We start from the raw sequence: 461,373 nt of genomic DNA, 5'->3' as shown, positions 1-461,373 counted from the left end.
GCGTTCGCTCTCGAAGTCGTACAGGCCGACACGAACACGATGCGCAAGCAGGTCATGGACGTGTTGAACCTTGTCGGACTGAAACACAAGGCGCGCAACTATCCGGATGAACTATCGGGTGGGGAGCAACAGCGTGTGTCGATCGCTCGTGCCATCGTCAATAAGCCAAAGCTCATCATCGCCGACGAGCCGACGGGTAACTTAGACCCGGACACGGCTTGGGGCATCATGGAAGTGTTCCAAGAGATTCACCGTCGCGGTGCAACCATCGTCATGGCGACCCACAACCGTGATATCGTCGACAAGATCCGCCATCGCGTCATCGCGATCGAGAACGGGAAAGTCGTACGCGATGAAGAGAAAGGAGCATATGGCTATGATATTTAAAAGTGGATTACGTCATCTGCGCGAAGGGTTCAAGGGAACACTACGCAACGGTTGGATGACATTCGCGGCCATCAGTGCCGTTACCATCACCTTGTTACTCGTCGGGGTATTCGCCCTCGTCATGTTCAACGTCAATGAGATTTCAGAGAACGTCGAGAGCGACGTCGAGATTCAAGTATTCGTTACCCGGACCGCGGAGGAAGCGAACGTCGAGAAGCTCGGTGAGAACTTAGAGCAGATTCCAGGCGTCGAATCGGTCACGTTCAGCTCGAAAGAGGATGAACTGGAGAACTTCCGCAACCAACTTGGGGAAGATGCGAACGCCTACGGGACGGTCGAGAAGGACAACCCGCTCCACGACCGCTATATCGTCAAAGCGTCAGACCCGCTCAACACGGAGAAGGTCGCTGATGCGGTGCAATCGCTCGCTAACGTCGATAAGGTCACATATGGACAGGACTATATCGACAAGATGTTCGCCTTCTTCAACGGGATTCGCATCGGCGGACTCGTATTGATCGTCGGTCTCACGCTCATGGCGATGTTCCTCATCTCGAACACGATCAAGATGACGATTTTCTCACGCCGTCGCGAAATCGAGATCATGCGTCTCGTCGGAGCGAAAAACAGCTTCATTCGCTGGCCGTTCTTCATCGAAGGACTTCTCCTCGGTGTATTCGGTGCGCTCATCCCGATCGCGGTCATCTACTTCGGTTATGATGTCGCATATAGTGCTTTACAACCATCGCTAGATCAACTGAATAGTGATATATTTAAATTGATTGATCCATCGATTTTGACGACGCAAGTGTCACTCGTCCTCTTAGCGCTCGGTGCCTTCATCGGGATCTGGGGTTCGACGACATCGCTCGGTCGATTCTTGAAAGTCTAATCTAATTTAAATATGAGGAGGAGTTGGCGGATGAAACGTTCGCTTGCGCTTGGATTGAGTTTGACGCTACTTGCCTCGCCTGTATGGGCGACGGAGAAAGACACGCTGAAAGCACGACAAGATCGTTTATCCAATCAATTGGAGGAATCCAAGAAAGCGCAAGACGAGACGGACGCCGAGCTCGAAGTCACCGAGGCGGAACGTGATGCAGTCACGACAGAAATCCGTGCCGTCAATGAACGTCTCGAAGGCTTAAGTGAACAGATCGCCGTCCAACAGGAAGAAGCGGACGCGGCGCGCACCGAGCTCGAGGAAACCCGTGATCAACTCACTGCCCAAGGGCAGTACCTCGAAAGCCAGAAGGCGCTCCTTAGTGAGCGTCTTCGTGTGCTTCAAGTACATGAGGACCAGTCCTATCTCCAAGTCGTCTTCGAGTCCCGTTCATTCGGAGACTTCGTAACGCGGTTATTGACCGCGCAGACGATTGCCGATCAGGACCGGGACCTCATACATAGTTACATGAGTGAAGTCGAGCGGCTCGAAGCGCTCGAAGCACGGCAGCGGACCCAGCTCTCGTTCCTTAAACAGAAAGAGCGGGAACTCGTCGTGACGAAACAGGCGCTCGACGTCGCCGCCGAACAAAAGCAGGGTTTGTTGTCGGAACTGAACGAACAAGTCGAACTACTGGAGCTTGAGAAGATGAGCCGTGAAGAAGAACAGGCGCTCATGAGTGAGCAGAGCCGGATCATCGCCGGTCAACTCGAAGCAATCGCCCAAGCGGAGCGGGAAGCCGCCGCCCGCGCCGAGGCCGAAGCGAAGGCCAAGGCACAAGCGGAAGCGCAGGCAAAAGCCGAGGCAGAGGCGAGAGCACGGGCTGATGCCAAAGCGGAAGCGGACAAGCGGGCAGACGACAAAGCGCCGACCGCCCCAGCGCCTGCTCCAATAACCCCACCGCCTGCGGAAACCCCGACGAACGTGACGGGACCGGCGACCTCGTTCGTGCGGCCGGTATCCGGCTACGTGTCGAGCCCGTTCGGCCCTCGCCAAAACCCGCTCACGGGCGTGGCGGAGTCGCACCGTGGCATCGATCTCGTCAATGCGACCGGGACACCGATCGTCGCGGCGGCACCAGGCATCGTCATCAAGGCGGCCCCGGCGACCGGTTACGGCAACGTCGTCTTCGTGTCCCATATCGTTGGGGGGGAAGTATGGACGACCGTCTATGCCCATCTCGACGCGATTACGGTCACGTCGGGGCAAACGGTCGGCGCCGGACAGACCGTCGGTACGCTCGGCAGCACGGGCTGGTCGACAGGCCCGCATCTGCACTTCGAATTACATCGCGGACAATGGGCGCCAGGGCAACCGAATGCGGTCGACCCGGGTCCATACATCGGTTACTTATGAGACGGACGTGTTCCAAATTTCTGGAACACGTCCGTTTTTCTGAACTTTTTGCTATACTGGATGAAAGACTGACAAAGAGAAATGAGGGACTACCCGTGAAAAATACAACCGCAGGATTACTAGCCGGTGCCACGTTCGTCGCCGGTGCCGGTGCTGGGCTCGCGACGATGGCGTTCACCGATACAGCGTTACCGATTCAACCGAAAGCAGAAGGCTGGGACAAAGTCGACCAAGTCCGACAATTGATTGAGACGCATTCGTTAAAGGATATCTCGGAAGAAGACTTGTTGACCGGTGCCCTCGACGGGATGACGGGAGCGCTCGACGACCCGTACTCGGACTTCCTCGACGCCGAAGAGACGTCACAGTTCACTGACTCGATCGAGTCGAGCTTTGAAGGAATCGGCGCGACTTTGGAGAAGAAAGGAGAAGACATCTTAATCGTCGCTCCAATCAAAGGCGCACCAGCCGAAGAGGCGGGTCTTCGGGCCGGAGACGTCATCACGGCGGTCGACGAGGAATCGATTGAAGGGATGGCCGTCGAAGAGGCGGTCCAACTCATCCGTGGCGAGAAAGGGACCGTCGTCACGCTCACGATCCGTCGCGGCGGCCAAGAGGCTGACTATGAGATCACACGCGATACGATTCCGATCGAGACCGTCTATTCAGAAGTGAAAGAACAGGACGGGAAGAAAATCGGCTATATCGAGGTGACCCAGTTCTCTGAGCCGACGGCCGATGAGTTTTTAGAGCAGCTTGAGACGCTCGAGTCAGAAGACATCGATAGCCTTATCATCGACGTGCGCGGGAACCCGGGTGGCTTGCTTCCTGCCGTCATCGAGATGACCGAAGGGTTCGTCCCGACGAATAAACCGGTCGTCCAAATTGAGAACGCGGACGGGGAACGCGAGTCGCAGAGCGGCCGCGCCCGAGAAGCGAAGCCGTACGACTTGTTCGTCTTGACGGACGAAGGATCGGCGTCGGCATCTGAGATTTTGGCTGGGGCGCTCAAAGAAGGGGCCGGTGCAACGATTATCGGCAACAAGACTTTCGGAAAAGGGGTCGTCCAGACGGCGTTCGATTTAGAGGACGGCAGCAACTTGAAGCTGACGACGAGCAAATGGCTCACGCCGGACGGCAATTGGATTAACGAGAAAGGCATCGAGCCGGACGTCGAGGTCAATCAACCGGATTACTTCGGGGTGAACCGCATCCTCGCCGACACGGACTCGCTCAAAGTCGGCGACTACGGCGAGGCGGTGTCGAACCTGCACACGGTCTTGTCGGGCATCGGCTATGAGCCGGGCGGACAGCCAGGATATTACGGCGACACCATGGCCCGCGCCGTCAGCGACTTCCAAGCCGACAACAATTTGCCGGAAGACGGGGTCGTCAATGAGGCGACGGCGTCGGCGCTCGAGTCACGCTTGCTCGAGGTGATTCAAGATGAGGCGAACGATGCCCAATTGAACCGAGCGCTCGAAGAAGCTGCAAAATAAGGATTAGGGAAAGGATTGGACAAGTGTGGACGTTCTACGAATGAGTTTTACTGCTTTGTTGACCTTGATCGGTAGTCCGCTACTCTGGGCGACACTCGTCGCCCTCGCTTACATATCCATGACGCGCATCAAACGGGAGCGAGGCATGTTCCGCTCGCGGCGACGTTCGCCGAAATCGGACTGGCGCCATTTCGTATGGCCAAGCCTTTTGCTCGCCGTCATCGGTTCAGCCGCATTGATATTGCTCGAGACGACCGTCAACTGGGAATGGCTCGTGACGTTCAGCGTGCTGTATGCGCTCATCGTCTTGACGATGCACCCGCGCTTCAGCAGTCCGGCGTTCCCGTTCCTCCTCATGTTGACAGCCATCGCGCTACGTGACGTCGTCGAGTATGGCGTCGTCACGGGCTGGATGGACCGGTTGGCCGAGGTCGAGTGGACGGTATACGCGCTCGTATTCGGCGTCGTCACACTGGCAGAAGCGATTCTGTTACGTTGGAACGGACCCGTCGAGACGTCACCGACGCTCATCTTGTCCAAACGAGGCCAGTTCATCGGCGGACACGTCGTCAAACGGCTTTGGTTTTTCCCGCTCATCGTCTTTTTGCCATCGTCATTCGGGCTCGATATGCCGGTGCAGGTCATCTTGCCGATTCCGATTGGGGTCAGCCTGTTATCGACCGGGGCCTTGCCAGGGACGCTCCTCGGTCGCCTGAGCCTGTATCGCGGCTTGCTCGCGTTCGTCGCCCTCGGCTTGTTCGGGGCGTCGTACGTCATTGACGTGCCGTATGCAGCGTATATGTTGCTCGGTGTATTCGTCTTGTATGAGCTCGCGTTGCAACTCATCAAGCGCGAGAATCGGGGGACGACACCGGTGTTCATTAACGGGAATCGGGGCGCGGTCATCATCGACACGCTCCCGGGTTCGCCGGGTGAGGCGATGCAGCTCATCCCGGGAGAGTCAATCTATAAAGTGAACGGGACGGTCATCACAGGCGGGAGTAGCTTCTATGAGGCGCTTCAGCTCCATAAGCCGTACATCAAGCTCGAGGTGCTCAATTTGAACGGAGACATTCGTTTCGTGCAACGGGCGATGTATGAGACCGACCCGCACGAGCTCGGCATCTTGTTCGTCGCCGAACCGGCGAGCCCGCGTCTACGGTTACGGAAATTATAAAAGGGAGCATCCTCAGCGGGTGCTCCCTTTCGTTCGTTCGATTAAAGTTCAAGCTTCGATGGTTTGAAGCCCATCGTCGCTTCGACGGCGTGTTGCCAGCCTTTATACAGATTTTCACGGTGTGACTCGTCCATGTTCGGTTCGAACTTGTGATCGAGTTTCCACTGTTGCTTGATTTCGGATTGGTCTTTCCAGAACCCGACAGCGAGTCCCGCGAGGTAGGCGGCCCCGAGGGCCGTCGTCTCGCTCACTTCCGGACGTTCGACTGGCACGTTCAAGATGTCCGATTGGAACTGCATGAGGAAGTTGTTGTTGACCGCACCACCATCGACGCGGAGCGTTTTCAACTCGATGCCAGAATCTTGTTCCATCGCCGTCAAGACGTCGCGCGTCTGATATGCGAGGGATTCAAGCGTCGCCCGAACGAAATGTTCTTTCTCCGTACCACGTGTGAGGCCGAAGATGGCACCACGTACGTCTGAGTTCCAGTACGGTGCACCGAGACCGACGAAGGCAGGGACGACGTAGACGCCGTCAGTCGTTTCGACACGGTTGGCGTACTGTTCTGTATCTTTCGCCGACTTGAGCATGCGGAGTCCGTCGCGAAGCCATTGGATGGCTGAACCAGCGACGAAGATTGATCCTTCGAGCGCGTATTCGACTTTGCCGCCGTAACCCCAAGCGATTGTCGTGAGCAACCCGTGGTCCGATTTGACGGCTTCTTCGCCCGTGTTCATGAGCATGAAGCAACCTGTCCCGTACGTATTTTTCCCTTCGCCAGACTCAAAGCAAGCTTGACCGAAGAGGGCAGCCTGTTGGTCACCGGCCGCACCGGCAATCGGGACTTCGAAGCCGAAGAAGTGGTATGGGATCGTGTTGGCATATACTTCACTCGACGGTTTGACTTCTGGGAGCATCGATTTTGGTACCGTCAAAATCTCGAGGAGCTCATCGTCCCACTTCTGCTCATAGATGTTGTACATGAGCGTCCGTGAGGCGTTCGAGTAATCCGTGACGTGGGCGTGACCGCCTGAGAGTTTCCAGATGAGCCATGTGTCGATTGTCCCGAAGAGGAGGTCGCCGGCTTCCGCTTTCTCGCGCGCACCTTCGACGTTGTCGAGAATCCATTTGACTTTCGTTCCTGAGAAGTAGGCGTCAATCAAGAGGCCTGTCTTGTCGCGGAACAAGTCCCCGTGTCCGGCCGCGTTCAGCTCGTCACAGATGCCAGCCGTTTGCCGCGATTGCCAGACGACCGCGTTATAGACTGGGCGTCCTGTCGACTTCTCCCAGACGACGGCCGTTTCCCGTTGGTTAGTGATTCCGATGGCCGCGATCTCTTTTGGATCGATATCAGCCGACCCGAACGCCTCGGCCATGACGGCGAGGACAGAACCCCAAATCTCGTTGGCGTTATGCTCGACCCAGCCCGGTTTCGGGAAGTATTGTTTGAACTCACGTTGCGCGACTGTGACGATTTTCCCGTCATGGTCGAAGATGATGGCCCGTGAGCTTGTCGTTCCTTGGTCAAGTGCTAAGATATAACGTTTTTCTTTCTCCATATGAGAGTGCCTCCTTAGAAATTAGAAAGATTATGGGACAAGAATGCCGTAAACCAATGCGGCGATGACCGCCCCGATGATTGGTCCGACGACCGGAATCCATGAATAGCCCCAGTCCGACGTCCCTTTGCCTTTGATTGGAAGAATCGCATGCGCAATCCGCGGCCCGAGGTCACGTGCCGGGTTGATGGCATATCCCGTTGTACCACCAAGTGAGAGACCGATTGAGACGACGAGGAAACCGACGATGAGCGGATTCAAGCCGTCCGTGAACGTGTTGGCCCCGAATGACAAAATTCCGAAGACGAGAACGAACGTACCAATGATTTCCCCGATCAAGTTGAACGGCGTGCTACGAATCCCTGGTGCGGTCGAGAAGGTGGCCAGTTTGGCACCCGGATCGTCGGTCACATCATAGTGCGGTTTGTAGTGCACGAACACGAGGACGGCCCCGATGAACGCCCCGATAAACTGTGCCAAGATGTAGGCTGGCACATCAGCCCAAGGGAATGAGCCTGCTGTCGCGAGCCCGACCGTGACGGCAGGGTTCAAGTGCGCCCCTCCATAAATTCCGGCTGCGTATACCCCGATCATAACGGCGAAGCCCCAACCGAACGTGATGACGACCCAACCTGCGTTCTCCGCTTTCGAATGACGGAGGACGACGCCGGCGACGACACCGTTACCGAGCAAGATGAGTAGCATTGTACCAATAATTTCGCTGACGAATGCTGACATGTGATACTCCCTTCCTTCCATATTAAATTTGGCTTACCACTTCATTATATGCCCCAAATGTAAGCGTTTCAAAACCGAATATGCAAAAAAAGCCACTTTTCTTATGAAAAGTGGTTTTGATTGACAATACGCCGTCTGAAGTCGAGTCCAATCCCGACAAGAAAAGCGAGCAGGATCGCCAAACTGACGTATGCAAGCGGCGCGTAGAGGGCGGCACCGAGGTCGAGCGCGATCGAGACGATGACGGCCACATACAACCAGGCGAGCCGGGTGGAAATCTCTTTATCGTGATAACGATTCGTGAGCGAAGCGCCGAGTGGGGCCCCGATGAACGCCCCGACGACCAACGCGAGCGGCGTCACGTAGTCGAGTGACAGCGACGGGAGATAACCGACGAGTCCGCCGAGCGAGATGAACAGGACGGCAGCCAGGCTCGTCCCAACCCCACGATGTGTCGAAAAGCCGAGCCAACTGACGAGGAGCGGGACGATGATGAAGCCGCCACCGATGCCGAGCAGAGCCGACAACAGTCCGGCCATCATCCCGATGACGAGGGCGGCAAGCAGCGATGATTTTTTCGGCTTCTGCGGTTTCGATGTTTTCTTTAATAGCGTAACGGCAAAATAAGATAGGATAGCCAGATAAAATAGGTTAAGCAACCAGTCGTATGTCCCCGAGATCGAGAGGACAAGCCGGCTCGACAGTTGCGCCGTGACGGCACCGGCCAAACCGACCGTGATGCCTGTCGACCAGGACACGTTGCCGAGCGATGTATGTTTCTTGGCGCCGGACAGGCTCGTCCCGACGACGAACAAGAGCGACGTAGCGACGGCCTCGGCCGCCGAGTATCCACTAAAGAGCAGCACCGGGACGATGATGACACCGCCGCCGATGCCGAAAAATCCGGACAAGGCGCCGACAATGGCACCGAGCGGGATAAAGAGAAGCGACCACATGACGACCAACTCGTTTCTGTTTAGATTCACTCTCCATGATAACGAAAAGCGGAACGATTTGGGAAGCATGTCAGAAGCGAATATTTGTTCGTGTATGTGATATAATCAAGGTACTATGCAAGGTACAGAAAGCGAGGAATATACATGGATAAGATTAGCGTTCCGTTTGACTTACAATCAGAATATAAGCCGGCCGGCGACCAACCGGAAGCGATTCGTCAGCTCGTCGAAGGAATCAATCGCGGCGACCGATATCAGACGTTGCTCGGGGCGACCGGTACAGGGAAGACGTTCACCGTATCAAACGTCATCCAAGAAGTGAAGAAGCCGACGCTCGTCTTGGCCCACAACAAGACGCTCGCCGGACAGCTCTACTCCGAGTTCAAAGAGTTCTTCCCGAACAATGCCGTCGAATATTTCGTCAGTTATTATGACTACTATCAGCCGGAGGCGTACGTGCCGTCGACCGACACGTTCATCGAGAAAGACGCCTCGATTAACGATGAAATCGATAAACTCCGCCACTCGGCGACATCGGCCTTGTTCGAGCGCGACGACGTCATCATCGTCGCTTCCGTCTCCTGTATTTACGGTCTCGGTAACCCGGAAGAATATAACAGTCTCGTCTTGAGTCTCCGTGTCGGGAAAGAGATGGGGCGCGACCAGATGCTCCGCAAACTGATTGACATCCAATATGAACGGAACGATATCGATTTCCAGCGCGGCCGGTTCCGTGTCCGCGGCGATGTCGTCGAGATTTTCCCGGCGTCACGCGACGAACAGTGCTTGCGCGTCGAGTTTTTCGGTGACGAAATCGACCGCATCCGCGAGATGGACCCGCTCACCGGTGAGATTATCGCCGACCGCGAGCACGTCTCAATCTTCCCGGCGTCCCACTTCGTCACCCGTGACGAGAAGCTGCAAAAAGCGATCGTCAACATCGAGGCCGAGCTCGAGGAACAACTCGCGAAGTTCCGCGAGGAAGGCAAACTGCTTGAAGCTCAGCGTCTCGAACAGCGGACGAACTATGACCTCGAGATGATGCGTGAGATGGGCTACTGTTCAGGCATCGAGAACTATTCGCGTCATTTGAACTTGACGGAGGCCGGTGCGACACCGTACACGCTCATCGACTACTTCCCGAAAGACTTCTTGCTCATCGCCGATGAGTCGCACGTGACGTTGCCGCAAGTGCGCGGCATGTATAACGGGGACCAGGCCCGGAAACAAGTGCTCGTCGACCACGGTTTCCGCCTGCCTTCAGCTAAAGATAACCGTCCACTCAAGTTCGACGAGTTCGAGAAGAAGTTGTCGCAAGCAATCTTTATCTCGGCGACACCAGGTCCGTTTGAGCTCGAACACACTCCGCACATGATCGAACAGATTATCCGGCCGACGGGACTGCTCGACCCGACGATCGAGATTCATCCGATCAAAGGACAAATCGACTACTTGATGGATCAGATTCGCGACCGCATCAAACAGGACGAACGCGTCCTCGTGACGACGCTCACGAAAAAGATGGCCGAGGACTTGTCGGACTATCTACGGGAAGCGGGCATCAAGGTCAACTATATGCACTCGGAAATCAAGACGCTCGAGCGGATTGAAATCATCCGTGACCTGCGTCTCGGGAAATACGACGTCCTCGTCGGAATCAACTTGCTGCGGGAAGGACTAGACATCCCGGAAGTGAGTCTCGTTACGATTCTCGACGCCGACAAGGAAGGATTCCTCCGTTCAGACCGGTCGCTCATTCAGACGATTGGGCGGGCTGCCCGGAACTCGAACGGGCACGTCATCTTGTTCGCTGATAAGATGACCGACTCGATGACGCGCGCGATTGAAGAGACCGACCGTCGTCGCTCGATTCAACAGGCTTATAATGAAGAACACGGCATCACGCCGCAGACGATCCGCAAAGAAGTACGTGGCGTCATCCGGGCGACGGTCGACGCCGAGGAGGATGTGCTCGAATCACTCAGCTCGATGAAACCGGCTGAACGTGAGGAAGCCATCGCCAAGCTAGAAGAAGAAATGAAACAAGCGGCCCGCGACCTTCAGTTCGAACGGGCGGCCGAATTGCGTGACTTAATCTTGGAGTTGAAGGTAGGGAATTAAATGGCTGAAAAGAAAAATGCGATCGTCATCAAAGGGGCGCGCGTCAACAACTTGAAAAACATTGATATCGATATTCCACGGGACCAGCTCGTCGTCTTGACGGGCTTGTCCGGGTCCGGTAAATCGTCACTCGCGTTCGACACCATCTACGCCGAGGGGCAGCGCCGTTACGTCGAGAGTCTATCGGCCTACGCCCGCCAGTTCCTCGGACAGATGGACAAGCCGGACGTCGATACGATTGAAGGGCTGAGCCCGGCCATCTCGATCGACCAGAAGACGACGAGCCGTAACCCGCGCTCGACCGTCGGGACGGTGACGGAAATCTATGACTACTTACGTCTTTTGTTCGCCCGTATCGGGAAGCCGGTCTGTCCGCGTCACGGTATCGAAATCTCGAGCCAGACCATCTCGCAGATGGTCGACCAAGTGATGGAGCTGCCGGAGAAGACGCGCCTGCAAATCCTGGCGCCCATCGTCTCGGGCCGCAAAGGGACGCACGTCAAAGTGTTCGACTCGCTCAAAAAGCAAGGATTCGTCCGCGTCCGTGTCAACGGCGAGACGATTGAACTGACCGATGAGATCGAGCTCGATAAGAATAAGAAACATTCGATTGAAGTCGTCGTTGACCGTCTCGTCGTCCGCGCCGACGTCGAAGGCCGTCTTGCCGACTCGCTCGAGACGGCGCTTCGCCTTGCCGACGGTCGGGCCATCATCGATAAGATGGACGGCACCGAGCTCCTGTTCAGCGAGCATCACGCTTGTCCGATTTGTGGGTTCTCGATTGGCGAACTTGAGCCGCGCATGTTCTCGTTCAACTCACCGTTCGGCGCCTGTCCGACGTGTGACGGGCTCGGTACGAAACTCGACGTCGACCCGGAACTCGTCATCCCAGACCCATCGAAGACGCTGAAGGAAGGCGCGATCGTCGCCTGGCAGCCGACGAGTTCGCAGTATTATCCGCAACTGCTCGCCTCGATGTGTAAACACTTCGACATCGACATGGATGTGCCGTTCGAACGCCTGTCCAAGCGGGACCAAGACCTCGTCTTGCACGGAACGGATGAAGAGTCGTTCTTGTTCCGTTACGAGAACGATTTCGGACAAGTCCGGACGAACACGATCTTCTTCGAAGGGGTGCTCCGTAACATCGAGCGCCGCTATAAAGAGACGACTTCCGATTATATCCGTGAACAGATGGAGACGTACATGGCGACCCACGCCTGTCCGACATGTAGCGGCTACCGTTTGAAAGAAGAGACGCTCGCCGTCAAGATCACGGGTCACCATATCGGCCAAGTGACGAACTTGTCGGTCGTCAACGCCATCGACCTGTTCGATTCGATCATGACGGAACTGAGCGAGAAAGATATCGCCATCGCCCGTCTCATCTTGCAAGAAATTTGCGAGCGGCTCAGCTTCTTGAACAACGTCGGTCTCGACTATTTGACGTTGTCACGCGCCGCTGGGACGTTATCGGGCGGAGAAGCGCAACGGATTCGTCTCGCGACGCAAATCGGTTCGCGACTCACGGGCGTGCTCTACGTCCTCGATGAACCGTCAATCGGGTTGCATCAACGGGACAACGATCGCTTGATTGCGACGCTCAAACAGATGCGTGATATCGGCAACACGCTCATCGTCGTCGAACACGACGAGGACACGATGATGGAGGCCGATTATTTGATCGACATCGGACCGGGCGCCGGGGAGCACGGGGGTCAAGTCATCGCCGCCGGCACACCGAAGCAACTCATGAAAAACAAAAACTCACTGACGGGCCAATATTTGTCAGGCAAGAAGTTCATCCCGCTCCCGGCCGAACGCAAAGTGCCGGATGAACGCTTCTTGAAGATCTTGAAGGCGGAAGAGAACAACTTGAAAGGGGTCGACGTCTCGATCCCGCTCGGTATGTTCATCGCTGTCACCGGTGTGTCCGGTTCCGGGAAGTCGACGCTCATCAATGAGATTCTGTATAAATCGCTCGCCCATCACATCAACCGGGCCAAAGCGAAGCCGGGGAAGCATAAGAAGATTGAAGGGCTCGACCATATCGACAAAGTCATCGATATCGACCAGTCACCGATTGGACGGACGCCGCGATCGAACCCGGCGACGTATACCGGTGTATTCGATGATATTCGTGACGTGTTCGCGTCGACGAACGAGGCGAAGATGCGTGGTTATAAGAAAGGCCGCTTCAGTTTCAACGTCAAAGGCGGACGCTGCGAGGCGTGCCGCGGGGACGGAATCATCAAAATCGAGATGCACTTCTTGCCGGACGTCTATGTCCCATGTGAAGTGTGTCACGGAAAACGCTATAACCGTGAGACGCTCGAAGTGAAATACAAAGGCAAGACGATTGCCGACGTGCTCGATATGACGATCGAGGAAGGGCTCGACTTCTTTGACAAGATTCCGAAAATCAAGCGCAAGATTCAGACGATTTATGACGTCGGTCTCGGCTATATGAAACTCGGGCAACCGGCGACGGAACTGTCGGGCGGGGAAGCGCAGCGCGTCAAGCTCGCCTCAGAGCTCCATAAACGTTCGACCGGCAAGACGATTTATATTTTGGACGAGCCGACGACGGGACTTCATGTCGATGATATCGCCCGGTTGTTGAAAGTGCTGCAACGCCTCGTCGAGAACGGGGACACGGTACTCGTCATCGAGCATAACCTCGACGTCATCAAATCGGCCGACTACTTGATTGACCTCGGACCTGAGGGCGGCGACGGTGGCGGTACAATCGTCGCGACCGGGACTCCGGAAGAAGTCGCTGAAGTGGCAGCCTCGTATACGGGCAAGTATTTGAAGCCGGTGTTAGAACGGGATTCGGCCCGAGCGAAACCAAAAGCAGGAAAACGGAAGTAAGGTATAGAAATGATGAGAAACGGGAACATGATTGACGTGTAACCAAATCGAAGGGGGAAACGAACAGTGAAACAAGAAATGCGTGAACTGATTCTCCAGCAAGTGAAAGATGGAAAGCTGACGATTGAAGAGGGCATGACCCAACTCGAACGACTGGAACGGCTCGAACCTGAGCGCGTCCAAGCGCTCGAGGAACGTCAAGAGACGGAGAAAGTCGATGCGTATTCGGTCGAGTCGCTCACGACGAAACTGACGTCGGCCGTCGAAGGACTCGTGACGAAACTTCGTGACAGCGACTTCACGTTCAGCTCGAACTTCGGACCGGAAGTGACATATTCGAAATCGTTCCCGTTTACCGGGAAAGACATCTCGCTCGACTTGTTCAATGCCTCGGCGACAATCGTCTCGTCCGACAACGACGAGTGCGAACTGATCGTCACCGGCCGTCCGCTCCGTCAACAAGACGCGGACAAGGCACTCGAACAGCTCCAATCGGCGGTCAAACACTCGGTCATCGGCGACCGTCTCGTCGTGTCGCTCCGTGATAAGCTCGTCCGGGCCCACGTCGAACTGTACGTCCCGCATCATCATTTCGATCACCTGCACGTGCAGACGCTCAACGGGGAAGTCCGCGCGGACGGCCTCGACGTCGAGAGCGTTCGCATCCAGACGGCGAACGGCCGGGTCGTGCTCCATGATGTGCACGCCTCAGAGCTGCTCCTCAATACGGGGAACGGCACGGTCGAGGTCGAAGCGGTCGAGTCAGAACTCGTCCACGTCCGGACCGGCAACGGTGCCGTCATCGTGAACGGGAAATATGACAAGGCATCGCTCAAGACCGGCAATGGGAATATCCGGGCCGAACTCGCGACGGCCCGCCCGGCCAAGTTCGAGCTCGTCTCGCTCGCCGGCAACATCCGCCTCGTCTTGCCGCACGGCGTCGAGGTGGAAGGGGAACTCGAGACGAACTTCGGTGGTCTCCACTGTAACTTGGACGAGCTCGAGTTGATCCGTGACCGGAAAGACGTCGCCCAGCGTCGTCTTGAATTCTTGTCGGGACGCGGTCAGACCCCGCGCATCGAAGTCGAGGCCGGAACACGTACCGGTACGATTGACCTCGAGCACGGCTCGCTCCACACGCCGTCGACGTTCCTCGAAGAGGACAAGCATGAACCGGTGGAACCGATCGACCCGGTCGACCCTGTCAATCCGGCCGACTTGAACAACCCGTTCCATCAGCAATGACCGACAACCCGAAGGCCTCTCGCCTTCGGGTTTCTTTTAACTCTACAGACGAGGAGGGACGGGATGAAGCGATTTTTGTCAACGTACGGATGGATGATGATTGCGGTGCTGTTGCTCGGCGGATGTGACGACGAACAGCGCATCGTCAATGGGAACGAGCCGGCAGGCGACGAAGCGATTGCCATCGCCTGGGCGTATGTGACCGCGCGAAACTGGCAGGAGCCCGCAATCGATGCGGGAGCCAGTGCCGAGGTACATCGTGTCACGGTCGATGATGGCTATGAACTGTTAGACGATGCGTATACGGGGACAGAGGCGCTCGCCGTCTCGTTTGAAGCGGACCCGAACAGTAGCGTCGGCGTCCCGACGATCTTGGTCGCGCCGGAGTCGAACACCGTGGTCGGCTATTTGCCGGGCGAATGAAGCAACCATGACAAAAACCCGAAGGCGATTGCCTCCGGGTTTTTGTCATGTCATAGATTCATTTGATACTCCATCTGTTCCCAATCCATCATTTGACCGTCATACAGCGTGAATGAGCCGATGATGAACAAGATGAAAAGGACCGGTCCGGCGATGAGCAAGAAAATCCCGAGGTTCCGCATCGACTTCGACCGTTTCCAATAGAAGATGATGGCGACGATCATCGATAGGAGCGACCCGGACAAGAACAAGCCGACGATGTTCAAGATGAACAAGAGCAGCACCGTCTCGTTCTTTGTCGCGGCGTACTCGCGCCACATGTCAAACAGTGACTTGACCAAGTAGACGAGCGCCGCGATCCCGACGATAAAAATAAAGACAATGGCAATCCAAAATAGTGAATTCATTTCATTTCACCTCCCTATTCGTCTATACCCGTTCTACGGATTTGCCACAATTTAGTTTCACCCCATTTTTTCGACACGCTTCGGCTCACTTTCGTTGACGCTTCTGAAGAAGAGCTATGATACAATAATGAGCGTGAAAGGGGCAGATTACTCATGCAAAATATCGTACGCACGGCTCAACTCGTTGAGCGCTTCAAACTTCAAGTCATCGCCGGGGAAGAGGGACTTCACCGTCCCGTCGCCACACCGGACCTCAGTCGACCGGGACTCGTCCTTGCCGGCTACTATACCCACTATGCGAAAAATCGGCTTCAAGTGCTCGGGAAGACGGAGCTCACGTTTTATGCGAGCTTGTCGGAAGAGAGCCGCCGCGAGCGGGCGAAGATTTTATGCACGGAATTGACACCGGGCATCCTCATCACGCGCGGCTTCGACATCCCGCAAGAGATTGAACAGGAAGCCGAGGCGGCGAACGTACCGCTCATGCGCACGAACGCGATGACGACGTCGATCGAGTCGCAAATCACGAACTTCCTCGAGATGGAACTTGCACCGATGACGGCGATGCACGGCGTGCTCGTCGATATCTACGGTGTCGGCGTCCTCATCAAAGGGCAGAGCGGCGTCGGGAAATCCGAGACAGCCCTCGAACTCGTCAAGCGAGGCCACCGCCTCGTCGCCGATGACTCGGTCGAGATTCGCCAGACCGGGGACCAGTTGCTCGTCGGTTCAGCGCCGAAGCTGATTCGCCATTTGCTCGAGATTCGCGGAATCGGTATCATCGACGTCATGACGTTGTTCGGCGCCGGCGCCGTCCGTTCCCACAAGAAAATCAGCTTGATCATCAACCTCGAGAACTGGGATGCGGGCAAAGTGTATGACCGCGTCGGGCTCGATCACAACACGATGAAAATCATCGACAGTGAAGTGCCGATTTTGACGATTCCGGTCCGTCCGGGACGTAACTTGGCCGTCATCGTCGAAGTCGCGGCGATGAACTACCGCCTGCAGAACATGGGCATCAACACGGCCGAAGAGTTCGCGGAACGGCTCGCGAACGCTATCCATGACAACGAAGGGGACGTGGAATAATGGTAGAGCCAACATTTGACCGCGTCGCGTTTGAAATCGGGTCGCTCCCGATTTATTGGTACGGCATGATTATCGCCTTCGGGGCGATGCTCGGCCTCGTTCTCGCCTTGTTCGAAGCGAAACGACTCAATTACGATTCAGAACGGGTCGTCGACGTCATCATCTGGTCGATTCCGATCAGTATCGTCTTTGCCCGGATTTACTATGTCACCTTCCAATGGGACTACTATAGTCAGAACCTCGGTCAAATCATCGACATCCGTCAAGGCGGCATCGCCATTCACGGGGCCATCTTCGGGGCGCTGCTCGTCGTCGTCATCTATTGCATGCGCAAGTCGATGTCGTTCTGGAAAATCACGGACATCCTCGCACCGTCGCTTCTCCTCGGACAGGCGGTCGGACGCTGGGGCAACTTCATGAACCAAGAGGCGCACGGGGCCGAGACGACGAGCCGTTTCTTGAAAGAGACACTCTTCCTCCCGGACTGGATCGTCAACCAGATGTATATCGACGGAGCCTACTATTTACCGACGTTCCTGTTCGAGAGCGTCTGGAACATCATCGGCGTCATCTTGCTCGTCGTATGGCGTATGGTCGGTAACCCGCCGCGCGGCTATATCTTCTTGTCGTATCTCGTCTGGTACTCGATCGGTCGCTTCTATATCGAAGGACTGCGGACCGATAGCTTGATGGCCGGCGACCTGCGGACGGCACAACTCGTCTCGATCGCGATGATCGTGTTCGGTGTCGTCATGATGATCGTCCGCCGCAAAGCGAAACGATACGACGACCCTTCAGAGAAAGGACTGTTTGATTGATGGATACACTTCTATTCGATTTGGATGGCACGTTGCTCGATACGAACCCGCTCATCATCGCGAGCTTCCGTCACACGCTCGGGTATTACTTCCCGGACGAGACGTATCGCGACGAGGACATCTTCCCGTTCATCGGACCGACGCTCGAGAAGTCGTTCAAAGCGCTCAATGAGCCGGAATGGAAAGAGATGCAGGCGTTCTATCGCAGCTTCAACATCGCGATGCACGACCAGCTCGTCGCCGAATATCCGGGTGTGATCGAAGGGCTGTACCGCCTTCACGCCAAAGGCTTCAAGATGGGCGTCGTCACGTCGAAAGGCCGTCCCGTCGTCGAGCAAGGATTGCGCTTGTTCAACATCGACCACTTGTTCGACGTCGTCATCACGGCCGACGATGTCATTCATGAGAAACCGCACGCCGAACCGGTCGAGCGGGCGCTCCACGCGCTCGGGTCGACGGCGGACCGCGCCGTCATGGTCGGAGACAACGACACGGACATCTTCAGCGGCAAAAACGCCGGCACGAAGACAGTCGCCGTCGGATGGGCGCTCAAAGGCCGTGCGTTCTTAGAAGCGCTCGAGCCGGACGTCATCATCGACTCGATGGAACATTTCGAGGCGTGGCTCGACGAGGTCACGGTCCATGCGTAAGACGGAACGGTTTCGTCTCGACGGGCCGAACCCGCTCTGGCAGATGTATCGGACGATCCGATTCCTGCGCGTCTTTAAAAACACGACCGTCGTCTTGATCGGCCGCTACTTCCCATCCGTCAAAGCGAAACGCTGGTTGTACCGGACGTTCCTCGGCATGGAAATCGGCGAGTATAGCGCGCTCGCCCTCATGGTGACACCGGACGTCATGTTCCCGGAGCGAATCTCGATCGGCCGTAATACGGTCATCGGGTTCAATTCGACGATTCTCTGTCACGAGTACCTCGTGGACGAGTACCGGATCGGGGATGTCCGCATCGGGGACGAGGTGTTGATCGGGGCGAACGTGACGATCCTTCCTGGCGTCACGATTGGCGACCGGGCCGTCATCGGTGCCGGTGCCGTCGTGCATCGCGACGTCCTGCCCGGAGAGCGCGTCGTTGGCGCAAAGCTCCAAACCGTCGACACAAAATAGACACAATTTAGCGCGAAATCATTTTGAGGTCAAGACATGTCCGTCCTCATAAAATTACTAGAGCGGTATCACTTTTTTTAAAGGGGATGCCGCTTTTTTGTGTCTGTGGGCGCTGACACAAAACCCTCATATTTTTGTCAAAAAGCATTTAGTGGACCTAGCAAAATATATTCATTATAGAAGGAATATAGTCCCGATTTTTTTTAAGTTTTTCAGTTGCCCTCACTGAATGAGTGCGGTATTCTTAACCCTGCAACTAAAAAAAGATTTAGAGATGATGTGGAGGATTTAGAATATGGAAGCGAACTATGAAGCAGTAATGACGCTACCCGAACCAGAATCTCCGCTCGCCGCGGAGCTCCACTACTATAGAGGTCGTCGTGCGTTACGTGAAGGTCGCCTAGATGAAGCGACTTTTTTCATGGCTGAAGCCACTGCCGCTGCAGCCCACCGCGTCGACTATCACAAACAGTACGCTGAACTGTTATTTGAAGTAGGGGAGATCTACCACGCCAATGACGTGTGGAAACGGGTGCTTGAACTCGATGAAACGTCAACAGAGGCCTTATATCACCTTGCGAGCAACTGCGCCTATATCTCTTTATATGAAGAAGCAGCGATGTATGCAAACCGCTACCTCGAAGTCGAGGCACACGGACGCTACGCGGACTCGGTCCAATCCCTGTTAGAACTGATTGAACTCGAACAAGAACTCGAGGATGACGAGGAAGACGAGCTGATCACGTGGCACACCGAGGCCCAACAGCATATCGACAAAGGCCGCCTGTTCGCAGCCAAGTCGACGCTCGAACGGTTAATCGATCGCTATCCGCGCTTTTGGCCGGCGTTCAACAACTTGGCCGTCGTCAATTTTTATCTCGGCAACGATGAAGCGGCGTTCGAGACGCTCGAGTACGTGCTCGATGAGAACCCGGGCAACTTGCATGCGCTCTTGAACACGATTCTGTTGCTGCATGAAGCCGGACAATCGGACGCGGCGCTCCAACTGTCGGTCCCGCTGACACGTGTCCGTCCGCTCCAGTTCGATTTACGCTACAAACTCGCCACGACGCTCGCGCTCGTCGGTCAATATGACCGCGCGTACGAAGAACTCCGCCTGTTGAAGGAACGCGGATTCCGTGGGGATTCACTGTTCGGGCATTGGCTCAGCGTATCCGCCTACAAGACCGGGCGTCTTGAAGAAGCGGCTACCTATTTGAACAGTGACGAGTTGAAACGATTCGAAGAGAAGAGCCCGTACGACATCCGCGACAATCTCGAGTTCCGTTCGGCGCTCGTTCAAGGATTGCGCCAAGAAGAAGACGCGGCTCGAATCGAGATTATCCGAATCATCTCGAAGCTCGCCGATGACGAGGCGTTCGAAGCGCTCGCATTGACGAGCGGCATCACCGACAACGAGACGGTAATCGCGTTCGCCGAGAAGTGCCGCGCCGAGATTTGCCAGGCCCCGTTCACAGGCGACGTCCGCATCGCTCGGGCGTATGACGCGCTCCTGCTCGCCGAGACGGAAGTGTCGGAAGCAGAACAGATGAGCCTCGACGGCGACTTTTATGAACGGTTCGCGCTCTTGCTGCTCGCCGGTGCATCATTCGAGGACACAACGGCATCGGCCGCTGCCCTCGTCTGGATGTTCTATGCGAAACGGGACGCTCTCGTCCTCGACGACTGTGCCGACGCGTTCGGTATCGATGTCGCGACGCTCACGGAGACGATCCGTTCGTTCAAACAGACACTCGAACAAGCATAAAGATAGACGATACCTCCCTAGGTTTCTTATACTGAAGTCAATCAATTTCATGCAGAGGTGGAATCATTATGACAGAAGAAAAAATCTATGACGTCATTATCATCGGGGCCGGCCCAGCCGGAATGACGGCGGCACTCTACGCGTCGCGTGCCAACTTATCGACACTTATGATCGAACGCGGCATCCCTGGTGGACAGATGGCGAACACGGAAGATATCGAAAACTATCCGGGCTATGACAGCATCCTCGGCCCAGACTTGTCTCAAAAAATGTTCGATCACTCGAAAGCGTTCGGTGCGGAGTACGCCTATGGCGACGTCCAAAGCATCTCGGACGAGACAGAGTATAAAGTCGTCCACGCCCACAACCGCGACTATAAAGCGCGGGCGATTATTCTCGCCTCAGGCGCGCAATACAAGAAAATCGGTGTCCCGGGCGAAGAAGAGCTCGGCGGCCGCGGTGTCTCGTACTGTGCGGTCTGTGACGGAGCGTTCTTCAAAGGCAAGAACTTGTTCGTCATCGGTGGCGGTGACTCGGCAGTCGAAGAAGGCGTGTTCTTGACGCGCTTCGCTGACAAAGTCACGATCGTCCACCGTCGCGACGAGCTTCGCGCGCAAAAGATTCTTCAAAAACGGGCGTTCGACAACCCGAAAATCGACTTCATCTGGAACCACACGCTCAAAGAGATCGTGGAAGCAGATGGAAAAGTCGGTGGGGCGCGTCTCGTCAGCACGGTCGACGGGACCGAGTCGGACCATGAGATCGACGGCGTGTTCATCTATATCGGCATGAACCCGATCACTGGTTTCGTCAAAGACCTCGGCATCACGAACGAGCAAGGCTATATCGTCACGAACGAAGCGATGGAGACGACAATCCCTGGGATTTTCGCAGCCGGAGACGTTCGCGACAAGACGCTCCGTCAAGTCGTCACCGCGACGAACGACGGATCGATCGCCGCTCAAAACGCGCAACATTATATCGAGGGACTCCTCGAGGCGTTGCACGAACAAAACGCGTGACTAGAGACAGAAGGGATTGCGGGCGACCGCAATCCCTTCTCTTTTTTTCAGGCGTTCGTTATACTAAAGACAGAAGAGAGCTACACACACGGCTCGGTTGTCAATTTTAAGGGGGCGTCAGTGACATGGAAGACTTTAAAGGATTAGAAGAATTGATTATCATCAGCGGGATGAGCGGGGCCGGGAAATCGGTCGCGATGAACAGCTTTGAGGACCTCGGCTATTTTTGTGTCGATAACTTGCCGCCGGTGCTATTGCCGCAATTGATTGACGTCATCAGCTCGGTCCGACCGAAAATCGCCGTCGCCATCGATACGCGCACGCGTGACTTCATCGACAGCCTGTTCATCGTCATCGACGATTTGGAACAGAAGAACGTGCATCCGCACTTGCTCTATCTCGACACACGGGACGAAGTGCTCGTGCGCCGCTATAAAGAGACGCGCCGGTCGCATCCGCTCGCCCCGGAAGACGCACCGCTCGTCGGCATCGGTCTCGAGCGCTCGTTGCTCGAAGGCTTCCGTGACCGGGCCCATACGCTCTATGACACGACCGACTTGAAACCGCAGATGCTCAAAGACCGCATCCTGCTCCAATTCAACGAGGAACGGATTCCGTTCACGGTCAACTTCATGTCGTTCGGGTTCAAGCACGGCGTCCCGCTCGATATCGATCTATTGTTCGACGTCCGCTTCATCACGAACCCGTTCTATATCCCGGAGCTCCGTCCGCTCACCGGGCAGACGGAAGAAGTCCAGAATTACGTCATGTCGCACCCCGAGGCGCGGGCGTTCTATAAGAAACTGATCGACATGCTCGAATTCCTGTTACCGCAGTATAAGCGCGAAGGGAAGACACAAGTCGTCGTCGCCTTCGGCTGTACGGGCGGGAAGCACCGTTCGATCACGTTCGCCGAGAAAGTGTCGGCCCATTTCGCCGAGCGCTATAACGTCAAGACCGTCCATCGCGACCTCGCACATGCGACGAAGGAGAAGTAAGATGAGACGCGACAGAAAAGTTGTGGCCATCGGTGGCGGTACGGGCCTCTCGACGCTCGTACGGGGCTTGAAGCACTATCCGCTCGACATCACGGCCATCGTCACGGTTGGGGACGATGGGGGCAGCTCGGGACGTCTCCGTGACGAGTTCCACATGTTACCGCCGGGCGATATCCGGAACGTCATCCTCGCCTTATCCGAGGTCGAGCCGCTCATGGACAAGATTCTGCAATATCGGTTCGACAGCGGTTTTGGGCTCGAAGGCCACTCGCTCGGCAACCTCATGCTGACGGCGGCGACGCACATCTGTGAAGGCTCGTTCGTCAAGGCGGTCGACGTCTTGTCGCAGCTGTTGAACGCCCAGGGCAAGGTGCTCCCGGTGACGGAGACGCTCATGACGCTCGCGGCCGAGTTCGAGGACGGGACGATCGTCAAAGGCGAATCGAAAATCCCGCTCGTCGAAAAACCGATTAAGCGCCTATTCTTGCTCGAAGAGGGCATCAAGCCGGCGGCAGGTGTCGTCGAGGCGATTGAGGACGCGGATTTGATCGTACTCGGACCAGGGAGCTTATATACGAGTATCATCCCGAACCTGTTGATTCCGGAAGTGCGCGACGCCATCGTCCGCTCCGGGAAGCCGGTCGTCTATATTTGCAACGTCATGACGCAACCGGGCGAGACGAAAGGGTACGACGCGATGAAGCATTTGAAATCGATTGAGGCGTATCTCGGCAAGTCGACGGTCGACACGATTGTCGTCAATAACGAGCCGATCGAGGACATCTACTTGGAGCGTTACCTCGAGGACGGCTCGGAAGAGGTCCGTTTCGATCGCAAGAAGCTTCGGAACTATGGCACGAACGTGCTCGCCGGTGACATCGTCGACTATAACCGCGATTACATCCGCCACGACTCGGACGCCATCGCCGGCCTCGTCATGCAGCGCGTGTTGCGCATCAAGAAACCACGCTCGTTCCAAGAGCTCGAGCTGAAATAAGTTGTGATTGAACAGAAAGGAGGGGACTGACATGAGCTTTGCCTCTGACGTCAAAAAAGAACTGACGCAACTCGTTGTGACCGATGCCGAGGCGAAAGCGGAACTGTCCGCGCTCGTCCGGATGAACGGGGTCATCTCGCTCGCCTTAGGGCGGGGGATGACGCTCGACGTCTCGACCGAGAACGCCGCCATCGCACGCCGAATCTATTCCCTCATGAAACGGCTGTACGACCATCATCTCGATTTGTTCGTACGGAAGAAAATGCGGTTGAAGAAGAACAACGTCTATATCGTCCGGGTCGCCCAGCGCGCCGAGACGATGTTGAAGGACCTCGAGATTCTCGGGGAGAACTACGAGATGATTCGGACGCTCAACTCGGATATGACGCGCGACGAGAATCTGGCCCGGGCGTATTTGCGCGGGGCGTTCCTCGCCGGCGGGTCGATCAATCATCCGAAGACGTCATCGTATCACCTCGAGGTGTACAGCCTGTACGAGAACCATAACCAGGCGCTCCGCGACCTCGCCAACCGCTTCGGCTTGAACGCGAAGACGCTCGAGCGGAAGAAAGGACATATCCTCTACATCAAAGAGAGCGAGAAAATCTCGGACTTCCTGAAACTCGTCGGCGCAACGCGCGGCATGCTCGACTTCGAGGATGCACGCATCATCAAGGACATGCGCAACTCGGTCAACCGGCTCGTCAACTGTGAGACGGCGAACTTGAACAAGACCGTCGGGGCGGCACTCCGCCAAGTCGAGAACATCAAGTTCCTCGAGCGCACGGTCGGACTCGAAATCTTACCGGTCAAACTCCGGGAAATCGCCGAACTCCGAGTCACTCATCAAGACGTCTCGCTCCAAGAACTCGGCGAGATGCTCGAGACGGGACCAATCTCTAAGTCAGGAATCAACCACCGGCTCCGTAAAATCGACCAGATCGCGGACAAGGTGCGCAACGGTGAAGAAATCAGCTCATCGTGACGTTGGTTGCGCCAAAACCATTCTTCCTATATAATTAGCAATTGTGTATAGGACTTTAGAAATGTAACTTAAAGGAGCTTCATGATTATGTCGAATGCAAAGAAAAGAATCTCGCTCACGATTGACGCTGACTTAGACCAGGTCATCACGGAGCGTGCGAAACAAATCGGAATCCCGAAAAGTGCCCTCGTCACGTTCGCGACAAGCCTCTTCCTCAACCAATTACGGGCCGAAGAAGTATTGTCAGGCGACACGAATGCCATCTATCAGGTCATCCGTAAAGACTATGAACTGCTCACGAGCGTTGATAACTTAGACAAATAATTGCGAAAGGCTGACTCCGGTCAGCCTTTTTTGGTTGCATCCCGCCCTGAAATTTGGAATAGTGGTTATATTGAATTCGAATGGAGGTCGTTCCAATGGGGCAAATCTTGCTCATCCTAGTATTACAACTCGTCTATGTACCGGTGCTGACGCTTCGTACCATCATGCTCGTCAAAGGAAAAACGATGATTGCGGGGCTGTTCGGTACGCTTGAGACGCTTATCTATATCTTCGCGCTCGGCATCGTGTTCCAAGATTTGACGACGCTCGGGATGATCGTCTATGCGGTCGGCTTCGGGCTTGGGATTCTCGTCGGCGGTTACGTCGAGCGGAAGCTTGCGATCGGCTACAACATGATTCAAGTGCATACGCAAGAGTTCCCGGCCGAGCTCATCCAGAAGATGCGTGACAGCGGCTACGGGGTGACGCACTACCAAGGTCAGGGACGTGACGGCATCCGCTATCGTCTCGATGTCTTGGCAGCGCGGACACGGATGAAAGATTTGCGCCAAATGGTCGAGGAGTATGAACCGAAAGCGTTCCTCGTTGCTTTCGATCCAATCGACTTCAAAGGCGGCTATATGATGAAAGGGCTCCGACGCCCGAAATGAACAGGACGACTCACGGAAGTGGGTCGTTTTTTCGTGGAACGGGGAATAGACGTACAAAGGGGATGAGCGGGTTGAGACGAAAAGGATTATGGATTGTCGTGATTGGGTTGCTCGTGGTCGGCGGGATGTTATACGCCACCTCGTTTTGGAAGTCGGGGACGTCGGTCAAACCACCGCTCCCGACGGTCCGGGTCGGAACCGTGACCGCGGAAGTGAAACAGTCAACATTCTGTTGGTCGGATGGGGGCGAGGCGGTATGCGAGGACCATGCTCTGCCGGAGGCGGATGACCTACAGCTCGTGCCGGTCGAAGCGGGTGCCGAGATTGATGTCGAGTTCCATGCCGAGCCGTCGAACGCCTCGTTCCATCAACTCGTCGATGGGGAACTTGTCCCGGCTGAACCGGTCGTGCCAGACGAGCCGGGCGTTTATGTATTCGAGACGGGCGGGGATTGGCCGCAAGGCGATAGCCGCTATGTATTCGGGGTCGAGGTCAAAGAATAAAGATGTTGACCTGTCCGCTACGGCCGGCTTTATGATAAACGAGAAGGGGGGACGCCAATGATTCAAATCGGAAAAGTGGTCCATCTAACGGGGTTGTCCACTAAAGCAATAAAATGGTATGAAGCAAAAGGACTTGTCCAACCGACTCGTTTAGAGAATCAGTATCGGTTATACGGGATGGAAGAAATAAGGCGCCTGAACGAAATCAAGTTACTACGTCAAATGGGCATCTCACTCGAACAAATTCAAGCGGCAGAAAGTGTGAGCGGGTTACTCGACAGCAGACTTGACGAGGTTCAACGTGAGATCGAGGCGTTGCGACAAGTCGAGCAACAAATTAAATGGATGCAAACAGGGGGAGATTCAATGAAAGTACGTTATGAGAAGTGGGACCAACCGAAAATCGTAAACGGCTATGTATCCGAACTCACCAAAATCCCATTCGTTTGGGAAAAACTGCAAACAGAGCTGACAACAGACGAATCATATGGCGTCTGTTTAGCGAAAGAAGAAGCCTATTTAGCAGGGATGACTAATCCTGTGACAGGTGAAGACGGAAGACAGGTTGAACTGTCGGCAGGACGGTATCTTGTCGCCACGGTCGAAGGGGGAATTCCAGCCATCCCTACGACATATAATCAACTTCTAGCATTGCCGGATGTAACGTTGCGAGATGCACTCGATTTTGAGCGCTATATTCATGGGCAAGACGGAGCCGACGACTTGATTGAAATTTGGTTGCCCGTCCAATAACAAAGAAGTGCCTTTCCCGAAGTCGGGAAAGGCACTTTTGGATTAACGCGTCATGACTTTGTCGATGAGACCGTAGTCTTTCGCTTGTTCAGCTGACATGAAGTAGTCGCGCTCTGTGTCGCGCTCGATGACTTCAAGCGGCTGGCCAGTGTTGTCGGCCATGATTTGGTTTAATTTCTCACGCATCTTGATGATGCGCTCGGCATGGATTTTGATATCCGATGCTTGACCTTGCGTACCGCCGAGCGGTTGGTGAATCATGATCTCTGCGTTTGGAAGCGCGAAGCGTTTGCCTTGTTCACCGGCTTGAAGCAAGAAGGCACCCATCGATGCGGCCATTCCGATACAAATCGTCGACACGTTCGGCTTGATGAAGTTCATCGTGTCATAAATCGCCATTCCGGAAGTGATCGAACCACCCGGGCTGTTGATGTAAAGTGAGATGTCCTTATCTGGGTCCTCGGCTGCAAGGAAGAGAAGCTGGGCGACAATCGAGTTTGCGACGTTGTCGTCGATTGCACTTCCGAGCAAGATGATGCGGTCCTTGAGCAAGCGTGAGTAAATATCGTACGCGCGTTCCCCGCGACCTGTTTGTTCGATAACTGTTGGAATTAACATTGAATCTGCCTCCTTTATGTAGGTTGTAAACATATCATACCGCTATAGTCAATGTTGGTCAAACGATAGTCATCGTTTTTGACCTATTCCACGGTTTGACGATTCTAAAACGACAAAAGAGGCCAGGCATATGCCTGACCTCTTGCTATGATACACCCGGAGAGATTCGAACTCCCGACACCTGGCACCGGAAACCAGTGCTCTATCCCCTGAGCTACGGGTGCATGTTCTCTGACACGATTTATTATACATTTGTTTTTTTAAAAAAGCAATCCTGTTCGGCTCACTTTTTTTGAGCGCGATTTCCCGCTGTTCGATACAATAGGAAGCGAGAGGGGTGTGACCGATGCAACGGCAAGAACAGCAACAACTTCAGACACAACAGCTGACCCAGGACATGGTCCGGCGGCTGCCGATTCTCGAGGCGGACCGGACCGCGATCGCCTTTCAGCTCGGCCGGTTGGCTCGACGCAATCCATGTATCGCCACGGGGAGCGGTGCGGTCGAATGGGTGGCCGATACGGCGCGTGGGTTCGAGGAGCGATTGTTCGAGCAAATCGAGGAAGGGAGCGGGACCGAGGCCCAGCGTGCGCTCCAGAAACGGCTCGTCCTCGCGCTCGACCATCGCGGTCTACTACCGGAGAGCGACTTCGTGCTCGCCCATCGTTTCGAGGTCGATGTGGCGGACATTGAGGCGGCGCGCCAGGCGCTCTTGTTTCTAGAACCGACAGGGATCGGGGCAAAGAATGAGCACGACTGCCAATACCGGCATGCGATTGAACATGACGACCCACTCGTCTTGGACGTGTTCGAGGCGCTCGACGCGAACCTTGATGACATCCCGGGACGACTCGACATCTCGGTTGCCGAGTACGAACGAGTGACGCGTATCGTGGCAACGCTCCCGAAGACGCCATTATTATATGAAGGAACCGAACACGTCGTCCCGGAACTTGAAGTCGTCCGTCATGACGGAGAGCTCGTGACGACATGGTTCAGCCCGACGCTCGACGCGGCTCGGATCGGAGACGATCGCGAGGCGAAATGGTGGCATGAGACGCTCGAGATGCGGAACGCGACGCTTCGATTGGTATGGGCCGTCATCGCCGAACGGCAACGCGATTGGTTGGACGGGAAGCTCGTCTTGCACCCGTTGACGCGAAAAGAAGTCGCCGAACAAATCGGCAAGCACGAGTCGACCGTCGGCCGGGCGATTCAAGGCAAGTACGTGACGACCGAGGGCGGCGTGATGGCGTGGCGTCACTTTTTCGTCCGAGCCTCGCACGGGCAATCGCCGTTCATGGTGAAGAAGGCGCTCGCCGAACTGATTCAACAAGAGACGTCGCCGCTGAGCGATGCCGCACTCATGCGCGAGCTGGACCGGCTCGGCTATACGGTGACACGACGGACCGTGGCGAACTATCGGGAGGCGCTCGGTTTTGGAAACTCGCGGGAGCGGGAACGACAACTATGGAAAGGAGGGGACTGACATGGTCCTGACGTTATACCGCCGCGCCAACTGTTCGCTCTGCGAGGAGGCGCTCGTCATGCTCGAATGGCTCATGGAAGACTATCCGTTCGAGCTCGAGCAGATCGACATCACCGGCAACGAAGAACTCGAGGCGAAATACTTGTTTGAGATCCCTGTCGTCTTACACGAGGGACGTGTCATTAGTCAAGGTCGATACGATGACAGTAAAGTTGAAGATTTTGTTAAGTATACGCTTACATCGAAAAAAAACGTTTGAAGGGGTTGCAAGACGGAAAGGTGATTGATAAGATGAAGTCGTAGCGGTGGGACGCAAATATAAAAGTGGGACAAAAATTGTCCATGCTTTAAGTCGAGGGGGAATGAGTATGATCCAGCAGCTGATTCAAGTTCAGAAGCAAATCGTTCCCGACATGCTCGATACGCTCCGACATCGTTACGATATCTTACATTATGTCCGTTTGATGCAGCCGATCGGCCGCAGGACATTGGCCACAAGCCTCGGGCTGACGGAACGAATCCTAAGACGAGAAGTCGACTTCTTGAAAGACCAAGGTCTATTGATGGTCGCTACTCAAGGTATTTCCCTTACGGAATCGGGCCGAAACGTTCTCCGGGACTTGCACGAGGTCATGGGAGAGATCCTAGGCATCTCGGAAGTCGCACGAGAACTCGAGCGCAAACTAGGCGTTCGCCAAGTCGTCATCGTACCTGGTGATTCCGACGAGACGTTCTGGGTCCAGCGAGATATCGGTCGGGCCGCCGTCACGCAACTGAAAGCGAGACTGGCACCGGACGACAATATCATCGCGGTCACAGGCGGGACGACGATGGCATCGGTTGCGGCCATGATGTCGCCCGATAAAAAAGAACGGCCGATGCATTTCGTGCCGGCACGCGGCGGACTCGGAGAGACGCTCGAGTTACAGGCGAACACCGTCTGTTCTCGGATGGCCGACCGGGCCCATGCCGACTATCATTTACTCCACATTCCGGACGAGGTTTCGCAAGAGACATTCGAGCGGATGGTGGAGGAACCTAGCATTAAAAATGTACTGGAAATGATTAGAGCGGCGCGAATTGTGGTACATGGAATTGGTGAGGCGGAAACGATGGCGAAACGCCGTCACGCGTCACCAGAGCATTTGCGGATGATCGAACGGCACGATGCCGTCGCTGAAGCGTTCGGATATTATTTCAACGCGGAAGGTGAAATCGTGCACCGGGTCAAGACGGTCGGGATCCAATTGGAGGAGCTCGACGACATGGACACCGTCATCGCTGTCGCCGGAGGAAAGTCGAAGGCACAGGCGATCGCCGCATATGCGAAACACACGCCGAACATCATCCTCGTCACAGACGAAGGTGCGGCGACAGAATTATTAACTCGTTATTAAAGAGTTGACCCCCGTTGGCTCTTCAATAAATAGCTTCTACCCTAAGGAGGAAATTAACTATGGCAGTAAAAGTTGGTATTAACGGATTTGGACGTATTGGTCGTTTGGCATTCCGCGAGATCATCAAAAACGAAGGAATCGAAGTTGTTGCAATCAACGACTTGACTGACACAAAGATGCTTGCTCACCTTCTCAAGTACGACACGACTCAAGGTCGTTTCGACGGAGACGTTGAAGTACACGACGATCACTTCCTCGTGAACGGCGAGAAAGTCATCACACTTGCTAACCGTAACCCAGAAGAACTTCCATGGGGCGAGCTCGGTGTTGACATCGTACTCGAATGTACTGGATTCTTCACAGACAAAGAAAAAGCGGAGCTTCACTTGAAAGCTGGCGCGAAAAAAGTTGTCATCTCGGCTCCAGCTACAGGTGATATGAAGACTGTCGTTTATAACACAAACCACGACATCCTCGATGGTACAGAGACAGTAATCTCTGGTGCTTCATGTACGACAAACTGCTTGGCGCCAATGGCTAAAGTTCTCCAAGATCAGTTCGGAATCGTTGAAGGTCTCATGACAACGATCCACGCTTACACAGGCGACCAAAACACGCTTGACGCTCCACACCCGAAAGGCGACTTCCGTCGTGCGCGTGCGGCAGCAGCGAACATCGTACCGAACACAACTGGTGCGGCTAAAGCGATCGGCCTCGTTATCCCAGAACTTCAAGGTAAACTTGACGGTGCGGCACAACGTGTACCAGTTGCTACAGGTTCACTCACAGAGCTCGTAACAGTTCTTGAGAAAACTGTATCTGTTGACGAAATCAACGCAGCAATGAAAGCAGCAGCGAACGAGTCTTACGGTTACACTGAAGACGAAATCGTATCTTCTGACATCGTCGGAATCACTTACGGTTCACTCTTCGATGCTACGCAAACTAAAGTAATGACAGTTGGCGACAAGCAACTCGTTAAGACAGTTTCTTGGTACGACAACGAAATGTCTTACACTGCACAATTGGTTCGCACACTCAAGCACTTCGCTGAAATCGCGAAGTAAGTTCGTGAACTAAATAGAATCAAATAGGAGCGGAAACAAGAGATTGTTCTCCGCTCTATTTATGAAATTGACACGCACGACATATGGAGGCGAAGGTTATGAACAAACAGTCTATTCGTGACATCGATGTAAAAGGGAAACGCGTCTTTTGCCGCGTTGACTTCAACGTTCCACTCAAAGATGGCGTCATTCAAGATGAAACGCGGATTCAAGCGGCACTCCCAACGATCAAGCACTTGATCGACGGCGGCGCGAAAGTCATTTTGGCGAGCCACCTCGGCCGTCCAAAAGGCGAGAAGAACCTCGAGTTCTCACTCGCACCGGTCGCTACACGTCTCGCTGAACTTCTCGGCAAAGAAGTACCCCTCGTCGAAGAGGCGTACGGTCCAGTCGCAGAAGAAGCCGTTTCAAAACTTGGTGAAGGTGACGTCGTCGTTCTCGAGAACGTCCGTTTCTACCCTGGTGAAACGAAAAACGATCCAGAACTCGCGAAAGGTTTCGCGGCACTCGCTGATATCTTCGTCAACGACGCGTTCGGTGCGGCTCACCGTGCCCACGCTTCGACAGAAGGCATCGCGCACCACGTCGACCACGCGGTTGCTGGTTTCTTGATGGAGAAAGAACTTGAAGTCCTCGGCAAGGCACTCTCGAATCCTGACCGTCCGTTCACGGCGATTATCGGCGGATCGAAAGTTGCTGACAAGATTGGGGTCATCGACCACCTTCTTGACATCGTGGATACACTCATCATCGGTGGCGGTCTCTCGTACACGTTCTCGAAAGCACTCGGGCACGAAGTAGGGACATCACTCCTTGAAGAAGACAAGCTCGACCTCGCTCGTCAGTTCATGAAAAAAGCAGAAGACAAAGGCGTGAAATTCCTGATGCCAGTCGACTGTGTCATCACGAAAGAATTCGGCGAAGAGACATACGTCGGACCAGTCGATATCGACTCGATCCCAGCGGATCACATGGGTCTTGATATCGGACCGAAGACAGTCGAACTTTACGCGGCAGCGATTCGCGAATCGAAACTTGTCGTTTGGAACGGACCGATGGGCGTATTCGAACTTGATAAGTACGCCAACGGAACGAAAGGTGTCGCTCAAGCACTTGCAGATAGCGATGCATATTCAATCATCGGTGGTGGGGATTCAGCGGCAGCAGCAGCCAAGTTTGGCCTTGCTGACCAAATGAGCCACATTTCAACTGGTGGCGGCGCTTCACTCGAATTCATGGAAGGCAAGAAACTTCCAGGCGTCGAAGCGTTGAACGACAAGTAAAACAGAGGAGGGTTATCGATGCGTAAACCGATTATTGCAGGTAACTGGAAAATGAACAAAACACTCTCGGAAGCCGTCGCTTTCGTAGAGGAAGTTAAAAACAATATCCCGTCAACGGACAAAGTTGACGCGGCGATTGGTGCACCAGCAGTATTCTTGGCCCCAATGGTAGAAGCGGCTAAAGGATCGAACTTGAAACTCAGTGCACAAAACATGTACGACAAAGACAGCGGGGCATACACAGGCGAAATCAGCCCGGCCATGGTCGCTGACCTCGGCGTGACATATGTCATCCTTGGACACTCAGAGCGTCGCGAATACTTCGGCGAATCAGATGCGTTCATCAACAGCAAAACGAAAAAAGCGTTCGAACACGGTCTTACGCCAATCGTTTGTGTCGGTGAGACATTGGAAGAGCGTGAAGGCGGCAAGTTCGAAGACGTCATCAAGACGCAAGTCGAAGGTGGCCTCGCGGACCTCTCTGCTGACCAAGTCAAACAACTCGTCATCGCGTACGAGCCAGTTTGGGCAATCGGCACTGGTAAATCAGCGGACGAAGCAGACGCGCAAAGCTCATGCAAATATGTTCGTGACGTGGTAAAAGGTCTTTACGGTGAAGACGTGGCGGCTGCGGTTCGCATCCAATACGGCGGTTCTGTAAAACCTGAGAACATCAAGGAGTATATGGCACAAGAAGACATCGACGGCGCGCTCGTCGGCGGTGCTTCACTTGAAGCTGCTTCGTTCCTCAAGTTGTTGGAGGCGATTTAAATGGCAAGACCAGTCGCCCTCATCATCTTAGATGGTTTTGGAATGCGGAACGAGACGTTCGGTAACGCGGTCGCTGCGGCGAACAAACCGAACTTCGACCGCTTCTGGGAGCAGTATCCACATACGCTCTTGAACGCGAAAGGCGAGTACGTCGGCCTTCCGGAAGGACAGATGGGGAACTCGGAAGTCGGTCACTTGAATATCGGTGCCGGCCGGGTCGTCTATCAGTCACTTTCACGCGTCAACAACGCCATCAAAGACCGTTCACTCTTCGACCGCCAAGCGATGAATCACTTGGCCGGACATGTGAAGAAGTATGACTCGAGTCTCCACATCATGGGACTCGTCTCAGACGGTGGGATTCACTCACACATCAATCACATGTACGCCATCGTCGAGTTCGCGAAACTCCACGGCATCGAAAAAGTTTACATTCACGCTTTCACGGACGGCCGTGACTGTGATCCGAAATCAGGCGCTGGCTTCCTCGAACAGACGGAAGCGAAGCTCGCTGAACTCGGACTCGGTCAAGTCGCTAGCGTGTCTGGACGTTACTATGCCATGGACCGCGACAACCGTTGGGAACGCGTCGAGAAAGTATACGACGTGCTCGTCAACGCGAAAGGCGAAGTCGGTACGAATGCAGTCGACGTTCTTAAACAGTCGTATGCAGACGGCTTGACGGATGAATTCGTCTTACCGACGGTCATCGAGAAAGACGGTCAACCGATTGCGACGATTAAAGACAACGACGCAATCATGTTCTTCAACTTCCGTCCGGACCGGGCGATTGAACTGGCGAAAGTGTTCAAAGAGAAGACCGGCTTCAAAGGCTTCGAACTTTCGAGCGCACATCCAGAGAACATCTTGCTCGTCTCGATGACGAAATTCTCGGATGAAATCGACACGGACATCGTCTTCCCACCAGAAGATTTGAAAAACACGCTCGGTGAGACTCTCGCCGCGCAAGGGTACAAACAGCTCCGCGCTGCGGAAACTGAGAAATACCCGCACGTCACGTTCTTCTTGAACGGACAACAAGAAACACCGTTCGAAGGTGAAGATCGTTTCCTCGTACCGTCACCGAAAGTGGCGACGTACGACTTGAAGCCGGAAATGAGCGCATACGAGCTCACGGAAGGTCTTCTCGAACGCATCGAATCGGACACGTATGACGCGTATATCATCAACTACGCGAACCCGGACATGGTCGGCCATTCCGGTATGCTCGAACCGACGAAGAAAGCTGTCGAAGTCGTCGACGAATGCCTCGGTAAAGTAGTGGACGCACTCATTGCCAAAGGTGGCGCGGCGATCATCACGGCGGACCACGGGAACGCTGACCTTGTCACGAACCCGGACGGCTCACCGATGACGGCTCACACGACGGAACCAGTACCATGTATCGTCACGAAAGAAGGGGTAGAACTGAAACCAGTTCTCCAAGGCGCTTTGTGCGACCTCGCCCCGACGCTCCTTCACCTTCTCGGTGGAGAGCAACCGGCTGAAATGACCGGTACATCAATCGTCACGAAGTAACTCAAAAAAACTTTCCAAACAAAAAGGAGCGAATTTTCATGTCAATGATTACAGAAATTTACGCACGCGAGATTTTGGATTCACGCGGTAACCCAACAATCGAAGTAGAAGTCTTCACAGAAGACGGCGGTTTCGGCCGTGCCCTCGTCCCTTCAGGCGCATCTACTGGTGAGCACGAAGCAGTAGAACTCCGTGATGGCGACAAGTCACGTTACCTTGGTAAAGGCGTACTTAAAGCCGTTGCTAACGTAAACGACACAATCGCACCAGAACTCATCGGCTACGATGTATTCGATCAAAACGCACTCGATAAGAAAATGATCGAGCTCGACGGTACGAAAAACAAAGGTAAACTCGGCGCAAACGCGATCCTTGGTGTCTCTATGGCAGCAGCACACGCAGCAGCAGACGAGCTCGGCCTTCCACTTTACACGTACCTCGGTGGATTCAACGCGAAGACGCTTCCAACTCCAATGATGAACATCATCAACGGTGGTTCGCACGCTGACAACAACGTTGACTTCCAAGAGTTCATGATCATGCCTGTTGGCGCGCCAACGTTCCGCGAAGCGCTCCGCATGGGTGCAGAAGTATTCCACGCCCTCAAATCAGTTCTTTCTGGTATGGGTCTTAACACAGCTGTCGGTGACGAAGGTGGTTTCGCACCAAACCTTAAGTCTAACGAAGAAGCGATCACAGTTATCCTTGAAGCGATCGAAAAAGCTGGTTACAAAGCTGGCGAAGACATCTACCTCGCAATGGACGTTGCATCTTCTGAGTTCTACGACAAGTCAACTGGCAAGTACGAACTCGCTGGCGAAGGCAAGTCAATGACAACTGCTGAGCTCGTAGACTTCTACGCTGAGCTCGTAAGCAAGTACCCAATCATCTCAATCGAAGACGGTTGCGACGAAAACGACTGGGACGGCTTCAAATTGCTCACTGACAAAATCGGTGACAAAGTTCAGCTCGTTGGGGATGACCTCTTCGTAACGAACACTGAGAAACTTGCTGAAGGTATCGAAAAAGGAATCTCGAACTCGATCCTCATCAAAGTTAACCAAATCGGTACGCTCACAGAAACATTCGACGCGATCGAAATGGCTAAAAAAGCTGGTTACACAGCTGTTATCTCACACCGTTCTGGTGAAACAGAAGATGCGACTATCGCGGACATCGCTGTTGCGACAAACGCTGGTCAAATCAAAACTGGTTCGCTCTCGCGTACAGACCGTATCGCGAAGTACAACCAACTTCTCCGCATCGAAGACATGCTCGGCGATGTAGCGAAATACGACGGTATCAAGTCGTTCTACAACCTCAAAAAATAATTGATTGTTTTCAGGTCCGCCTTGTGCGGGCCTGTTTTTTTGTGGCTAAACTCGTCTTTGCGGCACCGATACTTTCTGCAGGCAATCCACGGAGCCTCCTCGCACTTCGTGCTTGCGGGGTCTCCGCGCGATTGCTTTCCTGCAAGAGTCACGGTGCCGCTTGGACGGGCGCGAACGCTCTGTGTCGAGTCTCCTCGTCATCGACACTTCGTCCTGCTGTATACTGAATATGGTATAGATAAAGAGTAGGGGGAGTTACATGGACCAATCGCATGAACAAGAAAAAAGGTTGAGTGGCGGGAACGTGTCGACCGTCTATAAAAAGGGGAATCATGTCTATCGGACGTTGAAAGACGGCAGTGCGAACGTCCATTGGTTGTTAAAACATTTGGAAGCGAATGGGGTAGCAGGTGTTCCGCGATTTGTCGGGATGGATGATCAGGGCAGGGAGATTTTGACGTATCTCGAAGGGGAGACGGCCGATTATCCGTTGAAAGCCTACATGTGGTCAGATGAGGCGATTCAAGACGCCGCTCGGCTGATGCGCCGGCTGCATGACGCGACAGCGGATGTCGAGTGGCCGTCTGACTGGCAACCACTCGACAATACGCCAGAACCGTTTGACGTCATCTGCCATAACGACTTCGCCGTCTACAATACGATTTTCCATGACGAGAAAGTGGCAGGGGTCATCGACTTTGATTTGGCGGCGCCCGGACCACGAGCCTGGGATGTCGTGTATGCCCTTTATACGTTCGTCCCGCTCAGCCGGCGTCACCAAGCCGAGTCGGGTGAAGTCGTTCACTATGAGGCGAAGCGCGATGACGTGACGTACAAACGACGAGTCGCTCTCTTCTTGGAAGCATACGGATTGGAAGGGTCGACAGCAGAGTTGCTGACGATGTTACTGTTACGAATCGATGCGCTTTGTCGATTGATGAAACGGAAAGCGGCAGAAGGGGATGCGGCGTTCCAACACATGATCGATGAAGGGCACTATGACCATTATCAAGAAGAGTACCGGTTCATCGAGGTGCATGGACGGAAGTGGTTCTAAGAAAGGTTTTAGACGAACGCTTGTCGAGTGCTCATTCCGGGAATAGACTAGTGTAGGTAAAAGGAGGCGTTCGTCATGATGATCAGCGGTTTTCTCCTTCTTCTCATCGCGCTCGGTGTAGGCGGTTGGTTCCTGTACAAGTATATGGACGACCGGAAATGGTCGTGACGTATGTCACGGCCGTTTTTTTGTGTGCGTGAACGCTAGAAAATTGGGTATAATCATCAGATACAGCATAAAAAGGAGAGACGTCCATGACACGCGTACGGAAAGCCATCATACCGGCCGCCGGGCTCGGTACCCGCTTCTTGCCGGCGACGAAAGCGATGCCGAAAGAAATGCTCCCGATCGTCAACAAACCGACGATCCAATTCATCGTGGAAGAAGCCGTCGCTTCCGGTATCGAGGACATCATCATCGTGACCGGGAAGAACAAGCGCGCCATCGAGGACCATTTCGACCGGGCCATCGAGCTCGAACAGAACCTCGAGTCAAAAGGCAAGACCGAGCTCCTCGAGTCGGTGCGCCACTCGTCGAACCTCGCCAATATCCACTACATACGGCAACAGGAGCCGAAAGGGCTCGGTCACGCGATTTGGTGTGCCCGCAAGTTCATCGGCGACGAACCGTTCGCGGTCCTGCTCGGGGACGATATCATCGAGGCGGACGTGCCGGCGACGAAGCAATTGATTGACCAGTACGAGCAGTATGAGCGTTCGATTATCGGGGTACAGCGCGTCCCGTATGAAATGACGAATCGATATGGTATAATTGACCCGCTTGCCGTCGAAGGGAAGCTCATCCCGGTCCGGACGTTCGTTGAGAAACCGGCCGTCGGAGAAGCCCCATCGAACCTCGCCATCCTCGGCCGCTATATTTTGACGCCGGACGTCTTCGAGGCGTTGTCGGCGCAAGAAATCGGGACGGGAGGCGAGATCCAACTGACGGACGCCATCGCCCGCTTGAACGAGGTGGAGACCGTCTTCGCCTATGAATTTGACGGGCGCCGCTATGACGTCGGGGAACCGATCGGCTTCATCGAAGCGACGATTGCCCATGCGCTCTGCGACCCAGATTTAAAAGCCAACGTCCACACGCTCTTGAAGCGCTTCGTGGACGAACTCGAACAACAGTAAGGTGTGTTATTTTTGAAAACAATGTTAATGGTCTGTCAAAACTATTATCCGGAAATCGGCAGTGCCGGTAACCGGATGCAAAATATTACGCATCTCATGAAAGAACGCGGTTACGAGGTGGAGGTCATCACGGCCGCCCCGTCGTATCCGAACTTCAACTTGTATAAAGACGACCGCTTCTGGAACGACAAGGCGCTCAACAACCAGCCGTTCATCAAGCGTCTCATCACGAAGAAACGCAAGCATACGTCGAACATGGTGAGCCGGCTCGCTTTGTTTTTGGAACAGATGATTAAAGGCGTCGCTGCCGTCCAAAAGCTCGACTCGAAACCGGATGTCGTCTTTGCGACGACCCCGTCTTTTTTTATGGCGTTCGTCGGTGTGTATGCGAAACGGAAGTATGGCGTCCCGTTCATCTTGGACGTCCGTGACCTGTGGCCGGAGTCGGTGAAAGGCGTCGGCGTGTTCAAACACGACTGGATGCTCGCCCCGGCGTTTTGGTTTGAGAAGCGGTTGTATAAGGCGGCCGATGAAATCATCATCAACTCGGAAGGGTTCCGTAGCTATTTGCGCCAACGTGGCGTCGACAACGACATGATTCATTACATGCCGAACTCGATTCGCGAGAGCGAGCGCAACCTCGAGCGGACCGTCCCCGAGGACGACCGTATGGAGATTCTGTACGCCGGAAACATGGGCCTCGCCCAAGACGTGTCGCTCTTACTCGAACTCGCGGAGCGGTTCCGTGACGAGCCGCGCGTCCATTTCAAATTGATCGGCTACGGATACCGGAAGAACGAATTGAAAGACATGATTAAAGCCCGCGGTTTCAAGAACTTCCTGTTCCTCGAGGCGATGCCTCGGACGGAGGCGTTCCAAGCCATCAAGAACGCGGACGTCGCGTTCGTCAGCTTGATCGAGCAAGAAGTGTTCGATACGGTCATCCCGGGCAAACTGATCGATTATATGGCGGTCGGCAAACCAATCGTCGCGGCGGTGTCAGGCCATGCGGCGAATGTCATCGAAGCGGCCGAGGTCGGTTACGTGTCACGGAAGCGTGACATCAACGAGATCGAGCTCATGCTCCGGAAACTGCTCGAACGTCCCGACTTGCGCGAGAAGTACGGCGTGAACGGGATCCGTTATGTGAAAGACAATCTGTGTTGGGAAAACAACATACACGTCCTCGAAGACGTGATAGAAAAAGTAACGATGGAGGAAACACGATGAAGTCAGTATGTATGTTTGTATGGAACCATTTTACGAATGATGCGCGCGTCTTGCGCGAATGCTCGGCACTCGCCGAGGCGGGCTATGAAGTCGATTTGATCGCGCTCCAAGACCCGAAAAATCCGTCGCTCCCGAAAGAGGAGATGCGTCCGGAAGGATTCCGCGTCATCCGCGTCAAACGTCAGCCGTCGATTCTCGCCAACGGGATGAAGGCGCTCAAATCGGTCCGCACATGGGTCAGCGCGAAGAAGACGCGTCAACTCGGTGCCGGACTCGTCGGCGCGGGACTGCTCGTCCTCGCACCACTGACGATGATCGGACTCGGTGCGGCAGCTGGTGCGATTTTGTTCCCACCGGTGCGTAAAAACATCGTCAACGCGAGCGCGATGCTCGAGATGGTGTTCACTTCGACGAAGAAGTCGTACGATTTCTATCACGCCAACGACTTGAACACGCTCCCGCAGGCATTGATTGCCGGGAAGCTCGTCAACAAAGGTAAAATCGTCTACGATTCGCACGAAGTCCAGACGGACCGGACCGGTTACGGTTATATCCAAAGTAACCTTGAAGGCTGGCTCTTGCCGTATGTCGATTCGATGATGGTCGAGAACCACACGCGCGCGGCGCACAACGAAGAGCTCTACGGATTCTATCCGTACGTGCTCCACAACTATCCGTTCTATCGTCCGCTCGACTTCTCGCTCCGTAAAGACTTGCATGCGCTCCTCGACTTGCCAAAAGATGAGAAGATCCTCTTGTACCAAGGCGGCATCCAAGCCGGCCGCGGACTCGAGCAACTCATCCTCGCCGTCAAGGACTTCAACGAAGGCACGCTCGTCATGATCGGGGACGGGAAACTCAAGCCGGTGATCAAACAAATGATCGAGGACGAGGGCGTCAGCGACCGCGTCAAGATGATTGACAAAGTACCGGTCGAGGCGTTACCGTACTATACGATGAACGCGTATCTCGGTTTCCAAGTGTTGAACAACGTCTGCTTCAACCACTACTCGGCGTCATCGAACAAACTGTTCGAATATTTGATGGCCGAAGTACCGGTCGTCTCATGTGACTTCCCGGAAATCGAACGTGTCGTCGCCGGCAACGACGTCGGTGTCGTCGTCGATTCGCACGACCCACAATCGATCGCCGAAGGCGTCAACCGCCTGCTCGACGATCAAGCACTCTACGCCCGTGTCAAAGAGAACACGAAGACGGCGCGTGAGCAATATAACTGGGATTTGGAAAAAGAGGCACTCTTGAACGTCTACACGAACGTCGTAGACCGCAAGTTGCCGATTATGAAAGACGGTGCGCCAAAGCCAGTTCAACAGTAAAACTTAGACTGCGGCTTTGTGCCGCGGTCTTTTTTATATGGAAGGGGGACAAATGATGAAACGTCAGCAACAACATCTATTGCGTCAACAAGTCTGGAAGAAGCTCCAATCGATTTCCTTGAAGGATATCGCCTGGATCGTCGCCGGCTCATTCATTCTCGCGTTCGGGGTGAACTATTTCACCGTCCCGAACGATTTCTCGGAAGGCGGCCTGCTCGGGGTCACCATCATCCTGTACTACTTGTTCGGCTGGGACCTCGGGGTCACGTCGATTATCGGGAACGGGATTTTATTCATCGTCGGCTATAAGCTGCTCGACCGCCGGACGATGGTCTATTCGGTCGTCGCTGTCATCGCGACGTCGTTCTTCCTCAGCTTGACCCATGACTGGGGCAGCCCGGCCGAGGACAAACTGCTCGCGGCCGTGTACGCTGGGATCATGATCGGGGTCGGCATCGGTATGGTGCTCCGTGTCGGCGGGACGACCGGAGGCGGGGTCATCATCGCCCGTCTCATGGAACGCTATTTGCATATGAGCGTCGCTGTGTCGATGTTCATCATCGATGCCATCGTCGTCGGGGCGTCAGGCTTCATCCTCGGGGAACAAGTCGTGCTCTATACGTTGATCGCCATCATCATCGGCTCGTGGGTCATCGACCTCGTCGCTGAAGGGCTCAACATCCGTAAGGCTGTCACCATCATCAGCGACAAGCAAGAAGAGCTCGCCGTCGTGTTGACGGAGACGCTCGGCCGCTCGGCGACGATTATTCATGGTCACGGCTACTATACAAAGCAGGATAAGAACATGCTCTATATGATCGTCGATAAGCGCCAAGTCGGCCCGCTCAAGAAAATCGTCGAAGTGACAGACCCACGTGCCTTCGTCGTCATCCACCAAGTGAAAGAGGTCATCGGGGAAGGGTTCAGCTACCCGTCCCGATAATTTGAAAGCTGGTGTTTTGACGTCAACTTCTATATAATAAGAAGCGTGTAAAAAGAAGGAGGAACTGACTACTATGCAAACGATCGCTACAATCAGCCTACTCGTCGTGGCTGTTTTATTGATTGTCGTCGTACTGCTCATGTCAGGTCGGTCGCAAGGTCTTGGGGCGATTGCAGGTGGCGCGGAGCAGTTGTTCGGCCGCCAGAAAGCGCGCGGCTTCGACGCTGTTTTGAACCGAACTGCAGCTGTACTAGGCACATTGTTTTTCATTTTAGGATTACTAGTCGCATCATTATGATGAAAGGCTGATCGTTCTCGATTTTTACGTGAGGCGGTCGGCTTTTGTTTTTTTCAATTATTTTTTGGGAATAATGGATTGTATGAGGAGATGACGTTAGCAATGAAAATTACAGCACCGAAACCGTTCTTCTTTGAAGGCGGACCACGTGCCGTGTTGATGTTACATGGCTTTACCGGATCGAGCGCGGATGTCCGCATGCTCGGTCGTTTCCTGCAAAAAGAAGGCTATACGTGTATGGGTCCCCAGTACCGGGGCCATGCCGTCCCGCCGGAAGAATTGCTTCAGTACGGACCGGCGGACTGGTGGGAGGACGTCTTGAACGCCTATCAGTCGTTGAAAGATAAAGGCTATGAGGAGATTGCCGTCTGTGGCCTCTCTCTTGGCGGCGTCATGTCGCTTCGCCTCGCTTCACAGGAAAACGTCAAAGGCGTCATCCCGATGTGCGCCCCGACCGGAATCGATGCCGAGGACCGGTTATACAAAGGAGTCAAAGCTTACGCTCGAGAATATAAATCTCGAGAAGACAAATCACCTGAACAGATCGAACAGGAGATGGCGGACTTCAAACCGATGCCGACGCTCAAAGACCTCCGTGCCTTCGTCCGTGACACGACGACAAAACTCGAAGATATTTTCGTCCCGGCGCTCGTCGTCCAAGGGGCGAAAGATCAAATGGTCGATCCTGAATCTGCACACGAAATTTACGAGGCGATCAACGCGTTCCAAAAAGAACTGCTCATGTATGAGGAGTCGGGACACGTGATCACACTCGATAAAGAAAAAGAGAAACTGCACCAGGACGTGCTCGATTTTCTCGAAACGTTAGACTGGTCAGTCTAAAAAGGAGGTGTCACGTTGAATTTACGTGACCAACTACTAGAAATCATCCAAGCCAGTGATAAAGCACTGACAGTGGACCAATTGACCGAGCGTCTTGCGCTCGAGTCGACGGATGCCTTTAAAGAGCTCATCCGCACCTTGAACACCCTCGAAGAAGAGGGCTTAATCGGCCGCACACGGACGAACCGTTACGGGACGCTCGCCGTGCTCGGCCAAGCAGCGGGAATCATCTCGATTCACCAACGCGGCTTCGGCTTCTTATCGGTCGAAGGGGAGACGGAAGACGTGTTCCTTCCGCCTGACCAATTGAAAGACGTCTACCACGGGGACACGATCCTCGTCAAAAAACGCGAGGACAACCGCGGCAAGACCGAGGGCGTGCTCCTCAAAGTCTTGAAGCGTGGCTTGTCGGAGTTCGTCGGGACGTATACGCTCCCGAGCGGACGCCTCGACCAGTTCGCCTTCATCGAGCCGGATGACAAGCGCATCAACTTCTGGCCGGTCGTCAACCCGGACAAATCGCTCGGTGCCGTCGATGGCCATAAAGTCGTCGTTCGCATCACGAAATATCCGGACGGACGTTTCGCCGGAGCGTGTGACGTCGTCCGCATCATCGGACACAAGAACGACCCAGGCGTCGACATCTTGTCGATCGTCTATAAGCACGGCATCCCGACGGAGTTCCCGGAAGATGTCATCGACCAGGCGAACGCCGTACCGGACGAGGCAGACGAGAAGGACTTCATGGGACGCGTCGATCTTCGTAACGAGACGATCTTCACGATTGATGGCGAAGACGCGAAAGATTTGGACGATGCCGTCCACGTCAAGAAACTCGACAACGGCAACTATGAGCTCGGCGTTCATATCGCCGACGTGTCACACTACGTGACGGAAGGGTCACCGCTCGACGTCGAGGCGTTCGAACGGGGGACGAGTGTGTATCTCGTCGACCGCGTCATCCCAATGTTGCCGCACCGTCTCTCGAACGGAATCTGTTCGCTCAACCCGCACGTCAACCGTTTGACGCTCAGCTGTGTCATGGAGATCTCCCCGCAAAACGGGAAGGTCGTCAATCATGAGCTGTTCCCGAGTGTCATCAAGACGACGGAGCGGATGACGTACACGAACGTCCGTGAAATCATCGAACGCGATGACGAAGCGACGCTCGAACGTTATGAGCCGTACATCCCGTTGTTCGACCTGATGGCCGAGCTCGCGGAAGTGCTCCGCACACGCCGTAACTCACGTGGTGCCATCAACTTCGATTTCGCCGAGGCGAAGGTCGTCGTCGACGAGGAAGGCAAACCGGCCGACATCGTCTTGCGTCCACGCTCGGTCGCCGAGAAGTTGATCGAAGAGTTCATGCTCGCGGCCAACGAGACGGTCGCCGAACACTTCCACAAGATGGACGTGCCGTTCATCTATCGTGTCCACGATAACCCGAAACCGGACAAGCTCGATTTCTTCTTCGACTTCGTCGCGAACTTCGGCGTGCACATCGAGCGGTTCAAAGGCCAAAAGGTCGAGCCGAAGACGCTGCAGAAGATTTTGAAGGCGATCTCAGGTGAACCGGAAGAGCCGGTCATCAGCACGATCATGCTCCGCTCGATGCAACAGGCGAAGTACGATGACGTCTCGCTCGGCCACTTTGGCTTGGCGACCGACTTCTATACGCATTTCACGTCGCCGATTCGTCGCTATCCGGACTTGATTGTCCATCGTCTCATGCGCACGTACGTCTTCAATGGCGACGTGTCAGAGAAGACGATTGCCAAGTACGAGGACCGTCTCGACTCGATCGCCGAACAGGCGTCGAAACGCGAGCGTCGTTCGGTCGATGCCGAACGCGAGACACAAGCGCTCAAGAAAGCCGAGTATATGGAATCACGTCTCGGAGAAGAGTTCGACGGCGTCGTCAGTGGCGTCACGAACTTCGGGATGTTCATCGAGCTCCCGAACACGATCGAAGGGCTCGTCCGTCTCCAGTCGATGGATGACTATTACCACTTCGACGAGTCGCAGCTCATGTTGCTCGGCGAGCGGACGAAACGTCAGTTCCGCATCGGGGACGCAGTGCGCGTCAAGGTCGACGCCGTCAACTTGGACGAGCGTACGATCGACTTCACCGTCGTCGGCATGCCGAAGCGGGAACAGTCGCGCCGTCGCCAACCGACGACGATTAAAGCGACGGAAGGTCGTCCGAAGAAAGACGACAAGCGTGGAGGACGCGGTCGTGATGACAAACGTCCGAAGCGTGGCAAGCCGGGCAAACCGGGGAAACCTGGCCAAGCCGGGAAATCGTCGAAACCAGGCGAGAAGCCGAAGTCGTCGCAAGGACGTTCGGCGCTCGACTTGAAGAAGAAAGACGGTCAAAAACGTAAAGGCGACGCCAAACGCGGAGCGAAGAAGCGTCGCTGACGGGAGGGGGCGACCCCTCCTCCATATTGAAGTAAAGGACTGAATGTCTATGGCCAAGAAGAAAGATTCGAACGCGCTCGCGCAAAACCGAAAAGCGTCCTTCGATTATGCGATCGAAGATACGATTGAAGCCGGCATGGTGTTGACGGGGACCGAGATTAAATCGGTGCGCCAGTCGAAGATCAATATCGCCGATGCGTATGTCCGTTTTGACGGTGGCGAGGCGACGCTTCATAACTGTCATATCAGCCCGTTCGAGCAAGGGAACCGGTTCAACCACGAGCCGCTTCGTATCCGAAAGCTATTGTTGCATAAGAAGCAAATCAATCAGCTCATCGTCGCACAAGGGCGTGACGGTTATACGATCATCCCGCTCAAAGTGTATCTTAAGAACGGCTTCGCCAAATGTCTCCTCGGCATCGGGCGCGGGAAGAAGAAGTATGACAAGCGCGACGACTTGAAGAAGAAAGACGCGAAGCGTGACGTCGACCGGGCACTGCGGGACCGGCAAAAATACTGACAGCGAGACCTGATTGTGGTATAGTTGTTGTAGTACCAATTACCACCTCGGGGACGTTATGGATTCGACGGGGGTAGGTCGGTCGTATGTGGCGTGTCGAGGGGTCGGCCTCGTTAAAACGCAAACGCCTATAACTGGCAAAACTAACACACAACTCGCAGCAGCCTAAGTGCCCTGCGGATCCTGACATCCATCGCTTGTGTGGATGATTATCAGGGTCTCAAACTAAGCAAGCTACGCTTCAACCTCGCCGTCTGAGGGCGCGAAGAAGAGATGAATCAGACTGGATGCGACAACGCCTGTTTATCGGCAGTGTCACATTGAGATTCAATAGATAAACTACACACGTAGAAGCATGCGTTACGATGCCTTCGGACGCGGGTTCGACTCCCGCCGTCTCCATTTTTAAGCAGTCTATAACGACTGCAATCAATGATATTTCATGAAGACCTTCTAATTTCATTGAGATTAGAAGGTCTTTTGATTTTTATGGAACAACTCAATCACAATGAAATGAAAGCAGGTGAACCAAATGGGAAAATATCAATTAGATACGAAAAGTAAAGTGGCTGCTGCCAAGTATCAAGATGGGAAAAAACCAGCTGTCTCGAATAAAAAAGATAAGATCAATCAGATTCGAGAAGCATATTTGCAGAAGAAAAATGACAAGAAACCATCTAGGGAATGATCAGACAGCTTAGCTGCCTTTAAGTGTCATGCTATAAGAAGTTGAAATGAAAGAAGAGGGTCATCCGTGTTCGATTAACAAAGAATCAATCATGAGTGTGCCAAATTGCATGAGTCTGCTCATAATTTTTTAATTCGAAATCTCAACTTGGATGTGATAATGCTTGTTTGTCGGCATTATCACATTGAGACTTAATTGATGAACTACATACATAGAAGTTTGCGTTATAATACCTTCAGACGTGGGTTCGACTTCCGCTGTCTCCATTAAGATTTAACAAAAAAGATAACCTATGAGAGTGATTTCTTTTGGTTATCTTTTTTGTTAATTTTTTTTATGTGTTACTTAGTAACCTGTATTGATTAGATTGAATTTTTATTGCTTCCTCTGTGTACGACTGTATTTTAAAATATGCACATTCATTTGCATCCAAATTAATTTTTCTTATAAGTAACTTCCCAAAGTTAGAATCATGTGTACTTAAAAAGATTTGTCTGCTTTCTATCAAGATTAAATTTGAAATTACATCTATAAATGAAAAAGCATTAATATCGTCTAGATTTTGAAATGGATCATCAATGCCTATTACTTTAAGGTTACTCCAATTTTGTGATTTGTTAAGTGCCAAAAATATACTCATCGCTAGCACTGTAGATTGAGCAGCACTTAATGTAAGACTAGCGTTTTGGGAAATTTCTTTGTTGACACTAGTTGAATTGACATTGTGTAGAGTGTTGCTTAACATAAGAAAAAGCTCATTCTCTTTTGTTATCATATTCACATAATTTAGATAAGAATGTGGAGAAATTTGTCTGAAATATTTATTCACAAGTTCTGATAAATTATTTAAATATTTATTTACTAAGTCATTTTGTATTTTTTCATGTTGATCACTAAAATTATTTAATTGAAGAGACACATTTTCATATTTTATAATGTCATTATTAATTTCTGAAATTTGGGAATTGATATTTTTTATTGCAATTTCTAAATCACTGACTTCATCAAGGTTTAGATAATTTGTTACCACGTTTAAAGCATTATTAGACAGATATCTTGCATTCTCTATAAGCTCGCAACTTTCATCAATAAAAACTACAATTTTTGAGCTATCTAAAGGTAAAATAGTCTGATATTTCTCTTCTATTTCATTTTTAATTTCCTGAAGGGACTTTATTTTCTTTATTTCATTTTTAATAAGTTGGTCATTTTCAATAATTTTATTTTCGACTGTACTAATAACTTTTGTCACATTTGTAATATAGAGTTTGGTTTTTGAAATCCTTTTTTCTAATTTTTTTTCATTTGAAATCAGGTCTTTATCTAAACGATTTTCACTTACAAACTTAACTATCTCTTCTTCGATATTTTTTACTTGCTTTTCCAGTTCCATTATTAAATTAAGTTTCTTTTCAATTTCAAGATATCCTTCATATTTATTTTCGTTTTCTTTTTTAAATGTTTGAAGGATTTTGATCATAGTTTGAATGTCATGTAAATTTTCAACTTGTATAGAATTATTAAAATTTAAAGAATTCATTTCTTTTTTTATAGTAGAGTATGAATCATTTATACGGTTAATTGAAATCTCTAGGAGGTCCAATTTTTGAGTTTCTAAAATTTGTTTAGTAACAAATTTATTTTTATTAACCTTATATGAATTTATTGATAGTTCAATTTCATTTAAAAATAATTTAGAGTTTTCTATTTGATCATAAATTGACGATTTAAGTGTTTCAGAGTTATTAAAATTTGTCCCGCACACGAGACAGCTTTGTCCATTGTTATTTAAGTGATGTAATTGAACTTCATTAATTATATTATGAATTTGAATATCTAAATTGCTACTTTTTTTATTTTCCAACTTCAAAATATTACTTTCGGTTTGAATAATTTTTTGTTGAATTTCTTTTAATATATCTTTTTGTACTTTGATTTTTTTGTTTGTGTCTTGTTTTTTTACGTTAAGAGTTTTTAATTCTTCTTTTAGGTGAAGAATTTTTTCTTTTTGTAAAAATTGATTCAATTTTTCATTATTATTAGTAAATTGTTCTTTGAATTTTAGAATTTCGCTAAAATTAATCTCTAAGGATGTTGTTGAAATAACTTCAAGTATATTTTTTATTTCTTTACGTTGTTTATCTAACTCTTTTTGTTTTTTTGTTTGTAGCTCTTGATTTCTAAGAAGTGACTGATTGATAAAAAGTATTTTCTCTAAGTTATGTATTCTGGAATTTGACTTTTCTAATCCATGCTTACGGTTATGTACATATCTTTGTAAAGTATGAATTTCTTTTGTAATATCCTCAATTTTAAGATTTGAACCATAGTCAGAAATATATAAATTTCTTGATTCAATTTTAAATTTTTGTTCTAATAATTTGTGTTTCTCGGAATCAAGAATATTAATATATTGAATTAAAAGCTCTTTTTCCTTCTTTGTAATAGTAGTAATATTTTTTATGATCTCATAAGAATTTAGATGGACATTACTGTTATTTATCCAGCACTGTTGAATTTGTTTTATTACTTCCGACTTTAGTAAAACGCCATTTTTTTTACTGAAATCGTTTTTAATATTATATTCATTACTTTGTAATTCAAGTTTACGGGTTTTAATTTCTCTATCATTATTTAAAGAATTTAGTTCTTCTGAGCACTTTTTCTTTAATTTTTGTAAATACTCTTTAAAGTCATTTCCATATCTAGTTATACCCAATGCATGTTCTAGCTTTTTATAGCGTTCACTCGGTTTATTCCCTCGTACAAACTCTTCTAAATTTTCTTGAGATAATATGAGTGTTGATTCGATAAATGTTAATAACTCAAAAGACGCTAATAAATCCGAATCATCTAATATTCTTTTGTCTATCAATAAATTTAAAATTTGATTTTGCCCTTCTTTAATACCGTAGCTTTTATTGTTTATAGTCAATTTAGTTTCGTTATTCTTTTTTATAGATCTTTTTATTTTTATCTCTCCATTGTTTCCTAAATATAGTTCAACAGTAGCTGCTTCACAGCCGTTATTTAGTGCATCATTATTGATTAAATAGTTAAATTGTTGATATTCTGTTGAGCCAATGTATCTTGAAATCTTTCCTGACATAACCCAATTGATAGCATCAAAAATTGTACTTTTGCCATGACCATTTGGTCCTTCAATAACAATCACTTTTCTATTATTGAAGTCAAATTCATGCTTACCTCTAAATATTCGAAAGTTCTCTAGTATAACCTTATTTATAAACATCTTACACCTCTTCTATCTTTAATATTTTATTAATGTCAACGCTATAATTTTTTTTGTCAGTCAAATACTCCTGAAAGTAACTTGTTAATAGAGTATTTGAATCCACTAAATCAGGTGTTTCTGGATCAAATGGAGTCTTTAATATTTCTTCTTTAAATATTTTGTCATAATCAAACTTCTCAGCATCTACCGTTTTTATTCTTATAAAAGGTATCTTATTAATATCTTCTTCGCTTTTGAGAATGTATTTTTTACAAATCTCATCATTTTTTTCTATTTTATTTATGGCTAATCTGGTTTCTACATCGTCTGAATTAAAATCTAGCACCATAAAGAAATATAGGTTGTTTTGAAACTTATTATCAATAAAATGTGAAGCGATTGATATTTGTACATAATCATCGTCTGTCCATCTAGATAATGAGTTCTTAGTTCTGTATTCCTTTATAAATATCATTCGAGTATCGTCGGACCAAGAATCAATATTTAACTGTTCAAGAGGATATTGTATTTCATTATTCATTTTTTTGTACACGAAATTATTATCTTTCAATACTTCGGAAATTTTTTCAGCTTTCAATATGTATCCGCTCCATTTCTTTGACCAAGTTATTGAGGTGATTACTCCAGGTTTCTATAAGGTCATCAGTTTTGAAACTATCTAATTCCATATCTTCAGAATTCAATACTTCAAAAAAATCGTTTATACCCTTACTATCTAAGAAATGCAAATGTGTGGGGACATCAGTTATTTTCTTAATTTCTTCATTAGAACTAGTAATTTTTTTGAATTTACTTAGTAAGGACGAGGCCGAAGATTGGGTCGCATCCTGTTTGGTTCCTAAAATCAAACAGTATAAATCTAATGTGATTTGTCTAGAAACCTCACATTCATTTAAACTAATTTTAATTTTTTCTAAAGATCTAAGCTGACTTTGTTTATTGCGAGCATGATAAATAGTAAATAATAAATTGTCTAGAACGTTTGACCTTCCTTGATGAAATAACATTCTTGCATCATGATAAACTTCTGAATTTTCTTCTAAAAATACTAGGAAGTATATAATAAACAGTAAAGCCTCTTTCAAGTGAACTATAATTTCACTCTCACTGTAATTCCATATCGACACACTGTTTTCAGCACTAAAAATTTGATTCAAAATGGACACGCAATACACCATGTTTTTTGAGTTGCTATCTGCTATATGATGATTAAGCCACTCAAGCTCAGATAACAGTTCTTGTTTTAATTTATAATTCGAAAATTGACTGTTGATATCATTATTTAATTCTTTTAAGGCAGTTTCGAATAATCCCCAAGCACTATCATAATAAGTCTCTACGGTCATTACTTCTTTTGCTTCAACTAACCATGTATCTACCATTTTTTTTATTTCTTGATTGGTAATAATTAAATCACTTTTATTGATTTTTTCTTGAGCGTCTTGGTGACTATTTGATATTACATATTGAAACATTCTTTCAACAATATAATTAGAAATTGATAGGTTTCTCATACCATCTATATCTATGATTTCACCTATCATATGTATAATGTCTCGTTTTAATTCTTCGGTAGACCCAAGTTTATTGATAAACAGTTTATCTAAGTAATAGTCAATATTTTTAGAAGAGTAAGCATTAAAGTCATGGTAAGATCCATTAATGCTAATAGGTTTAATAATTTCTTTTTTTAGAGTATCATCGTCATTTATTAATTCTGTTGTTCCAAGCTCTGTAATTTTTAGTAATTTGAATTCCGAATTATCTGTATATTTAGCCAATCCATCCAAACTATGTCTGGGGGTATTTGTAACAATTTCGAATTGAGGAAGAAGTACTGTAGCATTTTCTATGTTAGGATTTATTAAAAAATGTTCATAACCCAAAAAATTTTTCTCAACCCAGCTGTTAAAATGCGAGATTGGAGGAGTAGTTTGTTTCATTGGCTTTCTTTTATAAAAATCGTTAGGTTTATGAGTTTTATAACCATCCTCTTTTACCGTTTTGACTTGAATAAATCTTACTTCTGCATCTCCCAAAAGTGTAATATCATCAAAATATTCCAAAATCACAGAATGCCACCAGTTGTGTTTTGCGGGATATATCATCCATGTCATATAGTACATTGCTACATAGTATTGGTAGACAAATCCTCTCATTGCAATTAGTCCACCCAAATCTTTTAAATTCCCCTTCATCAGCGAATCGACAATTTGGTCTTTATGTTTTCGAATTTCATCTTTATCTTCTTCCTCAGATAGTGTGTTCTCAAATTCATTTAAGTCAAATTCGATTCTTTCTCTTATGTCATCCTGAGTAGTTTCCATTATTTCGCCCCATTACTATAATTTGATTATGAATATACTTCTAAGATATAGTTTAAATGCTCCTTAATTAAATAACCACTTTATGTAAAATTTTCTTCCGTTTTTGATGAATATACAACGACTAGTTCGTCTTCAGTTGTTCATAATTATTGAAAAGAGGGTATTAATCGACATTTTCTACATAGTTAAATTAAAAAAATAATTTAATGTATAAGTCCATCATTATGACAAGTGGAAGAGTCTGCATGTATTCAAGAATAATGAATGATATAAAGATTTAAGTCGCTGTTATCGATTTATCCCATTTTATAATGGAACGAAAAGGATAACGTGATTGACAATTGAGCACCGAAAACATAAAACGAATCGACCATTACTAATCAGGTTCGACTCGTTTTCAATTCACACTTAATCTCATCATGAACTAAACTCTAAAATTCGAGACTCACCACAAATTAAACAAATCCGCCACGATTGCATCACTTCCGTCTTGGAACATGAACAAGCCGAGTGTGATTAACAGCCCTCCGATGACGAGTGTACCGAACCGTATCAGTCCGTTCGTGTTCTTTTTGAATAGGCCGCGAATTACGAGCGCTCCACCAATCAATAGCATCAAGAAATACCAAAACCCCATAGTCATTCCTCCTCCGCTTATAGTTGGCTTTAGTTTACATATATTTTCCAGTACATACTGTAGGGCGCGGGACTGATTTAATCTCAGCCTAAGACGGGTACAGTACCTTTATGTGTAAATAAAGGGGAGAGTGACCACTATGCGGAAAACCATCGTCATCGCGGGCGCGAGCGGCTATATCGGCTCGAACGTGATGGACCATTTAAAAGAAGAATACGACATCATCGCCTTATCCCGCTCGACGAAGAACAAAGAAGACGAGGACCACATCACGTGGCGGTCGTGCGATTTGTTCTCGTATGAACAGACACGCGAGGCGTGCGAGGGAGCGGACTACGCCATGTTCCTCGTCCACTCGATGATTCCGGACGGCGGATTGACGCAGGCGACGTTCGAAGACATGGACGCGCTCATCGCCGATAACTTCGCCCGGGCGACGAAAGCGAACGACATCGAACAAATCGTCTACTTGAGCGGCATCATTCCGAAAGAGTCGAAGACGTTGTCCCGTCACTTGAAGAGCCGGCTCGAGGTCGAACGGATTCTCGGTGGGCAAGGGGTGCCGGTGACGACGATTCGGGCCGGACTCATCATCGGTCCAGAAGGTTCGTCGTTCCCGATTCTCGCGAAACTCGTCAAACGGTTGCCGGTCATGATTCTCCCGAACTGGACGAAGACGGAGACACATCCGATCGACTTGCGTGAAGCCGTCCAAGCGCTCATCTCGGTCGTCGGGACCGAGGCGCTGTACGACCATCATATCGATATCGGCGGCCCAGAAGTGATGACGTATCGGAAGATGATTGAAGATACGGCTGAGGTCATGGGCAAACGCCGCGTCATGATCGACTTCCCGTTCCCGACAATCAAGCTATCCCGCCTCTGGGTCATGGCGGTGACGGGTGAGCCGAAAGACACCGTCTATCCGCTCGTCGAAAGCATGGGCCACGCCATGGTCGCGAAAGACACGACCGGCGTCAAGCAAGGGGAAATCCCGTTCAAGGAAGCGGTCGAGCACGCGCTCGAGGAAGAAGAGAAACAGAAGTCAGGTGGCGGCAAGAAGAAAAAAGCGCCGCAACAGTATACCGTCCGCTCGATTCAACGGTTCGGTCTGCCAGAGAACAAATCGGCGCTATGGATGGCCGACACGTACTTCGAGTGGCTCGGCCGGCTCGCGTATCCGCTCATCCAAACGACGAAAGAAGACGATGACTGGGAGATTGCGCTCCTCCGTCCGTCATTCGTCGCGCTCCATCTGTCGCTCGAGGACGAAGCGACGGATGATATGGCATCGTTCGCAATTGACGGTGGCTTGTTCACGAAGTTGAGTGAAGACGACAAGACGGGCCGACTCGAGTTCAGACGGCTCCCGGAATCGGACGAAGGGCTCGTCGCCATCCACGAGTTTGTGCCGGCGCTACCGTGGTGGTTCTATACGAAGACGCAGGCGAAAGCCCATCTCGTCGTCATGTGGCTGTTCGGCCGTCACGTCCGTCTGCTTGGGGAAGATGCGGACGAGGGCGACCAAGTAGTCGAAGCACCAGCGAACTAACGAAGACGCATCCATCGCGATGCGTCTTTGTTTTGTCGATTATGTTAACGTTTCGCCAGAGTCGTTTACAAAGGATGGGGACAGGCGTACACTGAACTCGTTTTCGACCTCATTGAAAGAAGGAATGCAAGAATGGACAACTTCATGACATCACGCCAAGGCTGGCAGAAAGACATCTCGGCCGGAATCACCGTCGGGGTCGTCGCCGTGCCGCTCGCGATGGCGTTCGCGATCGCCTCGGGCGTCGGACCGGTGTATGGGCTCTATACGGCCATCATCGCCGGCATCCTCGTCAGCCTGTTCGGAGGCTCGACGTTCCAAATCGCCGGACCGACCGGCGCCTTCATCCCGATCGTCTCGGGGGTCATGCTCGCGCACGGCTACGAAGGGTTGCTTGTGACGACGTTCCTCGCCGGGATCCTGTTGTTCCTCATGAGCGTTCTCCGCGTCGGACGACTGATTCGCTTCATGCCGCGGGCCGTCACCATCGGGTTCACGGCCGGGATCGCCGTCGTCATCTTCGTCGACCAGCTCGATGAACTGTTCGGCATCACGTTCGAGAAGGCACCGCACTTCCACGAGAACTTATTAACGCTCGTGACGTCGTTGCCGGAGGCGAGTCTTTGGCCCGTCTTCGTTGCCGCCGTCGGTTTCTTGACGCTCTGGCTCGTTCCAAAACTGCCGGTCAAGTTACCGCTTCTCTTGATGGCGATGCTCGTGCCGACGTTCGTCAGTCTCGTCATCCCGGGCGAAGTCGCGACGATCGGCAGCGCCTATGGCGGCATCCCGAGCGGACTGCCTGAGTTCAACTGGCTCGCGATCGACCTCGATTTGATTGCGACGCTCATGCCATCGGCGTTCGCCATCGCCTTCCTCGGAGCGCTCGAGTCGCTATTGTCGGGTGCGGTCGCAGACGGCATGGCCGGCACGAAGATGAACCCGGACAAGGAACTGTTCGGGCAAGGGCTCGCCAACGTCGTCGTCCCGTTCTTCGGCGGGATTCCAGCGACCGGCGCCATCGCCCGGACGGCGACGAACATTCAAGCCGGGGCCGTCAGCCGCCGCTCCGGTGTCATCCACGGGTTGACGGTGCTCCTCGCCGTGCTCGTGTTGGCACCGCTCGCGAGCTACGTCCCACTGGCCGCACTCGCCCCGATTTTGATGCGTGTGGCCTGGAACATGTCGGAGCGGCACCACGTCTTCGAGATGCTCAAACATCGGTCGGCCGAATCGCTCGTCCTGCTCGTCACGTTCGGGCTGACCGTCTTCGTCGACCTCGTCGTCGCCGTCGAGGTCGGGGTCATCTGTGCACTCGCCTTGTTCGCGAAACGGATGGCCGATACGATTGACGTCCGCGAACAGACGGAACGGTACGTGACGCGCGACGGCCAAGTCGTCTTCAGCGTCGAGGGACCGCTCTTCTTCGGGGCGATCGAGATGTTCGAGCATGTGTTGCATCATATCCATGACGAGCCTGACGTGTTCATCTTCAACTTCCACCGTTGTCCGGTCATCGATGTGACGGCCGTCGAAGAGATTCGCCGCGTCGTGCGGGAATTGAAAGCGGCCGACCGTCGTGTCGTCTTTGCGCACTTGTCGACACCGGTGCGCCAGACACTCACGCATTACGGCGTGCTCGAGTACGTCGACACGTTCGAGACGACGCAGGAAGCGATTGACGCGTCTTAACGGACGGACAGAATTTGACCGAACGGGATGCGGCGCACGTCCGTGTCGAACAGCTCGACTTCACGCTCCGCATAATAGATGGCATGAACGTAGCCGCGCACCGTATGGGTCATGCCGTTGTCGAACAGCGTCAGCTCAACGGCGTCACCTTCACGGATGGCGCGTTCGAGCTCGGTCTGCCACAAGTAGAGCAATTGCTCATCCAAGTCGGGCAGCTCAATCTTTTGGACGTGGGCGTAATATTTCTTCAGCAGCGCCACGTGCTCGGGCATGAGGAACGGAATCCATTTCAATTCACCGCGGTCTTTGTAGCGGGTCTGGCTCATGACGATTCACCTCCTTGTTTATGTCCGCCGATGAGGCGTTGCCGCGTCCGGAGCGGACTGTCTTTCAATAAACTCGATGCTGGGCGGATCGTGCCGCGTCCGAAGCGGACGTTCAAGCTATCGACGAGATCGAGGAAGTCGAACCGGCGCGCCCGGGCCCACTCATCCTCGAAGAAGGAGAGTTGGACATGGTCGCTCCTTGGCTCGAGCTTGCCGAGGGCGACCGAGACGTAACGGACTGCCTCCGTCTCGTCCCAGGCGTCGAGGAAAAGCGTCAACAATACCGGCAAGAACTCGCGCTCGTCCGCTGTGAAGCGGGCGAGCTTTTTTTGTTTGCTGAACCCGCGCCGCTCGCTCGTCCGGGTGTAGCGGACACCGAGATGGACGCTGCCGCCGACGAGTCCCGCCTGTCGCGTCCGCATCCCGACCTCGACGGCGATGGCCTGCAAGACGAGCCGGATGGCCGCGTACGTCGTATAGTCTTTCATGAGCGTGATGCCGTGGCCGATCGTCCGGGGACGCTGCCGCTTCGCCCCGAACAAAGAGCTTGGCGGGAGGATCGTCGGCGACTCGTCGATGCCCCAGGCGTGATGCCACAGCTCGGCACCGATGACGCCGAACTTCTCATGGAGCGTCTCGAGCGGATAGCGGGCGAGGTCGCCAATCGTGTCGATGCCGAGCCGCCGGAGATGGACTTCCATCTTCGCGCCGACGCCCCACATCTTGCCGATCGGGGCCGGGTGGATTAATCGTTCGACGTCATGGAGGAAACAGCTGGCGACACCCGTCTTCTTCCCATGCAGGTCGAGGACGAGCTTGGCGAGGACGTTGTTCGGCCCGATACCGATCGTGACCGGGATGCCGGTATAGCGGAAGACGGTCGAGCGGATGAGGCGGGCGAGGTGCGCATCGTTCCCGAACAGCCGCTCCGTCCCCGTCAAGTCGACGAGCGTCTCGTCGACCGAGTAGACGCGGATTGCCTCCGGGGGTGCGAACTGATGCAAGATGTGGACGATTTGCACGGATACGTTCAAATAATGGCTCATCCGGGCCTCGGCGTAGATGATGTGCCGTCGTTCGTGCCACGGCAACCGGTCGATGTGGAAGCGCCGGGAGCCGGTCTTGATGCCCAGTTGCTTCATCGGCGGTGTCGCGGCGAGGACGAGGGCGCCGTGATCTTGGAGGTTTGATAAGACGACGAGCTTCGTCTTGTACGGGTTCAACTTTCGGGCGGCGCACTCGCAACTGGCATAGAATGAGACGCTGTCGATACAAAAAATCCGACGTCGCATAGCCACCTCTCCTTTTTTACGAACAAACGTTCTGTTTTTGTCATCGTATCACGGTCTCACGCCGTCTCAAATAGAAAAATGAAAAGAAATTTTGAAAAGAGTAAAAAAAAGGGTGTAATGAGTGGTGGAATTCCAACTTTCTGGGATTTGCCAAAATAAAAAAACGAGGCGGAAACAAAATCCGGTATAATGAGAGGGTAGCTAGACAAATATGGTTTCGGACGATGGAGGCTATCCTGTGATTGATTTTGTGAAGCAATTGACCAATGATCAGGCACGACGATTGAAAACCTATAAGAAACAAGTCGAACGCATCAACGCGTACGAGGAAACGATGCGCGCTTTAGACGATGAGGCGCTTCGCCAGTACGCGCTCGAACTGAAACAGCGGCTCACGGACGGTGCGGATGTCCGCGCCATCACGGAGGAAGGGTTCGCCCTCGTCCGCGAGGCATCCGTCCGGACGATCGGGCTCCGTCATTATGACGTCCAGCTCATCGGCGGCCTTGCGCTACTTGAAGGGAACATCGCCGAGATGCCGACCGGGGAAGGGAAGACGCTCGTCGCGGCATTGCCGGCGTTCGTCAAGGCGCTCGAAGGGAAAGGCGTCCACGTCATCACGGTGAACGATTATTTGGCGCAACGTGATGCCGAACAGATCGGCAAGATTCACACGTTCCTTGGGCTCACGGTCGGACTGAACGTGCCGGAGATGGAGCTCCCTGACAAACAAGCGGCGTACGCGGCCGACATTACATACGGGGTCGGGACCGAGTTTGGGTTCGACTATCTTCGGGACCACTTGGTCGGCTCGCCGGAAGAACGCGTGCAGCGTCCGTTCCATTTCGCATTGCTCGATGAAGTCGACAGCGTCTTGATTGACGAGGCGAAGACACCGCTCATCATCGCCCAGAAGGACGAGTCACACGTCCGCCTGAAACGGCTCGCCCAAACCGTGTTCGGTCAATTGACGGAAGACGACTATACGGTCGACCTCGAGGCGCGCGCCGTCATGTTCTCGGATAAGGGCATCGAGAAGATTGAAGCGTTGTTCTCGGTAGACAACTTGTTCTCTGCCGAGCATCACGTCCTGTATCATTACATGATGCAGGCGCTCCGGGCGAACGTATTGTTCGAGCGGGACGTCGACTATATCGTCCAAGAAGGAAAAATCGAATTGATCGATTTGTTCACGGGCCGGGTCATGGAAGGACGCAGCCTGTCGGAAGGCCTCCATCAGGCGCTCGAGGCGAAAGAACAGCTCGACATCACCGAAGAGAACAAAACGACGGCCGAAATCACGATTCAACACTATTTCCGGATGTATCCGCTCCTCGGCGGCATGACCGGGACGGCCCAGACGTCACGCGAAGAGTTCATGAAGACGTATCAGATGGATGTAGTTCAAGTGCCGACGAACCGGCCGCGTCTGCGTGAAGACTTGCCGGACCGCGTCTTTGACACGATCGCCCATAAATATGCGGCGGTCGGACAAGAAGTGGCGGCCATCCACGCGACGGGACAACCGATTTTGATTGGGACGACCTCAATCGCTCAATCCGAAGCGGTGAGCGAACAGCTCGAGCGACAAGGCATCAAGCATGAACTGTTGAACGCGAAGACGGTCGCCCAAGAGGCCGAGATTATCGCCGAGGCAGGACGGCTCGGACACGTGACGATCGCCACGAACATGGCCGGTCGCGGGACCGATATCGTCTTAGACGAGACGGCGCGCGAACGCGGCGGCTTGTATGTCATCGGGACGGAACGACACGAGTCGCTCCGCGTCGACAATCAGCTCCGCGGACGGTCGGGACGCCAAGGCGATCCGGGCATGTCACGTTTCTTCGTCTCGCTCGAGGACGACCTCGTCAAACGGTATGCCGCCGAGCGCTTAAAACGGGTCGAGCACAAACTGAAGTCGGACGAGCACGGAGAGATTCGCCATAAGGAAGCGAGCGACATCATCGAATACGCCCAGACGACGATTGAAGGCGTCGGCGTGTCGGTCCGCGACTACATGTTCAAGCTCGACGACGTCTTGAACGAACAACGTCGCATCATCTACTCGATTCGCGACGAGGCGGTCGACGCCAATGCGACGGCCATCTTGAACAACGTGCTCGCGATGATGCGCCTTGCGCTCGAAGAGACGCTCGACCGTCATATCGACGTGGAGCTCGTCCCGGAAGAGTGGGCGACCGCCGCGCTCATCGAGGACTATATGTATTTGACGCAACAGGCGCCGACGTGGGACGACGAGGTCGGGGACAAAGACGAGTTGAAACGAGCGGTCGTACCGTGGATTGACGGTATCGTCGCGACGGCGAAGCAGCGCATCGAGGGCTATCCGGAAGTCATCGCCTTCGCGCGGCAACAACTGCTCAGCCATCTCGATATCCGCTGGACGAACCATTTGACGACGATGAACGCCTTGAAAGAGGGTATCGGGCTCCGTAGCTACGGCCAGGAAGACCCGAGCCGTCAGTTCGGCAAGGAAGGGCTCGAGATTTTCCAAGAGACGTATCTCGATATCGCCCGCGACGTGACGATTCAACTGTGCCAGTTAGATCTATACTTTGCGCAACGGGAAGAGGAGGGGCTGTGACATGTTCGGACTGTTGAAACGAAAAAAAGTCGAGACGATCATCCGCCAAGACGACGAGCGGACGCTCCGCCTCGTGTTCGATGAAGGGATGGACATCTCGAAAGAAGATGAGTACGTGTTCCGTTATCATGCGACGACGTTGCCACCGCTCGCGGACAACCAGTTGTCGATCGAACTGCTCAGCGCGACGAAGAACCCGGGCGGTCTGTCCGTGGTCGCCTTATTCCGCAACACGGTCGCGACCGAGTTCTCGCTCGACGAGATCCCGGTGCTCTTGTTGAACGAACGGCGTGAACCGCTCGGCCAGAAGATGCTCAGCCGGATGGACTTGCCGTCGTTCGAGGCGATGACGAGTAAGCCCGTCTATCTCGACTTCTTCGAAGAGGAACTGTTCACCGATGTCGACGAACTCGACACCGAGTCGATTCAGCTCGCCTTCCAAATGAACCCGACAGCTCCGCTCCAAGATGTGACCGACGCCGAACGGGATGCGTTCCCGGACGTGGCATGGCATCGCCTGAAACGGATGAACATCCTCAGCCGCCCGGTCGCCGAAGGCCAGTTCGACTTGCTGCTCGTCCATCTCGACGTGACCGACACGGAGATTGGCGCCTCGCTTCTTGTCCGGAACGGCTATGCCGAGCAAGCGCTCCAAATCCCGCGTCTTCCGCTCGAGTTGATGCAGCGAGACGAGGTCGTCGGCCAGGCCGACGCCGTGCTCGCCGAGCCGATTTTACCGAAACACGACTATCCGCTCCACGTCCGCTTTAAGCGGCCGGAAAATGAGAACGACGGACCGATTTCGATTCGCATCCGTTCGTGACGATATGACCATCCCCGATACGCGTCGGGGATGGTTTTTTAGGTCTAACGGACTGCTTGTGCGATGTCTAGCCTCTGAACAAGTTCAATCGAAAAATCGCTTAACGCGAAGTCGTCTGTTCGGTCTAATCATACGGATGCGGACCTTTTCCATGTTCTCGGAAAGTCGTCTAGGACCAGACCTTTCTTTACCAATTTTTTAAGGAAATAGGACATAGGCTTCATTAAAATGGAGGGGCCGCTATGGTATATTTAGTCCGCAATGCACACCACATGAATGGGGAGAAAAATCATGTCTAAATTTACGAAGATGGCCATTGTTACTTCGCTCATCGTCCCAACACTCATCCCGCTCCAACACGCGGCAGCAGAAGACGAGGACGTCGTCAAACTGCGCTTCTTGGAGACGACCGACCTACATACGAACATCACGAACTACGATTACTTCCAAGACAAGATCGATCACACAATCGGGTTGACGAAAGTCGCGACGTTGATTCAGCAACATCGCACGGACGCCGGCAAGCCGAACACGTTCCTGTTCGATAACGGGGATACGCTTCAAGGGACGCCATTCGGGGATTACGTCCGCGAACAGCATCAGAAAGCACCAGGCGCGTTCGAACATCCGATGTATCAAGCGATGTCGGCACTCGAGTTCGATGCGGTCACACTCGGGAATCACGAGTTCAACTTTGGGCTCCAGTTCTTGTATGACGCGATGCAAGGGTCGAAAGGCAAGCTTCGCTTCGTCAACTCGAACGTGAAGGACTTGTCGGGTGAGCCAATCGTCTCGAAATATAACGAGGACGGACAAGAAGTCCAAATCATCGAACGCCAAGTCGTCGACGGGGACGGCGAGACACATACGATTAAAGTCGGTGTGTTCGGGGTCGTGCCGCCGAAAATCATGTCGTGGGACTCAGGGAACCTCCAAGGCAAGGTGACGGCAGATGATATGGTACCGGCAGCAAAAGCGGCCGTCGCCAAATTGAAAGAGCAAGGCGCAGACGTTGTCGTCGCGCTCGCGCACTCAGGAATCGGGGAAAGTGCGACACTCGCGGATGAGCAATCAGACGGGGAAGAGAACGTCGGCTATACGCTCACGAAAATCGAAGGGCTCGACATGGTCATGACCGGTCACCAGCACGGCCGTTTCCCAGACGCGAAAGGGATGTTCACTTCATTCCCGAACGTGGATATGAACAAAGGGACAATCAACGGCAAGCCGGTCGTCATGGCGAACAACCAAGGGAAAGACCTCGGTGTCATCGACCTCGACCTCGAGCTCGTCGACGGCAAATGGAACGTACTCGACGCGAACGCGAAACTCGATACAGTCACGGCTGACACGCCGGTCGACCCGACGATTGCAACACTCATCGACGAGGACCATAAGGCGACGATCGAATACATCAACCGCCCGGTCGGTGAGATTCAAGACGACATCCAAAGCTACTTCGCGCTCGTCCGTGACGACGCGTCGGTCCAGTTCGTGACGAACGCACAGAAATGGTACGTCGAGAGAGAACTTGCGACGAACCCGGAGCTCGCGGCGTATAAAGAGCTTCCGCTCCTCTCGGCGGGTGCTCCATTCAAAGCGGGTAACCGTAACTTGACGGACGCTAGCTATTACACGAATATCCCAAAAGGCTCGATCGCATTGAAGAACGTGGCCGACCTATACGTCTTCCCGAACACGCTCGAAGTCGTCAAAGTGACAGGTGCGGACGTGATGGACTGGCTCGAGATGTCAGCCGGGGCGTACAAACAAGTCTCGGACACGAACGATGAGTTGCTCAACTTGGAGTTCCGCAGCTACAACTTCGATGTCCTCGACGGCCTCACGTATGAGATCGACGTGACCGGTCCTGCCAAGTTCGATGCAGGCGGGAAACTGATTGAGGAAAACAAAGATGCGAACCGCGTCAAAAACGTGAAGTACAATGGCAAGCCGATCACACTCGACCAAGAGTTCCTCATCGCGACGAACAACTATCGCGCCGGCTCGACATCGTTCCCAGGTCTCGGTGGCGGCAAGAACATCGTCTATCGTTCGGCGTATGAGACACGGAACGTCATCTCGGACTATATCGTCTCTGGCAAACTCGAATACAAAGCGGACGACAATTGGAAGATCGTTGCCGACGCGAAGCGGACAGCGAAGTTCGAGACGGCCGACGCCGGCAAACAGTACGTCGACTTGTACGAAGGCATCGAAGCGACCGAGACGACACGTGCAGATGACGCAAACCGCCTGTTCCGCACGTATACAATCGACCTTGATACAGCGGCGGTCGACCTCGCCCTCACGGTGAACACGATCAAGCCAGGTGCGAAAGCGGTGACGGGCACGACGACGCCGAACGCGACGGTCACGCTGAAAGATGGCGACAAAGTGCTCGCGACAGCGAAAGCGGACAAAGACGGCAAGTACACGCTGGTGACGAAACCGCTCAAGCTCCGTCAATCGCTCACAATCGTCTCTGAACTCGATGGCGCGACGGTGACAGAAACGAAAGTCGTCGGTGCCGGCTTCGTCGGTACGCCGGCGCTCGCGTCGAAGTTGACGTACGCCAACACGAACGTCATTTCAGGAAAAGCGACACCGGAGACGAAGTTGACGCTCAAGCGTGACGGCAAGACAATCGCGTATGCGACGGCTGACAAGAACGGATCGTTCGAATTCACGAAACGGGCCGGCTTCATCTATGGCGACTATGAAGTTGTCGCCAAAGATGTGACGGGAACGGTCGTCAAAGCGAAGGCGTTCACGCTCAAGAAAGCGGCCATCGCGACACCGAAGAACACGAAAGGCGTGAAAGCCGGCACGAAAGCAATCATCGGGAAAACGACACCGGGAGCCGTCGTCGTCTTGAAAGACGCGAAAGGCAAACAAGTCGCTAAAGTGAAAGCGAGCTGGGCCGGAACATATACATTCACATTCAAAAAAGGTCTCGCCAAAGGAAGCTACGCGGTCATCGCGAGCGACTATACTGGCGCAGGGGCGAAGCAAGCGAAGTTCGCCTTGAAATAAGCGATTCAACCGAGACGGCGTCCCAAGAGGGCGCCGTTTTTTAGTGTTCGAAAAAGTGTCAAAAAAGTGAACGAAACCCCTTACAAAATTTTGGGAACTCCTGTATAATCAGTCACGTAAGCGTTTACATTATACGTGTAAAACAACGGGATTCATTTTTTTTGGGGCCGACGGGGATTGGCTACATATGTACAAAAGGGGACAGCACACATGATTACATTCTTTATTGCCTTGGCGATTTTATTCGTCGGGTACAAAGTGTACGGCAGCTATGTCGAGAAGACGTTCGGCATCAAGGAAGAGCGGACGACGCCTGCCTACGCGTCACAGGACGGCATCGATTACGTGCCGATGGGGAAAAAACGGAACTCGATGATTCAGTTGTTGAACATCGCCGGCGTCGGGCCGATTTTCGGACCGATCATGGGGGCGCTCTACGGACCGGTCGCTTTCCTCTGGATCGTCTTCGGATCGATTTTCGCGGGAGCGGTACACGACTATTTGACGGGTATGATCTCGCTCCGCAACAACGGGGCGCACTTGCCGCAGCTCGCTGAGAAGTTCCTCGGCCGCTCGCTCCGCCACGTCGTCAACGGTTTCGCACTCTTACTCTTACTCTTGGTCGGGACGGTATTCGTCACGTCACCGAGTAACATGATTAACAACTTGTTCGACGGCAATGCGACGACGCTCACGATCGTCATCTTCGCCGTGTTCGCCTACTACATCTTGGCGACGCTCCTTCCGGTCGATAAAATCATCGGACGCATCTATCCGTTCTTCGGGGCGCTCCTCATGATCAGTGCCGTCGGGATTGCGGTCAGCCTGTTCACACAAGGTTATCAGATTCCAGAGATGACACTCACGAACATGCATCCGGACGGTTTGCCTATCTGGCCGCTCCTCTTCTTCACAATCTCATGTGGAGCGTTGTCTGGGTTCCATGCTACGCAGTCGCCGATTATCTCGCGGACGACGATGAAAGAAAGCAATGGTCGTGAAATCTTCTACGGCATGATGATCGTCGAAGCGGTCATCGCTATGATTTGGGCGGCAGCTGCCATGGCCATCTTTGAGCCAGGCGAATTGCTCGGATTGATTCAAACGGGTACACCGGCGCTCGTCGTTCAAGAAGTGGCGACGCTTATGCTCGGCAGCATCGGCGGCACGCTCGCGATTCTCGGTGTCATCGTCTTACCGATCACGTCAGGCGACACGGCGTTTCGTAGCGCGCGGATGATTATCGCCGACTACATGAGCATCGCGCAGAAGAAATTCTCGTCACGCCTCTGGATCGCACTTCCGCTCTTCGCGATCTCATACGTGCTCACGAACATGGACTTCCAAATGCTCTGGCAATACTTCAACTGGGCCAACCAGACGACGGCGGTCATCGCCTTGTTCGTCGGGGCGATGTACTTGTACATTAAAGGGAGCAATCACTATATCGCGCTCATCCCGGGGACGTTCATGTTGTATGCCGTCTGGTTCTACATTTTGACGGCACCGATTGGCTTCAAGATGGATGGGGTCATCCCGTACGTCATCGCTACAATCGGGACGATCACGTTGCTCGTCTTGTTCCACATGCGCGCCAAAGCGATGCGGGCACAAAATATGGAATGTGACGTTCCGGTGAAGGAAGTCGCATAATAATCAGACATGGGTCGATTCGACCCATGTTTTTGTTTGCGTTGAAATCGGGAAATGACCATACTAGAGGGATAAATGGGAAGGTGGGACGCGAATGGAACAAGAGAAACTAAAAGAGATGCTCCATGCGGATACGCTTGGGGAAGAGATTGCGAGCGCCATCACCCACGGGCTCGGCATCATCTTCAGTATCGTCGCGCTCGTCTTGCTCATCATGACGGCGACGGAGACGGGCAGTACCGGCAACGTCATCGCGGTGAGCGTGTTCGGGGCATCGATGATTTTACTGTACCTATTCTCGACACTCATGCATGCGATTCCGCATCCACGGGCGAAACGCGTGCTCCAAGTGTTCGACCACGCCGGGATTTACTTACTCATTGCCGGTAGTTATACGCCGTTCGCGCTCGTCTCGCTCAAAGGGACGCTCGGTTGGACGTTGTTCGGCATCGTGTGGGGTGTCGCCGTGCTCGGAATCGTCTGGAAGTTGTTCTCGACGGGCAAATACATGTGGGTGTCGAACGTGACCTATCTCGGCCTCGGCTGGATTTGTCTCATCGCCATCCGTCCACTGTACGAATCGCTCGGTCATAACGGCTTCATGTTGCTCCTGGCCGGCGGGATTGCCTATTCGGTCGGGATCATCTTCTACGTATGGCAGAAGCTGCCGTTCAACCATGCGATTTGGCACCTGTTCGTGCTGGCAGGAAGCGTGTTCGTTTTCCTCAGCATCTTGCTTTACGTGGCACCGAATACGGGTCTTTGAAATGGACGTCCTGCGGGGCGTCTGTTTTTTTCTAAATAAAGGGAAATGAAATCCTGAAAACGATTACAAAATTACAGACGAATTGACGTTTGTATGTCATAATAATTTCAGACATCGTCATAGAGATAGATGGGTGTAAACGTGAGGGGGAAAATCAGATGGAAAAAGTGTTGCGCGATGGATTTATCTACATGTCTCAAAACAAAACACTCAACAGTTTGGCTAAAAAATACGGGCTTCGGTTCGGGGCTTCGCGCTTTGTGGCGGGGGAAGATTTTAAGACGTCGGTGCCGACGATTCGCGAGTTGAACGCGAAAGGGTTGGCGGTCACGGTCGACCATTTAGGAGAGTTCATCATGACAGTCGCGGAAGCGAACGAGAACCGCGATGAAATCATTCGGGCGATTGAAATCATGGCAGAAGAGAAGCTCGACGCCTACATGTCGCTCAAGCTGACGTCACTCGGGTTCGACATCTCGGACGAGTTGATTGAAAACAACATGCGTCAAATCTTGACGGCGGCGAAAGCAGTCGGCGTGTTCGTCGCCATCGATATGGAAGACGAGACGCGCTGCGAGAAGACGCTCGACTTGTTCAAGAAGTTGAAAGCAGACTTCGACGGCCTCGGGACGGTCATCCAGTCGTACTTGTACCGCTCGGAAGATGATATCAACCATCTCGCACCGCTCAAGCCGAACCTTCGCATCGTCAAGGGGGCTTACAAAGAGCCGGCGACGGTCGCATTCCCCGAAAAGGAAGACGTCGACCACAACTACTTGAAGCTCGTCAAACTCCATCTTGCGAACGGGAACTACGCCTCTATCGCGACACATGACGACCACATGATCGATGCGGTCATCGAGCATGTGAAACTGAACAATATCCCACTCGACCAATTCGAGTTCCAAATGCTGTACGGCATCCGGGTCGAGCGTCAACTCGAGCTCGTCCGTCAAGGCTACAAAGTCCGTGTCTACGTGCCATACGGCCGTGACTGGTACGGCTACTTCATGCGCCGCCTCGCGGAACGTCCGGCGAACGTCGCGTTCGTCTTAAAAGGAATGGTCAAGAAATGAGTAAAGCACGAACGTCTGTTGCAGACGTTCGTGCTTTTTTGATGCGTTCTCTATTATTTGATGACGTCGATTCGCGTGTTCTAGACGCATTTGTTTAAAGAAACTGTGCCTCGATTCAAGTCATTACTCGTCTTCATCTTTTCTACCCAAAACTCCGGACCGATTTGATCAGATAACCAGAAGAAAAGTTCTTGCTCATATTCTGGGTCTATATTTTGCAAGGCGTCTGATGTAAACAGGTACTGTTTATTTTGAATGAACGCATCTCGGATAAAGTATTTCATATGATACGGGCCATATCCATAGGAAGTATTCACGTCTGGCGAAGGGTTCTCTTCCATGCGAATGTACATATGTGCTTGCGCTAAAAATGTAAACATTCGCGCAAGGGCGAGATAGCCTTCGACGTTGCCGACGAAATTGACGCCTTGTTCGTTCAATTTGATTTCCATCTTGGCATCATGGTCAAAGTGAGGGTCGAACTCTAAAATGTCTTCGTCGTACTCTTCTTCATCGTCAGGGTAATGCGTCCACCGGCGCCCTGACTCATGCAGGAAAGCAGTCCGACGAAGACCCCGCAGTGCCGGGAACGGCGCGAGGAGGCTTCGGGACTGCCTGCTGAAAGCATGGGCGCCGAAAGGACGCATTATATGTAAAAGAAAGACCCAGCTGTAAACTGGGCCTGCGACAAGATTATCCGTTTACGACCGTCCCACCGTTGACGTGGATGACTTGCCCGCTGACGTATGTCGAATCGTCACTTGCGAGATACACATAAGCCGGTGCGAGTTCCGCCGGCTGACCCGGACGTTTCATCTCGGCCGAGTCACCGAACGAGGCGACTTTATCTGCCGGGAACGTCGCCGGGATGAGCGGTGTCCAGATTGGACCTGGTGCGACACCGTTGACGCGAATCTTCTTCTCGGCAAGGTTGCTCGCGAGCGCACGCGTGAACGACGTGATTGCACCTTTCGTCGATGAGTAATCGATCAACTGGTCGTTTCCTTGATACGCTGTGATCGACGTCGTGTTGATGATGCTCGCGCCTTCATTCAAGTACGGAAGGGCGGCCTTCGTCAAATAGAACATGCTGAAGATGTTCGTGCGGAACGTCTGCTCGAGTTGCTCATCCGAGATGTCGAGGAGCGACTCCTGCGGATGTTGTTCGGCAGCGTTGTTGACGAGAATATCCAAGTGGCCGAACGTCTCGAGCGTCTGTTTGACGATATCTTGGCAAAAGTCCGAATCACCGATGTCTCCTTGCAACAAGAGGCAAGCCTGACCGAGTTCTTCGATGCGCTCTTTCGTCGCCTCGGCGTCTTCGAGCTCGTTTTGATCTTTATAGACGATGACCGTGTTCGCACCTTCATGGGCGAAGAAGATGGCGACCGATTTCCCGATTCCCGAGTCGCCGCCTGTGATGATGGCCACTTTGTCTTTCAGTTTGTCGCTTCCTTTATATCCTTCACGCTCATAGATCGGGAACGGCTCCATCTTCGAGTCGATTCCCGGTTGATGGGCCTGCTCTTGGCCGTCCTTTTTGAACGACTCAAAATCACGTCGGTTCCCCACTGTGTTTAAACGATTCTCACTCATGTATACATTCCCCTTTCTCAAATTGACTCTTTCTGTCTATACCACACTCATCAAAATGTAATCGTCATCGACGAAATTGGAACGAATTTGAAAAATGAACGCTTGCGAATGAATTGTCATTCATTTATGATAGAAGAGTAAACACGATGGTGATTGCGATTTTTTTTACGCTTGAAATGAATCACTATTCATTCTTATTGAGGGGGGAACAATATGACGAGTCACATCGAACAATCAGCCGACCTCCGTTTGACGAGCAATATCCGTTTTGCGGTCGTCATCGGTTCAGGAGTAATGGGGGCGGGGATTGCGGCTCACTTGGCGAACGCGGGGATTCGTTCGCTCATGCTCGACATCGTACCACGTGAATTGACGGCGAAAGAAGAAGCGAAAGGGCTCACGCTCGAGTCACCAGAAGTGCGGAACCGCATCGCCTCTGAGAACCGTCAGAAGCTATTGAAACAAAACCCGGCACCGCTCGCGACAGCGGATCATTTGAACTTCATCGACGTGGGGAACTTAGAAGATGATCTCGAGCGCTTGAAGGAAGCGGACTGGGTCATCGAGGTCGTCGTCGAACGGCTCGACGTGAAACAGCAACTGTTCGAGAAAATCGCTCCTTACATCCGTGAAGACGCGATTCTCAGCTCGAACACGTCAGGCATCTCGATCGAGGCGATGGCGAGCGTATTGCCGGAAGGCTTGAAGACACGTTTCCTCGGGACACACTTCTTCAACCCGCCACGTTATTTGAAACTGCTCGAACTCATCCCGACGGAGCAGACGGCACGCCCGGTCATCGACTTCATGGCCCGCTTCGCGGAGGACCGTCTCGGGAAAGGCGTCGTCGAAGCGAAAGACACACCGAACTTCATCGGTAACCGCATCGGTACGTACGGACTCCTCGTCACGTTCGAAGAGATGCTCAAACAGAACGCCTCGATCGGCGAGATGGACTCGATCACCGGACCGCTCATCGGGCGGCCAAAATCGGCGACATTCCGCACGCTCGACGTCGTCGGCATCGACACGTTCGTCCACGTCGCCGGAAACGTCTATGAGACACTCGACGCAAGCGAAGAGAAGGACACGTTCGACGTCCCGGCTGAAATGAAGACGCTCGTCGAGAAGGGCTGGATCGGTCAAAAGGCCGGACAAGGCTTCTATAAGAAAGACGGCAAGGTCATCCAAGAGTTGAACTTGAACACGTTCGAGTACGAACAATTGAAAGCGATTACAGGTCCGGAACTCGATCAAATCAAGTCGCTCCCGGGCTCGAAGGCGAAGTTGAAAGGCGCCATCTTGAACAAAGGACGCATCGGACAACTGCTCTGGCCGGTCACGGCGAAGACGCTCGTCTACTCGGCGCGTCTCACAGGCGAAATCAGTGACTCGATCGTCGCCATCGATGACGCGATGAAGTGGGGCTTCGGCTGGAAGTTCGGACCGTTCGAGACGTGGGACGCACTCGGTGTCGAGAAATCGGTCGCCCGCATGAAAGCGGAAGGGTATGACGTCCCGGCGTGGATCGACGAGATGCTCGCTGCCGGACACACGACATTCTATAAGGGAGACCAGTATTACGACCAAGCGTCACAGACGTACGTTGAGAAGACCGTCAACCCGAAAGAAGTGAAACTCGCACCGCTCGCCAAATCGAACGGAATCGTGCTCGAGAACGGCGGGGCCCGCCTCATCGACATCGGTGACGACGTCGTCGCCCTCGAGTTCACGTCACCGAACAATGCGATCGGTGTCGACATCATGCAGATGATCGAACAGTCAATCGACCTCGTCGAGACCGACTTCAAAGGACTCGTCCTCGCCAACGACGGCAAGAACTTCTGTGTCGGCGCCAACCTGGCGATGATGCTCATGGAAGCGGAAGACGAGAACTGGTACGAGCTCGACTGGATCATCAACAAGTTCCAACAAGTCGTCCAGAAGATTCGCTACGCAGGTCGCCCGGTCGTCGTCGCGCCTTACGGCATGACGCTCGGCGGCGGGACAGAGATCAGCTTGCCGGCCGCACGCATGCAGGCGGCGCTTGAGACGTATATGGGTCTCGTTGAAGTCGGTGTCGGCCTCATCCCAGGTGGGGGCGGGAACGTCAACACGTATCGTCGACTCCTCGAGCAAACGCCGAAGTCGATGCAAAACATCGAGAAAGCGGCGCAACAGACGTTCGAGAATATCGCCATGGCGAAAGTATCGAAGTCGGCCTATGACGCGAAAGCGCTCGGCTATCACCGCCCGGTCGACGGCATCTCGATGAACCGCGACCACTTGACGTTCGATGCGAAACAGACGGTACTCGGTCTCGCTGACGGCTATACGGCACCGGTTCGTGAGAAGTTGCCGGTCGTCGGTCAAACGGGGAAAGCGACGCTCGAACTCGCGGCGTACGAGATGTTCTACGGTGGCTATATCTCTGAACACGATTTGAAGATTGCGAAAAAACTTGCCCACGTCATCAGCGGCGGCGATTTGGCATACGGCACGATGGTCGATGAGCAGTACTTCCTCGACATCGAGCGCGAGGCGTTCCTAAGCCTCATCGGGGAACCGAAATCGCAGCAACGGATGCAACATATGCTCGTCAAAGGCAAGCCACTTCGGAACTGACAAAAGGGGGACTTAACAGATGAGAGAAGCAGTCATCGTGGCCGGCGCACGAACGCCGGTCGGAAAAGCAAAACGCGGTTCGTTCCGAAACGTTCGCTCGGACGAACTCGCGGGTCATGCGATTAAAGCGACGCTCGAGCGGTCAGGCTACACGGGACCAATCGACGACGTCATCATGGGATGCGCCATGCCGGAAGCGGAGCAAGGGATGAACATCGCCCGCTACGCGGCCGTCCGGGGTGGCTTGTCGCACGAAGTACCGGCCATCACGATCAACCGTTATTGCTCGTCAGGCTTGCAAGCCATCGCCGACGCGGCAGCGAAAATCATGATCGGCCAAGCGACGGCGGTCATCGCCGGTGGTATGGAATCGATGAGTCTCGTCCCAATGGGCGGACACGTCATCCGTCCGAACCCGACAATCATGGAGACGGCTCCGGAATACTATATGAGCATGGGCCACACGGCAGAACGTGTCGCGGCCGAATATAACATCTCGCGCGAAGATCAAGACTTGTTCGCGATCGACAGCCACCAAAAAGCGGCGGCAGCGATTGCGGGCGGCAAGTTTGAAGAAGAAATCGTCCCGGTCACGGTCGTCGAGCAAGTGCTCGGCGAAGACGGGAAAGTCGCGGAACGTGAATTCGTCGTCAAACATGACGAAGGCGTCCGTGCCAACTCGACGCTCGAAGCGCTCGGTAAGTTGCGCCCGGCGTTCAAAATCAAAGGCTCAGTGACGGCGGGGAACGCGTCACAAGTGTCAGACGGCGCGGCGGCCGTGCTCGTCATGGAGCGCGAAGAAGCAGAACGTCAAGGCTTGAAACCGATGGCGAAGTTCCTCTCGTTCGCGGTCGGCGGTGTCCGTCCGGAAGTGATGGGCATCGGGCCAGTCGTCGCCATTCCGAAAGCGCTCGAGATGGCCGGCGTGAAGCTCGAAGAAGTCGGATTGTTCGAATTGAACGAGGCGTTCGCGAGCCAATCGCTCGGCGTCATCCGTGAACTCGGGATTGACCCGTCGAAAGTGAACGTCAACGGCGGCGCGATCGCCCTCGGGCATCCGCTCGGTTGCACGGGCGCGAAACTCGCGGTCTCGATCTTGCATGAGATGAAACGACGCAATGAAAAGTATGGGGTTGTGACGATGTGCATCGGTGGCGGTATGGGTGCTGCTGGCGTCTTCGAATTACTATAAGGGGGAATTGACAATGGAACGTACAGAACACGAATTGATTAAAGGCGGTAGCTTTGTCATCGACGCACTCGACGCAGATCGTTTGTTCACACCGGAAGACTTCTCAGATGAGCACAAGATGATTGGCGACACGACGGCGAGCTTCGTTGACGACCGTGTCATGCCTGTCCTTGGACGTATCGAGAAACACGAGTTCGATCTCTCGGTCGAACTGTTGAAAGAAGCGGGCGAGCTCGGCCTCCTCGGCGCGGACGTGCCAGAAGAGTACGGCGGTTATCAGCTCGATAAAATCTCGTCATCGATCATCACAGAGCGGTTCGCCAAAGCGCGTTCATTCGCCCTCAGCTACGGCGCCCACGTCGGCATCGGGACGCTCCCGATCGTCTTCTTCGGGACAGAAGAGCAAAAGCATAAGTATTTGCCGAAGCTCGCGACTGGGGAATGGATCGCAGCCTATGCGCTCACAGAGCCAGGCTCAGGCTCGGACGCGCTCGGTGCGAAAGCGACGGCCGTCTTGAACGAGGCCGGCACACACTACGTCTTGAACGGGGAGAAACAATGGATCACGAACGCTGGTTTCGCGAACGTGTTCGTCGTCTACGCGAAAATCGACGGCGACAAGTTCAGCGCCTTCATCGTCGAGCGTGAATTCAAAGGTGTCTCGACAGGCGCCGAAGAACAGAAGATGGGCATTAAAGGCTCATCGACACGGACGCTCATCTTAGAAGACGTCGAAGTCCCAGTCGACAACCTCCTCGGAGAAATCGGCAAAGGCCACGTCATCGCCTTCAACATCTTGAACGTCGGTCGTTACAAACTTGCGGTCGGTGCGGTCGGTTCGTCGAAACGTGCGTTCGATCTTTCGGTCCAGTACGCGAACGAGCGCAAACAGTTCAAGACACCGATTAGTCAGTTCCCGCTTATCCAAGAGAAACTCGCGACGATGGCTGCGAACATTTATGCGATGGAGAGCTCTGTCTACCGGACGGGCGGTCTGTTCCAAGACAGCCTCGACGCGCTAGGCGACGACAACATGCGTGACGGTTCGAAAGTTGCCCAAGCCATCGCCGAATACGCGATTGAATGTTCACTCAACAAAGTGTTCGCCTCGGAGACGTTTGACTACGTCGTCGACGAAGCGGTTCAAATCCACGGCGGCTACGGCTTCATGACTGAATATGAAGTCGAGAACTTGTACCGTGACTCACGCATCAACCGCATCTTCGAAGGAACGAACGAAATCAACCGCTTAATAGTACCGAGCACGCTTCTTAAGAAAGCGATGAAAGGCGACTTGCCGCTTCTCGCCGAAGCACAGAAGCTCCAGAAAGAGCTCATGAGCTACATGCCACAAGAACTTGACGGGTCGCCGCTCGCACGTGAGAAGATGCTTCTCTCGAACATGAAGAAAATCAACTTGATGATTGCCGGAACGGCCGTCCAGAAATATCAGCAGGCCCTCCAAAACGAGCAAGAGATCCTCGCGAAGATTGCCGACATCATCAGCGCCATCTATGCGCTTGAAGCGGCCATCGCACGGACGGAGAAAGCCATCGCTCGCACAGGCGCTGAGAAGAACCAGCAGAAAGTCCGCTATACAGAAATCTTCGCCGAGCAAGTGTTCAAGCAAGTCGAACTCATGGCGAAAGAAGTCTTGTATGCGGCCGCATCGGGCGACGAGCAGCGCATGCTCTTGTCGGCGATGAAGAAGTTCAGCCGCTATCAGCCGATCAACGTCATCGGCACGAAGCGCGAAGTCGCAGCGAGCCTCATCAAAGCGAACAAGTTCATCGTATAAGCAAGCGAGAGAAAGGGTGGCCGGACGCGGTCGGCCCTTTCTTTTTGCTGTCTGCGAACGATACAATGGACGAAGGAGGGGATACGCATGAAACGAGATTACTTATTAGAACGGATGGATGCAATCGGCCGCTCGGTCGCCAAGCATGAGGGCACGCTCATGCTCCTCGCGCTCGGTTCAATTGGACTTGAGATGGATCGGCTCGACGACTATTCGGACCTCGATTTCTTTTTGATCGTCGAGGACGGGCATAAGGCCCGCTTCATCGACAATTTGGACTGGCTCGCGGTCGAGCCGTTGGCGTACCAGTTCCAAAACACGAAAGACGGGCACAAGGTCATGTATGAGGACGGCATTTACGCCGAGTTCGCCGTGTTCGAGATCGTAGAGATGCCTGGAATCGCTTATACACCGGGTCGTGTCGTTTGGCAGCGTGACGAGGCGCTCGATACGTTTGCGACGCCGAAGCTTGTTACACGCCCTTCAGACGCCGCACATCGCTACGAGGAGGCACTGACGAACCTATACGTCGGACTGCTCCGGGAACGGCGCGGTGAACAGCTCGCTGGCTTCGAACTCATTCAAGTCGCGGCTGTCAACAACGTGTTAATCGCGTACGGGGAGACGAGCGACCCGTTCAACCCGACGCGACGGGTCGAAGGGACACATCCGGAGCTCGTCGCACGTCTACAGGAGTGGTTACCCGGTTACGGAAAATCGGTCGAGGCGGCCGCAGCCATCCTCCGCCACATCGAGGCGCACCACTCGGTCAATCCGGCGCTCAAGCAAGAGATTGTGCGCTTGCTTGAAACGTGAACCGACGAATCGGAATATGCTACAGTAACAGGAGAGGTGATGAACATGGTGACACTATATGGCTATCCGCCATGCAGTACGTGTAAAAAAGCAGAGAAGTGGTTGAAAGAGAACGGCATCGACTATACATATATCCATATCGTCGAGGCGACGCCGTCGAAAGGCGAGTTGGCTGGGCTATGGAAACAGTCGGGTCTCCCGCTTAAAAAATTCTTCAATACGAGCGGACAAGTGTATCGGAACGAAGGCATTAAAGACAAGCTACCAAATCTATCAGAAGACGAACAACTCGAGCTTCTTGCGAGCAATGGTATGCTTTTAAAGCGCCCAATCGTGACAGATGGTCAAAAATCAACTGTCGGATTTTCAGAAAAGTCGTTTACAGACGTTTGGGGCGAAGTGCTATAATACTCGTGTGAGTCTAATTCATTTGAGGGGGAAGTTAAGATGAGCAAAGTACCTGCCAATCTACGTTATTCAAAAGAGCACGAATGGGTGGAAGTGAACGGAAGCGTCGCCCGCATCGGGATCACGGATTTCGCACAAAGCGAACTAGGGGATATCGTCTTTGTCGAACTTCCTGAAGTCGGTGGCACGATCTTACTCGACGAGCCGTTCGGTTCGGTTGAATCGGTCAAGACGGTTTCGGAGCTTTATGCACCGATCTCTGGGAAAATCACAGCGGTGAACGAATCACTCGCCGATTCACCAGAACTCGTCAACGAAGCACCGTTCGAAGGCGCTTGGATGATCGAAGTCGAGTTGAACGACGCGTCAGACGTCGACAAGCTCATGTCAGCCGAAGAATACGAAGCGATGATTCAAGGCTAAACAAAACCCGGTTTCTCTTTACGAGAAGCCGGGTTTTTTTGATTAATCGAAGTCGAGACGGTAATGATCAGGCTCGATGAGCGACGTCCGGTTGAACAAACGATAGAACAGAATCCCGAGTGTGATTGGGATGAGCCCGAATAAGACGACGACGAGCATGACGTTCCAGAGCGCGAATCCTCCCGGCATCAAATGCAAGGCGTTGACCGGACCGATTAGACCCGAGACGCCGAATCCGGCACTGATTGGTGTGCCTTCAATCCGAAGGATACCTGCGAGCGCTCCAAGGATGGCCGCATTGGCGAGTACCGGCAACATCATAATCGGACGACGGACGAAGTTCGCCATTTGAATCTTCGGTGAGCCGAGGAAGTGGGCGATCGACGTTCCGGTCGCGTTCATCTGCCAGCCAGCGATGGCGAGACCGAAGCCGGCAGCGACGACGCCAAGGTTGGCGGCCCCGGCAGCGACACCAGACAGGCTGATGGCTGTGGCAATCCCGACCGTCGAGATTGGCGATACGATGATGAGCGAGAACGCCATCGCGATTAACATGCCCATCACGATCGGTTGCAGTTCAGTCATCGTCATGATGATCGTTCCGACGTACGTCGTAATCTGTGAGATGTAGGTGAGTAGGAACGCGCCGATGCCTCCCGCGACGACGATGATCGTCATCGGCAAAACGAGCACCGTGTATGTCTTCAGGCGTGGCGACAACTGCATGACGAGGAACGTCGCGAGAGCGGCCGTCACACCGGCCGTGATGACGTCACCGATTCCGGCCATGAGGAACGCGCCTTCCTCGATGCGGATGGCGCCACTCCCGACCTGGGTCGCGATGCCGATCGTCCCGGCCTCGAGCGCAGATCGTCCGAACTGCATGGCAACGGCGACACCGATGATGACCGGTAAGAGGCGCATCGCAATCGTCGTCGCATCTAAGATGAACTGCAAGGACGGAAAATACGGCAAGATGGCTTTCGTTAATTCACCGAGCAAAGCGCTCGGGATGAGGGCGATGAGAATGGCAAGACTGAGGCCGTTCAAGACGTTCATTAAAAATTGTTTTCCGGTAAGCTTCTCTTCCGTCATTGGGGATTCACCTGTCCTTTTCTACTGGTTTGCTGTTATGTACAAAAGCGATAAAGTTAATGACCATACTATGCCTCTTTCTGCCGAGCGTCAACAAGAAATGTTGAAATGTTCAGAATTTTCCATTTGAGCACAACTTTTGAACCGACTGGGCCGGATTCATATACTTAGAAGAGAGGTGAGCAACATGATGACAGACGGATTCTTATATATATACGCCCCGATGTGCGGTACATGCGCCGTGGCCGAGCGGATGCTCTCGGTCGTCGAGGCGGTCGACCCAGAATTGAAGATTGAAAAATGCGATGCCAACTTTATTCCGAACGAGCTCGAGGCATATCAGGTTATGAGTGTCCCGGCGCTATTGAAGCTGGAGAATGGCCAAGTTCGCGATCGTTTGTACGCGTTTCAAAACGTCCAGCACGTCCTATCTTTCGTTAAATGAGATAGGATGATTAGAATAATCTGAAAATTTTAAATAATCAGTTGACACAGAAAGTTCACGAATGATATATTCATTACAACATCTTACTTGAACACAACATAGGACGAGATTTTCCCGTCATCAAGACGTTTTCGAACAACCGCTGCATGAGCTTACGCGATTTCAGGTGGACCTTCCCTTCGATTGTCCCCCAAAAAAATCAAGCGTCGGGGCACCGGTCGCGTAATTGCATGGTCCGTTCGAAGACCGAGTGATGGTTGGGTAAAAATCCCCCATATAAGGATGAATGCTCTGATCGGGCAAAAGAGGTTCATCTATGGGTTGTCCTTCAGTGACTCAAGGTGCTACGTTCTGTGTCATCCTCGGATGGCACCTTTTTTATTTTTTCGCATAAAATAGTTTGACATGAAAATAATATGTCGCTATGATAAGGCTAATCGAATACGCAACCACTCTTATCAAGAGAGGCTGAGGGACTGGCCCTATGACGCCCAGCAACCGCGGAGCAATCCGAAATGGTGCTAATTCCAGCAAGGTGTATACCTTGGAAGATGAGAGCAATCGTTGTCCGTACGATAAAGTACGCACGTTTGCTCAAACGTGCGTACTTTTTTTGTTGTCAGGAGGGAAATGGATTGATTCAATTACGCAATGTGGCCAAATGGTTCGACACGAAAAACGGTCGGGTCCAGGCGGTCGATGATGTGTCGCTTACGATCGAAAGCGGCGAAATTTTTGGAATAATCGGATATTCAGGGGCGGGGAAGTCGACGCTCATCCGCTTGCTCAACCGACTCGAGGCACCGTCAAGTGGTGAAATCGTGGTCGCCGGCAGCGAGCTGACGAAACTCACACCAAAGGAACTACGCGGGGTACGTAAAAACGTCTCGATGGTGTTCCAACACTTCAACTTGTTATGGTCGCGCACAGTCGCTGAGAACATCAGCTTCCCGCTCGAACTCATCGGGGTACCGGCGAGCGAGCGCAAACGCCGCGTCCAAGAACTCGTCGAGCTCGTCGGCCTCGCCGGACGAGAAGACAGCTATCCGTCACAACTATCAGGCGGCCAAAAGCAGCGAGTCGGGATCGCCCGTGCGCTCGCTACGAATCCAGAAGTGCTCCTCTGCGATGAAGCGACGAGCGCACTCGACCCGAAGACGACGGATTCGATTCTCGAACTGCTCGTCAGCATCAACAAGAAACTTGGTTTGACGATCGTCCTCATCACCCATGAGATGCACGTCATCCAAAAGATTTGTCACCGTGTCGCCGTCATGGAGGCCGGAAAGGTCGTCGAGACCGGACAAGTCGCCGACGTGTTTCAACACCCGGAACAGCCGATTACGAAAGAGTTCGTCAAGCAGATCGGCGCGGTCGAAGACATGTCGCTCACGTTCGAACATTTGAAAACTCGTTATCCGAGCGGTCAAATCGTCAAGCTCAAATTCTTGAACGAGACGGCCGAACAACCGATTCTGTCGGAAGTATTGAAGCAGCATGACATCGGCTTCAACATCATCGGCGGGAAGGTGACGCAGTCACAGGTCGGTGCCCTCGGGACATTATTCATCCAATTGATCGGAGAGCCGGCTGAAGTCGAGCGGGCCATCGCCTCAATCCGATCACAGGCAGTGGAAGTGGAGGTAGAAAGCGATGTTTCCTAATGTAGATTGGCAAGTCATGTTAGAACAGACGTGGGAGACGCTCTATATGACGCTCGTCGCCGGAGCCGCGACGTTCGTCATCGGTCTCGCCCTCGGGATGCTTTTATATGTCACAAATGAGCCGCTCATGATGAAGAACCGTCCGATTTACACGGTCATCAGCGCGGTGGTCAACATCTTCCGGTCAATCCCGTTCATCATTTTGATTATCTTGCTCATCCCGTTCACGTTACTCGTCGTCGGGACGATGCTCGGGTCAACGGCAGCACTGCCGGCACTGATCATCGGTGCGGCCCCGTTCTATGCGCGGATGGTCGAGCTCGCGCTTCGCGAAGTCGACCGCGGTGTCATCGAGGCGGCCGAATCAATGGGAGCAACAAAATGGCAGATTGTCTATAAAGTATTGTTCCCAGAAGCATTGCCGGCCATCGTGTCAGGCATCACGGTCACGATCGTCGCGATCGTCGGTTACACGGCGATGGCAGGGGTCGTCGGCGGCGGGGGACTCGGGAACTTGGCTTTCCTCGAAGGGTTCCAGCGCTCACAAAGTGACGTCACGTTCGTCGCGACCGTCTTAATCTTGGTCATCGTCTTCGTCATCCAGTTCATCGGCGATCGACTCGTATCTGTAATCGATAAGCGTTCCGCTTAATCAAATAGAAAATTTGGAGGGGTTTTATAATGAAATCATGGAAAACAGTACTCGGTTTAACGGCAGCTTCAGCACTCACGATTCTCGCGGCTTGTGGCGGTGGGGATTCAGAATCAGGTTCAGGCGATGACAAGACACTTGTCGTCGGCGCATCGAATGTCCCGCACGCTGAGATTTTAGAGCACGTGCAAGATGAGTATGAAGAGAAGGGCTATACGCTCGAAATCAAGAAGTTCCAAGACTACGTCCTTCCGAACAAGACACTCGCAGACGGTGAATTGGACGCGAACTACTTCCAACATGAGCCGTACCTCGAGTCGCAAATGGCTGAAAACAAAGACTACAAATTCGCTTCAGCCGGTGGCGTCCACATCGAGCCAATTGGTGTGTACTCAAAAGACTACGCCTCACTCGATGAGCTTCCAGACGGCGCTGAAGTTATCATGAGCTCGTCGGTCGCTGACCACGGACGAATCCTCACGATGCTCCAATCGGAAGGCTTGCTCACGCTCGCGGAAGGCAAAACAGTAGACGCGACGGTGTCAGACATCGTCGACAACCCGAAAAACTTGAAATTCAAGACAGACGTCGAAGCGGCACTTCTCCCGCAAGCGTTCAACAACGGTGAAGGGGACGCGGTCCTCATCAACACGAACTACGCGATCGATGCCGGCCTCAACCCGCTCGAAGACGCGATCGCTCTCGAAGGCGAAGATTCACCTTACGTCAACTTGATCGTCACACGTGAAGGCGACGAAGATGACGAGCGCGTCAAGGCTCTCCTCGAAGTCCTCACGTCAGAAGAGACACAACAGTGGATCTTGGATGAGTACAAAGGTGCGGTCGTACCGGTCAAACAATAATTTTAGCAAGGCCCGGGCTATCCCGGGCCTTTTTTATTTGGAGTAGTTTTGGTTCACCAATAGAAGTACACTACATATATGTAGGAAAAGGGGGGATCCGGATGAACATACGACACATTCATCCGCTGACGCTGGGTGTCTTGTTTGGCACATTTTTTGCCCGGCTGTCGACATTTTTTGTCATGCCGTTTTTTGCGATTTATCTCGCGACGCTCGGCTTCTCGGCGAGCGTGATCGGGACGGTGTTCGCCATCTCGGCGCTATCGGGGTTGTTCATGAGCTTTTTCGGGGGGACGCTGTCCGATCGCTATGGGCGCAAACAGTTGATGCTGATCGGCATCGTCTTGAACGCCTTGACGTTCAGCGGTTTCGCACTCGTGACAGAGTTATATTGGTTTTATATGTTCTCGGTACTTATGGGCGTGTCACGGTCGTTCCTCGAACCGGCGTCCCGCGCCCTCATCAGTGATACGACGCAGCCGGACCAGCGCGTCATCGTCTATAACGTCCGTTACTTTTTAATCAACATTGCGGCGGCAATCGGACCATTGCTCGCGGTCGTCTTGTCGCTCACGGGTGCGAAGAGCGCCTTCTTCGTTGTGACGGGCGTCTACGTGCTATACGGACTCGTCATCTCGACGCTGTTCCGGAAGTATCCGTTCGAGGAAGGCGACGGTGTCAAAGTCCGGCCGCGCTTGACGGAGACGTTCCGTGTGTTACAACAAGATAAGACGTTCCGCTTCGTTATCATCGGGATGATTTTTGCCATCATCGGCTATAGTCAGTTCAATGCGACGTTGCCGCAGTTCATCGCTTTCCATGACGGCTTCAGTGACGGCTCGCGCTTGTTCGCCTATCTGTTGACGGTCAATGCGATTACCGTGCTCGTTGTACAGTATCCGATTATGCGGTTCGGGATTCGCGTGTCGCCGATTAAGTCGCTCTTTTTCGGAGTCGGCACGCTATCGACCGGACTCCTGCTCATCGGTTTCGCGACCGAGACGTGGATCTTATTCGTCGCGATGGTCATCTTCACGGTTGGCGAGGTGCTCATGTTCACGATGACGGACGTGTTGACGGACGAATTGGCACCGGCCCATCTGCGCGGGACGTATTTCGGAGCGATGGGATTGACGGCGCTCGGTCAGACGATCGGTCCCGTCATCGGTGGACTCTTGCTCGATGGGTTTGACAATGCAGCGTTTCCAGTGTTTGGAAGCTTGGCCGTTTTAACGGCGTGTGGATCTTTCTTTTTCGCCGGCGCCTTGAAAGAACGGAAAGCAAGTTTAGCCTTAATCGAGGAAAAAGTTGGATAAAGTCTTGATTTCCCGATATTCTCATTCTCAACATTTATGTTTTATTGAGAATGAATAATAAGGTGAGTCGCTTGAAATAAAAAATTGCCTAGATTAAGATTAGAATATATCTAATCTACGCCAAAAATGGCGAGAAAACGGAAGGGGTATCCGAATGTCTAACGTACCACACATGAAAATTGATGACCTCCGCGTCTCAATCGAAGGAAAAGAGATCGTCAAAGGTCTGAATCTTGAAATTAAAGGTGGCGAAATTCACGCCATCATGGGTCCTAACGGGACGGGTAAATCTACACTCGCATCGGCACTTATGGGTCATCCATTGTATGAAGTCACAGGCGGAAGCGTTGATTTGAACGGCGAAGACGTACTCGACATGGAAGTCGACGAGCGCGCACAAGCCGGAATGTTCCTCGCAATGCAGTATCCTGCTGAAATCAGTGGTGTCACGAATGCCGATTTCTTGCGTTCAGCAATCAACTCGCGCCGTGAAGAAGGTCAAGAAATCTCGCTCATGAAGTTCATCCGTGAACTCGATGCGAAGATGGATGTCCTTGAAATCCCTTCAGAAATGGCACACCGCTATTTGAATGAAGGCTTCTCAGGCGGAGAGAAAAAACGTAACGAAATCCTTCAGATGATGATGATCAAACCGAACATCGCCATCCTCGATGAGATTGACTCAGGTCTTGACATCGATGCGCTCAAAGTCGTCGCCAAAGGCGTCAACGAAATGCGCTCAGAAGAGTTCGGTTGCTTGATTATCACGCACTACCAACGTCTCCTCAACTATATCGAGCCAGACTTTGTTCACATCATGATGGACGGGAAAATCGTCATGTCAGGTGGCAAAGAGCTTGCACAACGACTCGAAGCTGAAGGTTACGACTGGGTGAAGCAAGATCTTGGAATGACAGTAGACACAGAAGCGTAAGGAGGCTGTACGATGACCGTACAATTTGAATTGGATGCACAAGCAGTAGCGGCACGTGCAGAGGCGCTCGGTGGACCAGCATTTATGGTCAACCGTCGCAAAGAAGCAGCAGAACTTGCGCCGACTCTCGCCTTGCCAAAAGTTGAAAAAATCAAGATTGATAAATGGGACTTCGTCTCTGGAGACGTCGAACTCACGAAGCACGACGGCTTGACGCCTGAAATCGAAGCACTTCTTGGAGACCATCGCACAAACGTGCTCGTTGAACGCAACGGTCATGTCGTCTACAACGAACTTGCAACGCCAGAAGGTGTCCTCTTCATGGGCATCAACGAAGCAATGGAACAACATCCAGAGCTCGTCGAGAAGTACTTCATGACGGAAGGTGTCCGCGTGGACGAAGAACGTTTGTCTGCGTTGAACGCTGCCCTCATGAACGGCGGTGCGTTCTTATACGTACCGAAGAACGTACAATTAAAAGACCCGCTTCAAGCCATCTTCACGATGGAACAAGCGAACGGTGCGCTCTATCACCACACGATCATCGTCGCAGACGAAGGCAGTGAATTGACGTACGTCGAGAGCTTCCTCTCGAACACGTACGAGCCGCACACGGTCAACGCCGTGACAGAAGTGTTCGCTGCCGCGAACGCGAAAGTCGTCTTCGGTGGTGTCGATCAGCTTGCTGAGTCGGCCCTCTCGTTCATGAACCGCCGCGGTGTCGTCTATGAGAACGCACGCCTCGAATGGGCGCTCGGACACATGAACGACGGCAACTCGGTCGTCGAGACGAAAACGCACCTCGTCGGAGACAACACGTTCTCAGACACGAAAGCCGTCACGATCGGTCGTGGCGCACAGAAACAAAACTTCAACATCCGGACGGACCATTTCGGGAAGTCTTCAGAAGGGTTCATCTTGATTCACGGTGTCCAAAAAGATTCGGCCACGGCCATCTTCAGCGGGACATCGATGATTCACCATGGCGCTTCGAAATCGAACGGCGTTCAAACGGAACGTGTCCTCATGTTGTCTGAAAAGGCACGTGGCGACGCGAACCCGATTCTCCTCATCGATGAGGACGACGTCATGGCAGGTCACGCCGCTTCGGTCGGACGCGTCGACGACGTGCAACTCTACTACTTGATGAGCCGCGGTCTGTCACGCAAAGAAGCCGAACGGTTGATCATTCACGGATTCTTGAACCCGGTCGTCGAGCAACTCGCGATCGAGTCGGTCAAAGACCGTCTCCGTGAAGTCATCGAAGGGAAAGTACGTTAAGATGATCGATGCCTCGATTCGTAAACAGTTCCCGATTTTAGATCAGGAAATCAACGGTCATCCGCTCGTCTATCTCGACAGTGCGGCGAGCTCCCAAAAGCCGCTCGCTGTCATCGAGGCGATCGAGGATTACTATCGCCGCATCCACTCGAACGTGCACCGGGGCGTCCATACGCTCGGGACGCACGCGACGGATGCGTATGAAGGGGCGCGGGAGCGCGTCCGTTCATTCATCAACGCCGCCGTCCCAGAAGAAATCATCTTCACACGCGGGACGACGACGGCGATTAACCTCGTCGCGTCAAGCTACGGGGATGCCAACGTCGGCGCGGGGGACGAAATCGTCCTCACACCGATGGAGCACCACGCCAACTTGATTCCGTGGCAACAGCTCGCCAAGCGTAAAGGGGCCACGCTCCGTTACGTCGAATTGACGCCGGACGGTCGGGTCACGCTCGACGCGGTCCGTGCCGTCTTGTCGGACCGGACGAAAATCGTCGCCATGAGTCACGTCTCGAACGTGCTCGGCACGATTAACCCGATCGCCGACGTGGCGAAGCTCGCCCATGAAAAAGGTGCGGTCATGGTCGTCGATGCGGCGCAAAGCGCACCGCACCGGAAACTTGACGTGCAAGCACTCGATTGCGACTTCCTCGCCTTCTCAGGCCATAAGATGCTCGGTCCGACCGGAATCGGCGTCTTATACGGGAAGAAGCAGTTGCTCAAACACATGGAACCGGTCGAATTCGGTGGCGAGATGATTGATTATGTCGACTTGTATGAGTCGACGTGGAAAGACATCCCGTACCGGTTCGAAGCGGGGACGCCGATTATCGCTGGCGCCGTCGGTTTGGCAGCAGCCATCGACTTTTTAGAAGACCTCGGTCTTGAGAACGTCGAGGCCCACGAACGGGCGCTCGCGACGTACGCCATCGAACAGATGCGTACGATTGAAGGCATTGAGATTTACGGGCCTGAGGAACGCGTTGGACTCGTCACGTTCAACTTAGGTGACGTGCACGCACACGACCTTGCGACCGTATTGGATATGCAAGGCATCGCGGTCCGGGCCGGCCACCACTGTGCCCAGCCGCTCATGCGCCTCCTGAAGCAATCATCGACAGCCCGAGCGAGCTTCTACTTGTACAATACGAAAGAAGAAGTCGACCGCTTCATCGAAGGGCTACGTCAAACGAAGGAGTATTTCAATTATGAGTTTTAACAATCTCGACATGTTGTACCGACAGGTCATCATGGATCATTATAAAAACCCAAGAAACCGTGGCGTCATCGAAGATGGCGTGACGGTCGACTTGAACAACCCGACGTGCGGGGATTCACTCCGACTCCAACTCCAAGTCGAGGACGGAATCGTGAAAGATGCCAAGTTCGAAGGTGAAGGCTGTTCGATCAGTCTCGCCTCGGCATCGATGATGACTCAAATCGTGAAGGGCAAGTCTGTGGACGAGGCTCTCCAATTGGCGAACATCTTCTCGGAGATGGTCCAAGGGAAAGACTACGATACAGACACGTTCGACCTAGGCGACATCGAAGCGTTGTCTGGCGTCTCAAAGTTCCCGGCTCGCATCAAGTGTGCCACGCTTGCGTGGAAAGCGCTTGAAAAGGGAGTCGACGAGGAAGCGTAAGCAGAAGGAGGAGACCGATATGGCGAAAAACATGCCTGACATTGGCGATTATAAATATGGCTTCCATGACCGAGACATCTCGATTTTCCGTTCAGGCCGCGGCTTGACGAATGAAATCGTAGAGACGATCTCGCGCATGAAAGAAGAACCGGCATGGATGCTCGAGTTCCGTTTGAAATCACTTGAGCAGTTCCGCAAAATGCCGATGCCGACATGGGGCGGCGATCTCACGGCACTCGATTTCGATGAGATCACATACTATGTCAAACCGTCTGAAAAGACAGAGCACTCATGGGACGAGGTTCCAGAAGAAATCAAACGTACGTTTGATAAGCTCGGAATCCCGGAAGCGGAGCAAAAATACTTGGCAGGCGTTTCGGCTCAGTATGAGTCTGAAGTCGTTTATCACAGCATGCAAGAAGACTTCGAAGCGAAAGGTGTCATCTTCAAAGATACAGACACTGCTTTGAAAGAAGATGAAGCCATCTTCCGTGAGTACTTCGGAAAATTGATTCCGCCGACAGATAACAAGTTCGCGGCACTCAACTCGGCTGTTTGGTCAGGTGGCTCGTTCATCTACGTACCAAAAGGCGTGAAGCTCGAGCAACCGCTCCAAGCTTACTTCCGCATCAACTCGGAGAACATGGGTCAGTTCGAGCGGACGCTCATCATCGTCGACGAGGGCGCTTCTGTCCATTACGTCGAAGGATGTACAGCACCGGTCTACACGACGAACTCACTCCACTCAGCGGTCGTTGAGATTTTCGTCAACAAAGACGCATACTGCCGCTATACGACAATTCAGAACTGGGCGAACAACGTCTACAACTTGGTCACGAAGCGTGCCGTTTGTGAAGCGGGTGGATCGATGGAGTGGATCGATGGTAACATCGGTTCGAAACTCACGATGAAATACCCGGCCGTCATCTTGAAAGGTGAAGGCTCACGCGGTATGACGCTCTCAATCGCTCTCGGCGGTAAAGGGCAGCACCAAGACGCGGGCGCGAAAATGATTCACCTCGCACCGAACACGTCGTCGTCAATCGTCTCGAAGTCGATCTCGAAACAAGGCGGAAAAGTCTCGTATCGCGGTATCGTCCACTTCGGTCGTAAAGCGAAAGGCGCACGTTCGAACATCGAATGTGACACGCTCATCATGGATAATCAGTCGACGTCGGACACGATCCCGTACAACGAGATCTTGAACGACCAAGTCTCACTCGAGCACGAAGCGAAAGTCTCAAAAGTGTCAGAAGAGCAACTCTTCTACCTCATGAGCCGCGGAATCTCGGAAGAAGAAGCGACGGAAATGATCGTCATGGGCTTCATCGAGCCGTTCACGAAAGAATTGCCAATGGAATATGCCGTCGAAATGAACCGTCTCATCAAGTTTGAGATGGAAGGATCGATCGGATAATCCTGTATATATAGAGAAGGACGGTTGACATGAACTCATGTCGACCGTCTTTTTTGTCGATTATGTCTGTAAACAGGGAATAGGGAATGGAATTAGATGACGCGTGTCTATAGATGCGAGAGGAGACAATCACATGCTGTTCTTGGTAACGGGATATTTCGACGCTGACAAAATGAACGAGAAGTCCGACCTAGAAATCGATCAAATCATGGCGACGTGTGAACGACACTTACAGGAGCTGTATGCAAGTGAAAAGGTATTGATGGACATGGGGCTTGAAGCGAGCGTGAAACAACTCAAGCGGGAGTCACAGCAGATTTCGATTACAGATGGGTCCGCTACAGAATCGAAAGAAGTGATGGGAAGTGCGTTCGTGATTGAAGCGTTGGATATGGAGGATGCGCTCAGAATCGCTTCCATCCATCCGACGACCCAAGTGCCCGAAGCGGAAGCGTTAGGGTGGCGGCTCGAGATTCGGCCGGTGCACTATTATCGGGAGCGAGAATAAACCACAACTTCACCTGTAAAGATTATGCAGAAAATATATTGACATTCCATGGAAACGTCGTCATAATACAAAGTAATTTGATATGAATACTCTTATTAAGAGCAGGTGGAGGGAATTAGCCCTATGAAGCCCGGCAACCATCCGTACTGAATCGCCAGTACGGAAACGGTGCTAAATCTAACAGCGAACGCTGAGAGATGAGAGGAAATCGGAATTTTTCGGAATCCTTCTGTCTCGTTTATGAGTTCAGAAGGATTTTTTTGCATTCTGCCTCTAACAGAGTTTCTATCAAAAAAATCTAAGGGGGAATTTATTTTGAAAGGAAAGTTCTTATTAAGCGCAGCGCTCGTCACAGGATTAACGGTCTCATCAGCTTTACCGGTTACATACGCGCATGACGAGCTTGGTGACATCAACATCGAGAAAGGGGAGCGTAACCCGGATGAAATCAGTTCGGTTTCCGTGACGGAAGGAAGCAAGAACGTCAAGTATCTACATGAGACGGCAGCCGTACCACTGAAAGAAATCCGAGAAGGTGTGAAAAATAGTACGGCTGACGTGTACGCCCATAAAGGATTTGCATACACAGGGACACATACTGCCGGTGGAGGCAACGGGGGGGTTCGCGTGTTTGACTTGAAAGATCCATCCAACCCGAAAGAAGTCGCTGTATTCGCAGATCAAGACATTCCTGGGACTTGGCAGGAAAAAGTAATCGTGAAGACGGTGAACACAAAATCATTCAAAGGTGATTTGGCGGTTGTATCGGTTCAACAACTCGACTCTAAAAATCCGAATTCGAAAGGCGGGTTCCTGATCTATGATGTGACGAACCCGTACGAGCCAAAGAAATTAGGTTTCTACGAAGTGACAAAGAAAACGAGAGGGACACATGAACTTTACTTGACGACACAAGGAGACCGGGTATTGGTCCTTGCCTCGAATCCTTATGCGGACTACTATTCGCACGGGAAAGAGAAGGATTTCCAACTCGTAGATGTGACCAACCCAGCGGAACCGAAGAAGCTATACGAATTCGATCCACGTTCTTTGCCGGAAGTGGATGAAAGCTTTGACGGATACACGTGGAACGCGCCAGATGGCAAGAAGAGACCAGTCTTCAACCATAGCGCCTATGCGGATGAGAACGGGAAAACAGCGTTTCTCTCGTTCTGGGATCTTGGGACGATCATCCTGGACATCTCAGACCCAGACAACGTGACATACGAAGGACGGACGACATTTGCGTCAGATCAACAAGGATCGGCGCACTCGGCGGCACTTGCAAAAGGCGGCACGGTACTCGTCGAAACGAGAGAAGTGTATGCGCCGGTTAAATCAGGCTACGAACAAGCGTACGGATACACTCGAATCTTCGACATTAAAAACAAAACGAATCCGAAACTATTGAGCGAATTCAAGACGGATTTGACAGAAGATATCTCTGAGAATCCGGCTGAACAAGTCACGTTCGGTAAAACGGTACATGATCCAGAAGTACATGGGAACACGTTGTACCTGTCTCACTACGCGGGCGGGGTGCGAGCGGTTGATATTTCGAATCCGAGTAAACCGGTACAAATCGGAAAATACGTTCCGGCCGATGCGAACATCTGGGGCGTCTACGTCGATCAAAACTATGTGCTCGCGTCTGACATGGGCACAGGCTTGAAAGTGCTACAAAAAAACAATAAGTAAGGATTTCTCGACAACCAGCGAAGCTCGACTTCGCTGGTTTTTTGTATAATCTAAAGCAGTTCGCATTTTTTGTCGTGAAACGAAGACGAGTCGGGTATGCTAAGAAAGAGAACACGTTTAGAAAGGGATGAAGCATATGGATCACTTGAACACGATTGACCCAGAAGACATCACCCGCATCGCCGTCGTCGGCGCCGGATGGGTTGGCGTCAGTTTCGCCTATCAACTGTCGATGGCCGCGCTCTGTGAAGAGCTCGTCTTGATTGACTCGAACCACGCCAAGGCTGAAGGGGAGGCGATGGACCTCAATCACGGGATATCATTCGCCCCGAGTCCGGTCCGAATTTGGGCAGGTGACTACTCGGACTGCCGCGACGCCGATATAGTCGTCATCACGGCCGGTGCCGCGCAAAAGCTCGGTCAGACCCAGATGGACCTCGCCGAACAAAATGCGAAGGTCATGCAACATGTCACGGAACAAATTATGGCGAGCGGATTCGACGGCATCATCGTCGTCGCGACGAACCCGGTCAATGTCATGGCACACGTCGTCTGGAAGGCGTCCGGCTTGCCGAAGCATCGCGTCATCGGATCGGGGACGGTGCTCGACACGGCCCGTCTCCGTTATAAGGTCGGCGAGTATTTCGACTTGTCGGCACGGAACTGCCACGTCTACTATATGGGCGAACACGGTGCCGGAGGATTCGTCGCTTGGGACAACGCCCGGATTTACGGAAAATCGGTCCAACAATTGCTCGCGGAGAATGAGTCGTATCGCCAAGAAGATTTGGACGCCATCTATCAAGGAGTCCGCGATGCGGCGAATCAAATCATCGAATATAAGAGCGCGGCGTACTACGCGATCGGGCTCGGGCTCCTCCGTATCGTCCGCGCCATCGTCCGGAATGAGAACTCCGTCGTGACGATCGGTGCCCACCTCGATGGCGAATACGGTGCCTCAGGTCTCCATATCGGCGTACCGGCCTTGATTGATCGGACCGGCATCCGCCAAATCATCGAGATTGAACTGACGGACGAGGAACAGGGACAGTTCGATGCCTCGGTCGGACGGATTCGCCAAGCAATCGACAAAATCGAATCAGTAACATAAAAAAGGACCCGGCTGCTCATGCAGCCGGGTTTGTCGTTACGACGCCTTCTTCTCGGCGACGTCTTTCTTATAGTATTTCTCGGACGTGAAGAATTCGGTCGTCAAGCGCTTCACTTCACCGCTGAGCAATAAGACGGCAATCATGTTCGGGATGAGAATCATCGCGAGCATCAAATCAAGGAAGTTCCAAATCATCTGGGCTCCACCGATCGCACCGATGACAATCGAGGCGATATAGACGACTTTCATCAGGAATCCGGCCTTCAAGCCGAACAAATACTCGGCTTGACGCGACCCGTAAAAGATGATGACGATAATCGTCGACAAGACGAAGAAGATGAGCGAGATTGTGACGAGCAGACTACCCGTGTAACCGAAGTACTGTTGGAACGCGATGGTTGTCAGGGCGGCTGGATCGTTCATCGCATCGGCCCGTGTCCATACCCCGGACGACAAGACAACGAACGCCGTCGTGCTACAGATGATGAGCGTATCGATGACGATCCCGATCACGGCCCAGAAACCTTGCCGGACCGGATGATCCGTTTGCGCAGCGGCGTGGGCAATCGGTGCCGTCCCGAGTCCTGCCTCGTTCGAATAAAGACCACGGGCGAAGCCCCAACGAATCGTCTCGGCGATGGCGGCACCAGCGAAACCACCGAGCGCGGCCATCGGTTGGAATGCGTATGAGAAGATGAGCCCGAGTACTTCCGGGATTTGCGAGAAGTTCATCAAGACGATAATGAAACCGGCACCAACATAGACGAGTGCCATCGCCGGGACGATGACTTCCGTCACTTTCGCGATCCGTTTCATACCGCCGAAGACGACGAGGGCGACGAACCCGGCGACGATAATCCCGGTCACAAGGGTATTGCCGTTGAACGTCTCTCTGACGGCCGAACTGACGGCGTTTCCTTGAACCATGATACTCGGGATGAGTTCGATCATGAGAGCGAAGGCGAACCATGAGGCGAGCCATTTCAGCTTCAAGCCTTTCGCCATATAGTAGACGGGACCGCCGACAAATTCACCGGCCTCGTTCTTCTCGCGGTAACGGACGGCGAGGACGCTCTCCGAGAACTTGATGGCCATGCCGACGACGGCGATGACCCACATCCAAAAGATGGCGCCCGGCCCGCCGAACATGATGGCGGCCGGTACCCCGATGATATTGGCGGCACCGATCGTCGAAGATAAGGCTGACGTCAACGCCTGGCGGGGGCTGATGTCACCTTCACCTTTTGGTTTTTTAAAGACACTGCCTAACGTTTGTTGCATTATGTAGAGGGGGTATCGGAATTGGAAGAATCCTAAACGAATCGTCAAATAGAGTCCAGACAAAACGAGTAACGAGATGATTGGCACACCCCATAGCCAATCTGAAATTGTCGTCACCACAGTCACAAGTTGTTCCACATCACCACTCCTATCCAGTATTTTACTTATATATTGTTGCCTAACGAGACAGAGGCTAAACCCATTCTTTCAAATTAGAGGAGGAGACTTATATGAAACAGGCACAGCATCTTATCGTATCAGGCCGGGTCCAAGGGGTCGGCTTCCGTTACTTCGCGCAAGCGACTGCCCTTGAATACGGCATCACAGGTTGGGTCCGGAATTTGAATGATGGGACGGTTGAACTTCAAATCGAAGGAGACGCGGAGAGACTCGAATCCTATAAACGCGCCCTCTATAACGGGAATCGTTTTGTCGGGGTCGAACGGATTGAAGCGGAAGACACGACGGTCGAATCATTCCGGAAGTTTGATATCCGTTATTGACCATTTTTCTCATTTACAGCTAGTCAGTGAGTGCGACCAACCGATAATTTGTAAATTAAGGGAACGGTTCCATACAATAAATCCACATTTTAAAAAAATAAACATCATTTTTATGGATAGGGTGGTCAAAAAAATGAAAGTGTGTATAATGGAATAGACCAAGCGGTTTATTGTCAGAAAATTTAGTCATTTGATTCATTGGTAACACGGAAGGTATTACATGTATGTGGAGGTAGTTGTATGAAAAAATCGACATTATTCCCGTTAGCATTCACGATTTTCGCATTATTCTTCGGGGCCGGGAACTTGCTGTTCCCACCGATGCTAGGTGCGATGGCAGGACAGAACCTCGTCCCAGCCCTAGTCGGCTTCGTCATTACCGGCGTCGGGCTACCATTACTCGCGCTCTTCGCAGTCGCGCGGGTAGGCGGTGGATCTGACCAAATCGCTCGGTATATTCCGAAGCGACTTGCGCTCGTCTTGACGGGATTAATGTACGTGGCGATTGGACCGTTCTTCGGGATTCCACGGACGGCAGCAGTCACGTATGAGATGGGAGTCGTACCGTTCCTCGGTGCGCCATCTACACTCACGCTCGCAATCAGTTCAACTGTCTTCTTCGGTTTGACGTTCTTCTTGACGTTACGCGCTCAGAAATTGATTGAAGTCATCGGACGCATCATTACACCGATTCTCTTGCTCTTGCTTGCGGCAATCGGAATCACGAACCTCGTGGCTCCACTCGGGAAGCCGGTCGCACCAGCAGAAGGATATGAGACGTGGATTGGCGCTCTCGGGGAGGGCTTCAAACAAGGCTACTTGACGATGGACGTCTTCGGCGCTCTCGTCTTCGGCGCCATCGTGCTCGTCACGCTTAAAGCGAACGGGATGACGGACCAGAAAGAAGCATCTTCACTTCTTCGGACGTCTGGAATGCTCGCTGTCACGTGTTTGATGCTCGTCTATATCTCGCTCGGGTCGATTGGAGCGAACATGACAGGCCAAACAGGAACGACAGACGGAGCAAGCTTGCTTCAAGCGTTTGCAGGTTCATCTTTCGGACAAGTCGGAATGCTCGTACTCGGGGCTGCGGTCTTCCTCGCTTGTTTGACGACAGCGGTCGGACTCATCACTGAGTTCTCACGCTTCATCAGCAACACGTTCGAATCACTCAAGTATTACCAAGTCGTCATCGCGACGACATTGTTCGGCTTCATGATTTCACTCGTCGGACTTGGTATGTTGATTGAAATCGCAGTACCGCTCCTCACGCTCTTGTATCCGGTCATGATCGCACTCGTACTCGTCTCGATTACGGAGCGGATTCAACGCAACCCGCATGTCGCCATGAAGGCGACTGTATATACGGCCCTCGTTCTCTCGCTCTTCGAGACGACACACGGATTGGCGCCGTCAGCAGCAACAGCTTGGATCACGAACTTGCCGATGGCTGAGATCGGACTTGCTTGGGCAGTTCCAACATTGATCGTGTATGTGATCACACTGTTATTACCGAAAAATCGTTCCAACCAAGCACTCGCTCAATCACGCATCTCATAAGCAAGTGTTTGAACACCCATCCTCTGGTCAAGGATGGGTGTTTTGCTGTCTTATCGTTTGCTCATTTCATTCATCAACAAGTAAAATGAAAGGATGAAAAGGAAGTGACATACATTGACGACTAAACAAAAGAAACAATTGGCGATTCTCATGTTGAACATGTTCATCGCTGTAGCAGGATTCGGGATTATCATACCGATTATTCCTGATTATTTGAAGATGATTGGAGAAGGCGGCACCGCTGCCGGACTCATGATTTCTGTCTTTGCCGGGGCCCAGCTGCTCATGTCGCCGATTGCCGGGAAATGGGCGGATGTTTACGGGCGCAGGCTCATGATCATCCTCGGGCTCATCGGCTTTACCATCTCGATGGGCGTCTTTTACTTATCAGACAACTTGACCGTCCTGTTGATTTCACGGGCAATCGGCGGCGTCGGGGCCGCTCTCTTGATTCCGGCCATCTTTGCTTACGTGGCCGATATCACGACGCTCAAACAACGGGCGAAAGGGAACAGTTATATTTCCGCGGCAATGTCGCTCGGGATTGTCATCGGCCCAGGAATCGGTGGATTCTTCGCCGAATTCGGGTTGAAGGCACCGCTCTTGTTATCGGCGATCGTATCATTCGTTGCCGTCATCTCGTCAATCATTCTATTGAAAGAACCGGACCGTGAACCGTATGTCCAAACGAGTGAGAGTGAATCGTTACCGCGTCAACTCGTGTCGTCGACACGGAAACCGTATTTCTTCGTGCTCGTCATCAACTTGGTCATGGCGTTCGGTTTGATGGCGTACGAGTCGGTCCTCGGTCTGTTCGTCAGTGAGACGTTCAGCGCGACGCCACAACAGATTGCGGTCATGATCACCGGGACGGGAATCGTCAGCGTCATCGTCCAGCTGTTCGCGGTCGACCGTCTTGTCTCGCTGTTCGGTGAGATTAAAGTCGTGCTCATCTTTATCATGCTCGCTGCGCTCGGCTTCTTGTTCTCACTGTTTGCCGGGTCTTACACGATTTTCTTCGCGGTCACGTTGATTATCTTCTTGTCGACGTCAATTTTACGACCGGTATTGAATACGCTCGTATCGAAAATGGCAGATAAAGAGCAAGGTTTTGCGATGGGGATGAACAATGCTTATATGAGCATCGGGAATATCGTCGGACCGACGCTTGCCGGAATCGCCTTCGATATCGATATGCGCTATCCGTTTGTGATGGGGCTCGTCCTGTTGCTCGTGACGTTCGCGGGAACGTTGAATTGGTCGAAACGTAACACGGCGGCCACGTTCGAACAATAAGTTGAGGAGGGAATGTGATGATTTATGTCGGTGTGACGGGGTGGGGAGACCATGATTTACTGTATACGACCCCAGAAGAACGAAAACATAAACTGTCGACCTATGCGGGGCATTTCCCGACCGTTGAAATCGATTCCTCGTTTTATGCGATTCAACCGGTAAAGAATTACGAGAAATGGAACCAGGAAACACCGGAAACGTTCCAATTCATCGTCAAAGTTTCCAGGGAAATGAGCGGGCATGACCGGGAACCGAAGCTGCCCCTCGCCGAGCTGTTCGAGCGATACAGGACGTCCGTCGAACCGCTGAAACAGGCCGGGAAGCTACGAGCCGTGCTCGTCCAACTCCCGCCCTGGTTTGATGTCTCGAAGCCACATCTCGATTATTTACGGACAATCCGTGACGAGTTGCGCGACTATGACATCGCCATCGAGTTCCGGAACCCGACGTGGTTCTCGGAGGCGTTCCGGGAGCGGACGCTCGCGTTCTTGGCGGAACAACGTTTCATCAATACGATTTGTGATGAGCCGCAAACGAAAGAGAGCAGCATCCCGTTCGTCCCGGTCGTGACCAATCCGGATGTGGCCGTCGTACGTTTGCACGGCCGCAACACCGCCGGCTGGCTTCGGAAACCGGGCATGACGAGCCAGGAATGGCGTCACGTACGCTGCCTGTATCGCTATAGTGAGGATGAACTGCAGGAGCTCGCCGCGGCCCTCAAACAAGTCGACGAAACAGCGAAGTCGGTGTACGTCTACTTCAACAACAACTCGGCCGGCGACGCGGTACCAAACGCCAAACGGTTGATTGAGATTCTCGGTGCCGAATATGAACTCGCCCCGAGCCAAATCAGTCTGTTCTAGGAAGGGGGATCGTCTTGAGAACGATTACGATGTTCCATTATAATGACTTACATTCGAAATTCCATAACTGGCCGCGGTTCGTCTCGTTTTTGAATGAGCATCGGACGGACGAGACGCTCGTCTTCGATCTCGGCGACCATGCCGACCGCACCCATCCGGCGACAGAAGTGACGCGCGGACAAGTGAACGTCCGACTGCTCAACCGGATTCGACCGACGGCGGTCACGATCGGCAATAATGAAGGCATCACGTTCCCGCACGACTGGCTCGCCCATCTGTATGACGAGGCCGCGTTCCCAGTCCTATTAGGGAACGTCTATCAAGCAGCTGGTGAACGGCCAAAATGGGCGTCGGAGACGCTCATCGTCGAACGAGAGGGAATTCAGATCGGGCTGTTCGGGGTGACCGCGCCGTATGAAGAGCTTTATCCTGAACTCGGTTGGGCCATCGAAGCACCACATGGGGCAACGGCGCGTGCCCTCGAGACACTTCGAGACTGCGACGTCATCATCGCGCTCAGCCATCTCGGCTTTTACGCCGACGAGCGGCTCGCCGAGGCGTTCCCAGAAATCGATGTCATCCTCGGAGCCCATACCCACCACGTACTCGATGAAGGTGTCGTCACGAACGGCGTCCTGATCGCTCAGGCCGGTAAATACGGACAGTACGTCGGGCAAATCGAGTTGACCATCGAAGGAAAGCGGGTCATCGAGAAACGGGCTTGTCTCCACGATGTATCGGAGCGCGAACCTGATGAAGCGACGGTCGCGGTCCTAGCCGCAGAGTATGGTCAAGCCGAGCGTCTGCTCGATGTGACGATTGCCGAGACACCAGGTTATGAAAGTGACTGGTTCGGTCCGTCAGCCATCGGAGACCTATTGGCGAGCGGACTCGCGGACTGGTGTGACGCCGAGTTGAGTATCATCCCATCCGGTGTCTTGTTAGAAGGTTTGCGCCCGGGCCACGTCACGCTAAATATGTTGCACCGGATTTGTCCGCATCCGATCAACCCTTGTCTCTTGACGCTTGACGGGGCTACCCTCGTTCGATTTTTGAACGACGTCCAAGAAGATGCGTTCACGACAATGCATGTCCGTGGCCTCGGTTTTCGCGGGACGGTGCTCGGTAGCCCGATCCTCCATGGAATCGACAGCCGACACGGTCGCTATTCGATTAATGGTGAGGAAATCAAGCTAGACGGGACGTATCGTGTCGCCACGGTCGACATGTTCACGTTCGGACCGCTTCTTCCGTATTTGGCCGATCAGCCGAAGCGTTACTTTATGCCGGAACTGCTGCGTGACGTATTACGCGAGACGATCGTGACCCGTCATAATGCCATTCGAAAAGGATAGGGACGGGACCGGTTGGCATGCTATGATAGAACAGTGGAGGTGTGAAACATGATTAGAGTGAATCGCCATGGCTATACCGTCATTGAAGAGAAACGTGACGGTTTTGACGAGGAAGCGTTCATCGCACGCTATAGCGACGTGCTTGATAAATACGATTATATCGTCGGGGATTGGGGCCACGGACAACTTCGGTTGAAAGGGTTCTATGAGACGAAGTCCAAGTTCGCGACGTATGATAATCGAATCGATCACGTGATGGATTACGTGTATGAATACTGTAACTTTGGGTGCCCGTTCTTTGTACTCAAAAAAGAGACGGAAATCGATGAGGCGGAAGACGGTCCAGTCTTCGGTGGCACGAAACAACCGCTCAAACTGAAACGCAAATTCAATAAATCGGAAGAAGTCGAGCCTTCGACCGGTACATGACGCGCTGATGACATCAGCGCTTTTTTGTTACATTTATTTTCCAAATGTTTCTTTTAGGTGAAAAGACGGTGTGACAGGTTTAGGGATAGGAAATCTGTGATAACTTATATTTAAGGTTATTGTTTCTGTTCGGGTTTTTGTGGGTTTTGGAAGTGAGGTGGAAGTATGCAACACGTACAAACGGCGACCGTCGGTGACCGCGATGACGTCCATAATCGAATTCATAATTTCGGCTTGGGCGTACTGGCGATGTTGTTCTTCGGGTTCGGGAGTATCATGACGTTTTACTTCACCGCCGCAGTCCTGATTTATGAGGTTGTCCACGTCTTGCTAATCCGCCGCTTTGAATATCGTCAGGCGTTTTTGAGAAGCCGCCTCTTTAAAATTATTTCGTTGGCGGTAGTGGCCACAGGTGTGCTCTTATTTATTGTATCGATGTCACAGTTTTTCATGGGCAACATCATGTATTGAAGGGAAAGGAAAAACCTTTTCCCTTTTTTCGTGTTTTTTTTGAAACTTTTCGTGAAGTGATGACGTATACCGAAGAGAGAACTCAAAAAAAGGATGATGAAAATGACTGCACAACTTAAGCAACATGCACAACAAATGTTAACTGGTAAGCGTTGGCTACTCGCCGGGCTATTAATTTTGTTCGTCGTCTTGAACGGGATTCCACAATCGTTCGCGCCTCCTGTAGACCCTGAAGCGGTCCCAACAGCGGCGGACACGGGACTTACGTTCTTGTCGCTCCTCCTCACATTATTGATTGCGCCGCTCGCAATCGGTTGGTTTTGGCTCGTCCTGTCTGTATCGCGCGGTGACAAGCCTGCTGTCTCGACGTTGTTCGAGCCGTTCAAAACGGGATACGTCAAGCACGTGCTCGCCCCGTTCTTCATGGGATTGTTTATCTTCCTTTGGTCGCTGCTCCTCGTGATTCCGGGAATCATCAAAAGTTTCTCGTATTCTCTCACGTATTACATCTTACGTGACCAGCCGGAATTATCGGCTCTCGAGGCGATCACCGAATCACGCCGGATGATGGACGGGCATAAGATGGACGCGTTCAAACTCGTCCTCTCGTTTATCGGTTGGTTCCTTCTCGGGGTCATTACACTCGGCATCGGTTTCTTGTACGTCTATCCGTACTTCACGACGACGTATGCGACGTTCTACGATTCACTTCGGAAAGCAGAACACCCGCAGACGAACCATGTCGGGACAGATTTTGAACAAGGATTCTAAACGAAAACCTCCGCTCATCGAGAGCGGAGGTTTTGTATTAGGCGTTGACTTCTTGTTTTTGAAGGTAGGGCTTGAGCGATAACGTGTGTTCGGCGACGACTTTACGAATCGTCTTCGTCTTCGATCTCATGACGAGTGACGTCGTCTCGACAATATCGTCCGTCAAGAATTTTACGCCGTCCAGCAATTCGCCCGATGTGACGCCTGTCGCCGCAAAGATGCAGTCGTCGCTCTTGACGAGGTCGTCAAGCGTGAGCAATTGGAGCGGGTCCTCGATGCCCATCGAGATGACACGTGCCGTCTCTTCTTCATTCATCGGGTGGAGGCGTGCCTGCATGTCGCCACCGAGCGCTTTGACGGCCGCTGCCGTGATGACGCCTTCTGGTGCGCCGCCCGTACTGATGAAGATATCGATCGGGTTCGACTTGACGGCCGCTGCGATTCCCGCCGAGACGTCGCCGTCTTCGAACAGCTTGACGCGTGCGCCCATGTTCATCGCCGCTTGACGGAAATGTTCATGACGATCACGGTCTTGCATGATGACGGTCACTTCCTCGATGCGCTTGCCGTTATAAAGGGCGGCTTTCTCGATAATCGATTCAAGCGGTTCGTCGAGTGAGACTTTGCCTTTTAAATTCGGGCCGACGACGAGCTTATCCATATACATATCTGGTGCGTGGAGGAGGGCGCCTTTATCCGCGACCGCGATGACGACCATGGCGTCCCCGAGTCCTTTGGCGACGATCGATGTCCCTTCGAGCGGGTCAACGGCGATATCGACTTCTGGTCCGAACGTCGTCCCGAGACGTTCCCCGATGTATAGCATCGGTGCCTCATCGAGTTCACCTTCACCAATGACGACGGTTGCATCCATATTGATTGTGCCGAGCACTTCACGCATGGCCGATGTCGCTGCGTCATCCGCTTCATTCTTCTGACCACGACCGATCCATTTCGATGAGGCCAGTGCTGCCGCCTCGGTTGCTCGTACGATCTCTAACGCTAATTCTCGTTCCATAGTGTTGTACCCTCCACATGATATCTATTTAATGTGACATACTAATAGTTGTGTTAATCCGTGGATTAGTGTATCACAATTACGTAAATGATGTAAATAGGAGAGATTCTTTTCTCGAACGAGAAAAAGGATTACTATAAGAGGCAGGGGGGATTGCGATGTATTTTGTAAACAGAGAAAAGATTAACGAGACGTTGACCCATATGGAGACGATGCTCAGTCGACTCGACCAATTAGAGGGGGACGCGTTCACCATCGAGCTGGCGAAACAACGTTTGGCCGTTCACTTGATGGAGGGCGTGATTGACGTCGGCAACTCGATGATTGACGGGTTCATCATGCGTGACCCGGGCAGCTATGAGGATATTGTCGACATCTTGCTCGACGAGCGTGTGCTCGACGCCGGGACGGCGGAAGCGACGAAAGCGCTCGTCGGATTACGGGCGCACTATGTCAGGGAGTTCGTCACGGCAGATTCGGCCCGGTTCGACGCCTGGGTCGACCGTGATAAATCAACGTTCGAGGCATTCCCAGAGCAGGTCCGACGCTATCTCGAGGTGGAGCTCGGTCCTGTATCAGCATTTTTACCAGAAAGCGAGTGATTGGATGAATCCGATTAAAGGATACTTATTTGATTTAGATGGCACGATGTATGCGGGGACGGCCCCGATTCAAGCAGCGGTCGATTTCGTGAATCGACTCGAGGCGACCGGCTTCCCATACTTATTCGTCACGAACAACGCGTCGATGACGCCGGAGCAAGTGGCGGATAAACTTGTCTCGATGGGAGTGCATGTGACGCCTGAGCACGTATTGACAAGTGCGATGGCGACGGCCCGTTATATCGAGAAGATGACGCCAGGGGCGACGATTTACATGATCGGGGAAGATGGCCTGCGCCTGGCGCTCGAAGAACGCGGTTTCCATGTGACGGAAGAGGCGAAGGCGGATTACGTCGTCGTCGGGCTCGACCGACACATCACATACGAAAAGTTGGCGAAAGGCGCGCTCGCGATCCGCTCCGGCGCTCGTTTCATTTCGACGAACGGCGATATCGCCATTCCGACTGAACGCGGCTTTTTACCAGGGAACGGTGCGCTCACGTCCGTCTTGACGGTGACGACGGAAAAAGATCCGTTCTTTATTGGCAAACCGGAACCGGTCATGGTCGATATCGCGCTTGAGATGATTGGTCTCACGAAAGAAGAAGTCGTCATGGTCGGGGATAACTACCATACTGACATCTTGTTCGGGATCAACGGCGGGATTCGGACGCTCCACGTCAACTCAGGCGTACATGGTCCGGCTTTCATTCAGGAACAAGAAAAACTCCCGACCTATATGGTCGAGAGCTTGGACGAATGGACGCATGCATGAAAAAAAGGGATGACATGATTGTCTCCCTTTTTGTTTAGAATACTTGTTCGACTTCAACGATGCCAGGTACTTCTTCGATGAGCGCGCGCTCAATCCCGGCTTTCAATGTAATTGTTGAAGATGGGCAGCTGCCGCATGCACCCATTAAACGAAGTTTGACGATGCCTTCTTCTACATCAACGAGTTCGACGTCACCGCCGTCGCGAAGCAAGAACGGGCGTAATTTATCGAGTACTTCTTGGACTTGATCAAACATTTCCATGGTATCTACCCCTTTCTGGTTCTCTTTCATTCTAGCAAGTTTGAGATTGTTTCTCAATCATTAACGCTGAGCGTTTTGTGACGATGCCCCTTCTTGATTTTGTATAATAGGAAAGAAGAGGGGGAATGGATATGAAAATCACCGTATATGGGGCCGAAGTACAGTGTGCGAGCTGTGTCGGGGCGCCGAGCTCGATTGAGACATATGAATGGTTGCAAAGCGCATTGGCACGGAAGTACCCGAATCAGGCGTTCGAATTCGAGTATATCGATTTTGAGACGGCGGACGATGACATCGCCGAAGCAATCAAGCAGGACGAGTGGTTCTATCCGCTCGTGCTCATCGATGGGGAAGTGGTGGACGAAGGGGTCGTCCAACTTCGGAAAGTCTATTCGGCCATCGAACAGACGACAGCATGAAAAGAGTCGAGCGACGATTGTCGTTCGACTCTTTTGCGTTATAGAAGACGGAACGACGACGTCGCCGAACCTGACGTGTAACCCGTGAGCGTCGCATCAGATTTCACTTGATACGTCCCACGTTGTGATGAAGAGGTTGTTGAGAGCGTGAACGTGATGGCGCCCGTTGAACTTGTCTTGCCTGTTCCTGTGAGCGTCGCGCCGTTTGGCTGTGTGACCGTCACACGGACGTCGGCGTTCGCGACCGCTTGGCCGTTCGAATTCCGGACTGTTGAAGAGATGGAGACGACTTCACCAGCGTAGTAAGTTGATTTCGATGTCGATACTGTCGTCGTGAGCGCTTGGACCGGTTGCGTCGTGCCGCCAGCCGTCGGTGCTTGCACGAGTCCGTTCCCGAACCATGTGTCACGTCCGGCCGTTCCGAGGTCGATTGAATCTTGTGATAGTTTCGTGCGGAGTTGCGAGCTCGACAACGTCGGGAACGCTTGCTTCATGAGTGCGAGGTTACCGGCGACGTAAGGTGTCGCCATCGATGTCCCGCTCATTTGACCGTAGCCGCCGTTCGCGAGTGTCGAGTTGATGCTCACACCTGGTGCCGCGACTTCGACCGTACTACCTGTCGCCGAGAACGAGGCGCGGTTATTGTTGATGTCCGTCGCCGCGACGGCGATGGCCGAGCTGTAACGGGCCGGGTAGTTGACGAGGTCGCCTGTACCGTCAGAGCGTCCGTTGTTACCGGCTGCCGCGACGACGAGGATACCCGCGTTATTGGCGCGATCGACGACCTGTTGGAGCGTCGTCGATGGACTTGTCGTCCCGAGACTCAAGTTGATGACGTCCATATCGTTCGTGATCGACCAGTCAATCCCGGCGATGATACTCGAGAGGCTACCACTACCGTCGGCTTCGAGTGCTTTAACGGCATAGATGCTCGCCTCATGGGCAATCCCGACCGTTCCGATGCTGTTGTTGCGGGCACCGATAATCCCGGCGACGTGCGTCCCGTGACCGTTGTCATCCGCGTATGAGCTCGTGACTGTACTGAACGAGGCACCACCAGAAATCGTCAAATCAGGGTGCGGCGAGATTCCGGTATCAACGACCGATACTTTCACGCCTTTCCCGGTGTAGCCACTCTGCCAAGCTGATGGAGCTTTCAACTTCGGAATGCCCCAGTCTTGCGTCTGATTTTCGATTTGTACCGTTTGATCGACTTCCACGTGGGCGACGTTCGGGTTGTTCTTCAAGCCATTCAAGGCAGCCTTCGGTACTTCGAGCGCTGCGGCCGGAAGGTTTTTGTACTGTTGGCGAACTTCCATGCCTTCAATCGAGAGCGGGATTTTCTTCGCCGATTCCTTGAAGACGACGATGACACGTTCTTTCTCTTTGTTCGGGGCGGCATCTACGCCTCCCGGAACGGTTGACAGGACGAGCAGTGAGGCGAGGACAGTGCTGCAAACTTTTTTCAACTTGTTTCCTCCTTTGGGGTATGTAGGCGAGGTGACGCGATGTCGAACTGCCGTGCCCATAGAGTAACAAGTTTTCCCATCGGGTAGAATATGTCAATGGAATTAAAAATCTGAATATTTAGATAAGGATACAGGGGATTCAGATACAAGACTTTTGACTCAAGGCGATGGCTGCAGAACGCCAAATCGAACACGTTACACAAAAAAACGGGCGACCATTATGGTCGACCCGTTCATGTTATTTAATGACTTTATGTTTCCAGAGAATCCCGGACTTGAGCAGGCGGGCGACTTTGCCGGTGAGCGACTGTTTGCCCATGAAGACGCCGAACCCGGCCTTCTTCCCAAGCGAGCCGAGTGTCCCTCGGAGTTTGATATCCGGCAAATCTGGATAACTGACACCTTTCCACTTACAGAGCAACACTTGGACAATCTGTTCGGCCTGCGCTTCCGCAAGTTGACCGGAAGGTGCATACGGAAGGCTGGCGTTGTCTCCGACGACGAAGATGTCCGGCTGTTCCGGGACGTAATGGTGCGGTGTCAATTTGACGCGCCCGCCGCCATCGAGTTCCCATCCTTGATTTCGGACGACGGCGACCGGTTGAATCCCAGCCGTCCAAACCGTCAAATCAGACGGGAAGTGTTGCTCGTGATTCCATAGGCCGTCGGCGTCGACCCGGACGATATTCGACTGGTTGATGACCTCGACGCCGTGCTCTTCGAACCAAGACTGGACATACATCGAGACACGGCTCGATAGGAACGATAAGACCGATGGGCCACGGTCGAACAAACGGACCGTCAAATCGGGACGGCTCTCGCGTAGCTCGCTGGCGAGTTCGACACCCGATAATCCAGCGCCGACGATTGAGACGATTGAACCGGGTGACAGACCGTTGATGGCTTGTTGGGTCTTACGTGATTCTTCTAACGTTTGGATGCTGTACGTGAACTCGGCTGCACCAGGCACATTGTGATACTTGTCCTCGCAACCGAGTCCGATGACGAGGTCGTCATACGGCACTTTTTCACCGCTCGCGAGCAAGACCATCTTGTCGCCGGTATCGATATCGGTGACTTGTCCGTATATGTAATCGATCTCTTCTGGAAAATCGATTCGGATATCACGATCCGATACGGTCCCCGCCGCAAGTGCATAATACTCTGTTTTTAACCCATGGTAAGGTAGACGATCGACGAGTGTGATCGATACATCCTTCAGCTGATGGCCGAGGACGCGTTCGATTACACGCATTCCCCCGTAACCGCCTCCCAAGACGACTAATTTGCGCATAAAAATCCCCCTTTGTTACACTTCAACTGTATCATGTTATAATACGCCGTAGAAGAACCATTTTCCTGTTTTGAGGGAAAGGGGAAGGGTGAATGACATGATGAATCCGATCATTGAGTTCTGCGCCTCCAATTTGGCGATGGGCTCACAAATCGCCCGGGCCAAACTAGAGTCCGATCCAGACCTAGACGTCGTTGAATACGGCTGTACAGGCTACTGTGGCGTCTGTTCGCTCGACTTGTTTTGCCTAGTCGACGGAGAGGTCGTGACGGGAGATACGCCAGAGCAACTCGTGACGAACGTATATGAAAAAATTGAAGAAATGGCTTGGTGAAAAAGTTTGAAGCAACTTCAAACTTTTTTTATTTTGACTGTTTTGACCCGTTGCATTTTTAAAAAGGGTCTGTTATATTCAAAGAGGTTCGAATGTAGGTTGTCTGACGTTTAACAACATAAAAAGAAAGCGTTTCAAACGGTAGGACACATCTCGATTCGGGTATATCACAATATCAGGTTTTCCCAATATGAAAGGAGCACAACACCAATGAATATCATGAGCGTGGTTGGTATTTTGGCACTAATTGGAATCGCTTACATCTTCTCAACCAACCGTAAAGCCATCAAATGGCGTACCGTGCTTGCCGCTTTCGCGGTACAGTTCACGTTCGCTTTCCTCGTCCTCTTCACATCAGTAGGACGCAGTGCGTTACAATGGATCTCAGGAGGCGTTCAAAACGTCTTGAACACGGCGAATGACGGAATCGCCTTCGTTTTCGGTACAGCTGTAGGAGGGGACAACTTCGTCTTCGCATTCCAAGTGTTGCCGATTATCATTTTTATGTCTTCTTTAATCGCTTTGCTTTACTACCTCGGTGTCATGCAATGGGTCATCCGAATTCTCGGTACAGCCCTTGCGAAAGCTCTCGGCACATCACGTAAAGAGTCGCTCTCAGCGACGGCAAACATCTTCGTCGGTCAAACGGAAGCACCGCTTGTCATCAAGCCTTACCTTCCAACGATGACACAATCGGAGCTCTTCGCCGTCATGGTCGGGGGACTCGCGTCGGTTGCCGGTTCGGTTCTCGCTGGATACGCTGCCCTTGGTGTACCGCTCGAGTACTTGCTCGCAGCGAGTTTCATGGCTGCACCTGCTGGTCTCTTGTTCGCGAAAATCATCGTTCCTGAAACAGAAGAGTATAATGATGACATCGAAATTGCTGAAGACGAAGAGGACAAAGCAGCGAACTTCGTCGATGCGGCCGCTCGTGGTGCCTCTGACGGTCTCTTCCTTGCCTTGAACGTCGGTGCGATGCTTCTCGCGTTCGTTTCATTGATTGCGCTCGTCAACTTGATTCTTGGTGGAATCGGCGGCTTGTTCGGTTTCGACAGCCTCTCACTCGAATTGATTCTTGGTTACGTGTTTGCACCACTCGCATTTGTCATCGGTGTACCGTGGGCTGATGCTGTTCAGTTCGGTAGCTTCCTCGGTCAAAAACTCGTCTTGAACGAATTCGTAGCGTTCTCAGAGTTCGCACCTGTAATTGGAACGGGTGAACTCTCAGCTCGTACGGAAGCGATGATTGCCTTCGCACTTTGTGGATTCGCCAACATCTCGTCACTCGCGATTCTTCTCGGTGGTCTCGGTGGAATGGCACCGAACCGTCGGAACGACATCGCACGTATGGGTGTCCTCGCGATTCTCGCAGGTACGCTTGCTAACTTGATGTCAGCCACGCTTGCTGGTCTGCTTCTCTAATCAAATACGATATACTCAGAGTGATCACTTCGGTGGTCACTCTTTTTTTGTAGATGAATGAATAGCAAAACCCGACCGTATCGGCGGTCGGGTTCTACAGTCCGTTACGAGTCACGTCCACTTCTTGAAGTTTCGGCCAAATGGCTTGCCAATTCTTATTTTGGATCCGCGCTTGATAAATGTGGTGATGCGGGGATCCGTCTGCAAATGCTGGGGTCGGTCGCAGCCTCAATTCGATGATGTCATCAACACCGTAAGGCGCGGCCACGATCAAGCATTCGTTTGAATCGAGGCTGACACCTATGGCTGTGACTGTCTCGGGAAAGTGGGCCAAGGCGTCGGTCGCAGACTTATAGGGTGGCAATTGATTGACGAGGTGCATGCGGGCTTGGTTTTTGACCGACCACGGGACAGTCGGTGACAGGGCGTGCAATTGTGCCTCATACTCTTTTTCGATTGCTTCGTCGTTGTGAGATGGGTCAAAGTAGATGACATCGACGTCCTCGGTCGCCGTCGGTGTTGGATAGCCGTGCACGTCATCCCAAATCTTCGACCGGACGTATCCGGCACAAATCCACCAGTCGGGTAGTTCGAGGGAAGCGACATCTTTCAGGAGACGCTTTAATTCTGAATCATTTTCTAAAAATTGAGTGACCTCTTCAATCGTGTTCAATCCATCTCCTCCAATCCTCTCCTAAGCATAACGTATCCAAATAAAAAGCACCTCGATCGAAATCGAGGTGCATGTCAGTTACGCTTGAAGTTGCATCCGCTGGCGTTCGATCCACGGCTTCAACTTGAGGAAGAGTGGGACGAACAAGGCGCTGATCAACAACGCTTTAATAAGGTTGAACGGCAAGATGCCATAGAGGACGAGGTCCGTTTTGACTGCCGGTTGCGCCATCTCGGTCATGCCGAAGAAGAACGCGTAGGCTGGTAAGATGAGCAAATAGTTCAAAATCGCCAAGCTGAGCGCCATCGTGATTGTGCCGGCCACGAGGCCTGAAGCGAGCGCTTTATTCGTTTTACGTTTATGGTAGAACCATGCGACCGGATACATGAAGGCGACACCTGCAAAGAAGTTTGCGACTTCACCGACCGGAACGCCGCCACCGTTAAAGACATAGTAGAGGACGTTTTTTAGAGCGACGACCACGACGCCTGCGAGTGGGGAGAAGACGATCCCGGCGACGAGCGCGGGAATGTCACTAAAGTCCACTTTTAGAAATGGTGGTAGGAAAGGCAGCGGGAAGTTAAAGAGCATGAGGACAAAAGAAATGGCCCCGAGCATCGATAGCGTCACCAGTGTTGTCAATCGTTTGTTGCGCGTTGTTTTCATCAAAATCTCTCCTTTTGTCGCTCCTTGATGAATGGCACCCGTCGCATAAAAAATCCCGATTGCATCATACAATCGGGAGAGGTTACGCGCATACGAAATAGATGTTTTCCGTCGCGGAAGAGACCACGTCAAAGAAAACATCCGGATATCGGTCGGATGCCGCCATCTTCTCCCATCCAGACTTTACTGTCGGCTTTCGAATCTCACGAAATCAGCAAGCAACGCCTTGCTCGCTCACGGGCTGAGAAGATCATGTCTTCAATACCGCCGGTCGGGAATTTCACCCTGCCCCGAAGATGGAACGATTTAATTTTTTTTGTTACAGTTTAGTTATACAAGATATTTCACAAAATCTCAAGTCAGTTGACTTGAAGTTAAGATAATGAAGGAGGAGTTCAGATGATTCATTTGACAGAGTCAGCTGCATTACAAGTCATCGATATGATGAAACAGACAGAACACCCCGAGAATCAGTACTTGCGCATCAAGGTCCAAGGCGGAGGCTGCACCGGTCTCTCGTACGGAATGGGATTTGATGAAGATAAAACGGATCGAGATATCCAATTCGACCATCACGGCGTCCGCGTCATCGTCGCCGAAGCCGACCATGGGGTCGTCGACGGGCTCGAAATCGACTATAAGCAGTCGATGCTCGGAGGCGGGTTCACGATTAAAAATCCGAACGCCATCGCCACGTGTGGATGTGGTTCGAGTTTCCGGACGGCGTCGAACGCCGGGACACCTGGAGATTGCTAAACGAAAGGCCAATCGTGTGGACGATTGGCCTTTTTCGATTCAGTCGGTTTCTTCCATCAAAATCAAGCGAATCACTTTGGATGTCGCATTCAATTCGATGTGATGTTGCCAAGGGCGGAACGCCGTGATTTTGCATGTGTCGGTCGTGATTTGGAACGAACAGACGCTCTCTTCCTCTTGGTCAAGCACTGAGTAGCGGCTGAAATCCGATAAACTCTGGTAGATGGCGTATTGTTTCGGTAACGCACACGTCCATCCTTTTTCTAACATGATTTGATGCATGGACCTCGCCTCTTTCTTCTATCATATATATAAGAATAACAAAAAAATTCAAGGATGTGGAAGATTAGTCGAGAGGAACCAAGGGAAAATGAAAAGAGATGTCATTTTTATGTAGGAGGGGTAGGGACGATGAAAAAAGTATTGATCTTCGGTGGGTCACGCTATTTTGGAAAACGGTTGGCGCTTCGGTTGGCGGAGGCCGGTGACGATGTGACGATTGTGACGCGTGGACAGCTCCAAGTGCCAGAGGCAGAGGGCATCCGTTCCATCAAAGGGGACCGGCAGTCGGTGGCGACGATGAAAGATTTATCGCGTGACCGTTACGACCTCGTCTATGACAATATTTGTTTCAATCCATATCAGGCAAAAATTGCATCGGACGCCTTCATGGACCAAGTCGGCAAGTATGTGCTCACGTCGACGATGTCGGTCTATGCACCGGGTGCCGATTTGAAAGAAAGTGACTTCAATCCGCTCCATCACGACTATCATCTCGAGTCGGAGCACGACTATGGTCAAGGAAAGCGGGAAGCCGAGTCCTACTTCTTCCATCGTGCCTCGTTCCCAGTCGCGACCGTCCGCTTGCCGATCGTCTTGGGCCCGGACGACTATACGGACCGTCTCAAGTTTTATATCGATGCTGTCCGTCGAGAAGAGCCGGTCGTACTGCATCATCCCGAAGCGAAGATGGGCTTTATCTCAAGTTTTGAGGCAGCGGCCTTTTTAGAATGGGTCGGTCGGGCCAACGTGACCGGTCCATTCAATGCGGCAAGCGAAGGAGTGATCTCGATGGGTGCACTGCTCGAGCGCATCGGGCATCACTTGAATAAACCGGTCCACATCATTAAAGACGGGGAGTCGTCGCCATACGATACGGACGTCGACTATTACATGTCGATTGCCGAGGCGAAAAAGGCCGGTTTCGTCTTTACCCAACTCGATGACTGGATCGACCGGGTCATTATGCAGACGATTCGCAAGTAAGGGTGGAATACAAGATGATTGTTTTACTGATACAGTTGCTTGCGTAATAGGATTTTTTCAACTCCATGTTCATCGACGGTGACTGCCTTCACATCGAAGCCGTGTCGAATATTCAATAGCAACATCTGACGCCAACGATTCATCGTCTTCGTGTCAATCGATTGATAGCCTTGCGACTGCGCCCAGTTATGTTGAGTGCTCATCAGTTTTGTCGCGATTCCGCGGTTGCGGGCTTCAGGGGCGACCGCACCCATCCAACTATAGAAGCGTTTGTCATCGAGCGGATAGCCGATTTTATAGCCGACAACTTTCTCGTTTTCGATCGATAGAGTGAAGACAAGATGTGATTTTTGAATCAACTTATCTGTGAAACGGTGGATATCGCCGAACACGTCTTGGTGAATCTGATAGATATAGTTTAATTCAGACTCGGTGAGTGTGGTTGTCGTTACAATCTTCATAATTTCCTCCTTGAAGTAGCTTAGGGGGACATCGTCATAAGACGAGCAAGTGCCTACAAAACCCCCTGTGCTGTCGCGACAGGGGGTATCATATTATTTCCCGGCAAATACCGAAGTTGAATGTTGCGGGTGACGAGCTGTCGGGTCGACGAGCTGCTTCACTTGGTTAATCGCAATCGGGGCTTCTCCGAATCCGGTCGCAATCAATTTCACTTTTCCTTCGTACGTGGCGATGTCACCGCAAGCGAAGATGCCGGCGACCGTCGTCTCCATGCGCGAATCGACGCGGATTGTGTTCTTCTCGAACTCCATGCCCCAGTTCTTGATTGGGCCGAGCGACGAGACGAAACCGTAGTTACAGATGAGGTCATCGATCTCGACGAATTTCGATTCGCCGTCCTTGTCCGTCAATTCGACCGACTCGATGTGCGTCTCACCTGAAAGTGATTCGATGTTATATGGCGTCCAGACGTTAATCGTCGACGCTTTCATCTGTTCGACCGTATGCTCATGGGCGCGGAAGCGGTCGCGACGGTGGACGATATGGACTTCTTTGGCAATTCCCTCAAGCATGAGTGCCCAGTCGACGGCCGAGTCGCCGCCACCGGCGATCATGACGCGACGATCACGGAATTTCTCCATGTTGTCGACGAAATAATGAAGGTTTGCATAGTCTTCACAACCATCGAGGCCGAGCGGTCGTGCGGCGAATGCCCCGTTCCCAGCCGTGATGATGATCGCTTTCGTATGGTACTCGTCTTTATTCGTCGTAATCTGGAACGTGCCGTCTTCGAGACGCTCGACTGTCTCGACGGTCTCCCCGAGGCGATAGTCCTGTTCGAACTGATCGGCTTGGGCTTTCAATTGGTCAATCAAATCTTGGGCTTTCACTTTCGGGAAGCCGGCGATGTCATAAATATATTTTTCTGGATACAGTGTCGACAATTGTCCGCCGAGTTGCGGCAAACTTTCAATCAACGCCGTATCGAGTTGGCGCATACCTGCATAAAATGCGGTGAACAGTCCGACCGGGCCGCCACCGATGATGATCACATCTTTCGTCGATTTCATCGAATTCCTCCTCAAAACGTATACATCTATTATAGTGACAATCGTGAATTAAATCCATTCTGTACAAACATGCTACACATTCAAAAAAATTTCAAGAAGATATGCTTTTCCATTGAGAAAACAAAACAAACAGCGTACAATGAACGAGAAGCAATTGTGAACATTGGTTGAACAAGGTTTGGGCTTTATTGTGAACACTCATGTGAAAAAACACACAACATGATTGTTCAAGAAAACAAAACTATCAAAACAAGGTGGAAATGAACATGAAACGACCTAACATTGTTATTCTTGGCGCAGGTTTCGGTGGACTCATCACAGCGGTCAACCTCCAGAAGACGCTCTCAGCTGGCGACGCGAACATCACGCTCATCAACAAGCATGATTACCATTACCAGACGACGTGGCTTCATGAGCCAGCGGCCGGAACGATGAAACCGGATCAAGCTCGCATCTACATCAACGACGTCGTGAACCCGTCACGTGTGAAATTTGTCAAAGGGATCGTCGATCGCGTCGATACTACGGCAAAACAAGTCTTGCTCGTAGACGGTTCAGCAGTTGAATATGATTATGTCGTGTTCGCGCTTGGCGGCGTACCGGAGACATTCGGTATCCCTGGCCTTAAAGAGCATGCGATGACAATCAGCTCGCTCAACAGCGTCCGTAAAATCAAAGAACATATCGAGTACTCGTTCGCTCAATATAAAACGAACGGTTCAGCTGACCGCTCGTACGTGACGATCGTTGTCGGTGGCGCCGGCTTCACAGGAATCGAGTTCCTCGGTGAGCTCGTCAACCGTGTGCCTGAGCTTTGCAAACAGTATGACGTGCCACGTGAAGCGGTTCGCATCGTGAACATCGAAGCCGCTCCGACTGTACTTCCTGGTTTCGACCCAGAACTCACGACGTATGCGCAGAAATGGCTCGAACGAAACGGCGTCGAGATGAAACTCGGAAACGGCATCAAAGGCGTTGAGCCTGGTGTCGTCACGTTCGGTCCACTCCAAGGTGACACGACAGAGACGATTGAAGCGAACACGATTCTCTGGACAGGTGGCGTCAGCGGTAGCCCGATCGTTGAGAAGTCTGGTTTTGAAGCGGTCCGTAACCGTGTCATGGTCGAGGCGGACAACCGTGCCCCTGGTCACGACAACGTCTTCATCATCGGTGACTGCTCGGCTGTCATGGATCCGGTCTCAAACCGTCCATACCCGCCGACTGCCCAAATTGCGACACAACAAGCGCACAACGTGGCGAAAAACATCGCAGCACTCATCAACGGGAAATCGACTTCGAAATTCACGTATGAGAGCAAAGGAACAGTCGCATCACTTGGCCATAACGACGGCATCGGCATCGTCATGGGCAAAAAGATCTTCGGTCGCAACGCTTCATTCATGAAGAAAGTGATCGATAACAAACACTTCCTCGAATTGAAGAAGTATGGTCTCGTCCTCAAAAAAGGTAAATTCTAAGCCATGACATCGAGTGGCCCGCTCCTAGGAGCGGGTCACTTTTTTATTGTCGGTAGGGTGCGGTTCACCTTTGACCTAAGCGCAGGCGATTCGGTATAATAGACAACGGGAAAAGGGGGCAATCGCATGCATATTATCCAGGCTGTCATTGGGGCGATTCTTTATTTGGTCATCTTCTTCAGCATCGGTTTCATTTTGAACATGCTGCTTAAAAAAACATGGACGCTCGTGTTCATCTATCCGATTTTCGTCATTATGATGATTGATAACGTCAAGCTCTCGAGTTACATCACTGAGACGTCGACCGCGCTCGCCAACGTTTACGAACGCGTGCTCGGCCTTCAATTTCTGGATGTGTTCATGCTCGGTTTCGGGTTGCTCGGTGCGATTTTGGCCGGGGTCACGATTCGCTACTTGCGCAAGAGTGGTTACTCAATGTTTTAAAGACGACAGAAATGTTCGTCTTTTTTGTTTTCCGCCTACTTTTTTAGGGGATGAACCGATATACTTAGTACGAAACGATTTTAGTGAATAAGGGATGCGATACGAATGACATTACCGATGTATACGATCAAGAAAGTGTTGAATAATAGCGTTGTCATTTGCCAACATGATCCGGAACCGGAAGTCATTCTACTCGGGAAAGGGATTGGCTTCGGCAAGAAAGCGGGCGATCTCGTCGACCCGGCCAGTGTCCCGGAGAAAGTGTATCAACTGACGGACAAAGAAGAACAATCGCAATATCGTGAACTCGTCAAACACGTCGACGAGGACTTTATTGCTTTCATGCAAGAAATCGTCGGCTTTATCGAGAACAACACCGGTAAAAAAGTCGACCAACATATTCATATAGGTTTGACCGACCACTTGTTCTTCACGATGAAGCGGATTGAACAAGGGATGGAAGTCACGAATCCGTTCCTGCTTGAGACCGAATCGCTCTATCCGAACGAGTATGCGCTCGCCGAACGTATCGTCGATATGATTCACGAGCGGCTTGACGTGTTATTGCCGGACGCGGAGATCGGTTTCATCGCGCTCCACATCCATTCGGCGACGACGTTCAAAAACGTCCTCGAGGTCAATCGACACAACCAAATTATCGGGCAGATCGTTCAGACGATTGAGAGTCGTTTGAACGTCAAAATGGACCGGAGTTCACTCGATTATAAGCGCTTACTTCGGCACTTAAGGTACGCCGTTGAGCGGGTTGCGACGGGTGAGATGGTGGAGGCCCCACAAAAAATTGAAAAGGTATTGCGCGAAGAATATCCGCTATGCTATAGTACTGCTTGGGAGCTGATGGGCATCATGGAACGCGAATTAAAGCGTCCGGTCCCGCGAGGTGAAGCGACATATTTGACGATGCATCTCCAGCGCCTAACAAGTAGATAACTGATACCACGTATCTTACGTGTTACTGATTCGATCAGGCATGAGTAAGGAGTGGAACGCAACGATTTCTCTATTAGGAGAGGTCTACGTTCTATACCTTATTCATGCCTGTTTCTGTTTTTATAAACGTTTATTATGAAAACGTTTAGATACGTCGGTTGTCTGACATCTACAGTCGTCTTTCCGCACGAAACAATCACAAAAAGGAGGATTTATCATGTTTAAGCAGATCTTTGGTGTTCTTCAAAAAGTCGGTAAAGCACTTATGCTTCCTGTTGCGATTTTGCCGGCAGCCGGTCTTCTTCTTGCATTCGGTAACGCGATGCAAAACCCGGCCCTTACATCACGCGCTGGTTGGTTAACGAACGAAGGCGTTGTGAAATTCGCTCAGCTCATGGAGCAAGCGGGTGGCATTATCTTCTCGAACTTAGCACTCTTATTCGCAGTCGGTGTCGCGATCGGTTTAGCAGGGGACGGCGTTGCCGGACTCGCAGCCATCGTCGGATTCCTCATCATGAACAAAGTTATGGGTGTTTGGCTCGAACTCACACCTGAAATCATCGCACAAGGTGATCCGGCTTACGCATCAGTACTCGGGATTCCAACGCTCCAAACTGGGGTATTCGGGGGGATCATCGTCGGTCTGATAGCCGCCTGGGCATATAATAAGTACTTCAACATCGAGTTGCCGCAATTCCTTGGCTTCTTCGCTGGTAAGCGTTTCGTCCCAATCGTTACTGCAGTATTGGCAGTTGTCGCTGGTTTCGTCATGCTTCTCATCTGGCCACCAGTTCAGCACGGCTTGAACACGTTCTCAAATTTCATGTTGACTGAAAACCGCACGTTCGCGGCCTTCATCTTCGGTTTGATCGAACGTTCATTGATTCCATTCGGTCTTCACCACATCTTCTACTCACCATTCTGGTTCGAGTTCGGCTCGTACACGGATGCAGCGGGTAACATCGTTCGTGGTGACCAAGCTATCTTCTTCGCACAAATTCGTGATGGCGCTGAACTCACAGCCGGTACGTTCATGACTGGTAAGTACCCGTTCATGATGTTCGGTCTTCCAGCAGCAGCACTCGCAATGTACCACGAAGCACGTCCTGAACGTAAAGCAGTCGTCGGTGGTCTCTTGGCATCGGCAGCACTTACATCGTTCTTGACTGGTATCACTGAGCCGATCGAGTTCTCATTCTTGTTCGTTGCCCCACTCTTGTTCGCAGTACACGCAGTCTTCGCTGGCCTTTCATTCATGGTCATGCACATCTTGAACGTCAAAATCGGGATGACGTTCTCGGGCGGTTTGATCGACTACCTTCTCTTCGGTGTACTTCCTAACCGTACAGACTGGTGGCTCGTCATTCCAGTCGGTCTCGTGTTCGCAGTCGTTTACTACTTCGGATTCCGCTTCGTTATCCGTAAGTTCAACCTTAAAACACCGGGCCGTGAAGATGAAGTCGTTGAGCAATCAACTGCTACAGGTTCGGAACTTGCACAAGATATCCTCGTTGGTTTCGGTGGTTCACAAAACATCAAACACCTTGACGCATGTATCACACGTCTCCGCGTCGAAGTAAAAGATAAGAGCCAAGTCAACAAAGAAGAGTTGAAACGTCTCGGGGCAGCTGGTGTCCTTGAAGTCGGTAACAACATTCAAGCCATCTTCGGACCACGTTCGGATGCGTTGAAATCAGAAATGCAAGCGGTCATCGCTTCAGGTAACGAAAAGAAAGCTAACTAATTTACGTGAGAAGCCAATCCTTTATGGGTTGGCTTTTTTTGTATGGGGAAACGGTTTCAGCCTACTAGTAGATGGGGAAAAGTAAGTATTCTGACAAAAGGAGGGAACCATGATGTGGAAGAAAGTGTTTGGTGTTTTGCAGCGAATCGGAAAGGCACTCATGCTTCCGGTTGCGATTCTACCAGCAGCCGGTCTATTACTCGCATTTGGTACGGCGTTCCAAAACCCTGATCTCGTTTCGCTCTTACCTTTCTTGGCAAACGATTCACTCGTCCTCGTCTGGCAAGTCATGACCGATGCCGGGGATATCGTGTTTGCCAATCTAGGTCTACTGTTCGCCGTCGGTGTCGCCATCGGGCTAGCCAACGGGGACGGTGTTGCCGGGTTAGCAGCTATCGTTGGTTATTTGATTATGAACAAGGTTATCAGCACATGGAACGGGATTACCGCGGAAATTGCCCAGGGTGACCCGGCCTATGCCACGGTACTCGGGATTCCGACGCTCCAGATGGGGGTATTCGGGGGTATCATCGCCGGTCTGATTGCCGCCTTCGCCTACAACAAGTACTTCAACATCAAGTTGCCGGATTTCTTAGGGTTCTTTGCGGGGAAGCGGTTCGTGCCAATCGCGACCGCCGCGTTCAGTTTGTTGATCGGGATTGCGCTCGCCTACATTTGGCCGCCGATCGGTTCGGCCATCAATACGTTCTCGAGCACAATCATTGAAGCGAATGTCGCCGTCTCCGCTTTCGTCTTCGGATTGGTCGAACGTTCCTTGATTCCGTTCGGTCTGCACCACATCTGGTACTCTCCGTTTTGGTTCCAGTTCGGAGAATATACGAACCAAGCAGGAGATCTCGTCCAAGGGGATCAACGAATCTTCTTCGCCCAGCTTCGTGACGGGGTCGAATTTACAGCCGGGACGTACATGACCGGTAAATTCCCGTTCATGATGTTCGGATTACCTGCCGCTTGTCTCGCCATGTTCCATACCGTCCCGAAAGAACGTCGGAAAGACGTCGAAGGACTTTACTTCTCAGCAGCCCTCACTTCATTCTTGACTGGGATCACTGAACCAGTCGAATTCTCGTTCGTCTTCGTTGCACCTCTTCTCTTTGGGATTCATGCCGTCTTCGCTGGACTTTCCTTTATGACCATGCACTTGCTCAATGTTAAAATCGGGATGACATTCTCGGGCGGACTCATCGACTATCTCTTGTTCGGGGTATTACCGAACCGGACAGCCTGGTGGCTCGTCATTCCAGTCGGTCTCGTCTTCGCGGTCATCTATTACTTTGGGTTCCGTTTCGCAATCACGAAGTTCGACTTGAAAGTACCGGGACGTGAAACCGTCGCCGAAGGCAAAGGCGCCCGCGCCGTCGTCGGAGATGATTTACCGTATGAGGTGCTCGTTGGACTTGGTGGACCGGATAACATCAAACACCTCGATGCTTGTATCACACGCTTGCGTGTCACTGTGAACGATGTCAAACAAGTCGATAAAGACTTGCTGAAAGATTTGGGAGCGGCCGGAGTGCTCGAGGTCGGGGATAATATTCAAGCCATCTTCGGTCCGAAATCGGATACGCTCAAATCGCAAATCGCGGCCATCATCGAAGGCGGCGAATATAAACCGAAAGAAAAAGCTGTCATCACACCGGAAGCGGCTGAACATGCCGACCATCGATTCCTTGCCCCGATGTCGGGTGTCATCTTATCGCTTGACGATGTGCCGGACCAAGTCTTCTCGGGCCGGATGATGGGTGAAGGATTTGCCATCGAGCCGAGCTCGGGACAAGTCGTTGCGCCGGTTACCGGTCAAATCACCACGTTCTTCCCGACGAAACATGCAATCGGCCTACTCGCGGACGACGGACGAGAGATTCTCATCCACGTCGGACTCGACACGGTCAACCTGAAAGGGGAGGGCTTCGTCGCCAAAGTGAAAGAAGGCGACCGGGTCGAAGCAGGGGACGTCTTGCTCGATGTCGACCTCAACTTGATTCGTGACAAAGTCCCATCGCTCATCACGCCGATCATCTGGACGAACGGAGACGGCAAAATCGTCGTCGTCCCATTCGGAGAGACGGTCGTCGCCGGGGAAGCGCTCGACTTCAGAATGGATGACAAAGGAGCCGAGTAAACAAAAAAGAAGCTCTCGCAACCGCGAGAACTTCTTTTTTTGTGTTACTTCTTAATATCGAATTTTTCACTGAGGAAGTTCACGACTTCTTCAGCTGTATCCATGTTGAGGACGTCGTTGACGATTGCTTCTGTTTCCGACTTCGTCAAACGCTTCACGAGGCTACGTGCGCGAAGGACGCTTGAAGCCGACATCGAGAATTCGTCAAGACCGAGTCCGAGCAGGATTGGAATCGCAAGCTCTTCTCCAGCCATCTCTCCACACATACCGACCCATTTACCGGCTTTGTGTGCTTCTGTGATGACGTTGTGGAGCAAGTTCAAGATGGCCGGGTTGAACGGTTGGTACAAGTACGAGACTTTCTCGTTCATGCGGTCCGCTGCCATCGTGTATTGAATCAAGTCGTTCGTGCCGACTGAGAAGAAGTCGACTTCTTTCGCGAATTGCTTCGCCATGACGGCAGTCGATGGAATCTCGACCATCATCCCAGTTTCGTAGTTACCGACAGCGATTCCTTCTGTCTTCAATTTTGCTTCTTCTTCGAGCAAGATGGCTTTCGCAGCACGGAACTCTTCAAGCGTCGCGATCATTGGGAACATGATGGCGAGGTCACCGTGCGCTGAGGCACGGAGAAGCGCGCGAAGCTGTGTGCGGAACAAGTCCGTCTCTTCGAGGCAAAGGCGAATCGCACGATAGCCGAGGAACGGGTTCATCTCTTTTGGAAGGTCGAGGTAAGACAATTCTTTATCTCCACCGATATCGAGCGTACGGATGACGACTTGTTTGCCGTCCATACCTTCGATGACTGCTTTATAAGCTGTATACTGCTCTTCTTCCGTCGGGAACGTTTCCGAGTCCATGTAGAGGAACTCGGTCCGGTAAAGACCGATGGCGTCAGCGCCGTTTTTCAATACGCCTTCGAGGTCGTTCGGTGTACCGATGTTCGCTGCAAGTTTGACCTTGTGGCCGTCGGCTGTGATCGACTCTTCGTTGACGAGTTGTTTCAACTCTTCTTTATACGCTTCGAATGCAGCGCGTTTTTCGTTATATTCGTTGACGAGTTCTTCAGACGGGTTGACGAACACGTCGCCCTCTGTCCCGTCAATGACGACGAGATCGCCATTTTTGATTTCTTCAAGTGCTACTTTTGTACCGACGACGGCAGGGATCTCGAGTGAACGAGACATGATTGCCGAGTGAGATGTACGTCCACCGATGTTTGTCGCGAATCCTTTGACGTACTTACGGTTGAGCTGAGCTGTATCAGACGGCGTCAAATCTTCAGCGATGATGATGACTTCTTCTGAGATTGAGGCTGGCGTCATGAACGTGACACCGAGAATGTGCGCCATGACACGTTTCGTGACGTCACGAACGTCTGCTGCGCGCTCACGCATGTACTCGTTATCCATCGATTCAAAGATCATGACCATCATTTGAGCGACTTCATCGAGCGCCTTCGCAGCGTTCATGTGTTCGCTTTCAATTTTGTCGTTCACTTGTGAGACGATCTCAGGATCCTCGACGATGAGCAAGTGAGCCGAGAAAATCTCTGCCTTGTCTTCACCGAGCTCACGAAGCGTGATTTGACGGATTTCTTCGAGTTCTGTTTTTGACTGAGCGATGGCCGCTTGGAAACGGGCTTTCTCAGCTGCTACGTCCTCGATTTTGTTTGTCGGGATGTCGAATGAAGGTGTCTCCATGACGAATGCTTTCGCAACTGCGATTCCTGCAGATGCGCCAATACCTTTAATGTGTGACATAAGCGTAGTCCCTCTCTTCAAAGAAATAGTGGTTTCCAATGTTATCTCGTTAGTTCTTACCCGAAATGAAAAAGGAACTAACGAAAACCTGGAAGATTAAAGTAGCAACGGTCTACTACTAGGGGAAGCCTCGACCGAACAAAATGGCCTCGCCTCAACAGTGAGGGATGCCTGATTGCGTACTTTCTTATCCTATCATAAAATAAATCATCGTCACAACGAGGAGTTAACGCCTGAATTCGAAGAATTCATGACTCTTACGCATACTGTTTCATTATTTCGCCGAAGTTCGTTATGCTAACCATATATAAAGAAGGGAAGTGGCAAACATGTATCAAGTGAAGGATTTAGATTGGAACGGTTCATATGACACGATCGTCGTCGGAATCGGTGCTGCCGACACGATTGACGAAGGACTCGATACGTTGTTTAACGGGCGCGTCAAGTCGCTCATCCAAGCGTCGGACATCTCGACGAAAACAGGGGAAGTGTCCATCGTCCCGACGTTTGAAGGAACGGTCAAACGCATCCTATTCGTCGGTCTCGGACAACGCAACGAGAATACGCCTGAGAATGTGCGCAATTGGTTCGGGAAAGTCGCGAAACAAATTAAAGCACGCGCCTTCACGAACGTCGCGGTCGCGCTCGACACGTTCGGACCGAACACGGCGAAACTGTTTGCCGAAGCGTATGAAATGGCGACATATGAGCACCCTACATACAAATCTGAACCGAAGCCGGCGAAGTCAGACGTGACGATCACGTTGCTCGGTGCTGGTGTAGAGGAAGAGGCGTTGACGGGTGCCGCTTACGGACGCGGTGTCAATGTCGCACGGACGCTCACGATGATGCCGGCCAATATTTTGACGTCGGAAACACTCGCGGACTATGCGGTCGAATTGGCCGAACGTCATGGATTCAGCCATCGCATCTTGGAGAAGGAAGAGATGGAGGCGCTCGGGATGGGGGCGCTGCTCGCCGTCAATCAAGGGTCGACTATCCCGCCGAAATTGATTGTCCTCGAATACCACGGTGCAGGCGATGCAGCGCCCGTCGCCGTCGTCGGAAAAGGAATCACGTTTGATACGGGTGGTTACTCAATCAAGCCGAAAGACGGCATCGTCGGCATGAAAGGCGACATGGGAGGAGCTGCGACCGTGCTCGGTCTATTCGAGACGCTTGCGACGACGAAACCGAACGTGAACGTCATCGGCGTCATCCCATCGACGGACAACATGATCTCAGGGGACGCGTTCAAACCGGATGATGTCATCACGGCGATGAGCGGGAAGACGATTGAAGTACTCAATACCGACGCAGAAGGTCGTCTCGTCCTCGCTGACGCAGTCACGTTTGCCAAGACGTATGAACCACAAGCCATCATCGATGTGGCGACGCTCACGGGCGGTGTGCTCGTCGCACTCGGCACAGAAGTGACTGGTTGCCTGACGAACGATGCGTCGCTCTACGGCGCCTTAGAAGCTGCGAGCCGAGAGACGAATGAACTCGTCTGGCAAATGCCATACTTCGACGTCTTCATTAAACAAGTCCGGAAATCAGAAGTCGCAGATTTGAACAACTCGCCGGGCCGTTATGGGCATATGATCTTTGGTGGCGCGTTCGTCGGTGAGTTTGTCGGCGACACGCCTTGGCTCCACCTCGATATCGCCGGGACGAGTGAACGTTCGGCGGCAAGCGATCTCGGACCAAAAGGACCGACTGGGGTCATGGTGCGCACGCTCGCATTGATGCTCGAAGAGTGGAAACGTTGAAGTCAGGATTGTTATTGATTGGCTTAGCCGTCGTCTCCGGACTCGGATACACGGCTTGGCCGAGTCAATGGTTGTTGGGAGTGACCGTCTTATGCGCGGTGCTCGGAATATTGTTTTTGATGCAGGAGGGACGACGTGGTCGGAGTAGGAATTGATGGCGCGCGCGGGAGCTGGGTACGAATCACGTACGACAGCATCTCGCTCTGTTTGACCATCTCAGAAAAGTTGGAAGATTTATTGATTGAAGGGGCCGTCCATTTTGTCGACATGCCGAAAGACTTGGCGACGATTGATGCGCCGGACCGGTCGTGTGATGCCTGGATGCGGTCACAACTGAAGCAGCGGAAGTCGTCCATCTTCACGCCGCCGATTCAAGACGTGCTCATGGAGGCGTCCTATGCCGAGGCGAATGCGAAGAGCCGGGAACTGGTCGGAAAAGGGATCAGTAAACAGGCGTGGAACTTGGTGCCGCGTATCCGTGAGTTTCAAACGATCACGGATGCGGATGTCTACGAGTCGCATCCTGAAGTGTGTTTTGCCGTCATGACGGGGAACGAGGCGGCCTTCAGCAAGAAGACCGAGGCGGGAGAACTCGAACGGATCGAGTTGTTGCGCCGTTATTCGAACAGCTCGCCATGGAAATGGAAGATGTCGAACGTGCAAGTCGATGATATCATCGACGCCTGTATTTTGGCCGTTGCCGCCTATGAGGCGGGCACGACCGGGATGGTGACGCATCCGGACCAAACTGAAGGGGCACCGTTCGTGGCGGTGCCGAAGACAAAAGAGCGATGACGTGTCATCGCTCTTTTGGTGTCGTCGGCCCGATGACGAACTTCCACATATAGTGGAACACTTGGGCGTTATAGAGGGCTTTGAGCAAGACGGCCAATACCGGCCCTAAAATGAAGCCGAGTACACCGAACAGCTGGAGCCCGACAAAAATCGAGATGAGGGCGGCGAGCGGGTCGAGGCCGATGTGAGAGCCGACGATTTTCGGTTCGGCCAGATTGCGTTGCACGATAACGACGATATAGAGGACGACGAGCCCAATCGCGAGGAACCATTCGCCCGTGACGGCGGCATAGGCGGCCCACGGCAATAACAGCGTCCCGACACCGAGGTACGGCAACAAGTCAAAGATGGCCGCGAGCAGGGCGAACGAGAACGGATTGTCGACACGAAGGATGAACATGCCGATTAAGACGATTCCGAACGTGATCGAGATGAGCGTCAATTGCGCGCGGACGTAACCGAACAGTGCTGAGCGTAAATTCGTCATGACGAGCTCGAACTCCTTGAAGCCTTTTCGTTCATTCAAGCGAGCGATGGACTTCATATAATTCGGCCAGTCTTTCGTGATGAAGAACCAGGCGAGCACGATGACGATGAACAAGAGCAAGACGAGCGGCAACGCGCTCAAGATGTCCTGCAACAAGCCGGCGACACCTCGGGACAAGACGCCGATCGCGGCGCCGAGTTGGACACCGATTTCGGTGATGCCGCCTTCGAGCGAGTTCGCCTGTTCGGGGTTCAGCCGTTGGATGCTGTCGTACGCATCGTTGACCAACGGGGCGAGTTTTTCATTGAATAGGCGTTGTATGTATTCGGTGAACGTTTCAATCTGGGCAGGCAGTTTTTCGGCGGCGATCGTCAAGTAGCGAATGAGTTGCGTCACGACGATGGCGATGATTCCGCTGACGACGCTCATGACAATCAACAAAGAAACGAGTGTGCCGAGGGCGCGTGGTAACTTGGTCTCACGCTCGAACCAATTGACGAGTGGAACCGTCAACAAGGATAACAAGAGAGCGAACACGAATGGATACGTGTACGTGAAGAGGACACTCAGTCCCCAGATGACGAAGACGAGGCCGATGATGACGAGCAGGAAACGAAGTAATTGCCATAGTCTGGCTGGCGACAAGATGCATAGCCCCTTTCTTAACAATTTGATTGAGCATAGTATACCACGCAGGCGGTAAATAAAGAGGATGGATAGGTGATTAAATATGAAGGAATTACAACGACGAATCGATCAAATGATTATTCATTTAGGTGGCTATTGGCGGCCACTATCGGGGTTGGCCCGACTGCTAGAAGAAGTCGGTGAAGTCGGCGGAGCATTGTATGCGAACGACCAATCGGCGCTACGGGAAGAACTGATGGACGTGTTCGTCATTTCGACGTGTCTGGCGAACCAGTACGCCATCACGCTTCAGCGTCAAGAGGCCGGAAATGGTCAGGAGGCGCAGGACAAGACGTACTATCGGCTCGTTCGTGAGGCCGGGGAAGTCGGACGGATTTTAAACGCCTATGAAGGGGACAAAAAACTGAAGGCGTCCGCGACGCCGGGTTCGTTGCAGCGACATATCGAGGCTGTCCAACGAGCGGTCCTCGACCTTGCGTCCCAAAACGACTTTGATTTATATGCAGCGATTGGCTCACTCATCGAAGACAAGTCATCCCGGGACTTCGGACGTTTCGACCATACCCCGGACCCGATCACGGAAGCGTCGGTCCGCGTCTATTCGGAACACGTCCAAGGACGGTATTGGGGTGGGGTGGCGGCTAAACCTTTCGAGGAGGCGAGCCGATATAGAGAGCGAGAAGGGCATTTGACGCGATTTTTAAAAATTGCCGAAGTGGAAGGGCTTGATGGATTCGTGATCCGTCAGCCAGAGCCTCCGCTCCAAACAAACGGCTCGTTGACTGCAGCTTTCCAGCTCCCGGACTCTTTCGTGGTCGAGACCGAGCGGCATGGTGCCGATTCGTTCTTGATTGTTCGAAAACAAGGGTAAAAACATTCCCCTTTTTTGTAAAAAGTATTCATCATTTTTTCAAATATTTACTTTTTTAATAAAAGCAATGTGCTACTATGAAGGTGTTGTCAGTTGCGATGCGCGTAGAAGAAAGGAATATTTTGGATGAATATGAAGCTTTTTAAACTTGCCCTCATCATGATTGTCTTGTTGTTTTCAATCCAAATACCGTCAGCTGAAGCGGCTACTTTGGAAGGAGAAACAACTGTCAATCTGAATGTGCGCGCTACACCGAGCACGAACGGGAAATTGATTCAAACGCTAAAAAAGGGAACAAAAGTAAAATATGGAACTTATAACAAAGAGTGGAGCAAAATATATTTAAACAGTCGTACGTATTATGCTTCAGCACAGTATATCAAGCGAATCGCTACACCATCTTCGACCGTAACGAAGCAAGCGGCCACTTCGACAGGCGTGACCACGGTCAACTTGAATATCCGTGTGTCCGCCCATAGCAAAGCGACTGTCTATCGGACGCTCAAAAAAGGCACGACCGTCCAATATGCGGTCCACAACTCGTCTTGGGCAAAAGTGTATATCGGCGGCAAAACGTATTATGCGGCCAAAGCATACATTGCCCCGAAAGTCGTCGCCTCGACACCGACCGTGACGAAAGAGGATGGTTATGCCAACCGATCGTTGAAGCTGTTCGGTGAACGAAATCAACGGTCGACCGTATTGAAGGTGCTTCCGGTCAAGTCGAAAGTCGTCTCGAGCAAGTACAACACGAGCTGGTCAATCGTCTATCTCGGCAATGAGACGTTCTTCACGCCGACCGCTTGGATTACGTCGGGAGCGCCAGCCACTCCTCCGGCGACGACAAAACCGCCAGTAGTGAAAACGGATGGTTACGCGAATCGTGAGTTGAAGCTGTTCGGTCAGCGCAATCAACGTTCAACGGTGTTGAAGGTATTGCCGATTAAGTCGAAGGTCGTCTCGAGCAAGTACAACACGAGCTGGTCGGTCGTCTATCTCGGGAACGAGACGTATTACACGCCGACAGTTGGGATCACGACGGGTGCGCCTCCGGTAGCAAAACCGCCGGTAGCGAAGCCACCGGTCATTCAAAAAGTACAAGGCTATGCGAATCGGAATGCGAACCTCTACAAGAAAACGCTTCAGTCTTCACCGGTCGCTCGCGTATTGCCGAAGTATACGACCGTGACTTACAGTAAACATAATTCGAGCTGGTCGGTCGTCTATATCGGAACGGAGACGTTCTATACGCCAACGTCTTGGCTGACGGCTGGAAAGGCCCCGGCCGCCCCTGCGGCCACGCCGAAAGGGAAAGTGTACACGAATACACCAGGAGACGTGTTGAACGTTCGGGCGAGCGCTTCGGCGAGCTCGGCGGTTCTCGGTCGCCTCGCGCACGGGACTCAAGTCGACCATTACGGTTCGGCGAACGGTTTCTATAAAATCAAGTACAATGGCCGCGATGGCTACATCTCAACGGCTTACGCGATGACGCTTAAACCGAATGCAACGAGTGGCGCCGTCATCGTCCTCGATGCGGGCCATGGAGGCGGTGACCCGGGAGCGGTCAATGGATCACTCTATGAGAAGACGATCGTCCTCGACGTGACGAAGCGGGTCGAGACGTATCTTCGGTCGAAATATGGATATCAAGTCCGGTTAACGCGCTCGACGGACGTCTATTTGACGCTCGATCAACGCGTTCAGACCGCTAAGACACTTCGCGGCAACTTGTTCGTCAGCTTGCATACAAACGCAGCGACGACGCCTGCGGCCAAAGGGGTCGAAACATTCTATTCGTCTTATTCGGCCCATAGCGCCAAGAGCCGTGTCCTGGCGACGAATATCCAATCCAACTTGATGGGGAAAATGTCCGGGATGACGAACCGTGGCGTCAAGACGGCGAACTATTATGTCATCAGTTATAATACGATGCCATCGGCCCTCGTCGAACTCGGCTTCATTTCATCTCCGCAAGACGTCACACATTTACGAAATAACACCTCACGTCAACGGATGGCGGAAGGTGTCGCAGAAGGAATTGCCCAATACGTACGCGCTTATCATTAAGCTTCATCCATTATAAAAATCCCCCGACTCACGATGAGTCGGGGGATTTTGTGCTTACAGGTCGTCGAAGCCGTTGGCGTCGGTGACTTTCGCGTACGAACGTGATTTTTGTTCAAAGAAGTCTGACTTGGTCGCGTTCAAAGAATCATCTGAATAAGCGCGAATCCAAGGCATGACATCCTCATTGAACCCTTCATACAGATCGTTCAAGCCGATGACACGGAGACGCTTGTTGGCGAGATATTTGACGTAGTCGCGCATCTCGCTGACGTCGAGTCCATCGAGATCACGCAACACATACTCACACCATTCGATTTCAAGGTCGACGGCTTCGGCCATCGTGTCGTAGACGAACTGACTGAAGCTACCGTCCGCGTCAATCTCCGGATTTTCCGTCAAGACGGCCCGGAGCAACTGGCTGACGAAATAGGAGTGCTGCATCTCGTCGCGCTGGATGTAACTGATCATCGTCGACGTGCCGACCATCTTCTGATGGCGCGCCAAGTTATAGAAGTAGGCGAAACCGGAATAGAAGTTGATGCCTTCGAGAATGATTGAGGCGACGAGCGATTTGGCAAACGTCTCGGCCGTTTGATCGGCGCGGAAGTCCTCATATAAGTCCAAGATGAATTGATTGCGTTTCATGACCATCTCATCGTCCTTGGCGATATCGAAAATACGATTTTGTTCGCTGAGCGGGACGAGGCTCGAGAGGACGTAGCTATACGATTGGTTATGGACGACTTCTTGCTGAGCGATGACGGCGAGCACGGCGTGCACCGACGAGTCGGATGAGAACATTGATGACTCGAGGATGTAACGCGTCTGCACCGAGTCAAGGATTGACAGCAGACCGATGATGCGTTTGAAGGCATCCTGCTCGCGCTCCGTCAACTGTGGCCATTGCTGCATGTCTTTGGACATCGAAATCTCATCCGGGATCCAAAAGTTCGAGAGCAGTTGCTTATAGATGGTATAAAACTGTGGATAGGCGATGTCGTTCCAATTCACGATGGAACTCGTCTCGCCCCCGATAATGGCTGTCGCCCGGTTAGGATGTTTGGGCGACAGTAGTTTGATCTTTTGAATGTTCATGGACATATACTCCTTCTTCGGCGTTTCTAGCCAACCGTTCGGCCCAATGACGGACGTTGTACGGTTGATTGCGCGGTGATTGCTCGATTTTCAACGTTTCACCGGCGAGCGGGATCCCGTATTTCGAAAGGTGGTACGCCATCTCATCGACCGCTCGACAGAAGTGGACGAACATCTTGTCCCCGGTCCCGAATACGGCGGCTTGGCGAAGCGGCACGTCGAGCTCTTTCAAGACGAGCCGGAACGTGTCTTTCATCTCGTCCGGCAAGACGCCGTCGGCCCACGTGTACGACCCGAAATAGACGAGGTCGTACGTGGCGAGCGATCGGGCTTCGCGATGGCCGATGCGGTCCGCTTCGAACAAGACGACGCGGTCGCCCCGATTAACGTGGCTTTCCTGAATCAGCTCGGCGACTTCTTCTGTATTCCCACTCATGGAACTATAGACGATGGCGATGTGCATGGTCGTTCCCACCTTTCTGTTACGTGACGTTATGAAGCACACGATTCACATTCGTCGACTTCAACGGTCGTCGAACGCGTGTAGTAGATTGATTTCATTCCGAGCGACCACGCCTCGAGGTGCATCGAGAGGAGTTCGGTCGCTTTGACGTCGTTTTTGACGTACAGGTTGAAGCTGATTGCTTGGTCGATGTGACGCTGGCGCGCCGCGTTTTGACGGATGCTCCAGAGTTGATCGACTTCGAACGCTGATTTATAGAACCAGTTCGTCTCCGAGTTGAGGTCAGGGACCGTCACCGGAATCTTATAGTTTTTCTTCTCTTCCGAGTAGACCTTCTTATAGACCGGGTCGATTGACGCGGTGCTGCCAGCGATGATGGCCGTCGACGAGTTCGGAGCGACCGCCATCATATAGGCGTTGCGGACACCGTTTTGATGGACCGCTGCGGCGAGACCGTCCCAATCGAGTTCGTCGTGTGAGCGGTAGTTGCGGCGCTTGAAGTACTCACCCGTGTGCCATTCCGATCCTTCGAAGACCCCGAACGCGCCTTTTTCTTTGGCGAGTTCCATCGAGGCTTGAATCGTCAAGTAGGCGATTTTCTCGTACAGCTTCTCCGCGTACTGGACGGCATCGACCGATTCCCAACGGATGCCTTCAAGTGCGAGCAAGTGATGCCAGCCGAACGTGCCGAGTCCGACGGCGCGGTATTTCTGGTTCGTGATCATCGCTTGTGGCACTTCAATCGTGTTCAAGTCGATGACGTTGTCGAGCATCCGCATTTGAATCGGGATGAGTCGCTCGAGGACGTCCGATTTGACGGCCCGGGCGAGGGCGATTGAGCTCAAGTTACAGACGACGAAGTCACCAGGGGTCTTCGTAATGACGATTTTTCCGTCTTCCGTGTACTCTTCATCGATTGTCGTCGGCGACATGTTTTGCGCAATCTCTGAGCAGAGGTTCGAGCTGTAAATCATGCCGGCGTGTTTGTTCGGGTTGGCGCGGTTCACGGCGTCGCGGAAGAACATGTAAGGCGTTCCTGTCTCGAGCTGTGAGCGCATATACCGTTTGACGAGGTCGATGGCCGGTACCGTGACGCGAGTCAGTTCAGGCGTATTGACGCACGCCATGTATTTCTCCGTGAATGAACCGCCGTTCTCTGTCTCATCATAGAAGTCTTCGAGGCTGAAGCCCATGACCGTCCGGATCTCGTGCGGGTCGAACAAGTGCCAGTCACCGCGGGCTTCGACCGTACGCATGAACAAGTCTGGCAAACAGACGCCCGTGAACAAATCGTGGGTCCGGAGACGCTCGTCCCCGTTATTCAATTTCGCATCGAGGAACTCGAAGATGTCCTTATGCCAAATGTCGAGGTAGACGGCAATCGAGCCTTGACGCATGCCGAGCTGGTCGACCGAGACGGCCGTGTTGTTCAACTGTTTCATCCAAGGGAGCGCGCCGCTCGAGACACCTTTGAAGCCTTTGATGTCACTGCCGCGTGAGCGGATCTTGCCGAGATAGACGCCGATCCCGCCGCCGCCTTTCGAGAGCGTGGCCACGTCCGTGTTCGAATCGTAGATGCCGCGGAGTGAGTCATCGACCGTATCGATGAAGCATGAGCTGAGCTGCCCGTACGATTTCCCGGCGTTCGAGAGCGTCGGTGTGGCAACCGTCATATAGAGGTTCGAGAGTGCCCAGTACGCTTCTTCGACGAGTTTGACGCGCTGGTCGGCGTTCTCCTTTTGCATGAGCGTCATGGCGATGACCATGAACCGCTCTTGCGGTAACTCGTATAGGTTCTTGACATGGTCACGGCCGAGATAACGGTCCGACAACGTCCGGAGACCGATGTAAGTGAACATGCGGTCGCGTGACGGGTCAATCAACGTCTCCAAGTAGGCAATGTCTTCTTTTGAGTACGTATCGAGTAGGGCCGACGTGAAGATGCCTTTTGTCGTGAGCGTCTCAATCATCGGATAGAGCGCACCGTAACGCATCGAGGCGTCATAGCCACGGTTTCGTGCCGCTTCTAAATAGAGGCGGTTTAAGTACATCTCAGTGGCAACGAACGTCCAGTCCGGCTCTTCTGCCTGCAACATGTCGAGGGCGTGCATCGTCAAGAGTTCATATACTACATCTTGTGTCAGTGTCTTTCCTTCGAGCGCCCGAACGGCCCGTTCTTCATATCGTTCAACACTGAGCTGTGGGTAGCGTTGTTTAAGGGATTGGATCAATGTCGAGACGTCAGCGAGCGTTGGCGTCGCAGCCAACAGCGTCTCGTGGTGGATAGGGGATGTCAAAACGATCACTCCTTCTTCGGATGTAGATATTATAAAGGTATAGCGGAACTTGTCCGATACGACGTCAATGTGAGCTGAACGTGATAAATATCCGTTAACTATATATTGACGTTTTCTTGTCTTTTTAATCATAAATCACCTATATTTAGTTTTGCAATCTTGACATTCGGCAAACTGCAGACGCTTGAATTACTTTTACTCAAAAACGGCGCTGTCATCCGATTTGAGATGAGATTTGAGATAGAAAAAAGTTTGAACGACGGTTAAACGACAGCACATTCATTTTTATGTAAGCGGTCAATCGAGAAGCGAACGACCTCATTCGGCAGTCGCCTTCGTTATTTTTCGAGAAAATCCTGCTTCTTTTCACTGTTGATTCATTACTATATATAGTGGTCGCTTGTTTTTGAAAACGAGGGAAATTCGAACGCTCACTAGCATCGGATTGAAAAGTGAGGTAGATTGAGGGAGTACGATTTGAAATCAAGGTAAAAAGAAGGGTTTAACAAATGAGAGCAGAAGACTTATTATTAGCATGGGACCCACTCGGTTACGGGCTTGGGTCGTATGGACCAGAGTTTGATGATATCGCCTTGGCGCTCATCCACATCGACACGATCGATGAGTTGGATGAAACGATTCGCCGGATTTTGACAGACGCGTTCGGCGTCTGTCCGACCGAATCGGAAACACGGGCCATGGCGGCACACTTACTCGCGTCTTCAGAATCTTGTCACTTATAAGGGGGGAACCACGATGTTACGTATCGATCCAACACCGAATCCAAATGCAATGAAAATCACACTTCCTGAGAACGTCTTCGGCGCGAAAAGCCAAAGCGTAAAAGCTGGCGAAGAGACGGACCAACCGCTTCTCGCGAAACTCGTCGCCATCGAAGGCGTGGAGAGCGTATTCGCCTATGGCGATTTCGTCACGGTATCAAAAGAGAATGGCGTGAGCTGGGAAACAATCTTGCCACACGTCGAAACTGCTTACCGCGGATGAACCCGCTCGTTTCCATCGTCATCCCGGTCTATTCACGGGAGACAGAACTGACCGAACTGCTGGAAAGCCTGGTCGTCCAGACGTTTCAACAGTTCGAAGTACTTGTAATCAATAATGACGGGCCGCCAAAACAGCATCTTTTGGCGCCTTTTTTGAATCGATTGTCGATTCGTTATATCGAACTTGGCGAGAACCATCACGTCAAAGCCCGCAATCTCGGCGTGCAAGAGGCGAACGGCGAGTATGTCTTGTTGCTCGACGATGACGATCTGCTCATGCCGACACATCTCGAGCAGGCGCTCGAGGACATCCGCGCGGCCGACCTCGTCTTCACGGATGCGGAACTGTTCCGCTTCATATGGGAAGACGGACGCCGACGCGTCACCGACTGGGAGGCGTTTGCCTACGACCTCGATTTGGAACGACTCCGTCAAGACTCGACGTTCATCCCGTCCGGCACGCTGTATCGAAAACAGCTCCACGAGACGATTGGACCGTTCGACGAGGATGTCTATAACTACTGGGACTGGGATTTCATTCTACGTGTCAGCGAAGTCGGGACGATTCGGCATCCCGCGCGCGCGACCGTGCTATACGCGTTCAACGGCACGGACAATCTGTCGGCCAAACAAGATGAGACGCGTCGTCGTTACTTTGATCGGTTCTGTCACAAGCACGGCCTCGTCGATATGGAGATGAAAAACTTCCATATCGTTCAAGCCGAGCGACGGGACTACGTGAGACAGACAGAGAGAACGTTCACAGGGGCGTTCCCCGGTAGAACGGAAGGAGAATAAATTATGTACACATCGAAAGAATTAGAACTGCTCGAGTTGCTCGAAGAGAAAGGCTACCTCGAGACGAAATTGTTGGCGAACTTGCTGGCGACCGATGAGGCGACCGTTGAGGCGATGCTCGAGAAGTTCAAGGCGGACGGGATTTTGCTCGGTTTCCGAGCGATGGTCAACTGGCAAAAAATCAACCGGCACGACGTCACGGCGTTCATCGACGTCAAAGTCACACCGAAACGTGGCCGCGGCTTCGACGAGGTCGCCGAACGGATTTATCGCTTCCCGGAAGTGACGGCGCTCTATTTAATGTCAGGGGCTTACGATTTGCAAGTCGTCATTCGGGCGAGCTCACTCCAAGACGTCGCGTCCTTCGTGTCGGATAAGCTGTCACCGCTCGATTCGGTCGTCTCGACGACGACGCACTTCAAATTGAAGACGTATAAACACGATGGCATCTTGTTCACCCCACAAGTCGAAGACAAACGGTTGAACATCACGCCATGAAGTCACTATCTCAACAAGTCGTCTCGATGAAGCCGTCCGGCATCCGCCGCTTCTTCGATTTGGCGCAAACGATGGAAAACGTCGTCTCTCTCGGGGTGGGGGAGCCAGATTTCATCACGCCATGGAATGTGCGCGAGGCGAGCTATGCGGCGCTCGAGCAAGGTTATACGGCTTATAGCGCCAACGCAGGACTCCTCGAGTTGCGACAAGAAATCGCTGGTTATATGGCGGACCGGTTCGGGGCGACGTATGATCCGGCGACGGAATTGATTGTCACGACGGGCGCCTCGCAGGCGCTCGATATCGCGTTCCGGGCGCTGCTCAACCCGGGTGACGAGGTCATCGTCGTCGAGCCGGCCTTCGTCTCGTACGGACCGCTCATCGAGCTCGCCGGCGGGACGGTCGTTCCTGTCGCCTGTCGTCCGGAGAACGGGTTCCGTTTGAACCGGGACGATGTCGAGGCGGCCATCACCGAACGGACGAAGGCGATGCTCCTCTGTTTCCCATCGAATCCGACCGGGGCCACGATGACGGGCGAAGAGCTCACCGAAATTGCGGGACTCGCGACGAAACACGATCTTTGGGTCGTCAGCGATGAGATTTATGCCGAGCTGTCTTACGATGAGCCGTTCACGAGTTTCGCGACGCTCCACGATATGCGCGAGCGGACGATCGTCGTCAACGGGTTCTCGAAGGCGTTCGCGATGACGGGCTGGCGGCTCGGTTTCACATGCGCGCCGGAAGTCGTGACGCGAGAGATGCTCAAAGTCCATCAGTACGGCATGATGTGTGCCCCGACACTCGTCCAATTCGGCGGTCTCGAGGCGCTCCGTAGCCGCGACCAACATGTACCGAAGATGGTGAAGAGCTATCGGCAGCGCCGTAACTACTTCATCCAGGCCCTCAATGACGCCGGATTACCGACGCACGTGCCGGGAGGCGCGTTCTATGCCTTCCCGTCAATCCGTCACACGGGCTTGACGAGTGAAGAGTTCGCCGAGCGTCTCTTGCTCGAGGAACGGGTCGCGGTCGTACCGGGCAACGCGTTCGGTGCGAATGGCGAAGGTTTCGTCCGTGCCAGTTACGCGACGTCGGTCGAACAGTTACAAGAAGCGATTCGTCGCATCGATCGGTTTATGAAACAGTTCGAGGTGACGACAACAACAACAACAGACTCTCAGCGATGAGGGTCTGTTTACGTTTTAGCGGTATAATAGGTGGGAAAATACGAGCGAGGTGAAGCCAATGGAACAAGTGGATTTTGTAGCAATCGGCTGTGGGCCGTACAATCTCTGATTGATGGCGCTCAGTGAAGCGACTTCATTGAAGGGTGTCTGTTTTGAGGAACGGGACGACTTCAAGTGGCACGAAGGCATGCTGCTCGAGTCGGCGACGATGCAGACGCATTACTTATATGATCTCGTGACGCTTGCCGATCCGACGAACCGTCACAGTTATTTGAACTATTTGAAACAGAACGGCCGCTTGCAGACATTCATCGTCCAGGAGAGCCCGACAATTCCCCGGACGGAGTTCAACCGGTATTTACAATCGGTCGCCGCCTCGCTCGACACGATCAAGTTCTCACACCGGGTCACCGATGTCCGTCCGGTGGCGGATGGGTTTCTCGTCACGGTCGAGACACCGGATGGGGAAACGGTGCTGTCGTCACGTCACGTCGTCATTGGTACGGGAGCAGAACCGCTTGTCCCGGACGCCTTCCAAGATGTCGTCCATACGAGTTCGTATCGGATGGAGCGGGAGCGCTTGCTTGAAACCGATCGCATCGTCATCATCGGTAGCGGTCAAAGCGCGGCTGAAGTGTATCTCGACTTATTGACCCGGTCCGATAAAATGCGCCAACGCATCGATTGGGTGACGCGCTCGGATGTGTTCGAATCACTAGAGAGCGGTAAGCTCGGCGAGGAAATTTTCAGCTTGCCGTATGTCGACTATTTCAATCAATTGCCCTATGCGGAGCGGGAGCAGCTCGGGAAAGCGTTCGAGCGGTTCCGGAACGGGGTCAATCCTGAGACGCTTCGGGCGATTTATGGATTTTTGTATCATCGGACGGCGGACGGAAGTGATCAAGCGACGAACCTGTACACTCAGATTGAAATCGAGCACATCGCACACGAAATCGTTTATACTGTCGAAGGGACGCAACAATATACGGGGCAATCGTTTACGGGTGAATATGATGCGGTCGTGGCGGCGACCGGATATCGACCGCGCATCCCGACATGGGTCGAACGGTTCGACATCGAATGGGAGGCGGACCAGCAGTGGCGTGTCAACAATCGCTATCAGATTGCGACGAAGACGACATTGGCGGGAAGTTTATTTACCCATACGAATTTAGAACATTCGCACGGTCCGGCGGCGACGAATTTGGCGATGGCAGTGTATCGAAACGCGATCATGTTGAATGAAATGATGGGGGAAACGGTGTTTGATGTGGCCGCGCAGCAACCGTTTACAAGTTTTTGAACAAAAAAAGGGCTAGGCGTTAGCCTAGCGGAATCAGGGGGGAATACTTGAAGTCTTGCTTGATTTGTATTTACCCGACCCGTCGACTTTGAAACACAAAAACAATCCCAAATAATCTTTTTTACTAATTTGTACACTTTATCGAAAAAAGTATGTTATAGTAAGTTGATGAATTTAGCATAGGAGTGTTTGTAATGGCAAAATACGAAAAAGATCAAGTTTTAAAAGGTAAAGTAACAGGAATCCAACCTTTCGGTGCGTTCGTCGCACTCGACGACGAGACTCAAGGTCTTGTCCACATCTCTGAAATCTCACACGACTACGTGAAAGACGTGAACGAGTACGTTCAAGTCGGTCAAGAAGTTGAAGTGAAAATTCTTGATGTTGATGAAGCATCTAAGAAAATCAAGCTTTCAATGAAAGCAACACAAGAAGCTCCAAAACGCGAGAAGTCGGCTAAGCCAGCTCGTCGTGGCGCACCACGCCGCAACGAAGCTTCAAACTTCAAGCAAGAAGAAGCACCAGGCTTCACTGTCCTCAAGGACAAGCTCGAAGACTGGATCAAAAACACGAACTTCAAAAAGTAAGTGATTGAAACGACCTGCCCTGTGCAGGTCGTCTTTTTTTTGTACAGGAAATGTCCCACACGTTCACGAACAGTACAGAAAAGGAGTGAGGACCATGAAAATCGGAATCATCGGTACGGGCGGGATTGCCAAGACCGCCCACATCCCGCAATACATCGCAGCAGGCGCAGACGTCGTCGCCGTCATGAATCGGACACGCGAACGCGGGGAGGCGGTGGCGAAGCAGTTCGGAATCGAACGGGTGTACGAGACGGTCGAGGAGATGCTCGCCGAAGAGACACTCGATGCGGTCAGCATCTGTACACCGAACGCCTTACATAAACAACAAGTCATTGCCGCACTCGAGGCCGGCTGTCACGTCCTCTGCGAGAAACCGCCGGCCATCTCGGCTTACGAGGCGAACGAGATGCTAGAAGCGGCCAGACGAGCTGAGCGAACCCTTCATTATGGCTTCCATTACCGGCATCGGTCGGATACCCAACTATTGAAGAGGATAATCGAGGCGGGTGAACTCGGACACATCTATGCCGCGACCGCGCTCGCCCTTCGGCGCCGTGGCATCCCGGGATGGGGCGTGTTCACGAATAAAGAGCTGCAGGGCGGCGGCGCACTGCTCGATATCGGGGTGCATATGCTCGACCTTGCCCTCTATTTGATGGATTATCCGAAGCCGGTCGATGTGGTCGGTCACGTCGGTCAATATCTCGGAACGCGACCTGGTGTCGGGCTGATGGGCGATTGGAACGCGGACGCGTTTTCGGTCGAAGACACGGCGCGGGCGATGGTCACGTTCGATAATGGGGCATCCTTGTTCTTAGACGCGAGTTTCATGGCCAACGTCGACGCGGCGGACACGATGCGGGTCGAACTGCGTGGGACGAACGGTGGCGCGTCGCTGTTCCCACTCGTCATCCATACGGAAGAGCACGGGGCGTTGTTCGATAAGACACCGGCTCACCTCGCGCTCGAAGACCCGTATGCGAGACAGATTCACACGTTTCTCGAGGCGTGTCGTCAGGAGCCGTCGTACCAGCAAGCGGAACAGGCGGTGACGCTCCATACAATCATCGACCGCATCTACGCTCAGGCCTGATTGCTTTTCAATCACAAAAAACAGGGTATATAGTGTAGGTGTTACATATTTTCGAAGGAGGATGAATTATGCACAACTTTGAATACAAAAACCCGACGAAACTTATTTTCGGGACTCATCAAATCGAAAAACTCGCGAGCGAGTTACAGGCGCTTGACGCCAAGAAAGTGATGCTCGTCTATGGAGGCGGGAGCATCAAAAAGAACGGCACGTACGAAGAAGTCGTGGCCGAGTTAAACAATGCTGGGATCGACTACGTCGACTTCTCAGGCGTCGAGCCGAACCCGCGCATCGAGACGGTACGTCGCGCGGTCAAACAAGCACGCGAAGAGAACATCGACGCGTTGCTCGCGGTCGGCGGTGGTTCGGTCATCGATTGTACGAAACTCATCTCGGCGGCCATCCCGTATGAAGGCGACGCTTGGGATATCGTGCTTCGCGACCACATCCCGACAGAAGCGGTCCCGTTCGGTACGGTGCTCACGCTCGCAGCGACTGGCTCTGAAATGAACTCGGGCTCGGTCATCACGAACTGGGAGACGCAAGAGAAGTACGGTTGGGGCCACCCGCTTGTCTATCCGACGTTCTCGATTCTCGATCCGCGTTATACGGTATCGGTACCGAAAGATCAAACGATTTATGGCATCGTCGATATGATGAGTCATTGTTTCGAGCAATACTTCCACCCGAACCATGCGCCGGTCCAAGAGCGTATGACGGAAGGCGTGTTGAAAGCGGTCGTCGAATCGGCACCGAAACTCGTCAATGACTTGGAGAACGTCGACTTGCGCGCCATCATCTTGTTCGCCGGAACGATCGCCTTGAACGGAGTGCTCCAAATGGGCGCCTCGGGCGACTGGGCATCACACAACATCGAGCATGCGGTCTCGGCTGTCCATGACATCCCACACGCAGGCGGACTCGCAATCTTGTTCCCGCGCTGGATGGAGCATGTGCTTGAAGAAGACAACGCCGCTCGCTTTGCACGCCTCGGGACGGAAGTATTCAACGTTGAACCGGCCGGTAACGATCTTGAGACGGCGAAACGGACGATTGCAGCTGTCCGCGCCTTCTTCGACGAGCTCGGTGCACCAAGCTCACTCCGTGACTATGACATCGATGAATCGACATTTGACGCCATCCTCGACTCGGCGATGAAACGAGGCGCATTCGGTCGCTTCCGTACGCTCGAACGTGAAGACGTCGCAGCGATTCTTGAACTGAGCAAATAAGGCGATTTCATGCCTATTTTGCAATAATGATTGAACGAATCCGACGTTTCCGTTTATGATGGGTCATGTATGGCTCTTCAATGAGCGATTTAAAGGAGGAAATGACATGTCAACAGTACGTTTCGATTATTCAAACGCCCTGTCTTTCGTCGGGGAACATGAAGTCGATCAATTGCAAGAAACCGTGAAAGCAATGCATTCGGTCATTCATGACCGCAGTGGGGCAGGTAGCGATTTCCTTGGGTGGGTCGACCTTCCAACAAACTACGATACGGATGAGTTTGCTCGCATCAAAGCGGCTGCGGAACGAATCCGTGAAAATTCGGACGTCCTCGTCGTCGTCGGAATCGGTGGATCATACCTCGGCGCACGCGCGGCAATCGAGATGCTCCAACATTCATTCTTCAACGTGTTATCTAAGGAAGAACGCAACGCACCACAAGTCTTCTTCGCCGGCCACAACATCTCGTCGACATACTTGACGGAGTTGCTCCAAGTGCTCGAAGGCAAGGACGTCTCAGTCAACGTCATCTCGAAATCGGGAACGACGACTGAACCGGCCATCGCGTTCCGTGTCCTCAAACAGTTCATGGAAGACAAGTATGGTCAAGATGGCGCACGTGAACGCATTTATGCGACGACAGACCGTGCCCGTGGCGCCTTGAAGACGCTCGCGGATGCAGAAGGCTACGAGACGTTCGTGATTCCAGATGACGTTGGAGGTCGCTTCTCGGTGCTCACACCGGTCGGACTCCTTCCGATCGCGGCAGCAGGCATCGACATCGACGCCCTCATGGAAGGTGCACGTGATGCCCAAACGGCTTACTCGTCTCCGAACTTGGCGGACAACGAAGCGTACCAGTACGCGGTCGTCCGTAACGCTTTATATGCGAAAGGCAAGTCGATTGAGTTGCTCGTCAACTACGAACCAGCCTTGCATTACGTATCGGAGTGGTGGAAACAGCTTTATGGCGAGTCAGAAGGGAAAGACAACAAAGGGATTTTCCCGGCGGCAGTCGACTTCTCGACGGATCTCCACTCGATGGGACAATACATTCAGGAAGGTCGTCGTGACTTGTTCGAGACGGTTATCCGTGTCACGAACGTCCGTCACGCGATGAACGTGCCGGAAGATTCACAAGACCTCGATGGCTTGAACTTCCTCGCTGGTGAGACGATTCAATTCGTCAACGACAAGGCAGCTGAAGGAACACTCCTCGCCCACACGGACGGAGAAGTCCCGAACCTCGTCGTCGAATTGCCAGAGATGACGCCGTACCACCTCGGTTACTTGTTCTACTTCTTCGAGAAGGCATGCGCGATGAGCGGATACATCCTCGGAGTGAATCCGTTCAACCAACCAGGCGTTGAAGCGTATAAAGCGAACATGTTCGCGTTGCTTGGAAAACCAGGTTACGAAGAGCAAAAAGCTGAGCTTGAAAAGCGCTTGAACCAATAATTTTGAGTAGGTCCGCTCCGGCGGGCCTATTTTTTTGTTTGAAACTAGTGGAAGACAAGGTAAAGTGAGAGTAGACAGGGGAAAGAAAGGGATGGACTATGTTGACATTCACGGACTACTATCACAATAAAGTCGAGTTGAGCTTTGCGCACTATCCATTTTCGGATACACCGCTCCACGTCTGGGTCGTCGCTCGCTTTGAAAATCAATGGGTGCTGACGAAGCACAAGCAGCGCGGGCTCGAGTTTCCGGGTGGGAAAGTCGAACCCGGCGAACACGAAGATGACGCCGCGATTCGGGAAGTGTATGAAGAGACGGGCGGTGTCGTGAAGACGCTCCATTATCTCGGCCAATATCGCGTGCTTGGGCGTGGCGACACGGTCATTAAAAATATTTATTTCGCCGAAATCGAACGTTTCGACGATCATCCGGCGGTCGACGAGACCGATGGGGCCGTCCTTATGAAGGAATTGCCGACGAATCTGCTCCGGAACAATCGGTACAGCTTCATGATGAAAGACCGGGTGCTCCCGGAAACGATGAAGGTGCTCTATGAAAAACAATTGGTTTGACAAGGTCGAGGTCCTGCCGCCGTACGCCGGTTATCCGGTCCATCGTGGCTGGTATGCGACGCGTGACGGTGAGGACGTCGTCGCCTATACGATCACACCGAAACGGCCGAACGGACATGTCCTGTTCTATCTGCGCGGCGGAACAGGACGCATCGGGGATGTGCGTTTGCCCCGGTTGATGCAGTTCGCTGCCAAAGGTTTTCACGTCGTGGCGCCCGTTTACCGGGGTAACCATGGCGGGAGCGGGAAAGAGGACTTCGGCGGCGCCGATCTAGAGGACGTCCTGTCTCTCTACGATCGTGTCTGTCGAACGGATACGTTTATTCATGCCCTTGGTTTCTCGCGCGGGGGCATGATGGCGTTGTCGCTCGCCGCGGAACGACCGCTCACGTCCGTCACGTCATGGGCGGGTGTGACCAATCTCGAGTGGACGTATGAAGAACAGCGTTCGATGCGGAAGATGTTGCGCCGTATGACCGGGGGCGACCCGGGAGCGGCCCGTGCCGCTTATGTCGAGCGCTCGCCGCTCTACAAGGAATGGGATGCACCGACGTTGTTGATTCACGGCACCGATGATGAACAAGTCCGCCTGCGCCATGCGACGGCGGTAGCGGAACGGATGGGGGAGCGGGCCGAACTTTGGGTCGTCCCGTTCGCCCATCAACTCCCGTTTTGGGAAAAATGGAAGACGACCGATGCGGCGATGGAATGGATGCTCGCCAACTCAAAAAAATGAGACGACTGCCGAATCGGCAATCGTCTCATTTTTCGTTATACGATGATTGGTCCGGCCGCAACGACCGCCTCACTCGCTTTCGTGAATCGTTTGAAATTGTCCTGGAACTTCCGGGCGAGCGCCGTTGCTTCGGCATCGTAGCGCGCTCCGTCTTTCCATGTGTCCCGCGGATTGAGCACGTCGCCTGGCACGCCGTCAATGTGGCGTGGAATCTCGACATTGAAAATGTCGTGGCGCGTCGTCTCGACGTCACGCAATTTGCCGTTGACCGCCGCGTTCACCATCGCCCGTGTATAGGCGAGCTTCATCCGTGATCCTTCTCCGTACGCGCCGCCGGTCCAACCCGTGTTGACGAGATAGACGTCGACGTCGTGCTTCTCAATCAGCGTACCGAGCATGTCCGCATAGCGCTCCGGTGCGAGCGGCAAGAACGGTGACCCGAAGCAGGTCGAGAACGTCGCCTGTGGTTCAGTGACGCCGCGCTCCGTGCCGGCGAGTTTTGACGTATACCCTGACAAGAAGTGGTACATCGCCTGCTCTTTCGTCAATTTGCTGATTGGAGGCAATACCCCGTATGCATCGGCCGTCAAGAAGACGATCGTGTTCGGATGACCGGCCCGTGACGGAAGCATCGCGTTATCGATGAATTGAATCGGATAGGCGGCCCGTGTGTTCTCGGTGAGCGAGATATTCTTATAATCCGGTGCCCGGTTCTCGTCTAAGACGACGTTCTCAATCAATGAGCCGAAACGGATGGCATCGTAGATTTCCGGCTCGTTCTCGCGCGACAAATTGATCGTCTTCGCGTAGCAACCGCCCTCGATATTGAAGACGCCGTCGGGTGACCAACCGTGCTCGTCATCCCCAATCAAATGGCGTTCCGGGTCGGCCGACAGTGTCGTCTTCCCAGTTCCCGATAGACCGAAGAAAAGGGCCGTCTCGCCGGCGTCCGATACGTTCGCCGAGCAGTGCATCGATAACACATGTTGTTCCGGCAACAGGAAGTTCATGACCGAGAAAATCGATTTTTTAATCTCGCCGCCGTATTCTGTTCCCCCGATCAGAATGGTCCGCTTGGCGAATGAGACGAGAATGAACGTTTCGGAGTTCGTCCCGTCGATGATTGGGTCGGCCTTATAACTAGGTGCATAGATGACCGTGAAGGGCTCGAAGGCACCTTTCGTCGGCCATTCACGCAAGAACAACTGTTTGGCGAACAAATTGTGCCACGCGTATTCCGTGATGGCACGGACCGGGAGCGTATAGTGCTCGTCTGCCCCCGCAGACGCCTCGAGATAATAGAGCTTGTCTTTCGTTTCGAGGTGCGTCAACACTTTGTCGAGTAGCGCGGTGAACTTCTCTTCCGCGATCGGTTGGTTGACTGGACCCCAGTCTACTAAATGATTGCTGACTTCATCTTGCACGACGAATTTGTCTTTCGGTGACCGTCCTGTGAATTTCCCAGTACTGACCGATAAAGCCCCGTCTTTCGTCAGTACGCCCTCACCGTTGCGAATGGCTTCTTCCACCAGTTCTGGAACCGTCAAGTTCCGCATCATGTCGGCACCTTTAATTAATTCTTCGATTTTCAGGAGCGTTGTCGCCATCCTGAATCCCACCTTTCCCCTAAATAGATGTGGATGAAATCCGCATACTTCCGCGTTTAATCAGTATGACGTTTTTATTATATGTGACATACTAATCAAAAACAAGCATTTTTTACCCTTTAAAGTAAGCGCTTTCTTACATTGTCATTCTAACATATTCTGTATCAGGTCATAGTACAAAAACCAAAACGGACAAAAAAATGTTTGATATTTCACAAACATAACTATTTGACCGTTTGTGAAAAGTTTGACGAATTCGGTCGATACGCTTGACAGAACGGGGTGTCATTTATATGATGGTCTTCGTAACGGATACTCTTATTCTGAGCGGTGGAGGGAACAAGGCCCTACGAAGCCCAGCAACCGTCCGAGTTTTCATTGTTATTCGGAAAAGGTGCTATCCTGAAGCGAAGCGTAAGCTTCGAACGATAAGAGGGTAAGGAAGAACGATTCAACCTTTCCCATTTGAACATGGCGAGAGGTTTTTTTCATTACCGTCCCAAAGCAACGCGTAAGGGGAACGAGTACCGTCCACACATCACCCTTTATTATAGGAGGTTTTTCGAAATGGCAAACTTGAACCGTCGACTTTTCACTTCGGAGTCCGTCACGGAAGGACATCCGGATAAAATTTGTGACCAAATCTCAGATGCGATTTTGGATGCAATTTTAGCTGAAGATCCAAACGCCCGCGTTGCGGCTGAGACGTCTGTCACAACAGGTCTCGTGCTCGTAGCAGGTGAAATCACAACATCAACTTACGTGGATATCCCGAAAGTTGTTCGTGAAACTGTTCGTGAGATCGGCTACACACGTGCGAAATATGGTTTCGATGCAGAGACTTGTGCTGTCCTCACATCGATCGATGAGCAATCGGTAGACATCGCGCAAGGTGTTGACCAAGCGCTCGAAGCTCGTGAAGGACAAATGACTGAAGAAGAAATCGATGCAATCGGTGCTGGTGACCAAGGTCTCATGTTCGGTTACGCAACAAAAGAGACGCCGGAACTCATGCCGCTCCCGATTTCACTCGCTCACAAATTGTCACGTCGTTTGGCAGAAGTTCGTAAGAACGGCACGCTCGCTTACCTTCGCCCAGACGGTAAGACACAAGTGACAGTCGAATACGACGAAGCGAACAACCCAGTTCGCATCGACACAATCGTCATCTCGACACAACACGCGGAAGACATCACGCTCGAGCAAATCCAAGCTGATTTGAAAGAGCACGTCATCGATGCAGTCATCCCGGCTGAACTCATCGACGCGGACACGAAATACTTCATCAACCCGACTGGCCGCTTCGTAATCGGTGGACCACAAGGGGATGCAGGTCTCACAGGACGCAAAATCATCGTCGATACGTACGGTGGATACGCTCGTCACGGCGGCGGCGCGTTCTCAGGTAAAGATCCTACCAAAGTTGACCGTTCAGCAGCGTATGCAGCTCGTTACGTGGCGAAAAACCTCGTTGCAGCGGGACTTGCTGACAAAGCAGAAGTTCAACTTGCTTACGCAATCGGTGTTGCTCACCCGGTATCGATCGCGGTTGATACGTTCGGCACAGGCAAATTGAGCGAGACTGAGCTCGTCGAACTCATTCGTGAGAACTTCGACCTCCGTCCGGCCGGCATCATCAAGATGCTCGACCTTCGTCGCCCAATCTACAAGCAGACAGCAGCTTACGGCCACTTCGGTCGTACAGACGTTGAACTCCCATGGGAGCAAACGGACAAAGCGGCAGTGCTCGAAGAAGGCGCGAAACGTTTCGCATAAGCATAGAAAAACGACCTTTCACTCGAAAGGTCGTTTTTTTTAGGCTTGCGGCTTGTCTTCAGTTGTTGAGTTCTCTTTGCCAAGTGCCGTATCTTTCGCTTCGACGACTTTCTCGCCAATCGATTGTAAATCCGATTTCGCTTCTTGTGCCGTCCCGACGACTTTGTTCACGTCTTGTTTGACCGTGTCGACTTCACCGGCGACTTTTTCATAGACGTTTTGCACGTCGGTCGCGACGTCTTGAATGACCTCGGTCGCTGCTTTCACTTGACCGATGACTTGTGACGCCGTTCCGGCCGGGTCTTGTTTGACCGTGTCGACGAGACCGCCGACCGATGACTTCGCGCTCGAGAACGATTGTTTCGTGTTCTCACGGTTTGACGTGCTAAGTAAGGCGAGTAGGCCGCCGACGAGGGCGCCGAGGAGCATCCCGGTCACGACTGTGATTTTTGGGCCTCCTGTGTTCGTCTGTTCAAACTGACGGTTCGGATGATTGGCTTGCTCGACTTGTGGATCGTGTTGTAGTTTCGGTTCCATGGTAACACTCCTTTTTATAAGTTGGCATTGATACTCTTATACCCGACACAAAATGGAAAATAACGTCTTCCTTCATTTCGACATCAAAAAGTAATGAACGGGCAGGATATTTTTTTGCCGATGGGGAATGTTACTACTAGATTGGCCAAAAGGGGGATGCCGTTATGAAGATTCGAGAAGCCGTGCCAGAAGATGCCGCCACCATCCGCGACATTGCGCTCGCGACGGTCAGTGAACGAGACGAGGTTCGTTCGAAAGTAATGGAACGCGCCTATCAACAAGAAGAGATCGTCCGCGCCATCAGTTCAAGCGAGGAAGCGAAAGAGCAGTTGTTCATTGTCGGTGAGGCCGAAGGCGACGTCATCGGCTTCTATCACGCCATCGACCGCGGGGACACATGGGAAGTACTCCGTCTCTATCTTCATCCGGCTCATCACCGCCAAGGCCTAGGGACGGCACTGTTGTCGCATCTACGGGAACGGAAAGTCCAACCGATCGAGCTGTACGTCGAAAGCTCGAACGAGCAAGCCATCGCTTTTTTGAGTCATGAGGCGTTCATCGAACTGAATCGAATCCAAGAAGAAGTATACGATCAACCGATGGAACTGATTCATTTACGGTACGACCCGCGCTAAGACCCTAGACGGATTTTCAACCAAACATCAGTCTCGGCTGATGTTTTTTGTTAGTATAAAGATATGTGATAACAAAATGAGGTGACAGCATGGCTTATGAAGAAGAATCACGAAAAGGGGTCATCGTGATCGTGTATCCGCTCCAGTTCACGTCGCGTTTGAGTGAGGCGTTTTTAGGACGGTTGCGGGACGAGTATGAAGTCCTCGTCGTGACCGGCCAGACGGTCGGTTTGACGGCGGAAGACCATAAATTGTTAATCAAGAACACGTTACGTGAGGCGAGTCAGTACAAGCTGCCGATTCACGTCATCGCGTTCAGTCTCGGGGCGTTGTTGACGAACCGCTTGCTCCAGGAATATGACGTGCCGCTCGGCAGTCTGACGTACATCTCACCGCTGTTCGACTGGCATCCGTCCCGCCAAATCGGCGGACTGAAACAAGTCGTGGCCAGTGCGGTCGACCGTTTCCGTCCTGACCTTCCGCTCGGCATGATGACGTTCATGGGTGGCGGGGAAGAGTCGTCGCGCTTCGGGGAGATCACGTACGGTCAATACCGTGAAATCGAAGAGGAAATCGTCGAGCATCAAGAAGAGAAGAAACATCTGCCGCGTCTGCCGCTCGCTTGTTTCTACGCACCGGACGATCGCTTCGCCGATGTGAAATTGACACTCAACGTCTGCCGGAAAATCGGCGGCGACCAAGTGTATATTCGTCGGCTCGAAGGGTTCCCGCACTTCGGCTATGAACGATTGAATACGAAGTTCGCGGAGACGCTCATCACGTTTTATGAATTGATTCGAGAATGAAATCAGGCGACTCGCATGAGTCGCCTGTTTTTTTATGCTCGTTTTTCAATCGCCACGATGAACGGGGGATGATTGATTTGATTGATGAAGCCGTAACGGAGGACGCCGGCCCGTTTTTGATCGATTGATTCGACATAGGCTAGCACTTCGTCGCGCTCGACTTTGCCGCTCTCATGGCCGTGATAGATGACGACGACGATGACGCCGCCGACGGCCATGACATCGAGCAGTTGCTCGAGGGCGTCGATGGTCGTATTGCCGGTCGTCGTGACCGACTTGTCGCTTCCCGGTAAATAGCCGAGATTGAACACGGCCGCTGTGATTGGGCGTGTCTCGTCTGCCACGATGTCCCGGACCGTGTCGTGGCTATCATGAATGACGGTGACACGGTCCGTCAATGTTGCTTCCTCGATACGAGTCCGTGTTGCCTCGACCGCCGCGGCTTGAACGTCGAACGCATAGACATGTCCCGTCGCTTCGACGAGTTCGGCTAAAAACAATGTGTCGTGCCCGTTGCCGGCCGTCATATCGATGGCGACGGCACCTGGCGTCACATGTTCACGAAGTAGGTATTTCGCGAACGGTAAAACTCTCATTAATCCCATGGCTCTCATCCTTCTTTTTTCCTTGGAAAGAATCACGACGCATTAATTCGGCATCGATGGCGTTTAGGACGGCCATCTTGTGCCGGCTCCACGTCGGACCGATCAACAGATCGGGTGGACCGTCACCGGTCAGACGATGGATGACCATCTCGGGCGGTAATACTTCCAATTGATCACAGACGAGCGAGACGTAAGTCGTCTCGTCCATGAGCTCGAGCAGTCCTTTTTCGTATTGTCTGGCGAGCGGGGTCTGCTTCAAGACGTGGAGCAAATGGATCTTGATTCCTTGTACGTCCATTTTAGCAACTTCTCGCGCCGTGTCGAGCATCATCTCCGTCGTCTCGCCCGGCAGGCCGTTGATGATATGGACAACGACGCTGATTTGGCGTCGCCGGAGTTTGTCGAGTCCTTCCAAGAACGTCTTGTAGTCGTGACCACGATTGATTTTCCTCGCCGTCGCATCGTGAATCGTCTGCAGGCCGAGTTCGACCGTGAGAGATGTCCGTTCATTCAACTCGGCGAGATAGTCGACGACGTCGTCTGGCAGACAGTCCGGTCGGGTCGCAATCGATAGACCGACGACACCGTCCTCCGCGAGGGCGGGCTCAAACAATTCCCGGAGCCGGGCGACGGGGGCATACGTGTTGCTGAACGCTTGGAAGTAGGCAATGTAACGGGCGTGTTTCCATTTTCGGTGCAGCCGCGCCTTCACTTCGGCGAATTGGACCGAAATCGGATCACAGGCATTGCCTGCGAAGTCGCCACTTCCGTCATCCGAGCAGAACGTACACCCGCCCTTCGAGACGAGCCCGTCCCGGTTCGGACAAGTGAAGCCGCCGTCGAGCGGTACTTTGAACACTTTTCCGCCGAACTCGCGGCGATATGCTTCATTTAATTTGTGATATTTGGCTTCGCCAAACGGGTTTTGCATGAATATCCTCTCCTTCTTTGCTCATGCTATCACAAAGATAAGTCACCGTTATTTCATAATAAGTAATTTTTCTTGACAGTTATGAGGCGTTCCGTTAGCTTGGAGGAGGACTTATTTTTGATTCGGCCGTCGTGCCGAATTTTTATCGTTTAACGGGTAGGAAAGGAGTAACTGGTATGAACAACAAAATGCCGATTTCGGTATGGATTTTGGTCATCGCGATGGCGCTCAATACGACGGCGGCGTCTTTTTTATGGCCATTTAACACACTCTATATAAATGGATATTTAGGCGAGTCAATGACGCTCGCAGGGATGGCGTTGCTCGTTAACTCGGCGCTCGCCATTGCCGGGAACTATATCGGGGGGACGCTGTTTGACCGGATCGGCGGGAAGCGGACGCTCATCCTCTCGGTCGGCCTATTGCTCGTGAGCTCGCTCGGGTTCTTGTTGTTCCATGCCACGTTCCTCGGCTACTTGGGCTGGCTCGGCTTAATCGGGTTCTCCGGCGGTCTCGTCTTCCCGACGGTATACGCCTTTGCCGGCTTGATTTGGCCGGAAGGTGGACGCCGTTCGTTCAACGCGATTTACGTCGCTCAAAACGTCGGGGTCGCCCTCGGGACAGCGATGAGCGGACAGATTGCGCGCATCGATATCGAGTTGATTTTCTACGCCAACTTCTTCTTATCGGTCTTATTCGTCGTCGTCCTCTTATTCGGGCTCCGTTATTTGAAAGACCCGGCACGTCCGGTCGTCCAGTCGCAGCTTGAGGCTGCGGCGACGACGTTATCGAGTGCGACGATGAAATCGATGTGGTTCGTCGCCATCGGCTACGCGGCCCTTTGGTTCGTTTACGTGCAGTGGCAAGGGACAATCGCCGTCCATTCGAAAGACCTTGGCGTGACAATCAGCCAGTATTCACTCCTTTGGACGGTGAACGGAGCCTTGATCGTGTTCGCTCAACCGCTCCTCAACCGGGCGCTTCGTTACTTTGAAGATGATTTGAAGAAGCAACTCATCGTCGGCGCCGTCATTTTCCTCGCTGCCTTCGCGGTCGTCCCGTTCGCGGGGGGCTTCACGATGTTCATGGTCGCGATGATCGTCATGACGATCGGGGAGATGTTCATTTGGCCGGCCGTTCCGACGATTGCCGCGAAACTCGCACCGCCGGGGAAAGCAGGTCAGTTCCAAGGACTCGTCAATATCGCGGCCTCGGTCGGTCGGATGATCGGTCCGACCGTGTCGGGTCTCGTCTATGACGTATTCGGCATCGGTGCCGTCTTTACAATGCTATTCTTGCTCACGGCCATCGCGCTCGCGTTCTTCATTTTCATGAAGGACATCCGAGTACCTGAAAAATCAAGTTGACGCTCTAAAACAGATTGGGCTAAAATGAACGAGTGAGATCATACACATGCGTAGAAGAGGAATAGTATCGTGACGTCTGTATTTGTAGAGAGCCGGTGGGTGGTGTGAACCGGTATATGGACCGCGAGAACTCGCCTTGGAGCAGTTCGCCTGAACGAACAGTAGGGTGAACCGGAGTTACGCCTCGTTACCGGCGTCTCAAGTGGCAGAAATGCAACATGGGTGGTACCGCGGAAAGCTTTCAAGCCTTTCGTCCCATTACCGGGGCGGAAGGCTTTTTATTATGCAGAGGAGGATGAATGTTGGACTATTTTAAACATCAAGACATCGAGCCGAAATGGCAAAAGCGTTGGGACGAGAAAGATGCATTCCGGACGACAGAAGACCCGGACAAGGAGTGTTTCTACGTCCTTGACATGTTCCCTTATCCATCAGGAGCGGGACTTCACGTCGGTCACCCGGAAGGTTACACGGCGACGGACATCATCGCCCGCATGAAACGGATGCAAGGCTTCAACGTCCTCCATCCAATGGGTTGGGACGCGTTCGGTCTTCCGGCCGAGCAATATGCCCTCGACACAGGGAACGACCCGCGCGAGTTCACAGAGCGCAACATCGGCACATTCCGCCGCCAATTGAAAGAGCTCGGTTTCTCGTACGATTGGGACCGTGAAATCAGCACGACCGACCCGAAATACTACAAGTGGACGCAATGGATCTTCACACAACTCCATGACCGCGGACTCGCCTATGTCGACGAAGTCGCCGTCAACTGGTGCCCGGCCCTCGGGACGGTACTCGCCAACGAAGAAGTCATCGACGGATTGTCGGAGCGGGGAAGCCACCCGGTTTACCGTGTGCCGATGAAGCAGTGGGTGCTTCGTATCACGGAATACGCCGAGCGGTTGCTCGATGATTTAGAAGGGCTTGACTGGCCAGACAGCGTCAAAGAGATGCAACGCAACTGGATCGGCAAGTCGGTCGGGGCCGAAGTCGATTTCAAAGTCGACGGTCACGATAAAGTCGTGACGGTGTTCACAACACGTCCGGACACACTTTACGGCGCGACATATGTCACGCTCGCACCGGAGCACCCGTTTGTGAAAGCAATCGCGACACCGGAACAAGTCGTCGCCATCGAAGCATACGTCGAAGAAGTCTCGAAAAAGACAGACCTCGAACGGACGGATCTCGCCAAGGAGAAGACGGGTGTATTTACCGGCGCTTACGCCATCAACCCGGTCAACGGGGAGAAGCTTCCGATTTGGATCGCTGACTACGTGTTGTCGACATACGGCACGGGCGCGGTCATGGCCGTACCTGGACATGATGAGCGCGACTATGAGTTCGCGAAGACGTTCAACCTTCCGATCCGTGAAGTCGTCACAGGCGGCAACTTGGATGAGGCGGCTTACGTCGAGGACGGCGTCCACGTCAACTCAGGCAGCTTGGACGGCCTCAATAAAGCCGACGCGATCGCCAAAATCATCGAAGAACTCGAACTCGCCGGCACTGGCCGTGCGAAGACGACGTATCGTCTCCGCGATTGGTTGTTCAGCCGTCAACGCTATTGGGGCGAGCCGATTCCAATCATTCATATGGAAGACGGTACGCTCAAGACTGTTGCGATTGAAGAGCTTCCGCTCGAACTCCCGATTATCGATGAAATCAAGCCGTCAGGTACGGGAGAATCACCGCTTGCGAACGCCGACGAGTGGTTGACGTACACGGATCCGGTTACCGGTGAGAAGGGTCGTCGCGAGACGAACACGATGCCGCAATGGGCCGGCAGTTGCTGGTACTACATTCGCTTCATCGATCCGCACAATGAAGACATGATCGCGGACCCAGAGAAGTTGAAGCGTTGGCTTCCGGTCGACTTATATATCGGTGGTACGGAGCACGCGGTCCTTCACTTGCTCTACGCTCGTTTCTGGCATAAAGTGCTCTATGATATCGGCATCGTTCCAACGAACGAGCCGTTCCAAAAGCTCTATAACCAAGGGATGATTCTCGGTGAGAACAACGAGAAGATGTCGAAGTCAAAAGGGAACGTCGTCAACCCGGACGATATTATCAAATCGCACGGTGCTGACACGCTTCGCCTTTACGAGATGTTCATGGGACCGCTCGACGCAGCCATCGCTTGGTCGACGAACGGCCTTGACGGCGCTCGTCGCTTCCTTGACCGCGTCTGGCGCTTGTTCGACCAGACGGAGCTCACGGACGGCGCTCCGTCGGCCGACTTCGAACGGACGTACCATCAGACGGTGAAGAAAGTGACAGAAGACTACGAGGCGCTCCGTTTCAACACGGCAATCTCGCAACTCATGGTCTTCATCAACGAGGCGTACAAACAAGACACGCTTCCAAAACAAGAGATGGTCAACTTCATCAAGATGCTGTCCCCAGTCGCGCCACACTTGGCCGAAGAGTTATGGGAACGTCTCGGCATGACAGAAGACTTGACGTACGCGGCATGGCCGACGTTCGATGAGTCGAAACTCGTCAGCGACACGATTGAAGTCGTCATCCAAGTGAACGGGAAGCTTCGTGCGAAGATGCACGTGGCCCGCGACGCTTCGAAAGAAGCGCTCGAGGCCGATGCGCTTGCGAACGAACGCGTTCAAGAGTTCACGGAAGGAAAGACGGTCCGCAAAGTGATTGTCGTTCCAGGAAAACTCGTCAATATCGTCGTTGGATAAGCAAAGGAATGTGTGACATTGTCACACGTTCCTTTCTTTTTCGTCATGTCGTTTTCTTTTCGGGTCGGGTTTGTTACACTAAAGGGCGATACTGCATATAAAGGGGACGAAACGTCCATGAAACGTTCATACGTACTATATACGACGCTATTTGCCGTCGTCGTCGGAGTGATTTTATGCTATGTGTTCGTCTTTTCGGACGAGGACATCCAAAGCCAGATCGCCTCGACGTTTGAGAAAATCGATATTCAAACGAGCCATCAATCGACTTCGGTACCTCCCGTCGAAGCCTCGCCGGACGAGGAGGACATCGATACGACCGATGCCCTTGAACAGATTCAAGAGATTGATGAAGTGTACTATAGTGACACGATCGGATCGTATCTTGTCTTGACGAAAAATAAAGAGTTCTTCGAAGTGAGCGGGAATGCCAATCGCGTGAATTCGTCGCTCATATTGGAGAACGAAGGGCAACCCTATCGGTTCGGCGAGTTCATCGGCATGCGCATGATTTCCGAAGAAAAGATATATGCCGTCACGGCGAACGGGGTTCTCGTGACAATCGAGCGGGTAGAAGGCCGTTGGACGGAACAACGACGCAAATTGATTAAAGGAATCGCCTCGACAGATCGGTTGTTCGGCCTCGGTTACGATGAAGAGACGAAACGATTGATTATCATGAGCCGTTTGGAGGAAACGCCGGATGTAGAACTGTTGTACGTCCAAGAGCGGACGCTCGAGGAAGAGACAGTCGACGACAGTGAGGCGGAAACGGATACATCGTCGGAAACCGATTCAGACGACGATTCGACATCGACGACAGATGAAGCAGATGCTGAAGCAGCACCGGAACCGAAGACGGAATGGGCTGTCGAGTCGAGAAAACCGCTCACGACCGAAGGGATGAGCGCCTCGATTCAACAGAAGTTCGAGAACTTCCGCGGTGTCGGCCTCGTCGAACGCCAAGGGCGCATTTACGTCCTCGATTCGGAAGAACTCGTCCTCTATACGGTTAACCCGGACGAAGGGACGATGAACGGGCAGATGGTGACACCTCGCGTCTACGGCTCGACCGGCATGTTCCTGCAAGACAATGAGATATTCGCCATCGTGCGACCAGATGTGTTCGACCTTGACGATTTCGTCTCGGTCGACTGATAGGAGAGAATGAGATGAGCAAACGTTACTTTTATGAAGAGGTTCGCCAGTTCCACGAGACGTTCGGACACCCGGAGGCGAGTGCACCGCAACCGCTTAGCTTAGACCGTGCTGTCAAACGTTCGGTCTGGACGGCAGAAGAAGCTGTCGTCGAATTTTTACATCAATCGGCACGGAATGAAGACGAGTTCCTTGCTGCCGTCGCCACGTTCCAACAAGGATTCGAACAGGCGGTTCAAAAATCGCTCCAAGACGCACCGCCGACGGACGACGTCGCTCGCCTCGTCGGACAAGGTGATGCGCTCACGGACGCCCTCTATTTCGTGATGGGCAGTTTCGTCGAACTCGGGCTCGACCCGGTTCCGTTGTTTGAAATCGTGCAGCGTGCCAATATGGCGAAGCTCGGACCAGACGGCAAGCCGATCCTCCGTGCGTCAGACAATAAAGTCATGAAGCCGGAAGGCTGGTTGCCACCCGAGCCAGAGCTCGAGGCGGAAGTAAGACGTCAACTTGAAGCAAAACAGTGACACTAAAAAGAGAGCCGATCGCACGTGCGATCGACTCTCTTTGTTTATACGGTCGTCTGTTCCGCGAACTGTGCCGCGTGTGAACCGGCACAGTGTCCGGTCGTGAAGGCGGCCGTGATGTTATAACCACCCGTATAGCCGTGAATATCGAGCACTTCGCCGGCGAAGAACAAGCCGTCTGCTTTCTTCGACATCATCGTTTGTGGGGCGATTTCTTTGACGGAAACGCCGCCGCCCGTGACGAACGCTTTATCGAAATCGAGCGTTCCGGTGGCGTGCAACTCGAACGTCTTCAATCGGGTCGCGAAATCGATAACCGATTGTTTCTTCAGCTGGCTCGCGTCCTCTTCGCCGAACGCGAGGTCGGCCAACAACAAGTCGAGCATCCGTTCCGGGATGAACCCTTTCCAGACGTTCTTGACGGCCCGCTTCGGTTGGTCTTGTACTTGGTTCCAAAGCTCTTGATACAGCTCGTCACGTGCCATATCCGGGAACAAGTCGAGCGAGAGGGCGACGACGCGCTCTTTGCTACGTTTGCGTTCTTTAATCGTATATTGACTGCACCGGAGGGCAATCGGACCCGAAATCCCGAAATGCGTGAAAATCATGTCGCCACGGTGTGTCTTAATCGGCTTGCCTTTCTTGCCGTGAACGGTGAGGGCGACGTCACGGAGCGACAGCCCTTGCAGCTGTTTCGTGCCGATGAACGCATCGTTCAACAAAATCGGTACTTCAGTCGGGAACAGCTCGGTGATCGTATGGCCGGCTTTCTCAGCCCATGGATAGCCGTCCCCGGTCGAGCCGGTGTGAGGGACAGATTGTCCACCGACGGCGATGACGCAAGCGCCGGCCTCAATCCGCTCGCCGTCCTCGAGTTCGACCGCTTCGAACTCATTTGCTTCATTAAAATGGAGCGTCTTCACTTTCGCATTTTTGCGAATCTCGACACCGAGTTGGTCGATGGCCCTGAGGAGCGTGTTGACGACGTCTTGCGCTTTATCCGTCACCGGGAACATCCGGCCATTATCTTCCTCTTTTAAAGGGATGCCGAACCCGGTGAACAAGTCGATAATCGACTGGTTGTCGAACTGGGCGAGGGCGCTATATAAGAAGCGTCCGTTCCCCGGGATGAATTGAATCAACTCGTCGACGGGCTTGCGGTTCGTCACGTTACAGCGTCCTCCGCCAGAAATGGCGAGCTTGCGTCCGAGCTTCGAACCTTTATCAATTAGGAGCGTGTTCGCTCCGGCTTTAGCGGCGGCATAGGTCGCCATCAGACCGCTTGGGCCTCCTCCGATGACGATTACATCTTTCCTCATGGTATCCCTCGTTTCTCTTTCAAATCAAATTCGTAACTTTATTATCTGCAACAGTAAGAGTATAATGAGAAACGGTCGTTTTGTAAAATTAGGTACATTAGTTGTGAAACAATAGATGGAGGTATCTCATGTCATCAAGCGTCAAACAAGATTCAGGACGAGAGTCCTTCGTCAAAGGCACGCTGCTGCTGTCAGCCGGAAATTTGATTTCACGTGCACTCGGACTGCTCTATACGTTCCCGTTCCAAGCGATGGTCGGGATTGCCGGTGTCACGCTCTATCAGGCGGCGTACACCTATTATGCGCTCATGATCGCCATTTCGACGGCAGGGATTCCCGTGGCCGTATCGAAATTCATCGCCAAGTATAATGCGCTCGGCGAATATGGCACGAGTCAGCGCTTGTTCCGTCAAGGGATGAAGCTGATGCTCGTGACCGGAGTCGTCGCTTTTTTATTACTGTTCTTCTCAGCACCGTGGTTATCGGAACTCATGGTCCGCAACTCGGAGAACAATCAGCAATATATCGACTCGTTGACGCTCGTCACGCGTAGCGTCAGTTTCGCTCTCCTGCTCATCCCAGCGATGAGTATGGTGCGCGGCTATTTCCAAGGACATCAGGACATGGCCCCGACGGCCATCTCCCAGGTCATCGAACAGATCGTCCGCATCATGTTCCTCCTCAGTGGGACGATGCTCGTCTTGTTCGTCTTCTCGGACTCGGCACTCATTCGTCCGCTCGCTGACTCGCTCGGTGGCACCGCTGCCGTGGCGACGACCGAGTTGAACGGTTTGAAAGTGCTCGCCGTCACGATTGCGACGTTCAGCGCCTTTATCGGTGCGATTGGGAGTATCGTCGTGCTCGCCATGTACTGGCGCAAACGGAAAGACATCCATCGTCAAACCGATAATCCGGCCGGCACACCGGTCCGTTCGATGAAATCACTATTGCTCGAGTTGCTCAGCTATTCGATTCCAATCGTCATGGTCGGTCTGTCGACGCCGCTCTATCAGTTCGTCGACCAGTTGACGATGGTCAATACGTTGCTCAACTCTGGGAAGTCGGTCGCCGAAGCGACGTCCGCGTTCGGATTCTTGACGGGGAACGCCCATAAAATCGTGTTGATTCCGGTATCGATTGCGGCGAGTGTGTCGATGGCGACCATCCCGCTCGTGACAAAATCGTTCACGCACGGCGATATGAACAAAGTTCGCAATCAAGTGAACCATATTTTCCAAGTATCGTTCTTTGTCACCATCCCGGCCGTCATCGGATTGGTCGCGCTCGCGGAGCCGTTGTTCGGGACGTTGTTCCCAGGTGACCGCGAAGGGTGGGTCTACCTGCTCCACTACGCACCGAGTGCGTTCTTCCTCGCTTATTACTCGGTGGCGGCGGCCATCCTGCAAGGGATCAACCGTCAATATTTCACCATCTTCGCGACGGCGATGGGTCTCATCACGAAAGCTGTGCTCAACGTACCTTTCGTGTATGCACTCGGCGGGATCGGCGCTGGTTATGCGACGATCGCCGGTTATATCGTCGCGATTATCCTCATGGTTTGGAAAATCCAACGGGCGCTCCAGTTTCCGTATAAGCAACTGTTGCGTCGGACGATGCTCATGTTTGCCATGGGTGGCGCGATGTTTATCGCCGTGTATGGTTCGCTGTTCGTCACGCTCCGGAATGAACCGAGTTGGGGCAATGATATCGTTGCCACGATCGTCGGTTTCGGAATCGGTCTCGTCGTATACGGCTATCTCGGTTGGAGAAGCCACTTGGCCGGAAAACTATTAGGGAAACGATTCCAGTATCGGAGGAAAGCTTAATGCGAATTGATAAATTATTGGCGAACATGGGATACGGTTCGCGCAAAGACGTCAAGATTTTACTGAAACAAGGGGTTGTCCGTGTCGATGACCAACCTGTCAAAGACGCGAAACGTCAAGTCAACCTTGAAACGGAACGGGTGACCGTGCAAGGCGAGGTCGTCGAGTACAAACCGTTCGTCTACTTGATGATGAACAAGCCGGCAGGTGTCATCAGTGCGACCGAGGATAAGGTCGAATCGACGGTCGTCGATTTGATTGACCCGTCCTACGCCCATTACGAGTTGTTCCCGGTCGGACGTCTCGACAAGGACACGACCGGTCTGTTGCTTCTCACAAACGATGGGGCGTTCAATCATGCGCTCATGTCACCGCGTAAGCATGTCGACAAAGTGTATGTCGCCGAAGTTGACGGGGAGATGACGACAGACGATGTCCGTCACTTCGCCGAGGGTGTCGAGCTTGAGGACGGCTATACGACGAAACCGGCCCGACTTGAGCTCATCAGCAAATCCGGACGTCGTTCGACGGTCCGTCTGACGCTCTCGGAAGGGAAGTATCATCAAGTAAAACGGATGATTGCCGCGGTCGGGAAACACGTCGAGCAGCTCGAACGGGTCCAAATCGGCGCACTCGAGCTCGACCCGACGCTCGAACCCGGGGCGTATCGGGAGTTGAGCGAAGAGGAAGTCGACTTGTTCTTCACATGAAATGAAGGCACGTGTCAGCCGACACGTGCCTTTTTGGGCGCAAAAAAAAGGGACCCGTTGCCGGAATCCCTCGTAACTTGTTATTTAATTTGCCGTCTTGAGCGAACGTTTTGATGATGTCCACGTTCCGCGACTCGGACTTTCAACCAGATTGTTGTATTCAAGCACGTTCAAATCACGCTGTACGGTGCGTGATGTGATCCCGAACTCCTCTACTAGTTCAGAAGTGGTGACGCATTCCCTTTCGTTAATGAACAAATAAATGGACTTGATGCGGGTTAGCATACGATCTGTTGAACCTTTCATTGGATAACCTCCCAATGCGTAGAATGATGAAAGACAAAACCTACGGACGACAAATGAAATATGAAATTGTTATTTTCTAAAATTACACCTTTAGTATACCGCTCCTGCATAGAATTGCAAGGGAAAAGAACGAACAATCGAAATGTAAAGAAACGATTATGAACGTAAATATCGAATGAAGGATATGTAAAGACGTAGACAAAAGGCTAAAAGACGAACGAAAAAATATTTTCGAAATGAATGTTCGTCTTTCTAACATTTGGATATACTAATAAGGGAGAGAACATTCGCAAAGGGGAGATCCATATGAATTGGAGACAAGAAGTCGACGCACGAAAAGACGCATTTTTAGAAGATTTAACAGGGTTATTGCAAATCCCAAGCGTGCTTGATGAGACGAAGACCGGCCCGAACGAACCGTTTGGACCTGAAGTCCGCCGAGCTCTCGATTACATGTTTGCACTCGGAGAGCGAGACGGGTTCGCTACGAAAGACGTCGCCGGATACGCGGGGCATTTAGAATACGGGTCAGGGGAAGAAATCGTTGGCATCCTCTGTCACTTAGACGTGGTGCCGGCTGGGGAGGGATGGACGTATGGGGCGTTCAATCCTACCATCGCCGACGGGAAAATATTCGCCCGTGGCAGCAATGACGATAAAGGACCGACGATGGCTGCTTATTACGGACTGCGCATCGTGAAGGAACTTGGATTGCCGCTATCGAAACGCGTCCGCCTGATTGCAGGTTGCGACGAGGAGAGCGAATGGCGTTGTGTCCGCGAATACTTCAAACAAGAGGCGATGCCGACATATGGCTTCGCACCGGACGCTGACTTTCCAATTATCAATGCTGAAAAGGGGCTATACGATGGCGTCTTGAAGCAGCTCCCAATTCAACGGGTGCCAGGCTCGAAACATCACTTGGTCTCGTTCGTGAGCGGAGAACGGCCGAACATGGTCCCGGACTTTGCGACAGCGGTACTCGAGACAGAAGACGTTCTCGAAGAAAAGTTTGAAGCGTATCTCGAAAAATATGAAGCGGACGGCACGTGCACATGGGACCAAGGGACGTATACGTTCACGATGAAAGGTGTGGCCGCCCACGCCATGGAACCAGATAACGGAGTCAACGCGGCCTACGTCCTCGCCGGCTTCTTGTTGACGCTCCCGCTCGACATTCAAGGAGAGCGCTACATCGAGTTCATTCGTCACGTGTTCGCCGATTCACGCGGGATTTCACTCGGTATCGAAGCGAGTGATGAGACGGGTGATTTGACGATTAACGGTGGCGTGTTCCGCTATCAAGGGGACGAACGGACGGCGACGGTGAATATCCGTTATCCATACACCGCGAAATTCGAGGAACGGTTGCAAAACTTGAAAGAGATCGCCTTGTCGTTCGGGTTCGAACTGTCGACGCGTCATCATATGCCGCCGCACCATGTGGCCGAAGACCATCCGCTCGTGAAAACGTTGGCAGGCGTCTATGAGCGTCAGACCGGCGAGTCAGCGCACTTGATGGCCATCGGCGGAGGGACGTATGCGCGCTCGCTCGAGGCTGGTGTCGCTTTTGGGGCGCTGTTCCCTGGAGCGAAAGACGTCGCCCACCAAGTCGATGAATACATGGAAATTGAAGATTTACTTCGCGCCGCCGCCATCTATGCGGAAGCGATTTATGAGCTCGCTAAATAATAACCCGTGAGAGCTGACTGATTCGGTCGGCTCTCTGTCTGTTAGGAAGGAAGTTTACTGTGAACCAACAAAAAATATCGTTTCAATCGATTTACGTCGCCATTTTCTTTGCCCAAGGAGCCCTCATTCCTTACATGGCACTTTTCTTCTCGCAGTCACGTTTTGATTTGTCTCCGGGTCAGGTCGGAACAATCGTCGCCATCATGCCGATCCTCTCAATCGGTGTCCAACCGCTATGGGGCATGCTTGCCGACCGAACGGGGCGGGTTCGGGCTTGGCTGATTATCGCAATGCTCGGGGCGGCTGCCTTATCGCTCACGTTCTTGTTCGCGACGTCTTACGTATGGATTATTATGTTGATGATCGCCTGGTCCATCTTCCAATGTGCACACATCCCGCTCGTCGATATGATGACACTCGAGTATACGTCACGCGCCAAAATCGACTACGGGGCCATCCGTCTGTTTGGATCGGCCGGATTTGCGATTGCGGTGTTCGTCATGGGTCGCATCTCGGACACGACATGGGGACTCGCGAGTACGTTTTTACTCAGCGCCGTCATGCTGGCAATCGGTACGCTGTTCGTGCGGAGCGTATCTGAACAGGAACCGAAGCAAGTGCACACGACGGCACCGTTCCAATGGTCGGCCGTCTGGAATGGGCCGTTCATCGCCTTTTTGATTGGGGGCATGCTCGTCTTCGGCCCTATTTACGCGAATAACTATTACTTCGGAATTTATGTGACGAGCATCGGAGGCTCAACGACGCTCGTCGGGACACTGTTCCTTGTCGCGGTATTATGCGAAATTCCATTCATGAAAGTGGCTTACCAAATCGTCTCACGTCTAGGTACGGTCAACGTGCTGGCGGGAGCCGCCTTGATTTCGGCGCTTCGCAACGGCTGGTTAGCACTTGAGCCCCCGATTTGGGTCGTTTGGATTCTTGCCATCGTTCAAGGACTGGTCGTCGGATTATTGATTCCGGTCGCACTTCAATTTGTCCGCAGCCTTGTCAGCCGCAACGTCGTCTCGACGGCGATTGGCGTCTATATGGCCATCACGTCAGGACTAGCGACGGCCGGATTCAACCTCCTCAGTGGATTTATCATTGAATATAACAGCATCATCGGTGTATTTTGGATGTACACGGTGGTCAGCATCGTAGGAGCGGTCTTCTTCTTTGGACTGAGACGTTTTCGAGTGAAAGGATGATGGTCATGTCGACACATTATTTTTTGGCACTACCCATCGAGGACGAAAAGTTCGAACATGTACAGCGGGACATCTTGCCGTTTTATTCGTATCGTCGAACGTATCGTCCGGAGGAATTTCATTTGACACTTCAGTTTCTCGGTTCATTGGACGATGATGAAGTCGAGGCAGTGAAAGAACTCACACGTGAAGTGACAACGTCGACGGCCCCGTTCGCGCTGACGTTCCAGCAAATCGACCACTTCGGTAGACCGGATCGTCCGCGTGTCTTGACGATCGTCCCGGAACCGTCCGTGGACTTGACGGCGCTTACCGGGACGCTTCGACGAAAGTTATCCGAAGAGATTCCAGCACTCGACCGTAAACCGTTCGTCCCCCACGTCACACTCGCGAAGAAGTGGGACATAGGCACACGAATCCCGTACATCGCCCCGACGTTTACCATCGAGGAGCCGATTGAAACGGTCGTACTTTATCGAATCAATCCAAACCATACCCCTGCCTATGAGGCAGTCGAAGTATTTCCGTTACAGCGGTCAGAGGAGGACACATGGCGATCCCGATTAAAATTTTTGACGTAACATCTAAATATGAACGAAACATGCTCGACCAGTTCAATCGCTTTCAAGAGTATGTCGAGTCCGATGTCGCTCGCATGCGTCGTCTTCACGATTCCAATCGGTTGAATCCTCCCGAAATCATGGAGTTTGAGAACCCGTGGTGGAAATTTTGGCGCCGTACGGAACGCATCGAGCTCGAACCGACACCGCTCTCGGAGGCGCAGTTCCAGACGCTGCTCACGAACCGCCGTCATATCCAAAAACTGCAGTACGCCTGTGAAGGGGCGACCGAGGTGGACGTCCCGATGTTGCCGTTTTTGCGAGAGTACGGATATCGTAACATGGTATCCGAATGGAACGACCAACACTTCTTCATGTATCGTCCGGTCGTCGAATGGAACGGGGCGACGGTCGAACTGAGCCATCTCATCATCGGACCATCGCATATTTACCTGGTCGAATGGCTCGACGGCGACCGCAGCATCTATCACATATCGAAGCAGAAGACGTGGATTCATCAACCGCTCAAAGGGGAAAATAAACGTGTAGTCAACCCGCTCATCGCGTTGACGCGCACCGAAGAAATCGTTCGACAGTTTCTTCCGTCCTATGACGGGGTCATCCAAAAAGTGACGGTGGCCCCACAAGGCTATTTCGATCATGTGCCTGAAATTCGGTCGACTCAGTTCATCTCACGCGCGGATTATGAGCCGTGGATGAAACAAGTGAACACGAGGGCGCCGATCGTCAAAGCCCAACAAATTCGAGATGTGGCGAAACTACTAGATGCGACAGCCAAGATGCCGTTTCGACAATTTTTGGACCAGTAGGTAGGAGAGGATGGAACGCGTATGCATCACACACCAAATCAGCAAACGACGTCTCATGTGACGATTGAACGGGCTTCCTTGCTCTCGTTCGAGACGATTCGACTTGAAGTCATTGCCGAATATGAATCCGTACCGGTACAAATCGAACAAAACGGTCGACCGGTCGATTATGTGGTGCTCAACGAATGGACGACAGAGGCGGGGACGATTGAACGAGATATCCAATTGACGCGCCCGGTTACGCTCGAAGCGGTCTATACCGTGTTTCACCCTGGACATAAGACGATTGTCGTCGTGCCCCGCGAAATTGTGCATACGGACGAGTTTGAACGTCGCTATGCCTATGACGGACCGCTCGGCCTTTCATTTTCCGGGCAATCGATTGAGGCATATGTCTGGTCGCCCGTCGCGTTTTCGATTTGGTTCGTCATCCATGATCCCGAAACGCATCGTGAGATTGAACGGTTTCGCATGTCTCGGAGCGGTCGAGGCGTCTGGCATGCCGATGTTCCTAGACTGTACGAAGGCTATTTTTATCGACTGTACGTCAAGACACCTGTCGAAACGAACGAGGTCGTCGATCCTTACGCCAAAGCCGTCAGCCTAAATGGCGAATTTGGCGTATTGATCGATGTTGAGACAGCCGTCGCTGAGCACGTGGAGCCGGCAGAACGCCCGCCTCTCCGCAAAGCGACAGATGCCGTCATCTATGAACTGCATATCCGTGACTTCACGAGCCACCCTGCGTCGACGAGTCGACGGCAAGGGCTGTACGCCAGCATCGTCGAGACCGGGCTTGAAACCCGGGCGGGGAACAGTGCCGGTTTCGATTATTTGAAAGAACTCGGGGTCACGCACCTGCAGTTATTGCCGGTCCATGATTTTGGAAGCGTCGACGAAGCGACCCGGATGCCTTACAACTGGGGTTATGATCCGATCCATTGGTTCGGGTTGGAAGGCAGTTACGCCTCGAAACCTGACGAGCCGCTATCACGCATTCTAGAGTATGCCGAAATGGTCGATGCCTTGCATCGCCATGACATGCGCGTCGTCGTCGATGTCGTCATGAACCATATCTTCATCCGTGAGCAATCGTCGCTCGAAGCACTCGTCCCGTACTATTATTTCCGTTATGAACATGACGGGACGGTCGCGAACGGGACCGGCGTCGGAAACGACACGGCCTCAGAACGGTATATGATGCGACGGATGATTGTCGATTGTGTGACGTACTTTGCCGAGACGTATCACGTCGACGGTTTCCGGTTCGACTTGATGGGCATTCATGACGTCGAGACGATGAATCAAATACGGGCCGCACTCGATAAAATCGATCGCTCGATTTTGATTTACGGGGAAGGATGGGATTTGGCGACACCGCTCAGCCCGTCATTGAAAGCCTCGTCGCATAACGCGGCCTTCATGCCCCGAATCGGTCATTTCAATGACATGATGCGGGACGCCTTGAAAGGGTCGACGTTCAATGACCGGGAGCGCGGGTTCGTCTCCGGGAACGAGTGGCGGGAGTGGGAGCTTCGTGAATGTCTCACCGGAGCGGTCCAAATCCCGAACGTCACCGTCGGGCGTTTCCCGAGCCCGCAGTATACGATCAACTACGTCGAAGCACATGACAATTATACGACGTACGATAAATTGCTCTTGTCGTGTGAAGATATGGACGAGACGATGCGGTTGCGGATGCAACGGTTCGCCACAGCCATCGTCATCACGTCGCAAGGCGTCCCGTTCCTTCACGCCGGCCAAGAGTTTGGTCGGACAAAACAAGGGGTTGAGAACAGCTATAATGCACCGGACCGAATCAATCACTTCGATTGGGACTTACGTGACGAGCGGCAAAGTGAGGTCGAGTTTGTGAAGACCCTACTCAAGTTACGGCGCCGTCACACGTGTTTCCGCTACGATACCCGGCAAAAAGTCATCGAACAGTTCAAGTTCCTCCCGTCGCCCCCGGGCGTGATTGCATACGAGCTGACGGCGAGCCATTCTTATGATGCCTGGCAGCGCGTCCGCGTCTATCTGAACGGAACGTTCCACGATGTGACATTCCAAGCGGAGGGGGACTGGAACGTCTACGTACAAGGGGAAACGGCGAGCCTCGTCCCGATTGAACGAAATCCGAGCCAGATTCAAGTCGAGTCGTTGTCAATGACGATTATCGCGTGTTAATATGGTGATTGTATCTTTGTAATTCTTAATGAGATTTGAGCGTGATGAATATGTATTCAGATATAATCGGTGCGCTCGGTGAAGAGTGGACGGTGGCTTCCGCAGGCGGGATTACAGGCGAAGCGTACGTAGCGACGACGCGCCAACAAAAAATCTTTGTCAAACGAAACTCGTCCCCGTTTTTAGCCATTCTTTCCGCCGAAGGCATCGTCCCCAAATTGCTGTGGACGAAACGGATGTTTAACGGTGACGTCCTCAGTGCCCAACAGTTCATCGAAGGTCGTGAGCTCTCGCCAGCCGATATGAAACGGGCTGATGTGGCGGCACAGCTTGGGAAGATTCATCATTCGAAAGAGCTATTATTCATGTTGCAGCAGTTGAATCATACACCGGTCACGTCCTCACTGTTGCTCCGGCAATGTGCCGCTTACGAGCAAGACGAGGCAGACGTGACGATTGATGAGGCAATTCGTTGGTTGTCGGTCCATCAGCCGATTGATGACGAACGTGAACTCGTCGTCTGCCATTCAGACTTGAACCATAACAATTGGATTGAGGATGAGACCGGTCTGTTATATTTGACCGACTGGGATGACGCTATCATCGCCGACCGTGCTTTTGATTTGGCCATGGTCGTCTACAGCTACGTCGACGAGGTGGACTGGGAGACGTGGTTCAGTCATTACGGCATCCGTTTCACCTCCGAGTTACACTATCGAATGCACTGGTATGCGATTGCCCAGACGGTTCTGACCTTATATGGGGAACAGAACGGCATCGCCCGCGCAGAAGGATTGACCGTGCTCCGGGAATTGCTCGATGAAGCAGAGGAACGGACACAATGAAAAAAGGGATGGATCACGAGTGTGAGCCATCCCTTTCCATATGCATCAGACATCATCAGGTTTCATGAAATACGCCCATACGAACGTCGCGATGACGGCGCCGAAGAACGTCAACGGAGCCGCGTAAAAAATAAGAAATTGATCTAACGTGCTCATCGATATAACCTCCTTGTGAAGGATGATTCATGTCCATTAAACAATGATTTCGTGTATAATCGCAAGGGGACTGCTCGCGCGAAGCGGCTAGTCAGCTGAAACTTGAACATTTCTTGAACGAAAGGTTGGAAAAACATGCGTTTACGTCACAAGCCTTGGGCTAAAGAATACATGGAAGCTCAAGAACACGTCTTTATCACTCATCCCGAAACGTTAAAAGGGAACTGGACATCAGAATTTAAGAACGACAATCCGCTCTTCATCGAAGTCGGGTCGGGGAAAGGGCAATTCATTTTAGGGATGGCCCAACAGTTCCCGGACGTCAACTTCATCGCTATCGAGTTGTTCGAGAGCGTCGCCGTGTCGATCGTGCAAAAGCTCGTCGAAACGCCGATGCCGAACGTCCGCGTCTTGACTGTGGATGCCAAGCAACTCGTCGACTATTTCGAAGCCGGCGAAGTCGACCGCGTCTATTTGAACTTCTCAGATCCATGGCCGAAGACCCGACATGCGAAACGTCGTTTGACGTATAAGACATTCCTCGCCACGTACGAGGCTGTGTTGCCACGCGGAGGCGAGATTCACTTCAAGACGGATAACCGCGGACTCTTCGAATATTCACTCGAAAGCATGAGTCAATACGGCATGTACTTCACAGATATTTCACTTAATCTTCACGCGAACGAACCGGCAGATAACGTCCGTACCGAGTACGAAGAGCGCTTCAGCGCCATGGGACAACCGATTTATCGGATGGAGGCCGCGTTCCGCCCGAAAATTTGACACGCTTTTTTCTTATTTTAATAGCATTTTCTTCACACTTTTTTCTTTCTTCTTGGTACAATAGGAATGACGCTAAACTGGAATTAGAGAAGGGGGAACATGGGGATGTTGAAAAAAGCATGGGCAAGCCTGCTTGCACTAATCTTCATTCTAACAATCGCACCACTTAATACCTCGGCAAATGAGGCGTTCTTGGACGCCCTTGAAGAGGATTTGAAGGCCACGCACTATGATTACAAAGAAGGAACGGCTGAAATCGTAAAAGAAGAGACGCTCCGTCACTCGAATGGCAACGAAGTCATCGCGGCGGTCGTTGAAATTGATACGATCCGTGACGGCATCTTCATCACACGTAAGACGGAGTTCCATTACTATGATGCGACGGACAACAAAATCCTCGCAACAGCTGACCTTGCAGAAGTCGAAGGCGCGACTGAATTTGCAGACGCAAACATCGACATGCTCGGACAACAAATCGTCTATTGGTTGCCTGTCTTGATCTTGTTACTCTTGATCGCAATCCCGGCTGTCATCTTGTTCGTTGTCGTGCCACGTTTCTACTCGACGACTGAATACATGAACCCGATTTACGAGAAAAACGATAACCCACGTTAAAAAAAGAGCCGCGAGGCTCTTTTTTTATGCCATCTTTAACTGTTCGACGATTTGAGCAACGTCCATGCCGTTACCGGCTGAGACGGAAGCGACGAAGGCGCTTTCGACGATCGGGCCGTCATAAAACTGGACGGTCTTCTCGCCTTCATACATATCGACGGCCAGTTCGGCGTTCATCGTGGCCGAACCGATATCCGATAAGATGAGTGCCTCTTTGTCGACGGCTTCGATGGCCTCAAGGATTCGGGTCACATCAGTCCCGATGCTGCCGTCTTCAAGCCCGCTCGCTAAATGAATCGGAACGGATGGGGCCATCTCTTTCATCAAGTCTTGAATCCCTTCAGCGATTTTGGCGCTATGGGATACGATGATGAGCTCTACGATATCACTCAACCTCCTTCATAATCGCTTTTAAGACGATTGAACTCGAGAGGGCCCCAGGGTCGACGGTGCCGCGAGAGTTCTCACCGAAATAAGACGCCCGTCCTTTCGTGGCGACCATATCCTCGGTCGCACCGACGAGTTGATCAAGTTTCGCGTCAAAGTCGTCGGACTCGTTCAAGTCACTCAAGAACGGGTCCCACACATCGACCATCGTCTTTTGGCCAACTTCCGATTTCCCGCGCGCCTTGATTGCTGTCGCTGCTTCGACGAGCGCTTCTTTGACGAGATTGAAATCGGCTTCGGTCGCGTCACCAAACTTAGGCGCTGCCTTGACGAAGGCGGAACCGTAAAGTGGACCGGCTGCACCACCGACTTTCGACATGAGCGTCATCCCGACTTTCTTACTCAAGTCGCCGAGAGTTGCGTAGTCATCATCGAGGACAGCGACAACCGCTTCAAAGCCACGTGACATATTGATGCCGTGATCTCCGTCGCCGATAGCGCGGTCGAGATCGGTCAATGTATCCTTGTTTGCCTCAATCTCTGATTGGGCGTGCCGTAATGCTTGCTTGAATCCTTCAATCGTCAACATTGCATGAACACCTCATTCGTAGATTAGAGTTTGAAACCGAGTGCCGCCGATGGTGCATCGAGATAGCCCGTCAACTCTTCATCGAGCGGCAAGAGTGTGATCGAGAAGCCGTGCATCTCGAGTGACGTCATATAGTTGCCGACGTATTTCCGTTTCAATGAATAGCCGGCATCTTCCAATTTTTTCGCGACGAAGTGATACGTCACGTACAGTTCAGATAGAGGCGTTCCGCCCATACCGTTGACCATGACGGCGACTTCGCCGGGGCTGACTTCTTTTTTCAAATGATCGAGCAAGTCATCGACAATCGCATCGACGTTCGTCGTCGGTTTCCGTTCGACGCCGCGTTCTCCGTGAATCCCGATTCCAATTTCCATTTCTTCTTCGTTCAAATCGAATCCAGGTTTACCGCTCACTGGCATATAGCAAGGTTCGACGGCCATCCCCATTGAGCGGACATTGGCCGCAACTTTCTCTGCAAGCGCTTTCACTTCATCGAGCGACTTCCCGCTCGCTGCGGCTGCACCGGCAATCTTGTGGACGAACACGGTACCGGCGACACCGCGACGGTCTTCTTTGTTCGTGATAGCGACATCATCGGCGACGACGACGTGGTCGACTTTAATGCCTTCGGCGTCCGCGAGCTCGGCGGCGAGTTCGAAGTTCATGACGTCACCTGCGTAGTTTTTGACGACGAGCAATACGCCATTGCCGCCATCGGCCGCTTTGATGCCTTCGAGTACCATGTCCGGTGTCGGGGACGTGAACACTTCACCGCATACGGCGGCATCGAGCATCCCATCGCCTACATAACCGGCGTGCGCTGGTTCGTGACCGCTCCCTCCACCTGAGACGAGTCCGACTTTCCCGGACTTGGCCCCGTCGGCACGACAGATGACATTGAATCCTTCCACACGACCGTACAGTTCAGGGTGGGCGTGGACCATACCTTCGACCATTTGTGACACGAGCTCGTTTGCTTCACCGATCAGTTTCTTCACGTGGGATCACTCCTTTTTGAGTTTGAAAAGTACCATATTCAATTTTCCACTCTTTTGGGTGAATTAAACAAAAAAAGTCGGCGAAAATGTTCGCCGACCTCATCTCATGCATATTCAAGTAGAGCGCCAGTCTCTGAATCGACTGTGAATTGGTACGTCTTCTCTTCGTCGTTCTCGAGAACCGAGATGCCGCCTTTGAAGACATCGTACTCGCGTCCGTCATACGTGTAAATCTCAGGTGATGCCGAGATCCATGCCCCTTGGACGTGACCTTTGGCTGAAAATGCACGCTTCGTGTACTCAAGCGCATCCTCGGCCGATAAGCTTCGTTCATCTAACACTTTTTTCGTCATAAGTGCGGCTGCGATGGCAACCCCGATTCCAACTAACCAATATCTTTTCTTCATATGACTACCTCCCCTTGAACTATGGCTATCATGTACATCGTACCAAAACCTGTACCCCATTGGAACGAAAACCATTCGCATCTGTCGAAAAGTTCTGTATATAATGAAACAAGAACGGTTGAAGGGATGGATGGAAATGGAACAAAAAACGAGAGACTTATTCAAGACGTTGACAGAGCTTCCGGGCGCGCCCGGGTTTGAATCAGAGGTCCGCCGGTTTGTTCGTGACCGAATCACACCGCACGTCGATGAAGTCATGACGGATGGCATCGGCTCGATCTTTGGGAAACGAGTCGGCGATGAGGCGGGACCACGCATCATGGTTGCCGGTCATATGGACGAAGTCGCATTCATGGTCACCCGAATCACAGAAAACGGGATGCTGTACATACAACCGCTCGGCGGATGGTGGAGCCAAGTGCTCATGGCACAACGATTTGACATCGTGACGGCCGATGGATTGATTCCAGGGGTCGTCGCATCGACGCCGCCGCACTTGCTTGGACCGGAGGCGATGAACAAGCCGATGGACATGAAGCAAATGTTTATCGATATCGGGGCCGACACGAAAGAAGAGGTCGAATCGTGGGGCGTACGTCCGGGTCTACCGGCTGTGCCGACGAGCGAGTTCACGCCGCTCAAACATCCGAAAAAAATTATGGCCAAGGCATGGGACAATCGCTACGGCGTCGGGCTCGCCGTCGAGTTGCTCGAAGAGACGACAAAAGCCGATCACCCGAACATCTTGTTCGCCGGGGCGACCGTACAAGAAGAAGTCGGTCTCCGTGGTGCCCAAACAGCAGCCGAAATGATTCGTCCGGATGTCGCGCTTGTCCTCGACGCATCACCAGCCAACGATGCATCAGGCAATAAGACAGAGTTCGGACAGCTCGGGGAAGGGGCACTCATTCGTATCCTCGATCGAGTCATGGTCATGTCTCCTGAGATGCGTGACTTCCTGCTCGATACGGCATCTGATGAAAACATTAAGACCCAGTATTTCGTCTCGCCAGGTGGCACGGATGCGGGTCGCATCCACATGAGCGGGGAAGGGGTGCCGACGGCCGTCATCGGTGTCGCGGCGCGTTATATCCACACGCATGCCTCGATTTTGCATACGGACGACTACGACGCGGCGAAAGCGCTCCTGAAGGCACTCGTCAAACGACTCGATCGCTCGACGATGGAGACGCTCCGGGCTTCACGCTAATTGAACGAAGAACGTCACTCGTGGAGTGGCGTTTTTTTCATATTGAAATTTCACGAGAAACGCTTATACTGATAAAAGTGTGAAGACAGAAACTTTACGACTGACAAGACAGAAAAGAGGGATTTCCATGCTTAAGAAAAAAGGGATTACGCTCAGTCCGTCGCTCTATTTCGTGACGGCTCTCAGTTATATGGCACTCGGATTATTCAGTACGCTCATTATCGGCTTGATTATGAAGACAGCCGGAGGACAGTTGCTCGAGACGAGCCTGTCTGGATTTGGTTCGACGCTCATCGAGATTGGTGACGTGGCCATCGGCTTGACCGGGCCTGCCATCGGGATCGCCATCGCCTATGCGCTCCAGGCACCACCGCTCATCTTGTTCTCGGCACTCGTCGTCGGGGCGTTCGGCTATGAGTTCGGACCGGCCGGCAGTTATGTGGCGACGTTGCTCGCCGTCGAAGTCGCCAAACTCGTCTCGAAGTCGACGAAACTCGATATTTTGGTCACGCCGTTCACGACGATCGGCATCGGTTATTTAAGTGCGACCTATATCGGTAAATACGTCGGGTTGTTCATGACACAGCTCGGCACATGGATCGAATGGGGAACGGAACAGCAGCCACTGTTCATGGGCGTCGTCGTCGCGACGTTGATGGGGCTCGCGCTCACGGCTCCGATCTCGAGCGCGGCCATCGCCCTCATGCTCGGTTTGAGCGGGATTGCCGCCGGCGCGGCGACGGTCGGGTGTGCTGCCCAAATGGTCGGGTTTGCCATCACGAGCTATCGGGACAATGGCATCGGAGGCGCCATCGCCCAAGGCATCGGTACATCTATGCTCCAAGTCGGCAATATTGTCAAAAACCCATGGATTCTGTTGCCGCCGACCGTGGCCGGCGCTGTGCTCGCGCCGATTGCGATTCTGTTGTTTGAACTCGAGAGCGTCGCGGCAGGCGCTGGCATGGGAACAAGTGGACTCGTCGGACCGATCGTCATGCTCGAAACGATGGGCTTCAGTTGGTATACGTTCATCGTCGTCTTCGGCTTTTTAATCGTCGGGCCAGCGGTGCTCAGTTACGCCGTCTATCAAGTGTTGGTCCGGATGAACCGGATTCGACCGAACGACATGAAAATCGAATATTGAACATACGAAAGAGAGCGTCCCGGCAAATAAGCGGGACGCTCTCTTTCGTTCACCACCCGAAAAAATTCCGGACGATTTCGACCGTTTCCCGCGGGACGCGGAAGCTCGCGAGGAATAGTACGAGCAGGACGGCATAAACGGGGAGTAAAAAACGTTTTCGAATGATGGGCAGCCTGCGCACAAGACGCTTGCCGACGCGTTCAAGTATGTAAATCACGGCGAATCCGACGACGAGCCAAATGAAAATCTCGCCTCGTGATTTGTCCGTATCGATGAACAAATAACCGTAGCGTAGAATCGCCAACATGCCGATGACGCCGACGAGTTGTTCAAGTGGATGCTTCATTTCTGGATTCAACTGTTCGCGTGTCCATTTTGTCATGACTTCACCTTTTTCACGTAGTCTTCACTCCCGACTATCATAAAACACGAGAGCGGAATGTGACAACGGACTTATGCTATCATGAATGAGGAAAAAAGAACAGGAGTGGTGAAGATGAAACAACTGACAACGATGAACGAATATACAGCAGCGAAACAAGGGAAGAGCGTCCTCATGTTTTCAGCAACATGGTGCGGCGATTGCCGTTTCCTCGACCCATTCATGCCGGACGTTGAAGCGAAGTTCTCAGACTGGTCATTTTATTACGTCGATCGTGATGAATGGATGGAGCTTGCGCAAGAACTCGACATTTTCGGAATTCCAAGCTTCGTCGCTTTCAACGGCGGACAAGAAGTCGACCGCTATGTCGGACGCGAACGGAAGACGCCGGAGCAAGTCGAAGCCTTCCTTCATGGGTTAGGGTGATTTAAATGGAGCGGAATGAATTACGTCGTCATCTCGAAAGTAAGTTCACTGACGGATACCGGACCTCGTACGACCGCGAGAATGAGGTGTTGCGCATCGAACGGGCGACCGATCGTTTCGGCGTCAACATCCGTCTCGCCCCGCTCGTAGCGAAAACAAAAGTTCGAGGGGAAATCGCTGTCGATGAGGTCGTAGACTACATCAAGACAGCGCTCACCGCGGACGACGACATCACATTAGCGGGTAATGAGGCCAATCTTTATCCTGTCATCCGTTCTGCTTCGTTCTCGACCGAGACGAAACGGGGCGAGACATTGGCGATGACGCCGCATACAGCTGAGACTGCCGTCTTTTACGCCCTAGATTTGGGTAACGGCTATCGCTTGATCGAAGAGCGACATTTGGGCGGGATGACGCTCGAACGCCTTGATGAGTTGGCGCGGGATAACGTCAAAAAATTACCGACCGATTTAAAAGAAGATACCGTTGCCGGCAACACGTTCTATTTCCTGGCGGCACGGGACGGCTACGAGGCGTCACGTATCTTGAACGATGACTTTTTACGAGTTATGGAACGCCGCATCGAAGGTGATATGCTCGTCGGAGTGCCGCACCAAGACGTCATGATTATCGCGGACATCCGCAACGATCAGGGTTATGATGCGATGCAACAGCTCATGTTCGACTTTTTCACGAACGGTCGGATTCCGGTGACGGCTCTTTCTTTCCATTATGAGGCTGGCGTACTCGAGCCAATTTTCATTGTCGGAAAAAAGAACCCACCAACCGACGCATAATCTGCTAAACTATTTGTGTCTAGTTTGAAAGAAGGGGCGTTTTTACGTATGCAAATCAATGCTTTTTATAACCGTGAAGGAATCGGCGATGTCCTCATGGTCCTGTTAAGAGAAGGCGATCGCCATCATCAAGTTGTTGAACGGAAAGACGATGTCGCCATCGTTAAGTCGACGACAGGGAAAGTCAATGGCTACAACGTGTTCAACGCGAGCAACTATTTTGATGTCAGCGATTGGCATGGACCGGTCGAATTGACGGCCGAATTGATTGAGACGCTCGGTGTCATCTTGCGCAAACAAAATATCGAAGCCGAGTTGTCGGGCGTGGACTTTACCCCGAAATTCGTCGTCGGCTATGTCAAAGAAGCTGAGAAACACCCGGATGCCGATAAATTGTCGATTTGTCAGGTCGAGACTGACCAAGGTATGGTCCAAATCGTCTGTGGCGCACCGAACGTCGCGGCCGGCCAAAAAGTCGTCGTCGCGAAACCGGGTGCAGTCATGCCATCAGGTTTGATCATTCGCCCGTCTAAATTACGTGGTGAGAGCTCACACGGGATGATCTGTTCGGCGCGTGAATTGAACTTGCCTGATGCACCGCAAGAAAAAGGAATTCTCGTATTAGATGACGAATATGAAGTAGGTAAAGCATTTGAAATCGGTCGCTAAACTCGACCGATTTTTTGCTAAATAGGATTGAGTGAAAAAGCGAGGAATCAAGTATGGATGCATATGAACGTTCATTAAAACAGCAAGCAGACCGAATTCGACGCGAACTATCCCAAGAAGGGAAGAAAGGTGCGCCTGCACCGAAGCCCGAGCCGAAGGATGAATTTGTGCCGTCGGATGTACCGTCTCCGATTTATGGATACGCCCGACCGAAACCGAAAATCATCCTGCCGACTGAACATTCTCCGGAGACGCGAGACGATTCAGCGATGCGCCAAGCGAAGCGAGTGGCCGTCCCAGTTGAGGGAATGTCAGAGGTGGTGCCACCAAGCGTAACGCCTGAGCCTGAGAACGAACCGGTAATTGATTCTGTAGATGAATCGGTGATGGAGTCAGTAGACGAATCGGCGCCGGACACGGACGAAGCGACGACACCACAGTCTGACTTTGATGTCATAGCGGACGAAGCGCCAGTAGCGGAGACGCTTGAGGAAATGGTGGCCGAGCAAACAGATTCACCAATCGAAGCGTCGATTATTTCCGCGGAAACATCGCAACCGATTGACGAGAGTCCGACCGTCTTGGAAGATGAGCCGGATGAATCAGATACAAAACCGCTTCTCGGGGAAGTCTCGATTGTAGAGAGCGGATTTGCATCGGTCTTCATGGGGTCGACCGATTTGAAATCGTCAAAGATTGCCGTTCGTGAAGAAAAACAAGATGTGACCGAACCATCGTTGCCGACTGAAGCATCGGTCGAGACGGTGGCACCGATTGTTGAGGATGTTGCGAAAACATTACAGTCGGACGAACCGGTCGATGTGCCTGATGAAGAAACATTGACGCCCGCCATGGGCGTGTCATACAAAGCGGATGGCCCTCCGCTCAACGTCATGATGACGCCGCAAGACCGGATGGCGATGTACAAGAGTCGCCGATTGGCTAAAAAAAAACAATAATCTGTAATAGCATGACTCCGGTAGTTTTGCTATAATGACAAAGGTTTGTCGCATTTTTGAAACAGACCGCAATGAATTAGGGGGGCTATTTACAGATGAACCGTTATCACTTCGTCGGAATTAAAGGAACGGGCATGAGTCCTTTAGCTCAAATTTTAAATGACATGAATAATGAGGTCCGAGGTTCGGACGTTGACAAAGCATTTTTTACTGAAGAAGCATTGAACCGTAAAGGAATTGAAATCCTTCCGTTTGACCCTGAAAACATTACTGAAGGGCAAATCGTCGTCCAAGGTAACGCCTTCACAGACGATCACCCTGAAGTTGTTCGGGCACGCGAACTCGGATTGACGATATACAAGTACTATGAGTTTCTAGGCGAGTTGGCTGACCACTATACTAGTGTCGCCATCACTGGATCTCACGGGAAAACATCGACGACAGGTCTGTTGGCCCACGTCATGCGTGGCATCGAGCCGACATCATTCTTGATCGGCGATGGTACGGGTGAAGGTGTCGAAGACTCGAAAAACTTCGTCTTCGAGGCTTGTGAGTATAAGCGTCACTTCTTATACTATCGTCCGGACTATGCCATCATGACGAACATCGACTTTGATCATTCTGATTACTTCTCAGGACTCGATGACGTCATCGACGCATTCCAAGAGATGGCCAAGCAAGTGAAGAAAGGCATCATCGCTTGCGGGGATGATGAAAATCTTCAACACATTCAAGCGAACGTGCCAATCGTCTATTACGGTTTTGGCGCTCATAACGACTTCCGCGCCGAGAACGTGAACTCGACGGATAACGGGACGACGTTTGACGTGTATTTGCGTGACGACTTCTATGGGACGTTCCGGATTCCAGGATACGGGAACCATAGCGTCTTGAACGCACTTGCCGTCATCGCGACATGTGACTACGAGAACTTACCGAAAGAGTTGGTCAAAGACCGCCTCGAGACGTTCAACGGCGTGAAACGTCGTTTCAGCGAATCGACGCTCGGAAGCCAAGTGTTAGTGGATGATTATGCCCACCATCCACGGGAAATCAGTGCGACAGTGGAAGCGGCGCGTAAAAAATACGTCGGCCGTGAAGTTGTAGCTATCTTCCAACCGCACACGTACACGCGTCTTAAATCATTCATGGATGATTTCGCTGCGGCATTAGCCGAAGCGGATGCCGTTTACTTGTGTGACATCTTCGGTTCGGCTCGCGAACAAGAAGGTACAGTTACGATTGAAGACCTGCAATCGCGCATCGAAGGCGCGAACGTGTTGAAGCGCGGCGGAACGCAAGTGCTCCAGGCACATGACAATGCCGTCCTCCTGTTCATGGGGGCTGGGGACATCCAGACTTATCAACGCGAATATGAGAAACACGTCCAACTTGAAGCGTGAATCGAGAGCGAACGGCTGATGCCGTTCGTTTTTTTTGTGTTTAACATCGAGCTAAGACGGTAATAATACTAGCGACTGAATTTGGAAAAGGAGATGTTAAGGATGGCAAGCCAAGGCGCATTAAACACATTGAACAAAGAGGTAGCCAACTATGGCCTCTTATTCGTCAAACTGCACAACTACCATTGGTACATTAGCGGCCCTCACTTCTTCACGTATCATGAAAAATTAGAGGAACTGTATAATCTCGTCGCCGAACTGTACGATGACGTGGCGGAACGTCTATTGATGAACGATGGCGAACCGTATGCGACGATGAAGGAGTATCTCGAACATTCGACGTTGCAAGAAGGGGACCGCCACGCGGATACCGAGCAGATGATTAAAGATGTCATCAGTGACTTCAAACAGATTCGCCAAGAGATGCAAGACGCGATGGAGAACTTCGAAGACGGGGACGAAGCCATCGAGGACACATTCGTGTCTCATATCGAACGACTCGAAAAAGAGATTTGGATGATGTCGGCTGCGCTCGGTAAAAAGACGAAGCTGTAACGAAAAAACAAGCGTGCCGTCATCGGCACGCTTGTTTTTGTTATTTCAAGTTCTCTGGGTTGAGTGGCAAGAGCGAGTCGACGACGAAACGCCCGTCCTTACGAATCAAGACATCATCGAACCAAATCTCGCCGCCGCCGTAATCAGGACGTTGGATATTGACGAGGTCCCAATGGATTGACGAGTTGTTGCCGTTATAAGCGTCATCATACGCCTGACCCGGTGTAAAGTGGAAACTGCCGTCGATTTTCTCATCGAACAAGATATCCTTCATCGGATGTTGGATGTACGGGTTGACGCCGATGGCGAACTCGCCGACGAAACGTGCCCCTTCGTCCGTATTGAACACTTCATTGATTCGGTCTGTGTCGTTCGCTGTCGCATCGACAATCTTTCCATCTTTGAACGTCAACGACACGTTCTCGAACGTGAAGCCGTGATACGGTGACGGCGTGTTGTACGTGATGACACCGTTGATCGAATCTTTGACCGGAGCTGTGAACACTTCACCGTCCGGAATGTTCATTTGGCCAGAACACTTGATGGCCGGAATGTCTTTAATTGAGAACGTGAGGTCCGTCCCTGGTCCTTTGATTGTGACACGGTCGGTCTCATTCATGAGGCTGACGAGCGCGTCCATGGCCCGGTCCATCTTACCGTAGTCGAGTGTGCAGACGTTGAAGTAGAAGTCTTCAAACGCCTCAGTCGATTTACCAGCGAGTTGTGCCATCGACGGCGATGGATAACGGAGCACGACCCATCTCGTTCCTTTGACGCGGTCCTCGGTATGCATTTTACCGATAGTGGCCCCGACGAGTTTTTGTTGCTCGGCCGGCACGTCTGACAGTTCGTTGATGTTGTCACCGGCACGAAGGCCGATGTAAGCGTCCATCGCTTGCATCTGTTTGCGTTCGATATCGGCCATGAGTTCGAGCTGTTCCCGGCTCGCTCCCGTATAAAGTTTGCGCAAGATGCGGCTCTCTTTCAATAAGACGAACGGATGCCCCCCAGCCTCATACGCCTTTTCGACGAGCGCTTCGACAAGCGATTCCTCGACGCCGAAATTTTCAATAAGAACGCGTTCCCCCGGTTTCAATTCGACTGAATAATTGATTAATCCATCAGCGAGTTGCGTGATTCTTGGATCTCTCATACGAACACCCCTTTTAACTTTTTTAAATTTATTTCTATTTTAGTGTAATCGAAAACATAAAAACGGGTAAAGGAATAATCAGACCGGATGGCGAAAACGGTTGTGACAAATCTTTTGAGTCATAATGGTGCTATAATGAAACCACCACATTATCGAATAGGAGGAATGGATGCATGGAAATCACATTAGGAGGCATTGCAGGGCTCGTCGCAGCACTCGCATTTGTCGTACTCGTATTTTTCTTGGCACGTGTCTTGTCGAACGTCAATCGGACACTCGGCAGCGTCGCCAACACAACTGAAAACTTAGAACGTCAATTAGACGGAATCACAATGGAAGTGACGGCGCTCTTACATAAGACGAACCGTCTCGTGGATAACGTCGAGGAGAAAACAGAATTGCTCGCACCGGTGGCACACGCCCTTGATGAGCTCGGCACGTCACTCAACGAAGTGACAGAGTCGGTACGGACGGTTTCTTCTTCTGTTCACGTAGCAGCAGACGAGAATAAAGAGCAGATTGCCCAAGCGGTACGTTGGGGATCGGTCGCTGTAGAATTATTTAAGAAAAACAAAACAGAAACGTCTTCAGACGAACGACCATCACGTCGTCGCGGCCGTCGGGACCGTAAACAAGAACCGACTACGGTTTCACCAGGGTTGATTGCGACAGACGATACAATCAAATCATAACTATCACAAGGAGGAAGTAACGATGACATACGACAAGAACAAGACATATACGAATGAACAGCAATCAAGCGGTGGGTTTTTAGCAGGTGTCGTCCTCGGCGGCGTGATTGGTGCAGCAGTAGCACTCCTCACATCACCGAAGAGCGGACGTGAAGTACGGACATACCTCGACGAGAAAACGGCGACGTCGCGTGAGCGATTGACCGTCAAGTCGAAAGAAGTTCGTGAAAAAGCAGAACCGGTCGTCGGCGAATGGATTAAAGTAGCGAGCGATAAAGCGGCTCCGGTCTTAAACCTCGTCAAAGACAAGGCCCGTGAAGCGGCTGAATTGAAACAACAAGTCGATGAAGACGAATTGTCAATCGAAGAAGCGATGGAGAAAGCTGATCAACTCGTAGCGGAGGCGGAAGCCGAAGTGAAAGAGCAACTCGATAAGGCTTCAGAAGAGCAGTCGAACGAAGCAAAAGATTCGAATGAAGCGAAAGCCTCAAATGAGTCAAACGAGTCGTCGAAGTCAGAAGCGTCGACAGACAAACCGAAACAATCAGATAGTAAGCCGAACGCGAACAAATCGAACGCGACGAAATCGGCTGCAAACAAACAAAAAACAACGAGCAGCCGTGACCAATCGGAAGACTATGAGTCAGACTTCGAGGCACCTGTGAAAGACTTGCTCGACGATGAGTCGAAACAAGAATTGAACAACTTGAAGCAAGACCTTAAAAACGGCAACAAATAAGTGATGACGCGTCCGGGACTAGCCGGGCGCTTTTTTTTGTTGATTTTGTGTCGTCAGCCCATTTCCCTATGACAAAGCGATTAAAGTTCGTTATAATTAGGAATCTGGAAAGAACGGCTTAGAAATGAGAGGGTAATTATGAGTCCACAAGATCAGTTGAATCGATTACGTCGCGAGATGGATGAGTTGAATCGTGAGATGCTCGACTTGCTCAGCCGCCGTGGCACACTCGCTGTTGAGATTGGAAAAGTAAAACGTCTGCAAGGTGTGGAGCGATACGATCCGGTACGTGAACGTGAGATGCTCGACTTCATCGCGGCAGAGAATCCGGGTCCGTTCGAGACGGCTCGCTTGCAACATCTGTTCAAAGAGATGTTTAAAGCTTCGGCCGAACTGCAAGGCGAAGACCGTGACAAGACGCTACTCGTTTCACGGAAACGCCAAGCCGAAGACACGATCGTCACGCTCGATGATGTCAAAATCGGCAATGGACGTCCGCAACTGATTGCGGGACCATGTGCGGTCGAATCGTTTGAGCAAGTGAACGCCGTCGCTGAGAAATTGGCGCTGTCCGGAGTGAAAATCTTGCGGGGCGGGGCGTACAAGCCACGTACTTCACCATACGACTTCCAAGGTCTCGGCTTCGAGGGATTGAAACTGCTGAAGCAAGCGGCAGATCGTCATGACTTACGGGTCATCTCTGAAATCATGACGCCTGGTGCGGTCGAATCGGCACTTCCATACGTGGACATCATCCAAGTCGGTGCGCGCAACATGCAAAACTTCGACTTGCTGAAAGAAGTCGGGAAGACGGATAAACCGGTGCTCTTGAAGCGTGGCTTATCGGCTACGATTGAAGAGTTCATCTATGCGGCCGAGTACATCATGGCGAGCGGCAACAGCCAAGTCATCTTGTGCGAACGCGGCATCCGGACATATGAACGGGCGACACGCAACACGCTCGACATCACCGCGGTCCCGATTTTGAAACAAGAGACGCATTTGCCGGTCATGGTCGACGTGACGCACTCGACAGGACGACGCGACTTGTTACTGCCAGCGGCCAAAGCGGCGCTTGCAGTCGGAGCGGACGGGGTCATGGTGGAAGTACACCCGAACCCGGCCATCGCCTTATCGGATGCCCAGCAACAACTCGATTTCGATCAGTTCGATCAATTCGTGGACGGGCTAACGGCCCAGTTCCCTCAACTTGATTTGGTGAAAAAGTAAGCTTTCCAATTGGAAACGTTTTATATAGCGTGAAGACAGGGTAAAATGATGACAGATACCTGTCTTCCTTTTTTGACACGTTTTTTGAAAATCGTTTGAAAATCATTGCTTGTAGGAGGAGTTTTAATGAATAGTAACAATGTAACCATCTATGATGTCGCACGAGAAGCCGGGGTGTCGATGGCAACCGTCTCACGCGTCGTCAACGGAAACCCGAACGTCAAACCGACGACCCGCAAGAAAGTCCAGGATGCGATTGACCGTCTCGGCTATCGTCCGAACGCTGTCGCACGTGGACTGGCCAGTAAGAAGACGACGACGGTCGGCGTCATCGTCCCAGATATCTCGAACATCTTCTTCGCAGACCTTGCCCGCGGAATCGAGGACGTCGCGACGATGTACAAGTACAACATCATCCTCGGGAACTCGGACTCGAACCGTGACAAAGAGATCCATTTGTTGAACACATTGCTCGGGAAACAAGTCGACGGCATCATTTTCATGGGCGGTCGTCTACATGAAGACCTCGTCAACGAGTTTAAAAAGTCACCCGTCCCAATCGTCCTCGCGGCGACACTCAACCAAGGGTATGACCTCCCTGCGGTCAACATCGATTATGAGCAAGCGGCATACGACGCGACCGAAATGTTGATTGGCCACGGTCATAAACAAGTCGGCTTCATCACAGGTCCACTCGAGCAACAAATCAATGGCGAGAAGAAATTCTCTGGTTACCGCCGTGCCCTTGACGACGCCGGACTCCCGTTCCGTGAGAGTGACGTCGTCCTTGGGAATTACACGTACGCATCAGGCCTTGAGGCGATGCAGAAGATGCTCGAACGTGACGATTGCCCGAAAGCGATTTTCGCCGGTACGGATGAGATGGCACTCGGTGTCATTCACGCGATTCAAGACGCCGGTTTCTCGGTCCCGAACGATTTTGAAGTCGTCGGCCATGATAACACGCGTCTCGCTACGATGATTCGTCCGAAATTGACGACGGTCGTCCAACCGATGTATGACATCGGTGCCGTTGCCATGCGTCTCTTGACGAAAATCTTGAATGCGGAAGAAGTCGAAGAGAAGAATGTTGTCTTGCCGCACCGCATCGAACGTCGCGATTCGGTACGTCAAGACTGAATAAAAATCCCCTCGCCTGTCGGAGTCACTCCGCGGACGAGGGGATTTTTTTAGACATATAGTGATTTGCGATCGTTCGAAATGAACGGCCAGAACGCCCGTTTCGTCACTTCCCAATTTTTCTCCTCAATTTGTTGGCGTCGGGGAATATGTTGGAAAGTGTACGGATGGTCATCCCAGCGTGTCGGCAAGGCTAAATCCGCTTTGTCCTGCCACTGCTCGATCCATTCGGGCGGAATGTCGCCGCTGTACGGCGCCTCGCGCGTCAGTCCGGCCCACACTTGCGCCCAAGCCCGGGGTACGGTCCGATACCAATCATAGCCGCCGCCGCCGAGGGCGACGAGTCTTCCTTCCGTATACTCGTCGGCAAGTCGAGAGGCGATTTGAGGAATCTGTTCGAACGTCCGAATCGTCGAGGCAAGGTGAGTCAACGGATCAAAGGCATGAGCGTCGGCCCCGTTCTGCGTCACGATGATATCCGGCTTGAACCATTCGCACGCTTCCCGGAACACTGTCTCGTAACAGCGCAAGAACGACTCGTCTTGGGTGAACGCATCGACCGGGACGTTCCAGCTATAGCCGTACCCATTCCCGTTGCCGCGCTCTGTGACGGCTCCTGTCCCCGGGAACAGGTAGCGGCCGGTCTCGTGGATGGATAACGTCATCACATCGTCATCGTCGTAAAACAGCCATTGGACGCCGTCTCCGTGGTGGGCGTCAGTATCGACATAGAGGACCCGGCTGCCGTACGCTTTACGGACGTGGGCGATGGCAACCGCTGCGTCGTTATACACGCAAAATCCGGACGCTTTCCGCCTCATCCCGTGATGGAGGCCGCCCCCGACGTGAAAGGCGCGCTCCAGTTTACCGCTCGCGACCAAATCGAGTGCGTGAACGGTGCCCCCGACGAGCCGGGCCGCCCCTTCATGGATGGTTGGGAAAATGGGCGTGTCTTCAGTGCCGAGGCCGAACTTGTTCGCTTTCAATGTCGACAGCTCACCGGCCGCCGCCGCTTGAACCGCTTCAATATAATCAAGGTCATGGACGAGCGCGAGCGACTCGACCGAGGCGAGGGGCGGGGCGATGCACTCGGAGGCCTGAAGTTTACCTGAGGCGATGAGCAGGGACGTCGTCAGCTCCAGGCGGACCGGATTGAACGGATGATCCGCATGGAAGCGGTATGAGTTCTCGTTCTCCCCGAATATGTAGGCCGGTCTCATTGGGACATCTCCGGACCGAGCACGTCGTAACCCTCGCGTTTCAACCGTTCGATGATGCGGAGCGGATTCATCGTCTGGACGCGGAACGAGATGATGCGTTTATATGGGTCGGGCGTCGGATGAACGAACACGTTGATAATGTTGACGTTCGTCTTGGCGAGGAGCCGGGTCACTTTCTCGAGCGTCCCCGTCGTGTTCTCGACCAAGAGCTCAATCTGAGAGCTCGGCTCGAGCGCGCCCGTCAATTGGACGAAGTAACGCAATAAGTCTGTCTCGGTCAAGACGCCGACGAGTTTGCCTTGTTCGACAATCGGCAGGCAGGTCAGGCGATACTCATAAAACAGAGCGGCCGCATCTTCGAAGAAGTCGTACGGATGTGCCGTCGTCACATCTTGACGCATGATGCTCGAAACGGGGTTTTTGAAGTCGGCGCTCTCGCTCTCCGGATGGAACACGCTCGTCGCTCCGCTCATCTCGAACTGGCCGACGATTCCGACGACTTGTCGGGCCGGGTTGGTGACGATGAGATGGCGCACTTTATGATCACGCATGAGCTTGGCCGCATGGGCGATCGTGTTGGTCGGTTGAATCGTCACGACATGACGGTTCATCATTTGTTCAATCAACATCCAGGTCCCTCCTTAGTCATACATGAACCGGCGCCGCAGCCGGAGCGAATCGAAATGGTCGATCGTTTCTTGCCGGACGTTCTTGCCAATCCGTGCCATGAGACAGTTGGCCGGATGCGAGGCAATCTCCGGGTCATCGGTCGGGAAGAAGACGAGTCCGCCGTGGTTCATCATCTTTTCCATCACTTTCCGATAGTCCCAGATAGAGAGCCCGCTCCCTTTCAAGTCCCAGTGCCAATAATATTCGGTCGTCAAAATCAAGAAGTCATCCATATGCGCGTCCATCATTGACACTTCGAGCAGTTGCTTGCCGATCCGTTGGCCACGGAAGCGCGGGCTCACTTCGATCGCGCCGAGCTCGAGGATATAGGGGTCGTTCCCTTCACTCCAACGTTCATATGGGTCCGGATATAAATACGTGACATAACCGATGACGAGGTCATCGACGCGGGCCACGATGATGCGGCCTTCTTTCAAGTCAGCGATTTCGACGAGCGCCTTGTGTTGGTCCTCAGGTTCACGAAATGCGGTCAATCCCTCATCGAGCCGATACGTGGCCAACACGTCGCTCTCGATCGGTCCATCGATGATTACGGCTCCGAGTGAGGTTTCCCACACCTTTGAATGATATTGTTTTTCCATGGAGTCACCACCTTTTCCACCTTCTATTATAGCGCTTTCATTTAGCTTGTTTCACACTCTTTTGGAGATTTTGGAAATTCATTGATTTGTCATAATATTAACACTATACTGAAAGTGGTTATACCATTCATTACAGGGGAGGCGAATCTTTAGCGATGGAAAAATTGAAAGCGTTATCAGGGGAACATCAATTGGCGTCGTATGAAGATGCTTGTCAGTCGTTCGAGTGGACACAAGCAGAAGCATTATTTTCTTGGAATTTGACGGGGAACGTCAACATGGCGTACGAAGCAATCGACCGTCACGCAGAAGGTGAACTCGCCACGAAGCTGGCGTTGCTCTATTTCGATGGGGAACGAGAAGAGCGCTACACGTATGAGGACATGAAACGAGAAAGCAATCGGGCCGGAAACGTTCTGAAATCGGTTGGAGTGGAGAAAGGCGACCGCGTCTTCATCTTCATGCCACGGAGTCCAGAACTTTATTTTATTTTGCTCGGTACACTCAAGCTCGGGGCGATTGTCGGTCCGTTGTTTGAGGCGTTCATGGAGCAAGCCGTCCACGACCGTCTGCTCGACTCGGAAGCGAAAGTCATCGTCACGACCGAGGCGCTCCTACCGCGTATCCCGGTCGATCAACTCCCGCACTTGGAGACGATTTTAATCGTCGGTGACGAGGTAAAAGAGGCAGGGAAAATCATCGACTACCGCAAATTGGCGGGTGATGCCTCGACCGATCTCGACATCACATGGGTCGACCGCGAAGACGGCATGATTTTGCATTATACGTCAGGGTCGACCGGGAAACCGAAAGGTGTCTTGCATGTCCATAACGCCATGGTGCAGCATTTGATGACCGGCAAATGGGTGCTCGACTTGCAACCGGTTGACATTTACTGGTGCACAGCCGATCCAGGTTGGGTGACGGGGACGAGCTATGGGATTTTCGCACCGTTCTTGAACGGGGCGACGAACGTAATCGTCGGGGGACGATTCAATCCTGAGTTCTGGTATTCGGTCATCGAACGGTTCGGTGTCACGGTCTGGTACAGCGCGCCGACAGCGTTCCGGATGCTCATGGGTGCCGGAGAAGAGGCGTTTGAAAAATATGATTTGTCGTCACTCCGCCATATCCTGTCGGTCGGAGAACCGCTCAATCCGGAAGTCATTCGTTGGGGGAACGAATCGTTCGGATTACGGATTCATGACACGTGGTGGATGACAGAGACCGGCGCGATGATGATTTGTAACTATCCGACGATGGATATCAAACCGGGGTCGATGGGCAAAGCCATCCCGGGTTGTGAAGCGGCCATCTTAGACGACCGCGGTCAACCACTCCCGCCGCACCGGATGGGCAACTTGGCACTCAAGACGCCATGGCCGTCGATGATGCGGAAAATTTGGAAGAATGACGCCAAGTATGAGAGTTACTTCTGGGGAGACTGGTACGTCTCGGGTGACTCGGCGTATATGGACGAGGACGGTTACTTCTGGTTCCAAGGCCGCGTCGATGACGTCATCATGACGGCAGGGGAGCGGGTCGGTCCGTTCGAAGTCGAGAGTCGTCTCGTCGAGCACCCTGCTGTCGCCGAGGCAGGGGTCATCGGGAAACCGGACCCGGTCCGCGGGGAGATCATCAAGGCGTTCATCGCGCTCCGTAAAGGCTATGAGCCGTCGGACGAGTTGAAGGCGGAGATTCAAAAGTTCGTCAAAGAAGGACTCGCGGCTCACGCGGCTCCGCGTGAGATCGAGTTCAAAGACAAATTGCCGAAAACGCGAAGCGGGAAAATCATGCGTCGTGTCTTGAAAGCATGGGAGTTGAACCTCGAGACGGGTGACTTATCGACAATGGAAGATTGAACGACAAAAGGTCGACACGCGATGTGTCGACCTTTCTTGTCGGATTAGGCGCCGTCTGCAGCTTCGGCGTCTTCTTTCTTCTTGTCTTCCTCAGCCTTTTTCTCAGCTTCGGCTTTCTTCTTTGCTTCTTCTTCAGCTTTCTTCTTGTCAGCTTCCGCTTTTTTCTTTGCGTCGGCTTCTGCTTTCGCTTTTGCGTCAGCCGCTGCCTTTTCCTTCGCAGCAGCGTCAGCTTCTTGTTTCTCTTCTTCAGCTTCCTGTTTCTGTTCTTCAGCCTCTTGTTTCTTCTCTTCGGCTTCTTCTTTCTTCTTCGCCTCTTCTTCGGCTTTCTTCTTCGCTTCCTCTTCCTTCTTCTTCTCTTCAACTTTTTTCTTCTCAGAGAATGAACCAGAGTCACCGAAGTCGCCAGCTCTTACGCTAGCCGGTTGTACGAAGCGAGCGTTCGAATTGAACACTTCTGGACGATCGAGATAGACGTTGTTGGCAATCTTTGACCACATACCTTGCGTCCGTTGGAAGTAGCGGCCGAAACCTTCACCGTCACTCAATGGATACTCTTTATCATAGCCCGTCCAGACGGCAAGCGTGACACCTGGCGTCGAACCAACCAAGTACGAGTCGCGAATATCTTGGGTCGTACCAGTTTTACCCATCCAGTCGCCAGGGACGTTCAAGAGCGAGTTGGCATACGTCGCTGTTCCTGACGTGTAGACGTCACGGAGCATATCGACAATCAAGTAGGCCGTACGATCCGAATAGATGCGTGTCTTCTTCGGATTCTTCTCGTAAATGACTTCGCCTTGGTACTCGACACGGTCGATGATATACGGTTCGACGTGTTCACCGCCGTTGGCGAGCATGGCGTAACCTGAGGCGAGCGACGCGAGTGAGACCGAGCTGACACCGAGTGCCATTGATGGCGCGTCGCGTGTATCGTCAGGGACGTTCATGCCCATCTGCAGCAATTTCTCAGTATCACTTCTAAAGTCGCCTTGCTCTTCGTAAATTTTCACGGCCGGGACGTTTCGCGATAGTTTCAACGCGTCACGTGCCGTCATCGGTCCACGGTATCCGCGGTCTTCGTTTCGGACCGGGATTGTATTCGGGTTTGTTCCGTTTTGATACTTGTACTCCTCGTCGACGATGACCGTATCCGTCGTGATAAGACCTTTTTCGATTGCGTTCGCATAAACGAGTAGCGGTTTCGCCGTCGACCCGATTTGGCGCTCCATTAAGCGGGCACGGTTGAAATCATCGGCTTTGCCGTTCACATAACGACCACCGACGAATCCGAGGATGCGACCGGTCTTGTTGTCGAGCATGATGGCTGCCGTTTGTTCCGGACCTTGGTCAGGATCGACATTTTTGTCCGGATTTCGAGGTCCGAAGTTATTGACGTTACGGGCCGGCTGTTGCATCGATTCATGGACTTGTTTATCAAGCGACAAATGAATCTTGTATCCACCTTGACGGAGTGCGTTGTGGGCGCGACGTCCGTACGTGCTCGTAATTTCTTTACGTTCTTCTGCACTCAATTCGTTCACGTTCACGCCATCTAGTTTAAGCATGTGGTCACGGACGATAATGAGAGCATCTTCTTCAGCCCATTGCACAACATACGGATAGCGGTCACGCGGCTTCGATTGCGTCTTCATGAAGTCTTTTGTGATGTCGTAGTTGTATGCAGCGTCATAGTCTTTTTTCGTGATCTTCCCGGCGACGTACATCCGGTTGAGTACCGTCTTCATCCGGTTGATGGCCGGTGCTACGTCCTCTTTAATGACACCGCCTTGGTAATACGGTGTATAAAGGAACGGGTTTTTCGGAATCCCGGCGAGGAAAGCGGCTTGTGGTAACGTCAACTTCTCAGCCGATGTGTTAAAGACACCGCGAGCGGCTGCTTCAATCCCTGAGATGTTGCGTCCCATCGAGTTTCGTCCGAATGAGACGACGTTCAAGTACGCGTTCAAGATCTCATCTTTGTTCATTGCTTTCTCGAGGCGAAGGGCGAGTAAAATCTCTTTCGCTTTTCGTTCGAACGACACTTCGTTCGTCAGCATTTGGTTCTTGATGAGCTGTTGTGTGAGCGTAGAGCCACCGGTCCGATCTTCCGATCCGGTCGCTTCTTGTAAGATGGCACGGAGCGTCGCTTTCGGGACGACACCATCGTGTTCGTAAAACTCGACGTCCTCTGTGGCGAGTAACGCGTCGACGACGAACGGAGAAACTTTGTCGACGGCGACGGGAATCCGTACTTCATCCGTCGTATAGTTTCCGATTCGTTCACCGCTTCCAAAATAAATGTCAGAAGTCGATGAGTACGTGTTGATTTGTGACGTCATCGTCTTATAAGCGGGTGCCGGCATATCCTTGACGAGTGAAGCGAAATAACCCGCTCCGATCCCGGCGCCTAAAAATCCAATGAGAACGACCGATATAATCGTTAGGAGCAGAACGTTCCAGGATACATCGTAAAATACATTGGCATAACGGCGGGCTTTCAAGGACTTTGGTTGGTTCCATGTGTCTCGAATCTTTTGCAGCATGACAGCCTCCTTAATATGGTGTAAAACTATTTTGGACAGTAATATATACGATTATAGCACAAGTCATTGCCGACCTTCCTCACAATCAACTGTCGGCTGCAAGTTTCCATCTTCCAGTTGACAATTTGGAAATAGAACTTATAAAATGTAAAGCATAGTCCATAAACAAAGATGCTATGAAGAAAGCGAAGTAGTCGACTGACCGCTTGTCCAGAAAGCTAGTGGGTGCTGTGAACTAGCCAATGTCAATCGATGAATTACACTTTTGGAGCGTGCCGTTCGGCCGGGTCGAGACCGTTATCTCTCGCTACAAGTGGCCACAGCTGTGGCAATTAGGGTGGTACCGCGGAATCTCCGTCCCTTCTCATATGAGAAGGGACGTTTTTTTATGTCAATCGAAGGAGTGGAACAGATGGAATTATTGAAGGATTTAGAATTTCGAGGTCTCGTCAACCAAATGACGGACGAAGCAGGATTGAAAGAACAGTTGAACAATCCGACGACGCTTTACACCGGGTTCGACCCGACGGCGGACTCGCTTCATATCGGGCACTTGCTCCCGATTTTAACACTCAAACGTTTCCAAGAGGCGGGACACCACGTCATCGCCCTCGTCGGTGGCGCGACCGGGATGATCGGTGACCCATCAGGTCGTTCGGACGAGCGTTCGCTCAACACGCTCGACACGGTCAAACAGTTCTCGGATCGAATCAAAGACCAATTGAGCCGTTTCCTCCCGCTCGAAGGTGAGAATCCAATCTCTATCCGCAACAACTACGAGTGGACGGAAGAGTTATCGATTATCGATTTCTTACGTGATATCGGGAAACACTTCCCGATCAGCTACATGCTCGCCAAAGACTCGGTCGACTCACGTTTAGAGAACGGAATCTCGTACACGGAATTCTCATACATGTTGTTGCAATCGTTCGACTTCTTGAAGTTGTACGAAAACGAGAACTGCCGCCTTCAAGTCGGGGGCAGCGACCAGTGGGGCAACATCACGGCCGGTCTCGAACTCATCCGCCGCTTCAGTCACTCGGAGAAGGCGTTCGGGTTGACGGTGCCGCTCGTGACGAAGTCGGACGGTCAAAAATTCGGGAAGACGGCCGGTGGTGCAGTCTGGCTCGACGCCGATAAGACGACGCCGTACGAGTTTTACCAGTTCTGGATTAACGTCGACGACGCTGACGTCATCAAGTTCATCAAATACTTCACGTTCATGTCGCACGAAGACATCTTGGCGCTCGAAGCAGAAGTGGTCGCTGCACCGGAGAAGCGTGTCGCCCAACGTCGTCTCGCTGAAGAGATGACAAAACTCGTCCACGGAGAAGCGGGTCTTGATCAAGCGCAACGCATCACGACTGCCTTCTTTAGTGGCGACTTAAAAACGCTCAAACCAGAAGACATGGATGCCGCATTCAAGGGCATGCCACAGTTCGAGCTCGAAGGCGAGCGCAACCTTGTCGACCTTCTCGTCGAAGCGAAGATCGCACCATCGAAACGTCAAGCCCGTGAAGACGTTCAAAACGGGGCGATTTACTTGAACGGGGAGCGGGAGCAGTCGCTCGATAAGACGCTGACACGCGCCGATACGCTCGGTGAGTTCACCATCATCCGTCGCGGTAAGAAAAAATACTTCGTGATCCGTCACGTCTGATGCATGCGTCCATGTCCGCCAATGTTGCGAACATGGACGTTTTTTCTGTCTCAACATCGATTCGGTCTGCTACGATAGCAAGTATAGACGACAAGGAGGCTTTGTTATGGACATTGAAGAATTTTTTGGCGAGCAGTTCCATCAATGGCGGGAGCGATTCCGGTACTACGAGATGGCGATCACTGAACTCGAGAGCGATCTCGGCATCATCGACCTCGATTGGCAGACGCGGCTCGGCTATTCGCCGATTGAACACGTGAAGACGAGGATGAAGACGTTGCCGTCCATCATTCGGAAGATGAATCAAAAAGGGCTTCCCCTCGAAGTGGAAGCGCTGTGGGACAATATATCTGACGTCGCCGGAGTGCGAATCGTCACGAGTTTTCGTGATGACATCTACGCCATCCTCGATCATTTGAAAAAACGGGACGATTTAGAAATTGATGAGATTAAGGATTACATCCAACATCCGAAACCGACCGGCTATCGGAGCCTGCATCTCATCGTCCGAACGAAAGTGTATTTGGCGGAACGCGTCATCTGGGTGCCAGCCGAGATTCAAATTCGCACGCTCGCCATGGACTTTTGGGCGGCGACGGAGCATAAACTTCATTATAAATACCAGCACGTCGTCCCGGAGGCGTCGAAACTCGAGTTGATTGAAGCGGCGAAGATGGCGGATGCGCTCGATACCCAGATGGGCCGGATTCGTGAACAGATTTTAAAGAAATAAAAAAATCCCCTTTCCTGCCGAGGCAGGGAAGGGGATAAAAGCATTAACGTGAGTAGTACTCAACGATGAGTTGCTCTTTGATTTGGTCGTTCAATTCAGCGCGCTCAGGAAGACGTACGAATGTACCTTCGAGCTTCTCAGCATCGAATGTGACGTAGTCTTTTGTAGCTGGTGCTACTTCGAGAGCTTCAGCGATCGCTTTGAAGTTTTTAGACTTCTCGCGAACTGAAATGACTTGACCTGGTTTTACACGGTAAGACGCGATGTCTACACGTGAACCGTCAACTTGGATGTGACCGTGGTTGACGAGTTGGCGCGCTCCGCGACGTGTGCGAGCGAGACCCATACGGTAAACGAGGTTGTCAAGGCGTGACTCGAGCAAGAACATGAAGTTCTCACCGTGGATACCTTGCATTTTCCCAGCATCGTTGAAGATGCGACGGAATTGCTTCTCGTTGATTCCGTACATGTGACGGAGAGCTTGCTTCGCTTGAAGCTGAAGACCGTATTCAGAGATTTTACGACGACCATTTCCGTGTTGACCTGGTGCGTAAGGACGTTTTGCTAATTCTTTACCCGTTTCGCTAAGCGAGATGCCTAAGCGACGCGAGAGTTTCCAAGCTGGACCTGTGTAACGAGCCATGTTTGGACTCCTCCTTGTTGTTCATGTATTTTGCACAAAAGAACAACGGTGTCAAAGACGGGTGACGCCCCTTTCTAGGTTCAAGCACCTTCACTTGATAGCGAAGCTACGAGATGCTCCTCCGACTCAGTCGAGGCCCGAAAGGTGGATACGTCTGTCAATGACTGCTATCGTCATTTCATGCACAAAAATCAGTATACGACGAAACGATTCGCTTGTCAATCAGATGAAGCGAAGTAATGTCTGGCAAAATTGCTCGAGCCCTTGGCGATCGACATCTGAGAAGCGGTCGAACTCGGGGCTGTCGATATCGAGGACACCGATCGTCTTGCCGTCGCGAACGAGCGGGACGACGATTTCTGAGTTAGAAGCCGCGTCACAAGCGATATGGCCCGGGAATTGATGGACGTCTGCGATGAGTTGCGTCTCTTGCGTCGAGGCCGCCGTGCCGCAAACTCCTTTACCGAACGCGATATGGACACAAGCCGGAAGGCCTTGGAACGGTCCGAGGATGAGGGCATCTTCTCCCTCTGTTAAATAGAATCCGACCCAGTTGATGCGGTCGAGGAACTGGTTGAGCAATGCGCTCGCGTTCGATAGATTGGCGACACGGTTCGTCTCGCCTTCTAGAAGTGCTGCCAACTGTTTATTGAGCATGTCGTACCCGGCGGCCAAGTCGCCAGTGTAAGTCGTTGTTTGAAACATTTGATTCCCTCCTATGAATGAATGCATGATGAATTAGCATTATGGTACACGCATTTTTTCGGTTTGTCTTCTCAAAAGATTCGCGTGAAAAATAACATTCTCTCCCTAAACCGTTGGAAAACCTATGCAAATCATTGGTTCTATAATATGATTAGTATTATCTATACTCATAAAATACTTCATTTATTCATTTAGATACATAAGTCCATGAAAGCGGCTTGGAGGTTGTGACAGAGATGGATTACGGAATCTACGGAATTTTAATTGGAATCATTGTCATCGCATTAGGGGCCATGCTGGGAAGCATGCTCGTACGAAGGAATTTTTACCAGAAAATTGATGATTTAGACATGCGCAAACAAAGTGTGCTCAGCGCCAGTGTGCCGGCTGAACTGCAGAAGTTCAAACAATGGCCGATGGAAGGCGAGACGAAAGAGAAGTTCGAACGATGGCATCAGTCGTGGGACGAACTCGTCAGCGTACATACGGGACAAATCGATGAGGCGCTCTATCATGCCGAAGAAGATTTGGACAAATATCGCTTCCTTAAAGTGAAATCCGATTTGAACGCGACGGAACAGTTGATTGAAGAGCTCGAGTCGATGGTACACGCCATGCTCGATGAGATGGATGAGTTCAATCAACACCATTCGTCGCTTCTCGATATCGTCAAAAAAGACGAGAAAGAGTTGTATCAATTCCGGAAGACGCTCGTCGCCCAAAACAGTGCGTTTGGCCCGACATACGAGCTCGTCGAGTCTGAAATCGCGGCAGCGGAAGCGAAGCGGACCGAGATGATCACGTTGAAGCAGGAAGGACAAGTGTCGGAGGCGTATATCGCCGGCCAAGTCTTGTCTGAGAAAGTGACGAAGATTCGTGAACTCGTCGGCGTCATCCCGCAGTTCGTGCGCACGGTGCAAATCGATTTGAAACAACAGCTCAACCAGTTGCGCTCGGGTCATAAAGAGATGCAAATGGACGGCTACGCGCTTGAGCCGCTCGGTTTAATGGAAGAGATCGAGCAAGCGGAAGATCGCCGGGCCGCGCTCATGGACCGGATTGAACAACTCGACTTCGATCATTTCGAGATGGACATGCAACAGCTCAGCTCGGACATCGATCAGCTGTTCGAAGCGTTCCGGACCGAAGTCGATGCACGCCAATACGTGAAAAAAGAATTCGCGACCGTGAAAGAACGTGACCGCCAGACGAGTGAAGTCATGGCTCGTCTCCATCAAGAGATGACCCGCCTCGTCAGCAATTACGAGATTAATGCCCGTGTCGGCGAAGAGTTTGAACAGCTCGAACGGGAGCGTGCGACGCTCACAGCGAACGTACTCGACATCGAACAGGCGCTCGTCGCCCAGATGATTCCGTTCAGCATGATTAAATCAAAAGTACAAGAAGCGAAACGTTCGCTCGATCAGTTCAGTGCGATGCATGAACGGTTCATCGAGAACACGAACTCCCTTCGCAAAGAAGAACTCGAAGTCCGCAACAAACTCGAGTCATGGAAGCGCGAACTGTCTGCCCATCGCCGTTTGCTCGCGAAGAGCGCCATGCCGGTCGTTCCGACTGATTTGACGAGCGATATGCGCCAGTTGCAAAAAGGCGTGCAATCGTTGGATGAACAGTTTGAGAAAGCACCGTTTAATATGACGTATATCGTCGGCCTCAGCCACGACGTCGAAGAGACGATGGACAACTTCCGGGACCGGGTCAAAGCGCTCTTGCGCCAAGTCACGTACGCCGAACAGCTTCTGCAGTATGCGAACCGCTATCGCCGTCGCGACAACGAGGTGCATATCGCCTTGACGCTCGCCGAGAACAAGTTTTTACATGGTGAGTATGGGACGGCCGTCGAGATTGGCGAGCGTGTCCTCGGACGTTTCGATGAAGGAGCGGCCCGTGAGATTCGCCAACGTGTCGAAAAAGGATTGGAACAGCAAGAGCTATTACGAAAATAATGATGCATGAAGATTGACGTAAACGGGAATTAACGTGTACGTCAATCTTTTTTGAATCGAGGAGGAATTTTGTGATGGGAACGCTATGGGTTAACGGAAAGATTTATACGATGAACAAAGAGCATGAACAAGCTCGTGCCATGTACGTGGAGCACGGCCGGATCTTGAAGATGGGGGAAGAAGGCCACCTTCGTCGTACATACGCCGGAAGAATCAAGCAAATTGTGAATCTTGAAGGGAAGAGCGTCTATCCGGCGTTCACCGACTCACACATCCACTTAATCGGGTACGGGGAAGCGCTCGACCGGATCGATGCGACCGAGACGACGGACTTGCAAGCTCTGCTCGAATCGATGAAGCAAAAGGGTGGAAACGACGATTGGATCGTCGCGGAAGGGTTCAATGACCGTCTGCTTGGCGAAATGCCGACGCGTGAGATGATTGATGCCGTCATTCCGGACCGCCCCGTCGTCTTGAAACGGGTCTGTCGCCACGTTGCCGTCGTCAACTCGAAAGGGTTGGAACGGCTCGGCTTGATTCATCATACCGTCATCGAAGGCGGGAAGCTCGGACGCGATGCGGACGGCAAGTTGAACGGGGTACTGTACGATGCGGCGCTCGACCTGCTCCACAAAGAGCTGGGCGGGAATCGCGAGAAAAATGTCGCCTCGCTCCACCGGGCCATCGACTCTCTGTTCGCCCACGGCATCGTCAATGCCCATACGGAAGACTTGTTCTATCACGGTGACCCGCTCGAGACGATTCAAGCGTATGAAGACGTGTTGGCGGATCTCCCGTTCCACGCGCATCTGCTCGTCCATGAACAAGTCGTCGATACGTTGATTCGTCACGATGCGCTCGCCAAGCGCCCGCGTTTTGATTTCGGGGCGATGAAATTGTTCGTCGACGGATCGTTCGGGGGACGGACGGCACTCTTGTCGGAACCGTACACGGATGATCCGGCACAGCGGGGAATCGAGGTCCATCGTCCGGATCATCTCGAGGCGCTTGTCAAAAAGGCGCGGTCCTACGGGATGAACGTGGCGGCCCACGTGATTGGGGACGCCGCCGCCGAACAGTTCATCACGCTGCTTGAGAAATATCCGGCCAAGCGCGGGACGAGAGACCGAATCATTCACGCCTCACTCTTGAACGACGCGCTCTTGAAACGGATTCAAGCGTTGCCGGTGTTGATTGATGCCCAACCGATTTTCTTGTCGGATGACATGAACTTGTTGTTCGACCGGCTCGGCAACGACCGCGTCGATGACGCCTACCGCTTCAAATCGATGCTCGATACGGGAGCGCTCGTCCTTGGAGGCAGTGACGCCCCGATTTCTACCGTCGATGTACGGAAAGGTTTGTATGCGGCGGTCACCCGTCAGTCATTTGAGGAGTCAGGGGCGCTCAACCCGCCGGAACGCCTATCGATGTATGAGGCGCTCCGTAGCTTCACGTATGCACCACGTGTCGCCACAGGCACACACGGACGCGACGGCTTGTTGATTCAGAGCTATAACGCGACGTTCACAGTGTGGGAAGAGGACTTCTTCGACCTGCGTGGACGCGACATCCTCGACAACCGACTCGTCATGACGGTCGTCGACGGGGCTCCGGTATACGAGGCCGACGTCGTCAACACGTAATAAAAAAAGGCTAGCCATCCACGAGGACGGCTAGCCTTTTGTCGTTTAGAAGAATGAGCGTTGGACTTTGTGCCAGAACGAGTTGTTTTTCAGTTTGACCGTCTTGATGACCTGGTCAGACAGTTCGATATCGATGCGGTCTGTATACTTCAAGCTGAGCGCCTCGTTGTCCATGCCGATAATCGGATAGTCGTTCCCGTCCTCAACGATGCGGAGCGAGAGTTTGCGTGAGTCGTGCACGATGAACGACGAGCCGAGCGTGCGGTAACGATTATTGTTCACCGAGGCGATCTCGCTCACTTGCATACATGGGATGAGCGGGTCGACGATGGCGCCGTCGAGTGATTTGTTGTACGCTGTCGAGCCGGTCGGTGTCGAGACGACCATGCCGTCACCGCGGAACGTCTCGAAATGGAGGTCGTCGATGTACACTTCGATGGCGAGCGATTTGATGATACTCGACTTGATTGAGGCTTCGTTCAAACAAAGCATCGGAGTCGATTCATTGATGGATGCCGACAAGAGCGGGTATTTCCGCACTTCGAGACCGGCTTCGATACGGGCGCTGTTGTCCGAGAACAAACGATCGACTTCGTCGAGTTTATGTATATCGAAGTCGCAATAAAACTCGTTCAAGCCGCGGCCGAACCCGACGTAGATGGCATCTTGACGGAATCCCGTATAGCGGACGGCCTGCAAGAACGCGCCATCTCCCCCGATGGCGACGATGATGTTGGCGTCTTCAGGACGATTGACGACGTTGAAGCCGTATTTCTCACCGATTTCGATTAATTTCTTTACTTCTTTTGTAAAGTCGTTGACGTTACGATGGTACAAAAAAACGTTGTTTCTCATCCTAGTCATCCCCTTTGTCAATTGAGTCTCTTTCATTATACAGCGTTTTAGACGCTCGATATAGGGAAAATCACAATCAGGCCGTCTGAGGCAGGATGCTTGTCATCGAGACGGCGCCATCGCTATGATGAAGAAGTATAAATCATGCAAAAGGGGATGAAACGATGCCAACATTTAAAGGCAATACCGTTACACTGCAAGGGAACCCGGTCAAAGTCGGAGATACTGCACCGGACTTTACAGCGCTCACGACGGCACTTGAAGAGGTGACGTTCGCGTCATACCCAGGCAAGAAATTGATTAGTGTCGTTCCATCGATCGACACAGGTGTCTGTGACACGCAAACACGCGCATTCAACGAGAAGGCGTCATCGCTCGGCGGTACCGTCTTGACGGTGTCAAACGACTTACCGTTCGCACAGCGTCGCTGGTGTGCGGCGTCAGGACTTGATAATGTCGTCATGTTATCGGATCACCGCGATCAATCGTTCGCGAAATCGTACGGCGTATTGATGGAAGAGCTACGTCTTCTCGCACGTTCGGTATTCGTCATCGACTCGGCCGGTACGGTCCAGTACGTCCAGTACATGGATGAGATGACTGAGGAAGTTGATTTCGATGCGGCGCTCGAGGCGTTTGACGCTGCGAACTGATTCGCTTGGCGAAACGACCACGAATCGCTTACACTAATAGAAGTGAACCGACCGGCTCTCCACAAGAGGGCCGGTTTTGTATGGAAAGGATGATCGAAGATGGAACGATTTGAACAACTGTATCGGGATTGGAAGAAAGAAGCGAAGAAGCTGACGACAGACCTTGACTTATTGCCGCTCGAGGCATTGATTGAAGTGTTTGAGCGAGTCAATGTCGAACAGGAGAAAACGGATGATGTCCGCAAAGCCGTCAGTCTGCTCGTCCTCGAGGAGACGACGACACTCCCGCCGAACCATCAACCGACGCCGGACGCCGTCAGCCTGTTCATCGGGTACTTGGCGACGAAACTCGTCAAGGACGGGGCGAACGTGCTCGAGCTCGGTAGCGGGACGGGCACACTCGTCCACGCCGTGTTGTCACAATTGAAAGATGCCACCGCACAGGCGGTCGAAGTCGATGAGACGATGCTGCGTCTGTCTTACGCAATCAGCAACCTGCTCGGGAAGCCGGTATCGTACTTCCATCAAGACGCACTCGCACCGCTGTTCGTCGAGCCGAGCGACTTGGCACTCGTCGATTTGCCGATCGGCTATTATCCGAACGATGACATGGCGTCTGGCTACGCCTTGAAACGGGATGAAGGCCATTCTTACTCGCACTTCTTGTTGATCGAGCAGGCGATGCGTCACTTGAAACCAGGCGGTCACGGGATTTTTGTCATCCCGAACAATTTGTTTGAACAGGATGACGAAGGGAAATTAAAACAGTGGATGGACCGTGAGGCTGTCGTCAAAGGTGTTCTTCAATTACCGACGACGATGTTCAAAGACGAGCGATATGCGAAAAGCCTATTGATGTTACAAAAGCTTGGGGAAGGCGTCAAACGCCCGAAACAAGCACTCCTCGTCGAGTTGCCATCGTTCACGGATGTGCGTGCTGTTGCCAATATTGTGAAACAGATTGACGATTGGTTTAAAACAACATAATTTTTATTGGGCAAAAGACTTGAAAAACATATGCCATATCAAGTATCTTCATTATGATACAGTTATCGGTTTTTAAGAGAACAGATAAAGACTCGTGTTTAAATCGAAAGGTAAGAGGTGTATGACATGACAAAAATTATGGCAGTCAACGCAGGTAGTTCGTCATTAAAGTTCCAACTTCTCGAAATGCCATCTGAGAAGATGCTCGCCGTCGGGCTCGTCGAGCGTGTCGGAAAAGAAGATGCGATCTTCACGATTAAATATGGCGAAGGACAAAAGTTCCATATCGTCACACCGCTTCATTCACATAAAGAAGCGGTCGAGCTCTCGCTCGAAAAATTGATTGACCTTGATATCATTCAGTCGTTCGACGAAATCGCAGGCGTCGGTCACCGTGTCCTTCACGGAAAAGAGTTGTACGCGGATTCGGTCGTTATCGACGATGAAGTCATGAAGAACATCGAATCGTTCGTCGAACTCGGACCGCTCCACATCCCGCCAAACTTGACGGGGATTCGTGCGTTCCAAACGATTTTACCGAACGTACCGCAAGTCGCGGTCTTCGACACGGCGTTCCACCAGTCGATGCCGGAAGAGAACTTCTTGTACAGCCTTCCGTACGAGTACTACACGGAGCACGGCGTCCGGAAGTACGGTTTCCACGGAACGAGCCACAAGTACGTCACGCAACGTGCGGCAGAGCTTCTCGGTCGTCCGCTTGAAGACCTTCGTTTAATCTCATGCCACCTCGGTAGCGGTGCATCAATCGCAGCGGTTGCCGGCGGTCGTTCGATTGACACGACGATGGGCTTCACGCCACTCGAAGGAATCACGATGGGAACGCGCTCGGGATCACTTGACCCGGCCCTCATCCCGTTCTTGATGCAGAAGACTGGCAAGTCGGCTGAAGACGTATTGAACGTCATGAACAAAGAGTCAGGTGTCTACGGTCTCTCGGGTATCTCGAGTGACTTGCGTGACATCGAGCAAGCAGCGGCTGAAGGCAACCACCGTGCCGAAGTCTCGCTCAAAATCTTCTCGAACCGCATCCACGGCTATATCGGTCAATATGCGGCAGAGATGAACGGTGTCGATGCGATCATCTTCACAGCTGGTGTCGGAGAAAACTCTGACGTCATCCGTGAGCGCATCCTTCGTGGCCTTGAGTTCATGGGCGTCTACTGGGATCCATCACTCAACAACGGAGCACGCGGCAAAGAGTTGTTCATCAACTACCCGCACTCACCGGTCAAAGTCATCATCATCCCGACGAATGAAGAATTGGTCATCGCACGCGATACTGTTCGCATCGCCAACCTCGTCGAATCACACGTTTAAGCTGTTACAACGTCCGTTCCGTACTCATATGGGACGGACGTTTTTTTAGTGCTTTTGTCACAAGTTCGGTACGTTTCATATGACGTTGGACGCAGTATGAGATTTGATTTTGTAACAATCAGCTGAAGAAAACAACGATTATGTAACAAACGAGTCATATTAATACCTTTAATTGGAAATTAATATGACGGAACAGAAAGTTTTTTGTCAAAGCCGTCATCTCGCCTTAAAAGATGGCGGTTTTGTAATGTAACCGTAACTTTGCTGACACTCAAATGAATTTTAGTTGTAAACGCACGGTCATACGATTCGTCATATAGTTATCTGGACGAAACATTCGGTAATTGATCCGACATGTTTCAACTGGAATAGCACCACAGATTCGACAACATGAACTTACAACTAACAAACCGACTAGGAGAGGACAAACCACATGCTCAAAAAAATTGGAACGGTCTTACTACTGACGGTCATGACACTCGCTATGCTCTTACCCCAACAACAAGTTGAGGCGTCTTCAAAAGTATATGTACAAAGCCAAGTCAACGGATTGAACGTCCGCTCGGCAGGAACGCTCAGCGGTAAAGTGATTGGGAAGATTAATAAAGGACAACAACTTCAGCGTACTGGCTCAAAAGGAGCTTGGATTCGCGTCAACTACAAAGGCAAGTCAGGTTGGATCGCTACAAAGTACTTACGCACCGTGAAGAAAACGGTCGCGAAGGCTAGTGTGAAAACATATACGATGAACGCATCGGCTTACACACCATATTGCAAAGGATGTTCAGGCGTTACGGCACTAGGCTGGAACGTACGAGCACAAAAACGTAATGTCGTCGCTGTCGACCCACGCGTCATCCCGCTCGGTAAGAAAGTACAAGTGTACGTCGGCGGGAAGTTGATGGGCACATACACAGCGGCTGACACAGGCGGCGCCATCAAAGGTAACAAAATCGACATCTTGATGTACTCTCAAAGTGCGGCCCTTAACTTCGGTCGTAAGACGGTTACTGTCAAAGTGTTATAATACGTGAACGAAGGGTCATCGCATTTGCGGTGGCCCTTTGTCGTAATCTCATAACTATGGTGGCGACGGACAACCCGATACCATAAGCGACTCCACACGAAAGGGCCAACGCATGCGCGCTGGCCCTTGGTTTGTTATTGGCGAACGATGAGCACGTCACACTTCGAGTAGCGGACGATGCTTTCAGAGACGCTACCGATGAAGAAGCGTTCGACGGCGTTCAACCCGGTCGCTCCACAGATGATGAGATCAATGTCGTGATTCGGTGCGATTTTTTTAGCGATTGTCACTTTCGGAGAGCCGTACTCGATGACCGTCTCTACTTCTTTGACACCTCGTTCTTTCGCGCGATTGACGTAGTCCTCGAGCAGTTCTTTCGCATACGTCTCGGCACGCTCGGTAATCGTCCGGTCGTACGCTTCAACCGTGGCGAATGTCCGTGTATCGATGACGTGTCCGATATACAGTTTGCCATCGTTTCGAAGTGCGACGTCGATTGCTGTTTCAAATGCACGTTCGGCCTCTTTCGAGCCGTCGACGGCAGATAGAATATGTTTGTAGACAATTGCCATGTAAATCCCAACCTTTCGCTTGAAATGTACGTGCGGCTTACATGTATAGTATACCACTTCTGCTTCAATTCACGCCCGGTTCTTTCAGAAATGTGTGAAATTTTCACAACTTTCTGATGGAACAGGTTGAAGTTTGGAAATGGGCAAGCGGAACGGGTAAGATGATACAGAGGAGGGATGACGATGAAACATGTAGTCATCACGGCCGGTGCGAAAGGGATCGGCCGCATTGTGACGGAACGATTATTGGAGGAAGGTTGGCACGTCAGTGTATTGCAGCGGAAGCCGATCGATTGGCAACATGAACGGTTACATATGGTCGAGGCCCCGTTGACGGACCGCGAAGCTGTCCTGAGTGGCTATGAAGAGGCGGTGGCCAAATTCGGAGAGCCGGACGCGCTCATCTTGAACGCCGGGCCTTACATCTTCGAACGGAAGTGTCTCGTCGATTTGACGGACGAGGAGTGGGACGAGGTCATCAGCGGCAATTTGTCAGCCTCGTTTTGGCTGATGCGTCGGGCTATCCCGAGTATGCGGGCAAAACGATTCGGCCGCATCATCACATATGGCTTCCCGGAGAGTGGGACGGCACCAGGCTGGGTTCATCGGTCGGCTTTCGCGGCCGCCAAAACCGGGCTCGTCAGTTTGACGAAATCGGTCGCACTCGAGGAAGCGGCACACGGCATCACAGCCAATATGATTAACCCGGGCAATATCGTCGGCGCGCAAAAAGAAATGCGAATCGAAGCGGCCGAACCGGACGACCAGACCCCGGTCGGACGACACGGGACGGGCGAAGACATCGCCCGCATGATTCTATTCCTGCTCGCCCGTGATTCCGATATGGTCACAGGTGCCATCATCGATGTGACCGGAGGTGTCAACGTCGTCCATCAATACCGAAAATAAGGAGGAAACCGCATGAAATTGGCCATGTTGACCGATATCCATGGAAACGTCCAAGCGCTCGACGCGGTGCTGGCCGAGCTCGATCGCCAGCAGGTCGACGAGATTTGGAGTTTGGGCGATATGATCGCGATGGGGCCCGACTCGAACGAAGTGATGGCACGTCTGCTCGACCGTGGTGTACACATGATTACCGGCAACCATGATGAGGCTGTCTTGTCGCTCATGGCCGGGACGGGTCACCCTGACAGTTATGCCCATACCCGTCCGCATCACGAGTGGGTGGCGCGCACGCTTAGGCCTGACTATGCGGACGCGCTCTTCAAGTTGCCGCGTACGATTGAACGCGTTGTCGAGGGTACGCGGGTATATGGGATTCATTATCATATCCCGAGCGAGAAGCGGGACGTGCCGATCACCGAGGAGCCGTTCCATGACATCGTCGAGGCGACACTTTCGAACATGCAGTCGCTGTATGGGTCTTATGAAGCGGACGTCATCTGTTTCGGGCATCATCATCCGGAGCATGTGTTCCATGACGACACGAAACATTATTTCAATCCCGGTGCGCTCGGTGTCGCCCGTGACGATTTGGCCCGTTACGGCATCCTCGAGTGGGATGAGACAGGCTTCGCCATCCATCCGCAGTCGGTCCGTTATGACAAGCAGGCATTTCTAGAGGCGATGGAACGGAATGATGTGCCGCAACGTGACGTCATGTTCCGACTCTTTTATTGACCGTGAAAAAGACCAGCCGAGTACGGCTGGTCTTTGTTGTGACTCAATTGATTTCTTGGAGCGTCTTCGGATAACTCGTCAACAAGAACGGACCACTCTCGGTCATGACGATATCGTCCTCGATGCGGACGCCGCCGACGCCAGGGAGATAAATTCCTGGTTCGACGGTGAACGTCATCCCGACTTGGGCCGTCATATCATTGTTGGCCGCCATCGACGGGAATTCGTGCACCTCGATGCCGATTCCGTGTCCGACGCGATGCGTGAAGTACTCGCCGTAGCCGGCTGACGTGATGACTTGGCGGGCCGCGATATCGATCGAGCCGAGCGTCGTCCCGACGTTCGCCATCTCGATGGCGGCTTCTTCGGCCTTAAGGACGGTCTCGTAAATCTCACGTTGGTTCGTACTCGCTTCGCCGTAGACGACGGTACGCGTGATATCGGAGGCGTATCCTTGCCAAATGACACCGAGGTCGAATAAGGCGAAGTCGCCTTTCTTCAAGCGGTTGTTGCCGGGTACGCCGTGCGGGTCGGCACTGTTCTCGCCGAACAAGACGAGCGTGTCGAACGACATCTCGCGGACGCCTTGTTTCTTCATCGCATATTCGATTTCGGCGATGACCTCGAGCTCGGTCACGCCTTCACGCAAAGCGCGAATGCCGGCTTCAATCGCCATATCAGCGAGTTCGGCGGCGCGTTTCATCAGGCGGACCTCGTCCGGAGACTTAATCATGCGAAGCGCCTGAAGCTCTTCGGTCAAGTCGATGATTGAGAGACCGGCAAAGCCGGCGCGGAGCTGTTCGACGCGGTTGTAGGTCAAATGCTCGCCTTCAATCCCGATGCGCTCGGGGATAATCTGTTGGTCGAGGAACAATTTGACGACTTTGTCCCATGGATTTTCGTGGTCCATGTACGTGACGATATCGCCATTCCAGTCGCTCGCCTCGACGATGCCTTTTTCAAGTGCCGGACAGACGAGAGCGGTCGTGCCGTTCTTCAAGACGAGGATGGCGATGAGCCGCTCATGTGCCTCGGCATATACTCCCGAAAAATAAAAGACCGATGCTTTCGACGTGACAAAAGCAGCGTCTAACCCTTTAGTGGCCAAAGATTGTGCAATATGGTTGGTTCGTTGATTCAACTCGTTTCCCTTCCTTCTCGTTCATTGGCGTTCTGTTTCATTATACCGTTTTCCAAAACGGAAAGGAAATGTCACATTTTCAGTAGTACAGTTTGAAGAAGGAAGACTGATACAGTATACTGAGGATGACAGAAAATGTATTGAGGAAAGGGACTCGTGACATGACAACAAAACATGAACAGATCATAGCACATATCGAGTCGCTCGATGTCGGATCTAAAATTTCGGTCCGCCAAATCGCGAAGGAATTGGCAGTATCAGAAGGAACGGCGTATCGGGCCATCAAGGAAGCGGAGAATTTAGGCTTCGTCTCGACGATTGAACGGGTCGGCACCATTCGCATCAAGCGTAAACATAAAGAGAATATTGAGAAGCTGACGTTCGCAGAAGTCGTCAATATCGTCGACGGGCAAGTGCTCGGTGGCCGAGACGGGCTCCATAAAACGCTCTCGAAGTTCGTCATCGGGGCGATGAAGCTTGAGGCGATGATGCGATATATCGACGTCGACTCACTCGTCATCATCGGAAACCGGGAAAAGGCGCATGAACTCGTGCTACAGTCCGGTGGCGCCGTGTTGATCACGGGGGGATTCGACACGACCGATGAAGTGAAACGGATGGCCGATAAGTATCACATGCCGGTCATCTCGACGTCGTATGACAGTTTCACCGTCGCGACGATGATCAACCGGGCCATCTATGACCGCTTGATTAAAAAAGAGATTCTACTCGTCTCGGATATCGTCATCCCGCTGCACGACACGTTCTATTTGAAAGTGGACGATACGGTCAAACGGTGGCACGAACTGAACGAACGGACGAAACATAACCGTTATCCCGTCATCGACGAGCAGATGAAAGTCGTCGGCGTCATCACGGCGAAAGACTTGCTCGACCGGCCGCATGATACCGAGATCGAGAAAGTGATGACGAAGAGCCCGATCACGGTTGGCGTTCAGACGAGCGTCACCAATGCGGCGCACCAAATGGTTTGGGAAGGCATCGAGATGTTGCCGGTCGTTGATAACTATGGCCGTCTGCTCGGTATCATCAGCCGCCAAGACGTGTTGAAGGCGCTCCAACTCGCCAACCGCCAACCGCAAGTCGGCGAGACGTTCGACAATATGATCACGAACCAGTTGAAAGAAGACCCGGCTTCGAACGGGACGGCGTTCACCGTCGAGGTCGCGCCACAGATGACGAGCCACATGGGGACGGCATCGTCAGGGGTGTTGACGACGTTGCTCGTCGAAGGAGCGACCCGCAGTCTACGCCATATGAAAAAAGGCGACCTCGTCGTCGAAAATATTACGGTCTACTTTATGAAACCGATTCAAATCGAGAGTCAAATTCGCGTCTCGGCCAACGTGTTCGACCTTGGCCGGAAGTTCGGGAAAGTCGATGTCGAGATGACACAAGGCACCCAACTCGTCGCCAAGGCGCTTGTCACGGCGCAATTGATTGACCGCTAACAAAAAAACGAGCTGATGCCATCATCAGCTCGTTTCTATTTCTCTTATGATTGGTTGATTGGCTCTTCGCTAGCGAGCGGATAGATTTTACGATAGCGAATGAACCCGACGATGGCGTTGCCGACACCCAAGACGAGCATAGCGATGCTGACGATCCAACCGATCGTCGAGCCGAGTCCGAGTCCGCCAACCATTTGGTTGATGGCGAAGAGTGCGAGAAACATGCTCAGCCAGATGAGCGCTTGCGTGTTGAACAGTGCTTTCCGGTACGGTGTCTTCGTCAAATAAGCGCGTCGTTTGGAAACGAAGTAAGCGCCTAACGAAAACAGAATGAGTCCGATCATAACTAATTGACCCAAGTGAAGAAACCCCTTTCAGACGTGTAATCTGTTATCATCATACCATAGAATAGTGTTCAAGAAAGCGAGGAATGGCAATGGCACATTGGCCAGAGGCAGCAACGATATTGAAATTGATTGAAGCGGCGGACACGATTATGATTCATCGACACGTCCGTCCCGACCCTGACGCGCTCGGGAGTCAGCTCGGATTAAAGCGGATTCTTGAAGTCGCCTATCCGGAAAAGCAGGTCTATGTCGTCGGCGGTATCGTCCGTGATTTAGAGTTTTTAGGTAAGATGGAGCATGTCGAACCGGAGATGTATCAAGAGGCGCTCGTCATCGTGCTCGATACGGCTAACCATGAACGGATCGATGGGCCGCACGCCTTGACCGGCAAAACGGTCGTCAAGATTGATCACCACCCTGACGAAGATGCGTATGCGACCCATCAAATCGTCGACACGACGGTCAGTTCCACCTCAGAGATGATTGCTGAACTTGCAGGGATTTGGGGGCTTGAACTTGACGAGGCGTCCGCATTCTTGTTGTTCGCCGGAATCGTCGGCGACACGGGACGGTTCCAGTTCCGCAACGCGACGCCACGTACGTTCGAAGTCGCGGCCGAACTGATTAACCATGGTATCGATACGAACCGGTTGTATCGTCAAATGTATAAGACGAATTTGGCGACGTTGCAACTCCAAGGCTATGTCTTACAAAACGTCAATGTGACCGACGCGGGTGTCGGCTACGTCAAAATCGATGCAGACGTCTTGCGCACGTTCCATGCGACACCGGAAGCGGCGTCGCTGCTCGTCAACAGCTTCTCTGGCCTTGAAGGGCTGAAGTGTTGGGTCATGTTCGTCGAGAACAAGGACGAGATTCGTGTCCGGATCCGTTCGAAAGGACCGGTCATCAATGAAGTGGCGAAACGCTATCGCGGCGGTGGTCATCCGATGGCCGCCGGTGCCACGATCTATAAATGGGAAGAGATGGACGAGGTGATCATGGCGCTCGATGAAGTCGCGGCCCCGTTCACGTTCGAAACTGAAGAGAGCTGACCCGTTGGTCAGCTCTCTTCAGCGTTTATCCTCTTCTTGTGGAATGAACCACGTACCACGGTCGGTCACATCCTCGACGACATCGAGTTGATACTCGGTGATATAACGACGGAGTCGTTCGATAATCTCCGGACTATCGGCGAAGACGGTCTGGCCGTTCTGTAAATTCTCTAGCTTGTCACGTGCGATTTTACCCCGATTAATAATCATACGGTTTATACCCCCTTTTAGGAGAAGTTTTGTCTATAATTATTGTATCAGACAAGTGCCAAAATGAGTTTGACAATTGTGAAAAAAGAAAGGGGGACTCATGTGATCCACTTAAATGTACGATCGGCTTATAGCTTGATGCAAAGTACGATTCGGCTCGAACAGTATGTCGCCCAGATGGCCGAACGGGGGAGTCGAGCGGTCGCCTTGGCCGACGATGCGTTATACGGCTTGCCGCAATTCGTCCGATTATGTGAACGCTATGCGGTTAAACCCGTTATCGGATTACGGACGACGCTGCGAATGGATGGATTCGATGTCTCCGTTCTCGTCTATGCGTTGACCGATGAACAAGTGCCCGAACTGTATCGCATCGTCCAGGCCGATGGCTTGACCGAAGCGACCGAACTGGCGGTGCTCATCTTACCGGAGAACTGGAAAGCGAACGACCCGGTTCACCGCCGCCGCCTCTATAACCATTTGCTCGGTTATGTGAATGAAGACAGACTGTGGCTCGGGTTGCCGGCGCCACAATCGACGGAACAGACGCTGATGCTCCGGCAATTACGCGAGATGCGTGACGAACTGGGGACACGACTCGTACCGGCCCCGGACACGTGTTACATGAGACCGGAGGATTTCGAGGCGTATCGCGCCATCGTCGCCATCGGTGAAGGCGAGCTCATCTCACAAGAAGATGTGCATCGGAAAGGAAAGTACGTAAGACTGCCGAGCGAAATGAACGATTGGTTCGACCCGATCGAGCTTGAGGCGTTGGACGAGTTCGAATCCCTCATCTCGGTCACACGCTTGCCGGAGGCGACCTCGTCGATTCCAGAGATTGAACATGCGATCGACCGACTGAAGCGTCTCGTCGCCGAACGATTAAAGGCGCTCGACTTGTTCCAAGAGGAATATATCGAACGAGCCCGCTATGAACTCGACGTCATTGCGCGGACCGGTTTCGCCTCGTATTTCCTCATCGTCGAGGACATCGTCCGCTACGCTAGGGAGCAAGGCATTGAAGTCGGTCCGGGGCGTGGGTCCGCGGCCGGATCACTCGTCAGTTTCGCGCTTCACATCACCGAGGTCGACCCGGTCCGGTTCGAGCTGTTATTCGAACGCTTTTTGAACCCGGAACGAATCACGATGCCGGATATCGATTTAGACTTCGAAGACGAGCGGCGCGACGAGGTCGTCCGCTATGTCCTCGATAAATACGGGGCCAACCACGCCGCCCAAATCGGGACGCTCGCGACGTTCGGCGCGAAAGCGGCGCTACGTGATGTCGCGCGGGCGCTCGGGCTGACGCTTGAAGAAGGACAGGCGGCCAGCAAACAAGTGAAAGACGACGGGTTGGCCGGGATTTTGGCCAATCCGACGAAGATGAAATGGTTCGCCGGCAGTCAGAAGCGGTCGCAACTGTTACACATCGCCGCCCAGCTCGAAGGATTGCCCCGTCAAGCCTCGGTCCACGCGGCCGGACTCGTACTCAGTCGTGACGCGCTTGATGACGTCACCCCGTTACAGCCGACAGCAGGGGAGCAAGTGACCCAATATAATATGAAGGATCTCGAAGCGCTCGGCCTGTTGAAAATCGATTTGCTTGGCCTGCGCAACTTGACGAGACTCCGTCAGATGGAGACGCTCATTCGCGAGACGGATGAACTGTTCTCGCTGAAGACGATTCCATTGAATGACGCCAAGACGTTGCGGGTGCTCGCTCGCGGTGACACGGACGGGATTTTTCAGTTCGAATCGGAAGGGATGAAACAAGCGCTCCGGCAAGTGAAGCCGACCACGTTCGAGGATATCGTCGTCACGATGTCGCTCTATCGTCCAGGTCCGATGCAGTTTATCGAAACGTATGCGAAGCGAAAGCATGGCATGCCGCATCAGCCGGTCCACCCGGTCGTCGGTGAGATTATGCGTACGACGAACGGCGTGCTCGTCTATCAGGAGCAAGTCATGCGCCTCCTGCGAGAACTTGCCGGCTACTCGTATGCCGAGGCCGATTTGATTCGCCGTGCCATCGCCAAGAAAGATGTGGCGGCCATCGACGTCGAGAAGAGTCGATTCTTGGAACGTTCGTCGGAGCGGTTCGACAGCGACTCGATGCGACAAGTATTCTCGTGGATTGAGAAGTTCGCGGGCTACGGCTTCAACCGTTCACACGCGGTGGCCTACAGCTTGATCAGTTATCGCTTGGCTTTCGTGAAGGCGCACTTCGAACGGATTTTTTATCTCGTCACGTACGACAAGACGAACCAACTCGTTCGCATGCTGCGAAAAGGGAAAATTCCCGTCTATCCGCCGGACGTCCTGCATGGCCAAGCCGGGGCTTTTTTAGAAGGGCCGGGGGTCCGTCTCGGGTTGAAGGCGGTCCAAGGCTTGACGAAACGCGACGTCGAACGGTTGATTGAACACCATTCCGAATTCACCGACGTAAAACGTCTGCTCGAACTGATGGAGTGGGGCTCGAAAGACCAGCCGAAGTTGCGGCGCCTGCTCGGAGCCGGTGCCCTCGACCGGATGTATCACGGCGATCGCCACCGTGCGTTTGAGGCCGTGGAACGGCTTCGCGAGGAGACAGAGACGCATCTGCTCCCGGATGAGCTGTCCGCACTCGGTTTGAAGCGCTCGGCACCAATCGAGCCGAATTGGTCCGAAGAAGAACGGGAAGCACTCGGGACGTGGATCGTCCACTCGCCGTTGACGACGGTCGCCCCGCTCTCGATTGAGACGGTGACGATCGATGAAGTGTTGAACGGCGAACGGGGATTCATCGTCGTCTATGTCGATGCGATTCGTACGTTCAAGACGAAAAAGAATGAAGAGATGGGTGTTGTCATGGTCGATGACGGCGTCTCGCAAGACGAGGTCGTGATTTTTCCACGCGTGTTCACCCAATTCTCTCGTTCACTTTACGTCGGGAACGTCCTCTTGCTCGAGGTACATCCGAATGAACGGGACGGGCGTCGCCAACTCGTCGTCGAACGCGTCCGGCCTCTCCACGGCCAAGCGTTGTTTGTCCGATTGCGTCTGGAGTCGTTCGCCGACCTTGAAGAACTATTGCGAACAGCGCCAGGGGATGTCCCCGTCATTTGCCGATTCTCTGATTCGAAAGAAGTGAAACAACTCGCCTCGACATATGCCGTCAATCCGACAGAAGCATTGTTGCAAGGATTGAGGCAGCGGTTCGGCGATACGGATGTCGTGTTGAAACGGGTCGACTCGAAATTGCCCGGCACGGGAACTAGTACCAAGTCATAAAAAGTGGTATAATCTGTTTAATTGGTCTGACCACTTTAGAGATAATGCCATCCAAAAGGGAGTTGAACGGTCAGATGCATGGAAAACACGCATCCTCATTTCACGAAAACATTTCTAAAATCAGAACGTTAATCGTCCAGGCCGCACTCGAGCCGGGCGACCGTCTCCCGTCAGAACGGGAACTCGCTGAAACGCTGTCCATCAGCCGTGCGTCAGTCCGTGAAGCATTACGGGCTCTCAGCTTCCTTGGGATTGTTGAGACGAAACACGGCGGCGGCACGTTTTTGTGCGAACAGGATCGGCACCGTTACATTGAAATCTTGTCAGAGTTCATCGTCACGAAACAGACGAAGGCGTCGGACATCGTCGATATGTTGCGTTTGCTTGAGCGCTTGGCGTTGACGGAGGTCGAACCGACCCCGGAACGCATCGCGTTGCTCGAGTCGAGCGTTGAGACGGACCGCGCCTTCAGGCAAAACCTCATCTTCGGATTAAAGAATGAACTGTTCATTCGAATCTGGAGCGAAGTGAACCGGTTTTATGACGGCACGGACGCAGGCGACCTATATACGGAAGACGAACGTAGACGATTGTTGGAGATGTGGCGTGGGGCGGGGATGCCGGAATGAACGAGGGGGAAGCGATGACTGCTTTTTTCAAGAAACCTAAACGATATATGCCATTGCGTCAACGAGAACCAAAGATTGATGCACCACAAGGCTTGATGACGAAATGTCCATCTTGTAAATATATGCATTACACGAAACAGTTAAACGAGAATCATAAAGTGTGTGATTGCGGCTACCATTTCCCGCTCAGTGCAGATGAGCGGATTCACATGTTGGTCGATGGTCAATCGTTTGAAAAATTTGCGGGACCGCTCGTCAAAGAGAACCCGCTTGATTTTCCAGATTATGAAGATAAATTGAAAAAAGACAGGGAACGAACTGGGATTGAGGAAGCGATTGTTTGCGGTCGTGCCACAATCGATGGGCTCCCGGTCGTCGTCTGCGTCATGGATGCCCGTTTCCGTATGGGGTCGATGGGCGCCTACGTCGGAGAAGCAATCGCCTCGGCGGTCCGGACCGCGACGAAAGACGGATTGCCGGTCGTCTTGTTCACGGCCTCGGGCGGTGCCCGCATGCAAGAAGGCATGGTCAGCTTGATGCAGATGGCCAATACGTCAATCGCCTTGAAAGAACATGACGAGGCGGGTCTTCTGTATGTCGCCTACTTGACGCATCCGACAACAGGTGGCGTGTCGGCGAGTTTCGCGATGCTTGGTGATGTGAACGTCGCCGAACCTGGAGCGTTAATCGGCTTTGCCGGTCGTCGCATCATCGAACAGACGATTCGTGAAAAATTGCCAGACAACTTCCAAACTGCCGAGTTTCTATTAGAAGCGGGTCAATTGGACGCCGTCGTTCATCGTGAACAGATGCGTTCGTTCTTGAAGAAGATGATCGTGTTACACGGCGGGGAGGTCCATCATGTTTGATCCAATCAAAGAAGTAAATGAACAGCTCGGGAAGTTGCGTGAGACGGCGGAGACGAAAGGAATCGATTTATCCCGTGAAATCCGTCACCTTGAAGCGAAGCTTCATCGATTAGAAAAAGACATTTATGGGAATATGAAACCGTGGGATCGCGTGCAGCTGGCGCGAAATCCGAAACGCCCGACGACGCTCGATTATATCGATCGCCTGTTCCCGGATTTCATCGAATTGCACGGTGACCGTCACGGCTATGATGACGCTGCGATTGTAGCGGGATTGGCCACACTCGACGGCGTCCCGGTGACGATTATCGGTCATCAACGTGGGCGGAACACGAAAGAGAACATGAAACGCAACTTCGGGATGCCACATCCAGAAGGCTATCGCAAAGCGCTTCGTTTCATGAAGCAAGCAGAGAAGTTCAATCGTCCGGTCATCACGTTCATCGATACAAAAGGCGCCTACCCTGGGAAAGCGGCCGAAGAGCGTGGACAAAGCGAAGCGATTGCCCGCAACTTGTTTGAAATGGCGACGTTGAAAGTTCCGATTATCTCGATTGTCATCGGGGAAGGCGGATCGGGCGGTGCGCTCGGGATTGGTGTTTGCGACCGGTTGCTCATGCTTGAAAACAGCACGTACTCGGTCATTTCACCAGAAGGCGCGGCTGCCCTGCTTTGGAAAGACGCGAAGCTTGCGGAACGCGCTGCGGAAACGATGAAGATTACGGCACAAGATTTGTTGAATTTAGGGATTGTCGATGAAGTCGTCACCGAGGTGTTTGGTGGTGCCCATATCGATGTGTCATTACAGTCATCACTCTTAAAGCCTGTATTAGCACAACACATGACTGAGTTGCGAGGACGGACTCAAAACGAGTTGTTGCAAGGGCGTGCTGCCAAATATCATGAAATTGGCACAATTGGCTCGTGAAAACGTTAACAATCGCTTTGCGTTCACGTTAAATCACTCACGAGTTGACTGCTTTTGAGCATACCCCATGCTTTTTTTTCACATACTTGTGTTGTAAAACAAAGGTCAGACATGGTATTTTATTTTCAGATTTCGTTAAAACACATAAGAGGTGAGTGACGTGAATTTAAAACGTATTGCGGTATTGACAAGTGGGGGAGACGCCCCCGGAATGAACGCTGCAGTCCGTGCCGTGACCCGAAAAGCGATTTTCGAAGGTCTAGAAGTGTACGGTGTGTATAACGGCTATCAAGGTCTAATCGAAGGAGATCTCGTTGAATTGAACCTCGGTTCTGTCGGTGACATCATCCAGCGTGGAGGAACATTCTTACGTTCTGCCCGTTGCCCTGAGTTTAGAACGGAAGAGGGCCGTGCCAAAGCGGTCGAGCAGTTGAAGAAATTCAATATCGACGCGCTTGTAGTCATCGGGGGCGACGGTTCTTACCGTGGCGCCCAGAAGTTGACGGAACTTGGATTCCCGACAATCGGGCTTCCAGGAACGATTGACAACGATATCCCAGGAACGGATGCAACAATCGGGTTCGATACGGCGCTCAATACGGCGCTTGACGCGATTGATAAAATCCGTGACACGGCGTCGTCGCATGAGCGGACGTACGTCATCGAAGTAATGGGTCGTGATGCAGGTGACATCGCACTTTATGCCGGTCTTGCCGGTGGTGCCGAGTCAATCCTCGTCCCAGAACGTCCAGAAGATTTGAGTGCCATCGTCGACCGCATCAACCATGGTGTGGCGCGCGGTAAGAAACATTCGATCGTCGTTGTCGCCGAAGGCGCAGGCAGTGCCGAAGAAATCGGAAAAATGATCGCTGAGAAGACAAACTCAGAGACGCGTGTAACGATTCTTGGACATATCCAACGCGGCGGTTCCCCGACTGCTGCTGACCGTGTGCTTGCGAGCCGCATGGGTGCGTATGCCGTTGAGATTTTACTCGAAGGCAAAGCCGGACGTGTTGTCGGTATCCGCGGCGGTAAGATGATGGATCTTGATATCGATGAAGCGCTCGACCATAACAAACATTCGATTGATATGCAGTTGATTGATCTTTCGAACCAACTTTCGATTTAACGAGTAGCAGTGAACTCCACAGAGACGGGATCAGGTCGGTCGACCCCCCGTTTTCTGTGTGTAAATGTAATACATCCCCTAGGAGGTTTTTATTTATGCGTAGAACGAAAATTGTATGTACGATTGGACCAGCTTCAGAGAAACGTCTTCCAGAAATGATTGAAGCCGGAATGAACGTCGCTCGTCTCAACTTCTCACACGGTGACTATGAAGAGCACGGCGCACGTATCCGTGACATTCGCGAAGCATCAAAAGCTGCCGGTAAAGTCGTGACGGTACTTCTTGACACGAAAGGTCCTGAAATTCGTACACATACGTTTGAAGAAGGAAAAGCACTCCTCGAAAAAGGCAAAGAAGTCATCATCGTCTCGACAGAAGAAATCGTCGGAACGAAAGATCGTTTCTCAGTCACGTATGAAGGCTTGTACGAAGACGTTGAAGTCGGTTCACGCATCATGCTCGACGACGGACTCATTGGTCTCCTTGTCGTTGAGAAACTCCCGAACCGTGACCTTCGCTGCGTCATCGAAAACGAAGGCGTCATCAAGACGAAGAAAGGTGTCAACTTGCCTAACGTCAAAGTGAACCTTCCTGCCCTTACAGACAAAGACATCGCCGACATCGAGTTCGGTATTTCTCAAGACATCGATGTCATCGCGGCATCGTTCGTACGCCGTGCGTCTGACGTCGTTGAGATTCGTCAACTTCTCGAGCGCAACAACGCGTCACACATCAAAATCTATCCAAAAATCGAAAACCAAGAAGGTGTCGACAACATCGACGAAATCTTGGCGATTTCTGACGGTTTGATGGTCGCTCGTGGTGACCTCGGAATCGAGATCCCAACAGAAGAAGTCACACCAGTTCAAAAAGAATTGATCAAGAAGTGTAACGACCTCGGGAAACCGGTCATCACGGCTACACAAATGCTTGATTCAATGCAACGCAACCCGCGTCCAACACGTGCGGAAGCATCTGACGTTGCCAACGCCATCCTCGATGGTACGGACGCAGTCATGCTTTCAGGTGAGACGGCAGCAGGGGACTACCCAATCGAGTCAGTTCAAATGCAAGCAGCAATCGCTGTTCGTACTGAGCAAATGCTCGACTACAAAAACTTGCTCAAAGATCGTCAGAAGCGCAGTGAGCACACGGTAACGGATGCGATCTCACAAGCGGTTGCCCACACGGCAATCAACTTGAACGCGAAAGCGATCTTGACACCGACACAATCAGGTTACACGGCTGCTCGTACAGCGAAGTATCGTCCAGAGGCGAACATCATCGCGGTCACAGAGTCAGAGCGTGTGGCACGTCAATTGAACCTCGTTTGGGGCGTGTACCCAATCGTGGCTGACACGATGCCAAACAACACGGATGAGATGTTGGTACAAGCTTCAGAAGCAGCTCGTCACGCTGGATTCGTTACAGACGGTGACCTCGTCGTCATCTCGGCTGGTATCCCGGCTGCGACTGCTGGTACGACAAACATGATGAAAGTTCATATCGTCGGTCACGCCCTCGCAAACGGACGTGGGATCGGTGAGCGTGGTCTCGTCGGTGAAGTCGTCGTTGCGAACAATGCAGACGAAGCGAATGCGAAAGCGAAAGAGGGCATGATTCTCGTCGCACCATTCACAGATAAAGAAATGATGCCAGCGATTGAAAAAGCGGCTGGAATCATCACAGAAGACGGTGGATTGACGAGCCATGCCGGTATCGTTGGACCATCACTCCGCAAGCCGGTTATCGTCGGTGTCGAATCAGCGACATCAACGTTCCGCGACGGACAGATGATTTCAATTGACCCACTTACTGGTAAAATCTACAACGCGTAATCGAATGCCAATCGAACCGACCTTTTCATGAGGTCGGTTCTTTTTCCATTCAGAAAGAGAGTGTGTGATGAGTGCCTATTTATTCTTGCTGTTGCTCGTATTGATTGGGGTTATCTCCCATAACCAGTCGGTCATCATCGCCAGCAGCGTCCTCTTGATTATTAAAGCGGTCGGATTCGGCGACCAATTGTTCCCGACGCTCGCCTCAAAAGGCATCCATTGGGGGGTAACGATTATTACAATTGCCGTCCTCGTGCCGATTGCGACCGGCGACATCGGATTCCGGGAATTGTGGAATAGTATTAAAGGTCCAGTCGGCATCATCGCGTTCGCCTCTGGAATCTTCGTCGCGCTTGCCGCCGGCCAAGGGGTCCAACTGATGCGGGTCGACCCCGTCGTCACGACGGCATTGCTCGCTGGGACCATCCTGGCCGTCGGTTTCATGAAAGGCGTGCCGGTCGGACCGCTCGTCGGAGCCGGCATCGCCGCCTTGATTTTAGGTGGATTTAGCCTGTTACAAAAATGGTTCTGACATTTTTTGACGGCTGGATACGCTTACATTTCTTTTTTTCAGTAAATTGTTTATACTAGATAAAGGACAGGGTGGAGCGAGCTCGAAACGGATTGGGGAGAGTCTTCGACTCCTCGCCCTTATTCCCTACACACAGACTGTATATGCGGTCGATCACTTTTAAAGACTGAGGGGGAGTTATTGATGTCAACGACAAAAGGTTTAGAAGGAATTGTGGCAGCGGCCTCAAAAGTCAGTTCGATTATCGACGGACAATTGACTTACGGAGGATACACGATTGACGATTTGGCAGACCACGCCACATTCGAAGAGGTTGTTTTCCTATTATGGAACGACCGCCTTCCGAAAGAAGATGAATTAACTGAGCTCTCAGCAGCGCTCGTGAAAGAAGCCAAATTGCCAGAAGACGTCATCGCGACGCTCGAACGGGCACCGAAATCGGCCAATGCGATGGCGACGATTCGGACTGCACTTTCACAGCTCGCGCTTTATGATGAAGAGTCTGAAGATATGAGTCCGGAAGCGAACATGCGCAAAGCGATTCGTCTCCAAGCGCAAATCGCCACGATTGTGACGGCATTCGCTCGTCTTCGTAAAGGCGAACAACCGGTTGCACCAAAACAGGGCTTGTCTTATGCGGGCAACTTCTTGTACATGTTGAATGGAGAAGAGCCGAGCGAGGTCGCCGAGAAGACGATTGACAAGGCACTCATCCTTCACGCCGACCATGAATTGAACGCTTCGACGTTCACGGCACGCGTCTGCGTTGCCACATTGTCGGATATTTATTCTGGTGTGACGGCGGCGATGGGCGCCCTTAAAGGCCCGCTCCACGGAGGTGCGAACGAGGCGGTCATGAAGATGCTTCATGAAATCGGATCGGTCGACAAAGTCGAAGACTACGTCCGCGGCAAGTTCGAACGCCGTGAGAAGATCATGGGCTTCGGTCACCGTGTCTATAAGGACGGCGACCCACGCGCGAAACACTTGAAAGAGATGAGCCGCCAATTGACTGCTCAAATCGGCGAACCGGAATGGTACGAGATGTCTGAGAAAATCGATCATCTCGTCGAGACGGAAAAAGGCTTGAAACCGAACGTCGATTTCTATTCGGCGTCAACATATTACGCGCTCGGCCTCGACGAAGAGTTGTTCACGCCGATCTTTGCTGTCTCACGCATGTCGGGCTGGATTGCCCACATCCTCGAGCAGTACGCGGACAACCGTTTGATCCGTCCTCGCGCTGAATACATCGGCGAGACGAACCGGTCATACGTCCCGGTGAACGAGCGTTAATTGACGCCGAACGAGAAGTTCGAGTCACAATTTAGACATAAACTTTGGTAAACTAACAATTGACGTAGGTCGGCGCTCGCGTCGGCCTACATAAATGTACTTAGGGGGATTCATTATGTTGACACAAAACGAAAAGATTACAGTTGAAAACGGTGTATTAAACGTACCAAACGTACCGACGATTCCATTTATCATCGGCGACGGCACAGGACCTGATATTTGGAACGCATCAGTGCGCGTCTTTGATGCGGCTGTCGAAAAAGCATATGGCGGCGAGAAGAAAATCGAATGGATGGAAGTGTACGCTGGGGAGAAGGCCTACAACCAAAAAGGCGAATGGCTTCCAAACGAGACACTCGATCAAATCCGTGAATATTTGATTGCCATCAAAGGTCCATTGACGACACCGGTCGGCGGCGGAATCCGTTCACTCAACGTAGCACTCCGTCAAGAACTTGACTTGTACACGTGCTTGCGCCCGGTCCGTTACTTCACAGGCGTCCCTTCACCGGTCAAACGCCCAGAGGATACAGACATGGTCATCTTCCGTGAGAACACAGAAGATATCTACGCAGGAATCGAATACGCGTCAGGTAGCGACGAAGTGAAGAAGTTGATCTCATTCTTGAAAGAAGAGATGAACGTCAACAAAATCCGTTTCCCAGAAACGTCTGGAATCGGAATCAAGCCAATCTCGTCTGAAGGAACAAAACGTCTTGTTCGTGCGGCGCTCGAGTACGCCATCGCGAACAACCGTAAATCGCTCACGCTCGTTCATAAAGGAAACATCATGAAGTTCACAGAAGGCGCCTTCAAAAACTGGGGCTATGAGCTTGCAGAAGAAGAGTACGGCGACAAAGTCTTCACATGGGCGCAGTATGACCGTATCAAAGAAGAATCAGGCGAAGCGGCTGCGAATGAAGCGCAATCGAAAGCAGAAGCAGAAGGCAAAATCATCGTAAAAGATTCAATCGCTGATATCTTCTTGCAACAGATTTTGACACGTCCGCGTGAGTTCGATGTCGTGGCCACGATGAACTTGAACGGTGACTACATCTCGGATGCGCTCGCTGCCCAAGTCGGCGGAATCGGAATCGCCCCTGGAGCGAACATCAACTACGTGACGGGCCATGCTATCTTCGAAGCGACACACGGTACGGCACCGAAGTATGCCGGCCTCGACAAGGTCAACCCGTCATCGGTCATCTTGTCTGGTGAAATGATGCTTCGTCATATGAACTGGAACGAAGCGGCTGACCTCATCATCAACTCGATGGAGAAGACGATCGCCTCGAAAGTCGTCACATACGATTTCGCTCGTCTCATGGACGGCGCGACAGAAGTGAAGTGTTCAGAGTTTGCGGATGAATTAATTAAAAACATGTAAGACATCAGCTAAACCAAGGGGGAGAGCACAATGATTCGTCGCAATAAAATCTCGGTTATCGGTAGCGGATTCACGGGGGCCACGACGGCACTGTATTTGGCTCAAAAAGAACTCGGTAACGTCGTCTTGCTCGATATCAAAGAAAACGAGAACCCGACGAAAGGAAAAGCGCTCGATATGCAAGAGACGGCGCCGATTCAAGGGTTTGACTCGTGGATTACAGGGACGTCGGACTATGCCGAAACGGCGGACTCGGATATCGTCGTCATCACAGCGGGAATCGCGCGCAAGCCAGGCATGAGCCGGGACGACCTCGTCTCGACGAACGCCAAAGTGATGCGGGCGGTCACGAAAGAAGTGGCCCGTTACTCGCCGGACGCGATTATCATCGTCTTGACGAACCCGGTCGACGCGATGACGTGTGCCGCCTTCAAAGAGTCGGGCTTCCCGAAAGAGCGGGTTATTGGTCAATCCGGTGTGCTTGATACGGCCCGGTTCCGGACGTTCGTCGCTGCGGAGTTGAATATATCCGTGAAGGACGTTTCTGGATTCGTGCTCGGCGGGCACGGGGATGACATGGTCCCGCTCATCCGCTACTCGTATGCGGGAGGAATCCCGCTCGAGAAATTGTTGCCGACCGACCGCATCGAAGCAATCGTCAATCGGACCCGTAAAGGCGGCGGTGAGATCGTCCAACTGCTCGGTAACGGATCGGCCTACTATGCGCCGGCCGCGGCCATCGTCGAGATGGTCGAAGCGATTCTCAAAGATCAACGGCGTATTTTACCGGCCATCGCGTATCTCGACGGCGAATACGGTTTCCACGACTTGTATCTCGGTGTTCCGACGATTCTTGGTGCGAACGGAATCGAACGTGTGCTCGAACTTGAATTGACGGAAGCCGAAACGGCGGCGCTACAGCGTTCAGCCGACTCGGTCCGCTCCGTCCTGAACGTCCTCAACTGAGGGCTTACCTCGTCTGCCATGGCAGACGAGTTTTTTTGTATGCGTGGCGCATGCTACACTGAAAGCAGAACGTGGATTTGTTTTGTTTTTGTAAAGATTTGCTTTGAGGTTGGTCGTAGGTGGCATTGATTTGTAAAATAGGTAGTGTACATGACTGAACAGATAGATTAGAGGAGGAACTAAGCGTGGCTGATAAAGTAATTGTTGTCGATGACGAGGTGTCGATTGCGACGTTATTAAAGTTTAATTTAGAACAAGCCGGGTTCGAAGTCGAGACGGCGCACGATGGAAAGACCGGACTTGAACTGGCCGAGAAACAAGATGCCGTCTTGATTGTCCTCGACTTGATGTTGCCTGAGATGGACGGTCTTGAGGTTTGTAAACGGCTCCGCCAACAAAAAGTGAACACACCGATTCTCATGTTGACGGCGAAAGATGATGAGTTCGATAAAGTGCTCGGCCTCGAACTCGGTGCCGATGACTATTTGACGAAACCATTCAGCCCACGAGAAGTCGTGGCCCGGGTCAAAGCCATCCTGCGCCGTTCGGCCCCACAAGAAGCGCCGGCGACGGACACGGACGTCATTGAGATTGGTGACGTGAAAATCATCGCGTCGAACTATGAAGTGTTCAAGAACGGCGAACGGCTCGAGTTGACACCGAAAGAGTTCGAACTGTTGGCCTACCTGGCCAAAAATAAAGGACGCGTCTTGACGCGCGACCAGCTCTTGTCGGCGATATGGAATTACGACTTCGTCGGAGATACGCGCATCGTGGACGTCCACATCAGCCACCTCCGGGAGAAGATTGAACCGGTGACAAAAAAACCGACCTATATCAAGACGATTCGCGGCCTCGGCTATAAGATGGAAGAGCCGATGGCCGAATGAAGACGTACCGCTCGCGGTTTTTGACGACGCTCATCCTGCTCGTGACGGGCGTCTTATTAACCCTCGGAATCGTGCTCGGTCAATTATTCAAAGATTTCTATTTGGATTCTGAACGCGACCGCTTGAAAGAAGACGCTGAGTTGGCGGCGCTCTATTTAGACGGAGGCGACCTTGCGGACATCCAAGACTACGTCGGTCAAATCGATGATGAGAGCAGTTTCGATATCTTGCTCCTCAATCGTCGGATGGAAGTCATCGCCGGGACACCGTTTCGGGTCGGTTCCTTTGATTTCCGGATGGATGCCTCGTCGATTCCGGAAGGCGGGACGTTCGGCAACGAGACACGCGAGGACTTGATTCAGTTCACGAAGCCGATCGAACTGTCATCCGGTGACACGGTATATTTGAGTTTTATCCGTTATGTCTCCGATTTGGAAGGGGTGTATGACCGGATTTGGCTGACCATCGCGCTAGCCTTGATTTTCTCGTTCTTCTTAATCCTTTTCGTGTTACACAACCTGACGAACCAATTCATCCGACCGATCGACGAGGCGACCATCGTCTTGCGGGAACTGGCGGACGGGAACTATCGGGCCCGCGTCTACGAGTTGCGAAACGATGAGGAGACGGGCAGCCTGGCCGGGTCGATTAACGTGCTCGCCCGCAACTTGGAGACAATCTCACTCGGGGAATCGGTTCAACGGGCAAGGCTTGAGTCGCTCATCGAGTATATGGGGGCAGGGTTACTTTTGGTCGACGAACGTGGCATCGTGACGCTCGTCAACCGCTCGTATCGCGACATGTTCCAATATGATGAGTTGATGATCGGTCAGTTTTATCATGGAATTTTGCCGAGCCCGGACGTTGAGACGCTGATTGAAGACGTCTATTTGACAGAGGAGCCGCATCGCCGACAACTATCGATTCGGTCCGGTTTCAACCAAAAGACGTATATGGTATCGGCCGCACCGATTTTCAGTGATACAGGCATGTTGCGCGGGACGACGCTTCTCTTTAACGACATCAGCGAGTTGAAGCGACTTGAGAAGATGCGCAAGGATTTCGTCGCGAACGTCAGTCATGAACTGAAGACGCCGCTCACGTCGATTCGTGGTTTCAGCGAGACGCTGCTCGACGGGGCGAAAGAAGTGCCGGAACTACGCGATCAATTCTTGGATATCATTCAAAAGGAAGCGACGCGCATGCAGATGCTCGTCGAGGACTTGCTCGAACTGTCGCGGCTCGAACGGGAAGACTTCCATTTGGAGTTCACCCCGGTCCAACTCAATCAGCTCGTCGAGGAAGTCTGTCTCGTGCTCAGTCAAAAAGCGGAACAGAAATCGATTCACTTGGAGTCACGTCATGATGGGGAAGTCGTCTTGCAGGCGGACATGAACCGAATCAAACAAGTCATCTTGAATCTCGTCGCCAATGCGATTAACTACTCGCCGGAAGGTAGCCAGGTCGAGATTGCGGTCGAGAAGAGACCGGACGGCTCTTATTTGATTGTCAAAGACAACGGCATCGGCATCGCGCCGAAAGAAGTGGGCCGAATTTTTGAACGGTTCTACCGGGTCGATAAGGCGCGGAGCCGAAACTCCGGCGGGACGGGTCTTGGTCTTGCCATCGTCAAGCATATCGTCGATCTCCATCACGCGACGATTCAAGTCGATAGCGTCGAAGGCGAAGGAACGACGTTCACCATCAAATTCCCGAGTGCTTAACAAGGAATTCATGGTGAATTCATACCGGCTTTACAAAGCGATGCTACTCTATGGATGAGACCTCTTCATCATCTCGTGTCCCGATTGGTGCTCATCTCCACTCGATCGGGAAGATCGACCCTTTTCTAGTACCTAGAAAAGGGTCTTTTTTTTCGAACGCATGTACCCGTATGATATGATGGAACCAGATAGAATGGAGGTTGTCCAATGAATAAACTACTACTCCTTGACGGAAACTCACTCACGTATCGTGCCTTTTTCGCGTTGCCTCCGATGACGGATGCGAGCGGTCGAAACACGAACGCCGTGTACGGGTTCACGATGATGTTATTGAAGCTGATGGAAGACGAACAGCCGACACATTTCGCGGTCGCGTTCGATGCGTCGAAAAAGACGTTCCGCCACGACACGTATGCCGACTATAAAGGTGGACGGCAAAAGACACCGGGTGAGCTCCGCGAGCAATTCCCGATCGTCCGTGAGATTTGCGAGGCGTTCGGTATCAAAGTACTTGAGCTCGACCAGTACGAGGCCGATGACATCATCGGGACGCTTTCAAAAAATACCGCGTTCGACCAAGTGACGGTCGTCACGGGTGATAAGGATTTACTGCAGTTGATTGACGACCGTGTCACCGTCTATTTGACAAAGCGCGGCATCACTGACGTCGAGACGATGGACGCAGCGGCGTTCCACGAGCGGTATGAGGGACTGAGTCCGCTTCAAATGATTGATTTGAAAGGTCTGATGGGCGATAAATCCGACAACATCCCGGGTATCCCCGGTGTCGGTGAGAAGACGGCCCTCAAATTGCTCACAGCTTACGGTTCTGTGGAAGGCCTATATGAACATACGCATGAACTGAAAGGGAAACAAAAAGAGAAGGTCGAGGCGAACGAGCGGGAAGCGCTCATGTCGAAACAATTGGCGACGATTTATACCGACGTGCCGATTGACGTCACCATGGACGAGCTCACGTTCCATCCGTATGACGCTGGAAAAGTGAAGCCGTTGTTCATGAGCCTGCAGTTCAAGTCGCTTCTCGGGAAACTGAGTCTCGACGCGTCGAGCGAGGAAGCCGTGGAAGTACGTGATGTGAACCATATTGGGATTGACGAGCAAGATTTGACAGAAGCGGTCCTCTTCCTCGAGCAACTTCGCGACGATTATTTCGAAGAATCGGTCATTGGCGTGGCCATCGCTTCAAAAGCCGGGGTGACCGTCGGTGACGTGTCGCTCTTAGACGTGCCGGCTGTCCGCGAATGGCTGGCGGATGAAAACCGGGCCACGATTTGTCTCGATGCGAAACAGACGATCATTCAATTGAAACGCCACGGCGTGTCGCTCCGAGGCTACGAGGACTTGCTCGTCGCTGGCTATTTGCTCAACTTGTCGGGCGGGACGACGCTCGACTCGATTGCCGCTCATTTCGAATACGCCTTGCCTGAAGATGAGGCCGTGTATGGAAAAGGGGCAAAACTGCACGTGCCGGAACAAGACGTCCTCGAGCAACACCTCGGGGAGAAGGCGATGGCCATCTTGACGTTGTTCGTCAACGTCAGTAACGAACTCGTCAAAAACGAGCAGACATCGCTGTATGAGGATTTGGAACGACCGCTCGCCTCGGTGCTCGCTGAGATGGAGTGGGCCGGGATTCATGTCGATGTGGCGACGTTGAAGGTGATGGAAGACGATCTTCGCGAACGCCTGCTTCAGCTCGAGACCGAAATTCACAGCCTCGCCGGTGAAGCGTTCAATATCAATTCACCGAAGCAACTCGGCGTCATCTTGTTCGAGAAGCTGGCGTTGCCGCCGGTCAAGAAGACAAAGACGGGGTACTCGACGGCGGCGGACGTGCTTGAGAAGCTTGCACCACTCCACCCGATCGTCGAACATATCATGCATTACCGCGAACTTGGGAAGTTGCAGTCGACGTACGTCGAGGGGTTACAGAAAGTCATCAAGGACGACGGGAAAATCCATACCCGTTACACGCAGACGTTGACGCAGACGGGACGATTATCGTCGGTCAACCCGAACTTGCAAAACATCCCGATTCGCTTGGAAGAAGGGCGCCGGATTCGTAAGGCGTTCACGGCGAGCGAATCCGATTGGGTGCTCTATGCGGTCGACTACTCACAAATCGAACTCCGCATCATGGCCCACATGTCGCAGGATGAAAAGATGCTCGAGGCGTTCCTGCATGACGAGGATATCCATACGTCGACGGCAGCCAACGTGTTCCGGGTCGCCAAAGAAGAAGTGACGTCGCTCATGCGACGCCAAGCGAAAGCGGTCAACTTCGGAATCATCTATGGCATTAGTGATTACGGGCTGTCGCAAAACCTCGGCATTAGCCGAAAAGAAGCGCAGACGTTCATCGATACGTACTTCGAGCAGTTCCCAGGAGTGAAACGATTCATGGATGCCGCCATCGAACGGGCCCGGGAACACGGCTACGTCGAGACGATGTTGAAACGCCGCCGCAATATCCCAGACATCCATTCCCGCAACTTCAACTTGCGCGGTTTCGCCGAACGGACGGCCATCAATACGCCGATTCAAGGGACGGCAGCCGATATTATCAAGAAAGCGATGATTGACGTCGATGTGGCGCTCCGCGAATCGGGCTTACGCTCGAAACTATTGCTTCAAGTCCACGATGAACTCATCTTCGAAGGACCGAAAGCAGAGACGGAAGCGCTCGAAAAAATCGTCAAGCAAGCGATGGAGCACACAATCACCTTGGATGTCCCGCTCCGCGCGGACGGTTCGTTTGGTGAGACGTGGTTCGACACGAAATAAGAGCGAGAAAGGAAATCAATATGCCTGAATTACCAGAAGTGGAGACGGTCTGTCGCCGATTGCGACCGTTCGTCTCCGGAAAAACGATTGCAAATGTCGAAGTGCTCGACGCGAAAATCATTCGGGGACACGAACCGGAGATTTGGAAACAACAGTTGCTCGACGAGACGATACAAGACGTCGAGCGACGGGGGAAATTTATTTTGTTCAAATTGACGAACGGATATCTCGTTTCGCATCTCCGAATGGAAGGGAAATTCTTCCCACATGACGAAATGGTCAATCCGGTCAAACATACGCACGTTGTCTTCACGTTCACGGACGGGACGACGCTTCATTACAACGATGTCAGAAAGTTCGGCACGATGGAACTGAAGACGAATGACGAGTTGTATGTGACACCGCCGCTGTCGCTACTCGCACTTGAACCGTTCGATTCGGGAGTGACGGCGGAGACGCTCCACACCCGCTTGAAGCGGATGAATGTCCGTGCCATCAAGACGGCACTCCTTGACCAGTCGATTTTCGTCGGTCTCGGCAACATTTACGTCGATGAGACGTTGTTCCGGGCCGGGGTCCATCCGACGCGCCCGGCGGCCTCGCTCTCGCTTGACGAGGTGCGCTCGGTGCATCAAGAAGCTGTGGCCGTGTTGACTGAAGCGATTGAGCGCGGCGGGAGCACAATCCGAAGCTACACGAATCCGGATGGGGCGAGCGGAACGTATCAAGAGACGCTCTACGTATATGGTCAGACCGGTGAGCCGTGTAAACGATGCGGCCGACCGATTGAAAAGATGAAATTGGGCGGACGGGGCACGCACTACTGTCCGCACTGCCAACAGTAAGAGGTGGACACGATGTTGAAGATTGGTTTGACAGGTGGAATTGCGACAGGGAAGTCGACCGTATCCCGTCTGTTTCGAAAACAAGGAATCCCGATTATCGATGCCGATAAAATGGCGCGGATCGTCATCGAGCCGGGAGGCAAGGCGTTCGCGGCCGTTCGTGAGGCGTTCCCACAATGCTTCTCGGGCGACGCATTGAACCGTCAGGCGCTCGGACGTGAGATTTTCCATGATGATGCCAAACGTCAATTGCTGAATCAACTCATGCATCCGGCCATCCGCGAGGAGATGCTCGAGGAGATGCGTGGCTATGAGGCGGCGGGCGAGAAGGTCGTCATCTTCGACATCCCGCTCTTGTTCGAAGGGACGATGCGGGACCTCGTCGATTATACGGTCGTCGTCTATTGTCGGGAGGAGATTCAGCTGATGCGCCTCATGGAGCGGAACGGCTTGACGAAAGCTGAAGCGCTCGCGCGCATCCATGCCCAAATGCCGATTGAAGAGAAGAAGCAACAGGCTGATTTTTTAATCAACAACAACGGTGCCTTAGGCGATTTATCGGCCCAAGTGGCCCGCCTCGTCGAACAATTTGAAGACATGAAAAAAGAAGGCGACTGAGCGCCTTCTTTTTTTGTTCAGTTCAATGGGTCTGAGTCCGGTCGGCCTTTCTTCCATGTGTCGAAGATGGCTCGGCCGTCACTTGGATGACCGTTCGAATAATAAATCGGATAGAGCGAGAAGAACACGTAATAAAACGAGAAGTACGCGAATTGATACGTATATAGCGTCGGTTCAATCTCACGCATCAAGATGAAGGCGTTCACGATCAAGATGCTCGATAGGTTGAAGATGGATCCGCCCGCGTAGACGAGACTCCGGGTCAAGCGGTTACTATATTTCAAGTCGCTGAACTGACACCACGCGTCATAGAAGTAGACACGGTTGAATTGCAGGCGCCCGACTTTGAATAATTTCTTACCGGTCCCAATCTCCATATCGAGCGAACCCCCAAATAGTTTCGCGAAGAAGAAATGGCCGAATTGATGGATAATCGTCACTATCGGCAAAATGATGAAAAACGAGATGATAAATTTGTCTAAATCGGTCCAATCGAACATGCTGTCTAGCTCCTTTCCAAGCTCTTCACCAAATTTCCCTCTTTTTCAAATCTGAAACTGTAAAAAAGTGAAAGAAATGTGACGATTCATAGTGAAAACGCTTCCATTTTTCCGTTATAATGGTGTCGTAACGCAGAAAAAAGGGGGACTTTACATGGGGACGAAAGTTGCAATCAATGGATTTGGTCGAATCGGGAGAATGGTATTCCGAAAATTGATGCTTGAAGGGCGTCACGACGTGGTCGCCATCAATGCGAGTTATCCGGCGGAGACGCTCGCCCACTTGATTAAGCACGACACGGTCCACGGACCGTTCACACTCACGGTCCGGGCGCATGGGGATGCGCTTGAAGTTGATGGGAAGCGAATCATGCTCGTCTCCGAGCGTGATCCGGAGCGGTTGCCGTGGAATGAGCTCGGGGTTGAAATCGTCATCGAGGCGACCGGTAAATTCAATTCAGATGTCGGGGCGAGAAAACATTTGACGGCCGGTGCGAAGAAAGTTATTTTGACGGCACCAGGAAAAGGGGAGCTGCGGACGATTGTCATGGGGGTCAACGATCGTGACTATTTACCGGAACACGATCACGTCATTTCGAACGCGTCGTGCACGACGAACTGTCTCGGCCCGGTCGTGAAAGTATTAGACTCGACGTTCGGCATCGAGACGGGACTCGTCACGACCGTGCATGCCTATACGAATGATCAAAACAATATCGACAATCCGCATAAAGACCTACGGCGCGCCCGTGCTTGTGGTAGTTCCATTATACCGACTTCGACCGGGGCTGCCAAAGCCATCGGACTCGTCTTGCCTGAATTGCAAGGTAAGTTGAACGGGATGGCACTTCGCGTCCCGACACCGAACGTCTCGCTCGTTGACCTCGTCGTCGAGTTGCGCCGGGACGTGACGGTCGATGAAGTAAATGAGGCGTTCGAGCGCGCGGCTCACGGAGAGATGACGGGCATCCTCGGTGTCTCGAACGAACCGCTCGTCTCGATCGACTTCAACGGTGATGAGCGTTCGTCGATTATCGATGCTGATTCGACAATGGTTCTCGGTGGAAACCATGTTAAAGTACTTGCTTGGTACGATAACGAGTGGGGCTATTCGTGCCGTGTTGTTGACCTATTGGACATGGTCGCGAGCTACTTGCAAATCGGGCAACAAGAAACCCACGTTTGAAAAAATATATTTACACAAAAATATTTTTAATGAATTGAAACAAATGTCTTGTATCGACGTCCCAAACACGATACACTCTAACTCGTGAACTTCAATTGGTCTGACAAACGCAACTTAAAGGGTTAGGACCTCTTAGGACTAACTTGCCCCCGTGGTTGTGGGCGATTCAGGCACAAAGTGAGTGAACATCAACTACTTTGAGACCATTGATGTAAAGGGGGATCCACTAATATGGATACTATGGGACGTCACATTATTACAGAACTTTGGGAGTGCAATCCCGACAAATTGAACGATATCGACTACATCGAGCGCTTGTTCGTCGATGCAGCACTTCGTTCGGGCGCTGAAGTCCGCGAAGTCGCTTTCCACAAATTTGCGCCACACGGTGTAAGTGGAGTTGTTATCATCTCAGAATCACACTTAACGATTCACAGTTTCCCAGAGCATGGCTACGCATCAGTCGATGTGTTCACATGTGGGGACCGAATCGATCCGGCCACAGCTTCGCAGTACATCGCGGAAGGCTTGGAAGCAAAAGTTCGTGAGGACGTGAAACTTGATCGCGGAATGGGACCGATTCGTGTTCCGGAAGCGCAAGTTGCAATCAGCAAATAATCAGATTGACCTTTTGAGGCTGGCCGAATTTCGGTCAGCCCTTTTAATTGTTTTGTTAACCGCTTAATTTTGATATGCTTAACCTATATAAATAAGGTGTCGAGGTGGATAATGGGATTATTGGATAAGTTTCAAACACATGTCCAGACGGACGATTCGCATAAAAATGAGGCGCTGCGCACACGTTACGTGGCAGCATCGCCGACCGCCGTGCTCACGTGGCTCCGCGAACGAATTGAGGCACAAGGACAAACGGTTCGCCGTGTCGATACAGACCGGGGCGAAGTGGCGTTTAACGGCGACGGCTGGGACGCGCTGGCGACAGTCATTCAAGTGGATGGCGGACGTACGGCTGTCGACTTCACGTTGAACCGGGATCAGATGCTCGGGCCGGACCTTGGTCAAATCGTCACCACATATTATGAGGCGCTGCAAGTGAAATTCCCGCTCCGCGCCATCGGGAATCAATCTGTCGAACGATAAGGAGGGCTGAGCATGCGTTGTCCTAAATGCGATCATAATGGAACGAGAGTGCTCGACTCCCGACCAGTACAAGATTTCTATTCGATTCGTCGCCGTCGCGAATGCGAGGAGTGCGGCTATCGCTTCACCACGTTTGAAACGGTCGAACAGACCCCGCTCATCATCGTCAAAAAAGACGGGAATCGGGAAGAGTTCAGCCGGGAGAAAGTGCTTCGCGGCATTATTCGGGCGTGCGAGAAACGTCCGGTCACGCTGGAACAACTCGAAGGTGTGGTCACGAAAGTCGAACAGCAGCTACGGGCCCTTGGCCAATCGGAGATTCCGAGTGAACAAGTCGGTGAGCTCGTGATGAATGAATTGGCACGCGTCGATGAAGTGGCCTACGTCCGCTTCGCGTCCGTCTATCGCCAGTTCAAAGATATCTCTGTGTTCTTTAAAGAACTTGAAGATTTAATGAAGCAAGAAAAATCGACCAACTAGAGGGGCGGCCTGCTGGTCGCCTTTTTTCAGGGGAGACCTATCATGGAAAAAGAACGAATCCTGTACGGGACTGACGAACTGTTGATTATGAGCACTGGGCTCATCGATCGCGAGTCGTATCAGTCGTTGTATCACTTATATCAGCCGGTCATCGGTGTGAAGGCACTTGCGATGTATCAGACGCTTTGGAGCGAGCTGAAGCCCGGGAAGATGAAATCGAATTATATGTCGCACAGCGCGCTCTGTGAAATGCTCGATTACTCGATTAACGAGCTGACGGACTGTCTGTTCCGGCTCGAGGCGATCGGTCTCGTCCGGACGTATAAGACGAAAGATGAGCGTTTGACCCAGTACGTATATCAACTGCGTGTCCCGCTCGCACCCCATACGTTCTTGAACGACGGACTGTTGTCGAGTTTTCTCTTCTATAAAGTCGGGGAAGTTCGCTTTAAACAGTTGCAAGGACGATTCACGATCGATCCATTGCCGGCCGGGATTATCGAGGTGACGAAAGACTTTAATGAAGTGTTCGACGTCAAAGGCGTCAATCATATGGCGTTCACCCAAAAGAACTACGAGAAACCTGACCGCGCCAAAATCGAGATCAACTATACGTTCGATATGGAAATCGTCAAAAAACTGACGAACTTCCCCGTCGGCTTCTTCACGAAGAAGCTCGATGAGACGATCACGAAGCTTGCCTACGTCTCACAAATCGATGAAGAGACGATGGCCGAGATGTTGAAGGAGTATTTCGTCCACGAGGCGTATCTACCACTCAGCGAGCAAGAGAAACGCGACGGCTGCCGCCAAATGGTGTTGCAGTTGAAGAAGAAACAAACGCGCCATCGGAAAGTGAAGTCGGACGAGACGGTAAAAGCAGAAATCGGTGATTTGCATGACGTGACGGTCATGGAAGAAGCGCATCCGCATCAATACGTGTCGACGTTACGTAAGACGCCACAACTGTCGAAGAGTGACGAGCAACTCATTATCGATCTCGTCGATACGCTCGGGCTCGCGCCAAGTGTCATCAATGCATTGTTCTATTACTGTATCGAAGTGAAGAAGCAGACGCGGCTCAGTGAGAACTATGTCATGCGGATCGCGACGAGTTGGAAGACGGCGGGCTATTTAAACGCTAAAGACGCGTTGGAACAAGAAGCGACACAAGATGCGCTCATCGAGAAGAAACAGCAGAAACGGGAGAATGTGCAACAGCGGACGACCGTCGGCTCGAGACGCAAAGACAAGACCGAGTTGCCAAAATGGCTCGAAGACGAGGCGAAAGAGCAACGGACGTACGATCAAAAACGAAAACAAGAGCTCGAGGCATCGGTCCCGGACGACGCGGAACTCGTTAAGCTGTTGAATGAATTGAAAGAGAAAGGATGAGGGACATGGAACGCATCAATCAAACGCTCGCCCAAATGATGAACCGGAAAGAAGTGCGGGAAGCGTACGAATCGATTCGCCGGCGCACCCTCGAACATCCAGAAGTCGTCGCTTTTTTAAAGGCACATCCGGAGTTAGACGAGACGGCGGTCGAGGTCGGCTTTACGAAGCTCAGTGAATATGCGGAACAGATGGACGGTAAGAAGCTCGTCGAGGAGCAAGCCGTCATCCCGGGCCATCAGCCGGTGCTCTATGTCGACCTCGGTCAAATCGCAATCCGTTATGAAGAGACGGTGAAGCATCGTCAAGCACGGCGCCAAAAAGAGATGGACCGGAAGTTCAAGAGCCTATTCTTGCCGGAGGAAGTGCGAGAGGCGAGCTTTGAATCGTTCGACTGGTCCGATGATGCCCGTAAAATCGCACTCCGTGAATCGATGCGGTTCGTCTCAGGCATGAAGACCCGCCAAAAAGTGAACGGTTTATACCTTCACGGCAGCTTCGGCGTCGGGAAGACGTACTTGCTCGCGGCGATCGCTAATGAGCTGAAAGTGGCGGACATCGAGACGATCCTTGTCCACGCCCCGGGATTCGTCTCGGAAGCGAAACGGAAAATCCGGACCGACTCGTTCGATTCGTTTTTGACGTCATTCCAACACGTGCCGGTGTTATTGATTGATGACATCGGGGCCGAGGCGATCAGTCCGTGGGTACGAGATGAACTGTTCGGCATTATTTTGCAGTATCGCATGATGCATCGCTTGCCGACGCTTTACAGCTCGAACTTCAGCGGAGAAGAGCTCGAGACCCACTTCTCGATCGACGGTTCGCCACAGAACAAAATGAAGGCGCAGCGGCTCATGCAACGCATCTCGACGACGACGACGCAAATCGAGTTAAAAGGTGAGAATCGACGGCGGTAAAGGGATTGTATTTCTGGAACGAGTTGACTATACTAATAAGCATATAACCGATGCATTGAAGAGGACATGAGACGTCGTAACGGGTTTCAAAGCGAGGGAAGGCTGGTGAGAGCTTCCTAAACACGCCGATCGCCTTACTCCCTCAGAGCACCGTACGGGTCAATCGTGCGGCGATTCACACTCGTTATCGTGTGTTCGAGCCAAGCGGATCGCTTGGGAACGAGGGTGGTACCACGAGAATCAAAGCTCGTCCCTTTCATAGGGATGGGCTTTTTTTATTTTCTTTTAAATGTAGAGAGGGGAAGTTGACACATGATTCAATTGACATTTCCAGATGGGGCCGTCAAAGAGTTTGAGGCCGGCATCACAGCAGAAGAAGTAGCAGGTTCAATCAGTCCAGGACTTCGTAAAAAAGCAATCGCCGCCAAAATCGATGGTGAGATGATCGATTACCGTCGTCCGATTGAACACGACGGTAAAATCGAGCTCGTCATGCCCGACTCAGAAGACGGCATCGATTTGATGCGCCACTCGTCAGCCCACTTGATGGCCCAAGCCATCAAACGGTTGTACGGCGAAGAAGGTAGCATCTACCTCGGCATCGGACCGACAATCGAGAACGGTTTCTATTATGATATCGAGATGGATCGCCGCATCAACGAGGAAGACCTTCCAGAAATCGAGAAAATGATGAAACGAATCGTCGACGAGAACTTGGACATCACACGCGAAGTCGTCTCGCGCGACGAAGCGCTCGAGCGCTACAAACAGCTCGGGGACCCACTCAAAATCGAATTGATTGAAGATATCCCGGCGAGCGAGACGCTCACGATTTACCATCAAGGCGAATTCTTCGACTTGTGCCGCGGACCGCACGTCCCATCGACATCGAAATTGAAAGTGTTCAAGTTGATGAGTGTGGCCGGTGCTTACTGGCGCGGCGACTCGGACAACAAAATGCTTCAGCGGATTTACGGAACGGCGTTCGCGACGAAAGAACAACTCGCGGAGCACCTGCGTCTATTGGAAGAAGCGAAAGAGCGCGATCACCGCAAACTCGGGAAAGAACTCGATCTCTTCTTCGTGTCGCAAGAAGTCGGCCAAGGTTTGCCGATGTGGCTCCCGAAAGGTGCCTCGATCCGTCGTACGGTCGAACGTTATATCGTCGACAAAGAGCTCGAGCTCGGGTATCAGCACGTCTACACACCGGTCCTCGGTTCGGTCGACCTGTATAAGACATCGGGTCACTGGGATCACTATCAAGACGATATGTTCCCGAAAATGGAGATGGACAACGAAGAACTCGTCCTTCGTCCGATGAACTGTCCGCACCACATGACGATCTATAAACATGAGCCGCGCTCATACCGCGAACTCCCGCTTCGTATCGCTGAGCTCGGCGGTATGCACCGTTACGAGATGTCAGGGGCGCTTACAGGCCTCCAACGCGTCCGTTACATGGTGTTAAACGACGGGCATACGTTCGTCACACCGGAGCAGATGAAACAAGAGTTCAAAGATATCGTCCACTTGATTCAAGAAGTGTACGCTGACTTTGGCATCAAGGATTATCGCTTCCGCTTGTCGTACCGTGACCCGGCCGATAAAGAGAAGTACTTCGACAACGATGCGATTTGGGAAACAGCCCAACGTCAATTGAAAGAGACGATGGATGAGCTCGGTCTCCCGTATTTCGAAGCAGAAGGCGAAGCGGCATTCTACGGACCGAAACTCGACGTCCAAGTCCGCACGGCGCTCGGCAAAGAAGAGACATTGTCGACAGTCCAACTCGACTTCTTGCTCCCTGAGCGGTTCGACTTGACGTACACAGGACCAGACGGCAAAGACCATCGCCCGATCGTCCTTCACCGTGGTGTCGTCTCGACGATGGAGCGTTTCGTCGCTTACTTGATCGAAGAGTATAAAGGAGCGTTCCCGACATGGCTCGCCCCGGTCCAAGTCAAATTGATTCCTGTCTCGCACGTTCATGACGAATATGTCGCAGAAGTGAAGGCAGAGCTCGTCAAGCGCGGTGTCCGCGTCGAAACGGACCTCCGTGACGAGAAGCTCGGCTATAAGATCCGAGAAGCACAGATGAAGAAAATCCCGATGACACTCGTCCTCGGTGATAAAGAGCGCGATGAGCGTGCGGTCAACATCCGCCGGTATGGACAGCAAGAACAAGTATCGGCTACACTCGATGCGTTCTTGGCATCCCTCACAGAAGAAATCGCGAACCGTTCACGTTAATCGGTCGACCATCCTTCGCCGGAAGGGTGGTCGTTTTTTCGGTCTCAAGACGGATGCGGAACGAGTGATGGAAACGTAAGGTAGAAGAAAGGAGTGATTCATTTTGAATTATATGAAACCATTAGTGGCGTTGACGATCGGTTCGGTCGTCGCGACAAGCATGATTCCAAAAGTAAACGCAGAAGCCATCGTTGATGACACGATTGTCACACTCGGTGAATCATTATCAGCCAGCCAACGGGATTGGGTGCTCGAACGAGTTGAGGCACCGGCTGGAATTGAACCGATTATCACGACCGCGGCCGATGAAGATAAGTACTTAGGGGATGCCGTCCCACAAGCACAACGCGGCGGGGGTATGTATTCATCAGCCCGTATCAAACTGACTGACGGGACTGGACTCGATATCAAAACGGAAAACGTGACATGGGTCACCGAAGATATGTATGCGAACGCGCTCGTGACCGCCGGTGTCACCGATGCCGACATTTACATCACATCTCCGATTCGTGTCACCGGGACGTCGGCGTTGACGGGCATCATGAAAGCGTACGATCAGACAGCTGAAGAGACAGGCATTCAATTGTCCGAAGAGCGGAAAGACTTGGCGCAGGAAGAACTGGCTGTCACGTCTGAAATCGGGAAGACAGTCGGTCAAGAGGACGTGGCCGGTCTCATGAACGAGATTAAAGCTGAGATTGCGAACAAGGCACCGGAGACGAACATCGAGATTCGCGATATCGTCATCCAAGTGTTGAATCAAAACAACGTCCAATTGTCTGATACGCAATTGACGCAATTGACGACGCTGTTCGAAAACATGCAGCAAGCGAACCTCGACTGGGGAGCGATCAGTAACGGGCTACAAGGGGCTGGCCAAGACGTCCAGGCGTTCCTCGAGACCGAGGAAGTTCAAGGTTTCTTCGCCCGCTTGTTCGAAGCACTCAGCAACTTCTTCAAATCATTAACGAATTGATCGACGTTGACCACGTGACAGATGGTATTGAAAAAAGGGCGAGCGCCCTTTTTCAATACCATCGTTTATGGATATAGTCGCGAGCGGACTCATGGTCGTCGACAATCTTCAACGTGATTCGGTTCATTTCTTCTAATAAGTCCGTCAAAATCGCTTCGAGCTTGGCATCACTCACCTCATGGTGGCGCATCGTCTCTTGTACGATGTGTTTGATTTGGTCGTGATAATCATGGTCGTCTTTCACTTGCTTTCTCCAAGACACGGTCCATCCCTCCTTTTTTATTTTATTCCCTTGGAAAAGGTATTGCGAAACAGCGAAATGACTGTTATCATCATAAAAGTGTGAGCTACCAATTATTCATGCGCGAATTCTTGACATCTTAATCCTATTGGTGTTAAGATGACATAGTGATTAAATACAACAAAGCAGAAGCGCCCGCTTCTCACCTCGTCCGAACAGATTCGGTCAGGTCCATCATGTACGTGAAGCAGTCGAGCCTTGGTCTCTACTGTCTCCGAAATGATGTGTGGGCGGGAAACTGCCGACGCTTTTTTTATTGCCATGTTGTCTTATCAATCTAAAACTCGTGCAACCGCACGATGGAGGTGCTAACCATTAGCAAAGAGCTCTTTATCAACGAAAACATTCGTGCCCGTGAAGTTCGCTTAATTGGAGCGGACGGTGCACAACTCGGTGTGCAATCGCGTAATGAAGCATTACGTTTAGCAGAAGAGGCTGAACTCGATCTCGTCTTGGTCGCCGACAAAGCTAACCCACCGGTCGCTAAAATCATGGACTATGGGAAATACCGTTTCGAACTCCAGAAAAAGGAGAAAGAAGCGCGTAAAAACCAAAAAGTCATCCAATTGAAAGAAGTGCGCCTCAGCCCGACAATCGAGGAAAACGATTTCCAAACGAAATTGCGTAACGCTCGCAAATTCCTTGAAAATGGTAACAAAGTGAAAGCGTCGATCCGTTTCCGCGGACGCGCCATCACACACTCGGAAATCGGCCGACGCGTCATGGAAAAATTGGCGGCGGAATGTGCCGACTTGGCAACAGTTGAGCAAAAGCCGAAGATGGAAGGACGCAGCATGTTCTTAGTGCTGGCTCCGAAGAAAGAAGATTAATCATCGAGTCATAGTGGGGAGGAAATACTCATGCCGAAAATGAAATCGCACCGTGGTGCTTCTAAACGTTTCAAACGTACTGCATCAGGTAAACTCAAGCGTTCACACGCTTACACAAGTCACTTGTTTGGTAACAAATCGACTAAAGCGAAACGTAAGCTCCGTAAAGGTGCTATCGTCTCAGCTGGAGACTTCAAACGCATTCGCAACATGATCGCGAAGTAATACAGAAAGAATTTAGGAGGGAAACCATATGCCACGCGTAAAAGGCGGTTATACGACTCGTCAACGTCGTAAAAAGCAAATCAAGCTTGCCAAAGGTTATTTTGGCTCGAAACACATTCTATTTAAAGTAGCAAAACAACAAGTCATGAAGTCACTCATGTACGCTTACCGTGACCGTCGTCAAAAGAAACGTGATTTCCGTCGTCTTTGGATCACACGTATCAATGCGGCAGCACGCACAAACGGTCTTTCATACAGCCGTATGATGCACGGCCTCAAGCTCGCAGGGATCGACATCAACCGTAAGATGCTTGCTGAGCTTGCTGTGACAGATGCACAAGCATTCGCGTCACTTGCTGATACAGCTAAATCAAAATTGAACGCGTAATCGTTCAATCGACAGCGCCGAGACCTTATCTCGGCGCTTTCTTTTTTCTGATTTATTCCGTGAACTACTCACCACTTGCTCGCTTCACAATCTGAAGTGGGAGCTTCTTGGGAAGACCGTGCTTAGACCAGCCACGGTTATGGGCCAAGCTCGTCGGGCAGTCCCTGCCCTGATTGTTTCAGTCGGCGAGGCGCAACAGGTTGAGGCTCGCGTTGACGTCGCGGTCGTGGTGTGCGCCGCACGTGGCACACGTCCACTCGCGGATGTCCAACCCCTTCTTGCCGCCGTTCTCGCCGCAGCTCGAACAGACCTGGGTCGAGGCGAACTACGGGTCGGCCTTGATCAGCTTCCGCCCGTAGAATTTACATTTATATTCGAGTTGTCGGACGAACTCGCCCCATCCGGCGTCCCCGATCGATTTCGCCAGGCGGCGATGTTGCATCATCTCCCTCGGCTTCAGCGTCTCGACCACGACGACTTGGTTCTCGTCGACGATGCGTCGCGACAGCTTGTGGAGGAAGTCGTGCCGTCGGTTCTTGACCTGTTCGTGTGTCTTCGCGAGGAGGAGCCGCGCCTTCTCACGGTTCCGGCTGCCGGGCTTCTTTCGGGCGAGCGCGCGTTGCGCCCATTTCAGCCGTGCCTCGGCCTGTCGCAGGTTGCGCGGGTTCACAATCTTCTCCGTGACGAGATCGTCGTTCGTCATGACGGCGAAGTGGTCCAGCCCGAGGTCGATCCCGATGTTGTGCTCGGCCGGGACTCACGGCTCGTCGTCCTGATTGACGAGGAGCGATACGAAGAACTTGCCCGTCCGTGTCATCGACACGGTCGCAGACCGGATCTCCCCTTCGAAACTTCTGTGTTGTGTGAACCGGATGAACCCGACCTTCGGCAGACGGACTTTTCCCGCCTCGATGCGGATCGTGCCGTGCTGGTTGTTCGTCGTGTAGGAGGCGCGCGCCCTCCGTCTCGACTTGAACACCGGGAAGCCGGCCGTCCCGGCGAAGAACTTCGCGAACGCCGTGTCGAGGTGCAGCTTCGCGTTCGCGAGCGCGAGGCTGTCCGCCTCGCACAGGAACGGGAACAGCGGCTTGTAGGAGGCCGGTGTCGGCGATTTCCGCCTCGGCCCGCCGCTCGCCTTCGCCTCCTCATGGATGGCGATGCGGTCCTCGAGCAACTTGTTGTAGATGAAGCGGGCGCAGCCGATCGTCTTGATCAGGAACTCGGCCTGCGCCGCCGTCGGGTGGAGCCGGTATTTGTATGCCTTCAGCATGTCCGCCCCTCCTTTGCCCGATGTCAGGATGATGCTCGTCCCATTCCGATACCCGCGAAGGGGGGAGGGAAATCTGACGGAATCACGAACTTTTGTTCGTTATATTTGTCACAGGGATATCCAAAGGGTTCGCAAGCAGGCGATTCATCTCCCACCTACGCTGGGCTTCGCCCCGGACGTTTAGAGGTGGGAGAATTCTCGCTTAATTATGTTAAACTTAAGATAAGGAGGACGTCCCATGGATCAATCAGTCTTAGCCATCGTCGCGTTGGCACTCATCGTCTTGAATGTCTATACGTACTTGCAGGCGAAACGGTACACGCTCGGCGAAGGTGATTTCAACGTCTTATATGCTTATGCCGGCGGTGCGATCGGTGCTCTGTTCGGGCTTCATTTGACGCGGAAAAAGGCGGTTCATGCCCCAAAAAGCGTTCAAATACAAGTATTGATTTTGGCAGTCGGCTGGTCTTTAATGATTTTAGTACTGCTTTGAATGCAGAATAGGAGGAGCAACCGGTGAACTGGACAACATTATTTGATCGGCAGCGTGAATTAGATGAGCGGATCAAAGAAGAACATCAACTATCCGGGAACCAATTTGATGAGCGGCTACTCGCTTTGCTCGTCGAACTTGGTGAACTCGCCAATGAGACCCGTAGCTTTAAATTTTGGTCAACGAAGGGCCCGTCGCCTCAAGACGTGATCTTAGAAGAGTATGTCGACGGCATTCATTTCTTATTGTCGCTCGGTCTTGCCCTCGGGTATGAACGCGATTCGTTCCCAGCAGGTAGCTCGTATCTTGATGCGACTGACGCTTTTTTAGACGTGTTCCGCAAAGTGACGAACTTTGGTTTGTCGAAGACGGAACCGATGTACGAGACGCTGATGGCGGCTTATCTCGAACTTGGCTATACGCTCGGCATCAACGAAGAGTTGATGGTGATGGCGTATATGGCAAAAAATGAAAAGAACCATGAGCGACAAAATCAAGGTTACTAATCGAAACGAAGGAGCGATGTCCCATGAACGAATCATTACATATGCTGAAACGCTTGACGGATGCCACCGGTGTCCCGGGAAATGAAGGAGAAGTCCGCTCATTGATGCGCGAATACTTGGAGCCTCACGTGGAAGCGTTCGAACAAGACGGGTTAGGCAGTCTGTTTGGACGGGTGACGGGCAACGCGGATGGACCGCGTGTCATGATTGCCGGCCATATGGATGAAGTCGGCTTCATGGTGACACGAATCGAAGAAGGGGGCTTCTTACGTTTCCAAGCGCTCGGTGGCTGGTGGAACCAAGTATTGCTCGCGCAACGCATGGACGTCGTCACACGCTCAGGCGAAAAAATCCCTGGAGTCATCGGTGCGAAACCGCCGCACGTGCTTCCGCTCGAGGCGCGCAAGAAACCTGTCGAGATTAAAGACATGTTCCTCGATATCGGTGCGACGTCGAAAGATCAAGTCGCGGAGTGGGGCATTCGCCCGGGCGATACGGTCGTCCCACACTGTGAGTTCACGGTCATGAAAAATGAAGACTTCTTGATGGCCAAAGCGTGGGATAACCGAATCGGTTGTGCCATCGCCATCGAGGCGGCGAAACGATTGAAAGACGACGAAGTTCCGGGTGTTGTCTTTACTGGAGCGACGGTCCAAGAAGAAGTCGGGTTGCGCGGTGCCGTCACGGCTGCCAACTTGGTCAAACCGGACGTCGCCATCGCCGTCGATACGGGTATTCCTGGAGATACACCAGGGATGACACCGGCAGAAGGATTGTCGAAACTCGGGGAAGGCGTTCAAGTCATCTTCTTCGATGCGACGACCATCACGAACCCGCGCCTCATCGATTTGATCGTCGAAGTGGCGAAAGAGAACGACATCAAGTACCAATTGGATTTGACGCCGGGCGGTGGAACGGACGCTGGCCGCTTCCATTTGGCAGGTGTCGGGATGCCGGCCGTCGCGCTCACGGTACCGGTCCGTTATTTGCATACGAATGTCTCAATCATTCACAAAGCAGATTATGAAGCAGCCGTCGATTTGGTCGTAGCGCTCACGAAACGACTCGACCACGAAACGGTTCAATGGTTGAAAGAGGGATAATATGACGAAAATCACGTCTACGAAAAGTGAGACGATTAAGCGCTTAAAGCGTTTGATGACGAAAAAAGGCAGACAAGAGTCCGGACAATTTTTGGTCGAAGGCGAGCATTTGGTCGACGAGGCCATCCGTGCCGGACGTCTCGTCCAGCTGATTATGGGGGAGTCGTATACCCCGAAAGGATCATGGCGCCTTGATGAGATGCCTGTCCTCGAACTATCCGACCATGTGGCCGATTTGTTATCAGAGACGGAGAAAACGCAAGGTGTGTTCGCTGTCGTCAAGATGGCCCCGGTCGAACGAAAGATGAAACATGTGCTCGTCCTCGATCGCATCCAAGACCCAGGTAACCTTGGGACGATGATTCGGACGGCGGACGCGGCCGGCTTTGATACGGTCCTTCTCGGCAAAGGGACGGTCGACCCGTTCAATGCCAAAGTCGTGCGCGCGACACAAGGTTCTTTGTTCCACGTCAACGTGAGCTCGGTCGATTTGCTCGAGACGTTGCCTGAATTGAAGAACGAAGGCTTCCAGATTTACGGCACGGCTCTCGCGAAAGCGACATCGTACGAGCAAGTCGATTTTAGTGAGAAGGTCGCGCTCGTCATCGGCAACGAGGCACAAGGCGTACGTCAAGACGTGCTCGACTTGTGTGACACGCGTGTCCATATCCCGGTTCTCGGCGATGCCGAATCGTTGAACGCGGCCGTCGCGGCCGGTATTCTCATGTATCGGATTGCGCTACAATAACCTTGTCAGCACTGACAAATCGTGATAGGTTAATTACATCGAACAAAATATCGAATAGACGTTGAAAGAGCATAGTACGCGAACTACCGAACGAGTACAGGGAGCATGGGCCGAGACTGCGAGCCGATGCCTTGGGCGGCGCTGAATTCACTCTCGAGTCGTGTTGGAGACAACACCGAAGTAGCATCCCGATACCGATGCTCTCAAGTGGGCCGATTTCGGCCAAGTAGGGTGGTACCGCGATTATTCGTCCCTTCAGTCATCGACTGAAGGGACTTTTTTTGTAGAGGAGGAAATAAGAATGAAAGAACAGTTGGAACAATTACAACAAGAGGCGTTGCAAGAGATTCAAGCGGCATCTTCGCAAAAAGAGTTGAACGATGTCCGCATCAAATATTTAGGGAAAAAGGGGCCGATGACCGAGGTGCTTCGCGGGATGGGGAAACTCTCACCTGAAGAACGACCAGTCGTGGGTGAACTCGTCAACACGGTCCGGACGACAATCCAAGACACGTTAGAGGCACGGATTGAGGAAGTGAAGGCAGTCGAGCTCGAAGCGAAACTGGCGGCTGAAACGATTGATGTCACGCTCCCGGGTCGGACGTCTCTACCAGGACACACCCACTTGCTTCAACAGATCGTCGATGAGATGGAAGACTTGTTCGTCGGTCTCGGCTATACGATTGCCGAAGGTCCGGAAGTCGAGACGGATTTGTACAATTTCGAGATGCTCAACCTCCCGAAAGATCATCCGGCCCGCGATATGCAGGATTCGTTCTATGTGACAGACGAGACGCTTCTCCGGACGCATACGTCTCCTGTTCAAGCACGGACGATGCTCCAAGCCGAAGGGAAACCAATTCGCATCATCTGCCCGGGTAAAGTGTACCGTCGCGATGAGGATGACGCGACGCACTCGCATCAGTTCATGCAAATCGAAGGGCTCGTCATCGATGAGCATATCTCGATGGCCGATTTGAAAGGGACGCTCGAATCGTTCGTCAAGCAGTTGTTCGGTGAGACGCGTGAGATTCGTCTCCGTCCAAGTTTCTTCCCGTTCACGGAGCCGTCGGTCGAAGTCGACATCTCTTGTTTCAAGTGCGGCGGCAAAGGCTGCAACGTCTGTAAGAAGACAGGCTGGATTGAGATTCTTGGTAGCGGGATGGTGCATCCACGCGTGCTCGAGATGGCAGGCTATGATTCGACGAAGATGTCTGGATTCGCATTCGGAATCGGTGTCGAACGGATGGCGATGTTAAAACATGGGGTGGACGATATCCGTCACTTCTATACAAACGACTTACGCTTCATCGAGCAATTCTAAGGGGGATCACACATGTTATTATCAAAAAAATGGTTGAATCAATATATTGATGTATCCGATTTGAGCGGACAAACGCTCGGCGACTTAATCACGAAAAACGGGATTGAAGTCGAAAGCGTCGTCAGCCGGTCGGAAGGCTTGTCGGGACTCGTCGTCGGGCATGTCCTCGCTTGCGAGAAGCATCCTGAGGCCGACAAATTGAACGTGACGACGGTCGATATCGGTGCGGACAGCCCGGTTCAAATCGTCTGTGGCGCGCCGAACGTCGCCGCCGGTCAACACGTCATCGTGGCGACGGTCGGAGCTCGTCTCCCAGGACTTAAAATCAAGAAAGCGAAGCTGCGCGGCGTCGAGTCGCAAGGGATGATTTGCTCGCTCGAGGAACTCGGGTTCGAGAAAAAACAAATTCGCGAAGACGAGCAGGACGGCATTCACACGTTCCGCGAACCGGTCGAAGTCGGTGCGGACGTCATCCGCCTGTTAGACCTCGACGATGAAGTGATTGAGCTCGGATTGACACCGAACCGTTCGGATTGCTTAAGCCTTTACGGGATCATTCATGAAGTCGCGGCCATCCTTGAGCGCCCATACACATTACCGACTGCCGACGTGACGACAGATGTCGCGAACACGGTCAGCGTTCGTCTCGAGACAGATAACTGTCCGTACTATGCGACACGCCGTGTCGACGGCGTCGTCATCGGTGACTCGCCACAATGGTTGAAAAATATTTTGATCGCAGAAGGCGTCCGCCCAATCAACAACGTCGTCGATGTGACGAACTACGTCATGCTCGAGCTCGGTCAACCGCTTCATGCGTTCGATACGGCGAAACTCGGAACGACGATTGCTGTTCGTCAAGCACATGACGGGGAAGAAATCGTCACGCTCGATGACGTGACGCGCACGCTCGATGCCTCGATGATGGTCATCACGGACGGCGAGCAGCCTGTCGCCATCGCCGGCGTCATGGGTGGAGCGAACACCGAAGTCGATGCGACGACGTCGAGTATCATCCTCGAGTCGGCCTACTTCGCACCGGCATCGGTCCGTAAGACGAGCCGTACGCTCGGTTTACGCTCGGATTCGAGTGCCCGCTTTGAAAAAGGGGTCGACCCGGAACGGTTACAATTGGCCCTTGACCGTGCGGCCGAACTCATCGTCGAAGTGAGCGGTGGCACAATTAGCGACATCGTCATCGCTGGGGACAAAGACTCTGCGGCTCGGACGATTGATGTCTCGGTCGCTTATATCAACCATCGACTCGGAATGGACCTCGAGCAAGAGACGATTGTCCGCATCTTGGAACGTCTCGGTCTCGATGTGACCGGGGACGAGACGTTGACGGTCCACGTACCGTCGCGTCGCCCTGACTTGGAGTTGCCGGCTGACATCACGGAAGAAGTGGCACGCCTCTATGGCTATGACAGTCTTCCGTCGAGCCTTCCGGCGTCACACTCGAAAGGGTACCTCCCGAAAGAAAACGTGTTGCGCCGTCGCGTCCGTCGCATCCTCCAAGGCGCAGGATTGTCGCAAGCGATCACGTACTCGCTCACGAGCGTCGGGAACGCCTCACGCTTCAGTGGAGCCGACTTGACGCAAGTGAACTTGGCAATGCCGATGAGCGAAGAGCGTTCGGTACTCCGGACATCGCTCATTCCAGGTCTGTTGGAGGCGGCTCGTTACAATACGTCGCGTCAACAAGCGAACGTGCGATTGTATGAGACAGGACGCGTCTATGTTGAACAAGGCGAGACGTTGCCACGTGAAACGGAGCGCGTCGCCGGCGTATTGACGGGACTTTGGTTCGATCACCGTTCACAAGGTACGCGTGTCCCGGTCGACTATTTCGTCGCCAAAGGAGCCGTTGAGACGCTCTTGTCTGCGCTACGTGTCGAAGCGACGTATGAAGCGGCCGTGATTGCCGATATGCACCCAGGTCGTACCGCAAACGTGCTCATCGACGGACGTGTCATCGGTTACGTCGGACAAGTCCACCCAGGCGTGTCGAAAGACGTGTATGGATTGAAAGAAGTGTACGTGTTCGAACTCGACTTGGACGTGTTGCAACAGTCAGCCGAGCTCATCTATGAAGACGTACCACGTTTCCCATCCATCACACGTGATTTGGCGCTCGTGTTGAAACGGGACATCCCGGCCGGTCAAGTCGAAGCGACCATCAAACAGGCGGCAGGACCGCTCTTGATTGACCTCGCCTTGTTCGATGTCTATATCGGGGAGAACGTAGGGGACGATGAGAAATCAATCGCCTTCTCGCTCAAGTATCAAGATCCGACCCGCACCCTTCAAGATGAAGAAGTGGCGGCGTCGTATGAAGCGATTCTCACTGCCGTTCAAACGGCACACGGTGCGGAAGTTCGCGCATAACCTAAAAAGGTGTCCACCACGTGTGGACACCTTTTTTGAGTTTACTGGACTTCAAGAGCCAAGTCGCCGAACTTTGTCCAACCGACGAGGCATGTCACTTTATACAAGACGAGCGTGATGACGGCCGGAAGGACAACTCCCGTTCCAACGAAGATGAGGAACGCGTCCATTCCTTGCGCGGCAAGGATGTTGAGCGGCGCAATCAATGAGTTGAGCCCGAGTCCCGCGATTTCATAAGGGACTTCGAGTGAGAAGACGAGCGTCGCAATCGGCGCGCTGATCATCGCCGCGATGAAAGGCGGCATGACGACGCGAGGGTTTTTGACGACGTTCGGGAACTGGACTTTCGGTGTGACGAAGAACGAGGCGACCAAACCGCCTGGATCTGTTTGACGATATGCCATGAGCGTGAAGCCGACGAACTGGGCCGTACATCCGATCAACGCGGCGGCACTGGCGACCGGGTCGAGTTGAAGCGCGATGGCGAGTGCGGCCGACGAAGCAGGTGACATGAGCATGACACTAAATACGAGCGCGATGACGAGCGATGTCGCGATTGGAGACGTATTGACCGAAGCGGTGATGCTGGCGCTGATTGAGTTGATGAGCGGTGTCGTGACGGCTGCTGCGCCGACTCCGACGATGCCGCCTCCAAGGACAGCCGTGACCGGGACGACCATCATATCAAATTTCGTTTTCCCGAGGACACGTTTGCCTAACCAGACCGCAGCCGCTGCTGCAATCAAGGCGCTGATCGGTTGACCGGGCACGAGGACGAGCCCGCTCTCGGTCGCTTGGAGCGCCGCACCACCAACGGTTGCCGCAATCATCGAGCTGAACAAAATGAGCGTATTGCCGCCGAGCTGATAAGCGACACCGGCACCGAGTGCCGGGGCGAGCAATGATTTCGCGACTTGCCCGATCAAGACGAGTGTCTCGATGCCGGCCATCTTCCCAATCGTTTCAATTAAGAGTCCAACCCCGAGCGTGACGAGGACGGCGCTTGCCATTCCTGCTGATATTTTGATCATTCGGTCCATTGCGTACTGTTTCACTTCCATCATCTCCTCTATGTGTGTCAATCCAATAAAAAAACCTATCCGGATGGGATAGGCGCGTCGGTCATACCATGAGCGCCTCGTCCGAAACCATCGAAACAAGGGCCCAAAAATTCGTCTCGGTCATCGAGTCGATTTTCAGTCCCTCAGTCGAATAATAATCAGTAGGCCGTGTTGCGCATGGGTTTTCATCATTGCCAGCTCCTCCGTTTGTTAAGATTTGTCTAAGAGTAACACGATATTTTTCAATAATCAATATTTTCTGAAAATTAATTTGAAAAAAATTGAAAACCGCTCAAAAAGAAAGACGACCCAATGAAGGATCGTCTCGTATTAAGACGTGCTGGCTGCAAGTGAGCCAACTTGTTGATCGATGAATGCCATCGAGATTGAATTGAAATGATCGGGTTGGTCGACATTGACGACATGGCCCGAGTCAGTGACGACTTGGACACGAGCCGTCGGCTGATGTTTCGCAGTCCGTTCGACGGCTTCGAGGAACATGTAGTCCTCGTCACCCATAATATAGAGAATCGGTACGTTCGTCTCGATCGAAGAGAAATGACGAAGCAACGGATTCATATTCTCGGTCATCTTGAACCAGCGGATGAACTCGCGTTGACACAGGTTGGCCGCATCGCGGACGAACATCATGCGTGATTTCTTATGACGCTTCTTCGGTAATAAAATCCACGCGAACAGCTGATATAGCCACATGTACGGCACGAAGCTCTGTACGAGACTACCGAGGCGAATCAACAACGTCGAGCGGACGTTGAACTTGACGATGGCCCCGCCGAGCACGACTGAAGCGATTCGTTCCGGATGGTGCTCGAACATCGCTTGAATGACAATCGTCCCGAGCGATAGGCCGACCATGTGGCCTTTTTCAATCTGTAAGTGGTCCATGACCTCGACGACGTCTTCGACAACGACATCGAGCGTATACGCGTTCAGCGGTTGATTCAACGACTGTTCTGCGTTGTAAGAGCCGCCATGTCCGCGTAGGTCGAGCAGGAGCACGTTATATTTCTTTTTGAACGGCCGAATTTGACGATACCAATGCGACAGACTTCCACCCGCGCCATGGATGAAGATGACCCAAGGATGGTCGTCGCTTAATGTGTACGTTTTATAATGCAACATGAACGCTATCCTCCAAAAATTTTTAAGTTCATTAAACCCTAAAAATAATATACCATATCTACAAATGTAGGACTATCGTTTCAACTCGCTCAACCGGATTGCTTTTTTCGTGTTGGCGAAGTGAACTTTCGCGACCTCGTTCAAACGGGATTGACCATAACGAAGAATCAAATCGGCCGCGACTTGGTCGACTTTGGCGCCGGCGCCTTTCGGTAACGTGACCCCGAGTGTCGCACTTAACTTGTCCATTTCTTTTAAGAACAAGGCGCGAGCGAGAATCGAGGCGGCGGCCACGGCGACATGCAGTCCTTCCGCTTTCGTCGAGAAATAGACGTCGTCTTTGACGACTGCTTTTTCGGACCGAAGGTGGTTATAGTAGATGTTCTTTTCAGCGAACTGATCGATTAAAATGGCGTCCGGTGTCGCATCGAGCTTCTGTAATAAGGCCGACAAGGCGGCGTTATGGGCGACGGCCGTCATTTTGCCTTGCGTCATCGTCCGTTGCATTTTATTATACGCCGGATTGTGCAACGTCGCCTTCTGATAGGTGATGGTGACGTGCAAGTCTTTGGCGATTCGGACGATCTCTGTGTCCGACAGCAGTTTGGAGTCTTTGACCCCGAGCTCTTTGACGAGAGCGATTTTCTCTTTTGGCACGTAGGCGGCGACGACGACGAGCGGTCCGAAATAATCACCTTTTCCGACTTCGTCGCTCCCGATGACAGACCAGTCCGAAAAGCCTTCCGGCAGAACATTTTTCGGAACGCTCGGTTCTTTTTTAATGCTCGTTCCCCATTTGGCGGCTTCCGTGTCGGCATCACGTCCTTGGAACATGACTTTACCCGAATTGTAGACCGTAATCACACACTGAGGTGTTTTAGCACTGAATCGTGCGTGTGGCGGAGGATTGACTGAATGGGCCCGATAACTCGCGATGAGTTCCTCCTGGGCGGTAGCTGATAATTTAATGACTTGATTGCCCAATGTGAGCACTTCCTTTCTAACGCTAGCAAATCAATCTTACATTTTTTTTAGTTATTTTGAAACCAAAGTTTCGCTCTAAACGTATAGACAAGTGAGTAAAGAAAGAAGCGAGGTGAGTCGGAGATGTGGTGGCGCGATGACACGGATGAAGATGAGGCAGAATCTCTCTATAAACATATTCTCGAGCTAGAAGCTCGGATTGCAAAACTGATCGCCCATCAAGTCAGGGTGCGTCGCTTGCTCATGCAGGAATCGTCGGAAGCGGCGACCGAGCAAATCATTGCGTTACAAGCGGAAGTCGATCACTATTTGTCACTTCTGCGACAAGAACGGATGGAGGCGGTCGACCGCTATGATCGTTTACGTCTCGAGCAGACGTTAGGACGGGTCCGACAGTCGGTCAATCAACCGACCCGACCGTTGGCAGAGTGGGACACGATTGAACAGGCGCTCGCGCTCGAAGTCGAACATTTGCGCCGCGTCCTTTCGTACGAACGACAGCGTCGCGCCGAGGAGGAGTGGTAATGGAATCGTTAGATCAGCTGTATTGGTGGGTACTCATCATCGCGGGTCTCGGTACATTCGTGTACATGATTTTTTCAGATGCGTTCGATGTATTTGATGGTTGGTTCAATCCCGCCGTCATCTTATCCTTTTTAGCGCTCGGTGCGGGAATCGGATTGATTTTAAATGCGCTTGCCCACGTGTCGCCAATGATAGGGCTTGCCGTCGCCCTCGTCGGTTCATTCGCGCTCACGACGCTCCTGTACTTATTCGTCCTCTTGCCGCTATCGAACGCGGAAGAATCGATCGGAATGACCGATGAATCCCTCGTCGGCCTGATTGGTCGATTGACGGTCCCGGTCCCAGAAGGTGGGTTTGGCGAAGTGCTCGTCGAATCTGTAACGGGATCCGTACTAAAAACGGCCAAGAGTGTCGACGGAAAAGCCATCGATACGACACAACGCGTCGTCATCATCGAAGTCGAACGAAACATTGCGGTCGTCATGGAGTATGACGAACCGACAATCCGAAAGGAGTTTTAACGTATGAACACAGCTATTTTAGCCAGTATTATCGTCGGGGTGATTTTGCTCGCCTTAATTTTCGTCTTCGTGTTGAAGTATCGCACGGTCGGACCAGATGAGGCACTCATCGTTACCGGCAGCTACTTAGGGAAAAAGAACGTCCATAGCGACGCGTCAGGCAACCGTGTGAAGATTATCCGTGGGGGCGGAACGTTCGTCTTGCCGGTGTTCCAGCAGGCTGAACCACTCAGTCTTCTCTCGAGCAAGCTCGAAGTGACGACGCCGGAAGTGTATACCGAGCAAGGTGTACCGGTCATGGCGGACGGGACGGCCATCATCAAAATCGGCGGCTCGATCAGTGAGATTGCCACGGCGGCCGAACAATTCCTCGGCAAACCGAAAATCGAACGCGAGAACGAGGCGAAAGAAGTGCTCGAAGGTCACCTCCGTTCGATTCTCGGTTCAATGACAGTTGAAGAGATTTATAAGAACCGTGATAAGTTCTCACAAGAAGTGCAACGCGTTGCCTCACAAGACTTGGCCAAGATGGGGCTCGTTATCGTCTCGTTCACCATCAAAGATGTTCGTGACAAGAACGGCTATCTTGAATCACTCGGGAAGCCGCGAATCGCGCAAGTGAAACGAGATGCCGATATCGCCACGGCCGAAGCGGACAAAGAGACGCGCATCAAACAAGCAGAAGCGATGAAGGACGCGAAGAAAGCGGAACTCGAACGTGCTTCAGAAATCGCGGAAGCCGAGAAAGAGAACCAGCTTCGCATCGCAGCGTATCGCCGTGAACAAGACGTCGCCAAAGCCCGCGCCGACCAAGCGTATGAGCTCGAAGAAGCGAAAGCGAAGCAAGAAGTCACCGAGCAACAGATGCAGGTCCAAATCATCGAACGTCAAAAGCAAATCGAGCTCGAAGAGAAAGAGATCATGCGTCGTGAGAAACAGTACGATTCTGAAGTGAAGAAGAAAGCCGACGCCGACCGTTACGCAATCGAGCAGTCAGCCGAAGCCGACAAGGCACGTCAAATCGCCGCAGCCGACGCCGAGAAGTACCGCATCGAAGCGGAAGCGAAAGCCGACGCCGAACGGGTCCGCCTCGCCGGTGTGGCCGAGGCCGATTCGGAACGGGCCAAAGGGGAAGCCGAAGCCGACATTATCCGCTTGACGGGTCTCGCTGAAGCCGAAGCGAAACAAAAGATTGCCGAAGCGTTCGAGCAGTATGGTCAAGCCGCCATAATCGACATGGTCGTCAAGATGCTTCCGGATTATGCGAAACAAATCGCAGCACCGCTTGGCAATATCGACAAGATTACGGTCGTCGATACGGGCAGCGGCAAAGACGGCGGAGCCGGCAAAGTCACGGGTTACGCCACCGACTTGATGGCATCGCTGCAACAGACGCTCAAAGCGTCGTCAGGAATCGATATGAAAGATTTACTCGACAACTTTGCTGGAAAAGGCAACGTTCAGCCGAGTGCGAATCGCGAGTTGAGCGAGTCAACGTTCGCCGCGACGGAAGAATAAGTAGGGAGCCACAGACAAGTCATCGTCTGTGGCTTTTTTTGTTTCACTCAAATTCCCCTAAATTTGAAACGAAAGGCTTCAAACTCGATCGGTTTCTGACGATAAGTGAGATGTCAGACCATTAGAGAGAGGAAGTAGCGATTATGAAGAAATCACTCATCATCGGCTTGTTGGCCGCATGTGTGACTTGGTTGCCAGGTTGTCAGTCTGTGATTGACCAACCGGAAGCAACCGTTGAAACCCGTCAATCGATGGGCGTCGTCTTGTCTGATGTTGGTCTCGGGGACCAGTCATTCAGCGATGCGGCGATGCGCGGCATGGGACAACTCCGTGAGACGGGGGAATGGTTCGTCGATTACCGTGAGTTGGATGAGACGGAAACGTACAAGGCCGGGTTCGAACAGCTCGTCGCCGACGGACATGACGTCATCATCGGGCTCGGGTTCGCTTGTCAAGAGGACTTGGAAGCGGTAGCGGCCGAACATCCGGAGCAACAGTTCGCGTTGATCGATGCCGTATCGACGTTACCGAACGTCATGTCCGTGACGTTCAAAGAGACGGAAGGAAGTGCGCTAGCCGGTGCAGTCGCGGGGCTCGAGACGGAATCGAACAAAATCGGATTTATCGGGGGCGTCGACAACGAACTGATTCAAAAGTTTGGGACTGGCTTCGAACTCGGAGCGAAAAGTGTCAACGATGACGTGACGATGCTCGTCGACTATGCGAACGATTTTGCATCACCTGAAATCGGGCGCGAATTGGCAGAGAAACAGATTGAAGCCGGAGCGGACGTGTTATACGCCGCTGCAGGACTGACAGGGGTCGGAGTTCTAGAGGCGGCTGAGCGGAACGGTGTGAAGGCCATCGGGGTCGACAGTGATCAATCGATGATTGCACCGGACGCGGTCATCACGTCGATGTTGAAACAAGTTGATTTGGCCATCGTTGAAATCGCGAATCGACTCGAGAACGAGGCGTTCAATACCCACGTCGAACTCGGAATCGATCAAGGCGGTGTCGGTTTGGCCGCTCTTCGTCGTGTCCAGTGGGATGAAGAAGAGACAAAACAGTTTGAGGCGTTTCAGAAACAGTTGATGGAGGGGACGCTGAAATGAGTTTACGGAAACGGTTTATCTTTTCGACCGTGTTCACGGTCTTGTTGATTGTGTTGATGATGAGTTACGTTTTGACGACACTCAATCGTCTGCAGACGTACAATGAACAGTATGGGACGCAAATGATCGAGCTGTCACAGCTCGAGACGTCGCTCTTGCAAGAACAGTCACTTTGGACATCGCTCGGCGAGCAGATGAGTCAATCGACGCTGACGCAACTCGAGCGCATCCGGGCGACGAACGGAGAAACGTTTGCGATGCTCGAACAGACATATCTGATTCCGGAGTTCGCGACGCACCTTGAACGGGCGACAACGAAGTATGAACGGATTGAAGCTGAAGTGGAGACGGCCGAGGCCGGCGGAATTGCGGCCCGGATTCAAGCCGCCAAACTCGAAGGAGTATTGAACGATGTGAACACGCTCCTCTTGAAAAATGGTACGTTCTATGAGGCGCTACAGGCCGAGGCGGCGAGCGAGACGAAACGTCTCCTGCTCGTATCGGTATTGTTGACGGTCTTCGTCATCGGCGCACTCAGTGTCTATAACTTCTTCTTCGCCCGCTCGATCACCCATCCGCTCGAGCGAAACGTTGAGGCGGCGGAAGCAATCGCGGCCGGCCGGTTAATCACGTTGCCGGATTCGACGCGCCGTGATGAAATCGGACGGTTAGAGCGGGCCATGCAAGAGATGACGATGTCGCTCCAGACGGTCATCGGGTCCATTCGCGTCACTTCGATGAAAGTGAACGATATGACGGAGACAGCGGCCGCCGAGAACGAGGCCGTGGTCAGCACGACGTCGAACATCACGAATGCAGTCGATGAGATGGCGAACGGGGCGCAGTCGATTGCAACGGAACTGCAAGAGACGCTCGAATCGGTCGGCATCATGGCGACCTCGTTCGAGACGAGTTTGAACCAGACGAAGCAGACGACTGAACAGACGACCGAGATGACTCGTGAAGTCGCGGCCGGTATCGAGACGCTGACGGACCAGGAAGCGATTCTAGAGCGCTCTAGCGCGCGCAACGCATCACTCGTCAATCGGATGGATGACTTCGCCCGGAAGACCGAAGAGATTGAGAAAATGGCGAAACTCGTGGAAGACGTCGCCGCCCAGACGAACCTGCTCGCCTTGAACGCCGCCATCGAGGCTGCACGGGCTGGCGAGGCCGGACGAGGGTTTGCAGTCGTTGCCAGCGAAGTCAAGAAACTGGCTGAAGAAAGTAACGTGGCGACACGTTCGATTTTCGGAGTCGTCCAGACGATTCGCGATGAGGTCGCCCGCTTGACGGACATGGTCGAAGAGTCGAGTCGTGAGCAGACGGCACAGCTCGAGGCGTTCGGATTGACGAAGCAGGCGTTCAGTCGAATCCATGACCGGACCGATCACGTCGCCTCGTTCGTCGGGACGATCGAGCGCGAGATGGTCGCATCGAGCACGGAAGTCACGAACGTCTTGAAACGGGTCGAGGAAGTGAGCGGCGTGACCGAGGAACTCGCGGCGGGCAATGAAGAAGTCGCGGCCTCGATGAAAGAGCAACAAGCGAGCTTCGATCAAATTTTCGCCTTGATGCAGGAGTTAGAAGGGCAGGCCGCCGCACTCGCGAGCCAAGTCCAACATTTTGAAGAGAACTGAGACAAGTTTCGGCTTGTCTCTTTTTTGTCGTCTCGAAGCGGATGCGACACACGTCCATCAGGGTCATAAGCGCGTCAGAATCGTCAAAGGAGGAACGGGCGCACCGATGTCTATTTGCTCATACTAGAGGGGAGACTCACGCGAGGAGGAGACGTATGGAAAAGTGGAGACGGTATGTCGTCGTGCTGCTCGTCGGATTATTCATTGGGGTGGGCTATATGTTTTACTCGAAAGAACCGGAGACGCCGATGGTCGAACAGTTCGTGGCGACACCCAAGCCGGAAATCGAGCCGAGCGTCCCGACCGAAATCGTCGTCTATGTGACCGGGGCGGTCGAGGCGCCCGATATGTATACGATGCCACAAGGGGCCCGTGTCGGAGATGTGTTGTCTCTCGCCGTCTTGACGGACGAGGCTGATCCCGAACAATTGAATTTGGCCCAATTGCTCGTCGATGGGACGAAAGTGAGCGTCCCGAAAAAAGGGGAGACGGTCGTTGTGCCGGCCGCTGAAGAAGCGGGCGGGGGGACGAACGGGGTTCATGTCAACAGTGCGACGAAGGACGAATTGATGACCGTACCGGGCATCGGTCCGGCCAAAGCCGAGGCGATTCTCAATCATTTGAAACAGCATGGACCGTTCAAGTCATACGAAGAGATCGGCAACGTCAAAGGGTTCGGGGAGAAGACGTTAGAAAGTATGGAAGGTTATCTCTTGGTTCCATGACATGCCACTATATCCATTGTTGCCAATCAGCCTATTCATTGCCGGGATACACGGATCAGTCGCCCTCTGCCTCCTGTTGTCTGTCGCCATCGCCTTCACTTGGCGTGGTCAATCCGTCTATGCGCACATTGGTGCCGTCCTGCTCGTCCTGTTCGTGTTCGTGCGTCCTGACGCCGAGCCGTTGCCTGTGGACGGACCCTATCTGTTCGCCATCGAGAGCCGGCGGGACAATGGCCAATCGGGGCGGCTGTATGGACAAATCGACGGAAGGGAAGGTGTGTTGACCGGTCGTGACCTCTCGCTCGGTCGTCCCGGAGAGACGTGCCTCGTCACGTTCAAGCAGACCCCGTTCGCACCGTTGCGCAATACGGGTGGGTTCGACGAGGCGGCTTGGGCGTACGGGGCCGGACTTGCGTTTAAAGGGAGTGACGTCGCCATCGAGGCGTGTCGTCCGAGTGACGGCATGAGTGGACGGATGCTCCGTTGGAAGGAACGACAGCTCGCAAGAATCGAGACGACGTATCGGCCGGATGTGGCGCTTTATATGGAGGCGTTATTGTTCGGGGAGAGTCGGTTGCTCGATGAGGATACCTCGTTTTCTTACCGGGTGACCGGTCTGCTCCATCTGCTCGTCATCTCCGGGTCACATATCGCGCTCCTCGTGCTCGGATTGCGTTGGACGACGCGGCCGTTGCCGCTCCGACGAGAGACGAAGACAATGTTGATTCTCGTTGTGGTCACGTTGTTCGGATGGTTGACCGGGTTTTCGCCGCCAGTGGCGCGGGCCGTGCTCGTCGCCGACGTGTTGCTCGGGCTGTCACTGTTCGGTTACCGTGTCCGCGACCCGATTCGGTTGCTCAGTTGGTGCGCGGCGTTCTTGCTCGCGTTGCAACCGTACTTGCTATGGAATTTAGGGTTCCAGTTGACGGTTGCGATGACGTTGTTCTTGCTCGTGACTCGCCCGATTTGGACAGGACCGTTCGGGCTGGCCGTATATGCTCAATGGTTCGGGCTCATCTTGTTATGGCCCGTTCAACCGATTATATCGGTGTTAGCACCCGTGTATAACGTCGTCGGCGCTTTCTTAATTTCCTGGATCGTCATTCCGCTCGCCCTGTTCGCGTATATCGTGCCGACCGCTGAACCGCTCCTGCATCCGATCCTCGATGGCCTGAATGGGACGTTCGCCCTGCATCACGATTGGCGGCCTTGGCTTCCGCTGCATGAGTTTACGTTTTGGCACGCTCTTGGCCTCGCTGTCGTCCTGTGGGGCGGATTGATGCTCCTTGAGTGGAAACGATGGAGCGGTTGGGGGCTTGCCGTGATTGCGCTCTTGCTCATGCATGGCGTCCTTGAATGGGTCGAAGAGCCGCGCGTCACGTTTTTAGACGTCGGACAAGGCGATGCCGTCGTCGTCGAGTACGGCGAGGTCACGGGAGTCATCGATGTCGGCGGAGTGTTTCAAGACCCGAAAGAATCGAAACGGTCCACCTATGACCCGGGAGCGGACGTCGTCGCCCCGTACATATGGAAGCGAGGGGAGACGCGCCTCGACTTCTTATTGCTTACCCATGCCGATCATGATCACGTCGGCGGACTGTCCGGTTTGCTCTCGTCCATCGAAGTCGATGAGGTGTGGCTCTCGGCGGAAGTAGCGGATCAAGGCAAACGAGACGAGTTACTGGCCGAGCTGGCGGCCTATCAAGTCCCGGTCCGGCTCCTGTCGAGCGGGGACAGGCCGTACCCGTGGATGCAGGTCGTCGCACCGAATGAGGCGGGCGAGGACGAGAACGCGAACTCGGTGTCGCTGTTCATGCAGGTCGGGGCGCTCACGTATTTATTGACAGGGGATTTGCCGGACGCGCGGGAAGATAGGATTCCGACCGTTGACGTCGATGTGTTCAAACTAGGGCATCATGGGTCGAACACATCGTCAAGTGAGGCGCTGTTGAACCGAATCAATCCGGAATGGATCATCATCAGTGTCGGAAGGAACAATCGTTACGGACATCCGCATCTTGAGACGCTGCAACGTCTCGAGGGAAAGCGGGTATTACGGACGGACGAGGACGGGATGGTCGTCTGTGAACGAAATCGGTGTCGCGGGATTGTGACGAAGGCAGTACCGCCATGAAAAACTATGATAAACTAAAAAAGCGATTGCTCCCCCGGGGCAATCGCTTTCTGACTGACTTATAAGCTCAAAAACTTGATGAGGACACCAATCGCGAAGATGGTGAAGAAAAAGCTGAACGGGACGATGAAGCCGATTGCTGAATCGATGGCATCGTTACGTTTGCACTGTACGTCGTTCTCGAACGGGTTTTCGCTTTGTGGGCGAACAGAGTTAATATGCATAGTGAGTCCCTCCTTGAAATGGTTCCGTCCTAAGTATAGCGAATCAGTGAAGGATAATCTATGTTTAGATAAGAATAAATTGTGAAAGTGGTGTGTGTTTTGAATGAACCGTGGCTGCATAACGGAAAGTTGTCGAACGTGTACGTCCTGTTTGGGACAGAAAAATATTTGCTAGAGACGTGGGAGCGGGCCATCATCAAAGCGGCCAACCCATCTGGTGACCACTTTGATGTCATGCAGCTCGACTTGCACGAGACGTCACTCGACACGGCGCTCGATGAGGCGGAGACGGTACCGTTCTTTAGCGAGTATCGGACCGTCATCGTCAAACAAGCGCAGTTCTTGACGGGGGCAAAAGAGAAGCAAAAGCAAAACGTCGAGCGATTGACCGAATACGCGTTACAACCAGCGCCTTATTCCGTACTCGTCTTTATTATCGAAGCGGAGAAGCTCGACGAACGGAAAAAAGTCGTCAAGCGCTTAAAAGAGCGGGCCATCGTGCTCGAAGCGAAAAAACCGAGCCAGTCGGAGCTGATGCGCTACGTCGGCGACGAGCTGAACCGGCGCGGCCAAAAAATGGAGCGGGCGACCGTCGAACGGCTGTTGTTCCTCTGTCAGGATGATTGGGGCAAACTCGTCCGCGAGCTCGAGAAGTTGCAACTGTACGCGAGTGAAGGGGCAGAGATTCCGATTGATATCGTCAACGATCTCGTCCCGCGGACACTCGAAGACAACGTGTTCCAACTGTCCGAATTCTTAGTGGCCCGTCGTGCGGATGCGGCGCTTCGGCTCGTCCGTGATTTAGAGAAGCAAGGTCAAGAGCTGATCGGTTTGTTAGCACTCCTCGCGCGACAGTACCGGAATATGTATCTCGCGAAACAGCTGACGGAGAAGGGGTATGGCGAGAAGCAAATCGCCTCGAAAATCGGGGCGCATCCGTATACGGTGAAACTGGCCTCGCAAGCGAGCCGGAATTTCTCCGAGGCTCAGCTCGGACGGGCACTGACATTGATTGCCGACGCGGATGAGGCAATGAAGACGGGACGGGGTGACAAGCAGATCGTGTTTGATACGCTCGTCTGCCAATTGACATTACTGTGAGGTGAGGACATGGGGTTACAGGAAGTAGGGTTAGAAGCGGTGATTCCGCTTCGGCATGAAGTGTTGCGGCCCGGTTTGCCGGTGGAGACGTGTTATTTTGAAGGGGATGACGCGGAGACGACGCGTCACTTCGCCTGGGTCGAAGATGGACGTGTCGTGTCCATCGCGACCGTGATGGAAGTGGGGCGTGACTTCGATGGTCAGACGGTGCCGTACCAACTCAGAGGGATGGCGACTGACCCGACATCTACTGGTCAAGGGATTGGCTCGTCGTTTTTACAGGCGTTGCATGAAGCGGTCAATGAGTCGTGGTGGTGCAACGCCCGAGAAGTGGCAGTCCGTTTTTATGAGCGGAACGGGCTAGTCGTCGTGGGCGAACCGTTCGAGATTCCTGAAATCGGGACCCATTACGTCATGCGAACCCAAAAAACAGCCGGCTCCTAATGGAGGCGGCTGTTTCGTTTTAGTCTCTAATTAGAGAGCTGCGATGCGAGCTGCAAGACGTGATTTGTCACGGCCAGCTTTGTTTTGGTGGATAAGACCTTTTGCTGCAGCTTTGTCGATTTTCTTCGTAGCGAGGACGAAAGCTTCTTGAGCAGCTTCTTTGTTTCCTTCGAGTACGAGAGCGTCAACACGTTTCACTGCTGTACGCATTGCTGCTTTCTCTTGCGAGTTCGCGACGCGACGCTTTTCAGAAGTTTTTGCACGTTTGATTGCTGATTTGATGTTTGCCATTGTTTTGTCACCCCCTGAAACAAGAAAGTGTATGTTCTTATTACTTCAAGTAATCATTCAACAGAACAAGCACAATTGTAGCAAACGCTTATTCGAAAAGCAACCACTTGATGATTATTCTGAAAACTATATGTGGTATTGTTGAAGTAGGTCGTACACATTAACTTAGGATTTTGATATAATGACACGGTATGCATGAGAAGGATAGGTGAACCCATATATGAACAAACAAGAATTAGAGAATCGTCAGAAGAAGATTCGGAACTTTTCCATCATCGCTCACATCGATCATGGGAAGTCGACGCTCGCTGACCGGATTCTCGAGAGAACTGGTGCGCTCACGGCGCGTGAAATGAAAGAACAGACGCTCGATGCGATGGATCTCGAACGGGAACGTGGGATTACAATCAAGTTGAACGCCGTTAAATTGAACTATACCGCAAAAGACGGAGAAGAGTACATCCTTCACTTGATCGATACACCGGGACACGTCGACTTCACGTATGAAGTGTCACGTTCACTCGCAGCATGTGAAGGGGCTGTCCTCGTCGTCGATGCGGCGCAAGGCATCGAGGCCCAGACGCTCGCGAACGTTTATCTCGCGCTTGATAACGACCTTGAAATCATCCCGGTCATCAACAAGATCGACTTGCCGTCTGCGGACGTCGAACGCGTCCGTCAAGAGATTGAGGACGTCATCGGTTTGGATGCGAGTGATGCCGTACCGGCTTCGGCCAAAGCGGGAATCGGGATTGAAGAGATTCTCGAACAGATCGTCGAACTCGTCCCAGCACCGACGGGAGATCCGTCAGCGCCACTTCAGGCGTTGATTTTCGACTCGTATTATGACGCTTATCGCGGCGTCGTCGCTTCGATTCGAATCGTTAACGGTTCGGTCAAAGTCGGAGACAAGGTACAAATGATGTCGACGGGCAAATCGTTTGAAGTCACGGACCTCGGCGTCTCGACACCGAAACCGTTATCGGTGAAAGAATTGAATGTCGGCGACGTTGGGACGCTCTCGGCGTCGATTAAAACGGTCGGCGACGTTCGTGTCGGTGATACGATCACACTCGCCAAAAACCCTTCGACGGAACAACTCCCGGGTTACCGGAAGATGAACCCGATGGTATACTGCGGTCTCTATCCGATTGACGCGGCGAAGTACAACGATTTGCGTGAAGCACTTGAACGGCTTCAGTTGTCGGACGCGGCGCTCGAGTTCGAGCCGGAGACGTCACAGGCACTCGGATTCGGATTCCGGAGCGGATTCCTCGGCATGCTCCACATGGAAATCATTCAAGAGCGAATCGAGCGTGAATTCGGCATTGATTTGATTACGACGGCACCGTCGGTTATCTATCACGTCACGACGACAGCAGGGGACGTCATCCACGTCGACAACCCGTCGAAGATGCCAGAACAGCAAAAAGTTGAATTGATTGAAGAGCCATACGTCAAAGCGGCCATCATGACACCGAACGATTATGTCGGTGCCATCATGGAGCTCTGTCAGAAGAAACGCGGTAGCTTCATCGATATGCAGTATATCGACACGACCCGCGTCAAAATCACGTACGACATCCCGCTCAGTGAGATCGTCTACGACTTCTTCGACCAGTTGAAGTCGAGCACGAAAGGCTATGCGTCGCTCGATTACGACTTGATCGGCTATCGTCCGTCGCGACTCGTCAAGATGGATATCCTCCTCAACAACGAGCTCGTCGATGCCTTGAGCTTCATCGTGCACCGTGATTTCGCCTACGAACGTGGGAAGGTCATCGTCGAGAAGCTGAAAGCACTCATCCCGCGGATGCAGTTCGAAGTGCCGATTCAAGCAGCAGTCGGAACGAAGATTGTGGCCCGCTCGACAATCAAGGCACTCCGTAAGAACGTCCTCGCCAAATGTTACGGTGGTGACATCTCGCGGAAACGTAAATTGCTCGAGAAGCAAAAAGAAGGTAAAAAGCGCATGAAGATGGTTGGTTCCGTCGAAGTGCCACAAGAAGCATTCATGTCCGTCTTGTCGATGGACGAAGAATAATCGTTCGCCCTTATCTCCGGATAAGGGCGATTTTTGTCATTTGGCAGGATTCGGCACGTCAGGCACGGAATAGTACGTACTTACAGAGAAATAGAGGAGGAGTGGCGGTGATCTATAATTTTTCAGCCGGGCCGGGCGTCTTGCCGGAACCGGTCTTACGTGAAGTGCAAGCCGAGTTTCTTTCCTATAAACAAGGGGTGTCCATCGTCGAAATGAGTCACCGTTCCGACACGTTCGCCACAATCGTCGAGCAGCTCGAGGCGAGACTGCGGCGATTGATGCAGATTCCTGACGACTATGCCGTCCTGTTTCTACAAGGCGGTGCCACCCTACAATTCTCGATGGTGCCGATGAACCTGCGCGAGTCGGGGCGCTTCGCCTATCTCGACAGCGGGATTTGGTCGAAAAAAGCGATTGCTGATGCGAAACACTACGGTGACGTCGTCGTCGCCGGCAGTTCGGCAGCGGTCAAGTATCGAGACCTTCCCGCATGGCCAGAGACGATTTCAGACGTCGACTATCTTCATGTGACGTTGAACAACACGATTGAAGGGACGCGCTATACGAAACTGCCGGACACGGACGTCCCGATCGTCGCCGACGTCTCGTCGAACATCTTGGCGGAAACGATTGACGTCAAGCGCTATGGGCTATTATATGCCGGTGCCCAAAAAAATATCGGGCCGGCCGGATTGACGCTCGTCATCATCCGTCGCGATTTGATTGTCGACCGTGACTTGCCGTCATACCTCGCGTACAGCAAGCACGTCGATACGCTGCTCAACACTCCATCGACGTTCAGTCTATACGTCGCCGAGCGCGTGCTCGCCTGGGTCGAGGGAGAAGGCGGGGTCGAGGCGATGGAACGTCGCAACGTCGAGAAGAGTGGTCTATTTTACGACGCCTTGGATGCATCGCCAATGTTTCATGCCGTCGTCTCGGGCAAGCAGCGGTCGCTGACGAACATCCCGTTCACGACCGGGGATGCCGAGACGGACCGGGCGTTTCAACGATTCGCCGAGGCACGCGGATTAATCGAGCTCGGGGGTCACCGTTCGGTCGGCGGCCTGCGAGCCAGTCTATACAACGCGATGCCGCTCGAAGGCGTGAAGCGTCTCATCGATGTGATGCATGAGTTTGAACAGGAGGGACAAGATGTTTCATATAAAAACGTATAATCAAATCGCAGAAGACGGGTTACGGCGTTTCGAGCCGAGCGAGTATGCCGTAAATGACGCCGAACAAGCGGACGCCTGGGTCATTCGGAGCCATGACGTCCATCAGGCGGACATCCCGCCTTACTTGCTCGCCATCGCCCGGGCCGGTGCCGGCGTGAACAACATCCCGCTCGACCGGCTCGCCCGTCAAGGGGTCGTCGTGTTCCATACGCCGGGCGCGAATGCGAACGCGGTCAAAGAACTCGTGCTCGCCAGCATGCTGTTATCGGTCCGTCCGATTTTGGAAGGGGCGAACTGGGTCAACGATCACACGTTTGCCGATCAGACATCGCTCGAAGAAGCGATGGAACAACAGAAACGGCGTTTCGTCGGTTCCGAACTGCGAGGCAAGCGCGTCGGCATCGTCGGTCTCGGTGCAATCGGGGCGTCGCTCGCGAACGATTTGCTCCATCTCGGCATCGACGTCATCGGGTACGACCCGCACTTATCGGTCGACGGGGCCTGGAATATCTCACAACAAGTGAAACGGGCGAATCAGTTGAGCGAGTTGCTCGCCGACGTCGACATCCTGACGATTCATATGCCGCTTACGGATGACACGCGCCACATGATTGATGCGACATGGTTCAAGCAGATGAAACCGGGCGCCACCGTTTTGAATTTCGCGAGGGGTGAACTCGTGAATGACGCCGATTTGTTAGAAGCGCTCGATGACAACGTGGCGACATACATCACCGACTTCCCGAAACAAGTGCTGCTCGGACATCCGCAAGTCGTCGCGTTCCCGCACCTCGGCGCATCGACCCACGAGTCTGAGGTGAACTGTGCAATCCAAGCCGTCGATACGCTCAAACTGTATCTCGAGACCGGTAGTATCCGAAACTCGGCCAATTTCCCGAACACGGAACTCCCTTACGTCGGCAAGCGGCGTTTGGCCGTGCTCCATTTGAACGTCCCGAACATGGTCGGTCAAATCGCCAGCCGGCTCGCCGAGAACGGAATCAATATAGATAACATGGTCAACCGGAGCCGCAACGACGTGGCCTATACGTTGATCGACATCGACAACCATAAACACGAGACGCTATCTGTGCACGCCCTGTACGACATCGAGGGCGTCATGCGCGTCCGCGAATTTTAAGGAGGAATGATCATGGTCGTATTCAAACCGTTTGCCCCATACATGCCAACCCATCCCGAGAACGTCGCAGCCGACCCGTACGATATCGTCAGCGTCGAACAAGCACGTGAAGACGTCAAACTGCGTCCCGACTCGTTCCTTGCGGTCGATAAACCAGAAGTGTTCACAGCGGACATGCCGCTCGAGGCGTGGGGACAACGAGCCCGTCATGAGCTCGAACGGCTTTATAAGAGCGAGTTGACCGAACGGACCCACGGGTTTTATGTTTACCGACTCATCGATCAAGGGCGTGTCCAGACAGGGCTCGTCGCCACATTCTCGGTGACCGATTATGAGGCCGGTCGCATCAAGATTCATGAGCACACCCGTGCCGCGAAAGAACGCGAACGCGTCGAGCACGTATCGGCGACGAAAGCGCACACGGGTCCGATTTTGATGAGCCACGCGCCGGACGAAGGGTTGCGTCGCATCTTGGACGACGCGACGACAGGAGAGGCGTTGTTTGCCTTCACGGACAGTGAAGGTGTCATCCATGAAGGCTATGCCGTGCCATCCAAGCATCAAGCACGCGTCATCATGCTCGGGGCCAGCATTCCGGCCATCTATATCGCCGATGGGCATCACCGGGCCAAAGCCGCAGCCGTCGTCGCACGGAGCCCGATTCATGAAGGGGAATCGAAACAAGAGCGGGACCACTTCCTCGGCGTCTTGTTCCCGAGCGATGAGCTGACGATTTTGCCATATCACCGGATCTTGAATCAAGTGGACACAGAAGAAGTGATGGTGCTGCTCGAAAGTCTGGATTTATCGTATGACCTCGAGTCGGTCCCTGCCTTGTATGTCCCGAACGAGCGGGGCACGTTCGGTTTGTCTTACCGGGGCGAGCATTTCATGCTCAAAAAACTGCAGACGACGACGTCGCTCGACGTCGCGACGCTGCAACGGGATGTGCTCGAACCGTATTTTCACGTCACGGACGTTCGCACCGATCACCGAATCGATTTCATCGGCGGCAAGGACGCACCGAAACGTCTCGCCGACTTGGCTGAACGTGATGACGTCGTCGTATTGACGTGTCATGCCACGGCGATGGAAGAGCTGATGCGCGTCGCCGACGAGAACGGTCAAATGCCGCCAAAATCGACGTGGTTCGAACCGAAACTGAAGAGCGGTCTGTTCATTCATCGGTTCGATTGAACGTGCAGAGTGGCGTCTCGGCGTGAAAAGCGTTATAAATGGAAGAGAAGAAAGGGGTGGCCGCCATGGCTAAAGCCGTATATCTTCACATTCCATTTTGTGAACATATTTGTTATTACTGTGATTTCAACAAGGTGTTCTTAAAGAACCAACCGGTTGATGACTATTTAGATGCACTTGAACGGGAAATCATCCTCTCGCTCGAACAATATCCGACCGATACGATCGAGACGATCTTTATCGGCGGTGGGACACCGACGGCGCTCAATGAGGCGCAGATGAAACGACTCATGGATATGGTCGCGCGTCATCTGCTCCCGCTCGCGTCTCCAAATTTGGAGTATTCGGTCGAGGCGAACCCGAACTTCGTCAGTGCGGAGAAACTCGACACGATGAAGCAAGGAGGGGTCAACCGCGTCAGTTTCGGCGTCCAAACGTTCGACGACGGCGGACTCGAGCGCATCGGACGGACGCACCGGGCCGATGACGTGTTTGCGACCGTGACGGAAGCTGCGAAGCGATTCGATAACATCTCGATTGACTTGATGTTCGGGTTGCCGGAACAGACGCTCGAGCAGATTGAGCGCGACCTCGACTTGGCGTTCGAGCTCCCGATTCAACACGTTTCTTCCTATTCGTTGATTCTCGAGCCGCACACCGTGTTCGCGATTCAAGAGCGAAAAGGGAAGCTGCGCCTTCCGGGCGAGGACATTGAAGTCGCGATGTATTTGAAAGTGATGGAGACGCTCGAACGGCGTGGATTGAAACAATATGAGATTTCAAACTATAGCCTTGAAGGACGGGAGAGCCGTCATAACCAAGTGTACTGGCGCAACGAAGAGTATTACGGCTTCGGCGCCGGCGCGCACAGTTATTTGAACGGGGAACGTCGGGCGAACATCGCCCCGATTCCGCACTATATCAAAGCGGAGGGGTTACCGGTCCGCAATACGACGACGCTCGAGATATTCGAGAAGATGGAAGAAGAACTGTTCCTCGGACTCCGGATGCGCCAAGGCGTGTCGTTTGCGACGTTCGAGTCGAAGTACGGTGTATCGATGCGTTCGGTGTTCGGGCACGTCTTGACGGAGCTCGAGGCGAAGCGGTTGATTGAGACGACGGACACACACGTCCGCTTGACCGAGTCGGGACTCCCGCTCGCCAATGAGGCGTTCGCGGCCTTCATCGGTGAAGCGCGTGTGAATGACGCTCACGATCAACCTTCATTATCATAAAAATAGGGCGGACCCGACTTGGGTCCGCCCTTGATTGTTTATAAGACGAGGTCGCGATAAATCGGCATGAGCCGGCTGAACGTATCCTCGACGAGCGCCAGGAAGGCGGCTTCGTTTTGAAGGATCGACGCATCGGCCGGAAGTTGGCGGCCGATTAAGAAGTCAGCTTTTTTCACGGTCGCGAAGCGTTCCGTCATCGTCTCAATCGATTCGGCTGACATATCCTCGATTAAAAACGCGTCTTTCTTCATATGGTCCCCGGCGATATGGAAGTCAGGGAAATCCGATTTGAAGTCGAGTGCCATAAGCCGGCGGCCGATTGCTTCCTTGTTCGGCATCTCATAGATGAAGGCGAGCCAGACGAAGACGCGGTCGTCGAATAAGCCGACCTGGAAATGGGGATGTTTCTTATAGCCGCGTTTGTCATGGCAAATCGCCATCCACGTGTCCTTCGGCGGATTGACCGTCCGGCGGGCATGCTTGGCGACATGTAAATAGAGCGGGATGCCGACGTCGGCTTCGAGCTGAGGCCCGACCTCGTCATAAATCCGGTGAAACAGCGGTTGAATCTCTGAGCGGATCCCGGCCATCCGGGCGTCGAGTCCGTCTTGCGTGAATACGTCGAATTGTTGTGTTGTAAACATCTAATCACCTCATTTCGTATCATACCGAATGTTGACGAAACATGCATATCCGAACGCTTGAACGGACTGGAAAAAATGAGCCAAATGAATTGACAAATAAGGAGAACATGATAATATTTGAAGTGTGATTAGCACTCAGTAAATATGAGTGCTAATAAAGCGAGGCCAATCCTTCAGAGAGGAGTGATGTTGTGCTGACAGAGAGACAATTGCTCATTTTACGAGCGATCATCGATGATTATATTCAGACGGCTCAACCGGTCGGGTCGCGGACGTTATCGAAGCGGGATGACTTATCATTCAGTTCGGCGACGATCCGTAACGACATGGCCGATTTAGAAGACATGGGTTTGATTGAAAAGCCGCATACGTCGGCCGGACGAATCCCGTCCGAAATCGGCTATCGGTATTATGTCGACCATCTCGTCGAGACGAAAATCATCGACGAGCGCGAGACGTATCGTCTCGGTGAACGACTGCGCGCTTCGGCCCAAGAGTCGGAAGTGCTCATCCGTCAAGCCGCTGACCTGCTCTCTGATTTGACCAACTATACGACGGTGGCACTCGGTCCGAACAGCCAGATGAATCGCCTGGCCCGAATCGACTTGATGCCGCTCGACGAACGGCGCGGCGTCGTCTTGATCGTGACCGATCAAGGCCACGTCGAACATCGGACGGTCGTATTCGACTCTCCGATGGCGCCTGACTTGGTCGAACAGACGATTCGTTTCTTGAACGATCGTCTCAAAGGGACTCCACTCGGTCAGCTAAAGTTCCGAATCGGGGAAGAAGTGGCCAAACTTCGACTCGCGCACCAGGAACAATTTGAGTTCATGATGCAACTCATTCAATCGACCGTCGAAGTCCAACATCCTGCTTCGCTATATCTAGGGGGGAAGAAGAACATCTTCAACCAACCTGAGTTTCAGACGCTCGACACGTTGCGTCCGTTCCTCGAATGGATCGATGAACAGGAACGGTTGACCGACTGGCTCGAATCGTTGCCAAACCGCGAGATTTATGTGAGCATTGGTAGCGAGAATGGCATCGTCGCGCTTCAAAATTGTAGCGTCATCACGTCCGACTATACGCTCGACGGGAAGACGTTCGGGACAATCGCCATGATTGGACCGACCCGGATGGACTATCGACACGGTGTCCAAATGATGGGACAAATCATTGAGGCGTTAAGGCGAACGAAATTAGAAGAGTGATGGAAAGGAGCCTCATTATGACAACTGACAAACAAAACGGGCCTGAACCAGAAGAAGTGCTCGAAGAAAAAGATTTTGATCCGAAACAGACAGAGGCTGTCGAAGCAGAAGAGGTTTCAAATGTTGAGTTTGTGGAAGAAACTTCTGAAGGGACGGATTTACAAAAAGAAATCGACGCACTCAAAGCGAGCGAGCTCCGCATCCGTGCGGACTTTGATAACTTCCGTCGTCGGACGAACGAAGAGAACGCGAAACGCGTGAAGTTCGCGTCACAAACGGTCGTCGAGAAGTTGATTCCGCTCATCGATAACTTCGAGCGCGCGCTCCAAGTCGAGGCGACTTCGGACGACGCCAAGCAGATTCAAGCGGGCGTCGACATGATTCACCGCCAGTTACTCGACGTCTTGAACGGTGAGAACGTCGAAGTGATTGAAGCGGTTGGCCAACCGTTCGACCCGAACTATCATCAAGCGGTCATGCAAGAGCCGAGCGATGAGTTCGAATCGGGCATCGTGACGATGGAGCTTCAAAAAGGGTACACGATGCACGGACGCGTCATTCGTCCGAGCATGGTAAAAGTCTCAGAATAACATTACTTAATTAGATGGAGGAATAGACAATGGGTAAAATTATCGGAATTGACTTAGGTACAACGAACTCATGTGTGGCAGTTATGGAAGGTGGCGAAGCAGTCGTCATCTCGAACGCAGAAGGGAACCGTACGACACCATCTGTCGTCGCATTCAAAGGCGAAGAGCGTCAAGTCGGAGAAGTAGCGAAACGTCAAGCGATCACGAACCCGAACACGATTCAATCGATTAAGCGTCACATGGGAACGTCGCATACGGTCGAAGTTGACGGTAAGAAGTTCACACCGCAAGAAATCTCGGCAATCATTTTGCAGAAATTGAAAAAAGATGCAGAAGACTACCTCGGTGAAACGGTGACGGAAGCAGTCATCACTGTACCTGCCTACTTCAACGATGCGGAGCGTCAAGCGACGAAAGATGCAGGGAAAATCGCCGGTCTCGACGTCAAACGAATCATCAACGAGCCGACGGCAGCTGCACTCGCTTACGGTCTCGATAAAGGTGAAGACCACACGATCTTGATTTATGACCTCGGTGGCGGTACGTTCGACGTCTCGATTCTCGAACTTGGCGACGGCGTCTTCGAAGTTGTCGCAACAGCAGGGGACAACCGTCTCGGTGGTGACGATTTTGACCAAAAAGTCATCGACTATCTCGTAGCAGAATTCAAAAAAGAGAACGGCATCGACCTCGCTCAAGACAAGATGGCGCTTCAACGTTTGAAAGATGCAGCCGAGAAAGCGAAGAAAGACCTTTCTGGTGTGACGAGCGCGCACATCAGCCTTCCGTTCATCACGGCCGGAGCAGCTGGTCCGCTTCACCTTGAAACGACACTCACACGTGCGAAATTCGAAGAGTTGACAGCCGACCTCGTCGAGCGCACGATGGAGCCGACTCGCCGCGCGTTGAAAGACTCAGGTCTTACACCGTCTGACCTCGACAAGATCATCCTCGTCGGTGGTTCGACACGTATCCCAGCGGTTCAAAAAGCGATTCACGACTTCACGAAGAAAGAGCCGTTCAAAGGCGTGAACCCGGATGAAGTCGTCGCCCTCGGTGCCGCAATCCAAGGTGGCGTCCTTGCCGGTGACGTCAAAGACGTCGTCCTTCTCGACGTGACTCCGCTCTCGCTCGGTATCGAGACGATGGGTGGCGTGATGACGAAGTTGATCGATCGCAACACGACGATCCCGACTTCGAAATCACAAGTCTTCTCGACGGCGGCTGACAGCCAGCCAGCGGTAGACATCCACGTCCTCCAAGGGGAACGTCCGATGGCACCAGACAACAAGACACTCGGTCGCTTCCAGTTGACGGACATTCCGCCGGCACCACGTGGCGTGCCACAAATCGAAGTCAAATTCGACATCGATGCGAACGGAATCGTTCACGTATCGGCGAAAGACCTCGGTACGAACAAAGAACAGTCCATCACGATTCAATCGTCTTCAGGGATCGACGAGGCTGAAATCGAGCGTATGGTAAAAGAAGCGGAAGCGAACGCGGAAGCTGACAAACAACGTAAAGAAGAAGCTGAACTCCGCAACGAGACAGACCAACTCGTCTTCGCAACGGACAAGGCGATCAAAGACCTCGGCGACAAAGTCGACGCTACGGACAAAGAGCGCGCTGAAGCTGCGAAAGAAAAAGCGAAAACGGCACTCGAAGGCACAGACCTCGAAGCCCTCCGTACGGCGAAAGACGAATTGTCGAACGTCGTGCAAGAGTTGACGCAAAAAGTATACGCGAACATGGCTGAACAGCAAGGTGCTGAAGGTGCAGAGACGCAGACGGAAGCGAAAGACGACAACGTCGTTGACGCTGAGTTTGAAGATCTCGACGATCGCAAATAAGGCAACCGATAGAGAGGAGAGCGCCAAAGCAGGTTTCTGCTTTGGCTCTTTCCATGTTAAGGTAGATTCGGTAGAATTTTAGTTTAGACAGTGTAGAGGAGAGAGTAACGTGGCGAAACGAGATTATTATGAAGTGCTTGGCCTAGATAAATCGGCCTCGGCACAAGACATCAAACGTGCTTATCGCAAGCTGGCACGCCAGTATCACCCTGACATCAACCAAGAGCCGGATGCGGCCGACAAGTTCAAAGAGCTCGGTGAAGCATACGAAGTATTGTCAGACGAACAGAAACGGGCCCAATACGACCGTTTCGGTTTTGAAGGGGCCAGCCAATTCGGCGGCGGTGGCGACTTCCAAGGCGGCTTCGGTGACATCTTCGACATGTTCTTCGGTGGCGGTGGGGGACGTCGTCAAGACCCGAACGCTCCACGACGCGGGGAAGACTATCAATACGTCGTCGACCTCGATTTCATGGAGAGTGTGACCGGCAAGACGGAAATCATCGACCTTGAGATTGAAGTCGAATGCGACACGTGCATGGGTAGCGGCGCCAAACCGGGAACAAAACCGGATACGTGCGGCCGTTGTGGCGGCAGCGGTGTCGAGACGGTCGAACAGAACACGATTCTCGGCCGGATGGTCAATCAACGGACGTGTAGCCAATGTCACGGTAGCGGGAAGACGATTAAAGAAAAATGTGAGACGTGTCACGGCTCTGGCCATGTGAAGAAACAGAAGCAAGTCGAAGTCAAGATTCCAGCTGGAATCGACAACGGCCAACAAATCCGTCTATCAGGCAAAGGTGGTCCTGGCTTTAACGGCGGCCCAGCCGGCGACCTGTATATTGTCGTTCGCGTCCGGGCGCATGAAATCTTTGAACGGGTCGACCAACATATCACGATGGAGATGCCGGTCACGTTCGCCCAGGCCGCACTCGGTGCGGAACTCGAAGTTCCGACCGTCCACGGTAAAGTAAGTTTGAAAGTTCCTGCCGGTACGCAGACCGGTTCGCGATTCCGGTTGCGCGGCAAAGGGATGCCGAGCGTCCGCGGCGGCGGCAATGGCGACCAGTACGTCAATATCGTCATCATGACGCCGACGAATATGACCGACCGTCAAAAAGAATTGCTCCGTGAATTCGAAGAGATTAGCGGAGAAGCAGGCGTCGAAGAACAACACGGCCTGTTCCAAAAGATGAAGAAGTTTTTTAGCCAGTAAAAGGAGCGTGTTCAAACAATGAAATGGTCTGAAATTTGTGTCCACACGACACAGCAGGCAGTCGAAGCCGTATCGAATTTACTACATGAAGTGGGGGCACAAGGGGTCGTCATCGAGGACGTCGAAGATTACGACCAGATGATGGCCGAAGACCATTTCGGCGAGATTTGGGACGTGTCGGGCCGCGAATCGTATCCAACATCAGGTGTGTACGTGAAAGCATACGTACCGGCCTCAGGTGATTTCGAAGACACGCTCGCCGCGTTCAAAAAAGAAGTGGACGGCTTGCGTCATGTGCTCGATATCGGCACCGGTGACGTGACGGTCGTCGAGATGGACGAAGAGGACTGGGCCCATTCGTGGAAGCAGTACTACAAGCCCGTCAAAATCTCACAACATTTGACGATCGTCCCGCTTTGGGAAGATTACGAGCCACAACCGGAAGAGAACGTCATCTTGCTCGATCCGGGTATGGCGTTCGGGACGGGGACGCATCCGACGACGATGCTCTGCATTCAGGCGATCGAGAACTATATCCGACCGGGTGACCGATTGATTGATGTCGGCACGGGTTCAGGTGTCCTCGCGATCGCCGCTGCGAAGCTTGGGGCCGAACGAGTCGAGGCACTCGATTTGGATGCGGTCGCCGTCGAATCGGCGCGTCAAAACGTCGAGACGAACGGTGTCGGCAACGTCATCGACGTGAAGACGGGTGACTTGTTGAAAGGGATGACGGGGGAGTATGACCTCGTCGTCGCCAATATTTTGGCCGACGTCATCATGCTGTTCATCGATGATGCATATGCGCGCGTCAAACCGGGCGGCTATTTCATCACGTCGGGTATTATCGGACAGAAGCGGGCCGAGGTGACAGAGGCGCTCAAGGCGTCCGGATTCGCGATTGAAGAGACAAGGGTCATGGAAGACTGGGTCGCCATCATCGCGAAGAAAGGATGAGCCATGCAACGATACTTTTTACCGCGTGAGTCATTTGTCAATGACACGGCCACCTTACCGGCCGACGTCGTCCATCATATCGGGACAGTGCTCCGGGAGACGCCCGGTTATCGGATGGTGCTTTTAGACGGTACCGGCCTCGAATATGAGGCTGAGGTCGTAACGCTCGAGAAGAAGACGGGCACGGCCCGGGTGCTCGAACGCCGTCAAGCGACGACCGAACTTCCCGTCGAGGTGACGCTCGCCTATGCGCTTCCGAAAGGCGATAAAGTCGAACTCGTCGCCCAAAAAGGGACTGAGCTCGGCATGCATCACTTCTGGGTGTTCGAATCGAAGCGCTCGGTCGCCAAATGGGACGCCAAAAAGGCACCGAAAAAAGTCGAACGGCTTCAGAAAATCATGCAGGAAGCGGCCGAACAGTCGTACCGCGCCGTCGTTCCGATGTGTCAATACATCACACCACGGGAACTGACGGACCGCATCGATTCGTTCGATGCCGTCGTCATCGCCTATGAAGAACAAGCGAAGCAAGGGGAGCAAGCAGCGTTTGCGACGGTGTTGCAAGCACTTCGACCTGGGGCGAAGCTCCTGCTCATCGTCGGGCCGGAAGGCGGCTTTGACGAAAGTGAAGTGAATGAGTGGACGGAACGCGGGGCCAAGGCCTGTGCTTTCGGACCACGCATCTTGCGTTCGGAGACGGCGCCGCTCTATGCGCTCGCCGCTGTCTCATATGCGCTCGAATTGAATTAACACATCAAACGGCTCTCGGGGATGCGGGAGCCGTTTTTGTACCTAGAAAAAACAGGCTCGCGATTTGGGCGCGAGCCTGTCGAATTATTATTTGACGAGTGTGATCGTCTTCGTCGTCACGTTGCCGGCGAGGTCGGTCGCCTCGAACGTGAACGTGTTCTCACCTGACGTCACAGGAAGCGTGACCGTCTGTGTTTTCGCGAATGAACGCATCTCATACGGTTCTTTCAGCGCTTGGCTGAATTTCAAGTCGCCGTTGACGAGAAGTTTCACTTCGTCGAAGTTGTCTTTCACCGTTACAGAGACGTTGACCGTCGATTGTTTTTTACCGATTTTTTTCGGTAGTTTTCCAAGTTCGATGCTGGCAGGTGTCGTATCCACAAAAATCGCACGTTGGAAGTTGGTCACGTTTCCAGCCGCATCCTCGGCGACGAACCGCAACTTATGGACACCGTCTGCAAACGTCCGCGTCGTGTTGAAGACGTGTTCTTTCTTCGTATCGTCCCATGTGAGCGGTACGTCAACACCGTCGACTTGGAACGACTGGATGGCAGATGCATCTTGAATCGTTCCAGCGACCGGGATGACCGATGTCGCGTATGGCGTCAAAGCGAGCGGGGCGTTCACGAACACTCCAGGCTTATCCGCGTCTGTCGAGTAAGCGACCGTCTTCGTTGTGCTGTTGCCAGCGTGATCGACGACGCGAACGCTGACTTGATCGGCGTCACTGACGCCTGTGAACGTGTAGGCCTTGCCATCAGCTTGCTTGGCGACGGATTTTCCGTTCAAGAAATATTCGACCGAATGGATGCCTGAGAACTCATCTTTCGCTTGGACCGCCAAGCTCTCCCCTTGCCATTTCGTCGTGAACGTCGGGTCCGTGTAATCGACTTTGACTGGGAAGCGAAGCGTCTGGGCTTGTTTTTTCATGTAATCGATGCTTCCTTCGATTTCATAGAAGTATTTGCCGGCCGGGGCTGGTTTGCCATTCAACTGACCATCCCATGTGTAAGCGGCCGAGTAGTAATAAGGTGTGTTGGCACCGCCGTCAAAGTAGTTCTTGCGAAGTTCTTCGTCTTGGAACAACGTCCGGACGACATTGCCGGCCTCGTCGACGATGCGATACTTGACGTCCTTGGCGTTACGGAGCAACGAGAACACCGGTACAGCGACATCCTTTGAGCCATCTTTGTCTGGTGAGAAGGCGATTGCGTCGGCATCAACGGATTGGTCAAGGTTCGAACCGAGATAGTTCCCTGTTTGATCGACCATACCTGATACTTCGTAGAACGAGCCGTCTTCATAGATGGAGGCATCGAAGATTGGCGCCTTGCCCCAGTCTCCTTCGAAACCGACGAACGGTACGACGAGTGACGGGTTGCCCTCAGCACCGTTAACGTCCGTCAAGCGGACGAATCCATCAACGAAGTAACCGTTCTCGAAGACGTCTTTCGCCGGTACGAGACCGTCGAGCGTTTTCGGATTGAGCACTTTTGCTTTCGAGACGTCAAGTGCGACTTTGAGTTCTACTTTCGCGTTCGGTTTTACTTTGACCGTACTGACTTTCTTCCCGTTGACCGTCACTTTTGCATTCTCGAGCGCTTGGGCTTCCATCGCGTTCTGAACGAGTCCGGCCGTCTGCTCGATAGCGAGGTCGGTCTGGAGTGACGAAGACACGTTATACGACACGGCCTTGTCCGACAAGTTCTCGACGACAAGCGTGAACGTCGCCTTGCTGCGGTTCAATTCCTTGAGCGCAACTTTGGCTTCTTTCGTCTTCTTCTCGTACGCGATTGCCGGTGTCGAGACGGCAGCATGCAATTGCATGAGACCAGCTCCACCACGACGTGGCGTGTAAGGGAGGTTTTGTTGTAACTGTTTGTTGAGCGGTCCGATATCCGTGACAGCTTTCGATGTGTTGATGAGCAAGTTCTTCGCCATCGTGACGCGTGCTGTTCCTGTCAAATTGAAGTCGCGGTCGACGCGTTCGAGGACGAGGGCAGCTCCGCCGGCCACGTGTGGGGAAGCCATCGATGTACCGCTCATCAAGCCGTACTGGTTATCGTTCAACGTCGAGAAGATCTGTCCGCCCGGTGCTGAAATCTCTGGCTTGAAGTCGAGGTTTGGCGTCATGCCCCACGACGTGAAGTTCGAGAGCTGACCGGCCGCGCCGTTCGTGACACTGAGGCGATCGCCGGCAAAGCCGATTGTCATCTGTTCACCAGCGAGGAGACGTTGTTGCAACGTGTTCCCGTCTTTGATGCTAAGCGAGGCCATCGGGATTTTCGGGTTGGCCAATGCCATGCTCACATAATCGCCGTGACCGACAGCTCCACGGACAATGACGCCAGCTGCGCCGTTCGCTTCGGCTGTCTGTTGAATGTTTGAATAGAAGTAACTGCCGTCGCGAACCGCGAGGACGATTTTTCCTTTAACGTCTTTTCCGACGTATTGGCTCGGTTGGCCGTCGCCGACGTAAACGAGGTCGTAATTGCCTTGCGTGAAGGCAGGACCGTCTTGTTTTTTCCAACCGATTTTGTCAGTGGCGTCACCCGACTTGACTGAGAACGCGTCCAATTGAATTTGATCGTTCTCGAGCGAAGCGACGGATGTCGACGCCGAGCTGACACTCGGGGCACCGACGACGCCCGTGTCCGGATTATCGGCGTACGGAAGGTCGTAACCGTTGCCGAAGTAGGCCGAGTTTCCAGCCGAAATCGACATGAAGACACCGTTATCGACGGCACGTTGGACGGCTTGTTGTTCCGGTGAGTCGGCATCGACGAATCCGGCCGTTGAGCCGAGACTCATGTTGATGACGTCCGCACCGAGTTTGATGGCGTCATCGATGGCTTTAATGTAGATATCGCCGTATGTCGAAGCATAGTTCGGATCGTTACTGAATACTTTGAGCCCGAGCACTTGTGCCTCAGGAGCGACACCTTTCAAGCCACCGGCCGCTTCATCCCCGTTGGCGGCGACAGTACCCGAGACGTGCATCCCGTGCATCGAGGCGCCAGGTGAATCGTCACGGATATCATCGTTCTCATCATAATAGTTATAAGCGTATGGGACTTTCTCGTTTATGTAAGCTCCAGGCATGCCGAACGTGCTGACGGCCGTCTCGACTTCTGTTTGAGACAACTCGGCTTTTGAATCATCCGTAAGACGGAAGTCACGGTGGTCGGCGTCAACGCCTGTATCGATGACAGCGACGATTGTCCCTTCGCCCGTGAACCCGTAATCGCCCCACGTCTGCTGTGATTGGACCATGCCATTACTCGTGACCATGTCCGGTTTGACTTCTGGACGTTCGTACTCGTTGACGACGTGGACGCTTGCGACTTCAGGCAACGCCTCGACCTTTTTGACGTCGGTCGCTGTGAGCATCGTACTGAAACCGTTGAAGACGGTCGTGAACTCTTCGAGCGTCACGGCCTTGACGCCTTTTTTCGAGATGGCAGCTTTCGCTTTCTTTTGTTCGGCTTTGACGAGCTTTTGAGCGCCGTCTTTCTCCGTTTTCGTCAACTCGTTAAACTTTTTACCCTTTTTCTTTGCTTGTTCGATGGCTGGGGCACCGACAAGTTCGACGACGACGCGCAATTTCTCATGTTTGTCGGTCGAGCTCACGCTTTGTTTGACAGATGGCTTGGCTAGGACAGGTTCTGCGCCGAGGCCGAGTAGGCCGGGCGTCAACGCGAGGCAAGTCGCGAGGGAGACGTTCAAATAAAATTTCGGTTGTGGCAATTTAGTATCCTCCAATCGTTTTTTGAAAAAATAAATCCATTTGTGGAAAATGATAGCGGATTTCAAACCAAAATTCTTCCTGTTTTTTAAACGATAGGGTAATGAATTTGAACAAATTAAAAGATTCTGACAATTACTTTGGACCTATCCACGTCAAAATGTGGATAGGTCTTTTCTCATTTCCTGACTCTTTCATCGGATTAACAATAAATAATTCATCTCTCTCAAACAATATGGGCAATTCGCTTGAGATTTTAATCTAAAGTTGATACAGTCTGTAGTAGATAAATCATATAAAACTTATCGATATAGTCGGAATAAAGACGATGGGGTGACAACATGGGATTACAATTCATGGATATTTTTAAGGAATGGGCGTCAGAATATGACGCGACCGTGACCGGACATGACGAACAGTATCGTGAAGTGTTCGCCGGGTACGAGACGATGCTCAACGAGGTCGTCGACCAATTAGAAGGCCGGGTCATGGAATTCGGAAGCGGGACAGGGAACTTGAGTGCAAAAATCTTGGAGCGCCACGAATTGATTTCGGTCGAACCGTCTCCGGAAATGCGGGCCGTCGCGGCCGAGAAGTTACAGCTCGATATCGTCGACGGTGACTTTCTCAACTATCCGACGGATCAACAGGTCGATACAATCGTGTCATCCTATGCGTTCCATCATTTGACGGATGATGAGAAACGGACGGCGATTCGAAGTTACGTCGAACACCTCGACGCCCCGCGCTTCGTCTTGCTCGATACGATGTTCGCCTCGCAAACAGCGAAACGGGACATCTTGGACTGGGCCGAAGCGAACGGCTATACCGATTTACTCGAGGATTTGAATCGAGAGTTTTATCCATATACCCAGACGATTCAAGCGATGCTCGAAGCAAACGGCTATACGGTTACGCTCACGCAAAAAAATAAATTCGTCTGGCTCGTCGTGGCCACGAAACAATCAGGAGGAACTCAATCATGAAAAGTTATAAAGTCGAAAGCTTTAATTTAGACCATACAAAAGTACAAGCGCCTTACGTCCGTTTAGCTGGAGTGAAGAAAGGGACGGCCGATACGATTTATAAATATGACATTCGCTTCATTCAACCGAACGAAGGGCTTATGCCGATGCGCGCCGTCCATTCGCTCGAGCACTTGATTGCCGAGAACAGCCGTAGCCACTCGAATCAAATCATCGACGTCTCGCCGATGGGTTGCCAGACAGGCTTCTATTGGACGATGTTGAACGACGGGGATTACGAAGCGATGCTCGACCTCGTCGAAGCGACACTCCGCGATGCAGCAAATGCGACAGAACTTCCAGCGCAAAACCCGATTCAATGCGGCAGCGCGAACCATCACGATTTCGAGGGTGCGAAGAAGCTCGCGGCCGACATGCTTGCTAAGCGTGACGAGTGGCACATCATCTTCAAGGACGAAGCGTAAATGATTGTCCAAAGCGTCTATGAATTGATCGGGGAGACGCCTCTTCTCGAATTGCGGACGTTACCGGTTCCTCCGGGTGTCAAAGTGTACGGCAAGCTCGAGATGATGAACCCGGGCGGTAGTGTCAAGGATCGGCTCGGTCTGCAATTGATTGAACGGGCGCTTGAACGTGGACAACTCGTACGCGGGGGAACGGTCGTCGAACCGACGGCCGGGAACACCGGGATCGGGCTCGCACTCGCCTGTCAACGTCACGGCATCAAGTTGATGACCGTCACTCCGGAGAAGTTCAGTCAAGAGAAGCAAGCGCTCATGGCGCTTCTCGGGGCGACCGTCGTCAACACGCCGACGGAGCTCGGGATGAAAGGGGCCATCGCGCGGGCGAAAGAGCTCGCCATCGAACATGACGCCTATGTGCCGGAACAGTTCTCGAATCCGGATAATCCGGACGCATACGTCGACACGCTCGCGTTCGAGCTTCAGGCCGACCTGCCGAACATCGATGTGTTCATCGCCGGGGCCGGCTCAGGGGGGACGTTTACAGGTGTCGCGAGCAAGTTGCGGCCGAACGGGACGAAGACGATCGTCGTCGAGCCGGAAGGGTCGATTTTGAACGGTGGAGCACCAGGGCCGCACAAGACAGAAGGCATCGGCGTCGAGGCGTGGCCGGCGTTCTTGCCGCGCGAGCTCGTCGACGGGATTTACACGATTACGGACGAAGAGGCGTTCTATTATGTCGCCCACCTCGCCAAACAAGAAGGTTTGCTCGTCGGAAGTTCATCCGGAGCGGCCATCGCGGCATGCGTACAAGAAGCGGCTCAGATGACAGAAGGCGTCATCGTGACGATTTTACCGGACAGCGTTGAACGTTATTTAAGTCAAGGAATAGTCAAGGAGGCAGAATATGCGTACAAAAACAGCACTCATTCACGGCGGTAAAACAACGGACCCGTTGACGGGAGCCGTCACACCACCGATTTATCAGACGAGCACGTATAAGCAAGACGGCATCGGCAATCTCCGTGAAGGGTATGAATATTCGCGGACGGCCAACCCGACACGGACGGCACTTGAGACGCTCATCGCCGATATCGAGGGCGGTGCCAGCGGGTTTGCGTTCGGTTCTGGGATGGCAGCCATCTCGACGATTTTAATGTTAATGAAATCAGGGGACCACGTCATCGTCGGTTCTGACGTATATGGGGGAACGTACCGTGTATTCAATCGAGTATTTCAATCACTTGGCTTGGAGGCAACTTTTGTCGATACGGCCGATACGCAAGCGGTCCGTGAAGCGCTCCAGCCGAACACGAAAATGATTTACGTCGAGACACCGACAAACCCGTTGTTGAACGTGACGGACATGCGCCTCATCCGCGCCATCGCCGACGAGGCGGACGTCCTGTTCGTCGTCGACAACACGTTCATGACACCGTACTTCCAAAACCCAATCGAATTGGGGGCGGACTACGTGCTTCATAGCGCCACAAAATATTTAGGCGGCCATAGCGACGTCGTCGCCGGTCTCGTCGTCGCCCGCACGGAAGAGCTTGGGGAGCGTTTGGCGTTCTTGCAAAACTCAGTCGGCGCGGTACTCGGACCACAAGACAGCTTCCTCGTTGTTCGCGGCATCAAGACGCTCGCGGTCCGCATGGAAGCGATTGAAGCGAACGCGCTCGCGCTCGTCGACTACTTGACGAAGCATGAATCAGTCAGCCGTGTCTTGCATCCGAGTGTCGGCAGTGAAGAAGCGAAGCGGGTCCACTTGTCCCAGGCACGTGGTTTCGGTGGAATGATCGCCTTCGACGTCGGTTCAGCCGAAGCGGCCGAACTCGTCGTCGCGAAGACGAAGTACTTCACACTCGCCGAGAGTCTCGGCGCGGTCGAGAGCTTGATTAGCGTACCAGCTCGGATGACGCATGCGTCAATTCCTGCGGAACGCCGTCTCGAACTCGGGATTACGGACGGACTCGTCCGCATCTCGGTCGGCCTTGAAGATGTACAAGATTTGATTGAAGATTTGGAGCAGGCGCTCGCGACCGTGGCGACGATTCCGAACTAAGTTGCATAGCGATACGAGGTGCGCTCGCGAGCGTGCCTCTTTTTGTCGTGTGCAAGGTGAAAGAATTCGCTTGAATGTCCTAATCGCATCGACTACACTGACGATAATTGATTACGAGAGCGGGTGAACAGAGTGAACAAAGGCGTCATGCCAACGGTCGGGGCCTACGTCATGTGGGGCGTCCTACCGATTTATTGGAAGTTTTTGCAGGAAATACCGAGCGGTCAAATCTTGGCCCATCGCATCGTCTGGTCATTCCTCTTCATCTTACTCGTCTTGAAATGGACGAAACAGTGGACCGAGTTCAACTATGCGCTTCGGCACCGGGCGACAAGGAACGCCTTTATGTTGAACGGATTTATCGTCAGTGCCAACTGGTTCGTCTACATATGGGCGGTCAATCACGGCTATATCATCGAAGCGTCACTCGGCTATTACATCAATCCGCTCGTGAGCATGGTGTTAGGTGTGCTTGTTTTTCGGGAATCATTAAATCGAGTACAATGGCTGGCGGTGACCGTGGCGGCAATCGGCGTGCTCGTCTTGACGTTCGGCTATGGGTCGTTCCCGTGGATCGCGTTCATTTTGGCCAGTACGTTCGGGTTTTACGGGATGGTGAAAAAACGCCGTCCACTCGCCTCGACAGTTAGCCTCGGCATCGAGACGCTCGCGGTCGTTCCGGTCGCTATCATTTTCTTGGGTTGGCAGACGTCTCAGGGAGGATTGACGATGACGACCGAACCGGTCATTTGGGTCGCGTTGGTCGGGACAGGCGTGATGACGGCGCTACCCCTTCTTTTGTTCGGGTACGGAGCGCAACATATCCCGTTCACGCTCGTCGGGTTTCTTCAGTTCATCGCACCGACGCTCAGTCTCGCAATCGGGGTCATTCTCTATAATGAACCGTTCACGGGCTATCACGTTTTTGCGTTCACATGTATATGGATTGCCATTTTCTTCTTTAGTTGGAACAGTTGGATCCAGACGCGGAAACGCCGTCAACTCGTCTGAATTGAAAGCTGTTACATTTCAAGAAAACATGATAATATGTTAGATGTCAGACCTATATGTCAGACCGATACATCAGAGGAGGAATTTTACGATGGAATTAGCACGTTATATCGACCACACAGCCTTGAAGGCAGAAACAACGAAAGATCAAGTCACAAAACTTTGTGCCGAGGCGCTCGAATACAAATTCGCAAGCGTCTGTGTCAACCCGACATGGGTGAAGTACGCGGCGGAACAACTCAAATCAGATGACGACGTCAAAGTATGTACGGTCATCGGCTTCCCACTCGGAGCTAACACGCCAGCAGTGAAAGCGTTCGAAACTAAAGACGCGATTGCAAACGGCGCAGGCGAAATCGATATGGTCATCAACATCGGTGCCATGAAAGACGGCGATTTCGATCTCGTTGAGCGCGATATCCGCGCTGTCGTCGAAGCGGCAAACGGAACGCTCGTTAAAGTCATCTTTGAGACGTGCCTCCTTACGAAAGAAGAAATCAAAAAAGCGGCTGAGCTTTCAGTCAAAGCAGGCGCAGACTTCGTGAAAACGTCGACTGGCTTCTCGACAGGCGGTGCGACAGTAGAAGATATCCGCCTCATGCGTGAGACGGTCGGACCAGATCTCGGCGTTAAAGCTTCAGGCGGCGTACGTGATTTCGAAGGCGCACAAGCTATGATTGATGCCGGCGCGACGCGCATCGGCGCATCAGCTGGAATCGCCATCGTTACAGGCGGACGTTCAGACAGCGACTATTAATAACTAGTGGTTGACCGCACGACTTACTTTCACTATAATATGTTATGACGTGTGAAACACGTTTCCTTAGTCGTGTAATTCGGAGGGAGGGAAAACTAGTGGAAACTCGTGTCCGTAAAAACGAATCGCTTGAAGACGCTCTTCGTCGTTTCAAACGCGGTGTTTCGAAAGATGGCACTCTTGCCGAAGTTCGCAAACGTCGTCACTACGAAAAGCCAAGCGTAAAACGTAAATTGAAATCAGAAGCTGCGCGTAAGCGTAAGAAATTCTAATTTCAGTTTCATTTGTAGAGAGGGTGTTAGCTCATGAGTCTTCAAGAACGCTTGACGGACGACATGAAGCAAGCCATGCGCGCGAAACAAAAAGATCGTCTCACGACGATCCGGATGGTCAAAGCGTCGCTCCAAAATGAGGCCATCAAATTTGGTCGACAAGATCTAACTGAGGAAGAGGAACTCACGGTGCTCAACCGAGAGATGAAACAGCGCAGAGACTCCCTCCGAGAATTCGAAAGCGCTGGTCGTGAAGACCTTGCTTCTAAAGTAGCTGACGAGATTGTCGTACTAGAGGCCTATATGCCTGAACAACTTTCTGAAGATGAAGTCACGGCGATCGTGAAAGCAGCTATTGCTCAAACGAATGCTACAGGCCCGTCGGATATGGGTAAGGTGATGGGCGTCGTCATGCCTCAAGTTAAAGGCAAGGCAGACGGTGGTCTTGTGAACCGCATTGTCAAACAACAATTGACGAATTAATGAGAGAGACAGGGATTTTTGGGTCAAACCAAAAGTTTCTGTCTTTTTTTGCGTATTCCGAAACCAAAAGCGAACTTGTTTCGTATACACTAGAGATAAGAGGTAGCTTGTGAACTCGGAAGGGGGTTGCAATACGATGACATTTGGTCTCGGAGTGATTCTGACGGTGTTTTTTGTCGGGATCGTCCTTCTAGGAATTGAAGTGTTCGTTGCCGGTTTTGGATTGTTCGGCGTGCTAGGGATTGGGGCGGTCGTCGCCAGTTTGATTATGGCGGGTGCCACAATCGGACAACTGTGGTTGTCGCTTGGTTTAGCCACGGCCATCGTCGCTGGACTCGGATTTTGGGCATATCGTCGCCTACAGTCCAATCGATCGCTCATGTATAAAGGGTTGATTTTGACAGATTCGACGTCAACAGACAAAGGGTATTTGTCCCACGATGACCGCAAACGGTTGCTCGGGAAAGTCGGGGTCACGTTGACGCCGCTTCGCCCGGCGGGTACCGCTGAGATTGACGGAGAACGGATTGATGTCGTGACAGAAGGTAGCTATCTCGATTCGCAAACGAAAATTCAGGTGTATAAAGTCGATTCAGGACGCGTTGTCGTCCGCAACTTTATAGAGCCTAAGGAGGATGTAACAGAATGACACCAGAACTATTGACCACGTTACTCATCTCGGGTGGAGGATTGATTGCGCTCGCCGTATTCTTCACGTTCGTACCGGTCGGGCTGTGGATCAGCTCGTTCGCCGCTGGCGTCCACGTCTCGATCTTCACACTAATCGGGATGCGACTCCGTCGCGTCGTCCCATCGAAAATCGTCAACCCGCTCATCAAAGCGGTCAAAGCCGGCATCGGCTTGAACACGAACCAGCTCGAGAGTCACTTCTTGGCCGGGGGTAACGTCGACCGTGTCGTCAACGCCTTGATTGCGGCCCACCGTGCCGATATCGAATTATCGTTTGAACGTGCCGCAGCAATCGATCTTGCTGGCCGTAACGTGTTAGAGGCGGTTCAAATGTCCGTTAACCCGAAAGTCATCGAAACGCCGTTCATCGCTGGTGTGGCCATGGATGGGATTGAAGTGAAGGCGAAAGCCCGCATCACAGTCCGCGCCAACATCGATCGTCTTGTCGGGGGTGCCGGGGAAGAGACGATTATCGCCCGTGTCGGTGAAGGGGTCGTCTCGACGATCGGTTCACAACACAACCATAAGCACGTCTTGGAGAACCCTGATATGATTTCACGTACCGTATTGACGAAAGGTCTCGATTCAGGGACCGCATTTGAAATCCTATCAATCGATATCGCCGACATCGATATCGGTAAAAACATCGGGGCGGTCCTCCAGACCGACCAAGCCGAAGCTGATAAGAAAATCGCGCAAGCGAAAGCGGAAGAACGCCGCGCGATGGCAATCGCCCGTGAGCAAGAGATGAAATCATCGGTCGAAGAGATGCGCGCCAAAGTCGTCGCGGCCGAGGCGGAAGTCCCGCTCGCGATGGCCGACGCACTTCGAAATGGCAAACTCGGGGTCATGGATTACGTCAACTACTTGAACGTCCAAGCCGATACAGAAATGCGTAAAGCAATCGGTCATCCTGTCGAATCTGATAGAGAGTAACGGACATGGATGGACTCTGGGTACTACTCTTAGCCGCTTTCGGGATTGCCTCGGCGGTCATGAAGCGGATGGAGAAACCATCATCTACTGGAGAACGACCACCGAGTACGGATTTGAAACGTTATCTCGATACGGTCGGTGACATGATGAAAGAAGTCGAGGCGACGTTCGATGAGCCGCGCAACAAGCAAGACAAACCGGCTCCTCAGAAACTACGTCGCCGTGTCGCCGCACCGGCCGAAACGACAGACCGACATGCACCGCGTCGACGTGAAGAGCTACCGCACGTGAGTGCCCAGTTCGAACAGACGGTCAAAATTCCACCGATTTCCGAGTCGACCGAGTCGCGGCCACAACCGCGCATCTCGATGAAGCAAGTTCGGCAAGCGGTCGTGTGGAGTGAAATTTTGCAACCGCCGGTGTCGAAACGCCGTCGTTAAACCTGAGGCAGTGACTCCGTGTCACTGCTTCTTTTTGTTGGAGGAATGGACGGTCTTTCTTTCACGAACGGCTTGATAGTGCTAAAGTAAAGAAGGAACAATCTACTGATGGGGAGGAGAAACAACCATTGATTATGACTGATAAAATTCCGTTCGTCATGGAACATGCGAACGAAGCGCAGGCGCTCCTCGGACCGAAGGACGAGGTATTTCAAGCCATCGAAGCAGAACTCGCGGTCGCACTCACTCCTCGTGGAGAAGAATTAATCATTCAGGCCGATACGGCCGATACGCTCGAATTGACGAAGGCCGTGATCAAGACGTTGCAACAACTCGTTAAAAAAGGGGCTCGCTTGAACGAAAGCGATGCCATCAGTGTGATTCAACACATCAAGGTCGGCAAGGGCGACGAGTTGCTCGAGCATTATGAGCGAGTCGTCTTCACGACGAACAAAGGGAAACCGATTCGGGCGAAGACGGTCGGACAGAGCCGATATGTCCGGGCCATCGAAAAACGTGACCTCGTGTTCGGAATCGGACCGGCGGGGACCGGGAAGACATATTTGGCCGTCGTTTTGGCAGCGCGTGCGCTGAAAGAAGGCCAAGTCAAACGAATTATTTTGACGCGTCCGGCGGTCGAAGCGGGTGAAAACTTGGGCTTCTTGCCAGGCGACTTGAAAGAGAAGGTCGACCCGTACTTACGGCCGTTGTACGACGCCTTGTTTGACGTCTATGGCGTCGAACAGACGAACCGATTGCTCGAACGCGGCACGATCGAAGTCGCGCCGCTCGCTTACATGCGCGGCCGGACGCTTGAAGATGCGTTCGTCATTTTAGACGAGGCGCAGAATACGACGAAAGAACAGATGAAGATGTTTTTGACGCGACTCGGTTTCGGCTCGAAAATGGTCGTCACCGGTGATTTGACGCAAGTCGATTTGCCGAAAGGCAAAGCGTCAGGACTGCAAGAAGCGTTACATCTGCTTGAAGGAGTCGATGGGATTCATTTTGAACATTTCACGTCGTCCGACGTCGTTCGCCATCCGCTCGTCAAGAAAATCATTAACGCCTATAGTAACGAACTCACATAACCAAAAGGGGGGGCACTGATGCAGCAAGCACGTCATTGGACGGTCGCGACAATCTCCGTCCTCTTTTTTCTCATTTTAGGCGCGATTCTATACTTTACGGTGCGCCCATCCATCATTAGTGTCGAGCCGCTCGGGATTGCCGAACAGGACATTCGCTCGCCGGTCACGATTGAAGACCGGACGGCGACGGAGCGGTTACGACAAGATGCGATCAATAGCGTCGGCAGTCAGTTCTCGTTGCGGCGCGAGTTTGCCGATCAACAGATCGCCAAAGTCGAGCAACTGTTCGCAGCGTTCGAAGAGACGGAAGATGACACCGAGCTATCAGACATCAAAAATCGCTTGAATTCGACCGAGGTGAACGGATTCCTCGGTGATGATGAACTGAACCTTCTGCTCGAGGCGAGCGAGAACACCCGTCGTACGGTCGAAGACGTCACCGTGACGGCGCTCCAAGAAGTGATGGGTAACCGCATCGACACGAGCTCACAGTCCATCTCAGAAGCGAGAGATCGGGCTGAGACACTCGTCGACCAATCACCGCTCTCACTCGAGTTCCGGGCGATTGCTAACAGCCTGAGCGATCAATTGATCGTACCGAACTACGTGTTCGACTCTGAAGCGACACGTGAGAAAGAACAGCAGGCGGTCGATGCGGTCGAACCGGTCATCATTCAAGAAGGCCAGTTGCTCGTCAACCAAGGCGAGGTCGTGACGCGCGAAATCTACCGCAAACTCGAATTGACAGGGGCTATCGATCCAAATCGTTCGTTCGCACCGCTGTTCGGGGCTTACTTACTGAGCGGACTGTTGACGATCGGTTTTCTGTTCATGTTAATCCGTTCGAAAATTCAACAACTGTTACTCCGCCCTAAAATCTTGATTACTGTCTATGGATTATTATTGTTACAGCTCGGCATCTTCTTTGGTGTCGGTTATATCGGTATCGAGTTCACGACATATGCGTACGTGCTCGCACCGACGGCATTCGTCGTCCTGTTGCTGCGTATCCTCGTCGATGAACGGGTCGCGCTCGCCTCGGCGTTGATCACGATGATTGCCGGGTCGATTGTGGCGAGTTTCGGGCAAAACACGAGCTTCATGACTGTCGTCTATTTCGCGACCGGAAGTTTCTTGGCCGTCTTCCTCGTCGAACCGAAGATTCAGCGCAAACGACTATTCTTGTCCGGTGTGTTGCTCGGCATTATCAATATCATCATGGTGCTCGCGCTCTTGTTCTTGCGCAACACGCAAGTGACGTGGGAGATGGTCGCCTACTTATCCGGTTTCGCCATCACGAGCGCGCTGTTGTCCATCGTGCTCACGTTCGGCTTCTTGCCGTTCCTCGAACCGTGGTTCGGCGTCCTATCGTCGGGTCGCCTCATCGAATTGATGAGTCCGACGCATCCGCTGTTACGCAAGTTGTTGATGGAGGCTCCTGGGACGTATCATCACAGCATGATGGTCGCCAACTTGGCCGAATCGGCGTGCGAGGCGATTGGTGCCGACGGACTGCTCGCTCGGGTCGCCAGTTATTATCATGACCTCGGTAAGACCGAGCGTCCGCTCCATTTCATCGAGAATCAGCAGAACGGCGTCAACCCGCACGACCGGCTCACACCGGAGGAATCAGCCGACATCATCATGGCCCATCCATATGACGGGGCCGATCTGTTGAGTCGTTATAAGTTGCCAAAAGAGATTATCGATATCGCCGAGCAACATCACGGCACATCGCTCTTGAAGTTCTTTTATGTGAAAGCGAAAGAGACGCGTGACGTCAATGAATCACGGTTCCGCTACCCGGGACCGAAGCCGCAGACACGCGAGGCGGCGGTCGTCATGATCGTCGATTCAATCGAGGCGGCGGTCCGGTCACAGAAGCAACCGACACCAGAACGGATTCGTCAGCTCGTCAGTGCGATTATTCGTGATAAGCTACAAGACGGGCAATTCGAAGACTGCGAGTTGACGACGAAAGAAGTATGGCGCGTCGGGGAAAGCGCGTGTGAGACGCTGACCGGCCTGTTCCATGAACGAATCGAGTATCCAGAACTGAAGAAAGAAGGAGACTTACATGCAAATCATTTCGAACGATGAGCACGGCTTATTGTCGGATGCTCAAATCGAGCTCGTTGAATCCATATTGGTCCATGCGGCGATGGAAGAAGACGTCGAAGAACCGAGTGAGCTATCGGTCACGTTCTTGACGAACGATGAGATTCAAGCCATCAACCGCGAATGGCGCGGGAAAGATACGGCGACCGACGTCATCAGTTTCGCCTTCGATGAGATGGGAGAAGACGAGATGGACTTCATGCTCGATGAAGACGAGCCCCGTCTCTTAGGGGACTTGCTCATCTCGGTCGAACGTTGTCGCGAACAGGCGGCCGATTATGGCCACTCGTTCGAACGGGAACTCGGGTTCTTGGCGATTCACGGATTCCTCCACTTGCTCGGGTATGACCATATGACGCCCGAGGAAGAAGCGGAGATGACGGCGCGCCAAGAACAAGTGCTCGCTCACTTCGAGCTGAAACGAGGCGAAGTGTGAAACCGTTCTGGTTCGCCGTGCACGGCATCGTGCACGCAGTGCGGACCGAACGCAACATGCTGATTCATCTCGTATCGAGCCTGCTCGTCGTCGTGTTTGCCTGGTGGCTCCCGACGACGAAACTCGAGAACTTGATTCTGTTCGGCTGGGTCGTGCTCGTCATCGCGCTCGAGCTGATGAACACGGCGGTCGAACGCACGGTCGACCTCGTCACGAAAGACATCCACCCGCTCGCGAAGCAAGCGAAAGACGTCGCGGCCGGGTCGGTCCTCGTCGCAGCGATCGGGGCCGCCATCACGGCACTATTCATTTTTGGCCCTTATATAATCGACAAATTCGTTATATGATTGAACGTATTGGAAATTTAGAAAGCAGGTGCACTATGTATCAAGAAGATTTTAAATCAGGTTTTGTGTCCATCATCGGTCGTCCGAACGTCGGGAAATCGACGTTCTTGAATCGGGTCATCGGACAAAAGATTGCCATCATGTCAGACAAGCCGCAGACGACGCGCAATAAGGTCCAAGGTGTGTATACGACGGATGATTCGCAAATCATCTTTATCGACACGCCAGGGATTCATAAGCCGAAACACCGTCTCGGCGATTTCATGATGAAAGTCGCGACGAACGCACTACGTGAAGTCGACGCGATCCTCTTCATGGTCAACGTCACGGAACCGCGCGGCGCCGGCGATGAGTTCATCATCGAGAAGTTGAAAGGGCTCGACACGCCAATCATTCTCGTCATGAACAAAATCGACTTGATTCATCCGGACGAGATTCCGGCTGTCATCGAGCAGTATACGAATCAACTCGATTTCGCGGCGTACGTCCCGATTTCGGCACTTCAAGGCAACAACGTCGAACCGCTCCTTAAAGAAATCAAAAAGTTGCTCCCGGAAGGACCGATGTATTATCCGGCCGACCAAGTGACCGACCATCCGGAACGGTTCATCATCTCTGAATTGATTCGCGAGAAAGTGCTCCATAAGACGCGTGATGAAGTGCCACACTCAATCGCGGTCGCCATCGAGTCAATCAAGAAACGGGAAAACTCGGAAATGATTGATGTCGAGGCCGTGATCATGGTCGAGCGTGATTCTCAAAAAGGAATCGTCATCGGCAAAAAAGGTGCGATGCTCCGCGAAATCGGGACAGAAGCGCGCCACGACATCGAGGCGCTCCTCGGGACGAAAGTGTATTTGAACCTATGGGTGAAAGTGCAAAAAGATTGGCGTAACAAGATGGGCCAACTCCGCGACCTCGGTTTCCGCGACGACGAGTATTAAGCCATGTTGCAAAAGGTCACGGGAATCGTCATTCGGACCGTCAGTTACGGAGAGTCGAACAAAGTCGTCACCTTGTTCACCGAAGAGCTCGGAAAAGTTGCCGTCATGGCACGAGGGGCGAAAAAGCCGGGCAGCCGTCTGCATTCGTCGAGTCAGCCGTTCGTCGAAGCGGTATATATCTTTCCGGCGAGTCGTGGCCTAGGCCAATTGAAATCGTCGGATGTGATCACGTCTTATCCGGAAATCCGAAAAGACGTCGAGCGGATGGCATACGCCATGTATTGGCTCGAACTCGTCGACCGGACGGTAGAGGACCGCGTCCCGAACCGTCCGCTCTATCGCATCTTGAACGACGCCCTGCAGGCGCTCAATGCAGGGATGGATCCGGAAGTGATCACGCATCACTTCGAACTGCGCATTTTGCACTTGCTCGGGGTCGCACCGGTCTTGACCGGCTGCATCCGGTGCAACGATGTGACCGACCCGATGTACTTCTCGGTGACGGCCGGCGGCTTCCTCTGCGCCCGGCACCAAGAAGAAGGATCGATTCGCATGAGCGAGCGTCTGGCGAAGTTGCTCTATTTGATGAGCCGGCACGAACTGTCCGAATTCAGTAACGTTCCGCTCACGAAAGAGACACGGATTCTGCTCCGACAGCTGTTTGATGCGTATATGGACTCCTATAGCGGCCTGCGGCTGAAGACGAAACGGGTCCTCGACCAAATGCAGCGATTGTACTTGAACGATGATTGACTTTTTCGACAAGATTCGATACCATAATCTACGATTAGACAAATGAAATAGCGTGCGCAATGAAGGAAAACAAGTAGCTTTTTTACCGTGGGTGCAGCGAGTTCGGGAAGGTGGAAGCCGAACGCCAGGTTGAAGTGAATGGCAATTCCAGAGCGCCCACAATCCAAAGAGTGGCCTCATCTCGAGGCAAGTAGGGTGGAACCGCGGGTAATCCCGTCCCTATGTGCATGGCACATAGGGGCGTTTTTTGTCGTTTCAATACTTTTGGAGGTGTCACATATGAAGCACATGACCGTGCAAGAAATTATTTTGACGTTACAAAATTTCTGGGCGTCGAAAGGCTGTTTGACAATGCAAGCGTATGACGTTGAGAAAGGGGCCGGTACGATGAACCCGATGACGTTCCTACGGAGTCTCGGACCCGAGCCGTGGAACGTCTGTTACACAGAGCCATCACGTCGTCCGGCGGATGGACGGTACGGAGAAAACCCGAACCGCTTGTATCAGCATCACCAATTCCAAGTCATCATGAAGCCGTCGCCAAGCAACATCCAAGAGCTTTACTTAGAGAGCTTAGAGTTGATCGGGATCAACCCGCTCGAGCACGACATCCGTTTCGTCGAAGACAACTGGGAGAACCCGACGTTCGGTGCGGCCGGACTCGGTTGGGAAGTCTGGTTGAACGGGATGGAAATCACTCAGTTCACGTATTTCCAACAAGTCGGTGGCATCGAGTGCGATCCGATCGCCGTCGAGATCACGTACGGTCTTGAACGTCTTGCGTCATATATCCAAGAAGTCGAAAGCGTGTTTGACCTCGTCTGGACAGACGGATTCAAATATGGCGATATCTTCTATCAGCCGGAATTCGAACATTCAAAATATACGTTCGAGCTCTCGGACGTCGATATGTTGTTCACATTGTTCGATACGTATGAAAAAGAAGCGAAGCGTGCCTTGGACGAAAACCTCGTCTTCCCGGCTTACGACTATATCCTTAAATGTTCGCATACGTTCAACCTTCTCGATGCGAAAGGCGCCATCTCGGTGACAGAACGGACTGGTTTCATCCAACGCGTCCGTAACATGTCCCGTGCATGTGCCGCCAAATTTATCGAAGAGCGGGAACGTCTCGGTTTCCCACTTTTGAACCAACAGAAAGCAGGTGCCCTTGATGCGTGACCTTTTATTAGAAATCGGACTTGAAGAATTACCAGCCCAATACGTCCTCCGTTCAGAAAAACAATTGGCGGAACGCGTAACTACCTTCTTGACGGAAGCCCGTGTCCAATTCGGTGCCATCACCGTTTATTCGACACCGCGCCGCCTCGCCGTTCTCGTCAAAGACGTGGAAGAGAACCAACAAGATTTGACGGAGACGCTTCGCGGACCAGCGAAAAAGATTGCTCAAGATGCTGAAGGAAACTGGTCGAAAGCAGCCGCCGGCTTTGCCCGTGGCCGCGGCCTATCGGTCGACGACTTGTACTTCGCCGAAGAGAAAGGTGTCGAGTACGTCTTCGCCGACCGTCATGAATCAGGTCAACCGACGAGCACGTTGCTCCCAGCACTCGAAGACGTCGTCCGTGGCATGACGTTCCCGAAAAACATGAAGTGGGGCACGAGCAGCCTACGCTATATGCGTCCGATTCGTTGGCTCGTCGCCTTGTTCGGTACCGAACAAATCGATTTCGAAATCGAAGGCGTGAAGACGGGGAACGTGACGCGTGGTCACCGTTTCTTGAGTAAGGGTGACGTCGTCATCACGGAACCGGCTGCCTATGCTGAGACGCTTGAACGCGAGTTCGTTGTCGCTTCGTACGAAGACCGGAAAGGGCGCATCGAACGTCAAATCGAGGAGTTGGCTTCAGAACAGGGTTGGACCGTCCCGCTCGATGCCTCGTTGCTCGAAGAAGTGACGAACCTCGTCGAGTGGCCGACAGCGCTATTCGGTGAATTCGATGCCCGTTATCTCGAACTTCCAGAAGAAGTCTTGATTACGACGATGAAAGAACATCAGCGCTATTTCCCGGTTTATATCGGTGAAACACTCAAAAACTATTTCGTGACCGTCCGTAACGGAAATGCCGAACACCTTCAAAACGTTGCCAAAGGGAACGAGAAGGTCATCCGGGCCCGCTTGGCAGATGCCGTCTTCTTCTATGAGGAAGACCAAAAGACGAAGATTGACGAACAACTCGTCCGTCTCGACCGCATCGTCTTCCATGAGAAGTTGGGTACGACGGGAGACAAGGTCCGTCGCGTCGAACAGCTCGCAGGAACGCTTGCGCCATTGTTCAATGCGGATACAGCCAAAGTGGCGCGTGCCGGTGCCATCCATAAGTTCGACCTCGTCAGCCAAATGGTGTATGAGTTCACAGAACTCCAAGGAGTGATGGGTGAGAAGTATGCGCTCCAACAAGGTGAGGACGCGGAAGTGGCCGCAGCAATCCGTGAGCACTACATGCCACGTTTTGCTGGTGATGCCTCGCCGGCGACATCGACGGGTGCCGTACTCGCACTCGCCGATAAACTGGATTCGATTGCTGCCTTCTTCGGAATCGGCATGATCCCGAGCGGTTCACAAGATCCGTTTGCGCTCCGTCGCCAAGCCCAAGGGGTCGTTCAAATTTTGGCGGATTGGAAGATTTCCTTGCCACTCGACAAATTACTTTCACAAGTTGTCGATTCGCAACTTCAGGCAGGACTTTACGATGCCGATAAAGAACAAGTCAAGGCGCAACTCGAGGACTTCTTCATGCTTCGCTTGAAGTATCGTCTGCAAGAGCGACAAGTCCGTTATGACGTCATTGACGCCGTCTTGACGACTGGCCTTGCGATCGACCGACTCGATGCGAGAGCGGATGCGGTTCAAGCCATGCTCGCGAGCGAGGCGAAACTGCTCATCGAACAATTGACACGCGTCGTCAACATCGCTAAAAAAGGCGAGACCGGTGACGTCGATCCGTCATTGTTTGAAAATACGGAGGAGAAAGATCTCCACGCTGCCATCGAAGCGACGTTACCGGAGACGGAACGCGCGGTCGAGGCGGGCGACTATCATCAAGCAATCACATCATTGCGCGCCCTAGAACATCCGATTAGCACTTATTTTGAAAATACAATGGTCATGAGCGATGTCGAGGCGATTCGCGAGAACCGTCTGCGTGAGATGAAGCGACTCGCTGCGACAATCGAGAATGTCGCCGATTTTAGCGCGCTCGTACTCTGACCAAACTTGAGGGGGTTGGCTATGCAGCTGAATGAACGCCAACAGAAGATCGTTGAAATCGTAAGGGTCAACGGACCGATCACGGGGGAGCAGATCGCCCAAGAGCTATCGCTCACCCGGGCCACGCTCCGACCGGACCTTGCCATTTTGACGATGACTGGAATACTAGAAGCCCGACCGCGTGTCGGCTACACGTTCGTCGGCAAACGAAACTCATCCCTGCTTCGGGAAAAGCTTGACTCGTTGACGGTCGGAGACTTCATGTCGTCGGCGAAAGTCGTCAGTAACGAGATGACGGTGTATGACGCTGTCGTGACGTTGTTCTTGGAAGACGTCGGCTCGCTGTTTGTCGTCGGGAAAGACAATGAGCTCGTCGGCGTCCTATCGCGTAAAGACTTACTCCGGGCTGCCATCGGTAATCAAGATCTCGATCAGTTGCCGGTCAACGTCATCATGACCCGGATGCCGAACATCACGGTATGCGAGAAGGGTGAGACGTTGATTCGGGCCGGAATGAAGTTGATCGAGAAGCAAATCGATGCCATGCCGGTCGTTGAAGAGAAGGATGGCAAGCTGATTGTGCTCGGTCGCATGACGAAGACGAACATGACGAAAGTATTAATCGCGCTCGCTAACGATGAGTCGTTCTGAGGAGGAATCTGGTTTGACACTGACACAAAAACAACTCGTATTTGTCGTGAGCGATTCAGTCGGCGAGACGTGTGAACTCGTCGTCCGGGCCGCGAGTATCCAATTCCATGAGAATGCGATTGAGACGCTCCGCATCCCGTTCGTCGAAGATGAACAGACGATTCACGACGTCGTGACACAAGCGCGTGCCCAAGGAGCGGTCATCGCCTTCACGTTGGTCAATGAAGAACACCGGTCGTTGCTCGTCCGTCTCGGACAAGAGTACGGTGTGAAGACGGTCGATTTGCTCGGGGATTTGCTCGATGTGCTCGCTGGTCAACTCGGTGAGAGTCCGCGTGAAAAACCAGGACTCATCTATCGTTTGGACGAAGATTATTTTCGGAAAATCGAAGCGATGGAGTTCGCGGTCAAGTACGATGACGGACGTGATCCGCGCGGGTTGAAAAAGGCGGACATCGTCCTCGTCGGCGTCTCACGGACATCGAAGACACCGCTCTCGCAGTATTTGGCCCTGAAGCGCTATAAGGTCGCGAACGTGCCGCTCGTGCCGGAGTCACGCCCGCCGGAAGAACTGTTTGAATTGCCGCCTGACAAGTGTGTCGGCTTGATTATCTCCCCTGACAAATTGATTTCGATTCGGATGGAACGGTTGAAGTCGCTCGGATTAAAACCCGAGGCCGATTACGCCCAACTCGAACGGATTAACCGGGAGCTCGAATACGCCCGTGGGATTTACGAGCGGATCGGTTGCGAGGTCATCGATGTGACGAACAAGGCCGTCGAAGAGACGGCTGGCATCATTTTGCGGATGCTCGATCAATCAAAAGAGGATTGAGCACTCGGATTAGTAATCGACTGGTGATAACGGTATAATAGAGTACTGACATGACATTGAAACGGAACGTGGTGAACGTTCCGTTTCGTTGCGAGTTTGGATAGGGAGTGGTCAAGTTGCCGCGCATACCGGATGAAGTCATTGCGGAAGTAAAACAAGCCACAGATATCGTTGATTTAATTAGTGAACGCGTTGAATTGAAGAAGCAAGGACATCGTCTCGTCGGGCTTTGCCCGTTCCACTCGGAGAACAGCCCATCGTTCTCCGTGTCCCCGGAAAAAGGGATGTATCACTGTTTCGGATGCGGCGCCGGCGGGAACGTGTTCACGTTCGTTATGGAGACGGAAGGACTATCGTTTCCAGAGACGATTGAACGCCTCGCCACGCGAGCGAATATCGCAATCGAAGGTGGCGTGTCGGGCGACGAGGAATTATCGCGAGACCAAGTCCTCCGTAAACAGATGCGCGATGCGCATCGGGTCGTGGCCGACTTGTATCACGAGGTGTTGATGAAGACCGAGGCGGGCGAAGTCGGATTGACGTATTTGCAGCAGCGCGGTTTAGAGGAGTCGACGATCGGTCAGTATAAGATCGGTTACGCGCCCGACCATCGCCGATTCACCGTGGATTCATTAGAACGAAGAGGTTTCGACCTCGAGGTCATGGTAGAAGCGGGATTGATTTCTAAGTCTAGATCCGGTGAATATTTCGACCGGTTCGAAGGCAGAGTCGTCTTTCCGATTGCGGATCGAGACGGCACCATCGTCGGATTTAGCGGACGGGCGATCGATGAGCGACAGCCAAAGTACGTCAATACGGCGGATACTCCGTTATTTAATAAGAGTGAACTCTTATTCGGGTTCTCACAGGCCCGCGCCACGATGCGCAAACAAAAACGTGTCTTGCTCGTCGAAGGAAACGTCGACGTCTTACAAGTCGCGCAAGCCGGGACGAAAGAAGTCGTCGCCTCGCTCGGGACGGCGTTCTCGTCCCAACATGCCCGCGCCTTGGCCCGCATGGTCGAAGAAGTCATTATCTGTTACGACGGCGATACGGCCGGACAGGAAGCGACGATGAAAGTCGTCCGCTTGCTCGAAGGCTATCCGCTCGACGTGCAAGTGTTGATGTTACCTGAGAAGACCGACCCGGACGACTACATTCGGACGAACGGGGCGGAACAGTGGCGTAAATTGGTCGAATCGGAACGGTTGTCCGTCCTCGATTTCATGAACCGCACGCTCCGGCGTGGGAAAAACATGAATCGAGAAGGAGAACGGATACGGTTTATTGAATCTATGCTTGTGGAAATTAGTAAAACGGATAACTCGATTCGCCGTGACCTGTACGTGAAGAAGCTGGCCAACGAATTTGAGATTCCGGTCGAGACGTTATTGTCGCGGATGCCGAAGACGTCTTCGAAAGAAGCCGTCCCACAGCCCGTCCGCGAACCGGAGCCGGTCCGCCGGCGTTCGTCTAAAGCAAACGAGCCACGCTACGTCAAAGCGGAGAAGTTATTGCTGCGGGCGATGTTGAGTGGCCCGGAACGGGTTCGTTTCGTCCGGGACCGCCTCGGTCTGTCCTACCAGGACGAGGTGCACCGGATGTTGGCGACGGCATTGTATGAAATCGTCTCCGAGGACATGACACACGAGGAGTTCGAACAGGTCGCCCCTCCGTTCATGGAACGATATTGTGACCAACGTCCGGACTATGCGAATCGTTATGCCGAGATTCGACTCATGGCCGCACCGGATGAACTGACCGAAGAGGTTTTAGATGAATACATTAAGGTCATAAACAGTTATGAGGAACAGCGTCAAATCGAGCGGGCGAAAAGGGAAATCGGACAAGATGCCGAAAGTATAGTAGACCAGGCATCCAAGTTACAAGAATTGATTACCCGGAGTCGTCGGCTTCGTGAACGATGAACGTGGAGGAAGTTTGGAAGGAGTTGAACTGCTAGATGGCAGAGAAGAAAAAAGAGGATTTATTTAACGCCATAGAGGAACTTGAGAAATTAGGGAAGAAAAAAGGCGTCGTATCGATGCAGGAGATTCAAGATCGCCTCAGCCATTTCGAGGTGGACTCAGACTTTATCGATAACTTCATCGAAGATTTAGAAGGTAAAGATATCCGCGTCACAGAAGATGCGGCCGATGCCGAAGAGACGCCATCGAAAAAAGAAGACGAAGAGGTCGATTTGAACGACCTATCTGTCCCACCGGGCATTAAAATCAATGACCCGGTCCGCATGTACTTGAAAGAAATCGGACGCGTCGATCTTCTTAGCGCGAAAGATGAGACTGAACTCGCGAAGCGGATTGAACAAGGCGATGAAGAGGCGAAGAAACGCCTTGCCGAAGCCAACCTCCGTCTCGTCGTCTCGATTGCGAAACGTTATGTCGGGCGCGGCATGCTCTTCCTCGACTTGATTCAAGAAGGAAACATGGGCCTCATTAAAGCCGTCGAGAAGTTCGACTATATGAAAGGGTTCAAGTTCTCGACATATGCGACGTGGTGGATTCGTCAAGCAATCACACGTGCCATCGCGGACCAAGCCCGGACTATCCGGATTCCGGTTCACATGGTCGAGACCATTAACAAATTGATTCGTGTTCAACGTCAATTGTTGCAAGACCTCGGACGCGAACCGTCGCCTGAAGAAATTGCCAAAGAGATGGAGCTCACACCTGAGAAGGTGCGTGAAATCTTGAAAATCGCTCAAGAACCGGTGTCACTTGAGACGCCGATTGGTGAAGAAGACGATTCACACCTCGGTGATTTCATTGAAGACCAAGATGCGATGGCTCCACAAGATGCCGCCGCGTATGAATTGCTCAAAGAACAACTCGAAGACGTGCTCGACACGCTCACGGACCGTGAAGAGAACGTACTCCGTCTCCGCTTCGGACTCGATGACGGCCGCACGCGTACGCTTGAAGAAGTCGGTAAAGTGTTCGGCGTCACCCGTGAGCGGATTCGTCAAATCGAGGCGAAGGCACTTCGGAAACTTCGTCACCCGAGCCGTTCGAAACGCTTGAAAGACTTCCTCGATTAATTGTGTTTTTGAATAAAATGTGAAGTTTTAGAAGAAAGGAAGGAAAATGAGTGATTTTCCTTCCTTCTTTATTATTTTTTGAGTAAAATAGTGATGGGTAGAAATTTGGAATGAACATGAGGGGGAAATGCAATGCGTAATCCATTGTTACCGTTTGCAGCGATTGCGATCGTCGCAATCATTGCCATGGTCTCATTATCGTATTTTGGCGTAAACCAAGCACAACAAGCTGCTGAAGGTCCGTCTGTCACTGAGATGAACCCAGAAGACTTGTATGCGGCTAAAGGCTGCACAGGTTGCCACGGTGGAAATCTCGAAGGAGGCGTCGGTCCTGCCTTGACTGGTGTCGGCGAACGTTTATCGGCTGAAGAGATCACGAACATCATCGTCAACGGTAAAGGTGCGATGCCAGCTGGCCTCGCCACTGCCGAAGAGGCGGACGTGCTCGCGACTTGGTTGCTCGAACAATAAGAGGGAAACGTACTCCTAACGGGGTACGTTTTTTATTGTCCTGGCTATCAATATTCGTTACCCTAATAGTGAAGAAGTAGAAAAAGGAGTTGTCCCTATGCAAGAACAAGTGACGTTAGACCGGCGGCTGAAGCAAGTCGTCGATTTCATCCCGAAAGGTAGCGTGGTGGCGGACATTGGATCTGACCACGCTTACGTGCCGTGCTACCTCGTCCAACAAGGCATCGTCAATCGAGCCATCGCCGGCGAAGTGAACCGCGGACCGATGGAGGCGGCAAAAGCGCAAGTCGCGTTGATTGGCGCGACTGAACAGATTGACGTCCGTCTCGGTGACGGACTCGCCGTCCTCGAAGCAGATGAGGCGACCTGTATCTCAATCTGTGGGATGGGAGGAAGTTTGATTCGGTCGATTTTAGAGAGTGGCCGTGACAAGTTAGGCGCGGTCGAACGCCTCGTCTTGCAACCGAACGTGGATGGACAACACGTCCGCGAATGGTTGCTCGACGCAGGTTTCGTGTTGATCGCCGAGTCCATCGTCGAAGAGAACGATAAAGTATATGAGATTCTCGTCGGAGAACGTGGTACGGAGACCCGCTATAGTTCGGATGAAACGGAACGGGCTTGGCAGCTCATGTTCGGACCTTACTTGCTCGAGACACGGCCTGAGGCGTTCAAGCTGAAATGGGGACGCGAAGCGGACAAACTCGATTATGTGCTCGGTCAAATGGCCGAGGGGGCACAGACCGAGGCGCTCATCCAGAAACAGGAGGAGTTCAAGACGTTACGTGACAAAATGAGAGAGGTGAGCAACTAATGGCGAACGGAAACCATGTCATCCAATTGTTTGACGAATTTGCCCCGAAACATCTTGCCGTCGAGGGCGATAAAATCGGTCTCCAAATCGGTACGTTGAATAAACCGGTACATCGGGTCATGGTGACGCTCGACGTGCTCGAATCGGTCGTCGATGAGGCCATCGAACGAGACGTCGACTTGATTATCGCCCATCATCCACCGATTTTCAGTGCTCTCGAACAAGTGAACGACCGCAGTGCGGCAGGGCGCATCGTCATGAAATGCATTCGGCATGACATCGCCGTCTATGTGGCCCACACGAACTTGGACGTCTGCGAGGGCGGGGTCAACGACTGGATGAGTGAGGCACTCGGTTTGGTCGATCCGACGGTGCTCATCCCGACGTATGAAGAACCGGTGTATAAACTGTCCGTGTTCGTCCCGACGACGCATCGACAAGCCGTGTCGGAGGCGCTCGGCCGGGCCGGAGCCGGTCGTCTCGGAGATTATGGGGACTGTCAGTTCACCGTCTCGGGAGAGGGTCAGTTCACACCACTCGAAGGGTCGGACCCGTATCTAGGCCAACACGGCAAGACGGAACATGTCGAGGAAGTGAAAATCGAGACGATTGTCACGGAGAGCCAAAAGAAACGAGTACTCAAGGCGATGACGGACGCGCATCCATATGAAGAGGTCGCCTATGATTTGATTCGGGACGACATCGAGGGGCGTGTGTTCGGTCTCGGGCGCATTGGTCGTCTGTCGACTCCGCTCACACTCGCTGCGTTCGCAGAGCACGTCAAGGCGAGCTTTGGCGTCGCGGCGGTGCGTATCGTTGGCGATCCGAACCGGACAATCGAGAAAGTAGCCGTCCTCGGTGGTGATGGGAACAAATACGTGTCGGCCGCCCATTTCAAAGGCGCGGACGTGTATGTGACGGGTGACTTGTATTTCCATGTGGCGCACGACGCGATGGCTCTCGGTCTTTCGGTCGTCGACCCGGGTCATCATGTCGAGAGTGTCATGAAGCAGGGTGTCGTCGACGTCATGCGGCAAAAAGGAGAACGTGCGAAGCTCGATGTCGAATTCTTCGTGTCCGAAGCCGATACGAATCCGTTTCGTTTCTATTGATGATGCGAAAACCCCGTCCTCTCACGAGGACGGGGTTTGATGTCACTTACGGAGCGCCTTCACTTTCGGGAGGATGCTACGGAGTTCAAGATAAGGGGTCTTGTCATGTGTGCTCAAATCGAGCGGGTCATATTGGCTCAAGAAGTCGATCACTTTCTTTGTGATCGGCGTCGGTGTCGACGCGCCTGACGTGACGGCGACCGTCTCGACACCATCGAGCCAAGCTAGGTCGAGCTCGCTCAAATCACCGATGCGATAGGCATTCGTGCCGGCAATCTCTTTAGAGACTTGGGCCAGGCGGTTCGAGTTATTCGATTTCGGGTCACCGACGACGATTAACAGTTCGCAATCGCCGGCTTGTTCGGCCACCGCTTCTTGACGGACTTGTGTCGCGTTACAGATCTCATTATGCACTTCGACGTGTGGATAACGCTCTTGAATCATTTCGATCAAGGCCGAGACGTCCCATTGACTCATCGTCGTCTGGTTCGTGACGAGGATTTTCGTCTCATAGAGATGGGCCGGCAACGCCTCGAAATCCCGTTCATATTGTACGAGATGAACTTTGCCCGGGGCGACGCCCATGGCACCTTCTGGTTCCGGGTGTCCGTGCTTCCCGATATAGATGACCTCATAGTCGAGGGCCGTCTTTTCACGAATCAAATCGTGCGTGACCAAGACGTCCGGGCACGAGGCATCGACAATCGTCAATCCTTTCTCGATGGCACGTTTACGTACGAGCGGCGAGATGCCGTGAGCAGTAAAGACGACCGTTCCGCGGTCGATGGTCTCGAGTGCTTTCATGCGATCCTCGCCGTCGACCGTCTTGACGCCGAGGTCCTCGAACGCTTGGGTGACATGTCGGTTATGGACGATCATGCCGAGTATATGGATAGGACGCGGTAAATCTGGGTTGGCCACCGCTTCGTTGGCGAGCTTCATGGCATCGACGACGCCGTAGCAGTATCCGCGTGGACTGATTTTTTTAACTTTCATTTTGTAAGGAACGCTCCTTTCGCGATGCTTTCATACGTATTAGTCTAACATTGTTTCGAAAATACGAAAAGAATTGCGTGTATTCATGCTATAATCTTAAGGTTAGAAAGGAGGGACACCGTGGAACGCTTGAGAACATTGCTTGAAGTTCGAAAATCGTACTTCTTTCAGATTACATTTATTATCTTCATTATACTAGGACTTGTCATCTCTTCACTAGCGTTCTCTGCCGATCGTGTGACGGTGTCCCGGGCGGAAGAGCTAGCGAAAGAACAATTTGATTATGCGATTGACGGAAGTATCGAGAACCTAGAGACGCGACTCGGTAAACTGTATGAAGACTTGGTCTATCTCGGCGCCTACGTCGGAAACGAGACGTATATCGAAGAACGGATTCGAACCGGCTATTTGAATCAGCGCACGAGCTTTACCTCGATTTTTTATTACGATTTACGGGCCGATGCCTTTAAATGGTACTCGCAACGTCAAGTGCCGGCCACGACGCTGAAAGCCGATGCAAAGTTTAACGAAGTGCTCAACGGTGGAGGCAACGACTTATTCATGAGTGAACCGATTTCCATCTCCGGTGACGTCGGGACGTTTTTGTACGTACCGGTCCTTGAGGATAACCGGTTGGTCGGGATGTTCGGCGGCAGCATCAGCGTGCTCAACTCCGATTTATATCGACGCATGCTCGAATCGGCGAACGACGATATGATTCTTTACTTGTTGAACGAGCGGGGCGAGGTGTTATCGACGTCGTTCAATCTCGTCACGGACGCGGAACGTCGTCTGCCTCGCTCGATTATCGAGGCGACGGACGACTATGCGGTCCGGACGATTTTCAGCACTAAGGATGACGTCATCATGTATGAACCGGACGCCCGCGTCACCGGCTGGAGCGTCCTCGCCAAACATAGTACTGATTCTGTGTACGAGGCGGTCTATGCGACGCGCTGGCAATATTTAATGATTACGCTCGTCACGTTCTTTTTAAGTATCATGGTCGGTTTGCTCTTGTCGAAGACGTTGACGAGCCCGCTCCTCGAGCTCGTGCAAAACATCAAGAAGCAGCAGTCGCTCGAACCGATTCAACTAGAACGGACCGGCTCTAAAGAAGTCGAGACGTTGCTTGATACGTATAACGACTATTCCCGCCGCATGGAGACGGCACGACGGGAACAGCTTAGCCAGCAACAATTGTTGCTTCAGCAAGAGAAGCTCGCCTCGCTCGGACAGCTTGCGGCCGGAATCGCTCATGAGATCCGCAACCCGCTCACACCGGTCCAAATCACGTTACAGATGGTGAAAGAGGGGCATAGCAGCCAAGAAATGCTTGACCTCGCCCTCTCAGAGCTCGACCGGGCCAACCATTTGATTACGACGATGCTCACGCTCGCCAAGCCGGATCAGGCGAAACTGCAAGAAGAATGGCTCGATATGACAGAGTTTGCGAGTCGCCTTGAATTCTTGCTCGACGCCGAGTGTTATAAACGGGTCACGAATTGGGAGTTGAACTTCCCGAACGACATGCCGCCGTTTTACTGCTCGAGCGACATGCTCATTCAAATCATTTACAACTTGTTCAAAAATGCGGTCGAAGCCGTCGACTCGAAAGGGGCCGACGGGAATGTGACGGTCACCATTCAGTTCACGGAGCGGGATTATCGCTTCTTGATTGAGGATAACGGCATCGGCATGACCGAGGCTCAAGTCAAATCGGTCGGATCGGCGTTTTACACGACGAAAGAGAACGGCAACGGCTTAGGTCTCTACATGATCCGCGAATACTTGAAAGCCGTGAACGGTGACATGAACATCGAGAGCGTTGAAGGAGAAGGTACGGCCATGATGATTAAAATCCCAAGGCGGTCGCACCCATGACGAAAGGATTCAAACATTACTGGTTATGGCTACCTGTCGTGTGGGCGTTGACGATTTTACTGATCACCTCGATTCAATTGCCGGAACGTTCGAGTGAGAACAACGAAGTCGGTTTCGTCTTCGTCAGTGAAAAGCATGAACACGCCAATAAATTATTGGCCGCTTTCGTCAGGACGGCGAATCAAAAAGGGTTCATCCCTGTCCCGACGACGAGCGAGGACTCACGGGTGTTAGAGAAAGAGAAGTTGGACGCCTTGATTGACCGCGGGGTCGAAGCGATTTTTGTGACGACGCTCGACGAGGCGTTCATTCGTCCGTCGCTCGAACGTGCCGAGCGGGAAGGGATCCCGATCATCGCGATTGACCGCATGATTGACCATGAGAGCGTCTTGACGTCCGTCATGTCCGACAACGTCGAGATCGGTCGCATGGCGGCGAACCATATCGCCGCCCAACACGCGGGGCTCGACCGTCCGATTCGAGTCGTCGAAGTGCGCGGTACGGCCAAAGTCCGCTCGACGATTGACCGGAGTCTCGGATTGACGGAATATGATAAGGCGAACGACAACCTTCAAGTCGTCGCTTCCATCACCGGAAACTATGATACGTTCCAAGCGGAGATCGAGATGTCACGTTGGCTCGAGGCTGATATCCCGTTCGATGCCGTCTTCTCGCATAACGATGACAATACGTTCGGTGTCGTCCGCGCCCTTGAAAGTCATGGGCTCAGCGACAAAACGCTCGTGTCGGTTGACGGGGTGACAGAAATTTATCCGCTCATCCACAACGGCAAAGTGAATGCGACGGTCGTCCAATCTCCGAACGAGATGATCGAGGTCGGATTTAAAGCGCTCGAACTACATTTGAGCGGCAAAAAAATCGCACCACACTACTACACATCGAGCTATTTATATGAAGGGCTCGCAAAAGATTAATTGACAAATGATTAGATTCCGCTATGCTAGGAAAAGTGGAAAGAAACAGGAGGTGTATCGATTGAACAGCTTCCAACAGTTCAAATTGTTACCGTTTATCGTCGATGCCTTGACAGAAAAGCGCATCACAGTACCGACGGACATTCAGGCCCGGATTATTCCGGCTGCGATGAATGGCCGCGATATCATTGGGAAATCACAAACCGGGACGGGGAAGACGCTTGCGTTCCTCTTACCTATTTTAGAAGCAATCGATCCGAAAGAAGAATCGGTCCAAGCCATCGTCGTCGCACCGACGCGCGAACTCGCTTGGCAGATTCACGAAGAGTTGAAAACACTCCTCGTCAAACAGCCGGACTATATTAAGACAAGTCTGATTGTCGGAGGAACTGACCGGGAACGACAAATCGACAAGATGAAAAACCCACCACAACTGATCATCGGGACACCAGGTCGTTTGCTCGACTTGATGAAAGTCCAAGCGTTATTCCCGCACAAAGTCACGCACTTCGTCGTCGATGAAGCTGACCAAATGCTTGACATGGGCTTCTTGCCTGAAGTCGACCGCATCGCGCAGGCGTTGCCAGAGAAACTTCAAACGATGGTCTTCTCAGCGACAATCCCTGAGAAGTTACAGCCGTTCTTGAAGAAATACTTGCACGACCCACGCTACGCGGAAGCGAGTGAAGAGCACCGTGTCGTTCCGAAAATCAAGCATCACGTCATCCCGGTCCGTCACCGTGACCGTAAGGCGTTGACGGTCGAAATCGCAAAAACGATTAACCCGTTCGTCTGTCTCGTGTTCACAAACACGAAACAAGATGCAGATGAGTTGGAGACGTCGTTCCGCGAGGCGGGACTCAACGTCGGCACGCTTCATGGGGACATGCAAGCTCGTCGCCGGAAGCAAGCCATCAAAGACATTAACGACGCGAAATATCAGTTCGTCATCGCCACCGACTTGGCGGCGCGCGGCATCGATATTAAAGGTGTGTCGCACATCATCAACTTCGGGATTCCAAAAGACCTTGACTTCTATACGCACCGCGTCGGCCGGACGGGCCGCGCCGGTGAGACGGGTGAAGCGTACACGTTGTATGAAGATCACGAGAACGGTCCGATCAATCGACTCGAAGAGCGTGGTTTCACGTTCAAGCACGTCGATGTGAAGAACGGGTCACTTCAAGAGATTAAGACACGCAAACGCCGCACGACCGACCGGAAGATGAAAGTCTCGCAAACGGCGCACAGCCGGATGGCGGGCGAAATCAAGAAGGCGAAGAAAAAGGTCAAGCCTGGTTACAAGAAGAAGTTCAAGTATAAGTTGAAAGAGACGGCCTCACGTGAACATATGCAGAGCCAACGTCAGGAACGTCGCGAAGTTCGTAAGAAGAACCGTCGCTAAGCAAAAGAAGAATCGACTTCGTGGAGTCGATTCTTCTTTTTGTGTACACTAAAGACAGATGAGAATGAAGGAGAAATGACTATGTTAAAAATTGGTTCCCACGTTTCAGTTTCCGGTAAGAAGATGTTGCTCGCAGGAAGTGAAGAGGCCGTATCTTACGGTGCCAACACGATGATGGTGTATACGGGTGCGCCCCAAAACACACGTCGCAAACCGATTGAAGACTTGAATATCGAGGCGGCGCTCGTTCATATGGCGGCGCACGACATCGAGGAAATCGTTGTCCATGCCCCTTATATCATCAACTTGGGCAATACGACGAAACCCGAGACGTTTGAACTCGCCGTGTCGTTCTTAGCAGCCGAGATTAAACGGGCCGAGGCGCTCCAAGTCGCGCGCCATGTCGTGCTCCATCCCGGTGCCCACGTCGGTGCCGGTGAAGACGTCGGACTCGCTCGCATCATCGAGGGCTTGAACGAAGTGCTCACTGGCGATGAGACGGTTAAAATCGCGCTCGAGACGATGGCTGGGAAAGGCAGCGAGCTCGGCAAGACGTTCGAGGAGCTAGCGACCATCATCGATGGAGTGACGCATAGCGATCGTCTCTCGGTCTGCTTCGATACGTGTCACGTCCATGACGCAGGTTACGACCTCGTCGGTGATTTGGACGGCGTCATCGAACAGTTCGACCGAATCGTCGGATTGGATCGACTCGGTGTCATCCACGTCAACGACTCGAAGAACGTCCGTGGCGCGAAGAAAGACCGGCACGAGAATATCGGATATGGGGAGATCGGCTTTGATACGTTGAACCGCATCATCCATCACGAGGCGTTCACCCACTTGCCGAAGATTTTAGAGACGCCATATATTCCAATCAGTGAGAAGACAAAAGTGGCACCATACAAGCAGGAAATCGAGATGTTCCGGGCGAACCGCTTTGACGCCGAGTGGCGCGAACAGTTCACGCTCGCGCACCAATAAGATGAGCGTCATCCGAATCGACCCGAACGTATATGACGTCTGGTCTGCGCTTCCAACATATTTTCAAGAAGCGAGCCCATTTTATGTGGAAGGGCAGATTGACGAGGCGACAGCGTGGATTGAGATTCTCGGGTATGGAATCGTGGCCGAAGTCGAAGTCATGCTCGTCGAGAAGACGCAGCGCCCGTTCGACCGCTATTGGCGGACGGAGGCAACGCCCGAGGTGACGGCGTATAGCCTCGTCGATGTGATCGGCCTCGACTTTCATCATCCGTTGCTGCGAACGGGCCTATATGAAGGGGACACGGACGTCGAGATCCGTGATAAGTGGGAGCGGGGGTACCGCGTCCCTTCTGCCAAGTGGACCCGGGAGACGTTCCGCGCCCATTTGGCGGACGAGCAGGCGAGGTTACAACTCGCCCCGACGACTGTCTGTGAGGCATGCGGGGATGACTTGAACCGTTTTGGAGCATTCGGGGTTCGTCTGATGGAGTATCATCTCGAAGCAGGAAGCGGCACATGGCTTTGCCCGACGTGTCACAAAGCAAGACATTACGATATGTAAAAAAAACGAAGCCCGCGGGCTTCGTTTTTTGAATTAAAATGGCCAGTTCGCGAGTGCGAATTGATATACTTTCATCCCAAGAAACACGCCGAAGATGCCGATGACACCCGGTAAAACGGGTGGGGCAGGGAGCGGCAACTTCAAAGCGGTGAAAATCATGCCACAAATAAGACCAGCGAGCAATGACAATAGGATTTCTTGCATGAATGATTCCTCCATAATCGAAATGAAAACGCTTTATTAACAGGTAACCGAATTCATTATACAATGTTCATTCTCGTTTGAGAAGTCTAACATCAGTCATCTGTCATTTTCTCATTTTCAGCTCGTAAGCGAAGGACTTCCCGTTCGGCCCAGTTCGAAGGTTCCCGTTCAAACACGCTCGGAATGTTGTTCCAGCGGCCGCCCGTGTATTGATGGATGATGATTTGTGATTGAATTTGTTCTTGTCCGGCTTCTTGTTTCAAATACACATAACTGCCGTCAGCACGCTGGATTCTGGCTTTCACGTTATCGACGAGTTGTAGCGCGAGCATGTCTTTAATATACGACTTATGTCCCGCATCGAGGATTGGGAATAGAATCTCAATCCGTTTGCGCATGTTACGGGTCATCCAGTCGGCAGAGGAACAATATAAGTCTTCTTTCCCGTTTTGATAGAAGTAGAAGATACGCGAGTGTTCCAAATAGCGATCGATGATGGAGATGACACGGATGTTTTCCGAGATGCCTTTAATGCCCGGACGCAGACAACAGATGCCGCGGATGATTAAATCGATTTTGACGCCGGCCTGTGAGGCGTCGTATAGTTTCGTGATAATTGGCTTGTCGGTAATCGAGTTCATCTTGGCGACGATGCGGCCGTTGCCGTATTTCTCGTGCAGTTTAATTTCGTCCTCAATCTTTTGAAGGAAGAAGTCGTGCATGTCGTCCGGTGACGTCTCGAATTTATGCCACGACGGACGTTCTCCGTAACCCGAGAGCCAGTTGAAGAAGTTGGTCGCGTCTTCGGCGAGCTCTTCGTTCGTTGTCAACAAGCCGATGTCCGTGTACAGCTTGGCGGTCGAGTCGTTATAGTTGCCGGTACCGAGATGGACGAACCGTTGCAAGACGCCGCCTTCAAGAATACGGACGACGAGCGTAATTTTCGAGTGCGTCTTTAACTCTTTATAGCCATAAATGACGTGGGCGCCGGCTTTCTCGAGCTGTTTTGCCCATTGAATATTCTTCTCCTCATCGAACCTGGCCTTCAATTCGACGAGCACCGTCACTTGCTTCCCGCTCTCGGCGGCATCGGTCAGCGCCTTGATAATCGGCGAGTCACCGGACACCCGATATAACGTCTGCTTGATGGCGAGGACGTTCGGGTCTTTGGCCGCCTGGGCGATGAAGCGGACGACCGGATCGAACGAATGGTACGGATGGTGGAGCAAGTAATCTTTTTTTAGTACCGCTTGGAACAAATCTTTCCCCGGTTCAAGTCCTTCCGGGACGAACGGAATGAGCGTCTCGTTAATCATCTCATCATACTCGATCCCGATTTTATTATAGACCCCGAACAAGAACGTCAAATCGATTGGACCATCGACGAGGAAGATGTCCCGGTCATGAAGGTCGAGCACGTCCTGGAGCATGAACAACAGCTCTTTACTGAGCGACCGTTGCTGCACCTCGAGCCGAATCGCGACCCCGTAGCGTCGTTTCTTCAACTCTTTCTCGATTTGTTTCAAGACGTCGCGGCTGCCTTCCTCATGGAACGGCATATCGGCGTTTCGGGTGATTCGGAACGGCATCGTCGACTCGACTTCGAACCCTTTGAACAACGAGTCGATGAACTGGATGATGACATCCTCGAGCAACATCAAGTCGGTATGGTCCTCATCCTCGGTCGGTAGCTCGAGATAGCGTGGCAAGACGGCCGGCACTTGGACGAGAGCGAGCCGTTTCTTGCCTTCATCGGTCGAGGCGATCTCGACGGCGATATTCAGTGATTTAGACAACAACATCGGGAACGGCCGGTAGGCGTCGACGGCAATCGGCGTCAAGACAGGGAAGACATGCGTCCGGAAATAGAGTTTGACGAACTCGAGTTGCGTCTTATTCAAATGTTTCGGCCGCAAGAAACGGACGTTCTCCGCGGCGAGCTGCTTGAGGATTTTCTTATATGTCGCGTACTGGACCTCGACGAGCTCTTGCGCCTTGATGGAGATGGCTTTGATTTGCTGCTTCGGCGTCAGACCGGCCTTGTCTTCCGGACGGTTGAAGCCGGCGAGCACCTCGTCTTTCAATCCGCCGAAACGGACCATATAAAACTCATCGAGGTTCGAGCTGAAGATGCCGAGAAACTTCAGCCGTTCCATGAGCGGATTGCGTTCGTCCATCGCTTCTTGCAAGACGCGTTCGTTGAAGCTCAGCCAGCTGAGCTCACGGTTATTGAAATGTTCGGGTAAGTAGATGGTCATGAATCTCTCTCCTCTACGCGTAACTCGATTGATTGGTCAATCGCACGTTCCAAATGTTTTTTATGGCGGATGCCGCGCTGCAGTTCAAAGCGCGGGGATGTGTGCGTATGAAGCGTGAAGACAAGTCCTTCCTCGGTCGAGGATACGTCGACGTTCTCTACGACTTGACGTTCGGTCAAATCGAGCGCGTCGACGAGCTTGACGATGGAGCCGAGCAGCTCTAAGCTCTTCAACATCTTCGAGTCGAACCATTCAGGGAAGCCTTCGATATGTTGTTCGAGCAGGCGTCGTGATTTATAGGACGTCACCAAGGCGAGGGCGAGCCGGTCCTCGTTGTTCATCCCTTTAAAATCGTTCGTCGTAATCAAGTGGAACGTGTGGTCGCTCTTGTTGTTATGGTCGATATATTCCCCGACATAAGCGAGCCGGCAAGCGCCTTCTAAGAGACCGGGTTCGAACGGTTTCGGCTTAATCGTCTTCGTCTCAATCAAGCCGGTGTAGATTTGGCGGGCGAGATGAATCAAGTGTTGATGACGGACCGGGTCGACGGCATATTGCTTCTCGAAATGCCGGAAACTTTCTTCTTTGACGTCACCGAAACGGACCCGATTGTTTTCCTTTAAGTAGTACTCATAGAACAAGCCCTCGCGTAGTCCGTTGTTGCTCATCATGAACTCAGGCACTTTCAAATACTTCGCCAGTTCATCGATGGCGGTCACGGCCGGGGCGATGATGTCCATCCGGTCCTTCGACAAACCGTCGAGACGCCCAAGTTGTTTCGGCGACATTTGTATGAGTTCATCGACGACATCATGCAGGCGGTCGGCCCCGAGCGTGTATTGATGAATTCCCTCGAGTGGGAACAAGGACATCGACTGTTCGACCCGAACGAGGTTTCGAGCCGTGCCTCCGACACCGACGAGCGGTATACCGTGCGGCTCGAGCCAGTCGATCTCTTTGAACGACTTTTTCAAGAACGTCGTCAATTGTTTACGCTCGTCTTTCGTGAGCGTGTCACCCTTCATGAAGTCCTCGGTCAATGTGACGGCTCCGAACGGGAAGCTGTGATAGAAGACGAGTTCACGATCTTTGAAGTAGGTCACTTCCATTGAACCACCACCGATATCGACTGAATAGCCGTCCTCGATATACGTCGAGTTGATGATGGCCGAGTAGCCGTAAAACGCCTCCTCATAGTCGCTCAACAACCGAATCTCCATGCCGGTCGCTTGCCGGACTTCTTCTAAAATGGCCTCGGAATTGCTGGCGTTGCGGATGGCGGCCGTCGCGACGGGCAACACTTCTTTCACTTCGTGATGCTCGTTCAAGCGATTAAAGTGATTCAGCGTCTCGATGAGCGCCTCGATGCCAGACTCGGACAGTTCATTGTCATCGGTGATATGGCTCGACAGCCGTGCCACTTCTTTCACGTTTAACCGTTCAAAATACTGACCGTGGCCGTTCACTTCAAAAATGACGTTACGAATCGAGTTGGACCCGATATCGATGACTGCTAGTTTTTTCTCCACGGAAAAACCCCCTCTGCGTTATCTCTAGTGTACAACGAAGATCATAAAATTACATACGGATTTCAGTTCGTGTGCCGCCAATCGGCTCGCATTGCCTCTATACTTGAAGCATAGACTGATATTCTGTATAATACAGACGCCAAGCAAGTAGAAATGATTACGATTTATCACACGAGAGAAGGGTAGCTTATGACGACATCCGTCGTAAAATTAAATCATGTTTCCTATCATTACGATGGGACCGCCGCGCTACAGGACGTGTCCATCGATATTAAACAAGGCGACTTTGTCGCTGTCGTCGGGGAGAACGGGTCCGGCAAATCGACGTTGATTCGGACGATTCTCGGATTGTTATCGCCGCAAACCGGATCGGTCGAACTGTTCGGCCGTCCCCAAGGACAGTTCAAAGACAAGTCTCGTATCAGTTACGTTTCCCAAAAAGCCGCGTCGTTTAACTCAGGATTTCCGGTGACGGTCGAGGAAGTCGTCGCTATGGGCCGTTATGGACGCCTCGGTCTGTTCAAACGGTTGAATATCGAAGACAAGGCAGCCATTCAAAATGCACTCGAGACGGTCAATATGTGGCAGTTTCGACATCGGAAAATCGGCAGCCTGTCCGGCGGCCAGCAACAGCGCGTCTTTATCGCTCGAGCGATCGTCAACCAACCGGACTTGCTCATCTTAGATGAGCCGACGGTCGGGGTCGACCAAAAACATTTGCGTGATTTTTATGAGGTGCTCCATCTGTTGCGTGAGCACACGTCATGTACGTTCATTCTCGTCACCCATGACTTGAACGTCGTCACCGACCTCGTCACGAAAGTCGTCCATCTCGATCACGGACGTATGGCCTGCAACTGTGGCTTGAAAGAATATAGTGAGCTCGGCGAATTGACGGCGATTAAACCGTACCCGGTCAAAGTGCTCGTCCATGAAGGTACGTCATGATCACGGATCTGTTCACGTACAGCTTTTTACGTTATGCGTTCATCGCAGCTGTAGTCATCGGATTCACTGCGCCGCTCATCGGCTCGTTCGTCGTCGTCAGACGGATGAGCTTGATTGCCGACGCGTTATCCCATATGACGCTTGCCGGAATCTCGTTCAGTCTGTTCCTCGGACAGTATATTCTGCTGTTCAGCGACTTGAACCCGCTTTACTTGGGGACGCTCGTCTCCGTGCTCGCCGCGCTCGGCCTCAATTGGCTCCGCGGAAAATACGTCCATTTCCAAGAGTTGTCGATTCCGATCATGATGTCGGCCGGGATGGGACTCAGTGCGATCTTTATCTCGTTGTCGCGCGGGTTTTCCATCGATTTGTCGACGCTCCTGTTCGGGTCAATCTCAGCGGTCAGTCTATCAGACATCTGGATGATTTTGGCGGTGGCGGGTTTCACGCTGCTCGTCATCATCGTGTTCTATAAACAGCTGTTGTTCTTGTCGTTCGATGAAGAACAGGCGAAAGTGTCGGGGCTGCCGAGTACGATGCTCCACGTGCTGTTCATGTTCGTCGTCGCGCTCGTCATCGCCGTCAGCATGCGCATCGTCGGCACACTGCTCGTCTCGAGTCTGATCACATTACCGGTCGCGGCTGCGCTCCGGTTCACGAGCAGCTTCAAGCAAACGATTCTCTGGTCAATCGTGTTCGGAGAAGTCGCGACGATTGGCGGACTCATCCTCGCCTATGAGCTCGATGTCGCCCCGGGAGGAGTCATCGTCTTGCTCGCCGTATTGATTTTAGCCGTCGTCATGCTGGCTGAACGACTCGGACTCGCTCGGAAGAAGGAGGTTCGTTATGAAGGAAACTGAACAATTGACCCGCCTGCAATCGTCGTCGCTCAAAGTGACACCGAAACGGATTGAGATGTTTGCCTTTCTCGCGGCGGAAGAGCGTTACGTCAGTGCCAAGGACGTGCTCGACTATATGCGCGCGAAACATCCGACGATGAGTTTTGACACCGTGTACCGCAACTTGAAGTCATTCGCTGAGGAAGGATTGCTCGAAGCGACCGAATTGAATGGAGAGAAGGCGTTCCGCGTCACGTGCGGGTCGAATCATCATCATCACCATTTGATTTGCCGCGGTTGCGGTAAGACGAAGCTGCTCGAGCTCTGCCCGATGCGCTATGTCGAGACGCTCGATCCTGATTTTGAGGTCGTCGATCATAAATTCGAGATTTACGGGTATTGTAAACAATGTAAGTGACAAGAAGGGATTGTGGATGCAATCCCTTTTTTGTCGAATCAAGAGAGGGGGAGTCGAGATGATTTACACCGCAGCCGAAATCAAACAAGCCGATGCGACGGCGCTCCGGCAAGGGATGCCGGCCGACGTGTTAATGGAACGGGCAGCATCAGCCGTGGCGGCCCGTCTGACCTTCCGGCCACGCTCGTCGGTGCTCGTCATCTGCGGCGCCGGTAATAACGGTGGGGACGGCTGGGTCGTGGCTCGAGAATCGGCACAGCGAGGGTGTGACGTCTTTGTCTATGCCCCATTTGGCGAACCGAAGTCTTCGGAAGGAGAACGGCATGCGGCGTATGCGCGCCGTTTCGTCACCATCGTCGAGGAGCCCCGAGACGCCGATTATGTCGTCGACGCCTTGTTTGGGGTCGGATTCCGTGGTCCGGTCACCGGAAAGGCGAGGGACGTCATCACTTGGATGCGTGAACAGTCGGCGCCGGTCATGGCGATCGATGTGCCGTCCGGTGTCCCGAGTGATGAGGCGTCAGAATTTGACGGACATGCGGTTAAGGCAGATACGACGTTTTCGCTACACGGCTATAAGCGGAGTGCCTTTTTAACTCAGACGGCTCCATATTATGGGACGGTCGAGATGGTCGATATCGGACTGTCACACAAGTCCGAATGGCGTGTGTTGACCGAGTCAGACTTTGATCGGGGGTTGCTCGAGCGCGACCCGTACGGTCATAAGAATCGATATGGTCATGGATGTTTGATTGGCGGGAGCCGTCATTTGATTGGAGCCCCGTTCTTGGCGGCCCGGGCGGCGTTACGGACTGGCATTGGCTTACTGGACTTGGCCATCCCATCGGAGGCGCACATCATGGCATCGAGTTTACCGGAGGCGATGTATTATGGCATCGATGTATTACCGGACAAAACGTATGCGGCTACGGCGATTGGGCCAGGTCTCGTCGACGATGAACGGACGGACCGTTTATGGCAAACCGTCCGTCGGCAATCGAAACCGCTCATCGTCGATGCGGGCGCCTTGACGACGGAACATCTCGCAGCAGAAGGTCCTCTCACGTTGACGCCGCACCCGGGAGAGTTCGCTCGCTTGACGGGACGATCCGTCGCCGAGATTGAAGCGGACCGGTTCCGTATCGCGTCAGACTTCGCACGGCAACATGGGATTCACCTCATCTTGAAAGGGACGCATACGCTCATTGTCAAACCAGATGGGACGGGGGCGGTCAATACGGTTCAAGCCGCGGCGCTCTCGAAAGGAGGGAGCGGCGACGTCTTGACCGGAATGTTGCTCGCGCTCTGGGCGCGGACGGACCGAATCGACACCGAGTCTTCCCCGAACGAACAAGCCGTCCTATGGCATGCCTTGGCGGCACAAGCCGCGAGTCGGCAGATGCATCCGGCGAGTGTCCTCGCAACAGACGTCATCGAAGCGATCGGACGCATATAAAAAAGCCCCGTATACAGTGGATATTCTTATCCACGTATATGGGGCTTTTTTTAAATGGTGATGGACTTGGTCGTCTCGAAGCGATTGACGATGTGGAGCGCCTCGTTCCAAGATGTGATCCGTTTCACCCCGTCCGGCAACGGTTTGCGGTTATACGGCGCATCGAACAATAGGACCGGAATGGTCGTCTGTTCATGGATCGAGATCGCGTTCTCATAACGGTCCTCCATGAATAGGTCGAGTTCGAGCTGTTTGACGACGCCGACCTTGTCATGGCTCCCTGTCATGATGAGCGAGTCGAGTGGGAGTTCATGCTGCCGAATCCACTCCTCGGTGACGGCGCGGACGGCTTCGCTGCGGGCCGTGACGTAATGGAGACGGTGTGTTTTTCGCATGTGCCAAAGGACGTCGTTCACTTCAGAGTGGGGAAGTGAGCGACGATAAATCGCTTCCTCGTGACCTTGCTCAATCATGAAGCGCCAAAACGCTTCTTGCGTCATATCAGTATACGTATGCAGCTCGTATTCGGTCGCTTTGTGGTAATCGATGGCGTATCCGAGCGCATCGTTCATATAGTGAAAACAACTTTGCGGATCCGTGACGGTTCCGTCGAGGTCTATTCCAATGTGCATCTTCGTCCCTCCTTGCTCATAACCCTTATTGTACCAAAAGCCCGCTCGGTTGCAACCGAGCGGGCGAAGGATTAGTTAGATTGGTTGGCGAGTTCTTGCTCCTCGAGTTCGCGAGCGGCAAGTTTCTCGGCGACGATGGCGTCGATTTCTTTCTTCAACTCTTCGACCATCGTGGCTTCAGGCACTTTACGGATGATTTTCCCGTGACGGAAGAGCAGGCCTTCGTTGCGGGCACCGGCGATGCCGATATCGGCTTCACGTGCTTCACCCGGTCCGTTGACCGCACAGCCGAGCACAGCGACCTTGATGTTGACGTTAATGTTTTGGATATACTCTTCGACTTCTTTCGCAATCGAAATCAAGTCGATTTCGATGCGTCCACATGTAGGGCATGAGATAAGCGTCGCCGCGTTGGCCGCGAGACCGAACGATTTGAGCACTTCTTTGGCGACTTTGATTTCTTCGACCGGGTCGTCAGATAGTGAGACACGGACCGTCGAACCGATACCGAGCGAAAGGATTGCCCCGAGGCCGGCAGCAGACTTGAGTGATCCCGAGAAGAGCGGGCCTGATTCCGTGATTCCGACGTGGAGCGGGTAATCGAACGTCTTGGCTGCGAGCGTATACGCTTCGAGGGCCAAGTTTACGTCAGATGCCTTAAGCGAGATGATCGTGTTATAGAAACCGAGGTCTTCTAAGATTTTGACGTGGTGCATGGCACTCTCGACCATTCCTTGAGCCGTCGGATAACCGTACTTTTCAAGGAATTGCTTTTCGAGTGAGCCGGCGTTGACACCGATGCGAATCGGGATGCCTTTTGCTTTAGCGGCGTTGACGACCGCTTCGACTTTCTCGCGACGACCGATGTTACCCGGGTTGATTCGAATCTTATCGACACCGCTCTCGATGGCTTTGAGCGCCAATTTGTAGTCGAAGTGAATATCGACGACGAGCGGGATATTGATGCGGCTCTTAATCTCAGCGAGGGCATCGGCAGCGCGCTCATCCGGACAAGCGACGCGGACGACTTGGCAGCCTGCTTCTTCAAGACGCAAAATTTCGGCGACGGTCGCTTCGACGTCATGTGTTTTCGTTGTCGTCATCGACTGGATGACGACCTCATTCGATCCCCCAATGATGAGGTTGCCGACACGAATCGGACGGGTTAATGAACGATGCAAAATTTCTGACATATACGTAATCTCCTTCTTTTGGAAAGGTTCCAATCGATTTAAGATGAGTGGTTTCCTTATTATCATAACGAAATGTTTGTGAAAAAGCACCCGGCAAGCGCTTGCGAGATGTGCTCTTACGAAACGCTAACGTTATCTTAACAGATGCTTCATAATTTTCCACCGTCTGAAGACCGATATATTCAATGAAATGACGTGTGAAGAGGTGGAATGAAGGATGTTGAAGCGATTTAAGCGATTGAAGAGGATGAAGCGTCGAAACGAGTGGACGATGGCAAGTCGGTTGACTTGGACGTTGATGCCAATCATGCTCATATCATTTTCAATTGTATTCGGTTGGTTCGCCATGAAAGCCGAACAGTTGATGACCGACGAAATCGAAAAACGGTTGCATCGAGAAGCGACTGTGATGCGGGAGACAATCAAGACGACGTATGGGGCGTACGTCGCGAACGAAAAGATGTTAACCCGTTCTCTAAAGTCGACGTATATGCAACAGGCTTCGATCTTAGCTGCAGACGGACTCGAAGCGAGTCAGTATTTGGTGACCAATGATAATATCGAAAAATTGAGCGGGAAAAAAGTTGAAGACCGGTTTAGCAATCGCCTAGATGAGATTTTAGTGGAAGACGTGAATGTCAGTGATCAACATGATGAGTTTATCGTTGCGACGCCGATTCCTGAACTTCAGGCTCATTACGTCATTGTTGTGACGAAACAGTCGGTACTCGGTTCGATGTGGGCACTACGAGAAATCGTCTTCGTTGGCCTGATCAGTATGCTCGTGTTCATGATTGGCTTGTTTGCCGTCATGATTCGTCGTGAGGTCAAGCCGTTGACGCAGTTTGCCGAACGATTGCGTGAGTCGGTGGCGACGCGCTCATTCACAGCAGTTACATTAGACGCCAACTCAATTGAAATGCGAAGTCTAGAGCAGGCATACAATACGTTAATTGGATTATGGACGCGCTCGCTCGTGACGATGACCGAGACGTCAACAGCATTCGAATCAAGCTTGCCGCTGTTCAGAAGACAACTGGAGGCGAATGAACAGCAAATCGTGGGCTTTAAGGAAGTAGCGGCCACGGTCGCGCTGACGAGTCAGTCTTACCAGTCGTTCACGACCGAGTCGACCCATCGGTTTACCGATATCGCTGCCCACGTTCGTTCATTCGAAAAAGATATCGCTGCAATCGATCAACGGACAGAGTTACTAAATCGAACGATTGCGTCAGAAATGGAATCGTTCTCGAGCGTCAAAGGAGCGAGTGAATCGTTTGCCATCAAAGCGGCAGCGGTCCAGCAACGATTATTAGACAGCGAGGCGACATCAGAGCGAGCGGATGATGCGCTAAAGAAAATCCTTTCTGTCGCGGCTGCGACAAAAATGTTAGCGCTCAACGCCTCGATTGAAGCAGCACGTGCCGGTGAACATGGTAAAGGATTTGCCGTTGTCGCCAGCGAGGTCGGACAGTTGGCGAAAGTGACGAACGAATCGACGTTATCCGCTGTGGCTACGATTGAAGCCATTCGGCAAGAACGAAGCGAAGTGTTCATGGAAATGGAACGCTTCGAATCCGACATTAAATCATTAGGGGCGGCATTGCGTAATGTCGAAGCGGGGATCGAGAAAATTGATCATGAGGTCACAAAACAAATGAGCCAATTCCAAGCGATCACGGAACAGACATCGCTGACCGGACAGCAGTTGCTTGAAATGGCGGAAGCGAATGGTCAATTGACCGAAATCGGAATGATGCTCGAGCAAAAACTGCATGACTTACAAGACGGTGTCGAAGAATGGACGGATACACAACGAGCTTTACAAACGGCAGGAACCCATCTCGGCAATCAAAGCGAACGTCTTCACGACGTCTTGCATGATTTGGCACCACTCCAATAAACAAGGCCGGACGAGCGCATAGAAGCGTTCATCCGGCCTTGTTTTATGATGTTCGTTTAATCGGGATTAGCGATAATGGAACGACTACATAAATAAATAATAGTAGAATCCCGAACCACGACGCGGACGGCGAAACGTGATACAGGACGACGAGACTGACTGTCGGAATGAGCGACATCGCGACCGCATACGGCCAAGCTTGGCGATACGGCCACATCTTCTTCGTACGCCATTTCGTGACGAGTTGGACGAGGAGGGCACTGAGGGCGACGAGTCCCATATAGAAGAAGAAAATCGCGAACGCATGTAAGAACAACCACATCGGCCAAAAGAAATTTGGTTGTAACACGATGTAATCGAGTGCCGTGACGGTCAACGTCAACACTAAACTCGCCATCATATAGGCGTGGAGTGGGGCCAAGCGGAGACGTAACGCCTGCTTGGACGGGTAAAGGCTATGGCGGATAAACTGAATCGTTGTCTTGAACATAAATGGAACTCCAATCTGTTATAGTACAAAACTAGAAAAACAAACAAAAATCATACAGTGGTTTAATAAAACCTTAACATTAAACCTGTTTACATCGAATGGGTGATGCGGGCATAATGAGTAGGGCATTAAAAACCAAGCAAACACAACTAATTCACAATCAAAAGGAGTACAAAAATCGTGGAATACAATTTGCAAGAAATGTTATTCATGTTTTTTGGAGGATTAGGGATTTTCCTCTTCGGTATCAAATCGATGGGAGACGGCCTCCAAAAGTCAGCAGGTAACCGCCTGCGTGACATCCTTGATAAGTATACATCGAATCCGTTCCTCGGAGTACTAGCTGGTATCATTGTAACAGTCTTAATTCAGTCATCGTCAGGTACGACTGTCATCACAGTCGGTCTTGTCAGCGCCGGGTTCATGACGCTCCGTCAAGCAATCGGGGTCATCATGGGGGCGAACATCGGGACGACAGTGACCGCGTTCATCATCGGTTTCGATGTCGGCGCCTACGCGTTGCCGATTATCGCTATCGGTGCGATTCTTCTTTTCTTCTTTAAAAAAGAGAAATTGCAACATTTGGGTCAAATCTTCTTCGGTTTCGGGATGCTGTTTTACGGTCTTGAACTTATGGGAAGCGGCATGAAGCCGCTCCGTTCGAGCGAATACTTCATCGACTTGACGCAATCGATGAGTGACAACCCGTTCCTCGGTGTCGTCGTCGGTACGGTGTTTACCGTCATCGTTCAATCGTCATCAGCAACGATCGGGATTTTGCAAGAGTTGTATGCCGGTGGATCAATCGACTTGGACGCGGCACTTCCGGTCTTGTTCGGAGACAACATCGGGACAACGATTACAGCGGTACTCGCTTCAATCGGTGCTTCGGTAGCAGCCCGTCGTGCGGCAGCAGCCCACGTCATCTTTAACATTGTCGGGACGACGATCTTCATGATTTTGTTGATCCCGTTCACACAATATATTTACTGGATCACAGATATTTTAGCGATTGAAGACAAGATGCAAATCGCCTTCGCCCACGGGACGTTCAACGTCGTCAACACGTTCATCCAGTTCTGGTTCATCGGAACGATTGCTTGGATTGTGACGAAAATGGTTCCTGGTGAAGATTCAATCGTCGATACGAAAGCACAGCATTTGGATCCAATCTTCATCCAACAGTCACCATCGATCGCCGTCGAACAAGCGAAGTTTGAAGTCATCCGCATGGGCGACTTCGCAAAACTTGGACTTGATGAAGCGCGCAACTATATGACGACTGGCGATAAGAAACATGCCGAGAAGTCAGCGCACATTGAAGAGGCGCTCAACTCGCTTAACTCAAAAATCACAGATTACCTCGTGAAACTCGCTGCCGTTGATTTGACGGAGCAAGAATCACAAGAACATAAGACACTCATGCATGCCATCAACGATATCGAGCGAATCGGTGACCACGTCGAGAATATTATCGAATTGATCGATTATAAGACGGCGACACGTGTCACACTATCGACCGGTGCTCAGAAAGAGTTGACGGAAATGTACGATTTGACACGGGCCACGCTCGAGAAGTCACTTCAAACGTTGGCGAGCGGAGACATGGTCGAAGCGCGTCAAGTCATCGAGATGGAAGCGAAACTCGATATGCTGGAGCGTCAGTTCCGTAAAAATCACGTTGTCCGCTTGAATACAGGTGAGTGTGACGGCCAAGCCGGTATGTTCTTCGTCGATATGCTCTCGAACTTGGAGCGCATCGGTGATCACGCCATGAACATCACAGAAATCACGCTTGAAGATAGAAACGAAGCAACAGTCTAATCCAACGGTCCTTCCGGCTCATTTGAGACGGAGGGACTTTTTGGTTCAATGTGACTTTTGATTGACAGTGACGCGTTCATTCAGTATATTATTACTGTATAACAACGTGGCGGTGTAGCTCAGCTGGCTAGAGCGTACGGTTCATACCCGTGAGGTCGTGGGTTCGACTCCCTCCGCCGCTACCAATAAAGGACCCTTAGCTCAGCTGGTTAGAGCAGACGGCTCATAACCGTCCGGTCGTAGGTTCAAGTCCTACAGGGTCCATTTTGTGAACAGCTTTCTGATGAAAGCTGTTTTTTGTTTTCATTTTTAGTTTTCAAACTCGAAGTCCTGGGTAAATATCCGTTAGCATTTTGTTTTTTGAAAAATATGAAATGAGGCGAAGCGAGATGGAACGAAATCATACGATGATGCAATTTTTTGAATGGCACGTCCCGGCTGACCAGAAACATTGGAAGCGATTGAAAGAACGAGCTTCTGAATTGAAGGAAGTCGGAATTACCGCATTATGGTTGCCCCCTGTCACGAAAGGACAGAGCGACGAGGATACGGGATATGGCGTGTACGATTTGTATGATTTAGGGGAGTTTGACCAAAAAGGAACGGTCGCGACCAAATACGGAACAAAAGAGGAATTACTCGAGGCGACGAAGCATGCCCAAGAACTTGGAATGCAAGTCTATATGGATGTCGTCTTAAACCATAAAGCCGGGGCCGATGCGACCGAGAAGTTCGATGTGCTCGAAGTCGACCCGGAAGATCGCACGAAAGTGCTGTCAGAAGAGCCGTTCGAGATTGAAGGCTGGACCAAGTTTGATTTCGAAGGTCGAAACGACAAACATTCCTCTTTCAAATGGAACTTCCATCACTTTAACGGTACAGATTATGACGCTGCGAACGACCATAGCGGTATCTTCTTCATCCTTGGTGAAAACAAAAAATGGAACGACAACGTCGATGACGAGTTCGGTGTCTATGACTATTTGATGTTCGCCAATATCGATTATCACCACCCAGAAGTCCGTGAAGAAGTTCTTAGCTGGGGCAAGTGGTTTATCGAAGAGACGCAGTGCGACGGGTTCCGACTCGATGCCATCAAACACATCAACTATGATTTCGTTAAAGAGTTCAGCCAGAAAATGAAAGCTGAAAAAGGCGACAACTTCTACTTGGTCGGTGAGTTCTGGAAGTCAGAGCTCGATGCATGCCGTGAGTTCCTCGACAACATCGATTATCACGTCGATTTGTTCGACGTGCCGCTCCATTACAACTTGCAGCGTGCCTCGACAGAAGGAGAATCGTTCGATATGCGGACGATCTTTGACGATACGCTCGTCCAGTCCCACCCGCTCCACTCAGTGACGTTCGTCGATAACCACGATTCACAACCGGCGGAAGCACTCGAGTCATGGGTCGAAGATTGGTTCAAACAAATCGCCTACGGTTTAATCTTGCTTCGCCAAGACGGGTACCCTTGTGTGTTCTATGGGGACTACTACGGCATCAACGGACCGCACCCGGCCGATGGGAAGAAAGTGGCAATCGATCCGCTCCTTTATGCACGCCGGGAGAAAGCGTACGGTCAACAGGACGACTACTTCGATGACGAACACGTCATCGGTTGGGTCCGTCAAGGTGTCGAGGAGATCGAGCGTTCGGGTTGTGCTGTCCTCATCTCGAACAGTGAAGCAGCCGAGAAACAGATGTTCGTCGGCGAGCACCGTGCCGGCGAGAAATGGGTCGATTTGACACAGACCGTCGATGAGGTCGTTGAGATTGATGAAGACGGACATGGGGTATTTAAAGTAGCGGCAGGTTCGATTTCGGTTTGGGCGTTACCTGAACAAGACGTCGAGTGAAGCATTACAATTGAGTCGACCGTCACAAATCTGTTACATTTAAAACGAACGTTGTTCAAACCAATTTAAGGGGGATTTTAGTTATGGCTAAATTTGAATTACCACAACTTGATTACGCATACGATGCACTTGAACCACACATTGACGCACGCACGATGGAAATCCACCACACGAAACACCACAACACTTACGTCACGAACGTAAACAATGCACTCGAAGGAAAAGACGTGAACTACTCTTCACTCGAAGAGTTGCTTCAAAACCTCGATTCACTTCCTGCTGACATTCAAACAGCGGTCCGCAACAACGGTGGCGGTCACTGGAACCACTCATTCTTCTGGAAATTGTTGAAGAAGAACGAGAACGGTGCTCCGACGGGCGAACTCGCTTCTGCAATCGACGAAGCGTTCGGCAGCTTCGACGCGTTCAAAGAGGAGTTCACGAAAGCAGCGACAACACGCTTCGGCTCTGGTTGGGCTTGGCTCGTCGTGAAAAACGGCAAACTCGAAGTCACATCGACTCCAAACCAAGATTCACCGATCATGGAAGGCGTTCAGCCAATCCTCGGTCTCGATGTTTGGGAGCATGCGTACTACTTGAACTATCAAAACCGTCGTCCGGATTACATTCAAGCGTTCTTCCATGTCATCGACTGGGATTACGTCGCGAAGCTCTACGCAGACGCAAAATAATGACACTGTCCCGGGATTCGATTGAATCTCGGGATTTTTTCTACATTTCATTATTTTGTAAACAAATTATGATATAGTGAAAATCGAGTCGAAAAATAGAAATAACACTGACATATACGTTACCTATACTTATAGAAGGAATTGAATCAGAAAGGAGATAACTGAATTGGCCAGAAACCGTGTGAAAGTGCCGAAGAAACGGCGCAACCACCTTCCGTTGCGATTGAACTTATTGTTCTTTATCGTCTTCATCTTATTCGCGACACTCATTTTCCGTTTAGGCGTCGTCCAAATCGTCAACGGTGAGTTGATTGCCCGTGAAGTTCAGAAGACCGAATCAAGCAAAATCAAGTACGAGGTACCGCGCGGTAAAATCTATGACCGCAACGGCCAAGTGCTCGCCGACACCATCTCGAACTACTCGGTCATGTATCGCCGGTCGCAAGTGACGAAGACGGAAGAGCGGCTCGAAGTCGCCATCAAGCTCGCGGAAATCGTCGACGTACCGGAGAAGGACCGTAAAGTGACGGAGCGGGACCGCAAGGATTATTGGATTGCCATCGATCCGGAGCGCTCGCAAGAACGGGTCCAAAACCTGTTGGCTGATTTATCGGAAGAAGAACGGGCCGCCTTGTCGAACCAAGACGTCGACCAGTTGTTGCTCGATTCCATCACGGACGCGGAAATCACGTTTGATGATGCGACCGAAGAAATCATCGCTATCAAACATAACATGGAGTCAGGCTATGCGCTCGACCCACAAGTCATTAAAATCGGGGCGTCTCCAAAAGAAATGGCACTGATTGAAGAAAACTTGGAACTGCTCCCTGGCGTCAGTGTCGAACCGTATTATCAGCGGGATTATCCGTTCGGTGAGACGTTCCAAAGCTTCCTCGGAAGTTATCGTCAAATCCCAGCCGAGCAGCGCGCTTCGTATCAAGCGAAAGGGTATGGCTTGAATGATCGGGTCGGAACGTCTTATCTCGAACAACAGTATGAGGACGTGCTACGCGGGACCCCGGCCTATGACGTCTTCACGACGTATAAAGGGGAACCGGTCGGAGAACCGACTCGCGTTAGCGGGAACCCAGGGAAAGATATCATCTTGTCGACGGACATCGAATTCCAAAAAGAAATCGATGAGATTTTGAAGAAAGCGATTCGAGCCGGCCGCTCGGGCAGCCCGCACTTTGACCGTGCCTTCGCCGTCGTCATGAACCCGCAAACGGGTGAATTGCTCGCCCTCTCGGGACAAGAGCTCGACTATGAAACGAACGAATTCAAAGACGTCTCGACCGGGACGGTCCTGCGGGCGAGTCAAATCGGCTCGACAATCAAGGGAGCGACGGTCGCGTTCGGACTTGAAGAAGAAGTCATCCAACCGGGTGAATATATTTATGACACGCCGATTCGTATCGGTTCGTCACTCAAGTCGTCGTACCGGAACATGGGGAACATCAACGACCTTGATGCCCTCGCGTTATCATCGAACATTTATATGTTCCAAATTGCCCTGCGGCTCGCCGATTACTACTCGACCGGCCAAATCGTCGGAGAGAACGTGACCGAGGCATTCAATACGATGGAACATTACTATAAGCAGTTCGGACTCGGGATTGAGACAGGGATCGACCTCCCATATGAATCAATCGGATTCCGTAGCGTACCGGACCGTGTTACGCTCCTCATGGATATGTCGATCGGTCAGTTCATCTCATACACGCCGATTCAATTGGCGCAGTATACGTCGACGCTTGCGAACGGCGGATACCGGATTCAACCGCATCTCTTGAAAGAAATCATCGAACCTGGCTCGCTCGACGAAGCGAACAAGCAAGTCGTCAGCACGTTCCAACCGAACGCGCTCAATAAAGTCGATATTCGTGATGAATTTCTTCAACGGGCGCGCCAAGGATTCCGGCAAGGGGTCGAGAGTGGAACGTCTCGTATCCTGCAACAGACGGGAATCACGGCGGCCGGTAAGACCGGTACCGCTCAAGCGATCGCGGAAGGGCCAGATGGTCAAGCGAAGCGAAACGCGAACGGTGAACCGATTAAGACACTCAACTCGAACCACGTCGGCTGGGCGCCATATGATGACCCGGAAATCGCTTGGGCCATCATCATGCCAGGCCTCGAGGCGGAAGGGATCAACACCCGTGTCGCGCACGACATCATGAAGGCGTATTTCGATTTAGAAGACGTCCAAGCACAGATTCAATAAAGAAGTCACTTCGGTGGCTTCTTTTTTTCGTCTTTACAATTCTTTTACGTTCCGTTTATTTCTCGTTAATAGTAGTTTATTAGGATGTTAATTGTAGGACAGAACAACGAAGCCACAACACAAATCAAAGCAAACTCAAGGAGGACGTCAGAAATGTCTTGGATGAAAAAATCAGCTTTAGTCGCTTCAATTACTTCGGTGGCCATCATCGGTGCCGCGTGTGGGAACAATGAAGAAGGTGGCGCAGCCGAAGGTGAAGGACTTTCAGGTAAAGTCGTCATGGATGGTTCGTCAACAGTCTTCCCGATCATGGAAGCCGTAGCCGAAGAATATTCAGCTGAACAGCCAGACGTTGAAGTCACGGTCGGTGTCTCAGGTACGGGTGGCGGATTCAAACGTTTCGTAACAGGCGAGACGGATTTCTCGAACGCATCACGTGAAATCAAAGAAGAAGAAGCGGCTGAAGCCGAGAAGAACGGTGTTGAGTACACTCAACTCGCTGTCGCTCTTGATGGTCTTTCACTCGTCGTCAACCCAGAGAACGATTGGGCACAAGATATCACGATTGAAGAACTTAACAAGATGTGGACAGACACGAACGTGAAAACATGGAAAGACGTCCGCTCAGACTGGCCGGATGAAGAAATTTCATTCTTCTCACCAGGTAAAGACTCAGGTACGTTCGACTTCTTCAACGAAGCGGTCCTTGACGACACGGACATCCGTGAAGACGCACAGTTGTCAGAAGACGACAACGTCCTCGTGACAGGTGTCGCCGGCACGAAAGGTGCAATCGGATTTTTCGGATACGCATACTACATTGAAAACCAAGATACGCTTCGCGCGTTGAACGTCGAAGGCATCGAGCCGACGACTGATACGATCAACGATCTTTCATACCCGCTCTCACGTGAGATTTACACATACGTGAACAACGCGTCATTGAAAGACAAGCCACAAGTCGCTGACTACACACGCTTCTTGAATGAAAATGCAGCAGCCCTTTCAGAAGAAGTTGGATATGTCGGAATGGAACAAGCACGATATGATGAGAACGCTGAAGTGATCGACGAGATCGCTGGCGAGTAATAGCGCAGGAGGCAGAAGGTGAGAGTCGCTCTCGCCTTCTCGCCGTGCTTTCTAGTATGAAGAGGTAGGGAGCGATACACGAGATGAATCAACCAAACAAAGGGCTGTCAATTCGAGAGATGATTGAAGCCAATAAGAAAAAGAAATATAGTACGACGAACGTGTTTGATAAAGTCATGCCGTTCTTATTATTCTTGAGCGCATTCGTTTCGGTCGTCACGACGGTCGGCATCGCGTTCACACTCGGTTTTGAACTGTTCAAGTTTTTCGAGCGCGTACCGGTCGCCGAGTTTTTAGGCTCGACCGAATGGTATCCGCTTAGTGCCGATCAACGTTTCGGCGTCTGGGCCCTCGTCATGGGGACACTCCAGATTACGGTCATTGCCATGATTGTCGCTGTACCACTCGGTTTGGCGTCGGCGATTTATTTGAGCGAGTATGCGTCTGAGCGTGCCCGCACGATTTTGAAGCCGATTCTTGAAGTGCTTGCTGGCGTTCCGACGATTGTCTTCGGATTCTTTGCCTTGTCGTTCGTCACACCGATTTTGCAAGCATTGATTCCAGGGCTTCAAATCTATAACGCACTCAGCCCGGGAATCGTCGTCGGAATCATGATCATTCCAATGATCGCTTCGATTTCGGAAGACTCGATGAGCGCCGTCCCGAAAAAGATTCGTGATGGAGCCCTCGGCCTTGGCGCGACGCGTCTTGAAGTCGCGATTAAAGTCGTCATGCCAGCCGCGCTCTCAGGGATTATCGCCTCAATCGTCCTCGGGATGAGCCGTGCCATCGGTGAGACGATGATCGTAACAATCGCAGGTGGGTCACAACCGAACTTTGAGTTCAACCCGCTCAACGCGATTCAAACGATGACAGCTTATATCGTCCAAATCGCCAAAGGTGATGCAGGATATGGGACAATCGAATACTACAGTATCTATGCGGTCGGCGCATTGTTGTTCATCTTTACGCTCGTGATGAACTTATTCGCGAACTGGGTGACGCGCCGCTTCAGAGAGGAGTACTAATATGGCATTGCCGAACAGTGAGTTCAAGAATACGAAGAACTTGATGGACCGTGCTTCCGTTTCACAACGGATTAAGCGCCGTCTCCAATTAAATGAAATCTTTAAGTACGTCTTTTTAGCAGGGCTCGTCTTTGCCCTGCTCGTCCTATCGACATTGATTTATGATGTTGTCTCTAAAGGTGGCGGCTGGGTGAATTTGGACTTCCTCCGCAACTTCCCATCCCGTCGTCCTGAACAGGCCGGGCTCTATCCAGCCTTGATTGGATCACTTTGGTTGATGATGTTGATCGTCCCGATGGTGTTTATCGTCGGTGTTGGTGCTGCGATTTATCTTGAAGAGTATGCACCAAAAAACCGTGTCACATCATTTATCGAAGTAAATATTTCAAACTTGGCCGGTGTCCCGTCAATCGTTTTCGGATTGCTCGGATTGACGATTTTTGTTCGCATTATGGAACTTGGGAACTCAATCATGGCCGGAGCTCTCACGCTCGGACTGATGAGTTTACCGATTGTTATCGTCGCGTCACAAGAAGCGCTCCGTTCCGTCAAGATGGAATTGCGCCATGCGTCGCTCGCACTCGGAGCCTCGAAGTGGCAGACGACGTTCAACGTCGTCTTGCCGTCGGCGATTCCAGGGATTATCACGGGAATCATCTTGGCCGTATCGCGAGCAATCGGGGAAACGGCCCCATTGATCATGGTCGGAGCAGCGACGTTCATTTCGACGACGCCGAGCAATGTGTTCTCTGATTTCACAGCGCTCCCGATTCAAATCTACAACTGGACGAGCCGTCCGCAAGCTGAATTCCAAAACTTGGCCGCTGCCGGAATCATTGTATTGATGACGATGTTGATCATCATGAACTCGGCTGCCATCTATATCCGTAACAAGTACACGAACCGACATTAAGTCATAGCAGTAAACGAGGAGGACTCTCGAGATGATGAAACAAAAAGAACTCAAAGGAGATCATGAAGTGAATACAACGACGACTCAACCGAACGAAACGGTGATGCAAAAAGAAAGTGCCTATGTCGTGAACAACTTGAATTTATGGTATGGCGACGATCAAGCGTTGATCGACGTCAACCTCGACATCAAGAAAAACGAAGTGACGGCCATCATCGGTCCGTCGGGTTGCGGGAAGTCGACGTTCATCAAGACGTTGAATCGGATGGTCGAGCTCGTGCCATCTGTCCGTACGAACGGTGAAATCTTGTATCATGGTCGCAACATCTTTGACCGCGATTATAAAGTCGAAGATCTTCGCACGTCGGTCGGCATGGTGTTCCAACAGCCGAACCCGTTCCCGAAATCGGTGTATGACAACGTGGCGTACGGGCCACGTACACACGGCATCAAAAACAAAAAAGTACTCGATGAAATCGTCGAGCGCTCGCTTCGCGGCGCCGCGATTTGGGATGAAGTGAAAGATCGCTTGAACGAGAACGCCTATGGCCTCTCGGGTGGACAGCAGCAACGTCTCTGTATTGCCCGCACACTCGCCATCGAACCGGACGTCATCCTCATGGATGAGCCGACATCAGCACTCGACCCGATCTCGACATTAAAAGTCGAAGAGCTCGTCCAAGAGTTGAAAGAGCAGTACTCGATTATCATCGTCACGCACAACATGCAGCAAGCAGCTCGTGTATCGGATAAGACGGCGTTCTTCTTGAACGGAGAAGTCGTTGAGTTCGATGCGACCGATAAAATCTTCTCGAATCCAACGGACAAACGGACTGAAGATTACATTTCTGGCCGGTTCGGTTAAGAAGGGGAGACAATCATGGCACAAAATCGCACATTTTTTGATACGAAGTTAAACGAATTAGAAGACAAGGTCGTTCGCTTGGCGAATTTGACGATGCGTCAAACCGCTACGGCCATCGAAGTGCTTGAAAAACATGACCTCGTACTCGCTCAGACGGTCATCGACAACGACAACGAACTCGATGACCTCGAGCTCGAAATCAATGACGAGGCGATTCTGTTGATCGCGAAACAACAACCGGTCGCGACCGACCTTCGTCGTTTGATCGTGACGATGAAGTCGGCGACAGACCTTGAGCGCATCGCGGACTATGCGACGAACATCGCCAAAGCCGTTGCGCGCATCGAGCACGTCCCGTACGTGTTAGACATCAAGCCGCTCAAACAGATGGCCGAGCAGTTGATTGACATGCTCGAGCTGGCGACTCGCGCTTATCGTAAAGGCGAGGTCAGCCGGGTGCGTGACTTGAACGAGATGGACAAAGTCATCGATGACTTGAACTTGCAGGTCATCAAACAATACATGGGATCTGTGCCGACGATGGCTGTCGGGACGAACGATGTCTATGAGTTTTCGAACATCGCCCGCTATTTAGAACGCATGGGCGATCACGTGACGAATTTCGGGGAACATCTCATTTTCCTCGAAAAAGGGAAACATTATGATTTAAACCAGTAAGAAGAGTGGTAAAGAACAACAGACCAGTTGTTCTTTACTTTTTTTTGTGCAGGAATTCACGGGTTGGAGGCGAATAGTAGAACACATGGATTTTTTTTAGGAAGGGAGCCACAAATAGATGGAAGAGAAAATCGTTTCCTTGAAACAACAAGGACTAACGTTAAAACAGATTGCAGAACAATTAGACATGCCGATCGGGAAAGTCCAGTACGCTTGGCGCAAATGGCGTTCCCAACACGGTGAACCAGCCAAGCCGGTAGCCGCCGCTCCAAAACGAAAGACCGAAGGGAAGAAAGCAATGACACCGAAATCGAAGCAAGTACCCGCCTCATCTGGGACGCAGGTCGCTTCGACGCTGCAACATGAGCTGCCAGTCCAATCACCGCTTCTAGATAAAGGCCCAGATGGGTTCTGGAAGCTCCCTGACCGTTATGATCAAGATTTGATGCATGCGGTCGTTCAATCGCCGAACGCCGTCTACGTCTTTTGGGAGGTTTCTGACAGCGTCAAGGAGACGTTGTCGATGCAGTTCATGCGTCCGTGGGAAGATTTGCCGAAGGCGTTCCGTATCCTCGACATCACGTTGCTTGATTACGCGAGCGGGCATGCGAACCGTTCATATACGTTCGAATTACCGGAGATGACGAACAGTTGGTTCGTTCGGCCACTCGATCCGAACACGACGTATGTGTTCGAGTTTGGGATTCGGACGATGGAAGGGGAGTTTCTTCCGTTGCTCGCATCTTCACCGATTGATACGCCACGTGCGGAGCCAGCCGGCCATGGTCGTTTCGCTGAACCGGTACGACGTTGGCAATACGGGGAAGTCGAGTCTCCTGAACTGCTCGACACGCTACCTAAATATTCTGCATACCGATTCGTGCGCTGAGGAGGATTTATTTGATGAAACCAGGTTATTTTTCACTCGTCCTTCATGCCCACCTTCCGTACGTGCGACATGAAGAGAAACACCGCTTAGAAGAGAGATGGGTGTATGAAGCCATCTCCGAGACATATATCCCGATTCTTTGGCAAATCGACCGTCTGCAAAAGCCGCTTCATTGGACGGTCAGCATTTCACCGCCCGTCGTCGAGATGCTCGCCGACCCGCTCGTCCAGGACCGTTACGTGGAACATTTGGATGAGATGCTCGAATTGATTGAGATTGAGCTCGCCGAAGGACGGAGCGAACAGGAAGTTGAGACGCTCCATTTTTATCGCGGGCGCTACACCGATTTGAAAACAACGTTCCTGCATTGGGAAAAGAACTTGAACCATGCGTTCCGTACATATCGTGAGCAAGGGTTCATCGATATGGTCACATGTACGGCGACGCACGGCTTCAACCCGCACTTGTTCACGGAGCAGGCCGCCCGCACGGAAATCCGTACCGGTTTGAACTGTTTCGAGCGTCATTACGGGTTCCGCCCGACCGGCATTTGGTTGCCGGAGTGTGCCTATACGCCGGGTGTCGACCGCATCTTGTACGAGGAAGGCGTTCGTTATACGTTCGTCGATGAGCACGCTTTACTCGATGCCGACCCTACTCCGGACAAGGGGATTGGCGCACCGGTCTACTCGCCGCATGGCGTCGCCTTGTTCCCGCGTGACCAAATCATCTCCGGGAAGATTTGGAGCTCGATGATCGGGTATCCGGGCCATCCTGACTATCGCGAGTTTTATCGTGACCTCGCCTATGACCGCGACTGGGCGTATATTGAAAAGTTCATGCACCCAGAAGGGATTCGATTCGATACCGGTCTGAAGATGCACCGCATCACGGGCGACTCGGATGAGAAAGACTATTATGTCCGCGCCTGGGCCGAACATCAAATCGACAACCACGCCCTCGATTTTGCGCAGACGCTCGAAGGGCATCTCGAGGCCCATGGTGGACAAATGTTCCCGCCGTTCCTCGTGACGGCACCGTTCGATGCCGAGTTGTTCGGACATTGGTGGTTTGAAGGACCTGAATTCCTCGGAAAGGTCGCCGAGCGGCTCGAAGAGTTCGGAATCGAGACGATTACGCCGGCCCTGTTCCTCGAGCGCCACTTCCAAGACCTCGAGACAGTACACGTCTCGATGAACACGTGGGGGCGTAAAGGTTATGGTGATGTGTGGATCAACGAGCGCAACGAATGGATGCTCCGCCACTTGCACATGATGGAAACACAACTCGTCAAAGACGTGGCCGATTATCGTCACGCCTCACCGCTCGTCGATCGGGCGCTCATTCAACTCGTGCGACATTACGTCCTCGCCGTATCGAGTGACTGGGCCTTCATACTCGACGGACAGACGACGGCCCAATATGCAGCCGAACGCTTCCGCGAGCACACACGCCTGTTCGCTGAGCTCGAGACGGCACTGTATCAAGACAAGTTATCGGATGAACTGCTCGCCGACCATTATCGCGCGTATCCGTTCCTTGATGATGTGGACATTGACATCGACACGTTCCTGTCTCCGCACGACTATTACGTGACTGAGGAACGTGGCAGTGAAGGCGAGGCGATTCTCGTCTTGACGCCAGAATATACAGGCAACGTCGTCGGTGATCTCGGACGCCGTGTCATCGACGAGGTCGAAGCCCGGGCGGCGGAAGGCGAGACGGTGTACGTCTTGACCCCGTATAAGGAAGGGTTACCGGAGTATGAACGTCACAACCACGTCCACGTGTACCGCGTCCGTCTGACGAGCCCGTTCTTGGAGCACGTGATGAACCAAGTCGCGGCCCAAAACGTGGCGTACGTCAAACTTGCGCATGAGCTCGTGGCCAAAGTTCCGTTCAAAGCGATCCATCAATTTGATTGGATGACGATTCCTGCGGCACGTTCGCTTGCGAAAGCACTACAAGTTCCGTTATACTCAACTATGTTGTCCTTTGAAACGACCCGCAATCCGCACGGACACGGCGGTCTGTTCGACGCGATTCACCGAATCGAGAACAGCGTCCTCGCTGAAGCCGACACGGTGTACATCTGCGAACAACTATCGACTGAGGAAGTCGGAATGCGCTATGCGATTGGTGATAACGTAAAAACCTGCCTGCCGCTCGATGCTTCGCCATACGGGCAAAAACGTTTGAAAAAGAACACGAAATAACCTTGCTTTTTCAAATAAAAATTGGTAGGATAATTGAGTATGCTTAGACTGTAAAGCAAAAGCACTTGATACAACATTAGTAAGATGGGAGTGAAAGAAATGCGCGTTAAAATCACACTAGCTTGCACAGAAACAGGCGATCGCACGTACATCACGAAGAAAAACAAACGTAACAACCCAGAGCGCCTCGAATTGCGCAAATACAACCCACGTCTCCGTCGTCACACGCTTTACCGCGAAGTGAAATAATGAGACTGGCCGTCACTCATGTGGCGGCCTTTTTTTTGAACAAGGGGGAATTGAAGTGATTGAAAAGAAACAACTTCGGCAAGACGTACATCGTCAAATCCGTGAACTCGACGACAGGTCGGACCGGGACCGCGTCATCATACATACATTGACCGAACTGAAGGCGTGGCAAGAGGCTGATACGGTGGCTGTCACGCTCGCCCTCGATTTAGAGATTGATACGTTGCCGCTCATCCGCTTAGCATGGAAGGCAGGAAAATCGGTGTTTGTGCCGAAAGTTACGAAACAGGGACTCACGTTCCATGAGATTCATTCGCTAGAAGACCTCGAGCCGGGCGTCATGAATATATTGGAGCCGACGACTGAAGCGACGATGCGCTCGATTGACGTCTGTATCGTCCCCGGCCGCGTGTTTGACCGGTCCGGCTATCGAATCGGATGGGGAGGCGGCTACTATGATCGCTACCTCGCCACGTACAAAGGGACGACCATCGCGTTGGCCTATGACGTTCAACTGCTCGATGAGATCCCGATTGAGCCACACGACATTCCTGTCGAATTCATCGTGACGGAAAGGGAAACGATTTTATGTTCGCCATCTTCGTTGTAACTTGTCTGGTGGCCTTTGCCGGCTATCGATTGCGCTCGTTGACCCGCTCCGGTGCCGTCTTGACGGTCGTGACGGGGACGGTCATCGGCTACGGTTTCGGTTGGTTCGGGCTCTATTTACTCGGTGTCTTCTTCTCGACATCGTCGCTCGCCTCGAAATATCGTGCCCGGGACAAGGCGCCTGTCGATGAGATTGTTGAGAAATCGGGTCCCCGTGATTTCGTACAAGTGCTCGCCAATGGGGGCGTCGGCATGGTGACGGCGCTTGGAATGATTCTTGCGCCAAACGATGCCTGGTTATTCGCCTATGTCGCCTCGATTGCCGCGGCGACGAGTGATACGTGGGGATCTGAGTTCGGCGTCCTCGCCAAGCAGAAACCGCGCTCGATTCGGACGTTCCGTGAAGTCGAACCGGGAACGAGTGGTGGGGTGTCCGTGTTCGGTACGGTCATGTCGATTGTCGGGGCCACGGTCATCATCCTCGCCTCGCTTCCATTTATCGAGATCGATGTGACGTTCGCGCTCGTCTTGATCGCTCTCGGTTTGAGCGGCAGCGTCGTCGACACATTGTTAGGGGCCACGGTGCAACGGAAATACCGATGCCGTGTGTGCGGCAAATTGACCGAGAAGAAAATGCATCATCGTGAGCCGACGGCTTATGTGTCGGGCTGGCGTTTTCTCGGCAATGACGCCGTCAACTTTTTGTCGATCGCCGCGGCCGCGACGATTAGTTTCCTCTTGTTACGATGAGGGTAGTACAGAAAATGTAGATGTTTCAAACGAATGTGAATTTTGTCACAATATCGCCAAAGTGAAAACGGTTTCCTTAGTAGTGAGTGTTTGTGAATGATGTTACAATCTTTATGTAACAGACATAACAAAAACATGAAACAGATTGTTCGAAGGGTGGAGAATCAATATGGAAACATTAAATCATGCAAAAGTAACACGCGTCGCGCTCGTTGGGGCCGGAGCGGTCGGTGCCAGCTTTGCTTACCAATTGACGACAGCAAGTCTTTGTGAGGAACTCGTCATTATCGACATCAACAAATCGAAGGCGGAAGGCGAAGCGATGGACTTGAACCACGGCGTCTCGTTCGCTTCTTCACCGATGCGCGTCTGGGCAGGGGACTATACGGACTGTGGTGCAGCAGATATCGTCGTCATCACTGCCGGTGCTCCGCAAAAACCGGGTGAAACTCGCCTCGACCTCGTCGAGAAGAACGCCAAAATCATGAAATCGATGATTGGGGACATCATGGCATCTGGATTCGACGGCATCATCATCATCGCCTCGAACCCGGTCGACATCATGACACATTTGGCTTGGAAATACTCAGGTTTACCGAAACACCGCGTGTTCGGATCAGGAACGGTACTCGATACGTCACGTCTCCGTTACATGCTCGGCGACTATTTCAACGTCGATCCACGCAACTGCCACGCCTACATCATGGGTGAGCACGGAGACACGGAATTCGCGGCCTGGAGCAACGCCCGCATCTACGGGAAGTCGGTCGAGCAGTTGCTTGAAGAGAACGACGAGTATACATGGGAAGACCTCGAAGACATCTACGTCAACGTTCGGGACGCGGCGTACCACATCATCGAGCGCAAAGGCGCGACGTACTACGCCATCGGCCTCGGTTTGCTCCGTCTCGTCAAGGCTGTGCTCCGTAACGAGAACACGTTGTTGACGGTCGGCGCACATTTAGATGGTGAATACGGCTTGAACGATATCCATATCGGTGTACCGGCCATCATCAACCGCCAAGGAGTCCGTCAAGTCGTGGAAATCGAGTTGTCAGACGAAGAAAAACAAAAGATGCATCATTCGGCAGAAGTGTTATTGAAAACGATGCAACCTGTCTTATAAGAACGATTACTCGTTCTGTCATGACCGTAGTTGGCTCCCGCCACTACGGTTTTTTTGTGGACCGACGGAAGAGCGGGGCAGATTGGGGCGATGCTCGATTTTGTCGTCCTGCCTAAATTCCTTTAGAATGAAAGTATAGAAGGAGGTGAGCCAACATGACAGAACCAGCTTGTTTTTGGGAAGATGTATATCGTGCCGTCGAAGCAGGAGGACGCATCGAGGGCGTCTTAGAGCCGTCGCGGGCACTTTTATTGTTCGACACGAAAGCGGGGGATGTCTATCACCTCTACATACGGACAGATAAGGCGTGGGCGAACCATGTCGCCTTGGACGTCGAGGCGGTCATGAACTCGTTTCGCTTGGCCCGAATCGGCCGCGAGAAGCTCCATGTCCACATTTATGGTGACCCGCTCGTCGATGAAGAGCGTCTGTCGTCGCTCACGTTCCCGATTGCGGCAAAAGTGAAGCTCGAGATGCGGCCGTGCGCCGAAACGGAAACGTCATATCGCCCGCGTGCCGTCGCTCTCGACCAACAACGGAAAAATGAACTGAAGCAACGGTTCGCCTTTGGGAAGCCTCAGTTCGTCTATGCGCTCATGTTCGTGACGTTCCTCGTCATGTGGTTCGCCGAATCAATCGGCTCGACGCTCGATCCGAACACGCTCATCCGCTTTGGTGCGAAAGTGAATCCTCTCATCGACGAAGGAGAATGGTGGCGTCTGATCACACCGATGTTCCTTCATATCGGTTGGTTCCATTTCGCCATCAACATGTTCGCGCTCTGGTCACTCGGCCCGCTCGTGGAACGGATGTACGGGTCGACGCGTTTCGCCACCATTTATCTGTTGGCAGGTGTCATCGCCACGGTCGCCTCGTATGCGTTCAGCGAAGCCATCTCGGCCGGCGCGTCCGGGGCATTGTTTGGGCTTGTCGGCGCACTGCTCTATTTCGGACTGCGCGACCGCTCCTTATTTATGAAGACACTCGGCCCTCCACTGTTTATTATGTTAGGATTAAACGTGGGACTCGCTTTCGTCCTTGGCGCTAGTTTGGACCATTCCGCACACGCGGGTGGACTCGTCGGGGGCTTTCTGATGGCGGGAGTGGTCGGCTTACCGGATGAACATGTGAAGAAACGTCGCCTGCTATTTGCGGGGCTCGTGTTCGTGGCGTCCGGCATATTATTTTGGCTCGGCTACAATCGATGACAAAGGAGTAAGGGTATGATTGAAACGTTGAAGCAATTGGTTGAAATTCCAAGTCCGTCCGGGATGACGGACGAGGCGATCGGATTCGTCGAACAAGAACTGACGGCACTCGGGATCCCCACGAAACGCTTGAACAAAGGGGCGCTTCTGGCGACATTTGAGGGCAAATCGAATCGAGCCCGCCTGTTGACGGCCCATGTCGATACGCTCGGCGCGATGGTGAAAGAAATCTTGCCGAGCGGCCGCTTGCGCTTGACGCAAGTCGGTGGATACGCCTGGACCGCAATCGAAGGGGAGAACTGTCTGGTTCATGCCGAGACGGGTGCGCCGATTGAAGGAACGATTCTCATTCATCAATCGAGCGTCCATGTCTATAAGGATACGAATAGCGCCGAACGGACGGCGTCAACGATTGAAGTGCGCTTGGACGCGGACGTCCATACAGCCGAAGACGTAAGGGCCCTCGGTATCGAGGTCGGGGACTTCGTCTCATTCGACCCGCGCTTCCGTCAGACCGACGCCGGTTATATCAAATCACGTCATCTCGATGACAAGGCGTCCGTTGCCATCTTGCTCGATTTGGCGAAAGATCTGGTCGAGGCGGAGTTGCCACACCCGGTCCATTACTTGATCTCGAACTATGAAGAGGTCGGGTTCGGGGGCAACGCCGGAATTCCCGAAGCGGTGACTGAATATATCGCTGTCGATATGGGTGCGCTCGGGGACGGGCAACACTCGGACGAGTATACAGTTTCGATTTGTGCGAAAGATTCGTCAGGCCCGTATGATCTCGGGTTGCGCCGTCAATTCACCGCGCTATGCCGGGAACATGACATCGCCCATAAAGTCGATATCTATCCGTACTATGGATCGGACGCCTCGGCTGCAATCGGAGCCGGCTACGATGTGCGCCACGCGCTCGTCGGACCAGGCATCGAGTCGAGCCATAGCTATGAGCGGACGCATCTCAAATCGCTCGAAGCGACGCGGGAACTGCTGTACCGTTTCGTGCTCACCGCGATGGAGGACGAACGATGAAAAATTTTTATGACGTCCAGCAATTTTTGAAATCGTTCGGCACGATCATTTATATCGGGGAGCGCGATGCCGAGATCGGGCTCATGATGATGGAACTCGATGAGTTGCATGCGGGCGGAATGATTGAACAACGGGAATATGACACGGCCAAGATTATTTTGACCCATGAACTGAAAAATTCAAGAGATTGACAGAAAAACCCCTAGTGCAAAGGTTTGCACTAGGGGTTTAATAGTGTAAACTATGGGATGAAAGCGATTTAATCGAGACGAGGAGTGAAACACATGAAGTGGTTATTAGGAATCGACATTGGTGGAACGACGGTGAAGATGGCCGTCCTCGATATGAACGGGATTATTTCTGACAAGTGGGAGATTACAACGGATATTCGTGAGAACGGGGTACATATTCCGACTGATATTGCCGCTTCATTCGAAGCCTATTTAGAAACGTCGGGCAAAGCGAAGCAAGATTTCGCAGGAGCGGGCATCGGGGCACCAGGCTTCGTCAACTTTTCAGAAGGTGTGGTCGAATATTCACCAAACATCGGCTGGAAAAACTTTGCGCTCGTCAGCGAGTTCGAGAAAGCGGTCGGTTTGCCGGCCGTCTTAGAGAATGACGCCAACGCTGCCGCACTCGGTGAAATGTGGAAAGGGGCAGGCGAAGGCGCGTCAGAACTGCTCGCCATCACGCTCGGCACAGGCGTCGGCGGCGGTGTCATCACGAACGGCAATATCGTCCACGGGGCTGCTGGTATGGCTGGGGAGATTGGCCATATCACGGTTGAACGTGACGAGTCGAAAGCCGTCATGTGTGGCTGCGGCCGTAAAGGTTGCATCGAGACGATTGCTTCGGCTACAGGGGTCGCCCGTCTGGCGCTCCAAAAACGTAAAGGTCGGACGACATCATTGAACGAACTGAACGAAGTGACGGCACGCGACGTGTTCGAAGCGTATAAAGCGAATGATGTCGTCGCGACAGAAGTCGTGAACGAAATGACCGAATATCTTGGATTGACGATTTCGAATATCGCCAACACGTTGAACCCGAAGATGATCGTCATCGGCGGAGGCGTCTCGAAAGCACGCGAAGCACTCCTCGAGCCGCTCGACGAGCAGTTCAAACGGTTCGCCCTCGAGCGCGTCTATGCGTCAACGGCGTTCAAAATCGCGGAACTCGAGAACGATGCGGGTGTCATCGGTTGTGCGTGGCTCGCTCGTAAACACTTTATCCCGACTCGTGTATAACGTTTGTCCATGTACGCCTGCGATTTGACGCAGGCGTGTTTTTTATTTGGAACGGGTATGGGATAATGTAAAATTTGTAATGACGGAGTTGATTTTTTGTTAAAAAAGGGGTAAGATTTGGACTTGATACCGGACTGTTATCGTACGTGAAATGGATAACAAGCCAATTGGACTTATAAAAAAATAGGGGGACGCGAATCAGTTGGTCTCGTCGCCCGTTGAACAGAGGAGGAGGCCGTCAGATGAAGTCATCTCAGAGCTTCTCGAAGCTTACTATGCGACTGAATGATACGGTCCGCGCTTCGTTTCATGAATATCGGTTATTTTGGATTTTCTCGCTATTACTTTGGACGAAGACGTACGTAGTTTACCAATTTTTCTTCAATATCCCGATTGAAAACACCGCTCAGGCATTCATTCTGCTGATCAGCCCGATCAGCTCCACTCTATTCCTATTCGCGTTCAGTTTCTTCTTTAAAGGAAATAAGCAGAAATGGGTCTTGTACATGCTGTATGCCGTAGCATCGTTCATCTTGTTTGCGGATGCCGTCTATTACCGCGAGTTTACCGACTACTTGACGATGCCGGTCATCTTGCAACCGTCGAACATGGAGACGTTGTCGACATCGTTCACGTCACTGTTGGAATGGAAAGATTTGATTATCCTCGGGGACGTTCTCATCTTGCCGTTCATCCTATGGCGCATCAACGCGACAGCGACGGCTGCCTCTCATCGGAGAGCGCTCGTGACGTTCGCGACGGCCGTCGTCGTGTTCTTGTTCAACTTGTCGCTCGCTGAAACAGAGCGTCCGGAACTGTTGACTCGTTCGTTCGACCGGGAACTGTTGGTCAAGAATATCGGGACGTTCAACTTCCACGTCTACGATGCGATGCTTCAAACGAAAACGTCGGCCCAGAAGGCGATGGCTGACGGGTCAGAACTCGCCAAAATCGAGAAGTACACCCGTCAACACTATGCAGCACCGAACCCGGATTACTTCGGGAAATATAAAGGCAAGAACGTGGTCGTCGTCTCGTTCGAGTCGGCCCAAAACTTCACGCACAACATGAAAGCGTCGAATGGCGAGTACATCACACCGAACTTGAACAAACTGATCGAAGAGTCCCACTACTGGCCGAACTATTACCATACGGTCGGTCAAGGGAAGACGTCGGATGCCGAGTTCGCACTCGACAACTCGCTATACGGACTTCCGCGTGGTGCCGTCTACTTCACGAACGCCGATAACGAGTATCAGGCACTCCCTGAATTGATTAAGGAAGATAATTACTACTCGGCCGTGTTTCATGCGAACAACAAATCGTTCTGGAACCGAGACTTGATGTATAAAAACATCGGCGTCGATCAGTTCTTCGATGAGAAGAGCTATGATCTTGGCAACCCCGAGGACATGACTGAATGGGGACTGCTCGATGACAGTTTCTTCGAACAGTCGATTCCGATGCTCGAGGAGCTACCGGAACCGTTCTATGCGAAGTTCATCACGCTCACGAACCACTTCCCGTACACGATGCCGAGCGAGGACTACGAACTCGTGCCGAAATTCGAGACGAGTTCGACGACACTCAACAACTTCCCACAAGCGCTCGCGTATCAAGATTATGCGCTCGGCTTGTTCATCGATGAGTTGAAGGCGAACGGCATGTGGGACGACACGATTTTCGTCGTCTACGGTGACCATTACGGGATCTCGACGAACCATAATGACGCGATGGCCGACTTGCTCGGCAAAGACGAGTTGACGCCATACGACGTCGCCAAGCTCCAGTCCGTCCCGTTCGCGGTTCATTTACCGGGACAAGACAAAGGTGAAGTGCACGAGACGATCGGCAGTCATGTCGATATGAAGCCGACGATCTTGCACTTGCTCGGGATCGACACGTCGGACACGGTAGGTTTCGGAAGTGACTTGTTATCGGAAGACCGGACGAGCCGCGCCATTTTCCGGGATGGCACCGTCATCACCGACGAATACGTCTGGACGCAATCGACATGCTATGACGCTTCGAGCGGTGAAGTCGTCGAGGACGTCTCGCTCTGTGGACCGGATAGTGCAGAAGCAGAGAAGATTCTCCAAATGAACGATGATTTGATTTACTCAGATTTGCTCCGCTTCAAAGAGCAGACCGAACAATAACAAATAGCGCCGTCCCGCTTAGCCGGGACGGCGCTATTTGTTATACAAAAAAAAGACGACCAGAGTCGTCTTCGTGCTCATTAGCCTGGGATTCCACCGTAAATCAATGTCGCGACGCCGAAAAATCCGAATACGAGTACAGTGACCGCGGCGAAAGCAAGTGGAAAGAATTGGCGCTTCTTAAACGAACGAGCCATTCCCCAGATTGCAACGAGTGCAACGATGAGCGAGATCCATCCAAATGGTTCATACAAATGCATGACGAGTTCCCCCTTTATTATACGTCATGAAATTCATAAAAATTTCACTGAAATATCATTATTATTTTATCCGATAATGTAGACGCTGTCGAGAAAAGAAAGCCTCCGCTACAATTTTGCCACAATATCGATTAGAATGATGGGGGAGGTGTTCTGGATGAACATAGTAAGAATCACATCGGGCCTGGCCCAAGAGAACGGATACGTACTCGAAAAAGAAGGTACGGTCCTCATCGTCGACCCGGGCACGGATGACCCGAAATTCTTCGAGGCAGTGGAACGATTCGGTGGCTTGAACGCCATTCTGTTGACACATGCCCACTTTGACCATATCGGGGGAATCGATGCCTTGCGTGACCGTTACAACGTCCCGGTCTACGTCCATGAAGCGGAACGGACGTGGCTGATGGACGACGAGAAGAACGGGGCGGCGAAGTTTCATCTACCAAGTGCGGCGATGCGACCGGCCGAACGGATCTATCAAGGCAAGACGCTCGAAATCGGTTCGTTCACCATCGAGTTGCATCACACGCCGGGTCATTCGCCGGGCAGCGTCACGCTTCACTTCCCGACCGAACGCATCGCCTTCTGTGGGGATTTGATTTTCAAACAGTCGGTCGGACGGACCGATTTGTACGGTGGTGACCAAGCGACGTTGCTTGGATCGATCGATCGCATGCGTCAGTTGTTACCGGGTGAAACGGTGCTCTATTCAGGTCATGGGCCGAAGACGACGCTCGAGGCCGAGATTCGGACGAATCCGTTTTTCGACAGATAACTAAAAAAAGATTGTCTCACGAGGAGACAATCTTTTTTTACATTTGGAAGTTACTCCAATACGTGAAGACGACGAAGAAGACAGTCAAATAAGCGCCGAACACGTATACATACGTTTTTTCAGTGAGTTTCAAGTAGCCTAGTGCGACGAAGAAAATAGTTTGAGCTAAAAAGACAAGACCCATTACGACGAAGTCACCACTATGTTCGCTACTGCTTTGATCTCCACCGAGTGCGCCTACGAAAGCAAGCGCCGCGATCAACCCAGTCCAAAAGCCTAGGACACGGAACATTCTCGCCATGTTAATCCCCCCATACGTGCATTATTCCATTCTCATTCACTATTTTACCAACACATTCAGAAAAATGCTATGAAAACGTGTGAATTGAGCAAAATAATCGTGAAAAATATGTGAAATAAAAACGTTGGGCAAGGTTGTACAAAAAAATTAAAAAACTTGTACAAACTATGTACAAAACGGGTATAAGGTTGTATAATCAACTTACACACATCGAACGAATCGTTCCACACATTATAGAGGAGGTATTGGAATGGCAAATGAATTGATGTTCTACACGTACCCGAGCTGTACTTCATGCCGTAAAACGAAAGCGTTTTTACAGGAGCAGCACCTTGAGGTAAGCGAGCGCCATATCTTCCGCAACGCTCCGACCGTGGACGAATTGAAGACGCTATTGGCACTGAGCGAAAACGGAGTCGACTCGCTTCTCGCAACGAGAAGTCAGGCGTTCAAGCAATTAGACATTGACGTCGAAGATTTAAAGCTGAGCGAGTTGCTCAAGTTGATGAGCGAAAATCCGAAACTATTGAAACGCCCGATTTTGACGGATGGCAACGAAGTCATTGTCGGTTATGACAAGGCGACAATCGAGGCGTATGCCCGCCGTTTCGAATCGACAACTGCAAACGTTTCATGACGCAAGTCCACTTTCCAACGAGTGGGCTTTTTTTTTATGCTCATGTTGAGGTGGCGGAGATGATGCGAATAATTGAGCGAGTGATTGATGCGGCACGTACGTTGCAGGCAAGTGATGTCCATTTCATGCCGTTAGGGGACGAGGTGATGATTCAAGTACGGCATGGGGCACACTTGCAACGATTGGAGATGATGACACATACAGACTATGAACGATTGACCTTACATATGAAGTATTGGTGCTCGTTGACGGAAACAGATCATCGCGTGCCCCAGTCCGGTATGTACGCCGGGTCAGTTGAGGCAATCCGGGTCACTTTCCTACCATCGTTCGACCGAACGCTCATGTCGTGGCGGCTTCCGAACGCCTCGTTCCATTTAGCGGAGTTGTTAGATGACAAGGACGTCCATCGGTTCAACGAATGGTCGACGTTGCGGCAAGGTCTGCTCTTAATCGGGGGCGCGACCGGGGCGGGGAAGACGACCGTCCTATATGCGTTTTTACAAAGTTTGGCCGGTCGACGCATCGTCACGATTGAGAACCCTCCGGAGAAGCAAGTGCCGGGCGTGATTCAACTCGAAGTCAATCCGAAAGCGGGACTCGACCATCGCACGTTGCTGAAAGAGACGCTCCGGGCCGATCCGGATGTGATTGTCATCGGAGAGATCAGGACGAGTGAGGAGTTGAGGGTGGCGCATGATGCGGCACTCAGCGGTCATATGACGATTGCGACGTTCCATACGGCGAGTGTGACAGATGGCGAACGGCGACTCGAACAGCTCACGGGGAAGATGGAAGTCGCACGGCATTGGTGCATCCTGCACCGGGAAGACGAGGTGAGCTGTACGTGGTCCGAGACCAATTGAGCAAGGAGTTGGCCATCATTCGCCGCTTCCTCAGACTCCAGTCACGTGGAGTCGGGTTGAAGAAGACGTTCGAGACGCTCGAACTGCATGAACGTGGAAAAATGAAACTAGTCATCCGTGAGATGCGGAATCAACTTGAGCAAGGACGCCCGCTCGCCAACGTGTTCGAGGGACTCGTCACCGACCCGAGGATGCGAGAGATGCTCGTCACAGCCGAACGGGGTCATCATTTTTTGGAAGGGCTTGAGCAAGTGCTCGTCTTATCGACGATGCGCCGCAATCTACGGCAAGAACTCAGCCAGTTGGCACGGTACCCGCTCGTGATTTTGACGATGCTGCTCGGGCTCGGTGCGATTTACGCCCTGTATATCTTCCCAAAGCTGTTGACGATGGTAGAGGTCGATACGCTCGATGGGCTGAACGCGATTCTTCTGTCGCGATGGTTTTTCCCAGGTCTGTTCGTCGGATTGCTCGTGACTGGGGCCGGCCTCTATTGGAACGGCCGACGCGGCCGACTCGTGCCGCTACGTGTCGTCGAGAGAGGTAGACGGCTGTACGTGACGTACTTGTTCGTCAGTGAGTTAGCCTTGTTGAGTGAAGGACAGGGTTCGGTCCGTCACATCATCGAGCGGCTGTCACGAGGAGACGGTGAAGTGGCGAGCATCGCGAGACGGATGCATGAGCGCATGTCGGCCGGGTGCGAACTCGAGGCGGCGGCGCGGCAAGAGCGTTTGCTCGAGCATGAAGTCGTCAGTCTGTTCGGCGTCGGGACGGTGAGCGGGGAGCTCGGATCAATCATGATGATTCATCGGGATCTCGTGTTCGAAGAGATGGAGCTGTATTGGAAGCAGCTGATCGCCAAGGCGGAACCGATGTTATACGGATTTTTAACGGTGATGGTCACGATGATCTTTTATACGATTTATTTGCCGGTCAAACTAATCATGTCTCAACTATGACAAGGAGGAATCTGATTATGACACGCTTCAAATCAGAACAAGGATTCACGCTCGTCGAAATGGCCGCCGTCTTGCTAATTATCTCGGTGTTGCTCTTGCTCCTCGTCCCGTCGATGTCAGACGGGAAGTCACGAGCGGACAGCGTCAGTTGCGAGGGCAGTGTGCGCATCGTCGAGTCCGAAATCAATTTGTATTACGCGGAACATAAAGCGTACCCTGAGACGTTAGTGGCGATCGACCGTGCCACGACTGAGAGTCCGCTCGAATACAGTTGTCAGTCGCTCGTGTACACGTATGCGCCGACGACCGGTACGTTGACGAAACAGTGAGGCGAGACGGCTATACGTTAATCGAGACGGCGGCCGTCCTCGTCATTTTGGCACTCCTGCTCCTCATGGCGACCCCGGTCGTCCGGTCGATGGACCGGTTGGCATTATTCGATTTCACGGAGGCGCTCGTGAGTGACATCGCCGAAGTGGGACAAGCGCCCTACGTCGCCGCCGACGGCTCGTGTGTGCCGCGTTTACGTTGGTATCTCAAAGAACGGCGCTACCAAATCGCTTGCGGGACGACACCAATCGTGTCCCGCGTGGTGCCGGAAGGGGTCAATCTGAGTTTGCCGACCAATAGTGAAATCGTCTTTTCACGCACGGCAGCGACGTATGCGGGACAGTGGAAGTTCTATTCAGGAACGACGATGGTGACGTTGAAATTCAGGATGGGGACGTACGAGCCGGAGGTGTTGCGCGTTGAAGGGAAATGAGCAAGGAGTCACGTTTTGGGAGATTTGCCTCAGTCTGGCGCTCTTACTGGCTTGGGTCGGTGTCGTTGCCCCATTCATCGAGGCGGCGACGGAACGGGTCGAGCGCCTCGAGACGACCGTCCGTAAGTATGAACGGCTCCAAGGGGAGGTGCTGCGCGATGCCGCGAACCCGAGCGGACGCCAAACAATCTGTGACGGCGACCTTTGCCTGCCGACGCTTTGATTCGGGCTTCACCTTGCTCGAAGTGAGTCTCACGATGTTGATCATCCCGCTCTTCATCGGGCTGATGGTCCACTTCCTCGTCCTCGGACAAGCATTTTATGAACAACCTCGGGCGAAAGTTCAGACGACGCCGCAACTGATGGTGCGGAAACTGTTCGAGAGCCGCGATTGTGACGTCGTGTCGGGCCGTCTCGTCGGTACGCACGTGCGCCCGGACGGGACGACATGGACGTGGACGCTCAAACAAATCGACCGGAACTTGGTCATGGTCGGAGACGGGGGAGGGAATTTGCTATTTTTAAGAGGAATCGAGGCGTACCGGGTCGAACCGGTAGGGGAAGGTTTTCGAATTCAATGGAACGATGCGACCGGGCCGCGCGAGAAGAACGTGATGTGCATGCGCGCGGATACTTTGTGATGTCGACGTTAATCGTATTGACGTGGTTACTCGGCGGGGCGATGTTTTGGTATACTGATATCGAACGAAGCACTGAACAATTGGCGCTCGATGCCTTGGCGATTCGCTTCGAGGCTCACGTGATGGTGGCGGAGCGGACGTGCGGGTCGACCGCGGTCGCGTTGACGAGACCGACCGGCACGATCCAATGCCGTCCGCTCGGCACTGGGACGATTGAGGTCGACGTACGCCTTCAGACCGGTGAACGACATAAAGAGGTGATTTATTTCGATGACTAAACCGTTTTACATCATTGGATTTATGGGTACAGGTAAATCAAGCTTAAAACAATATCTTGCAAAATCGAATCACGTCATCGATTTGGACGAGTTGTTTGAAACACATACCGGTATGGACATCCCGGCATATTTCGATCGTTACGGCGAAGCAGCGTTTCGGCTCCAAGAGAGTCGACTGTTACAAAATGCGCGCGCTGACTATATCGTGACGGGCGGAGGGATTGTTGAACGGGAAGCGAATATGGAATGGATGCGAGAGCAAGGTGTCATCATCACGCTCGACTTGCCGTTTGAAGCTTGTTGGGAACGGATTAAAGACTCGGACCGTCCACTCGTTCGTAACGGAAAAGCGGCCGTTCATGCATTGTACGAACGTCGTCGACCGCTCTATGCGCGCGCAAATCACGTGCTTGACGCTTCGCTCTGCACAGAGGCCATCGCGCATACATTGAATCAGTTGAAGGAGGTAGAAGGATGATTTGGATTAATCTTGGGATTATCGTACTCGCACTTGTCGGGCTCGGCTTGTATGGCTTCTTATTGTACCGTAATAAAATGAAGGCAGACCTTCGTCGCGTGAAGCGCTTGACGGAACGGTTCCAAATCCGTGCCGACGTCATCCAAGGGCTCGTCAATGAGATTAAACAACACGTGGATACGGTCAATGCATCGGTGAAACAGATGAAAGCCTATTCGGTGAAAGTGAAGGACGAGACGATGGAGCTGAAACAAGCGACCGTCGGCTTGACGAAAGAAATTAAACGGACCGCTGGAATCGAACGCCCAGACGTTTCCACTGAGACTAAAATATGAAATAATGAGGATGAAAACGTTTTCGTTTTCCATCCTCTTTATTTTTGCCCATTTTGGCTAGGCAGAGCCGCAAAAAATTGATAAAGTGGAATAGAAAACGAAATATTTCACGAAATACATTATTTACGTTCGGGATTGGGGGATAATATGGAGAAAGTATCGTTAAAACGTACGCCTTTATATGATTTAATTTCCGTAAAGGCGAAGATGGTGGATTTTGCGGGGTTTGAGATGCCAATCATGTTCTCATCGATTAAAGAAGAGCATCAAGCGGTTCGCAACAACGTCGGGATGTTCGATGTGTCACACATGGGGGAGATTCGCATCGAAGGACCGGATGCGCTCGAGAACGTGCAACGTCTTGTCACGAACGATGTGTCAAAATTACAGATTGGTCAGGCGCAGTATAATCTGTTCTGTTTACCGAATGGCGGTGTCGTCGACGACCTGCTCGTCTATCGACTCGATGAAGATGCATTTTGGCTCGTCGTCAACGCCTCGAATATCGAAAAAGATGTGGCGCACGTCCGTGAATATGTCACAGGGGACGTCACAGTGACGGATGAGTCGAACGCCTATGGTCAAATCGCCATCCAAGGACCGATGGCTGAACAAGTGCTCGGCCGTTTGACGGATTTGCCGCTGGCCGACATCAAGTTTTTCCGGTTCATGACCGGCGACGTGGCCGGCGTGTCGACCATCGTTTCACGCAGTGGCTATACGGGGGAGGACGGGTTTGAATTGTATGCCCGCGCCGAAGACGTAGCCGCAATTTGGTCAGCGTTAGAAGCTGAAGGCGTCACGCCATGCGGGCTCGGCTCGCGTGACACGCTCCGGTTTGAAGCGTGCCTCCCACTCTATGGGCACGAGCTCGATGAGACGGTCACTCCGTTCGAGGCGAACTTGAACTTTGCCGTCAAACTCGATACTGAGTTCATCGGTAAGGACGCCCTCGTGAAGCAAAAAGAAGACATCCCGCGCCGATTGATCGGCTTGCGTCTGCTCGGGCGTGGTATCGCTCGTCAAGGCGCGACGGTCGAAGTTGACGGAGAGACGATTGGTGTTGTCACGACTGGTACGATGCCGCCGACGGTGAACGAATCAATTGCCTGGGCGCGCGTCGATCGCCGTTTCGCGGAGGCGACACACTTTATCGTTGAAGTTCGGGGTAAAAAAATAGAAGCCGAACGTGTACCGACACCGTTTTATAAACGTAAATGAAACAGGGGGATTCAGCATGAATAGAATGGAGTTTCGTTATTTACCGATGACAGAGCAAGATGAGCGTGACATGTTGCAGACGATTGGCGTAGAGTCGATTGAAAACCTACTCGAGGATATTCCAGCATCGCTCCGGGAGACGGCTTCTTTAGCGGCCATCGGTGCGCCGCTTCCGGAAGTTGATCTCGTTCGTCATATGACGAAGCTGGCTGAGAAAAACGTGCACACGAAATCGACTCCGAGTTTCCTCGGGGCTGGGATGTACGATCACCTCTCTCCGAGCGTCATGAACCATATGCTTCTCCGTTCCGAGTTCTATACAGCTTATACGCCGTATCAGCCTGAAATCTCGCAAGGTGAACTCCAAGCGATGTTCGAGTTCCAAACGATGATTTGCGAATTGACGGGGATGGACGTGGCCAACTCGTCAATGTATGACGGAATCACTGCCCTCGCCGAAGCAACGTATCTGGCGAGTGCCCATACGAAGAAAAAACGTGTCGTCGTATCAGGAGCGGTCCATCCGGAAGCGAAGGATGTCATCCGAACATACGCCGGTGGGCCAGGGCTCACGGTCGAATATGCGGACGTGAGTGCGGGAGTGACCGATATATCTGACATCGATTTGACGGACGCCTCGTGTCTCGTCGTCCAATATCCGAACTTCTTCGGTCGTGTCGAGGACTTGTCAGCCCTCGCGAAAGCAGCGCACGACGCCGGCGCCTTGTTCGTCGTGTCGAGCAATCCGCTCGCGCTCGGTATTCTGGAATCACCGGGTGCGCTCGGTGCCGACATCACAGTCGGTGACGCCCAACCGTTCGGAATCCCGCAAAGCTTCGGCGGTCCTTCATGTGGATACTTCGCCGTCAAACAAGCACTCATGCGCAAACTTCCAGGCCGCCTCGTCGGTCAAACGGTCGATGAGGATGGGAAGCGCGGTTTCGTCTTGACGCTTCAGGCGCGGGAACAACACATCCGTCGTGACAAAGCGACGTCAAACATCTGCTCGAACCAGGCGCTCAATGCGCTCGCGGCATCAATCACGATGTCTGCCCTCGGGAAGTACGGGATTCGTGACATGGCCGTCCGTAACATTCAAACGGCCCATTACATGAAAGAAGCACTCAAGACTGCCGGATACACGGTAATCGATGAAGGGCCGATGTTCAATGAGTTCGTCGTCGACTTCGGAGTCGATGCGGAAGATGTGTCGCGTCATCTGCTCGAGGCCGGCATCATCGGCGGCTTGCCACTCGGCTCGTATGAGACAGAACGGCAGACGCAAATGTTGCTCTGCGCGACGGAGCTTCGGACGAAAGAAGAAATCGATCAATTTGTTGAAGTGGTTGGGGGGATGAAGTGATGCAACACGAACAAACATTAATTTTCGAAGTGTCACGTGCAGGACGAACGGGCTATAACTTGCCGACACCGACCGTGCCGGAAGTCGATTTGGACACGCTCTTACCGGCTTCGATGATCCGTCAAGAAGCGGCCGAGCTTCCGGAAGTATCGGAACTTGATGTCGTCCGCCATTATACGTCGCTGTCGACACGCAACCACGGTGTCGATTCCGGCTTCTATCCGCTCGGCTCGTGCACGATGAAATATAACCCGAAAGTGAATGAAGATATGGCCCGCCTCCCTGGCTTCGCCCATATCCATCCGTTGCAGCCGGTCGAGTCGATTCAAGGGGCGCTCGAGCTCATGGTCGACCTGCAAGAACAACTTGCCGAAATCACCGGCATGGATGAAGTTACGCTTCAACCGGCAGCCGGGGCCCATGGAGAATGGACCGGTCTCATGCTCATCAAGGCGTTCCACCATCACAACGGTGATATGGAGCGGACAAAAGTACTCGTGCCGGATTCGGCACACGGAACGAACCCGGCCTCGGCCGTCGTCGCCGGTTTCGAGACGGTGACCGTCAAATCAGATGAGCGTGGGCTCGTCGATTTGGAAGACTTGAAGTCAAAAGTCGGGGCCGATACGGCAGCGCTCATGCTGACGAACCCGAATACACTCGGTTTGTTCGAGGCCGACATTTTGGAGATTGCCAAAGTCGTCCACGAGGCCGGCGGCAAACTTTATTACGACGGTGCCAACTCGAATGCGATTTTAGGCATCGCCCGTCCTGGGGATATGGGCTTCGACGTCGTCCACTTGAACTTGCATAAGACGTTCACGGGCCCGCACGGTGGTGGCGGTCCAGGATCTGGACCGGTCGGAGTGAAGCGCGATTTGATTCCGTACTTGCCAACGCCGATTGCGCGCCGTGCCGAAACGGGCTTCACGCTCGATTATGATCGCCCGCAATCGATTGGCCGCATCAAACCGTTCTATGGCAACTTCGGGATTAACGTCCGTGCCTACAGCTACATCAAGACGATGGGCGCGGAAGGGTTGACGCGCGTCTCACGCGAAGCGGTATTGAACGCCAACTATATGTTCGCCCGCTTGAAAGATGCGTTCGATGTGCCGTACGATACGTTCTGCAAGCATGAGTTCGTCTTGTCTGGAAAACGTCAAAAAGCGCTCGGCGTGCGTACGCTCGATATCGCCAAACGATTGCTCGATTTCGGCTACCATCCGCCGACGATTTACTTCCCGCTCAACGTCGAGGAGTGCATCATGGTCGAACCGACGGAGACGGAATCGAAAGAGACGCTCGACGCATTCTGCGACGCGATGCTCCAAATCGTCAAAGAGGCAGAAGAGAATCCGGAAATCGTTCAGACGGCCCCGCATACCACGGTCGTCAAACGACTCGACGAGACGCTCGCTGCTCGCAAGCCGGTGCTCAAATACGAACGACGCCAACCGTCGTCCATCAATTGAAACCGAACCCGTTCGCTATAAGCGAGCGGGTTTTTTTGCGCAAAAAAACGTCCATCTCCGCTAGAAGGAGTGGACGTAGTGAGCGGGTCAGTCTTTTTTGACTTTCCCTTTCCAGTTTTTGAAGCCGCCGTCGAGCATGTAGATGTCCGTATAACCATTTTTCATGAGCAGCTTGGCCGCTTGGTTCGTACGTGACTTGCCTTGGCAATACATGAGGATCGGTTGATCTTTGCGAAGTTCTTTCATGCGCAGTTTCATTTGTCCGACCGGGATGTTACGGGCGCCGACGATGTGGCCTCCCTTGTACTCGTTCGGTTCACGGACGTCGATCAATTGACCTTTACGGAGCGATGCACGGAACTCTTCTTGCTTCATTTTCTTCAAACCGCGAGCCGGCAAGAAACGCCAGACGATGTATGCGATGAGCGCAGCCCATAGGATGATGACGAGGATAGTTTCGATTCCCATTGATGTTCTCCCTTTCTCTATTAAGTTTCACCAACATCCATTATAAAGAATTTAAGGTCATGAGACAATGATTGACTGATGGATTTCCCCGTTCTGCTTTCGGTTTCTAAATGGTTGCGTTAAAATAGAGATTGCAGAACGGAACATAAGGGGAGGCTATGCCCATGCCGACACCGAGTATGGAAGATTACTTAGAACGAATTTATTTGCTGATGGTGGAGAAAGGATACGCTCGCGTATCCGATATCGCCGAACATTTAGGGGTGCATCCCTCCTCTGTCACGAAAATGGTGCAAAAGCTCGACCGGGAAGATTATTTGATTTATGAGAAATATAGAGGTCTCATGCTGACGAACAAAGGCCAAAAAATCGGGAAACGGCTTGTCGAACGGCATGCGATGCTCGAGTCATTCCTACGCTTGATTGGCGTCGACGAAGCTCACGTCTATGAGGATGTCGAAGGTATTGAACACCACTTAAGCTCAAATACGCTCGACTGTATGACCCAATTCGTCGAATTTTTCGAAGACAAACCGGAACTGATGGCACAGTTTCGTGCGTTTCAAGACGTGAACCGCTCTGAAGACGAGTGAATGTAAACGACCGCGACCGATGAATCGAATCGGAAGCGGTCGTTTTTACATAAATCTAACCTAAACCCGAACGATGACTTCATATTTTTTAAGTAAAGTCTATTTTTAAGCCGTTTTTATGATAGAATGGGTGCTGGTAAGAAAGATAAGGGGGTGACGGCGAACAATCGCCGACATTATGGATATTCAAATCAAAGGGAAACTGTTTGACGAAGCGCAGATTAAACAACGTGTGGCGGAACTCGCCCAACAAATCGAACGCGATGCGGCAGGGACACCGATCGTCCTCGTGGCCGTCTTGAAAGGGTCGCTCGTCTTCGCAGCCGACTTGATGCGCGAGATGACGGGCAGTGTCCAACTCGACACGGTCGCGACGTCGTCATACGGGAAGAAATCGGTCTCGAGTGGGAACGTCCAACTCCGTAAAGATTTAGATCTCGATGTCGAAGGAAAGTACGTCGTCATCATCGAGGACATCATCGATACGGGACAGACGCTCAAATTTTTATGCCAGCACATGACGTTACATCAACCGGGAGAATTGAAGATTTGTACACTTCTCGATAAACCGGCCCGCCGGCTCGTCACGTTGGATGCGGACTATGTCGGTTTCGAGATTCCAGATGAATTCGTCATCGGGTATGGCATCGATTATGCCGAACAGTACCGCAATCTGCCGTACATCGGCTTCGTCGAGACAGAATGAAAAACGAACCAGGCCGGATATGGCCTGGTTCGTTTTCACATATTGGCTTTCTTTTTCTTCTTGCCTTTCTTGCCTTCGATGACGGTCAAGTGAGGGGCGTCACTGCGATGCGCCGAGCGGGTCGGACGCTTCGACAGTTTCGTCACGTTCGAACTGGGCTTCACTTTCTTCTTGGCCGCAGTGGACGGCTTGACTTTCGGATTCGCACCTGGGCGTTGCATCCGTTTTTTCGAGGCTTGAGCGGTCTTCCGGTAACGCATATCCTCAGCCGAAATTTTCGGCGCCATGAACACTCGATAAATCACATAGAAAATCAACCCGAAAATCCCGATGAAGAGCAACTGTCTGAACAATCGACCAGGGTCGGTCGCGAGCATATGTCCGACACCGATGAAGCCTAAGATGAACACGATCGTGGCTGCGGTCGAGCCGATTCTTTGTCTGATCATGGTGCTTTCCTCCTCTTTATCCCTCTCTTTGCACGGCCGGTTGACCTAGTTCTGAACGTTCCCATGTCTCGAACGCCTCGATGGCGACACGGATTTGTTCGTCATTCGGTTCGCGCGTCGTCAACAATTGTAAAGACAACCCAGGCTTGCCGAGAACGGACAAGAAGCGATGTTCACGGAAGCGGTTTGTGAATTGGAGCACCTCGAACGAGATGCCGATGACCACTGGCAACAAAGCGATGCGGCTGACGAGTCGGACCCAGAGGGGGTCGATCGGGACGATCATGTAAACGCCGATGCCGACGAAAACGGTGAATAGGATGAAACTCGATCCACAGCGATAGTGGAGGCGTGAGCTTGCCCGAACGTTATCGACGGTAATCGGTCGTCCGGACTCATAACAGTTGATCACCTTGTGCTCGGCCCCGTGATATTGGAACACGCGCCGGATAAGTGGCGTCAAGGAAATCAAATAAAGGTAACTGAGCAACAATACTAATTTTATTCCCCCTTCGAGGAGGTTTTGAATCACATGACCCGACAATGCGGGCACGCTTTGGAACATGGCGGCGAGAAGGGCCGGGGTGACGTTGAAAATCAGCTTCCCGAACACGTATGAGATGACGCCGACGATGGCGATCATGACGACCATCAACATGTTCTGTTTTTTCTCTTCTGGTTTCGTTGCCTCGTCCTCACTCGGGTCGACGTCATAACGATCGCTTGCGAACGTCATATGGGCCGAACCATTTTTGAGTGATTCGTATAGCGCGACCACACCACGCAGGAATGGGATTTTTTTTAACGATTGGACCCACGGGACGAGAATGCGGGGCTGTTGGAACGTCTCGATAGACCCGTCTTTCCGTCGAATCGCCGAAGCGCTCTCGGTGCGTCCTTGAAACATGACGCCTTCCACGAGCGCCTGACCACCGACGGGAATCATTGGTTTAGTTTTCATGTCATTTCCTCGATTCCTACAGTTATATAGTTGAATTATACCGTGATTCACGTAAAAAACGAAACCTCACGAACGTCGATTGTCGCACGAACCGTTAAATTTGTTACAATAGAGGCGACTTGACGAACAGGGGGGAAGACTTGTGCATATACTCGTCTTAAATGGACCGAATTTGAATCTGCTCGGGAAGCGGGAACCGGACGTATACGGGGACGTCTCGTTGAAGGGATTGACGGCGGAGCTATTGCTCGCCGCCCCGGAGGATGTTCAGTTGACGTTCGTCCAATCCAACCATGAAGGCGAACTGATCGACGCGCTCCATGAAGCGTACGATTATGCGGGGGTCATCTTTAATGCGGGGGCGTACACGCATACGTCGATTGCGCTCCGGGATGCCATCGCCGCCATCAAAGCCCCGGTCGTCGAAGTACATATCTCGAACGTGCATGCACGGGAGTCGTTTCGTCATGAGTCGAAACTTGCCGCCGTTTGTCTCGGTGTCATCAGCGGTTTCGGCTTGACGAGCTATACGCTCGCGTTGCAGGCATTGCTCGTACATTGGAGGAATCGACATGATTGAACGGGTCAACAAACTGCAAGGTCAGCTAGAAGCGAACGGCATCGACGGATTGCTCGTGACGAAACGGGAAAACATTCGCTACTTATCTGGTTTCACCGGGTCGAGCGGTGTCCTCGTAATCACGGCGCAGTCGGCGAGCTTCATCACGGATTTCCGCTACACGGAACAAGCCGCTAGCCAAGTAAAAGGCTTCGACATCATCGAGCATAAGACGTCGCTCATCAAGTCGGTGGCGGAAGTCGTGACAGAGCAAGCGGTGAAGCGCCTCGGCATCGAACAAGATGACATGACGGTCGGCCAGTTCCGGACGTATGAAAAAGAAGTCGCAGCCGAGCTCGTCGAGACGTCAGGTATCGTCGAAAAGCTACGCTTGATTAAGGATGAGTCAGAGATTAAGATAATGAAGGAAGCCGCGGCGATTGCGGACGCGGCGTTTGCGCACATCCAGACGTTCATCCGTCCAGGGCGGACCGAAAAAGAAGTCGCGAATGAACTGGAAATGTTCATGCGGGCCCAAGGTGCGGACTCATCTTCGTTCGATATGATCGTTGCGTCAGGGCATCGTTCGGCATTGCCGCACGGTGTGGCCAGCGACAAGGTCATCGAGGCGGGAGAACTCGTGACGCTCGATTTCGGTGCCTACTATCAAGGATACTGCTCGGATATCACACGTACGCTCGCTATCGGGGACATCTCGGACGAGTTGCGCACGATTTACGATACGGTGCTCCGGGCTCAACTCGCAGGTGTCGAGGGCACGAAAGCTGGCATCACGGGAATCGAGGCGGACGCATTGACGCGTGACGTGATTAAAGACGCGGGCTACGGTGAGTACTTCGGACATTCGACAGGCCACGGTCTCGGTATGGAAGTGCATGAGGCACCAGGCTTGTCATTCCGTTCGGAGACGGTGCTCGAGCCGGGGATGGTCGTCACGATCGAACCGGGTATCTATATCGCCGGGATCGGCGGTTGCCGCATCGAGGATGACGTGGTCGTCACGGAGACAGGCAACATCCGTCTCACGCAGTCGCCAAAAGAGTTAATTACGATTGAGGCTTGAGTCTCAGCTCATTTTAGGAGGAAATCAACATGGTATCAGTAAACGATTTAAAAACAGGCTTAACGGTCAAGACGTCTGACGGTTCGATTTGGCAAGTCATCGAATTCCAACACGTCAAGCCAGGTAAAGGCGCGGCCTTCGTCCGCACGAAAATGCGTAACTTGCGCACAGGCGCGATTCAAGAGACGACGTTCCGTGGTGGCGAGCGCATCGAACGTGCGCACATCGAACGGAAACGCATGCAGTACCTCTATCCGATGGGCGATACGTACGTGTTCATGGACACAGAGTCGTATGAACAGCTCGAATTGACGGGCGAGCAAGTGAAAGCGGCGCTCCCGTACATGCTCGAGAACATGGAAGTAAGTATCGCTGACTACGACGGTGAGATTCTCGGAATCGAGCTTCCGACGACGGTCGTCTTGACGATTGTCGAAGCCGATCCAGGCGTCAAAGGCGACACGGCATCGAACGTGAAGAAAAACGCGACTGTCGAAACGGGCCACATCATTCAAGTGCCGCTCTTCATCGAGCCAGGCGAAAAAGTAACGGTCGACACGCGCACAGGCGAGTTCACGGGTCGCTATAACGGGTAAACCAAGGGTGTCCATTCTTCGGAATGGGCCCTTTTTTTGTCGTTGCATTCACTGGTCTGACCAGTTATAGTAGAGTAGAGATTAGTACCAGGTATAAACAGGGGGTTATTTCATGCAAATCGAACACATTAAAGAGCTGATCACATTACTCGATCAGACGTCCGTTCACGAGATGGAACTCGAGACGCCGGAGTTTAAACTTTCATTGAAAAAAGAAGCGGCCCCGCAATTCGCCGCTACTCATACACCGATCGTGCACGCGGCCCCGGTCGCAGCACCTGTGCCAGTCGTCGAGACAGAACAAGAGGCGGCACCAACACCTGCGCCGAGCAACTTGCGCACGATCACGTCACCGATGGTCGGGACGTTCTATTCGCGTCCGGCACCGGACAAAGACGCTTACGTTCAAGTCGGCGACCGCGTCGAAGCCGGACAGGTCGTCTGTATTTTAGAAGCGATGAAATTGTTCAATGATGTCGAGACGGAAATCAGCGGGGAGATCGTCGAGATCCTCGTCGCAGATGGCGATTTAGTCGAATACGGCCAAGCGCTCTTCAGCGTGAAGTGAGGTATGTATGAAACTACTCATTGCTAACCGTGGAGAGATTGCGGTCCGCATCATCCGGGCCGCGAAAGAGTTGAATATCCCGACGGTCGCTGTCTTCTCGGAAGCGGACCGCGAGGCGTTGCACGTCCGTCTTGCCGATGAGGCATACTGCATCGGACCGAACCCGTCGAAAGACTCATATTTGAATATCCCGAACATCTTGTCGGTCGCGTGCGCGGTCGATGCGACGATGATTCATCCAGGTTATGGTTTCTTGGCCGAGAACGCCGAGTTCGCCGAAATGAGCGAGGCGTGCGGCATCCAGTTCGTCGGACCGAGTAGCTATGCGATTCGGAAGATGGGCATCAAGGACGAGGCGAAACGAACGATGATCGAATCGGGCGTTCCGGTCGTCCCGGGGTCGAGTGGTGTCGTCACCGACGAGGAAGCGATCGAACTCGCCCGCGAGATTGGATATCCGGTCATCATCAAGGCGACGGCCGGAGGCGGAGGACGTGGAATCCGTGTCGCCTTCGACGAGTCTGAGCTCGTGAAAGGGCTCACCGACACACGTAAAGAAGCGAAGCAGGCGTTCGGCAACGGCGACGTCTATTTGGAGAAATACATTGAGTCGTTCCGCCACGTCGAGGTGCAAGTGCTCGCCGATCAATACGGCAACGTCATCCACCTCGGGGAGCGGGACTGTACGATTCAGCGCCGGATGCAGAAGTTGGTCGAGGAAGCGCCGTCTCCGGCAATCGATGAGACGACCCGTCAAGCGATGGGCGACGCAGCCGTGAAAGCGGCCAAAGCGATTCAGTATTCGGGTGCGGGTACAATCGAGTTCATTTACGTACCGGAAGTGAACGAGTTTTACTTCATGGAGATGAACACGCGAATCCAAGTCGAACACCCGGTCACCGAAATGATCACCGGCTTCGACCTCGTCCAAGCACAACTCGAAGTCGCGCTTGGACATCCGCTTGCCATCAGCCAGGCGGACATCAAATTTAGTGGTCACTCGATCGAATGTCGCATCAATGCGGAAGATCCGTTTGCAGATTTCCGTCCGATGGCCGGGAAAATCGATCAGTATATCGTTCCTGGCGGCATGGGCGTCCGGGTCGACAGCGGTCTCTATGCCGGTGCCGTCATCCCGCCGTTCTATGATTCGATGGTGGCGAAGCTGATCGTCCATGCCCCGACTCGGGAAGAGGCGATCGCGAAAATGCTTCGCGCCCTCGACGAGTTCACCGTATCGGGCATCCACACGACGATCCCGTTCCATCAACAAGTCATGGCCCATGAACGTTTTCGAACAGGGGCGTTCGACACGAAATTTGTCGAAAAAGAAATGACGCTCACGAAATGACCTTGACCAGGAAGCCCGAACATTATTTGGGCTTCCTGGTTTTTTGTACTGAATTTATGGAGGCTTTATGCTAAACTATCACAATGAAAGCATGCAAAAGGAGAGTATCTGAATGAAACGTCATGAAGCACGGGAAAAAGCGATTCAAACGCTTTTTCAAATCGAAGTATCAAAACTTGAGGTAGACGAGGCCATCGAATTTGCCCTCGATGGCATGGAGTCGGATCCATTCTACGAACAACTCGTCGTTGAGACGTTAGAAAAGAAAGATGAGATTGACGAATTGCTCATCGAAAACTTGAAAAACTGGAGACTCGATCGTCTTGGAAATGTCGAGCGGACGATTCTTCGCATGGCGACGTACGAGTTGCTCTACGTCGAGACGATTCCAGACAAAGTGACGATCAACGAGGCGGTCGAACTCGCCAAATCATTCGCCGATGAAGAAGCGGCCAAGCTCGTCAACGGCGTGCTCGGTAACATCATCAAAGCGTAAGCGAAGACAAGCATTACGGTCTGTTAAACAAATAGAGAAGACACCACACCAACTACAGAGAAACCTAAGACAACGGGGGATGAGAGAGATGGCAGTAGTGATCGACGGGAAACAAATCGCAGCATCATATCGGGAGACGTTAAAGGAACGGGTCAGTGCGCTGCGCGCGTGCGGCATCGTACCGAAACTGAAAGTCATTTTAATCGGGGATGATCCGGCGAGCCACAGCTACGTCCGGGGGAAAGAACGGGCAGCGGCTGACATCGGCATCGATTCGCAAGTGATTCGCTTCGATGACACGATTTCAGAACGTGAAGTGCTCGAACTGATTGATTCGATGAACGCGGACGACGAGTTGCACGGTATTCTCGTGCAGTTGCCGTTGCCGAAGCATATCGATGAGAATCGCGTCATTATGCGCATCTCACCGGACAAAGACGTGGATGGGTTCCATCCGACGAATGTCGGGAAGATGATGCTCGGTCTCGAGACGCTATTGCCATGTACACCGCACGGGATTCTGCACCTCGTCAAGACGCAGACCGACTTGGTCGGCAAGCACGTCGTCGTCGTCGGTCGCAGCCAAATCGTCGGGAAACCGGTCGGGATGCTGTTCTTGAACGAATCCGCGACCGTGACCTACTGCCATTCGAAGACGAATGATCTCGGGGCGATGACACGGCAGGCCGATATTTTGATTGTCGCCGTCGGTCGGGCCGGTCTCGTCACAGCTGACATGGTCAAACCTGGGGCGATCGTCATCGATGTCGGTGTCAACCGCGTCGACAGTCGTCTCGTCGGGGATGTCGACTTTGCAGGTGTCCGTGATGTCGCGAGCGCCATCACCCCTGTTCCGGGTGGTGTCGGCCCGATGACGATTACGATGCTCATGCACAACACGGTCGAGGTCGCCTCTCGTGGCTAATCCGATTCAAGTTTCCGAAGTCGTCCGCTACGTGAAGCGACAGCTCGACGATGACCCGATTCTGCAACAACTTGCCGTCATCGGCGAGATTTCGAACTTCAAACGGTACGCCTCCGGGCACTGTTATTTCACCCTCAAAGACGAATCGTCGCGGATGAAGGCGGTCATGTTCTCTCGTGACGCCCGGACGCTCAACTTCGAACCGAAAGACGGGATGAATGTGATCGTCGTCGCCCGCGTGACGATGTACGAGTCGACAGGCGACATCCAACTGTATGTCGAACTGATGCGACAGGACGGCATCGGGATGTTGTTCGAACGGTATGAGGCACGAAAACGTGAACTCGAGGCGAAGGGATGGTTCGCAGCGGAACGTAAACGTCCGCTGCCGGCCTTCCCGGAGCGAATCGGGATTATCACTTCGCCGAAAGGCGCGGCCCTCCACGATATCGCCACGACACTCAGACGACGTGCGCCGCACGTGGCCATCACGTTCGCGCCCGTCGCCGTCCAGGGCGATCAATCCGCCCCGCAAGTGGCGAGCGCGATTCGGTGGATGAACGAACGCACCGATTGCGACGTGTTAATCGTCGGCCGAGGTGGCGGATCGATTGAAGAGTTATGGGCGTTCAACGAGGACGTCGTCGTCGAAGCGATTCACGAATCTAGGATTCCTGTCATCTCGGCTGTCGGGCACGAGACCGATTTCACGTTGGCTGACTTTGTCGCCGACGTGCGGGCCGCGACACCGACGGCGGCGGCAGAGCTCGCGACAGCGACGATTGAGGCGCAACGAAAAGACGTCGAACGGTTGACGGCCCAGTTGACCCGATCCGTCACGAATCAGATGTCGTCGATTCGGGAACGGCTCGGTCGGGCGACGAACAGTTACGGATTAAAGTCGCCCCGCTTCACGCTCACACAAAAGCGGGAGCGGTTCGAACAAGCCGAGATTCGGCTCGAACAAGGTGTCACGAAACAAGTGACACATGCCAAACATCGCCTTGCCCAGTCCCGACAACAGCTCGATGTCCGAAAGCTGGCGCAGACGCTTCGTCGCAACGAGGAGACACACCGACAATTCGACGGTCGCCTCAAGCGCATCCGGCCACTCGAACGACCGACGGACCGCTTTGCAGCCCAAGTCGGTCGCTTGAACGCGGTCAGTCCTCTCGCCGTGCTCGCTCGAGGATATACGTTGATTGAGCAGGATGGGACGTACGTGAAAGATGTCAAACAACTACATGACGGCCTTGTGACAATCCGGTTTCGGGATGGCCAAGCCGTTGCGGAAGTGAAGGAGAGACATGATGGCGAAACAACAAGCAGAACAGACGTTTGAAGCGGCACTCGCCCGCCTCGAGGAAATCGTGACGCAACTCGAGACAGGAGAAGTCGCCCTTGAAGAAGCGATGACCCTCTATGAGGAAGGTGTCCGCTTGTCGGCACTCTGTCAGGCCAAATTGACGGCCGCGGAACAGAAGATGGACGAGATTCTCGAACTCGACGGGACGCTCCGTGAAAAGGGTGGCACCGTATGAGCGCGCAAGCCTATCTTCAAGAGTGGAAACAGGAAGTCGAGACGGCGACACGCCGTCTCATTGACGCGTCGTCGATGCCGGAGCGTTTATTCCAATCGATGACGTACTCACTCGAGGCAGGGGGGAAACGGATTCGTCCGGCTCTCCTTTATGCCGTCCTCGATACATACGGACGTCCGCGGGCGCTCGGTCATGAAGCGGCCGTCGCCCTCGAGATGGTCCACACGTACTCGCTCATCCACGACGACCTTCCGGCGATGGATGATGACGACGTAAGGCGTGGGCGTCCGACGAATCACCGTCAGTTCGATGAGGCGACCGCGATTCTCGCAGGCGACGCCCTATTGACGGACGCGTTTCGGATTCTGGCCCATGCGGAGCTCGAACCAGTGAAGAGCGTCGCGCTCATCGCCCGCTTCAGTGAAGCGGCCGGCAGCGCCGGCATGGTCGGTGGTCAGCTCGATGACATGCTCGCCGAAAAACGCGCCGGCGTGTCGCTGTCGACCTTGCAATCGATTCATGAGCGAAAGACGGGGGCACTGCTCGTATATGCCCTCGAAGCAGGCGCGATTTTGGCGGACGCCCCATTGGCGGACCGACAGGCGCTCGTTCGCTTCGGGAAACATCTCGGTGTCGCCTTCCAAATCCAAGACGATATTTTAGACGTCGAAGGAGACGAGGCGCTCATCGGGAAGCGGGTCGGTTCGGACGAAGGCAACGATAAAGCGACGTATCCGAAACTGCTCGGGCTCGATGGGGCGAAGCAAGCGCTCGAACGGGAAGTCACGGAAAGTGAGGCCGCATTGGCCGAACTATCGGTCGAGGCCCCCCGTTTACGAGAGCTTCTCGACTTCGTCGTGCAGCGCAATCATTAATCTCGGTGACACGATGAGCACATCGTGTCACCTTTGTTTTTGTGAATGTATAGCATCTATGGACACATTCTTGTAAAATGTAAGGTACGAATCAGTAATAAGACAGGAGAAAGGATGGTCATCATGGACTTGACATCCATTCAAGACCCGTCATTCTTAAAAAAGATGTCGGTACCCGAGTTAGAAGCACTCGGAGCGGACATCAGACGGTTTTTGATTGAAAAATTGGCTGAAACGGGAGGGCACTTGGGACCAAACCTAGGGGTTGTCGAATTGACGCTTGCCTTGCACCGTGTATTTGACAGTCCGAAAGACCAACTCGTATGGGATGTGGGGCATCAAGCCTACGTCCACAAAATCTTGACAGGACGAACGAGTCAGTTCGACACGCTCCGTCAATACAACGGCTTATGCGGATTCCCGAAGCGTTGTGAGAGTGATCATGACGTCTGGGAGACGGGGCACAGCTCGACGTCCTTATCGGCCGCGATGGGAATCGCCATCGCGAACGAATTGAAAGGGCGCGCGAACGACCGGGCCATCGCCATCATCGGGGACGGGGCGCTCACAGGGGGAATGGCGCTCGAAGCACTCAACCATATCGGCGCCGAGAAACAAAACGTCATCGTCATCTTGAACGACAATGAGATGTCAATCGCCCCGAACGTCGGTGCCTTGCACAACATGCTCGGTCGGATGCGCTCGTCTCGTAAACTGAAACACGCCCGTGAGGAAGTCGAGACGCTCATCAAACATATCCCGATCGTCGGCAACTCGCTCGAACGGAGCGGGGAACGCGTGAAGGATATGTTAAAATCAGCGCTCATCCCGGGGACGTTCTTCGAAGAGCTCGGATTCACGTACTTCGGACCGACAGACGGTCACGATTTACGCGACCTGCTTGAGACGCTCGAATATGCCAAGAAAATCGATGGACCTGTCATCGTCCACGTCATCACGAAAAAAGGCAAGGGCTATCGCCCGGCCGAGCTCGATGGTGTCGGCACGTGGCACGGCCTCGGACCGTATAAAATCGAGTCGGGCGAAGTCATCAAAGGCAAGGTCAAAGGACCGAGCTATTCGAAGGTCGTCGCTGAGACGATCACGAAAGTCGCCGAGACGGACGAGCGCGTGACACTCATCACACCCGCGATGAGCGTCGGCTCGAAACTCGATTGCTTCAACAAACAATTCCCGGAGCGGATGTTTGACGTCGGCATCGCCGAACAGCATGCGGTCACATTGGCCGGAGGACAGGCGACACAAGGCTTGAAGCCGGTCGTCTCGATTTATTCGACGTTCTTCCAACGCGCCTATGATCAGCTCGTGCACGACATTTGCCGTCAAAACTTGAACGTCGTCTTCACAATCGATCGTTCTGGTCTCGTCGGAGCGGACGGGGAGACGCACCAAGGGGTATTCGATATCGCCTTTATGCGTCATGTCCCGAACATTCGCATCTTGATGGCGAAAGACGAGGAAGAGTTGCAACATCTCGTCTATTCAGCGCTGAAGTATGATGACGGTCCAATTGCCGTCCGCTTCCCGCGTGGTGAAGGAATCGGCACACCGATGAGCGAGACGCTCCGCGAATTGCCGCTCGACGTCTGGGAGACGGTTGCAGACGGGACGGACGTCGCCATCTTGACGTTCGGTCCACAAGTGCAAGACGCGCTCGAAGTACGCGCGCTGCTTGAAGGACAAGTGAGCGTCCGCGTCATCAACGCTCGGACGATTAAACCGCTCGACGATGTTATGCTCTCCGCTTTATATGCGGAAGGCATCCCGCTCGTCACGTTAGAGGAAGCGGCGCTCGCCGGAGGCTTCGGCAGCAGCGTGCTCGAACATGCGAGCGATGCTGGGCAGTTCCCGCGTGTGCTCCGACTCGGCATTCCGGACCGCTATATCGAACACGGCGGCGTCAATCAGCTGCTCGAAGAAATCGGGCTCCGTCCGACGCAAATCGCTGACTCGGTTCAGCAGTTCGTTCAAGTGACAAATCGACAGAATGTGTGAGGAACTATGGAAAAACGAAAGAAAACTAGATTAGATGTGCTCCTCGTCGACCGCGGCTTAGCGGAGACGAGAGAGAAGGCGAAGCGGTCTGTCATGGCCGGGCTCGTCTATAGCGGGACCGAACGGCTCGACAAGGCGGGCGACAAAGTGTTCGACGACATCCCGCTCGAAGTGAAAGGCCAAGTGTTGCCATACGTCGGACGGGGCGGACTGAAGCTTGAAAAAGCGCTCCAAGTCTTCCCGTTCGATGTGGCTGGTAACATCGGCATCGATATCGGCTCATCGACAGGCGGTTTCACCGATTGTGCGCTCCAAAACGGGGCCACGCAAATGTATGCCGTCGACGTCGGCTATAACCAGTTGGCGTGGAAACTTCGGAGCGATGACCGTGTCGTCGTCATGGAGCGGATGAACTTCCGCCATGCGACCGCTGACCAGTTCCCGGTGACGCCGGATTTCGCGACGATCGATGTCTCGTTCATCTCACTTCGGCTCATGATTCCGCCGTTGAAGACGATCTTGAAGCCTAACGGCATCGTCATGGCGCTCGTCAAACCGCAATTTGAGGCAGGGAAGGCCGATGTCGGCAAAAAAGGCATCGTCCGGGACCGCGCCATCCATGAACGGGTCGTCGACGACATGGTCCGTTACTTCGCCTCGGAAGGATTCGAAGTCGCGGGACTCGACTTTTCACCGATTACCGGAGGGGATGGGAATATCGAATTCTTATTGTTCGCCCGTTTCACCGGTGTCGGCAGTGTCGACCCAGCCATCGACGTGGACGCGGTCATCGACGCCGCCCACGCGCAATTGAAGAAGAACGCTTGAGCTGCAGACGTTTCGTCTGCAGCTTTTTCATGCGCGAATGCGACCGACTGGGGAAATCATCCTGCGAATGCTAGACCTTTTTTCGACAATACTTTAGAATGATACTGAGTATGTGAAACATAAAATGAGGTGTCAGCGAGTATGAATAAAGGACAGCGCTTGATTAAGATTCGAGAAATCGTGACAAACCGTGAAATCGAGACGCAAGACGAGCTCGTCGACGAGCTGCATCGCTCTGGATATCCAGTGACCCAGGCAACAGTGTCAAGGGACATCAAAGAGCTCCATCTCGTGAAAGTACCGCTCAACGACGGGCGCTATAAGTATAGCCTTCCGGCCGATCAACGCTTCAACCCGTACGGCAAGATGAAACGGATCCTCGGCGACAGTTTCGTCTCGGTCGACTCGGCCCAAAACTTGGTCGTCATGAAAGTATTACCGGGCAATGCGGATGCAATCGGTGTCTTGATTGACCATTTGTCATGGGATGAATTGATTGGGACGGTGTGTGGCGATGATACGATTTTGATGATCGCCCGCGACGAAGACCAGGCAAAGCGAATCATCGAACGACTACTCGGAATGTTATGAGGTGAACTATCGTATGTTAGCAGAACTATCGATCAAACAATTTGCGATCATCGATGAACTGAATATCACGTTCAAACGTGGGATGACCGTATTGACGGGTGAGACCGGAGCCGGGAAATCAATCTTGCTCGATGCGATCGGCCTGCTCGTCGGGGGCCGCGGCTCGAGCGAGTTCGTCCGCTATGGCCAAGACAAGGCGGAGATCGAAGGGCTGTTCAACGTCGAACCAGACCATCCGATCATCGAGGCGGCGACCCAATACGGCATCGAGATTGAAGAAGGGACCGTCATTTTGCGCCGCGACCTACATAGTAGCGGAAAGAGTGTTTGCCGTGTCAACGGCAAGATGATGCCGCTGTCGACGCTTCGCGAGCTCGGACGGCTACTCGTCGATATTCATGGCCAGCATGAGCACCAGCACTTGATGGATGCCGAATACCATCTCGGCATTTTAGATAGTTTTGCCGAAACCGAGCTCGCCCCGCTCCTCGAACGTTATCGAGAGGCTTACGTCGATTGGAAGAACGTCGCCGACGAGTTGAAACGATTGAGTCAAAGCGAACAAGAACTGGCCCAGCGCATGGACCTGCTCGCGTTCCAGACGAATGAGATTGAGGCGGCTGAACTGAAGGTCGGGGAAGAACAGGCGCTCACCGAGGAACGGAACGAGCTCGCCAACTTCGAGCGGATTCATCAGCACGTCCGGTTATCGTATGAGGCCGTCGCGGATGAGGCGAAAGGTCTCGATCAAATCGGGATCGCCATGCGCGAGATGGAGGAAGCTTCCTCATTGTCGACTTCGCTCGCGCCGATGGCCGAAACGATCTCGAACGCTTATTTCTTGCTCGAGGACGCCAAATTCCAGTTGCGCGATCAGCTCGATTCACTCGAATTTGATCCGATTCGGCTCGATGAAATTGAGACGAGGCTCGCCTTGTTCCAACAGTTGAAACGGAAATACGGGGCCACGATCGACGAGGTCATCACGTATGGGGAAAAAATCGCCGACGAGTTAAAATCGATGACGAATCGGGAAGAACACTTGCAAGAACTATCGGACCGGCTCGCCCAGCTCGAACAAAAAGTGCGTACGACCGGACTAGCGTTATCGGCGGCCCGCAAACAAGCGGCGACCGAGCTCGAGAAAGCGATTCAGCGTGAATTGAAGGAATTGTATATGGAGAAGACCCAGTTCGAAGTCCGGTTCAAAGAAGGGCCGTTCAAGGCAGACGGACTCGACCAAATCGAGTTCTATATGATGACGAACGTCGGCGAACCGTTCAAGCCGCTCGCCAAAGTCGCTTCAGGCGGAGAACTATCCCGCGTCATGCTCGCGTTGAAGTCGATTTTCTCGCGCACGGTCGGTGTCGCGTCCATCATCTTCGACGAAGTCGACACAGGCGTGTCGGGACGGGTCGCCCAAGCGATGGGCGAGAAGATTTTCCGGTTGTCGGTCGGGTCACAAGTGCTCTGCATCACCCATTTGGCTCAAGTGGCCGCCATGGCGGACCAACACTTGTATATCACGAAGACGGAGACGGATGAGCGCACGAAGACGAACGTCTCGACGCTCGGGCATGCCGAACGGGTCGATGAGCTCGGACGGATGATTGCTGGGGCGCAGATGACGGAATTGACGAAACAACACGTGGAGGAACTGCTCACTATGTCTCTCCAATTAAAACGGAAGTTTATCGAAGGGGTGTCTTAATTGATTACATTATGCATCGCGGACGACAATCGAGAAATCGTCGATTTGTTGACCCGCCAACTCGAGTCCGAAGACGACTTAAAAGTCGTTGGGACCGCCTACGACGGCGAGGCATGCTTAGACGTCGTCAAGACACACCAGCCGGACGTGCTGTTGCTCGACATCATCATGCCTCACTTAGACGGCATCGGCGTCCTCGAACGGTTACAGACGGAATTGGCGCACGCTAAACCAGAAGTGATTATGCTCAGTGCGTTCGGGAAAGATGAAGTCACGAAGCAGGCCGTTCAACTCGGCGCTTCTTACTTTCTGGTCAAGCCGTTCAACATTCAACAATTGATCACGAAAATCCGCGAACTCGCTGCCGGTTCGAGCCGTGAGTTCGAAGCGATGTCGCCGGAAGAACTCGACATCTCGCTCTTGCTGCAACAACTCGGCATCTCGCCGCGCATCAAAGGGTTCAAATATATCCGCCAAGCCGTCGTCTACGTCCGAGAGCGTCAGGAGCTGCTCGGATTGATTACGAAGGAGCTCTATCCGATGATCGCGAAAGAGCATGAGACGACCTCGTCCCGCGTCGAGCGGGCGATGCGCCACGCCATCAAGACGGCGTGGGAGAACGGGATGCGGGACCACGAGATGTTCAACGGTCGCCCCGAGCGCGAGCGCAGTCCGAAAAACTCGGAATTCATCTCGTATTTCGTCACGTATCAATCGTTTAAACAGCAATAATCGATCAGGAGACCCGCCTCCTGATTTTCTTTTACTTTGTGAAAGAAAGCGCTTGCAAATCATGCGGAACTTGTTATAATAAAGGTGTACCAAGTTACTTGGACGAGCGTCAGATGAACGCTTTCTAACGTGTTCCGGAACGTGTTAGAGCAAGAAATCATCTCGGACCGCTATCCGTCAATAGCTCAGAGGTGGGAACGACATCTCAAATCGTCATCGTCCCGACGAGAGGTCGCGACGTACGCTCATTCGCGAGGCGATTCCGGCATCGAGTTCGAAGCTAGGGACCGTGACCGGGGAAAACGAATCGTTCAGTTGACCAAAAGGAGTGTTGTCAACCGTTGAACAGTTTATGGCAAGCGTTCGACTTCACGATGGATGGTTCGACATGACCCGATGAATAATCGTTAGTAACTCGAATGGGTACGTTTCCGTTCACGCAAGACGGCAGTTACTAATTTCTTTCAAACTTCTTCATTAAGAAGACCATTGGACCCTCATGTCACAAGATTGTAGCAAGTAGGAGAGGAGATCATCCGTAGTGATCACAATTCAATACGAATAAAAAGGTTCCGCACTTGAAATGAAGTCAAGTTAGGGAACCTTTTTTTGTGTTCAAGAATCTATTCGTGGGACTTTGCCTGTTTTCTTGTCACGATTGAAGATATAACCTGCCACGAAACCGATCCCGCCCATCGCAATCAACAGTCCAAACGTTCCTTGTAACATCGAGGCGGCTGCCACCGACTCGATCCAAGAGAACGGGACGCTCGTCTTGAGGAAGAAACTGTCGCGAAGTAACTTGATGCCATAGACACCGAAGAGGCCAGGGATGATTAAGATCAACAGTGCGATGATGCGCATAGGATCTCCTCCTTAACACTCATAAGTTTACCAGAAAATACATAGCTCGACACGGCCTTTTTTGTGAGGTTGCGAAATCAGTTCAGGTTCAGTAGCATGAATGCAGAACGGTAAAATTGGGGGATTTCAGAATGAATAAACGATTGATGATTGTCGGTGCGGGAAAAGGCGGGACCGAAGTGCTGAAAATGTTGCTCGACTCGCCGCTCGTCACCGTCGTCGCCGTCATCGACCCGGAACAGACGGCCGAAGGGATGCAACTCGCGCGGAACCAGGGGATTATGACGGCGGAGGATTGGCGGGCATGTGCCGACAAGCGTCTCGATTTCGTGATCGAGACGACGGGCCGCTCCGAGACGTTCGATGAATTGAAAGGACATTTCGCCGACGCGGTCGTCTTGCCCGGCGAGTTCATCCGCATCGTCGTCGAACGGCTGAAGCAAAATCAACAGATGCTCGAGGCGATTATCGACTGTACGAGCGAGGCCATCTCGGTCGCCGATCACAACGGGAACACGATTTTAATCAACCCGTCCTATACGCGACTGACGGGATTCAAGAAAGAAGACGTCGTCGACAAGCCGGCGACGGCCGACATCGGCATGCAGGAGAGTGTCCACTTGAAAGTGCTGTCGACCGGGCAAGGAGTCCGCGATATCCGGATGCAAATCGGGGCGACGCGGCGCGACATTCTCGTCAATGCCGAACCGATTATCGTCGAAGGGAAGTTGCGCGGGTCGGTCGGTGTCATCCGGGACGTGTCTCAAATCCGAGCGCTCCGTGACGAGCTGCAAGAAGCGAAGACACGCATCCGCAACCTCGAGGCGAAATACCAGTTCGCCGACATCATCGCGTCGAGCGACGCGATGCGCTTCGTCATCGAACAGGCCCGCCTCGCCGCGGTCACGCCGGTCACCGTCCTTATTCGCGGGGAGTCGGGGACGGGCAAGGAACTGTTCGCCCACGCCATCCACGGTGAGTCCCCGCGCAAATACAAGAAATTCGTCCGCGTCAATTGCGCGGCCATCTCCCCGACGCTCCTCGAGAGTGAGTTGTTCGGCTACGAGGACGGCGCCTTCAGTGGGGCGAAACGTGGTGGGAAGGTCGGCTATTTCGAAGAGGCCGATGGCGGCTCACTCTTCTTAGATGAAATCGGCGAACTGCCGGTCGATGTCCAAGTCAAACTACTCCGTGTCCTGCAGGAGCATGAAATCGTGCGGGTCGGGGGTACGAATGCGATTCCGGTCGACGTCCGCATCATCGCGGCGACGAACGCCGACCTTGAACAAAAAGTGGCGGACGGCACGTTCCGTGAAGACTTATATTACCGGATCAACCGGATGCCGATCCACATCCCGCCGCTCCGGGACCGGCTCGAAGAAATCGAGCCACTCTGCGAACGCATCGTCCGCAAGCTGAACCAAGAGTACGGCCGCAGCGTGCGTGGGGTGAACCGCGAGGCGACCGAGCTGTTGAAGAATCAGTATTGGAAAGGCAACGTCCGAGAGCTCGAGAATGTCCTCGGGCGGGCGATCATCTATATGGCGAGTTCCGAGCAGTGGATCGCGCCGCACCACCTACAGCTGTCACCGCGTGTCGCATCGGCCCGACCGACCGACGCGCTGTCGTTACAGGATGCCGTGTCGCGCTATGAGCGTGATTTGATTGAACGGGCCATCGAGGAGGCGGACGGCAACAAGTCAGAGGCCGCCCGGCGATTACACATTTCGATTCGGACGCTGTATAATAAACTTGAACGTATGCAATAAATTACCTGCATTTTTTTTCACACCACGCAAAAAAGTGCAGAGTCTACGACCTATTAAAGCGCTTTCAAAAGTGGAAACAAAATTGCTTTTTAGTAGATGAAGACAGGCAAGGGGGGACATGCATGAATTTTGAACGGATGCTCGAAAAAGCGAAGCAGTTGGACGGGCGCACCGTCTCGATTGCCGGGGCCGCCGATGTGGAGGTCATTCGCGCCGTCAAACTCGCGACCGATCACGGTCTATCTCGATTTAAATTGATTGGAGATGCCCGGGAGATTAAACGATTATGCGACGAGCACGGCATCGAAGATCACGCGGTCGATATTATCCACGTCAAAGGCGATAAAGAGATTGCCAAACGGGCGACGCTCGCGGTCAAGACAGGAGAAGCGGATGTGCTCATGAAAGGAATGGTCGCGACGTCGACGTTCATGAAAGCTGTGCTCAGCCGCGAGGCAGGACTCCGGACGAACCGGACGCTCAGCCATATCGCCTTATTTCAAATCCCGAACCGGGAACGACTAATCGGTGTGACCGACGCGGCCATCCATATCGTGCCCACGCTCGAAGAGAAAGTGGACATCATCGCCAATGCGGTCGATGCGATGACAGACATCGGGTACGAGCTACCGCGTGTCGCTGCCATCGCCGCCGTCGAAGTGGTCAATCCACAGATGGCCGCCACGACAGACGCGGCGCTGCTCGCCCAAATGAACCGTCGCGGCCAAATCAAAGGATGTGTTGTCGACGGACCGCTTGCGCTCGATAACGCCGTCGACATGATCGCGGCCAAACAAAAAGGCATCGAGAGTGAGGTCGCCGGACAAGCCGACCTATTGCTCGTCCCATACATAGAGGTCGGCAACGTCCTTTATAAGTCGATAATGTACTTTGCCGGAGCGAGCGTGGCGGCGATCGTCGTCGGCGCAGCCGCACCGGTCGTTTTGACGAGCCGGGCCGATACGGCCGAGGCCAAACTGTACTCACTCGCATTCGCGCTCTTGCACGCTAAAAAATAAATTTTATGGAGGAATCATCAATGATGGAAACAAACATGGAACCACGCTTTCGAATTTTCGACGTCTTGCAGGCCGAGGACTATGAGCAAATCGTCTTTTGCCAAGACCAGGCGTCAGGACTGAAGGCGATTATCGCCATTCATGACACGACACTCGGGCCGGCTCTCGGGGGGCTACGGATGTGGAACTATGCTTCGGAAGAAGAAGCGCTCACGGACGTCCTTCGTCTCGCAAAAGGGATGACGTACAAAAACGCGGCGGCGGGACTCAACCTTGGTGGCGGGAAGGCCGTCATCATCGGCAATGCGAAGACGGACAAATCAGAGGCGTTGTTCCGTGCATTCGGCCGTTACGTGCAATCGCTCAGCGGGCGCTACATCACGGCCGAGGACGTCAATACGTCGGTCGCCGATATGGACTTCATCCACATGGAAACGGATTTCGTGACTGGCGTCAGCCCGGCGTTCGGATCGAGCGGCAACCCATCACCGGTGACGGCGTATGGCGTGTATCGCGGCATGAAGGCGGCAGCGAAATGGAAGTTCGGTTCGGATTCGCTCGCTGGCAAGACAGTCGCTGTCCAAGGGGTCGGCAACGTCGCTTACAACTTGTGCCGTCACTTACATGAAGAAGGGGCCCACTTGGTCGTCACCGACATCAACGAAGAGGCGCTCAAACGCGCGGAGACGGACTTCGGCGCGACGGTCGTCAAACCAGACGAGATTTATGCGGTCGATTGTGACATCTTCGCCCCGTGTGCGCTCGGTGCGATCATCAATGACAAGACGATCCCGCTACTCAAGGCTCAAATCGTCGCCGGTGCGGCCAACAACCAGCTCGCTGAGGATCGTCACGGGGACGTGCTCGAGGAGCGCGGCATTCTGTATGCGCCGGACTTCGTCATCAACGCGGGCGGTGTCATCAACGTGGCCGACGAGCTCGAAGGCTATAACCGTGAGCGGGCGATGAAGAAAGTCGAACTCATCTATGACAACATGCAGCGCGTCTTCGAGATCGCCGAGCGCGACGGGGTACCGACGCATGTCGCTGCCGAGAAGATGGCAGAGGAGCGGATTCAGATGATGTCGCGTTCGCGCAGCCAGTTCTTGAAAGTCGAAAAGAGCTTACTCGGTGGGCGCTGAGATGACACGACAGCTCATTCTCGCCATCAACCCGGGGTCGACTTCGACGAAGGTCGGCTTGTTTGACGGAGCGGACGAGATTTTATCTCGTACCGTCCGTCACGAGGCCGACGTCACAGGATTGTCACTTCCGGAGCAACTCCCGCATCGAGAACGTGAAGTGCGGGACTTATTGGCCGAAACGGGCATTGCGGGCGAGGACTTGTCCGCAATCGTCGGTCGCGGGGGATTACTGGCCCCGATGACATCGGGGACGTACGCCGTCAATCCGCTCATGCGTGAGGATTTAGCGAGCGGTCGTTTCGGGATGCATGCCTCGAACTTGGGTGGACTACTCGCTTATAAACTCGGTGAATTATTTCAGGTACCGAATTTCATCGTCGATCCAGTCGTCGTCGATGAGCTCGGCCCGCTCGCGCGTGCGACGGGAATGCCGGAAATCAATCGTCGCAGCATCTTTCACGCCTTGAATCAAAAGGCGGTCGCAAAACGTTTCGCAGTCGAAAATGGAAGCGATTACAAACAGCTCAACTTGATTATCGCCCACCTCGGAGGAGGTATCACAGTCGGCGCTCACGCCAAAGGCGCCGTAATCGATGTGAACAACGGACTCGACGGCGACGGGCCGCTCGCACCGGAACGGGCAGGCTCGATTCCTGTTGGACAGGTAGTAGAACTATGTTATAGTACCAGGTATAAAGAGTCGGAAATGAAACAGAAAATCGTCGGACGAGGCGGGCTTTTTGCCCACCTCGGAACGTTCGACGCGATCGAGATCGAACAGCGCATGGCAGATGGCGATGAACAGGCCGCTCTTCTTTACGAGACGATGGCATACCGCGTCGCCCAGGAAATCGCCAAACATGGCGCCACCCTACGCGGCGACGTCGACGCGATTCTGTTGACGGGTGGCATCGCCTATTCGACTTGGCTGACCGAGCAAATCAGTGCGCGCGTCGGCTATTTGGCGCCGGTCCACATCTATCCGGGCGAAGATGAGCTGAAGGCACTCGCCGAAGGCGCACTCCGGGCCATCCGACATGAAGAAGCAGTTCGAGAATATGAGGGGGATACACATGGCACGAGAATTTGAGATCGTCGTCATCGGCGGCGGTCCTGGCGGATATGTCGCAGCCATCAAGGCGGCCCAAGCCGGGAAAACTGTCGCAATCGTGGAGGCCGAGAAACTCGGCGGGACATGTCTACATAAAGGCTGCATCCCGACGAAGGCGTTGTTGAAAGCGGCCCACGTCTATCAGACGGCAAAACACGGGAGCACGTACGGTGTTGAGACGGGATCCGTTTCGTTCAACATGGAGCGGGCCCAGTCGTTCAAACGCGACTTGGTCGCGGGACTAGAAAAAGGTATTGAGCACTTGATGAAGCAAGGTAAAATCGAGGTGTTTCGCGGAAAGGCATCGATTTTGGGACCGAGCATCTTCTCGCCGCAGCCGGGAACGGTCGCGGTTGAAGACGAATCCGGTGAGTCCGAGCTCATCTTGCCGAACCAGCTCATCATCGCGACAGGGTCGATTCCCCGCGAACTGCCAGGGCTGCCGTTTGACCATACACGCATCTTGAACTCGGATGACCTGCTCCAGTTCGAACAGTTGCCAGAATCCATCGCCATCGTCGGCGGTGGGGTCATCGGTGTCGAATGGGCCTCGATGCTCATCGACCTTGATGTCGCGGTCACGCTGATTGAAGTCGGGGAGCGTCTGTTGCCGCTCGAAGACAAGGCGGTGTCACGGGAAGTCGAGCGACTCCTGAAAAAACGGGGCGTCCGTGTGTTGAAGAACGTCACCGTCGACCCGGAGCGTACAGAAGTAGCAACCGATGCCGTCTCGCTCGCGGTCGGCGAAGAGACGATCTCGGTCGAGTGTGTACTCGTCTCGGTCGGACGGGTCGCCAATACGGAACATCTCGGGTTACAGAACACATCGATTGTCGTCGAGAACGGTGTCATCCAAGTCGATGAACAGTATCGGACGAAAGAACGTCACATCTTCGCCATCGGAGACTGCATCGGCAAACTTCAACTCGCCCATGTCGCCTCGGCGGAAGGTGTGAAGGCGGTCGAGACGATTCTCGGTCACGAGCCGACTCCGCTCGACTACGCCTTGATCCCGCGTTGTGTCTATGGGGTCCCGGAAGTCGCATCGGTCGGCATGACCGAAGAAGGTGCCAAAGCAGCGGGGCATGAAGTCAAAACGGGCACGTATCGTTTCAACGGCCTCGGCAAGGCCCGTATCGAAGGGCAAGCGGATGGATTCGTCAAACTCGTGTCGGACAAGACGACGGACGACCTGCTCGGTGTACACATCGTCGGGCCGAAAGCGACGGAATTAATCACAGAAGGCGGACTCGCTCTCGTCTTGAACGCCACGGCATGGGAAATGGGCCAACTCGTCCATCCTCACCCGGCGCTGAGCGAAGCGTTCCAAGAAGCGGCACTAGCCGTTGACGGATTACCGATTCACGCCTAAGGAGGAAACAGAATGGAACAGATGACTGTGAATTCATATGAGGAACTAGGATTGACGAAACAAGACCTCGGTGCGATGTACGAGACGATGGTCCGTGCCCGTAAAATCGATGAGCGCATGTGGAAATTGAACCGTGCCGGAAAAATCCCGTTCGTCGTCTCGTGTCAAGGACAAGAGGCGGCCCAAGTCGGGGCGGCGTTCGCGCTCGAAAAAGGGACGGACTATATTCTTCCGTATTACCGCGATGTCGCCGTTGTCCTCCACTTCGGACAGACGGCTCGCGATTTAATGTTGTCGGCGTTCGCCAAGGCGGAAGACCCAAACTCAGGCGGCCGTCAAATGCCGGGCCATTTCGGTTCGAAACAGCATCGCATCGTGACGGGCTCGTCTCCGGTGACGACACAAGTGCCGCATGCGGTCGGTGTGGCGCTCGCCGCCAAACTAAAAAAAGAAGAGCTCGTCACGTTCGTCTCGTTCGGAGAAGGCTCGTCGAACCAAGGTGACTTCCACGAAGGTGCGAACTTCGCGGGCGTGCATAAGTTGCCTGTGATTTTGTTCTGTGAGAACAACAAATACGCCATCTCGGTACCGCTCTCGAAGCAACTCGCTTGCGAGCGCGTATCGGACCGCGCCAAAGGTTACGGGATGCCAGGCGTCACGGTCGATGGGACAGATCCGATTGCCGTTTATGTCGCCGTGAAAGAAGCCCGCGCCCGCGCCCTTCGCGGCGAAGGCCCGACGCTCATCGAAGCCGAAGTCGAACGTCTCGTACCGCACTCGTCGGATGACGATGACAAAGCGTATCGCTCGGTCGAAGAGTTGGCCGACCTTAAGAATCGTGACGGGAATCAATTGTTCCGGAAGCGTTTGATTGAAGATGGCGTCATGACCGAGGAAGAACTCGCAGAGATCGAGGCGAACGTCGATCGTGAAGTCAATGAGGCGACTGCTTACGCCGATAAGGCACCATATGCGTCTTCTGAATCGACGATGGACCATGTGTACGAGGGGGAAATGTGATGAAAACGTTTATTGAAGCGATCAATGAAGCGATCCATGAAGAAATGGATCGCGATGAGAACGTCTTCGTGCTCGGGGAAGATGTCGGCGTCCGAGGCGGTGTATTCCGCGCGACGCAAGGCTTGATTGAGAAGTACGGCGAGGACCGCGTCATCGATGCGCCGCTCGCCGAGAGCGCAATCGCAGGTGTCGGGATTGGGGCGGCCATGTATGGCATGCGTCCAATCGCCGAAATGCAATTCGCCGACTTCATCATGCCAGCGGTCAACCAAATCGTCTCCGAAGCGGCAAAAATCCGCTACCGTTCAAATAACGATTGGACGTGCCCGATGGTCATCCGTGCACCGTTCGGCGGCGGGATTCATGGCGCACTCTATCACTCCCAATCGGTCGAGGCGATGTTCAACTCGACGCCTGGACTCAAAGTCGTCATCCCATCTGACCCGGTCGATGCGAAAGGGTTGCTCAAGGCAGCCATCCGCTCGAACGACCCGGTCCTCTTCTTCGAACATAAACGGGCGTACCGCCTCTTGAAAGCCGACCTTCCGACCGACGACTATACGGTCGAAATCGGCAAGGCCGCCGTCAAGCGGGAAGGTGACGACATCACAATCATCACGTACGGTCTGTGCGTCCACATGGCCCAGGAAGCGGCGAAGACGCTCGAAGCCGAAGGCATCAGCACGCACATCCTCGATTTGCGCACGATCTATCCGCTCGACCAAGAAGGGATCGTCGAAGCCGTCAAGAAGACCGGGAAAGTGCTCCTCGTCACCGAGGACAATAAGGAAGGCAGCATCATCGGGGAAGTCGCGGCCATCATCGCGGAGAAAGCGCTGTTCGAACTCGATGCGCCGATCGAGCGTCTGGCGGGACCGGACGTTCCGTCGATGCCGTATGCACCACCGATGGAGAAGTTCTTCATCGTATCCCCTGAAAAAATCGCGGAGCGGGCACGTCAGCTCGCCGCCTTTTAAGGAGGGGTCATATGGAACAGACAATTAAAATGCCACAGCTCGGGGAAAGTGTGACCGAGGGGACGATCACAACGTTTCTCGTCAAACCAGGTGACCGCGTCGAGGAGTATGAGCCGCTCGCCGAGGTCATGACCGATAAAGTAACCGCTGAGATTCCGGCGACGAGTGCCGGTGTCGTGAAACAGATTTTAATCAGTGAAGGCGACACGGTCGCCGTCGGCACACCGGTCCTCGTCATGGAAGTCGAAGGTGCCGATTCGGCGCCAGCGAAAGCAGAAGTGGTAGCAGAACCGGCACAAGTCGGAGCGGCCCCGGTCGAGACGAAGCAAGCGGTCACTGTAGCGTCGGCCGCGCCACGAAAACAGAATAATAACGGTCGTTTCTCGCCGGCCGTCATCCGACTCGCCAATGAGAACGCGATTGACTTGAACGAACTCGACGGCAGTGGCCTCGGTGGTCGCATCACGCGCAAAGATGTCCTCCGCTACTTATCGGAAGGCCGTCCGGTCAAGCCGGAAGCGGCGACGCAAGTGCCGGTCCAAGAGACGATGACACAAACGAAGCTCGACGTACCTGAGACGGCCGCGGCACCTTCCGTATCACCATCTGTGCCGGCAACCGACGGGTCGTCGGACCGAGTCGAACTCATTCCGACGGCAGGTGTCCGTCAAGCGATTGCCAACAACATGGTCCGCTCGAAACATGAGGCCCCGCATGCGTGGCTCATGATCGAGGTCGATGTGACGAACCTCGTCACGGCCCGGGCCAAGTTGAAAGACGAGTTCTTCAAACGGGAAGGTGTCAAACTGACGTTCATGCCGTTCTTCATGAAGGCGGCGATCGAGGCGCTCAAGAAGCATCCGATGATGAACTCGGAATGGGCAGGCGATCACATCAAAGTCCATCAGGATATCCATCTGTCGGTCGCCGTCGCGGCGAACGACGCCCTCTACGTCCCGGTCATCAAGCATGCGGACGAGAAGAACATCAAAGGGCTTGCTGTCGCCCTTCAAGACGTGGCGGCCCGTGCCCGCGGCAACCGTTTGAAAGCGGACGAGATGCGTGGCGGCACGTTCACGATCAACAACACGGGTGCGTTCGGTTCGATTCAATCGGCACCGATCTTGAACTATCCACAAGCGGCCATCCTGTCGGTCGAGTCAATCGTGAAACGTCCGGTTTGGGTGAATGGGATGTTCGCGGCGCGTGACATGGTCAACTTGTGCATGTCGGTCGACCACCGTGTCCTCGACGGTCTCGTCGCCGGTCAGTTCTTGCAGGCGATCAAGCAGTCGCTCGAATCGATCGACCCAGACACGTATACGCTCTATTGATTCACGTCCTGCCTTCAGTCGAAGGCAGGATTTTTCATATGGAAAATAAAACAGCCACGGAATTGTCCGTGGCAACATGGTTCAGATGGAACGTTCAATCAACGCTTCGATATCGCGGCGGATGCGTTCGGGCGAAGTGAGCTCGGCGTTCGTGTAGCTGAGGCGGTGTGTCGATTCGTCGGTCCCGGTCAAGTCGGCGAACAGGCTGCCGAGATTGTGGACGCTCTTGTCGACTTGAATCAATAAGTCTAACGACGATTCTGTTTGGAGCATGACGACTTCGAGCTCATCGAGTTTACGTCCGTAGCTCGTCCCGTTCGGCGAGTATTCGAGCTCTTGGGCAATCGGGAGACGGCCGGAACGATGCCGGGCCGGAAGCATCTCCGTATCGGCCTTCTTCAAGCGGAAGCCGATGTCGTCGAGCACGTCGAGGACGACTTGTTGGGCCTGGTTCGGTTTGACGAGAATCGAGTCCTCGTCTTTCGGGTCGACGGCCTGGGCGATATCGAGACCGGTCTCGATCCACGATTTCGATTGGCTGACCGAAATCGGCGTGTTGAACGGCACGTCAATTGTGAACGGGATTTCCTTCACTTCTTCGGGACCGATCATGAACGGCGCTTCGTTCAACAAAATCTTCTCGATCGTGAACGTCGAATACGTCGTCTTGTCGTTCACCTCATGCTTATAGAGCGTGTTGAAGAAGATGTAAATCCGGTCGACCGATTGCTCGGTGCTGCCTCCCTTGATATGGACGACACCATTCAGTGTCCCGCCTGGCACACAGGCACTCTCTTCGAGTCGCGTATCCACCGTAGCGGCGCCGATTCCAATCGATGATAATAACTTTTTAAACATACAATGATCCTCCTTTGACGTTTGCACGTGTTCGTGTAATAGTATGTACGAATACACGTGAACAAAAGTTTCGAAACTATTGAAAAAAGGATGAACGCAGTGGAATATACAGCATTAACCGAACGGCTGGCTGATGTGATTCGCCAGAACGAGCTCGTCACAGCGACAATAAGTCAACCGCGTCAAAAGTCGAACGATTTACGCCGGGTCAAATTGAAGCCGGTCCTGTTGAAAGGCGAGTACCATATACAATTCGAATACCAATTTGAACGGGTAATGAAACATAAAAATCTCACACCGGACGAGGCGGTCATCGAACTCGATGAATTGCTCGAGACGTTCCGCCAAGGACAGTTCCAGTTGAAGGCGTCCGAGTTCCACTTTCAACTGTCTAAAAAGTTCAAAGTGACGTTCAAGGAGCGCGAGACGGCCGTCAAACAAGTGAAGCTGAGTCATAACCGCGAGAAGCAGTACCTGTTGCCGCTCGATGAGCCGGTACCGTTCCTCATCCGACTCGGCGTCCAGTCCGAGGATGGGAAAGTGAAACGCCAAAAGTATGACAAGTTCAAGCAAATCAACCGCTTCCTCGAATTTATCGAAGACTCGATCAAACATTTACCGACCGACCGGACCATCCGGATTCTCGATTTCGGCTCCGGGAAGTCGTATTTGACGTTCGCCCTCTATCACTTCTTGCATGAGATGAAAGGCTATGACGTCCATATCACCGGGCTCGATTTGAAGAAAGAAGTCATCGAGGAATGTGCCGGGATTGCGCGCGACCTCGGGTATGAACGTCTCGAGTTCCTCGTCGGTGACATCAATGAGTTCGAAGGGGAGACGGCGGTCGATATGGTCGTCACACTTCATGCGTGCGACGTCGCAACGGATATGGCGCTCGCTCGGGCCGTGCGTTGGGGGGCGAAAGTCATCTTGAGCGTGCCGTGTTGTCAAAAAGAATTGAACCGTCAACTTGAGGCACCGAGCCTTGACGTCATGTTGCAGCATGGACTCATCAAAGAACGGTTCGCGGCGCTCGCCACCGATTCGATTCGGGCCGAATTACTTGGACTCGTCGGCTATGAGGCGCAACTCCTCGAGTTCATCGATATGGAGCACACGCCGAAGAACATCCTCATCCGGGCCTATTTGACGAACCGGGAAGCGACCGCTGAAGCGCGGGCCCGCTATGTGGCCTTCAAGACGCTGTTGAACGCGACACCGTTCCTCGAAGGACAATTGAGCGATAGACTTGTCCTAACCGATCCACTAGACGTAAAATAAGAAAGAACAGACGCAAGTCGAAAGGGGAAACAATATGGATTTTCAATTATACTTTCAAGATGTAGTCGAACAAGCTCGCAATGAGGTACGCTCTGCAGGTTACACAGAACTCACGACACCGGAAGAAGTCGACGCGGCGTTAACGAAAGAAGGCAAAACGCTCGTGCTCGTCAACTCGGTATGTGGCTGTGCCGGTGGCATCGCTCGTCCGGCAGCAGCGTACGTGAATAAGATGGAAGGCGTCAAACCGGACCAGTTCGTGACTGTGTTCGCGGGTCAAGACCGTGAAGCGACTGACCGCGCCCGTGAATACTTCGAAGGTTACGCCCCGTCGTCACCATCGATCGCGCTGTTAGAAGACGGCAATATCGTCACGATGGTCGAACGGAGCACAATCGAGTCATCAACGGCCGAAGAGCTCGTCGAGCAGTTACAGACGTTGTTCGATATTTACTACGCCTAAGAAGTGAGCGCAGAGGCATTGCCTTTGCGCTTTTCCTTAAGAAGGGATCGATGAGATGGAACCAGTCGTCAAAATCATGAGCGAGGCCGAATATACGATTGCTTTGTCGCGCGGCGAGATCAACGAGCCGACCCTCCAAACGGAAGGGTACATTCGTTGTTGCACCCCGCAACAGATCGGGAAATTCGTGCGTCGACATTATCATGGGGAGCGAGTCGTGCTCGTCTCGTTCCATGTCGGACGTCTCGGCAGCCTGCTCCACTATGAGTTTGACGAGGACGGGGAACGCTATCCCCACGTGTATAGCGCCATTCCCATCGCTTCGGTCAAACGAGTGCAGCCCTACGGCTCTCGGGACAATGGTACGGTCACTTATTTTGCTTACGAGCGAATGTGACCGTATTTTTTTTAGATTTTATGCATGAATATACTTTACAAGTAATAATTATGTGTATATAGTGGTTGAAGAACAAGTCGGACATATGATGAGTCAGAGAACAGTTGAGCAACATTCACATATATGTCATAATTTTGTTAAAGTTCTGATAATTTCATCCTATTGAAGAAAGGGACGATGAACATGAAAAAAGGTTTTCTAGCATTATGTATCGCAAGCCTAGCCGCTTTTACTGTAGCCTGTGGGGCAGACGTGAACGAAGGAGGTTCGACATCGACCGATGAAGATGACAAAGTCATCGTCATGGGGACGAGTGCGGACTACTTCCCATATGAATTCGTCGATACGGCGAACGGGGATGAGATTGTCGGATTCGATATCGATATCGCCAAGCAAGTGGCCGAGAACATGGGCTACGAATTGAAAATTGAAGACATGGACTTCGGGAGCCTGCTCGGGGCGCTCAACGCCGGTCGTGTCGATTTCGTCATGGCGGGTATGACACCGACAGAAGAACGGAAAGAGAACGCCGATTTCTCAGACATCTACTTCACGGCGAAGAACTTGATTTTGTCAAAAGGGGATGCCATCCAGTCGCTTGAGGACTTGGACGGGAAACAAGTCGGGGTCCAACTCGGATCGATTCAAGAAGGGATTGCCAAAGAGCAAATCCCGGGTGCTGAAATCGTCGCCTTGAACAAGATTCCAGAGATTATTCAAGAAATCAAGACCGGCCGCATCGATGCGATGGTCATCGAGGACACGGTCGCGAAGAAATATCTCGATCAAGACAGTGAACTCACGACGTTTGAAATCGTCGACGAGGAAGAGGCCGGTTCAGCCGCTGCCTTCCGTAAGGACGACGAGCTCCGTGATCAGTTCAATGAAGAGTTGAACAAGATGATCGATTCAGGAGAAATCGAGAAGTTGGCTCAAAAATGGTTCGAACAAGAAGCTGCACCAGCTGAATAAAGATTGTAGAAGGCTGACTGAAAGCATCAGTCAGCCTTTTTTAGGAGGAACTCACAATGGATTTTAGTCGGATTTATGATTCTATCCCGTATATTCTCGAAGGGATTCCCGTCATGTTCCAAGTCGTGCTCGTCTCGGCCTTGTTCGGGATTACGCTTGGCGTCGTCGTCGCCACATTCAAAATCGTCCCAAACCGTCTCGTCAACTTCATCGGGCACGCCTATACGGCCGTGTTCCGCGGAACCCCGCTCATCTTGCAACTCGCAATCATCCACTTCGGATTGCCGCAATTGACCGGATATATCACGACGCCATACCAATCGGCCGTCATCGCCTTCTCACTCAACTCGGCGGCGTATATCTCGGAAATCATTCGGGCCGGGATTCAAGCGGTCGATAAAGGCCAGTGGGAAGCGTCGGATGCCCTCGGCGTCCCGTACGTCAAACAACTGCGGTCAATCATCTTGCCGCAGGCGTTCAAAAACATCTTGCCGGCCCTCGTCAACGAGATGATCACGCTCACGAAAGAATCGGCGCTCGTCTCGACGGTCGGTGTGCTCGACATCATGCGCCGGGCGCAAATCGTCGGTGGGCAAAAGGCGATCTACTTTGAACCGCTCCTGTTTGCCGGTGTGATATACTTTACAATAGTGATGGTGTTGACGTATCTTGGTCAACGTCTAGAAAAACGGCTTAGAAAGAGTGATGGCAGATGATACAAGTAAACGATTTATACAAACAATTTGGTGACCTCGAGGTCCTCAAAGGCATTACGACATCGATTGAGAAAGGGGAAGTCGTCGCCGTCATCGGTCCGTCCGGTTCGGGGAAATCGACGTTCCTCCGTTGCTTGAACATGCTCGAGGTGCCGACGTCTGGAACGGTCAGCGTCGCCGGCTATGAGCTCACGAAAAAAGGGGCGAACGTCTCGAAAGCACGCCAAAATATCGGGATGGTGTTCCAACAGTTCAACTTGTTCCCGCATATGAGCGTGCTCGACAATTTGATATACGCGCCGATCAACGTCTTGAAAGTGAGCAAGGCCGAGGCGATCGAACGGGCGAAAAAGCTTCTCGAACGGGTCGGATTGTCCGAGAAAATCGACGCCTATCCGAGTCAACTGTCGGGTGGACAAAAACAACGTGTCGCGATCGCCCGGGCGCTCGCCATGGAGCCGAACGTCATGTTGTTCGATGAGCCGACGTCAGCGCTCGACCCAGAGATGGTCAACGAAGTGCTCGATGTCATGAAAGGGCTCGCCGAGTCTGGGATGACGATGGTCGTCGTCACGCACGAGATGGGCTTTGCCCGTGAAGTGGCGGACCGTGTCCTCTTCCTCGACGAAGGCATCTTGATGGAGGAAGGCAAACCGGCCGACTTGCTTCTCAACCCGCAAACCGACCGCGCAAAACGCTTCTTAGAAAAAGTCTTATAACTGAAACGATCCATCTGACACCAGAAAGGGAGGATTTCAATGAAGATCACCTACTATGGCCACGCGACCGTGCAACTCGATATCGACGGGACATCCGTCTTAATCGATCCGTTCCTGACGAGCAATCCGCATACGGACGTCGACCCGGCGAGTGTCAAAGCAGACTATATCTTGCTCACCCACGCCCATTTTGACCATATCGAAGACGTCGAATTGATTGCGAAACAGACGGGCGCAACGATTGTCGCGACACACGAGCTGGCGACATATTATGAGAAGAAGGGTTTTTCGGTCCACGGCATGAACATCGGGGGCGGCCATTCGTTCGCGTTCGGCCGCGTCACGATGACGCAGGCGTTCCATAGCTCGAGTCTCGACATGGGCGACGTCCCGGTCTATATGGGAATGCCGGGCGGGTTCATCATCGAGACGAACACACTCACGGTGTACCACGCCGGGGACACGGCGCTATTTTCGGATATGAAACTGTACGGCGAACGCTTCGAGATTGACGTCGCCTTCCTCCCGATCGGGGATAACTTCACGATGGGACCGGTCGACGCACTCGATGCGGCGCACTGGCTCCAAGCGAAACGAGTCGTCCCAATCCATTTTGATACGTTCCCGCCCATCAAACAAGACGCACGGGCGTTCTGCGATCAATTGCACCAACGTGGTCTCTTGATTGAGCCGAACACGACGATTGAGATTTGATGATGCATCCAGCGGTGCTCGAGACCGAACGGTACGTGGCGAAGCTGCATGCCGGAGACCATACCGGCCATGATATGGCCCATCTCGACCGCGTGCGCCGTTTGACGACGCATCTCGCGGAAGGCGAAGCGGTCGACGGTCTCGCTTTGACGCTCGCGGCGCTCTTGCATGATGTCGAGGATGAGAAGCTTGGACGTGATAAAGGTCTCGTCGCACGTCACCTTGACACGTTACCGATCGACCCCGAACAACGGGCTCACGTCCTGACGATGATTGACGAGTCGTCCTTTTCAAAAGGACGGTCCCCGTCGTCACGTGAGAGCGCGATGCTGCAAGACGCCGACCGGCTCGACGCGATTGGGGCAATCGGCATCGCCCGGACGTTCCAATTTGCCGGCGCACGTGGCAATAGCCTCCACGGCGAGGGTGACTCGAAAAGCGCGATCGCTCATTTCGAGGAGAAGTTGCTCCGGCTCGCGAATCAAATGCATACGGAACGGGCGAGACGAATCGCCCGGGACCGCCACGCGTTCATGGTTACTTTTTTGGACCGGTTCGAAGCGGAATGGACAGGGCAAGACATATGAAACGGCCGAGGAATCTCTCGGCCGTTTTTTGGTTAGAACGGATGTTTATTTAGCCAATGGCCACCGTCAAGGGAAATGCATTCCCCGTTCAAATAGCGCATCTCGTCCGACGCCATCCAAAAGGCGAGGTCGGCAATCTCTTCCGGTGTCCCGAACCGTCCGAGCGGCACATTGCGGCGGATGCGCTCGACTTCTTTGACGTGGACGGCTAGTTTGTCGGCTCCACCTGTCCGCTCGATTGGCCCCGGGCTAATCGCGTTCACACGCGCCCCGAACTGATATCCCCATTCGACGGCGAGCGTTCGCGTCAAATTGAGCACACCGGCCTTGGCGGCCGCGCTCGGTGCGACACCGGCGCCCGCTTGCCAGGCATACGACGCGACCATGTTGATGATGGAGCCGTCACGCAGTTGCTCCCGTTCCCAATGCTTGCCGAGAACGTGGGTGCAGTTGAACGTCCCGTTCAAGACGATGTCGATGACGCTCGTCCATCCGTTCGGCGTCAAGTCGAGCGTCGGGCAGACGAAATTACCGGCAGCGTTGTTAACGAGCGCGTGCACTGGACCGAACCGTTCAATGATTTGATCGAGCGCAACGGCACACCCCTCATAGTCACGCACATCGTGTTGCACGGCTATCGCCGCTCCGGCCCCGATGGTCTCCAGTTCGCCCATTGCTTCTTGTAGCCGCTCCTCGTTGCGGCCGCTGATGGCGACGTTCCAGCCCTCGGTCTTGAATTTTAGCGCCATCGCCTTGCCCATCCCCGATGAGCCACCTGTGATCCAAATCGTTTTCATACAAATCCCCCTTTGGAATGAATGGTCGTTCAGTTTATGTATTCGCTCAGCGAAGGGGGGATTCCTGCAAAAAAAGTGACGGCCGTTGGGCCATCACTTCAACTGCTCTAAATAGGTCAATCCGAGTTCACGGTCGATGCGATACATCTTCCCGGCGACTTTCTCGCCCCAATACGGGTCCGAGGCGTAATTGACGTTGACGCCTTCTTGTTTATTGCCAGGGAACGGTCCTCGGTCATAGGCGCCCGTCACGTACTTTTCGGCGAATAAACGAGCCGCCGCATCGATGCTCGCCTCGACAGACGGATAGGAGGCCGCATTTCCGCTCGGGTCGTTGTCGGTCGCCTGGAAGCCGAACAAGTTATTCTTTTCCCGGGCGATGGCTGACGTACCGAATCCGGACTCGTGTCCGGCGACGGCCATGAGGAACAAGGCGTTGATGCCGAACTCTGCCTCGGCATCTTTGAAGGCGTCGCCTTTACCAGCGAGCGGGCTGTCGTCGAGTGAGCCGAGGAAGGCGTCGAGCTCGCGAGCCGAATACGGTGCCTTCGACGCGATCGAGGCGAACTGGTATGGCGAATCGAACACGTCGCGCACGTCCTCCGTATAATAGCGGTCGGACGACTGTTGCGGCGCCGGTCCGACGAGGAACGTCCCGGCCAAGTTGCCGTTCGCCTCGACGGTATGGAACACTTGTCCGTCCCGCATCTGATAGAAGCCGCGACGCTCGACGACGGCGTCTGGATAAAGCGTCATGTCGGCCGGCTTCACGTAGACGTCGGCGCCGGAAATGTTCACCAACAAATGCTTGTCGGCCGTCTGCACGAGACGGAGGCGGGTCCCACCGGCGACATACGACTGCCGTTTCTTAAACTCGGCGTCTTGATACAAGTTCGTGATTCGGTCGGTCGGGGTGACGGCGATACCGGTACCTATGAAGTCGATGACGTCGCCTGACGCATCGAGCAGGGCCCGGTTGCCCCCACGTTCCATATAGTCCCGCGCCTCGTCGAGTGACTCAAATGATCGGGTCGAGACGTCCCCGCTGTCATAGGTCTGAACGGTATACGAGCCGCTCGGACGGTCTTGGAGCCAAAGGAAACCTAAAACGGCGAGGGCGAGCGTGAGCAGCGTGGGAATCACGCCACGTTTTTTTCTTTTCAATACGATCACTTCCAAACATATGGATTGCCAAACGGAACAAACTAGTGAACAATTTTGTGAGAGAGGAGGAGATTTTATGAAAATCGGATCACGTACGCTCAAGACGGCGGCAGCAGCCGGGATCGCCATGCTCATCTCCGAGACGATTCATCTCGATTACTACGTCTTCGCAGCCATCATCGCCATCCTCAGTATTCAGGAGACACGGAAAAAGTCGTTTCGGGCTTCCTATGAGCGGGTCATGGCCAGCCTGATTGCAATCGGCATGGGGGCATTGATGTTCACCTTGCTCGGTTATTCACCGGCGACGCTCACACTTTATTTTGTCATGTTCATCCCACTCGTTCAACAGCTCAAACTGCAGGACGGCATGATCACGAGTGTCGTCATCTTGACCCATCTATATACGGAAGGGCAGTTCTCGCTCGATTTGTTCGTGAACGAGCTGTTATTGATCGCCATCGGCGTCGGGGTCGGACTCGTCGTCAACATGTATATGCCGACACTTGATAAAGAGATCGAGCGCATCAAAGACAATATCGACCGGGCCCTCGCCGTTCACTTTTATGATGTGGCCGCCTGTGTCGAGACGGGCGTCTATAACGACCATTCGATGATGCTCTTGAAGACGCGGGATTATTTGAAACAAGGGAAAGACCTCGCGCTCCGTCGCATGGGGAACTCGATTGGGAAGCGGAACGAGGACATGGATTACCTGTACTTCCGAATGCGGGAGCGGCAATATGACATCTTGAAGCGCATCGCCGAGAACTCACGGGAGATCACGATGGTCGTCAATGAGGCCAAACCGGTCGCGACGTTCCTTCGGCGCGTCGGCGACAACGTCAACCAACGGGCCGACGCTTCGACGTTCCTACGGGAGCTCGAAGAGACGATTGAGCATTATCGAAAAAACGTACCCCTCCCCACGTCGCGTGAGGAATTTGAGGTACGTTCATCGTTATTAAATATTTTGTCGGACGTGAAAAGCTACTTGATTTTAAAAGAGCGGTATATCCTGCTGTTACAGGAACATGGCCACCCCGGACAAAAACGTGCTCAATAAAAAGATGGATACGATGACGACGACACCGATTTGAATGATGCGTTGACGCTTTTTCTGTTTCTTACTCATGACGTTCCTCCAAATGTGTTTGTCCTCATTGTACAGAATGGAAAAGGTTCGTGCAAACGGCACGAGTTTGTTATAATAACCTAGAAATGTTTGGATGGAGGGATGTTTTCATGGTAAACGAGAAACGAGTGCTTGACACATTTTTACAACTGGTCGGGATCGACTCAGAGACGAAAGAAGAAGCAGTCATCTGTGAGCATTTAAAGGCGGTCTTCACAGAGCTCGGATGCGACGTCTATGAAGACGATGCGTCGACGAAAACGGCTCATTCAGGTAACAACTTGATTATTACGCTACCGGCGACGAAACAAGGCGTCGACCCGATCTATTTCACGGCGCATATGGATACGGTCACACCTGGTAAAGGGATCAAGACGAGTATTCAAGACGGTTACGTCGTGACGGATGGGACGACCATCCTCGGGGCGGATGATAAAACCGGATTGACGGCGATGATCGAACTCGTTCGCGTGTTGACGGAACAAGCGATTCCACACGGTCAAATCCAGTTCGTGATCACAGTCGGAGAAGAATCTGGGCTCGTCGGGGCAAAAGTGCTCGATCTTTCGAAAATTGATGCGAAGTTTGGATTCGCGCTCGATTCGGATGGCCCGGTCGGCGACATTATCGTCGCAGCACCGACTCAGGCGAAAGTGAACGCCAAAATCTATGGCAAGACGGCTCATGCCGGTGTAGCCCCGGAAAAAGGTGTATCGGCGATTCAAATCGCGGCGAAAGCAATCGCGAAGATGAAGTTAGGTCGCATCGATGATGAGACGACGGCAAACATCGGACGCTTCGAAGGCGGCCGTGCCACGAACATCGTCTGCGACTACGTCGAAGTCCTCGCCGAGGCGCGTTCATTGATTCATGAAAAGATGGAAGCACAAGCCGAAGCGATGAAACAAGCGTATCTTGACGCAGCTGAAGAACATGGCGGACGTGCGGAAGTCGACATCGACATCATGTACCCAGGCTTTAAGTTCGAAGAAGGGGACGAAGTCGTCGAAGTGGCGAAAGCAGCCGCGACAGCGATTGGCCGTCCAATTCGAATCTTGCATTCGGGCGGCGGTTCTGACGCCAACGTGATTGCCGGCGGTGGGATTCCGACCGTCAACCTTGCTGTCGGATATGAAGAAATTCATACGACGAACGAGCGTATGCCACTCGTCGAACTGTACAAGTTGGTTGAATATGTCGTTCAAATTGTCGAGCTCGTCGCGACACCTAAAACGAAATGAAAAAGAGCCGACGTGATGTCGGCTCTTCCTATGTGTTCGAGCTATTATGCGGCGAACTCCAACGATTCTAAAACGAGTTCGTCTGAACAGTGAAGTTCCATCGCTATGTCGTGAATGAGGATTGAGGTGCCTAATTCTTGTTGGTGTTTGCGATTCATTGAAGTCGCCCGTTCCCGGATCTGTTGATAGATCGAGTCGGAATGTTCAACTTTCTTCATCACGGATCACATCCTTTTTCAACGATTGCCTACAGTATAGCATGGAATGGACGACAAGAAAGGACAATATTATTTATGAAGTTACAATTTTTAGGAACTGGCTCCGGTATGCCGTCGAAACAACGGAACGTCTCGGGGTTGGCACTTACGCTTGCGAAACAGACGTGGCTTATCGATTGTGGCGAGGCGACCCAGCACCAAATGTTGCATACGAAAGTCAAGCCGCGCAAAGTCTCAGCCGTCTGGGTGACACACCTTCACGGGGATCACGTCTTCGGTCTGCCCGGGTTTCTGTCGACGCGCTCGGCGCTCGACGGATCGAGCCCGCTCACCTTGTATGGACCGAAAGGCATCAAGAAATGGCTCGAGTTGACGATGAAAGTAACCGGTTCTTATCTCGGCTATGATTTGACGATTGTCGAGTACGAGGACGGCGATACGTTCGAACAGGACGGGCACATCGTCACGGTCAGACGGCTTGAACATCGCTTTCCGTCTTATGGATTCCGCATCGAAGCGCCGGAACGACCGGGCGCATTGCTCGTCGAAAAAGTGAAGGCGCTCGGCATCCCGAGCGGACCGATTTATCGGACGATCAAGCAGTCTGACACGTTCGAGTTTGAAGGGAAAACGTACGCCTCTAAAGAATACGTCACTGACACGGTTGCCGGACCGGTCGTGGCGATTCTAGGCGATACGGTCCCTTGTCCGAACGCAGCCATCCTCGCTACTGGCGTCGACGTGCTCGTTCATGAAGCGACGTTCATGCAAGCAGAGGCGAAACTCGCCCGTCAATACGGCCACTCGACGACAGTTGAGGCGGCAACGCTCGCAAAAACGGCGCAAGTTGGCCGTTTGATTGTCACGCATATCTCGGCCCGCTATCAAGGTCGAGACGAGGCGTTTGTGGATGAAGTGCGCACCGTGTTTCCAGACAGCCATGTAGCGACTGACTTCTTCGAGTTTACAGTGGGGGATTAACGTGACAGTACAACTATACGTATGGCTAGGCTTTTTCGTCATCAGTACGTTGCTAGGTTTACGCTTAAATCAACTGAAAGAACCGGAACCAAACTTTCTTATCAAATTTTTATTTTTCTCATTGCTCGGGATCGTTTCATTCCCGATTGGTGGCTTTCATATTCCAATCGGATTCCTGATGTCGTTCTTATTCTTCCCGAAACGCAATAGCCGCTATAAATGGTACGGGGCGCTCGTCGGATTCTTTTTCTTCATCGTCCTCTTGTTCGTCCCACTCTTTGATCAATCTGAATTCCGGGCCGAGTCACAACAGATTGGAACGGTGTCGATTCAAGACGAGACGTTTGACGAGATGACGGACAACATTCTGCGCCGGATCAACAGTGAGTCCATCAAACTCGACCGAAGCAAAATGATTTTCAGCGAGGACGGTGAACTCCGTTCGCTCGAATATTTGCTCATGGTCGAACGCGCAAATTCGTATCAACAGATTCGAATCAACTACGACGAATCGGGCGAGCTGACGTATCGTCAAGTCGATGAACTGAATAAGGACTCGGGAAGTGCGTTCTTCGAGAAACTCGTCGACTTTGAACATATGCTCGACGCGATCCGGAAACCGGCCTGGTCTGAATTCACGACACAAGTCGATGCCCCGTTCCTCCAGTTCTCATTCGATGGGCTGTACGACATGTACACGTTCGAGAACGAATCGATGCTCATGATCAATCGGGATAATCGCCTCGTCAAGTTCTGGTTGCAACGCGAGCCGGTGCTCGCCAACAGCATTCAATTGTCGGGATTGAGCCAGCAAGGGCGGACGACGGGTGAGAAATACACGATTCTATACAACTACTCTATCCATCAACGAGAGGATTTGACTGATTTATGAAAAAATTGCTTCTGATGAGTTTACTTGTCCCGCTTTTGACCGCATGCGGAGGAGATACGACATCGACCGAGGAAGCGGCTTGTGATGTCGAGCCGACGATTTCTGTTTACAATGCGGCGACCGAAGAGACGCTGTTCAATGAGAAGAGTGTCTGCTTAGAAGAAGGGGCGACGGTACTCGATGCCCTTGAAGCGACCGAGCTTGACATTGAATCGGTCGGCGACGGAGACATGACTTATGTCACGGCCGTTGACGGGATTGAAGAGAAGTCGGCCGGACAATCCTCAGGCTGGGTTTACGCCTTCAATGGTAGCCCGGGCGATGAAGGCGCCGGAGCCAAAGAAGTCGAATCGACCGACATCATTCAATGGCGGTTTGAAGAAGATGCGATTTCTTTCTTCGAATGAGGCAGATTGGGAGCGCAGACATCCGGTCACGCTCCTTTTCTTCTTACTCGTCCATTTGTACGTGTTGACATACTTGAATGACTCGATTTGGCTCCTCCTCGGTCTGTTCGGTTTGTTACTGATGGAACGACGGTTTCCACTGGCGATGCTCGGTGTTATCCTCGCGTTCTTATTGATTTCACTTGCCCCATTCGTTCTCGGTTGGAGGATTTCGGTCGGTGGTGTCACAAATCAATTGATTCCACTCGCGACTTTTTTGTTCGGTATGATTTGGGTCAATCGATTCATGCGCCTCGAGCGTTTATTGCCGTTCTTGAACAAATGGCCTCGTTCGACAAGGTTGCTGTACGGCGGTTGGGCGCTCGTCCCGACGATGGAACGGGCGGTCCGTTTATCGTTGGCCAGTCATCCGCGACGTGACTGGCAAGAGGCCGTCGTCGTCGGTATCGACAGCCAACGCCTCGAGCCGGTATATGTGACGAATCGGATGAGACGCTTCGAACGACATGACTGGGGCCAATGCCTCGTCCTCGCTAGTTTCGGGGCGACTGCGGCTATGGTCACACCGGTTGTTTGGCTTCTGTATCCATATTTGACGAAGGGAGGGGTGCGCGATGCGTTGGTTATCCTTGGCAGACGGACGTGATGAATTCGAGGAGTGGGTGAGGGAAGAACAAGCGCGAGTCGTTCGCCTCGACACTCCGCTTGCTGGGAAAGTCGCATCGCTCATTTCTGGGAGTGACGCCCTGCGAGGAGCCGAACTGGCTGCCATTCTTCAAATCGATCATCTATTTCATAAGCGATTCGACGAGTGCTCAAGTGGGGAACGGCAACTCGTCCGAATCGCTCACGCACTGGCCGATTCATCCGAGGCGATTGTCTTAATCGAGCCGTTTCGACATTTGGATCGGTTTCGGGTCGAGCATTTGACGATGTTGCTCAGCAGGTTGACCGGGCTCGGCGTTCGGATTGCATACACGGACAGGGCGCGCGAACATACCCCATCCGACCCGTTTCACGTCAATCCGACCATGAATCAGCCCCAACTTGTCGTGACGGACGTGTCCTATCGCCATCCGTTGCAGGCTTCCTATGCGGTCGAGCATGTGTCATACGAGGCGAAGCAGGCAGGACTGACCATCTGTATCGGAACGAACGGGAGCGGGAAATCGACGTTGCTCGAATTGATTGCCAAAAGCGTGCGTCCCTTGTATGGGAAGGTTAAATGGGGCGAGCGGCCGGTTTATTTACCGGCCGAGCAAGAGTACGGCCCGTTCCCGCATGCGGCGAATCGTCGCGTCGCTCAACTGCAGGCCGTCTTCGATTCTGAAGCTTCGCTGTTCTTGTTGGATGAGCCAAGCGTGGGCTTGACCGAGCAAGAGCGCTCTCAGTTTGAACGAGCGTTAACCGAGAAAGCCATGACAGCACATGTTTTGTGTGCGACGCATGATGAGCAACTGATTCAGGCGGCAGACCGCATCCTTTGCCTGTCGAACGGTACGATTGTCTTCGATGGCGATTTAGCCGAGTATAGGAAACGGAGTGCGCTATGGTCACATACGTCCTCATCCTAATCATTGCGGCGGCGATCATGTCAAGATTTGAGCGGACGGACATCCCGATTGCCGTTCTGACACAGATTCTCGCGCTTGCCGTCATCGGGCGCTGGTTATTCGTGGCCATCCCGAACGTGCAACCGTCGACGGCGTTGCTCATGTTGACGGCCTTGTATTTCGGGTTCACGAGCGCCGCGATGCTGGCGTTGTTCGTCCCGATTTTATCGGGACTGTTGCTCGGACTCGGTCCGTTCGTCTTGTTTCAATTTTTAGGATGGCTTCTCGTCGTACTCGTCGTCATTTTACTTAAACCACTGCTTCGTCACTCGCGGTGGCTCCTAGCTTTAGTAGGTCTGGGGGCCGGTTTTCTCTTCGGCTGGACGGCCAATCTTTCGTTCGCGGAGGTCATCGGGGCCGACTTCGTCAAACTGCTCGTGCTCAGTCTACCGTTCGATGTGGCCCACGGCATCGGGAACGCCGTCTTCCTCATCTTGTTGCATGACTTGTTCGTTCGCATATTTGTGCGGGAAGACGGGTAACAAGTAGGTATCACACGAGTGAGGTGACACGTGCATGAGCGGATACGTCAATCTGGTTGAAATCGGTTGGTTTCTTTTCATCGGACTGTTGTTTATGGGGCTCAATCTGTTTTTGATGTCACGTCGGCTGCTACGGACGCGCTACGGGATGCTCAGTATCCTCGGGGCCAGCGTTTGGCCGGCACTCATGATCGTCTTGTCCGTCCAAGGTGGAAGCGTCCTCGGCGGGCTGACGGAACGGGCGCTCACCCTCGAAAGCACCTTGGCTTGGTCGGTCGTCGTGGCGACGACACTGATGGTGTGTATTCCGGGCATAACACTCATCCGGCGCATGATTCAGTTGGCGCGGTCATAATCAAATCACATAAAGCAGGAGGAAGTCCCCCGGGGGACCTCCTCCTTTTTTAACGTGCATACATGGGTTAAATCGTCGAGACGTCTTCCGATCCAGCATCTGATGGTTTTTGGAAGCGGCGCAAAATCTCAAGGCTGACTGCGCGTGGCATGAGCTTGGCCGCGGCGACAAGCAGTTGGTTCGACACACCCGGCACGATGACGCGTTTGTTGGTCATGACGCCTTTATAGCCGAAGAAAGCGACGAGATGAGACGGCATTTTTGACACCATCATCTCGCTGCCGGCCCGATTGAAGAATCCGGTATCGGTTGGACCTGGACAGAGGACACTCACGTGCACGCCTGTTCCTTTCACTTCGGCATGGAGCGCCTCGGTGAGCGATAACACGTAGGCCTTCGTCGCGTAGTAGACCGCCATATACGGACCAGGTTGGAAGGCGGCGACCGATGCGACGTTCAACACATAGCCATGATTCCGTTCCACCATGCCCGGCAAATAAGCTTTCGTCAATTCGGTCAAGGCGTTGACGTTCAAACGGACCTCTTCGGCCTCGGTCTCGGCATCGAGCTCGATAAACTCGCCGGCCGTTCCGAAACCGGCATTGTTGATTAAAAAGTCGACCGTCAGTCCGGCATCGGCGATTGCACTCGTCAATCGTTTTACGGCTTGGTGTTCAGACAAATCGAGGGCGAAGACGTGTACGCTGACACGGTAACGTTTCTCCAGTACTTTTTTTAATTCGTGCAACCGAGGCTCGTTGCGAGACACGAGGATACAATCAAATCCATCCCGGGCCGCTAACACGGCAAGATCGAGTCCGATTCCTGTCGAGGCTCCAGTAATTAAGGCTGTTTTTGTCAAAATCGTCCACTCCTTCGATATAAAAAGTCATACATTGTTACTGATTTCTTCACGAGTTGTTAAATTCCTGCTCGGCCGCGACGTCAAAACGTATGCTAGAGTATAGCAAGAATATGTGATTAGACTCACAAAGTGAGGAGAAGAAACCAGATGATGATACAGCTAGTGACTACAGCACAGGGCGTCGAGCAAGCAGAAGCGCTGATTATGGCGGGCTCTGACCGCATCTATATCGGAGAAGCAACATACGGGTTACGCCATAAGGGAGACTGGTCGTTGGAGGCTGTGCGAGAAGTCACAGCGATTGCCCACCGTTATGGCAAAGAAGTGACCGTCGCCGTCAATAATTTGATGCACAATCATCAGATTGAGACGCTGCCTGACTATTTATCGGCTTTAAAAACAATCGGGGTTGACAGTGTGACGGCCGGTGACCCGGGCGCCATCCGCTTAATCCGTAATGCAAATATCCCCTATTGGTATGATGCTCAAACGCTCGTCACGTCGGCCCGACACATTCAATTTTGGGGCAAACGCGATGCGATCGGGGCAATCGCGGCCCGTGAAGTGACGTTGACTGAACTCGGGCTGATTCAACAGCAAATCGGATTGCCGGTCGAAGTCCAAGTGTACGGACCGACGTGTATCCATCATTCGAAACGTCCGCTCTTGACGAACTACTTCAATGAGATTGGCCGATCGAACACGTTGGCAGAAGCACGCGAATATTATGTGAGCGAACCATCGGATGCGGACAGCCGCTATCCGGTGTATGAAGACGAAAACGGGACGCATGTGTTCTCTGAGGATTTGACGCTTATGGGACAACTGCCCACTTTAATAACAGGCGGCCTACACACGTGGAAGCTCGAGGGTTGGCACGCGGGTGATGCATTCGTTGATATCGTCCGCTTGTTCGATAAGGCCCGCTCAGATTTATTGAACGGTCGATTCGACCGTCTCGTCATGGAACGGCGTCTCGCCGAACTGCAGCCGGAACAATTCCGGCTCGGGACGGGACTATTGTTACGAAATCCAGAAGAGATCAAGTGAGGGATTGAGATGAAAAAACGTCCAGAATTATTAGCACCGGCCGGCAACTTAGAAAAATTGAAGATGGCGATTTTGTATGGGGCCGATGCGGTCTTTATCGGGGGACAACAGTTCGGACTCCGCTCTCGGGCCGGCAATTTTGGGTATGACGAGATGGCCGAAGGCGTCGCGTTCGCCCATGCGCGCGGGGCAAAAGTGTATGTCGCCGCGAATATGGTGACCCATGAAGGCGATATCGATGGCGCGGGCGAGTTCTTTTGCAAGCTTCGCGATATCGGCATTGATGCCGTCATCGTGTCCGACCCGGCCATGATTGAGGTATGCCTCACGGATGCGCCGGGACTTCCGGTCCATTTGTCGACGCAGGCGTCAGCGACGAACTATGAGACGCTCCGCTTTTGGCAAGAGGAAGGATTGGAGCGAATCGTTCTCGCCCGCGAAGTATCGATGGAAGAAATCAAAGAGATGAAACGGCAAGTCGATGTCGAAATCGAGACGTTCGTCCATGGGGCGATGTGCATCTCGTACTCGGGACGTTGCACCTTATCGAACCATATGGCGCTCCGCGATGCGAACCGGGGTGGCTGTGCCCAGTCGTGCCGTTGGAAGTACGGATTCTTTGAGGCGGACGAACTGTTGACTGACGAGATGGCAGCACGCGACGAGGAACCGTTCTCGATGAGCTCGGTCGACTTGGCGATGGTACGTCACATTCCGGACTTGGTCGACGCTGGCGTCGACAGCTTGAAAATTGAGGGACGGATGAAATCGATTCACTATGTGGCGACCGTTTGTAACGTCTATCGTCAAGTCATCGACGCGTACTGTAATGACCCCGAGGGCTTCGAGTTTAATCCGGCGTGGGAAGAAGAAATCTGGAAAGCGGCACAACGAGAACTCGCGACCGGATTCTATTACGGCGTCCCGACCGAGAACGAGCAACTATTCGGTAAGCCGCGCGCCATCCCGCAATATGCATTCGCGGCACGCGTCATCGCGTATGAACCGACGACAAAAATAGCGACACTCGAGCAACGAAACCATTTTCGGCGCGGGGAAGAAGTCGAGTTCTTCGGTCCCGGCTTCGTCCGTTTCTCGCAGCGCATCGATGAGCTGTACGATGAGTCGGGAGAAAGCCTCGAGACGGCGAACCAGGCGATGATGACGGTACGTGTCAAGGTCGAGCAACCGGTCGCGACCGATTTCATCATGCGCAAGCGAAAAGCCGGCGTCGTGAACACACCTGTGCCGAGCCCGGTCTGACACATCCGGCAAGACAACATAGTCGACCGTTCCATCCAATCTTGCTAACCTGTTAACATAGACGACAAAGGGGATGGAAGCATGAATCAGAATACGGAGCAGCTCCGGACCGATCCAATCGGACGCCTGCTGTTCAAACTGTCGCTACCGGCAATGATCGGGATGCTGGTGACGGCACTGTACAACATCATTGATACAATCTTCGTCGCCCGTGGCATCGGGTCGACTGCCGTGGCTGCCATCGGGATCGCCTTTCCGATTCAAATGATTCTGATGGCCGTCTCGAGCGCTGTCGGTTTGGGCGGGGCATCCATCAGTTCAAGGAAACTCGGCAAAGGCGACGATGCCGGTGCCGCCGTCACGTTTTTGAACGTGCTCGTCCTCGTCGGTGTGTTCGCCGCTTTTGCGGTCAGTTCCGCCTTTTTCATGTTGGATGACATCTTGAAAGTGTTCGGAGCGACGTCGGCCATCATGGAACTGAGCCGACAATACTTATCGGTCGTGCTCATTAGCTCTCCGTTCTTCATGTTCACACTCGCGGCGAGCGCGATGGTACGGGCTGAAGGACAGGCGCCTTATCAGATGAAAGTGATGCTCACGACCGTTGTCGTCAACTTGGTGACGACGCCGCTATTCATCTTCACGTTCGGCTGGGGCATTTACGGGGCCGCTTGGTCGACGGCGCTCGCTCAAGTCGTCGGGTCTGTGCTCATGCTCCGTTTCTTCTTCTCAAAAAATCGCCGCACCGAGCTCGATTTCCAATGGCGGAAGTTTCGATTACGGTTCGGCGAATTGAAGGAGATTATGGCGATCGGCTCATCTTCGTTCATCATGATGGTCTCCCAGTCGATTTTATTCGTCGGGGTCAACGTCATGCTCGGAACGTACGGCGGGACCGAGGAACTTGCCATCTTTGCGATTATCAATAAATTCATGGCGCTCGTCGGGATGCCGATTATGGGCATTGTCCAAGGCATGCAGCCGATTGTCGGTTACAATTTCGGCGCCAAACAATTCGACCGGATGAGGGAAACGATTTGGACGGCAATGCGGGCTGGAATTGCCATCGCCGTCATCATCTGGTTGACGCTCCAGTTGATTCCGGAACAACTGATGCGCATGTTCACAACCGACGCCAACTTGATTGCCGGCGGCGTGACGGCGATTCATGTGTTGTTCGCCGTCTCGTTCCTCCCGAGCGTCCAAATGCTCGTCAACGGCATCTATCAATCGCTCGGGAAGGCTCGGGTCGCGATGTTCTTGTCGCTGTCGCGGCAGACGCTCTATACGATTCCACTCGTCTTCATCCTGCCGAACTTCTTCGGCGTGTTCGGTGTCTGGCTCGCGTTCCCAATCGCTGATGCGATGACCTTCCTGACAGCGGTCGGGATGGCTGTTTGGGATCGCAAGCTCTTATTCCGCCCGTCAGAAGACGAAATCGAAGCGAAAGCAACCAATTTATGAAGCGACGTCCGTTCTTGTGGAGCGGGCGTCTTCTTTTAGGAACAAGTAAATTCCGCCGAGCAGGACGGCCGCACCGACCCATTGCATCACGCCGAGACGCTCGTCGAAGAAGACGAACCCGAAAAGCATGCCCCACAATGCCTCGCCAAGGATGGTGATGCTGACAACGGTCGCACTGACACGGGCGAGCGCATAGTTGAACAAGTTATGTCCTAAAATCGTCGGGAAGAAGGCGAGGGCGAGGAAATACCACCAGTTGACCGATTCGAACGCGGTGAACGTCGTCCCCCGGACGAGAAGCATGAAACAGAGGACGACCGCTGCGACGAGATAGACGCTGAACGAGTATGTATTCGTGTTCATCTCGGTCCGGACGTGTTGGCCGACGAGCCAATAGCCGGCGATGAGCAGAGCAGCGATTAAAGCGAGCAAGTCCCCGAACAGCGCTTCACGTCCGAGTTGAATGTCGCCTGCTGCGACAAGCATACCTCCGAAGACAGCGATGAGCGAGAAGGCTAACCCTTTCCGGGTCGGATTCTTTTTAAAAATCAAGGCGTTCCCGATTAAGACAAAAATCGGGCTCGAAGTGACGAACAGCGTCGAGCTAGCGACGGTTGTATAATCGAGCGATAAAAACCAGAGCCAAAAATGGAACGCGAGCAACGTCCCGCTGAGGAGCAAGGCATATCGCGTCATGAGTCGTGTCCCGAGGAGCGATTTGAAATCGACGAAGGGCAACAACATCAGGCACGTGATCAGCATACGGTAAAACGCGGCCGTCTCGGCCGGTGCGGACGTCCATTTGACGAACAAGACGCTCGTCGATAAAAAGAAGACGGCGGCGAATAAGATAAGATAAGACAAGAGACATCCCCCTTTATGTTGTACATACTCTTCTAATGATATTATAGAATAGATAAGAAAATACATTCTTTCTCGAAAGTGTCGTTCCGACGAGATTTCGGATGACTGTGAAAGTAGGGATCCTATGAGATTAATTATTGCGGAGAAACCGTCGCAGGCCCAAAAACTGGCTGCGCCGTATCCATCAAAAAAGAAAAAAGACGAGATTGAGATCGCTTCATGTGCCCGGTTCCCAGAAGGCGCCATCGTCGTCTGGGCGGTCGGTCACTTATGCGAGCTGCAAGAACCGTCCCATTATAAGCCGGAATGGAAGTCTTGGAAATATGAGTCGCTCCCAATCGTGCCGGACCGATTCGACTATCGCATCTCGAAAGGCAAGTCGAAACCGTTCCAGACGATTAAGAAATGGCTGCACGACCGGTCCATCACCGACGTCATCATCGCATCCGATGCCGAGCGGGAAGGAGAAGCAATCGTCCGTCTCATTTTACGGCTCGCCGGCAATCAAAAACCTTTGTCGCGCCTATGGATCTCGAGTTTGACCGAGCAGGCGGTCGACCGTGGTTTCGCCGCACTGCTACCAGGCGACCAGACGGTCCCGTACTATCACGAAGCAATGAGTCGCGCCTGTGCCGACTGGCTCGTCGGCATGAACGCATCAAGAGCGTATACAACGCTGTTGAAGACGATCGGCATCGAGGACGTGTTTTCGCTAGGCCGTGTCCAGACTCCGACGCTCGCTTTGATTGTCAATCGCGAACGTGAGATTAAACAGTTCGTCCCAGAGCCGTATTTTGAGGTCGAGGCGACGCTTCAAAAAGGACGCGGCACGTTCAAAGCGAAATACACGCTCGGTAAGACGACGAAACTAAAGACTCGCGAACAAGCCGACGCGGTCGTCAACCGGGCGACCGGGACGGCGATTGTCCGTTCGATTGACAAAGAGGACAAGACGGAATACCCGCCGTTTTGGTTCAGTTTATCGGGTTTGCAGGCCGAAGCCGGCAAGCGGTTCGGCTTCGGGGCGAAGAAGACGCTCGACATCGCTCAAAAGCTATATACGAAAGGATGGATCAGTTATCCGCGGACTGACTCAAGTTTCGTCACACCGGACGAGGCGACGTTGTTCCCACAGACGAAAGCAAGGCTATTGAAGTCGGCGGCCTATGCCGAGTTGAAAGACGTGTTGACCGAGAACCCGTCCCGGAACAGCCGCTACGTCAACGCGAAAAAGGTCAGTGATCACTATGCGATCATCCCGACCGAGGCGTGTGGCGATGTGGCCCGACTTAGCGGGGATGAGGCAAAACTATACGATTTGATTAACCGTCGCTTTCTTGCGGCGTTCGCCCCTCCGGCCAAGCTTGAGAAAACGACGGTCGACCTCATGGACGGCGACGACCTGTACCGGGCAAAAGGGACGGTCGTCGTCAGTGCCGGCTATCGTCAAGTCGTCGAGATGAAGTCCAAAGACGTCGAACTCCCGGCGCTCACACTCGGGGAGCCGTTGACGGAAAAGAAAGTCGAAGTATTATCGAAACAAACGGAGCCACCGAAACGGTATACAGAAGGCGCGCTCATCATGGCGATGAAGGTGGCCGGTAAGCAGCTCGATGATGAAGAACTGATTCATATCATGAAAGAAGTCGAGGGGCTTGGAACCGAGGCGACACGAGCCAATATTATCGACGGATTGAAGAAGCGGGGCTATGTCGACCTACAAAAGAAAGAGCTCGTCCCGACCGATAAAGGGCGCTTGTTGATTGACGTGCTCGGTGACAGTATCCTTGCTTCACCGGCCATGACGGCCAAATGGGAGAAACGTCTCAACGAAATCGGGCAGGCATCGGCTTCGGCCGCCGAATTTATCGACCAGGCGAAAAAGATGTCGATTCATCTCGTCGAAGAGGCGAAAGCGCGAGTCGAGACGGCGAACCCGGAAGGCTATACGATTGAAGCACGACGTTTCGGGAAGAAGTCGGCGGCGCGGCCGAAAGCATCGTTCGGCGTCTGCCCGAGCTGTGGCAAGGGACTCGTCGAGCATGCGAAATTCATCGGTTGTAGCGGCTTTCGCGAAGGTTGCAAGTTTACGATGTCGAAACAAGTACTCGGCGTCGGAATTGCCAAAGATGAACTGAAACAGATGATTAACGGCGGGCAATCGAACGTGCACACGTTCAAAAAAGGGGACAAGACGTTCGATGCCGCGCTCTACCTTGAAAAAGGGGCACTTCGATTCGAATTTAAATAAAAAATAGAGCCATCCGCCGATGGCTCTATTTTTTCTGCTGTTCTTCTTCAGTGATGCGGCGATTGATTTCATCGTAATCGAGCACGATGTCGTCCTTGTTGTCTTTATAGGCATATCCTTTTTGAATGACAACGATTGACGCGATTAAGACGAGCAAAATAATCAAACCGCTCACAGCGAATATCCATCCCATGCGGCATTCCTCGCTTTCGTACTTCCAGTATGCCAAAAACGAACGAGATTCTCCATCTTTGAACCACTTCGAACTGTCACAGCATTGAAATACCTAATGAAGCGATTAGATATGATACAATAATATGCAGAAGAACACTGACAGAGAAAGTAGGGATGACTATGGCGATTTTGATTGTGGACGACGAACCGGTCAATACGATGGTTCTCGAACAATTATTGCATCAACATGATTATGAGACGATTTCAGTCTCGAGTGGTGAAGATGCGCTCGCGCTCCTGATGGACCCGCAAGCCCCGTCGCTATACGACCTTGTCCTGCTTGATGTCGAGATGCCAGGAATCTCTGGAATCGAGACGTGCAAACGGATTCGACAGATGAGCGGCTATGAGGAACTTCCCGTCATTATGGTCTCGGGTCGCACCGAGGAAAAGCAAATCGCAGAAGGTCTCGACGCTGAAGCGTCCGACTATACGACGAAACCGATTAAAATCACGGAACTGCTCGCGCGCATCCGCTCCGCACTCCGTTACAAAGCGGCCGTCGATGAACGCAAAAAATATGAGGCGCGGCTCCAATATGACCTCGATCTCGCACAAAAGATTCAACAGAGCGCGTTGACCCCGCCCATCAGCAACGATGAGATTGACGTCCGGGCCCTCTACTTGCCGTCTAAAAAACTGGCCGGGGATATGTATGCCTGGTTCCAGGTCGCACCGGATCGCTATGGGGTCATCATCTTCGACGTGATGGGGCATGGTGTCTCGTCGGCGTTGATTACGATGGGGATTCGGTCGATTTTGCCCGGTCTCGTCAGCAACGTACAATACCCGGTCGATGTGATGAGTGAGTTGAACCGTCAGATGACGTTCTTGTTCTCGGGAGAGGACATGCAGAGCTATTTCACGGCCGTCTATTGTTATATCGACACGACGAAGCGTCAAATCGAGTACGTCAACGCCGGTCATCCGCCGGTCATCGTGACGTCGGACTCGGGTGTGACCCGTCTCGAGACGACCGGTGTCCCGGTCGGCATGTTCGAGGAACCGAATTTTGAATCGAAGGTCATCGACATCGATCCGGGGATGACGATGCATATGTATACAGATGGATTGATGGAATGTTACAGCAAAGACATCGACGACGGCATCCGCTGGCTCGAGAAGGACGTCGCGTCATACGGGCTTGACTACGCGCGTCACGTCGCCGAACAACTCGTCCCTAAAATCGAGATCGACGATGACTTGTGTCTCGTCACAGTCAAATTGATGTAAAAAGATGGTGTCGCCGCAACGGGCAACACCATCTTTTTTTAGAAATATCGCTTGCGCCACAAAATGTAAAAGGCGAGGCTTGAGAAACCGATCATCATCGTAATGGCGAACACAAAGCCGATTGGTTGTCCTTCCCACGGCACTTGGACGTTCATCCCGAATATTCCAGAGATCATCGTCGGAATACTAAGTACGATCGTGATCGAGGCCAAGAACTTCATGACGAAGTTGACGTTGTTCGAGATAATCGAACCGAAGGCGTCCATCTTGATGCTGATGATATCGTTATAAATCGACGCCATCTCCATCGCCTGACGGTGCTCGACGAACACGTCTTCGAGCAACTCCTCGTCTTCCTCGTGCTTCTCGAGACTCGGTGTCTTGACGATGCGGTCGAGGACGCTGTCGTTCGCTTTGAGCGACGTCATGAAGTAGACGAGCGACTTCTGTAAGTTCATCAATTGAAAGATTTCCTGATTTCGCATCGAACGTTGCAACTCTTGCTCGAGCTCGTCCATGCGCCGATCGATTTGGCGAAGGAAGCGCAAGTACGTCATGCTGACTCGGTGCAAAATCTGAAAGACGAACCGGCTCCGGTAGTTCGTCCGGAACAAACGGGCTTTTCCGTTGGCGAACAAATTGAGCACGTCGAGGTCACGCGAACAGACGGTGATGAAGTGTCGTCCCGTGACGATAATCCCAAGTGGAATCGTATTATAGGCGCGTCCTGTGTCGTCTTCTTCCACATATGGGACGTCAATGATCATGAGGAGGCCCTCATCATCTTTTTCAAATCGTGGTTTTTCTTCAATATCAAGCGGGTCGTAGACGAAATCTTCAGGAATGCCGGAGGCGGCGATGACTTGATCGGCCTCATCTTTCGTCGGATTGACGAGTTGAATCCAGCTCCCTTTGTCAAAGTCTTCGATTTCGTCGACACGCCCAGATGCGTCGGTACGGTAAATCGTTAGCATAATGTTCCTCCTACCTTAGCTCAACCTAATTATAGGTAGGCGAATGGGAGAGTGCAATCGGAAAAGGAGGAGTTTTTTTGTTTTTTCTCGAAAACATGCTACAGTGGGTAGGAATGTTAGTAGGATTGAAGCAAAGGAGGGATGGAGTTGTCACAAACGCCCCATAATGCTCTGTTTAACGAAGAAAAGTTGGCGGAGCTCCATCAAATCGCTAGCGGAAATAAAGATTTCTTAAAAAAGATTGCCGAGACATATATCCGCCAATTTGAGGCGAAATTCCCGGAATTGAGACGCATGGTGCTGGAACGAAACCATGAACAAATCGAACAGCTCGCCCACTTGTTGAAAGGGGCCTCCTATTCTGTCGGCCTCGACGAGACGGCCGCCCGGTTCCATCAGCTCGAAGTGGCTGGAGAGACGAACGAGACCGAGAACCTTGAACCGATTCTCGACGACATCGAAGCCGATATGCGCCGCTTCGACCAAGAATGGGAAGCGCGCTTGAATGCATTATCATAAATAAAACGGGATTTCGCCGCAAGGCGAAGTCCCGTTTTTCGGATTAGGCTAAAAATTCGTCGAGTGTGGCAATCAACATGCCAATCTCTGGCTTCGTGATTTGGGCGTTCGCCCCGACCGCGTCGCCTTTATGTTTCAAGTCGTCCGAGATGAGCGAAGAGAAGATGATAATCGGCAGGTCGGCGAAACGATCCATCTCACGGAGTCGTTTCGTCAAATGCAAGCCGTCCATTTGCGGCATCTCGATATCGGTGATCAGCAAGTCACAATGGACGTCGCTCTGTTCGAACGCATCGAGCGCTTCCTTCCCGTTATTGAAAATCGTCGTGTTGAAATAGCCGGCGTCATCGAGCGTATCGATGATGAGCGTCCGCAACATCTCCGAGTCTTCCGCGATCCAGACGTGTTTGTTCGAGCGCTCCCGGGCACCGAGTCGTTTGACCGATTCACGGGCCATGATGTCTTTACGGGACAGTTCGAGGGCGATGCGCTCGTAGTCAAGAAGGATAATCATCTGGTCGCCTGTCTTGACGACCCCGTTCGTGATTCCTTGCATGCCGCGTGCGAGATCAGACGGCGTGTCGATCTGTTCCCAAGAGATACGCTTAATCTCTGTCACTTGATCGACGCGGAGCACCGATTTCTCTCCGTTAAACTCACAGACGATCAAGCGATCGTTGTCTCCGACGTCACGCGGATGTCCGATGACCATCGGTAAATCGATGACCGTCATGACCTCACCACGGAGCTCAATCAATCCCATGATTGCTTCCGGAGTGCCCGGGAGCGGAGTGAGGGGAAGCATCGTGATGATCTCACGTACCTTCATGACGTTAATCCCGAAAATGAACGGGCCTGACTGGAAAATAACGATCTCTAATTCGTTCGTGCCTGCCTCAAGTAAAATATTATGATCCATGCTCACTGGTGGTCCCTCCTAGTTCACGTACTCTCATCTCTTCTATCGGTCGATTTGATGAACATCTTCAGTTGAAAGTGGCAAAGTCGAGGCGGAATTGACAAAAAATTGACGAGTAACCGTTTACATTACATAAACTGAATCTTTATAGTTGTTCAACCGATTTGATTTTGCATACAATGGGGGTGGCAACGAGATATCAAAGCTTACTCAGGAGGCAGATAGAGATTATGAGTATGAACACGTATCCATATTTAATTAATGGACAATGGCAGGAATCGACAACGAACGAAACAATCGAACTCGTTTCACCTTATACAGATGAAGTCGTCGGGCACGTCCAGGCGATGTCTCGCGACGAAGTCGACGAGGCGATTCACGGCGCGAAAAGCGCACAACAGGAATGGGCGGCGCTTCCGGTCAACAAGCGTGCCGAACTGTTGTACGCTTGGGCGGACAAACTCGAAGAACGCGTTGATGAGATCGGTCAAATCATCATGCGCGAAGTCGGGAAGAACTTGAGCGACGCGAAGAAAGAAGTCGTCCGGACGGCGGAAATCATCCGCTATACGGCCGAAGAAGGTCTTCGCTTCACGGGCGGGTTCATGCAAGGGGACTCATTCCCTGGCGGTTCGAAGAACAAGATGGCAATCATCAAGAAAGAAGCTCTCGGTGTCGTCCTCGCGATTTCACCATTCAACTACCCGGTCAACTTGGCAGCAGCCAAAATCGCACCGGCGCTCATCACAGGTAACGCGGTCGTCTTCAAACCGGCGACACAAGGTGCCATCAGTGGTGTGAAGATGATCGAGGCACTCCAAGATGCAGGTCTTCCAAGCGGTCTCTTGAACCTCGTCACAGGGCGCGGGTCGGTCATCGGTGACTACTTGACGTCACACCCTGGCATCGACATGATCACGTTCACGGGCGGTACCGGGACAGGTCAACACTTGTCTCAACAAGCATCGATGGTACCTGTCGTGCTCGAACTTGGCGGGAAAGATCCGGCGCTCGTCCTCGAAGACGCAGACCTCACGCTCGCGGCTGATCAAATCGTCAGCGGGGCGTTCTCGTATTCAGGACAACGCTGTACGGCGATTAAGCGCGTATTCGTGCTCGAGCACCAAGCAGACGAACTCGTCGGCATGTTGAAAGAGCGCGTCGAGAAGCTCACGGTCGGGTCACCGGTCGATAACAGCTTCATCGTCCCACTCATTGACAAGAAGTCGGCGGATTACGTCCAAGGCTTGATTGACGATGCCGTCAACAAGCAAGCGACAGTCGTCCACGGAAACGAGCGCGACGGCAACCTCTTGCACCCGACGCTCCTCGACCACGTCACACGTGAAATGCGTGTCGCTTGGGAAGAGCCGTTCGGACCAGTCTTGCCGATCATCCGCGTCAACTCGCTCGACGAGATGATTGAACTCACGAACGAGTCTGAGTTCGGTCTTCAAGCGAGTGTGTTCACGCAAAACGTGAACAGCGCCTTCACGGTCGCCGACAAGCTCGACGTCGGTACGGTCCAAGTGAACGGCCGCACGGAACGTGGCCCAGACCACTTCCCGTTCATCGGCGTGAAACAGTCAGGCCTCGGTGTTCAAGGGATTGGACGCAGCCTCGAGACGATGACACGAGATAAAGTCACAGTCATCAACCTATAAGACATCGGAGAGGAGAAATCCTCTCCTTTTTTTGTGTGATTGAAATCCATTCTTATCGACAGGTATAATGAGTGAAGATAGGTGGAAGGGGTTGTGGGGACGTGGCGAACTGGATTTCAAGCCAACTGGCAAGACTCGATATACCGACGCCGTTCGAGGTCGGCAACGTAAACGTTTATGTCGTCGAACACATGAACCGTTTCTTTATGGTCGATTGCGGACCGGATACGGAAGAGGCGTGGGCCTCATTGACGACACAACTGGCCGAGCTCGAGTTGACGCTCGCGGATATTGATTTTTTATTTTTGACGCACCATCATGCCGACCATGCGGGTCAGGCGTGGCGTCTGCGTGACGCCTCGATTCCCGTCTACGGACATGAGAAGCTCGTTCGCTACTTGGAACAGACCCCGAACTTCATCAAACGGGGCAATCAGTTCTTACACGACTTGGCGCACTGGTTCGGGACACCAGAGGCGATTGTGAACAAATTGCCCGATTATCGGGAGGCGTTGCGCTGGATTGGTCCGACGACCGTCACGATGACGTTCGAGGACGGGCAGGACGTGACGAGCGACGGGGCGTGGAAGACGATCCATCTGCCTGGGCATGCGAGTGACCAGCTCGGACTGCTCGGTCCGGGTGGCGTGTTAATCGCGGGCGACCATTTAATCGATGCGGTCGAACCGAACCCGCTCATCGAGCAGCCGTACGAAGAGGAAGGGTTCGCTTCGCCGGTCGTCCTGTATCTCGATTCACTGCGGAAATTGCAGTCGGTCGACTTGAAGCTCGTCGTGAGCGGGCATGGGGAACCGATTCACAAACCTCGTCCATTGATTGAGGCCCGCATCAGTCAGCGCTATGAGCGAAGTGAACTGCTCCTGAACGACTGGGTGGACGGCTTGAGCGTGTTCGATTGGTCGATGCGCCTGTATGGACGCAAGATGCGGCGGGCGATGCCGCTCGTCTTCAGTGAGGTGTTCGCCCGGTTGACGTTACTCGAGGAACGTGGGCGCGTCGTCAAACAGTTGACGGATGGAAAATGGATTTATGTGAGAGTGGAGGACATCGTAGAATGAGACATATTGTCATCACGGGTGCGTCGAGCGGCTTTGGGGCCGCGCTGGCGCATTCTTTTTATGAGTCGGGTGCCCGATTGACGTTGATTGCACGGAACGAGGAGCGGTTGCGCGAACTCGGACAGAAGTTATCGGCCGATTGGATGGTGGCCGACGTCTGTACCGACTATGACACGCTCGTGGCCCAAGTCGAACGTACATATGGAGCAATCGACGTCTGGGTGAACAATGCCGGAATCGGCGAGTTCGACCGGGTCGTCGATCAAACGACCGACGTCATCGAGGAGACGATGTGCTTGAACGCGACCGCACCGATGTTGCTCGCGCGTGATTGTGCGCGAACGATGCGCCGTGGCAGTACGATCATCAACGTCTGCTCGCAAGCGGCAAAAGTCCCGACCCCAAAATCGGCCGTCTATGCCGGATCGAAAGCGGCGCTGCTCCAGTTCTCGAACGCGCTCCGGTTGGAACTGAAGCCGGCTGGGATTCATGTATTGACCGTCAACCCGGGACCGATTGCGACGCCGTTTTTTCTCCGGGCCGACAAGAGTGGACGTTACGAAGCGAGTGTGAAATCGATTATGCTCGATCCCGATCGTCTCGCGAAACGCGTCGTCGCGGCATGTGAGGCGTCGAAACGTGAAGTGAACGCCCCGTGGTGGATGGAACTTGGCGCGAAACTGTACGCAATGTGCCCGGTCATGTTCGAACGGCTCGCAAAACGGGGATTTGACAAAAAGTAAATGCGTCAACATAGAGAAAAAAAGGGGGAGACACGATGCGCCGATTGAAACAGTTTGGCTTGATGCTGTCACTCATCTTCCTCGCTGCCTGCGGGACGACGCGCGCCGAAATCGCACCGACGTTCGAACAGGCGGCCGAAGAAGCGAAACAGTCGACGGTCAATTTTTATATGTGGGGAGGCGATGATGGCATCAATCGCTATATCGATGAGTATGTCGCGCCCCGCCTGAAAGAGACGTATAACGTGGAGTTGAACCGCGTCCCGATGGACACGGCCGAGTTTGTGCGTCAATTGTCGCTCGACAAGCGGGCGAATCGAGAAGAAGGAACGATCGACCTCATGTGGATCAATGGAGACAATTTCCGTAACGCTGCCGAGGCGGAATTGTTGCAGGGTGACCTGCTCGGCAAAATCCCGAACGCCAAGTTATTGAACGAGGAAGCGCAAGCGACCGATGCGGGAACTCCGACGAACGGGCTCGAAGTCGCTTGGGGGAACGTGCAGTTCGTCATGCACTATGATGCGGACAAAGTCAAAAATCCGCCGACGACGTTCGACGAATTACATCGTTGGACCGAAGAAAATCCTGGCCGTTTCACGTATCCTGAAGTGACAGACTTCACAGGAAACGCGTTCGTCCGCCATCTGCTCTACGCCGAGTATGGGACTGCGGCCGGTGACGGTGAGATTCCAGACGAGTTCTGGGAGAAGCTTGCGGCGTGGTCGCCGACCCTATGGAAACAAGGGACGACGTATCCGAAATCGCTGGCCCAGCTCGACCAGTTGTATGCCGCGGGTGACGTCTGGATGACGATGGGCTTCAATGAACGACGCGCCGAGGCCGAACGTGAAAATGGCGTGTTTCCTAGTGGTACACGGGCACTCGTGCTCGAACATTCGATTGCCTCGACGCATTTTCTCGCCGTTCCATTTAACGCCAAAAATCCGAACGGTGCGCTCGTGGTCATCAATGAGTTGTTGTCGCCCGAAGCCCAGCTCGCCAAACAAGACTCGACGTACTGGGGAGACGGGACATCGCTCGATTTGACCAAACTCGATACGGCAGACCGTGACGCATTCTTAAAGCTCGATGAAGGTGTCACTTATCCTGACCCGGAACGTCTCGCCGAACGCTCAATCCCTGACTATGGTCCAGCCGTAATCGATGCGATTCGTGAGGAGTGGGACCGTGTCGCGAAGTAGTCTATGGCTTAGTCTGTTCGTTCTGGCATTACCGTTCACCGGTGTTGCCTTTCTGATTTACGAGACCATAGGGTTCGACTGGTCTGAGTTGAACGACGCGGCGTGGCGTGCCAGTCTCGCCGTGACGCTGTATGTGACAGTCGTTTCGACGGTCCTCTCACTTGTCATCGGGACGTGGCTCGCCCGTTCGGTGTATCGACATCGGTCGACGTGGCTCGCGTCACTTCTCAGATGGCCGATGTTCATACCGCACGTCGCAGCCGCGTATTTATTTTATCTGTTGTTCTCAGGCGGCTTCCCATTCTATGGATTGATTGAGGCGAATGAACGCCACCATCTCGTCGTCATCTTCACGTATGTTTGGAAAGAAGTGCCGTTCGTGTTTTTGATGGTGATTGGGACGTATGCCCAATTGAATCGGGGTTATTTGGATATGGCGAAAACACTTCAACTCACGCCGTTTAAACAATTTAAAGTGGCGGAATGGCCATTCCTCGTTAAACCGCTCCTCGATTCGTTTTGGGTGCTCGTCGCTTTTATCTCGTTTGCCTATGAAGTGCCGGCCTTGTTAGGGGTCACCTTCCCTGAACTGCTCGGGGTACTCGCCTACGAACGATTAACGACCGGGTTGTTTTTAAATGCGTACGAGTCGTATGCGGTCGCCCTCATCTGGACGCTATTCATCTTTATTGGTGTCATTAGCTCCTATGCGGTGACGGCGAAACGACGACGACGTATCGAACGGGGGGTGAGACGATGAGTCGGATTCTCACCGCTGGCTTGATCCTGTTCCCATTCATCGGGCTGTTTTTGGCGTTCCCGGCCGCGTTCAGTTGGGATGAGGCGTTCGGAAACACGGTCATCTATGTCATCATCCTCGGCTTCATCAACGTATGGCTCGGTATCGGTACGGCTTGGTGGCTTATGTTCACCGAGTCGAGATGGAAAACTTCAGTCGAATGGTTCACGTTCCTTCCACTGTTCATCCCGGTCATGGCCAGCATGTTCGGCATGTATATCGCTTTGGCGCAACTCGGCCTTGTTGGCACGCACATTGGAGTTGGCCTCGTCCTGCTCGTCACGACGTTGCCGTATTCCATCCGGCTGGCATATAACGCCATGTATGTGATTGGCCGAACGCTTCTTGAACAGACGTTGATGCTCGCCCCGTGGACCCGGTTCGGTCTCGTGCTATTCCCGCTCTTGAAAGAGACGATTCGAACGATTGTCTTGTTCTCGACGGTTATCGTCTTGAGTCAATTCGTGCTCGTTCAATTGATCGGAGCGGGGCTCGTCCCGACGGTCACAACGCGGCTTTATCAGTCCTATGCAGGCAATGACGTCTCGCTGGCGTTACAGAATACATGGGTGCTCATCCTCGTGCCGGTCCTCCTCTATCTTGGGCTCGGCGGACTGTTCGGCATCTGGATTAGATTGGTGAAAGGACGGTTGCAATGAGCTTAGTATTATCAGGCGTTCATAAACGCTTTAAAGACCGTGACGTGTTACGCGGCATTGATTTAGAAATTCCGAACGGCGAGATTCATGCTCTCGTCGGCGTGAGCGGGTCCGGGAAGTCGACGTTGCTCCGCATCATCGCAGGATTAGAGACACACGACTCCGGGACAGTGACGTGGGAGGAGACGCCGCTTGACGGAGTGCCACCTCACTTGCGCCGGATCACGATGTTGTCGCAATCCCCGCTCTTGTTCCCACATTTGACGGTCGGGGAGAACGTGACACTCGCCACACCGAACCGATCGCGCCAAGAAGCAGAGACATGGCTCGCCCGCGTCCGGCTGCCTGGTCGCTATGACGCTGAGATTCACGAGCTTTCCGGCGGAGAACAACAACGCGTGAGCTTTTCCCGGGCACTCGCGGCTTCACCGCGGCTCATTCTGCTCGATGAGCCGTTCACGAACCTCGATCCCGAGCTCAAATACGAGTTGCAACGTTTGATTCGCGACCTCGTTCGTGAACTTGGATTGACGGCGCTCCTCGTGACGCATGACCGGGAAGAAGCGATGCTCGTCGCTGACCGGGTGACCCTGCTCGAAGCGGGGCTCGTCCGCGCGAGCGGCACCCCACAAGCGTTATCCGAGACGGAATCGACGTTCGGCGACTTTATCGAACTGGGTGGCAGTCTGTATCCCTCGCTTCATATCGAGGTGACGGACTCCCCGACGGACGAGACGGTCGTGCTGATCCGGTCGTTCACGCGATTCGGGCATCGTCTCGGCGAATATCGCCGCGGCCAGGGGGACTACGTCATCTTGCCACGGGATGAATCGTTCCGAGACGGTGAGACGTATTATTTACGTAAGAGACAAGGAGGAATATGATGTTAGACACATACGGTAGCCGGTTCGTTCGTCCCGTCATCGAACGTGGGGCCGATCGGCTCTTGAAATGGAAGTTCACCCCGAATGAGGTGACCGTCTTCGGGGGCATCATCGGCGTTTCGGTCGGTCTCTTCATTTACAACGACATGCTGTGGACGGCCGTCTTGCTATTATGGGTGTCCGGTCTGTTCGACGTCCTCGATGGGACGATGGCGCGTCGCTCGCAAAAAACTAGCTTCGGGACGGTACTCGATCTCGTGTTCGACCGCATCGTCGAGATTGCCGTCGTCATCGCGCTCGCCTTACGCCATCCGGAGCATATGCCGGTCTTTCTGCTGTTGCTCGGGTCGTTCGTCGTGGCGATGACATTGTTCCTCGCCGTTGGGGCGAGCAGCTCCCGTCGGTCGGAGAAGTCGTTTTATTACCAACCTGGTATTTTAGAACGGACGGAATGCTTCATCTTGTTCACGCTCATGATTTTATTCCCGACATGGATTGGCGTCATCGCGACGATTTTCCTCGTCCTTGAAGTGTCGACCATTTTACAGCGGTTGTTAGAAGCGCGGCGGATTTTACGATGAAGCCGCGTCTCGTCCTCGTCGGACTCGGTCACGGGCAACTTGAGATTCTCGCTCGGCTCGACGCGCTCCATGAACGGTATGACGTCCAGTATATCGGGGGACGCGAAACGATATACACGGGCGCGTTCCCGCAAGTGATCGCCGGGGAGATGGAATCGGCGACGACACGGTTGCGCCCTGATGTCACGCCGGTCGCCAATCGCCTCATCGGGCTCGATCCGGATGCCCGAATCGTCGAGACCGAACACGGGCAAGTCGGATATGATCTCCTCGTGCTCGCGACCGGTGCGAAAAGTCGTGGACTCGGGACGGGCCTCAAACCGATGACGTCATATGTGTTGGACGACATTGTCAACAGTGAGGCGGTCACCGTCGTCGGCGGTGGCAAGGCCGGGGTCGAGCTCGCCTTCGCATGCATCCGACAAAAGCGACGCGTGACATTGTATGCGCGTCGCCTGTTGCCTGAACTCCCACGGCGCGTCGCTCAGCGTATGGCACGTCGTCTCGTCCGGAGCGGCGTGACGATCATCCTGGCCCCGTTCCAACCCGGACAAGGGGACGGACTCGTCTTGGATGCGACCGGTGTCGTCGCCGACGACTGGTGGTCAGCGGCCGGACTGGCGGAAGAAGCGGCGTTCATCGAGACCGAAGACGATTTACGGCACCCGGTCTATCGCGATATCTTTGTTACGGGCGATATGGCAGCCCGATTGAACGGCGGCGTCGATGCCGTCCGCTCGGGCCGACACGTCGCACGTCTGCTGCTGGGCACAAAGCGGCCGTTCAAATCACGGACATCGCTCAACATCTTGCTGACGACTCCGGGACAAGCACTCTTGACGTACGGGAAGTTGACGTGGCACGGGCGGTTACCGTTTTGGTTGAAACGGACAATCGACCGACGCTACGTCGAACGATTTACTTGAAAGAACGAAAAAAGACGACCATGACGGTCGTCTTTTTGTTTAGTCGTTCAACGTATCGAGGAACGAGCGGATTTGCATCTCTGTCTTGGCGTTCGCCGAGTGGAGATGCTCTTGTTTGACGCCTTCTTTATAGAAGAGAAGCGAGGGAATGCCCCGTACTTCTTGCGCGTCCGACAGTTCCGGCAATTCGTCGCGGTCGACGACGTACCAGTTGAACTGTGGGTAGTCTTTGACGAGCTCGTCGACGTACATGTCGAGTCGACGGCAGTCAGGGCACCATGACGTCGTGAAGACGACCATGCCTTTATCTTGAATGGCTTCTTGGAATTGCTGATCGGATTGAATCGGTTTCATAAAAAATCTCTCCCTTCACGTATATTGTCTGTGTAATCGCAATGGGCGTCAACCGATTGGCATTCTCGGTCGCGCTGCAATATGTGATACACTAATAAAAATAGAACCGCAAGGGATAGGTGATGGTTATGGCGTTACGTCATGCACTACTCGGGTTATTGACCCATCAACCCGCTACCGGCTATGCCTTGAACGCGACGTTCAAAGCGCAAATGATTCATTTTTGGCACGCCCATCATACACAGATTTACCGTGAACTGTTAAAAATGGAAGACGAAGCACTCGTCTCCTCTGAGCATGTGGCCCAACATGATTTACCGGACAAAAAGATTTACTCGATCACCGACACGGGACGTCAAGAGTTGATCGACTGGTTGCGGCAACCGACCTCGTACCAACCGAAAATGAAAGACGAGAACTTGCTCCGGGTCAGCCTGTTGCAGTTGCTCCCGCTCGACGAGGCGATTCGCTACGTCGAAGAGACGAAAGCGCATCACGAGCAAGTCGCCCATCAAATCCGGGCGTTTCAAGCGGCCCATCAGTCCGAGGCCGATACGCTCGGCTATTTACTGACGAGCGAGTATGCGATTCGGATGATGGAAAACTACGCCGGTTGGGCCGATTGGGCCATCGAACAAATGAAACAACGTGACACCGATGCGACCTGACGTTCAGGTCGCATGTTTTGTGTAGGGGTGAATAGGCAGCCGTGCCAACAGCTCATCAAGTTTGTCCGAATCGACGTCGGCTTGATTGGCGGCAATCAATTCGTTCAATTGATCGACCGAAGAGGCACCCGGCAGGACGACGGCACACGTTCGTTTCGCGGCGGCAAGGGCGTAAGCTTGAATCGGCGTCGGGATCGTCGGCAACACGTCGCGTAACTCTGATGCAGTCCATGCTTCGAAGCCTTTGTCCGTCAAGCGCTCGGACCACTCGGCGGTCAATAGTCCTTTGGCGAGCGGTCCGCGCCCGACAATCGGGATGTCGAGGTCGAGTGATTCGACGCGACGATCGAGCAACGAATATGGTGTCATCAAGACGTCGAGTTCACCGTGCTCGAGCCAATAGTGAATGACGTTCGGACGAATCGAGGACAGTCCGATTTGTCGGACGACCCCGGCTTGTTTTTGCCGGCGCATGAAGGCGATTGTCTCATCGAGGTCGTCCTCGATCGTACCGCCATGGACGTAATATAAATCCAAATAGTCAGTCTGGAGACGTTCGAGCGAATCGGCGAGCGCCTGCTCCAAATACGCGGCGCTCGGATCCCAGCGCATCCCATCCTCCGTTCGCACGTTCCCGCCCTTGCTCGTCAAGAACAGTTCGTCCCGGCGTCCGGCAAACGTCGAACCGACTAGACGTTCCACCTTGAAGTGATCGTAGACGTCGGCCGTATCGAAATGCCGAATCCCAGCGTCGTAGGCGGCCTCTAGAATCCGACGACCTTCTGCTTCCCCGTGTTTTAAAATCGACATGGTTCCTAATCCTAACTCTGCCATTGATAATTCCTCCTTGTTCCGTCTGACGATATGAATCATAATCACAGTATATAGGAAAAGTGAGGGGTACATACAAATGGAAGAGAAAACGATTGAACGGGAAGTCATTTACGAAGGAAAGATCTTTAACGTTGAGAAACACGTCGTCTCGCTCCCGAACGGAGGGACCTCGGTCCGTGAACTCGTCTACCATAACGGGGCCGTCGCCGTCCTCGTCGTCGATGAAGACGATCGCATCGTCCTCGTCGAGCAGTACCGGAAAGCGTTTGAATCGATGTCACTCGAGATTCCGGCCGGTAAATTAGAAGTCGGTGAGGAACCGCTCGCGAGCGCGAAGCGCGAACTCGAAGAAGAGACCGGTTATACGGCCGAGACGCTAAAAAAAATCTTCTCATTTTACGGGGCACCCGGTTTTTGTAGTGAACGGGTCGATGTCTATGTCGCCCACGGCTTGACGGCCGGTACGATGAACCTTGATGAGGACGAGTTTTTACAAGTCCAACGCTTCACGTTCGACGAGGCGGTCGACTTGCTGGCGAGTGGACGCATCACTGACGCGAAGACGATTATGGCGATTCAGTGGTGGCAATTATCTAAATTGAAATGATTCTAAACTAGAGTGAGTTATGTTACACTTACATAGGAATCATTTTAATTTGAAAAACCGGACGAACTTCGGTATGCTTTGAATAGTGAATTATGCTAAGAGGGGGCGCCTTATGGAAACGCGAATTGAACGGATCAAACAGCAATTGAGCGCCAAAGGATATAAATTGACACCGCAACGAGAATCAACTGTCCGGATTCTACTTGAGAATGAGACGGACCATTTGAGCGCAGAGAACGTGTTCATGCTCGTCAAAAGCATCGCACCGGAAATCGGGCTCGCGACCGTCTATCGGACGCTGGAGCTATTGACGGAGCTCGGTGTCGTCGACAAAGTCAACTTCGGTGACGGCGTCGCCCGTTTCGACCTCAGACCAGAAGGCGCGAACCATTCGCACCATCATCTCGTCTGTGTCGAGTGCGGTTCGGTCGAGGAGATCATGGAAGACTTGCTCGTCGACGTCGAGAAGAAAGTCGAAAGCAAATACGAATTTTTAATCAAAGATCATCGCTTGACGTTTCACGGCATCTGTAAAGTTTGCCAAGCCAAAGGCGTCACGCTCGAGGGTCATAAAGCAGTCATCAACGGATAAAGCAAGACAGGCAGCCCCTCAAAGGCTGCCTGTCTTTTGTATGTCGTCACGTCGTCAAGTAACGGGACAAGACGGTGGCGATCCCGTCTTCATTGTTCGATGTCGTCACTTCCGTGGCAATGGTCAAGATGTCCTCGACGGCGTTGCCCATGGCGACGCCGATGCCGGCATACTCGATGATCGACCGGTCGTTATGCCCGTCACCGAACGCGATGACATGCTCGCGGTCAATCCCAATCTCCCGGAACACATGATTAAGTGCCCGGGCCTTGTCGATTCCGAGATCCGTGAACTCATAGTACATGGCGGCCGTGAACATGCCCGTTACGCGGTCCGTGAACGGTGCGGCGAGCGACGCGGCATGGGCCTGTAGATAGTCAGGTTGTCCCGCGACGAGAATCTTATAGACGGGGAAATGGATGGCGTCGGCGAGACGGGGTGCTTCCCGCAATTGGAATCGTCCACCGCGCGACTCATATTCGATGATATTGAACGGCTTACCATTTAACTCGAGCATGCCGTTGAAGACGTCATTGACATACATATACGTCTCGTCATTGATCATCGGAATGACGTCGAAGCCGGTCAAATGATCCAAAATGGCACGAGCGTCGTTCGGATGAATCGCCTGTTCGAACAATGTTTCATTCGTTGCAGCATCCGTGACGCACGCCCCGTTCGAGGAGACGATGAGTCCCCCGTATTCATGCAGTCTGAGCTCTTCGGCGAACGGTTCGATGCCCCGTTTCGGCCGGCCGGAGGCGAGTACGACTTTTTTGCCTTCCGCCTGGAGGTCGAGCAATATCTGTTTCGTGCGCGGTGAAATCATCTTCTGGTCGGTCAATACCGTTCCGTCAAGGTCGAGTAAAATCGCCTGAATCATCGTCTCATCTCCTTAAATCGTCAATTCAAGTTTATTTTGTTCGGGGTCGAGCAGGACACTTTCATAATAACCGTCTCCCGTCGTCCGCGGTCCGTCGATGAGCGGATACCCGTCGACTTCGAGTCGTCGTGTCAACGCATCGACCGCCTCTTTGCTACCGAGCGCGAACGCGATATGCGCGTAGCCGATCGTTTCGCGTGGTGTGCCTTGGACGTCCGGGCGTCGCATCAACTCGAGCCGGCATGTCGAATCAGGGAACGTCAGAAAATAGGATTCGAACTGTTTTTGTTCGTTCGTATACTTGTCGTTCGCAGTTGCCCCGAGGTACGTCTCGTAGAAGCGGCGCATCGGTTCGAGGTCGTTCACCCATATGGCGATGTGTTCGATTTTCATGTGAGTTCCTCCTTTGATGGTTGGTGCATGATCGAGTTCAAGCGTTCCGTGTTCAAGAGCATCCCGAGCATGATCAAGACGGTCACGAGCGGGAATAGGCCGAGCGACGTCTGAGACACGATGAGTCCGAATAGCGGTGGCAGGAACGTGCTGCCCGTGTAGGCGAACGCCATCTGGAAGCCCATCAACCGTTTTGCCCGTTCCTTCCCGAACCGCTGCGGCGTCTCATGAAGCATGCTCGGGTAAATCGGGGCCAAGCCTAGCCCGATACAAATCAATCCGATCAACATCGCTCCGGTCGCCGGAATGAGAAACACGAGGCTACCGATTAAAGCGAAGGTTTGCCCGAGCCGAATCATTTGTCGATTCGTGAAGCGGAACGAGAGGAACCCGCTCAGGAAGCGACCGAGCGTGATGCTGCCGTAATAGATTGACACCCACGTCGCGGCCGTCGCGACAGAGAACTGTTTCATCTGGACGAGGTAACTGCTGGCCCACAGGCCGATGAGCGCCTCAATCCCACAATAGAGCAGGAACGTGGCCAGCGCATACGAGAGGCCTTTCGGCATCTTTCGTTCGAGCGCGGTCACAGCCGTTTCTTGTCGTTCGAGCGTGGAGGGCTCCGTTTTAATTTCGCGCTTCCAAAGCGGGAACGACAGGAGCAGGAGGAAGGCGAGCGCGAACTGAATCAACGCGACGATCAAATAGCCGTCACGCCAACCGCTCTCCGTCAAGACACCGGCCATGACGAGCGGTCCGCCCGTCGCTCCGACGCCCCAGAAACAATGGAGCCAGTTCATATGGTGCGCCTGATAGTTTTCTGCGACGTAATGGTTGAGCGCGGCATCGACCGCCCCGGCACCAAGTCCGAGTGGAATCGATAGGACGAACAGCCAAATCAAGGACGGGGCCGCGTAAAAGCCGAGCAGGCACATTGCCGTCACGAGTCCGGAGCCGAACGTGACTTGCTTCGTATCGAAACGTTCGAGCAACCTACCGCTGAGTAGGCTCGATAAAATCGTGCCTGCAGCAATGGTCATAAAAATCCATCCGGCCATCGAGATCGGGGCGTTGAACTCGACGTGCATCAACGGCCAACTGACACCGAGCAAGGCGTCGGGCAGGCCAAGACTGATAAAGGCAATGTAAATCACGGTCAATAATAAAAATCCTGTCATAGTTCACCTCTTCAAATCGATTCAAGGATCAACCCGACGCAACGTCGAGCTAAGCCTGCGAAATAATCTTCCTCCCATATGCCGATCAATAAATCTGGGGTGTGAGCCGCCGGAATATGACGCTGGCAGGCGTGCCGAATCCCCTCCAACTCGGTATCGACGAGATCGACGTCCGAAAAAATGATGGCGTGCGGATTGAGTGTCGCGGTGAAGGTCGCGACGAGCCGACCGAGCGCATCGAGCGCGGCGTCCGACAATGGGGCCGGGGCCGACCGCTCACTCGCTATCCGGTCATGAAACGTCGAGTCGTCATAGAGCGGTAGAAACGAGATCTCTCCGCTGAACCCGGTCTTTCCACGGATGAGCTGTCCGTTGATGAGAATCCCGGCACCGGGTCCGTTTTTTCCCAGATAGATGTAGACGATTGACTGGTCGCCAGTGAGTTCGTGCGTGTGTCCGTATCCATAGACAGCCGCGTTCATGTCGTTCTCGATGACGGCAGGGCGAGCGGTGCGTGACTCGACCCAATGTTTCAAGTCGAGGTGTGCGAACGTCGTATAGTCCGGGGCGAAGATGACCGTCCCGTCCGCGACAGCCGCCGCGACACCGATGGAGATCGCGCTCACGTCGGGGGTTCGGTCCAACTGTCGGTCGAGCACCGAGCCGAGCGCACCGAGGTGGTCCCCGTTTAGAATCTCCTGCGTCCCGTCGTTAATCGTTGCGCCCTTGCAATCGATGAGACGATAGCGGACGACCGACTTCTCGACGTATAGCGTCAATCCGTGCGTGAACCGCTCATTATAGATGTAACGTTTGGCTGGGCGACCACCGCGTGAATCCTCAAAACCGTGTTCGAACACTTCACCGGCCTCCATCAACTGCTCCAACTGCTTCTTGACGGTCGGAAAGCTGAGCCGGGTCGCCTCCGAGATGGCGGCGATGGTCGAATGACCGGATAAGACGAGTTGACGTCTGACGGCGACCGTCAGATTAGTAGTGGTCTGTTCCATGGACGACTCCTCCCAAACTTTTTAAATCATTTTAATAAGTCGACTTGAGTGTAACAAATCATGATGAGATTTGTAAGCCCTCAATCGAAATATATGGATGAAAACCTCACCCAAATCTGTCACAAAAAAGCTTTTAAAAAAATGAGGTCAGACGTCTTCACAACGGTTTACATAAGTGATATGATGTAAGCGTATTCAGGTGTAACGAGAAAGGAGGGGGATGTCATGCGTTCGCAAGTCGAGTCATTTTTGCAGTACATGACGGTAGAAAAACGAATGTCAACGAACACGAGACAAGCCTATGCGAGCGATTTGACCCAGTACTTATCGACGTTGACCCAACTCGGGGTGACCGAATGGAATGAAGTCTCGCGGGCACATATCGTCAAGCATATGGAAGAGTTGTCGCAAGCCGGTCGGGCCGCCTCATCATTGCGGAGGGCCGTCAGTTCGATTCGGACGTTCCATCATCATTTAAAGATGACGGGTGGGGCAACGACTGACCCGGCGCTCTATTTAGAGACGCCGAAAGCAGAGCGCCATCTGCCGGACACGTGGTCGCAAGACGAAGTCGAGCGGTTACTCGACAGCGTTCCGACGTCAGACCCGCTTGCGCTGCGCGATCGGGCCATGCTCGAACTGCTCTACGGCACGGGCATGCGCGTCAGTGAACTTCTTGGGCTCGATTTGGATGATTTACAGTTCGAATTGGGGTATCTACAGTGTGAAGGCAAAGGCGAGAGTGCCCGGATTATCCCGGTGTCATCGGTCGCCCAAAGTTTTGTCGAACGCTATATCCAGCAGGCGCGTAACGGGCTCGGTGGTCGGGAGACCGAGACGTTGTTCTTGAACGGACGTGGCGGCCGGCTCAGTCGTCAAGGATTCTGGAAGATGATTAAACGACGGGCCAAAGAGGCTGGCATTCAAAAAGAGATCACGCCGCACGTGCTCCGGCATTCGTTCGCGACACACTTGCTTGAGAACGGCGCCGACCTTCGGGCCATCCAACAGATGCTCGGGCATGCAGACCTCTCCACGACTCAAATTTACACACATGTCAATAAGGCACGACTTCATGATGTCTATCGAAAACATCACCCGCGTGCGTAACGACACCAAAGGAGGAACTTTTTGTGAAGAAATTTAAACGTATTTTCTTGGTCGTCATGGACTCGGTCGGAATCGGGGAGTCCCCGGATGCAGACCAGTTCGGCGACGTCGGTTCGGACACGCTCGGACATATCGCCCGTGAGCATGGTGGTTTAAACATGCCGCATATGGGCCGTCTCGGCTTGTCGAACATTAAGCCGATTGAAGGAATCGAATCATCGGAGACGCCTAGCGCCTACGGACGCATGGAAGAGATTTCAGCAGGTAAAGACACGATGACCGGCCATTGGGAGATCATGGGCCTTCATATCGATACGCCGTTTCGCGTCTTCGAAGAGTTCCCGGATGACTTGATCAATCGTCTCAAAGAGTTCAGCGGTCGTGACATCATTGGCAACAAGCCGGCATCAGGCACAGAGATTTTGGATGAGCTCGGTGAAGAACACGTCAACACGGGCGCCTTGATCGTCTACACGTCGGCTGACTCTGTGCTTCAAATCGCGGCGCATGAAGAAGTCGTCCCGCTCGACGAGTTGTATCGCATCTGCGAATACGCCCGTGAAATCACGCGCGAAGACCCGTACATGCTCGGTCGCATCATCGCCCGCCCGTTCCTCGGAACACCTGGCGCTTGGGTCCGTACGTCGAACCGCCACGACTATGCGCTCAAACCGTTCGGCAAGACGGTCATGAACACGCTCGAGACGGCCGGGAAAGACGTGATCGCCCTCGGGAAAATCAGCGATATTTACGACGGCGAAGGCGTCACGAAAGCGATTCGGACGAAGTCGAACATGGACGGGATGGACAAGCTTGTCGAATCGCTCGATGAAGACTTCGAAGGACTCTGCTTCTTGAACCTCGTTGACTTTGACGCACTCTTCGGTCACCGCCGTGACCCAGAAGGCTATGCGATCGCGCTTGAAGAGTATGACGCCCGTCTACCAGAAGTGATGGAGAAGTTGCGTGAAGACGACTTGCTCATCATCACGGCCGACCACGGGAACGATCCGACGGCACCAGGCACGGACCATACGCGTGAATACGTGCCGCTCATCGTTCATCATCACGGCGCGACAGCAGTCGACCTCGGGATTCGAGGAACGTTCGCCGACATCGGCGCCACAGTCGCGGATAACTTCGATGTCGATGCACCAGTACACGGAAAGAGTTTCTTAAACGAAATTTGAGGAGGCACTACTCATGGTAAATTGGAACGAAACAAAGGCATTTTTACAGGAACGCATGAACGGAACACCAGAAATCGGACTCATCCTCGGCTCAGGACTCGGCGTCCTCGCTGATGAAATTGAAAACGCGGTCAAAATCCCTTACGAGGACATCCCGCACTTCCCGGTATCGACCGTCGAAGGACACGCTGGACAACTCGTCTTCGGTGACCTCGAAGGAAAACGCGTCGTCGCGATGCAAGGACGATTCCATTTCTATGAAGGTTACTCGATGGAACAAGTCACGTTCCCGGTCCGCGTCCTCAAATTGATCGGTGTCGAGACGCTTATCGTCACGAACGCGGCTGGTGCTTGCAATGAGTCATTCAACCCGGGCGATTTGATGATCATCACGGATCACATCAACTTCTTCGGCACGAGCCCGCTCATCGGCAAGAACGCGAGCGACTTCGGGACACGTTTCCCAGATATGTCAGAAGCGTACGATAAAGAGCTCGTCACGTTGACGGAAGGTGTCGCTGCGAAGCTCGGCCTCTCGATTCAAAAAGGCGTCTATTTCGGAAACACAGGTCCGACATACGAGACACCAGCTGAAGTGAAGATGGCACGCCTCCTCGGCGGCGACGTCGTCGGCATGTCGACGGTACCTGAAGTCATCGTGGCCCGTCATTCGGATATGCGTGTGCTCGGCATCTCGTGCGTGTCGAACATGGCAGCCGGGATTTTAGATCAACCGCTCAACCATGAAGAGGTCATCGAGACGACAGAACGCGTCCGTCAAGACTTCCTTTCACTCGTACGCGGCACGATTCAAAGCATGTAACCACTACCCAATTAGGAGGACGAAACTTATGCGCATGGTCGATTTGATTTTGAAAAAACGTAACGGTGGCGAATTAAACGAAGAGGAGATTCGCTTCATCATCGAAGGCTTCACGAACGAGACGATTCCTGATTATCAGATGTCGGCCCTTTCAATGGCGATTTACTTTAACGGCATGACAGAGAAAGAGACGGCAGCCTTGACGATGGAGATGGTCAAGTCTGGTGACGTCATCGATCTTTCGAACATCCAAGGTAAAAAAGTCGATAAACACTCGACCGGCGGTGTCGGTGACAAAATCAGCTTAATCGTCGCTCCGCTCGTCGCGTCAATCGGCATTCCAGTCGCGAAGATGAGCGGGCGCGGTCTCGGCCACACGGGCGGGACAATCGATAAGCTCGAATCGTTCCCTGGCTTCAACGTCGAGTTGACGGAAGAACAGTTCACGAAGCAAGTAAACGATATCAAGATGTCAATCATCGGTCAGACGGGTAACTTGACGCCTGCCGACAAACGTCTTTACGCACTCCGTGACGTGACGGCGACGGTCGATTCAATCCCGCTCATCGCGAGCTCGATCATGTCGAAGAAAATCGCGGCCGGTGCCGACAGCATCGTCCTCGACGTCAAGACGGGTTCAGGCGCGTTCATGAAGTCGTTCGATGATGCAAAAGCGCTCGCTGAAGAGATGGTCGCCATCGGGAAGAACGTCGGCCGTCAAACGGTCGCCGTCATCACGGACATGGACCAGCCGCTCGGTTTCGAAATCGGGAACGCGAATGAAGTGAAAGAAGCGATCGAAGTCCTATCGGGCAAAGACGTGAACGACTTGAAGACGATTGCCCTCACGATCGCCGGCCATATGGCTGTACTTGGCGAGTTCTATCCGACGTTCGACGAGGCGTACGCTGACCTCGAGAAACGGATGGCGGATGGTCATGCCCTCGAAGTGTTCCGTCAGTTCGTAGCGGCACAAGGTGGCGACGCGTCGCTCGTCGATGACTTGTCGAAACTTCCGCAAGCGAAGTATGAGACGACGTTCGTCGCGAAACAAGCGGGTTACGTCGAGTCGATTATCGCTGACGAAGTCGGTGTGGCAGCGATGCTCCTCGGCGCAGGTCGGGCGACAAAAGATGATCAGCTCGACTTTGCGGCCGGTATCACGCTCGAGAAGAAAGTCGGTGACAAGGTCGAAGCCGGTGAAGTTATCGCCGTGCTCCGTTCGAACAAAGAAGATATGACGTCTGCGCTCGAGCGGATGGACCACGCGTATACGATCGGTGCGACAGAGCCGACGGCCCGTCCACTCGTCCACGCTGTCATCCAGTAAGCAGCAAGTCAGAACGTCTGTTTCCACAAAATAGTGGAGACAGACGGTTTTTTTTGATAGAATGGGCAATGTGTGAGTGAGAAAGACAATATGAACATAAAGGGGTAACTTGATATGAAAAAAGGATCAATGAAATTAGAGAACGGCGAAATGATCGAATTCGATTTGTTCCACGATGCGGCACCGATCACGGTTGAAAACTTCGAGAAGCTCGCGAACAGCGGTTTCTATAACGGTTTGACATTCCACCGGGTCATCCCAGGCTTCGTCAGCCAAGGCGGCTGCCCAGAAGGCACAGGCATGGGCGGCGCAGGCTACACGATCCCATGTGAGACGTCGACGTCATTCCCGTACAAGCATGAAGCCGGTTCGCTCTCAATGGCGCACGCTGGACGCAACACGGGCTCGTCACAGTTCTTTATCGTCCATGAGCCACAACCGCACCTTGATGGCGTCCACACGGTCTTCGGAAAAGTGACGTCTGGCCTCGAGCACGCGGTCAAACTTCGTCAAGGCACGAAGATGGCCGAAGTCAAAGTTTGGGACGAGAATTGATTTCTGCCTGAATGTTATGACACAATGAGCCATGTCTCTCACGTGTTCACTTAGTGAAACATGAATGACTAAAGGTGGTGAAACCAGCGATGCTGGTGAAATATAAACAATCGTACGAAAAGACGGCGATGGGCTTGCTCGCGTTCTCATGTAGCGACAAATCTCCGCTCGCCTTGCTCGAACTCGTCCGGTCCTACGAAGAAGACCCTGCCAAATTCCTTTATCTCTGGAGAGTCGGGGAAGACTTCGTCGGGATCATCGGGATGGAGCAACAAGAGACGACGATGTTCATTCATCATATTGCGCTGTCTCCGTCGTTCCGTGGCGAGAAACGTTCTTATGAACTGCTCGATGAGACCCGGAACTTATTGCCGCTCGACTTGAAGCTCGTCGGTCAAGGCAAGACCGGGGACTTGCTCGATAAATGGAATCAAGTCGTCATCTAAAAAAGCTAGGCTCAGCGCCTAGCTTTTTTGCGTGCCTCGAGCGCCCGGAGCCGCTCGGTGACGACCGGTGTCCGGTCTCGATACATATGTTTATGGACGAGCTCGTCAAACGTGAGCGCGGTCGGTTCGAATGTCGGTTTCAAGCGCTCGATTTGTCGGCGCGTCGATTTGTCGAGCGGCAGCGTCTCGGGGAGCGGCCAACACTCCAAATCCTCGGCGAACGTTTCCACATCGATGCCGTGCCCCTCGAGCTCGGTCGCGGCCAGCCCAAGTTTCTGTTGTAACGCCGCGATGCTCTTTTTCGCCCCGGCCGTATTGCCGCGGCGGGCATGGTAATGGGCGACGGCGTACTGAATCAAGGCGGCGTAACCTAAATCTTGACGGCCTCCGTCTTGCCATGCTTCCTCGAGCACTTCGTGGCATTCGAAATAATCGGCATGGCATTCAAACAAGAGCGTATACTGGATTAAAGGCGTTGACATCAAATTTCTCCTTTCGTGGTCACGGTACTACAAAACATGTTATACTAAAGCGCAAAAATGTAAATGGCAGGTGTCTCTATGGAAGCGTACAACGTCAAAATCGATACGTTCGAAGGTCCGCTCGACTTGCTGCTCCACTTGATCGGCAAGATGGAGCTCGACATCGCGGACATCTCTGTCTCCGAGGTCACGGACCAGTATGTCGCCTTTATCCGGACGATGCAAAAATTTGAGCTCGATGTGGCCAGTGAGTATTTGGTCATGGCGGCGACGTTGCTCCAATTGAAGAGCAAGCAGCTGTTGCCACCGGTACCGGTCGAAGAGGATGACATTCCTGACTTCGGCGAAGAACCGACCCGCGAAGGGTTGATTCGACAGTTGATTGAATATAAGGCCTATAAAGAAGCGGTCGTGTTCATGCGCGAGCAGGAAGAGTCTCGGCTCGAACTGTACAGCCGTCCGGGCGAAGATTTGACGCGCTATATGTCCGACCTCGTCCAACCGTACGACGGACCGCTCAACTTCTCGGACTTGTTGCACGCCTATTCGAAGATGGTCGAGCGCAAGCGGTGGAAAGAACGCCGCAAGAAGACAATCAAACGCGAAGAACGGACGCTGGAGGAGCAGATGACGCGGTTGCATGAGCATGTCTCGGCAGAAGGGACGACCTCGTTCTTTTCGTTTTTTGAAGAGCGGCCCGATGTCTCCGACCTCGTCGTCACGTTCATGGCGTTGCTTGAGCTAATCAAGTTGCGTGTCGTCACGACCAAACAAGAAGAACGGGACATTCAAATCTCGTTCGTCGAATCATCAAAGGAAAGGAATGAAGCCGTTGCTGTCTTATGAAACGATTATTGAGAGTCTACTGTTCGTCGTCGGCGAAGAAGGGATGGAAGTGCGTGCCCTCGCGGATACGCTCGACATTTCGGAAGCCGCCGCCCGCGAACAGTTGAGTAAGCTAGAAGTATCGTTTAAAGACTCCGGTCGCCCGTTCCAATTGATTGAATCGGCGGGCGTGTACAAGCTCGTGACGGTCCCCGAGGTATCCGAGTATATTCAGCGTTACGTCGGCACGATGGCCGAACAAGCGTTGTCTCGGGCTGCGATGGAGACGCTCGTCATCATCGCGTACAAGCAACCGGTCACCCGGGCCGATATCGAAGAAGTTCGGGGCGTCAAAGTCGAACGCGTCATTCATACGCTGTTATCAAAAGGGTTGATTGAGTCGGCAGGCCGTGCCAAGACGATCGGACGGGCCAAGTTGTACCGCACGACCGAGCATTTCCTGGACCATTTCGGGTTTAATTCACTTGATGAATTGCCCCCATTAACGTTTGAAGACGAGCTCTCGGACGAAGGCGATTTGTTCTTCGGCCAGCCGTCTGCGATTATGCAAGATAGATTGGAGAATGAATAAATGGAACGTTTACAAAAAGTGATTGCCCAAGCAGGTGTCGCCTCACGGCGCAAAGCCGAAGAAATGATTTTAGATGGACGGGTCCGCGTCAACGGGAAAGTCGTGCGCGAACTCGGGACGAAAGTCGGACCGAAGTCTGAAGTCGAAGTCGACGGTGTGAAAATCGAACAAGAAGAGCATGTCTACTATGTCCTCTACAAGCCGAGCGGTTACGTCTCGACGGTCGAAGACGATAAAGGTCGTAAAGTCATCACCGACCTCGTCCCACCCGGATCACGTGTCTTCCCGGTCGGACGTCTGGACTATAACACGACGGGACTCATCATCTTGACGAACGATGGAGAGTTCTCGAACATGATGACCCATCCGAAGTTCAAAATCCCGAAACGCTATGTGGCGAAAGTGAAGAACATTCCTTCGTATATCGCGATGAAACAACTCGAGTCGGGCGTCGAGCTCGATGACGGATATAAGACGGGCAGTGCCCAAGTGAAGATGAAGACGGTCGACCATAAGAAAAACTCGGCCATTCTAGAAATCGTCATCTCGGAAGGCCATAACCGTCAAATCCGCCGCATGCTCGAAGCAGTCGGTTCGGAAGTCATCAAATTGAAGCGCGAACAGTTCGGTTTCTTGACGCTCGACGGTCTCACGACGGGCGAATGGCGTGAACTGTCACGCAAAGAAGTATCCAAGTTGCGTGAACTTGCCAACCCGACCGTACCCCCTGTACAACGAGGCAAGAAAAAGAAAAAATAACAACTAAAAAATCGTCCTGAGATAGGATGATTTTTTAGTTTGTGGAGATTGTGTGACAAAAAGATGAAAAAAGTCTGTTAATGTGCGTTTTTGGTGTTTTTTCAGTACAATAACAACTGAAGGATGGTGTGAACTCATGACGAAAGAAACAAAGTCGGGTGATCGCATGAATCAGGCGATGGCCCATAAGAAAAAACGGTCATTTTGGCGGCTCATGATCATGACGATGGTCCTGTTCGCAGGAGCGGTCGTCATCATGCAATTGATTGAACAAGCCGGTAACGACGGACGGGTCGAGGCCGGTGACGATGCGCCGAACTTCAAGCTCGTCAGTTTAGACGGGACGACGATGGTCGAGCGCGAGACATACGACGGCAAAGGGCTGCTCGTGAACTTCTGGGGCACGTTCTGTGAACCGTGTGAGAAAGAGATGCCGGTCGTCCAGGACAACTATGCGGCCCTTCAAGACATGGGCGTCGATTTTTGGGCGGTCAATGTCGGTGAGACACCGCTCCGAGTCGATAACTTTGTGAACGACCTCGGCGTCAAGCTCGACTATCCGATTTTGATGGACACGCGCAGCGAAGTCGAGAAGGCGTACGGGATTTATAACTTGCCGGTCACGTTCGTCATCGATGCCGATGGCAAAGTGATTGAAAAGTACGAAGGTGAACTCACGAAAGAGAAACTGATGGAGTTGGCCGAGAAGTCATTGTAAGCGAACGGGGGGCGCACATATGCTAGATATGAAATACGACGGCGCCGATTTACGATCGAAGCGTCGTCCACGGTCATGGATTGACCGGGTGTGGAGCTTTTTTGCATCGGTCAAGGTCGGTCTATGGCTCATCGGGCTCATCATCGTCGGATCGGCGATCGGAACGATTTTTCCGCAAGAGATGTATATTCCGCAACAGTTGCCGGCGAGCCAGTATTATACGGACGAGTACGGGACACCGGGAACGATTTATTACACGTTAGGATTCCATAACCTCTATACATCGTGGTGGTACATCACGTTGATCGTCATGCTGACGTTATCGCTTATCGTCGTGTCAATCGACCGATTTTTCCCGCTATATAAAGCGTTGAAAAACCAGCCGGTCCGACGTACCGATCGCTTCATGCGCGGACAACGTCTGATTGGGGAAGGCAAAGGCTCGGACGAACAAATCGATGCGTTCGGCGACGCCTTAAAAGCGAAGCGCTATCAAGTGAAGCGTGACGGCGACGCCTTACTCGCCGAAAAATACCGTTTTGGCCGTTGGGGCCCATACGTCAACCACATCGGGCTCGTCATCTTCTTCATCGGGGCGATGCTACGCGTCTTTCCGGCATTCCATACGGACACGCTCGAATGGGTGCGCGAAGGCGATACGGTTCCGCTCGAGGCGACGGATGATGAATATTATCTCCGCAACGATCAATTCATTTTAGAGATGTATGATCCGGAAAACAACGCCGAAGATGCGAAGTTTGCCGAGGCAATCGAAAAAGCGGGTGCAGTCCCAAAAAACTATGAGACGGAATTGACGCTGTTCAAGAAGACCGGAACGAACGAGGACGGATCGCCGCAACTCGAGGAAGTCGATACCGGTTCGACGAAAGTGAACCATCCGTTCAAGTTTGAAAAATATGAAGTGTATCAAGAACAGTATTCGAGTCGGCCAGAGTTCTTGTCGATGTCATTCAACGTCGCTGATAAAGAGACAGGCGACGTGTATGGACCGTTCACGGTCGATTTGACAAATCCGGAGACGACATACGACCTCGGTGACGTCACGGTCAAACTGAACGACTTATACCCGGACTTTGAAGTCAAGGACGGCCAGCCGAACACGAAATCGCCACGGGCGCTCAACCCGGCCTTCTTCATGGCGATTGACACACCGGACGGCACGACCGAATCGAACTTGATCGGGATTCGCTTGAACGTTGCCGACGAGGAGAATCGCTATGCGGTCCAATTCGCCGGGACGGAGATGGCGAGCACGAGCGGTCTTCGCGTCAAGAGTGACTCGACGTATCCAGTGTTAATCGTCGGGGGAATCATCTTCATGGTCGGGATCGTGATGGGTATGTATTGGCCGCACCGTCGCATCTGGATTCGTCGTCACGGCGAGACGGACGTGCTTGTCGCCGGTTTCACGAACAAGAACCCATCTTCACTTAACCGCGAAATCACACCGCTCCTAGAGAAACATGGCCTGCCGATCTGGGAAGATCAGGCACGGTTTGAAAAAAAGACAGACGACAACTCAACCAATGAAAGAGGGGAATCATAATGGAGTGGATTCAGTGGAGCAGTCGTTTGCTCTTCATCGCGTTCATCCTGTACGCCGTCGCGACCGTGTTGTTCACAATCGCGGTCAGCGGGATGCGCAAAGACCGCAACGTCAACCGTATCGCCTATGGAAAGTATGCGTTCATGCTGGCGGTCATCGGCTTTATCGCCCAAATGGGATATTTTATTTTACGGTGGGTCGGGGTCGGCTATGCGCCGGTATCGAACCTATACGAATACACGACGTTCTTCGGAATGATGATGGTGCTTGGCTTCCTCGTCGTGTATGGCATTTATAAAAATGATGTGCTCGGGTTGTTCGCCATGCCAGTGGCACTGCTCGTCATCGCGTTCGCCTCGATGTTCTCGAGCGAAGTGGCACCGCTCATCCCAGCCTTGAACAGTGTCTGGTTGAAGATTCACGTCACGACCGCAGCGCTCGGACAAGGGATTCTGGCCATCAGCTTTGCATCAGGCCTCATCTTCTTGCTAAACGAGACATCGATGCGCGAGCAGTCGAAGTCTCGGACGTGGCTCGAAGTCACGATGTTCGTACTCATGTGTACGCTCGGCTTCATTCTCGTCTCGATGCTCTTCAAGGCGATTGGCGCCGGTGGCGTCGTCGAGTTCACGAACGATCGCGGAACGCAAGAGTCGTATGAGTACTTCATGCCGATGCTGTTAGTACCGGAAGGGGCGCAACTTGTCTCTGGTGCCAGCGGCTTGTCACTCGAGTTGCCGACGTTCATCAACACGTTGAAATTGAACACACTCATCTGGTCGGTCATCGCCGGCGTCGTGATTTATGTGTTGCTCCGTTTCGTCATCTTACGCAAGCGCGTCGCCGAGGCGTTACAGCCGCTCGCGAAAAAGGTCGACCTCGACCTCGCTGACGAGATCAGTTACCGTTCAATCGCCATCGGCTTGCCGGTGTTCATTCTCGGGGGCCTCATCTTCGCCATGATTTGGGCCCAAATCGCCTGGAACCGTTTCTGGGGCTGGGACCCGAAAGAAGTGTGGGCGCTCATCACGATGCTCATCTATATCTATTACTTGCATATGCGGATCCAGCGTGGCTGGACGGGAACGAAAGCGGCTTGGCTCTGTGTCGGTGGATTCGCCGTCATCATGTTCAACCTCGTCTTCGTCAACCTTGTCATCGCTGGTTTGCATTCATATGCGTAAACAAAGAAGTCACTCCGGTGGCTTCTTTTTTCATGGCGCTATCAACTGACCGTTGTGAAGCCAAATAATAGAGTGGTATAGTTATGAAAGAGAGCGAAATGTTCACAATTGTGCAACAATCGCTACATCTTGTAATGGTTCGATTAGGAGGTTTAGTGGATGGCTAATAAAACAAAAATTTTAGTGGTCGACGACGAGGAAAGAATTCGCCGCCTATTAAAAATGTATTTGGAACGGGAACAGTACGTGATTGTCGAAGCGACGAACGGGGAAGAGGCGTTACAGCTCGCCCTCGAGCATAATTTCGATGTCATCTTGCTCGATTTGATGATGCCGAAAATGGACGGTGTCGAGGTGTGTACCGAACTTCGCAAATCGAAAGCGACGCCGGTCATCATGTTGACGGCGAAAGGGGAAGAAGTCGACCGTGTCCAAGGGTTCGAGGTCGGGGCCGACGATTATATCGTCAAACCGTTCAGCCCGCGTGAGGTCGTCCTACGCGTCAAGGCGCTCCTCCGCCGTTCAGGATCGACCAAATATTTACGTACGGCTGAAAAATCAAAAGACTTAATCGTCTTCCCGCATTTGACGATCGATAACGACGCGCACCGTGTCACGGTCGACGGAGAAGAGATTGCGCTCACGCCGAAAGAATATGAATTGTTGTTCTTCTTGGCCAAGCAAGTTGACAAAGTGTTCTCACGGGAACAGCTATTAAAAGAGGTCTGGAACTATGAATTCTTTGGAGACCTTCGAACGGTCGACACACACGTGAAGCGACTCCGGGAAAAGTTGAACCGGGTCTCTCCAGAAGCCGCGCACATGATTACGACGGTATGGGGTGTCGGTTACAAGTTCGAAGTCGTCAGTGAGTGATGATTCGCCGCAATAGCATCGTCACAAAGCTGTGGTTGACGATTCTCGTGTTGGTCAGTCTTATCTTGTTCATCGTCTCCGTTCTGATGCTCGAGTTTTTCAACTCGTTTCATATTGATCAGGAACGAGGCCATTTGGCCAAACTCGGGGGACAAGTTCAATCCGTACTGCTCCAAGAAGGGGACGCATCGCGGACGGTTGATCAAATCATCGAAGTGTACGGCGCCAACTATATATTGGAGAACGGGACGGTCCGCTCGAATTTCGGGACCGAAGTCGATGGGCTCATGACCGAACTCGGACGTCAAGACTGGGAAGCGTATCAAGCCGTCGGAGAGACGTCGATCGGGAACTTCTCGTCGTTTGACGACCAGGCCGCGCTCGCATACCGGACGACGTTCTCACTCGAGACGGGCGAGTATACGCTTTATTTGATTGAACCGCTTGATGCGATCTCGAGTGCGAACGAAGGGGCCCGGACGATCATCTTTTGGACGGTCGCCTCGGCCATCATCGTCACGACCGTGTTCGCGTTCTTCTTATCGACGCGCATCACGGCACCGCTCCGGGAGATGCGCGACGCCGTCAACAAGACAGGGGAAGGGCAGTTCGACCTGCGCCTCGTTCAAAAGTCGAACGATGAGATCGGCGAACTGGCCGGCTCGTTCAACGCGATGAGCAGCCAGCTGTCGACGTATGTGAACGCGCTCGATCGGGAACGGCTACAATTGGCCTCGATTTTACGGTCGATGGCCGATGGGGTCATCACCCTCGACCGCCATGCGAACGTCATCGTGACGAATCCTCAAGCCCAACCGCTCCTCATTGACGAGCAACCGCACGAAGTCGTGTTGTCGCTCTATGAGGACGTCGTCGCCGGGGCTCCGGAGAAGACGATTGAAGTGAAACAGCACGACCATTATTACACGTTGACCGTGACACCGCTTCTTGGCGAGGACGATTTCGAAGGGGCCGTCGTCGTCATCCGTGACACGACAGAGAGCCATCGCCTCGACAAGATGCGGACCGATTTCGTCGCCAACGTCAGCCATGAACTCCGGACCCCGCTCGTGACGCTCCAAGGGTATTCCGAGGCGATTATCGACGGCATGACCGAGAGTGATGATGCGACGAAAGAATTCGCTTCCATCATCTATGATGAGTCACTCCGGCTCGCCCGTCTCGTCAACGATTTACTCGACTTGGCACGGATTGAATCAGGCAAAGAGACGATGCAATTCGCAACGTTCGACCTCGGTGAGTTTTTACCGCGCGTCATGCGCAAGTTCAACCAGATGGCGAACGAGAAAGGGATCACCCTCTCGACTGAGGCTCCGCGTCACACGATTGAGGCGGACGGGGACCGATTGGAACAAGTGTTCACGAATTTAATCGGCAATGCCATCGCACATACCGAGTCCGGTTCGATTCGACTCGAAGCGAGCGCAGAAGAGACCGGCTTCATGATCCGTCTGTCCGACACGGGCAGCGGCATCCCGAAAGAAGATTTACCGTTCGTGTTCGAACGGTTCTACAAAGCGGATAAAGCACGGACGAGCGGCGGCAAGGCAGGTACCGGAATCGGTCTCGCCATCGTCAAGAACGTCATCGATGCCCATCACGGCACGGTCGACGTCTCAAGCGCGCTCGACGAAGGGACGACGTTCACAATCCGTCTCCCGTACACGCAACCGCAGGCATAACGACAATGGTGACTCCTATGGGTCACCATTTGTGGCATAAAGGAGGAAATGACATGAAACTGTACACACGAGGCGGGGACAAGGGCGAGACGTCGCTCATCGGTGGACGCGTCTTGAAAGTCCATCCCCACATCCAGGCGATGGGACTGTTAGATGAGTTGAACAGTCAGATCGGTCTCGCGCTCGCCCATCAGACGGACGAGACGCTCCGGACCCAATTGACACGAATCCAGCACGACTTGTTCGATCTCGGCTCGGAGCTGATGTATAAACAAGATCCGCCGCAACAAGTCGATTTAGTAATCGTCACGGAGCTTGAGACGTGGATTGACGAGCTTGAGGCCAAATGTCCTGAGCTCGTCCGGTTCATTTTGCCGGGAGGCAGTGTCGGAGCGGCAAGCCTGCATGTGGCGCGCACCGTCTGTCGCCGTGTCGAACGAGAACTTGTCAATGTCGAGGCAGCCGTCCGTCAACTCCCGTACTACAATCGATTGAGTGATTACTTATTTACTGCGGCCCGTTACGCCAACGTCGTGGCCGGTGTGCCTGATCAAGAGTACGTCCGCGGTGCCGATGTCTTTAAAACGAAAAAGAAGAAGGAGTAGATCCAGTTATGAAAGGAATCGAACAATTTCAACAGCGATTGCACTATTCGGTCTACCCGACCCAAAAATTCAAGACGACGACATGTCTCGTCTCGTTCGCGGCGCCATTGTCGCCTGAGACGATTGCAGCCCGCGCCTTGTTGCCGTATGTGATGGAGAAGGCGACGGAAGCCTATCCGTCGATCGAACTGTTCCATACACCGCTCGAACAACTGTATGACGCAAGCCTGTACGCCGGGGCCTCAAAAGTCGGCAAAGAGCATATCATCCAGTTCCAGCTTGAAGTCGTGAACGATGAACTCGTCGGCGAACCGGTGCTCGCTCAAGCCATCAAACTGCTCGAGGAAGTGCTACTTCGTCCGAACGCCTATGACGGGGCGTTCCAACCGCTCATCGTCGAGCAAGAGGCTCGTCTACAGCGTCAACGGATCGAATCGGTATACGATGACAAGATGCGCTTTGCCCAACAACGTCTACAAGAGCTGCTCGGCGAAGAACTCGCCATCCCATCGCTTGGGACACTTGACCAGTTGGAGCACGTGACACCTCGGACGTTGTTCGAGGCGTATGAAGCGATGATCCGTCACGACCGCGTCGACGTCTATGTCGTTGGGGACGTCAGTCGTGAACAAGTGACGGACGCGTTCGCCCCGCTCGAAGGGCTCGGAGAACGTCTCGTTCGGGAGTATCCCCAGCCGGTCGACCGTGAGTTTCAACGGCTCGAGGAACATCAAGCCATCAATCAGAGCAAGTTGCACCTCGCCTATCAAGTCGACATCGACCCGAGAAGTGAGGACGCCGTCCGGATGCAAGTCGTCAACGGCTTATTCGGCGGCTTCCCGCACTCGAAACTGTTCATGAATGTCCGTGAAAAAGAGAGCTTGGCCTATTACGCGGCCTCGCAGTATAGCTCGCTCAGCCGGATGTTGTTCGTCTACGCCGGAATCGATGCCTCGAACCAGGCCAAGACCGAGGCGATTATCGCCGACCAGCTAGCCGACCTTCAAGCCGGCACGTTCGAGGATGAGACGCTCGAACAGACGAAAGCGATGTTATTCCATCAGCGTCGTCAACTCGGCGACAATCCGCGCCAATTGATCGCTTGGATGAGCGGTTCGGACATCCGTCCGTTCTCGCTCGACGAAGAGATGGCGATTATCGAACGGACGTCGCGTCAAGACGTGGCCGCGCTCGCGAACCGATTGACGCTACAGGCCGTCTATTGTTTAAAGGGGGGAACCGCATGAAACTCGATTTTCCAAACGTCGGAGAGACGCTTAATCATACCGTCCTCGAGAACGGATTGACGGTTTACTTATTGAAAAAGACCGGCTATGAGAAAACGTACGCCACGTTCACGACCAAATACGGGTCGATTGATCGTCGGTTCAAGCTAGAGGACTGGGTCGACGTACCGGACGGGATCGCCCATTTCCTCGAGCATAAGATGTTCGAGAAAGAGGACGGCGACGTGTTCCAACAATTCGGACGCCTCGGTGCGTCGGCGAACGCGTTCACGTCGTTCACCCGGACGGCATATTTGTTCGGTGCGACGTCGAACGTCAGTGAGAACTTGAAGACGTTAATCGACTTCGTCCAAGCGCCGTACTTTACAGAAGCATCGGTCGAAAAAGAGAAAGGCATCATCGGTCAAGAGATTCAGATGTATCAAGACAATCCAGGTTGGAGGCTCTACTTCGGTTTGATTGAGGCGATGTACGCCGAACACCCGGTCAAAATCGATATCGCCGGGACGATCGACTCGATCAGTGCCATCACGGCGGACGATTTGTATCGTTGCCACCAAGCGTTTTATCATCCGAGCAACATGGTGCTGTTCGTCGTCGGGAATATCGACCCGGACGCGATACTCGCTGAAATCACCGCCAACCAGGCGGCGAAGACGTTCCCGCAGCCGCTGTTGACAGCGCGCGAAGAAATCGTGGAGCCGGAGACGGTGCATCTGGCCGAACGCATCATCGAGATGGATGTCTCCGTCCCGAAAGTGATGATCGGGTATAAGGATACGCCGCTTGCCGGCAAGGATGGTATGAAGCAAGAGCTTATCGTCGAACTCCTTATGCACGCCTTGTTCGACACGACGGCACCGCTCTATGCGGAATTGTATGCCGAAGGGTTGATCGATGACGCGTTCTCGTTCGACTATACGTCAGAAGAGACGTTCGCCTTCGCTGTCTTGTCGATGGAGACGCCGCACGTCGACACGTTCGTCGACCGCATCACGTCCGCCCTCGAGCGTCCGCTCGAACTCGGTGCTGAGACACTCAATCGCAAGAAGCGCATGATGAAAGGACAGTTTTTGAAGGCGCTCAACTCACCGGAGTTCATCGCCAACCAGTTCTCACGCTACGCGCTCAGCGGCGGCAACATGTTCGATATCCCTGATTTGCTCGATGCGATTTCACTCGACGATCTGTACGCCGCGTATGACCGTCTATTCCAAGCCGATCACCGGACCGTCTGCATCGTTAAGAAACCGTGACGACGCTCATCACGGGAGCGAGCGGGTCGATCGGCCGTGCCGTCGCCCTGTCGTTCCGAGACGATGACCTCATCTTGCAGGCCCATACACAGGCGGAGTCGCTCCGCGCGTTCGTCGCGAACGAAGGACTGTCGGCCGAGGTCGTCACGTGTGACCTCGATGACGAGGCCGGACTAGAGGCTTGGCTCGACACACTCGGACCGGTCGACCGCATCATCCACGTCGCCGGCAATCATGCCTACGGGTTGCTCGTCGATCAGTCGCTCCTCGAACTCGATCGGTTATATCGGATTCATGTTCGCTCGATGATCCGGCTCGTGCAACACGTCGTCGGGCAGAAAGCCTACGACCGCCCCCTCGATATCGTCGTCGTCTCGAGCGTCTGGGGTGAGGTCGGTGCAGCCGGGGAAGTCCTCTATTCGACCGTCAAGGCCGCCCAACTCGGGTTCGTCAAGGCGTTCGCTCGTGAGGCGGGACCATTTCACGTCCGCATCAATGCGGTCACACCGGGGTGGATTGACACCCCGATGAATGATACGGTAGAAGAGACGAAACAAACGGCCCGTGAGGAGATTCCGCTCGGCCGATTAGGTGGACCTGAGGAAGTGGCGGAGACGATTCGTTTCCTCTGTTCCCCAGCCGCCGCCTACATGACCGGTGCCGTGCTCCGGATCGATGGTGGTTGGGTATAAAACTTTGTCGCCACGACTGAAACGAGTTCTTTTCAATTCTTCTAAAATAATTTAGAATGAACAAGGTAGCGAGCACACATCAGAAAGGGTGGACGAGATGGATCATAAGTTCGAAGAATGGTATCTCGAATATGAACTTTGCCAGAATCGACCCGGTATCCTGGGGGATATCGCTTCACTGATGGGGATGCTTCAAATCTCAATCGTGACGATTAACGGCGTCGATCTCCAACGCCGCGGCATGCTGTTAAAGGCCCCGGCCGCGGATCACGTCCATCGTCTGGAACATATTTTGCGCAAGATGGAAGCCATCGTCGTCATCAAGCTCCGGCGACCGAAGCTTCGCGACCGAATCGCGATTCGACATGGGCGCTACATCGAGCACGACAATGACGACAAGAAGACGTTCAAATTCGTCCGCGAGGACTTAGGTGTCCTCGTCGACTTCGTCGCCGAACTGATGAAAGAAGAACGGCACTTGTTGATCGGGGTGCGCGGCAATCCGCGTGTCGGGAAGACCGAGTCGATTGTTGCGGCGAGCGTCTGTGCGAACAAGCGCTGGCTGTTCCTGTCATCGACGCTCATGAAGCAAACGGTGCGGACCTCGCTGTTCGAAGAAGAACGCGAAGGGGACCACGTCTATATCATCGACGGTGCCGTCTCGACGCGGACGATGGATGAACGCCATCGTCAATTGATTCGAGAAGTCATGCGGTTGCCGTCCGTGAAAGTCATCGAGCATCCGGACCTATACGTGCGCAACACCGATTGCGTGTTCGAAGACTTTGATTACATCATCGAACTGAGGAACTCACAAGATGAGGAGATTATCATTCCTCAAGAGACACATCGTGAGGCAGAATGGTTTGAATAACTACTTGAATGGAAGGTGTGGACCCCTGTGACAGAACTAGGGACTTTTTTGAAACAAAGGCGTGAGGCGAGCGGTTTGACGCTCGACCAAATCCAGCAGACGACGAAGATTCAAAAACGCTATATCATCGCGATCGAGGAAGGTGATTACAAAAATCTCCCTGGCTCGTTCTATGCACGGGCGTTCATTAAAACGTATGCGGAATCGTTAGGACTTGATGTCGATGAACTGTACGAGACGTATGCGAAAGACTTGCCGAAAATCGAGCCGCAACCGACCGTTCAATTATCGCGAAAGCAAACCTATTCGAAAGCGTCCGAGACGTCGAGCCGTGTCTCGCGTTGGGTACCGAAAGTCATGCTCGTGCTCGTCGCGTTCCTGTTGATGACGGCCGTCTATTACGTCGTCCGAAACCTTGATTTCGGCGACCAAAACGCGTCACCGACTGAACAGACGAACTCGGGTGTAATCATTGATCAAAACAAGGACGTGCCGGAAGAAGAGCCGGTCGAAGAAGAACCGCCGGCTGAAGAACCGGTCGAAGAAGAACCGGCAGAAGAGACGGGACCGATTGCGGTCGCGTCGACGAACGGGGCAGACCTCACATATGAGATCGCGACGGCCGATAAACTGACGACGGAGATTCATGTGAAAGAGTCGCCGGCGACATATGTCGGTGTTCGGGACACCTCACTCGAGGGAGCGTTCCTCGCTCCGGAATATCCGAACCAATCGAAACAAAACCCGATTGTCATCGAGGACGCGGAGACGGATACGCTTCGCATCCGAATCGGCTTGATCGGTGGGGTCGAGAAAATTGTTGTCAATGGCCGGGAGCTTGAATTAGCCGACTCGCCGGTCACACAAAATATATTTGTAAAGAGAGTCGACGCAGAATAAGTTGACTCTCCTTCTAGAGGAGGAGTTCTCGATGAACCTACCTAACCGTTTGACGATGTTACGGGTGTTGCTCATCCCCGTGTTCGTCGTCTTACTCGCCGTAGATTTTGATTGGGGAGACATCGCTTTCCTCGGGGCGGACGTACCGCTCCATCAATTCATCGCCGCGGTCATCTTTACGATTGCCGCTATCACTGACTGGCTTGACGGGCATCTCGCCCGGAAGCACAACTTGGTCACCAACTTTGGGAAATTCATGGATCCGCTCGCTGACAAACTACTCGTCACGGCGGCACTTGTCCTGCTCGTCGAGATGGATCTCGTCGCGGCATGGGTCGTCGTCGTCATTCTCTCGCGTGAGTTCGCGGTGACGGGACTTCGTCTCGTGGCGGCCGATGAAGGAATCGTCGTCGCGGCTGGGAAGTCGGGCAAAGCGAAGACATGGGTCCAACTCTTTGCCATCATCTTCCTGCTGTTCGGCAACCCGATTTTCAGCTATGTCGGCATCCCCTTCGGCGAATGGGCCATGTGGCTCGCGCTCGTCTTGACGATTTACTCAGGGGCCGAATATTTCGCACAAAACTATAAGATCATTGTAAAGTCGATGTAACCATCGGCATAGACGAGTTGTTCAGCTTGGCCGAACAGCTCGTTTTTTTATTGGGAGGAGGAATTTGGATGAAACGCACCGAAATCATTGCGGTAGGCTCTGAACTGCTCTTAGGGGAAATCACGAACACGAACGCCCGTTACTTATCAGAACAGCTGTCGAAATATGGGTTGTCCGTGCTGTATCATGTAGTCGTCGGAGATAATCAGGAACGTTTGCGAGCGACATTCGAACAAGCGCGATCACGAAGTGAATTCGTCATCGTCACTGGCGGCCTTGGGCCGACGGCGGATGATATCACGAAGACGACACTCGCCGAGGTGCTCGGTCGTCCACTCATCCGTGACGAGGCATCGCTCGAGACGATCCATCGTTTCGTCGCCTCGCGCGGACGCGAGCCGAACGAAGGGGACGCGCGGCAAGCAGACGTCTTAACCGGGGCCGAAGTGCTCACCAACCCGGTCGGTCTCGCGCCCGGGATGTGGATCGAGGACGAACCGACATGGCTGTTGTTACCGGGTGTCCCGTGGGAGATGAAAGCGATCGTCGACGCCACGTTCCCAGAAAAATTCGGCGGGATGACCATCGTCTCTGAATCGTTGCGCTTTTATGAAATCGGCGAGTCGGCGCTCGACGCGGCCGTCGTCGATTTGATGAACGGGTCGAACCCAACGGTCGCCCCGTACGCCGAGTCGGGCGAGGCACGACTGCGCATCAGCGCCCGCGCCGATACTGAGACCGTGGCGCGGGAGATGATTGAACGGGTCAAACAGGATATTTTGGCGCGGGTCGGTCACTTTTACTTCGGTTCGGACGACGATACGCTCGCCGCACGGCTGATTCACGAGTTACAAGCGCGTCAGGCGACGCTGTCGATTGCCGAATCGCTCACGGGCGGTCAAGCCCAAGCGATGCTCACGGCCGTTCCAGGAGCATCCTCGGTGTTCAAGGGCGGGGTCGTCACGTACTCCGACGAGCTAAAAAATAGGTTTTTAGGGGTGTCCCTTGATACAATTGATTCACACTCGGTCGTCTCAAAAGAAGTCGCCTTTGAAATGATCCTCGGTCTGACGCGTCAGACCGGAACGGATTATGGGCTGGCGTTCACCGGCGAGGCCGGTCCGACGTCAAATTCGGGTCAGCCGGTCGGAAAAGTGTTCATCGGCATCCGGTCACCGGACGGGATTGACGTGATTGAACGTGATTACCCGCATCAAGAGCGGCATGTCATTCAAGCCCGGGCTACGAAAGACGGAATGTGGGCGCTCCTGCAACAAATGAAAAAAGGCGAATAAACGTTCGCAAAAAACTTGTGTATCGCCTTCGCTTCGCTTATAATGAAAGTATCAATCAAAGGAGGCTCATTAATCTATGAGTGATCGTAAACAAGCGTTAGAAATGGCATTACGCCAAATTGAGAAACAATTCGGTAAAGGCTCAATCATGCGCCTCGGTGAAAATACAGATCAGCAAGTTTCGGTGACCCCGTCAGGCTCAATCGCCCTCGACATCGCCCTCGGTGCAGGTGGTTATCCACGTGGTCGTGTCATCGAAGTGTACGGACCTGAATCGTCAGGTAAGACGACGGTGGCGCTTCATGCCATCGCTGAAGTTCAAAAGCGCGGCGGACAAGCTGCCTTCGTCGACGCCGAGCACGCGCTCGACCCGAAATACGCACAAAACTTGGGCGTCAACATCGATGAGTTGCTCTTATCACAACCGGATACAGGGGAACAAGCCCTTGAAATCGCGGAAGCCCTCGTCCGCTCTGGTGCGGTCGATATCCTCGTCGTCGACTCGGTTGCGGCACTCGTTCCGAAAGCCGAGATTGAAGGGGAGATGGGAGACTCACACGTCGGTCTTCAAGCCCGCCTCATGAGCCAAGCGCTCCGTAAATTGTCTGGTGCGACGAACAAGTCGAAGACAATCGTCATCTTCATCAACCAAATCCGTGAGAAAATCGGAATCATGTTCGGTAACCCGGAAACGACACCTGGTGGTCGTGCCCTCAAGTTCTACTCGTCGGTCCGTCTCGAGGTCCGTCGTGCTGAAACGCTCAAACAAGGCCAAGACATGGTCGGGAACCGGACGAAAATCAAAGTCGTCAAAAACAAGATCGCGCCACCGTTCAAGACGGCAGAAGTCGATATCATGTACGGCGAAGGCATCTCACGTGAAGGCGAGCTCATCGACATCGGGGCCGACCTCGATATTGTTCAAAAGAGCGGCGCGTGGTACTCGTACAACGAAGAGCGTCTCGGTCAAGGCCGTGAGAACGCGAAGCAGTATATGAAAGAGAACCCGTCGGTGGCCGCATCGGTCGAAGAACGGATTCGCGACCACTACGGTCTCAACGGTGAAAAGACGGTCACAGTCGAAGCTGACAACGATGACGTCCTCTCACTTTTAGACGAAGAGTAAGTAACGTTTCTCGCCTGACATGGTTCAGGCGAGATTTTTTTAGTATAATTTTTTTGATGAATTGGTAGTTCTATCCTGTCCGTGCATTGCATTCTAACAGGTAAATAAGTACAATAAAGCTATACGCGGGCTCGCTCGCGTTTTCATTCATGAAAAAATAAAATAACCTTGCGAAAGGGAGGTGAACATGATGGAATGGCTATTAGAGCTTATTCTGATCCTCCTTTTGCCGATAGCTTTTGTTGCAGGTTTTTTTGTGCGTAAATCGATCGCCGAAGCGAAGATTCAAGGTGCCGAGACGGAAGCGACCAAGATTGTAGAGCAAGCGCGACAACAATCGGAAGCGATGCAAAAAGAAGCACGGCTTGAAGTAAAAGAAGAGATGATTCAACTTCGCAATGAAACCGAACAAGAATTGCGCGAACGACGTGAAGAGCAGAAAGTGAAAGAAAATCGTTTCGTCCAAAAGGAAGAGCTTCTCGACCGGAAAGCAGACATGCTTGAACGGAAAGAAGACGCTTTGGATGAACGTGAGGCTGCACTCGCGAAACGGAAGCGTGAAGCGGAAACGCTCGAGAGCAAAGTGGAGGAATTATATGAGGAGGCACGCCAAGAACTAGTACGCGTGGCAGCCTTATCGAAAGAAGAAGCACGGACCATCATCATGGACGAAGCGAAGCAGGAAGCGCTTCACGATGCTGCTCTCCTTCAAAAAGAAATCGAGCAAAAAGCAAAATTAGAAGCTGATAAAAAAGCGAAACACCTCTTGTCTCTCACGATGCAACGTTATGCGGCCGAACACGTCGCCGAGACGACCGTATCAGTCGTCAACTTGCCGAGTGATGAGATGAAAGGGCGGATTATCGGACGTGAAGGACGTAACATCCGCACGCTCGAGACACTCACCGGCATCGACCTCATCATCGATGACACGCCAGAAGCGGTCATCTTGTCTGGATTCGACCCGGTCCGTCGTGAAATCGCCAAGATGACGCTCGAAAAACTCGTTCAAGACGGTCGGATCCATCCGGCCCGCATTGAAGAGATGGTCGAGAAATCACGTCGTGAAGTCGATGAACGCATCCGCGAATACGGGGAAGAAGCGACATTCTCAGCCGGCATCCACGGCGTCCACCCGGACCTCGTCAAGACGCTCGGTCGAATGCGTTACCGGACGAGTTACGGTCAAAACGTACTCGCCCACTCGGTCGAAGTGGCTCACCTCGCCGGCATGATGGCTGCCGAGCTCGGGGAAGACGTCACGCTCGCCAAGCGAGCGGGTCTCCTCCACGATATCGGGAAAGCCATCGACCATGAAGTCGAAGGCAGCCACGTCGAGATTGGTGTCGAGCTCGCCACGAAGTACAAAGAGCATCCGGTCGTCATCAACTCGATCGCCTCGCACCATGGGGACGTCGAAGCGACATCGACGATTGCGGTTCTCGTCGCAGCGGCTGACGCCTTGTCAGCGGCGCGTCCAGGAGCCCGTCAAGAGACGCTCGAAAGCTATATCCGACGCCTTGAGCGCCTCGAAGCGATTTGTGAGTCGTTCGAAGGAGTCGAGAAGTCATATGCCATCCAAGCGGGACGTGAAGTCCGGATCATCGTCCGCCCAGACGTCGTCGATGACGTCGTGGCGAACAAGATGGCCCGCGACATCTGTAAACGGATCGAAGATGAGCTTGACTATCCAGGCCAAATCAAAGTGACGGTCATTCGCGAAACGCGTGCCGTCGATTATGCGAAGTAACAAGAGCGGAGACATTCTCCGCTTTTTCTATTGGAGGAGGACAAGACTATGAAAATCTTATTTATCGGCGACGTGGTCGGAAAACCAGGTCGCGACATCTTGAGCGCCCAAATCGGACGCTTAAAAAGCAAGTATAGCCCGACGTTTATGCTCGTCAACGGTGAAAACGCAGCCAACGGACGCGGTATCACAAAAAAAATCTATCAACAATTTCTCGAGCTTGGATTCCATGGCGTGACGATGGGGAATCATACTTGGGACAACCGTGACATCTTTGACTGGATTGATGATGCCGACCGCATCGTCCGCCCGGCCAACTATCCTGCCGGTACGCCCGGTGTCGGGATGATGGTGTTGAAACAAGGCGGGAAGAAGCTCGCCGTCATCAACGCGATGGGGACGGTGTTCTTACCGTCGCTCGATTGCCCGTTCCGCACCGTCGACGCGCTCGTTGAAGAGATTCGCGGCGAGGTCGATGCGATTTTCGTCGACATGCACGCCGAGGCGACGAGTGAGAAGATTGCGATGGGGTATCATCTTGACGGACGCGTCCAAGCCGTCGTCGGTACCCATACGCACGTCCAGACGGCTGACAACCGCATCCTACAAAACGGCACGGCGTACATCACCGACGTCGGGATGACGGGTCCGCTCGACGGGGTACTCGGCATGGATGCCGAGGTCGTCTTAAGAAAATTCATCACCCAGCTCCCGGTCCGGTTTGAAGTTGCCGAGGGACGGGAACAACTAAATGGAGTTTTAATCACAATCGATGACCAATCGAAACGAGCCACGAAAATCGAACGCATACACCTAGATGATCAGACCGTATGGTTTGATTGAACAACCTACCCGAGGGGGAAACAAGAATGGACGTACTCAAAGTTTCGGCAAAATCGAATCCTAACTCCGTGGCGGGTGCACTCGCTGGCGTACTTCGTGAAAAAGGAACGTGTGAGATTCAAGCAATCGGCGCAGGGGCGCTCAATCAATCCATCAAAGCGGTCGCGATCGCGCGTGGTTTCGTCGCGCCGAGCGGGCTGGATTTGATTTGCATCCCTGCGTTCACCGATATTATGATTGACGGAGAAGAACGAACGGCAATCAAGCTCATCATCGAACCACGATGAGCTTGCGGTCGGGACATAGGTCCTATTCTTGTAAGAGAAGCCATCGGCGCGGATGGCTTCTCTTTTTTGTTTGGAAAATCAACGTACTATCTTCTCAGGTTCGTCATTTTATGACAAGATGAAAGGGAACGTGAAGTTCGATTAAGAGATGAAGAGGGGGACGTTTTCAATGGAACAGCTCGTGTCTACGACAGAGAAGGAAGCAACGACACCTGTGATGAAAGCGATTCAAAAACATACGGCCGGATTCGGGGCCCAATTGGTCGAAGTGCCAATCCCGACACCAGGAACCGGGGAAGTGTTAATCAAAGTGAAAGCGACATCGATTTGCGGGACCGATGTCCACATTTATGAGTGGGACGACTGGGCGAAGAGCCGGGTCAAGCCGCCATACGTGTTCGGTCACGAGTTCGCGGGGGAAGTCGTGGCGCTCGGGGAAGGAACGAAACGCATCCAAATCGGACAGACCGTGTCAGCCGAGACGCATATCGTCTGTCACCAATGTAAACAGTGTTTGCGCGGGCAGTATCACATCTGTAAGAACACGAAAATCATTGGTGTCGACACGCAAGGCTGTTTCGCTGAATACGTCGTCATGCCCGAAGAGAACTTGTGGGTCAACCCAGAGTCGATGCCGGCCAAGCTCGCCTCGATTCAAGAGCCGCTCGGAAACGCCGTCCATACAGTGCTCGCGAGTGACGTTTCGGCCAAGTCGGTCGCCATCGTCGGTTGTGGACCAATCGGGCTCATGGCCGTCGGCGTCGCCAAAGCAGCTGGCGCGAGCCGCGTCTATGCGATTGACGTCAACCCGTATCGGTTGAAGCTCGCCGAGGACATGGGGGCGGACGTCGTCATCAATAGCCTCGAACAAAATCCGCTCGAGCTGATTATGGGTCAGACCGATGGGGACGGCATCGATGTCGTCTGTGAGATGAGCGGGCATCCGGTCGCCATCGACCAAGCGTTCAAGATGGTCACGGCCGGCGGGGAAGTCAATGTGTTGTCACTCCCAGCCAAGCCGGTCGCAATCGACTTGACGCGTGACGTCGTCTTCAAAGGGGTGCGTGTTCAGGGCATCACCGGACGCAAGATGTATGAGACGTGGGGGCAAGTGTCGACGCTACTCGCGACAGGTCAATTGAACGTGGAACCGATTATCACGCACGTGTTCAAGCTCGAGGAGTTCGAGCAAGGTTTCGAGCTCATGCGGGCCGGGAAGTGCGGTAAAGTGGTCTTATTACCATAAACAGGGGGAATCAATATGGCATTTGAACATATTACAGAAGCAGTCAATGAAATGAAACAAGCGGGCACGTTCCGCTCGCTCGTGCCGCTCGAGTCGGCGCAAGCGAACGAAGTCACGATCGACGGCAAATCGCTCGTCCAGTTGTCTTCGAACAACTATCTCGGACTCGCCAACCATCCGCGCTTGAAACAAGCGGCGATAGAAGCGGTCGAACAGTTCGGTGCCGGCACAGGATCGGTCCGGACGATCGCCGGGACGTTCGAGATGCACGAGGCGTTCGAACGCGAGCTCGCCGAGTTCAAACATACGGAAGCGGCGCTCGTGTTCCAGTCGGGCTTCGCGACGAACCTCGGTGTCTTGTCGGCCCTCCTCGGTCCGGAAGACGTCGTCATCAGTGACGCGCTCAACCACGCCTCGATTATCGACGGCATCCGGTTGACGAAAGCGGCTCGCCGCATTTACAAGCACGTCGACCTCGCCGATTTAGAGGCGGCGTTGAAAGAGACACAAGACTACCGGACGCGCCTCATCGTCACGGACGGCGTCTTCTCGATGGACGGCAATATCGCGCCGCTCCCAGAAATCGTCGAGCTTGCCGAGAAGTATGACGCGGCGGTCATGGTCGACGACGCCCACGCCTCGGGCGTGCTCGGACAGAACGGTCGCGGCACGGTCAACCACTTCGGACTCGACGGACGGGTCGCGCTACAAGTCGGGACGCTCTCGAAAGCGATTGGTGTCCTCGGCGGCTACGTCGCCTGCTCGAACGACATTCGCGACTTCTTGATTCAAAAGGGACGTCCGTTCTTGTTCTCGACGTCACACCCGCCTGCGGTCGTCGCGGCGAACCGTGAGGCGATCCGTGTCATGAAGGAAGAAGAAGAACTGTTCGACAAGTTGTGGGCGAACACCGAGTTCTTCAAATCAGGACTGCGTGACCTCGGCTTCGACATCGGCCATGCGACGACGCCGATCACACCGGTCATGCTCGGCGAAGAGACGCTTGCGCACACATTCTCGGATAAGCTGAAAGACCACGGCGTGTTCGCACAGAGCATCGCTTTCCCGACGGTCGAGAAAGGCAAGGCTCGTATTCGGACGATCGTGACGGCGGAACATACCCGTGACGACCTCGAACGTGCGCTCGCTGCCTTCAAGGCGGTCGCAGAGGAATTGAACGTCACGCTCCACGCGTAAGATTGAACTGCAGACGAATCGTCTGCAGTTTTTTCATGCAACGAAACGCGAGGCTGTCGACTCTAATGTATGACAAAGAAAAAGGAGGTCGACCGGATGGAGCAACGAAGACGCCTCGTCAAGCGGGCGCAAAAGGGCGATGAAGAAGCGTTCATCACCTTGATGCAACACTATGAGTCGACGCTCTATGGCGGCGCACTACGCATGTTGCGCCATGAGGCAGATGTCGCCGACGTGATGCAAGAGACGGTGCTCCTCGCCTATACGAAACTGCACACGTTGCGTGACGCTGAATTTCTGCATACGTGGTTGTACCGAATCATGCTGAATGAATGTCATCGTCTCATCCGCAAGCGAGAGCGAGAGACAAACGTGAACGGCACCATCAAAGAAACGGCGGTGAACGATGCGTATCACCTTGAACTCGACGAGGCGATTCACGCTCTTGCCCCGATGTATCGCGAAGTCGTCACGTTGCGCTATGTGATGGAACTGACGACCCGTGAGATTGCAGACGTGCTTGGCACGCCGGAAGGAACAATCAAAGCAAGGTTATCGCGGGCGAGACAACAGTTGAAGCAGTCGTACTATCGACAGGAGCGTGAATCGGTATGAATGAAGAATTCGACAAACGATTGACACAATTACATAACGATACAAGACTCTCGAGCGGGGCCCGCCAGGCGTTCGATGCTAGCTATGCCAGTATCAGAGAGCAGGCGAACCGGTCGCGTCGGAGACGCCGGCGCCGTGTCGGCGGGGTGGTCATGATGGCGGCCGCGGCGATGCTCGTGTTCATACTGGCGTTTGACGGTTCGGCGCTTGCCGCCATCGATCGTTTATTTAAGTTCGGAGACCGTGGCATCGACCAAGTCGTGTTGACGAACGGAGGAGAGCGACCGGTCGCGACCATCACCAATCAAGACGTTCACATCAAGTTAGAGCGGGTCATCGCCGACCGCCATCAACTCGCGCTCCGTTTCGTCCTGACAAAAGAGGAAATACCATGGAAAGACGTCACGGATCTGAGTCTCGACTATCGTGTTCGTAGTGCGGACGGATCGTATGTCGACGAGATGGTATCGGATACGTTGCCGTTGAAGGGGGACGGTGGAATGCGTGGCCATCAAGTGAACGTGATGGTCGATGAGAGCGGATCACTCGTATATGAAGTGTTGAGCGAGGCGGGCGACAAAGACATTCCGTCACTGGAAGGAGCGACGATTGAGATTGAGACGGTTCGGCTGTTCCGTGACGTGGAGACCGATACAATCAACGGTGACTGGCGTTTACCGATTGAACAGGTGACGATGCAAGCCGCGATCCGTTATGAAGCTGACGACGCCGTCTCCCCGCTTGAAGTCGGGAATGTGGTTGTCGACCTGACATCGATGCGAATCGAGCTTACCGTCAACGGGGATGATTACGATGAGAACTATTTTATCGACCACGTGAAGCTACGTGATGCGAAAGGGAATGTGTACAACATCGAATCCGGCTATAGCCGGACGGTCAGTGCCGGAAAAACAAATCTGGTGTTCCAAGTGCCATTCACGTCAAGAGATGCCGTGTCGGAACTGATGCTGATTGTGGAAGGCATTGGTCAAGTAAAGCTTCTACCCGTTAATAAGTGACTAACAGCATGCCTGACTCAGGTATGCTGTTTTAGTTTGAAAATTTTGGTAGACATTTAGGTGGAATGACTCTAAAATTTGAAAAGGTAAACCAAATGATTAACGTTTATATTATTTCAACTACCGAATTTATTATATAAAAGAAAGGGCAGCGCGACGATGATGCAAGCCTCACATTTAGTGATGGGCGTGACCCTGTCCGCGGAAACATTCTCCATCTTGACGATTTCACCGCCGTTCATTATAAACGTCATCTTCAGTGCTGTGGCTTTGATTGTCGTGATTTATTCCCGAAGCAAGAGCTGGAAAGGCCGATTGTTCAATGCTGTTGTAACAATATGGTCGCTGTTCTTCATTTCGATGTACGTGTTTGCCTGGTATGTGAGAGTAAAATACAATATCACGCCGGACTTTGCGGCCTCGTTTGCGCCTGGTCCATTTCCAGGATGGAAAGAATTGCTGGCTCAAAGTATGGAGGAACCAGATGTCACTGGAAATGCGATTACATATGCAGCACTTCTGTTTCTTACGCGAAAATATAATGACTGGTACATGTGGCCGGTAAAAGTCGTCTTTATTTTCTTTGTAAGCCTTTTTTTCATCAAATATGTTCCCGTTGTCTTCAACTGGCTAATTACATAAAAAAGCAAGGCGCATAGCCCTGCTTAGAGGATGAACATTCCGCGGAATCCACGGGCTGCATAATACGAATCGGCCCCGTTATGATAGACGAAGGTCTGCTCGTAGCGGCGGTCGCAGAACAAGGCGCCGCCTTTTTGACGGATTGATTCTGGGGTGGCAATCCAGCTCGACGTCTTCAAGTCGAACGTACCGAGCGTCTGCAGATGGCGATACGTTGCTTCGTCGAGTAGCTCGATGCCCATCTCTTTAGCCAACGCGACGGCACTCCCATCCGGTTTGTTTTTCTTTCGTGCCGCTAACGCCGCATCGTCATAGCATAGGCTGCGTCGACCGCTCGGACTTTCCGGTGAGCAGTCGCAAAAAGCTAATGTGCCGTTCGGGAGTCGAATCACATCAGGTTCACCGCCGGTACGCTCCATCTCGGCGAGAGCGGCGAGTTTACGGTCGTCCGCTTGAAGACGCGTCAAGATGTCTGGCCAGGTGAGATCTGGATGTCGTTCGGGGTTGTCGGTAAAGCGCGCTTCGAGAGTGTTCAACAACTCGGTTGTTTCTTCGTGTGAAAGGGTGGACATCATCAATCACTCCATTCCAAGGTTTCTTTCAGTATACGACATCACTTGTGATCGATTCAGCACGCCGTTCATGGAAAGGGGAATGCCAATTGGATTTCGATGCCTTGGATGTTCGGCATCTGCACTCTCAGACGTTCCATACGATTGATTTGTTTCAATTCAAAACGATTTGGTCTGATTGTCTGCCGAATGATTCTTATCGTGTGACAGATTATTCAGAGCTGAACTTACATATGACGAAGCAAGAATTAATTCAGCTTCGATGGATTGATTTGACGTTACCGTTCGTAATCTATTCGAATGAACAGCTCATGTTTTTGTATGACCCGTATCATCGCAAGCTACATACAGATACAGTTGTGTCCGTTGAGCTAGCGGGACATGATGTTTCTTTTCTCGATTTTATAATGGTGCATAGCCAGACGTTTCATGATCACGATTCGTATTCTCTGAAAATGGAGGATGTTTATGGTTTGGCACCGGACAGTCAACGGAGGGAATTTGGGTTCCCGAAAGTGACGGCCCCTGCGGCATTCATTGCGGACTTATTCTTCGCACTCGGTGTCACTTCATTCCAAGTCGTCTTATCCAAAAATAAATTGTTATCTCATTTTGAGTCTTGGGCGAAGCGGACCGGAAGCAATCATAGAATTGAATCTAGTGGAAAATGGACGTGGTCAAAGACGTATAAGGTAAGCTGTGATGTCTCCCGACAACAAGTACAAGCTGTTCATCAACTTGTGTCACTCCTGGAACATGATGAAGAGTGGGAAGGCATTCGATTCTTCATTCCGACCGAGACAGAAGCCGTCACATTGTTCATTGGAGGCGATTTGACAGAAGGATATGGATTTGGAGTATTTCAATATGAACATACTGGAGAGGTGGTTTCCAATGAGATTTGAAGATTTGTTCCTGTATGACGGGATGATGCATGTGTTTGCTTTCAATTATGACCTCGGACCTAAGACTCTGACGTTCAATCTACAGCTCTCCGACCACCAAAGGAAACGGAACGCCTCTTTCCGTGAGCGGCTCGAGGCGGATGAGATCCATCCGCAAAGCGAGGTGGTGAACGTGAAGCTCCGCTTTGAAGACATCATCTACATGGAAGTCATCGATGAATCGTATGCCGATGGAGTGGTGATCACGCCTCATGACCAGTTTGAAGGACATCAAATTATTCGTTACATGAGATCAGGTTATCTCGAGCAGCTCCAAGAGACGCGTTTTCAGTTGTGGGAGTTCATTAAACCGGATGATGCTACATTGTGTCACTATCGGATATACGGTATGGATAACGTACTTGAGATCATCACGATGTCGGACCCGATTGTCGAGGCGGCGATCGGATTGAAATGTTTCCGTCGCGGCAGCCCGACCATCTATTTTGGCGGGACGCATTACTCAGAGCAATCGTAACAAGCTCCCATATCAGCAAACAGGCGCCCTCTCTGACTGAGAAGGCGCCGTCTTGTTATGCGGATTGGATCACATCGTCCATTAAATCGATTTGTCGACCGAGCCAGACGAGCGGGACGGTCAAACCTGCACCAATCAAATAGACGATGGCGATCGGCAATCCGTCCGCGAGCATTCCGAACGTCAGGCTGCCGATGCTGAAGGCGAGGGTATAGGCCGTCTGTTGGACGCTATAGACGTACGGAAGCTGCGTGGCCGTTGTCGTTTCCTGGAGCAGCGTGTTCGTCTGAACGATGCGGAGCTGGGTGGCGTATCCTTGAACCGCGAGCGCGACGAGCGAAAACACGATATGAGACGTCACGCCGAACAACAAGGCGGCCCCGACTGACAGCAGGGAGCTGATCCCAAGGGAACTGCTTCGTTGAGCGCGATACAGATACGCACTGGCCAGAATCATGCTGATCAAGAAGCTTGCGTTCATCGAGCCCCACCATCCGCTATCGATGTGGAGATGGCGTTCCAGATAGACGAGCAATAGTGCAGAAATCCAGAGCGTGCTGACGAAAGACTCGAACGTGACGAACACTGTAATTAATCGAGCCTGAGGTGCTGTTCGCACAATGGCGAGGCTGTCTCTTAGGGAAATGTCTGATTCACCATCTTCTATCGTCACGTCGCGCTCAAGGGCACGGACGAATTGATACGTGACGAGCGTCGAAAGTATGAACGTCATCAACGCGATGATCAGGGCAATCGCGCTTGAAAACGAAGCGACAAGAATCGTACCGAGCGGCCACATCGCCAGCTGGATGAACTGGTTCGACCCTTGGACGAGACTGTTTGCTTGTTGACGATTCGTCGTCAGCCGTGGGATGAACGACGCTTGGACTGGACGAGCGAACCCGTCCAAGAAGGCGATGAGCACGACGAGGCCGAGGACGAGAATCGACTCCGACCAGATGACTGCGCCGAGCAAGACCGTCTTCAACAGTTGCGTGACGAGCAGCGTCTGACCGAGGGTGAACCGAGACAAGACGCGGGCAAAGAACAGACCGCTCACGGTCATGCCGATTGTGACGGCAATCGGGAAACTGGCGGCGGCCAGAGCAGAACCGGTCTGTTGATATAACAAAGCGATTAAGGCGACGATATAAAGCACGTCACCGATATTGGCCAGCCATTGACTGACCAGCAGCAGGTAAAACGACTTCATCATGACTCTCCTCCAGAACTATTCAATTTTGGGTGGATGACACGATGTCGACTTACATACTTTCACCGCTTTCAAATTATTTACAAATAGTTTACGATAAAATGATGAAGAACACAATAATTGGAAAGTAAGAGGGGGAAACGACATGTTACACTATGACATCAATGACCAGCTTCAACTACGAATGTTCACCATCGATGACGCGGAGGCGTTGTTCCAGTTGACGATGGCGTCGAAGCCATACCTTCGCGAGTGGCTCGGTTGGCTCGATTACACCGAGACGGTCGAGGATTCACGACAAAACATCGAAGGGCGAATTAAAGGATTGATGGAGACGGGCGGCTATCCGAAATCGTTCGCGATTGTGTATCAGGGTGAGCTCGCCGGGACAATCGGCTTCAACGATATCGACCGAGGGATCAAGTGCGGCACGGTCGGCTATTGGCTCGGCCAAGATTTTCAAGGGAAGGGCATTATGAGTCAAGCGCTCGAGACGGTCATTGATTACGGGTTCCGTGACTTGAAACTTGATAAAATTGAGATTCGGGTCGCGACCGGAAACGTGAAGAGTCGGGCCTTGCCGGAACGGTTCGGCTTCCTCGAAGAAGGGGTGCTCCGCAATGCGGAGTGGCTTTATGACCGCTACGTCGACCACGTCGTGTACGGGCTGTTGCGAGATGAATGGGCCCATTAACATACAAAACCCCGTCCTTTACAAGGCGGGGTTTTCGTTTGGGATTTGTTCGCCGAAGAGTTCGCTACCGAACTCGGCATACGCCTGCTCATAGCGCCGGAGAGATGACTCTTTATGCATACATGTAACGTTCATCCGTTCAAGTGACGTCATGTCGATCGCATACGTCTTCAAGACGTGGGCGTTCCGGAGCATCGACGGTGTGACCGAACGCCTGAGACCGCTGCGTTCATTCAATTGGCGCATCATCTTCGTAATCATGACGATCGTCAGCTGTTTCGGCTGGTTCTTCGCATACACCCAACGGAACGTCATCCGGGAGAAGTCGAACGAGACGAAGACGGGATCGTCCGAGTACCAACGCGGACGGACCGGCGTCGGGATGTCAGCCAAATAGTTCATAAGGAGTGTCTGGTCCTCTTGACTGAGTTTCAACGTGAACCGGTTGCCGAGCCGGTCATAGACGTCGAATTCATGGCTCGCGAGATGCAGGTCGTTCATCCGAAGACGGATGATATGGTGCACCCGGAGTCCATATTTATAGAACAACGTGACGATTAGCTCGTTCCGATTGACGAGATACGGATGCGCCTGAAGCTGGTTCTCACTCAGCCCGCTTGTCGAACGGATCGTCCGGACGAGCTTGCTGAACTCGGTCGGCAAGGCAATCTGGTCGACGGTGAGCGTATGAGCCGGTTGGGCATAGGCGAGCATCTTTTTCCGGAGCGGATTCAAGAAGACGGTCAGGCTATTGATGACGGTGACGATTCGGGCGACCGTCGCTTGTTGGTATTGCTTCTCTTCGATGAGGAAGTCGTTGACGAACGTCTTCCACGATTCGAGCGGGACGGCGAGCCACGCCTCCGGGGCATCGAGCTCGACGTTATGGTCATGAAAGTATTTGTGCACATCGATCAAGTCGTATCGATAGCGTTTCAGCGTCGACGGTTGACGGCCGCTCGCGCCGAGATGGAACAAGTACGCCTCGATATATTCAGGCAATGGATACTCTTTTCTACGTTTCGTCATGGACGTTCCTCCTTCTCCTCATATCGTACCACAAACGGACGTTCTCCATTCGCCGTTTCGTGGTAAGATGGAGGATGAGACTTATAGGAATGAGGGATTTTTATGCAACGAGAGAAAGTCATTATCGTCGGATGTCAATTACCGACTGTCGACGATTGGACATATGAACAATCGATGGGGGAACTCGTCGAATTGGTCGATACGGCACGAGGTGAGGTCGTCGCCCGTCTCGACCAGAAACGGCAACAAGTCGACCGCCGCACGTTCATCGGGAAAGGGAAAGTCGAGGAGCTCGCGGTGCTCATCGAACAGTTTGAGCCGGACATCGTCATTTTCAACGCCGAGCTGTCGCCAGCCCAGTCGAAGAACATCCGCATCTCGCTGAACGACCCGGACGAGATGAAACTGATTGACCGGACGCAATTGATTCTAGACATCTTTGCCGGACGGGCCCAATCGAAAGAAGGGAAGCTCCAAGTCGAGCTCGCCCAGATGAACTACCTGCTCCCGCGTTTAATCGGACAAGGCACGCAACTGTCACGTCTCGGTGGCGGAATCGGGACACGGGGACCGGGTGAAACGAAACTCGAGTCGGACCGCCGACACATCAAGCGCCGCATCGACGAGATTAAGAAAAATCTCGAAGGCACCGTCGCGCACCGTGACCGTTACCGCGAACGTCGGAAGGAGAACCGTGTGTTCCAAGTCGCGCTCGTTGGATATACGAATGCCGGGAAATCAACGATTTTCAACCGCTTGACGGACGCCGATACGTACGAACAGGACGAATTGTTCGCGACCCTCGATCCGCTCACGCGTGAGCTCGAATTGCCGCGCGGCGGAAAAGTGCTCATCACGGATACGGTCGGATTTATTCGCGACTTGCCGACGAAACTCGTCGCCGCGTTCCGCTCGACGCTCGAGGAAGTGCTCGGGGCTGACCTCGTCTTGCACGTCATCGACGCGTCAAACCCGCATTACATGAACCAAATCGACACGACGAATTCGGTATTGTCGGAACTCGGCGCGAGTGAGTTGCCGCAGCTCGAGGTATACAATAAGAAAGACCGGTTGACCGAGGACTTCGTCGGCGGACCGCTCGTCATCTCGGCGCTCGACTCGAACGATATCGAGACGCTCATCGGCGCGATCGAAGATAAGATTGCTGATGTGTTGACGAAAGTACACGTCATCTTGCCGGTCCGCTCGTTCGAGCATTACCACCCGGCCAAAGATTCGATGTATCGTCTCGAGGAGAAGTTCCTCGATGATGGTTCGGTCGAACTCGTCGGATATATGAGAGAAGACACGCGTCTATATGCGACGCTGAAACAATTTGAGGTGTGAAACAATGATGTGGCAAGAAAAGATTGCGTATTATGATGAATTGGCCCCGTTCGTGACCGAGGCGGAAGCACGGGTAAAACCATATTTTGAAACGATTGAGGCGACAGCGGAGTTCAACCAATACCGTGTCCTCGAGTCGTTTAAGAAGCATAAAGTGTCGGATTTCCATTTCAATCCGACGACCGGGTACGGCTATGACGATATCGGACGCGACACGCTCGAATCGATTTATGCTGACGTGTTCGGGGCGGACCTCGCCCTGTGCCGCCCGCAAATCATCTCTGGGACGCACGCCATCGGGATCGCCCTGTTCGGTGTGTTGTTGCCAGGGGATGAACTGCTTTATATTACCGGCAAGCCGTACGACACGCTCGAAGAGATTGTCGGGATTCGGGGAGACGGCCGTGGGTCGCTCAAAGAACTTGGTGTCGGCTACGACACGGTCGAGTTGAAAGACGACCAGATCGATGTCGAGACCGTCATCGCACGGATTCGCCCTGAGACGAAGCTCATTGGCATCCAGCGCTCGAAAGGTTACGCCAACCGACGCAGCATTCCGGTCCAAGAAATCGGGGAGGCAATCGCGAAAATCAAAGCGGCACACCCGCACGTCTTCGTTTTCGTCGACAACTGTTACGGTGAGTTCGTCGAGACGATTGAACCGACCCACGTCGGGGCTGATCTCATGGCCGGCTCACTCATCAAAAACCCGGGTGGCGGCTTGGCGAAGACGGGTGGCTATATCGCCGGGACCAAAGAACTCGTCGAACGCTGCTCGTTCCGCATGACGACACCTGGCATCGGCAGCGAGGCCGGGCCGTCACTCTATTCGCTCCAAGAGATGTATCAAGGGTTTTATATGGCGCCGCACACGGTCGCCCAAGCCTTGAAAGGGGCGCACTTGACGGCGAGCCTGCTCGGATTGCTCGGTTTCGAGACCGATCCGCATTATACGACGCCCCGGACCGATTTGATTCAATCGGTGACGTTCCGCGACCGCGACAAGATGATTGCGTTCTGTCAGAGCATCCAGATGGCGTCGCCGGTCAATGCGCATGCGTTACCGGTACCGGCCTATATGCCGGGGTATGAGGATGACGTTATCATGGCAGCTGGGACGTTCATTCAAGGCTCGTCGATTGAATTGTCGGCCGACGGTCCGCTCCGCGCGCCTTACACGGCCTACGTTCAAGGCGGATTAACTTACGCCCACGTCAAGGTCGCGCTCATGCTTGCCTTGAGCCAATTGCGGACAAAAGAGCTCGTCACATTTGACCGTGACAATATCTCACAAAAGTTGTAACCGAAATGTCATGTTAACTTTCTTAACATCTATTGACAGGTAAGTTGTCATGTATTATTCTCACAGTGTGAGACAGAAAAGGAGGGGTAAGAGATGGCCGATCAATTTCGTCGCTCCAACCCGTTGTTTCCGATTGGAATCGTTCAAGATTTGACCCAGCTGACAGGTAGGCAGATTCGGTACTATGAAGAACAGGGTCTGATTTCGCCTAGTCGGACGGAATCGAAACGACGGCTCTATTCCTTTAATGATGTCGAACGTCTACTCACGATCAAGGATTTTATCGATCAAGGCTTCAACTTGGCGGCGATTCGTCATATGCTCGATAACAGCGACGCTAAA

General features: G+C 52.9%; 456 protein-coding genes, 3 tRNA genes, 1 other RNA gene, 3 pseudogenes, 4 riboswitches and 2 other annotated features (2 of these 469 running past the window's edge). Of the genes and pseudogenes, 367 read left to right on the top strand and 96 right to left on the bottom strand.

Going from position 1 to position 461,373, the window contains the following annotated elements:
• The 5 genes from ftsE to KNP95_RS02560 form a co-directional block, all read left to right on the top strand.
• Positions 1-387, top strand: partial view of a cell division ATP-binding protein FtsE gene (gene ftsE, locus KNP95_RS02580; protein ID WP_021065417.1) — the 3' portion only. It extends 300 nt beyond the left edge of the window; 387 of the gene's 687 nt are visible here — the last part of the coding sequence; its start codon lies off the left edge, out of view; the stop codon is at positions 385-387.
• Positions 377-1,279: a permease-like cell division protein FtsX gene (gene ftsX / locus KNP95_RS02575; protein WP_214801290.1), complete on the top strand. Its 903-nt coding sequence runs from the start codon at positions 377-379 to the stop codon at positions 1,277-1,279. Before ftsE ends, ftsX begins: the two co-directional genes overlap by 11 nt.
• A gap of 30 nt (positions 1,280-1,309) precedes the next feature.
• A complete protein-coding gene (locus KNP95_RS02570; protein WP_214835282.1) occupies positions 1,310-2,686 on the top strand; it encodes a murein hydrolase activator EnvC family protein in 1,377 nt (458 codons plus the stop codon).
• A 95-nt stretch (positions 2,687-2,781) separates the two neighbouring features.
• Positions 2,782-4,185 carry a S41 family peptidase gene (locus KNP95_RS02565; protein ID WP_214835279.1) on the top strand — a complete coding sequence of 468 codons (1,404 nt, stop codon included), beginning with the start codon at positions 2,782-2,784 and terminating at the stop codon, positions 4,183-4,185.
• 40 nt (positions 4,186-4,225) lie between these two features.
• Positions 4,226-5,362 (top strand): PDZ domain-containing protein, encoded by a 1,137-nt coding sequence (locus KNP95_RS02560; RefSeq protein ID WP_214835277.1) that lies wholly within the window; start codon positions 4,226-4,228, stop codon positions 5,360-5,362.
• 41 nt (positions 5,363-5,403) lie between these two features.
• Here the strand turns inward: KNP95_RS02560 and glpK are convergent, their stop codons facing one another.
• The 3 genes from glpK to KNP95_RS02545 all read right to left on the bottom strand — a co-directional run bounded on the left by glpK (position 5,404) and on the right by KNP95_RS02545 (position 8,645).
• A complete protein-coding gene (gene glpK, locus KNP95_RS02555) occupies positions 5,404-6,921 on the bottom strand; it encodes a glycerol kinase GlpK (protein WP_214760536.1) in 1,518 nt (505 codons plus the stop codon).
• Positions 6,922-6,951: 30 nt separating this feature from the next.
• Positions 6,952-7,659, bottom strand: a complete 708-nt coding sequence (locus tag KNP95_RS02550) for an MIP/aquaporin family protein (protein WP_029334585.1) — start codon at positions 7,657-7,659, stop codon at positions 6,952-6,954.
• Between the two features lie 101 nt (positions 7,660-7,760).
• The gene (locus tag KNP95_RS02545) at positions 7,761-8,645 is read right to left on the bottom strand and encodes a sulfite exporter TauE/SafE family protein (protein ID WP_214835275.1); all 885 of its coding nucleotides are present in this window, start codon (positions 8,643-8,645) and stop codon (positions 7,761-7,763) included.
• A gap of 114 nt (positions 8,646-8,759) precedes the next feature.
• Between KNP95_RS02545 and uvrB the strand changes: the two genes are divergently transcribed.
• The 4 genes from uvrB to KNP95_RS02525 all read left to right on the top strand — a co-directional run bounded on the left by uvrB (position 8,760) and on the right by KNP95_RS02525 (position 15,278).
• The gene (gene uvrB / locus KNP95_RS02540; RefSeq protein WP_251130222.1) at positions 8,760-10,736 is read left to right on the top strand and encodes an excinuclease ABC subunit UvrB; all 1,977 of its coding nucleotides are present in this window, start codon (positions 8,760-8,762) and stop codon (positions 10,734-10,736) included.
• Positions 10,737-13,610 carry an excinuclease ABC subunit UvrA gene (gene uvrA, locus KNP95_RS02535; RefSeq protein ID WP_214835274.1) on the top strand — a complete coding sequence of 958 codons (2,874 nt, stop codon included), beginning with the start codon at positions 10,737-10,739 and terminating at the stop codon, positions 13,608-13,610.
• A gap of 66 nt (positions 13,611-13,676) precedes the next feature.
• Positions 13,677-14,855, top strand: coding sequence for a DUF4097 family beta strand repeat-containing protein (locus KNP95_RS02530; protein ID WP_021065427.1), 1,179 nt, complete (start codon positions 13,677-13,679; stop codon positions 14,853-14,855).
• Positions 14,856-14,918: 63 nt separating this feature from the next.
• A complete protein-coding gene (locus KNP95_RS02525) occupies positions 14,919-15,278 on the top strand; it encodes a hypothetical protein (RefSeq protein ID WP_214835272.1) in 360 nt (119 codons plus the stop codon).
• 50 nt (positions 15,279-15,328) lie between these two features.
• On the opposite strand, the gene KNP95_RS02520 is transcribed toward KNP95_RS02525, so the two are convergent.
• Complete coding sequence (locus KNP95_RS02520; RefSeq protein WP_214835270.1) at positions 15,329-15,685, bottom strand: hypothetical protein; 357 nt, start codon at positions 15,683-15,685, stop codon at positions 15,329-15,331.
• A gap of 153 nt (positions 15,686-15,838) precedes the next feature.
• Between KNP95_RS02520 and hprK the strand changes: the two genes are divergently transcribed.
• The 13 genes from hprK (at position 15,839) to KNP95_RS02455 (ending at position 26,681) form a co-directional block, all read left to right on the top strand.
• The gene (hprK, locus tag KNP95_RS02515) at positions 15,839-16,777 is read left to right on the top strand and encodes an HPr(Ser) kinase/phosphatase (RefSeq protein WP_214835269.1); all 939 of its coding nucleotides are present in this window, start codon (positions 15,839-15,841) and stop codon (positions 16,775-16,777) included.
• Positions 16,777-17,595: a prolipoprotein diacylglyceryl transferase gene (gene lgt / locus KNP95_RS02510; RefSeq protein ID WP_214835267.1), complete on the top strand. Its 819-nt coding sequence runs from the start codon at positions 16,777-16,779 to the stop codon at positions 17,593-17,595. The genes hprK and lgt overlap by 1 nt, the downstream gene beginning before the upstream one ends.
• Positions 17,595-18,245, top strand: a complete 651-nt coding sequence (ppaX, locus tag KNP95_RS02505) for a pyrophosphatase PpaX (protein WP_214717744.1) — start codon at positions 17,595-17,597, stop codon at positions 18,243-18,245. Before lgt ends, ppaX begins: the two co-directional genes overlap by 1 nt.
• Positions 18,238-18,720, top strand: coding sequence for an acyltransferase (locus KNP95_RS02500; RefSeq protein WP_214717743.1), 483 nt, complete (start codon positions 18,238-18,240; stop codon positions 18,718-18,720). The genes ppaX and KNP95_RS02500 overlap by 8 nt, the downstream gene beginning before the upstream one ends.
• Positions 18,721-19,015: 295 nt before the next feature.
• Positions 19,016-20,488: a tetratricopeptide repeat protein gene (locus KNP95_RS02495; protein ID WP_251128817.1), complete on the top strand. Its 1,473-nt coding sequence runs from the start codon at positions 19,016-19,018 to the stop codon at positions 20,486-20,488.
• Positions 20,489-20,556: 68 nt separating this feature from the next.
• The gene (gene trxB / locus KNP95_RS02490; protein ID WP_021065435.1) at positions 20,557-21,510 is read left to right on the top strand and encodes a thioredoxin-disulfide reductase; all 954 of its coding nucleotides are present in this window, start codon (positions 20,557-20,559) and stop codon (positions 21,508-21,510) included.
• 125 nt (positions 21,511-21,635) lie between these two features.
• The gene (gene rapZ / locus KNP95_RS02485) at positions 21,636-22,508 is read left to right on the top strand and encodes an RNase adapter RapZ (RefSeq protein WP_021065436.1); all 873 of its coding nucleotides are present in this window, start codon (positions 21,636-21,638) and stop codon (positions 22,506-22,508) included.
• Position 22,509: 1 nt separating this feature from the next.
• Positions 22,510-23,505: a gluconeogenesis factor YvcK family protein gene (locus KNP95_RS02480; protein ID WP_214835264.1), complete on the top strand. Its 996-nt coding sequence runs from the start codon at positions 22,510-22,512 to the stop codon at positions 23,503-23,505.
• A 31-nt stretch (positions 23,506-23,536) separates the two neighbouring features.
• Positions 23,537-24,490 carry a DNA-binding protein WhiA gene (gene whiA / locus KNP95_RS02475; protein WP_021065438.1) on the top strand — a complete coding sequence of 318 codons (954 nt, stop codon included), beginning with the start codon at positions 23,537-23,539 and terminating at the stop codon, positions 24,488-24,490.
• Between the two features lie 87 nt (positions 24,491-24,577).
• A complete protein-coding gene (locus KNP95_RS02470; RefSeq protein ID WP_021065439.1) occupies positions 24,578-24,814 on the top strand; it encodes a hypothetical protein in 237 nt (78 codons plus the stop codon).
• Positions 24,815-24,909: 95 nt separating this feature from the next.
• Positions 24,910-25,425: a DUF2179 domain-containing protein gene (locus tag KNP95_RS02465; RefSeq protein ID WP_021065440.1), complete on the top strand. Its 516-nt coding sequence runs from the start codon at positions 24,910-24,912 to the stop codon at positions 25,423-25,425.
• Positions 25,426-25,487: 62 nt separating this feature from the next.
• On the top strand, positions 25,488-25,928 hold the full coding sequence (locus KNP95_RS02460) for a hypothetical protein (protein WP_214835263.1): 441 nt from the start codon (positions 25,488-25,490) through the stop codon (positions 25,926-25,928).
• A 57-nt stretch (positions 25,929-25,985) separates the two neighbouring features.
• Positions 25,986-26,681: a MerR family transcriptional regulator gene (locus tag KNP95_RS02455; protein WP_214801319.1), complete on the top strand. Its 696-nt coding sequence runs from the start codon at positions 25,986-25,988 to the stop codon at positions 26,679-26,681.
• A gap of 42 nt (positions 26,682-26,723) precedes the next feature.
• Here the strand turns inward: KNP95_RS02455 and clpP are convergent, their stop codons facing one another.
• Both clpP and KNP95_RS02445 read right to left on the bottom strand, forming a co-directional pair.
• Positions 26,724-27,299 (bottom strand): ATP-dependent Clp endopeptidase proteolytic subunit ClpP, encoded by a 576-nt coding sequence (clpP, locus tag KNP95_RS02450; protein ID WP_021065442.1) that lies wholly within the window; start codon positions 27,297-27,299, stop codon positions 26,724-26,726.
• A gap of 151 nt (positions 27,300-27,450) precedes the next feature.
• Positions 27,451-27,523, bottom strand: a tRNA-Arg gene (locus tag KNP95_RS02445).
• Positions 27,524-27,645: 122 nt separating this feature from the next.
• Between KNP95_RS02445 and KNP95_RS02440 the strand changes: the two genes are divergently transcribed.
• The 19 genes from KNP95_RS02440 to KNP95_RS02350 all read left to right on the top strand — a co-directional run bounded on the left by KNP95_RS02440 (position 27,646) and on the right by KNP95_RS02350 (position 46,649).
• Positions 27,646-28,788, top strand: coding sequence for an RNA polymerase factor sigma-54 (locus tag KNP95_RS02440; RefSeq protein ID WP_214835262.1), 1,143 nt, complete (start codon positions 27,646-27,648; stop codon positions 28,786-28,788).
• 1 nt (position 28,789) lies between these two features.
• On the top strand, positions 28,790-29,047 hold the full coding sequence (locus KNP95_RS02435; protein ID WP_021065444.1) for a glutaredoxin family protein: 258 nt from the start codon (positions 28,790-28,792) through the stop codon (positions 29,045-29,047).
• Between the two features lie 109 nt (positions 29,048-29,156).
• Positions 29,157-30,185, top strand: coding sequence for a sugar-binding transcriptional regulator (locus tag KNP95_RS02430; RefSeq protein ID WP_021065445.1), 1,029 nt, complete (start codon positions 29,157-29,159; stop codon positions 30,183-30,185).
• Positions 30,186-30,244: 59 nt separating this feature from the next.
• Positions 30,245-31,252, top strand: coding sequence for a type I glyceraldehyde-3-phosphate dehydrogenase (gene gap / locus KNP95_RS02425; RefSeq protein WP_214717731.1), 1,008 nt, complete (start codon positions 30,245-30,247; stop codon positions 31,250-31,252).
• 98 nt (positions 31,253-31,350) lie between these two features.
• On the top strand, positions 31,351-32,535 hold the full coding sequence (locus KNP95_RS02420; RefSeq protein WP_058764124.1) for a phosphoglycerate kinase: 1,185 nt from the start codon (positions 31,351-31,353) through the stop codon (positions 32,533-32,535).
• 18 nt (positions 32,536-32,553) lie between these two features.
• Positions 32,554-33,306: a triose-phosphate isomerase gene (gene tpiA / locus KNP95_RS02415; RefSeq protein ID WP_131437841.1), complete on the top strand. Its 753-nt coding sequence runs from the start codon at positions 32,554-32,556 to the stop codon at positions 33,304-33,306.
• Positions 33,307-34,845, top strand: coding sequence for a 2,3-bisphosphoglycerate-independent phosphoglycerate mutase (gene gpmI, locus KNP95_RS02410; protein ID WP_214835261.1), 1,539 nt, complete (start codon positions 33,307-33,309; stop codon positions 34,843-34,845). It abuts the gene before it with no gap.
• 38 nt (positions 34,846-34,883) lie between these two features.
• Positions 34,884-36,176: a phosphopyruvate hydratase gene (gene eno, locus KNP95_RS02405; protein WP_021065450.1), complete on the top strand. Its 1,293-nt coding sequence runs from the start codon at positions 34,884-34,886 to the stop codon at positions 36,174-36,176.
• Between the two features lie 259 nt (positions 36,177-36,435).
• On the top strand, positions 36,436-37,233 hold the full coding sequence (locus KNP95_RS02400; protein WP_214835260.1) for a phosphotransferase: 798 nt from the start codon (positions 36,436-36,438) through the stop codon (positions 37,231-37,233).
• 254 nt (positions 37,234-37,487) lie between these two features.
• The gene (galU, locus tag KNP95_RS02395; RefSeq protein ID WP_021065453.1) at positions 37,488-38,369 is read left to right on the top strand and encodes a UTP--glucose-1-phosphate uridylyltransferase GalU; all 882 of its coding nucleotides are present in this window, start codon (positions 37,488-37,490) and stop codon (positions 38,367-38,369) included.
• A 21-nt stretch (positions 38,370-38,390) separates the two neighbouring features.
• A complete protein-coding gene (locus tag KNP95_RS02390) occupies positions 38,391-39,599 on the top strand; it encodes a glycosyltransferase family 4 protein (protein WP_251138482.1) in 1,209 nt (402 codons plus the stop codon).
• Positions 39,596-40,936: a glycosyltransferase gene (locus tag KNP95_RS02385; RefSeq protein WP_214835258.1), complete on the top strand. Its 1,341-nt coding sequence runs from the start codon at positions 39,596-39,598 to the stop codon at positions 40,934-40,936. Before KNP95_RS02390 ends, KNP95_RS02385 begins: the two co-directional genes overlap by 4 nt.
• Before the next feature lie 55 nt (positions 40,937-40,991).
• Positions 40,992-41,879, top strand: coding sequence for a YitT family protein (locus tag KNP95_RS02380; protein WP_128124240.1), 888 nt, complete (start codon positions 40,992-40,994; stop codon positions 41,877-41,879).
• 73 nt (positions 41,880-41,952) lie between these two features.
• Complete coding sequence (gene secG / locus KNP95_RS02375; RefSeq protein ID WP_012726902.1) at positions 41,953-42,177, top strand: preprotein translocase subunit SecG; 225 nt, start codon at positions 41,953-41,955, stop codon at positions 42,175-42,177.
• A gap of 102 nt (positions 42,178-42,279) precedes the next feature.
• A complete protein-coding gene (locus tag KNP95_RS02370; RefSeq protein WP_058764114.1) occupies positions 42,280-43,020 on the top strand; it encodes an alpha/beta hydrolase in 741 nt (246 codons plus the stop codon).
• Between the two features lie 15 nt (positions 43,021-43,035).
• Positions 43,036-45,441: a ribonuclease R gene (gene rnr, locus KNP95_RS02365; protein ID WP_214835257.1), complete on the top strand. Its 2,406-nt coding sequence runs from the start codon at positions 43,036-43,038 to the stop codon at positions 45,439-45,441.
• 49 nt (positions 45,442-45,490) lie between these two features.
• Entirely contained in the window at positions 45,491-45,961 is a 471-nt protein-coding gene (gene smpB, locus KNP95_RS02360; protein WP_214835255.1) for an SsrA-binding protein SmpB, read from the top strand.
• Between the two features lie 49 nt (positions 45,962-46,010).
• Positions 46,011-46,366, top strand: a transfer-messenger RNA (tmRNA) gene (gene ssrA / locus KNP95_RS02355).
• A gap of 127 nt (positions 46,367-46,493) precedes the next feature.
• Positions 46,494-46,649, top strand: a complete 156-nt coding sequence (locus KNP95_RS02350; RefSeq protein ID WP_214835252.1) for an alcohol dehydrogenase — start codon at positions 46,494-46,496, stop codon at positions 46,647-46,649.
• 334 nt (positions 46,650-46,983) lie between these two features.
• Here the strand turns inward: KNP95_RS02350 and KNP95_RS02345 are convergent, their stop codons facing one another.
• The 4 genes from KNP95_RS02345 to KNP95_RS02330 form a co-directional block, all read right to left on the bottom strand.
• The gene (locus KNP95_RS02345) at positions 46,984-49,902 is read right to left on the bottom strand and encodes an AAA family ATPase (RefSeq protein WP_214835250.1); all 2,919 of its coding nucleotides are present in this window, start codon (positions 49,900-49,902) and stop codon (positions 46,984-46,986) included.
• A 1-nt stretch (position 49,903) separates the two neighbouring features.
• A complete protein-coding gene (locus KNP95_RS02340) occupies positions 49,904-50,482 on the bottom strand; it encodes an ABC-three component system middle component 1 (protein WP_214835248.1) in 579 nt (192 codons plus the stop codon).
• Complete coding sequence (locus KNP95_RS02335; RefSeq protein ID WP_214835246.1) at positions 50,472-52,232, bottom strand: dsDNA nuclease domain-containing protein; 1,761 nt, start codon at positions 52,230-52,232, stop codon at positions 50,472-50,474. Before KNP95_RS02335 ends, KNP95_RS02340 begins: the two co-directional genes overlap by 11 nt.
• Positions 52,233-52,677: 445 nt before the next feature.
• Positions 52,678-52,869 carry a hypothetical protein gene (locus KNP95_RS02330; RefSeq protein ID WP_214835244.1) on the bottom strand — a complete coding sequence of 64 codons (192 nt, stop codon included), beginning with the start codon at positions 52,867-52,869 and terminating at the stop codon, positions 52,678-52,680.
• A 139-nt stretch (positions 52,870-53,008) separates the two neighbouring features.
• On the opposite strand from KNP95_RS02330, the gene KNP95_RS02325 reads away from it, so the two are divergent.
• Together KNP95_RS02325 and KNP95_RS02320 are read left to right on the top strand one after the other, a co-directional pair.
• Positions 53,009-54,421 (top strand): NAD-dependent epimerase/dehydratase family protein, encoded by a 1,413-nt coding sequence (locus KNP95_RS02325; RefSeq protein WP_214835242.1) that lies wholly within the window; start codon positions 53,009-53,011, stop codon positions 54,419-54,421.
• A 132-nt stretch (positions 54,422-54,553) separates the two neighbouring features.
• The gene (locus KNP95_RS02320; protein WP_214835240.1) at positions 54,554-56,110 is read left to right on the top strand and encodes a SulP family inorganic anion transporter; all 1,557 of its coding nucleotides are present in this window, start codon (positions 54,554-54,556) and stop codon (positions 56,108-56,110) included.
• Here the strand turns inward: KNP95_RS02320 and KNP95_RS02315 are convergent.
• On the bottom strand, positions 56,107-56,436 hold the full coding sequence (locus KNP95_RS02315) for a YolD-like family protein (RefSeq protein WP_131437869.1): 330 nt from the start codon (positions 56,434-56,436) through the stop codon (positions 56,107-56,109). The genes KNP95_RS02320 and KNP95_RS02315 overlap by 4 nt on opposite strands.
• On the bottom strand, positions 56,433-57,728 hold the full coding sequence (locus KNP95_RS02310) for a Y-family DNA polymerase (RefSeq protein ID WP_214835238.1): 1,296 nt from the start codon (positions 57,726-57,728) through the stop codon (positions 56,433-56,435). The genes KNP95_RS02315 and KNP95_RS02310 overlap by 4 nt, the downstream gene beginning before the upstream one ends.
• A 238-nt stretch (positions 57,729-57,966) precedes the next feature.
• Between KNP95_RS02310 and secA2 the strand changes: the two genes are divergently transcribed.
• The 6 genes from secA2 to KNP95_RS02280 all read left to right on the top strand — a co-directional run bounded on the left by secA2 (position 57,967) and on the right by KNP95_RS02280 (position 67,690).
• Positions 57,967-60,336, top strand: a complete 2,370-nt coding sequence (gene secA2 / locus KNP95_RS02305; RefSeq protein WP_214835236.1) for an accessory Sec system translocase SecA2 — start codon at positions 57,967-57,969, stop codon at positions 60,334-60,336.
• Position 60,337: 1 nt separating this feature from the next.
• Complete coding sequence (locus KNP95_RS02300) at positions 60,338-61,159, top strand: SLAP domain-containing protein (RefSeq protein WP_214835235.1); 822 nt, start codon at positions 60,338-60,340, stop codon at positions 61,157-61,159.
• Between the two features lie 291 nt (positions 61,160-61,450).
• Positions 61,451-64,195 (top strand): bifunctional 2',3'-cyclic-nucleotide 2'-phosphodiesterase/3'-nucleotidase, encoded by a 2,745-nt coding sequence (locus tag KNP95_RS02295; RefSeq protein WP_214835234.1) that lies wholly within the window; start codon positions 61,451-61,453, stop codon positions 64,193-64,195.
• A gap of 210 nt (positions 64,196-64,405) precedes the next feature.
• Positions 64,406-65,848 (top strand): carbon starvation CstA family protein, encoded by a 1,443-nt coding sequence (locus KNP95_RS02290; protein ID WP_214835233.1) that lies wholly within the window; start codon positions 64,406-64,408, stop codon positions 65,846-65,848.
• A gap of 94 nt (positions 65,849-65,942) precedes the next feature.
• Positions 65,943-66,614 carry a PAQR family membrane homeostasis protein TrhA gene (gene trhA, locus KNP95_RS02285; RefSeq protein ID WP_214717679.1) on the top strand — a complete coding sequence of 224 codons (672 nt, stop codon included), beginning with the start codon at positions 65,943-65,945 and terminating at the stop codon, positions 66,612-66,614.
• Between the two features lie 158 nt (positions 66,615-66,772).
• Positions 66,773-67,690 carry a proline dehydrogenase family protein gene (locus tag KNP95_RS02280; RefSeq protein WP_214835232.1) on the top strand — a complete coding sequence of 306 codons (918 nt, stop codon included), beginning with the start codon at positions 66,773-66,775 and terminating at the stop codon, positions 67,688-67,690.
• An 80-nt stretch (positions 67,691-67,770) separates the two neighbouring features.
• Here KNP95_RS02280 and KNP95_RS02275 read toward each other — a convergent pair whose 3' ends face one another.
• Positions 67,771-68,142: a hypothetical protein gene (locus tag KNP95_RS02275; RefSeq protein ID WP_251138444.1), complete on the bottom strand. Its 372-nt coding sequence runs from the start codon at positions 68,140-68,142 to the stop codon at positions 67,771-67,773.
• A 241-nt stretch (positions 68,143-68,383) separates the two neighbouring features.
• A complete protein-coding gene (locus KNP95_RS02270) occupies positions 68,384-69,286 on the bottom strand; it encodes an SDR family oxidoreductase (RefSeq protein WP_214835231.1) in 903 nt (300 codons plus the stop codon).
• Between the two features lie 213 nt (positions 69,287-69,499).
• Here KNP95_RS02270 and KNP95_RS02265 point away from each other — a divergent pair, with 213 nt between their 5' ends.
• The 6 genes from KNP95_RS02265 to gcvH all read left to right on the top strand — a co-directional run bounded on the left by KNP95_RS02265 (position 69,500) and on the right by gcvH (position 76,548).
• Positions 69,500-71,911 carry a 3-hydroxyacyl-CoA dehydrogenase/enoyl-CoA hydratase family protein gene (locus KNP95_RS02265; RefSeq protein ID WP_214835229.1) on the top strand — a complete coding sequence of 804 codons (2,412 nt, stop codon included), beginning with the start codon at positions 69,500-69,502 and terminating at the stop codon, positions 71,909-71,911.
• A gap of 19 nt (positions 71,912-71,930) precedes the next feature.
• Positions 71,931-73,103 (top strand): acetyl-CoA C-acetyltransferase, encoded by a 1,173-nt coding sequence (locus KNP95_RS02260; RefSeq protein ID WP_214835227.1) that lies wholly within the window; start codon positions 71,931-71,933, stop codon positions 73,101-73,103.
• Between the two features lie 13 nt (positions 73,104-73,116).
• Entirely contained in the window at positions 73,117-74,901 is a 1,785-nt protein-coding gene (locus tag KNP95_RS02255; protein WP_029595088.1) for an acyl-CoA dehydrogenase family protein, read from the top strand.
• Positions 74,902-74,988: 87 nt separating this feature from the next.
• Complete coding sequence (locus tag KNP95_RS02250) at positions 74,989-75,717, top strand: hypothetical protein (RefSeq protein ID WP_251138443.1); 729 nt, start codon at positions 74,989-74,991, stop codon at positions 75,715-75,717.
• A gap of 45 nt (positions 75,718-75,762) precedes the next feature.
• Entirely contained in the window at positions 75,763-76,125 is a 363-nt protein-coding gene (locus KNP95_RS02245) for an arsenate reductase family protein (RefSeq protein WP_214835225.1), read from the top strand.
• A gap of 39 nt (positions 76,126-76,164) precedes the next feature.
• The gene (gene gcvH, locus KNP95_RS02240; RefSeq protein WP_021065488.1) at positions 76,165-76,548 is read left to right on the top strand and encodes a glycine cleavage system protein GcvH; all 384 of its coding nucleotides are present in this window, start codon (positions 76,165-76,167) and stop codon (positions 76,546-76,548) included.
• Positions 76,549-76,590: 42 nt separating this feature from the next.
• On the opposite strand, the gene KNP95_RS02235 is transcribed toward gcvH, so the two are convergent.
• Positions 76,591-77,643 carry a PTS sugar transporter subunit IIC gene (locus KNP95_RS02235; RefSeq protein ID WP_214835224.1) on the bottom strand — a complete coding sequence of 351 codons (1,053 nt, stop codon included), beginning with the start codon at positions 77,641-77,643 and terminating at the stop codon, positions 76,591-76,593.
• A gap of 187 nt (positions 77,644-77,830) precedes the next feature.
• On the opposite strand from KNP95_RS02235, the gene KNP95_RS02230 reads away from it, so the two are divergent.
• The 13 genes from KNP95_RS02230 to KNP95_RS02170 all read left to right on the top strand — a co-directional run bounded on the left by KNP95_RS02230 (position 77,831) and on the right by KNP95_RS02170 (position 91,178).
• Positions 77,831-78,088 (top strand): thioredoxin family protein, encoded by a 258-nt coding sequence (locus KNP95_RS02230; protein WP_214835222.1) that lies wholly within the window; start codon positions 77,831-77,833, stop codon positions 78,086-78,088.
• Between the two features lie 452 nt (positions 78,089-78,540).
• Positions 78,541-78,646, top strand: a riboswitch (SAM riboswitch).
• A 77-nt stretch (positions 78,647-78,723) separates the two neighbouring features.
• Positions 78,724-79,752 (top strand): methionine ABC transporter ATP-binding protein, encoded by a 1,029-nt coding sequence (locus tag KNP95_RS02225; RefSeq protein ID WP_214835220.1) that lies wholly within the window; start codon positions 78,724-78,726, stop codon positions 79,750-79,752.
• Entirely contained in the window at positions 79,742-80,404 is a 663-nt protein-coding gene (locus KNP95_RS02220; protein ID WP_021065492.1) for a methionine ABC transporter permease, read from the top strand. Before KNP95_RS02225 ends, KNP95_RS02220 begins: the two co-directional genes overlap by 11 nt.
• Before the next feature lie 29 nt (positions 80,405-80,433).
• The gene (locus KNP95_RS02215) at positions 80,434-81,267 is read left to right on the top strand and encodes a MetQ/NlpA family ABC transporter substrate-binding protein (RefSeq protein ID WP_214835219.1); all 834 of its coding nucleotides are present in this window, start codon (positions 80,434-80,436) and stop codon (positions 81,265-81,267) included.
• Between the two features lie 101 nt (positions 81,268-81,368).
• Positions 81,369-82,583, top strand: a complete 1,215-nt coding sequence (locus KNP95_RS02210) for an MDR family MFS transporter (RefSeq protein WP_214835218.1) — start codon at positions 81,369-81,371, stop codon at positions 82,581-82,583.
• Between the two features lie 172 nt (positions 82,584-82,755).
• Entirely contained in the window at positions 82,756-83,517 is a 762-nt protein-coding gene (gene sufC, locus KNP95_RS02205) for a Fe-S cluster assembly ATPase SufC (protein ID WP_114166887.1), read from the top strand.
• Between the two features lie 12 nt (positions 83,518-83,529).
• Positions 83,530-84,798, top strand: a complete 1,269-nt coding sequence (gene sufD / locus KNP95_RS02200; protein WP_214835217.1) for a Fe-S cluster assembly protein SufD — start codon at positions 83,530-83,532, stop codon at positions 84,796-84,798.
• 1 nt (position 84,799) lies between these two features.
• Positions 84,800-86,020 (top strand): cysteine desulfurase, encoded by a 1,221-nt coding sequence (locus KNP95_RS02195; RefSeq protein WP_128122090.1) that lies wholly within the window; start codon positions 84,800-84,802, stop codon positions 86,018-86,020.
• The gene (sufU, locus tag KNP95_RS02190; RefSeq protein WP_029595098.1) at positions 86,010-86,444 is read left to right on the top strand and encodes a Fe-S cluster assembly sulfur transfer protein SufU; all 435 of its coding nucleotides are present in this window, start codon (positions 86,010-86,012) and stop codon (positions 86,442-86,444) included. Before KNP95_RS02195 ends, sufU begins: the two co-directional genes overlap by 11 nt.
• Positions 86,445-86,463: 19 nt before the next feature.
• Entirely contained in the window at positions 86,464-87,861 is a 1,398-nt protein-coding gene (gene sufB, locus KNP95_RS02185; protein WP_214717653.1) for a Fe-S cluster assembly protein SufB, read from the top strand.
• A gap of 133 nt (positions 87,862-87,994) precedes the next feature.
• Complete coding sequence (locus KNP95_RS02180) at positions 87,995-88,369, top strand: YciI family protein (RefSeq protein ID WP_214835216.1); 375 nt, start codon at positions 87,995-87,997, stop codon at positions 88,367-88,369.
• Positions 88,370-88,458: 89 nt separating this feature from the next.
• Positions 88,459-88,573: riboswitch (SAM riboswitch) on the top strand.
• Positions 88,574-88,684: 111 nt separating this feature from the next.
• Positions 88,685-90,067, top strand: a complete 1,383-nt coding sequence (locus KNP95_RS02175; protein WP_214835215.1) for an LVIVD repeat-containing protein — start codon at positions 88,685-88,687, stop codon at positions 90,065-90,067.
• A 136-nt stretch (positions 90,068-90,203) separates the two neighbouring features.
• Positions 90,204-91,178, top strand: a complete 975-nt coding sequence (locus KNP95_RS02170; RefSeq protein ID WP_214835214.1) for an L-lactate dehydrogenase — start codon at positions 90,204-90,206, stop codon at positions 91,176-91,178.
• Between the two features lie 36 nt (positions 91,179-91,214).
• Here the strand turns inward: KNP95_RS02170 and KNP95_RS02165 are convergent, their stop codons facing one another.
• Positions 91,215-92,597 carry an alanine/glycine:cation symporter family protein gene (locus KNP95_RS02165; RefSeq protein ID WP_214835213.1) on the bottom strand — a complete coding sequence of 461 codons (1,383 nt, stop codon included), beginning with the start codon at positions 92,595-92,597 and terminating at the stop codon, positions 91,215-91,217.
• A 92-nt stretch (positions 92,598-92,689) separates the two neighbouring features.
• Between KNP95_RS02165 and KNP95_RS02160 the strand changes: the two genes are divergently transcribed.
• From KNP95_RS02160 to KNP95_RS02125, 8 genes are all read left to right on the top strand, one after another.
• Entirely contained in the window at positions 92,690-92,962 is a 273-nt protein-coding gene (locus KNP95_RS02160) for an acylphosphatase (protein WP_214714519.1), read from the top strand.
• A 240-nt stretch (positions 92,963-93,202) separates the two neighbouring features.
• Complete coding sequence (gene brnQ / locus KNP95_RS02155; protein ID WP_214801394.1) at positions 93,203-94,522, top strand: branched-chain amino acid transport system II carrier protein; 1,320 nt, start codon at positions 93,203-93,205, stop codon at positions 94,520-94,522.
• 114 nt (positions 94,523-94,636) lie between these two features.
• Positions 94,637-95,818: an MFS transporter gene (locus KNP95_RS02150; protein WP_021065505.1), complete on the top strand. Its 1,182-nt coding sequence runs from the start codon at positions 94,637-94,639 to the stop codon at positions 95,816-95,818.
• Positions 95,819-95,835: 17 nt separating this feature from the next.
• The gene (locus KNP95_RS02145) at positions 95,836-96,681 is read left to right on the top strand and encodes a DUF72 domain-containing protein (RefSeq protein WP_214717645.1); all 846 of its coding nucleotides are present in this window, start codon (positions 95,836-95,838) and stop codon (positions 96,679-96,681) included.
• Positions 96,682-96,695: 14 nt separating this feature from the next.
• Positions 96,696-98,036, top strand: coding sequence for a bifunctional metallophosphatase/5'-nucleotidase (locus tag KNP95_RS02140; protein WP_251138442.1), 1,341 nt, complete (start codon positions 96,696-96,698; stop codon positions 98,034-98,036).
• A gap of 48 nt (positions 98,037-98,084) precedes the next feature.
• The gene (locus KNP95_RS02135; RefSeq protein ID WP_058764068.1) at positions 98,085-98,465 is read left to right on the top strand and encodes a YutD family protein; all 381 of its coding nucleotides are present in this window, start codon (positions 98,085-98,087) and stop codon (positions 98,463-98,465) included.
• A gap of 165 nt (positions 98,466-98,630) precedes the next feature.
• The gene (locus KNP95_RS02130) at positions 98,631-98,936 is read left to right on the top strand and encodes a hypothetical protein (protein WP_214717642.1); all 306 of its coding nucleotides are present in this window, start codon (positions 98,631-98,633) and stop codon (positions 98,934-98,936) included.
• A 102-nt stretch (positions 98,937-99,038) separates the two neighbouring features.
• The gene (locus KNP95_RS02125; protein WP_214835212.1) at positions 99,039-99,707 is read left to right on the top strand and encodes a DUF975 family protein; all 669 of its coding nucleotides are present in this window, start codon (positions 99,039-99,041) and stop codon (positions 99,705-99,707) included.
• Positions 99,708-99,744: 37 nt separating this feature from the next.
• Here the strand turns inward: KNP95_RS02125 and glpX are convergent, their stop codons facing one another.
• Positions 99,745-100,725 carry a class II fructose-bisphosphatase gene (gene glpX / locus KNP95_RS02120; RefSeq protein ID WP_021065511.1) on the bottom strand — a complete coding sequence of 327 codons (981 nt, stop codon included), beginning with the start codon at positions 100,723-100,725 and terminating at the stop codon, positions 99,745-99,747.
• Between the two features lie 158 nt (positions 100,726-100,883).
• Between glpX and KNP95_RS02115 the strand changes: the two genes are divergently transcribed.
• Together KNP95_RS02115 and KNP95_RS02110 are read left to right on the top strand one after the other, a co-directional pair.
• The gene (locus KNP95_RS02115) at positions 100,884-101,327 is read left to right on the top strand and encodes a DUF86 domain-containing protein (RefSeq protein WP_214835211.1); all 444 of its coding nucleotides are present in this window, start codon (positions 100,884-100,886) and stop codon (positions 101,325-101,327) included.
• A 4-nt stretch (positions 101,328-101,331) separates the two neighbouring features.
• On the top strand, positions 101,332-102,102 hold the full coding sequence (locus KNP95_RS02110) for a TIGR01457 family HAD-type hydrolase (protein WP_021065513.1): 771 nt from the start codon (positions 101,332-101,334) through the stop codon (positions 102,100-102,102).
• 34 nt (positions 102,103-102,136) lie between these two features.
• On the opposite strand, the gene KNP95_RS02105 is transcribed toward KNP95_RS02110, so the two are convergent.
• The gene (locus KNP95_RS02105) at positions 102,137-102,394 is read right to left on the bottom strand and encodes a NifU family protein (protein ID WP_228617585.1); all 258 of its coding nucleotides are present in this window, start codon (positions 102,392-102,394) and stop codon (positions 102,137-102,139) included.
• 95 nt (positions 102,395-102,489) lie between these two features.
• Between KNP95_RS02105 and KNP95_RS02100 the strand changes: the two genes are divergently transcribed.
• On the top strand, positions 102,490-102,783 hold the full coding sequence (locus KNP95_RS02100; protein ID WP_029595112.1) for a DUF1462 family protein: 294 nt from the start codon (positions 102,490-102,492) through the stop codon (positions 102,781-102,783).
• A gap of 38 nt (positions 102,784-102,821) precedes the next feature.
• Here KNP95_RS02100 and KNP95_RS02095 read toward each other — a convergent pair whose 3' ends face one another.
• Entirely contained in the window at positions 102,822-104,252 is a 1,431-nt protein-coding gene (locus KNP95_RS02095; protein WP_214835210.1) for a S8 family serine peptidase, read from the bottom strand.
• Between the two features lie 238 nt (positions 104,253-104,490).
• Positions 104,491-105,546 carry an NAD(P)/FAD-dependent oxidoreductase gene (locus KNP95_RS02090; RefSeq protein WP_214835209.1) on the bottom strand — a complete coding sequence of 352 codons (1,056 nt, stop codon included), beginning with the start codon at positions 105,544-105,546 and terminating at the stop codon, positions 104,491-104,493.
• A 97-nt stretch (positions 105,547-105,643) separates the two neighbouring features.
• Between KNP95_RS02090 and KNP95_RS02085 the strand changes: the two genes are divergently transcribed.
• Positions 105,644-105,880, top strand: coding sequence for a YuzB family protein (locus KNP95_RS02085; protein ID WP_021065517.1), 237 nt, complete (start codon positions 105,644-105,646; stop codon positions 105,878-105,880).
• A gap of 210 nt (positions 105,881-106,090) precedes the next feature.
• Complete coding sequence (locus KNP95_RS02080; protein WP_214835208.1) at positions 106,091-107,302, top strand: NupC/NupG family nucleoside CNT transporter; 1,212 nt, start codon at positions 106,091-106,093, stop codon at positions 107,300-107,302.
• A 94-nt stretch (positions 107,303-107,396) separates the two neighbouring features.
• Here the strand turns inward: KNP95_RS02080 and KNP95_RS02075 are convergent, their stop codons facing one another.
• Positions 107,397-107,975 (bottom strand): nucleotidyltransferase family protein, encoded by a 579-nt coding sequence (locus KNP95_RS02075; RefSeq protein WP_214835207.1) that lies wholly within the window; start codon positions 107,973-107,975, stop codon positions 107,397-107,399.
• A 78-nt stretch (positions 107,976-108,053) separates the two neighbouring features.
• On the bottom strand, positions 108,054-108,641 hold the full coding sequence (locus KNP95_RS02070; protein WP_031199812.1) for an ECF transporter S component: 588 nt from the start codon (positions 108,639-108,641) through the stop codon (positions 108,054-108,056).
• Positions 108,642-108,801: 160 nt separating this feature from the next.
• Positions 108,802-108,943: riboswitch (FMN riboswitch) on the bottom strand.
• A 97-nt stretch (positions 108,944-109,040) separates the two neighbouring features.
• Between KNP95_RS02070 and KNP95_RS02065 the strand changes: the two genes are divergently transcribed.
• Positions 109,041-109,397, top strand: a complete 357-nt coding sequence (locus tag KNP95_RS02065; protein WP_021065521.1) for a HesB/IscA family protein — start codon at positions 109,041-109,043, stop codon at positions 109,395-109,397.
• 39 nt (positions 109,398-109,436) lie between these two features.
• Here KNP95_RS02065 and KNP95_RS02060 read toward each other — a convergent pair whose 3' ends face one another.
• On the bottom strand, positions 109,437-109,679 hold the full coding sequence (locus KNP95_RS02060) for a hypothetical protein (RefSeq protein ID WP_214835206.1): 243 nt from the start codon (positions 109,677-109,679) through the stop codon (positions 109,437-109,439).
• Positions 109,680-109,808: 129 nt separating this feature from the next.
• Between KNP95_RS02060 and KNP95_RS02055 the strand changes: the two genes are divergently transcribed.
• Entirely contained in the window at positions 109,809-110,663 is an 855-nt protein-coding gene (locus KNP95_RS02055) for an NAD-dependent epimerase/dehydratase family protein (protein WP_214835205.1), read from the top strand.
• Positions 110,664-110,686: 23 nt separating this feature from the next.
• On the opposite strand, the gene KNP95_RS02050 is transcribed toward KNP95_RS02055, so the two are convergent.
• Together KNP95_RS02050 and KNP95_RS02045 are read right to left on the bottom strand one after the other, a co-directional pair.
• Entirely contained in the window at positions 110,687-111,124 is a 438-nt protein-coding gene (locus KNP95_RS02050) for a GNAT family N-acetyltransferase (protein ID WP_214835204.1), read from the bottom strand.
• A 93-nt stretch (positions 111,125-111,217) separates the two neighbouring features.
• Complete coding sequence (locus KNP95_RS02045; protein WP_034778371.1) at positions 111,218-112,195, bottom strand: NAD(P)/FAD-dependent oxidoreductase; 978 nt, start codon at positions 112,193-112,195, stop codon at positions 111,218-111,220.
• A 266-nt stretch (positions 112,196-112,461) separates the two neighbouring features.
• Between KNP95_RS02045 and KNP95_RS02040 the strand changes: the two genes are divergently transcribed.
• The 5 genes and pseudogenes from KNP95_RS02040 to ptsG (KNP95_RS02020) form a co-directional block, all read left to right on the top strand.
• Complete coding sequence (locus KNP95_RS02040) at positions 112,462-113,673, top strand: NAD(P)/FAD-dependent oxidoreductase (protein WP_214717628.1); 1,212 nt, start codon at positions 112,462-112,464, stop codon at positions 113,671-113,673.
• A 126-nt stretch (positions 113,674-113,799) separates the two neighbouring features.
• Positions 113,800-114,117 (top strand): YuiB family protein, encoded by a 318-nt coding sequence (locus KNP95_RS02035; protein WP_021065526.1) that lies wholly within the window; start codon positions 113,800-113,802, stop codon positions 114,115-114,117.
• Positions 114,118-114,222: 105 nt separating this feature from the next.
• Positions 114,223-115,068 carry a glucose PTS transporter transcription antiterminator GlcT gene (gene glcT / locus KNP95_RS02030; RefSeq protein ID WP_021065527.1) on the top strand — a complete coding sequence of 282 codons (846 nt, stop codon included), beginning with the start codon at positions 114,223-114,225 and terminating at the stop codon, positions 115,066-115,068.
• Between the two features lie 217 nt (positions 115,069-115,285).
• Positions 115,286-116,785 (top strand): annotated as a pseudogene (ptsG, locus tag KNP95_RS02025) (glucose-specific PTS transporter subunit IIBC); the annotation flags it as partial.
• A gap of 139 nt (positions 116,786-116,924) precedes the next feature.
• A pseudogene (gene ptsG / locus KNP95_RS02020) lies at positions 116,925-118,862 on the top strand (glucose-specific PTS transporter subunit IIBC); the annotation flags it as partial.
• A gap of 137 nt (positions 118,863-118,999) precedes the next feature.
• On the opposite strand, the gene ptsP reads toward ptsG (KNP95_RS02020), so the two are convergent.
• Positions 119,000-120,718, bottom strand: a complete 1,719-nt coding sequence (gene ptsP, locus KNP95_RS02015; RefSeq protein WP_021065530.1) for a phosphoenolpyruvate--protein phosphotransferase — start codon at positions 120,716-120,718, stop codon at positions 119,000-119,002.
• A gap of 329 nt (positions 120,719-121,047) precedes the next feature.
• Between ptsP and KNP95_RS02010 the strand changes: the two genes are divergently transcribed.
• The gene (locus KNP95_RS02010) at positions 121,048-122,490 is read left to right on the top strand and encodes a leucyl aminopeptidase (protein ID WP_214714526.1); all 1,443 of its coding nucleotides are present in this window, start codon (positions 121,048-121,050) and stop codon (positions 122,488-122,490) included.
• A 135-nt stretch (positions 122,491-122,625) separates the two neighbouring features.
• Positions 122,626-123,285 (top strand): DUF429 domain-containing protein, encoded by a 660-nt coding sequence (locus KNP95_RS02005; protein ID WP_058764053.1) that lies wholly within the window; start codon positions 122,626-122,628, stop codon positions 123,283-123,285.
• Between the two features lie 4 nt (positions 123,286-123,289).
• Here KNP95_RS02005 and ytvI read toward each other — a convergent pair whose 3' ends face one another.
• Complete coding sequence (gene ytvI / locus KNP95_RS02000; protein WP_214714527.1) at positions 123,290-124,417, bottom strand: sporulation integral membrane protein YtvI; 1,128 nt, start codon at positions 124,415-124,417, stop codon at positions 123,290-123,292.
• 85 nt (positions 124,418-124,502) lie between these two features.
• On the opposite strand from ytvI, the gene KNP95_RS01995 reads away from it, so the two are divergent.
• Complete coding sequence (locus tag KNP95_RS01995) at positions 124,503-125,291, top strand: MazG nucleotide pyrophosphohydrolase domain-containing protein (protein ID WP_214714528.1); 789 nt, start codon at positions 124,503-124,505, stop codon at positions 125,289-125,291.
• Positions 125,292-125,417: 126 nt separating this feature from the next.
• Positions 125,418-127,361 (top strand): N-acetylmuramoyl-L-alanine amidase, encoded by a 1,944-nt coding sequence (locus tag KNP95_RS01990; RefSeq protein WP_214714529.1) that lies wholly within the window; start codon positions 125,418-125,420, stop codon positions 127,359-127,361.
• Positions 127,362-127,415: 54 nt separating this feature from the next.
• Here the strand turns inward: KNP95_RS01990 and KNP95_RS01985 are convergent, their stop codons facing one another.
• From KNP95_RS01985 to KNP95_RS01975, 3 genes are read right to left on the bottom strand one after another with little or no spacing between them, the layout of a single operon-like run.
• Positions 127,416-128,456, bottom strand: a complete 1,041-nt coding sequence (locus tag KNP95_RS01985; RefSeq protein ID WP_021065536.1) for a ribonucleotide-diphosphate reductase subunit beta — start codon at positions 128,454-128,456, stop codon at positions 127,416-127,418.
• The gene (locus tag KNP95_RS01980) at positions 128,413-128,919 is read right to left on the bottom strand and encodes a flavodoxin domain-containing protein (RefSeq protein ID WP_021065537.1); all 507 of its coding nucleotides are present in this window, start codon (positions 128,917-128,919) and stop codon (positions 128,413-128,415) included. The genes KNP95_RS01985 and KNP95_RS01980 overlap by 44 nt, the downstream gene beginning before the upstream one ends.
• A gap of 29 nt (positions 128,920-128,948) precedes the next feature.
• Entirely contained in the window at positions 128,949-131,216 is a 2,268-nt protein-coding gene (locus KNP95_RS01975) for a ribonucleoside-diphosphate reductase subunit alpha (protein ID WP_035385654.1), read from the bottom strand.
• Positions 131,217-131,725: 509 nt separating this feature from the next.
• On the opposite strand from KNP95_RS01975, the gene KNP95_RS01970 reads away from it, so the two are divergent.
• The 12 genes from KNP95_RS01970 (at position 131,726) to KNP95_RS01915 (ending at position 141,685) form a co-directional block, all read left to right on the top strand.
• Entirely contained in the window at positions 131,726-131,959 is a 234-nt protein-coding gene (locus KNP95_RS01970; protein ID WP_214714530.1) for a DUF1871 family protein, read from the top strand.
• A 13-nt stretch (positions 131,960-131,972) separates the two neighbouring features.
• The gene (locus KNP95_RS01965; protein ID WP_021065540.1) at positions 131,973-132,221 is read left to right on the top strand and encodes a NifU N-terminal domain-containing protein; all 249 of its coding nucleotides are present in this window, start codon (positions 131,973-131,975) and stop codon (positions 132,219-132,221) included.
• Positions 132,218-133,018 carry a glycosyltransferase family 2 protein gene (locus tag KNP95_RS01960; RefSeq protein WP_214714531.1) on the top strand — a complete coding sequence of 267 codons (801 nt, stop codon included), beginning with the start codon at positions 132,218-132,220 and terminating at the stop codon, positions 133,016-133,018. Before KNP95_RS01965 ends, KNP95_RS01960 begins: the two co-directional genes overlap by 4 nt.
• 3 nt (positions 133,019-133,021) lie before the next feature.
• A complete protein-coding gene (locus KNP95_RS01955; protein ID WP_214835203.1) occupies positions 133,022-133,516 on the top strand; it encodes an Lrp/AsnC family transcriptional regulator in 495 nt (164 codons plus the stop codon).
• The gene (locus tag KNP95_RS01950; protein ID WP_214835202.1) at positions 133,513-134,703 is read left to right on the top strand and encodes an aminotransferase; all 1,191 of its coding nucleotides are present in this window, start codon (positions 133,513-133,515) and stop codon (positions 134,701-134,703) included. Before KNP95_RS01955 ends, KNP95_RS01950 begins: the two co-directional genes overlap by 4 nt.
• A 112-nt stretch (positions 134,704-134,815) precedes the next feature.
• Positions 134,816-136,006 carry a lysine N(6)-hydroxylase/L-ornithine N(5)-oxygenase family protein gene (locus tag KNP95_RS01945; RefSeq protein ID WP_214835201.1) on the top strand — a complete coding sequence of 397 codons (1,191 nt, stop codon included), beginning with the start codon at positions 134,816-134,818 and terminating at the stop codon, positions 136,004-136,006.
• A gap of 194 nt (positions 136,007-136,200) precedes the next feature.
• Positions 136,201-136,593, top strand: a complete 393-nt coding sequence (gene yugI, locus KNP95_RS01940) for a S1 domain-containing post-transcriptional regulator GSP13 (RefSeq protein ID WP_016509788.1) — start codon at positions 136,201-136,203, stop codon at positions 136,591-136,593.
• A 94-nt stretch (positions 136,594-136,687) separates the two neighbouring features.
• Positions 136,688-137,686, top strand: coding sequence for a Gfo/Idh/MocA family protein (locus tag KNP95_RS01935; protein ID WP_214835200.1), 999 nt, complete (start codon positions 136,688-136,690; stop codon positions 137,684-137,686).
• A gap of 68 nt (positions 137,687-137,754) precedes the next feature.
• Positions 137,755-138,918 (top strand): iron-containing alcohol dehydrogenase, encoded by a 1,164-nt coding sequence (locus KNP95_RS01930; RefSeq protein ID WP_029595137.1) that lies wholly within the window; start codon positions 137,755-137,757, stop codon positions 138,916-138,918.
• A gap of 106 nt (positions 138,919-139,024) precedes the next feature.
• The gene (locus KNP95_RS01925) at positions 139,025-140,377 is read left to right on the top strand and encodes a glucose-6-phosphate isomerase (RefSeq protein WP_029595138.1); all 1,353 of its coding nucleotides are present in this window, start codon (positions 139,025-139,027) and stop codon (positions 140,375-140,377) included.
• Positions 140,378-140,475: 98 nt separating this feature from the next.
• Positions 140,476-140,949 carry an RNA deprotection pyrophosphohydrolase gene (gene ytkD, locus KNP95_RS01920; RefSeq protein ID WP_021065548.1) on the top strand — a complete coding sequence of 158 codons (474 nt, stop codon included), beginning with the start codon at positions 140,476-140,478 and terminating at the stop codon, positions 140,947-140,949.
• Complete coding sequence (locus tag KNP95_RS01915) at positions 140,930-141,685, top strand: alpha/beta hydrolase family protein (RefSeq protein ID WP_214835199.1); 756 nt, start codon at positions 140,930-140,932, stop codon at positions 141,683-141,685. The genes ytkD and KNP95_RS01915 overlap by 20 nt, the downstream gene beginning before the upstream one ends.
• Before the next feature lie 35 nt (positions 141,686-141,720).
• On the opposite strand, the gene pckA is transcribed toward KNP95_RS01915, so the two are convergent.
• A complete protein-coding gene (gene pckA / locus KNP95_RS01910) occupies positions 141,721-143,292 on the bottom strand; it encodes a phosphoenolpyruvate carboxykinase (ATP) (RefSeq protein ID WP_021065550.1) in 1,572 nt (523 codons plus the stop codon).
• A gap of 315 nt (positions 143,293-143,607) precedes the next feature.
• Positions 143,608-143,727: riboswitch (SAM riboswitch) on the top strand.
• A gap of 132 nt (positions 143,728-143,859) precedes the next feature.
• Here pckA and metK point away from each other — a divergent pair.
• On the top strand, positions 143,860-145,068 hold the full coding sequence (gene metK, locus KNP95_RS01905; RefSeq protein WP_021065551.1) for a methionine adenosyltransferase: 1,209 nt from the start codon (positions 143,860-143,862) through the stop codon (positions 145,066-145,068).
• Positions 145,069-145,107: 39 nt separating this feature from the next.
• Here the strand turns inward: metK and KNP95_RS01900 are convergent, their stop codons facing one another.
• Complete coding sequence (locus tag KNP95_RS01900; protein ID WP_214714542.1) at positions 145,108-145,605, bottom strand: hypothetical protein; 498 nt, start codon at positions 145,603-145,605, stop codon at positions 145,108-145,110.
• Between the two features lie 164 nt (positions 145,606-145,769).
• On the opposite strand from KNP95_RS01900, the gene KNP95_RS01895 reads away from it, so the two are divergent.
• Both KNP95_RS01895 and KNP95_RS01890 read left to right on the top strand, forming a co-directional pair.
• Positions 145,770-146,240 carry a GNAT family N-acetyltransferase gene (locus KNP95_RS01895; protein WP_029595141.1) on the top strand — a complete coding sequence of 157 codons (471 nt, stop codon included), beginning with the start codon at positions 145,770-145,772 and terminating at the stop codon, positions 146,238-146,240.
• A gap of 89 nt (positions 146,241-146,329) precedes the next feature.
• On the top strand, positions 146,330-147,046 hold the full coding sequence (locus KNP95_RS01890; protein ID WP_021065554.1) for an alpha/beta fold hydrolase: 717 nt from the start codon (positions 146,330-146,332) through the stop codon (positions 147,044-147,046).
• 32 nt (positions 147,047-147,078) lie between these two features.
• On the opposite strand, the gene mnmM is transcribed toward KNP95_RS01890, so the two are convergent.
• Both mnmM and mnmL read right to left on the bottom strand, forming a co-directional pair.
• On the bottom strand, positions 147,079-147,651 hold the full coding sequence (mnmM, locus tag KNP95_RS01885; RefSeq protein WP_214714544.1) for a tRNA 5-(aminomethyl)-2-thiouridylate-methyltransferase MnmM: 573 nt from the start codon (positions 147,649-147,651) through the stop codon (positions 147,079-147,081).
• Positions 147,605-148,582: a tRNA modification radical SAM protein MnmL/YtqA gene (gene mnmL / locus KNP95_RS01880; protein WP_029595143.1), complete on the bottom strand. Its 978-nt coding sequence runs from the start codon at positions 148,580-148,582 to the stop codon at positions 147,605-147,607. The genes mnmM and mnmL overlap by 47 nt, the downstream gene beginning before the upstream one ends.
• A 176-nt stretch (positions 148,583-148,758) precedes the next feature.
• Here mnmL and KNP95_RS01875 point away from each other — a divergent pair, with 176 nt between their 5' ends.
• The 4 genes from KNP95_RS01875 (at position 148,759) to KNP95_RS01860 (ending at position 154,339) form a co-directional block, all read left to right on the top strand.
• Positions 148,759-149,949, top strand: a complete 1,191-nt coding sequence (locus tag KNP95_RS01875) for an MDR family MFS transporter (RefSeq protein ID WP_051627705.1) — start codon at positions 148,759-148,761, stop codon at positions 149,947-149,949.
• Between the two features lie 42 nt (positions 149,950-149,991).
• Positions 149,992-150,210: a binding site (T-box leader), on the top strand.
• 38 nt (positions 150,211-150,248) lie between these two features.
• A complete protein-coding gene (leuS, locus tag KNP95_RS01870; RefSeq protein ID WP_214835198.1) occupies positions 150,249-152,654 on the top strand; it encodes a leucine--tRNA ligase in 2,406 nt (801 codons plus the stop codon).
• 117 nt (positions 152,655-152,771) lie between these two features.
• The gene (locus tag KNP95_RS01865) at positions 152,772-153,812 is read left to right on the top strand and encodes a hypothetical protein (protein WP_214835197.1); all 1,041 of its coding nucleotides are present in this window, start codon (positions 152,772-152,774) and stop codon (positions 153,810-153,812) included.
• Positions 153,813-153,826: 14 nt separating this feature from the next.
• Positions 153,827-154,339, top strand: a complete 513-nt coding sequence (locus tag KNP95_RS01860) for a pyrophosphohydrolase domain-containing protein (RefSeq protein WP_131471313.1) — start codon at positions 153,827-153,829, stop codon at positions 154,337-154,339.
• Between the two features lie 44 nt (positions 154,340-154,383).
• On the opposite strand, the gene KNP95_RS01855 is transcribed toward KNP95_RS01860, so the two are convergent.
• Entirely contained in the window at positions 154,384-155,658 is a 1,275-nt protein-coding gene (locus tag KNP95_RS01855; RefSeq protein ID WP_214714550.1) for a BaiN/RdsA family NAD(P)/FAD-dependent oxidoreductase, read from the bottom strand.
• A 128-nt stretch (positions 155,659-155,786) separates the two neighbouring features.
• Between KNP95_RS01855 and KNP95_RS01850 the strand changes: the two genes are divergently transcribed.
• Positions 155,787-157,484, top strand: coding sequence for a putative polysaccharide biosynthesis protein (locus tag KNP95_RS01850; protein WP_214714552.1), 1,698 nt, complete (start codon positions 155,787-155,789; stop codon positions 157,482-157,484).
• Positions 157,484-158,194 (top strand): pseudouridine synthase, encoded by a 711-nt coding sequence (locus KNP95_RS01845; RefSeq protein ID WP_131471312.1) that lies wholly within the window; start codon positions 157,484-157,486, stop codon positions 158,192-158,194. Before KNP95_RS01850 ends, KNP95_RS01845 begins: the two co-directional genes overlap by 1 nt.
• An 84-nt stretch (positions 158,195-158,278) precedes the next feature.
• On the opposite strand, the gene KNP95_RS01840 is transcribed toward KNP95_RS01845, so the two are convergent.
• Complete coding sequence (locus KNP95_RS01840; RefSeq protein ID WP_081637897.1) at positions 158,279-158,500, bottom strand: DeoR family transcriptional regulator; 222 nt, start codon at positions 158,498-158,500, stop codon at positions 158,279-158,281.
• A gap of 306 nt (positions 158,501-158,806) precedes the next feature.
• Between KNP95_RS01840 and pepV the strand changes: the two genes are divergently transcribed.
• The 6 genes from pepV to KNP95_RS01810 are packed head-to-tail and all read left to right on the top strand — an operon-like array spanning position 158,807 to position 165,825.
• Positions 158,807-160,192 carry a dipeptidase PepV gene (gene pepV / locus KNP95_RS01835; RefSeq protein WP_021065564.1) on the top strand — a complete coding sequence of 462 codons (1,386 nt, stop codon included), beginning with the start codon at positions 158,807-158,809 and terminating at the stop codon, positions 160,190-160,192.
• A 59-nt stretch (positions 160,193-160,251) separates the two neighbouring features.
• Complete coding sequence (locus KNP95_RS01830; protein ID WP_214835196.1) at positions 160,252-161,403, top strand: MFS transporter; 1,152 nt, start codon at positions 160,252-160,254, stop codon at positions 161,401-161,403.
• Between the two features lie 5 nt (positions 161,404-161,408).
• Positions 161,409-161,984: an RNA 2',3'-cyclic phosphodiesterase gene (gene thpR / locus KNP95_RS01825; RefSeq protein WP_214714556.1), complete on the top strand. Its 576-nt coding sequence runs from the start codon at positions 161,409-161,411 to the stop codon at positions 161,982-161,984.
• Positions 161,954-162,793 carry an NERD domain-containing protein gene (locus KNP95_RS01820; RefSeq protein ID WP_214835195.1) on the top strand — a complete coding sequence of 280 codons (840 nt, stop codon included), beginning with the start codon at positions 161,954-161,956 and terminating at the stop codon, positions 162,791-162,793. The genes thpR and KNP95_RS01820 overlap by 31 nt, the downstream gene beginning before the upstream one ends.
• A 21-nt stretch (positions 162,794-162,814) precedes the next feature.
• A complete protein-coding gene (gene pulA, locus KNP95_RS01815; RefSeq protein ID WP_214835194.1) occupies positions 162,815-164,980 on the top strand; it encodes a type I pullulanase in 2,166 nt (721 codons plus the stop codon).
• A 50-nt stretch (positions 164,981-165,030) separates the two neighbouring features.
• Positions 165,031-165,825, top strand: coding sequence for a phosphotransferase family protein (locus KNP95_RS01810; RefSeq protein WP_029595153.1), 795 nt, complete (start codon positions 165,031-165,033; stop codon positions 165,823-165,825).
• 45 nt (positions 165,826-165,870) lie between these two features.
• Here the strand turns inward: KNP95_RS01810 and cydS are convergent, their stop codons facing one another.
• Positions 165,871-165,981 carry a cytochrome bd oxidase small subunit CydS family protein gene (cydS, locus tag KNP95_RS16275; RefSeq protein ID WP_021065570.1) on the bottom strand — a complete coding sequence of 37 codons (111 nt, stop codon included), beginning with the start codon at positions 165,979-165,981 and terminating at the stop codon, positions 165,871-165,873.
• A gap of 135 nt (positions 165,982-166,116) precedes the next feature.
• Here cydS and trmB point away from each other — a divergent pair, with 135 nt between their 5' ends.
• Together trmB and KNP95_RS01800 are read left to right on the top strand one after the other, a co-directional pair.
• On the top strand, positions 166,117-166,764 hold the full coding sequence (gene trmB / locus KNP95_RS01805) for a tRNA (guanosine(46)-N7)-methyltransferase TrmB (RefSeq protein ID WP_214802806.1): 648 nt from the start codon (positions 166,117-166,119) through the stop codon (positions 166,762-166,764).
• Between the two features lie 105 nt (positions 166,765-166,869).
• On the top strand, positions 166,870-167,379 hold the full coding sequence (locus KNP95_RS01800) for a hypothetical protein (protein WP_236355697.1): 510 nt from the start codon (positions 166,870-166,872) through the stop codon (positions 167,377-167,379).
• Between the two features lie 24 nt (positions 167,380-167,403).
• Here the strand turns inward: KNP95_RS01800 and dhaM are convergent, their stop codons facing one another.
• The 4 genes from dhaM to KNP95_RS01780 form a co-directional block, all read right to left on the bottom strand.
• On the bottom strand, positions 167,404-167,772 hold the full coding sequence (gene dhaM, locus KNP95_RS01795) for a dihydroxyacetone kinase phosphoryl donor subunit DhaM (protein ID WP_021065573.1): 369 nt from the start codon (positions 167,770-167,772) through the stop codon (positions 167,404-167,406).
• Complete coding sequence (gene dhaL / locus KNP95_RS01790) at positions 167,765-168,355, bottom strand: dihydroxyacetone kinase subunit DhaL (protein ID WP_021065574.1); 591 nt, start codon at positions 168,353-168,355, stop codon at positions 167,765-167,767. The genes dhaM and dhaL overlap by 8 nt, the downstream gene beginning before the upstream one ends.
• A gap of 23 nt (positions 168,356-168,378) precedes the next feature.
• Positions 168,379-169,356 (bottom strand): dihydroxyacetone kinase subunit DhaK, encoded by a 978-nt coding sequence (gene dhaK / locus KNP95_RS01785; RefSeq protein ID WP_131471307.1) that lies wholly within the window; start codon positions 169,354-169,356, stop codon positions 168,379-168,381.
• A 104-nt stretch (positions 169,357-169,460) separates the two neighbouring features.
• A complete protein-coding gene (locus tag KNP95_RS01780) occupies positions 169,461-169,763 on the bottom strand; it encodes a PepSY domain-containing protein (RefSeq protein WP_021065576.1) in 303 nt (100 codons plus the stop codon).
• Between the two features lie 136 nt (positions 169,764-169,899).
• On the opposite strand from KNP95_RS01780, the gene KNP95_RS01775 reads away from it, so the two are divergent.
• Together KNP95_RS01775 and KNP95_RS01770 are read left to right on the top strand one after the other, a co-directional pair.
• Positions 169,900-170,973 carry a M42 family metallopeptidase gene (locus KNP95_RS01775; protein ID WP_058764017.1) on the top strand — a complete coding sequence of 358 codons (1,074 nt, stop codon included), beginning with the start codon at positions 169,900-169,902 and terminating at the stop codon, positions 170,971-170,973.
• A 127-nt stretch (positions 170,974-171,100) separates the two neighbouring features.
• Positions 171,101-172,117 (top strand): PTS sugar transporter subunit IIC, encoded by a 1,017-nt coding sequence (locus KNP95_RS01770; RefSeq protein ID WP_021065578.1) that lies wholly within the window; start codon positions 171,101-171,103, stop codon positions 172,115-172,117.
• A 49-nt stretch (positions 172,118-172,166) separates the two neighbouring features.
• Here the strand turns inward: KNP95_RS01770 and KNP95_RS01765 are convergent, their stop codons facing one another.
• The gene (locus KNP95_RS01765) at positions 172,167-172,499 is read right to left on the bottom strand and encodes a hypothetical protein (RefSeq protein WP_021065579.1); all 333 of its coding nucleotides are present in this window, start codon (positions 172,497-172,499) and stop codon (positions 172,167-172,169) included.
• 114 nt (positions 172,500-172,613) lie between these two features.
• On the opposite strand from KNP95_RS01765, the gene KNP95_RS01760 reads away from it, so the two are divergent.
• The 6 genes from KNP95_RS01760 (at position 172,614) to KNP95_RS01735 (ending at position 177,308) form a co-directional block, all read left to right on the top strand.
• Positions 172,614-172,925, top strand: a complete 312-nt coding sequence (locus KNP95_RS01760; protein WP_214798526.1) for a thioredoxin family protein — start codon at positions 172,614-172,616, stop codon at positions 172,923-172,925.
• A gap of 5 nt (positions 172,926-172,930) precedes the next feature.
• Complete coding sequence (locus tag KNP95_RS01755; protein WP_029595160.1) at positions 172,931-173,722, top strand: DUF1444 family protein; 792 nt, start codon at positions 172,931-172,933, stop codon at positions 173,720-173,722.
• A gap of 48 nt (positions 173,723-173,770) precedes the next feature.
• Positions 173,771-174,391: a YtpR family tRNA-binding protein gene (gene ytpR / locus KNP95_RS01750; RefSeq protein WP_058764015.1), complete on the top strand. Its 621-nt coding sequence runs from the start codon at positions 173,771-173,773 to the stop codon at positions 174,389-174,391.
• Positions 174,392-174,444: 53 nt separating this feature from the next.
• Entirely contained in the window at positions 174,445-175,350 is a 906-nt protein-coding gene (locus tag KNP95_RS01745) for a hypothetical protein (RefSeq protein WP_214835193.1), read from the top strand.
• Positions 175,351-175,445: 95 nt separating this feature from the next.
• Complete coding sequence (gene murC, locus KNP95_RS01740) at positions 175,446-176,753, top strand: UDP-N-acetylmuramate--L-alanine ligase (protein WP_021065584.1); 1,308 nt, start codon at positions 175,446-175,448, stop codon at positions 176,751-176,753.
• A gap of 102 nt (positions 176,754-176,855) precedes the next feature.
• On the top strand, positions 176,856-177,308 hold the full coding sequence (locus KNP95_RS01735) for a Dps family protein (protein WP_021065585.1): 453 nt from the start codon (positions 176,856-176,858) through the stop codon (positions 177,306-177,308).
• A 40-nt stretch (positions 177,309-177,348) separates the two neighbouring features.
• Here the strand turns inward: KNP95_RS01735 and KNP95_RS01730 are convergent, their stop codons facing one another.
• Complete coding sequence (locus KNP95_RS01730; RefSeq protein ID WP_021065586.1) at positions 177,349-178,461, bottom strand: aminopeptidase; 1,113 nt, start codon at positions 178,459-178,461, stop codon at positions 177,349-177,351.
• A 173-nt stretch (positions 178,462-178,634) separates the two neighbouring features.
• On the opposite strand from KNP95_RS01730, the gene KNP95_RS01725 reads away from it, so the two are divergent.
• The 4 genes from KNP95_RS01725 (at position 178,635) to ccpA (ending at position 182,262) form a co-directional block, all read left to right on the top strand.
• Positions 178,635-179,153, top strand: coding sequence for a DUF948 domain-containing protein (locus tag KNP95_RS01725; RefSeq protein WP_021065587.1), 519 nt, complete (start codon positions 178,635-178,637; stop codon positions 179,151-179,153).
• 22 nt (positions 179,154-179,175) lie between these two features.
• Positions 179,176-179,892: a YtxH domain-containing protein gene (locus KNP95_RS01720; protein ID WP_214835192.1), complete on the top strand. Its 717-nt coding sequence runs from the start codon at positions 179,176-179,178 to the stop codon at positions 179,890-179,892.
• A 138-nt stretch (positions 179,893-180,030) separates the two neighbouring features.
• Complete coding sequence (locus KNP95_RS01715; RefSeq protein ID WP_021065589.1) at positions 180,031-181,122, top strand: bifunctional 3-deoxy-7-phosphoheptulonate synthase/chorismate mutase; 1,092 nt, start codon at positions 180,031-180,033, stop codon at positions 181,120-181,122.
• A gap of 126 nt (positions 181,123-181,248) precedes the next feature.
• Positions 181,249-182,262, top strand: a complete 1,014-nt coding sequence (gene ccpA / locus KNP95_RS01710; protein WP_021065590.1) for a catabolite control protein A — start codon at positions 181,249-181,251, stop codon at positions 182,260-182,262.
• Between the two features lie 50 nt (positions 182,263-182,312).
• Here ccpA and KNP95_RS01705 read toward each other — a convergent pair whose 3' ends face one another.
• Genes KNP95_RS01705 through KNP95_RS01695 form a run of 3 tightly spaced genes read right to left on the bottom strand, consistent with a single transcriptional unit; the run spans position 182,313 to position 184,753 of the window.
• Positions 182,313-183,482 carry an acetoin utilization protein AcuC gene (locus KNP95_RS01705; RefSeq protein WP_214831916.1) on the bottom strand — a complete coding sequence of 390 codons (1,170 nt, stop codon included), beginning with the start codon at positions 183,480-183,482 and terminating at the stop codon, positions 182,313-182,315.
• Positions 183,479-184,111 (bottom strand): acetoin utilization AcuB family protein, encoded by a 633-nt coding sequence (locus tag KNP95_RS01700; RefSeq protein WP_021065592.1) that lies wholly within the window; start codon positions 184,109-184,111, stop codon positions 183,479-183,481. Before KNP95_RS01700 ends, KNP95_RS01705 begins: the two co-directional genes overlap by 4 nt.
• A gap of 12 nt (positions 184,112-184,123) precedes the next feature.
• On the bottom strand, positions 184,124-184,753 hold the full coding sequence (locus KNP95_RS01695; protein ID WP_029595165.1) for a GNAT family N-acetyltransferase: 630 nt from the start codon (positions 184,751-184,753) through the stop codon (positions 184,124-184,126).
• A 155-nt stretch (positions 184,754-184,908) separates the two neighbouring features.
• Between KNP95_RS01695 and acsA the strand changes: the two genes are divergently transcribed.
• On the top strand, positions 184,909-186,615 hold the full coding sequence (gene acsA, locus KNP95_RS01690; RefSeq protein ID WP_214835191.1) for an acetate--CoA ligase: 1,707 nt from the start codon (positions 184,909-184,911) through the stop codon (positions 186,613-186,615).
• A gap of 44 nt (positions 186,616-186,659) precedes the next feature.
• On the opposite strand, the gene KNP95_RS01685 is transcribed toward acsA, so the two are convergent.
• Positions 186,660-189,158 carry a transglycosylase domain-containing protein gene (locus KNP95_RS01685; RefSeq protein ID WP_214714561.1) on the bottom strand — a complete coding sequence of 833 codons (2,499 nt, stop codon included), beginning with the start codon at positions 189,156-189,158 and terminating at the stop codon, positions 186,660-186,662.
• A gap of 167 nt (positions 189,159-189,325) precedes the next feature.
• Positions 189,326-189,523, top strand: a binding site (T-box leader).
• 47 nt (positions 189,524-189,570) lie between these two features.
• Between KNP95_RS01685 and tyrS the strand changes: the two genes are divergently transcribed.
• Positions 189,571-190,818, top strand: a complete 1,248-nt coding sequence (gene tyrS / locus KNP95_RS01680; protein WP_214835190.1) for a tyrosine--tRNA ligase — start codon at positions 189,571-189,573, stop codon at positions 190,816-190,818.
• 106 nt (positions 190,819-190,924) lie between these two features.
• Positions 190,925-191,551, top strand: coding sequence for a GTP pyrophosphokinase (locus tag KNP95_RS01675; RefSeq protein WP_214835189.1), 627 nt, complete (start codon positions 190,925-190,927; stop codon positions 191,549-191,551).
• A 43-nt stretch (positions 191,552-191,594) separates the two neighbouring features.
• On the opposite strand, the gene rpsD is transcribed toward KNP95_RS01675, so the two are convergent.
• Both rpsD and KNP95_RS01665 read right to left on the bottom strand, forming a co-directional pair.
• The gene (gene rpsD / locus KNP95_RS01670) at positions 191,595-192,194 is read right to left on the bottom strand and encodes a 30S ribosomal protein S4 (protein WP_029595169.1); all 600 of its coding nucleotides are present in this window, start codon (positions 192,192-192,194) and stop codon (positions 191,595-191,597) included.
• A 222-nt stretch (positions 192,195-192,416) separates the two neighbouring features.
• On the bottom strand, positions 192,417-192,899 hold the full coding sequence (locus KNP95_RS01665; protein ID WP_021065599.1) for a GAF domain-containing protein: 483 nt from the start codon (positions 192,897-192,899) through the stop codon (positions 192,417-192,419).
• Positions 192,900-193,135: 236 nt separating this feature from the next.
• Here KNP95_RS01665 and ezrA point away from each other — a divergent pair, with 236 nt between their 5' ends.
• Both ezrA and KNP95_RS01655 read left to right on the top strand, forming a co-directional pair.
• Positions 193,136-194,866, top strand: coding sequence for a septation ring formation regulator EzrA (ezrA, locus tag KNP95_RS01660; protein WP_021065600.1), 1,731 nt, complete (start codon positions 193,136-193,138; stop codon positions 194,864-194,866).
• A 74-nt stretch (positions 194,867-194,940) separates the two neighbouring features.
• Positions 194,941-196,512, top strand: a complete 1,572-nt coding sequence (locus tag KNP95_RS01655) for an amidohydrolase (RefSeq protein ID WP_021065601.1) — start codon at positions 194,941-194,943, stop codon at positions 196,510-196,512.
• 45 nt (positions 196,513-196,557) lie between these two features.
• Here KNP95_RS01655 and KNP95_RS01650 read toward each other — a convergent pair whose 3' ends face one another.
• Positions 196,558-197,376 (bottom strand): NAD kinase, encoded by an 819-nt coding sequence (locus KNP95_RS01650; protein WP_031199840.1) that lies wholly within the window; start codon positions 197,374-197,376, stop codon positions 196,558-196,560.
• A 155-nt stretch (positions 197,377-197,531) separates the two neighbouring features.
• Here KNP95_RS01650 and tpx point away from each other — a divergent pair, with 155 nt between their 5' ends.
• From tpx to KNP95_RS01630, 4 genes are all read left to right on the top strand, one after another.
• A complete protein-coding gene (gene tpx / locus KNP95_RS01645; protein WP_214835188.1) occupies positions 197,532-198,020 on the top strand; it encodes a thiol peroxidase in 489 nt (162 codons plus the stop codon).
• Between the two features lie 99 nt (positions 198,021-198,119).
• Positions 198,120-199,007, top strand: coding sequence for a class I SAM-dependent methyltransferase (locus KNP95_RS01640; protein ID WP_214835187.1), 888 nt, complete (start codon positions 198,120-198,122; stop codon positions 199,005-199,007).
• Between the two features lie 126 nt (positions 199,008-199,133).
• Complete coding sequence (locus KNP95_RS01635) at positions 199,134-200,345, top strand: acetate kinase (RefSeq protein WP_021065605.1); 1,212 nt, start codon at positions 199,134-199,136, stop codon at positions 200,343-200,345.
• A gap of 433 nt (positions 200,346-200,778) precedes the next feature.
• Positions 200,779-201,372, top strand: coding sequence for a 3D domain-containing protein (locus KNP95_RS01630; protein ID WP_021065606.1), 594 nt, complete (start codon positions 200,779-200,781; stop codon positions 201,370-201,372).
• Positions 201,373-201,506: 134 nt separating this feature from the next.
• Here KNP95_RS01630 and KNP95_RS01625 read toward each other — a convergent pair whose 3' ends face one another.
• On the bottom strand, positions 201,507-201,944 hold the full coding sequence (locus KNP95_RS01625; RefSeq protein WP_021065608.1) for a universal stress protein: 438 nt from the start codon (positions 201,942-201,944) through the stop codon (positions 201,507-201,509).
• A 183-nt stretch (positions 201,945-202,127) separates the two neighbouring features.
• Here KNP95_RS01625 and KNP95_RS01620 point away from each other — a divergent pair, with 183 nt between their 5' ends.
• Positions 202,128-202,853, top strand: coding sequence for an SDR family oxidoreductase (locus tag KNP95_RS01620; RefSeq protein ID WP_021065609.1), 726 nt, complete (start codon positions 202,128-202,130; stop codon positions 202,851-202,853).
• Between the two features lie 12 nt (positions 202,854-202,865).
• Complete coding sequence (locus KNP95_RS01615; protein ID WP_029595175.1) at positions 202,866-203,588, top strand: metallophosphoesterase family protein; 723 nt, start codon at positions 202,866-202,868, stop codon at positions 203,586-203,588.
• 43 nt (positions 203,589-203,631) lie between these two features.
• Here KNP95_RS01615 and KNP95_RS01610 read toward each other — a convergent pair whose 3' ends face one another.
• Positions 203,632-204,729, bottom strand: a complete 1,098-nt coding sequence (locus tag KNP95_RS01610) for a M24 family metallopeptidase (protein WP_214835186.1) — start codon at positions 204,727-204,729, stop codon at positions 203,632-203,634.
• A 161-nt stretch (positions 204,730-204,890) separates the two neighbouring features.
• Between KNP95_RS01610 and KNP95_RS01605 the strand changes: the two genes are divergently transcribed.
• A complete protein-coding gene (locus KNP95_RS01605; protein WP_021065612.1) occupies positions 204,891-206,201 on the top strand; it encodes a DRTGG domain-containing protein in 1,311 nt (436 codons plus the stop codon).
• Between the two features lie 44 nt (positions 206,202-206,245).
• On the opposite strand, the gene KNP95_RS01600 is transcribed toward KNP95_RS01605, so the two are convergent.
• Complete coding sequence (locus tag KNP95_RS01600) at positions 206,246-206,560, bottom strand: YtpI family protein (RefSeq protein ID WP_251128808.1); 315 nt, start codon at positions 206,558-206,560, stop codon at positions 206,246-206,248.
• A 77-nt stretch (positions 206,561-206,637) separates the two neighbouring features.
• Here KNP95_RS01600 and KNP95_RS01595 point away from each other — a divergent pair, with 77 nt between their 5' ends.
• Complete coding sequence (locus tag KNP95_RS01595) at positions 206,638-207,603, top strand: DHH family phosphoesterase (protein WP_058764551.1); 966 nt, start codon at positions 206,638-206,640, stop codon at positions 207,601-207,603.
• 18 nt (positions 207,604-207,621) lie between these two features.
• On the opposite strand, the gene KNP95_RS01590 is transcribed toward KNP95_RS01595, so the two are convergent.
• Positions 207,622-207,813 (bottom strand): YtzJ family protein, encoded by a 192-nt coding sequence (locus tag KNP95_RS01590; protein ID WP_021065615.1) that lies wholly within the window; start codon positions 207,811-207,813, stop codon positions 207,622-207,624.
• A gap of 102 nt (positions 207,814-207,915) precedes the next feature.
• Between KNP95_RS01590 and dnaE the strand changes: the two genes are divergently transcribed.
• The 15 genes from dnaE to coaE all read left to right on the top strand — a co-directional run bounded on the left by dnaE (position 207,916) and on the right by coaE (position 227,542).
• The gene (gene dnaE, locus KNP95_RS01585; RefSeq protein WP_353048966.1) at positions 207,916-211,086 is read left to right on the top strand and encodes a DNA polymerase III subunit alpha; all 3,171 of its coding nucleotides are present in this window, start codon (positions 207,916-207,918) and stop codon (positions 211,084-211,086) included.
• Between the two features lie 74 nt (positions 211,087-211,160).
• Positions 211,161-211,715: a FadR/GntR family transcriptional regulator gene (locus KNP95_RS01580; RefSeq protein WP_021065617.1), complete on the top strand. Its 555-nt coding sequence runs from the start codon at positions 211,161-211,163 to the stop codon at positions 211,713-211,715.
• A gap of 14 nt (positions 211,716-211,729) precedes the next feature.
• A complete protein-coding gene (accD, locus tag KNP95_RS01575; RefSeq protein ID WP_029595180.1) occupies positions 211,730-212,584 on the top strand; it encodes an acetyl-CoA carboxylase, carboxyltransferase subunit beta in 855 nt (284 codons plus the stop codon).
• Positions 212,577-213,512 (top strand): acetyl-CoA carboxylase carboxyltransferase subunit alpha, encoded by a 936-nt coding sequence (locus KNP95_RS01570; RefSeq protein ID WP_021065619.1) that lies wholly within the window; start codon positions 212,577-212,579, stop codon positions 213,510-213,512. The genes accD and KNP95_RS01570 overlap by 8 nt, the downstream gene beginning before the upstream one ends.
• Before the next feature lie 160 nt (positions 213,513-213,672).
• A complete protein-coding gene (gene pfkA / locus KNP95_RS01565; RefSeq protein ID WP_029595181.1) occupies positions 213,673-214,641 on the top strand; it encodes a 6-phosphofructokinase in 969 nt (322 codons plus the stop codon).
• A gap of 95 nt (positions 214,642-214,736) precedes the next feature.
• Positions 214,737-216,479, top strand: a complete 1,743-nt coding sequence (gene pyk, locus KNP95_RS01560) for a pyruvate kinase (RefSeq protein ID WP_021065621.1) — start codon at positions 214,737-214,739, stop codon at positions 216,477-216,479.
• 67 nt (positions 216,480-216,546) lie between these two features.
• Positions 216,547-217,011 (top strand): DUF441 domain-containing protein, encoded by a 465-nt coding sequence (locus KNP95_RS01555; protein WP_021065622.1) that lies wholly within the window; start codon positions 216,547-216,549, stop codon positions 217,009-217,011.
• A gap of 183 nt (positions 217,012-217,194) precedes the next feature.
• Positions 217,195-218,307 carry a citrate synthase gene (citZ, locus tag KNP95_RS01550; protein ID WP_021065623.1) on the top strand — a complete coding sequence of 371 codons (1,113 nt, stop codon included), beginning with the start codon at positions 217,195-217,197 and terminating at the stop codon, positions 218,305-218,307.
• Positions 218,308-218,425: 118 nt separating this feature from the next.
• Entirely contained in the window at positions 218,426-219,694 is a 1,269-nt protein-coding gene (gene icd / locus KNP95_RS01545; protein WP_029595182.1) for an NADP-dependent isocitrate dehydrogenase, read from the top strand.
• A 30-nt stretch (positions 219,695-219,724) separates the two neighbouring features.
• Positions 219,725-220,660: a malate dehydrogenase gene (mdh, locus tag KNP95_RS01540; protein ID WP_214835184.1), complete on the top strand. Its 936-nt coding sequence runs from the start codon at positions 219,725-219,727 to the stop codon at positions 220,658-220,660.
• 185 nt (positions 220,661-220,845) lie between these two features.
• Positions 220,846-221,550, top strand: coding sequence for a response regulator transcription factor (locus tag KNP95_RS01535; RefSeq protein WP_214714578.1), 705 nt, complete (start codon positions 220,846-220,848; stop codon positions 221,548-221,550).
• Positions 221,547-223,274: a two-component system histidine kinase PnpS gene (gene pnpS, locus KNP95_RS01530; protein WP_021065627.1), complete on the top strand. Its 1,728-nt coding sequence runs from the start codon at positions 221,547-221,549 to the stop codon at positions 223,272-223,274. Before KNP95_RS01535 ends, pnpS begins: the two co-directional genes overlap by 4 nt.
• A gap of 207 nt (positions 223,275-223,481) precedes the next feature.
• Complete coding sequence (polA, locus tag KNP95_RS01525; RefSeq protein ID WP_214835183.1) at positions 223,482-226,079, top strand: DNA polymerase I; 2,598 nt, start codon at positions 223,482-223,484, stop codon at positions 226,077-226,079.
• 20 nt (positions 226,080-226,099) lie between these two features.
• Positions 226,100-226,924: a DNA-formamidopyrimidine glycosylase gene (gene mutM, locus KNP95_RS01520; RefSeq protein WP_214835182.1), complete on the top strand. Its 825-nt coding sequence runs from the start codon at positions 226,100-226,102 to the stop codon at positions 226,922-226,924.
• Between the two features lie 12 nt (positions 226,925-226,936).
• Positions 226,937-227,542, top strand: a complete 606-nt coding sequence (coaE, locus tag KNP95_RS01515) for a dephospho-CoA kinase (protein ID WP_029595185.1) — start codon at positions 226,937-226,939, stop codon at positions 227,540-227,542.
• Between the two features lie 17 nt (positions 227,543-227,559).
• Here the strand turns inward: coaE and KNP95_RS01510 are convergent, their stop codons facing one another.
• Positions 227,560-228,042, bottom strand: a complete 483-nt coding sequence (locus tag KNP95_RS01510) for a site-2 protease family protein (protein WP_029595186.1) — start codon at positions 228,040-228,042, stop codon at positions 227,560-227,562.
• Positions 228,043-228,196: 154 nt separating this feature from the next.
• Between KNP95_RS01510 and KNP95_RS01505 the strand changes: the two genes are divergently transcribed.
• From KNP95_RS01505 to KNP95_RS01470, 8 genes are all read left to right on the top strand, one after another.
• Positions 228,197-229,228 (top strand): glyceraldehyde-3-phosphate dehydrogenase, encoded by a 1,032-nt coding sequence (locus tag KNP95_RS01505; RefSeq protein WP_214835181.1) that lies wholly within the window; start codon positions 228,197-228,199, stop codon positions 229,226-229,228.
• 231 nt (positions 229,229-229,459) lie between these two features.
• A complete protein-coding gene (gene speD / locus KNP95_RS01500; RefSeq protein WP_029595188.1) occupies positions 229,460-229,846 on the top strand; it encodes an adenosylmethionine decarboxylase in 387 nt (128 codons plus the stop codon).
• Between the two features lie 111 nt (positions 229,847-229,957).
• Positions 229,958-230,329, top strand: a complete 372-nt coding sequence (locus tag KNP95_RS01495) for a hypothetical protein (RefSeq protein WP_029595189.1) — start codon at positions 229,958-229,960, stop codon at positions 230,327-230,329.
• Positions 230,330-230,341: 12 nt separating this feature from the next.
• Positions 230,342-230,809, top strand: coding sequence for a transcriptional regulator NrdR (gene nrdR, locus KNP95_RS01490; protein ID WP_021065634.1), 468 nt, complete (start codon positions 230,342-230,344; stop codon positions 230,807-230,809).
• 42 nt (positions 230,810-230,851) lie between these two features.
• Positions 230,852-232,204 carry a DnaD domain protein gene (locus KNP95_RS01485; RefSeq protein WP_214835180.1) on the top strand — a complete coding sequence of 451 codons (1,353 nt, stop codon included), beginning with the start codon at positions 230,852-230,854 and terminating at the stop codon, positions 232,202-232,204.
• Between the two features lie 5 nt (positions 232,205-232,209).
• A complete protein-coding gene (gene dnaI, locus KNP95_RS01480) occupies positions 232,210-233,124 on the top strand; it encodes a primosomal protein DnaI (RefSeq protein ID WP_021065636.1) in 915 nt (304 codons plus the stop codon).
• A gap of 312 nt (positions 233,125-233,436) precedes the next feature.
• Positions 233,437-235,374: a threonine--tRNA ligase gene (thrS, locus tag KNP95_RS01475; RefSeq protein ID WP_214714591.1), complete on the top strand. Its 1,938-nt coding sequence runs from the start codon at positions 233,437-233,439 to the stop codon at positions 235,372-235,374.
• Positions 235,375-235,486: 112 nt separating this feature from the next.
• On the top strand, positions 235,487-236,350 hold the full coding sequence (locus KNP95_RS01470) for a DUF1002 domain-containing protein (protein WP_031199847.1): 864 nt from the start codon (positions 235,487-235,489) through the stop codon (positions 236,348-236,350).
• A gap of 52 nt (positions 236,351-236,402) precedes the next feature.
• Here the strand turns inward: KNP95_RS01470 and KNP95_RS01465 are convergent, their stop codons facing one another.
• Positions 236,403-236,612, bottom strand: a complete 210-nt coding sequence (locus KNP95_RS01465; RefSeq protein WP_021065639.1) for a hypothetical protein — start codon at positions 236,610-236,612, stop codon at positions 236,403-236,405.
• 338 nt (positions 236,613-236,950) lie between these two features.
• Between KNP95_RS01465 and infC the strand changes: the two genes are divergently transcribed.
• The 3 genes from infC to rplT are packed head-to-tail and all read left to right on the top strand — an operon-like array spanning position 236,951 to position 238,094.
• Positions 236,951-237,481 (top strand): translation initiation factor IF-3, encoded by a 531-nt coding sequence (gene infC / locus KNP95_RS01460; protein WP_021065640.1) that lies wholly within the window; start codon positions 236,951-236,953, stop codon positions 237,479-237,481.
• A gap of 30 nt (positions 237,482-237,511) precedes the next feature.
• The gene (rpmI, locus tag KNP95_RS01455; protein ID WP_021065641.1) at positions 237,512-237,706 is read left to right on the top strand and encodes a 50S ribosomal protein L35; all 195 of its coding nucleotides are present in this window, start codon (positions 237,512-237,514) and stop codon (positions 237,704-237,706) included.
• 28 nt (positions 237,707-237,734) lie between these two features.
• The gene (gene rplT, locus KNP95_RS01450; RefSeq protein ID WP_021065642.1) at positions 237,735-238,094 is read left to right on the top strand and encodes a 50S ribosomal protein L20; all 360 of its coding nucleotides are present in this window, start codon (positions 237,735-237,737) and stop codon (positions 238,092-238,094) included.
• 178 nt (positions 238,095-238,272) lie between these two features.
• On the opposite strand, the pseudogene KNP95_RS01445 reads toward rplT, so the two are convergent.
• A pseudogene (locus KNP95_RS01445) lies at positions 238,273-239,364 on the bottom strand (RNA-guided endonuclease TnpB family protein).
• A gap of 238 nt (positions 239,365-239,602) precedes the next feature.
• Between KNP95_RS01445 and KNP95_RS01440 the strand changes: the two are divergent.
• The 6 genes from KNP95_RS01440 to pheT all read left to right on the top strand — a co-directional run bounded on the left by KNP95_RS01440 (position 239,603) and on the right by pheT (position 245,926).
• On the top strand, positions 239,603-239,857 hold the full coding sequence (locus KNP95_RS01440) for a hypothetical protein (RefSeq protein WP_214835179.1): 255 nt from the start codon (positions 239,603-239,605) through the stop codon (positions 239,855-239,857).
• 23 nt (positions 239,858-239,880) lie between these two features.
• Entirely contained in the window at positions 239,881-240,363 is a 483-nt protein-coding gene (locus KNP95_RS01435; RefSeq protein ID WP_029595195.1) for a dUTP diphosphatase, read from the top strand.
• Between the two features lie 23 nt (positions 240,364-240,386).
• Complete coding sequence (locus tag KNP95_RS01430; protein ID WP_021065645.1) at positions 240,387-241,466, top strand: M42 family metallopeptidase; 1,080 nt, start codon at positions 240,387-240,389, stop codon at positions 241,464-241,466.
• 1 nt (position 241,467) lies between these two features.
• Positions 241,468-242,214, top strand: a complete 747-nt coding sequence (locus KNP95_RS01425; RefSeq protein WP_214835178.1) for a TrmH family RNA methyltransferase — start codon at positions 241,468-241,470, stop codon at positions 242,212-242,214.
• A 301-nt stretch (positions 242,215-242,515) separates the two neighbouring features.
• Positions 242,516-243,538: a phenylalanine--tRNA ligase subunit alpha gene (gene pheS, locus KNP95_RS01420; RefSeq protein WP_214835177.1), complete on the top strand. Its 1,023-nt coding sequence runs from the start codon at positions 242,516-242,518 to the stop codon at positions 243,536-243,538.
• A 12-nt stretch (positions 243,539-243,550) separates the two neighbouring features.
• On the top strand, positions 243,551-245,926 hold the full coding sequence (pheT, locus tag KNP95_RS01415) for a phenylalanine--tRNA ligase subunit beta (RefSeq protein WP_214835176.1): 2,376 nt from the start codon (positions 243,551-243,553) through the stop codon (positions 245,924-245,926).
• 41 nt (positions 245,927-245,967) lie between these two features.
• Here the strand turns inward: pheT and KNP95_RS01410 are convergent, their stop codons facing one another.
• From KNP95_RS01410 to rnhC, 3 genes are all read right to left on the bottom strand, one after another.
• On the bottom strand, positions 245,968-246,990 hold the full coding sequence (locus KNP95_RS01410) for a PTS sugar transporter subunit IIC (protein ID WP_034796886.1): 1,023 nt from the start codon (positions 246,988-246,990) through the stop codon (positions 245,968-245,970).
• Between the two features lie 327 nt (positions 246,991-247,317).
• Positions 247,318-248,130: an alpha/beta fold hydrolase gene (locus tag KNP95_RS01405; RefSeq protein WP_021065650.1), complete on the bottom strand. Its 813-nt coding sequence runs from the start codon at positions 248,128-248,130 to the stop codon at positions 247,318-247,320.
• Positions 248,131-248,202: 72 nt separating this feature from the next.
• A complete protein-coding gene (rnhC, locus tag KNP95_RS01400; RefSeq protein ID WP_021065651.1) occupies positions 248,203-249,114 on the bottom strand; it encodes a ribonuclease HIII in 912 nt (303 codons plus the stop codon).
• Positions 249,115-249,237: 123 nt separating this feature from the next.
• Here rnhC and KNP95_RS01395 point away from each other — a divergent pair, with 123 nt between their 5' ends.
• The 7 genes from KNP95_RS01395 (at position 249,238) to KNP95_RS01365 (ending at position 257,292) form a co-directional block, all read left to right on the top strand.
• Complete coding sequence (locus KNP95_RS01395) at positions 249,238-249,639, top strand: hypothetical protein (RefSeq protein WP_021065652.1); 402 nt, start codon at positions 249,238-249,240, stop codon at positions 249,637-249,639.
• The gene (locus KNP95_RS01390; protein WP_021065653.1) at positions 249,639-250,160 is read left to right on the top strand and encodes an NfeD family membrane protein; all 522 of its coding nucleotides are present in this window, start codon (positions 249,639-249,641) and stop codon (positions 250,158-250,160) included. The genes KNP95_RS01395 and KNP95_RS01390 overlap by 1 nt, the downstream gene beginning before the upstream one ends.
• 3 nt (positions 250,161-250,163) lie before the next feature.
• A complete protein-coding gene (locus tag KNP95_RS01385) occupies positions 250,164-251,678 on the top strand; it encodes a flotillin lipid rafts scaffold protein FloT (protein ID WP_214835175.1) in 1,515 nt (504 codons plus the stop codon).
• Positions 251,679-251,821: 143 nt separating this feature from the next.
• Positions 251,822-252,793, top strand: coding sequence for a BMP family lipoprotein (locus tag KNP95_RS01380; RefSeq protein WP_214835174.1), 972 nt, complete (start codon positions 251,822-251,824; stop codon positions 252,791-252,793).
• On the top strand, positions 252,790-254,433 hold the full coding sequence (locus tag KNP95_RS01375) for a methyl-accepting chemotaxis protein (protein WP_021065656.1): 1,644 nt from the start codon (positions 252,790-252,792) through the stop codon (positions 254,431-254,433). Before KNP95_RS01380 ends, KNP95_RS01375 begins: the two co-directional genes overlap by 4 nt.
• Before the next feature lie 155 nt (positions 254,434-254,588).
• Positions 254,589-255,158, top strand: a complete 570-nt coding sequence (locus KNP95_RS01370) for a helix-hairpin-helix domain-containing protein (RefSeq protein WP_214802767.1) — start codon at positions 254,589-254,591, stop codon at positions 255,156-255,158.
• Position 255,159: 1 nt separating this feature from the next.
• Entirely contained in the window at positions 255,160-257,292 is a 2,133-nt protein-coding gene (locus KNP95_RS01365) for a ComEC/Rec2 family competence protein (protein ID WP_214835173.1), read from the top strand.
• Positions 257,293-257,351: 59 nt separating this feature from the next.
• Here KNP95_RS01365 and KNP95_RS01360 read toward each other — a convergent pair whose 3' ends face one another.
• Positions 257,352-257,516 (bottom strand): YqzM family protein, encoded by a 165-nt coding sequence (locus tag KNP95_RS01360; protein ID WP_214835172.1) that lies wholly within the window; start codon positions 257,514-257,516, stop codon positions 257,352-257,354.
• 90 nt (positions 257,517-257,606) lie between these two features.
• Here KNP95_RS01360 and holA point away from each other — a divergent pair, with 90 nt between their 5' ends.
• Positions 257,607-258,617: a DNA polymerase III subunit delta gene (gene holA / locus KNP95_RS01355; RefSeq protein WP_235045161.1), complete on the top strand. Its 1,011-nt coding sequence runs from the start codon at positions 257,607-257,609 to the stop codon at positions 258,615-258,617.
• 9 nt (positions 258,618-258,626) lie between these two features.
• Positions 258,627-259,061, top strand: coding sequence for a GNAT family N-acetyltransferase (locus KNP95_RS01350; protein WP_029595202.1), 435 nt, complete (start codon positions 258,627-258,629; stop codon positions 259,059-259,061).
• Between the two features lie 30 nt (positions 259,062-259,091).
• Here the strand turns inward: KNP95_RS01350 and rpsT are convergent, their stop codons facing one another.
• Positions 259,092-259,352: a 30S ribosomal protein S20 gene (gene rpsT, locus KNP95_RS01345; protein ID WP_021065661.1), complete on the bottom strand. Its 261-nt coding sequence runs from the start codon at positions 259,350-259,352 to the stop codon at positions 259,092-259,094.
• 220 nt (positions 259,353-259,572) lie between these two features.
• Between rpsT and lepA the strand changes: the two genes are divergently transcribed.
• The 5 genes from lepA to hemW all read left to right on the top strand — a co-directional run bounded on the left by lepA (position 259,573) and on the right by hemW (position 266,147).
• On the top strand, positions 259,573-261,396 hold the full coding sequence (gene lepA / locus KNP95_RS01340) for a translation elongation factor 4 (RefSeq protein WP_021065662.1): 1,824 nt from the start codon (positions 259,573-259,575) through the stop codon (positions 261,394-261,396).
• Positions 261,397-261,497: 101 nt separating this feature from the next.
• Positions 261,498-262,574: a 3-phosphoserine/phosphohydroxythreonine transaminase gene (serC, locus tag KNP95_RS01335; protein ID WP_214835171.1), complete on the top strand. Its 1,077-nt coding sequence runs from the start codon at positions 261,498-261,500 to the stop codon at positions 262,572-262,574.
• Positions 262,552-263,715, top strand: a complete 1,164-nt coding sequence (locus KNP95_RS01330) for a 3-phosphoglycerate dehydrogenase family protein (RefSeq protein WP_214835170.1) — start codon at positions 262,552-262,554, stop codon at positions 263,713-263,715. Before serC ends, KNP95_RS01330 begins: the two co-directional genes overlap by 23 nt.
• Before the next feature lie 12 nt (positions 263,716-263,727).
• Positions 263,728-264,912: a DUF1015 domain-containing protein gene (locus KNP95_RS01325; protein WP_214835169.1), complete on the top strand. Its 1,185-nt coding sequence runs from the start codon at positions 263,728-263,730 to the stop codon at positions 264,910-264,912.
• 65 nt (positions 264,913-264,977) lie between these two features.
• Complete coding sequence (hemW, locus tag KNP95_RS01320; RefSeq protein ID WP_131471284.1) at positions 264,978-266,147, top strand: radical SAM family heme chaperone HemW; 1,170 nt, start codon at positions 264,978-264,980, stop codon at positions 266,145-266,147.
• 38 nt (positions 266,148-266,185) lie between these two features.
• Here hemW and KNP95_RS01315 read toward each other — a convergent pair whose 3' ends face one another.
• Complete coding sequence (locus KNP95_RS01315) at positions 266,186-266,791, bottom strand: DUF1054 domain-containing protein (protein ID WP_214756530.1); 606 nt, start codon at positions 266,789-266,791, stop codon at positions 266,186-266,188.
• 191 nt (positions 266,792-266,982) lie between these two features.
• Here KNP95_RS01315 and hrcA point away from each other — a divergent pair, with 191 nt between their 5' ends.
• The 6 genes from hrcA to KNP95_RS01285 all read left to right on the top strand — a co-directional run bounded on the left by hrcA (position 266,983) and on the right by KNP95_RS01285 (position 273,374).
• Positions 266,983-268,005, top strand: coding sequence for a heat-inducible transcriptional repressor HrcA (gene hrcA / locus KNP95_RS01310; RefSeq protein ID WP_029595209.1), 1,023 nt, complete (start codon positions 266,983-266,985; stop codon positions 268,003-268,005).
• 17 nt (positions 268,006-268,022) lie between these two features.
• The gene (gene grpE, locus KNP95_RS01305; RefSeq protein ID WP_029595210.1) at positions 268,023-268,595 is read left to right on the top strand and encodes a nucleotide exchange factor GrpE; all 573 of its coding nucleotides are present in this window, start codon (positions 268,023-268,025) and stop codon (positions 268,593-268,595) included.
• 29 nt (positions 268,596-268,624) lie between these two features.
• Positions 268,625-270,448, top strand: coding sequence for a molecular chaperone DnaK (dnaK, locus tag KNP95_RS01300; protein ID WP_029595211.1), 1,824 nt, complete (start codon positions 268,625-268,627; stop codon positions 270,446-270,448).
• 109 nt (positions 270,449-270,557) lie between these two features.
• Positions 270,558-271,667 carry a molecular chaperone DnaJ gene (dnaJ, locus tag KNP95_RS01295; protein ID WP_058763959.1) on the top strand — a complete coding sequence of 370 codons (1,110 nt, stop codon included), beginning with the start codon at positions 270,558-270,560 and terminating at the stop codon, positions 271,665-271,667.
• 18 nt (positions 271,668-271,685) lie between these two features.
• A complete protein-coding gene (prmA, locus tag KNP95_RS01290; protein ID WP_214835168.1) occupies positions 271,686-272,624 on the top strand; it encodes a 50S ribosomal protein L11 methyltransferase in 939 nt (312 codons plus the stop codon).
• A 3-nt stretch (positions 272,625-272,627) separates the two neighbouring features.
• Entirely contained in the window at positions 272,628-273,374 is a 747-nt protein-coding gene (locus tag KNP95_RS01285; RefSeq protein WP_214835167.1) for a 16S rRNA (uracil(1498)-N(3))-methyltransferase, read from the top strand.
• A gap of 87 nt (positions 273,375-273,461) precedes the next feature.
• Here KNP95_RS01285 and KNP95_RS01280 read toward each other — a convergent pair whose 3' ends face one another.
• Positions 273,462-277,121: a S8 family serine peptidase gene (locus KNP95_RS01280; protein WP_214835166.1), complete on the bottom strand. Its 3,660-nt coding sequence runs from the start codon at positions 277,119-277,121 to the stop codon at positions 273,462-273,464.
• Between the two features lie 339 nt (positions 277,122-277,460).
• On the opposite strand from KNP95_RS01280, the gene KNP95_RS01275 reads away from it, so the two are divergent.
• The 26 genes from KNP95_RS01275 to KNP95_RS01150 all read left to right on the top strand — a co-directional run bounded on the left by KNP95_RS01275 (position 277,461) and on the right by KNP95_RS01150 (position 301,079).
• A complete protein-coding gene (locus KNP95_RS01275) occupies positions 277,461-278,105 on the top strand; it encodes a class I SAM-dependent methyltransferase (protein ID WP_131471279.1) in 645 nt (214 codons plus the stop codon).
• Positions 278,102-278,569, top strand: a complete 468-nt coding sequence (locus KNP95_RS01270) for an S-ribosylhomocysteine lyase (RefSeq protein ID WP_021065678.1) — start codon at positions 278,102-278,104, stop codon at positions 278,567-278,569. The genes KNP95_RS01275 and KNP95_RS01270 overlap by 4 nt, the downstream gene beginning before the upstream one ends.
• Complete coding sequence (locus tag KNP95_RS01265) at positions 278,570-279,508, top strand: PLP-dependent cysteine synthase family protein (RefSeq protein ID WP_214802738.1); 939 nt, start codon at positions 278,570-278,572, stop codon at positions 279,506-279,508.
• On the top strand, positions 279,474-280,631 hold the full coding sequence (locus tag KNP95_RS01260; RefSeq protein ID WP_214798478.1) for a bifunctional cystathionine gamma-lyase/homocysteine desulfhydrase: 1,158 nt from the start codon (positions 279,474-279,476) through the stop codon (positions 280,629-280,631). Before KNP95_RS01265 ends, KNP95_RS01260 begins: the two co-directional genes overlap by 35 nt.
• A 132-nt stretch (positions 280,632-280,763) precedes the next feature.
• Complete coding sequence (gene rarD, locus KNP95_RS01255) at positions 280,764-281,642, top strand: EamA family transporter RarD (protein ID WP_021065681.1); 879 nt, start codon at positions 280,764-280,766, stop codon at positions 281,640-281,642.
• A gap of 91 nt (positions 281,643-281,733) precedes the next feature.
• The gene (gene deoC, locus KNP95_RS01250) at positions 281,734-282,399 is read left to right on the top strand and encodes a deoxyribose-phosphate aldolase (RefSeq protein ID WP_214835165.1); all 666 of its coding nucleotides are present in this window, start codon (positions 281,734-281,736) and stop codon (positions 282,397-282,399) included.
• Positions 282,400-282,476: 77 nt separating this feature from the next.
• Positions 282,477-282,671, top strand: a complete 195-nt coding sequence (rpsU, locus tag KNP95_RS01245; protein WP_029334745.1) for a 30S ribosomal protein S21 — start codon at positions 282,477-282,479, stop codon at positions 282,669-282,671.
• A 33-nt stretch (positions 282,672-282,704) separates the two neighbouring features.
• Positions 282,705-283,154 carry a GatB/YqeY domain-containing protein gene (locus KNP95_RS01240; RefSeq protein WP_021065683.1) on the top strand — a complete coding sequence of 150 codons (450 nt, stop codon included), beginning with the start codon at positions 282,705-282,707 and terminating at the stop codon, positions 283,152-283,154.
• Between the two features lie 136 nt (positions 283,155-283,290).
• Complete coding sequence (locus KNP95_RS01235; protein ID WP_021065684.1) at positions 283,291-283,803, top strand: NfeD family protein; 513 nt, start codon at positions 283,291-283,293, stop codon at positions 283,801-283,803.
• A complete protein-coding gene (gene floA / locus KNP95_RS01230; RefSeq protein WP_021065685.1) occupies positions 283,800-284,780 on the top strand; it encodes a flotillin-like protein FloA in 981 nt (326 codons plus the stop codon). The genes KNP95_RS01235 and floA overlap by 4 nt, the downstream gene beginning before the upstream one ends.
• 5 nt (positions 284,781-284,785) lie before the next feature.
• On the top strand, positions 284,786-285,220 hold the full coding sequence (locus tag KNP95_RS01225; protein ID WP_021065686.1) for a hypothetical protein: 435 nt from the start codon (positions 284,786-284,788) through the stop codon (positions 285,218-285,220).
• Between the two features lie 134 nt (positions 285,221-285,354).
• The gene (locus tag KNP95_RS01220; RefSeq protein WP_029595222.1) at positions 285,355-286,311 is read left to right on the top strand and encodes a PhoH family protein; all 957 of its coding nucleotides are present in this window, start codon (positions 285,355-285,357) and stop codon (positions 286,309-286,311) included.
• 18 nt (positions 286,312-286,329) lie between these two features.
• The gene (locus tag KNP95_RS01215; protein ID WP_021065688.1) at positions 286,330-288,411 is read left to right on the top strand and encodes an HD family phosphohydrolase; all 2,082 of its coding nucleotides are present in this window, start codon (positions 286,330-286,332) and stop codon (positions 288,409-288,411) included.
• Positions 288,389-288,865 carry an rRNA maturation RNase YbeY gene (gene ybeY, locus KNP95_RS01210; RefSeq protein WP_029595223.1) on the top strand — a complete coding sequence of 159 codons (477 nt, stop codon included), beginning with the start codon at positions 288,389-288,391 and terminating at the stop codon, positions 288,863-288,865. The genes KNP95_RS01215 and ybeY overlap by 23 nt, the downstream gene beginning before the upstream one ends.
• On the top strand, positions 288,862-289,212 hold the full coding sequence (locus tag KNP95_RS01205) for a diacylglycerol kinase family protein (protein ID WP_214802733.1): 351 nt from the start codon (positions 288,862-288,864) through the stop codon (positions 289,210-289,212). Before ybeY ends, KNP95_RS01205 begins: the two co-directional genes overlap by 4 nt.
• A 35-nt stretch (positions 289,213-289,247) precedes the next feature.
• Positions 289,248-290,156 carry a GTPase Era gene (gene era, locus KNP95_RS01200; protein WP_029595225.1) on the top strand — a complete coding sequence of 303 codons (909 nt, stop codon included), beginning with the start codon at positions 289,248-289,250 and terminating at the stop codon, positions 290,154-290,156.
• A gap of 3 nt (positions 290,157-290,159) precedes the next feature.
• Complete coding sequence (gene recO, locus KNP95_RS01195) at positions 290,160-290,909, top strand: DNA repair protein RecO (protein WP_214802729.1); 750 nt, start codon at positions 290,160-290,162, stop codon at positions 290,907-290,909.
• A 288-nt stretch (positions 290,910-291,197) separates the two neighbouring features.
• Entirely contained in the window at positions 291,198-292,091 is an 894-nt protein-coding gene (gene glyQ, locus KNP95_RS01190; protein ID WP_370447070.1) for a glycine--tRNA ligase subunit alpha, read from the top strand.
• Positions 292,084-294,138, top strand: coding sequence for a glycine--tRNA ligase subunit beta (glyS, locus tag KNP95_RS01185; protein WP_214802726.1), 2,055 nt, complete (start codon positions 292,084-292,086; stop codon positions 294,136-294,138). The genes glyQ and glyS overlap by 8 nt, the downstream gene beginning before the upstream one ends.
• 21 nt (positions 294,139-294,159) lie before the next feature.
• Positions 294,160-294,789 (top strand): transcriptional regulator CcpN, encoded by a 630-nt coding sequence (gene ccpN, locus KNP95_RS01180; RefSeq protein WP_021065695.1) that lies wholly within the window; start codon positions 294,160-294,162, stop codon positions 294,787-294,789.
• Positions 294,776-295,624 carry a pyruvate, water dikinase regulatory protein gene (locus KNP95_RS01175; RefSeq protein WP_051627707.1) on the top strand — a complete coding sequence of 283 codons (849 nt, stop codon included), beginning with the start codon at positions 294,776-294,778 and terminating at the stop codon, positions 295,622-295,624. Before ccpN ends, KNP95_RS01175 begins: the two co-directional genes overlap by 14 nt.
• Before the next feature lie 107 nt (positions 295,625-295,731).
• Complete coding sequence (dnaG, locus tag KNP95_RS01170; protein WP_235045158.1) at positions 295,732-297,552, top strand: DNA primase; 1,821 nt, start codon at positions 295,732-295,734, stop codon at positions 297,550-297,552.
• A gap of 35 nt (positions 297,553-297,587) precedes the next feature.
• Positions 297,588-298,682 carry an RNA polymerase sigma factor RpoD gene (rpoD, locus tag KNP95_RS01165; protein ID WP_021065698.1) on the top strand — a complete coding sequence of 365 codons (1,095 nt, stop codon included), beginning with the start codon at positions 297,588-297,590 and terminating at the stop codon, positions 298,680-298,682.
• Between the two features lie 132 nt (positions 298,683-298,814).
• A complete protein-coding gene (gene cccA / locus KNP95_RS01160; protein ID WP_021065699.1) occupies positions 298,815-299,153 on the top strand; it encodes a cytochrome c550 in 339 nt (112 codons plus the stop codon).
• 97 nt (positions 299,154-299,250) lie between these two features.
• The gene (locus KNP95_RS01155) at positions 299,251-299,967 is read left to right on the top strand and encodes a tRNA (adenine(22)-N(1))-methyltransferase (RefSeq protein ID WP_021065700.1); all 717 of its coding nucleotides are present in this window, start codon (positions 299,251-299,253) and stop codon (positions 299,965-299,967) included.
• A complete protein-coding gene (locus KNP95_RS01150; RefSeq protein ID WP_021065701.1) occupies positions 299,967-301,079 on the top strand; it encodes a Nif3-like dinuclear metal center hexameric protein in 1,113 nt (370 codons plus the stop codon). The genes KNP95_RS01155 and KNP95_RS01150 overlap by 1 nt, the downstream gene beginning before the upstream one ends.
• A 42-nt stretch (positions 301,080-301,121) precedes the next feature.
• On the opposite strand, the gene KNP95_RS01145 is transcribed toward KNP95_RS01150, so the two are convergent.
• Complete coding sequence (locus KNP95_RS01145; RefSeq protein WP_029595228.1) at positions 301,122-302,075, bottom strand: 4-hydroxy-3-methylbut-2-enyl diphosphate reductase; 954 nt, start codon at positions 302,073-302,075, stop codon at positions 301,122-301,124.
• 120 nt (positions 302,076-302,195) lie between these two features.
• Between KNP95_RS01145 and KNP95_RS01140 the strand changes: the two genes are divergently transcribed.
• The 5 genes from KNP95_RS01140 to KNP95_RS01120 all read left to right on the top strand — a co-directional run bounded on the left by KNP95_RS01140 (position 302,196) and on the right by KNP95_RS01120 (position 307,848).
• Entirely contained in the window at positions 302,196-303,959 is a 1,764-nt protein-coding gene (locus tag KNP95_RS01140) for an ATP-binding protein (protein ID WP_214835164.1), read from the top strand.
• On the top strand, positions 303,956-304,894 hold the full coding sequence (locus KNP95_RS01135) for a sugar ABC transporter substrate-binding protein (RefSeq protein WP_021065704.1): 939 nt from the start codon (positions 303,956-303,958) through the stop codon (positions 304,892-304,894). Before KNP95_RS01140 ends, KNP95_RS01135 begins: the two co-directional genes overlap by 4 nt.
• A gap of 52 nt (positions 304,895-304,946) precedes the next feature.
• Entirely contained in the window at positions 304,947-306,299 is a 1,353-nt protein-coding gene (locus tag KNP95_RS01130; RefSeq protein WP_353048061.1) for a DEAD/DEAH box helicase, read from the top strand.
• A gap of 81 nt (positions 306,300-306,380) precedes the next feature.
• A complete protein-coding gene (locus KNP95_RS01125) occupies positions 306,381-307,283 on the top strand; it encodes a deoxyribonuclease IV (protein WP_214835163.1) in 903 nt (300 codons plus the stop codon).
• Entirely contained in the window at positions 307,240-307,848 is a 609-nt protein-coding gene (locus KNP95_RS01120; RefSeq protein WP_251138441.1) for a hypothetical protein, read from the top strand. The genes KNP95_RS01125 and KNP95_RS01120 overlap by 44 nt, the downstream gene beginning before the upstream one ends.
• A 33-nt stretch (positions 307,849-307,881) precedes the next feature.
• Here KNP95_RS01120 and KNP95_RS01115 read toward each other — a convergent pair whose 3' ends face one another.
• The 3 genes from KNP95_RS01115 to KNP95_RS01105 form a co-directional block, all read right to left on the bottom strand.
• On the bottom strand, positions 307,882-308,052 hold the full coding sequence (locus KNP95_RS01115) for a DUF1427 family protein (protein WP_021065708.1): 171 nt from the start codon (positions 308,050-308,052) through the stop codon (positions 307,882-307,884).
• A 92-nt stretch (positions 308,053-308,144) separates the two neighbouring features.
• On the bottom strand, positions 308,145-310,310 hold the full coding sequence (locus KNP95_RS01110) for an RNA degradosome polyphosphate kinase (RefSeq protein WP_058763938.1): 2,166 nt from the start codon (positions 310,308-310,310) through the stop codon (positions 308,145-308,147).
• Positions 310,307-311,839, bottom strand: coding sequence for a Ppx/GppA family phosphatase (locus KNP95_RS01105; RefSeq protein WP_021065710.1), 1,533 nt, complete (start codon positions 311,837-311,839; stop codon positions 310,307-310,309). Before KNP95_RS01105 ends, KNP95_RS01110 begins: the two co-directional genes overlap by 4 nt.
• Before the next feature lie 189 nt (positions 311,840-312,028).
• Between KNP95_RS01105 and KNP95_RS01100 the strand changes: the two genes are divergently transcribed.
• From KNP95_RS01100 to KNP95_RS01085, 4 genes are read left to right on the top strand one after another with little or no spacing between them, the layout of a single operon-like run.
• A complete protein-coding gene (locus KNP95_RS01100; protein WP_021065711.1) occupies positions 312,029-312,787 on the top strand; it encodes a metal ABC transporter ATP-binding protein in 759 nt (252 codons plus the stop codon).
• On the top strand, positions 312,784-313,647 hold the full coding sequence (locus tag KNP95_RS01095; RefSeq protein ID WP_021065712.1) for a metal ABC transporter permease: 864 nt from the start codon (positions 312,784-312,786) through the stop codon (positions 313,645-313,647). The genes KNP95_RS01100 and KNP95_RS01095 overlap by 4 nt, the downstream gene beginning before the upstream one ends.
• A complete protein-coding gene (locus KNP95_RS01090; protein ID WP_021065713.1) occupies positions 313,634-314,044 on the top strand; it encodes a Fur family transcriptional regulator in 411 nt (136 codons plus the stop codon). The genes KNP95_RS01095 and KNP95_RS01090 overlap by 14 nt, the downstream gene beginning before the upstream one ends.
• 58 nt (positions 314,045-314,102) lie before the next feature.
• Complete coding sequence (locus tag KNP95_RS01085; protein ID WP_214835162.1) at positions 314,103-315,500, top strand: NAD(P)H-hydrate dehydratase; 1,398 nt, start codon at positions 314,103-314,105, stop codon at positions 315,498-315,500.
• Between the two features lie 50 nt (positions 315,501-315,550).
• Here KNP95_RS01085 and KNP95_RS01080 read toward each other — a convergent pair whose 3' ends face one another.
• On the bottom strand, positions 315,551-316,132 hold the full coding sequence (locus KNP95_RS01080) for a hypothetical protein (RefSeq protein WP_251138440.1): 582 nt from the start codon (positions 316,130-316,132) through the stop codon (positions 315,551-315,553).
• A gap of 71 nt (positions 316,133-316,203) precedes the next feature.
• The gene (ispG, locus tag KNP95_RS01075; RefSeq protein ID WP_021065716.1) at positions 316,204-317,325 is read right to left on the bottom strand and encodes a flavodoxin-dependent (E)-4-hydroxy-3-methylbut-2-enyl-diphosphate synthase; all 1,122 of its coding nucleotides are present in this window, start codon (positions 317,323-317,325) and stop codon (positions 316,204-316,206) included.
• A 217-nt stretch (positions 317,326-317,542) separates the two neighbouring features.
• On the opposite strand from ispG, the gene KNP95_RS01070 reads away from it, so the two are divergent.
• Positions 317,543-319,228: a methyl-accepting chemotaxis protein gene (locus KNP95_RS01070; protein WP_214835161.1), complete on the top strand. Its 1,686-nt coding sequence runs from the start codon at positions 317,543-317,545 to the stop codon at positions 319,226-319,228.
• A gap of 43 nt (positions 319,229-319,271) precedes the next feature.
• On the opposite strand, the gene KNP95_RS01065 is transcribed toward KNP95_RS01070, so the two are convergent.
• Positions 319,272-319,718 (bottom strand): hypothetical protein, encoded by a 447-nt coding sequence (locus tag KNP95_RS01065; RefSeq protein ID WP_251128648.1) that lies wholly within the window; start codon positions 319,716-319,718, stop codon positions 319,272-319,274.
• 180 nt (positions 319,719-319,898) lie between these two features.
• On the opposite strand from KNP95_RS01065, the gene KNP95_RS01060 reads away from it, so the two are divergent.
• The 22 genes from KNP95_RS01060 to KNP95_RS00955 all read left to right on the top strand — a co-directional run bounded on the left by KNP95_RS01060 (position 319,899) and on the right by KNP95_RS00955 (position 342,381).
• Complete coding sequence (locus KNP95_RS01060; protein ID WP_058763927.1) at positions 319,899-321,542, top strand: Na/Pi cotransporter family protein; 1,644 nt, start codon at positions 319,899-319,901, stop codon at positions 321,540-321,542.
• A 108-nt stretch (positions 321,543-321,650) separates the two neighbouring features.
• Positions 321,651-321,727 (top strand) — tRNA-Met (locus KNP95_RS01055).
• Between the two features lie 5 nt (positions 321,728-321,732).
• Positions 321,733-321,806: transfer RNA gene (locus KNP95_RS01050), tRNA-Ile, on the top strand.
• A 125-nt stretch (positions 321,807-321,931) separates the two neighbouring features.
• Positions 321,932-323,401 carry an alpha-amylase gene (locus KNP95_RS01045; RefSeq protein WP_021065720.1) on the top strand — a complete coding sequence of 490 codons (1,470 nt, stop codon included), beginning with the start codon at positions 321,932-321,934 and terminating at the stop codon, positions 323,399-323,401.
• Between the two features lie 83 nt (positions 323,402-323,484).
• Positions 323,485-324,093 (top strand): superoxide dismutase, encoded by a 609-nt coding sequence (locus KNP95_RS01040; RefSeq protein ID WP_021065721.1) that lies wholly within the window; start codon positions 323,485-323,487, stop codon positions 324,091-324,093.
• 166 nt (positions 324,094-324,259) lie between these two features.
• Positions 324,260-326,317 carry a peptidoglycan D,D-transpeptidase FtsI family protein gene (locus tag KNP95_RS01035; protein WP_198662263.1) on the top strand — a complete coding sequence of 686 codons (2,058 nt, stop codon included), beginning with the start codon at positions 324,260-324,262 and terminating at the stop codon, positions 326,315-326,317.
• A 153-nt stretch (positions 326,318-326,470) separates the two neighbouring features.
• A complete protein-coding gene (locus KNP95_RS01030) occupies positions 326,471-327,406 on the top strand; it encodes a PstS family phosphate ABC transporter substrate-binding protein (protein ID WP_214835160.1) in 936 nt (311 codons plus the stop codon).
• A gap of 83 nt (positions 327,407-327,489) precedes the next feature.
• A complete protein-coding gene (gene pstC / locus KNP95_RS01025) occupies positions 327,490-328,434 on the top strand; it encodes a phosphate ABC transporter permease subunit PstC (RefSeq protein WP_021065724.1) in 945 nt (314 codons plus the stop codon).
• A gap of 1 nt (position 328,435) precedes the next feature.
• Positions 328,436-329,347 carry a phosphate ABC transporter permease PstA gene (gene pstA, locus KNP95_RS01020; RefSeq protein WP_058763923.1) on the top strand — a complete coding sequence of 304 codons (912 nt, stop codon included), beginning with the start codon at positions 328,436-328,438 and terminating at the stop codon, positions 329,345-329,347.
• A 103-nt stretch (positions 329,348-329,450) separates the two neighbouring features.
• Positions 329,451-330,212 (top strand): phosphate ABC transporter ATP-binding protein PstB, encoded by a 762-nt coding sequence (gene pstB / locus KNP95_RS01015; protein WP_052013661.1) that lies wholly within the window; start codon positions 329,451-329,453, stop codon positions 330,210-330,212.
• Positions 330,213-330,227: 15 nt separating this feature from the next.
• The gene (gene phoU, locus KNP95_RS01010) at positions 330,228-330,890 is read left to right on the top strand and encodes a phosphate signaling complex protein PhoU (RefSeq protein ID WP_021065727.1); all 663 of its coding nucleotides are present in this window, start codon (positions 330,228-330,230) and stop codon (positions 330,888-330,890) included.
• A gap of 118 nt (positions 330,891-331,008) precedes the next feature.
• On the top strand, positions 331,009-331,779 hold the full coding sequence (locus KNP95_RS01005) for a DUF4912 domain-containing protein (RefSeq protein ID WP_021065728.1): 771 nt from the start codon (positions 331,009-331,011) through the stop codon (positions 331,777-331,779).
• 14 nt (positions 331,780-331,793) lie between these two features.
• Entirely contained in the window at positions 331,794-333,995 is a 2,202-nt protein-coding gene (locus KNP95_RS01000) for a 1,4-alpha-glucan branching protein domain-containing protein (protein ID WP_214835159.1), read from the top strand.
• Between the two features lie 84 nt (positions 333,996-334,079).
• Positions 334,080-334,244 (top strand): 50S ribosomal protein L33, encoded by a 165-nt coding sequence (gene rpmG, locus KNP95_RS00995; protein ID WP_255313299.1) that lies wholly within the window; start codon positions 334,080-334,082, stop codon positions 334,242-334,244.
• Between the two features lie 55 nt (positions 334,245-334,299).
• The gene (locus KNP95_RS00990) at positions 334,300-334,854 is read left to right on the top strand and encodes a 5-formyltetrahydrofolate cyclo-ligase (protein WP_021065730.1); all 555 of its coding nucleotides are present in this window, start codon (positions 334,300-334,302) and stop codon (positions 334,852-334,854) included.
• Positions 334,833-335,603, top strand: a complete 771-nt coding sequence (locus KNP95_RS00985) for a DUF92 domain-containing protein (protein ID WP_058763916.1) — start codon at positions 334,833-334,835, stop codon at positions 335,601-335,603. Before KNP95_RS00990 ends, KNP95_RS00985 begins: the two co-directional genes overlap by 22 nt.
• 169 nt (positions 335,604-335,772) lie before the next feature.
• Positions 335,773-336,729 (top strand): L-lactate dehydrogenase, encoded by a 957-nt coding sequence (locus KNP95_RS00980; protein WP_021065732.1) that lies wholly within the window; start codon positions 335,773-335,775, stop codon positions 336,727-336,729.
• A gap of 155 nt (positions 336,730-336,884) precedes the next feature.
• Complete coding sequence (locus KNP95_RS00975) at positions 336,885-337,937, top strand: rhomboid family intramembrane serine protease (protein ID WP_131471267.1); 1,053 nt, start codon at positions 336,885-336,887, stop codon at positions 337,935-337,937.
• A gap of 15 nt (positions 337,938-337,952) precedes the next feature.
• Positions 337,953-338,975, top strand: a complete 1,023-nt coding sequence (locus KNP95_RS00970) for a M42 family metallopeptidase (RefSeq protein ID WP_214714634.1) — start codon at positions 337,953-337,955, stop codon at positions 338,973-338,975.
• Complete coding sequence (locus KNP95_RS00965; RefSeq protein WP_021065735.1) at positions 338,972-339,166, top strand: YqgQ family protein; 195 nt, start codon at positions 338,972-338,974, stop codon at positions 339,164-339,166. The genes KNP95_RS00970 and KNP95_RS00965 overlap by 4 nt, the downstream gene beginning before the upstream one ends.
• 93 nt (positions 339,167-339,259) lie before the next feature.
• Positions 339,260-340,222 (top strand): ROK family glucokinase, encoded by a 963-nt coding sequence (locus tag KNP95_RS00960; RefSeq protein WP_214835158.1) that lies wholly within the window; start codon positions 339,260-339,262, stop codon positions 340,220-340,222.
• A 242-nt stretch (positions 340,223-340,464) separates the two neighbouring features.
• Positions 340,465-342,381 (top strand): LTA synthase family protein, encoded by a 1,917-nt coding sequence (locus tag KNP95_RS00955; protein ID WP_214835157.1) that lies wholly within the window; start codon positions 340,465-340,467, stop codon positions 342,379-342,381.
• An 80-nt stretch (positions 342,382-342,461) separates the two neighbouring features.
• On the opposite strand, the gene KNP95_RS00950 is transcribed toward KNP95_RS00955, so the two are convergent.
• Positions 342,462-342,641, bottom strand: a complete 180-nt coding sequence (locus KNP95_RS00950; protein ID WP_029595254.1) for a DUF2759 domain-containing protein — start codon at positions 342,639-342,641, stop codon at positions 342,462-342,464.
• 157 nt (positions 342,642-342,798) lie between these two features.
• Between KNP95_RS00950 and KNP95_RS00945 the strand changes: the two genes are divergently transcribed.
• Positions 342,799-343,419: an MBL fold metallo-hydrolase gene (locus tag KNP95_RS00945; protein ID WP_214835156.1), complete on the top strand. Its 621-nt coding sequence runs from the start codon at positions 342,799-342,801 to the stop codon at positions 343,417-343,419.
• A gap of 37 nt (positions 343,420-343,456) precedes the next feature.
• Here the strand turns inward: KNP95_RS00945 and KNP95_RS00940 are convergent, their stop codons facing one another.
• Positions 343,457-343,720: a DUF2626 domain-containing protein gene (locus KNP95_RS00940; protein WP_021067727.1), complete on the bottom strand. Its 264-nt coding sequence runs from the start codon at positions 343,718-343,720 to the stop codon at positions 343,457-343,459.
• A 250-nt stretch (positions 343,721-343,970) separates the two neighbouring features.
• Here KNP95_RS00940 and KNP95_RS00935 point away from each other — a divergent pair, with 250 nt between their 5' ends.
• From KNP95_RS00935 to gcvPB, 13 genes are all read left to right on the top strand, one after another.
• The gene (locus KNP95_RS00935; RefSeq protein WP_021067726.1) at positions 343,971-344,357 is read left to right on the top strand and encodes a Spx/MgsR family RNA polymerase-binding regulatory protein; all 387 of its coding nucleotides are present in this window, start codon (positions 343,971-343,973) and stop codon (positions 344,355-344,357) included.
• 59 nt (positions 344,358-344,416) lie between these two features.
• Complete coding sequence (locus tag KNP95_RS00930) at positions 344,417-345,223, top strand: ATPase, T2SS/T4P/T4SS family (protein WP_131471262.1); 807 nt, start codon at positions 344,417-344,419, stop codon at positions 345,221-345,223.
• The gene (locus tag KNP95_RS00925; protein WP_058763902.1) at positions 345,205-346,182 is read left to right on the top strand and encodes a type II secretion system F family protein; all 978 of its coding nucleotides are present in this window, start codon (positions 345,205-345,207) and stop codon (positions 346,180-346,182) included. The genes KNP95_RS00930 and KNP95_RS00925 overlap by 19 nt, the downstream gene beginning before the upstream one ends.
• Positions 346,183-346,199: 17 nt before the next feature.
• Positions 346,200-346,511, top strand: a complete 312-nt coding sequence (locus KNP95_RS00920) for a prepilin-type N-terminal cleavage/methylation domain-containing protein (protein ID WP_021067723.1) — start codon at positions 346,200-346,202, stop codon at positions 346,509-346,511.
• Positions 346,508-346,945 (top strand): prepilin-type N-terminal cleavage/methylation domain-containing protein, encoded by a 438-nt coding sequence (locus tag KNP95_RS00915; protein WP_021067722.1) that lies wholly within the window; start codon positions 346,508-346,510, stop codon positions 346,943-346,945. The genes KNP95_RS00920 and KNP95_RS00915 overlap by 4 nt, the downstream gene beginning before the upstream one ends.
• Positions 346,932-347,168 (top strand): hypothetical protein, encoded by a 237-nt coding sequence (locus tag KNP95_RS00910; protein ID WP_131471258.1) that lies wholly within the window; start codon positions 346,932-346,934, stop codon positions 347,166-347,168. Before KNP95_RS00915 ends, KNP95_RS00910 begins: the two co-directional genes overlap by 14 nt.
• Positions 347,104-347,586: a prepilin-type N-terminal cleavage/methylation domain-containing protein gene (locus KNP95_RS00905; RefSeq protein WP_165569415.1), complete on the top strand. Its 483-nt coding sequence runs from the start codon at positions 347,104-347,106 to the stop codon at positions 347,584-347,586. The genes KNP95_RS00910 and KNP95_RS00905 overlap by 65 nt, the downstream gene beginning before the upstream one ends.
• The gene (locus tag KNP95_RS00900; RefSeq protein ID WP_021067719.1) at positions 347,586-347,864 is read left to right on the top strand and encodes a hypothetical protein; all 279 of its coding nucleotides are present in this window, start codon (positions 347,586-347,588) and stop codon (positions 347,862-347,864) included. The genes KNP95_RS00905 and KNP95_RS00900 overlap by 1 nt, the downstream gene beginning before the upstream one ends.
• Entirely contained in the window at positions 347,857-348,342 is a 486-nt protein-coding gene (locus tag KNP95_RS00895; protein ID WP_236355692.1) for a shikimate kinase, read from the top strand. Before KNP95_RS00900 ends, KNP95_RS00895 begins: the two co-directional genes overlap by 8 nt.
• Positions 348,339-348,677 carry a hypothetical protein gene (locus tag KNP95_RS00890; protein ID WP_021067717.1) on the top strand — a complete coding sequence of 113 codons (339 nt, stop codon included), beginning with the start codon at positions 348,339-348,341 and terminating at the stop codon, positions 348,675-348,677. Before KNP95_RS00895 ends, KNP95_RS00890 begins: the two co-directional genes overlap by 4 nt.
• A 147-nt stretch (positions 348,678-348,824) precedes the next feature.
• Positions 348,825-349,898, top strand: coding sequence for a glycine cleavage system aminomethyltransferase GcvT (gcvT, locus tag KNP95_RS00885; RefSeq protein WP_058763896.1), 1,074 nt, complete (start codon positions 348,825-348,827; stop codon positions 349,896-349,898).
• Between the two features lie 25 nt (positions 349,899-349,923).
• Entirely contained in the window at positions 349,924-351,261 is a 1,338-nt protein-coding gene (gcvPA, locus tag KNP95_RS00880) for an aminomethyl-transferring glycine dehydrogenase subunit GcvPA (protein ID WP_214835904.1), read from the top strand.
• Positions 351,261-352,736, top strand: a complete 1,476-nt coding sequence (gene gcvPB, locus KNP95_RS00875; RefSeq protein WP_021067714.1) for an aminomethyl-transferring glycine dehydrogenase subunit GcvPB — start codon at positions 351,261-351,263, stop codon at positions 352,734-352,736. Before gcvPA ends, gcvPB begins: the two co-directional genes overlap by 1 nt.
• An 87-nt stretch (positions 352,737-352,823) precedes the next feature.
• Here the strand turns inward: gcvPB and KNP95_RS00870 are convergent, their stop codons facing one another.
• A complete protein-coding gene (locus KNP95_RS00870; RefSeq protein ID WP_081637957.1) occupies positions 352,824-353,198 on the bottom strand; it encodes a rhodanese-like domain-containing protein in 375 nt (124 codons plus the stop codon).
• Between the two features lie 170 nt (positions 353,199-353,368).
• Here KNP95_RS00870 and mntR point away from each other — a divergent pair, with 170 nt between their 5' ends.
• Together mntR and hpt are read left to right on the top strand one after the other, a co-directional pair.
• On the top strand, positions 353,369-353,797 hold the full coding sequence (gene mntR, locus KNP95_RS00865; RefSeq protein WP_029595266.1) for a transcriptional regulator MntR: 429 nt from the start codon (positions 353,369-353,371) through the stop codon (positions 353,795-353,797).
• A 178-nt stretch (positions 353,798-353,975) separates the two neighbouring features.
• Positions 353,976-354,503: a hypoxanthine phosphoribosyltransferase gene (gene hpt, locus KNP95_RS00860; RefSeq protein ID WP_029595267.1), complete on the top strand. Its 528-nt coding sequence runs from the start codon at positions 353,976-353,978 to the stop codon at positions 354,501-354,503.
• 35 nt (positions 354,504-354,538) lie between these two features.
• On the opposite strand, the gene KNP95_RS00855 is transcribed toward hpt, so the two are convergent.
• Positions 354,539-354,952: an SA1362 family protein gene (locus KNP95_RS00855; RefSeq protein WP_021067710.1), complete on the bottom strand. Its 414-nt coding sequence runs from the start codon at positions 354,950-354,952 to the stop codon at positions 354,539-354,541.
• Between the two features lie 16 nt (positions 354,953-354,968).
• Positions 354,969-355,913 carry a DUF1385 domain-containing protein gene (locus tag KNP95_RS00850; RefSeq protein ID WP_214835155.1) on the bottom strand — a complete coding sequence of 315 codons (945 nt, stop codon included), beginning with the start codon at positions 355,911-355,913 and terminating at the stop codon, positions 354,969-354,971.
• Positions 355,914-356,055: 142 nt separating this feature from the next.
• Here KNP95_RS00850 and aroQ point away from each other — a divergent pair, with 142 nt between their 5' ends.
• The 15 genes from aroQ to spo0A all read left to right on the top strand — a co-directional run bounded on the left by aroQ (position 356,056) and on the right by spo0A (position 369,786).
• Positions 356,056-356,493 carry a type II 3-dehydroquinate dehydratase gene (gene aroQ, locus KNP95_RS00845; protein ID WP_021067708.1) on the top strand — a complete coding sequence of 146 codons (438 nt, stop codon included), beginning with the start codon at positions 356,056-356,058 and terminating at the stop codon, positions 356,491-356,493.
• Entirely contained in the window at positions 356,489-357,556 is a 1,068-nt protein-coding gene (locus KNP95_RS00840) for a M24 family metallopeptidase (RefSeq protein ID WP_031200299.1), read from the top strand. Before aroQ ends, KNP95_RS00840 begins: the two co-directional genes overlap by 5 nt.
• Before the next feature lie 29 nt (positions 357,557-357,585).
• Positions 357,586-358,152, top strand: a complete 567-nt coding sequence (gene efp, locus KNP95_RS00835; RefSeq protein ID WP_021067706.1) for an elongation factor P — start codon at positions 357,586-357,588, stop codon at positions 358,150-358,152.
• A gap of 112 nt (positions 358,153-358,264) precedes the next feature.
• Positions 358,265-358,720 (top strand): acetyl-CoA carboxylase biotin carboxyl carrier protein, encoded by a 456-nt coding sequence (gene accB, locus KNP95_RS00830; RefSeq protein WP_214714649.1) that lies wholly within the window; start codon positions 358,265-358,267, stop codon positions 358,718-358,720.
• Between the two features lie 7 nt (positions 358,721-358,727).
• Positions 358,728-360,071 (top strand): acetyl-CoA carboxylase biotin carboxylase subunit, encoded by a 1,344-nt coding sequence (gene accC / locus KNP95_RS00825; protein ID WP_021067704.1) that lies wholly within the window; start codon positions 358,728-358,730, stop codon positions 360,069-360,071.
• Positions 360,072-360,183: 112 nt separating this feature from the next.
• Positions 360,184-360,567 carry a transcription antitermination factor NusB gene (gene nusB, locus KNP95_RS00820; RefSeq protein WP_021067703.1) on the top strand — a complete coding sequence of 128 codons (384 nt, stop codon included), beginning with the start codon at positions 360,184-360,186 and terminating at the stop codon, positions 360,565-360,567.
• 88 nt (positions 360,568-360,655) lie between these two features.
• The gene (folD, locus tag KNP95_RS00815; RefSeq protein WP_214835154.1) at positions 360,656-361,492 is read left to right on the top strand and encodes a bifunctional methylenetetrahydrofolate dehydrogenase/methenyltetrahydrofolate cyclohydrolase FolD; all 837 of its coding nucleotides are present in this window, start codon (positions 360,656-360,658) and stop codon (positions 361,490-361,492) included.
• Entirely contained in the window at positions 361,485-362,834 is a 1,350-nt protein-coding gene (gene xseA / locus KNP95_RS00810) for an exodeoxyribonuclease VII large subunit (RefSeq protein WP_058763891.1), read from the top strand. The genes folD and xseA overlap by 8 nt, the downstream gene beginning before the upstream one ends.
• Positions 362,803-363,033: an exodeoxyribonuclease VII small subunit gene (gene xseB / locus KNP95_RS00805; RefSeq protein ID WP_029595272.1), complete on the top strand. Its 231-nt coding sequence runs from the start codon at positions 362,803-362,805 to the stop codon at positions 363,031-363,033. Before xseA ends, xseB begins: the two co-directional genes overlap by 32 nt.
• Positions 363,030-363,908, top strand: coding sequence for a polyprenyl synthetase family protein (locus KNP95_RS00800; protein ID WP_214756510.1), 879 nt, complete (start codon positions 363,030-363,032; stop codon positions 363,906-363,908). Before xseB ends, KNP95_RS00800 begins: the two co-directional genes overlap by 4 nt.
• A 123-nt stretch (positions 363,909-364,031) precedes the next feature.
• Positions 364,032-365,924, top strand: coding sequence for a 1-deoxy-D-xylulose-5-phosphate synthase (gene dxs / locus KNP95_RS00795; RefSeq protein ID WP_058764538.1), 1,893 nt, complete (start codon positions 364,032-364,034; stop codon positions 365,922-365,924).
• 6 nt (positions 365,925-365,930) lie between these two features.
• Positions 365,931-366,752: a TlyA family RNA methyltransferase gene (locus KNP95_RS00790; RefSeq protein WP_029595275.1), complete on the top strand. Its 822-nt coding sequence runs from the start codon at positions 365,931-365,933 to the stop codon at positions 366,750-366,752.
• A 141-nt stretch (positions 366,753-366,893) separates the two neighbouring features.
• Positions 366,894-367,343, top strand: coding sequence for a transcriptional regulator AhrC/ArgR (gene ahrC / locus KNP95_RS00785; protein WP_021067696.1), 450 nt, complete (start codon positions 366,894-366,896; stop codon positions 367,341-367,343).
• A gap of 13 nt (positions 367,344-367,356) precedes the next feature.
• The gene (gene recN / locus KNP95_RS00780) at positions 367,357-369,054 is read left to right on the top strand and encodes a DNA repair protein RecN (protein ID WP_214835153.1); all 1,698 of its coding nucleotides are present in this window, start codon (positions 367,357-367,359) and stop codon (positions 369,052-369,054) included.
• Entirely contained in the window at positions 369,055-369,786 is a 732-nt protein-coding gene (gene spo0A, locus KNP95_RS00775; protein ID WP_021067694.1) for a sporulation transcription factor Spo0A, read from the top strand.
• 615 nt (positions 369,787-370,401) lie between these two features.
• Here spo0A and KNP95_RS00770 read toward each other — a convergent pair.
• Complete coding sequence (locus KNP95_RS00770) at positions 370,402-370,650, bottom strand: DUF2627 family protein (protein ID WP_021067693.1); 249 nt, start codon at positions 370,648-370,650, stop codon at positions 370,402-370,404.
• A 131-nt stretch (positions 370,651-370,781) separates the two neighbouring features.
• Between KNP95_RS00770 and KNP95_RS00765 the strand changes: the two genes are divergently transcribed.
• The 8 genes from KNP95_RS00765 to KNP95_RS00730 all read left to right on the top strand — a co-directional run bounded on the left by KNP95_RS00765 (position 370,782) and on the right by KNP95_RS00730 (position 380,397).
• The gene (locus KNP95_RS00765; protein ID WP_021067692.1) at positions 370,782-372,419 is read left to right on the top strand and encodes a sigma-54-dependent Fis family transcriptional regulator; all 1,638 of its coding nucleotides are present in this window, start codon (positions 370,782-370,784) and stop codon (positions 372,417-372,419) included.
• 122 nt (positions 372,420-372,541) lie between these two features.
• Complete coding sequence (yqiS, locus tag KNP95_RS00760) at positions 372,542-373,438, top strand: phosphate butyryltransferase (protein ID WP_214835152.1); 897 nt, start codon at positions 372,542-372,544, stop codon at positions 373,436-373,438.
• Positions 373,439-373,458: 20 nt separating this feature from the next.
• Entirely contained in the window at positions 373,459-374,580 is a 1,122-nt protein-coding gene (locus KNP95_RS00755) for a Glu/Leu/Phe/Val family dehydrogenase (RefSeq protein WP_214835151.1), read from the top strand.
• A gap of 1 nt (position 374,581) precedes the next feature.
• Positions 374,582-375,673, top strand: a complete 1,092-nt coding sequence (gene buk, locus KNP95_RS00750; RefSeq protein WP_214835150.1) for a butyrate kinase — start codon at positions 374,582-374,584, stop codon at positions 375,671-375,673.
• Entirely contained in the window at positions 375,657-377,066 is a 1,410-nt protein-coding gene (lpdA, locus tag KNP95_RS00745; RefSeq protein WP_058763878.1) for a dihydrolipoyl dehydrogenase, read from the top strand. Before buk ends, lpdA begins: the two co-directional genes overlap by 17 nt.
• Positions 377,067-377,087: 21 nt before the next feature.
• Entirely contained in the window at positions 377,088-378,086 is a 999-nt protein-coding gene (locus tag KNP95_RS00740) for a thiamine pyrophosphate-dependent dehydrogenase E1 component subunit alpha (RefSeq protein ID WP_214720401.1), read from the top strand.
• Positions 378,086-379,063, top strand: a complete 978-nt coding sequence (locus KNP95_RS00735; RefSeq protein ID WP_021067686.1) for an alpha-ketoacid dehydrogenase subunit beta — start codon at positions 378,086-378,088, stop codon at positions 379,061-379,063. The genes KNP95_RS00740 and KNP95_RS00735 overlap by 1 nt, the downstream gene beginning before the upstream one ends.
• 11 nt (positions 379,064-379,074) lie before the next feature.
• Complete coding sequence (locus tag KNP95_RS00730; protein ID WP_214835149.1) at positions 379,075-380,397, top strand: dihydrolipoamide acetyltransferase family protein; 1,323 nt, start codon at positions 379,075-379,077, stop codon at positions 380,395-380,397.
• Between the two features lie 81 nt (positions 380,398-380,478).
• On the opposite strand, the gene KNP95_RS00725 is transcribed toward KNP95_RS00730, so the two are convergent.
• Positions 380,479-381,255 carry a sporulation protein gene (locus tag KNP95_RS00725; protein ID WP_021067684.1) on the bottom strand — a complete coding sequence of 259 codons (777 nt, stop codon included), beginning with the start codon at positions 381,253-381,255 and terminating at the stop codon, positions 380,479-380,481.
• A 99-nt stretch (positions 381,256-381,354) separates the two neighbouring features.
• On the opposite strand from KNP95_RS00725, the gene KNP95_RS00720 reads away from it, so the two are divergent.
• The 8 genes from KNP95_RS00720 (at position 381,355) to KNP95_RS00685 (ending at position 387,107) form a co-directional block, all read left to right on the top strand.
• Entirely contained in the window at positions 381,355-382,539 is a 1,185-nt protein-coding gene (locus tag KNP95_RS00720) for a class I SAM-dependent methyltransferase (RefSeq protein ID WP_029595284.1), read from the top strand.
• A 34-nt stretch (positions 382,540-382,573) separates the two neighbouring features.
• The gene (locus KNP95_RS00715; RefSeq protein WP_021067682.1) at positions 382,574-383,002 is read left to right on the top strand and encodes a BrxA/BrxB family bacilliredoxin; all 429 of its coding nucleotides are present in this window, start codon (positions 382,574-382,576) and stop codon (positions 383,000-383,002) included.
• Positions 383,003-383,057: 55 nt separating this feature from the next.
• On the top strand, positions 383,058-383,399 hold the full coding sequence (locus KNP95_RS00710) for a DUF952 domain-containing protein (protein WP_021067681.1): 342 nt from the start codon (positions 383,058-383,060) through the stop codon (positions 383,397-383,399).
• Positions 383,400-383,582: 183 nt separating this feature from the next.
• Positions 383,583-384,371, top strand: a complete 789-nt coding sequence (locus KNP95_RS00705) for a transporter substrate-binding domain-containing protein (protein ID WP_029595285.1) — start codon at positions 383,583-383,585, stop codon at positions 384,369-384,371.
• A gap of 56 nt (positions 384,372-384,427) precedes the next feature.
• Complete coding sequence (locus tag KNP95_RS00700; protein WP_021067679.1) at positions 384,428-385,087, top strand: amino acid ABC transporter permease; 660 nt, start codon at positions 384,428-384,430, stop codon at positions 385,085-385,087.
• Complete coding sequence (locus KNP95_RS00695; protein ID WP_029595286.1) at positions 385,084-385,806, top strand: amino acid ABC transporter ATP-binding protein; 723 nt, start codon at positions 385,084-385,086, stop codon at positions 385,804-385,806. Before KNP95_RS00700 ends, KNP95_RS00695 begins: the two co-directional genes overlap by 4 nt.
• Before the next feature lie 39 nt (positions 385,807-385,845).
• Complete coding sequence (locus tag KNP95_RS00690; RefSeq protein ID WP_214835148.1) at positions 385,846-386,520, top strand: metal-dependent hydrolase; 675 nt, start codon at positions 385,846-385,848, stop codon at positions 386,518-386,520.
• Positions 386,520-387,107: an HD domain-containing protein gene (locus tag KNP95_RS00685; protein ID WP_242678914.1), complete on the top strand. Its 588-nt coding sequence runs from the start codon at positions 386,520-386,522 to the stop codon at positions 387,105-387,107. Before KNP95_RS00690 ends, KNP95_RS00685 begins: the two co-directional genes overlap by 1 nt.
• Positions 387,108-387,139: 32 nt before the next feature.
• Here KNP95_RS00685 and fadH read toward each other — a convergent pair whose 3' ends face one another.
• Positions 387,140-387,904, bottom strand: a complete 765-nt coding sequence (gene fadH, locus KNP95_RS00680; RefSeq protein ID WP_021067675.1) for a 2,4-dienoyl-CoA reductase — start codon at positions 387,902-387,904, stop codon at positions 387,140-387,142.
• Positions 387,905-387,997: 93 nt separating this feature from the next.
• Positions 387,998-389,077 carry an N-acetylglucosaminidase gene (locus tag KNP95_RS00675; RefSeq protein WP_353048979.1) on the bottom strand — a complete coding sequence of 360 codons (1,080 nt, stop codon included), beginning with the start codon at positions 389,075-389,077 and terminating at the stop codon, positions 387,998-388,000.
• Positions 389,078-389,144: 67 nt separating this feature from the next.
• On the opposite strand from KNP95_RS00675, the gene KNP95_RS00670 reads away from it, so the two are divergent.
• Both KNP95_RS00670 and KNP95_RS00665 read left to right on the top strand, forming a co-directional pair.
• Positions 389,145-390,134, top strand: a complete 990-nt coding sequence (locus KNP95_RS00670) for an aromatic acid exporter family protein (RefSeq protein WP_021067673.1) — start codon at positions 389,145-389,147, stop codon at positions 390,132-390,134.
• 179 nt (positions 390,135-390,313) lie between these two features.
• Positions 390,314-391,444 (top strand): M20/M25/M40 family metallo-hydrolase, encoded by a 1,131-nt coding sequence (locus tag KNP95_RS00665; protein ID WP_029595289.1) that lies wholly within the window; start codon positions 390,314-390,316, stop codon positions 391,442-391,444.
• A 44-nt stretch (positions 391,445-391,488) separates the two neighbouring features.
• On the opposite strand, the gene KNP95_RS00660 is transcribed toward KNP95_RS00665, so the two are convergent.
• Positions 391,489-391,662, bottom strand: coding sequence for a hypothetical protein (locus KNP95_RS00660; RefSeq protein ID WP_021067671.1), 174 nt, complete (start codon positions 391,660-391,662; stop codon positions 391,489-391,491).
• A 75-nt stretch (positions 391,663-391,737) separates the two neighbouring features.
• Here KNP95_RS00660 and rnz point away from each other — a divergent pair, with 75 nt between their 5' ends.
• From rnz to KNP95_RS00625, 7 genes are read left to right on the top strand one after another with little or no spacing between them, the layout of a single operon-like run.
• Positions 391,738-392,643, top strand: a complete 906-nt coding sequence (rnz, locus tag KNP95_RS00655; protein ID WP_031200286.1) for a ribonuclease Z — start codon at positions 391,738-391,740, stop codon at positions 392,641-392,643.
• A 1-nt stretch (position 392,644) separates the two neighbouring features.
• Complete coding sequence (locus KNP95_RS00650; protein WP_029595291.1) at positions 392,645-393,535, top strand: hypothetical protein; 891 nt, start codon at positions 392,645-392,647, stop codon at positions 393,533-393,535.
• A complete protein-coding gene (locus tag KNP95_RS00645; RefSeq protein WP_021067668.1) occupies positions 393,532-393,942 on the top strand; it encodes a DUF4430 domain-containing protein in 411 nt (136 codons plus the stop codon). The genes KNP95_RS00650 and KNP95_RS00645 overlap by 4 nt, the downstream gene beginning before the upstream one ends.
• Positions 393,920-394,588: a hypothetical protein gene (locus tag KNP95_RS00640; protein ID WP_214714668.1), complete on the top strand. Its 669-nt coding sequence runs from the start codon at positions 393,920-393,922 to the stop codon at positions 394,586-394,588. Before KNP95_RS00645 ends, KNP95_RS00640 begins: the two co-directional genes overlap by 23 nt.
• Positions 394,557-395,516: an ATP-binding cassette domain-containing protein gene (locus tag KNP95_RS00635; protein ID WP_214835146.1), complete on the top strand. Its 960-nt coding sequence runs from the start codon at positions 394,557-394,559 to the stop codon at positions 395,514-395,516. The genes KNP95_RS00640 and KNP95_RS00635 overlap by 32 nt, the downstream gene beginning before the upstream one ends.
• Positions 395,492-396,037 carry a hypothetical protein gene (locus tag KNP95_RS00630; RefSeq protein ID WP_214835145.1) on the top strand — a complete coding sequence of 182 codons (546 nt, stop codon included), beginning with the start codon at positions 395,492-395,494 and terminating at the stop codon, positions 396,035-396,037. Before KNP95_RS00635 ends, KNP95_RS00630 begins: the two co-directional genes overlap by 25 nt.
• A gap of 34 nt (positions 396,038-396,071) precedes the next feature.
• Positions 396,072-396,392 carry a hypothetical protein gene (locus KNP95_RS00625; protein WP_214714680.1) on the top strand — a complete coding sequence of 107 codons (321 nt, stop codon included), beginning with the start codon at positions 396,072-396,074 and terminating at the stop codon, positions 396,390-396,392.
• Positions 396,393-396,459: 67 nt separating this feature from the next.
• Here KNP95_RS00625 and KNP95_RS00620 read toward each other — a convergent pair whose 3' ends face one another.
• Positions 396,460-397,254, bottom strand: coding sequence for an SDR family NAD(P)-dependent oxidoreductase (locus KNP95_RS00620; RefSeq protein WP_021067663.1), 795 nt, complete (start codon positions 397,252-397,254; stop codon positions 396,460-396,462).
• A 150-nt stretch (positions 397,255-397,404) separates the two neighbouring features.
• Between KNP95_RS00620 and KNP95_RS00615 the strand changes: the two genes are divergently transcribed.
• The 3 genes from KNP95_RS00615 to KNP95_RS00605 all read left to right on the top strand — a co-directional run bounded on the left by KNP95_RS00615 (position 397,405) and on the right by KNP95_RS00605 (position 401,034).
• A complete protein-coding gene (locus tag KNP95_RS00615) occupies positions 397,405-398,307 on the top strand; it encodes a peptidase U32 family protein (protein ID WP_021067662.1) in 903 nt (300 codons plus the stop codon).
• A gap of 9 nt (positions 398,308-398,316) precedes the next feature.
• A complete protein-coding gene (locus tag KNP95_RS00610; protein ID WP_021067661.1) occupies positions 398,317-399,570 on the top strand; it encodes a peptidase U32 family protein in 1,254 nt (417 codons plus the stop codon).
• Between the two features lie 81 nt (positions 399,571-399,651).
• On the top strand, positions 399,652-401,034 hold the full coding sequence (locus KNP95_RS00605; protein ID WP_021067660.1) for an MATE family efflux transporter: 1,383 nt from the start codon (positions 399,652-399,654) through the stop codon (positions 401,032-401,034).
• Here the strand turns inward: KNP95_RS00605 and KNP95_RS00600 are convergent.
• Positions 401,029-401,898, bottom strand: a complete 870-nt coding sequence (locus KNP95_RS00600) for a DMT family transporter (protein WP_021067659.1) — start codon at positions 401,896-401,898, stop codon at positions 401,029-401,031. The genes KNP95_RS00605 and KNP95_RS00600 overlap by 6 nt on opposite strands.
• A gap of 124 nt (positions 401,899-402,022) precedes the next feature.
• Here KNP95_RS00600 and KNP95_RS00595 point away from each other — a divergent pair, with 124 nt between their 5' ends.
• The gene (locus tag KNP95_RS00595) at positions 402,023-404,149 is read left to right on the top strand and encodes a DNA topoisomerase III (protein WP_029595302.1); all 2,127 of its coding nucleotides are present in this window, start codon (positions 402,023-402,025) and stop codon (positions 404,147-404,149) included.
• A 25-nt stretch (positions 404,150-404,174) separates the two neighbouring features.
• On the opposite strand, the gene ytzI is transcribed toward KNP95_RS00595, so the two are convergent.
• Positions 404,175-404,342, bottom strand: a complete 168-nt coding sequence (ytzI, locus tag KNP95_RS00590; RefSeq protein ID WP_021067657.1) for a YtzI protein — start codon at positions 404,340-404,342, stop codon at positions 404,175-404,177.
• A 161-nt stretch (positions 404,343-404,503) separates the two neighbouring features.
• On the opposite strand from ytzI, the gene KNP95_RS00585 reads away from it, so the two are divergent.
• Complete coding sequence (locus KNP95_RS00585) at positions 404,504-405,616, top strand: PP2C family protein-serine/threonine phosphatase (protein ID WP_214835144.1); 1,113 nt, start codon at positions 404,504-404,506, stop codon at positions 405,614-405,616.
• Positions 405,617-405,654: 38 nt separating this feature from the next.
• Here KNP95_RS00585 and KNP95_RS00580 read toward each other — a convergent pair whose 3' ends face one another.
• Entirely contained in the window at positions 405,655-406,590 is a 936-nt protein-coding gene (locus KNP95_RS00580) for a magnesium transporter CorA family protein (RefSeq protein ID WP_021067655.1), read from the bottom strand.
• A 141-nt stretch (positions 406,591-406,731) separates the two neighbouring features.
• Between KNP95_RS00580 and KNP95_RS00575 the strand changes: the two genes are divergently transcribed.
• Positions 406,732-407,109, top strand: a complete 378-nt coding sequence (locus KNP95_RS00575; protein ID WP_021067654.1) for an Hpt domain-containing protein — start codon at positions 406,732-406,734, stop codon at positions 407,107-407,109.
• Between the two features lie 43 nt (positions 407,110-407,152).
• On the opposite strand, the gene KNP95_RS00570 is transcribed toward KNP95_RS00575, so the two are convergent.
• Complete coding sequence (locus tag KNP95_RS00570) at positions 407,153-408,028, bottom strand: chemotaxis protein CheV (RefSeq protein ID WP_021067653.1); 876 nt, start codon at positions 408,026-408,028, stop codon at positions 407,153-407,155.
• Between the two features lie 227 nt (positions 408,029-408,255).
• On the opposite strand from KNP95_RS00570, the gene KNP95_RS00565 reads away from it, so the two are divergent.
• The 9 genes from KNP95_RS00565 (at position 408,256) to KNP95_RS00525 (ending at position 416,568) form a co-directional block, all read left to right on the top strand.
• Positions 408,256-409,692, top strand: coding sequence for an NADP-dependent glyceraldehyde-3-phosphate dehydrogenase (locus tag KNP95_RS00565; protein ID WP_029595305.1), 1,437 nt, complete (start codon positions 408,256-408,258; stop codon positions 409,690-409,692).
• A gap of 101 nt (positions 409,693-409,793) precedes the next feature.
• Positions 409,794-410,771, top strand: coding sequence for an MBL fold metallo-hydrolase (locus tag KNP95_RS00560; protein ID WP_214835143.1), 978 nt, complete (start codon positions 409,794-409,796; stop codon positions 410,769-410,771).
• On the top strand, positions 410,768-411,514 hold the full coding sequence (locus KNP95_RS00555) for an SDR family NAD(P)-dependent oxidoreductase (RefSeq protein WP_021067650.1): 747 nt from the start codon (positions 410,768-410,770) through the stop codon (positions 411,512-411,514). The genes KNP95_RS00560 and KNP95_RS00555 overlap by 4 nt, the downstream gene beginning before the upstream one ends.
• A gap of 35 nt (positions 411,515-411,549) precedes the next feature.
• Positions 411,550-412,719 carry an ABC transporter substrate-binding protein gene (locus KNP95_RS00550; RefSeq protein ID WP_214835142.1) on the top strand — a complete coding sequence of 390 codons (1,170 nt, stop codon included), beginning with the start codon at positions 411,550-411,552 and terminating at the stop codon, positions 412,717-412,719.
• Positions 412,706-413,479 carry an ABC transporter permease subunit gene (locus KNP95_RS00545; protein ID WP_214835141.1) on the top strand — a complete coding sequence of 258 codons (774 nt, stop codon included), beginning with the start codon at positions 412,706-412,708 and terminating at the stop codon, positions 413,477-413,479. Before KNP95_RS00550 ends, KNP95_RS00545 begins: the two co-directional genes overlap by 14 nt.
• The gene (locus tag KNP95_RS00540) at positions 413,476-414,177 is read left to right on the top strand and encodes an ABC transporter permease (protein ID WP_021067647.1); all 702 of its coding nucleotides are present in this window, start codon (positions 413,476-413,478) and stop codon (positions 414,175-414,177) included. The genes KNP95_RS00545 and KNP95_RS00540 overlap by 4 nt, the downstream gene beginning before the upstream one ends.
• On the top strand, positions 414,174-415,061 hold the full coding sequence (locus tag KNP95_RS00535; protein WP_214798424.1) for an ABC transporter ATP-binding protein: 888 nt from the start codon (positions 414,174-414,176) through the stop codon (positions 415,059-415,061). The genes KNP95_RS00540 and KNP95_RS00535 overlap by 4 nt, the downstream gene beginning before the upstream one ends.
• Positions 415,061-415,642, top strand: coding sequence for a CDP-alcohol phosphatidyltransferase family protein (locus KNP95_RS00530; protein ID WP_214835140.1), 582 nt, complete (start codon positions 415,061-415,063; stop codon positions 415,640-415,642). Before KNP95_RS00535 ends, KNP95_RS00530 begins: the two co-directional genes overlap by 1 nt.
• Positions 415,639-416,568, top strand: coding sequence for an NAD(P)/FAD-dependent oxidoreductase (locus KNP95_RS00525; RefSeq protein ID WP_214835139.1), 930 nt, complete (start codon positions 415,639-415,641; stop codon positions 416,566-416,568). Before KNP95_RS00530 ends, KNP95_RS00525 begins: the two co-directional genes overlap by 4 nt.
• A gap of 39 nt (positions 416,569-416,607) precedes the next feature.
• Here KNP95_RS00525 and KNP95_RS00520 read toward each other — a convergent pair whose 3' ends face one another.
• Entirely contained in the window at positions 416,608-416,922 is a 315-nt protein-coding gene (locus KNP95_RS00520) for a thioredoxin family protein (protein WP_029595313.1), read from the bottom strand.
• A 128-nt stretch (positions 416,923-417,050) separates the two neighbouring features.
• On the opposite strand from KNP95_RS00520, the gene KNP95_RS00515 reads away from it, so the two are divergent.
• Positions 417,051-417,590 (top strand): PadR family transcriptional regulator, encoded by a 540-nt coding sequence (locus tag KNP95_RS00515; protein WP_021067642.1) that lies wholly within the window; start codon positions 417,051-417,053, stop codon positions 417,588-417,590.
• Between the two features lie 3 nt (positions 417,591-417,593).
• Here the strand turns inward: KNP95_RS00515 and KNP95_RS00510 are convergent, their stop codons facing one another.
• Positions 417,594-418,424, bottom strand: coding sequence for an aldo/keto reductase (locus KNP95_RS00510; RefSeq protein WP_214827293.1), 831 nt, complete (start codon positions 418,422-418,424; stop codon positions 417,594-417,596).
• Positions 418,425-418,500: 76 nt separating this feature from the next.
• Here KNP95_RS00510 and KNP95_RS00505 point away from each other — a divergent pair, with 76 nt between their 5' ends.
• Positions 418,501-419,031: an NUDIX domain-containing protein gene (locus tag KNP95_RS00505; RefSeq protein WP_214835138.1), complete on the top strand. Its 531-nt coding sequence runs from the start codon at positions 418,501-418,503 to the stop codon at positions 419,029-419,031.
• A 112-nt stretch (positions 419,032-419,143) separates the two neighbouring features.
• Positions 419,144-419,623, top strand: coding sequence for a ferric iron uptake transcriptional regulator (fur, locus tag KNP95_RS00500; RefSeq protein ID WP_016509373.1), 480 nt, complete (start codon positions 419,144-419,146; stop codon positions 419,621-419,623).
• Positions 419,624-419,669: 46 nt separating this feature from the next.
• Here the strand turns inward: fur and KNP95_RS00495 are convergent, their stop codons facing one another.
• The 4 genes from KNP95_RS00495 to KNP95_RS00480 are packed head-to-tail and all read right to left on the bottom strand — an operon-like array spanning position 419,670 to position 423,087.
• Entirely contained in the window at positions 419,670-420,506 is an 837-nt protein-coding gene (locus KNP95_RS00495) for a Cof-type HAD-IIB family hydrolase (protein ID WP_214835137.1), read from the bottom strand.
• A 12-nt stretch (positions 420,507-420,518) separates the two neighbouring features.
• On the bottom strand, positions 420,519-420,899 hold the full coding sequence (locus tag KNP95_RS00490) for a VOC family protein (RefSeq protein ID WP_021067638.1): 381 nt from the start codon (positions 420,897-420,899) through the stop codon (positions 420,519-420,521).
• Positions 420,896-422,077, bottom strand: coding sequence for an MFS transporter (locus tag KNP95_RS00485; protein ID WP_029595319.1), 1,182 nt, complete (start codon positions 422,075-422,077; stop codon positions 420,896-420,898). Before KNP95_RS00485 ends, KNP95_RS00490 begins: the two co-directional genes overlap by 4 nt.
• Before the next feature lie 11 nt (positions 422,078-422,088).
• The gene (locus tag KNP95_RS00480) at positions 422,089-423,087 is read right to left on the bottom strand and encodes an ROK family transcriptional regulator (protein WP_214835136.1); all 999 of its coding nucleotides are present in this window, start codon (positions 423,085-423,087) and stop codon (positions 422,089-422,091) included.
• A 225-nt stretch (positions 423,088-423,312) separates the two neighbouring features.
• Here KNP95_RS00480 and xerD point away from each other — a divergent pair, with 225 nt between their 5' ends.
• The 6 genes from xerD to KNP95_RS00450 all read left to right on the top strand — a co-directional run bounded on the left by xerD (position 423,313) and on the right by KNP95_RS00450 (position 428,541).
• Positions 423,313-424,197: a site-specific tyrosine recombinase XerD gene (xerD, locus tag KNP95_RS00475; protein WP_214835135.1), complete on the top strand. Its 885-nt coding sequence runs from the start codon at positions 423,313-423,315 to the stop codon at positions 424,195-424,197.
• 23 nt (positions 424,198-424,220) lie between these two features.
• Positions 424,221-425,387 (top strand): phosphopentomutase, encoded by a 1,167-nt coding sequence (gene deoB / locus KNP95_RS00470; protein ID WP_021067634.1) that lies wholly within the window; start codon positions 424,221-424,223, stop codon positions 425,385-425,387.
• A 13-nt stretch (positions 425,388-425,400) separates the two neighbouring features.
• A complete protein-coding gene (locus tag KNP95_RS00465) occupies positions 425,401-426,210 on the top strand; it encodes a purine-nucleoside phosphorylase (protein WP_021067633.1) in 810 nt (269 codons plus the stop codon).
• 28 nt (positions 426,211-426,238) lie between these two features.
• Positions 426,239-427,540 carry a pyrimidine-nucleoside phosphorylase gene (locus tag KNP95_RS00460; protein ID WP_214802456.1) on the top strand — a complete coding sequence of 434 codons (1,302 nt, stop codon included), beginning with the start codon at positions 426,239-426,241 and terminating at the stop codon, positions 427,538-427,540.
• A gap of 114 nt (positions 427,541-427,654) precedes the next feature.
• On the top strand, positions 427,655-428,095 hold the full coding sequence (locus KNP95_RS00455) for a peptidylprolyl isomerase (RefSeq protein ID WP_021067631.1): 441 nt from the start codon (positions 427,655-427,657) through the stop codon (positions 428,093-428,095).
• Between the two features lie 89 nt (positions 428,096-428,184).
• Positions 428,185-428,541, top strand: a complete 357-nt coding sequence (locus KNP95_RS00450) for a GNAT family N-acetyltransferase (protein ID WP_021067630.1) — start codon at positions 428,185-428,187, stop codon at positions 428,539-428,541.
• An 11-nt stretch (positions 428,542-428,552) separates the two neighbouring features.
• Here the strand turns inward: KNP95_RS00450 and KNP95_RS00445 are convergent, their stop codons facing one another.
• On the bottom strand, positions 428,553-429,023 hold the full coding sequence (locus tag KNP95_RS00445; protein ID WP_214827307.1) for a DUF309 domain-containing protein: 471 nt from the start codon (positions 429,021-429,023) through the stop codon (positions 428,553-428,555).
• 78 nt (positions 429,024-429,101) lie between these two features.
• On the opposite strand from KNP95_RS00445, the gene KNP95_RS00440 reads away from it, so the two are divergent.
• The 25 genes from KNP95_RS00440 to KNP95_RS00320 all read left to right on the top strand — a co-directional run bounded on the left by KNP95_RS00440 (position 429,102) and on the right by KNP95_RS00320 (position 453,451).
• Positions 429,102-429,869 carry a segregation and condensation protein A gene (locus KNP95_RS00440; protein WP_214835134.1) on the top strand — a complete coding sequence of 256 codons (768 nt, stop codon included), beginning with the start codon at positions 429,102-429,104 and terminating at the stop codon, positions 429,867-429,869.
• Complete coding sequence (gene scpB, locus KNP95_RS00435; RefSeq protein ID WP_021067627.1) at positions 429,847-430,440, top strand: SMC-Scp complex subunit ScpB; 594 nt, start codon at positions 429,847-429,849, stop codon at positions 430,438-430,440. Before KNP95_RS00440 ends, scpB begins: the two co-directional genes overlap by 23 nt.
• Positions 430,441-431,199 (top strand): pseudouridine synthase, encoded by a 759-nt coding sequence (locus KNP95_RS00430; protein WP_021067626.1) that lies wholly within the window; start codon positions 430,441-430,443, stop codon positions 431,197-431,199.
• A gap of 136 nt (positions 431,200-431,335) precedes the next feature.
• Positions 431,336-431,917 carry a redoxin domain-containing protein gene (locus KNP95_RS00425; RefSeq protein ID WP_021067625.1) on the top strand — a complete coding sequence of 194 codons (582 nt, stop codon included), beginning with the start codon at positions 431,336-431,338 and terminating at the stop codon, positions 431,915-431,917.
• 19 nt (positions 431,918-431,936) lie between these two features.
• Positions 431,937-433,484: a cytochrome c biogenesis protein ResB gene (gene resB / locus KNP95_RS00420; protein ID WP_021067624.1), complete on the top strand. Its 1,548-nt coding sequence runs from the start codon at positions 431,937-431,939 to the stop codon at positions 433,482-433,484.
• Positions 433,484-434,668, top strand: coding sequence for a c-type cytochrome biogenesis protein CcsB (gene ccsB / locus KNP95_RS00415; RefSeq protein WP_214835133.1), 1,185 nt, complete (start codon positions 433,484-433,486; stop codon positions 434,666-434,668). Before resB ends, ccsB begins: the two co-directional genes overlap by 1 nt.
• 159 nt (positions 434,669-434,827) lie before the next feature.
• Positions 434,828-435,544: a response regulator transcription factor gene (locus tag KNP95_RS00410; protein WP_021067622.1), complete on the top strand. Its 717-nt coding sequence runs from the start codon at positions 434,828-434,830 to the stop codon at positions 435,542-435,544.
• Positions 435,544-437,247: a sensor histidine kinase gene (locus KNP95_RS00405; protein ID WP_058763840.1), complete on the top strand. Its 1,704-nt coding sequence runs from the start codon at positions 435,544-435,546 to the stop codon at positions 437,245-437,247. Before KNP95_RS00410 ends, KNP95_RS00405 begins: the two co-directional genes overlap by 1 nt.
• A 53-nt stretch (positions 437,248-437,300) precedes the next feature.
• Positions 437,301-437,852 (top strand): cob(I)yrinic acid a,c-diamide adenosyltransferase, encoded by a 552-nt coding sequence (locus KNP95_RS00400; protein WP_214835132.1) that lies wholly within the window; start codon positions 437,301-437,303, stop codon positions 437,850-437,852.
• Between the two features lie 8 nt (positions 437,853-437,860).
• On the top strand, positions 437,861-439,099 hold the full coding sequence (gene yfmF / locus KNP95_RS00395) for an EF-P 5-aminopentanol modification-associated protein YfmF (protein ID WP_021067619.1): 1,239 nt from the start codon (positions 437,861-437,863) through the stop codon (positions 439,097-439,099).
• Positions 439,096-440,355, top strand: coding sequence for an EF-P 5-aminopentanol modification-associated protein YfmH (gene yfmH, locus KNP95_RS00390; RefSeq protein ID WP_214835131.1), 1,260 nt, complete (start codon positions 439,096-439,098; stop codon positions 440,353-440,355). The genes yfmF and yfmH overlap by 4 nt, the downstream gene beginning before the upstream one ends.
• The gene (ymfI, locus tag KNP95_RS00385) at positions 440,352-441,047 is read left to right on the top strand and encodes an elongation factor P 5-aminopentanone reductase (RefSeq protein ID WP_214835130.1); all 696 of its coding nucleotides are present in this window, start codon (positions 440,352-440,354) and stop codon (positions 441,045-441,047) included. The genes yfmH and ymfI overlap by 4 nt, the downstream gene beginning before the upstream one ends.
• A gap of 97 nt (positions 441,048-441,144) precedes the next feature.
• The gene (locus KNP95_RS00380; RefSeq protein WP_021067616.1) at positions 441,145-441,921 is read left to right on the top strand and encodes a YmfK family protein; all 777 of its coding nucleotides are present in this window, start codon (positions 441,145-441,147) and stop codon (positions 441,919-441,921) included.
• A gap of 27 nt (positions 441,922-441,948) precedes the next feature.
• Positions 441,949-442,821, top strand: coding sequence for a helix-turn-helix domain-containing protein (locus KNP95_RS00375; protein WP_214835129.1), 873 nt, complete (start codon positions 441,949-441,951; stop codon positions 442,819-442,821).
• 31 nt (positions 442,822-442,852) lie between these two features.
• Positions 442,853-443,431: a CDP-diacylglycerol--glycerol-3-phosphate 3-phosphatidyltransferase gene (gene pgsA, locus KNP95_RS00370; protein WP_021067614.1), complete on the top strand. Its 579-nt coding sequence runs from the start codon at positions 442,853-442,855 to the stop codon at positions 443,429-443,431.
• A 68-nt stretch (positions 443,432-443,499) separates the two neighbouring features.
• The gene (locus KNP95_RS00365) at positions 443,500-444,726 is read left to right on the top strand and encodes a competence/damage-inducible protein A (RefSeq protein WP_214835128.1); all 1,227 of its coding nucleotides are present in this window, start codon (positions 443,500-443,502) and stop codon (positions 444,724-444,726) included.
• Between the two features lie 76 nt (positions 444,727-444,802).
• Positions 444,803-445,852 (top strand): recombinase RecA, encoded by a 1,050-nt coding sequence (gene recA / locus KNP95_RS00360; RefSeq protein WP_021067612.1) that lies wholly within the window; start codon positions 444,803-444,805, stop codon positions 445,850-445,852.
• A 187-nt stretch (positions 445,853-446,039) separates the two neighbouring features.
• A complete protein-coding gene (gene rny, locus KNP95_RS00355) occupies positions 446,040-447,602 on the top strand; it encodes a ribonuclease Y (RefSeq protein ID WP_029595337.1) in 1,563 nt (520 codons plus the stop codon).
• Positions 447,603-447,650: 48 nt separating this feature from the next.
• A complete protein-coding gene (locus KNP95_RS00350) occupies positions 447,651-448,445 on the top strand; it encodes a TIGR00282 family metallophosphoesterase (RefSeq protein ID WP_021067610.1) in 795 nt (264 codons plus the stop codon).
• Positions 448,446-448,471: 26 nt separating this feature from the next.
• Positions 448,472-448,732: a stage V sporulation protein S gene (locus KNP95_RS00345; protein ID WP_012726477.1), complete on the top strand. Its 261-nt coding sequence runs from the start codon at positions 448,472-448,474 to the stop codon at positions 448,730-448,732.
• A gap of 169 nt (positions 448,733-448,901) precedes the next feature.
• Positions 448,902-449,978: an L-threonine 3-dehydrogenase gene (gene tdh / locus KNP95_RS00340; RefSeq protein WP_214835127.1), complete on the top strand. Its 1,077-nt coding sequence runs from the start codon at positions 448,902-448,904 to the stop codon at positions 449,976-449,978.
• 15 nt (positions 449,979-449,993) lie between these two features.
• A complete protein-coding gene (locus KNP95_RS00335; protein ID WP_214835126.1) occupies positions 449,994-451,175 on the top strand; it encodes a glycine C-acetyltransferase in 1,182 nt (393 codons plus the stop codon).
• A 96-nt stretch (positions 451,176-451,271) separates the two neighbouring features.
• The gene (locus KNP95_RS00330; protein WP_214835125.1) at positions 451,272-451,790 is read left to right on the top strand and encodes an RNA polymerase sigma factor; all 519 of its coding nucleotides are present in this window, start codon (positions 451,272-451,274) and stop codon (positions 451,788-451,790) included.
• Positions 451,787-452,809, top strand: coding sequence for a hypothetical protein (locus tag KNP95_RS00325; protein WP_214835124.1), 1,023 nt, complete (start codon positions 451,787-451,789; stop codon positions 452,807-452,809). The genes KNP95_RS00330 and KNP95_RS00325 overlap by 4 nt, the downstream gene beginning before the upstream one ends.
• A gap of 159 nt (positions 452,810-452,968) precedes the next feature.
• On the top strand, positions 452,969-453,451 hold the full coding sequence (locus tag KNP95_RS00320) for a hypothetical protein (protein WP_214835123.1): 483 nt from the start codon (positions 452,969-452,971) through the stop codon (positions 453,449-453,451).
• 23 nt (positions 453,452-453,474) lie between these two features.
• Here KNP95_RS00320 and KNP95_RS00315 read toward each other — a convergent pair whose 3' ends face one another.
• Positions 453,475-454,023, bottom strand: a complete 549-nt coding sequence (locus tag KNP95_RS00315; protein WP_214835122.1) for a DUF4256 domain-containing protein — start codon at positions 454,021-454,023, stop codon at positions 453,475-453,477.
• An 89-nt stretch (positions 454,024-454,112) separates the two neighbouring features.
• Between KNP95_RS00315 and KNP95_RS00310 the strand changes: the two genes are divergently transcribed.
• A complete protein-coding gene (locus tag KNP95_RS00310) occupies positions 454,113-454,928 on the top strand; it encodes a hypothetical protein (protein WP_214835121.1) in 816 nt (271 codons plus the stop codon).
• Positions 454,918-455,445 carry a hypothetical protein gene (locus KNP95_RS00305; RefSeq protein ID WP_214835120.1) on the top strand — a complete coding sequence of 176 codons (528 nt, stop codon included), beginning with the start codon at positions 454,918-454,920 and terminating at the stop codon, positions 455,443-455,445. The genes KNP95_RS00310 and KNP95_RS00305 overlap by 11 nt, the downstream gene beginning before the upstream one ends.
• 55 nt (positions 455,446-455,500) lie before the next feature.
• On the opposite strand, the gene KNP95_RS00300 is transcribed toward KNP95_RS00305, so the two are convergent.
• On the bottom strand, positions 455,501-456,661 hold the full coding sequence (locus tag KNP95_RS00300) for an MFS transporter (protein ID WP_214835119.1): 1,161 nt from the start codon (positions 456,659-456,661) through the stop codon (positions 455,501-455,503).
• A gap of 142 nt (positions 456,662-456,803) precedes the next feature.
• Between KNP95_RS00300 and KNP95_RS00295 the strand changes: the two genes are divergently transcribed.
• Entirely contained in the window at positions 456,804-457,352 is a 549-nt protein-coding gene (locus KNP95_RS00295; protein WP_214714754.1) for a GNAT family N-acetyltransferase, read from the top strand.
• Positions 457,353-457,370: 18 nt separating this feature from the next.
• Here the strand turns inward: KNP95_RS00295 and KNP95_RS00290 are convergent, their stop codons facing one another.
• A complete protein-coding gene (locus KNP95_RS00290; protein WP_214835118.1) occupies positions 457,371-458,381 on the bottom strand; it encodes a site-specific integrase in 1,011 nt (336 codons plus the stop codon).
• A gap of 102 nt (positions 458,382-458,483) precedes the next feature.
• Here KNP95_RS00290 and hflX point away from each other — a divergent pair, with 102 nt between their 5' ends.
• The 3 genes from hflX to KNP95_RS00275 form a co-directional block, all read left to right on the top strand.
• The gene (hflX, locus tag KNP95_RS00285; protein WP_214720227.1) at positions 458,484-459,728 is read left to right on the top strand and encodes a GTPase HflX; all 1,245 of its coding nucleotides are present in this window, start codon (positions 458,484-458,486) and stop codon (positions 459,726-459,728) included.
• A 7-nt stretch (positions 459,729-459,735) separates the two neighbouring features.
• The gene (locus KNP95_RS00280; RefSeq protein WP_214835903.1) at positions 459,736-461,031 is read left to right on the top strand and encodes a methionine gamma-lyase family protein; all 1,296 of its coding nucleotides are present in this window, start codon (positions 459,736-459,738) and stop codon (positions 461,029-461,031) included.
• Between the two features lie 93 nt (positions 461,032-461,124).
• Positions 461,125-461,373, top strand: the 5' portion of a protein-coding gene (locus KNP95_RS00275) for a MerR family transcriptional regulator (protein ID WP_029595347.1). Its footprint extends 150 nt past the window's final position; 249 of the gene's 399 nt are visible here — the first part of the coding sequence; the start codon lies at positions 461,125-461,127; its stop codon lies beyond the right edge, outside the window.

Origin of the sequence: Exiguobacterium sp. s36 (genome assembly GCF_018618345.1) — a bacterium.
GTDB lineage: Bacteria > Bacillota > Bacilli > Exiguobacteriales > Exiguobacteriaceae > Exiguobacterium > Exiguobacterium chiriqhucha.
This window is presented reverse-complemented; position numbering and strand designations above follow the sequence as displayed.

Excerpts from the sequence above, each read along its gene's own strand:
- rpsT (WP_021065661.1), bottom strand. The coding sequence starts at position 259,352 with ATGGCAAACATCAAATCAGCAATCAAACGTGCAAAAACTTCTGAAAAG.
- KNP95_RS00705 (WP_029595285.1), top strand. The coding sequence starts at position 383,583 with ATGAAAAAAGGTTTTCTAGCATTATGTATCGCAAGCCTAGCCGCTTTT.
- KNP95_RS01070 (WP_214835161.1), top strand. The coding sequence starts at position 317,543 with ATGTTGAAGCGATTTAAGCGATTGAAGAGGATGAAGCGTCGAAACGAG.
- KNP95_RS00405 (WP_058763840.1), top strand. The coding sequence starts at position 435,544 with ATGATTCGCCGCAATAGCATCGTCACAAAGCTGTGGTTGACGATTCTC.
- KNP95_RS00345 (WP_012726477.1), top strand. The coding sequence starts at position 448,472 with ATGGACGTACTCAAAGTTTCGGCAAAATCGAATCCTAACTCCGTGGCG.
- KNP95_RS02380 (WP_128124240.1), top strand. The coding sequence starts at position 40,992 with ATGAAACGTCAGCAACAACATCTATTGCGTCAACAAGTCTGGAAGAAG.
- KNP95_RS01095 (WP_021065712.1), top strand. The coding sequence starts at position 312,784 with ATGATCACGGATCTGTTCACGTACAGCTTTTTACGTTATGCGTTCATC.
- KNP95_RS01960 (WP_214714531.1), top strand. The coding sequence starts at position 132,218 with ATGAACCCGCTCGTTTCCATCGTCATCCCGGTCTATTCACGGGAGACA.
- KNP95_RS02045 (WP_034778371.1), bottom strand. The coding sequence starts at position 112,195 with ATGAAATCGACGAAAGATGTGATCATCATCGGTGGCGGCCCGGTCGGA.
- KNP95_RS00485 (WP_029595319.1), bottom strand. The coding sequence starts at position 422,077 with ATGACAGGATTTTTATTATTGACCGTGATTTACATTGCCTTTATCAGT.
- pgsA (WP_021067614.1), top strand. The coding sequence starts at position 442,853 with ATGAACCTACCTAACCGTTTGACGATGTTACGGGTGTTGCTCATCCCC.
- KNP95_RS01040 (WP_021065721.1), top strand. The coding sequence starts at position 323,485 with ATGGCTAAATTTGAATTACCACAACTTGATTACGCATACGATGCACTT.
- KNP95_RS01150 (WP_021065701.1), top strand. The coding sequence starts at position 299,967 with ATGGCGAACGGAAACCATGTCATCCAATTGTTTGACGAATTTGCCCCG.
- KNP95_RS00495 (WP_214835137.1), bottom strand. The coding sequence starts at position 420,506 with ATGATTCAGGCGATTTTACTCGACCTTGACGGAACGGTATTGACCGAC.
- polA (WP_214835183.1), top strand. The coding sequence starts at position 223,482 with ATGAATAAACTACTACTCCTTGACGGAAACTCACTCACGTATCGTGCC.
- KNP95_RS00430 (WP_021067626.1), top strand. The coding sequence starts at position 430,441 with ATGGAACGTTTACAAAAAGTGATTGCCCAAGCAGGTGTCGCCTCACGG.
- KNP95_RS01665 (WP_021065599.1), bottom strand. The coding sequence starts at position 192,899 with ATGTTTCAAACAACGACTTACACTGGCGACTTGGCCGCCGGGTACGAC.
- KNP95_RS00455 (WP_021067631.1), top strand. The coding sequence starts at position 427,655 with ATGAAAAAAGGATCAATGAAATTAGAGAACGGCGAAATGATCGAATTC.
- KNP95_RS02265 (WP_214835229.1), top strand. The coding sequence starts at position 69,500 with ATGACGAGTCACATCGAACAATCAGCCGACCTCCGTTTGACGAGCAAT.
- ahrC (WP_021067696.1), top strand. The coding sequence starts at position 366,894 with ATGAATAAAGGACAGCGCTTGATTAAGATTCGAGAAATCGTGACAAAC.
- KNP95_RS00985 (WP_058763916.1), top strand. The coding sequence starts at position 334,833 with ATGTTCGCCATCTTCGTTGTAACTTGTCTGGTGGCCTTTGCCGGCTAT.
- KNP95_RS02420 (WP_058764124.1), top strand. The coding sequence starts at position 31,351 with ATGAACAAACAGTCTATTCGTGACATCGATGTAAAAGGGAAACGCGTC.
- KNP95_RS00530 (WP_214835140.1), top strand. The coding sequence starts at position 415,061 with ATGTTAGACACATACGGTAGCCGGTTCGTTCGTCCCGTCATCGAACGT.
- accC (WP_021067704.1), top strand. The coding sequence starts at position 358,728 with ATGAAACTACTCATTGCTAACCGTGGAGAGATTGCGGTCCGCATCATC.
- hemW (WP_131471284.1), top strand. The coding sequence starts at position 264,978 with ATGGCTAAAGCCGTATATCTTCACATTCCATTTTGTGAACATATTTGT.
- KNP95_RS02145 (WP_214717645.1), top strand. The coding sequence starts at position 95,836 with ATGATTTATGTCGGTGTGACGGGGTGGGGAGACCATGATTTACTGTAT.
- KNP95_RS01840 (WP_081637897.1), bottom strand. The coding sequence starts at position 158,500 with ATGAAAGGTTCAACAGATCGTATGCTAACCCGCATCAAGTCCATTTAT.
- era (WP_029595225.1), top strand. The coding sequence starts at position 289,248 with ATGTATCAAGAAGATTTTAAATCAGGTTTTGTGTCCATCATCGGTCGT.
- KNP95_RS01845 (WP_131471312.1), top strand. The coding sequence starts at position 157,484 with ATGCGAATTGATAAATTATTGGCGAACATGGGATACGGTTCGCGCAAA.
- KNP95_RS02290 (WP_214835233.1), top strand. The coding sequence starts at position 64,406 with ATGATTACATTCTTTATTGCCTTGGCGATTTTATTCGTCGGGTACAAA.
- KNP95_RS00320 (WP_214835123.1), top strand. The coding sequence starts at position 452,969 with ATGATGCAAGCCTCACATTTAGTGATGGGCGTGACCCTGTCCGCGGAA.
- KNP95_RS02350 (WP_214835252.1), top strand. The coding sequence starts at position 46,494 with ATGGGAAAATATCAATTAGATACGAAAAGTAAAGTGGCTGCTGCCAAG.
- floA (WP_021065685.1), top strand. The coding sequence starts at position 283,800 with ATGACACCAGAACTATTGACCACGTTACTCATCTCGGGTGGAGGATTG.
- KNP95_RS01930 (WP_029595137.1), top strand. The coding sequence starts at position 137,755 with ATGCACAACTTTGAATACAAAAACCCGACGAAACTTATTTTCGGGACT.
- KNP95_RS00670 (WP_021067673.1), top strand. The coding sequence starts at position 389,145 with ATGAAAATCGGATCACGTACGCTCAAGACGGCGGCAGCAGCCGGGATC.
- KNP95_RS01380 (WP_214835174.1), top strand. The coding sequence starts at position 251,822 with ATGAAGAAATCACTCATCATCGGCTTGTTGGCCGCATGTGTGACTTGG.
- KNP95_RS00335 (WP_214835126.1), top strand. The coding sequence starts at position 449,994 with ATGGCATTTGAACATATTACAGAAGCAGTCAATGAAATGAAACAAGCG.
- infC (WP_021065640.1), top strand. The coding sequence starts at position 236,951 with ATGGAGGTGCTAACCATTAGCAAAGAGCTCTTTATCAACGAAAACATT.
- KNP95_RS00950 (WP_029595254.1), bottom strand. The coding sequence starts at position 342,641 with ATGCATTTGTATGAACCATTTGGATGGATCTCGCTCATCGTTGCACTC.
- KNP95_RS02370 (WP_058764114.1), top strand. The coding sequence starts at position 42,280 with ATGAAAATTACAGCACCGAAACCGTTCTTCTTTGAAGGCGGACCACGT.
- mdh (WP_214835184.1), top strand. The coding sequence starts at position 219,725 with ATGATTCGTCGCAATAAAATCTCGGTTATCGGTAGCGGATTCACGGGG.
- KNP95_RS02160 (WP_214714519.1), top strand. The coding sequence starts at position 92,690 with ATGAAACAGGCACAGCATCTTATCGTATCAGGCCGGGTCCAAGGGGTC.
- KNP95_RS02215 (WP_214835219.1), top strand. The coding sequence starts at position 80,434 with ATGAAATCATGGAAAACAGTACTCGGTTTAACGGCAGCTTCAGCACTC.
- hpt (WP_029595267.1), top strand. The coding sequence starts at position 353,976 with ATGGATATTCAAATCAAAGGGAAACTGTTTGACGAAGCGCAGATTAAA.
- KNP95_RS00685 (WP_242678914.1), top strand. The coding sequence starts at position 386,520 with ATGATGCATCCAGCGGTGCTCGAGACCGAACGGTACGTGGCGAAGCTG.
- KNP95_RS02035 (WP_021065526.1), top strand. The coding sequence starts at position 113,800 with ATGCATATTATCCAGGCTGTCATTGGGGCGATTCTTTATTTGGTCATC.
- KNP95_RS00665 (WP_029595289.1), top strand. The coding sequence starts at position 390,314 with ATGGTAAACGAGAAACGAGTGCTTGACACATTTTTACAACTGGTCGGG.
- KNP95_RS02115 (WP_214835211.1), top strand. The coding sequence starts at position 100,884 with ATGTATTTTGTAAACAGAGAAAAGATTAACGAGACGTTGACCCATATG.
- galU (WP_021065453.1), top strand. The coding sequence starts at position 37,488 with ATGACACGCGTACGGAAAGCCATCATACCGGCCGCCGGGCTCGGTACC.
- accD (WP_029595180.1), top strand. The coding sequence starts at position 211,730 with ATGACTGCTTTTTTCAAGAAACCTAAACGATATATGCCATTGCGTCAA.
- sufU (WP_029595098.1), top strand. The coding sequence starts at position 86,010 with ATGAGTTTTAACAATCTCGACATGTTGTACCGACAGGTCATCATGGAT.
- KNP95_RS01720 (WP_214835192.1), top strand. The coding sequence starts at position 179,176 with ATGACATACGACAAGAACAAGACATATACGAATGAACAGCAATCAAGC.
- KNP95_RS02235 (WP_214835224.1), bottom strand. The coding sequence starts at position 77,643 with ATGACGGAAGAGAAGCTTACCGGAAAACAATTTTTAATGAACGTCTTG.
- KNP95_RS02400 (WP_214835260.1), top strand. The coding sequence starts at position 36,436 with ATGGACCAATCGCATGAACAAGAAAAAAGGTTGAGTGGCGGGAACGTG.
- KNP95_RS01325 (WP_214835169.1), top strand. The coding sequence starts at position 263,728 with ATGGTCGTATTCAAACCGTTTGCCCCATACATGCCAACCCATCCCGAG.
- KNP95_RS01090 (WP_021065713.1), top strand. The coding sequence starts at position 313,634 with ATGAAGGAAACTGAACAATTGACCCGCCTGCAATCGTCGTCGCTCAAA.
- whiA (WP_021065438.1), top strand. The coding sequence starts at position 23,537 with ATGAGCTTTGCCTCTGACGTCAAAAAAGAACTGACGCAACTCGTTGTG.
- tyrS (WP_214835190.1), top strand. The coding sequence starts at position 189,571 with ATGGAATTATTGAAGGATTTAGAATTTCGAGGTCTCGTCAACCAAATG.
- clpP (WP_021065442.1), bottom strand. The coding sequence starts at position 27,299 with ATGTTAATTCCAACAGTTATCGAACAAACAGGTCGCGGGGAACGCGCG.
- KNP95_RS02315 (WP_131437869.1), bottom strand. The coding sequence starts at position 56,436 with ATGAGCCAGACCCGCTACAAAGACCGCGGTGAATTGAAATGGATTCCG.
- mnmM (WP_214714544.1), bottom strand. The coding sequence starts at position 147,651 with ATGGGATTAATGAGAGTTTTACCGTTCGCGAAATACCTACTTCGTGAA.
- KNP95_RS01755 (WP_029595160.1), top strand. The coding sequence starts at position 172,931 with ATGGAGCGGAATGAATTACGTCGTCATCTCGAAAGTAAGTTCACTGAC.
- speD (WP_029595188.1), top strand. The coding sequence starts at position 229,460 with ATGGATACTATGGGACGTCACATTATTACAGAACTTTGGGAGTGCAAT.
- gcvPA (WP_214835904.1), top strand. The coding sequence starts at position 349,924 with ATGGAGTTTCGTTATTTACCGATGACAGAGCAAGATGAGCGTGACATG.
- KNP95_RS02260 (WP_214835227.1), top strand. The coding sequence starts at position 71,931 with ATGAGAGAAGCAGTCATCGTGGCCGGCGCACGAACGCCGGTCGGAAAA.
- KNP95_RS01745 (WP_214835193.1), top strand. The coding sequence starts at position 174,445 with ATGGATGCATATGAACGTTCATTAAAACAGCAAGCAGACCGAATTCGA.
- KNP95_RS00690 (WP_214835148.1), top strand. The coding sequence starts at position 385,846 with ATGAAGATCACCTACTATGGCCACGCGACCGTGCAACTCGATATCGAC.
- KNP95_RS01620 (WP_021065609.1), top strand. The coding sequence starts at position 202,128 with ATGAAACATGTAGTCATCACGGCCGGTGCGAAAGGGATCGGCCGCATT.
- cccA (WP_021065699.1), top strand. The coding sequence starts at position 298,815 with ATGCGTAATCCATTGTTACCGTTTGCAGCGATTGCGATCGTCGCAATC.
- KNP95_RS02100 (WP_029595112.1), top strand. The coding sequence starts at position 102,490 with ATGGATATGAAAATCACCGTATATGGGGCCGAAGTACAGTGTGCGAGC.
- KNP95_RS00695 (WP_029595286.1), top strand. The coding sequence starts at position 385,084 with ATGATACAAGTAAACGATTTATACAAACAATTTGGTGACCTCGAGGTC.
- KNP95_RS01265 (WP_214802738.1), top strand. The coding sequence starts at position 278,570 with ATGATTGTCCAAAGCGTCTATGAATTGATCGGGGAGACGCCTCTTCTC.
- gap (WP_214717731.1), top strand. The coding sequence starts at position 30,245 with ATGGCAGTAAAAGTTGGTATTAACGGATTTGGACGTATTGGTCGTTTG.
- KNP95_RS00850 (WP_214835155.1), bottom strand. The coding sequence starts at position 355,913 with ATGAAAACTAAACCAATGATTCCCGTCGGTGGTCAGGCGCTCGTGGAA.
- KNP95_RS00800 (WP_214756510.1), top strand. The coding sequence starts at position 363,030 with ATGAGCGCGCAAGCCTATCTTCAAGAGTGGAAACAGGAAGTCGAGACG.
- KNP95_RS00895 (WP_236355692.1), top strand. The coding sequence starts at position 347,857 with ATGACTAAACCGTTTTACATCATTGGATTTATGGGTACAGGTAAATCA.
- KNP95_RS02320 (WP_214835240.1), top strand. The coding sequence starts at position 54,554 with ATGGACAACTTCATGACATCACGCCAAGGCTGGCAGAAAGACATCTCG.
- KNP95_RS00450 (WP_021067630.1), top strand. The coding sequence starts at position 428,185 with ATGCTGGTGAAATATAAACAATCGTACGAAAAGACGGCGATGGGCTTG.
- KNP95_RS01860 (WP_131471313.1), top strand. The coding sequence starts at position 153,827 with ATGAGCAAACGTTACTTTTATGAAGAGGTTCGCCAGTTCCACGAGACG.
- KNP95_RS00460 (WP_214802456.1), top strand. The coding sequence starts at position 426,239 with ATGCGCATGGTCGATTTGATTTTGAAAAAACGTAACGGTGGCGAATTA.
- pstB (WP_052013661.1), top strand. The coding sequence starts at position 329,451 with ATGCAAAAAGAAAGTGCCTATGTCGTGAACAACTTGAATTTATGGTAT.
- KNP95_RS00740 (WP_214720401.1), top strand. The coding sequence starts at position 377,088 with ATGACTGTGAATTCATATGAGGAACTAGGATTGACGAAACAAGACCTC.
- KNP95_RS02470 (WP_021065439.1), top strand. The coding sequence starts at position 24,578 with ATGTCGAATGCAAAGAAAAGAATCTCGCTCACGATTGACGCTGACTTA.
- ispG (WP_021065716.1), bottom strand. The coding sequence starts at position 317,325 with ATGTCAGAAATTTTGCATCGTTCATTAACCCGTCCGATTCGTGTCGGC.
- KNP95_RS00770 (WP_021067693.1), bottom strand. The coding sequence starts at position 370,650 with ATGCGCATCATCGCACTGTTGATCTTAATCATCCCTGGCCTCTTCGGT.
- yugI (WP_016509788.1), top strand. The coding sequence starts at position 136,201 with ATGGCAAAATACGAAAAAGATCAAGTTTTAAAAGGTAAAGTAACAGGA.
- KNP95_RS00790 (WP_029595275.1), top strand. The coding sequence starts at position 365,931 with ATGGAAAAACGAAAGAAAACTAGATTAGATGTGCTCCTCGTCGACCGC.
- KNP95_RS01735 (WP_021065585.1), top strand. The coding sequence starts at position 176,856 with ATGGCAAGCCAAGGCGCATTAAACACATTGAACAAAGAGGTAGCCAAC.
- KNP95_RS00580 (WP_021067655.1), bottom strand. The coding sequence starts at position 406,590 with ATGCTAACGATTTACCGTACCGACGCATCTGGGCGTGTCGACGAAATC.
- KNP95_RS00645 (WP_021067668.1), top strand. The coding sequence starts at position 393,532 with ATGAAAAAATTGCTTCTGATGAGTTTACTTGTCCCGCTTTTGACCGCA.
- coaE (WP_029595185.1), top strand. The coding sequence starts at position 226,937 with ATGTTGAAGATTGGTTTGACAGGTGGAATTGCGACAGGGAAGTCGACC.
- pstA (WP_058763923.1), top strand. The coding sequence starts at position 328,436 with ATGGCATTGCCGAACAGTGAGTTCAAGAATACGAAGAACTTGATGGAC.
- KNP95_RS00520 (WP_029595313.1), bottom strand. The coding sequence starts at position 416,922 with ATGAAACCGATTCAATCCGATCAGCAATTCCAAGAAGCCATTCAAGAT.
- KNP95_RS01235 (WP_021065684.1), top strand. The coding sequence starts at position 283,291 with ATGACATTTGGTCTCGGAGTGATTCTGACGGTGTTTTTTGTCGGGATC.
- thpR (WP_214714556.1), top strand. The coding sequence starts at position 161,409 with ATGTCGACACATTATTTTTTGGCACTACCCATCGAGGACGAAAAGTTC.
- KNP95_RS02440 (WP_214835262.1), top strand. The coding sequence starts at position 27,646 with ATGCAACGGCAAGAACAGCAACAACTTCAGACACAACAGCTGACCCAG.
- KNP95_RS01045 (WP_021065720.1), top strand. The coding sequence starts at position 321,932 with ATGGAACGAAATCATACGATGATGCAATTTTTTGAATGGCACGTCCCG.
- KNP95_RS00585 (WP_214835144.1), top strand. The coding sequence starts at position 404,504 with ATGGCGATTTTGATTGTGGACGACGAACCGGTCAATACGATGGTTCTC.
- KNP95_RS02570 (WP_214835282.1), top strand. The coding sequence starts at position 1,310 with ATGAAACGTTCGCTTGCGCTTGGATTGAGTTTGACGCTACTTGCCTCG.
- KNP95_RS00605 (WP_021067660.1), top strand. The coding sequence starts at position 399,652 with ATGAATCAGAATACGGAGCAGCTCCGGACCGATCCAATCGGACGCCTG.
- KNP95_RS01100 (WP_021065711.1), top strand. The coding sequence starts at position 312,029 with ATGACGACATCCGTCGTAAAATTAAATCATGTTTCCTATCATTACGAT.
- KNP95_RS02345 (WP_214835250.1), bottom strand. The coding sequence starts at position 49,902 with ATGTTTATAAATAAGGTTATACTAGAGAACTTTCGAATATTTAGAGGT.
- KNP95_RS01030 (WP_214835160.1), top strand. The coding sequence starts at position 326,471 with ATGTCTTGGATGAAAAAATCAGCTTTAGTCGCTTCAATTACTTCGGTG.
- trmB (WP_214802806.1), top strand. The coding sequence starts at position 166,117 with ATGCGTTTACGTCACAAGCCTTGGGCTAAAGAATACATGGAAGCTCAA.
- KNP95_RS00635 (WP_214835146.1), top strand. The coding sequence starts at position 394,557 with ATGCGTTGGTTATCCTTGGCAGACGGACGTGATGAATTCGAGGAGTGG.
- glcT (WP_021065527.1), top strand. The coding sequence starts at position 114,223 with ATGACATTACCGATGTATACGATCAAGAAAGTGTTGAATAATAGCGTT.
- KNP95_RS00480 (WP_214835136.1), bottom strand. The coding sequence starts at position 423,087 with ATGGAACAGACCACTACTAATCTGACGGTCGCCGTCAGACGTCAACTC.
- KNP95_RS00330 (WP_214835125.1), top strand. The coding sequence starts at position 451,272 with ATGGAGCAACGAAGACGCCTCGTCAAGCGGGCGCAAAAGGGCGATGAA.
- KNP95_RS02255 (WP_029595088.1), top strand. The coding sequence starts at position 73,117 with ATGGAACGTACAGAACACGAATTGATTAAAGGCGGTAGCTTTGTCATC.
- KNP95_RS01970 (WP_214714530.1), top strand. The coding sequence starts at position 131,726 with ATGAGAGCAGAAGACTTATTATTAGCATGGGACCCACTCGGTTACGGG.
- ytkD (WP_021065548.1), top strand. The coding sequence starts at position 140,476 with ATGTTGACATTCACGGACTACTATCACAATAAAGTCGAGTTGAGCTTT.
- KNP95_RS00400 (WP_214835132.1), top strand. The coding sequence starts at position 437,301 with ATGAAACTGTACACACGAGGCGGGGACAAGGGCGAGACGTCGCTCATC.
- ccpN (WP_021065695.1), top strand. The coding sequence starts at position 294,160 with ATGCAGCTGAATGAACGCCAACAGAAGATCGTTGAAATCGTAAGGGTC.
- KNP95_RS02495 (WP_251128817.1), top strand. The coding sequence starts at position 19,016 with ATGGAAGCGAACTATGAAGCAGTAATGACGCTACCCGAACCAGAATCT.
- KNP95_RS01625 (WP_021065608.1), bottom strand. The coding sequence starts at position 201,944 with ATGGCAATTGTCTACAAACATATTCTATCTGCCGTCGACGGCTCGAAA.
- trxB (WP_021065435.1), top strand. The coding sequence starts at position 20,557 with ATGACAGAAGAAAAAATCTATGACGTCATTATCATCGGGGCCGGCCCA.
- KNP95_RS01675 (WP_214835189.1), top strand. The coding sequence starts at position 190,925 with ATGGACATTGAAGAATTTTTTGGCGAGCAGTTCCATCAATGGCGGGAG.
- KNP95_RS00595 (WP_029595302.1), top strand. The coding sequence starts at position 402,023 with ATGAGATTAATTATTGCGGAGAAACCGTCGCAGGCCCAAAAACTGGCT.
- KNP95_RS01470 (WP_031199847.1), top strand. The coding sequence starts at position 235,487 with ATGAAACCATTAGTGGCGTTGACGATCGGTTCGGTCGTCGCGACAAGC.
- thrS (WP_214714591.1), top strand. The coding sequence starts at position 233,437 with ATGATTCAATTGACATTTCCAGATGGGGCCGTCAAAGAGTTTGAGGCC.
- KNP95_RS00630 (WP_214835145.1), top strand. The coding sequence starts at position 395,492 with ATGGTCACATACGTCCTCATCCTAATCATTGCGGCGGCGATCATGTCA.
- xerD (WP_214835135.1), top strand. The coding sequence starts at position 423,313 with ATGCGTTCGCAAGTCGAGTCATTTTTGCAGTACATGACGGTAGAAAAA.
- KNP95_RS01655 (WP_021065601.1), top strand. The coding sequence starts at position 194,941 with ATGGGAACGCTATGGGTTAACGGAAAGATTTATACGATGAACAAAGAG.
- KNP95_RS00535 (WP_214798424.1), top strand. The coding sequence starts at position 414,174 with ATGAGCTTAGTATTATCAGGCGTTCATAAACGCTTTAAAGACCGTGAC.
- KNP95_RS00410 (WP_021067622.1), top strand. The coding sequence starts at position 434,828 with ATGGCTAATAAAACAAAAATTTTAGTGGTCGACGACGAGGAAAGAATT.
- KNP95_RS01555 (WP_021065622.1), top strand. The coding sequence starts at position 216,547 with ATGAGTGCCTATTTATTCTTGCTGTTGCTCGTATTGATTGGGGTTATC.
- KNP95_RS01900 (WP_214714542.1), bottom strand. The coding sequence starts at position 145,605 with ATGGAACCGAAACTACAACACGATCCACAAGTCGAGCAAGCCAATCAT.
- KNP95_RS02110 (WP_021065513.1), top strand. The coding sequence starts at position 101,332 with ATGAATCCGATTAAAGGATACTTATTTGATTTAGATGGCACGATGTAT.
- rpmI (WP_021065641.1), top strand. The coding sequence starts at position 237,512 with ATGCCGAAAATGAAATCGCACCGTGGTGCTTCTAAACGTTTCAAACGT.
- KNP95_RS01510 (WP_029595186.1), bottom strand. The coding sequence starts at position 228,042 with ATGTTCGATTGGACCGATTTAGACAAATTTATCATCTCGTTTTTCATC.
- KNP95_RS01935 (WP_214835200.1), top strand. The coding sequence starts at position 136,688 with ATGAAAATCGGAATCATCGGTACGGGCGGGATTGCCAAGACCGCCCAC.
- KNP95_RS02385 (WP_214835258.1), top strand. The coding sequence starts at position 39,596 with ATGAAGTCAGTATGTATGTTTGTATGGAACCATTTTACGAATGATGCG.
- KNP95_RS02055 (WP_214835205.1), top strand. The coding sequence starts at position 109,809 with ATGAAAAAAGTATTGATCTTCGGTGGGTCACGCTATTTTGGAAAACGG.
- KNP95_RS01715 (WP_021065589.1), top strand. The coding sequence starts at position 180,031 with ATGAGTCCACAAGATCAGTTGAATCGATTACGTCGCGAGATGGATGAG.
- tpx (WP_214835188.1), top strand. The coding sequence starts at position 197,532 with ATGCCAACATTTAAAGGCAATACCGTTACACTGCAAGGGAACCCGGTC.
- KNP95_RS01650 (WP_031199840.1), bottom strand. The coding sequence starts at position 197,376 with ATGACTAGGATGAGAAACAACGTTTTTTTGTACCATCGTAACGTCAAC.
- KNP95_RS02275 (WP_251138444.1), bottom strand. The coding sequence starts at position 68,142 with ATGGAAATCAAATTGAACGAACAAGGCGTCAATTTCGTCGGCAACGTC.
- KNP95_RS01730 (WP_021065586.1), bottom strand. The coding sequence starts at position 178,461 with ATGAGAGATCCAAGAATCACGCAACTCGCTGATGGATTAATCAATTAT.
- KNP95_RS00290 (WP_214835118.1), bottom strand. The coding sequence starts at position 458,381 with ATGACGAAACGTAGAAAAGAGTATCCATTGCCTGAATATATCGAGGCG.
- KNP95_RS01385 (WP_214835175.1), top strand. The coding sequence starts at position 250,164 with ATGAACACAGCTATTTTAGCCAGTATTATCGTCGGGGTGATTTTGCTC.
- KNP95_RS02465 (WP_021065440.1), top strand. The coding sequence starts at position 24,910 with ATGGGGCAAATCTTGCTCATCCTAGTATTACAACTCGTCTATGTACCG.
- KNP95_RS00905 (WP_165569415.1), top strand. The coding sequence starts at position 347,104 with ATGCCGCGAACCCGAGCGGACGCCAAACAATCTGTGACGGCGACCTTT.
- KNP95_RS00970 (WP_214714634.1), top strand. The coding sequence starts at position 337,953 with ATGATTGAAACGTTGAAGCAATTGGTTGAAATTCCAAGTCCGTCCGGG.
- ezrA (WP_021065600.1), top strand. The coding sequence starts at position 193,136 with ATGGATTACGGAATCTACGGAATTTTAATTGGAATCATTGTCATCGCA.
- pulA (WP_214835194.1), top strand. The coding sequence starts at position 162,815 with ATGCATCACACACCAAATCAGCAAACGACGTCTCATGTGACGATTGAA.
- tdh (WP_214835127.1), top strand. The coding sequence starts at position 448,902 with ATGGAACAGCTCGTGTCTACGACAGAGAAGGAAGCAACGACACCTGTG.
- KNP95_RS02560 (WP_214835277.1), top strand. The coding sequence starts at position 4,226 with ATGAGTTTTACTGCTTTGTTGACCTTGATCGGTAGTCCGCTACTCTGG.
- KNP95_RS01270 (WP_021065678.1), top strand. The coding sequence starts at position 278,102 with ATGAAAAGTTATAAAGTCGAAAGCTTTAATTTAGACCATACAAAAGTA.
- KNP95_RS01640 (WP_214835187.1), top strand. The coding sequence starts at position 198,120 with ATGGAACGATTTGAACAACTGTATCGGGATTGGAAGAAAGAAGCGAAG.
- rapZ (WP_021065436.1), top strand. The coding sequence starts at position 21,636 with ATGGAAGACTTTAAAGGATTAGAAGAATTGATTATCATCAGCGGGATG.
- nusB (WP_021067703.1), top strand. The coding sequence starts at position 360,184 with ATGAAACGTCATGAAGCACGGGAAAAAGCGATTCAAACGCTTTTTCAA.
- KNP95_RS01990 (WP_214714529.1), top strand. The coding sequence starts at position 125,418 with ATGAATATGAAGCTTTTTAAACTTGCCCTCATCATGATTGTCTTGTTG.
- KNP95_RS01765 (WP_021065579.1), bottom strand. The coding sequence starts at position 172,499 with ATGACAAAATGGACACGCGAACAGTTGAATCCAGAAATGAAGCATCCA.
- KNP95_RS01705 (WP_214831916.1), bottom strand. The coding sequence starts at position 183,482 with ATGAGACCGGCCTACATATTCGGGGAGAACGAGAACTCATACCGCTTC.
- phoU (WP_021065727.1), top strand. The coding sequence starts at position 330,228 with ATGGCACAAAATCGCACATTTTTTGATACGAAGTTAAACGAATTAGAA.
- KNP95_RS02430 (WP_021065445.1), top strand. The coding sequence starts at position 29,157 with ATGATCCAGCAGCTGATTCAAGTTCAGAAGCAAATCGTTCCCGACATG.
- KNP95_RS00300 (WP_214835119.1), bottom strand. The coding sequence starts at position 456,661 with ATGATGAAGTCGTTTTACCTGCTGCTGGTCAGTCAATGGCTGGCCAAT.
- rpsD (WP_029595169.1), bottom strand. The coding sequence starts at position 192,194 with ATGGCTCGTTACACAGGTCCAGCTTGGAAACTCTCGCGTCGCTTAGGC.
- KNP95_RS02435 (WP_021065444.1), top strand. The coding sequence starts at position 28,790 with ATGGTCCTGACGTTATACCGCCGCGCCAACTGTTCGCTCTGCGAGGAG.
- KNP95_RS02125 (WP_214835212.1), top strand. The coding sequence starts at position 99,039 with ATGACTGCACAACTTAAGCAACATGCACAACAAATGTTAACTGGTAAG.
- KNP95_RS00855 (WP_021067710.1), bottom strand. The coding sequence starts at position 354,952 with ATGATCAGACAAAGAATCGGCTCGACCGCAGCCACGATCGTGTTCATC.
- KNP95_RS00510 (WP_214827293.1), bottom strand. The coding sequence starts at position 418,424 with ATGGCAGAGTTAGGATTAGGAACCATGTCGATTTTAAAACACGGGGAA.
- KNP95_RS01285 (WP_214835167.1), top strand. The coding sequence starts at position 272,628 with ATGCAACGATACTTTTTACCGCGTGAGTCATTTGTCAATGACACGGCC.
- KNP95_RS00575 (WP_021067654.1), top strand. The coding sequence starts at position 406,732 with ATGGAGTTGTCACAAACGCCCCATAATGCTCTGTTTAACGAAGAAAAG.
- KNP95_RS02070 (WP_031199812.1), bottom strand. The coding sequence starts at position 108,641 with ATGAAAACAACGCGCAACAAACGATTGACAACACTGGTGACGCTATCG.
- KNP95_RS00540 (WP_021067647.1), top strand. The coding sequence starts at position 413,476 with ATGAGTCGGATTCTCACCGCTGGCTTGATCCTGTTCCCATTCATCGGG.
- recN (WP_214835153.1), top strand. The coding sequence starts at position 367,357 with ATGTTAGCAGAACTATCGATCAAACAATTTGCGATCATCGATGAACTG.
- KNP95_RS00325 (WP_214835124.1), top strand. The coding sequence starts at position 451,787 with ATGAATGAAGAATTCGACAAACGATTGACACAATTACATAACGATACA.
- KNP95_RS01855 (WP_214714550.1), bottom strand. The coding sequence starts at position 155,658 with ATGAGGAAAGATGTAATCGTCATCGGAGGAGGCCCAAGCGGTCTGATG.
- KNP95_RS01315 (WP_214756530.1), bottom strand. The coding sequence starts at position 266,791 with ATGTTTACAACACAACAATTCGACGTATTCACGCAAGACGGACTCGAC.
- KNP95_RS02105 (WP_228617585.1), bottom strand. The coding sequence starts at position 102,394 with ATGAAAGAGAACCAGAAAGGGGTAGATACCATGGAAATGTTTGATCAA.
- uvrA (WP_214835274.1), top strand. The coding sequence starts at position 10,737 with ATGGCTGAAAAGAAAAATGCGATCGTCATCAAAGGGGCGCGCGTCAAC.
- pstC (WP_021065724.1), top strand. The coding sequence starts at position 327,490 with ATGAATCAACCAAACAAAGGGCTGTCAATTCGAGAGATGATTGAAGCC.
- KNP95_RS01135 (WP_021065704.1), top strand. The coding sequence starts at position 303,956 with ATGACGAAAGGATTCAAACATTACTGGTTATGGCTACCTGTCGTGTGG.
- KNP95_RS01965 (WP_021065540.1), top strand. The coding sequence starts at position 131,973 with ATGTTACGTATCGATCCAACACCGAATCCAAATGCAATGAAAATCACA.
- KNP95_RS00965 (WP_021065735.1), top strand. The coding sequence starts at position 338,972 with ATGAAAAATTTTTATGACGTCCAGCAATTTTTGAAATCGTTCGGCACG.
- hprK (WP_214835269.1), top strand. The coding sequence starts at position 15,839 with ATGCAAAATATCGTACGCACGGCTCAACTCGTTGAGCGCTTCAAACTT.
- KNP95_RS01360 (WP_214835172.1), bottom strand. The coding sequence starts at position 257,516 with ATGCATATTAACTCTGTTCGCCCACAAAGCGAAAACCCGTTCGAGAAC.
- KNP95_RS01110 (WP_058763938.1), bottom strand. The coding sequence starts at position 310,310 with ATGACCATCTACTTACCCGAACATTTCAATAACCGTGAGCTCAGCTGG.
- lepA (WP_021065662.1), top strand. The coding sequence starts at position 259,573 with ATGAACAAACAAGAATTAGAGAATCGTCAGAAGAAGATTCGGAACTTT.
- KNP95_RS01865 (WP_214835197.1), top strand. The coding sequence starts at position 152,772 with ATGAAACGTTCATACGTACTATATACGACGCTATTTGCCGTCGTCGTC.
- glpX (WP_021065511.1), bottom strand. The coding sequence starts at position 100,725 with ATGGAACGAGAATTAGCGTTAGAGATCGTACGAGCAACCGAGGCGGCA.
- KNP95_RS01405 (WP_021065650.1), bottom strand. The coding sequence starts at position 248,130 with ATGTTGCATTATAAAACGTACACATTAAGCGACGACCATCCTTGGGTC.
- KNP95_RS02460 (WP_214835263.1), top strand. The coding sequence starts at position 25,488 with ATGAGCGGGTTGAGACGAAAAGGATTATGGATTGTCGTGATTGGGTTG.
- KNP95_RS01580 (WP_021065617.1), top strand. The coding sequence starts at position 211,161 with ATGCATGGAAAACACGCATCCTCATTTCACGAAAACATTTCTAAAATC.
- KNP95_RS01370 (WP_214802767.1), top strand. The coding sequence starts at position 254,589 with ATGGAAAAGTGGAGACGGTATGTCGTCGTGCTGCTCGTCGGATTATTC.
- ftsX (WP_214801290.1), top strand. The coding sequence starts at position 377 with ATGATATTTAAAAGTGGATTACGTCATCTGCGCGAAGGGTTCAAGGGA.
- KNP95_RS02250 (WP_251138443.1), top strand. The coding sequence starts at position 74,989 with ATGAAACGAGATTACTTATTAGAACGGATGGATGCAATCGGCCGCTCG.
- KNP95_RS02330 (WP_214835244.1), bottom strand. The coding sequence starts at position 52,869 with ATGGGGTTTTGGTATTTCTTGATGCTATTGATTGGTGGAGCGCTCGTA.
- KNP95_RS00625 (WP_214714680.1), top strand. The coding sequence starts at position 396,072 with ATGAGCGGATACGTCAATCTGGTTGAAATCGGTTGGTTTCTTTTCATC.
- KNP95_RS01350 (WP_029595202.1), top strand. The coding sequence starts at position 258,627 with ATGGGGTTACAGGAAGTAGGGTTAGAAGCGGTGATTCCGCTTCGGCAT.
- KNP95_RS01760 (WP_214798526.1), top strand. The coding sequence starts at position 172,614 with ATGAAACAACTGACAACGATGAACGAATATACAGCAGCGAAACAAGGG.
- ccpA (WP_021065590.1), top strand. The coding sequence starts at position 181,249 with ATGAATAGTAACAATGTAACCATCTATGATGTCGCACGAGAAGCCGGG.
- dxs (WP_058764538.1), top strand. The coding sequence starts at position 364,032 with ATGGACTTGACATCCATTCAAGACCCGTCATTCTTAAAAAAGATGTCG.
- KNP95_RS00755 (WP_214835151.1), top strand. The coding sequence starts at position 373,459 with ATGATGGAAACAAACATGGAACCACGCTTTCGAATTTTCGACGTCTTG.
- KNP95_RS00935 (WP_021067726.1), top strand. The coding sequence starts at position 343,971 with ATGGCAAATGAATTGATGTTCTACACGTACCCGAGCTGTACTTCATGC.
- KNP95_RS01820 (WP_214835195.1), top strand. The coding sequence starts at position 161,954 with ATGGCGATCCCGATTAAAATTTTTGACGTAACATCTAAATATGAACGA.
- KNP95_RS00725 (WP_021067684.1), bottom strand. The coding sequence starts at position 381,255 with ATGTTTAAAAAGTTATTATCATCGATTGGAATCGGCGCCGCTACGGTG.
- KNP95_RS00315 (WP_214835122.1), bottom strand. The coding sequence starts at position 454,023 with ATGTCCACCCTTTCACACGAAGAAACAACCGAGTTGTTGAACACTCTC.
- ppaX (WP_214717744.1), top strand. The coding sequence starts at position 17,595 with ATGGATACACTTCTATTCGATTTGGATGGCACGTTGCTCGATACGAAC.
- nrdR (WP_021065634.1), top strand. The coding sequence starts at position 230,342 with ATGCGTTGTCCTAAATGCGATCATAATGGAACGAGAGTGCTCGACTCC.
- KNP95_RS02065 (WP_021065521.1), top strand. The coding sequence starts at position 109,041 with ATGATTCATTTGACAGAGTCAGCTGCATTACAAGTCATCGATATGATG.
- KNP95_RS01080 (WP_251138440.1), bottom strand. The coding sequence starts at position 316,132 with ATGCACATTGGAATAGACCTCGACGGAACCGTCACGGATCCGCAAAGT.
- KNP95_RS00980 (WP_021065732.1), top strand. The coding sequence starts at position 335,773 with ATGGAAACATTAAATCATGCAAAAGTAACACGCGTCGCGCTCGTTGGG.
- KNP95_RS01980 (WP_021065537.1), bottom strand. The coding sequence starts at position 128,919 with ATGCACATCGCCATCGTCTATAGTTCCATGAGTGGGAATACAGAAGAA.
- KNP95_RS01065 (WP_251128648.1), bottom strand. The coding sequence starts at position 319,718 with ATGTTCAAGACAACGATTCAGTTTATCCGCCATAGCCTTTACCCGTCC.
- sufD (WP_214835217.1), top strand. The coding sequence starts at position 83,530 with ATGACCGTACAATTTGAATTGGATGCACAAGCAGTAGCGGCACGTGCA.
- KNP95_RS01800 (WP_236355697.1), top strand. The coding sequence starts at position 166,870 with ATGTTGAAAAAAGCATGGGCAAGCCTGCTTGCACTAATCTTCATTCTA.
- KNP95_RS01685 (WP_214714561.1), bottom strand. The coding sequence starts at position 189,158 with ATGCTGCAAAAGATTCGAGACACATGGAACCAACCAAAGTCCTTGAAA.
- KNP95_RS01850 (WP_214714552.1), top strand. The coding sequence starts at position 155,787 with ATGTCATCAAGCGTCAAACAAGATTCAGGACGAGAGTCCTTCGTCAAA.
- KNP95_RS01260 (WP_214798478.1), top strand. The coding sequence starts at position 279,474 with ATGCGTACAAAAACAGCACTCATTCACGGCGGTAAAACAACGGACCCG.
- lgt (WP_214835267.1), top strand. The coding sequence starts at position 16,777 with ATGGTAGAGCCAACATTTGACCGCGTCGCGTTTGAAATCGGGTCGCTC.
- yfmF (WP_021067619.1), top strand. The coding sequence starts at position 437,861 with ATGAAAGGAATCGAACAATTTCAACAGCGATTGCACTATTCGGTCTAC.
- KNP95_RS00765 (WP_021067692.1), top strand. The coding sequence starts at position 370,782 with ATGAATAAACGATTGATGATTGTCGGTGCGGGAAAAGGCGGGACCGAA.
- KNP95_RS00660 (WP_021067671.1), bottom strand. The coding sequence starts at position 391,662 with ATGAAGAAAGTTGAACATTCCGACTCGATCTATCAACAGATCCGGGAA.
- secG (WP_012726902.1), top strand. The coding sequence starts at position 41,953 with ATGCAAACGATCGCTACAATCAGCCTACTCGTCGTGGCTGTTTTATTG.
- KNP95_RS02270 (WP_214835231.1), bottom strand. The coding sequence starts at position 69,286 with ATGAGTGAGAATCGTTTAAACACAGTGGGGAACCGACGTGATTTTGAG.
- KNP95_RS00715 (WP_021067682.1), top strand. The coding sequence starts at position 382,574 with ATGGATTTTCAATTATACTTTCAAGATGTAGTCGAACAAGCTCGCAAT.
- buk (WP_214835150.1), top strand. The coding sequence starts at position 374,582 with ATGACACGACAGCTCATTCTCGCCATCAACCCGGGGTCGACTTCGACG.
- KNP95_RS01605 (WP_021065612.1), top strand. The coding sequence starts at position 204,891 with ATGACAACAAAACATGAACAGATCATAGCACATATCGAGTCGCTCGAT.
- recA (WP_021067612.1), top strand. The coding sequence starts at position 444,803 with ATGAGTGATCGTAAACAAGCGTTAGAAATGGCATTACGCCAAATTGAG.
- recO (WP_214802729.1), top strand. The coding sequence starts at position 290,160 with ATGTTGCAAAAGGTCACGGGAATCGTCATTCGGACCGTCAGTTACGGA.
- KNP95_RS02050 (WP_214835204.1), bottom strand. The coding sequence starts at position 111,124 with ATGAAGATTGTAACGACAACCACACTCACCGAGTCTGAATTAAACTAT.
- KNP95_RS00515 (WP_021067642.1), top strand. The coding sequence starts at position 417,051 with ATGGCGTTACGTCATGCACTACTCGGGTTATTGACCCATCAACCCGCT.
- yfmH (WP_214835131.1), top strand. The coding sequence starts at position 439,096 with ATGAAACTCGATTTTCCAAACGTCGGAGAGACGCTTAATCATACCGTC.
- KNP95_RS01375 (WP_021065656.1), top strand. The coding sequence starts at position 252,790 with ATGAGTTTACGGAAACGGTTTATCTTTTCGACCGTGTTCACGGTCTTG.
- KNP95_RS02130 (WP_214717642.1), top strand. The coding sequence starts at position 98,631 with ATGCAACACGTACAAACGGCGACCGTCGGTGACCGCGATGACGTCCAT.
- rpoD (WP_021065698.1), top strand. The coding sequence starts at position 297,588 with ATGGCAGAGAAGAAAAAAGAGGATTTATTTAACGCCATAGAGGAACTT.
- KNP95_RS02245 (WP_214835225.1), top strand. The coding sequence starts at position 75,763 with ATGGTGACACTATATGGCTATCCGCCATGCAGTACGTGTAAAAAAGCA.
- KNP95_RS00945 (WP_214835156.1), top strand. The coding sequence starts at position 342,799 with ATGAACATAGTAAGAATCACATCGGGCCTGGCCCAAGAGAACGGATAC.
- KNP95_RS02220 (WP_021065492.1), top strand. The coding sequence starts at position 79,742 with ATGTTTCCTAATGTAGATTGGCAAGTCATGTTAGAACAGACGTGGGAG.
- KNP95_RS00640 (WP_214714668.1), top strand. The coding sequence starts at position 393,920 with ATGCGATTTCTTTCTTCGAATGAGGCAGATTGGGAGCGCAGACATCCG.
- KNP95_RS00615 (WP_021067662.1), top strand. The coding sequence starts at position 397,405 with ATGATGATACAGCTAGTGACTACAGCACAGGGCGTCGAGCAAGCAGAA.
- KNP95_RS00440 (WP_214835134.1), top strand. The coding sequence starts at position 429,102 with ATGGAAGCGTACAACGTCAAAATCGATACGTTCGAAGGTCCGCTCGAC.
- KNP95_RS02480 (WP_214835264.1), top strand. The coding sequence starts at position 22,510 with ATGAGACGCGACAGAAAAGTTGTGGCCATCGGTGGCGGTACGGGCCTC.
- glyS (WP_214802726.1), top strand. The coding sequence starts at position 292,084 with ATGCGTGACCTTTTATTAGAAATCGGACTTGAAGAATTACCAGCCCAA.
- ytpR (WP_058764015.1), top strand. The coding sequence starts at position 173,771 with ATGCAAATCAATGCTTTTTATAACCGTGAAGGAATCGGCGATGTCCTC.
- KNP95_RS01875 (WP_051627705.1), top strand. The coding sequence starts at position 148,759 with ATGAACAACAAAATGCCGATTTCGGTATGGATTTTGGTCATCGCGATG.
- dhaL (WP_021065574.1), bottom strand. The coding sequence starts at position 168,355 with ATGTTGACGATTGAAGGATTCAAGCAAGCATTACGGCACGCCCAATCA.
- grpE (WP_029595210.1), top strand. The coding sequence starts at position 268,023 with ATGACAACTGACAAACAAAACGGGCCTGAACCAGAAGAAGTGCTCGAA.
- KNP95_RS00900 (WP_021067719.1), top strand. The coding sequence starts at position 347,586 with ATGTCGACGTTAATCGTATTGACGTGGTTACTCGGCGGGGCGATGTTT.
- KNP95_RS01395 (WP_021065652.1), top strand. The coding sequence starts at position 249,238 with ATGTGGTGGCGCGATGACACGGATGAAGATGAGGCAGAATCTCTCTAT.
- KNP95_RS00710 (WP_021067681.1), top strand. The coding sequence starts at position 383,058 with ATGGAACCAGTCGTCAAAATCATGAGCGAGGCCGAATATACGATTGCT.
- fadH (WP_021067675.1), bottom strand. The coding sequence starts at position 387,904 with ATGAAAACGATTTGGATCACAGGTGGCTCATCGGGGATGGGCAAGGCG.
- cydS (WP_021065570.1), bottom strand. The coding sequence starts at position 165,981 with ATGAGCACGTTAGATCAATTTCTTATTTTTTACGCGGCTCCGTTGACG.
- KNP95_RS00700 (WP_021067679.1), top strand. The coding sequence starts at position 384,428 with ATGGATTTTAGTCGGATTTATGATTCTATCCCGTATATTCTCGAAGGG.
- KNP95_RS02210 (WP_214835218.1), top strand. The coding sequence starts at position 81,369 with ATGAACATACGACACATTCATCCGCTGACGCTGGGTGTCTTGTTTGGC.
- KNP95_RS02295 (WP_214835234.1), top strand. The coding sequence starts at position 61,451 with ATGTCTAAATTTACGAAGATGGCCATTGTTACTTCGCTCATCGTCCCA.
- mntR (WP_029595266.1), top strand. The coding sequence starts at position 353,369 with ATGCCGACACCGAGTATGGAAGATTACTTAGAACGAATTTATTTGCTG.
- KNP95_RS00295 (WP_214714754.1), top strand. The coding sequence starts at position 456,804 with ATGTTACACTATGACATCAATGACCAGCTTCAACTACGAATGTTCACC.
- mnmL (WP_029595143.1), bottom strand. The coding sequence starts at position 148,582 with ATGCAAAACCCGTTTGGCGAAGCCAAATATCACAAATTAAATGAAGCA.
- KNP95_RS01000 (WP_214835159.1), top strand. The coding sequence starts at position 331,794 with ATGAAACCAGGTTATTTTTCACTCGTCCTTCATGCCCACCTTCCGTAC.
- gcvH (WP_021065488.1), top strand. The coding sequence starts at position 76,165 with ATGAGCAAAGTACCTGCCAATCTACGTTATTCAAAAGAGCACGAATGG.
- ytzI (WP_021067657.1), bottom strand. The coding sequence starts at position 404,342 with ATGGGATGGATATTCGCTGTGAGCGGTTTGATTATTTTGCTCGTCTTA.
- dnaK (WP_029595211.1), top strand. The coding sequence starts at position 268,625 with ATGGGTAAAATTATCGGAATTGACTTAGGTACAACGAACTCATGTGTG.
- xseB (WP_029595272.1), top strand. The coding sequence starts at position 362,803 with ATGGCGAAACAACAAGCAGAACAGACGTTTGAAGCGGCACTCGCCCGC.
- trhA (WP_214717679.1), top strand. The coding sequence starts at position 65,943 with ATGGAACAAGAGAAACTAAAAGAGATGCTCCATGCGGATACGCTTGGG.
- KNP95_RS01125 (WP_214835163.1), top strand. The coding sequence starts at position 306,381 with ATGTTAAAAATTGGTTCCCACGTTTCAGTTTCCGGTAAGAAGATGTTG.
- KNP95_RS02080 (WP_214835208.1), top strand. The coding sequence starts at position 106,091 with ATGAATATCATGAGCGTGGTTGGTATTTTGGCACTAATTGGAATCGCT.
- KNP95_RS01425 (WP_214835178.1), top strand. The coding sequence starts at position 241,468 with ATGACGAAAATCACGTCTACGAAAAGTGAGACGATTAAGCGCTTAAAG.
- KNP95_RS00940 (WP_021067727.1), bottom strand. The coding sequence starts at position 343,720 with ATGGCGAGAATGTTCCGTGTCCTAGGCTTTTGGACTGGGTTGATCGCG.
- KNP95_RS00555 (WP_021067650.1), top strand. The coding sequence starts at position 410,768 with ATGAGACATATTGTCATCACGGGTGCGTCGAGCGGCTTTGGGGCCGCG.
- mutM (WP_214835182.1), top strand. The coding sequence starts at position 226,100 with ATGCCTGAATTACCAGAAGTGGAGACGGTCTGTCGCCGATTGCGACCG.
- KNP95_RS02195 (WP_128122090.1), top strand. The coding sequence starts at position 84,800 with ATGATCGATGCCTCGATTCGTAAACAGTTCCCGATTTTAGATCAGGAA.
- KNP95_RS01440 (WP_214835179.1), top strand. The coding sequence starts at position 239,603 with ATGGATCAATCAGTCTTAGCCATCGTCGCGTTGGCACTCATCGTCTTG.
- gcvT (WP_058763896.1), top strand. The coding sequence starts at position 348,825 with ATGGAGAAAGTATCGTTAAAACGTACGCCTTTATATGATTTAATTTCC.
- efp (WP_021067706.1), top strand. The coding sequence starts at position 357,586 with ATGGTATCAGTAAACGATTTAAAAACAGGCTTAACGGTCAAGACGTCT.
- accB (WP_214714649.1), top strand. The coding sequence starts at position 358,265 with ATGCAAATCGAACACATTAAAGAGCTGATCACATTACTCGATCAGACG.
- folD (WP_214835154.1), top strand. The coding sequence starts at position 360,656 with ATGGCAGTAGTGATCGACGGGAAACAAATCGCAGCATCATATCGGGAG.
- KNP95_RS00525 (WP_214835139.1), top strand. The coding sequence starts at position 415,639 with ATGAAGCCGCGTCTCGTCCTCGTCGGACTCGGTCACGGGCAACTTGAG.
- KNP95_RS00365 (WP_214835128.1), top strand. The coding sequence starts at position 443,500 with ATGAAACGCACCGAAATCATTGCGGTAGGCTCTGAACTGCTCTTAGGG.
- KNP95_RS01700 (WP_021065592.1), bottom strand. The coding sequence starts at position 184,111 with ATGTTGATTGAACAAATGATGAACCGTCATGTCGTGACGATTCAACCG.
- KNP95_RS02550 (WP_029334585.1), bottom strand. The coding sequence starts at position 7,659 with ATGTCAGCATTCGTCAGCGAAATTATTGGTACAATGCTACTCATCTTG.
- KNP95_RS00730 (WP_214835149.1), top strand. The coding sequence starts at position 379,075 with ATGGAACAGACAATTAAAATGCCACAGCTCGGGGAAAGTGTGACCGAG.
- KNP95_RS01985 (WP_021065536.1), bottom strand. The coding sequence starts at position 128,456 with ATGAACATTCAAAAGATCAAACTACTGTCGCCCAAACATCCTAACCGG.
- KNP95_RS01215 (WP_021065688.1), top strand. The coding sequence starts at position 286,330 with ATGCAGCAAGCACGTCATTGGACGGTCGCGACAATCTCCGTCCTCTTT.
- KNP95_RS00305 (WP_214835120.1), top strand. The coding sequence starts at position 454,918 with ATGAGATTTGAAGATTTGTTCCTGTATGACGGGATGATGCATGTGTTT.
- rny (WP_029595337.1), top strand. The coding sequence starts at position 446,040 with ATGATGGAATGGCTATTAGAGCTTATTCTGATCCTCCTTTTGCCGATA.
- KNP95_RS00735 (WP_021067686.1), top strand. The coding sequence starts at position 378,086 with ATGAAAACGTTTATTGAAGCGATCAATGAAGCGATCCATGAAGAAATG.
- glpK (WP_214760536.1), bottom strand. The coding sequence starts at position 6,921 with ATGGAGAAAGAAAAACGTTATATCTTAGCACTTGACCAAGGAACGACA.
- KNP95_RS01725 (WP_021065587.1), top strand. The coding sequence starts at position 178,635 with ATGGAAATCACATTAGGAGGCATTGCAGGGCTCGTCGCAGCACTCGCA.
- KNP95_RS02525 (WP_214835272.1), top strand. The coding sequence starts at position 14,919 with ATGAAGCGATTTTTGTCAACGTACGGATGGATGATGATTGCGGTGCTG.
- KNP95_RS01430 (WP_021065645.1), top strand. The coding sequence starts at position 240,387 with ATGAACGAATCATTACATATGCTGAAACGCTTGACGGATGCCACCGGT.
- KNP95_RS02180 (WP_214835216.1), top strand. The coding sequence starts at position 87,995 with ATGCTGTTCTTGGTAACGGGATATTTCGACGCTGACAAAATGAACGAG.
- tpiA (WP_131437841.1), top strand. The coding sequence starts at position 32,554 with ATGCGTAAACCGATTATTGCAGGTAACTGGAAAATGAACAAAACACTC.
- yqiS (WP_214835152.1), top strand. The coding sequence starts at position 372,542 with ATGAATTTTGAACGGATGCTCGAAAAAGCGAAGCAGTTGGACGGGCGC.
- sufC (WP_114166887.1), top strand. The coding sequence starts at position 82,756 with ATGAAAATTGATGACCTCCGCGTCTCAATCGAAGGAAAAGAGATCGTC.
- pheS (WP_214835177.1), top strand. The coding sequence starts at position 242,516 with ATGAAAGAACAGTTGGAACAATTACAACAAGAGGCGTTGCAAGAGATT.
- smpB (WP_214835255.1), top strand. The coding sequence starts at position 45,491 with ATGGCCAAGAAGAAAGATTCGAACGCGCTCGCGCAAAACCGAAAAGCG.
- ybeY (WP_029595223.1), top strand. The coding sequence starts at position 288,389 with ATGCAAATCATTTCGAACGATGAGCACGGCTTATTGTCGGATGCTCAA.
- KNP95_RS01240 (WP_021065683.1), top strand. The coding sequence starts at position 282,705 with ATGAGTCTTCAAGAACGCTTGACGGACGACATGAAGCAAGCCATGCGC.
- KNP95_RS02500 (WP_214717743.1), top strand. The coding sequence starts at position 18,238 with ATGCGTAAGACGGAACGGTTTCGTCTCGACGGGCCGAACCCGCTCTGG.
- sufB (WP_214717653.1), top strand. The coding sequence starts at position 86,464 with ATGGCGAAAAACATGCCTGACATTGGCGATTATAAATATGGCTTCCAT.
- fur (WP_016509373.1), top strand. The coding sequence starts at position 419,144 with ATGGAAACGCGAATTGAACGGATCAAACAGCAATTGAGCGCCAAAGGA.
- KNP95_RS01505 (WP_214835181.1), top strand. The coding sequence starts at position 228,197 with ATGGGGACGAAAGTTGCAATCAATGGATTTGGTCGAATCGGGAGAATG.
- ccsB (WP_214835133.1), top strand. The coding sequence starts at position 433,484 with ATGGAGTGGATTCAGTGGAGCAGTCGTTTGCTCTTCATCGCGTTCATC.
- KNP95_RS02455 (WP_214801319.1), top strand. The coding sequence starts at position 25,986 with ATGATTCAAATCGGAAAAGTGGTCCATCTAACGGGGTTGTCCACTAAA.
- KNP95_RS00550 (WP_214835142.1), top strand. The coding sequence starts at position 411,550 with ATGCGCCGATTGAAACAGTTTGGCTTGATGCTGTCACTCATCTTCCTC.
- KNP95_RS00955 (WP_214835157.1), top strand. The coding sequence starts at position 340,465 with ATGAAGTCATCTCAGAGCTTCTCGAAGCTTACTATGCGACTGAATGAT.
- KNP95_RS02335 (WP_214835246.1), bottom strand. The coding sequence starts at position 52,232 with ATGGAAACTACTCAGGATGACATAAGAGAAAGAATCGAATTTGACTTA.
- gcvPB (WP_021067714.1), top strand. The coding sequence starts at position 351,261 with ATGCAACACGAACAAACATTAATTTTCGAAGTGTCACGTGCAGGACGA.
- KNP95_RS00570 (WP_021067653.1), bottom strand. The coding sequence starts at position 408,028 with ATGGATCATAATATTTTACTTGAGGCAGGCACGAACGAATTAGAGATC.
- KNP95_RS00425 (WP_021067625.1), top strand. The coding sequence starts at position 431,336 with ATGACGAAAGAAACAAAGTCGGGTGATCGCATGAATCAGGCGATGGCC.
- KNP95_RS00280 (WP_214835903.1), top strand. The coding sequence starts at position 459,736 with ATGTGGCAAGAAAAGATTGCGTATTATGATGAATTGGCCCCGTTCGTG.
- KNP95_RS00920 (WP_021067723.1), top strand. The coding sequence starts at position 346,200 with ATGACACGCTTCAAATCAGAACAAGGATTCACGCTCGTCGAAATGGCC.
- rnz (WP_031200286.1), top strand. The coding sequence starts at position 391,738 with ATGAAGTTACAATTTTTAGGAACTGGCTCCGGTATGCCGTCGAAACAA.
- KNP95_RS02090 (WP_214835209.1), bottom strand. The coding sequence starts at position 105,546 with ATGCGCAAATTAGTCGTCTTGGGAGGCGGTTACGGGGGAATGCGTGTA.
- prmA (WP_214835168.1), top strand. The coding sequence starts at position 271,686 with ATGAAATGGTCTGAAATTTGTGTCCACACGACACAGCAGGCAGTCGAA.
- KNP95_RS01695 (WP_029595165.1), bottom strand. The coding sequence starts at position 184,753 with ATGGAAAAACAATATCATTCAAAGGTGTGGGAAACCTCACTCGGAGCC.
- KNP95_RS01155 (WP_021065700.1), top strand. The coding sequence starts at position 299,251 with ATGCAAGAACAAGTGACGTTAGACCGGCGGCTGAAGCAAGTCGTCGAT.
- KNP95_RS02085 (WP_021065517.1), top strand. The coding sequence starts at position 105,644 with ATGATGAATCCGATCATTGAGTTCTGCGCCTCCAATTTGGCGATGGGC.
- eno (WP_021065450.1), top strand. The coding sequence starts at position 34,884 with ATGTCAATGATTACAGAAATTTACGCACGCGAGATTTTGGATTCACGC.
- citZ (WP_021065623.1), top strand. The coding sequence starts at position 217,195 with ATGTCAACGACAAAAGGTTTAGAAGGAATTGTGGCAGCGGCCTCAAAA.
- KNP95_RS01595 (WP_058764551.1), top strand. The coding sequence starts at position 206,638 with ATGGCACATTGGCCAGAGGCAGCAACGATATTGAAATTGATTGAAGCG.
- dnaI (WP_021065636.1), top strand. The coding sequence starts at position 232,210 with ATGGAACGCATCAATCAAACGCTCGCCCAAATGATGAACCGGAAAGAA.
- KNP95_RS02040 (WP_214717628.1), top strand. The coding sequence starts at position 112,462 with ATGAAACGACCTAACATTGTTATTCTTGGCGCAGGTTTCGGTGGACTC.
- KNP95_RS01615 (WP_029595175.1), top strand. The coding sequence starts at position 202,866 with ATGAAATTGGCCATGTTGACCGATATCCATGGAAACGTCCAAGCGCTC.
- KNP95_RS01810 (WP_029595153.1), top strand. The coding sequence starts at position 165,031 with ATGTATTCAGATATAATCGGTGCGCTCGGTGAAGAGTGGACGGTGGCT.
- KNP95_RS01895 (WP_029595141.1), top strand. The coding sequence starts at position 145,770 with ATGAAGATTCGAGAAGCCGTGCCAGAAGATGCCGCCACCATCCGCGAC.
- KNP95_RS02325 (WP_214835242.1), top strand. The coding sequence starts at position 53,009 with ATGCGGAAAACCATCGTCATCGCGGGCGCGAGCGGCTATATCGGCTCG.
- rpmG (WP_255313299.1), top strand. The coding sequence starts at position 334,080 with ATGGGAGTGAAAGAAATGCGCGTTAAAATCACACTAGCTTGCACAGAA.
- KNP95_RS02310 (WP_214835238.1), bottom strand. The coding sequence starts at position 57,728 with ATGCGACGTCGGATTTTTTGTATCGACAGCGTCTCATTCTATGCCAGT.
- ptsP (WP_021065530.1), bottom strand. The coding sequence starts at position 120,718 with ATGTCACACATTAAAGGTATTGGCGCATCTGCAGGAATCGCAGTTGCG.
- KNP95_RS01775 (WP_058764017.1), top strand. The coding sequence starts at position 169,900 with ATGGAACAAAAAACGAGAGACTTATTCAAGACGTTGACAGAGCTTCCG.
- KNP95_RS01330 (WP_214835170.1), top strand. The coding sequence starts at position 262,552 with ATGTTTCATATAAAAACGTATAATCAAATCGCAGAAGACGGGTTACGG.
- brnQ (WP_214801394.1), top strand. The coding sequence starts at position 93,203 with ATGAAAAAATCGACATTATTCCCGTTAGCATTCACGATTTTCGCATTA.
- KNP95_RS01590 (WP_021065615.1), bottom strand. The coding sequence starts at position 207,813 with ATGATTATTAATCGGGGTAAAATCGCACGTGACAAGCTAGAGAATTTA.
- KNP95_RS02230 (WP_214835222.1), top strand. The coding sequence starts at position 77,831 with ATGATGACAGACGGATTCTTATATATATACGCCCCGATGTGCGGTACA.
- KNP95_RS01635 (WP_021065605.1), top strand. The coding sequence starts at position 199,134 with ATGACAAAAATTATGGCAGTCAACGCAGGTAGTTCGTCATTAAAGTTC.
- KNP95_RS01115 (WP_021065708.1), bottom strand. The coding sequence starts at position 308,052 with ATGCAAGAAATCCTATTGTCATTGCTCGCTGGTCTTATTTGTGGCATG.
- KNP95_RS01225 (WP_021065686.1), top strand. The coding sequence starts at position 284,786 with ATGGATGGACTCTGGGTACTACTCTTAGCCGCTTTCGGGATTGCCTCG.
- KNP95_RS00380 (WP_021067616.1), top strand. The coding sequence starts at position 441,145 with ATGGATCATAAGTTCGAAGAATGGTATCTCGAATATGAACTTTGCCAG.
- KNP95_RS01390 (WP_021065653.1), top strand. The coding sequence starts at position 249,639 with ATGGAATCGTTAGATCAGCTGTATTGGTGGGTACTCATCATCGCGGGT.
- KNP95_RS00960 (WP_214835158.1), top strand. The coding sequence starts at position 339,260 with ATGAAGTGGTTATTAGGAATCGACATTGGTGGAACGACGGTGAAGATG.
- KNP95_RS01995 (WP_214714528.1), top strand. The coding sequence starts at position 124,503 with ATGAAGGAATTACAACGACGAATCGATCAAATGATTATTCATTTAGGT.
- KNP95_RS01780 (WP_021065576.1), bottom strand. The coding sequence starts at position 169,763 with ATGAAGAAAAGATATTGGTTAGTTGGAATCGGGGTTGCCATCGCAGCC.
- KNP95_RS00930 (WP_131471262.1), top strand. The coding sequence starts at position 344,417 with ATGATGCGAATAATTGAGCGAGTGATTGATGCGGCACGTACGTTGCAG.
- KNP95_RS00490 (WP_021067638.1), bottom strand. The coding sequence starts at position 420,899 with ATGAAAATCGAACACATCGCCATATGGGTGAACGACCTCGAACCGATG.
- KNP95_RS01770 (WP_021065578.1), top strand. The coding sequence starts at position 171,101 with ATGCTTAAGAAAAAAGGGATTACGCTCAGTCCGTCGCTCTATTTCGTG.
- hflX (WP_214720227.1), top strand. The coding sequence starts at position 458,484 with ATGCAACGAGAGAAAGTCATTATCGTCGGATGTCAATTACCGACTGTC.
- deoC (WP_214835165.1), top strand. The coding sequence starts at position 281,734 with ATGGAATTAGCACGTTATATCGACCACACAGCCTTGAAGGCAGAAACA.
- KNP95_RS02060 (WP_214835206.1), bottom strand. The coding sequence starts at position 109,679 with ATGCATCAAATCATGTTAGAAAAAGGATGGACGTGTGCGTTACCGAAA.
- KNP95_RS00445 (WP_214827307.1), bottom strand. The coding sequence starts at position 429,023 with ATGTCAACGCCTTTAATCCAGTATACGCTCTTGTTTGAATGCCATGCC.
- KNP95_RS02390 (WP_251138482.1), top strand. The coding sequence starts at position 38,391 with ATGTTAATGGTCTGTCAAAACTATTATCCGGAAATCGGCAGTGCCGGT.
- pnpS (WP_021065627.1), top strand. The coding sequence starts at position 221,547 with ATGAAGACGTACCGCTCGCGGTTTTTGACGACGCTCATCCTGCTCGTG.
- leuS (WP_214835198.1), top strand. The coding sequence starts at position 150,249 with ATGTTGGACTATTTTAAACATCAAGACATCGAGCCGAAATGGCAAAAG.
- KNP95_RS01275 (WP_131471279.1), top strand. The coding sequence starts at position 277,461 with ATGGGATTACAATTCATGGATATTTTTAAGGAATGGGCGTCAGAATAT.
- KNP95_RS01220 (WP_029595222.1), top strand. The coding sequence starts at position 285,355 with ATGACTGATAAAATTCCGTTCGTCATGGAACATGCGAACGAAGCGCAG.
- KNP95_RS02010 (WP_214714526.1), top strand. The coding sequence starts at position 121,048 with ATGTATCAAGTGAAGGATTTAGATTGGAACGGTTCATATGACACGATC.
- glyQ (WP_370447070.1), top strand. The coding sequence starts at position 291,198 with ATGACCGTGCAAGAAATTATTTTGACGTTACAAAATTTCTGGGCGTCG.
- KNP95_RS01495 (WP_029595189.1), top strand. The coding sequence starts at position 229,958 with ATGGGATTATTGGATAAGTTTCAAACACATGTCCAGACGGACGATTCG.
- KNP95_RS01915 (WP_214835199.1), top strand. The coding sequence starts at position 140,930 with ATGAAAAACAATTGGTTTGACAAGGTCGAGGTCCTGCCGCCGTACGCC.
- scpB (WP_021067627.1), top strand. The coding sequence starts at position 429,847 with ATGAAGCCGTTGCTGTCTTATGAAACGATTATTGAGAGTCTACTGTTC.
- KNP95_RS00975 (WP_131471267.1), top strand. The coding sequence starts at position 336,885 with ATGACAGAACCAGCTTGTTTTTGGGAAGATGTATATCGTGCCGTCGAA.
- pepV (WP_021065564.1), top strand. The coding sequence starts at position 158,807 with ATGAATTGGAGACAAGAAGTCGACGCACGAAAAGACGCATTTTTAGAA.
- KNP95_RS01570 (WP_021065619.1), top strand. The coding sequence starts at position 212,577 with ATGTTTGATCCAATCAAAGAAGTAAATGAACAGCTCGGGAAGTTGCGT.
- KNP95_RS02300 (WP_214835235.1), top strand. The coding sequence starts at position 60,338 with ATGTTCGGACTGTTGAAACGAAAAAAAGTCGAGACGATCATCCGCCAA.
- lpdA (WP_058763878.1), top strand. The coding sequence starts at position 375,657 with ATGGCACGAGAATTTGAGATCGTCGTCATCGGCGGCGGTCCTGGCGGA.
- KNP95_RS00890 (WP_021067717.1), top strand. The coding sequence starts at position 348,339 with ATGATTTGGATTAATCTTGGGATTATCGTACTCGCACTTGTCGGGCTC.
- KNP95_RS02280 (WP_214835232.1), top strand. The coding sequence starts at position 66,773 with ATGGAAAAAGTGTTGCGCGATGGATTTATCTACATGTCTCAAAACAAA.
- gpmI (WP_214835261.1), top strand. The coding sequence starts at position 33,307 with ATGGCAAGACCAGTCGCCCTCATCATCTTAGATGGTTTTGGAATGCGG.
- KNP95_RS02170 (WP_214835214.1), top strand. The coding sequence starts at position 90,204 with ATGGATCACTTGAACACGATTGACCCAGAAGACATCACCCGCATCGCC.
- KNP95_RS01925 (WP_029595138.1), top strand. The coding sequence starts at position 139,025 with ATGTCAACAGTACGTTTCGATTATTCAAACGCCCTGTCTTTCGTCGGG.
- metK (WP_021065551.1), top strand. The coding sequence starts at position 143,860 with ATGGCAAACTTGAACCGTCGACTTTTCACTTCGGAGTCCGTCACGGAA.
- KNP95_RS01950 (WP_214835202.1), top strand. The coding sequence starts at position 133,513 with ATGAAGTCACTATCTCAACAAGTCGTCTCGATGAAGCCGTCCGGCATC.
- rplT (WP_021065642.1), top strand. The coding sequence starts at position 237,735 with ATGCCACGCGTAAAAGGCGGTTATACGACTCGTCAACGTCGTAAAAAG.
- KNP95_RS01175 (WP_051627707.1), top strand. The coding sequence starts at position 294,776 with ATGAGTCGTTCTGAGGAGGAATCTGGTTTGACACTGACACAAAAACAA.
- uvrB (WP_251130222.1), top strand. The coding sequence starts at position 8,760 with ATGGATAAGATTAGCGTTCCGTTTGACTTACAATCAGAATATAAGCCG.
- KNP95_RS01085 (WP_214835162.1), top strand. The coding sequence starts at position 314,103 with ATGATTTACACCGCAGCCGAAATCAAACAAGCCGATGCGACGGCGCTC.
- KNP95_RS01630 (WP_021065606.1), top strand. The coding sequence starts at position 200,779 with ATGCTCAAAAAAATTGGAACGGTCTTACTACTGACGGTCATGACACTC.
- KNP95_RS01145 (WP_029595228.1), bottom strand. The coding sequence starts at position 302,075 with ATGAAAGTTAAAAAAATCAGTCCACGCGGATACTGCTACGGCGTCGTC.
- resB (WP_021067624.1), top strand. The coding sequence starts at position 431,937 with ATGCTAGATATGAAATACGACGGCGCCGATTTACGATCGAAGCGTCGT.
- KNP95_RS01485 (WP_214835180.1), top strand. The coding sequence starts at position 230,852 with ATGGAAAAAGAACGAATCCTGTACGGGACTGACGAACTGTTGATTATG.
- pheT (WP_214835176.1), top strand. The coding sequence starts at position 243,551 with ATGTTATTATCAAAAAAATGGTTGAATCAATATATTGATGTATCCGAT.
- KNP95_RS00610 (WP_021067661.1), top strand. The coding sequence starts at position 398,317 with ATGAAAAAACGTCCAGAATTATTAGCACCGGCCGGCAACTTAGAAAAA.
- KNP95_RS00505 (WP_214835138.1), top strand. The coding sequence starts at position 418,501 with ATGGAAGAGAAAACGATTGAACGGGAAGTCATTTACGAAGGAAAGATC.
- KNP95_RS02135 (WP_058764068.1), top strand. The coding sequence starts at position 98,085 with ATGATTAGAGTGAATCGCCATGGCTATACCGTCATTGAAGAGAAACGT.
- KNP95_RS01365 (WP_214835173.1), top strand. The coding sequence starts at position 255,160 with ATGCCACTATATCCATTGTTGCCAATCAGCCTATTCATTGCCGGGATA.
- KNP95_RS01945 (WP_214835201.1), top strand. The coding sequence starts at position 134,816 with ATGGCGCTCAGTGAAGCGACTTCATTGAAGGGTGTCTGTTTTGAGGAA.
- pckA (WP_021065550.1), bottom strand. The coding sequence starts at position 143,292 with ATGGCGACAACGCTCCTGAAAATCGAAGAATTAATTAAAGGTGCCGAC.
- KNP95_RS01410 (WP_034796886.1), bottom strand. The coding sequence starts at position 246,990 with ATGATGGAAGTGAAACAGTACGCAATGGACCGAATGATCAAAATATCA.
- murC (WP_021065584.1), top strand. The coding sequence starts at position 175,446 with ATGAACCGTTATCACTTCGTCGGAATTAAAGGAACGGGCATGAGTCCT.
- KNP95_RS00350 (WP_021067610.1), top strand. The coding sequence starts at position 447,651 with ATGAAAATCTTATTTATCGGCGACGTGGTCGGAAAACCAGGTCGCGAC.
- KNP95_RS02520 (WP_214835270.1), bottom strand. The coding sequence starts at position 15,685 with ATGAATTCACTATTTTGGATTGCCATTGTCTTTATTTTTATCGTCGGG.
- KNP95_RS01005 (WP_021065728.1), top strand. The coding sequence starts at position 331,009 with ATGGAAGAGAAAATCGTTTCCTTGAAACAACAAGGACTAACGTTAAAA.
- KNP95_RS01955 (WP_214835203.1), top strand. The coding sequence starts at position 133,022 with ATGTACACATCGAAAGAATTAGAACTGCTCGAGTTGCTCGAAGAGAAA.
- KNP95_RS01890 (WP_021065554.1), top strand. The coding sequence starts at position 146,330 with ATGGCTTATGAAGAAGAATCACGAAAAGGGGTCATCGTGATCGTGTAT.
- acsA (WP_214835191.1), top strand. The coding sequence starts at position 184,909 with ATGGAAAAATTGAAAGCGTTATCAGGGGAACATCAATTGGCGTCGTAT.
- pyk (WP_021065621.1), top strand. The coding sequence starts at position 214,737 with ATGCGTAGAACGAAAATTGTATGTACGATTGGACCAGCTTCAGAGAAA.
- KNP95_RS00465 (WP_021067633.1), top strand. The coding sequence starts at position 425,401 with ATGGTAAATTGGAACGAAACAAAGGCATTTTTACAGGAACGCATGAAC.